Here is a 352,581-nt window from a genome sequence, read left to right on the forward strand (position 1 = left end):
TCGTCCTCGGACAACACCAGCTCGGCCATCGGCCGCCCCATCTTCGCCATGAAGACAGCCTACTAATTCAACGAATTCCCGGCGCAGGACACTAGGGGGGTGGCTCGTGGGCGTAGTGGCCGCCCCTGCTGAGCAGTTGGCGTATCCGCAGGTCGCTCGTGGGGAGTACCGTCCGGGTGAGGAGCCCAGAACGGAGAGGTGCAGTCATGACCCAATCCCCCGACACAGGCATTGGGGCGCGCGTGCGCGTGGCCCGGATCGCGGCAGGCCTGACGCAGGCGGAAATGGCCGGACTGGTGGGCCGCTCCGAGCGGTGGGCCGAGGACGTCGAAGCCGGCAGGCTCCCCCTGGACCGGTACTCGCTCATCACGGCCGTGGCGACGGTGTGCGAAGTCGACGTCGTCTGGCTGCTCGGACAGCCCTACCGGCTCCGCCGCGAGCAGGGTTCGGCGGTCCCACACGTCCCCGCACTCCGAGCCGCGCTGCGCCGGTCTTCCCTCATCCTCTCCGGCCACCCCGGACTCGTGCCGTCCGCGCCGGCCGCCGACGCGCAGCGGGTCCGGGACCAGGCCGCGGCGACCAACCGACACCGCCAGGGCGCCAACCTCCCTGCGGTCGCCGGGCTGCTGCCCGCCCTGCTGGAGGACCTCAACACCACGGTCCTCATGCACGAGCGCGGTACCGCCGAGTGGGACGAGGCCCTGCGCCTGCTGGTGGACGCGGCCCGCAACGCGCGCCAGACCCTCAACCAGACCGGGCTGCCCGACCTGGCGTGGGTGGCGGCGGAGGTCGCGGCCGGGGCCGCGACCCAGCTGGATGACCCGATCGTGAAGGCGGCGGTGGCCTGGGACCGGTGCGGAGCCCTGCTCCACCAGGGCTCGGCCCGCGAGACGCAGGCGGTCGCGGACGCCGCCCTGCGGGATCTGGAACCGCTGTCGGCGACGGGCGACACCGACGCCCTCGTGCTGGAAGGCGCGCTGGTGCTGCGGCAGGTGGTCGCCTGCGCCCGCGCTGGCGACGCGGAAGGGGCCTGGGACCAGGCCACCCGGGCGGTGGAGGTCTCCGAGCGCCTGCCGGAGGGCCACCACGATCTGCGCTGGCAGACCGTGTTCTCCCGGGCCAACGTGCTGGTGCACACGACCGAGGCCGGGGTCGAGGTGGACGCGCCCGACACCGGCTTGTCGTTCGTGGACGACGTGGACGTCTCGGCGATGCCGAGCCGGGAGCGGATCACCCACTACCGGATCGACGAGGCGCGGGCGATGCACCGCATGGGCCGCTCCGGCGATGCCGTGGTGACCTTGCGGGCGGCGGCGCAGCGGGCGCCGCACTACGTGCACGCGCACCCGATGGCACGAGAGCTCGTCGGGGACCTGGTGCGCCGGGGCGTTCCGTCGCAGGCCGCAGCCCTGTCGGGGCTGGTGCGGGGCATGGAACTGGTGTCCTGACCCGGGTGCGCATATGCCAGTTGGGCGGCCTACAGAATTCCTGTGGGTCGCCCTTCTGCTTCGGCGGGACTCTCGTGTCGTGACCATCACCTACGGTTCCGGAGCGGACACGGGGGGCGACATGGGCGACATCCTGCATGTCCTGCACGGCCGCGACACCATCGAATGCGCTGCGGCGTACGACCGGCTCGGCTGGCCCGTGGCGATCGGGCATCGCCACCGCACTGCCTCCGGCTGCACCTGCCAGGACACCGGCTCGCCGACGGCGTGCGTAACCCCCGGCGCCCACCCCCTGGGCGAGACCGTCGAGCCGCTGGAACGCAACGAGCTGGCCGCCGCGTTCGAGTCCGCACCCGGGGCCGGTGTCATTGTCCCGTGTACGCACTGGGACGCGCTGGTCGTCGGCCACGCCATCGGCATGGCCGTGATGCTCCGGGCCGATGCGGCCGGTCTCCACATCCCGTGCCTGACCTCCGGCCACAGCACCGCTACCCTGCTGGTGGCGTCTGGAACGGGTGAACTGCTCGTCCAATGCCAGCACGTGGAAGTCCGCTCCGGGCCCGGCGCCTGGGTCGCGCTGCCTCCGTCGTACGGCGTCCGATGGGACACCGCGCCCGCCGAGGACCACCTACTGCCCCTCTGCGAGGCGGTGCGCCCGCTCCTCGCGCAGGTCCTCAAGCTCGCGTCGGCCACCCCCGCCGAGTGGTGATCGGGATGGTCGGCCGAACGGAGGCAGAGCGCCGTGGGGGCCAGAAGATCCCCCGTGCCTGGGACCCGAACCTGATCGCCGCGCATGGCCCGATCACCGCTGCCGAGCAGCAGTTCGTCGCCGATCACGTGGTCACCGGCCGGGCCGGCCGGATGGCGGTAGAGGTCGGCTGCGGTACGGGGCGATTCACTTCCTGGCTCCACCACGCGCACGGGTACTACGTGACCGGCCTCGACCTCTCGCCCCTCAACCTGAGCCTCGCATGTGTGCGCGGGGAGGGGCCCGGACTCTCGTATGTGGCCCATGACGCCGAGAGCGGCCCGCCGCCGGGGCTCCCCGTCGATGGGGTGGACCTCGTGGTCGGCCGTATGACCACCAGGTACCTGCGTGACCCCGAAAGGCTGCTGCGGCAGGTCCGTGACCGGTGGCTTCGTCCTGGAGGCTGCCTCTACCTCCAGGTGCTGGCACGGCCGTTCAAGGACGAGCGGCAAGGCTGGATCACCCCCGAGAACCTGGCCCGCTACATGGATGGCTGGAGCAGCCGGCAGCGCATGGACGAAGGCCCCCGCGCACACCTTGTGCTCCGCACATCCCACCGCTGAGACAGGCACCCAAGGACCACCCCATGAGTCACCCCACCTGGAACGGCCCCACCATGCCGACTGTCACCACCGGGGAGCCGGAGCAGCCGCACATTCCTCCCCTCAAACGCCTCGGATCAGCGTCCGTCCGCCGAGCCCTGGCCCAGCACCAACTGCCGGACTGGCTTCGCGAGGGCGCCATGGTCGTCGACGAGAACGGCCGGGGACGCCGGGGCATCGTCCAGTTCATCGGCGAGTGGGAGGACCCCCTCACCCGGCGCGTCACCCCATGCGCGATCTTCCTGCGCCCCGAGGGCGGCGGCACCGAGTGGGTCGTCGCCAACCACGGCACTCTCACCCCGGGCTGAACCTCATCAGACTTCCCGCCCCGTCCAGGGGCGGGCAGGCGGGCCTACGGGGCGAAGGAGCCTCTGGCCTGCGGCACTACCGGTACGGGCGGCACCCGCACCGCACTGTTCGCAACCACAGCAAGGAGAAACCCATGGAGCAGTCCAAGTCCGTCATCGCCGCGGCCAGCACCTCGGCGTCGGCGGGGCAGACCGAGGAGATCACCGGGACCGTGGTGATCGCCGTCGACGTCGAGGACGAGGAGTAGTCGTCCCCCTCGCGTTCGCGTCCTGACCCAAAGCGTCCCTCCCCTTCTCTCGGTCCTGCGGGCCGGGGGAGGGGCGCTCCTCGTACTTGGCCGTCTGGAGGCCGTAGTGATTCACGTGTTCGTCGGGCCGACGCTGCCGAGGTCCGAGCCGCAGCTTGCCGCGCCGGACGTGCGGGTGTGGCCGCCGGCTCGGCATGGGGATCTGTTCGCGCCCGCGATCCGCAGCGGCGACACGGTGGTGCTCATCGACGGCGTGTATCACCAGGCGCCAGCACTGCGGCACAAGGAGATCCTGGCTGCGATCGGCCGGGGGGTTTCGATGATCGGTGCGGCGAGCATCGGCGCGCTGCGGGCGGCCGAGCTCGCGCCGTTCGGGATGCTCGGCGTCGGCAGCATTTACACCTCCTACGTCCGGGGGGAGATCGACGGCGACGACGAAGTGGCCGTTGGGCAGGCCCCGGACGGGGAGTGGGAGGCGCTGACCTGGCCTGTCGTCAACCTCCGGCATGTACTGGAGCGAGCCCGCGCTGCTGGGGTACTCGACGAAGATCGGGCCGCCGCGCTGCTGGTGGCGCTGCGCGCGGTCTACTACCCGCAGCGCACCACGGCCGCAGTGTGGGCTGTCTGCCGCCGCCAGGGCGAGATGGAGTTCGCCGGGTGGCTCGCCGGGCGGCTCGACCAGAACCGGCACTTCGGCGACCTCAAGCGCGCCGATGCCCTCGCGGCCGTGCGCATCGCGCTCGACGGCCGGGAGACGCAGACCAGCGACCGGCCGTCGCCTTCGGTGTGGGAGACGACGTACTTTCGGCGCTGGTCCAACGCCTTTGCCCGCGACAGCGTCGACGGACTGGACCTCTCCACCGAGGACCGCCTCCTCTACCAGCAGGTATTCGACCCCGCATTCCGCGAGAGGTGGGCGGACTACCTCGAACACCGCTCCCTGAACCCGGCCAACGGGCGAGGCCTGGCGCTGTCGGAACGGCTGGCCCAGGTCACCGGCGAAGACCTGCCCGCCGACAGGGTGTTCCACCCGGCGGTCGACCTGCGCGACGAGCAAACCGTGGCACTGCTGTTGGCCGGCGAGACCGAGCAGGACCGCCAGGCGGTCGCCCGGTACGCACAGGCCCTCGAAGGGGCCCGCCGCAGCCGGCCCGGGTTCACGGTCGCCGCAGTGCGCGACGACGTCACCCGCCGGCACCTGCTGCGGCTGTGGCAGAGCACCGAGGGGCGCTTCGACGCGGAGGCGTCCGCGCGCGGGCTGATCTGCGGGGCACGCGCCGTCGAGGCGGCCAAGCGGCTCATGCCCGGATTCCTGGACGACATGGACGACAAGGACAAGCGGACGGAGGCGTCCTGTGGGGCGCGTTGAGGACCTGGTGGCGCTGCCGGGCACGGTGCGCGCCCGCACCCCCGAGCAGACGTGGGAGGCGGTGGCCGGGTGCTTGCCCGAGTTCGGCATCACCCGCGTCGCGGACCTGACCGGCCTGGACTGCATCGGACTCCCGGTGTGGACGGCGATCCGGCCCGCCTCGCTGACCCTGAGCACGTCGCAGGGCAAGGGCGCCACCGCCCTGCTGGCGAAGCTGTCGGCCGTGATGGAGGCCATCGAGCTGTGGCACATCGAGCAGCCGCTGCCCGTCGCGGCCTGCGGGCCCGCCGCCGAGGTCGCCCCCACCTGCCCCGTGGCCACACTGCCGCTGACCGTCCCGTACCCCGAGCGCATCTTGACCCGGATGGTGTGGGAGTGGACTCCCGGCACCGGCCTGGCGAGCGGGGAAGAAGCGCTGCTGCCAGTCGATCTCGTCCGACGGCGGGCGCAGCGGCCGGAGTGGAGCCCGGATCTGTTGCGCGCCACCAGCACCGGCCTGGCATGCGGCAACACCCGGGACGAGGCACTGGTGCACGCGCTGTTCGAGGTGGTGGAACGGGACGTGCTGTACCGGGATTCTCTGGCCGGTGGGCGGCGACGCATCCTCATCGCGCCCGGGACAGTTGACGAATCCCACGCTCGGGAGGTGATCGACCGGCTGGTGGCCGCGGGCATGGCGCTGGAGATCGCGCTGGTGGATGCCCCGTACGGGCTGCCGGTGTGTGTGGCCTATCTGTGGTCGGAGGACTATCCGGTCGTCTTCGCCGGCGGCGGCTGCCACCGCAGCCCGGCGATCGCGTTGACCCGGGCGCTGACCGAGGCCGCGCAGTCCCGGCTGACCGCGATCGCAGGTACCCGGGACGACCTGCCAAGCGACCCTGCCTCGTTCGGCACCCCGCCCTTCCGCCCGGCGCCGACCACCGGGCTCGCACCGTGGCCGGCGGTGACGGACACCTTCGTCACGGCCGACTGCGGTTTCGCCTCACAGGTCGACACCGTGGCCCGGCGGATCGCACACGTCACCGGGTACGAGCCGGTGGCCCTGGATCTGTCCGACCCGGCCGGTCCCGTCCACGCCGTGCAGGTCGTCTGCCCCGGCACCGGCTCGCGCATCAGGAGGTCGATGCCCCGATGAACCTCAACACCACGGCGGCCCCCACGCCCCGCGGGCAGCGCTCGGCCCAGTACGACGCCTTCCACGCTGCCCGCGCCCGCACCGACCTCGTTGGCCGCCTGTACGCCGCGGCGATGGGCGAGGACTACCCGGCCGAGGTCGCCGCCTCCAGCTCCTGCGACTGGCCCCTGCTGGGGCTGATGACCGCGCGGCTGAAGATGCAGCCCGGCCAGCTCCTCGTGGACGCCGGCTGCGGCACCGGCGGCACCGGCCTGTGGCTGGCCCGCGCCCTCGCTCTCCGCTTGGAAGGCTTCGACCTCTCCCCGGTCGCCGTCGCCCAGGCCACCGACCGCCGCCCCCACTTCCTCGGCGACGCCACCGACCGCGCCGCCTTCCGCGTGGCCGAGCTGGAGGACACCGGCCTGCCCGACGGCCACGCCCACGGCATCCTGTGCGTGGACGCCCTGGGCCGCGCCGCCGACCGGGACGCAGCAGTGCGCGAACTCGGCCGCGTCCTGGCCCCGGGCGGCCGACTGATCATGACCCGTTCGCTACGACGCGGCGCCGAACCGACCTGGGAAGAACAGGCCCGTGGTGCCGGGCTCACCGTGGAGCACGTAGACGAGCGCCCCGCAGAGCCCGCGACCTGGGACCGGCTCTACCGCCTGTGGATCGACCACGCCGACGACCTGCGGCGCAAGCTGGGCGAGGCCCAGACCCAGAACATGCTCCGCGAGGCGCACCAGGTACTCCCCACACTGCCCGGCCGGCGAGCGGTCCTGCTGACCCTGCGGCGCCCCGCGGCCACCCCTGCGGCACCTGGCACGGCCGATAGGATGACCGGGCCCGCGCCCAGCGAGAGGACCCCGCAGTGACCCAGCAACGCCGTTCCGTCCGTGCGGCTGTGTTCTCGGCCGGGTCCTGGGGCACCGCCGTCGCCAAGATCCTCGCCGACGCCGGAACCGACGTCATCGTGCACGCCCGCAGAAGCGAGATCGCCGACGCGATCAATACGGTGCACCGCAACCCGGGCTACTTCCCGGACGTGGAGCTGCCCTTCTCGGTGACGGCGACGACTGACCCGGCCGCCGCGCTCGACGGCGTGGACTTCCTCGTGCTGTCGATCCCCGCCCAGTCCCTGCGCGCCAGCCTCGCCACGTGGGCACCACACATCGGGCCCGACACCGTGATCGTGTCGCTGATGAAGGGGATCGAGGTCGGCAGCGGGCTGCGGGCAAGCCAGGTCATCACCGAAATGACCGGCCTACCCGCAGAGCGGGTCGCGGTGCTGTCAGGCCCGAACCTCGCCCGCGAGATCATGGCAGGCCAGCCTGCCGCCGCCACCGTCGCCTGCCCCGACGAGGACGCCGCCCGCCGCTTCCAAGCGGCCTGCCACACCCCCTACTTCCGGCCCTACACCAGCACCGACGTGATCGGCTGCGAACTGGGCGGTGCCGTCAAGAACGTCATCGCCCTCGCAGTCGGCATCGCCGCAGGAATGGGCCTGGGCGACAACGCCACCGCCATGCTGATCACCCGCGGTCTGGCAGAGGCCACCCGCCTGGCCACGGCCATGGGCGCCCATCCGGCCACCCTCGCCGGCCTGTCCGGCGTGGGCGACCTCGTGGCCACCTGCTCCTCCCCGCTCTCCCGCAACCGCACCTTCGGCGTCCACCTTGGCCGCGGCCTGAGCGTCGCCGAGGCCACGGCCGCCACCCGGCAGACCACCGAAGGCGTCAAGAGCGCGGAGGCCATCCTCGCCCTGGCCCACAGCCACGGGGTCGAGATGCCGATCACGGACGTGATGTCCGCCCTGCTGACCGAGAAGATCACGCTCGACGAGGCCGCCGCCGCGCTCATGCAGCGGCCCCCCAAGCCCGAGCGCTGACCCCCGGCGCCCCGTTCCCGGGGCCGCCCACCAACACCTTCACCCTCCCGACCCGGAGGTTACCCATGCACGCGTCCGTGCTGTCCGCTGCCCAGATCGCCGCCACCTTTGCCCTGGTGACGTGGATGATCACCGGTTTCACCCGCCTGCCCGGCCGCTGGCTGCGCTGGAAGATGTTCTGCCGCGCCAACTTCACCGTCATCTCCCTCACCGGAACCAAGGACGGCCGCACCGAGCCGGTGAACGTCTACGACTACCTCTCCCCGGGCTCCTTCATCCTCGGACCGCCTCAGCTCCAGGCGATCATCGACCACCTCACCGGCACCGGCCGATACGACCGGCTCGACGGGTACGGCCGCCTCCTGTCCGCCCGAGGTGAGCAGCCCATCCAAGTCAGGGGGAGCCGTGTGGTTCTTTGACGCGCTCGCTTCAGGGTTCCAGGACCCCACCGACCCCGGACGACTCCAGCTGTTCCGCATCGTCTTCGGCACGGTCCTTGTCCTGCGATTCACTCTCTCCATCGGCCAAGGCGGCTGGGACCGACTCGCCCCCGGCTCGCTCAGCTCCCACCTTGCCGAGCAGCGCCTCGGGCCCGCCTGGGCCCGCCTCCTGATCACCCTCTACCGGCCCGCGCTCATCGTCCGTACGATCGCCGCCCTCTGTCTGGCCTGTGGCCTGGCACCCCGGCTGGCGCTCCTGCTGGTCCTAGCCGGGGCGGCCATGGAACTCCTCTACCTCAAAAGTCCCAACGCCGTCCGCTACACCCTGCTGACCGGAGCCTGCCTCATGCTCGCCGGCGACCTCGGCCACGGCCTGAACATCGAGCACGTTCCCAACACGGCCAACACCTGGGCACAGTGTCTCCTCGTGCTGATCACCACTGACATCTACTGGAACAGCGCCTGGCAGAAGCTCCGCAGCCCTCAGTTCCGCACCGGTCTCTACCTCGCCCAGTGGATCCACGTCTACACCCAGGTCAGAGAGCAACTGCCCTACCGGGGCCAGTACGCCATCCCCGGCTTCGTCCGCCGCCACATGGGCAACCTCACCGACCGCGACATCCGCATCTGGCGCCTGGTCGCGGCCACCGCCATCACCGCAGAGATCGCCCTGCCCCCCGCACTGCTCATCCCGCAGACAATGCCGTACGCCATCGCTGTCGGCATCGGGATGCACGCAGCCTTCACGTGTCTCAAGCCCCGCCAACTCATCACCTTCTCCGGCCTTACCACCGGCACCTATTTCGCCTTCGCCGCCTGAAACCCCCTCCGGGTCCCCGAAGGGGGGAAGGCGCTGTAACCAGGGTCGAGGACGTCCGTTTGACAGGGGTGACCACAGGCATGATGTACGACTCCTTCACCGCTAGTTCTTCGTAGGCTGCCCCATCTGAACCGGACGACGACCTGGAGCGGCTGCGCGCGGCACGGCAGCGGATCGTCAACGCTTGGTGCCGCCAGCATGAGGGGCGGATCCAGGAAATCGCGGCGAGCGTGGCGCGCACGTCCGGGGCATGGCCGTCACTGGATCCGGCTGACCGAACTTCCCTGCAAGCCCTTAGCTGGCGAAGCTCTCCGACCCGCGAGAGGAGTTGAGTCTTCGTCGCTGCCAGCCCATCGTGACGAGGTGGGATGGTTCGCCGTAATTCTCGGACGGTCGCGCAAAGGGTCACTTATGGTGTTGAGATGATGTCCGTACGGGTCATGAAGGAAGCCGACATTGCGGCTGTCTCGGCAATACGTGTGGCCGGTTGGAAGGCAGCGTACGCCGGCATTGTGCCTCAGCCTTACTTGGACGGGATGAGGGCCGAGAAGGATGCTGAGCGGTGCCGGAGACGTTTTGCGCGGTCGGGCGGGCAGGTGATGGATCTTGTAGCGGTTAATGATCATTCAGAAGTTTTAGGGTGGGCTTGCCTCGGGCCCTACCGCGGCACGGAGGCGGACCATGCTCTGGGTGAGCTCTATGCTCTCTACATTCAGCCTTCACTCATCGGGACAGGAGTTGGCCGCACGCTGCTCAATGCTGTTAATACCCATGCTGCGGCTCGTGGTTTCGGCACGTTGCTCTTGTGGGTCTTTCGCGACAACTTTCGGGCGCGGCGCTTCTATGAACTGGCGGGCTACTCCGCTGATGGTGCCGTTCAAGTCGACGACTACGACGGAGTATTGCTGTCCGAAGTCCGCTACCGGCGCACGGTGCCAGACGTGATCTGAGCTAAGCGATTGTGGGTGGACGGATTAGGTCGGGCAGAACGCGCTGGCCATCCGGGTGCTCAGGCGACGTCGCCGAGGTAGCCGGTCGCGTACTCCGCGCTGGCGAGTGCGGTGATCGGCTGCCGCAGGGCGTGGGGAAGCAAGTTGAGGTGGGGCACCTTCTCCAACTCGACCCAGTCCAGGCCGGTCTGCAAGTCGTCCTCGGCGTGTCCGCCAAGCTTGCTGGGGTCACCGGAGGGGGTGCAATGGAAGATCGCTTCGATGCGGTGGGTGCTGGCTTCGGTGTCGGCGTGTTTGTGGTTGGCGCCGATGTATTCGCGCAGCCACAACATCCGGACCACGGTGACGGTCAGGCCGGTCTCCTCGTGGACCTCGCGGCGCACGGTGGCATCGAGGGCTTCACCGGGGAGCTGGCCCCCACCGGGCAGGAAGTAGCACTCCTGCCCCTCCCAGTTGGCCCGCTGGAGCAACACACGGCCGGCGTGGAGGACGACAGCTTTGGCAGCGGTGCGGATGATCGGGGTGACAGGCCCGGGCACGAAAGCTCCAACTGTTACTAGTGGTGGGCGGGAAGTGTCAACGTTCGGTTTTGCTGAAACCGTGGTGCCGTCTGGTGGCCTGGAGCGCCGCTACAAGCCTCGCCGCTTCCCTGCGGGCGGGTTTCAGGAGAGGGTCCTCCACGTACGCGTGGGGGCCCACGATCTTCGCGCAGAAGAACAGCGCCATCAGCTGGCCATCCCGGCTCTCGAGGTCCCGACGTCGTTCGTGGACTACCCGCTCGGACAGGGCCGGGACGGCAAGCGCATTGCCCCACAGGGTCGCGGAATCCAGCCCTCGAGGAGCCATCCCCCAGTCCTCCCAGTCGATCACGCAGAACTCGGGCCCCATCACGTTCGCCCACGTCAGGTCCGCGTGTGCCGGCACCCAGTCGCTCACGGTCGTGTCGGTGATCTCAGGGAAGACGGCACTGATCGTCGAGGTGACCACGTCCTGCGTGATCATCACGGTGTCGGGCGTGGCAATGCGGGGAGTACGCTGCGCGGCGAGGGCATCGAGCGAGGCGTTCAACGACACCCACCACGAATCCGGCAAACTGGGATCGTCGAGCGCCCTGGCGCCCTTCCCGACGGGCGCGGCTGTGATCAGCTCCAGCTCGTCAGCGCGCCACATCACCGGCTGTTCCCGCTCACGCCAGGCAAACCCCCGATACCACTGCGGCATGATTACGTCCCGCAGGACCGCCGCGGCCTCGATTCCGTTCCAACCCTGCTCGCCGATCCTGTCGACCCCGCGACGCTCGATCCGCACCCAGGTGCCGTGATCGGTCCGTCCCCCGATTGAGCGGCGCTTACGCACTACCGTGTTCCGCTCCAGCCGCACCGCCAAGGCTTGGTCTACGCGTTCGAGCACATCGTCAATCGGCTGAACCCTCAGATCCACATCAGCCGCAGTGGGCAGAGACGATGCCATGAGACCTCCTTGAGGGCGAACGCGACGGTAGCAAGAACTTCCGTACCGTCACCCCGCATTGTCACCCGCACCGGAGTCCAATCAAGAGGTTGGCGCCGGCCAGCTCGGCTGCGATGTGCTGCGTGTCGTACCTGACCTCGGCGAGGGCGTCCTTCGGCCACGTCGTGCGCCGTTGCCGTGATTGCGTTGCGGGAGACTTGCGGGGTCCCTATTCTCGTGGGCAACGCGTCGACGGAGACGAGTAGCCACAGATCACGTGAGCAGAGAGAGCCGCCGGCAGCTGTGAAGGCGGCCTCGCGACCCGTGGTGAAGACACTCCCGAGCGCGGGGAGGAAAGGCCCTCGGGCCCAATGCCCCGCCGGTTTGCCCCCGTCATCGGGCTGAATGAGGCCGCCGCTGTCTGGTGGTGGCAAAGGCGTGGTGGCACCGCGAGTACCCTTCTCGCCCACGCTTCCAAGGGATCATGACGACGCCCCTGGAGGGCTGCGATGATCCACACGACTAGCCGCGTACTGGCTTCTGACCTACGCGCACACCTCGACCAGACGGTCACCGTCTCCGGCTGGGTGAACGCGCTCCGGCTGCAGCGCAAGATGCAGTTCGTCATCCTGCGGGACCACTCCGGCATGGTCCAGGTGACCCACAAGCGCGACGGCCGCCCGCTTGAAGCCGCCCTCGAATCGCTCACCCCCGAGTCCGCCGTCCGGATCACCGGCCGTGTCGTGGACGCGGCGCAGGTCAAGCTGGGCGGCCTGGAGATCGTCCCCGAGACGGTCGAGGTGCTGAACCTGGCGGAGACGCCCCTGCCGATCGACGAGCACACCGGCCCCGAGCACCGGCTCGACTGGCGGTTCCTCGACGTACGCAAGCGGGCGACGGCGCAGCTCGTGTTCACCGCGCAGACGACCCTGGAGCAGGGGCTGCGCGAGTACGCCATGCAGCACGGCTGCACGGAGATGCACACGCCGAAGCTGATGGGCACCGCGTCGGAGTCCGGAGCTGAGGTGTTCAAGCTCGGGTACTTCGACCGGTCGGCCTACCTCGCGCAGTCGCCGCAGTTCTACAAGCAGATGGCGGTGGCCGCCGGCATCGACAGGGTCTTCGAGATCGGCCCCGTGTTCCGGGCCGAGCCGTCGTTCACCTCGCGGCACGCGACCGAGTTCACTGGGGTGGACGTGGAGCTGTCGTGGATCGACGACGTCGAGGACGTGATGGCGTTCGAGGAGCGGATGCTCGCTCACGCCATCGCGAAGGTCGTTGAGGTCCATGGTGAGGCGATCCGGGAGGTCTTCGGCGTCGAGGTCGTCGTGCCGGAGGCTCCGTTCCCCAGGATCATGATGGCCGAGGCGCAGGAGATTCTGCGGGCCGGCGGGTGGGACCCGGCGGGGCTCAAGGAGGACTTGGACCCGGAGGGCGAGCGCGCTATGGCTGCCCACATGAAGGAGCTCACGGGGCATGAGTTCGTGTTCATCACGCACTACCCGGCCAGCGTCCGGCCCTTTTACCACATGCGTCCGGCGGACCGGCCGGACCTGACGCTCAGCTTCGACCTGCTGTGGAAGGGCCTGGAGATCACCACCGGGGCCCAGCGTGAGCACCGCTCCGACGTGCTGCTCAAGCAGGCGGAGGAGAAGAGCATGGACACCGAGCCGATGCAGGACTACATGAACATCTTCCGGTTCGGGTGCCCGCCCCACGGCGGCCTCGGCGCCGGCCTGGGCCGGATCCTGATGGTCATGCTCGGCCTGGACTCGATCCGCGAGGCCGCGTTCCTGTTCCGCGGCCCGAACCGCCTCACCCCGTGAGCGGAGGGGTACCACATGCTGCTGTCCCTCCGCTGGCCTGGCGATGGGACAGCAGGGAAGGCTCAGTGCCAGGCGTCACCGGGCTGGCGCCGCTGGTCGATGCCGTGCTGCGATGTCGTACCACGCGATCCTGCACCGGGAGCCCGAGTTCGTGGGCCTGGCCGCCCGGACCAGGCACGCAACCGCCAGAAGCTCGGCTCCCGTGGCGGCCGACCGCCACGCTTCGCCCCGACCGACTACCGCGAGCACCACGCGGTCGAGTGCGTGATCAACCGACTGAAGCGCCACCGGGCCGGCCTGGATCGCTTCCCAGATGTTCACGCCGAGCGGCTTGGCGAACATGGCCATCTCGTTGACCAGCACAGTGTTGACATGCCGGAACGTGTTCTCGATCAGCTCGGCCACCTTCGGGGCGGAGACCGGGACTCTGGTTTGCACAAGGCCGTCGTAGAAGCCCTTGACCACGTCGAGCGATGCCGCGTCGATGCCAGACACCACCTTCGGTGTCTTCTCGAACGGCCACGCCCTGTTTCCCGGGTCAATGCGCTCGGGGCTGAATCCGACATGGAAGTCCGCGCCAGCCAGGCCGGATGTCCTTTCCAGGATTCGGCAGCACCACCTCCTCGGCGATACCGGGGTAGGTCGTGGACTCGAGGACTACGGTCGCGCCCGGGCGCAGGTGCGCGCCCACCGTGTGGAGGCAGGACTCGACGTAGGTCAGGTCGGGCACGCCGTCCCGGAGCGGGGTCGGCACGGTGATCACCGCGATGTCGAACCCGGCCAGCGCGGTGGCGTCGGCGGTGACGGAGTAGGCCCCGGAGTCCAGGACGGTGGGGAGCCGCGCGGACGCCACGTCCTCTACGTACGACTGGCCGGCGGTGATCTGCTGAACGCGATGCCGGTCCACGTCGTGGCCGAGGACCCGGTGACCCACCTCTGCGGTGCGCACGGCCAGCGGCAGCCCCACGCATCCCTGACCAGCGATAACAACATGCATGGCAGCCGCCCACTACGATTCCAGTGCTTGAATGGGATGTCGTCTTTGACCGAGCAAGGAGAAGCGCTGTGCCCCTGGTGTCCGTCGTGATGCCCGTTTACAACTCGGCAGCGACGCTCGGCGCAGCGGTTCGGTCGGTGCTCTCGCAGACCCACAGCGACCTGGAGCTGCTGGTCACCGACGACAAGTCTTCTGATGGCTCCTTGGACCTGCTCATGGAGTTCGCCCGGCAGGACGAGCGCGTCAAGCCGGAGTCGGCACCGGACCAGGGTGGTGCCGGCCGGGCACGCAACCTCGCTATCGAGCGGGCCCGGGGGGATTACGTCGCCTTTCTCGACAGCGACGACCTGTGGCTTCCGAAGAAGACTGAGCGGCAGATCGAGTTCGCCGCTATGGGCGATGCGCCCTTGACGTTCACTTCCTACTACAAGATGGACGCCGACTACGACGGCGAGAGCGCCGACTTCATTCCGAACGGACGGGTGGTCCGCGCGAGGGAACACGTGGACTACCACGCGATGCTGGTGCGGGACTACATCGGCGCTCTGACCGCCATGTACGACCGCAATGTCCTCGGCACGCGGCTGATGCCGGAGATGCGGAAGCGGCAGGACTACGCCCTGTGGCTGTCGATCATGCGGGACGGCGCTGACGCCCGGGGCCTGGCCGAGCCGCTTGCGGTGTACAGGTCCCATCAGGCGGGTTCGCTGTCCTCCAACAAGCTCTCGCTGGTCCCGTACAACTGGGAGCTGTACCGCCAGCACGAGGGGCTGTCGGTCCACCGGGCGACGCGGGCGCTGGCCGGTGCTGTGTGGCAGTCGCTGCGCAACTCGCGGATCTAGGCCCTTCCTCTACGTCGTCGTTCGCGCTGCCGTGCCCGTGACCTCATCGGTGCCCATCCCTCATCCTGAACAGGCTGGTTCTGCCCACGGACGCTGGCCCCCTGGAGGCGTGCCAGACCGGAGCACCTCCCATGGTGATGGTCCAGCCCAACGCGTTGTCGCGCGACAGCTCCCCAACCATGAACTCCGCGGCCAGGGTCCGCAGGAAGTGCATGAAGCTCGGTTCGTTCCGGAACTCGGATGCGAGTGGGTACATCAGGATCGGGATTCGCCCATGCCCGGTCCAGGTCGAGTTGGAGTAGTCGATGGCCTGGGCTATCAGCTTCGCCGGATCACTGCTTGGCTGCTTCACCTCCAGCCCGAAGACCACATCGGTCTTCTTCCAGCCCGTCGTATCACGTGGAGTCAGGAGAAGGTCCAGGCGGACGGTTTTCCCGTGAATGGACTTACCTGAGACCTGGCGCTGAATCACGAAGAAGGGGGAGAGCTGTAGGACGAGCCAGTTGACCAGGTCGGCCTCTAGCTCGAATCGAGGAACATCGTCCGTCACCTGGGCGCCGCCTCGGCAGTTTGTGATCCCTGGATGGGTGTCCGGCGACTGGGGGCAGTGCTGCCAGCTGTACCGGTAGTGATTCCTGTCGTCGTAGTCGACAGAACAGCTACACGGACCGAGAAGACTGTCGCACTCTTGCAGGGACCCGTAGATGCTCTTTTGCATGTGCGAGACGGGATAGTCAGCGACGATCCTTCCATCCCATAAGAATGCCGAACAGGTGTGCATGAGCTGTAAGTAGGACGAGGTCGGTCCCGAGGTCGTCGCTGGGCCGTACCCCATGTAGATCATGGATCTTGTCCCGTCAGGGTGTCCCAGGACCAGAGTCCTTTCCATGCCTGCGTAGTCGATGATCTCGGACAGGTCCCGCTCCTCCATCTGCGGCGACACCTTGACAACTCGCAGCCCGGAGGGAGCAAGGGCAACAGCCGGGGGCGCGTCGGTGGGCCAGAAGTCCTTGACCCTGTCCGGCCTGGCCGTGGCCGAGTGAGAGCCGTGGCACCACATCGTCTCGGAGGACACAAAGTGCTTGACCGGCTCGGGAGCCTCCCCAAACCCCTGGATACAGGCCGTGCATGACAGCGAACCGGATCTATACCGCACGCTTCGGGAACGGCACGTCTCGCAGTTCTGCAGGGGCGTCCCGTCTGCTTGCACGGGGTAGACCGAGAAGCCGTAGGTCGTCACGATGTACTCCGCGAGATCTCTCCCGCGAAGGCTGTCGACGTTCACGTCTGCCACATTCCCCCCAGGGTGCCTGGCGCGTGGTGGTTGCCTACATACGCGTGATCAACATGTCTGCCCCTTGCGTCCGATGACCACCCCGTTGGCGAAGCGTTGACGCATATCCACAACCTGCTCTCCCAGGTGACTTCGTGGGCAAGGCCGTTGGCAACCCTCGCACGCGGGTACGACAGCACGCTCGGGGCGTGCCTGGGGCCGCACTCTGCTCTCAAGAGTCGGCCCAGTGGATGCCGAGTTCGGCGAGTGCTGGTCCAGGTCGAGGCGGTTGCAGCGGGCCTTGACGTTGCCGATCGATATTCTGGTGCGGCGCTCCCTCGGGCAGCTGCTGGACGGCAGCCCGGCCGAGCAGGCTGCCTTCTCGCCGCGGAAGGGAGCCTCTCGTGGCAGTTCCAGGCTGGCAAGGCCAAACCCGGGGACAGTGGGAGGAAGCTGCTGTACCGCTGACAGCGTGGTGGGTCGGTTTATCCGTCGGGCGTCGCCGAAGATTGTTTTGCCGCTGTGGATCGTGTGAAGGCGGCGCTTCCGCGCTATCCGAGGTAGGGGTACGTGCCGGCGAGGTAGTCGCCGATCTGCTGGCGCATGCTGGGGTGGATGTCGTATTGGTCGAGGTCGGCGGGCTGGATGAAGCGGACGCCGTCGGCCTCGTCGTTGATCGTGGGCGTGCCGCCGGTGGGGCGGCCGATGTAGGTGTTCTCGTACTGCTGGCGGATCTCGCCGTCGGTGTACGCGACGATGTGCTTCGGGTTGGTGTAGACGCCGAGGAAGCCGGTGATCTCGGCGACGATGCCGGTCTCCTCCAGGCACTCGCGTACCGCGCATTGGGCGGCCGTCTCGCCGATGTCCTGGGCTCCGCCGGGCAGGGCCCACTGGCCGGTGTCGCGGCGGCGTTGGAAGAGGATGGCGCCGTTGTCGTCGACGACGAGCAGGTTGCTGGCGGGGATGAGGGTGTTCGCCTTCGGTGCGGCAGGGTCGTTGTAGTACTCAGTCCTGCCCATGTGCGGCGGGGTCCCCTCCTGGTCGGGAGTCCATGGCCGTGCGGCGACCCAGACGTTTCCAAGCTTTGAGCGTAGTTCTCGAACTACCCTGTGTCGTCATCCCTCTTGAGATGTAGGAGGGGCGGCCGGCTTCGCCACCGTCGACGCCTGGGACTTCGACCCTCAAATGGCCAATCCGAAGCGACAGTGGGCGAGCGTCTACGTGATCGCGACCCAGTAGACGAAGAAGCGTCGGCTCGAGGCGCCGTGGTGAGGAAGTCCTTCCTCGCGGCCGAGGCGTCACATGGCGTCGGCTGCGCCTGCCGCTCCTCCTCAATCTCGTTGGCGGAGCGCCACGAGATTGCTGCACTCTGAGGAGATGCTGGCCACAATGACCCCACGCCCGCACTACAGTTCCACTGCCGTTCGCCCCGGATGGCAGGACCTTCCCGAGCCTGTCCGCCTTTCGATCAGTCGGAGGTTCAGCGGTTCAGTATCGGCTGGACCGAGCTCTGGAAGCGGGTTCACCCGTGGTTTTGCCGCTGTGATCTGCTCAGATGGCGAAGCTCAGTTCGTGAAGGCCGTCAACAGTGCCGACTCCATGCACATCGCGGACTGCTACCGGCGCGAGGCGGTGATCAACACGGCGCTGCCGCACGATGTGCCGGCTCCCCGTCTGCGATGGCATGAGGAGCAGGACGGATGGGTTGTCCTGGGTTTTGACGCCGTGGTCGGAGGGCGTATGCCCAGTGAACCCTGGAAGCCCGAGGAGCTGTCGGCGGCATTGGATGCATGGGCGACGGCATCAGAGGCGCTTGCTCATCCGTCTGCCCAGCTTCTACAAACCGGACTTAAACCAGTGGGCGATGGAGGAGACTTCGACGATTGGCGCGCCCTAGCCGGAGGCGCGAGTGAGCATCGTCTACTGCCGACCTGGACGCCACTCCATCTCTTGGATCAACTCGCTGACCTGGAGGCCGGATGGCGCGAGGCCACCGCCGGTACCGCGGTTCTGCACCATGACCTCCGGCAGGACAATGTCCTGCTCGACACCAATGGAGCAGCCTGGATCTGCGACTGGAACTGGCCCTGTCTGGGTGCAAGTTGGTTCGATCTTGTGCTGCTCCTGGCCACTGCATTTGCTGATGGGTACGACGCATCAGCGCTCTTCGCCCGCCATCCCACGGCCCAGGCCGCTGAAGGAGAGCAGTTGGATGCCGCCTTGGCCGCCCTCTCCGGCTTCTTCCTCGCTTCCGGAGCCCAGCCGCCTCATGCGTTTGGATCGCCGTTCCTCCGACAGCACCAAACCTGGAGCGGCGAGGTCGTTCTGCGGTGGCTTGCCGAGCGAAGGAAATGGGTGATTTGACATGGATCCAGTGGCAGCAGCGCGGGCCGTTGTAGAGGAACGTCATCCGGCTGCTCGGGCGGCGTTTCTGGGGGGCGGCATTCTGTCGGAACGACGCACGGCCTTGTCCGACCTCGACATCGTCGTGCTTCTGCACGGATCCCCGGCCCCGTACCGTGAGAGCTTCCGGTTTCGCGACTGGCCCGTGGAGATGTTCGTCCACACGGAGGACACCTGGCATGCATTCGTAGAGCGTGAGATACGGCGACGGCGGAGCCCGCTGCTGTGGATGTGTGCAGACGGCTTGTTGCTCTTCGATACCGACGGCCTCGGTGCGCGGCTCGGCGCTGAAGCCCGGAAGCTGGCCGTCGCGGGCCCGCCCGCGGTTACAGCCGAGGAGCTTGAGGACCGGCGTTATGCGATCACGGACCTTCTGGACGATCTCGCTGGGAGTACCGATCAGGCGGAAACGCTATTCATCGCGGCAGAACTCGCCAGGAGAGTCGGCGAACTGGCGCTGAGTGCGAGTGGATCATGGTGCGGTGGTGGGAAATGGCTAGCACGTCGCATGGATGCCGCAGCCCCAGGACTTGCCGCCAGCTTGCACGACGCCGTCCGTGAGGCACTGGGCGGGAAAATCGAGCCTCTTGTCGGTGTGACGGACGAGGTGTTGGCTCAGGTCGGCGGGCGCCTGTGGGCCGGATACCGACGAGGTGGCACACCGTGAATGATCTCCACCAGACGGGTCGAAGCCTGCCCCGTCTGTGCCCTTGGGCTCTTCGACTGGGATGACTGGGCAACGCTCCAGGGCATGACCCGGTTTCGCCAGCGGTGAGATCATCACTGATGCGTATGGCGTGACCGTGTTACGGAGGGGGAGAGCGTGGCCAGGGATTCGGCGTTGCGGGGATATCTGTTGGAGGAGTCGCTGGCCTGGCTGTTGCGGTTCTCTGGATACCGACTCCTGGTGCACGAGGACCAGGATCCCGTGGAGCTCGTGAGCCAGGGTGACACGCTTCGGGTCCGGGGACGGGGTGCACTGCACCAGGTGGACGCGCTGGGCGAGTTCGCGTTCACGCCGGCGTTCTCGATGCCTGTGCGGCTCTTTCTTGAGGCGAAGTTCTACAAGGACCGGGTCGGGCTGGAGATTGTGCGGAACGCGCACGGCGTCGTGCATGACGTGAACGAGAACTTCATGGCGCATGCCGGGAGGCGGCCACGGCAGCGCTACCAGTATTCGTACGCCTTGTTCTCGGCGAACGGGTTCACCGCGGAGGCGCAGAAGTACGCGCTCGCCCATCAGCTCTCGTTGGTGGATCTCTCCGGTGCGTCGTTCGCCTGGCTGCTGGGTGCTATCGGTACGACGGCGTGGACGTTGGACAAGGCTCAGAAGCACCTGGGGCCGTCCGATCCTTTTCCCATGACGTGGCTCCGCACCGAGCTGCGGAAGGCGCTGGGTACTGCACCGGCCCATCTGCTGCCCGCGGTGTCGATCGCCGAGGGGAAGTTCAAGCAGGAGGCCGCCGCGGCCATTGCGAGCTTCGTTACGGCTCTGCAGCAACGTAGTGATGCTGAGCTGTTGCTCGGGTTTCCTGCGGCCCCGTTCATCCTGCCGTTGGCCGCTGACGATCACCATGCGTTCGTGGCGTATGCGGATGCCCAGCCCGACCACGCGGTGAGGATCCGGCGGAGGGGTAGTGGCGGCTCGGCGGAGTGGACGCTGTCGCCGTTGAGTGCGCAGAACGCGTATGAGCTGGCGTTCAAGCTGCCGGAGCATGTGGAGGACTGGATCAGCGACATCGCCGAGAAGGAGCGGGGCCGCACGCTGGAGGTGAAGGAGCAGTTCCTGTCGGCGATAACGATCTATCGGATGAGCGGCGGTGGGGTGCGCGCCTATCAGCTGCGTTATGAGGCGAGTTCCTTGTCGCGTGCCTGAGGACAGCCGAGGCTCCGGCCTCCCCGCGGGTGCGGGGAGGCCGGCAGTTGGTCAGATCGGCAGGTAAGGGCTGGGCCTGTCGTGCCAGCTGATGTTGAGGGCGTCGCGGGCTCGAGTGGTGGCTACGAACAGCAGGGAGCGGGCCTTGCGCTGTTCGCGCTCGTAGCGGGGCGGGTCCTCGGTGCGGTAGCGGTCGATCACGTGGGTACGAGGAATGATGCCGTCGCTGGCACCGACGATCGCCAGGCGCTGGTACTCCAGGCCCTTGAAGCGGTGCATGGTGCCGACGTGGACTTCGCCATCGCCCTTGGGACCGTCTTTGGTCAGTTCGGCGCAGGTGATGCCGGCCTTGGTGATCAGGTAGTACATGGTCTGGCTGACCATGTCTCGGTCGGCGACGCAGACGGCGATGTGGCCGCTGGGGTCGCGTGGGGAGCCGTTCTCGTCGGTCGAGAGCTCGTCGCGCCAGTTGGCGAGGGTGGTGGCGAGACCCGCGAGTTCGGCGTCCCAGGTGGCGTATGGGGTGAAGCTGGGGGCGGGGCCGTGTAGGACGGACCGGTAGCCGGCGAGGTTGTCGGTTCCGTCGTCGAGGTCGTCGTAGCCGACCTTCTGACCGGAGTTCCGCGGTTCGACGACACGCAGGGCGTCGGCGAGGATCTCCCTGGTGGTGCGGTAGCTCAGGGTCAGCCGGGAGGAGCGGCCGCGGATGTTGATGCCGAGGGCGCCGAGGGCGACCTGGTGGTCGTAGATCCGCTGGTGGGTGTCGCCGGCGATGAACATGTCGTTGGGCAGGTCCGGGTCGGCCATGGCCCGGAGCATCTTCCAGTGGGCGGGGCTGAGGTCCTGGGCCTCGTCGACGACGATGTGCCGGTAGCGGTAACCGAGGTAACGCATGCCGGAGCTGTTGTCGCGGTGGATGAGGTCCTTGCCGCCGACCTCTTCCTTGTATTCGCGGCGGGCCCGGATCTTCGCGGCGCGTTCGATCTCGAACCGGGCGGCGCGCTCTGAAGCCTGACCCCAGGTTTCCACGCCGAGTTTGTCGAGACGGGCGGTGAACTGCTCGATCAACTTCCAGATGTGGTTGCGCTCCGGGCGGGTCAGCGAGCGACCTCGGCCGGCGCGGCGGGCCTGGAAGTAGGCGGAACGGGTGGGCACGGACTGGCCGAGGATGACCTGCTCCCACTCCTCGAGCAGGAACTCCGGCTCCCAGCGGCGGTCGTCGAGTTCGGCGAGGAGCTGCCGCATCTCGTTCAGCGCCACGTTGTCGTAGACGCGCTGCCTGCCGCGGCCGGGCGCGGTGTTCTCGCCCAGGACGCGTGCGGCGAGCTGGTCGATGTGGGCGATCTCGATGCGGGCGAGGAGTTCGGGCTCGATGAGTGAGGCCAGACGCAGCCGCAGGTCGGTGGTGAGGTTCTTGGTGAAGGTGGTCAGAAGGATCGGCTTGTCGTGGCCGGGAGGCATTTGCTCGACCAGGTGCTTGACCCGGTGGAGGGCGACGATGGTCTTGCCGGTCCCGGGGCCGCCCGAGACGCGGGCGGGCCCGTTGTAGTGGCGGCGGACGATGCGTTCCTGGGTGGGGTGTAGGAACACCTTCCAGGCGCGGAAGTCGCCTTCGTCGATGGCGGCCTGGACGGCGTCGTCCACGGCAGTGACCTTGGTCCGGGTCAGGGCCGCGGCGAAGTCGCCGAGGTCGGGCTCGTGGCCGAGCTCGACGGGCTGGGTGATCTCCTTGCGGACCTCGTCGATGTCCATGCCGGCGGCGAGGCCGTACAGAATGTCCTTCGACAGCAGGGGGGAGCCCTCGACGAGCTGGTCCAGCTCGGTACTGTCGGTGACCGTGAGTGCCAGCTCGATGAGCTGTTCGGCGACGCCGAGCTCGCGCAGCTGGTCGGCGGTATACGCGGCGAGTAGCGCCGGTGCAGCCTGAGGCTGTTCCGGTTCAGCGGCGGGGGAGGGCGCGGGCTCGGCTGGAGGTTCTGTGGGGTCCGGCTCGGCAGGGGTGAGCGTGATGCCGGCGCGGCGCAGGGCGCTGTCGCCGACTACGGCGAGGTCGACGAATTCGATCTCGCCTGTGACACGGTTGACCGCGACCTGGAGTTCCTCGTAGACGTCCTTGCGATGACGGACGGCGATGACCAGCCAGCTCTCGGTACCGTCCGCATCCACACCGGTGGGCGCGAGAAGGGCCCGATAGGACTGGTTCACACGGGCGGACCAGATCCGGGAGTCGCCCTTGAGCTTCTTCAGCTGGAACCCGAGAAGGCTGGGGTTCTTCCGGAAGTCGTGGCAGAAGTCGTAGAACTGGGCCTTGACCGAGCGGTCGAGCTTGTACAGCTCCTGTTCGGCCTTGCGGTACAGGCTGAGCCGGGCGGTCATCGGGTGGTGCCTTCCGTGTCGGGGAGCTGTTCAAGCAGGGTGCCGAGGTGGTCGAGCCAGTCGGCTGCGGTGCGTACGGTCCAACCGTCCTCGGCGTACGCGGCGTCCCGGCGCTGAGCCTCAGGGTCGTCGGCACCGCTGTGGGCGGTGACCACGGCGATCTTGAGGCCGGGGGTCTGCCAGGCGAAGTCGGCCTGCCAGCGGCTCGCGCCCAGTTCGAAGCCGAAGATGGGTGCCCGCTTGCCGCGGTCGGCGAGGGCTTCGGCAAGGCGGAGCAGGTCGGGTGCCTCCTCGGCGTCCTCGCGCAGGATCTCCAGGATCTCCTCGTCCCAGGCCGCGTCCCGGATGGCCCGGCGCAGCGCGGCCTCGACCGCCGAGTCGCTGGTGTGCTCGAGGACGGCGGGCTTGACTGTTGGCTCGGATGCCGGCGCGAGAGCAGCAGTGATGGAGTCGAGCTCGCCCAGCCCACCGCACACGGCGAGGACCTCGACCTCGAAGTCCGCAGCCCGGCTGGCGGCAAGCTGGACGCCGTCACCCCCGGCGATGGACAGGAACTGGGTGATGTTGGTCCAGTACAGCCAGGACCGCCACCGCAGCTTGTGCTCGTCCGTGTCGAGGACGGCGTCGCTGTCATCGAGGACGGCCAGTGCGGTCCAGCGCAGGTCCTCGGGAGCGGCGGCATCCAGGGCGAACAAGATCGGCAGACCGTGCTCGTCCTGGCTGCGAAAGACGTGGACGGGTCCGATACCGGCTGTGTCGGGGACGACCGGCTTGTCGGCCCGCTCTCCAGCCCCGAGGGTAGCGAGCTGGTCGCGTAGCACGGTGACGAGCTCGCTGCGCTTGCCCGTCGCGGACACGGCGGCTGTTGCGGGGACGCCCGCGAGACCGGTGACCAGGGCACGTGCCCGACGTGCCCAGCAAGTGGCGTCCGGGTCACGCAAATAGGCGATCAGAGTGTCGATCGGGTTGGCGAAGACAGCCTCACCGAAGTGGGCACGGTTGCCGCCGTACTGCTCGTAGGCTGCCTTGGCCTGCTCCTGAGCGGTACCCCGGTACGGCGGCCAGACCGGACGGGTGCGTCCAGGTCGGTGCTCGAACAGGTCAATATCCGCCCAGGTGATTTGAAAGACGACCCTTCCATCGGCGCGCAGCACGGTGCGCCGGGTCGCGTCCTCGGCGATGCGGTTGTGTTCCCGACTGGCGTGGAACCGGAAGCCTTCGAGATAGACGTCCACGCTCTGCTGGGGGCCGCCGACCCGGGTGAAGGTGAAGTCGGTGCGGGTGCCTTCGAGGTGCCGCTGGGCAGTGAGCCGCCAGTGCATGACCTCGGATCCGTCGGTGAACCGCAGGTGCCCGCTAGCGTGGCCGTCCTCGTCCAGGGCGGCGTCGTCGGTGACCTTTACCCAGTCCCGCAAGGCGGTCAGGAAGCGAGCCTCCAGGTCGGACTCGACCTGAGCATCCAACCCAACCAGCCCGGTGTGCTCCACCTCGGTGGTCTCCCAGCCGTCCTCGCCTTCACCCTTGAACAGCAGTGATTCCAGCATGGTCAGCGCTGCCTGGCGGGAGACCACGTCCTGGAACTGCTCGGGGGTGTAGCGATGCAGGCAGCGGTGGCAGGCCCGGCGCTGTTCCTCCGCGCACGGGCACGCCTTGAGCTGCTCGTACGCCCGGGCGAGCGTGTCCCGGAAGGCGGCCGGGTTGGTGAGCCGGTCCAGGTAGCCGGTGCCTCCGGGCAGGGAGTCGAAGAGCACCAGGAACCAGCGGCGCTCTCCGCTGTCGTTGTCCGGCATGGACGCGACCGTGGTGTCCAGGTGCTGCGGGTCACCGCCGAAATGCAGGTCCACGCCGAGCCGCAGGGCGGCACGGAAGGAGTGCACCTTGGCGTCCACATCCGCGGTCGCAGCCGGGAGGAGGACCCTCAGTGCCTCGGTCTGGAGCTGGTGGGCGAGCAGTACCGGCTCCTGCGTGGTGCCGTCCTTCTTGCCCCGCCGCAGCGGACACCAAGGGCGGTGGTGCTTGAGCTGCGGGGACCGGGCCGCCGCCGACTCGAGGGCATCCGTGTCGTGGTCGAAGACAGGCCGGCCGTCCGCGGTGGCGGCCCCACACGAGGTACACACATGGAATGGATTCAGTCGCACCAGGTGGCCAGCGAAGTCATCGCGGGCGGGGGCGTCGTAGCGGACCGGCCCCACATTGATCCGGCGGATCATGGCGCTGCGGCAATAGTCAACGCCGAAGGTCTCACGGGCATGCCGCCACGAGCCGGGCTCGATCGCCTCCACCGGAATGTCGACCGCGTCCACGACCGTGTACGAACGGCGGTCGCGGTCGTCCTTGTCATCGCGGATCCGGGCGTCCTCGCGCTTGTCCCGCGAGGTTACGGTGGCCGGCTCGACGATCTGGAAGAGGCAGGAGCCGTCATCCGCGATCTGGCTGGTCTTGCACCTCGGGCACGCCGAGCGGTCGGTTGCGGCGTGCTCGGTACGGACGTAGCCGCAGCCCGGGCACACCCGCCAGGTACGCCACTCCTGCCGCCCTCCTGTGGACAGCTCCAGACCGGTGATCTCGTGCCGGTAGCCGTTGACATAGAACGTGTTGCCCGGTGCCAGCTCCTGGAGGGCGTAGCGGCGGGGGCGCTCATAAGAGAGCGTGTCGGAGGTGTACACCACCTTCCCCGTCTTCGGGTCGATGCCGTCTTCCCCGTACAGGGTCGCCGACAGCGTCGTCGTCGAGTCGATCAGTGCGTAGTTCGGCAGCAGCCCGAGGTCGCACAGCGCACTCTGCGCCGTTGTGTCACCCAGGTGGAGCAGCCGCTTGCCCACACCGCGCCGCTCGGCGTCCAGTTCGGCCTTCTGACGGGCCTGGTCGGGGTCGCTGTCGTGGAGTTCGCCGTGCGCCTCGTCGATCTCGCGCAGCCGCGCCCGCAAGGCGTCCTCGCTCTGCCGCCACTCCCGCTCGGCTTGCTCCACTTTGCCGCGCAGATCGTGCGTTGCGTACTTCTCCAGCTCGGCCTTGGCTTGGTCGTTGACGCCAGTGGGAAACAGCTTCAGGAAGCCCTTGACCAGCTCTTCGCCCTGGTCGATGGCCAGTTCCACCAGATCGGTGAGGTACCCGGACGGCCCGAACAAGCGGGGTGCCTTGTGCGGCAGCGCTCGCAGCACGATTCCGTCCGCGCGGACGAGGCGGCCGGCGGCGGCCAAGTCCAGCAGGTGCGCCAGGTACTGGCGGCGCAGGATCTCGATGGCCGACAGGTGGCAGCCGGGCGGCACGATGGTGCCCGCGATCAGGTCCTTCGGGCGCTCAAGGAAGTACAGGTCGCGTCGGCGCCGGTCCGGGATGGTCAGCAGGAAGGCGTTGCCGGTGCGGCGTCCGGCTCGGCCGACCTGCTGCGCATACGAGGCGGGACGGCGCGGCAGTGCGGCCAGGACGACGGCAGACAGGTCGCCGATGTCGATACCCATCTCCAGCGTCGGAGTGCAGGACAGCACGTTGGGGTCCTTGAAGCCGCCGCCGCGCTTGAATGCCTCCTCGACCTTCTCGCGCTGCGGGCGCCCCAGCATTCCGGTGTGCTCGGCCGTGACCACCTGATACGTTCCCGCACCGCGGTAGAGGCGCCGGTAGTAGTCGTGCGTGTAGTCGCGATCGCGGTGGTGAATGCCCAGGCCCTCCGGCCGGTCGCCAGCCACTAGGCGGCCCTTGCCACACCGGTAGGAGGGGCAGGGCTGATCGTGCCACTGGTCCAGCAGGGAGGGATGGACTGTCTGCTCCCAGAAGCACACGGGGCAGCGCACGTACGAGGAACGCACATGCTCGTCGTCCAGGAGCTGGGCCACGATGCTGCCTGGCTTGAGCCCGTACACCCTCACTGACGTGTCGTTCGGGGTACGGACAGACAACAGGCCCATCGAGGCCAGCTCGGGCAGCAGACGACTCCACAGCTCGGGCGCCAGCTCACGCGGCAGCTCCAGGCACCGGCCGGCCCACCGCTCGTACCAGGACAACCTGCCGGTGGCGAAGTCGAACTCGCTGCCGTTCTTGGTCTGCCCGAGCAAGAACACAGGGGCCGCGATCCCCTTCGGGAAGGCCCGCATACCAGGAGCCCGCTTGCCCCAGATGTAGTACCGGCTGGTACCCGCTTCGTCGATGTACTTGTCCAGCCAATGGTGGGCGACCGCGCCACGCGTGCGCAGCCGCTCCAAGAAGATGCGGACGAACGCCAGGTACCGCGCATCATTCTGCGGCACCAGCGGCAGGCCGTCGCGGACGCACTCCTCGTGCAGCTGCTTGACCAACGCGACCACGGCCGCCGGATCCTGGATATGGACCTGCGCGGCGGCGGTACGGGTCAGCTCCAGCGTACGGCCGTTGCGCGACCGGAAGCCGAACTCCATGAGCGTCTCGAACGCCAGCCTCTGGCCGATCAGTCGCCACGTCTTCAGGTCCCCGCCGCGGCCCTGCCCAGACAGCAGTCGGTCAACACCCTTGAACCCGTGCAGGTCCGGCGGTACCACCGCGGACAGGGTGTCCTTGTCCGTCGTCGCCTCGACCACGTCCGCGATCAGATCGTTGAGGGCGGTCGGCTCGTCGTGGCGAAGACGACCGGCCAGCAGTGCGCGCAGCGAGAAGGTGAACGAGCGGTTGGCGACGAATCCGGCCCGGTGCGCGGCATCCTGCACCGAGTCGTTGAACATCAGTGTCTTGTCCTCGCGGAGCTCCTTGTCGAGCTCACCGCCGGTGAACAGCTGGGTGATCGACGCAGCTGCCATCGCGGCCGCGCCGGTACCGAGGTAGCGGATCGCGTTGCGTTCGCCGCAGGCCGGGCACCAGTCTTCCTTGGCAGCCGTATTGGCGGTCTCCCCGAAGTTCACCAGCACGAAGGCTGAATCCCGGGCCGTCAGCCGAGGTTCCTTCGTGTCCCGGTCGTAGTCGTTGAGGGGGTCGGGAAGCCGCAGGCGCTTGCGGGTGCCGTCCAGCACCATTAGCACGCCGCCGGCACCCTGCGACGCGGCCGAGCCAGCCTTGCCGCTGGTCGCAGTCATCAGCGCCGCACCGGAACCCTCGCGGGCCTGCTGTTCCGTCGCGGTGATGAGGTTCCGCACCCGCGCCTTGTCCTGGCCAAGTGACGCCCGGCGGATCTTGTACGTGTCGAACTGGACGTCGTGATCGTCGCTCTCGGGCGAGAACACCGCCCAGCCCGACCGCCCGCAGTCACGGCAGTAGATCGCCGGCAGGAACAGGTTCGCGCTCTGGCCCGAGGTGGCCGTCGTCACCGGCGCCGTACGCCCGCCGTTAGCGGCGCTCGCGTCCGCCATGCCGGCCGCATCCCACCGGAACTCCGCCTTCGGCCAGGGCAACACACCGCGCAGCAGACGGGATACCGAGCGTGCCCACTGGTGCACCTCCACGTGCACGAAGGGCCGTGGCTCGGCGGGCGTGGACTCCGGGTCGCGGGCGTGCGAGAGCAGTGCGACGAACCGTGCCAGCGCCTCGGCGGCCTTCTCCGGCTGCCGGGCCACTGCCTGCGACCAGCCGGCCGCACCGGCCCGCCACATCACATCCAGCACCTCGGGGCTGGTCTTCACCTCGCCACTCAGGGCCTGCATCACGGCGCGGGTGAACAGGTGCCGCTTGAGGTTCCCGCCGAGCACGAAGGGATCGAGGTCACGGACATCCGTCACCTTCTCGATCAGGTCCAGGAGTGCCTCGTCGCCGGTCGTCGGATCAGGCAGCGCCAGCAGCTCGTCGGGCGTCGGCATCGGCTGCATGGTCACGTCACCGAGTGGAACGAACTCCTCGACGGACAGCCGGTTCTCCCCGACGATCGCGTCCGCCGTGAACTCCGTACCGAAGACCTGCGTCGCCACCTCGAGCAGTCGCGCCACGCCATCCTCGTCCGTACCGGAGGCCAGCGTCGCCGACGTCGCCACCGGACAAATCTTCCCCAGCGGACGGCCATCCTCGGACGCGCCGACTGCGGCAGCGAGCCGCCGCAGCAGCATCCCGACGTCCGTACCCTGCGCACCGTCGTAAGTGTGGAACTCGTCCACGACGATGTAGCGGATGTCCGACTCCCGCCACAGCGGCGCGTCATCGGCACGCTGGAGCAGGAGGTCCAGCATCTTGTAGTTCGTGATCAGAATGTCCGGCGGCGAGATCTGCATGTCCGAACGCCGCGTACGCACCTTCTCGTACTGGGTCGCGGCCCGTTCACCGATGTAGAGGCCAGCCGACAGCTTCCCGAGCTCGGCGTTCTGAGTGAGCAGCTCGTTGATGCGCTGCGCCTGATCGGTGGCGAGGGCGTTCATCGGGTACAGGAAGACCGCCTTCACGCCGGCCTTCCCCGCTTCGCGCTCCCGCCGACAGTGATCGAGCACCGGGTACAGGAAAGACTCCGTCTTGCCGGAGCCCGTGCCGGTGGTCACGAGCGTCGGCTGCGGCGTGTGCCCATGTGCGGAGGTCAGACGCGCGAAAGCGACCGCCTGATGCGCATACGGCTTGAACCCCTCCCGCTGCCACTCCAGGTGCTTCCGCCAGCCCTCACCGGCCACGGTGAAAGGTGTCCGGATCCGCAGATACGGCCCACGGAACATCCCCGACGTCTCATCCCCAAGAAACCGGTGCAGCGCCTCGCGCGCACCCTCGTCGGTGAGCGCGTACGTTGTCGACAGGTACTGCAGCAGGCTCTCCTTGAGCCCCCGCGCCTGAAGGGTTGGCCTCACGAGTTCGGCACCTCCTGCTTGACCGGGTCCCACTCACCGCGGGCGACGGCCTCGGCGAGCCGAATCTGGAACACAGCGTGTGCGGCCCGCATCTCCGCCTCGCGGTCTGCTTTGAAGAAGGGCGCGGTGTAGGCCTCCGGCACTGGGGCGCTAGCAGGATCTGCTTGGTACACCTTGAACTGCGCCCAGCTTTCCTTGGTCTGCCGTTGCCCGACTGTGCGGGCGTTACCCGCAATCTTCCAACCCTCTGCGTCGAACCATGTGACTTCCTCAAACCGGTTCATAACAGGGAATCGGGCGCGATACATTGCGATCAGCGCTTCCGCGGAGAGCCCTAGCCACACAGCCACCAATGCGTCCAGTTCGACCAAGGCGGCGCGACGGGCACGTTCGGTACGCAATGCGGTATCCCGTTCCCAGTGCTGCCCAACTGCATTGAGTGGTGGAAGGCCAGGCCACTCGCACGCCCACCCCTCGTTCGTGGGCCACTGCGCATCATAAAGCTCCTCCCACAGGTCGCTGTACGCGACCGTAAGGCAGTTGAGTCGGAGGGCCCTGAGGATCAATGGGGAGGATAGGGGGTGGGCGGGCTTCGGTGCCGGCATCGTTCGGACGTCGCCGGCACGCAGGTCTGCTCTACCTGTTGTGCGCAGGAAATAATCCAGCGGAATAGATGCCCAGAATCCGGAATTCAGAACCGTCTCTGTGTTATTTAGCGTGGTCAAGCTGTTGATTAGATCGATATGGGCAGGACCCGGGGGGATCACTGCTGCGTACAAGCTCCTCTCGGTGTCAGGTGCGATCTGTCGCCGCCACGCCAGACGATAGAATTTCGTGTAGCTGCGCATTGAGCGGGATTTAATGACAGCGTCAACCGCCGCAGGAGAAATTTCGAGGACGGGCGTATCCGTCGATTCCGCAAGCTCCTTTGCTACCGTATTGCGATAGTCTGGGTTGTTGCTCTCTGACTTGAAGTGAGCGCGGTCAAGCCATTTGTCTTGAGATTGTTCGTACGCGGTGCGTCCAGTTGCGCGGCGATATTCCGTCGGTGGTACGACGTCGTCTTCGATGGTTACAAGATTCATCCCGAGGACGTCGTTACTTCCAGCGTTCGGCGCCTTGAATAGTGGCGTGGCCACCCCGAGCTGGGGTCCCTTGAGGATGACTTCGGACCAGTCGTCTGGATTGGAGAGGTTGTACTCGATAAGTCCAGCGTCTCTAGTGGGAGTTTCGTAGAACCCTTGCGAAACTTGAAGAGTGGGCTGGTCGAGTCGAATAGGATAGTTGGCCAGAGAATTGATGGCCTCTGCTTCCGCAGTGCTGACCGGGGAGAGGAGTCGCCCCTGGCTGGCGGGTCGGTCCACCTTGCCAATTAGGCGCTGCCATTGGGCCAACACTTCGGTGGTGACATTGATGATGCGTGCGCGGTGAGGTCTTTCGTCCAGCGCTCCCTTGAAACGCACTCCAGGGGGTTCGCCGTTTCCGTCGTGTGTTCCAGAGAGTCGGAGGGCGTCGACTGAGAAGAGCCAGCAAAGGTGATCGAAGTCGATTTGTCCGGGCGGGCCGTAAACGTGCAACCCAAAGTGGCTTGATTCCCCGACTGGGGCTGGGAAGAAGCGGTGTCCGGGATTCACGAAATCGGCATGAATGCGGAGTCTCTGGTAAGCCTCCTCTCGAAGGAACGACTCCTTGTCGCCTGTGAAGTGAGTATCCGGATGGATAAGACCGATCACCCCGGACTCTGCGGAGTTCGACCAAGTTCTGCACATAAATGCCCGATACAGATCTGGGCGCGTGCCTGCGAGAAGTGGGTATGTTTGAGATGAGCTCAGCAATGCCGAGGTTGAGGACGTGGATGTCAATTGGTTAAGGATGTACGCGCGTCCGCCGGATGTTTCGTGGATTGCCGTGCGACGTCGAGCCTTCTCCGCAGCCACGTGTTTGTCGGTGAGTTTAAACCAGGGGTCAAACTCGGCGAGTACTGCAAGCTCATCCCACTGAGGGCGAACCCACGGGGGGTTGCCGACCTGGAGGTCGAAGCCGCCGCCTTGCGCGAAGACGATGGCGAACTCTAGCTCCCAGTGGAGGAATCCCTGTTCCTCCGCGATGTCGCGCACCTCTCGGAGCCAGGGGAATCGGTCCTCCGGGTTGCCAGCATCCATGCCCATGAAGCCGGGGAGCGTCTCCTCGAAGGTCTTGAGTGTGTCAAGGCTCGCGAAACTGTCGATGAGGGTTCCCTCGGGCACGTCGGCCGTGCCCAGCATGGCTTCCAGGAACTCCAGCCAGTCGTCGAGATCCTGCAGGGGGACGATCTGCCGACGTTCCGGCGTCTTGGACTTCGGAGCTGCGGTTTTCTTCCCACTCTTAGGTGTGAGCTGCTTGACTTCCACGATCGCGTCGTCGTCCGCGTTCAGCTCAAGGTCCTCGAAGGTTGTCTGCTCGGGACCGAGCGAGAACAGAGCGGTCGCCTCGACGAAGCGTGGTGCCGGGCGCGGCGTGGGGGCGGTCGAGGTTTCAGGATCAGAAGAGGGATTCGGCCTCTCGTCGAGCAGCGGTGCGCCGTCGAGTACCCGCGCGAGGCCGTCCAAGTCCGCAACCATCGAGTGTACTGAGTACTCGCCGGCGGTACCGTCGAGCAGCCCGGCCTTGTCGACGGGCCAGAACCACAGAGCGCACCAGGCATCCATGATCTTCTTCAAGCGCCAGTACGGGGTGTCCGCAGCGTTGAAGAGGTCTTCGAGAACCCTCTCCTTCGGCACAGCCTGGTCGGGGCGCTGGAGGAAGGCGTACTCGGGGTCAGTTGGGTCTGCACCCCACACGTCGATCCTGCGGGCGATCGCCTGTTCGGAGAGTTCCATGCGCTTGACGACCAGAGACCAGAGGAACTCGACACGGCGGGCTGCGTCACGCAGCTTGGTGAACTGCGAAACCGGCTCTGTCTTCGAACTGCCCTTGCTGCGCTTGGGGCGCTGGACGACGCCCTTCTTCCAGGAGGCAAGCTGCTCGACGCCCCCCTTCGCGAGTTCCTTGGCTTCCTTCGACCCCGCGACCGCAGCCCAGCCGGGGCTCGGCAGCAGGAATTGGTGCACCGCATCCTGGGGGAGGGGCTGGTGCTCGCCGTCCTTCAGGAAAGGCAGCGGAGTCGGGGCGAGGGCGCCCTTCGCTTTGAGCCACTCCTTGCCGGTGACGTCGTCAGCCGCGTAGACGGCTCGCCGTGCGCCGATGAGGGAATTTCCTCGGCGCAGGTGCAGGCCGAACCAGGGGGCGCGCATGCCGGGGTGCATGGTGTTCAACCACAGGGATACTTCAGCCAGTTCGACGCCGGTGGCATTGAGGTCGACGCCATAGGCGTTGTGGAGGGCGATGTACGCCTTGGCCTTCTGCTTCTCGGTGAGGGCGTCTGCGGTCGGGATGCTGGTGGCGAGCTCGTCCTGGCGGCGGCGCAGGTACTCCTCGGCGACCTGGTTGATCGCCTCGTTGAGGAAGGCGCCAGAGCCGAGGGCCGGCTCGCAGATCTTGTACCTGAGCAGCTCAGACGCGCGGGTCTTGATGACGTTGCCGTTGGTGTCGCTCTCCTGGTCCAGCTGGTGCTTGAGGGTGAGCTCGACAGTGACCTGGGTCAGCGACTCCGGGGTGTAATACGAGGCAGAGGTCTCCCGGTCGCGGCCGGCGAGACGGTAGACGAACGAGCCCTGCTCGTACTTCTTAACGCCGCGCAGCCCCTTGCGCGCGTCCTCCTCGTCGTAGTGGACGAGGGTTTTGTCTGGGTACTGGTCCTGCTTGTGCGAGGGAACGAGCCAGGAGCCCTTCTCCGCATCGCCGCCCTTGGCGACCTCGCACAGCTCCTCGTTGGCGATGATGCCGGTGTACGACATCAGGCCCTCGTAGACGGCGCCAAGCTGGTTGATGCCGAGATTGCGGTAGGAGATGAAACCTCCCCGCTCCCCGCGCTTGCCCTTCTTCATGGTGAGTAGGCGCAGCACCTCGTGCAGAGCGGAGTTCCGCAGTCGCAGGTCGAGCCAGCGGGGGTCGTTGTCCTCGTCGCTGCGAGGGTCGAGGACGCCCCTGCCGATGAGTCGTACAGCCGTGGGCTCGAAGAGTTCGCTGCGCAGGGGCTCGAAGCGCAGGCCTCGGTCCTCGCTGCGGCGGGCAGCTTTGGTCTTACGAATTTCCTCGTCGTCGTCCGGCTGATCGTCGTCAGCCTCGGTGCCGTACTCGCGGTGTCCGAAGTTGACCTTGTTGAAGAGGACATCCAGGGATTCGAACAGGTGGAACCCATTGCGGGCCTCCTCCTCGACGAGTTCCTCATCGCGTTCCACGAGCTCGCGCAGGCGGGCCATGGAGTAGCCGGCCTCGTAGCTGCCGTCGTCGGCAGGGAGGATACCCAGCTCGGGGCGGGCCTCGGCGTAGAGCAGGAACAGGATCCGGTAGAGGTAGCGAAGGCTTTCGCGGGTGAGTTCCCGGGCGAAGGGGATCTTCCGGCTCGCAATATCAGCCGGGGCAACGTCGGTCCTCGGGTCGGCCATCCGCTGGAGCACTTCGTTGGCAATAATCTCGACCGAGCGCTGGAGGCCGTGGCGCAGCTCGCCGGAGACGCCAGCGGCGTTGGCGCCTGAGGACTTCAACAGGGCGTCGATCGCACGGCTTTGATCATTCGCACCGGGCCGGAGCATGTCCAGGCTGAACAGGGCGGCGATGGTCGCGAGTTCACCCTGCTGGGTACGGTCGTTGCGTTCGAGCGCGGCGTCGAGGTTGACCGCGAGGTAGCGGCCCTCGTTGAAGGCCTGGCGGTCCGCGAGGATGAGCACGCCGCCGCAGAGCAGCAGCACGAAGCGCGGGTGGGGGCCGCCGGCCTCTCCGAGCTCGCTCTGGAAGAGCCAAGAGGCCAGGACTGGGCCCGTCTCGTACGCTTCGCTCGCGCTCGCGCGTAGCGGTGACAGCAGGCGGCCGGGGCCGTCGGCGTCGAGGGCGGTGTCGTTGTCGGCGGCCCAGCCGCAGTCCAGAGCGACGATGCCATGGCCGTGGTAAGCCGTGGTCAGGGTATGGTCCCGCCCAGCGCGGTGAACCGTGACCTCGTTCGGCGTGGGTTCGAAGCCGAGAGCCTGTAGCACCGTCTGGTGCCACTCGGCTAGCCGCTTGCGCCACTCCGGGTTGTTGTGGGTGTGCAGCCGGGCTTCGTCTCCGGCGTCACGTTCGGCGGCCTCGGCGAAGTAGCCGCGTACGTCTTCGGCGAGGTAGGTGGTGCGTAGGCCGCGCAGCATCTCACGCGGCGTCCGGCGGGGATCGTTCTCGTCACCCTCGCGCAGGGCCCAGGTGGTGAACAGGTTCTTCTTGAGGTCGGTGCCGAGTTGCTCGGCGAAGTAGTGCGCGGACAGGTACTCGCCTCGGTTGCTGAAGGAGTCGAAGTCGGTGCTCATCGGGCGGTGCCCCCTTCAGCGGCGTTGAGCGGTTCGAGGACGGCGAGGAGGCGCAGCATCGGCTCGCCCGTGGTCTCCAGGGACTTGATCAGCTTCAGACGCCGACTGGCACTGAGGTTGACTCCGCGCTTGCCCGTCCCGTCGGCGGAGAAGATGGCTTCCTGCTGCCAGTGCACGACCCGCTTGCGGTAGGGCGCGAGAGTCGCCTCGATCTGCCGGCGGTAGCCCTCTTTCAGCTGCACGAGGTGCCGTTCCGCCTCCTCGATGGCAGCGGGCACCAGCGCGGTCAGGCCCTCGATGTCGAGCGGCGTGGACCGGCCGGGCATCGTCGGGCCCACGCCGTATCCCTCCAGTACCTCCGCGGTCAGGGAGGTGGCTTCGAGTGCGCCGGGAAGGCCGTGAACGGCAATCCACTCCACGATCGTGGGTCGGCCCAGCGCGTTGGAGCAGATGCCTTGAACCAGGTAGGTCGGGGTGTCCACGGAGGCGGCGAGCACAGGGGCTTGGTGACGGCCGATCTCCACGAGAACCTTGTCGGTCAGCCAGTCCAGGACCGGGTGGACGTCGGTGACGTAGGAGACGTTCGGCCACTGGGACTTGGAGGACTCCCGGGCCGCCTTCAGCCGGGTCGCCGCGAGGTCCTTGGAGAACGTGATGCGCATGCGGCCCGGCTCGTTCTTGCGGGGCATGATCTGCTGCTCGTCGAGGTACGACTTGGGCAGCGCCTTGAGCCGGTACAGCAGGTCGCGGGGAGGCTCGAACGCGATCGTGCCGTCGTCGTCACGGCGAAGGGACAGCTGGTCCTCGGGGTTGGGCTGGCAGACCTGGCGCAGTGCCTCGTCGAAATAGTCGGCGGTAGAAGCGAAGAGGCTGGGTACGTCGGCCCGGAGGACCTCGGGGTGCTCGGGCACGGCCCCGACCTGTCCGAGGAGCCCGGCGAGGAACGCGGCGCCACCCTGCTGGGACTGCTTGAGTGACTCCTCAACGGTCCGGCCGGCGATGAGGTCTTGGGTGAGGCGGTTCTCCTCCTCCTTGGCCCGGTACAGGCCGGTCACCGCCTCCGCCGAGCCTTCGATCTTGTGTGCTTCCTCCTCTCGCTTGAGGAGCTTCTCGCCCACCAGGCGGTCGTCCAGCGTGCGCGGTAGCCCGGTCGTCTCATCCGTACGCCACGGGACGTCGCTGGTGAGGATCAAGGCCCGGAACTGCGGCTGGTGTTCCTGGCCGTAACGGTCGATACGGCCGTTGCGCTGCTCGATCCGGATCAGAGACCACGGCAGGTCGAAGTGGATCAGGCGATGGCACTGCTGGTGCAGGTTGACACCCTCGGAGGCGACATCGCCGGTGAACAGGATGCGCACCGGGTCGTCGCGCAGCCCGAACTTCTCGACGATGGCCTGCTGCTCCTCGTCGCTGCTGGCCTCGCCGTGCATGACCTGCACCGCGCCACCGAACGCCAGCCAGGGCTTCTTCTCGTCAGGACTGGCTTCGTGCCTGAAGCCGAGCGCGGCCGGGACACTCTCGGCCAGCCACTTCAAGGTGGGGATGCGCTCGGAGAACACCACCACGCGAGTCTCCGAACCAGGGCCGACCCCCATCTTCCGCAGCTCCGCCAGCAGCGCCACCAGCTTTGCCGAGTCCTCGTCCTGGATCTGCTCAGCCAAGCCCCGCAAGTCGACGAGGGCGGCGCGCTCCGCCTGCCGTTCCGCTTCCCGGACCGCAGGGTCGACCGGCCGGGTGGCCTTCTGGGCACGGTCCGCCGACTGCTCAGAGGACGGCTTGTCCAGCGTCGCCAGCCGCGTCTTGACCGTCTCCAGCAGGGCCCGGTGCGAAGACAGGAAGGACTTCAGCAGCTGGTACGGCACGAGCTGGTGCCGGCTGACTGACGGCTGCGCCAGATCACCCGGAATCCAGCGCGCGGCCAGCTCTTGGAAGACGGCCAGCTCCTTCTCGCCAGCCGGCACGTGAATGGGCTGCGACGGGCCGCGGTCCGCCCAGGAGCCCTTCAGCGAGTCACGCACCTCGGCTGAGGTCTTCGTGCGCCGGATGTAGAGGTGGCCGAGGTCCTCCACCGCGTACGCGGACGGGTCTGTGATGGCCGCCTCGTCGAGCATCATCACCAGCTCGGCGAAGGATTGGGTGCGTCCGTTGTGAGGCGTGGCCGAGGCCAGTACGAGGGCGTCGGTCTTGCGGGCGAGCAGGCGGGCGAGCTCGTTGTTCTTCGTTCCCCGGTTGACGAGGTTGTGGGACTCGTCGATGACGACGGCATCCCAGTCGGTGTGCTCCAGGTGGTGCGCGTAGACATCGCTCTTGAGGGTGTCCACGGAGATGATGGCGCGCTTGAAGTATGCGAACGGGTTGCGGCCGGCCGGGATGTCCTGCTGGATGCGCTGGATGCCGGTCGAGTCCAGGCGCACCAGAGGAATTGCGAAACGGGTCCACAGCTCGCGCTGGAACTGCTCCAGCACATGCTGCGGGGTTACCACCAGGATCCGCTCACCGCGGCCGCGCCGGATCAGCTCGGCCAGGAGCACCCCGATCTCCAGGGTCTTGCCCAGGCCCACTACATCCGCGATCAGGATGCGCGGCTGCGGGTTCTTCATCGACAGCGCTAGCTCGGCAGGGCGCAGCTGGTGCACCTGTTGGTCCATGAGGAAGCCGTCGGCCAGCGCCAGCCCGTGCTCTGTCTGCGGTAGGAACGTCTTGCGGATCACAGACTCGAGGAACAGCCGACCGCGCCGATGGTTCGGCGAGTCGTCCGAGACGAGCCGGGTCTCCCGCGGGTCCAGTACCTGGATGTGGTCGAGCAGGCTGTAGAAGACGGCGTCGGTGCCGCGGACGAACGACGAGATGCCGGTGACCTCGACCATCCACCCGTCGAGCTTGGTGTCCTTGCAGTTACGGACAAGCCACAGCTCGTCCCGGATCAGTACCTGAGCTCCCGGCGCGAAGCCGGACGAAGTGGGACCCGAAGGCCGATCCGGAACATCGTCGGGCCTCCAGGCGTCCCACACCGCATCGCCCTGGCCGCTCACGGCTTCCGCCTCGACGCTCAACGTCCGCTCCGATCCTCTACCTGCGGCCTTACAGCCGCTCACACCCCACGGGCTCCTTGGGCGCCGTCACGCGACGCCCGTACGCACCCATTCCGACACAGACTCTCACCAGGCACTGTCAGTGCAGGAGTCAAAGAGCGAGATCCACCGCATACTGCGCGCGCAGCTCGTCCGCGACCCGCTTCGACGCCGGAGGCCGCCCCTTGGCCGAGCCGGCCTTCGGCCGGGGCCGCTGGCGCTCGGGTGCTGTGGTCGGCTCTGGCAGAGGCACCGCGAGCTCCTCTGCATCGGGTTCTGCTTCGTCATCGCCCTGCTCGCCTGGTGCCGCTGCCCGCGGAGTCATGTCGAGCGGGCTCTCGGGCTCCCCATCTTTGGCAAGGGCCGCCTGCTCCTGGAGGAGCTTCTCGAACGACGCCGTGAAGAGCTCCCCAGCGGGTGACGGCGGCTCGCCAGTGGTGGTGCGCGCGATCAACGCCAGCCGTGCGGACGCCGGCGAGGTTCCGGAGCCGGTGAGGATCTCCGCGCACGCATCAGAGACTGCCGTGAGGGTCGGCCTGTCCTCCGGCTCGTGCGCGAGCATCGACTCCAGCAGGGGAACCAGCGCCGCAGGCACACCAGAGAGGTCAGGGGCGATGTCGGCATTGGTGACCTGCGCCGCGATGGCCTCCCAGCGCGTCCCGTCGTACGGGTAGTGGGTGGCGGCCGCGTACAGCAGTACTGTGCCCAGCGCGTACACGTCCGCAGCGGGGGTTACCTGAGGGCGGCCGCTCGCTTGCTCCGGCGGCATGCAGCGCACCGTACCGATGATCATGCCGCTGTGGGACAGGGTCTCCTGGGAGGTGTCCATGAACGCGCCCAGCCCGAAGTCGATGATCATCGGACCGTCACTGCCCAGGATGACGTTCTGAGGCTTCAGGTCGCGGTGCAGAAGACCGGCGGCATGTACGGCCGCCAAGCCCTCCGAAAGCAGGGCGCCGAGGCTGGCCACCATCGGCAGTGGGAGGGCGCCGTCGTTGTCGATGCAGGTCAGCAGTGTGCGGCCGGCCACGTACTCCATGGCCAGCCACGGCTGGTCCGCGTAGGGGTCGGCGTCGAGGAAGCGGGCCACGCGGTTCGTACCGATCACCGTACGTGCGATCAGCGCCTCCTTCTCGAAGCGCGCGCGTGTCACCGGATCGAGCTTGTCGTTGCGGATCACCTTCACGGCGACCGGGTCACCCGCTGGTGTGTAGGCCAGGTAGACCTCGCCCATCCCGCCCGAGCCGAGCTCCCGCGCCACCGTGTAGCGGCCGATCCGCGTGGGTACCCCGCTCATCCGTACCGACTCACCTTTCCGGTGCGCCTCACCCGATCGGCGCCGTCCGAGGCTACTCTAATCGGCCAAAAGGCCAGGCTGGGGGCCTTTCGGCTTGATCAGGGCACGTGGGAAGCGAGCCTGGCCGGAACTCGCGCCTCGCGCGCCCGCTTCAGCCTTAGCCGCGCATGGCCGCGGGGCAGTGGCTGGCAGCCGTCCTGCCCGCTCGGTTGTCGGCCGCTTTTCGTTGCCGCCGTGGTCCGGGAGGCGTCGGCGCGGCGCTGCTCGCCGACATTGAGAGCGTCGTGCGCCCGGCTGCAGTCCGGCCTCGGCCAGTGGTCTGCTGGAGGACCTCGCGGGCGCCGAGCGTGAGGCGAAGCGAGGCGCGGGCCATGTGGTTCCTGCCGCTCTGCGCTCCGCGTAGCCATCAAGCACGCCGACGAAAGCGGACGAGAAGTATGCCCTACTTGCGCAGACTGCCATCCGGAAACTGGCAGGCCACGGTCAGGAACCATGCTGGTAAGCGGTTCAGTAAAACGTTCCCCTTGCGCTCGCATGCCCGTGACTGGGGCCTGGATCAAGAGGCGAAACTCAGGCGGGGTGCGTATCCGAATCCCGGGGCAGGAAAGATCAAGTTCGCGGAGTGGTGCGACCGCTGGTGGGAGGCCCGCTTGGTGGAGCCTCACACGCAGAGGGGGATGCTTCGTGTATCCGCACCCACATCACGCCGTACTGGTCTGACCGGGAGGTGCGCGCAATCTCCCGGCTGGACGTGCAGTCCTGGGTCCGGAAGCTGGTCTTGGACGGGAAGGGGCCTTCAGCCGTCCGGCGGGCCTACAACTTGCTGTCCTCCATCATGCGAGCGGCGGTCGACGAAGACCTCATCACAGTGACGCCATGCCGACGCATCGATCTGCCCCCGGAGGCGGTGAAGCCCCCACAGTGGTTCACGGTCGAGCAGGCCCAGGCCATCCTCGACGAGCTTGACCAACCGTGGCAGACGATGGTGCTGCTCGCCTTCTATACGGGCCTCCGGTGGGGAGAGCTTGCTGGCCTGCACGGGCACCGCATCGACTGGCGACGCAGCCGCCTGTTTGTGGTGGAAGTCAACACGAAGTCGGGCATTAAGGAATACCCGAAAAGCTCGAAGAGCTGCCGAGAGGTACCGATTCCCGATCACGTACTCGACGCGCTTGCTCGTCACATGCATGGGCGCGACCGTGACGGCGTCGTCTTCAGCACCGTGACGAAGGGGCGGTCGGGTCGACTGCTGGACGACGGCAACTGGCGAACCCAGACCTGGTGGCCTGCGGTGAGGCGGGCACGCTGCGCAGAGTCCAACGGGACGATCGGGCAGGTGCCGCAGTATCCGCCGCACTCCACCCGGCACACGTGTGCGTCGTGGCTCGTTCAGAAGGGCGTCTCGTTGTACGACGTCCAGCACCTACTCGGCCACGAGAGCTACCAGACGACACAGCGGTACGCGCACCTTGCCCCCGGTGCTCACCAGGCTGTCCTCGGCGCCTGGGAGCGGTTGGACTCCCAGCTGGTCGTCCCGGCGTGGGCGGGCGTGCGCTCCGGCAGATAGGCGCCGGTGATGATCGTGTGTCTGGTGGGGCCCGTGCTGTCAGCCAGTTTGCGGTTCCCCTGCTCTATGCCAGGCCTCGGCGAGGGCGCTCACGGAGGGCAGGCGCTGCTCCGGCTCCGATGCGGTCGCCTTCGCGATGACAGCCAGCTGGGCACGGGTTCCACGCCACTGCGTCTCCTCGTCGCCGGCGTCGAGGAGGAGACGCAGTGCCCGGCCAAGGTTGAAGACCGTGGTGCGGATGTCGATGAGCGAGCCGCGGACGAACTCCTCGGGCGCCATATAGCGGCGGGAGCCGGGGAGCCGGTCGGCGCTCAGCATGAACGGTCCAGGTCGGTACTCGTCCAGATCGCACAGCATCATGCGGCGCTGGTCGAAGTCATAGAGCATGCAGCCGTCGTAGAAGTCGACGGCCACGTATCCGGCATCTTCGACAGCCAGGTGGGCGCTGAGCAGCGATTGCAAGGCGGCATTGATTTGTGCCAGCGGCTGGGCCCTGAACCTTGCCATGGGGCTGCCGGGAGCGGCCCGTCCGCCGTGCCGGGACCGGGTCGGATGGTAGAGAACTTCGCCGCTCATCCACGGGTAAACAAGCACAGGGCCGGCCGTTGTGGTGAAGGAATGCGCCAGGGGCACGATCGCCGAATGCGCGACGGCGCGGTGGACCGACATTGCCCGGTGCAGCGACGCGACGGCTTCGGGCGTCGATGCGGTCTTCACGAACCAGCGCTGTCCCGATGTCCGCAACCCATAAGAGGTACAGCCGGAGTCTTGATCGTCGAACCTCTGGAACACGGTGCCCAGCCGGTCTAGCAGAGGCTCGAGCTCTGGGGTGTGTGTTACGTCCTGGAACGGGTGCGTCGTCATTTCCGGAATGGTGTCAGTCTGCGTACCGGCGTGCCGTGGTTTTAGGGCGATGCCGGGCATCGTCGGCGATCGTCACTAGTGGATCTTCTGTTGCTCCAGCCACTTGAAGACCTCGGTCTTCTTGTAGAGGACCTTCGCGTTCCTGCCTCGGCCGAGTTTGTAGCCCTTCAGGCCGAGCTTCGAGGCTTCCTTGTAGACCCAGCTCCGGGACATATTGAGCATCGTCGCGACCTCGGTCGAGTCCATGAGTACGGGCTCGACCGGTCGTCTCCCGTGGGGCGAGCTTGTTCCAGAGCTCGTCCTTTCGAGGGGCGTCTGCGGGTCTGCGGGCAAGGGTGCTCCTTTGAGGCTGGCCGTGCCGATCCTGAAAACGGGTCGGCGCGCGGTCTGGCAGAAATCCGAGGCATGGGTAAGCGCCCGCCGAGTGGCACCGTCAGGTGCTGTCGTGCGGACAACACCAATGGTCACGAGAATCCCCGGTTTCGCTAACCGGGAGTTTGCCGCTATGTTGCCGCGCCGCCTGGATCGTTCGTTGCCCGTGACGAGCGGCGAGCGGTGCCGCCACGGGGGTCGGAGCGGGCGCCGCAGCCCAGGCGGGTCGATCCCATGTGCAGGCGCCGGCGTGTGCCGACTGCCTACGCCGCCACCGTGGATCTGCTCACAGCGAGGGTGGTCCTGGACGACTGTCGACGGTCGTTGCGTAGGCTGGCGGCGTCGTCGCGGTGGGGGACCGAGGGAGCGGGCCAGCCCCTCCGAATCCACCTGACGATGCGTCAGAAAAGTCAGCAATTGGTCAGCATCAGTCCTCAAAAACATGGGGAAAGCTGACCGAACATGCGACTCGTTGTAAGGTAGGGAAACTGCCCTTGACCTGCAAAAACGCAGGCAGGGAGCCTAGATCCAGGGGTACCTCGATGATGCGTACAATGTTCAAGTCCAAGATCCACCGGGCCACCGTCACCCAGGCCGACCTGCACTACGTCGGGTCTGTGACCATCGACGCCGATCTGCTCGACGCCGCCGATCTGCTGCCCGGGGAGCTCGTCCACATCGTGGACATCACCAACGGCGCGCGGCTCGAGACGTACGTCATCGAGGGGGAGCGGGGGTCCGGGGTCATCGGGATCAACGGGGCCGCCGCGCACCTCGTGCACCCCGGGGACCTGGTCATTCTCATCAGCTACGCGCAGGTCGAGGATGCCGAGGCGCGGGTGCTCAAGCCGCGGGTCGTGCATGTCGACGGGGACAACAGGATCATCGAGCTGGGGGCGGACCCGTCCGCTCCCGTGCCCGGTACGGACCAGGAGCGCAGCCCCCACGCGGTGGCGGTCTGAGGGGAGTCGGGGGCCGGTGCCGTGCGTCCCTCTGCGGGCCGGTGGGCCCCCGAGCACCCCGAGCGGGCGCCCGTGCCGCCGGCCGGGCTGACCCTGCTCCATACCTCGCCGGTGCACGTCCCCGTCTTCGACGCCTTGCGGGACGAGCGGCATCCGGGGGCCGTGCTGCGGCACCTCGTGGTGCCGCGGCTGCTCGACCTGGCGAGGGAGGCCGGCCCCGGAGCCGTGGCGGCACAGATGCGCGAGGTGCTGGAGGGGGTGCGGGGGTCCGTGCTCGTCACCTGTTCGACGGTGGGTGCGGTCGCCGAGTCGCTGGCGCCCCGGCTCGGTGTGCCCGTGCTGCGGGTGGACCGGCCCATGGCGGCCGATGCCGTACGGAGGGGGCCCCGCATCGTCGTGCTGGCCGCGCTCGCGTCGACGGTCGAGCCCACCGAGGAGCTGCTGGCCGAGGAGGCCGGCGGGCGGGCCGTGAGCGTCCGGAGCGAGGTCGTCGACGGGGCCTGGGAGCGGTTCGAGGCCGGGGACGGCCGGGGGTACCTGGAGGTGGTGGCCCGGGCCGCGGACGCGGTCGAGGGCGCCGACGTGATCGTGCTGGCCCAGGCCTCCATGGCCGGGGCCGCCCGGCTCGTGCGGACCGGCCTGCCCGTGCTGTCCAGCCCCGCCGCGGGCCTGGCGGCCGCGCTGCTCGGGGGGCGTACGGGCTGAGATCGGGGGAAGGTGGGGATTATGGTGCCAAACGCAGAGCAGACGCAGCCGCCGGTCCCCGAGCCGGACCCCGTCCCCTCACCGAACCCGCCGCTGCCGGACCCCGAGCCGGTGCCGCGGCCGGTGCCGCCCGTGCCGCCGCCGTTCCCCGAGCCCGACCCCGTTCCCCCGCCGCCCGGCCCCGCGCCGATCCCTCAGCCGGGTCCGCTGAGCTGACGTCAACTCCCGCGGTCGAACGGCCGGTTGTGGCCCTTGTCAGGATGTCGGCGCGCCGTTAGGTTGTGCGGTTCCTGATGTCTTCCAGGGGGACTCCCATGGGTGTACGGGGCCGGCACCGCCGGTATCAGCCGAGCAGCATCAACCGGGCCTCACTCGTCGTCACCGCAGGTGGCGCCGGTATCGCGCTTCCCCTCATCGGCGCCGGGGACGCCCAGGCCGCCTCCGTGGACGCCTGGAACAAGGTCGCCGCCTGCGAGTCGACCAACGACTGGCAGACCAACACCGGGAACGGCTACTACGGCGGTCTCCAGTTCAGCCAGAGCACCTGGCGCGAATTCGGCGGCACCGCCTACGCCCCGCGCGCCGACCTGGCCACCAAGGCCCAGCAGATCGCCGTGGCGGAGAAGGTGCTCAGGGGGCAGGGGCCCGACGCCTGGCCGGCCTGCGGACCCCAGGCGGGGCTCAGCCGGAGCGCCGCCGCACCGGCCGGCGACGCCAAGCCGTCCGCGAAGCCTTCGGCACCCTCCGTGAAGCCGCAGACGCAGGCGCCCATGGACCGGATCCAGCCGACGAAGGCCACCACCGGCACCCCCGTCAGCATGCCCAGCCCGACCGGGACCACCGTCCTGCCGAACCCGTACGTCGTCGCGCCCGGGGACTCGCTGTCCTCGATCGCCGGCCGCCAGCACGTCGAAGGCGGCTGGCAGGCCCTGTACGAGACCAACCGGGAGACCGTCGGCGGCAACCCGAACCTGATCTTCCCCGGGCAGCGGCTCACCCTCCGGGTCACCGTCGCGCCCCCCGCGCAGAACCCGGAGAAGCCGCCACGCACCGCCGAGCCGGTCAAGCCCGTCGAGCCGGACAAGCGGCAGCAGGACGAGGCCAAGCCCAAGCCCGAGCAGCCCAAGCCCAAGCCCACGCCCGAGCAGTCCAAGCCCGCGCCCGCGCCGTCCAAGCCTGCCGAGAAGCCCAAGCCCGAGCAGGCCGCCAAGCCCGCCGAGAAGCCCGGCTCAGCGGAGCAGAAGCCCGCCTCGGGCGGCTTCACCGCCCCCGTCGACGCCGGCCTCGGCACCGCCTACCACGTCGCCGGCTCCTCCTGGTCGAGCGGCTACCACACGGGCGTCGACTTCCCGGTGGCGACCGGCACCAGCATCAAGGCCGTCGGGTCCGGCACCGTCGAGTCGGCCGGCTGGGCCGGGGCCTACGGGTACCAGGTCGTCATCAAGCACGCCGACGGCCGCTACTCGCAGTACGCCCACCTCTCGGCGCTCGGGGTCAAGGCCGGCCAGCAGGTCTCCGGAGGCCAGCGCATCGGCCGCTCCGGCTCGACCGGCAACACCTCCGGGCCCCACCTGCACTTCGAGATGCGCACCGGCCCCGGATACGGCTCCGACATCGACCCGCTGAAGTACCTCCGAGGCAAGGGCGTCGACATCTGACCCCCGCACGTGCGGCGGCACGGCCGTGAGCAGGACCAGGCCGGCCGCCGCCACGGCGCCGCTCACCAGCGCCGCCACCGCCCCGGCGGTCCCGTACCGGAAGCCCTCGTCGAACAGGGAGATCCCGACGGCGGCCGCCACCACCGGGTTCACCACCGTCACCGTGGCCAGCGGCGCCGTCAGCCCCGCGCCCCGGTAGGCGGCCTGGGCCAGCAGCAGGCCGGCCGCCGCCAGCACGGCGATCGCCGCCAGGTCCGGCCACAGCCCGCCCGGTCCGCCCGGCGCGGGCCGGGTCACGGTCTCGGCCACCGATTTCGTGAACACCGAGGCCATCCCGAAGGCCGTACCGGCCGCCGCCGCCAGCAGCACGCTGCGCAGTACCGGCCGCCGCATCCGCCCCGCCGCCAGCACCAGCACCGCCGCCCCCACCGCCGTCGCGGTCAGCAGCAGGCTCCGCTCACCGCCCGCCAGCGCCTGGTGCCCCCGCCCCTCGCCGCCCGTCAGGGTCAGCAGGCCGGCCAGGCCGACCGTCGCCAGCACCGCCCCCCGCCAGGCCGCCGCGCCCGCCCGGCGCCCTACGAACACGGCTGCCATCGGGAGCGCGAAGACGATGGTCAGCGCCCCGAGCGGCTGGACCAGGCTCAGCGGTCCGTATGCCAGCGCCACCACGTGCAGCAGCGCGCCCAGACCGTTCAGCGCGACCGCCGCCCACCAGGCCGGGCGGTGCAGCGGGGCCAGGGCGCGGCGGTCCGGGGAGCTCGCCGCGACGTGTTCCTGGACGATCGCGCCGCCCGCGTAAGCGACGGCCGACACCAGGCAGAGCAGAACCGACAGGGCCAGGGCACTCATGGATCCACCATGCCCCACCCCGGCCGCCGGTACATCCGTCCGCGGACCCCTTGATCGCGGGCCGAGTCATCCTCCTGGCATACACCAGAGGGAGTACGCGCAAGCCGCGCCCCCGGGGACGAACACCCTTGATCCCCTCCATACCGTGACAGGCCGCTCGCAGTCGGTGAGGGTCCCGCGAACGGGTTTGGTCCCGGGCGTGTCGGCTCCGTACAGTTTCCGTTTTGGGGACTTCCGCAGCAGGCGGACGCGGACGAGCGAGCAAGGAACGGCAGCGGCCATGACGGTGACCGATACCGAAGACAACCAGGCATACGGGCCGGGCATCGACCCCGAGCGCCTCGCCGTCTGCCTCAGCGTGCTCGACGAGCTCGACGAGATCGACGTCGACCACCCGGACGCCATCACCGTACGCCGGGCCACCGCCGGCATCTACCGGACGGTCAAGCAGCGTCGCCGCCAGGAGCGCCGCGCCGCCAAGACCGCCAACGACAAGGCCGTCACCGAGGCGACCGCCACGGGCTCCGCCCAGCGCATCGACGACGAGACCGAGGGCATCCTGCCCTCCTCCGTCACCGAGGCCGGCCGGATCGCCGGGATACTCCAGCGCCCGCGCTCCTGCTACGTCTGCAAGACGCGGTACGTCGAGGTCGACTACTTCTACCACCAGCTCTGCCCGGACTGTGCCGCCCAGAACCGCGCCAAGCGCGAGGCCCGAGCCGACCTCTCCGGCAAGCGCGCCCTGCTCACCGGCGGCCGGGCCAAGATCGGCATGTACATCGCGCTGCGGCTGCTGCGCGACGGTGCCCACACCACGATCACCACCCGCTTCCCCAAGGACGCCATCCGCCGCTTCAAGGCGATGGACGACTCGGCCGACTGGATCCACCGCCTGGAGGTCGTCGGCATCGACCTGCGCGACCCGGCCCAGTCCGTGGCGCTCGCCGAGCAGGTCGCGGCGGCCGGTCCGCTGGACATCCTGATCAACAACGCGACGCAGACAGTGCGCCGCCTGCCCACCGCCTATGCCGCGCTGGTCGAGGGCGAGAGCGCCCCGCTGCCGGCCGGTGAGCTCCCCGCTCACCACGTCATCGGCGCCTTCAACTCCGGCGCGGTCGACGGCCTGGCGGCGCTGCCCGTCGGGGTGAGCGGCCTGGAGGCGCAGAAGGTCGCCGACCTCGCCCTCGTCGCGGGCAACGCCAGCCTGGAGCGGCACCTCGCCGGGACCGCCATCGACGCGGGCGGCCTGCTGCCGGACGTCGTCGAGAGCAACACCTGGGTGCAGACCATCGACCAGATCTCCCCGGTGGAACTGCTCGAGACCCAGCTGTGCAACTACACCTCCCCGTTCATCCTGATCAGCGCGCTGCGCCCGTCGATGGCCGAGGCCGCCCGCAAGGCGTCCAGCGGTCGTGCGTACGTGGTCAACGTCTCGGCGATGGAGGGCGTGTTCAGCCGCGGCTACAAGGGCGCGGGGCACCCGAACACCAACGCCGCCAAGGCCGCGATGAACATGGTGACGCGGACCAGCGGACACGAGATGTTCGAGGCCGACCGCATCCTGATGACCTCGGTCGACACCGGATGGATCACCGACGAGCGCCCGCACTTCGACAAGCTGCGCCTGGCCGAGGAGGGCTTCCACGCGCCCCTCGACCTGGTCGACGGCGCGGCCCGGGTCTACGACCCGGTCGTCCGCGGCGAGGCCGGCGAGGACCTCTACGGCATCTTCCTCAAGGACTACTCGCCCGCCAACTGGTAGCGGCGCCCGCGCGGGCCGGCCCCGTCCCCTCCTCCGAGCGGGACGGGGCCGGCCCGTCATCCTTTCGGGTCAACCCCGGCGTCAGAGTCGGTAGGCCCCCGCGGCGACGAGTTCGAGCACCGGACGCCAGTCCTCCACGACCCCGGCGTCCAGCCCCGCGCCCCGCCCCGCCTGCGCGGCCTGGTGCAGGGCCTCCTCGTCCGTACCGGCGCCGGCCGTGCGGCCCTCCAGCAGCCTGGCCACGCGCGGGCCCAGCAGCCCGCCGACCGCCTCGACCGCCCCCGCCCCCGGGGCGTGCGCCGGCCCTCCCAGGCCCTGGACCAGCCCGGCCACCTGGAGCTCCTTGTCATGGGGGTGCGAGCGGCGCAGCAGGGCCGCGGTCCGCAGCCCGAGATCCCGGTCGGGTGTGTCGGGGCCGCCGTGACGGGCGTGCAGCAGCTTCATCAGCTCGTCGACACTGCCGATCGCGGGCACCCCTGACCAAGCCATCGCCGTTCCCTCCGTCGTCCGCGCACGCACGCCGCCGCCACCGCCGAGCAGATCAGCACCGGCGGACACGCCGGAGTACGACTTCCTGAACTCGCGGCAAAAACAAGCGGTCCAGCGTGGATTTTACCGTTCCATCGAGCGGACCCCCGCTCATATGTGTACCCTGAGGCGCAAGGAACCCCACCCGGGTTCCGCTCCACCAAGGCGCCACCGCGTCCGGAAGACCTTTTAATTTCCCTATCCGGCATGCGGTCGAGCCTGCCGGGTTACGCGACACAAGGGAGTGCGCGGTGACTGAGACGACCAAGCCCAACCCGACCATGGAGCTGACGGGTCGGGCGAACACCCGGTCCGACGAACTCGGCAGCCTCGAGGTCTGGGCCCGATCCGCCCCCATCAGGCTGGCCGGCTACGAGGACGACCTCGCGGAGCCGCACATCCTGCCCGGCATCGACTAGGGTCCGCCCCGCCGGGGCCGGACCCGCCAGAGCCACCGGCCCCCGGCACGCCTCACGCCCCCGCACCCCACGGTGACGGGGGCGCGGCACGACCGGCCGGACCCCGCCCCGGGTTCCCGTTCCCCCTACGCCCTGAGCGTCATCGCTGCCGGCGATCACGGCTTCCGCCGCCCCTCCCACCCGGGCAGGCTGACCGGCATGAAGAAGCTGCTGATGCTGGGCGGGACCGAATTCGTCGGCCGCGCGATCACCGAGGACGCCCTGGAGCGGGGCTGGGAGGTCACCGTCTTCCACCGGGGCCGCCACGACCCGCCGCCCGGCGTGCGCGCCGTGCACGGCGACCGCACCGCGCCCGGAGGGCTGGCCGCCCTCGCCGAAGGCACCTGGGACCTCGTCGCCGACACCTGGAGCGGCGCCCCCACCGCCGTGCGCGATGCCGCCCGCCTGGTCGCCGGCCGCGCCGGCCACTACGCCTACGTCTCCAGCCGCTCCGTGTACGCCTACCCGGCACCCGCCGGCCAGGCCGAGGACGGCCCGCTGGTCGAGGGCTCGCCCGACGCCGACGCCACCGCTTACGCCGAGGACAAGCGCGGCGGCGAGCTCGCGGCGCTCGCCGCCTTCGGCGACCGCGCCCTGCTGGTGCGCGCGGGCCTGATCCTCGGCCCGTACGAGAACGTCGGCCGGCTGCCGTGGTGGCTGAACCGGACCGCGCGCGGCGGGCCCACCCTGGCCCCCGGCCCGCGCGACCTGCCGATGCAGTACATCGACGTGCGCGATCTCGCGCGCTGGACCCTGGATGCCGCGGAGGCCGGGCTCGGCGGCCCGTACGACGTGGTCTCCCCGGCCGGGCACGCCACCACCGGCTCCTTCCTCGAAGCCTGCGCGGCCGTCACCGGGGGCGCCGCCGACCTGCGCTGGACCGACCCGCAGCGCATCGCGGAGGCCGGCGTCGAGCCCTGGACCGAGCTGCCGTGCTGGCTGCCGCCGGGCGAACTGCACGACCACATGTTCCGCGGCGACGTCTCCAAGGCCCTCGCCGCCGGCCTGGAGTGCCGCCCGGTCGAGGAGACCGTCGCCGACACCTGGGCCTGGCTGCGCTCCCTGGGAGGGGTGGCGCCCCAGCGCCCGGACCGGCCGCAGAAGGGCCTCGACCCCGAGCGGGAGGCGGCGCTACTCGGGCTCGGCCGATGAGGCCCGCGCGAGGCGGGCCGGCGGCATGAACTCCCGTACCGGCCTGCGGTGCCACCAGGCGCCCGTCTCGCGCAGCTCCCGCCAGGTGGTGAACCGGTAGCGGTACAGCCTGGCCCGCACGAAACGCGGCGGGGCGTCCGGGAACGGGTTGTGACGCAGCAGCCGCAGCGTGTCCCGGTCGCCCGTCAGCAGGCGCTCGACGAACGGCCCGAACCAGTCCCGGGCGTAGCCGGGGGAGAGCGCCGCGAACCACATCAGCCAGTCGAGCCGCAGGTGGTAGGGGGCGAACTGGCGGGGGATCCGCCGCAGGTCGCCCGGCTTGCCCTTGAACCCGTACTCCCTCCAGTCGCCGTCCTCCCGGGGGGTGCGGTCCGAGGTGCCCTCGACCACGACCTCGTCGCGGATCCGGCCGACCGTGCCGAAGGCCCCGTAGGTGTTGACCAGGTGCAGGGAGTCGAAGGAGCGGTTCATCACCTGGCGCCGCGAGACCATGTTGAGCACCGGCTGCCGGCTGAGCACCAGCACCAGCACGGTCAGCGCGCACACCAGGACCACGTACCAGACGGGCGCCCCGCGCGAGGCCTCGGCGGGCGGCGGCCCGGCGAGCCCCGTGAAGTCGACGGCCGACAGGGCCAGGATGATCGTCAGCCAGTTCAGCCAGGCGAAGTTCCCCGAGAGCACCAGCCACATCTGGGTGGCCACCATGATCCAGGCCGCGTACGAGGCCACCGGCTGCGGGGCGAACAGCAGCACCGGAACGGCCAGTTGCGTGACGTGGTTCGCGGCGCACTCCACCCGGTGCAGCGGTTTCGGCAGATGGTGGAAGAACCAGCTCAGCGGTCCCGGCATCGGCTGGGTCTCGTGGTGGTAGTAGAGGCAGGTCAGCCGCCGCCAGCAGGCGTCCCCGCGCATCTTGATCAGCCCCGCGCCGAACTCCACCCGGAACAGAACCCACCGCAGCAGCCACAGCACCAGCACCGGCGGCCCGGCCCGCGCGTTGCCCAGGAAGACGGCGAGGAACCCCACCTCCAGCAGCAGCGACTCCCAGCCGAACGCGTACCAGGTCTGGCCGACGTTGACGATGGACAGGTAGAGCAGCCACAGCACCGCCCACATGCCCATCGCCGCCCCCAGCGGCACCAGGTCCCCCGCCCCGGCGGCGAGCCCCGCCGACAGGGCCGCGCCGGTCCAGGCGCAGCCGGCGAAGAGTCCGTCCGAGTAGCGCAGTTGGAACAGGCTCGGGGCGTCCCTGAAGCGCACGTACCGGACGTGGCGCGGGACGGGCAGCATGCCGTGCGCGCCGATCAGTGCCCGGAACTGGAGGGCGGCCCCGAGGAAGGCGAAGAGGTAGACGCCGGCGAGGGCCCGCTGGAAGACCAGCCGGCCCAGCCAGTACCCGGGCGCGGTGAACCAGTCCATCGACTCCAGTATCAGACGGCGGCGGCCAGCGCGCGCAGGCGGCGGCCGAGGCGGCGGACGAAGGCCCGCTGGAGGACGGGCAGCAGCGGCCCCGCGAGGCGTGTGTACCAGGCGGCGGGGCGGCTGAAGGCCGTCACCTCGAACCACACGCTGCCGTCGGGGGCCATTTCCACCAGGAAGGACTCCTCCCCGCTCGCGGGGTGGCCGGTGAGGGTTCCGTAGGTGAATCCGGCCAGGTCGGGGGCGTCCGCGGTGCGGACCACCTCGCAGGGGACGCTGATCCGCAGGGGGCCGAGGCCGAGGCCGATCTCCACCCGCGCCCCCGGGACGGCCGGTCCGTCCGCCCGGACGCCGGCCCCGGTGGCGCGGTGCATCCGGAAGGAGAGGACCGCGGCGCCGGCGGCCTCGAACACCTCCCGGCCGTGTCCGATACGGGTGCGGTGGTGCAGGTGGCGGTACCCGTCGGGCAGCGGCCGCCGGAGGCTGGCGCCGTGTTCGGGGTAGCTGAGGACGCGTCGGCCGGTGCTGATGAGGCGGCTCACGGGGTCTCCGTTCGGGTGGCTGCGGGCGAGGGTGAGGGTGAGGGCGGGGGCGGGGTTCAGGTGAGGGCGGTGGCCGGCCGGGGGTCCGGGGCCGGGCCGGCGCCTAGCCGCCGCCACGCCAGCAGCGAGCACAGGGCGAAGCCGAGCGCGTTGCCGAGGCCGTGGGTGGCGGTCATCCAGGTCAGGGTCGGGTGGACGATCCCGGTGGCCTCCCCGGCCGCCCACCACAGGGCGAGCAGCATGGTGGCCACCAGGACGAGCGCCGATGCCGCCAGCATCGCGCCGGCCGGCCGGTCGCGGGCGGCGGGCCGCAGCTCGCGCCAGGTCACCAGCGCCACCGTCCACATGCCCCCGGTCAGCACGACCGCGCCCAGCAGCTCGGCCCAGTCGTCCACGAAGTACCCGGCCAGCACGAGCAGGGTCCCCGCCGGCACGCTGTACGCCGCCCAGCGCGCCCGGTGGCCGGTGGCCGCCGAACGGCACACCAGGCCGGCGACGAGTGCGGCCGTGAACCCGGCGAAGTGGAAGTGCGGGACGGTCAGGGCCAGGACGTCGAGGTCGAAGCCGAAGAGCCGGTACCCGGCCCGCTCGGCGACCAGGGCGGACCCGGCGACCGAGGGCGAGGCCAGGGCGGTCAGCACCGCCACTTCGGACGGGTCGGGGAAGCGGCCGGCCCGGGGCCGGCCGAGGTGGCGGCGCAGCCGGGCCCCCGCCGCGCCCAGCAGGGCCAGGGCGGCGGCCGCGTACAGGGCGGCGAGCGCGGTGGCGGCGCTTCCGCGCGGCAGCCACGGCGCCAGCGCCCCCGGAACCGCAGCCCAGGGCCACAGCCGGGCCGCCGTGCCCAGCCCGGCCGGGTCGATCAGGCGCAGGCCGGCGGGGACGGCGTACAGCATCCCCAGGGCGACGATCAGGTTCACGAGCACGGCCACACGCCACTTCTTTGAACGTGTTCAAGCTCCCTCCGTCACTCTAGGTCTTTTCTTGAACGTGTTCAATACGTGCGCGGTGCGCATCTGCCGGAACTCCGGTTGCGGCCCTCGGGAGGATGCGGCAGACAAGAGGGAGCAACCGGGGCGAAAAGGGAGAACCAGCGTGAACGACGTGAACGACGTGCCCGCACCGACACCCCGTCAGGCGCCGCGCCGTCATGTACCCGCCGGAGCAGCGGTCTTGGCACTCCTCGGCCTGATCGCCGCGGGCTGCGGCGCCCAGGAGCCCGAGCAGACCAAGGGCCCGGCGGCCGAGAGCATGGAGCTCACCCTCCAGCCGGTGGGCGCCGCCGGACCCGACCCCTTCACCGCCTCCACCTCGACGGCCGAGTCGGCACCCGTACAGCCCCCGCTGCCGAACCCGAGCGGCCAGGGCATCCGCACGGTCGGCGCGGCCACCCCCGGCCTGTACGGCGGGACGAACCGGCTCGGCAGCTGCGACGTCGAGCGCCAGGCGGCCTACCTGACCTCCGACGACGCCAAGGCCCGCGCCTTCGCCCAGGCCACCGGCGTCGAGCAGGAGAAGATCCCCGAATTCCTGCGGGGCCTGACCCCCGTGGTGCTGCGCGCCGACACCCGGATCACCAGCCACGGCTTCCGCGACGGCCGCGCCGACACCTACCAGGCCGTCCTCCAGGCCGGAACGGCCGTCCTCGTCGACGACCACGGCATGCCGAGGGTCCGCTGCGGCTGCGGGAACCCGCTCGGCGCGCCCCGCTCCGCCAAGGGGAGCCCGGTGCTGAAGGGGGACCAGTGGAACGGCTACCGGCCCAACCAGGTCATCGTCATCGAGCCCACCATCCAGCCGATCAAGAGGCTGGTCATCGTCAACGTGGCCGACAACACCTGGATCGAGCGGAAGGCCGGTGACGACGGCGCCCAGGACAAGGCACCCAAGGCGGTGCCCCCCTACGACCCGGCCGACGGCATTCCCCACGCCCCCGCGACCCCGCCGGACGACCCCTGCGCCACCGCGGACCCGCACGGCCCGGCCCGCGCCGTCCCGCCCGCGGCCCCCTCCGGCCCGCTCGCGGACCAGCCCCCGGCCGCCGGCGGGCGGAACCCGGCGGAGACGGATCCCCCGCTCGACGTGCCCGGGCAGGGCGGCCGCCCGGCTGCCGGAGGGCCGAACCTGCCGGAGACGGCCCCTCCCCTGGACGTCCCCCCGCAGGCACCCCCCGCCGCCGGGCCGCAGAACCTGCCGGAGACCGCGCCGCCGCTGGACCCCGCAGGGCAGGTCCCCATGGGCGCGCCCACCGAGACCGCCCCGCTGGACGCACCGCCCGCCGGCCCGCCCGGAGCGCCGGCCGAGGGGCAGGCCGGCCCCCTGGACGAGCAGCTGCCGATCCCCGGAGCCCCCGGCCTTCCGGCGGAGGCCGGCCCCCAGGGGCCGCCGTCCGCCACCGGTCCCCAGGGGCCGCCGTCCGCCACCGGTCCCGCTCCCTGCCCGTCCGACACCGCCGGCGGCGCCACCACGCCCGGCCGGCCCACCTCCCCGCAGACCCCGCCCTCCACCCCGCCCGGGGACCTCCCGGGCGGCGCCACGACTCCCGGGATGCCGCCCGCCACGCCCACCGACCCCTTCTCGGACGCCCCCGGCTCGCTCGCCCCCGCCGACCCGGGCCTGACCCCGGACCCGGAGGACGTACCGACCGCCGGCCCCACCGCGCCCGCCGACCCGTACGCCTCCCCCGACCGGCAGCCGGGCTCCGATCAGGGCGCCGACCAGGCCCCCTACCTGGAGAGCGCCTGACCCCGGGCTGTGTCATGGTGGATCGGTGCCGAGCACCGTATCGCTGCCGGAGGACTGGCCCGCACACCCGGACCGGTCCCTGTCACTGAACCGGATGGGCAGTTTCGACTGGGACCTGATCACCGGGCTCATGCACCTGGACACGGCGGCCCTCGACGTCTTCGACACGCCCCCCGAGGAGTACGACGGGCGGCCGGAGTCGCTGGGCCGGCGCGTCCCGCCCGCCGAGGTCGCCCGGCTCGACGCGATGGTCTCCAGCGCCCTCAAGAGCGGCTCGGACAGCTACGGGGCGTACTTCCGCATCCGCTGCCGGGACGGCCGGCTCCGCTGGACGCACACCCAGGGCCGGGTCATGCGCGACTCCGACGGCCGCCCGTACCGGATCATCGGCATCGTCCGCGACGCCACCGAGGAGCTGAGCCACTCCGCCGAACGCCTCGGCCTGGACGAGGAGCGCCGCCGCCAGACCTCCGTCGTCGAGTCCACCACAGCCGCCCTCGCCCACGCCCGTACCGTCAAGGACGTCATCGACGTCATCGGCGACGCCCACGGGCTGGAGCGCCTCGGCTCGATGGGCATGGTCATGGGCCTGGTCGAGGCGGGCCGGATCCATCTGGTGGCGGAAGGCCCGGCCGGCAGCTTCGTCCCCGGCACGCGCTACACGCGCATCGACGAGCAGTACCCGATGAGCGAGGTCGTCCGCTCGCTCCAGCCCCGGTTCCTGGAGTCGGCCGAGGAGTTCGCCGAGGGCTACCCGGCGCTCTGGTCGAGGATCTCGTACATGCGCATCTCGGCGGCCGCCTACCTGCCGCTGATCGCCCAGGCCCGCCCGATCGGCGCCATCGGGCTGCTCTACGAGGACAAGGACGGCTTCACCCAGGAGGAACGCAACCTCCTGGTCGCCCTGGGCAGCAGCATCGCGCAGAGCCTCCAGCGGGCGATGCTGCTGGAGCAGGAGCACGACCTCGCCGAAGGCCTCCAGCAGGCCATGCTGCCCCGCCGGATACCGGCCGTCCCCGGTGCCAAGATCGCGGTCCGCTACCGGTCCGCGCGGATGGGGCAGGACATCGGCGGCGACTGGTACGACGTCATTCCGCTGCCGGGCGGCCGCGTCGGGGCCGCCATCGGGGACGTCCAGGGCCACGACACGCACGCCGCGGCCGTGATGGGACAGCTGCGCATCGTCCTGCGCGCCTACGCCGCGGAGGGGCACTCGCCGGGCACGGTGATGGCCCGGGCCTCGGTCTTCCTGCACGAACTGGACACCGACCGCTTCGCGACCTGCACCTACGTCGAGGCCGACCTGTCGACCGGCGTGCTCCAGGTGGTCCGCGCCGGCCACATCGACCCGCTCCTGCGGACCCGGGACGGGGACTGCCGGCGCCTGCCGGTGGAGGGCGGGATGCCGCTCGGGCTGTCGGCGGAGTTCGGCCGGCTGGAGTACCCGGTGACGACGGTGGAGCTGGACCCCGGGGAAACGCTCCTGCTGTGCACCGACGGGCTGGTGGAACAGCCCGGAGCCGACCTGGACGACGGCGTCCGCGTGCTGACCGGCCTGGTCCGCGAGGGACCGGACGACCTCCAGCTGCTCGCCGACCGGCTGTGCGAGGTGGCTGACGAGCGGGGCGGGGACGACGACATGGCCCTCCTGCTGCTGCACCGCGAGGGCGACGACACGGCGCAGGCCGGCGGCGGCCGGCTCCAGCAGCACGTGGCCCCCGGGGACCCCGAGGCCCTCGTCGCGGCCCGGCACATGATCGGAACGGCGGTGCGGGCATGGGGCGCGCGGAGCCGGGCCGACGAGATCGAACTCGTCGCGGACGAGCTGATCGTGAACGCCCTGATGCACACGGACGGCCCTGCGATCGTGACGCTCCGCTCCCTGAGAGGGCCGCAGCGGCGGCTCAGGGTGGAGGTCGAGGACCGCTCCAGTGCCCTTCCGCGCCGGCGGGAGGCGGGGGAGGCGGGGGTGTCGGGGAGGGGGCTGATGCTGGTGGACCGACTGGCGGACGTGTGGGGGGTGGAGCCGAGGGGGAGCGGCAAGTGCGTGTGGTGCGAGTTCGTGGTCTCGTGAGCCCGTCCCGCCCGTCCCGCCCGTCCCGCCCGCCGCGGATGCCGGGACGGGCGGGGTCCCCGTCCGGGGCGGAGCCCCGTCGGACGGCGGACGGGCGGGGCGGCGGGACGGCTCCGCACAGCGCCATCCCCCGGCCCCGCCCGACTCGCGCCGTCCGCAGGTACACGGCAGGCTGGGAGGGTGCCGGAGTTGCCGGAGGTCGAGGCGCTGAGGGAGTTCCTCGCAACACAGCTCGCCGGGCGGGCGGTCGCGCGCGTCATCCCGCTCGCCGTCAGCGTGCTCAAGACCTATGACCCCCCGCTCACCGCCCTGGAGGGGCGGGCGACCGGCCCCGTCGCCCGTCACGGCAAGTTCCTCGACCTCCGCGTCGGCGAGCTCCACCTCGTCACCCACCTCGCCCGCGCCGGCTGGCTCCGCTGGCAGGACACCTTCCCCGCGCAGCCCCCGCGCCCCGGCAAGGGCCCGCTCGCGCTGCGCCTCGTACTCGACGGCGGCGCCGGCTTCGACCTCACGGAGGCGGGCACGCAGAAACGCCTCGCCGTGTACGTCGTGCGCGACCCCCGCGAGGTCCCCGGCATCGCCCGCCTCGGCCCCGACCCGCTCGCCGCGGACTTCGACCGGGACGCCTTCGCCGCGCTCCTCGCGGGGGAGCGGCGCCAGATCAAGGGCCTGCTGCGCGACCAGAGCGTGATCGCCGGCATCGGCAACGCCTACAGCGACGAGATCCTCCACGCTGCCCGCGTCTCGCCCTTCAAGCCGGCGGCATCCTTCGACGACGAGCAGGTCACCCACCTCTACGAGGCCGTGCGCGACACCCTGCGGACCGCCGTCGAACGGGCCCGCGGCCTGGCCGCCGGCCGGCTGAAGGCGGAGAAGAAGAGCGGGCTGCGCGTGCACGGCCGGGACGGGGAGCCCTGCCCGGTGTGCGGGGACACCGTCCGCTCGGTGTCGTTCGCCGACTCCTCGCTCCAGTACTGCCCCACCTGCCAGACCGGCGGCAAGCCGCTCGCCGACCGCAGGCTCTCCCGCCTGCTCAAGTAGCGCCGCCGCTGCGTAGACTCCCGCACCATGGCCGAGCAGCATCAGCAGCCACCGCCCCGGCGGGAGGTCGTCACCGGAGTCCCGCGTGCCGCGCGCCGCAGACCGCCCGCGCACGCTCCCGCCCGCTCGGAGATCTCCGAGCAGACCACCCTCGGGGCCACCTACGTACGCGCCCTGATGCGCAGCCAGCTGCGCGCCGGACTGGGCGCGGTGGCGCTGCTGTTCCTGCTGCTCGGGCTGCTCCCGCTGGGCTTCCTGCTGCCCCGGGCGGTCGCGGGCCCGGTGGTGTGGGTGGCGCTCGGCCTGGCGGTGTATCCGGTGATGTGGCTGATCGCCCGCCGGTACGTGACGCGGGCCGAGCGCAACGAGGCGGACTTCACGGGGCTGGTGACCGACCCCGCGGACACGCTCTAGGGGGCTAGGGGCTGCCGTCGAGGTCCTGTCGTCGCCCGCGGGGCAGACGGGATGGTGACGACAGTCCCTGGCGGGGCGTCAGAACAGGTGCATCGCCAGGTGGCCCAGCGGGAGGCCCAGTTGCCAGGCGGGGGTCCAGACGCGGGCGTTCTCGTCCAGATCGGGCGGGGGGCCGGACTGGCCGGGGTGGTCCGGGTCGAGGTGGGTGGCGAACAGCTCGGTGTGGTCCAGCCAGCGCCAGGCCGCCCGGGCCAGCTCCAGGTCGGGGTCCTCGCCGCCGCCCCGTTCGCGGGCCTCCTCGCCCAGGGTGAGGAACCGGGTCTCGACCCAGTCGCGCCAGGGGTGCCCGTACGCCGTCAGGGACAGCCATTCGTCGAGCTGCGAGACGACGCGGATCCCGGAGAGCTCGCCGGCCGCGTCCGAGAGGTAGATCGTCAGCGCGAGCGTGTCCCGCCCGGCACGGAACTCCAGGGTGCTGACCGGGATCAGCCGGCCCGTGCGCAGCAGTTCGTCCGCGATGTACTCCGCGTAGAGCCAGGCCATGGGCACTGCCAGTCCGCCGTCACTGGTGCCGTTCGAACCCTCGGGCTGCACCGTTCCACCTCTCCTGCGCGTTGAGACCGCCGCCGTCATCCCCGAGCCTTCACCGGCGGGCTCGCGGGGCGGGGGATGTTTACTCAACTTGAACGGACTGATGCCGATTTCGGCGTGGTTTGTGTCCGGTTCGTGCGCATGGAGGGCGTTCCTTGAGTGTTCCTCCAGAGAGGCCGGGACGTTCCCCGTCTCCCGCCCCCGGTTCAGGCTCCGAGCCCGTACCCCTGGAGCCCTTTGCGCAGGGCGCGCAGGGCGTAGTGCGTGCGGGATTTGACCGTGCCGGCCGGAATGCCCAGCTCCGCCGCGGCCTCGGCCACCGAGCGGTCCTGGAAGTAGACCTGCATCAGTACGTCGCGGTGCTCCCGCCCCAGGCTGCCGACCGCCCGGCGCACGTCGATCGCCGTGACCGATCCCGCCACCGCGTCCTCCGGCGCGGGCGCCTGCTCCAGGCCGTCGGGTTCGACCTCCTGGGGCCGGGACATCCGGGCCCGCCGGGCGTCGATCGCCAGCCGCCGGGCCACGGTGAACAGCCAGGGCCGCATGGACTCGTGCCCGGTCGCCAGCACCTCGGGGTGCTGCCAGACCCGGACGAGGGTCTCCTGTACGAGGTCCTCGGCACGCTGCGCGTCCCCTGCGGTGAGGCCGAGCAGGAAGCCGAACAGGGCCCGCCCGTGCTCCCGCTGAAGTGCGGCGAGCGCCTCGGGTTCCGTGCGCTGGAGAGTGGGGGAGGGCGGCACGTCAGTGGCTCCTTCCGGATCCGCGGGGCGGGCGACGGAGGCTTCGGGGAGGGGCCCGCCGGGGTCTTCGTGGTCCGTCTGCACCCACCCTCACCTGCGCCGAGCCACCCGGGAACCGTCCGGCGCCGGCGTTGCGCCCAAGCACCCGGGTGACCCGGTGGGCGGCCGCGCCGGACGACGAACGGTTGAACGGCGCGCCGAACGGCCGGGGCCGCCGGAGTGAGGCGGGGGCGGGCGGACGGCGCCGTTCCTTGACTTGCGGCGGCCTCTCTTATGGATTCGTAGGGATTGCAGATAATCCGATCATCCACTCAAGGAGAGCCGGGTCAGATGACCAAGCGCACCCGCAGGGGACTGGCCCTGCTGTCGGCCGCCCTGCTGTCCGCCGTGGCCGCCGGCTGTTCCGGCAGCGGCCACCCCGCCCCCGCCCGGCTCGGCTCCAGCGCCGCCGGCGCGCCCGCCGCGGCGGCCGGATCCGCCCCGCCCGCCACCCCCGCCCGCGGCTTCACCCTCGTCGCCAGCGGCGACGTCCTCCCGCACACCTCGATCATCCAGCGGGCGGCGGCCGACGCGGGCGGCGAGGGGTACGACTTCCGGCCGATGTTCTCCGCGGTCAAACCGCTCGTCTCGGCGGCCGACCTGGCCTTGTGCCACATGGAGACCATCTATGGGGACGACGACGGCCCCTTCAGCGGCTACCCCGCCTTCGTCTCCCCGCCCACGGTGGCCGACGCCCTCAAGGACGCCGGGTACGACGGCTGCTCCACCGCCTCCAACCACACCCTGGACGACGGCGCCGAGGGCATCAAGCGCACCCTCGACCGCTTCGACAAGGTAGGCCTCGGCCACGCCGGCTCCGCCCGCACGGCCGCGGAGGCCGCCCGGACCACCCTCTACACGGCCGGCTCCGCCAAGGTCGCCCACCTCGCCTACACCTACGACACCAACGGCTACCCGATGCCCGACGGTCAGCCGTGGGCGGTCGACCTGATGCGCCAGGACGAGATCGTCGCCGATGCGCGGGCGGCCCGGAAGGCGGGCGCGGACGTGGTCCTCGTCAGCCTCCACTGGGGCACCGAGTGGCAGACCGAACCCGACGAGACCCAGCTCTCGCTCGGCAGGGCCCTCACCGCCTCGCAGACCGCCGGCCGCCCCGACATCGACATGATCCTGGGCACCCACGCCCACATCCCGCAGGCCTACGAGAAGGTCAACGGGACCTGGATCGTCTACGGCATGGGCGACCAGGTCGCCGGCGAGATGTTCAACCACACCGGCGCCCGCGACATGCGCGGCAACTACGGCTCCGTCGGCCGCTTCACCTTCGCCCCGCCCGCCGCCCCCGGGCAGCGCTGGCAGGTCGCTAAGGCCGAGTTCGTGCCGCAGATGATGGACCTCTCCGCCGGCCGGATCGTCAACCTCCCCGCCGCCCTCGCCCAGGACCCCGGCAACGCCGAGTACGAGAGCGCCCAGGACGCCGTCACCGAGGCCGTCCTCAGCCGTGACGCCGCCAGGGACGGCCTCACGCGCGCCCGGTAGCCCGGCCCGCGAGGACGGGCGCGCGGCTCAGGGCACCACCGTGACCGGCCAGCGGCCCGCCTTCACCAGCCGCACCGCCACCGAGCCGACGAGGCGGTGGCCGGCCCGCTCCGAGGCACCGACCACCACCGCGTCCGCCTTCAGCTCGTCCGCGGCGTCCACCAGCCCGGCGAACGGGTCGCCGCGGAAGGTGTGGAACTCCCACCGCACCTCGAAGACCCCCCGGAGCCGCTCCGCCGAGGCGCGGATCTCGGCCACGATCTCCTCCGCCACCTCCCCGGTCGCCTCCGCCACCGGCGCGCCCAGGGCGGCCCCGGCCGCCATCACCGGCTGCACGTACACCAGCGCCAGCAGCGCGTTCTGCCGCCGGGCCAGGCCCGCCGCGTAGGCCGCCGCCCGCAGGGAGGACTCCGAGCCGTCCACCCCCGCGAGGATGACCTTCGGCCCGTCCGTGCCCCGTTCGAATGCCGTACCCGCGTGCTCCGTCACCCTGCCGAGGCTATCCCGTTCGCCGCGCGCGGCGACGCGGCCCTCCCTACAGTGCATGGCATGAGTGCCACGCTGGAGCAGACCCGCGGTGCCCGCGGTGTCCGCGGCAGGTTCCTGAACCGGGTCCCGGACGCCTTCGGGGCGTTCTTCGGAACGCTCGGCCTGCTGTGCACGCTGCTGGCACTCTCCCCGGTGCTGCGGGGACTGCTGCGCCCCGTGGTGCACTTCCTCGACGACTTCGTCGTACCGGTCAGCGAGAACCTCGCGTACGCCGTCTTCCTCTTCCTGCTCGCCGCCGCGCTCGGCATCCGCAAGAAGATCGCCTGGTGGATCGTCGTCACCTATCTGGCCCTGCTGATCCTCGTCGACGTCCTGATCATCGCGGGCGGGGACCTCTGGGTCGGCGGCCTGTCCATGGCCCTTGCCGTCGCCGCCCTCATCGTGCTCATCGCCGCCCGCAAGGAGTTCTACGCCGCCTCCCGCCCCGGCGCCGTCTGGCGCGCCCTGCTCGTCCTGGGCCTCGGGCTGCTCGCCGCCGTCCTCCTCGGCTGGGCCCTCGTGGCGCTGTTCCCCGGCACCCTGCCCGAGGGCCAATGGCTGGACTGGGCCGCCAAACAGGTCTTCGGCGGGCTCTTCTCCGCCCGGCAGTTCGACGGCCGCCCGCCCCGCTTCCTCTATTTCCTCCTCGGCCTCTTCGGCGCCCTCGCCCTGCTGAACGCCGCCGCCACCCTCTTCCGCTCCCAGCGCCTGACCGCCGCCCTCCACGGGGACGAGGAACCCCGCATCCGCGCCCTGCTCGGCGCCTACGGCCGCGCCGACTCCCTCGGCTACTTCGCCACCCGGCGCGACAAGGCCGTCGTCTTCGCCCCCAACGGCAAGGCCGCAGTCACCTACCGCGTCGAGGCCGGCGTCTGCCTCGCCAGCGGCGACCCGGTCGGCGACCCCGGCGCCTGGACCCCCGCCATCGACGCCTGGCTCGCCGTGGCCCGCCGCTACGGCTGGCAGCCCGCCGTCATGGGCGCCTCCGAGGACGGCGCGACCGCCTACGCCCGCTCCGGGCTCAGCGCCCTCCAACTCGGCGACGAGGCCATCCTGCACGTCGCCCACTTCGACCTCGACGGCCGCGACATGCGCGTCACCCGGCAGGCCGTCAACCGGGTCAGACGCACCGGCGCCACCACCCTGATCCGCCGCCACTCGGCCCTGACCGACGAGGAGATGCAGAGGATCGTCGACCGGGCCGACCACTGGCGCGACACCGAGACCGAACGCGGCTTCTCCATGGCCCTGGACCGGCTCGGCGACCCCGCCGACGGGGACTGCCTGCTCGTGGAGGCCTTCGACGCCCAGGGCGAGCTGATCGCCCTGCTCTCCTTCGTCCCCTGGGGCAAGGACGGCATCTCCCTCGACCTGATGCGCCGCGACCGCGCCGCCCCCAACGGGGTCATGGAGTTCATGGTGGCCCAGCTCTGCGCGGCCGCCCCCGGCCTCGGCGTACGCCGGATCTCACTCAACTTCGCCGTGTTCCGCTCCGCCTTCGAGGAGGGCGGGCGGATCGGCGCCGGCCCGGTGCTCAAGCTCTGGCGGAGGCTGCTGCTGTTCTTCTCCCGCTGGTGGCAGCTGGAGGCCCTCTACCGCTCCAACGTCAAGTACGGACCCGAGTGGTACCCCCGCTTCCTCTGCTACCAGGACGCCGGCTCCCTCGCCCGGGTCAGCCTCGCCTCCGGCATCGCCGAGGGCTTCGTCTCCGTGCCCAGCCTGCGCAAACTGTGGGGCAAGGGCCACCAGCCCAGGGGCCTCACCGCCCCCGCCGACACCGCCGGGCTGCCCTCCATCGACTCCCTCGGCCTGGACCTCGTGCAGGAGGGGGTGCGCGAGGCCGCCGAGCGCCTGCCCGAGCAGGTCCGGGTCCGCCACGCCAAGCTGGAGCGGATCCGCGCGGCCGGCACCGACCCCTACCCCGTCGGGATCCGGCAGCGCTCCCACACCGCCGCCCGGCTCAAGGCCGAACACCCCGGCCCGCTCCCCTCCGGCGCCCGCACGGGCGAACCGGTCGTGCTCGCCGGCCGGGTGATGGTCGTGCGCGACCTCGGCGGAGCCGTCTTCGCCGTCCTGCGCGACTGGACCGGCGACGTCCAGCTGATGTTCACCCGAGACGAATCCGGGCCGGGCGTACTGGACTCCTTCACCTCCCAGGTCGACTTCGGCGACCACGTGGTGGCCGCCGGGACCGCCGCCGCCAGCCTCAGCGGAGAGCTGTCCGTCCTCGTCGACTCCTGGCAGCTCACCGGCAAGTGCCTGCGCCCCCTCCCGGACAAGCGCAAGGGCCTGGCCGACCCGGAGGCCCGGGTCCGCCGCCGCTACCTCGACCTGGTCGCCAGCCCCGACGCGCGCGACGTCGTACGGGCCCGCTCCAGCGCCGTGCAGGCGCTGCGCCAGGGACTCCTGGACCGCGGCTACCTCGAGGTCGAGACCCCGATGCTCCAGCAGATCCACGGCGGCGCCAACGCCCGCCCCTTCCGGACCCACATCAACGCCTACGACCTCGACCTCTACCTGCGCATCGCGCCCGAGCTCTACCTCAAGCGGCTGTGCGTCGGCGGCATGGAGAAGGTCTTCGAGATGGGCCGCACCTTCCGCAACGAGGGCGTCTCCTACAAGCACAACCCCGAGTTCACGATGCTGGAGGCCTACCAAGCCTTCGCCGACTACGACGTGATGCTCGATCTCACCCGCGAGCTGATCCAGGGCGCCGCCACCGCCGCCTTCGGCTCGCCCGTCGCCCACAAGGCGGGCCCCGACGGCAAGCTCGTCGTCCACGACATCTCCGGTCCCTGGCCGGTCAAGACCATGTACGGGGCCATCAGCGAGGCCCTCGGCGAGGAGGTCGACGCCGACACCGAGGAGTACCGGCTGCGCGTCCTGTGCGACCGGGCCGGCGTCCCGCACGGACCGGAGGACACCCGGGGCGACGTGGTCCTGGAGATGTACGAGCGCCTCGTGGAGGAGCGGACGAAACTCCCCACCTTCTACAAGGACTTCCCGACCGACGTCTCCCCGCTCACCCGGCAGCACCGCAGGGACCCCCGGCTCGCCGAGCGCTGGGACCTCGTGGCCTTCGGCACCGAACTGGGCACCGCCTACTCCGAGCTCACCGACCCCGTGGAGCAGCGCCGGCGGCTCACCGCCCAGTCCCTGCTGGCGGCGGGCGGCGACCCGGAGGCGATGGAACTCGACAACGACTTCCTCGACGCCCTGGAGTACGCCATGCCGCCCACCGGCGGGCTGGGCATCGGGGTCGACCGGCTGGTCATGTTCCTCACGGGTCTGACGATCCGCGAGACGCTGCCGTTCCCGCTGGTGCGCCAGGGCTGACCGGGCCGCCCGGCGGGCGGCTGGTCCGAGCGGGTGAGGGGAACGGGGCGCGTCCGCGCCTCTCGACATCTTCGGCGATGTCGTTGATACGTAGTAATAATGACAAATGACGAGCCGACAGTAGGGCGGCGCGTGCTCCTGCGCACCGCCGTCTTCCTCGGAATCGCCGCCGCCTCCTCCGGTCTGCTCGGCAGGGGCGAGGACGGCTCACCGGCCGGTCCGCCCGGTTCACCCGCCCCCGGCGCCCCCGCGCCGGCCGGCGGACCGGGCACCGGGGCCGCCGGAGCGCCGGGCCTGCGCCCGGAGGGGCTGCCCGACGCGTCCTACCGGCTGAAGCCGATGACGGCCGAGGCCCCTGCGAAGCCGCCCGCCGTGAAGCCCGCCGTCCGCACCCGGCCCATCCTGGAGCTGCCCCAGGGAGCGGCCGCCGGTGCCAGGGCCATGGTGCTCACCTTCGACGACGGCCCCGACCCGCGCTACACCCCGTCGATCCTGGACACCCTCGCCCGGTACGGGGTCCGCGCGATGTTCTTCGTCTGCGGGGAGATGGCCACCGACAACCGCGACCTCCTGCGCCGGATGGCCGCCGAGGGGCACGTCATCGGCAACCACACCTGGACGCACCCGCTCATCCCCAAGCTCGGCCGGTCCGCGCTGGAGCAGGAGATCGGGCGTACGAGCGAGGTCGTCGAGCAGGCCGTGGGGCAGCCCCCGCAGTGGTTCCGGGCCCCCTACGGGGCGTGGAACCGGGCCGCGTTCGAGATCGGGGCCGACCTGGGGATGGAGCCGCTGGCCTGGACGGTGGACAGCCTCGACTGGACGGAGCCGGGTACCACCAGCATCGTCTCCCGGGTCCTGGACGGGGCCGCCCCGAACGTGATCGTGCTGAACCACGACGCCGGCGGCAACCGGTCGCAGAGCGTCCGGGCGCTGGAGACGTACCTGCCCCAGCTGCTGGCCCGCGGCTACCGGATGACCCTCCCGGTGCTGCCACCGCGCTGAGGCCGCGGGCCCGTGCGCGGGCCGGGGGCCGCCGGCGGGCCGCCGCGCGGGGGCGGCGGCCGCCGGACGGAACCGGCGAAACGTTTGTTCAGCGGGCCTCCACCATCCGCGCGAAGACGACCACGTTGCCGTCGTAGCCCTTGGCCTTCGAGTAGCCGCCACCGCAGGTGATCACCCGCAGCTCCGGGTGCCCGGTGTCCCCGTAGACCCGCGCTCCGGGGAAGGCGTCCTTCGCGAACACCTCCACCCCGTACACCTCGAAGACGGCCGTCCGGCCGTCGTAGCGCTCCACCTCGATGTGGTTGCCCGGCTTGAGCGAGCCCAGGCCGTAGAAGACCGCCGGGCCCTGCGCGTTGTCCACGTGGCCCACGATCACCGCCGACCCCTGCTGGCCCGGCGAGATGCCGTTGAGGTACCAGCCCGCCAGGTTGCGGTCCTGCGGCGGCGGGGCGTCGATCCAGCCCTGCGCGTCCAGGCCGACCGTCATCACCGGCGCGTCCACGTTGATCGTCGGAATCCGGATGCGCTGGACCGACGAGTGGTCCAGCACCTCCATGTCCGCGGGCGGCGTGGGCGCGTCGGCCGGTTGCCGGTCGGCCCGTGCGGCCACGGCCGCGGCGGCGGTGGGCTGCGGCGGTCCGTCCTCCACGTTCGCCCCGTTCCGCATCATGGCGAGGCCGCTGAGCAGTGCCAGTGCGAGCACGCCCCAAGGGGAGCGTCTCCTCGGCCGCTGCTCGGTCTCGTCCTCGAGCATGGCTCTCCCTTCCCGACGCGGGGGTCCCGACCCGCGTTCCAGTCCCTCCCCTGTACGCCCTTCTTCCCGCACGCTAAGGGCGGAAGGGCGGGACGGCGATCGGGGAGGGGCGAACGGGTGGTGCCGCCGGACGGGGTGCGGCCATCCAGGTAATCATCACATAAATGCCTGACGGCTCGTGACCTGCGGATCCGTCAGATGCGCCCGACCTGCTTCGGCGTGTCGCTCAACCGGGCGGCCCAAGGGCGGAAATGCGCTGGCTGCGCGCCGCCGGGAGGGTTCGTGATGGGAGGCGTTCTCGTCGATCTGCCCGGGCCACCGCTCCGGGGCGCTCTCCCGCTGGAGGTTCCACCATGCGTGCTTTCCGCGCTCTCACCGTGACCGCGGCCGCCTGTGCCGCGCTCGGGCTCAGTGCCCCGTTCGCCACCGCGAACAACCCGAACGGCGGCGGCAACGGGCCGAGCAACGTCACGGTCAACCCGTACTCCGTCCACCAGGGCGCCTCGATGCAGGTCAGCGCGGCCGGCTGCGGCCACGGCGGCACGGTCTGGTCCCACGGCAACTTTCCGCAGACCAACCTGTCGGCCGGCTCCATCGGCTTCGCGACCGTCCGGATCTTCAACCACGCCTCTCCCGGCCACCACACCCTGTCGGTCAAGTGCCACGACAACAGCCTCGTCGCCACGCACCGCTTCACGATCCTGCCGGGCAACGGAGCCCAGGGCGGCCTCGGCGGCTCCTTCGGCCCGTCCACCGCCGAGACGGCCATCGGAGCGGGCCTGGTCGGTGCCGCGGCGCTCGGCGCGGGCGTGCACGTGGTGCGCCGCCGCCGTCCGGCCGCCGCCCGCAGCTGACGCGCTCCGGTGGTGCACGGCGTCGCCTCCCGGGCCCGGCCGCGTCCGCGGGGGCCCGGGCGGGGTCAGTGGCCGCGGGTCGCGCGGCGCCGGCGCAGGGCGTACGCCGTGCCGCCCACGGCGGCGGCGAAGAGGGAGGCGCCCACGGCGAGTTCGAGCGGGTCGGCCCCGGCGATGCTGCCGCCGAGCCCGCCGCGGACGCCGAGCGTGGCGGTGGTCGCGCGGGGGGCGGTGGTCGCGCGGGCCGGCGGTGTGGTCCGGGCGGGCTGGGTGGTGCGGACGGGCTGTGTGGTCTGGACGGGCTGTGTGGTGCGGGTCGGCGGTGTGGTGCGCGCGGGCACGGTGGTGCGCGTCGGCGGCGTGGTGAAGGGCGGCGGCCTCAGGCCCGTACCGGTCGTGGCGGTCGGGGAGGGTGTGCGCCGGGGTCCGGAGGTGGAGCTGGTGCTGGGCATCGTCGTCCCGCCGGAGATGGTGAGGTCGGCGGAGCCGTTCTCCCCGTTGCAGGTGAAGGTGACCGAGTAGAGGGCTCCCGGCCGGGCGTCGCGGTCGACCCGGACCTCGACGGTCTTGCCCCGCTCGATGGTCACGGTGTCGAAGACCCCGGACGAGGCGGTGGCGAAGGCGGCGGCGCAGTTGCTGACGGAGAGGGTGACCGTGCCGCCCGGTGCGACCGTCGAGGGGGTGACGGCGAAGGCGAAGGAGGTGACGGGCGCCGCCTCGGCTGCGAGGGCGACGGGCGCGCCGAAGGCGCCGAGGGCGAGGGCGAGGCCCGCGGCGCCGGCGCTCAGCAGGGTGGTGGCGGAGCTGCGTATCGCACCCATGGTCGCGTTCCTCCGGATCTCCGAGGCGCAGTCGCGCAGCGTTTCCGCACGTGTGGGGTCGTGCGCCTCGATGTCCGCCACGCTAGGTCCCGGCCCGGTGACCCGCGATCAGGGACGGGCGAATGGGGCACGGCCGTAGGCCGAACCGGGGACGGGACTCCCTCCCGCGGTTTGGCGGGCGGCCCGGCCGTGCCCCGTCCGCTCAGCTCTTCAGGCCGAGATGCGGGAACTGGGAGAGGAAGGGCTCGGCGGTGGCCGCGACCCCTCGTCCGAAGGGCGCGTCGAAGTCCCAGATCAGGAACAGCAGGAAGGCGATCAGCGCACTGAACAGGCCGGCGAGCAGCAGCTCGCGGAAGGAGCGGCGGATCTGCAGGGTGAAGATCATTCCGACGGTCACCAGGGCCCCGGCGATCAGCCCGAACCACACCACCCCGGGCATGGTGGCCCCGGCGCTCTCCCCCCGCGCGTTGCGGGCGTCGTCCACCAGCGCGACCTGGTCGACCAGGGGCTGGTAGGCCTGTCCCTCGTGGTCGGTCTGCGGCTCGTAGTCGGTCACGTCGCGGCGGATCTTCTCCAGCAGCTCCGCGCTCCGGTCGGTGAGCTCGTTCTGCTGGGACATGTGCGCCCATTCCGTGTCGACCACGTAGGTCACGTACGCGTCGACGTCGGAGCGGATCCTCTTGCGCACCTCGGCCGGGTAGACCTCGGAGCGGACGCTGATCTCGTGCAGGGCCTGGGACTCCTGGCGCACGTACTCCTGGGCGGCCCCGCGGCCCTCCCAGACGCCCGCGATCGCGAGGCCCAGGACGATCGCGTAGATCACCCCGATCATCATCGTCATGTACTCGATGACGTCCGGGGTCTCGTCCGGATCGTCGTCCTCGGTGATCCTGCGGTGGTTGAAGAAGGCGATGGACAGCACCACGGCACAGGCCGCGGCCATCGCGAGTGACAGGACGAGCCATTCCGACAAGACGACTCCCAATCGGTGGGGCGGGTGGCGATCGGAGGGCACCGGCGGACCGCCGCGCGGTGGGCGGTGGGCGGTGGGCGCGGACTAGCGCGGGCGCAGCGCGACGATCGCGAGCACGGCGGGCGCGGCGGTCATGAGGGTGAACGTGACCGGTGAGATGTGGTGTTCGAGCGGTTTGCGCGAGGCGGTGTGGTACGCGGGCCGGGGCACCTTGGCCTTCGGCGCGGGCGGTTTCGGCGCGGGGGAGGGCGGCGGAGGGGGCGCGGGCCGTGGCGGGGGAGGCGCGGGCGCCGCCTGGACGCGGGGCGCGGGAGGCTGCGGCGTGGGCGGCCGGGGTGCGGGCGGCGCGGGCTCCGGCGGCTCCGGGGCCGGTGGCGGGGGAGGGGGCGGCGTCGGGGTGGGCCTGGGCGGCGGGGTCGGCTTGGGCGGGGTCGGTGTGGGGGTCGGGGTGGGCGTGGGGGTGGGCTTCGGGGGACACGGCGGGGGAGGGGGCGGCGGGCAGTGGTGCTCGTGCCCGTGGCCGCGTCCCTTGTCGTGGCCGCGGCCCTTCCCGGGCCGGCCGTCGTGATGTCCGCCACCCACGGAGACCGCGCTCCCGCCGCTGCCTGCGTACGCGTACACCTCGACGGAGACCGATCCGTCCCCGGCGGCGATGGTCGCGTAGGCGCAGCTATCGGCCACGGCCGGAGTGGTCGACAGGGTCGCCCACAGCAGGACCGGGACCGCCAGCAGGCGTCTGGCTAAGGCTCTGTTCACCCGGCGAGCATGGGGTCGCGCGCGCCCGCGTACGTGGGACCCGGGAACGGTTCGCCCGAACGGGCGGATCTTGGACAGGTGAGGTTTGAGACAGAATCTGATCGCTTGTGATTGAACGTTGGTCAATTCCCCAAAGGCACTTGTCGGTTTCCGCGGTGCTGGTGGCGGCCCCTGGTCACCTTTGGTGTGTGACCAAGAACGGACCGGCAATTTCCGCTTTTGCTCGCCCTGTTGGGCAATGATCAGTACATTCGGCTCGGACAGGAGTCCGACCCCCGGGCGGACCAGGTACGAACACGACACGACAACGGCTTGGAGACCCCGATGGAACGCCCCGCCTGGGCCCCGCCAGGCATCGACATATCGGTGCCGAGCGTGTCCCGTATCTACGATTACTACCTGGGCGGCTCCCACAATTTCGAGGTCGACCGGCAGGCCGCCCGCCGGGCCATGGAATTCATGCCGGGCCTCCCCAAGATCATGCAGGCCAACCGGGCCTTCATGCGCCGCACCGTCCGCCACGCCGTCGCCGAGGGCATCACCCAGTTCCTCGACATCGGCTCCGGCATCCCCACCTTCGGCAACGTCCACGAGATCGCCCGCGCCGCCACCCCCGAGGCACGCGTCGTCTACGTCGACCACGACCCGGTCGCCGTCGCGCACAGCCGGGCCGTCCTGGCCGGCGACGACCGCACCGGCGTGGTCGCCGCCGATCTGCGCAAGCCCCAGGACATCCTGGCCGCCACCGAGGTCCGCCGGCTGCTGGACCTGGAGCGGCCCGTCGCCCTGATGCTGGTCGCCGTCCTGCACTTCCTGGAGGACACCGACGAGCCGTACGCCGCCGTGGCGGAGCTGCGCGACGCCCTGGCCCCGGGCAGCATGCTGATCCTCACCCACGCCTCCTACGAGGGCATCCCGCTCAGAGAGGAGGTCGCCGCGGGGACCGTCGGCGTCTACCGCGACATCCGCAACCCGCTGGTCATGCGCGGCCACGAGGAGATCGCCGGCTTCTTCGACGGCTTCGTGCTGCTGGAGCCGGGGCTCGTCTCCATGCCCGACTGGCGCCCCGAGCGCACCGGGCAGCTCGCGGAGGGCGAGACCCCCGAGGACCCGTATGCCTTCTCGGGCTTCGGCGGCGTGGGACGCAAGGCGTGAGACTCCCCGCTCCGACGCCCCCGCCCGCGACCCCCGGCCAGGACCACCCGGCGGGGGGTGCCGGGTCCGCGTCCGCGCAGGCGCCCGCGGCCGGCGCCGAAGCGCCCCTCCCGCACGCCGGCCGGGCGCAGCTGCGCGAGCCGCTCATCGGACTCGAGGACCGGATCGCGCGCTTCGCGACCATCTGGGGGAGGGCCATCTTCCCGGTCACGGCCACCTCCCTGACCCGCCCCGAGTTCGAACAGCACCTCGTCCCGCTCGCCCGGACCCTCACCGACGCCCTGCACGCCCGCCCCTTCGACGCCGGCGTCGCCCAGGCCGTGGGCGCCGAACTCGTCGCCGTCCACTGCACCGACCCCGAGGCCCTGGCTGGCACCCTCGGCGTCGTCGAGTCCTACCTCGTCCTGTACTGCGGCCCGGACGGCACGGTCGCCGACGGCAGTGAGAGCACCGAGGAGTACCGCTCCCGCTGCGCCCGCCTCCAGCACGGCATCGCCGCCGGATTCGCCCGCGCGCTGCGCGAGCGGACCCTCAGGGAGCAGGAGGCCATCGCCCGCTCCGCCCTGACCGCCCGCATCGACGCCCAGCAGGCCCTGCACGCCAGCGAGGAACGCTTCAGGGCCGTCTTCGAGGGCGCGGCCGTCGGCATCGGCATCGCCGACCTCGACGGCAACATCCTGGAGGTCAACGACACCCTGCTCAAGATGTTCGGCGGCCTGGAAGGACACGTCCGCAGCCGGAACGTCAGCGAGTGGGGCCACCCCGACGACACCCCGCACGTGTGGAAGATGTACGGGGAACTCGTACGCGGTGAACGCGAGCACTACCGCGTGGAGAAGCCCTACTACCGGCACGACGGCACCGTGCTCTGGACCAACCTGACGGTGTCCCTGCTGCGCGACGCCGACGGCGCCCCGCAGTACCAGCTGGCCCTGATGGAGGACACCACCGAACGCCGGCTGCTGAACCTGCGCCTGCGCTACGAGGCCACGCACGACGCGCTGACCGGGCTGCCCAACCGCACGCTGTTCTTCGAACGGCTGGAGAAGGCCCTGAACGCCGCCCCCGGCAGCCGCTTCGGCCTGTGCTATCTCGACCTCGACGGGTTCAAGACCGTCAACGACAGCCTCGGCCACTCCGCGGGCGACCGGCTGCTCGTGGAGGTCGCCGACCGCCTGCAGAGCTGCGCCACCGGGCCGGGCGAGGTCGTCGCCCGGCTGGGCGGCGACGAGTTCGTGGCCCTCACCACCGGCCCCGGAGCCCAGACCGAGGAGAAGGTCACCGCCCTCGCCGTCCGCATCCTCACCGCGCTGTCCACGCCCATCCGGCTGGAGGGCCGGGAACTGTCCGTGCGCGGCAGCATCGGCATCGTCGAGGGCGCCTCGGGCGAGCGCACCCCGGCGGAGGTACTGCGCAGCGCCGACATCACCATGTACCGGGCCAAGGCGGCCGGAGGCAACCGCTTCGAGTTCGCCGACGCCGAGGCCGACGCCCGGGCCATCACCCGCCACGGCCTGACCAACGCCCTGCCGGCGGCTCTGGAACGCGGCGAGTTCTTCATCGAGTACCAGCCCCTGGTGCACCTGCACGACGGCAGCGTGCGCGGCGCGGAGGCGCTGGTGCGCTGGTCGCACCCCCAGTACGGGGTGCTCGGCCCGGACCGCTTCATCCCGCTGGCCGAGCGGACCGGCCTGATCGTTCCCCTCGGCCGCTGGGTCCTGGAGGAGTCCGTCCGCCAGGCCCGCAACTGGCAGCGCCAGCACGGGGGTGCGCCCCTGCGCGTCAACGTGAACCTCTCGCCCACTCAGCTGACCCACCCCGGGCTGGTCGCCGACACCCTGCGCGTCCTGGAGTCCTCCGGCCTGGCTCCCGGCGCACTGTGCCTGGAGGTCACCGAATCGGCCCTGATCGGCGCCGACGACGAACTCCTCGAACCACTGCGCCGGCTCGCCGCGCTCGGCGTGGACATCGCCCTCGACGACTTCGGCACCGGCTACTCGAACCTGGCCAACCTGCGCAGGCTGCCGGTCAGCGTCCTGAAGCTGGACCGCTCCTTCACCCAGGGCATGCAGCAGGAGCCGGCCGACCCGGTCGACGTCAAGATCGTGGAGGGGATCGTCGCCCTGGCCCACAGCCTGGAGCTCGCGGTGACGGTCGAAGGGGTGGAGACCGGAGCCCAGGCGGCCCAGCTCCGCGCCCTCGGCTGCGACACGGCCCAGGGCTGGTACTACGCCCGCCCGGGCTCCCCGGACCGCATCCACACCCTCTCGCTCTGCGACGCGGTCCCCACACGGTGAGGTAGGCGGGCCGCGGGCCCGGGCCGTCTGCCCCGGCCCACCCCACCCGGCCTGGAGCGCCGGACCCCGAGCGGCAGGCCCGGAGCGCCAGTCCCGGCCCGGGTCGGCCGCCGTGGCGCGACGGCCGTGCCGGGCGGGTTCGCCGTGCGGGCGAGCGTGCCGTGCCGGCGGGTGCCGCGCGGGCGGGATTGCCGAGCAGGCGGCGTCAGCTCATCCCGGCCTCCGTTCCCCGGCCGGGCTCGCGGACCGCGGCAAGGACCCGCCGGTGGCGTTCGGAGGTGTCGGACAGCAGCCGCTCGGCCGCCGGGAGGCGTTCGGCCTCGTATGCGTCGAGGGCATCGGCCGCCGCCGGGTCCGTGAGGACGGCGGCCAGGCTGCGGGCCAGGGACGCCGCGTCCTGGATGCCGGTGTTCATGCCCAGTCCCCCGGCGATGGGGTGGACATGGGCTGCGTCCCCGGCGAGGAGGACCCGCCCCTCGCGCATCCGGGCGGCCCGGCGGACGTTGACCCGCCAGCTGGAGAGCCAGGTGGCCTCCGTCAGCCGTATGCCGGCCATCCCGGCGTGCCGGTCGAAGAGCCGCTGGAAGCCGTCCCGGGTGGGCGGCAGGGGTTCTCCGTCCTCACCCGTCTCCGGGGAGGCCTGGAGCTGGAAGGAGTCCGTCCCGGGCATCGGGCAGAGCATGATCCCGCCGCCCCCGGTGGTGAACCACTGGTGCCAGTACGCGCGGCTGAGGCCGGGGGCCCGCACGTCCCCGACGACCATCGTCGGCTTCTCCTCGGTGTACCCCTCGAAGGGGATGCCGAGGAGCTCGCGGGTGGTGCTGTGACCGCCGTCGCACCCGGCGGCGTAACCGGCACGGACCGAACCGCCGTCGGCCAGGCGTGCGGTGACCCCCGCCGGGTCCTGGGCGAGCCCGGATACCCGGGCCCCGTACTCGACGCGGACACCGAGGCCGGCGAGCCGCTCCCGGAGGATCTCCTCGACCTGCCACTGGCCGATCAGCAGACCGCTCCCGTCGACCGGGGTGTCGTTGACGTGGGCGCCGTCGAAGTACTTGCGCAGGACCACGCCCCGGGAGCCGGTGGCGGACAGCCGGTCCGCGACCCCGAGCCGGTCGAGGACTTCCAGGCTGTCCGGGGTGAGCCCCTTGCCCCGGGACTCGCGGTGCGGGCCGGAACGCCCGTCGAGGACCCGGACGGAGGCGCCGCGTAGGGCCAGATCAAAGGCCAGGGTCAGTCCGGTGGGGCCGGAGCCCACGATCAGGACGTCGGTCGTCGCGCCGGTCGTCGTGTCGGTCATCGGAGGGGTCCTCTCTCGTCGTCTCGTCATCGCTGAACCAAGGAAAGCGCGCCCCGGAGGAAAATGCAACCCGGTTAAGAAATTGACTTGGTTGTGATTTGGTTCTAGGGTGGTGCCATGGAGAACACGACGGGTCTGCGCGAGAGCAAGAAACTGCGTACGCGTCGCCAGCTGGCGGCCACGGCGCTGGAACTCTTCCTGGAACGGGGCTTCGACGCCGTGTCCGTGGCCGATGTGGCCGCGGCGGCCGAGGTCTCCAAGCCCACCCTCTTCCGGTACTTCCCGAGCAAGGAGGATCTGGTCCTCGACCGCTTCGCCGACCACCAGGACGAGGCGGCGCGGATCGTGCGCGAGCGGCCGGCGGGCCGGAGCCCGGTGGGCGCACTCCACGACCACTTCCTGGCCGCCCTCGCGGAGCGCGACCCCATCACAGGGCTCTGCGACCGTCCGAACGTGCTCGCCTTCCAGAGTCTGCTGTACTCCACCGCGAGCCTGGAGGGCCGGATCGCCCACTACACGGCCCGCGAGGTGGAACTGCTCGCAGCCGTCCTCGAGGGGGAGCGGGTCGAGCCGCTGTCCGCCCGCCTCGCCGCGACCCACCTGGTGGCGGTCCGTCAGGGGCTGGGCCGGGAGAACTGGCGCCGCATCGAGGCGGGCAGCACGGCGGACGAGGCCTACCCGGCGGCCGTCGCCGACGCCGACCGGGCCTTCGGCATGCTGGCCGACGGTCTCGACCGGACCCTGGGCCCCCTGATATCCCGGGCCTGAGCGGTCGGGCCGCCGGGTCCGACATGATGCCCGGTGGGAGCCCGCCGGGGCAGTGGGCCGGAAAGGCGGTGTGCGGATGGCCGCGCGGTATGTGACCGAGCTGGTCGGGGCGTTGGAGCGGTACGGGGAGCTGCCTGCGATCGGGGCCGGACCCCGGGTCCTGCGGTTCTCCGGGGTGCTCGACGCCGTCCACCGGCTGGCCGGGGCGCTTACGGAGGCGGGGGTCGGGCGAGGGGCGGGGCTGGCCTGCGTGACGGGCGGCAACCGGCCGGAGGCGCTGCTGGTGCGGATCGCCGCGCATCTGCTGGGGGTCCGGCTGACACAGGTGGTGACCGGTCCGGCGGTGCACGGCCTGGAGTTCATCCTGCGGGACTGCCTGCCGGTCCTGGTGGTGCACGACGTTCCGGTACCGGCGACGGGGGTGCCGCTGCTGGACCTGGACGAGCTGATGGCGAGGGCGGCCGCGCGGGAGCCGGCCGAAGTCCCGGTGCGGGCCCGGGAGGAGGACGTGGCCCGGGTGACGTACACCGGCGGGACCACCGGCCGGCCCAAGGGGGTGGCGTCCACGTTCGGGGCGATGGCCGCGCGGGACGGCCGGCGCGGGGCCGCCTGGACCGAGACGGTGCACCTCTCGGTCACCAGCCTCGCCCAGCGGGCCGGCGGGCGGTGCCTGGAGCAGCTGCGGGCCGGCGGCAGGGTGGAGATCCTCGACCCCTTCGCACCGGAGGAGTTCGCGGCGGCCTGCCTGCGGCTCGGGCGGGTGTCCACGTACCTGACGGCCCCGATGGTGTACCGGCTGCTGGACGACCCCGCGACCGCCGGGGGCATTCCGGGGCTGGAGGCGGTCTCGTACGGCGCCTCGCCGATCCTTCCCGAGCGGCTGTGCGAGGCGGTGACCCGCTGGGGCGGGCGCTGGCGGCAGGGCTACGGGACGAACGAGGCCTCCGTGATCTCCCGCCTCACCCCGGCCGACCACGACGAGGCGGTGGCCGGCCGGCCCGGGCTGCTGGCCTCCGTGGGGCGCCCGGCCGCGGGGGTGGAGGTCCAGGTGTGCGACGAGCGGGACGCGGTGCTGCCCGTGGGGCGTACGGGCGAGCTGTGGGTGCGGTCGGCGGCGATGATGACCGGCTACTGGAACCAGCCGGAGCTGACCGCCGAGGTGCTGCGGGACGGATGGCTGCGCACCGGGGACCTCGGCCATGTCGACGGCGGCGGGTACCTGTACCTGGACGACCGGAGCAAGGACGTGGTGATCGTCGACGGGGTCAACATCTACAGCCTGCCGGTGGAGGCGGCGCTCGCCCGGCACCCGGCCGTCGCCCAGGCCGTCGTGGTGGGCCGGCCCGGTGCGCCGACCGGCGAGGAGGTCTGCGCCTTCCTCGTACCGGCCGCCGGTCACACCCCGAGCGACGGGGCGGCCGCCGAAGCGTGCGACCTGGTGGAACGCGAGCTCGCCCCGGCACACCGTCCGACGGCGGTCTTCTGGGAGGTGGACATCCCCCTCACGGACCGCGGCAAGCCCGACAAACGCCGCCTGCGCACCCGCGCGGCGGCCGCACCCGCCGCCAACCGCTGACCCGGTCCGGGTCCCGAAAAGGCGGGAGCGTGTTCCGTGCCGCCACACGGCGGGACAGTGCCCCGGCACCCCGTGCCTCGCCCGGGTCGCGGCCGATGCCCGAACCCAATCCCGGTCCGTGCCCGGACTCCGGGCCCGCACGTGGCCCGGGCGTCCGGTTTCGGCTGCCTGCCTCACCAACGGCCGCCCGGTCGACGGCGCCCGGCACCTTGGGCTTCACCGAGTTCAGGCTGGTGTCCAGATCCGGTCCCTGGCCATGTCCGGGCTCCGGGCCCGGGCCCGTCCGGGTGTCGCTGCCACCCGGCCGGACGGCGCCCCGGGCCTCGCCGAGCGCCCGGCCCCTGGGTGCCGGGTGGACCCGCCCCCGTCACGGGACCGGGGTGCCGGGGCTCGGGGTCGTCCGGCCGGTGCCCCGGTCGGGTCAGCCGGTCAGGATGCGTTTCAGTTCGCGGGCCGCGCGGGGTGGCGCGACGTCCGTGCGGTGGGCCAGGGCGATGGTGCGGCGGAGGGGGGAGCCCGCGAGGGGGGTGGCGCGCAGGCCCGGGCCGCCGTGTTCCACGACCATCGCCGGGACCACCGCGACGCCCAGCCCCGCCCGTACGAAGCCGAGGACGGCGTCCATCTCGCCGCCCTCCACGGTGAACACCGGCTCGAACCCCGCGGCCCGGCAGGCCCCGACCGTCAGGTCCCGCAGGTCGTAGCCGTGCCGGAACATGACCAGGGGCTCCTCGCGCAGGTCGGCGACGGTCAGCTCCCCGCCGCCGCCCGGCGGCGGCAGATCGCGGGACGAGACGACGACCAGGTCCTCCGTCAGCAGCTCCACCGTGGTCAGCGGGGGTGCCGACGGCGGCAGCGGCAGCACGATCAGTGCCAGGTCCAGGACCCCGCGCGCGAGTTCCCGTACCAGGTCCAGCGAGCCGCCCTCCTCGATCAGCAGCTCGATGCCCGGATGCGCCGTGTGGAAGGCGCGCAGCACCTCCGGCAGCAGCCCCGTGCACACGCTGGGAGTGGCCCCCAGCCGCACCCGGCCGCGCCGCAGCTGGAGCAACTCCTGCACCTCCAGCCGCGCCGTGTCCGCGTCCGCCAGGATCCGCCTGGCCAGGGGCAGCAACGCCTCGCCCGCGTCGGTCAGCGCGATGTTCCCCCGCGCCCGGTTGAACAGCTCGGCGCCCAGCTCCCGTTCGAGCGCTTTGATCTGCTGCGACAGCGAGGGCTGGGCCACGTGCTCCCGCTCGGCGGCACGGGTGAAATGCCGGGTCTCGGCGACGGCGACGAAGTACACCAGCTGCTGGAACTGCATGTCGCAAGGCTAGGGCCTGTCGCCGTACGACCCTCCGCCCCGCCGGGCGGCGACGTGACGGGGAGGGCGGCGACGCCGCGCCCCGGCGCCCGGTCGCCTTCCATAGGTATTGCCTATCGCGATCAGCTCCACCATGTCTTGGACCTTTCGGGACCTTCGTCCCTACGGTCTACGTCATGGCTCTGGCAACGCGGACGGATCGACAGCCGTCCACCCCGCGCACGCTCTGGGACTCCACCGTCGGCAAGAAGTCCGTGATGGCCGTCTCCGGCCTGATCATGCTCGGCTACCTCGTCGCGCACATGTTCGGCAACCTCAAGATCTTCTTCGGATCCGGCGAGTTCAACGGCTACGCCCACGCCCTGCGCACCCTCGGCGAACCGTTCCTCCACTACGAGTGGGCCCTGTGGCTCGTCCGCGTGGTCCTGGTTGCCGCCGTCGTCGCGCACGCCGTCTGCGCCTACCAGCTCAGCCGCCGCGACCTCAAGGCCCGCCCGGTCAAGTACGCCCACAAGCGGCGCCGCGCGAGCTACGCCACCCGCACCATGCGCTGGGGCGGCGTCATCCTCGCCCTCTTCATCGTCTGGCACCTCCTCGACCTCACCACGCTCACCGTCAACGAGCGCGCCTGGGCCGGCCACCCCTACGAGAACGTCCTCGCGACCTTCTCCACCTGGTACGGCAACACGATCTACATCGTGGCCATGGCCGCCCTCGGCCTCCACGTCCGCCACGGCTTCTGGAGCGCCGCCCAGACCCTCGGCGCGGGCAGCGCCCGGCGCGAGCGGGCCCTGAAGTTCCTGGCCGATGCCCTGGCCCTCGTCCTCTTCGCGGGCTTCGTGTCCGTCCCCGTCGCCGTCATGACCGGAGTGGTGAGCTGACCATGAGCACCGAGTACGCCGCCTACACCACCGGCGACCCCGTCGCCGACACCAAGGCCCCCGCCGGCCCCATCGCCGAACGCTGGGACCGCCGCCGCTTCGAGGCCAAGCTGGTCAACCCGGCCAACCGCCGCAAGCACACCGTGATCGTCGTCGGCACCGGCCTGGCGGGCGGTGCCGCCGGCGCGACCCTCGCCGAGCAGGGCTACCACGTGGTCCAGTTCTGCTACAGCGACTCCCCGCGCCGCGCCCATTCCATCGCCGCCCAGGGCGGCATCAACGCCGCCAAGAACTACCGCAACGACGGGGACTCCGTACACCGCCTCTTCTACGACACCGTCAAGGGCGGCGACTTCCGCGCCCGCGAGTCCAACGTCCACCGCCTCGCCCAGATCTCCGTCGAGATCATCGACCAGTGCGTGGCCCAGGGCGTCCCCTTCGCCCGCGAGTACGGCGGCCTCCTCGACACCCGCTCCTTCGGCGGCGTCCAGGTCTCCCGCACCTTCTACGCCCGCGGCCAGACCGGCCAGCAACTGCTCCTCGGCGCCTACCAGGCGCTGTCCCGCCAGATGGCGGCGGGCAACGTCGAACTGCACGCCCGCACCGAGATGCTCGACCTGATCACCATCGACGGGGTCGCCCGCGGCATCGTCGCCCGCGACCTGGTCACCGGCCGCATCGACACCCATTACGCCGATGCCGTGGTCCTGGCCAGCGGCGGCTACGGCAACGTCTTCTACCTCTCCACCAACGCCATGAACTCCAACGCGACCGCCGTCTGGCGGGCGCACCGGCGCGGCGCCTACTTCGCCAACCCCTGCTTCACCCAGATCCACCCCACCTGCATCCCGCGTACCGGCGACCACCAGTCCAAGCTCACCCTGATGAGCGAGTCCCTGCGCAACGACGGCCGCATCTGGGTGCCCAAGGCCAAGGGCGACACCCGCCCCGCCGCCGAGATCCCCGAGGACGAGCGCGACTACTACCTGGAGCGGATCTACCCCTCCTTCGGCAACCTCGTCCCCCGCGACATCGCCTCCCGCGCCGCCAAGAACGTCTGCGACGAGGGCCGCGGCGTCGGCCCCGGCGGCCAGGGCGTCTACCTCGACTTCGCCGACGCCATCCGCCGCATGGGCCGGGACAAGGTCGCCGAGAAGTACGGCAACCTCTTCGAGATGTACGAGCGGATCACGGCGGAGGACCCGTACGAGGTCCCCATGAGGATCTACCCGGCCGTCCACTACACGATGGGCGGACTGTGGGTCGACTACGACCTCCAGACCACCGTCCCCGGCCTGTTCGCGATCGGCGAGGCCAACTTCTCCGACCACGGAGCCAACCGCCTCGGCGCCTCCGCCCTGATGCAGGGACTCGGCGACGGCTACTTCGTCCTCCCCTCGACCATCAGCGACTACCTCGCCCGCCACCCGCACCGGGAGGAGGTCGACGACGGCCACCCCGAGGCCGCCGCCGCCGTCCGTGAGACCCGCGACTGCCTCGCCAGGCTGCTGGCCGTCGACGGGGACCGCACCCCCGACTCCTTCCACCGCGAGATCGGCGAACTCATGTGGGAGTACTGCGGCATGTCCCGCACCGAGGAGGGCCTGCGCAAGGCGCTCGCCCGCCTCCCGGAGATCCGCGAGGAGTTCTGGCGGCGCATCAAGGTCCCCGGCAGCGGCGAGGAGTTCAACCAGTCGCTGGAGAAGGCCAACCGCATCGTCGACTACCTCGAACTCGCCGAGCTGATGTGCCTCGACGCCCTCCACCGCGCCGAGTCCTGCGGCGGCCACTTCCGCGAGGAGTCCCAGACCCCGGACGGCGAAGCGGCCCGTCGCGACGAGGAGTTCGCCTACGCGGCCGCATGGGAGTACCGCGGCACCGCCGCCGCACCCGTCCTGCACAAGGAAGACCTCGTCTTCGAGTACGTCCACCCCACCCAGCGGAGCTACGCATGAAGCTCACCCTGCGCGTCTGGCGCCAGCGGAACCCCGGCGCCCCCGGCGCCATGGCCTCCTACGAGGTCGACGGCATCTCGAAGGACATGTCCTTCCTGGAGATGCTCGACACCCTCAACGAGGACCTCATCCTGCGCGGCGAGGACCCCGTCGCCTTCGACCACGACTGCCGCGAGGGCATCTGCGGCGCCTGCAGCCTCGTCATCAACGGCGACGCCCACGGCCCCGAGCGCACCACCACCTGCCAGCTCCACATGCGGTCCTTCGCCGACGGCGACACCATCGACGTCGAACCCTGGCGGGCCTCGGCCTTCCCCGTGGTCAAGGACCTCGTGGTGGACCGCAGCGCCTTCGACCGCATCATCCAGGCCGGCGGCTACATCACCGCCCCGACCGGCTCCGCGCCCGAGGCGCACGCCACCGCGGTGCCCAAGCCCGCCGCCGACTCGGCCTTCGAGCACGCCGAGTGCATAGGCTGCGGCGCGTGCGTGGCGGCCTGTCCCAACGGCTCCGCGATGCTGTTCACCTCCGCCAAGGTCAACCACCTGAACGTGCTCCCGCAGGGCGCGCCCGAGCGCGAGACCCGGGTGCTGGACATGGTGGCGCAGATGGACGACGAGGGCTTCGGCGGCTGTACCCTGACCGGCGAATGCGCCACCGCCTGCCCGAAGGGCATCCCGCTGCCGTCGATCGCCGCGATGAACAGGGAATGGCTGCGCGCGCTCCGCAAGCGGTGACCCGGCCCGGCAAGCGGTGACCCCGCCCGGCAAGCGGTGACCCGGCCCCGCAAGCGGTGACCCGGCCCCGCAAGCGGTGACCCGGCCCCGCAAGCGGTGACCTTTCCCGTCCCCGCGTGCGCCCGATCGGCCGACCCGCTCCGCCGACCGGGCGCACGTACGGGCGGCGTGCCGCGCCGTACGCCCGGCGGGTCCGCCCGGCGGGGCAGAGTGGGCCCATGCCAGCAGCCCCCGCCGGCCCCGCACCGCACCGCCGCACCGTGCTCGCCGCCCTGGCGGCCCTGGCGCCGCTGGCGGTGGCCGGGTGTGCCGAGCGGGAGCACCCCGCACCCACGCCGGGACCGCAGCCGCAGCCCGCCAAGGACGCCCTCGTCATGGTGATCCCGCACGCGGAGAAGCCCTTCGCCGGAGCCACCGGCGAGGACGACGAGGGCAACGAGGACCCCGGCTTCCTCGCCGGGCGGGGCCGCCGTCGCGCCGAGGAGCTGCACCGGCTCTTCGGCCCGGGACACGGCGCCCCGCTGCCCCGTCCCGCCGCGCTGTTCGCGACCGGGGGACCGCAGTCCGCCCCCGACCGGTGCCGGCAGACCCTCGCCCCCCTGGCCACCGCCCTGCGGATCCCCGTACAGGACCGGTTCGCGCTCGGAGGCGAGGCCGACCTGGCCCGGGCCGCCCTGGCCGCGCCGGCGCCCGTGCTCCTGTGCTGGGAGCCCGCCGGGATCCCCCGCCTGGCCCGGGCCCTCGGTGCCCACCGGACCCCGGGCCTCCCCGCGGCCTGGCCCGACCGCAGCGACCTCGTCTGGACCCTCACCCGCAGCCGCGGCAGCTGGGCCTTCCGTGAACTCCCGCAGCGCCTCCTGCCCGGTGACGTCTAGTGCTCTGACAGTGCTCTGACAGGAAAGGAAGGGTTTGCCGGTTCGCGGCATCCGGTGCGGTCATCGCAGGGCGGAGGGCCACGGCTCGTACTGGACGAACTTGCGTGGCCCGGCAACGCGGCGAGGTGCCGTGCCGGGCGTCGTGAGGTGGTGAACCTTTCCGGTCAGAGCCCCGGCGTTCACCGACCCAGCGCCCGGGTCAGGTAGGGGGCCGTGCGGCCGGCCGTGGACGCGGCCACTCGGGCCGGCGGGCCGCAGGCCGTGATCCTGCCGCCTTCCGTGCCGCCGCCCGGGCCCAGGTCGACGACCCAGTCGGCTCCCGCCACCACCTCCATGTCGTGCTCCACGACCACCACCGAGTGCCCCGCCTCCACCAGCCCGTGCAACTGCCGCAGCAGCACCCGCACATCGGCCGGGTGCAGGCCCGTCGTCGGTTCGTCCAGCAGGTACAGGGTGTGGTCGCGGCGCAGCCGCTGGAGCTCGGTCGCCAGCTTGATCCGCTGCGCCTCGCCGCCCGACAGCTCGGTGGCCGGCTGCCCCAGCCGCAGGTAGCCCAGGCCGATCTCCTCCAGCGCCCGCAGGCTGCGCGCCGCCGCCGGGACCTCCGCGAAGAAGACGGCCGCCGCCTCCACCGTCAGCCCCAGCACCTCCGCGATGTCCAGCCCCTCGTAACGGACCTCCAGGGTCTCGGCGTTGTACCGGGCGCCGGCGCATTCCGGGCACGGCGCGTACGTACTGGGCAGGAACAGCAGCTCCACCGAGACGAAGCCCTCGCCCTGACAGGTCTCGCAGCGGCCGCCCGGCACGTTGAAGGAGAACCGGCCCGCCTTCCAGCCGCGCTCGCGCGCCTGGGGCGCCGCCGTGAACAGTTTGCGCACGACGTCGAAAAGCCCCGTGTACGTGGCCAGGTTGGAGCGCGGCGTGCGGCCGATCGGCTTCTGGTCCACCTCCACCAGCCGGCGCACCGGGAAGTCCGGGTCGGTCAGCCGCCCGCCCACCTCCTGCGCGAGCACCTGCCCGACCAGCGTGGACTTCCCGGAACCCGACACACCGGTGACGGCGGTGAAGACCCCGAGCGGGAAGTCGACGGTCACGTCACGGAGGTTGTGCCGCTCCACACCGCTCAGCCGGACGGAACCCGTGGCCGTGCGCACCGGCCGGCCGGCGGGAGAGGTCTCGGTCGGGGACTGCGGGAACAGGTGCCGCGCGGTCGCCGACTCCGTGACCCCGGCCAGGCCCCCGGGCGGACCGCTGTACAGCACACGCCCGCCGTGTTCCCCGGCCAGCGGGCCGACGTCCACCAGCCAGTCGGCGCGCCGCACGACATCCAGGTGGTGCTCCACCACGAACACGGTGTTCCCGGCAGCCTTGAGCCGCTCCAGCACGCCCAGCAGCGCCTCGGTGTCGGCCGGGTGCAGCCCCGCCGACGGCTCGTCCAGCACGTACACCACCCCGAAGAGCCCCGACCGCAGCTGGGTCGCCAGCCGCAGCCGCTGGAGCTCCCCCGCCGACAGGCTGGGCGCGGTCCGGTCCAGGCTCAGGTAGCCCAGACCCAGCTCCGTCACCGGCGCGATCCGCGCCCGCAGGTCAGCCGCCAGCACCCGCGCCGCCTCCGTGGCCGGCGCCGCCGCGTCGAGTACGCCGTCCAGCTCGCCCAGCGGCAGCGCCGCCAGCTCCGCGATCGTCCGGCCCGCGAAGGTGACCGCCAGGGCCTCGGGCCGCAGCCGCCGGCCCCCGCACGCCGGACAGGGCGCGTCCGTGAGGAACTTCTCGGCCCGCGCCCGCAGGGTGGCGCTCTTGGTGTCCGAGAAGGTCCGCATCACATAGCGGTGGGCGCTCATGTACGTGCCCTGGTAGGGACGTTGGATCCGGTCCGCCTCCCGCACCGGGTGCACGGTCACCACCGGCTGCTCCTCGGTGAACAGGATCCACCGTCGGTCCGCGGCCGGCAGCTCCCGCCAGGGCCGGTCCACGTCGTGGCCGAGCACCTCCAGGACGTCCCTGAGGTTCTTGCCCTGCCAGGCCCCGGGCCAGGCGGCGATGGCGCCCTGGCGGATCGACAGGTCCGGGTCCGGGACGAGGAGTTCCTCGCTGGTGCGGTGGATCCGCCCCAGGCCGTGGCAGGAGGGGCAGGCGCCGGAGGCCGTGTTGGGGGAGAAGCAGTCGGAGTCCAGCCGCTCGGCCCCCGGGGGGTAGTCGCCGGCCCGGGAGAACAGCATCCGCAGGGAGTTGGAGAGCAGGGTCACGGTCCCCACCGAGGAGCGCGAGCCTGGGGAGGAGCGGCGCTGCTCCAGGGAGACGGCGGGCGGCAGCCCGGTCACCGAGTCCACCTTCGGCGCGCCGATCTGGTGGATCAGCCGCCGGGCGTACGGGGCCACGGACTCGAAGTACCGCCGCTGGGCCTCGGCGTAGAGCGTGCCGAAGGCCAGGGAGCTCTTCCCGGAACCGGACACCCCGGTGAAGACGGTCAGGGTGTCGCGCGGGATGTCCACGTCCACCCCGCGCAGGTTGTGCTCCCGGGCGCCGCGGACCCGTACGCAGGGATCGAGGGCGTCCCGGGGGACGGCGGGGGCGTCGGTGGAAGGCTGGTGCATTCGCCCCAGTTTAGTTGCGCACGGAGGGCGGCGGCCCGGCAGCCTGAACCGGAAGGGACGGCCTACCGGGCGAGCGCGGCGATCCGCGACAGCCTGCGGAAGGAGTCCAGCAGGGCCGTACGGTCGTACGTGGAGGTGGTGACCAGCAGTTCGTCCGCCCCGGTGGCCTCCGCGAGCCCGGCCAGCTCGGCCGCGACCTGCTCCTGCGTCCCGGCGATGTGCCCGGCGAGGGCGTCCTCGTACAGCTCCCGCTCCCTGGGCCCGAGCTCCAGCGCCTCGACCTCCTCGGCCGGCCGCAGGGCCGGGAAGCTGCCGCGGGTGCGGGAGTGGGCGAGGGACCAGGCCTCCGGGAGCAGGATCCGCCGCGCGGCCTCCTCGGTCTCCGCGACCGCGACCGTCCCCGAGACCACCACGTACGGCTCGGCGCCCCACGCCGACGGCCGGAACTCCCTGCGGTACGCCGCGACGACCTCGGCCACCCGGGCGCGGGCCCGCAGGTCCCCCACCACCACGGGCAGCCCGGCCCGGGCGGCGATCGAGGCCCCCGCGCCGGTGGCCAGCACGAAGGGCGGGATCCGCAGCCCCTCCGCGGGACGGGCGTGCACCTCGGGATGGGCCCGCTGGGTGCCGTCGATCCAGCCCAGCAGTTCGGCCAGCTGCTCCTCGAACCGGCCGGCGTCGCCGGTGTCGCGGCCCAGGGCGCGCCGGATGCCGCCCGTGAAGCCGACCGAGCGGCCGAGGCCCATGTCGATCCGGCCGGGGAACAGCGCCTCCAGCACCCCGAACTGCTCGGCCACCACCAGCGGCTGGTGGTTGGGCAGCATCACGCCGCCCGTGCCGACCCGGATCCGCCGGGTGGCGGCCGCGACGGCCGCCGCCAGGACGGTGGGGGCGGAGCCGGCGACCCCGGGCACGCTGTGGTGCTCCGACACCCAGAAGCGGTGGTAGCCCAGCTCCTCCGCCGCGCGGGCCAGCTCCACGCTGTCGCGCAGGGCCTCGGCGGCGGGGTGCCCCTCGCGGACGCGGGACCGGTCGAGGACGGAGATTCTCTGGATCACACCCGTTTTCAACGCATGGCGCAGGCAGGGATTCCCGTGACGCGGCCCGCGCCCTCAGGTGCGGCTGCCGCCCTCGCTCTCCTGGGCGCTCTTGAGCTCCGGCGAGGGCGCCGCCCAGTCCGCCAGGAGCACCGGGAAGCCCGCGGCGCGGACGGCCTGGCAGACGAGCTGGTCGTCGTCGACCAGCACCCGCACCTCGCGGTCCCGCGCGATCCGCTGGAGTATCTCCAGCTTCGTCTGCCGGGCCGGCCGCCGGTCGCGGTCGCCGCGCATCCACACCCGGCCCTCGGGCAGCCCGTGCCGGGCCAGCCAGCCGGTGGTGTCCGCCCGGCAGCGCTCGGGCCGGCCGGTCAGGTAGACCACCTCGCAGTCGGCCGCGCTCTCCACCGCGAGGGCCACCCCGCGCGCGAGCGGCGGATCGGCCGGGGCCGCGCCGAAGAAGCCGTCCCAGTCGCGGGGGCGGGCCTCCAGGAAGTGCTGGCGGTGGCCGGTGTCGGCCAGGGTGTTGTCGATGTCGAAGACGGCCAGCGGACGGGGCGGTGCGATGGTCTCGGTCATGGCCGCCAGCCTAGGCCGTGCCCTTCGGCCCGGGCAGGGGAGGGGAGGGGAGGGGAGGGGAGGGGAGGGGAGGGGAGGCGGGGGAGCGCAGGGCTGGGCCGGGCGCCCGGCCCAGCCCGCCGGCACGCGGCGCCCGCCGCGTGCCGTCAGTCCTCGTCGTCGAGGCGGAAGCCCACCTTCAGCCCGACCTGGTAGTGCGCGATCTGCCCGTTCTCGATGTGCCCGCGCACCTGCGTGACCTCGAACCAGTCCAGATGGCGCAGGGTCTGCCCAGCGCGGGTGATCCCGTTCTGGATGGCTTGATCGATGCCCTCGTGCGAGGTGCCGACGATCTCGGTCACCCGGTAGGTGTGGTTGGACATGGGGGTCTCCCGCCAGTCGTCGCTTTTGCCTTGTTCCACGGTGCCCCAGTAAGTCCGCGTCCGCGAACTTTGCGTGGACAATCCCGCCGTCGAGCCCCTTGACCGGCCCATTGGTCTATGCCAATTTCAAGCCATCTGAGATCCAGCCCAGAAGGTGACCCTCGTGAAGAAGCGCTTCCTCGCCGTGTGCACGGGCCTCGCGGCCGCGACCGCCCTGACCGCCGGCTGCGGCAGTCTGGCCGGATCGGACGGCGGCTCCGAGAAGGTGACCCTGTGGCTGATGAAGGGCAGTGCGTCGGAGGACTTCATCGGGAAGTTCACCGCCGACTTCGAGAAGCAGCACCCCGGCATCGACCTGGACGTGAAGATCCAGGAGTGGAAGGGCATCGGCGCCAAGGTCAACGCCGTCCTCGCCGGCAAGGGCGGGGATCACGCCGACGTCATCGAGGTCGGCAACACCCAGGTGGCCCAGTACGTCGAGACCGGCGGCCTCTCCGAGCTCACCCTGGAGGGCCTGCGCAGCTGGGGCAGCAAGGACTGGCTCAAGGGCCTCGCCGACCCGGGCAGCGTCAACGGGGCCCAGTACGGCGTCCCGTGGTACGCCGCCAACCGGGTGGTGATCTACAACAAGGACCTTTTCGCGCACGCCGGAATCAAGACCCCGCCGCGCAACCGCCAGGAGTGGATCTCCGCCACCCAGAAGCTCGACAAGGGCGAACAGCAGGGCATCTACCTCCCCGGACAGAACTGGTACGTGCTCGCCGGGTTCGTCTGGGACGAGGGCGGCGAGCTCGCCGTCGAGACGGGCGGCCAGTGGGTCGGCGCCCTCGATGACGAGAAGGCCCTGGCCGGGATGGACTTCTACAAGCAGCTCCAGGCCCTCGGCAAGGGGCCCAGGAACGCCGACGAGGAGACACCCCCGCAGTCCGAGGTCTTCGCCCGCGGCCAGGTCGCCCAGATCATCGCCCCGCCCGGGCAGGCGGCCCAGATCGAGGCGGCCAACCCCGCGCTGAAGGGCAAGCTCGGCTTCTTCCCCATACCGGGCAAGACCTCGGAGAAGGCCGGCTCCGTCCTCACCGGGGGCTCCGACCTGGTGATCCCGGCGAAGACCGCGAACCGCGCCGGCGCCGTCGACCTGATCACCGCCCTGGTCAGCGAGAAGTGGCAGACGGAGCTGGCCCGCACGATGAGCTACGTCCCCAACAAGACCACCCTCGCCCGTATGGTCGAGGGCAACGAGGGCGCCGCCGCGATGGCCGCCGGAGCTGCCCAGGGCCGGGCCACGCCGAAGTCCGCGCGCTGGGCCGAGGTCGAGGCCAAGAACCCGATCAAGCCGTACATGACGGCCGTGCTCACCGGCCAGGACCCGCGGCAGGCGGCCAGGACGGCCTCGGAGGCCATGAGCCAGGTCCTCAGCTCCGACCGCTGAGCCGGTCCGCCGCTCCCGGCGGTGGGCCGGTCCGTCGAGCCTGTGGTCGATCGGTCGGCAGGTAGGTAGGTAGGTAGGTCCGCTGATCCGCTGATCCGCTGATCGGTGGGTCCGTCGATCCGTCCAGCCGATGATCCTCCGGTCCTTCGATTCCGCCGGTCCTTCGGGCCGCTGAGCTGGGCGCCCGGCCCCCTCCGGTCCGTCGAGTTCAGCCTCCGCACATCCGGGGGCCGCTGCGCGGTCATGTCGAATCCAGCCGGTCACGGAAGAAGTAAAGGAGCCGGGTCCGCCACCCGCGGCCCGGCTCCCCTTGCCCGGATCAGGAGCAGCCATGACCATCGCACCCCTGTCCCCGTCCCCCCTCGCACCCGCGGCCCCGGCCGTCCCCACCCCGGTCCCCGCCGCCCCCGCCGCACCCTCCGCCGTCCCCCGGTACACCGTCCGCCTCGCCCGCGACGAGGACGAGGTCCGCGCCGCCCAGCGGCTGCGCCACCAGGTCTTCGCCGGAGAGCTCGGCGCCCGCCTGGACGGCCCCGAGCCCGGCCTGGACTCCGACGCCTTCGACGCCTACTGCGACCACCTCCTGGTCCTCGACGAGGAGACCTGCCAGGTCGTCGGTACCTACCGGCTGCTGCCCCCCGAGCGCGCCGCCGTCGCCGGACGCCTCTACTCCGAGGAGGAGTTCGACCTCTCCGCGCTCGCCCCGATCCGCCCCGACCTGGTCGAGGTCGGCCGCTCCTGCGTCCACCCCGACCACCGCAACGGCGCCGTCATCGCCCTGATCTGGGCCGGTCTCGCCCGCTACATGGAGCGCACCGGCCACAACTGGCTCGCCGGATGCTGCTCGATACCGCTCGCCGACGGCGGGGTGCTGGCCGCGGCCACCCGCGAGACCGTCCTGGCCCGCAACCTCGCCCCGCAGGAGTACCGGGTCACCCCGCACCTGCCGTGGAGCCCGGAGGGCATCACCCTCCCCGGTACCCGCCTGGAGCTGCCGCCCCTGCTGCGCGGCTACATCCGTCTGGGCGCCTGGGTCTGCGGGGAGCCCGCCCTCGACGCCGAGTTCGGCTGCACCGACCTCTACGTCCTGCTTTCACTGCGCCGGACCAATCCGCGCTACCTCAGCCACTTCCTCTCGCTCGCCCCGTCCGCATGAGCAACTGGCTGCTGCCCACCGCGCCCTGCACTCCGCAGGACTGCGCCGGCCACCCGGGGCCGGCCGCGGGCGTCCCGCACGCCGTGCTCCGGCTCGCCGGCGCCCTCGCGCTGGTGCTGCTGGCCGTACCGGCCGCCCCGCCGGTGCGGCTGCTGCCGGCCCGGCCCCGGCGCGCGCTGATCCGGGCCTGGTCCACGGCGCTCCTGCGCTCCCTGGGGATACGGATCACCGTGCGCGGCACCCCCGGGCCGGACGGGGGCGGCCTGGTCGTCGCCAACCACATCTCCTGGGTCGACATCCCGCTCGTCGCCGCCGCGCTGCCCAGCCGGATGCTGGCCAAGAGCGAGATCGGCACCTGGCCGGTGCTCGGCAGGCTCGCCGCCCAGGCCGGGACCCTGTTCATCGAGCGCGACCGGATCCGGGCCCTGCCCCGGACCGTGGGGAGCATCGCCCGGGCCCTGCGGGCGGGGGACCGGATCACCGTCTTCCCCGAGGGCTGCACCTGGTGCGGGCGCGGCCAGGGGCCCTTCCGGCGGGCCGCCTTCCAGGCCGCGCTGGACGCGCGGGTGCCCGTACAGCCCGTGCGGATCTCCTACCGGCTGGCGGACGGGGAACGCGCGGGGGCACCCGCCTTCGTCGGGGACGACACGCTGACCGCCTCCCTGTGGCGGATCGCGCGGGCCCGCGGGGTGCGTGCCGAGGTGCGGCTGCTGCCCCGGATCCCGGACGGCCGCCACGCCGACCGGCGCGAGCTCGCGGCGGCGGCGCAGCGGGCCGTCCTGGGGACCCGGGAGCAGCAGCGGGCGCTGCTGGCCGGCATACCCGCCCAGCAGCGCCCGCCGCACGCACCGGCCCCGCAGGCGCCGGTGCGGGGCACGTCTACCCCGCACCCGCCCGTCCGCCACGCGCCGGCCGCGCAGGCGGCTCAGTCCACGGCGACCGGGTCCACCGAGCCGCCCGCCACCGAGAGCGACAGCGCGAAGCGGCCCGCGGCGTCCGTCCACCAGTGGGACAACTCCAGCCCGGCCTCAGCGAGTTCCCTCCGCACGCCCTCCTGACGGAACTTCGCCGAGATCTCCGTGAGGATCTCCTCACCCTCCTCGAACGGCACCACCAGGTCCAGCGCCCGGATCTTCACCGTCACTGCCGACCGGGCCCGCAACCGCATCTCGATCCACTCGTGTTCCCGGTTCCACACCGCCAGATGGTCGAAGTCGGCGGTGTGGAAGTCCGCGCCCAGTTCCCGGTCGATCACGGCCAGCACGTTCTTGTCGAACTCCGCCGTCACCCCCTGCGCGTCGTCGTACGCCGCCACCAGCACGGCCTCGTCCTTCACCAGGTCCGTGCCCATCAGCAGCGCGTCCCCCGGCGAGAGCATCGCCCGTACGGACGCCAGGAACACCGCTCGCTCGGCCGGCAGCAGGTTTCCGATCGTGCCGCCCAGGAACACCACCAGCCGGGGCCCGGGGGACTCCGGCAGGTGCAGCGGGGCGGTGAAGTCGGCCAGCAGCGCGTGCACCCTCAGCCCCGGATGCGCCTCCAGCAGGGACTCGGCCGCCCCGGTCAGGGCGCTCTCGCTCACGTCCACCGGGACGTACGTCTCCAGCGCCGGCAGCGCCTCGATCAGGTGCCGGGTCTTCTCCGAGGAGCCGGAGCCCAGCTCCACCAGCGTGCGGGCGCCGCTCACCGCCGCGATCTCCCGGGCCCGCTCCAGCAGGATCTCCCGTTCGGCACGCGTGGGGTAGTACTCGGGCAGCCGGGTGATCTCCTCGAAGAGCTCACTGCCCCGGGCGTCGTAGAACCACTTCGGCGGCAGTTCCTTGGGGACGCGGGTCATCCCGCGCAGGACGTCCTTCCTGAGCGCCCTGTCGGCGGCGTGCTCGTCGAGGGTCCGGGTCAACTGGAAATCGCTCACGGGGTGCTCTCCTTGAGGGGGATCAGGGCGACCCGCGTCCGGGTGGCGGTCAGCAGGGTCCGGTCGGGCACCTCGCGCCAGCCGGTGTCGTCGTCGTAGGGCTCCGACGCCACCACCACGCGCCCCGACGGGCGCTCGGGCAGGTACCAGAGGGAATCGCCCCAGGCGGTGGCGGCGATCGAGGCGCCGTCGGTGAGCAGCAGGTTGAGCCGGGAGCCCGGTGCGGCGGCGGCCAGTTCGCGGACCGCCTCCGCCAGGGCCGTGCCCGGGTCGTCCCCCTGCCGCAGCCGGTGCAGGACCAGCGCCCACACCAGGGCCGCGTCGGTGCGCGCGGCCAGCTCCAGCAGTTCCCGGGCCGGCAGCGCCGCGGCGAGCTGAGCGGCCGCGTCGGGCCAGCCCCGGACCGCGCCGTTGTGGCTGAACAGCCAGGGCCCCGACGCGAACGGCGCCGCCGCGGCCTCCCCGTCCGCCCCGGCGAAGGTGGCGTCGCGCACGGCGGCCAGCAGGGCCCCGCTGCGCACCACACGGCCCAGGTCGGCGAAGCCCTCGTCCCCCCAGACGGGCCCGGCACGCCGGTAGCGGGCCGGGACCGGGTCCCCGGCCGCGTACCAGCCCACGCCGAAGCCGTCCGCGTTGACCGTGCCGTACCGCTGGCGGCGCGGCGCCCAGGACTGCCGCACGAGCGAGTGCTCCGGGTCACTCAGCACCCGTGCCAGGGGTATCTCCGGCCCCAGGTAGGCAAGGTGGCGGCACATCAGACGTCCCTCGCGGTGCGGAAGCCGGCGAAGATCTGGCGGCGCACCGGCAGGTCCCAGTTGCGGAAGGTGCCCCGGCAGGCCACCGGGTCCACGGCGAACGAACCGCCGCGCAGCACCTTGTGCTCAGGGCCGAAGAACACCTCCGAGTACTCCCGGTACGGAAAGGCGCGGAACCCCGGGTACGGCAGGAAGTCCGAGGCCGTCCACTCCCACACGTCGCCGATGAGCTGGCGCACCCCCAGCGGCGAGGCGCCCGCCGGGTAGCCGCCCGCGGGGGCTGGGCGCAGGTGGCGCTGGCCCAGGTTGGCGTGTTCGGGGCGGGGCCCGTCGTCGCCCCAGGGGAAGCGGCGGGAACGGCCCGTGGCCGGGTCGTGGCGGGCGGCCTTCTCCCACTCCGCCTCGGTCGGCAGCCGGCGCCCCGCCCAGCGGGCATAGGCGTCCGCCTCGTACCAGCTGACATGCAGAACCGGTTCTTCGTCGGGCACCGGCTCGGTCACCCCGAACCGGCGGCGCAGCCACTGGCCGGCCTCGCGCCGCCAGAACAGCGGGGCGCCGATGTCATGGGCGCGGATCTGCTCCCAGCCCTCGGCGGCCCACCACCGGGGGTCCGTGTACCCGCCGTCCGCGATGAAGGACCGGTAGGCGGCGTTGGTCACCGGGACCGTGTCGATCCAGAAGGAGTCCACCTCCCGGACGTGCGCGGGCCGTTCGTTGTCCAGCGCCCACGGCTCGGCCGACGTCCCCATGGTGAACGGACCGCCGGGAACCAGGACTTCGGCCGCGGGCGGGGGAGGCCCCAGCGGCGGGTCCGGCTCGGGCGCCGTCAGGACGGGTGCGCCCGCACGCAGCTGATGGGTGATCAGCATGGTCTCGTCGTGCTGCTGTTCGTGCTGGGCGATCATCCCGAACACGAACCCCCGGTCGAGCAGGGCCGTTCCCTCCAGCGGGGTGCGGTCCAGCAGGTCGAACACCCGCCCGCGGACCTCGGCCGCGTACGCCCGGGCCTCCTGCGGCCCGAGCAGGGGCAGCTTCGGCCGTTCGGCCCGGGGGTGCTGGAACGCGTCGTACAGGGAGTTGATCTCGGGCCGCAGGAACTCCCGGCCGGCCACGTTGCGCAGCAGCCACAGCTCTTCCTGGTTCCCGATGTGCGCCAGGTCCCAGACCAGGGGGGACATCAGGGGCGAGTGCTGCGCGGTCAGGTCCCGGTCGTCGACGACGTCGGTCAGCGCGGCGGTACGGGCCCGGGCGGCGGCCAGGGCCGCCGCGGCGTGCTCGCGCAGCTGCGCGGGGCGGATCTCGGCCGGGCTCTCGGCGGGGGTGTCGATGGTCACGGGCGCGGTCCCTTCGCAACGGGCGGCCGTCGGCGGTGCGCCGCGGGGCCGGTGTGCTCGACGGCCGCGGGGCCGGTGTGCTCGACGGCAGCCGGACCGGTGCCCGGGGCGGCCCGGGTGCGCCCGGCGACCAGGGCGTCGTCCACGTCGTCCGCCGGGCAGCGGCCGCGCCGTACGTAGCGGTCGGCGAAGGTGGCGACCGCCTCCTGGACGTACGGCTCCGCCCCGAGCCGGGGCAGCGCCTCCCCGGCCGCCGCGAAGCAGGCCGTGGCGGCTGCCCGCAGGTCCGGATCGGCCAGGGCGCTCCGGGCGGCGGCCCGCCACAGGGGGTTGCGCGGCGCGGAGCCGGTCCCGTGGGCGTCGGCCAGCGCCTTCACCGCCCGGTAGGCCGTCTCGGCGGCCTCCGGGTCGTCGAACAGCGCGTGCACCACGGCCACCGGGACGATCCAGCCGTCCTCGCCGGGCTGCGCGTCGATCATCCGCAGCTCCAGGTGGCCGCGCGGCCGCACGGGTGGGAAGAGGGTGGTGAGGTGGTACTCCAGGTCCTCGGCGGTGGGCCGCCGGGTCGGGCCCGCCCCGGTGCCGCCCGTGCGCAGCCAGTCGCGGAAGGTCAGCCCGCGCGGTACCGTCCAGGGCCCGTCGTCGGGGCACCGCACGCACATCACCTCGGTGTCCAGCGCGTGCCGGACCCAGGCGGAGCGGGGCTCGGCGTCCAGCGGCGGGGCGAGGGCGCGGCGCGCGTCGATGTCGCTCCAGATCCCCTGCCGCGCGCACCGCCACCCCTCGTACGGGCCCTCGTGGCCGGGGGAGTTGGCGAAGGAGGCCACGAGCACGGCGCCCAGCAGGTGGGCGAGCCGCCAGCGCCGGCCGTGCCCGAGCGGGCCCGGCTCCTCGTGCCCGGCGTCCACGCAGACCTGTACGGAGGCGGAGGCGCGCATCATGGCCCGGCCCGCGGGGCCGGTGCGGTCGAAGTAGGCCTCCATCGCGTCGTAGCGGGGGCTGGCCATAAGGCGGTGCAGGGGCCTGCGGGGGTCCTCGCCGAGGCCGTGGAGGACCAGGCCCCGCTCGCGCAGGGCGCCCCGTACGGCGGTGAGGTCGGCCCGGAGGCCGTCCACGCAGGCGGTGAGGGAGTCGGCGGGGGCGGAGCTGAGCTCCAGCTGGCCGCCGGGCTCGACGGTGACCCGGGAGCGCAGGGGCAGGGCCCGGGCGGCGGCGTGGGCCGCGATGAGGCGGTCGGACGGGAGCGGCAGCCAGGGCCGCTCCGCGTCCAGGACGAGCCATTCGAGCTCGGCCCCGAGGGTGCGGGGCGGGCCGGTCTTGAAGCAGATGCCGTGGACCAGGTCCTCGGCGGCGGTCTCGTCGAGCGGGGCGGGGGCGGAATCCGCCGGATCGTGGACGTATGGAGCGGGTGAGTCCTCGGGCATGACCGGAACCTCGTCTCCTGTAGTCGGCCGTGACGTCATCCGTGCCTACCCGTCCTCGGGGCGGTAATTCCTTTGCCGCTGCCCGGCCCGCACCGGAGGATTGCGGGGTGAGCAGCAGATTGCGCGAGATCGCGCGGGAGAACGCGCTGATCGTGGCGGCCGGCGGGTACCGGACGCAGTCGGGGCGGCAGGTCTCCCTCGCCGCCGACCTGGCGGAAGCCAAGGCCGGAACCAGAATATATGGGCCAAACCCGGTCATTCCAGACGGGGAGGCCGTCAGGGGGAGTGGCCCGACGGCCTTCGAGGTCACGGGGGAGAGCAGCACGGTCGCAGCGCGTCGCCTGGCGGGGGAGACCGCTCGGGGGGCGGTCGCGGTGCTGAACTTCGCCTCGGCCCGCAATCCCGGGGGCGGGTACGTCCGCGGGGCGAAGGCGCAGGAGGAGGCGCTGTGCCGGGCGTCGGCGCTCTACGAGACCCTGCTGGAGGCCCCGGAGTACTACGCGGTCCACCGCGCGGGGAAGAGCACCTTCTACACCGACCGGGTGATCCACTCGCCCGGGGTGCCGGTGTTCCGCGACGACCGGGGCGAACTGCTGGAGACCCCGTTCCGGGTCGGTTTCCTCACCTCCCCGGCCCCGAACGCGGGAACGATCCGCCGCCAGGAGCCGGAGCGCGCCCCCGAGATCCCGGCGGCCCTGGCCCGGCGGGCCAGGCGGGTCCTCGAGGTGGCCGCCCTGCACGGGTACCGGCAGCTGGTCCTGGGGGCCTGGGGCTGCGGGGTGTTCCGCAACGACCCGGCGGAGGTGGCGCAGGCGTTCCGGCGCCCGCTGACGGGCCGCTTCGCCGGAACCTTCGACCGGGTCGTCTTCGCCGTCCTGGACCGCGACCCCGCCCCCCGCGAAGCCTTCGCCAGGGCCTTCGCCCGGACCTGAGCCCACGAGCGGGGGCGGGGCCGGGCCCGCCCGGCTACCGCCAGCCGTACCGCTCACGCAGCCGGTCCACCACCAGCCCGAAGCGGCCCCGGTCCAGCGCGCAGGCCTCGCGCCGCATCCCCGCGTCGTGGACCCGCAGCACCCGGTCCAGGTCCACCCACGACTCCCGCCCCGCGGAGTCCCACGGACCCGAGCCGATCGGGACCCACTCCCGGTCGGCGTCGTGCCGCTTGCTGGACAGCTGCACGGCGAGCAGGGTCGCCCCGCCCGCCTCGCGCGCCACCACCAGCACGGGGCGGTCCTTGCCCCGCCCGTCGTTCTCCTCGAAGGGGACCCAGGTCCACACGATCTCCCCCGGGTCGGGGTCCCCGTCCGGATCGGGCGCGTACTCGGTGCGGACGGGCCCGATCGCGAGCGGATCGGCCTCGACGGTGGCACCGAAGCCCACCCGCCCGGGCTGCTCGGCGTAACCGTTGCCGTGATGTGAAAGTGCCGTCATTTCGCGGAGATTACAAGGCTTTGATGCCCCGTCGCGCGCCTCCCGGCCGCCCCGGATCAGGGGCGCGCGGTCGCTGCCCGGCAGGGGGGAGTGACCTCCATCCCCTTCAGGTAGCGGTCGTACTCGCTCGGGGGAAGCGGTTCGGGGGCCAGCGAGCACAACGTCGTGCGCCAAGCGGCGAGGTCCACTGTGCGTCGTACGAGTGAGCCGTCGGCCCCCATGGTCAGTACCGAGCCGTCCGTGCCGTTGAAGGTGGTCACACTGCCTTCGCCGTGTCCCGTCATCGCCCAGCTGCCCCGTGCCTCGCCCGTGCTGGCGTCCCAGAACTGCAGGCCCGAGTCGCTTCCCGTGCCGTATGCGTGGACGAGCAGGGTGTTGTCGGTGCTGAAGGCGACGCCGGACTGTCCCTCCGGGGCGACTGCGGCTCCCTGGACGACATGCCCCGAGGTGAGGTCGAAGACGACGAGGCGATGGTCGCCGTTGATCACCACGGCCTTCTCGCCGTGTCGGCTGAGTGCCACCGACATCCGGAAGTCGGATCCCCCTGGGATCTCCCCTCGGTAGACCTGCTGCAGCCCCTTCCCTTCCATCCAGCGCCACACTTTCAGTTCGTCCCGGTCCACCAGGGCGACCGTCGTGCCGTCCACGCTGGTGGCCCGGGACGCGTCCGGTCCCGTCCCGAGCGGCAGGGACTGCACTACCTGCCAGGTGCGTGGGTCGATGACCTGGAGTGTGTGATCCGTGATCCCGAGGAACCGGACGTGGTCGGCGAGAAATGCCACCGGCTCCGTGCGGCGCTGAGGGCGCCAGGGAGCGCCCGTCCGGCGCCCGTCTCGCGGGTTCCACAGGCTGAGGGATCCGTCCTCGTCGACGGTCACCACACGCGCCCGGTCGGAGGAGGAGATGAGCCGGCCCCTCCCGTCTGCCCCGCGCTGTCCGATCCATCCGATTCGGCCGATCGGTTTGACGCCGTCACCGTCCACGCTCCACAGCTCCGAGCCCTCCGCCGTGGGCCGGACGGCGAGCCGCCGATCCGGGGTCAGCTCATTGGACGTGATCCGCTGTTCGTTGGCGAGCGTGGTACCGGCCTGGAAGCTGGTGGCCGAGAACAGGGAGATGGCGCCGTCGTTCGATGCGGCCACCACCCGGGTGCCGTCACCTGATCCGGCGAGGGACACCACGGGGTAGGTGAAGGAGCCGAGGACCCGTCGGCGGTTCGCGGCGTCCTGCACGACCACCGACTGGCCGTCGGCCGTGAATCCGGGCCGTTCCTCGGCCGTGGCCGCCTCGGTGGGGGTCAGCCGCCTTCCGCTGCCCACGTCCCAGACGTCCGTGTGCATCCCGCCGCTCGTGGTGACGGAGACCCGGGCGCCGTCCGGTGAGAGGGTCACACCGAAGCGGGCGTCCCGGTCGAGCCGGGGATAACCGCCGAGGGTACGGGGTGCGCTCCAGGTCCCGGAGCCTGGCATGAGGAAGCGTACGGTCCCCACCGACGAGTCCAGGGCCACTAGCCGGTGCGCACCGTCGAAGGCCAGCTTCACGCCGTCCTCGACAGCGCCCTCTTCGAGGATCTGCCTGCCTGTGGCCGTGTCCCACACCGCCAGGCGATAGACGGCCGAGGACTCACCGGTGGGGGTGAAGAACGCTGCGGCGACTCTCGTGCCGTCACCTGAAAAAGCGAAGGAGCGCAGGTTCATGTATCCACCGGCCAGCTGCTGGCCGTTGCCGGCCGTGATTCTGCGCAGGAGCTTCCTTTGGGAGACGTCCCACAACTCGATCTCGTTGAAAGGTGTTTCCACTGCCAGCATGCGGCCGTCCCAGCTGAACGCGAAGCCGCCCCCGTCTTGCGGCCATGCCTTGCCGACCAGGTCGGGCAGCCGTGTTCGGGACCGGATGTCATAGAGGTGTACGGCGTACTTGGAATCGCTCATGACGTCGGGGTCGAGGCCCGAATAATAGGCCAGGACCGCACCATCGCGGCTCATTGCCACCTTGGTGGCCGGGGAGTGTCCGGCGCCCTGGAAACGGGCCACGCTTTCGTTCCCCCGCTGAAGGTGTTGCGCGGTGCTGTCGTTCGCGGCGATCGCCCGGCCCAGGGCCTGCGCTGCCTGGCCGGTGGGCTCGACGGCGTAGGCGTACAGCGCGAACTGGGCGGCCTTGCGCGGGTCGCTGGGAGCGACTTCCAGCGCGCGGGCCGCGAGTGAGCGGGACGCGGCCGTGCGCGCGCGGGCCGATGCCTCTCCGCTCTTCCGCCAGGCGACGGTCCAGGTGGTCCCCAGCCCCAGGAGGAGCACGACGAAGGCGGCCACGGCCGCACGGAGCCGGCGCCCGGCATTCCGATCCTCCTGACGCCCCCGGCTGTCCAGGACGTCCTTGGGGACGTTGTGGATCGGTGCGGCGAGGGTGACGACCTTGTCGCGGAAGGGGTGGCCCGGCGCATACGACAGGTCGGCGGAGTCCCGAAAGGGCCGCAGGTCCACCCAGAGGGGCTCGGCTGTGAACGCTCCGCTCAGCTCCCTGGGGATCGCGGTGGTCCGCGCCCAGTCGAAGTCCCGCCGTGTGCGATCCCAGACGATCTCCCCTGCGGTGTAGGCCAGCAGAAGATGGTCCATGGAGCGGCCGGCCCGCCACAGGGCCAGCTCCTGACGGACCCAGGGAGAGGCGGCGGCCTCGGGCGAGCCGACGAGTACGAGGTACCGGGAGTTATCCAGTGCGGCACGGATGCTCCCGGGTAAATCACTGCTTGCGGCGAGGGAGGTGCAGTCCCGGAACACCTTCAGCGTCCGACGCCGTCGCCACCCCTTGCGCAGCAGCTTCTCCAGGCCCTCCTGCAGCCCGTCGGCCAACGGTTCGTCACGCTGTTGACTGTAGGAGATGAATGCGTCGTACATTGGTTCCATGAGGCTCTCCGGCAAGCTCTTTCGGTGTGTGTGATCGGCGCCACAGGCAGGTTCCCATGGAAGCCGTGGTGCCCTGTCCTTGGCGCCGGGCGCCGCCTCAGGAGGTGACCTGGGGGGCTCCCGGGGTGAGCCTGTCGCCGTCGTGGGTCCAGACGGTGATGGCGGTGCCGCTGGGGCAGCAGGTCGAGTCCCCGTCGCGGAACCAGTTCTCGTGCACGACGACCTGGTGCAGGGCGATCTGGAAGGCGACCTGGGTGGGCATCGATTGCGGCAGCTGCTGTCGGGGCGTGAGCGTGCCGATGACGGTGAGATTGCCTCCCGTCCGGCCGATGAGGACCCCGCCCCAGGCCAGCCGGCCGGCAGCGGTACCCCCTCCGTTGTGGCAGCCGATGGTGACGGCTGCCTCGTCCCGGCCGTCGCCGTCGATGTCGCCGTACGCGACGTCCCGTTGGAGGTTGACCAGAACCGGCCCCCACGTCCGGGACGTGCCCCAGGCTTCGCCCTTTTCGTCGAACCGCACGAGCCCCGGTACGCCGCAGATGTCGCCGGGGACGGGCGTGTGCGCCCAGTCGACCGTGTGAAGGTCCTCAGGGGCCGGGCCGATTGTCCCGACCGCCGCCGGTGACGACATGCTCGGCTGGGGCGTCCGTGGGTCCTCGGCGCCGGGTGGACGGGTGTCGGGTGACTGGGTGGCGTGCTCGATCCGGGCCCCCGGGTGCGGGGTACCGCAAGCCCCGGTCAGGAGGATCAGTGCCGGCAGCGCGGTGAGTGAGAGGAGCCGCGCGGTGCGCCCTCGGCCGTTGGTCATGGTGTGCTCTCCGTCCTCCGGCGTTCAGGCGCAGGGAGGGTCGTAGTCGCGGCCGGGCTGGTACTGCGCCCACTGGCCGCGTGTGATGGGGATGGACTCCGCGCACAGACGCCGCAGGATGGCGGTCTGGTCGACCGTCCATAACTGCACGCCCCGTGTTCCGCTGCCGGCCAGGCGCCGTCCGTCCGGGCTGAAGGCGAGCGATACGGCAGAAGCCAGGCTGTTTCCGTCGCTGAGCGAGGTGACTTCGACGAGCCGTGCCAGGTCGCCGACCGCCCAGAGTCGGATGAGGCCGTCCTCGCCCGCGCTGGCCGCGAGTGCTCCGCCGGGGTGGTAGGCCAGCCCTTCCACCGCTCCGGTGTGACGGTCGGAGGTGCCCAGGCGCCTCGGCCGGCCAGGGCGGTCGAGGTTCCAAGAGGTGACCGATCCGTGGTCGTCACCGACGAGCAGGGTGCGGCCATGGGGGCCGAATGCCAAGGAGTTCGCCGCTGCGCCGGAGATCTCGATCTTCCCTTCGGTCGTCGGCTGGGCGTGCTCCCGGACGCTCCAGAGCCGTACGGAGCCGTGGCCGCTCAGTGTCGCGAGGAGCTCGCCGTCCGAGCTGAAACCGAGGGCCTGGTGAACCGGGGAGGTGTCGTCGAGCGTCGCCAGCAGGGTCGGTCGCGCCCGGTCGGCGATGTCCCACAGTTGCACTGGCTTGCCCAGCGAGCCCATGGCCACGATCGGGAGCGACGGGCTGAAGGCGATGGCCTGCGCTCCGTCGGACCGTGAAACCCCCGAGGTCAGGAGGTTTGGGCGTGCGGGGTCGGTGGTGTCCCATGTGACGGCCGGGATGCCGGAGGTCACGGTGTGCCCGTCTGGACCGAAGGCCACGGCCTGGCCGCCGATTCTGTACGTCTCCAATGTGGACTCGAGGCGGGGCCCGTTGCGGCCGTCCACCCGCCACACCTGGGTGGGTATGCCGGAGGCCAACAGGCTGCTGTCGGGGCTGAAGGCGGGCGGGTACCCTCCCGCCAGTGGCAGGTTGACGACGGCCGAGCTCCGCTCGTCGCCCGACAAGGGCCACAGGCGCACCGTGTCATTGGCCGGTGGGCTGCCGGACCGCGGGACATCGGAGCTGACCGAAGCCAGGGTCCGCCCGCCCGGACCGAAAGCGAGGGCGTCGACGGACACCGCGTGTCCGCCGAGGCGGGCGCCGGAGCGGGGACGGGTCGGGTCGGAAACGTTCCAGAGCTCGACCACCCCCTGGTCACCGGCGGTGGCCAGCGTCGTCCCGTCCGGAGAGAACGCGACCGCGACGACTCCGAGCGTTGACTTCACCTGCAGGTCCGGCCGGACGACCGGATGCGCGGGGTCCGCAACGTCCCACAAGCGCACCCGGTTGTCCCTGCTGCCTAGGGCGAGGACTTGACCGTTCGCGCTGAACGCCACGTACTGAAACGAGGGGAACATCCCCCCGACCGGAGGGGTGGTGACGGTAGCCGACAATCGCAGTTGCGCGGTGGCGGACACCGCCCACAGGCTCAGGACTCCCTCTTCCTGTTGGGTGGCGATCAGATTGCCCGTGGGGCTCGCGGCCACGGTGGCGCCGGGCAGGGGTCCGATCGGAGCCGGGTGGGACGGGTCCTTCGCGTCGAGGACGGTGCCTCCCTTGTCCGCCAGGACGAACAGCTTTCCGTCCGTGGTGAAGACGAGGGTGTTCACTGGACCGGCCGTCGCGGACGTCACGCTCACGGAGCTGGGCCGACGGCCCGAGGCCACATCGAAGAGCCGCACCTCGCCCTCGCGCGTCCCCACCGCCAGCAGGTGTCCGTCCGCACTGAAGGCGACTGCGGTCGGATAGCCCTGCGGCACGTCCAACGGCGTGAGAGGACCTCCGGTGGTTGGTTCGAGCAACCCTACTTCGCCGCCCGCCAGCGCCAGCACCCCTTGACTGCTGTAGGCGGCCGCGCGGGTGGATCCGGGGGCACGGATGACACGGGGCAGTGCTCCGCTTTCGACCAGCGCCCCCGTCGCCTCGGCGGTCGGTGCGAGCCGGTAGGCCTGCACGAGCAGTTGGCGCGCCAGGTCGGGCTGAGTGTCCTGGATCGACCTGGCTTCCGCCACGAGCTGCCGGGACTGTGCCACCAGTGTCTGGGCCAAGGCCTCGTTGCGCTGGTCGTAGGCGGTGATTCCGCCGGCCACCGCGGTGAGCAGCAACGTGGTGAGGACCGCGATCGTGGCCCTCACCGTACGGACGGTCCGGCGGTGCTGGCGCAGGTGGTCGCCGATCAGCTCGTCCTTGGACCTCCCGGTCAGGGGGGCGACGAACTCCGCCGCGCATTCGATCAGCCGCGGGTCGGCCGCCGTGGCGCCACCCTGATGCCGTAGCCAGCGCAGGTCCACCCAGCGCGGCTCGTCGGTGAACGCGTGCGCCAGCTCCTCGTGCGGAAGGGCGTCGGTCCGTGACCAGTCGAAGGTCCTCCGCCCGGGGTCCCAGACGAGCGTGCCCTCGGTCCAGGCGATGAGCAGGGTGTCCACCGAACGGTGGGTGAGCCACCAGTGGATCTCGGCACGGACCCAGGGAGAGGCCGCGGCGGCCGGACTGGCCATGAGCACGAGCCACCGTGACCGGGCCAGTCCCCGCTCGATCTCCGCCCAAAGGTGCGGACTTGCCGCGAGGTTGGTCTCGTCACGGAAGAGCTTCAGACTTCTGGGTCGGTACCACGGGCGGTCGAAGGTCTGTAATCGGTTCTGGAAGGCTTTCGCCAGGTCCTTGTCCCAGGCGTGGCTGTACGAGACGAAAGCGTCGTATTCGAATGCCCCGTCCTGACGTCGGCTCACCGCAGTGTCTCCCCCGCCCGCGATGTTCAGCGCGCTTCGCGGGCCGAGCCGGTCGCCGGCCCTCCGACGCCCTCCGGCGGGTCGGAGGGGATGCGCGGTCCGGGTACGGGCCGGATCAGTGACTCCGCATCCCGTACGCCGGCCAGGCGGGCGAAGCCTACTGCGTACGAGTGGAGTTCGCTCTGGACCCGCTGCAGCTCCGCGCGGCAGGCAGCGCTCTGCTCCCACGAGGACTCGGGGCCCCCGGGGTGGGCCAGTTCGAATTCCCTCAGCCGGGGATGCCACTGCGAGAGGAAGGGCCTCAGCTCGCGGTTGAGCATGGTGATGGCGAGGGACTCGACCGTCTGCCCGCCCGGTACCGGGGCCGAAGGGCGGGAGGTCTTCAGGGTTTCGCGTGTCGTGGCGAAGAGCCCGTACAGGGAGGTCAGTGCCTCCCGGAGCACTCCCTGGTCGCTGGCCAGCGGCTGGGTGGACACCCGTGTCACGGTCTCCACGAACATCTGCCAGGCGACCTGGCGGGCATCGTTGTTGACGGCGAACGTAAGTTCGCTCAGCTGTGGGATGGTCACCTTCACCTCGGTGAGGCGGGCGGTGCGCTGATACCAGTGCAGGACGAGGACGGTCAGTGCCCCCGCGATGCCGCCGGTGACCACGAACAGGATGCGGCCGGTCACCTCGGTGAGGCTGAAGACCGCAAGCCCCGTCAGCGCGCCGATGGCCGTCGCCGCGACCAGCCGGACGGTCGTTCCCGAGTTGCCCCGGCGCCATCCCGGCCGGGCTCCGGAACGCTCTGATCGTGCACTCATCGGCTCCCCCGTACCTCGCCTGTGAGGCAAACATATCCCCAACACCGGTTGGGTGAAGGCGATATGGAAGTACCGCACCTCGCAACCTCGATGTACTCACCGTTGGTGCCGACGGGGGAATGGGGTGTCCGCCGGGCCGTACGTCTCATCGTGCCGTCCGGTATGCGCCGCCTGAGGTCCTCCCTATGCCCGCCTTAAGCGGAGCCTAACCTCGCCGTTTCAGTTGGCGTGGGTCCGGATTCTGTGTGGTAAAGCGAAAGTGCCTTCTGAGCTGGGACGATGAACCTTGTCGAGGGGTTCTGTCGGTCCAGCTGGAAGGCACTTTCTGCGTGCAGGGTATCGGTTCGCGTCCCAGGCTCTATGTCTCTGCTGACGGTGCGGGGGTGGTTGGTCACGCCGGAGCACGGTTGCTGGCTGATCTTGCCGATGCCACCGGGCTGACCAGCGCGTACTCCACCGTACTGAGGCCGCTTCGTCCACGCGGCACTGGTCATGACCCGGGGCGGATCGCCACCGACCTCGCGGTGATGGTGGCTGATGGCGGCGAGGCCATCACGGATCTGGCCGTGCTGCGTGACCAGAGCGAGGTGTTCGGTCCGGTCGCCTCCACGCCGACGGCCTGGCGGCTGCTGGCCGCCGTCGACGAACGCGTACTGGACCGTCTACGCTCGGCCCGCGCTCAGGCCCGGGAAGTGGCCTGGCTGCAGGCATGCGAGACCCGCTCAGGGATACCAGCGGCGAAAGCCGGCGGGCGGGAAGTGCCCGGCCTGGTCCTGGACCTCGACGCCACGCTGGTGACCTGCCATTCCGAGAAGGAGGCGGCCGCGCCCACCTACAAAGGCGGCTTCGGGTTCCACCCCCTGCTGTGTTTCCTGGCCAACACCGGCGAGGGCCTGTCCGGGCGACTTCGGCCCGGGAACGCCGGAGCCAATACCGCCGCTGATCACATCGCGGTGCTGGACGACGCTCTCGCGCAGATCCCCGACGCCCAACGGCACGGCACCGACATCCTCGTCCGCACCGACAGCGCCGGATCCGCGAAAGCCTTCCTCACCCACGTCCGAGACTTGCGGACACGCGGAATCCGCACCTTCTTCTCGGTCGGATACGCCATCACCGAGCCGGTCCGCCGCGCGATCCGGGCCCTGCCCGAGCAGGTCTGGCACCCCGCCCTGGACCAGGACGGCACGCTGCGCGAGGGCGCCGAGGTCGCCGAACTGACCGGCCTGGCCGACCTCGCCGGCTACCCGGCCGGCACCCGCATCATCGTCCGCCGCGAACGTCCCCATCCCGGAGCCCAGCTCTCGCTGTTCGACCAGGACGAGGGCCTGCGGCACCAGGTTTTCCTCACCGACACCCCCTTCACCTCCGGCCCGGCCCAGTTCCTGGAGGTCCGCCACCGCCAACACGCCACCGTCGAGGACCACATCCGGTGCGGCAAGACCACCGGCTTCGGCCGCTTCCCCTCCCGCCGCTTCCCGGTCAACGCCGCCTGGCTCGAACTCAGCCTCGCCGCGATCGACCTCCTCGCCTGGACCCGCGTCCTCCTGCTGGACGGCGAACTCGCGGCTGCCGAACCCAAGAAACTCCGCTACCGGATCCTGCACGTCGCCGCCCGATCACCCGGGGCGGCCGCCGCCTCCGCCTTCGGATATCGGCAACCTGTCCCTGGCGACATGAACTCGCAGCCGCATTCCACCGCCTGGCCGCACTGCCCCGTCCCGCCAGCTGACTCGCCGTCCCCGCCCACCCCCGACTCAAGGACCTCGGAGAACCCGACCCGGCGTCGGGCCCTCAGCATGTCCACCGGCCGACACGGCCGCAAACAACCTCGCTCAGCCGCCCAGCAACGCCAACTGAAACGGCGAGGCTAAGGTTCGTGGATGGTGTCCCGGGAGGGGGGATTGTCCGTTTCGGGGCGGCTAGCGTGCTGCCGCATACCGACTCCCCAGTAACAGAGGCAGGCACGTCATGGGCAGCACGACCGGTCACCGTCGCAAGGTCAACGGCAGGGTGAAGGCGGCGGGCGCGATCGTGGTGGCGGCGGTGATCGGTGGCGCGGCCCTCGCGTTCACCGGGACCGCACAGGCCACCGCCGTCGGCGCCGTGTACACCACCTCCAGCTCCTGGAGCGGCGGTTACACCGGCCAGTACGTCATCACCAACGGCACCGACCGGGCCCAGGCCGACTGGACCCTCCAGTTCGAGCTGCCGGCCGGTACCAGGATCGACTCCCTGTGGAACGGCACCCACACCGTCGACGGGCAGCGCGTCACCGTGAAGCCCGCGAGCTGGAACCGGGAGCTCGCGCCCGGGGCCTCCGTCACCGTCGGGTTCGTCGCGAGCGGGCCCGGCGCTCCCGGCAGCCCGAAGGGATGCCTGATCAACGGCGTCAAGTGCTCCGTCGACCAGAGCGCCACCCCGCAGCCCAGCGGCCGGCCCACCACCCTGCCGACCCCGGCCCCGACCGCCTCGGCCGCTCCCACGGCCACGCCCACGGCGACCGCCTCCGCCTCGCCGACGGCCGCCCCCACCGGCAGGCCCACCGCGACCGCGCCGGCGCCGGCGCCCGGCGGCGGCGCGCGCTTCGCCCCGTACGTGGACACCTCCCTCTACCCGGCCTACGACCTGCTCGACACCGTGAGCCGCGCCGGCGTCAAGGAGTTCCACCTCGCCTTCGTCACCGCCGGCGCCGGCTGCACCCCGATGTGGGGCGGTGTCACCGACCTGGCGGGCGACAAGGTGGCCGGGCAGATCGGGGCGCTGCGCGCCAAGGGCGGCGACGTCCGGGTGTCGTTCGGCGGGGCGGCCGGCCGCGAGCTGGCGCTCAACTGCGCGAGTGCCGACGAGCTCGCGGCGGCGTACGGCAAGGTCGTGGACCAGTACCGGCTCACCAAGGTCGACTTCGACATCGAGGGCGCGGCCCTGCCCGACACCGCCGCCAACGTCCGCCGCGCCCAGGCCATAGCCCGGCTGCAGAAGTCCCACCCCGGCCTGGACGTGGCGTTCACCCTGCCCGTGATGCCCGAGGGGCTGACCCAGCCGGGCGTGGCGCTGCTCTCCGACGCCCGCAGGAACGGTGTGCGGATCGACTCGGTCAACATCATGGCGATGGACTACGGCCCGGCGTACGCCGGGGACATGGGGCAGTACGCCGTCCAGGCCGCGACGGCGACCCAGGCCCAGCTGAAGGGGGTCCTCGGACTGTCCGACCAGGCGGCCTGGAAGGCCGTGGCCGTCACCCCGATGATCGGCGTCAACGACGTCGCGTCGGAGGTCTTCTCGGTCTCCGACGCGACGCAGCTCGTCGAGTTCGCCTCGGCGAAGGGCATCGGCCGGCTGGCCATGTGGTCCGCGGCCCGCGACAAGCAGTGCCCCGCGGGCACCCTGGACCACGCGGACGCCACGTGCAGCTCGGTCCTCCAGCAGCCGCTGGCCTTCACCAAGGCGTTCAGCGCCCTGCGCTAGAGGGGGGAGCGGGGGCGGGGCCGCCCGAAGACCTGAGGACCTCCAGCACCTGCGCCGTGATCGCGGCCTCGTTCCCCTCGAACTCCGGCCCGGTCAGCCGGTCGGCCTCGGCGGGCAGGCCGGTCAGGACGGGGGTGTGGAGGTGGCCGCCGGGCAGGCCCGGGCGCAGTTCCAGCCGGAGCCGGTTGGAGCGGTAGGCGACCTCGTTGGAGAGGTAGCCGCCGCCCCCGCCCGCGACGGCGCGGGAGCCGGGCGTCGGTCCGTCCTCGCGGTCCACCGGCGTCGCCGACCCGGCCGGTATCTCGGTCACGGCGGTGTTGAGCCGTACGGGGTAGGGCGCCTGGACCGCGGTCATGGCGTCCGTGGGCAGGCTGGTGCGCAGGAACTCCGCCCCGGGGCCGAGGCCCGGCGCGGTGGCCGGGTTCTCGCGGGTTCCGCCCGACAGGGCCCGGACGTTGTCCGGGTACGGGTCGGCGGAGCGGTTGCGGCCCGCCCAGGCCTCCAGGGTGAAGAGGCCGGGGTAGCCCTGGCTGATGCTGGTGATCATGTCGGCGGAGCGGGGGCCCTCCGCCAGCCGGGGTCCGTAGGCCCGTTCGACGATCCCGGCGTCGAAGTCGGCGTAGCGGACGGGCAGGACGACGGCCCGGATCTCGGCGGTGGTGCCGTCGGTCAGGGTGACGCGGCGTCCGTTGAGCTGGAGGGCGGCCGAGCCGGAGGGGTTGGCCCGGCGCAGCTCGGTGTCCAGGCCGAAGGGGTCGAAGCCGCTCACGAAGATCCGCCGTACGCCCCGGGTGCCGCGGAACCCGTTGTCGGTCAGGCCGCGCGAGGCGTCCTCGAACCGGGACTTCAGCGCCGCCCGGTCCACCGCGAACCCGGGCCGCCAGGCGTCGAGCCGGGCGGTCATCGCGAGCCGGGTCCAGTAGAGCGGCCGGTCGTCGCGGTCGGGCAGGTCGCCGCCGGGCCGGCGCCCCTGCGCCCGGTTCACGGCGGCCTGCCACAGGGCCTCGCCCCACGCCCCGACCAGCCGCTGCGCCCCGGCGGCGTCGCGTACGCCGCACAGCGCGGCCGGGAAGCGGCGGACGAAGCCGTCGAGCCCGGCGTGCTCCGGGAAGGCGGCGGCCCGAGGGTCGGACAGCCGGCCCTGCTCGGCGTCGGGCCGGGCGGCTGCCTGCGCGCCGGGGGCGGCGGGGCAGGCGGGCGGGGTGTCCGCACGGGCGGCGGTGGCCGGCAGGAGGGCGGTGACCCCGAGGAGGGCGGCGGCGAGCGCCGCGCGGCGTAAGAGCATCATGCCGTGTGACATTACACAGAGGGTGCGGAGTCCCGGCAGTACGCCCGCGCGGCCCTGCGGGCCGCCGTGGATGATCTGGTTGTGGTCGACCACGTCCTGCGCCGTGTACGGGGGCAGGTCCTCGGTGTGCCGCTCGTTGACCGGCGGTGAAGAGGCTCAGTACCGCCCGCTTGTCGTCCTGCACGCTCATCGTGTGCGCTCCCTGGCGATCACGGTGTGGATCAGGTCGCCGTGAGCATGGGCGGACCGGGTGTGCGGACGGTCAAGGCAGTGTCGGTGGGGGCCGCCGCCTTCAACCGCCGTCAAACGCCGGTCTGGTGGGCCGGCTCGCGCCGGTCGCCGCCGGCGGCCAGTGCGCCGCCCAGCCCTCCGCCGCCTCCAGCTGCGCCGCCAGCGACAGCAGCCGCGGCTCCGAGTCCGCCGGGCCCAGCAGCTGGGCGCCGACCGGCAGCCCGTCCGGGGTGAAGCCCGCCGGGACGCTGATGCCCGGCCAGCCCAGGACGTTCCACGTCCAGGCGTAAGGGCAGGCCGCGATCATCGCCCGGTCCGTGGCCAGCGCCCCCAGCCCCGCCAGGGCCCCGATCCGCAGCGGTCCCGTGGCCGTCGTCGGGGTGAGCACCGCGTCGAAGCGGCCGAACAGCTCCCCGACCCGGTGGCGCAGTGCCGCCTCGGCCCACCGTGAGACCCGCAGTGCCGTCCCGCCCAGCAGCCGCCCCGTGCGCACCGCCCCGTGCGTGCGCGGGTCCAGCAGGCGGGGGTCGGGCGCCCGCTCCGCCAGCTCCCTCACGCCGGCGGTCGCGCGGGGGGCGAAGGTGAGGCCGATCGGGCCGTAGCGGGGGTCCTCCGGCACCACCTCGTGCCCCAGCTCCTCCAGCCGTCCGGCCAGCCGCTCCACGGCCGAACGCACCACGGGGTCGCAGGACTTGCCCGTCGTGGCGGTGAAGGCCGTCCCGAAGGACAGCGCGATCCGCATCCGGCCCGGCGGCCGCCCGGCCGCCTCGACCGCCGACACCGGGGCGGGGCGGTGGAGGTCCCCCGGGGCCGGACCGCTCGCCGCGTCCAGCAGCAGCGCCGCGTCCGCGACCGTACGGGCCAGCACGCCGTTGACCGTCAGGCCGTGGAAGGCCTCCGGCTCCGGCCACGTCGAGATCCGCCCCCGCTGGGGCTTCACCCCCACCAGGTGCGTCCAGGCCGCGGGGATCCGCACCGAACCCGCCCCGTCGGATCCGAGCGCCGCCGGCACCAGCCCCGCCGCCACGGCCGCCGCCGAACCCCCCGAGGAGCCGCCCGGGGTGTACGCCGTGTCCCAAGGGTTGCGGGTCGCGCCGAAGGAGGGCCCCTCGGTGAAGGGCCACTGGCCCAGCTCGGGCGTCTGCGTCTTGCCCACGACGACCGCCCCCGCCGCACGCAGCCGGCGCACCGCCTCGCCGTCGGCCCGCTTCGGCGGGAAGTCCCCCGCGCACCCGAACGCCGTCGGCTCCCCGGCGACGTCCATGTCGTCCTTGACGGCGACGGGCACGCCCAGCAGCGGCAGCCGCTCCCCGCGGGCCAGCCGCCGGTCGGCGGCCTCGGCCTCGGCGAGCGCGGCCTCGGCGCGGACGATCCGGAAGGCGTTGAGGGAGGACTGCGAGGCCGTGATCCGCGCGAGCGAACGCTCCGTCAACTGCCGCGCCGTCACCTGCCCTTCGGCCAGCGCAACCGCCATCTCCCCGAGCCCCGACACGACGTCCCCCACGGACAACCTCCCCCTACCGACCGGTAATGCCGACGGTAAGGGGAAAGGGCCCGCCAGGACCAGGCCCGGCCCCGTCCGCGTGCCCCCGAGGCGTTCTCCCCGGTCCGGAAAGAATCTTCGGCGGACATGTCGAGAACGCGGCGCCGGCTCCGTCCCAGGGGTGAGCGCGGCCAGAATGGACGCGTCGGACCGGATCGAGGAGAACCGTCATGGCCAAGTACCTGCTGCTCAAGCACTACCGCGGCGCCCCGGCCCCGAGCAACGACGTCCCCATGGACCGCTGGACCCCGCAGGAGGTCTCCGCGCACATCCGGTACATGCGCGACTTCGCCGCGAAGCTGGAGGAGACCGGCGAGTTCGTCGACGCCCAGGCCCTCGCCCCCGAGGGCACCTGGGTCCGCTACGACGGCGAGGGGCGCCCGCCCGTCACCGACGGCCCGTTCGCCGAGACCAAGGACCTGATCGCCGGCTGGATGGTGATCGACGTGGACACCCACGACCGGGCCCTGGAGCTCGCGGCCGAGCTGTCGGCGGCCCCCGGCGCGGGCGGCCGGCCCATCCACGAGTGGCTGGAGCTGCGCCCCTTCATGTCCGAGCCGCCCACGATCACGGAGTGACCGGCCCCCGATGACCGCCCCCCGCCCCCGCCCCGCCCCGGACCCCGCCGTCTCGGGCGGGGCCCCGCCGCACCCCGTCGACGAGACCCTGCTGCGGGAGCTCACCCCGGCCGTCCTCGGCATCCTCGTCCGGCGCGGCGTCGACTTCGCGACGGCCGAGGACGCCGTGCAGGAGGCCCTCCTCGACGCCGTCCGCGCCTGGCCCGCCGACCCGCCCCGCGACCCGCGGGGCTGGCTCGTCACCGCCGCCTGGCGCCGCTTGCTCGACGCGACCCGCGCCGACGCCGCCCGCCGGCGCCGCGAGGACCTCGTCCACCGCGAACCGGAGCCGGGCCCCGCGTCCGACACCGACGACACCCTCGGCCTCTACTTCCTGTGCGCGCACCCCGCCCTCTCCCCCTCCTCGGCCGTCGCCCTCACGCTGCGGGCCGTCGGCGGCCTCACCACCCGCCAGATCGCCCGCGCCTACCTCGTGCCCGAGGCGACCATGGCGCAGCGCATCAGCCGCGCCAAACGGACCGTCTCCGGCGTCCGGCTCGACCGGCCCGGCGACGTCGGGACCGTGCTGCGCGTCCTCTACCTCGTCTTCAACGAGGGGTACTCGGGGGACGTCGACCTCGCCGCCGAGGCCATCCGCCTCACCCGCCGGCTCGCCGCCGTCGTCGACCACCCCGAACCGGCCGGACTGCTCGCGCTGATGCTCCTCCACCACGCCCGCCGCGCCGCCCGGATCGCCCCCGACGGCAGCCTGGTCCCGCTCGCCGAACAGGACCGCGGCCGCTGGGACACGGCGGCCATCGCCGAGGGCATCGAGATCCTGCACGGCGCGCTGGCCCGCGACCGGCTCGGCGAGTACCAGGCCCAGGCCGCCATCGCCGCCCTCCACGCCGACGCCCCCACGGCCGCGGAGACCGACTGGCCGCAGATCGTCGAGTGGTACGACGAACTCGTCCGCCTCACCGACAGCCCCGTCGCCCGCCTCAACCGGGCCGTGGCCGTGGGGGAGGCCGACGGGCCGCGCGCCGGCCTCGCCGCGCTGGCCGGGCTCGACCCCGCACTGCCCCGCCACACCGCCGTCGCCGCCTGGCTGCACGAGTGCGACGGCGACCGGGCCGGCGCCGCGCGGCTCTACGCGCAGGCCGCCCACCAGGCCCCGAACCTGGCCGAGCGGGCCCACCTCACCCGGCAGGCGGCCCGCCTCAACGCGGGGCCGGCCGGCCCCGTCTGAACCGGGCTGCGTCCCGCACGCCGCCGCCCGCAGCCTGCGCGCCGGACACACCCGGATCGTGCTGCTGCCCACCTCGCACGTCCCGGCCGGCGCCCGGGCCGCCGCCCACCTGGTCGCACGGGGCCGCCACCGGACCGGGGTTGGTCGTACCGGAGGAACCGGACCTGGACCTGTTCTCCGGGCCCCGGCCGGCGGGGGCCCGCTCGACGCCGCACGCGGAGGTCGTCCCGCTGGACCTGGCCTACACCGAGGAGTCGGCGGCGGCGCCGGCCGCGCGGTGGGGGGGGGGGGGCTGGGGCTGGACGCGGTGTTCGCGTACGACGACCACGCAGTGCTGCTGGACTCGGCCTGACCGGTCCGGGGTCCCGCTGCGTGGGGCCGCTCCCCGCCCCGCCCTCCCCCCGTTCCCCGGGCCTCGCCCGACCCCGGCGTCCCGAACTCCCCCGGCTACCGCCGGGCGGTGCCCCCGGGCGGGGCCGGACTTCGCCGACGGCCAGGACAGCGGCCGACTGCGGGGACCCGTTGACACGCGGTGACGCCGCGGCGGAGACTGCGGGCGCGCCCCACCGGGCGTGCCCGGCGGTGCGGCCCGGTGCCCACATCGGCGCCGGCGCGCCGCCGACCGTACGGAGTCGCCAGGAGAGCCCCCATGAGCATCCGCACCGTCCGCGACGTCTACGTCGTCGACGCCGTCCGCACCCCCATCGGCAAGTTCGGCGGCGCCCTCGCCGGAGTCCGTCCCGACGACCTCGCGGCCCACGTCGTCCGCGCCCTCGTCGACCGGACCCCCGACCTCGACCCGGCCGGCATCGACGACGTGGTCTTCGGGGACGCCAACGGCGCGGGCGAGGACAACCGCGACGTGGCCCGTATGGCGGTGCTCCTCGCCGGGCTGCCGGTCAGCGTCCCCGGCGCCACCGTCAACCGTTTGTGCGGCTCCGGCCTCGAAGCCGTGATCCAGGCGGCCCGCGCCATCGCCCTCGGCGACGCCTCCGTGGTCATCGCCGGCGGCGTCGAGTCGATGACCCGCGCCCCCTGGGTGGTGCAGAAGCCCGAGCGCGCGCACCCCGCCGGGCACCAGCAGATGTGGTCGACCACCCTCGGCTGGCGGATGACCAACCCCCGCATGCCCGCGGAGTGGACCGGCTCGCTCGGCGAGGGTGCCGAGCTCATCGCCGAGAAGCACGGCATCACCCGCGAGGCCCAGGACGCCTTCGCCCTCGACAGCCACCGCAAGGCCGCCGCGGCGTGGACGGCCGGCCTGTACGACGACGAGGTCGTCCCGTACCCCGGCGTGGACCTGCTGCGCGACGAGTGCATCCGCGAGGGCTCCACCCCCGAGGCTCTGGCCCGCCTCAAGCCGGCCTTCCGGACGGACGGGTCCGGCACCGTCACGGCCGGCAACGCCTCCCCCCTCAACGACGGCGCCGCCGCCCTCCTCCTCACCGACGAGGCGGGCCTGGCCGCCACCGGCCGCGAGCCGCTCGCCCGGATCGGCGCCTCCGCCGTCACAGGCATCGAGCCGCAGCTCTTCGGCCTCGGCCCGGTCGACGCCGTCCAGCGGGCCCTCGGCAAGGCCGGCCGCGACCTCCGCGACCTGGCCGCCTTCGAGCTCAACGAGGCGTTCGCCGCCCAGGCGCTGGGCTGTCTGGCGGCCTGGCCGGAGCTGGACCCCGCCGTGGTCAACCCGCGCGGCGGCGCCATCGCCATCGGGCACCCCCTCGGCGCCTCGGGGGCGCGGCTCGCGGGCTCCGTCGCGCACCAGCTGGCGGCGGCGGGCTCCGGCACCGGCATGGCGGCGCTGTGCATCGGCGTCGGCCAGGGGATCGCCCTGGTCCTGGAACGCTGACCGGCCGCCCCGTCAGGGCACGGGCCGGCCGGCGATCGTTTCCGGACAGGGCGGCGGGTCAACTGCCCAATAACCGAACAGAATCCGGAGACCGAGGTCTGGCACGATGGCGCCTGCCACCGCCGCCCCCCGCCCCGCCCACCCCTCCGGAGGCCCCGCGCCATGCCGCTGCTCGACCCGACACTCTGGCAGGACGGACCCACGCTCACCGGCGGTACGGCCCCGGTCGTCGAACCCGCGACCGGCCGTACCCTCGCCACGCTCGACCTGGCCGCCCCCGCCGACGTCGCGGAGGCGGCCGTACGGGCGCGGGCCGCGCAGCGCGACTGGGCGCGGGCCCCCCACCCGGAGCGGGCGGCCGTGCTGCGCCGGGCCGGGGACCTCTTCGCGGCGCACGCCGGCGAGCTGCGGGACTGGCTGGTCCGGGAGTCGGGCTCCATCCCCGGCAAGGCCGACTTCGAGCTGCACGTCGCCGCCCAGGAGTGCTACGAGGCCGCCGCGCTGGCCTCGCGCCCGGCCGGGCAGGTACTGCCCAGCGAGGCGCCCCGGCTCTCCTACACCCGCCGCGTCCCGGCGGGGGTGGTCGGGGTGGTGGCGCCCTTCAACGCCCCGCTGATCCTCTCCATCCGCTCCGTCGCGCCCGCCCTCGCCCTCGGCAACGCGGTCCTGCTCAAGCCGGACCGCCGGACGGCCGTCTGCGGAGGCCTCGCCCTGGCGGCCGTGTTCGCCGCCGCCGGACTCCCGGCCGGGCTGCTCCACGTCCTGCCCGGCGGCGCCGGGACGGGTGCCGCGGTGGTGGCCGACCCCCGCGTACGCGTCGTCTCCTTCACCGGGTCCACCGCCGCCGGCCGGGCCGTCGGCGAACTGGCGGGACGTCACCTCAAGCGGGCGCACCTCGAGTTGGGCGGCAACTCGGCGCTCGTCGTGCTCGCCGACGCCGACGTCGAGGCCGCCGTCGCGCAGGCCTCCTGGGGCTCCTTCTTCCACCAGGGCCAGATCTGCATGACCGCGGGGCGCCACCTCGTCCACGCCTCGCTCTACGACGAGTACGTGGAGCGGCTCGCCGCCCGCGCCGAGGCGCTCGCCGTCGGGGACCCGTACCGCGAGCGCGTCCACCTGGGCCCGCTGCTCGACGGGGCGCAGCTGGAACGCGTCCACGGCCTGGTCGAGGAGAGCGTGGAACGCGGCGCCAAGGTCGTCGCCGGCGGCACCCACGAGGGGCTGTTCTACCGGCCGACCGTGCTGGCGGCGGTCTCCGACGACACCCCCGCCTACACCGAGGAGGTCTTCGGCCCGGTGGCCCCCGTCCGCTCCTTCGCGACCGAGGACGAGGCGGTCGCACTGGCCGCCGCCGGCCCGTACGGGCTCTCCCTGGGCATCGTCACCCGCGACGCGGCCCGCGGCCTGGAGCTGGCCGAGCGCATACCGACCGGGATCGCGCACGTCAACGACCAGACCGTCAACGACGAGGCGGTGGCCCCCTTCGGCGGCGTCGGCGTCTCCGGAACGGGCGCCCGGTTCGGCGGCGAGGCCAACCTCGACGCCTTCACCGAACTGCGCTGGACCACGGTCCGCCGGACTCCGCCCGGTCACCCGTTCTAGGGACGTGCGGCACGGGGCGGAATGCCACGGGGCGGCCGTTCGTTCAAGCAGGACACGCGCAGGACCCGCACAGGACCCGCGCAGGACACGCGACACGCGCAGGACACGCGGCGACGCAGCGATCAGGAGGTCAGGAAACCGTGGCTACAGTCGAGCTCACCAAGGAGAACTTCGACCGGACGGTCAGCGAGAACCCGTTCGTGCTGATCGACTTCTGGGCGGGCTGGTGCCGCCCCTGCCTCCAGTTCGCCCCGGTCTACGAGAAGGCCTCGGAGGGCAACCCGGACCTGGTGTTCGCCAAGGTGGACACCGAGGCCCAGCAGGAGCTGGCGGCGGCCTTCCAGATCACCTCGATCCCCACGCTGATGATCGTCCGGGACCAGGTGGCCATCTTCGCCCAGCCCGGCGCCCTGCCGGAGGCCGCGCTCACCGACCTGATCGGCCAGGCCCGCGCCCTGGACATGGACGAGGTCCGCGAGAAGATCGCCGCGCAGCAGCAGGCGGCGCCCGGCGAGGCCCCCGGCACGCCGGAGGGCTGAGATTGCCGGACACGGCCCCCGTCCCCCGGGGACACTGGGCGGCATGACCGAACCGGTGGAGTACGACGTCGTGGTGCTCGGCGGGGGCCCGGCAGGCGAGAACATCGTCGACCGGACCCGTGCCGCCGGGCTGAGCACGGCCCTGGTGGAGAGCGAACTCGTGGGCGGGGAGTGCTCGTACTGGGCGTGCATCCCCAGCAAGGCCCTGCTGCGCCCGGTGCTGGCCCGCGCCGACGCCCGCCGGGTGCCCGGCCTGGCCGCGGCCGTCTCCGGGCCGCTCGACGCCGAGGCGGTCTTCGCGCACCGCGACTACTGGACGGGCGACTGGAAGGACGGCGGCCAGGCCGACTGGATCGACTCCATCGGTGCGCACCTGTACCGGGGCCACGGCAGGCTCTACGGCATCCGCAAGGTCGCCGTGACCAGCCCCGAGGGGGTACACCACGTCCTCGCCGCCCGGCACGCCGTGGTCGTCGCCACCGGCACCCGGCCCGTCGTCCCGGACCTCCCCGGGCTGCACGGCGCCGGGGCGTGGACCAGCCGCGAGGCCACCTCCGCCCGGCACGTCCCCGGCCGGCTGCTGATCGTCGGCGGCTCCGTCGTGGCCTGCGAGATGGCCACCGCCTGGCAGGCGCTGGGCGCGCAGGTCACCGTCCTGGTCCGCGGCTCCGGGCTGCTCCCGAGAATGGAGCCCTTCGCCGGGGAACTGGTCGCCGAGGCCCTGACCGCCGCCGGCGCGGTCGTCCGTACCGGGGTGGCCGTCGAGGCGGTCGTACGGGACGGGCCGACGGGCCCCGTCACCGTGGTCCTGGAGGGCGGTGAGCTGCTGGAGGGCGACGAGCTGCTGATGGCCACCGGCCGCGCGCCCCGCACCGAGGACATCGGGCTCGACACGGTCGGCCTGACCCCCGGCGACTGGATCGGCGTCGACGAGAGCTGCCGGGTCGAGGGCCACGACTGGCTGTACGCCGTCGGGGACGTCAACCACCGGGCGCTCCTGACCCACCAGGGCAAGTACCAGGCCAGGATCGCCGGGGCCGCCATCGCCGCCCGTGCGGCCCGGGGCAACGGCGCCCCGGCCCCCGACACCGGCCGCTGGAGCCCGTACGCCGCCACCGCCGACACCGGGGCCGTCCCGCAGGCCGTCTTCACGGACCCCGAGGCCGCGTCCGTCGGCCTGACCCTGGCGGAGGCCGAGCGGTCCGGGCGCCGGGTGCGCGCCGTCGACCACGACCTCGGCAAGGTCTCCGGTGCCGGCCTGTACGCCGACGGCTACCGGGGCCGGGCCCGGATGGTCGTCGACCTCGACCGCGAGGTGATCCTCGGCGCCACCTTCGTGGGTCCCGGCGCCGCCGAGCTGCTGCACGCGGCGACGATCGCCGTGGTCGGGGAGGTCCCGGTCGGCCGGCTGTGGCACGCGGTGCCGGCCTTCCCGACCATCAGCGAGGTCTGGCTGCGGCTGCTGGAGGCCTACCGAGGCTAGCCCGAGCCAGGCCGCCTCTTCCGGAGCCGAAAAGGACGGCCAGTCCCTCAGGTACGCAGGTGCGAGGACCGGCTGACGTCCTGCTGACGTCCCGCTGACGTCCAACACCGCGCCCGAGCTCCACGGGGCCGGCGGCAGCGGCACGGTCACGGACCGGCGCCCGGGCCGCCCGCCGCCCGCGCCAGTACCGCCACGACCTCCTCGTCCGAGGTCTGGGAGAAATCCCGGTACCACTCGCCGACGGCGCGGAACGCGGGCGGCGCGGAGAGGCAGACCACCTCGTCGGCGGCCCCGCGCAGCCGGTCGACCGCCTCCGGCGGCGCCACCGGGGCCGCCAGTACCACCCGCGCCGCCCCCGAGGCACGGGCGATCTCGCAGGCGGCCGCGGCCGTGGCCCCGGTCGCGATCCCGTCGTCCACGACGACCACCGTCCGCCCGGCGAGCGGCATCCGGGCCCGGCCCTCCCGGTAGCGCAGGGCCCGCCGTTCGAGCTCCGCCTCCTCGGCGCGCTCGACGGATTCGAGGTCCTCCCGGGAGGCCCGGCTGTGGCGGACGACGTCCTCGTTGACGATCCGCACCCCGCCCTCGCCGATGGCGCCGAACCCCAGCTCCCGGTGCCCGGGGACGCCGAGCTTGCGGACCACGATCACGTCGAGCGGCGCGCCGAGCGCCCGCGCCACCTCGTATGCCACGGGCACACCGCCCCGGGGCAGCCCGAGGACGACGGCGTCCGCTCCCGCCAGGTGACGCAGCGCGTCCGCCAGCGCGCGCCCCGCGTCCGCGCGGTCGGTGAAGAACCGGCCGGTGGAGGACATGACAGCTCACCCCCGTCCCGGGTACCCCCTTCGAACGAACACCGTCCGGGGCGTTCCCGCAACCCGGGGCCCCGGAGGCGGAGCCCCGGGCGCCTCCGCCGGCCGCCCGCCCCGTCGGGTAGGTTGAACGATCAGGTCGAACACACGCCCCCGGGACGGGAACTGACTGCTCGTCGGGAACCGGACCGGAGGCGTGCCCCCGTCGGCGACGAAGGAGCCAACGTTCGTGATAGTGATAGCGCAGCTCAGTGACGTCCACTTCGACGGGGGTCCCCGGGCCGCCGAGCGCAGCCGCGCCGTCATGGAGTACCTGGACGGCCTTCCGTACGACCTGGACGCGGTCCTGGTCAGCGGGGACATCGCCGACAACGGGACCCCGGCCGAGTACGAGCAGGCCCGCAAGGGGCTCGTCTCGCGGCATCCGCTGGTCGTCTGCCCCGGCAACCACGACGAGCGCACCGCCTTCCGGCGCGTCCTGCTGGGCGAGGAGGACCCGTCCGCCGCACCAGTCGACCGGGTGCTGCGCGGCGAGGGCTTCGTCCTCGCGGCGTGCGACTCCTCCGTCCCCGGCGAGCACCACGGCCGCCTGGAGGATTCCACCCTCGACTGGCTCGACGGGATCCTCGCCGGGACCCCGCACGACGTGCCGGTCCTGGTCGCCTTCCACCATCCGCCGGTCCCGCTGCACACCCCGTACGTGGACGACATCCGGCAGTTCGGCGAGGAGCGGCTCGCGGCCCTGGCCGAACGCCACCCCCACCTGCTGGCCTTCCTGTGCGGCCACGCGCACACGGCGGCGGCGACCACCTTCGCGGGCCGGCCCCTGCTTGTCGCGCCCGGGGTGGTGTCCACCCTGCGCCTCCCCTGGGAGGAACCGACGGGTGACCCGCACGTGCACCTCGACGAGCCGCCGGCCGTCGCCTTCCACGTCATCGGTGAGGACGGACGGCTGACCACCCACTACCGGGTGGTCGTCGACCGCCGGTAGTCGGCGCCGTCCCGGGTCCGGGTGAGGTGCCCCGAGGTGATCAGGTGGCGCCGCAGCGCGGAGCAGTCGTCGTACACGGTCCGCAGCGCGTCGTTGACCGGTTCGCCGGCGCCGGGCAACGCGATATCCGCCGCCGCCCCCGGACCGGGAGGCGGCGGCGGACCGGACCGCTGTCAGGGTGTGACGGTGATCTGCTGGGCGGGGTCGGTGGTGTCGGAGACCAGGTAGACCGCGTTGAAAGTGGACGAGGTCGCGCTGGTCGGGCAGCCGAAGCCGCCGGACACCGTCACCGGGACGGACGCGCCCGAGAAGGTCAGGCTCGACGGGGCGCCGTTGGCCCAGGTGGCCGGGACGCTCGCCGGGCCGCCGGGGGCCGCGGTGACCGTACAGGTGGCCAGCCCCGTGGTGTGCACGACCAGGCCGCCGGTGGGCACCGTCATGGTGGCCGTGACAGGCGAGCCGTTCTGCATGGACACCGACCAGGCGCCGCTCGTGGTCACGGTCGGCGTCACGCCCGGCATGCTGGACGTGCAGGAGCTGTACGTGGGCGGGGAGATCGGCGAGGACACCGCCCCGGAGGGGTTCTGGTTGCCGGGGGCGGCGGGCACCGAGCCGGTGGAGACGGAGACCGAGCAGGTCACCGTGACCGAACCGGCCTTCAGGGTGGCCTTCCCGCTGAGGGCGGCCTTGAAAGCGTGTCCGGCCGGAGTGACGGTGGTCGACCCGGCCGCCGGTAACGGAGCGGCGGTGGCGGTGGCGGAGGCCACCGTCAGGGCGGCCGCGGCCGCCATGCCGAGGGCGAGCGCGGTACGCGTACGGCTCATGACTGTGCTCCTTGGGGATCGGGGTGCGGAGTGGGGGAGTTCCCGGCGGGGGAGGGCCGGGCGGGGGCGGCGGAGCCCCCGGCGCGTGGGGCGGCGTACGGCTGCCAGGCGAACATCAGCCCGCCGCCGAGGATGCCGAGCAGGGTGCCGATCAGGAACCCGCCGAGGTTCGACAGGACCAGCGCGGCGGTGGCGATCAGGGTGGTGAGGACGCCGGCGAGGGCGCGCTGGCGGGGTGAGAGCCAGGCGGTCAGACCGAGGACGATCATGATGATGCCCATCAGGACGGACGGGATCCCCGCGATGCCCTGCTGGAGCATGATCTTCAGTGGTGCCAGCGGAAGGACGCAGATCCACGCCCCGGCCAAAACGGCGAAGAGGCCGCCCCAGAAGGGCCTGCCGCGCCGCCACCGCCGCCAGCGGCTCAGAAGCATTCCTTCTTGCCCTTGCTGATGTTCATGCTCAGCCCGGAGAGCTTGAAGGTGCCGGCGTTGGTCGCCCACGCCGTCTGCTGGAGGTTGCTGATGCTGACCTTGTCCGCCTGTTGGGCGAACAGGTCCTGCATGCCCTGCGCCTCGGCCGGGCTTTTGTCCAGGGTGGAGGCGTCGCGCCCGATCTCGATGTTCGTGAACTCGGCGTCGCCGGCGAGCTGGGTGGCGTCCACGAACAGGTTGGAGGCCTCGACCGGGGCCTTCTGGCCGGCGGTCAGGTTCAGGGAGATGTCCCCGATGACCGGGAGGGTGGTGACCACCGACTGGCAGAGGCTGTGCAGCTTGGCCTCCTTGATGGCGGTGACGGCCACCGGGATCAGCTCCTGGCGGGCGTTGACGTCGACGCTGCCGTACTGGGCGAAGCCTTCGCCCTCCAGGCTCGTCGCCGACACCTTGAACTGCTGGCCCGACACGGCGAAGGAGGCGGCGAGCGCGCCCTGCGCGAGGGCGATGCCCAGTCCCGCGGTCACCGCCACGGCCGGCACGGTCAGCAGCGCGAACCTGCGCCAGCGGACCCGGCCGTCCACTCTGCCGGCGGACTCGTCATCAGAATCGAAAACGGGTAAGGACGGTGTATCTGCCATGAGATCGTCCCTTATCTCGGCTGTGCACCTTTGTTACCGACGAGTTGAATGTAAGAGTGCCAATGGTGGTTGGCAAGGTTGTGCGAGTGCACCCTTTAGGCCGACTCCTACTGCTCCGTACGCAGCAGTTCGGCGACCTCCGCCTCCACCCGCCGCCCCATCGCCCGGGCGAACTCCGTGGCCACCACCTCGCCGGCCACCGGCCGCAGCGCCGCCACCGCCTCCCGGACGTGATCCAGCTGGGTGGCCGAAAGCCGCCCCAGCCCCTCCGGGCCGATCACATGCCTGCGGAACAGGCCGACGAACCGGTCCGCCAGCGCGGCCGCCTGGTCCTGCACGAACTCCCCGGCGTCCAGGATCTCCGCCAGTGGCATCCCCTGCCGCACCAGCGCCACCGTCGCCTCCAGCAGCTGCCGGCTCGGATACGTCACCCGGTCCCCGTCGACCCGTACGTACCCCAGCTCGGCGGCCCGCCGGGTGTGCTCGGCCGTCGCCCCCGGGCCGAACAGCTCGCGCAGCTCGGCCCGGGTCATCGTCACCGGCTCCTCGCGCACCCAGTCCCGGGTCATCTCCCGCTCCAGGCCCAGGAGCTGGGAGAGGCCGCCGCCCTGCTCCCAGGCGGCCAGCAGCTCGCCGATGCCGTTGACCGTGTAGCCCCGCCCCAGCAGGTCGCTGATCAGCCGCAGCCGGGTCAGGTGGTCGTCGGAGTACCAGGCGATCCGGCCCTCCCGGCGCGGCGGGGGCAGCAGCCCGCGCTCCTGGTAGTAGCGCAGGTTGCGCACCTTGACCCCGGCCGCCCGGGCCACCTCCTCCCGGCGCCACCGCCGCCGCCCGTCCCCGCCGTACGTCCCCGCCCCAGTGCTCACGCGGCCGAGTGTAGGACCTACCGGCGGGTGTACCGGCAGGTCACATGGCAGGGCGACGGCCGGGGCCGGGGCCGCGGGGCGGTGCGCCGGCGCTCACCCGCCGTGCTGCCGCGCCTCGCGCTTGACGGCCCGCAGCACCACGAACCGCGGTTCGCTCGCGACGACCTCGCTGTTGCCGAAGAGCCGCCGCAGATGCGTGTGGTAGCCCATGTGCCGGTTGGCGACCACCCACAGCTCCCCTCCCGGGCGCAGCGCCTTGCGCGACTGCGCGAACATGCGCAGCGCCGTCGCGTCCGTGGTCGCCTGGTGCGAGTGGAAGGGCGGGTTGTTGAGGATCAGGTCCACCGAGGAGGGCGGCAGCATGGCCACCCCGTCGCCGACGAGGAACTCCGCCGTCCGCCGGCCGGGGCGGACGTTGGCCTCGTAGGTGGCCCGCGCCGAGGCGACGGCCTGGTACGACTCGTCCGTGAACACGACCTCGGCGTCGGGGTCGGCCACCTGGACCGCGGTGCCGACGACCCCGTTGCCGCAGCCGAGGTCCACGACCCGGGCCCCGTCGGTGTTGGTGGGGATGCTCTGGAGGAAGAAGCGGGTGCCGACGTCCAGCCGGTCGGCGCAGAAGATCCCGGCGTGGTTGACCACGGTCAGCCCGGCGCCCGAGCCCCCGTCCTGGTCCACCGTGTACGTCAGTGGCCAGGGGGATTTCCCGGCCGAGGCCAGCACCGCCGGGTCCGGGGTGCAGAAGATCAGCCGCGCCTTCTTCTCCGCGAGGGAGGTACGCGTCGGTCCGACGATCCGCTCGAAGAGGTCCAGCGTGGAGGCGTGGATCTCCTTCACCATACCGGCGCCCACGACCACCGTGCCCGCGTGCAGGTGCGGGGCCAGGCGCAGGAGCTGGTCCTCCAGCAGTGCCAGGCTCTTGGGCACGCGGACGAGCAGGACGTCGATCCGCGCGGGCGGCTCGTCCCGCGTGGTCAGCAGGGTCACCGTGGACTTGGCGGTGCCGATGCCGGCCCGGTCCAGGTTCGCCTCCGTGGCCGCCCGGGCCAGCGCGGAGTCGGTGATCTGGGCCGGGTGGTGGGCGGCCAGGGCCGTCGTCAGCGCACCCCAGCGGTCGCCGACGACGGTGATCTGCCCGGCGCCGGCCAGGTCCACCGGGCCGCGCTCGCCGGTTCCGGCAGCGAGGTGGCGCAGCAGGTACTCGTCGGCGGCGTCCCAGGCGCGGAGCCGGTCGCGCGGGTCGGCGGGGAAGCGGGTGAGTTCGTAGGAGCCGAAAGGCGTGGTCAGGCGGTTCATATCGGACCCAGGCTAGCCGAGGCGGCCGCCGGCCCCCGCATGCCGCGTCGTTCCGCGGAAAGGAGCGGAGCAACGGCACCCCGCGGGACTACCTTGTCCCGTATGAGCAATCTCGATCGCCAGCCCGCGCTCTCCTCCTGCGGCGGCCGCGGCTTCGTCGTGGCCGAACCGGTACGGGAGCTCCTCAGCCCGCGCACGGTCAAGCTGGGGGAGTCCACCGAGGTCCGCCGACTCCTGCCGAACCTCGGCCGCCGCATGGTGGGCGCCTGGTGCTTCGTCGACCACTACGGCCCCGACGACATCGCCGACGAGCCCGGCATGCAGGTCGCACCCCACCCGCACGCCGGCCTGCAGACCGTGAGCTGGCTGCACGAGGGCGAGGTGCTGCACCGCGACAGCGTGGGCAGCCTCGCCACGATCCGCCCGCGCGAGCTGGGCCTGATGACCTCCGGCCGCGGCATCAGCCACTCCGAGGAGAGCCCGCGCCCCCACGCCCGCTTCCTGCACGGCGCGCAGCTGTGGGTGGCCCTGCCCGACGCCCACCGCGACGTCGCCCCGCACTTCCAGCACCACCCCGACCTCCCGCAGGTCACGGCTCCCGGACTCAACGCGACGGTCATCCTCGGCACGCTGGACACCGTGATCTCCCCGGGCACCGCCTACACCCCCATCGTCGGCGCCGACCTCGCTTTGGCCGCCGGCACCGAGACCCGCCTCCCGCTCGACCCGGACTTCGAGTACGCGGTCCTCTCCATGTCCGGCGAGGCCCACGTCGACGGCGTCCCCCTCCTCCCGGGCTCGATGCTCTACCTGGGATGCGGCCGCACCGAACTCCCGCTGCGCGCGTCCTCGGACGCGGGCCTGATGCTGCTGGGCGGCGAGCCGTTCGAGGAGGAGATCGTCATGTTCTGGAACTGGATCGGCCGCTCCCACGAGGAGATCGTCCAGGCCCGCGAGGACTGGGCGACCGGCACCCGCTTCGGCGAGGTCAAGGGCTACGACGGCCCTCCGATTCCGGCACCGGAGCTCCCCCCGACCCACCTGAAGCCCAGGGGAAGGGTCCGCTGACCAGATGATTTCTGCGAATCCGGGCGACGGTCCCGCGCGGTCGCCGCGGATCGGGCCTACGCGCCCGCGGCAACCTCGCCCACCGGAAGAGGCCACCCGCCATGACGGAACGCACCGGTTCGAGAGGAGGTTCCGAGCCGCTGCGCGTCCGATCCGCACCCGGTCGGCGCGGGCAGAAGGGTTTCGGTGCACGACTCGCCGTCCGGGCCACGGAAGCGGAGCATGGGAACTGACCCTCGAATCCGGCGTTCCGTGGAGGTGAACCGCTATGACACTGCCTGTACACCACAGGCCAGGCCGGCTTCCGGAGAGGCCGTTTCCCGTGCTGGGCTGGGGCGAACCGATGGCCAGCGAGTTCGACGAACTCTTCGAGCGGATGAACCAGCTGCTCGCGTCCGCCGCTCCCGTCGGGACGTGGTCCCCCCTGGCTGACATGCATGAGACGGAAAGCGCCTACGTGGTCGAGGCTGAGCTCCCCGGGATCAAGAACGAGGACATCGACGTCGAGATCAGCGACCGGGAACTGTGCATCACCGGCGAGTACAAGGAGCGCGAGCGCATGGGCGTGCTGCGGCGCAGTACCCGGCGCACGGGCCACTTCGAGTACCGGGTGCTGCTGCCGGCCGACGTCAAGGCGGAAGAGGTCACGGCGACGATGGCCGACGGGGTGCTGACGGTGACCGTTCCCAAGGCCGAGGCAGGCAAGGCCCGGCACGTCGAGATCACCGCAGGCTGACGTGCGGACACATCTCCGCCGTGTTCGGGGCGCACGGTGGTGCAGCGCTGTCCACCTCACCCCCTCGCATCGCCGCCCCTGGGTGCCGCGCCGAGGCCCGTCCACGATCGAGGAGCTTTCCGGTGCTCACACGGGTCCGTCTGCCAGGCCGGCACGCGTCGCGGTCGGCGAAGCCCGGACCGGCGCGTGAGCCGCCGAGGCCTCCGGCGCCCACGACCCCCGGATGGCGGCCGTGGATCTTCCCCCTTGCCCTGCTGATCGCGCTTCTCGTCATGGTGGCGCGGGCTCCGTCCTCGCAGGGGACGTCGTTCCCGTACAGCGAGTTCGTGGGCAAGGTGAATGCGGGCCTGGTGAAGACCGTCGACGTCAACGACAAGGGCGGCGTCAGCGGGACACTCCGGGACGGCACCAGATTCACCACTCGCATCCCCACCGCCCTGGACACCAGCCCGCTGGAGCAGCAGCTGCGCAACAAGCACGTGAAGATCACGGCGACGCAGACCGGCAGCGGTAGCGGGCTCTCGACGCTGCTGGCGTTCATGCTGCCACTGCTGGTCATCCTGGCGCTCTTCCTGTGGACCGGGCGCAAGACGGCGCAGACGCTGACCGGCGGCCTCAGCGGCATCGGACGTTCCCAAGCCAAGATCATCGAAGCGGAGCGCCCGATCACCGGCTTCGACGACGTCGCCGGGTACGAGGGCGTCAAACAGGAGATCAGCGAGATCGTCGACTTCCTGCGGCGCCCCGAGCGATACGCGGCGGCCGGGGCCAAGGGGCCGCGCGGTGTGATCATGGTGGGCCCGCCGGGCACCGGCAAGACCCTCATCGCCCGGGCGGTCGCGGGCGAGGCGGAGGTTCCGTTCCTGTCGGTGACCGGGTCGGCATTCGTGGAGATGTTCGTGGGAGTCGGCGCCTCCCGGGTGCGCGACCTGTTCGCCGAGGCCCGCAAACGGGCACCTTCGATCATCTTCATCGACGAGATCGACGCCGTCGGCAGCCGCCGCGGCGGCGCCAGGCTGGGCGGCAACGACGAGCGCGAACAGACCCTGAACCAGCTCCTCGCCGAGATGGACGGCTTCGACCAGAGCAGCGGCATCGTCGTACTCGCCGCGACCAACCGGCCCGAGGCCCTCGACCCGGCCCTGCTGCGCCCCGGCCGCTTCGACCGGCACGTGACCGTGCCGTTGCCCAACCAGGCCGAGCGGGCCGCGATCCTCGCGGTCCACGCCCGCGGCAAGAACCTGGCGCCCGACGTCGACTGGGGCACCGTGGCCCGCGCCACGCCCGGCTTCTCCGGAGCGGACCTGGCCAACCTGGTCAACGAGGCCGCCATCAACGCAGTCCGCGCCGACCGTGTCGTCATCGACGCCGAAGACCTTGACACCGCCCGCGACCGCGTGCTGCTCGGGCGCCGGGAGAGCTCCAACGCCCTTCTCCCCGAGGAACGGTATGCCGTCGCCGTCCACGAATCCGGGCACGCCCTCGTCGCCGGGCTGTGCGAGCATGCCGACCCGGTCGCCAAGGTCACGATCCTGCCCTCGGGACCGGCGCTGGGCGCCACCGAGCAACTCCCCGAAGCCGAGCGGCACCTGTACACCGAGGGGTACCTCACCGATCTCCTCACCGTCCGGCTCGGCGGGCGGGCGGCAGAACTCGTCGTCTTCGGCGAAGGCTCGACCGGCGCGGCCGACGATCTGGCGGGCGCCACCCAGATCGCCGGCCGCATGGTGGCCGAATTCGGCCTGTCATCGGCACTCGGGCCCGTCGGCTACGCGGTGGGAGCCCCGCACCACCTGGGCGGCGAGGGCGCAGAGGAGGCTGTGCGGCGGCCCTACTCCGAACACACCCAGCGGATCGTCGACGAAGAGACCGCCCGCCTGGTCGGGCAGGCCGAGGAGCGTGCCGTCGCCCTGCTCCGCGACCACCGCGCGGAACTCGACGCCCTCGCCGCTCTCCTCGTCGCCCGCGAAACCGTCGACGGGTCCGTCGTCCTCGACGTACTCGGTCGGCGACCGGGTGCGAACGAGGACCGTCCGCCCACCACCACGGGCGGCCCCACGACCGGCGCGACCTGAGGCCCGGATCCGGCGGGTGACTCCGATCGCCGGCCCCACCGGCATCCCGGGCGTGCGGAAGGCGCGCGACAGGGGGCGGGCCCCGGTAGTGCTCCGGTAGGGGCCGTTCGGGTTCTAGCGGGGGCCGAACGGCCCTCACGGATCCGGCTCCGGCTCGTAGATTGGGATGCACGAGGCAATGCCCCCGCCTGGTGGAACGGCCGACCGCCTGCGCAGGACCGAAGCGGATGCCGACAGGGGCGAGGCGCTTCGGGTCATGCGGGAGCACCGGATCCGCCGAGACCCTGTGTTCAGCGATCGAGGGCTGGTTCCCGGGCGGGAATGAGGGATCCGGGGACCAGCCCCCGAACGTGCCAGCGGTGAACTCCCCGCAAGGGAAGACTGGTCGAGGGGAACGGCCCCAGCAGCGGCACCGCCTCCTCGGGGCGCCCTTCCAGAGGATCGGCTTCCGGCGAGGGGGCAGGACGCCCCGACCGAAACGCATGACGATCACAGCCGAAGGAGCCCGCCGGCGTCGGGGAACCGGCGTCACCCGGGCCCGCCGACCAAGGGAGCGCGGCATGGGAACCACGACGAGGGCCAGCGACGACACCCTCAGGAGTCTGTGCGAGACGCGGGGCCCGACGACCTCGGTCTATCTGCGGCTCGAGCCGCGTCCCCAGAGGGAGGACGACGCCAGGCTGCGCTGGCGCGCGCTTGCCCGTCGGCTGGAGGACCTCGGTGCCGGCGAGGACGACATCGCCGTACTGACACGGAGCGTCGACGAGGCGCTTCCCGGGACCGGGACGCTCGCGGCCTTCGCGGCCGACGGCGAGCTCCGCTACTCCACGGTCCTTTCCGGTGACCGGGACGCCGACATCGGCATCCACGCACCCCTGCCGCATCTGGCACCGCTGCTGGAGTGGCGCCAGGAGCACCCGGCCCGCGTCCTCGCCCTGGTCGACCGCACCGGTGCCGATCTGGAGGCGTACTTCAGCGGAGACACCGAGCCGGTGCGGCGTACCGTGACCGGGCCCGACGACGAGATCGAGCGCAACGCGCCCGGCGGAATGTCCCAGGGCCGCTTCCAGCGCCGGGCGGAGGACTCCTGGGAGCACAACGCCGCACGCGCGGCCGAGGCCCTGACCCGTGCGGTGTCGCGGGTCTCCGCCCGTCTGGTGCTGCTCGCCGGAGACGTGCGGGCGCTCCAGCTGCTCACCAAGCACCTTCCCGACCGCCTCCGGCGTCAGGTCTCCGTACGCAATGTGAGCGGCGGACGCACACCTGACGGATCCGCCCGGATCCGGCAGGAGCAGATCGAGGCCGAGACTCACCGTGCGTCGGAGGAGCAGACGGGGGAGCTGCTGCGACGGTTCGCCGAGGAGCGGTCTCCAGGAGGGCGGGCCGTCGAAGGCGTGCACTCCACGCTGGGCGCGCTTTCCGAGGGCCGCGTGGAGACGCTGGTGCTGGTCGACGAGCCGGACGACCCGAGAACGGCGTGGTTCGGTCCGGCGGCTTCCGACGTGTCGGACCGTCGCCCCGCGCCCTCCCGCGTCGGCGGCCCCGTGATCCGCGGTCCGCTCGCCGATGTGGCGGTCCGGTCGGCCGTGCTGTCCGGGGCGGACGTACGCGTCGTGCGTCCCGGTGCCGCCGGCGCTCCGGGCCAGGGCATCGGGGCGCTGTGCCGGAGCGTATGAATCCGCTCGGCTTCGCCGGCCCGGCCCGCACTTATTTCCGGGCGTGGGCGGTGTCCTCCGCGGACACCCCACGCCGGGGGAGGCCTGCGGGGCTGCCGGCCGCGGTCGACGTCGTCGCGGCCTCGCCGGCCGTCCGGTGCGGGACCGGCCGTCCGGTGCGGGAGGAGCCCGGGGGCCGGCCGCCGCCGGTCCCCATGGTGCTGCCCGGGCTGCCGCCACGGCGCGGTGACCGGGGCACGGCCCTTCCCTGACGGCCGGACGCGGCGCGCGAGCGAGGAGGGGCGTGATGAGAGCGGACGGCGCTGCCGGAGGCAGCGGGTACCGCGGTGTGCCGCATACGGCTGACCTGCGGGTGGAGGCGTGGGCCTCCACGCGCGAGGAGTGCCTGGCGCAGGTGGTGCGGGGTACCTGCGCCTCCTTCCTGGACCTGGCGGGGGCGGTCGCAGACCACGAGCGGGACGTCGTGGTGCGGGCGCAGCGGGACGAGGATCTGCTCGTCGGCCTGCTGGAGGAGGTCGTGTACTGGCTCGACACCGAAGGCGAGGTCCCGGTCGAGGTCGAGCTGACCCCGGTCGACGGCGGCGTGCGCGGGGTTCTGCACATGGCCGAGGCGGGGTCGCTCCCGGTGACGGGGGCCGCGCCGAAGGCCGTCACGCTGCACGATCTGGTCATGGTCTGCGGGCCGGAGGGCTGGACGTGCTCGGTGACGCTCGATGTGTGACGGCGGTCCGTGGGGGTGTCGCCGCCCCGCCTCAGCGGGCCCGGTCCTTGCGGAGGAACCGGCGCAGCCGGCGCAGGGGCCAGGTGTTGATCACGTCGTCGGGGGTGAGCCATCCGCGTTGAGCGGTGCCGACGCCGTAGCGGAGGTAGGCGAGCTGGGGGACGGAGTGGGCGTCGGTGTCGACGGCGAACTTCACGCCGTGGCCTCTGGCGCGGAGGATGTCCTCGTCGCCCAGGTCGAGGCGGTCGGGCTGGGCGTTGATCTCCAGGGCGGTACCGGTGCGCGCGCAGGCGGCGAACACCTCGTCGAGGTCGGCGTCGATCCCGGGCCGTTTGCCGATCAGCCGGGCGGTGGGGTGGCCGATGACGTTGACGTGGGGGTTCTCGCAGGCACGGACGATCCGCCGGGTCATCGCCGTGCGGTCCAGGCCGAAGTGGGAGTGCACCGAGGCCACGCACAGGTCGAAGCCCTGCAAGAACGCGTCGGGCCAGTCCACCTCCCCGTCCGGCCCGATGTTGAGCTCGGTGCCGTGCAGCAGCCGCATCCTGTGGTGCCGGCCGTCCAGGGACCGTACGTGTTCGCGCTGGGCCAGGGCCTTCTCGTCGGTCATGCGCTGCATGGACAGGTCGGGGGCGTGGTCGGTGACCGCGTAGTAGGCGTAGCCCCGCTCGGCGGCGGCCGTCACCATCTCCTCCAGTGAGGCGAGGCCGTCGGTGAGGTCGGTATGGGTGTGCAGGTCGCCCTTGACGTCGTCCTGCGTCACCACCGCGGGCAGCTCCCCGCGCAGACCGGCTTCGATCTCCCCCCGGTCCTCGCGCAGCGTGGGCGGGATCCACGGCAGCCCGAGCCGGGCGTACACCTCGGCCTCGGTCCGGGCTGCGACCCGCTCTGCGCCGTCGGTGTCGAACAGGCCGTACTCGGAGAGCTTGAGCCCCGCACGGACGGCGATCGTGCGGGTGTGGATGTTGTGTGCCTTCGAGCCGGTGAAGTACTGCAGTGCGGCACCCCACGCGTCCGGGCGGACCACGCGCAGGTCGAGCTGGACGCCCTCGCCGGTGCGGACGGAGGTCTTCTTGGGACCGCGCACGAGGACCTCGGCGGTGGAGGGCAGTTCGGTGAGCGCGTCCATGAACGGGGCCGACCGGTCGGCGGCGACGAGGATGTCGATGTCGCCGATGGTCTCCTTCATGCGGCGCAGCGATCCCGCGTACGCGCAGTCCTCACAGCCGGTGATCCCGGAAAGGTCCCTGACGATGTCCTCGGCGGCCTCCAGGGCGGCGCTCAGCAGGATGCGCCCGCCTGCCTGTCGCATGAGGGCGATGCCGTGCAGGATGTTCGCCTCGGTCTTCTCCCCGAACCCCTTCAGATCGCGCAGTCGCTCCGCCTTGATGGCGTCGGCCAGCTCGTCCACCGAGCAGATGCGCAGGTCCTCGTAGAGCGCCATGGCCTTCCTGGGGCCCAGCGTGGGGATGGCGATGAGCTGCCGCACCCCGTCCGGGATCCTGGCCCGGGCCTCCTCGACGGCCGTGACCTTGCCCGTACGGAAGTACTCGACGACCTTCTCGGCGATCGACCGGCCCACGCCCGGGATCTCCCGCAGGCCCGCGGCGTCGAGGTGGGACACATCGGCGGGGTGACCGCCGATCGCGCGGGCCGCCTTTTCGTAGGCGCGCGCCTTGAACGCGTCGCCTCCCGTGATGGCGATGAGGTCCGCGTACTCCTGGAGGAGCGCCTCGACCTCCGCGTTGGGCCGGACCACGTCTTCCAGTCTAGGAACGGGGGGCGCGATGTGCCCTCCGGCGCGCGAGTCCGTGGCGCCGAGGGTCTACTGGAAGGCATGAGGCCCGGAGAGGGATGACGGGCATGGACATCGGCCTGGTGCAGGAGACACCGTTCCGGTTCCGCATCGAGCGGCAGGACCCGATGCGCGTCCCGGGCATCGTCTTCGCGACCCGGGAGCTCCTCCCGCAGGCGGTCGGGGACAAGGCGCTCGAACAGGTCGCGAACGTGGCGTCCCTGCCCGGAATCGTTCGTGCCTCGTACGCCATGCCCGACGTGCACTGGGGTTACGGCTTCCCGATCGGGGGCGTGGCTGCCACGGACATCGATGCCGGTGGCGTGGTCTCGCCCGGCGGCGTCGGGTTCGACATCTCCTGCGGTGTCCGGCTGCTGGCCGCCGGCATCGACCGCGGCCCGCTGGCCCCCCGGATGCGGCGCTTGATGGACATCCTCGGCGACACCGTCCCGCGCGGCCTGGGGCCCGGCGGCCTGTGGAAGCTGTCCGGCCGCCCCCAGCTGGAGGAACTCATGGTCGCCGGCGCCGCTTACGCGGTGGAGCACGGCCGGGGCGTCCCCCGTGATCTGGAGCGCTGCGAGGACGGCGGGAGGCTGGCAGGGGCGGATCCGTCACAGGTCGGCCAACGGGCCGTCGACCGCGGGCTCCGGCAGGTGGGCAGCCTGGGGTCGGCCAACCACTTCCTTGAGGTGCAGGCGGTGGACCGCGTCTACGACGCCGGGACCGCGACCGCCTTCGGCCTGCATCCGGGCCAGGTGTGCGTCATGATCCACTGTGGTTCGCGCGGCCTGGGCCACCAGGTGTGCAGCGACCATGTCAGAGTCATGGACCAGTCTCTGCGCGCCTACGGCATCCACCTGCCGGACCGGCAGCTGGCCTGCGCTCCGGCCGTCTCCGTGCCGGGCCGGGACTACCTCGGGGCGATGGCGGCCGCAGCGAACTACGGCCGCGCCAACCGGCAGCTGCTCAGCGAGGCCGCACGGCATGCCTTCGCCGTCGCCGCCGGGGCGGAGCTGGACCTGGTCTACGACGTCTCCCACAACATGGCGAAGATCGAGATCCATGACGTGGAGGGCGTACGCCGACGGCTGTGCGTCCACCGCAAAGGCGCCACCCGGGCCCTGCCCCCCGGTCACCCCGACCTTCCGGGCGACCTCGCGGAGGCCGGACAGCCGGTCCTGGTGCCAGGCACCATGGGGACGGCCTCGTACGTGATGGCGGGCACCGCCGGCAACGACGCCTTCTGGTCCTCCGCGCACGGCGCCGGACGTGTCTGGAGCCGCCACCAGGCGCTGCGCCTGGTCCGGGGCGAGCAGCTGCACGAGGAGCTGGAATCCCACGGCATCGCGGTCCGCCCGGCCTCCTGGCGGGCGCTCGCCGAAGAGGCCCCTGACGCCTACAAGGACGTCGACGCCGTGGCCGCCGCCACGGAGGCCGCGGGACTCGCCCGGCTGGTCGCCCGCCTGGTACCGCTCGGAGTCGTCAAGGGATGAACGGTCGGGGACCCACCCACGGGCGGGCCCCGTGCGGTCGGGACACCGGTGACGGCCCGGATCCGGTCCCGTGGCCGACCACCTCGCAGGGCGGCGTGCCTCGACGACGGCCTTGCCGCAGCGCGGACGACGTCGGACCGCTCGTCCGGCGGCGTCCCTCAACCGCCGGCTCCCAGCCCTTGGGACAGAAGCAGCTCGTGCGCCAGCCGGGCACCGCGAGCCGCCTGCTTGTCCCTCTCGGGGTCCTGCGAGGGGATGTCCTCCAACCCTTCGGCGAGTGCCTTGACGGCCTGGGCGAGGACCTGCACCTGGACTTCGAGGGTGCGCAGCCGCTCGTGCTCGTTCGGGGCGATGTTCTCGGTCATGACGGGTCGCCTTCCTGAAGGGGGAGAGGAGAGCGGCCGCCGGACGCTCCGGCGGCGCGGCGTTCACGGACGGGCGATCTGCCTGCCCGGCTTCCCGGGGCCGGTCTGCTCAGTCATGGGGGACGACGGCGACGGGGCAGCGGGCGTGGTGCAGGGCGGCCTGGGTCACCGGGCCGAGGCGCGGGGCGAGGGCGGGACGGTGCTTGCGCCGGCCGACGACGAGCAGCTCGGCCCCCTCGGCCGCGCGCACGACGGCCTCGGCGGGGCCTTGGAGCCGGACGCCGTCGGCGACCTCCACACCGGGGAAGCGTTCGCGCCAGGGCCCCAGAACCTGCCCCAGCCGACTCTGCGCGTCGTCCGTGATCTCCTTCGTCACCCCGTGGTCCACGCCCCACGGGGTGCGCGCATGGATCGGCAGGCTCCGGCCGTGGACGGGACGGAGGGGGACGCCGCGCGCTGCTGCGGCGTCGAAGGCGAAGGCGAGCAGGTCATCGCACGGGCCGTGCAGTTTCAGTGCGACGACGACGCCCCGGGCGGGTGACGGCGCCTTCTGCCCGTCCGTGGCACGGACCAGGACCACGGGCTGCTCTGCGTGTGCCACCACGGCTGTGCTCACGGAGCCCATGAAGTAGCTTTCGGCGGGAGTCAGGCCAAGCGAGCCGAGCACGGTCAGTTCGGACTCCGACGCCGCCTTCACCAGGGCGTTCTGTGCGTCGTCGGCGACCAGGCTGCCGACGATCACGAGGCCCGGGTGGCGTGCCTGGAGTTCCGCCTGCGCGTGGTGCACGAGGCGTTTCGCCCAGTAGTTCTGCTCGATCTCCGCAGGGACACGGGCTGGTTCGGGCGCCAGCATGGGCCAGGCGTGCAGCAGGCGAAGCGCGACCTTGCGACGCCCGGCCTCGTCGGCGGCCCAGCGAGCGGCCGCCATGCTCTCGGGTGAGCCGTCGAGGCCGACCGTGACGACTGGCTCCATGGCGACCGCCTCCGTCTCGTATGGCGCCGTGATCGTGATGGACCTGTGGACGCCGGCACCTGCTGGCCGAGGCGCGCCGCGTTCTCTCCGAGGAGTACCCCAGATCGTCCTGGCGCGCATGCGGGCCGCCACGGGACCGGGCTTGCAGGCGCGGGCGTGTCCGCTCGCGCGCCGATGGCACACGGGCCGCTGACAAGGTCGCCCTGCCCTGCGTTGTCCGTCGCCCCCGGCATAGGGGCTGGCTGAACGGGACGGGGCCCGGTGCGGCCGTCCCGCGACCCCGTCGCGGTCGGTGCCTGTCATGGCCGGAGCCGCTCATACCGTCCGGCGGTCGCCGCCTCCTCTCCCCGGGCAGCAGGGCGCACGCCGGCCACGCCCTGCCTGCCGTGTCTCCATCCCTGCTCCGGCGAAGAACCGCCGCTCACCGCCGTTCCCGGTGCGGCTGCCAGGCCGGGGACCCGGATGGCGGATGGGTCTCGATCACACATCCCGCGCCGGGAAAGATCTCTGTCTCGTGGCCGTCTTCGTAGCGCACCCGGTAAGGCGGCTCACCGTCGGGGCCGAGTACTCTCACGACGGTGGCGTGGTGCTCGGGCGTGCCCACGACCCTGCCGGTGAAGCGCAGCACGTCACCTTCATGGGCTTTCATCGGGGGCTCCCTCCGTTCGGTGCCGCTTTCCCTGTCTTCGATCAGGATGGGCACCGGGGCCTGCCCGCGGAGAAGAGCCGTTCGGTACCTCCGGCGGGACAAACGGCCTGTGCGGAGGCCGCCTGCGCCGGACGGGGCACGGATCGTGCCGCAGGCGCGTTCTGGAGTGGGAACGAGCAGGGTCGGCGCGCCGACGCGAACGCCCCGGTACGGGAAGCGGCAAGCGCCCTGTTCCGCGAGGGAACACACGGCACAAGCAGGCGTCACCGTCCTTCCTGCGTGTGCGCTTCTTCGAGAGTGAGGGCGACCCAGCATGTCCAGCCGACGGGCTGGAGGATCCAGAAGCTGATGATGCGGTAGAGGATCGTCGTGGCGATGGCCTGTCCGGGTGGCATGCCGTAGGCGACGAGCAGTGCCGACATCGTCGTCTCGGCGATGCCCAGGCTGCCCGGTGTCAGGCGGAGGCTGCTGGCGATCTGTGTGAGAGCGTACGCGAGGAGCAGTCCCTGCCACGGCACGGCGAAGCCGAGGGACCAGATGCAGGCCGTCAAGCACCCCAGGTCGAACGTCCAGTTGAGCAGGGCGAACACGAGCGGCTGCAGCCAGGGAAGGAGGCGGGGCTGAACCCTGCGGGCCTGGCCGATGAGATCGTTCAGATCGGCTCCCGCCCGCCGGAGCCGATCCGAACGTCCGCCCGTGCGTGCCCAGAGACGCCGCAGACAGCGACGTGCGCCGGTGACGTGTGAGAGGCCGAGGATCACCACGGCTGCGGCCAGGGCCGGCACGAGCATGTAGAGGAAGAGGGGACGGACCGCCGTAGCGGGCCCGTCCGGGCCCGCTACGAGGACACCCAGGGCGAGCATCAGGAACAGGCTCGCAGCCGAGGCCACCCCCGAGGCGACCAGGACGACGCCGGCGAGCAGCTGGCCGGTACCGCGGCGGGACAGGGTGTGCAGCAGCCATGCGGCGGAGACCGCCGCCCCGCCGGGCAGCAGGCCGGCCAGGGCATTGGCGGCGACGGTGGTGCACGTCATCCTGCGCAGGCTCATAGGGACGCCGCCCGCCCGCAGCAGCCAGCGTGGAACCGCGGCGAAGAACACGACGGACAGTGCCTCACAGGCTACGGGGAGGGGCAGTCGAGCCAGCCGGACTGCAGTGATCAGGCGGTAGGCCTCTGCGATCTCGTCCCGTCGGGAGAGGGCGAACACGACGGCGGCCACTATGAGGATTCCGGAGCACAGCGACCAGAGCCAGCGCGGGCCGGGTACGGAAAGGATTCCGCCGCTCTGGTCTCGTGGCTGTGGCATGGACCGTCACCTTCGACACTGCCGCCGCGATCAGCGTGCAGAAGCGGCACATCTCCCGCCGATCAAACCGCACGGGGAGCGCCCCCGGGACCCCGGCACGCCGTGACGGGCAGCCCTGCCGGTTCGGGTGTGGGCCGCGAAGCCACTCGGGTATCCACCTCACCGAGGCGGTACGGCCTGCCTGCGGCCGCCCCGCCGTCCGTCCTGAGCGGTCTCCCGGTCCGCGACGAGGTGGCGTGTTGGCACCCGGGTGGCCGCCGCTCCGGGCGGACACTTCTCGCATGTCCGAGGACCAGACACCATCCGTCCCTCCCGAACCGCTGTTGCAGATGATCGCCAACCTTGCCCGGTTCCATGGAGAACATGAGCAGTTCTACGCCCAGGCTCCGCTGCGGCAGGCGAGCGACCTCCAGGCGTGCTCCCGGGCGCTGAAGGCGCTGGCAGGCCGGTGGAGTACGACTGGCGCCGGTGCGCCGGCAGGGAATCCGTTCGCCGGTGCGGAGGATCTGAACGCCCCCGGGCTCGTCGCCGAGTCGGGGATCCTCTTCATGGAGGGGGAGGGCGAGCCCGTCGAGCTCCAGCGGCTGAGGCGGGACGTCAGGGAAGCCGCGGAGGACAGCGAGCAGACCGGAATCTGGCTGGCGGCGGCGATGGAGCAGGCGTGGGAGGCAGCCGGCCTCCTGGCTGACTACCCGGCGCTTGCCGATCTGCTGGGGGAGCGCCACCGCATCGTCGCCAACGACTGGCAGGCGGCGGGGTTGCTGGCTCTGGTCGCCCAGCTGCTGCGCCGGTCCCTCGACCTGTTGGATCGGGTCACGTTCTCTCCCGCGGCGCTGCGAGCCGACCTCGAGTCCGAGCGGAACGCCCCCGCCTACCTCTTCTCGGCGTCCGAGATCCTCGACCGAGCGGCTGACCTCCTCGCGGAGTCGGCAACGCTCGTGCGCGACAACGAACGGCGGTGGCGCGTGTTCGGCGCTCGCGTTCGCCGGTTGCGGTCCGACTGAGCGGCTGCGTCGAAGCCGTCGTACCGCGCATCCGTCGGGCCGCGCGGGGCCGGGTGCGCTGACCGGTTCGGTCCCGGTCGTGGTGAGCCGGGTGCGGTCGTCGTGGGGCCGCCGATCGCGTGAAGGGTGTGGGGGCGGGGTGTGGTCCGACCGTGCGAGCGGTGCGGCCGAAAGGGGGGCGCGTGGCGTGCCGGTGCGGTCCGCCGCTGTGCGGGGTGCTTTCGTCGGTGGCCGGGCCGGTGGCCGCTCCTTCGACCGGGGCCGGCCCCTCCCGACGCGTCGCCGACCGGGCGCTGCTCCTGGGGGCGGGCGCTCCGTCCCACCTGCCTGAGGAGAGAGCGTGGCCACGACAGCCGACACCGGGCGCGGTGCTGGATCCGCGCAGTTGCTCGCCGGCCAGAAGGCGCTGGTGACCGGTGCCAACTCGGGCATCGGCCTGGCGACCGCCGTCGCCCTGGGCCGGGCCGGGGCGGACGTCGTGGTCAACTACGTCGTCGGCGCGGACGAGGCCGAGGAGGTCGTGGCGCAGATCAAGGGCTTCGGGGTCCGCGCCTACGCCCACCAGGCCGACGTGTCCGACGAGGAGCAGGTGGTCGCCATGGTGGCCCGGATGGTGCAGGAGCTCGGCACCATCGACATCATGGTGGCCAACGCCGGACTGCAGCGGGACGCGGCGCTGGCCGAGATGACCCTTGCCCAGTGGCAGAAGGTCATCGACGTCAACCTGACCGGCCAGTTCCTCTGCGCCCGCGAGGCCGCCAAGGAGTTCGTGCGGCGCGGCGTGGTGGAGGAGGTCTCCCGGTCGGCCGGGAAGATCATCTGCATGAGCTCGGTCCACCAGGTCATCCCGTGGGCGGGACACGTCAACTACGCCTCCTCCAAGGGTGGTGTCGGCATGCTGATGCAGACCCTCGCGCAGGAGCTGGCCCCCCAGCGGATCCGGGTCAACGCGATCGCGCCCGGCGCGATCCGCACGCCGATCAACCGCGACGCCTGGTCCACCCCCGAGGCCGAGGCCGATCTGCTGCGGCTGATCCCGTACCACCGGGTGGGCGACCCGGAGGACATCGCCAACGCCGTCGTCGCGATGGCCTCCGACCTCCTCGACTACGTCGTCGGCGCCACGCTCTACGTCGACGGGGGCATGACGCTCTTCCCCGGCTTCGCCACCGGAGGCTGACCCGCCCGTACGGCCCCCGGGCGACCGGGCGACGTACGCCGCGCGCGCCGGCCGCCGGATGGTGCGCCCACCGGGTGAGGACGGCTCCACGGTGCCCCTCCGCCCGCGTCACGGCCCCCTCAGCCCCGTCGTCCGCGGGCACGACCAACGAGGCACACATGTCCAGTACGGTGTTCCACCTGGCGGAAGCGCCGCCCCAACTCCTTCCGGCCCGCGAGCTGATGGCCTTCACCCTCGGTTCGCACATCCTGCTGGTCCCCTTCGGGGTGGCGCTGCCGTTCCTCACGCTGTTGATGCACTACCGGGGGCTGCGCCGCGAGGACCCCGTCGCCCTGAAGCTGGCGCGGCGCTGGTCCGCCGTGATGGCCGTGCAGTTCGCCATCGGCGTCGTCACGGGCACGGTGCTGTCCTTCGAGCTCGGTCTGCTGTGGCCCGGCATGCTGGGGCGCTGGGGCGACGTCTTCGGGCTCGGGTTCGGCGTCGAGGCCTGGGCCTTCTTCCTGGAGGCCGTGCTGATCGCCGTCTACCTGTACGGATGGCGTCGCCTGAAGCCGTGGACCCACTTCTGGCTGGGCGCGCCGCTGCCGCTGGCGGCCCTGATGGGGGCGTTCGGGATCATCGCGGCCAACGCCTGGATGAACACCCCGCGGGGATTCAGCCTCGACAGCCAGGGCAACCCCGTCGACGTCGAGGTGCGCCGGGCGATCTTCACGCCGATGTTCGGTCCCGAGTACTGGCACTTCGCGGTCGCGATGTTCATGACCGCCGGGTACGTGGTCGCCGGGGTGTACGCCATGGGCTGGCTGCGCGGGCGGCGCGACCGGTACCACCGGCTCGGCTTCACACTGCCGTTCACCGTGGCCGCGATCCTGACGCCGGTCCAGTTCGTGATCGGCGACGCCACCGCCCGCGCCGTCTTCCACAACCAGCCGGTCAAGTTCGCCGCCACGGAACTGGTCTGGGAGACCGACACGCACGTCCCGGAGTACCTCTACGGACGGCTGAACACCGACGGGAAGATCTCCGGCGGGATCAGGATCCCCCAACTGGACTCCATCCTCGCCGGCTTCCAGCCGAGCACCCGGGTGACGGGCCTGACCTCGGTCCCGGCGTCCGACCGGCCCACCACCGTCCAGGCGACCATCGCCCACTGGGCCTTCGACACCATGGTCACCATCGGCAGCCTGCTGATCCTGCTCGCCCTCTGGTACGGCTGGAGCCGGCTGCGGCACCGGGAGCTGCCCCGCAACCGCTGGTTCTTCCGCTGCGCCGCCGTCGCGGGAGCGGCCTGCCTGCTCACCGTGGAGTGCGGCTGGATCACCACCGAGGTGGGCCGCCAGCCCTGGATCGTCTACAACGAGATGAGGGTCTCGGAGGCGGTGACCACCACCCGCGCCGGATCGCTGTGGGCGATGTTCGGCCTGGTCGCCGTCGTGTACGTGCTGGTGTTCGGCGCGTTCCTCGCGGTCGTCCTCACGATGCGCACCCGCTGGCGCACCGCCGACGAGAACCCGGACGCCGTGCGGGGTGCCCCGCCCCCGGAGGCCGACACCCCCTACGGGCCCAGAGACGAGCCCGGCGCCGGGGCCGCGGTCGGCGGGGCACCGCCGGCCGGAGGCTCCGGCCGCGACGCCGGGGGTGCGCCCTGATGGCGGACTTCATCGCCTGGGTTCTGGTCGCCGTCATCGCGGCCTACGCCTGCGGAGGGGGCACCGACTACGGCGCGGGCTTCTGGGACCTCCTGGCCGGCGGGCCGGAACGCGGCAAGAGGCCCCGCCGGCTGATCGACCACGCGATGGCACCGGTCTGGGAGGTCAACAACGTCTGGCTGATCTTCGTGCTCGTCGTCATGTGGACCGGCTTCCCGACGATGTTCCAGGCCGTCTTCGAGGCGATGTGGCTGCCGCTCGCGCTCGCGGCGGTCGGGCTGGTCCTGCGGGGTGCCGGGTTCGCCCTGCGCAAGCCGGCCCACCGCATGTCCCGACGGCGCGTCTACGGCGCGGCGTTCGCGGTCTCCTCGCTCCTCACGCCCTTCTTCCTCGGAGCGGTGCTCGGCGGCATCGCCTCCGGACGGGTCGAGGTCGGGACGCTCGCCTCCGCGGACGCCTGGGCCAATCCGACCTCGGTCCTCACCGGCCTGCTGGCCGTCGCGGCCGCCGCGTTCCTCGGGGCGGTGTACCTCTGCTCGGACGCCCGCCGGTTCGGCGCGGACGACCTCGTCGGCTACTTCCGCCTGCGGGCGCTGCTCGCCTTCGCGGCGGTCGTCGTCCTCGCGCTCATCGCCCTGCCCGTCACCCACGACGACGCCCGGTACGTCTGGGACGGCCTCACCGGGGGCCCGGGACTGCTGCTGGTCCTCCTGGCCGCCGTCTGCGGGCTGGCCACGGTGGTCCTGCTGGTGCGCCGCTCCCACGCCTGGACCCGCCACACGGCGGCCGCGAGCGTGGCCCTCACCGTCGGCGCCTGGGGCTTCGCGCAGCGGCCCTACGTGCTGCCCACCACGCTGACCGTGACCGACGCCGCGGGCGCCCCGGCCACCCTGCACTGGCTGGTCATCGTCACCGGCATCGCGATCGTGCTGGTCGGTCCCGCGCTGGTGCTGCTCTACCGGCTGGACACCCTGGGCGAACTCGAGCCCCTCACCGACACCGACACCCAGGCGGCCCGAGCCGCCGGGGACGACGCGTAGCCGGGCCCGTCGGCCCATCCGCTCGATGAGGCGGTCCCCGACCCGCAGGGCGTTGGCGATGGCGGGCAGCGACGGGTTCACCGCGCCGATGCTCGGCAAGTGTGCCCGCAGACCCGCCATCGCTCACCCGGGTCCCTCCCGCCACGCCGTGCCGACCGGGCCCGGTGCGGCGGGGGACACCGCCCCGCAGGTTGCGCACCGCACCCGGCCGGCCCCCGGGCGCCGTGTCGCGCTTGACCGGCCCGGCGCGTGGCCGCATCCTCCTGACCGGGGCCGTCACCGCAGGCCACGACCACGCCCGCGCTTCGGACCGCCGCCGGGCGGACCGAGGAGGCCACGCGTGCAGGACAGCCGCACCGGACGCCAGCTGACCCTCCGACACGGCGCGCACGAGGCCGTCGTCGTCGAGCTGGGCGCAGCGCTCCGCTCGTACACCGCCGGCGGACGCGCCGTGATCGACGGGTTCGCCGCACAGGACCCGGTCACCGGGGGGCGCGGCCAGATCCTCGTGCCGTGGCCCAACCGGATCCGGGACGGACGCTACGCCTGGGAGGGGCGGGAGCTCCAGCTGCCGCTCACCGAGCCCGCCGCGGGCAACGCCATCCACGGACTGCTCCGCTGGGTCCCCTGGCGGGTGGCGGAGGAGAGCGCCGACCGGGCCGTGCTCGACGTGGAGCTCCGGCCGCAGCCGGGCTACCCCTTCCACCTCCGTGTGGGGGTCGAGTACGCCCTGGACGGTCACGGCCTCGAGGTCGCCGTCACGGCCCGCAACCTCGGCCCGGACACCGCGCCCTACGGCTTCGGCCAGCACCCCTACGTCATGGCGGGCACCGCCTCCGTCGACGAGGCGGTGCTGACCCTGCCCGCACGGACGCGGCTGGTCACGGACGGGCGGGGGCTGCCCGTGGCCGCCGAGCCGGTCGCCGGGACGGAGTACGACCTACGGGCGCCGCGCCCGCTCGGGACGCTCCGGCTGGACACCCCCTTCGGCGATCTGGAACGGGACGCGGACGGGCGGGCCGTCGTCCGCCTGGCCCATCCGTCGGGCGCCCTCGGCACGGACGTCTGGCTGGGGCCGGGCGCCGACTGGGTGCAGCTCTACACCGGCGACACCCTGCCGCCCGGGGAGCGGCGCCGCGCCGTCGCCGTCGAGCCCATGACCTGCCCGCCGGACGCCTTCCGCAGCGGCACGGGCCTCGTCGCCCTCGCCCCGGGCGCGCACCACACCGTCCGCTGGGGGATCACGCCGTGGGGGCGGTGAGGCCCGCGCGGCCGGGCCGTCCGCACGGGCCGGAGCCGGAAGCCGGCAAGTACGGCGAGCCCCGCTGGCCGATGGCCGTGGCCGTCCTCGCCTCCGCCGTACTGACCCTGCTCCTCCCCGACGACCTGCGCCTGGGGCCCCGCTGGGCGCTCCCCGTCGCCGAGGGACTGCTCCTGGTGACGCTGGTCTCCGGCGACCCCGTCCGGATCAGCCGCCGCTCGGACACCCTGCGTGCGGTGTCGATCGCCCTGGTCACGGTACTGGCGTGCGGCTCCCTCTGGTCCACCGTGCAGCTGATCGACGATCTGATCCACGGCGGGAACGAGACCAGTTCCGCCACCTCCCTCCTGCTGGCCGGCGGCAGCGTCTGGACCACCACCGTCCTCGCCTTCTCCCTGCTGTACTTCGAGCTCGACAGCGGCGGTCCGGCCGTCCGGGCCCACGGGATGCCCCCCACTCCCGCACTCGCCTTCCCCCAGCAGCTCAGCCCCGAACTGAACGCCCGGGACTGGCGGCCCCGCTATGTGGACTACTTCTACCTCGGGTTCACCAACTCGACCGCGCTGAGCCCCACCGACGTCATGCCGCTCGCCCCCTGGGCCAAGATCGTCATGACCCTCCAGTCCGTCATCTCCCTGGGCATCCTGGGTCTCGTCATCGCCCGGGCCGTCAACGTCCTCGTCTGAGGAACGGCCGCCGACGGCCGGTCGCGACCGCGGGCGTCCGGTGGTGCAATGGCCCTGAGGGGGGTACCCGCCAACACCCGTAGGTGACGCCGTGAGTGAAGATGCCGAGACGCGAGAGCCGATTGAGGAGATGGGCCCCATCGACTACCTCGTGGTGGAGTTCCCCGGCAGCCGGATGACCGGTGAGGGCTTCCCCCTGCTCGTCGACCTGGTGGACCGCGGCCTCATCCGCATCCTCGATCTGGTTTTCATCAGGAAGGAGCAGGACGGCTCGGTGGCCGCGCTGGAGATCGCGGACCTCGACGCCGACGGGGAGCTCGACCTCGCCGTCTTCGAGGGCGCGTCGTCGGGCCTCCTGGGTCAGGACGACCTGGATGAGGCCGCCCACGCCATCGAGCCCGGCAGCTCCGCCGGACTGCTGGTCTACGAGAACGTCTGGGCGGCGCCGCTCGCCGCCGCGCTGCGCCGCGGCGGGGGCCAGCTGGTCGCGTCCGGACGCATCCCCGTCCAGGCGATCCTCGCCTCGCTGGAGGCGACCGAGGCCGACTCCTGACCGCACCGGACACCCACCGACAGCCGACACCCCGCCGCCGTACCCCGGCGGGCGGGAGAGACATCGAAGGACCGCCATGCCAGGACTACTCCGCGGCGTAGCCCGCACCGCCGTGGTCGCGGGAACCGCGACCGCGGTCTCGAACCGTGTGTCCCGCCGGCAGGCCGGCCGGTGGGCCGCCCAGCAGCCGGAGCCCGAGCCCGCCCCGGCGTCTTCGCCCCCGCCACCGGCCGCGGCGCCCGTCTCCGACCGGTCGAACATGCTGGACGAGCTGAAGCAGCTCGGCGATCTCAAGGCGCAGGGCGTGCTCACGGAGGCCGAGTTCGAGGAGCAGAAGCGCAGGATCCTCGGCTGACCGCGGCAGCGCGCCGGCGACCCGGACGCGGGGGGGGCCCCCCCCCCCGGGGGGGGGGGGGCGGGGGCGGGGGGCCGCGGGGGGGGGGGCCCCCGCCCCCCCCCCCCCCCCCCCCCCCGCCGCGGGGGGGGGGGGGGGCGCGGGGGGGCGGGGGGGGGGGCCCGCCCGCCCCCCCCCCGGGGGGCCCGGGGGCCGGCGGGGGCCCCCCCGCCCCCCCCCCCCCCCCCGGGGGGGTGGGGGCCGCGTCCGGCTGCGGGGCCATGCTGGGAGCACGACCCGTCCCCCCCCCGACCCGTCCCCGCGGAGAGGTGATCGACCATGTGCAGGTGGCTGGCCTATTCGGGAACCCCCGTACTCCTCGACACCATCCTGTACAGACCCGCGCACTCGCTGATCGACCAGAGCCTGCACGCGCGGCTGGGCGTCGAGACGACCAACGGCGACGGCTTCGGAATCGGCTGGTACACGCGGGAGTCCGGCATCGACACCCCCGCGGTGATGCGGGACGTCGGCCCCGCCTGGAACAACCGGAACCTGCGGGAGATCGCCCAGCACGTCACGTCCCCGCTCTTCTTCGCCCACATCAGGGCCTCGACGGGGACGGCCGTCCAGCAGACGAACTGCCACCCCTTCCGGTATGGCCGCTGGCTGTGGATGCACAACGGCTCCATCACCGGCTTCCACGAGATGCGCAGGGAGCTCTGCCTGGCGGTCGAACCCTCCCTCTTCCCGGGGATGGAGGGGACCACGGACTCCGAGGTGATGTTCTACCTGGCCCTGACCCTGGGGCTGGAGGAGGACCCCCCCGGGGCGGTGGCCCGGATGGTGGGCCTCGTGGAGCGCACCGGCCGCGCGCACGGGGTCGAGAACCCGATGCAGATGACGGTCGCCGTCACGGACGGCGAGGCGCTGTGGGCGTTCCGCTACGCCAGCGGGGGCGACGCCCGGTCGCTCTACTACAGCACCCGGGTGGAATCCCTGCGCGCACTGCACCCGGACATGTCCTTCCTCCGGGAGCTGTCCGACGAGACCCGGCTCGTGGTCTCGGAGCCCCTGGGGGACCTCCCCGGGGCCTGGAACGAGGTGCCCGAGCACAGCTACGGCGTGGTGCGCCGCGGCGACGACACGCTCCACCCGTTCGTCCCGGCCGCCTGATGCTGCGCCGGCCGTCCCGTCTCCGGCGGCCGGGCGGGTGACGGCGGGGCCGTCCCCGGCGTGTGCGGCGCCGGGGAGGGGCGGGCCGTGCGACGGTGCATGGCCTCTGCCAGCTCACCGTCGGGAGTCGTCCGTGCTGGAACGCCAACAGCTCGAGGACCGTACGCAGGTCACCTTCGTCCTCCCGGAGGGCGCCCCCGACGGGCCGGTCAGCGTGGTGGGGGACTTCAACCAGTGGGACCCCTCCGCACACCCCCTCACCCCCCGTGGTGACGGCACCCGTGCCGCGACGGTGGCCCTGCCCGCCCGCCGCAGCCACTCCTTCCGCTACCTGGCGGCCGGCGACTACTGGTTCGACGACGAGCAGGCCGACGGCCACGACGGCGCCAACGGCCGGCTCCACACCTGACCGCGAGCGGACGGACCCGGGAGGGCCGCGGCCGCCGGAGGGCGGGGCCGCGCGCGGACCGGGGGAGAGTGCGGCTGCGATGGAGCTGACGGTGGTGTCGATGCCGGAGATGCGCGTCACCCGCCCCGACGTGGCTCAGGTGCGGGCCCGGCTGGCCTCGGAGCGTTTCCTGCTCGTCGACGTGGAGCTTCCGGAGGAGGAGCTGCCGGAGGGGGCGGAGCCGGCGGAGGTGGAGCCGGAGGTGGTGCCGGCTGAGGAACCGGCGGGAGAGGAATCGGTCGCCGACCGGCTGGGCCTGGACTTCGAGGGACTGGACTGGTTCGGCCGGGCGGGGGAGCAGCCGCGCGCCGAGTACCTGGGCGACCGTGCCGGCCTCGTCGTACCGCTGGTCCGCGGGGAGCAGATCACCCACGTCCACGTGCTGGTGACGGAGCGCTTCCTGATCACGGTGCACCGGGGCCGGGGCGAACAGGCACTGGACTTCGCCGAGAGGCTGTCGCGGCAGGAGGCGGACGACACCGTGGCCGTGCTCTTCTTCCTGCTCGGCGAGGCGCTGGGGACCTTCCGCCGGGCCGCCGTGCAGGCCCTGCTGGAGGCCGAGGCGATCGAGGACGCCATGTTCGAGGAGCGCCGGCCCGAACAGCTCTACCGGCTGGCGCGGCTCCGCCGGCGCTCCGCGCAGCTGCACCACTTCCTGCGGCCCTTCCTGGACGTGACGGACGAGGTCCTCACCCGGCGGATGCTGAGTCCCGCCTTCCCTCAGGAGCGGCGACGGCTCGCCCAGGAGTTCCAGACCAGAGGGCGACTGGTGCTCGCGGACATCGAGTCCCTCAAGGAGGCCACCCGCCGGGCGTTCGCCAGCCACGCCTCGCTCAGCGCCGGCGAACAGAACGGCGTGATCAACCGGCTGACCATCGTGTCGGTGGTCTTCCTGCCGCTGTCGTTCCTGACCGGGTTCTTCGGCATGAACTTCACGTTCCTGACGGACAGCATGGAGAGCCGCGACGAGTTCTGGCTGCTCGCCGTCGGCCTCCAGTTGCTGGTTCTCGCCGGCTGCCTCTACGTGCTGCACCGCACCCGGGCCTGGAGCAGGCTGCGCGAGGAGGATTAGGGCTGGACTAGGGCCTGTCCGGCCAGGGGCCGGCCCCGCTCGGGCGCGCTCGGCGGGGGAGCGCCGGGGCTGGGCCGTCGTGGGGGTCTTCCGGGGCCGCGGCCGGCGGGGCCGTCCGGCTGCCCGGGCCCGCCTATATGCTTTAGGGAGTCCCGATGCGTTGTAGGCGGACTTCGAGGAGGAGGCGCCATGGCACGGCGTGCGGGGCTCACGGCGGACCGGCTGGTACAGGCCGGGGCGGAGCTGGCGGACGAGATCGGCTTCGAACGGGTCACGCTCTCGGAACTCGCCCGGAGGTTCGACGTCAAGGTCGCGAGCCTGTACTCCCACCTGCGCAACTCCCAGGACCTGAAGACCCGCATCGCGCTGACCTGCCTGGAGGAGCTCGCCGACCGGGCCGCCGACGCCCTGGCCGGACGCTCCGGCAAGGACGCCCTCAGGGCGTACGCCGACGCCCTGAGGGACTACGCCCGACAGCACCCCGGCCGCTACGCCGCGACCCGGTTCCCGCTGGACACCGCGACCGCCCTGGCGAGCGCCGGCGTACGGCACGCCCGGATGACCCGTGCCATCCTGCGCGGCTACGACCTGGCCGAACCGGAGGAGACCCACGCCGTCCGCATGCTCGGCAGCGTCTTCCACGGCTACGTCAGCCTGGAGGGGACCGGCGGCTTCAGCCACAGCGCCCCGGACAGCCAGGCGAGCTGGGAGCGCATCGTCGACGCCCTCGACACCCTGCTGCGCACCTGGCCGGCCGCGGGCGGAGCGGCTCAGTAGGGCCAGGACCAGTCGGCGACCTCCGGAAGGTCCGTGCCGTGTTCGCGGATCCAGCCGTGGTGGCGGATGTGCTGGTCGGCCATGGCCTGGCGCAGGTGTTCGGCGCGGTCGGCGAGGCCGGGGACGCGGTCGATCACGTCCATGACCAGCCGGTAGCGGTCCATGCCGTTGCGGACCACCATGTCGAACGGGGTCGTGGTCGTCCCGGACTCCTTGTACCCGCGGACGTGCAGCTGCGAGTGGCCCCTGCGGCGGTAGGCGAGCCGGTGGATGAGCCAGGGATACCCGTGGTAGGCGAAGACCACCGGCCGGTCGGTGGTGAAGAGGGCGTCGTACTCGGTGTCCGTCATGCCGTGCGGGTGCTCCTCGTGGGGCATGAGCCGGGCGATGTCGACCACGTTGACGACGCGGACGGCCAACGAGGGGAGGTGCTCGCGCAGTAGGGCCGCGGCGGCCAGTACTTCCATGGTCGGCACGTCGCCGGCGCAGGCCAGCACCACGTCCGGTGCGCGGGAGCCGTCGTCGGTCCCTGCCCACGCCCAGATGCCGGCGCCGCGCGCCACGTGCGTGCGGGCCTCGTCGGGGGGGAGCCAGTCGAAGCACGGCTGCTTGCCGGCGACGATCACGTTCACCCGGTCGCGGCTGCGCAGCGCGTGGTCGGCCACGGCCAGGAGGGTGTTGGCGTCCGGCGGCAGGTAGACCCGTACGACCTCGGGGCTCTTGTTGAGGACGTGGTCGACGAACCCGGGGTCCTGGTGCGAGAAGCCGTTGTTGTCCTGGCGCCAGACGTGCGAGGTGAGCAGGTAGTTGAGGGAGGCGATGGGCGCCCGCCAGGACAGTTCGCGCGCGGTCTTGAGCCATTTGACGTGCTGCCCGACCATCGAGTCGACGATGTGGGCGAAGGCCTCGTACGTGGAGAACAGGCCGTGGCGGCCGGTGAGCAGGTATCCCTCCAGCCAGCCCTGGCAGACGTGCTCCGACAGGATCTCCATCACCCTGCCGTCCCGGGCCAGGTTGCGGTCCACCGGCTCGATGGAGCCCTGCCAGGCCTTGCCGGTGGCCGCGTACAGGTCGTCCAGCCGGTTCGAGGCGGTCTCGTCGGGCCCGACGACCCGGAAGTCCCTGCGCCCGTCCGTGTCCCGCATGACCTGCGTGAGGTAGCGCCCGAGCACCCGCGTCGGCTCGTGCAGGGTGCGGCCCGGCTTGTCGACCGGGACGGCGTGCGCGTCGGGCGCGGGCAGCGGGAGCGGGCGCAGCAGCCGGCCCCCGTTCGCGCAGGGCACCGCGCCCAGGCGGCGGCCGCCCTCCGGGACACAGGCCACGACCTGCGGCTTCGGACGGCCCGCGGAGTCGAAGAGCTCCTCGGGCCGGTACGAGCGCAGCCAGTCCTCCAACTGCCTCAGGTGCGCGGGGTTCTCGCGCACCCCGGCGAGCGGTACCTGGTGGGAGCGCCACGTGCCCTCGACCGGATCGCCGTCGACGGCCGCCGGCCCCGTCCAGCCCTTCGGCGTGCGCAGCACGACCACCGGCCAGCGCGGGTACTCCCGGCCGCGGTCGGTGGTGCCCGCCGCCCGCGCCTCCCGCTGGATGACCGCGATGCGGTCCAGCGCCTGGTCCATCGCGCGGGCCATGGACCGGTGGACCAGGGCGGGGTCACTGCCCGTCACGTACAGCGGCTCGTGGCCGTAGCCGCGCAGCAGCGCGTCGAGCTCGGACTCGGGGATCCGGGACAGCACCGTCGGGTTGGCGATCTTGTACCCGTTGAGGTGCAGGACGGGCAGGACGGCCCCGTCGTGGACCGGGTCGAGGAACTTGTTCGCGTGCCAGGACGCGGCCAGCGGGCCGGTCTCCGCCTCGCCGTCGCCGATGACGCAGGTGACCAGCAGGCCGGGCCGGTCGAAGGCGGCCCCGTAGGCGTGGGCGAGGGAGTACCCCAGCTCCCCGCCCTCGTGGATGGAGCCGGGCGTCTCCGGCGCCACGTGGCTGGGCACTCCGCCGGGGAAGGAGAACTGCCGGAACAGCCGGGCCATGCCGCCGGCGTCGCGGGACACGTCCGGGTAGGTCTCGCTGTAGGTCCCCTCCAGCCAGGAGTTGGCCAGGACGGCGGGGCCGCCGTGGCCGGGACCCCAGACGCACAGTGCCTCCAGGGAACGCTCCCTGATCACCCGGTTGAGGTGGGTGTAGACCAGGTTGAGGCCGGGTGAGGTGCCCCAGTGGCCGAGCAGCCGCGGCTTGATGTGCTCCGGCCTGAGCGGTTCGGTCAGCAGGGGGTTGTCCAGGAGGTAGATCTGGCCCGCGGCCAGGTAGTTGGCGGCGCGCCAGTGGGCGTCCAGCTCCGAGATCGAGTGCGCGGTCAACGCGGTCATGTCCGCTCCTGCGGGTGAGGGTCCGGGAGTCCGTCGACTGGGCCGATGCCCCCACCTTGCACCGGGCGGCGCCCGGTCCGCAGCGGGAGGACCGGCCCTCCGGGAGGGACCGTCGGCCCTTTCGCCCGCCTGCCCGGCCCCGACAGGATGAATCCGGCGGCGCCCGGTCCTCCCCCGGCCGGCGCCGCCCCCACGGGCCGCCCTACTCCGCGGCCGGCGCCGGGTGCCGGCCGGGCGGGGTCAGGGCGTGGCTGGCGATCACGGCGGCCTGCACGCGCCGCTCCACCCCGAGCTTGACGAACAGCCGCGAGATGATGTTCTTCACGGTCTTCTCCGCGAGGTACAGCCGCTTGCCGATCTCCCGGTTGGTGAGCCCCTCGCTGACCATCAGGAGGATCTCCTTGTCCCGGTCCGTGAAACCGGGCAGCCCCGGCACCCGCTCCTCCTCGGGCACCTCGCCGCGCATGCGCGCCATCAGCCGTGCGGTCGCGCCGGGGTCGAGCATCGACTGGCCGGAGGCCACCGTCCGCACGGCGGTGACCAGGTCCGTCCCGGTGATCTGCTTCAGGACGTAGCCCGAGGCACCCGCCATCACGGCGTCCAGCAGCGCCTCCTCGTCGTCGAACGAGGTCAGCATCAGGCAGGCCAGGTCGGGCATCCGCGAGCGCAGTTCACGGCACACGCTCACCCCGTCGCCGTCCTGGAGGCGCACGTCCAGGATCGCGACCCGGGGCCGCAGGGCGGGGATGCGCGCCAGGGCCTGTTCGGCCGTGCCCGCCTCGCCCACCACGGTCAGGTCGGGTTCGGCGTCCAGCAGGTCGTGCACCCCCCGGCGCACCACCTCGTGATCGTCGAGGAGGAAGACGCCGATGGGCTCCGTAACGGGGGAGGGGGCACTGCCGCCGGTCATCACACAACTCCTTCGCCTGGGTCCGCCCGCACACGCGAACACCGGCATCCTGCCCGGCCGGTGGGCCGATCGGCCAGGGCCGATCGGCCCTGATCACGGCGGTGCGGTACCGACCGGCCCCCGGAGGAAGGGACCTTCGGCCCTGTCCGGGGGCCTGCCGGGCCTTCCGGAGCGCGCGCGGCACCGGCTGGACTGGTGGAAGACGGGAAGGGCGCGGTCCGCAAGGGTCGCACGCAGCGCGGAGGATGCCATGACGACCGCCTTGATCGACCTGAGGACGGTGGCCCACGACGACCGCGGCCTGCGGGTCGCACTGGCCGGCGAGCTCGACTTCCACACGGCCGGGCTGGTGCAGCCGCGCCTGTGCGCCCTCGCGGAATCCCACCACCCCGACCTGGTCCTGGACCTCGGCGACCTCTCCTTCTGCGACAGCGCCGGCATCGACCTCTTCCTCAGCCTGGACTGCCGCTGCCGTGTGGCGGGGACCCGGCTCCTGCTGTGCGACGTGCCGCCCCTGGTCGCCAGGTCCATACGGGTGCTCGGAGCCGACCGCGACCTGAAGCTCGTCGTCTCGTGACCACCGGCGCCCGCGCCGGATGGAGGTGCGCACCATGGACCAGGAAGCCCTGCGCCGGCCCGCCCGCCGGGCGCCCGCGACGGCCGTTCGGCACATGCGGGAACTGGACAGGGCCGAGGCCCTGGAGCTCCTCGCCACGGTGTCGCTGGGCCGGATCGTCTTCACCCGGCACGCGTTGCCGGCCGTACGGCCGGTGAACCACCTCGTCGACGGCGAGGACATCATCATCCGGATCCACGGAGGCGGCGCGCTGGCCTCCCTGGCGGCCCCCGCCGACGCCCCCGGCGTGGTGGTGGCGTACGAGGCGGACGCCATCGACCCCGAGACCCACCTGGGCTGGAGCGTCGTCGTCACCGGCTACGTGCGTCCGGTGACCGAGGCCGAGGGCGCCGACCGGTACGCGGAGCTGCTGTGCCCCTGGGTGGGACGGCCCATGGCAGGCACCCTGCGCATCCGCCCGGACCTGGTCACCGGCTTCCGGCTGGAGGCCGCGCCGTCGGCCGGCCGGGCGCTGCACGTCTGACCCCGGCCCCGTCCGGCCGCGGGCCCTGCCCTCAGACGCCGCCGGGCAGCGGCGCCCGCCACACCAGCCGGCTGCCCCCCTCCTCGGGGGTCTCGATGGTGAAGGTCCCGCCCACGCCCCGGGCCCGCTCGTCCAGGTTGCGCAGACCGCTCCTGCGCCCCTGGGACGGAATGCCCGTGCCGTTGTCGGAGACGGTCAGCACGATCTCGCCCAGGCCGGCCCTGAGGGTCACCCCGACCCGGGTCGCCCGTGCGTGGCGGGCCGCGTTGCTCAGGAGCTCGCCCAGCGCCGCCACCACGTGGTCGGCGATCGGCGCGGGGACGTCGGTGTCGAGGAGCCCCTCCATGCTCAGGCGCGGCGGATGGCCGAGGGCGACGGCCGCGTCGCCGACGGCACGGGCGGCGCGCGCCCGCAGCCCGGGGCCGCCCTCGCGGTCCTTGGTGCGCAGCCCGAAGATCGTGGACCGGATGATCTTGATGGTCTCGTCCAGGTCGTCGACCGCACGGCCGACCCGCTCGGCGGCCCCCTCGTGCTCCACGAGCCGGGCTGCGCTCTGCAGGGTCATACCGGTGGCGAAGAGCCGCTGGATGGCCAGGTCGTGGAGGTCACGGGCGATCCGGTCACGTTCCTCGAGCAGGGCTATCTGCTCGGCGTCCCGGCGCCGTTCCGCCAGTTCCAGGGCGAGGGCCGCCTGCCCCGCGAAGGCGACGAGCGGCTCCAGCTCGCCCTCGCCGAACGCCGGGTCCCCCGTAGGCCGCGACAGCAGCAGGACGCCCCGGCTCTCCCCGCCCGCGGTGCCCAGCGGGACCGCCACGGCGGGCCCCAGCGCCTCCCGCCCCCGGGCCTCGGCCGGATAGAGACCGTCCCCCGAGACCTGCATCGCCGTCACCGGCTTGCCCGCGCGGTGCGCGGCCCCGGAGAGCGTGCCCTCGAAGGGGACGACCAGCCCCTGGCACGCGGCCCCGTCGGCGCCGGCCGCGAACTCCACGACCAGGCCGTCGACCCCGGCGACCGGCACGGCGACGTGCGCCAGCCGCGCCGCCGTGATCTCCTGGGCGCGCCGGGCGATGAGTTCCAGCACCGCCGGGCGCGAACTGCCGGACAGCAGGCTCTCGGTGATCTCCGCGTTCGCCCGGAGCCACAGCTGCTGGCGCTGGGCCCCCTCGTAGAGCCGGGCGTTGTCGATCGCGACCCCGGCGGCCACCGAGAGGGTGGAGATCACGGTCTCGTCCTCGGTGTCGAAGTCGACCCCGCCCCGCTTGTCGGTCAGGTAAAGGTTCCCGAACACCTCGTCACGGACGCGGATCGGCACGCCGAGGAAGGTGCGCATCGGCGGGTGGTGGGCCGGGAACCCGTACGAGGAGGAGTGCGCCCCGAGGTCGGTGAGGCGCAGCGGCTCCGGATGGTGGATGACCTCGCCGAGCAGGCCGTGGCCGGCCGGCAGCGGGCCGATCGCGGCGATCTCCTCGTCGGTCAGCCCCACCGTCAGGAACTGCGCCAGCGTGCGGCCGTCGGGGCCGATCACGCCCAGGGCCCCGTACTCGGCATCCACCAGCAGCGCCGCCGCCTCCACGATCCGGCGCAGCACCTGGGAGAGGTCCAGCTGCCGTCCGACCGACACGACGGCCTCCAGCAGGCTGTGCACCCGGTCGCGGGTGCCGCGCACCTCGTCGATGCGCACCTGGAGCTCGTCCAGCAGCTCGTCCAGCCGCATTCGCGGTACCCGAGTCAACGGATCCCCCACACCCACGCGTCCGACCTCCGATTGCCCACCCGTTGTTCCGGCATGACTACGGTCAGCGTATCGACTCGCGCGGGCGCGGCGGGCCTGTTGCGGGCGCTGCCGCACGGCGTCGCGCCGGCCCGCCGTCCGTCCGCGCGGCGGGGACGCGGGGGCGCCTCACCCGGTCTCCAGGACCTCCGCCACCGGCCGGCGCGGGGTGTCGGCCCCCGCGGGGCCGTAGCCGAGGCGCAGGACCATCTGGATGTGGCCCGTGGCGGCGAGCGGGTCGCGGACCGTCCAGCGCAGCTCCGGCCATTCGAGGGGCTGGGAGGTCATCGAGGTGGCCAGGCCGTCGGTGGTGGCCTGGAGGAGGACGCGTTCCAGTGCCTGGCCGGCGCGCAGCCAGTCGGCGGGGGCGTCGCCGGGCGTGCTCAGCAGGGCGAGCTGCGGCCGCTTCTCGAACACCGCCCAGCCGCGGTCGGGCACCGGGGAGGCACGGCCGAAGTCGCGGACGGGTGCCGGGCCGCCGGAGGCGCGCGGGCCGAAGGCCGCGGCGGGAACGCCGTCGTGGCGCACGGCGGCCTCGTCGGGCGCGGCGCCCGTCCAGGAGGCCGTCTCCGCCCGGACCGACGGATCCAGCTCCTCGCGGTGCTCCGCATCGCGTACGAGGGAGAGCACGGTGTCGGCGTGCCACACGTCGGGGACGGCCAGCCGGCAGCCTTCGAGCCGGGCAGCCGCCCGGAGCCCGTCCAGGATCGCGGACGGCACGGGCTCGTCGCTGAACGGGTACCGGCTGGTGTGCCGGAGCCGCAGCGCGCCGTGCAGCGCGGCCAGGTCCCGGCCCTCGTCGTCGGCGTACGTCCCGTCGAAGGCGACCGTGGCCAGCAGCCAGGGGTCGGAGGGGTCGGGCAGCAGGTCCACACGGGTGCCGAGCCGGTGCCGGGCCGCGGACACGCGCAGGTTGAACAGGGCCGCGGCACAGCCGAGGTGGAGCGCGCGGTGATCGGGGTCGGTCCGCGTCATGGCCCGCCGCGGATCGCCGTACAGGGAGAGGGCGCCGCTGTCCGGGCGCAGGACGAACCGCCAGGGCTGGGCGTTGTGCATGGAGGGGGCGGTGACGGCGTCGCCGACGAGCAGGGCGGCCGTCGCGGCGTCGACGTGGGCTGTGGTCATGGCACTGGTCCTGTCTGTGGGGCGGGGGCGTCCCGGCGCGTCACCACGGCATCGCCTGGCGGGAGCGGCCGTTTCCGCTGCCCTGCGCGTCGTCGGAGCCGGCGGTGAGGCGCGGGGCCACGGCCACCACCCCGTCCATCCGTTCGACGAGGCTGAGCAGGACCGGGAGCCCGCTCCGGTCGGGCAGGCGGCCCTCCAGGGTGACGATCCCGTCCACCACGTGCACCTGGACGTCCCCGGCCGGCACGTCCAGCACGTCCTCCAGGATCTCCTGGACCCGCCGGCGGATCTCGGTGTCGGGCCGCAGGAACATCCGCAGCAGGTCCCGGCGGGTGACGATGCCGACGAGCCGGTCCTCCACGTCGACCACGGGCAGCCGTTCGATGCCGCGCCGCGTCATCAGCCGGGCGGCGTCGGCCGCCGTCTCCTCGGCGCGGACGGTGACGGCGGGGGAGGACATGATGGAGGCCGCCGTGGGCGGCTGCTCCCCGTCCTCGTCGTGTCCGGGGGCTCCGGCGGAGAGCGGTGCGGCGCGGGCCAGGACGTCCGTCTGCGAGATGACGCCCATGACGCGGTCCTCGTCGTCCAGTACGGGGATCCCGCTGATGTCGTACTGGGCGAGCAGTTTCACGATGTCCTTGACGGCGGTGCCCGGGGCGGCGGAGACGACCTCGTCGGACATCAGGTCGGCCACTTTGATCTGGTTCACGGTGCCTCCCGCTCCGCCGGGCGGTGCTCTGCCGGGACGGCGGCTGATGTCGGATGGGTCTGCACCTCACCTTCCGCCGGTGCGGCGTGCGGATCGAGGGCCGAACGGCCCCGTCCGGGGACCGGAGGGGCCCACCGGTCCGGGCCCGCACGGCACCGTCGTCACCGGCGGCCGGCGGGACCGTCGGGAGGCGGCTGGGTGTCCTCGTGGACCTGGGCGGCGATGACGGCCGCCTGGACGCGGCGTTCCACCCCGAGCTTGCCGAGGAGCCGCGAGATGTGGTTCTTGACGGTCTTCTCGGACAGGTAGAGCCGTTTGGCGATCTGCCGGTTGGTCAGACCGTCGCCGATGAGTTCCAGGACGGCCCGCTCCCGCTCCGTCAGCGCCGCCAGACGGGCGTCGTGCGGCTCCCTGACCGCCTCCGGGTCGCGCAGCGAGTGCATCAGGCGGGCGGTCGTGGCCGGGTCCAGCATGGACTGGCCGGTGGCGACCGTACGGACGGCGGAGACCAGGTCGGAGCCCTTGATCTGCTTCAGCACGTACCCCGCGGCCCCCGCCATGATCGCGTCCAGCAGGGCGTCCTCGTCGTCGAACGAGGTGAGCATCAGGCAGGCGAGGTCCGGCATGCGCGAGCGCAGCTCCCGGCAGACGCCGATGCCGTCGCCGTCCGGCAGCCGCACGTCGAGCACGGCGACGTCGGGGCGCAGCGCCGGCCCGCGGGCCAGGGCCTGCTCGGCCGTGCCGGCCTCGCCCACCACGGTGATGTCCGGTTCGGCGTCCAGGAGGTCCCGCAGTCCGCGCCGGACCACCTCGTGGTCGTCGAGGAGGAACACCGTGACCGGTGCCTCGGGGGAGGGCTGCGCAGCGTCGGACATGGTCGCCCCTGGTTCGGTGCCCGCCGGGTTCTTCCACCCGCATTGTCTCAGGAAGCCGCGCTCCGCACTCCGGGACCGGGCCGTCTACGCGGCCGCCGTGCCGGCCGGGCCGTCGAGTTCCATCCGGACGTCCACCACGCCCTCGACCGCCCGGACCGCCCGTGCGAGCAGGGGCACCAGCGCGCGGTCCCGCAGCGGACCGCGCAGGGTCACGACGCCCTCCTCCACGGTGAAGTCCAGGCCCGTGCCCGGGGCCAGACCGGCGAGCACCTCCTGGTGGATCTCCTCGGCGAGCTCCCCGTCGGGGCGTAGGAACACCTTCAGCAGGTCACCGCGGCTGACGACGCCCTCCAGCATGCCGACCTGGTTCACGACCGGCAGGCGCTTGACGCCCTTGCGGGCCATGATCCGGGCGGCCTCGGCGACCGGTGCGCCGGGGTGGACGGTGATCGCGGGGCTCGACATCAGCTCCTCGGCCAGGACGGCGCCCGCCTTGGACGCCTCCTCCAGCTGCTCGGGCAGCGCGGGCTCCACGCTCCGGAACTCCTCCTTCGGCAGGAGGTCCGCCTCGGAGACCACGCCGACGACCCGCCCCTCGCCCTCCAGGACGGGGAGAGCGCTGACCTTCCACTCGTGCATCAGCTCGACGATCTCCTTGTAGGACGCCTCACGGCCGATGGCGACGGCGGTGCGCGTCATGACGTCACTGACGGTGTAGCGGGATGCGGGCATGACCGGCTCCTCGGCGACGGGGACGAGCGCAGCCCGGAGGGTCCGGCGGAGTGCGCGCGGACGGCCACCGGGTTCGGGTCCGCCTCCAGTCTTCGCGCACCGGTGCGCTGCGGACAGGGGCCCTGTGGCCCCGTCCGGGACCCGACCGGCCCCTCCCCGGTCCCGCCCGCCCGGGGGGACGCTGGCGGCGGACGGCCGGGCCGCGGCCGCCCGTCCCGTCGACCAGGCAGGTGCACGATGTACTGGAACGGTCACATGGGACCCTGGAGCTGGTTCGCGATGTCCCTCACCACCCTGGTGTTCTGGGGCCTGATCGTCGCCGCCGTCGTCCTGGTGGTCCGCACCTCCAGGGGGGACGCCCCCGGACGGTCGGCACCCACCGAGGGCCCCGACCCCGCCCGGGGCCCCGACCCCGCCAGGGGCGCCGAGACGCTCCTCGCCGAGCGCTACGCCAGGGGCGAGATCGACGACGAGGAGTACGGGCGGCGGCTCGCCGTCCTGCGCGGCCACGCGGCGGGACCCGCGCCCCCTGAGGCGGGCAGCGGTCCGCGCGGCACCCCGCCCTGGGGCGCGTAGCCGCCGGCCCGTGCGCTTCGCGCCCGCTGGGCCGGGCGCGCGGCACGATGGTGCGGCACCGATCCGCCGCCCGCCGCGAGCCCCGGAGGCCCCATGCCGACCCACGGACGGACCGCCGCCGTCCCGCACGCCGTCCGCGGCTACCGCCGGGCCTGGCTGGGCGGCGATCTCCTGGCCGGGATCACCGTCGCCGCCTACCTCGTCCCGCAGGTCATGGCCTACGCGGGCGTGGCCGGCCTGCCGCCGGTCGCCGGCCTGTGGGCCGTCCTGCCAGCCATGGTCCTCTACGCCCTCAGCGGCTCCTCCCGCCTGCTGTCCGTCGGTCCCGAGTCGACCACCGCGCTGATGACCGCCGTGGCCGTGGGCCCGGTGGCGGCCGGAGACCCCGCCCGGTACGCGGCGCTCGCCGCGGCCCTGGCCCTCGCCGTCGGCCTGCTGTGCCTGGTCGCCTGGGCCGCCCGGCTCGGCTTCCTCGCCGACCTGCTGTCCCGGCCCGTTCTCGTCGGCTACCTGGCGGGAGTCGCGTTCATCATGATCGTGGACCAGCTGCCCCGGCTGACCGGCACCGAGGGCGGCGGCTCGGGCTTCTTCCCCCAGCTCCTCTCCTTCGTCCGCGACCTCGGCGACGTCCACCCGAGCACGCTCTGGCTGGGGGCCGGCTGCCTGCTTCTGCTGTTCACCCTGCCCCGGGTGTGGCGCGCCGTACCCGGCCCGCTCCTCGTCCTCGTCCTCGCCACGGCGGCGGTCGCGGTCCTCGCCCTCGACGAGGAACACGGCGTCGCCGTCATCGGCCCCGTCCCGACCGGCCTGCCGGGCCTCGCGCTGCCTCGGCCGGGCGACCTCCCGGACCTGCTCCTGCCCGCCCTGGGCGTCCTCATGGTCGGCTACACCGACGTCATCCTGACCGCCCGGGCCTTCGTCCGCCACGACGACCCCTACCCCCTGGAGGTCAACCGGGAGCTCCTGGCGCTCGGTGCGGCCAACCTCGGGGCCGGCCTCCTGCACGGGTTCCCCGTCAGCAGCAGCGCCAGCCGCACCGCCCTCGCCGAATCCGCCGGCGCCCGCACCCAGGTGTACTCCCTCGTCGGCGCCGCCTGCGTGGCGGCCGTGCTGTTCCTGCTCGGCCCCCTGCTGGCCCACACCCCCGACGCCGCTCTCGGCGCGATCGTCGTCTACGCCGCCGTCCGCCTGGTGGAGGTGGGCCAGTTCCGCCGCCTCGCGGCCTTCCGCCGGCGCGAACTCCTGCTGGCCCTCGGCTGCACCGTCGGCGTCCTCGCCCTGGGGATCCTCTACGGCGTCCTGGTCGCGGTGGCCCTCTCCGTCACCGACCTCCTCGCCAGGGTGGCCCGCCCGCACGACGCCGTCGAGGGCATCGTGCCCGGTCTGGCGGGCATGCACGACGTCGACGACTACCCGACCGCCCGCACCATCCCCGGCCTGGTCGTCTACCGCTACGACTCCCCGCTGTTCTTCGCCAACGCCGAGGACTTCCACCGCCGCGCCCTGGCCGCCGTCGACGTCCAGAGCACCCCGGTCCACTGGTTCGTCCTGAACACCGAGGCGAACGTCGAGGTCGACATCACGGCCCTCGACGCGGTCGAGGCCCTGCGCTCCGAACTCGCCCGGCGGGACGTCGTGTTCGCGCTGGCCCGGGTGAAGCAGGACCTCCGCGACCCCCTCGACGCCTACGGCCTCACGGCGGCGGTGGGCCCCGACCGCATCTACCCCACCCTCCCCACGGCGGTCGCCGCCTACCGTGCATGGCGGCGGGCCGAGGGTTACCAGGACGACCCCTGACCCCTCCCCGACCCGTCACGAAAGCGGCCGGACGGAGGCGTCCGGGAAGTGGCGGCAGGAACTCCGGAACATGCCAGGGTCACGTACGCGCCATTCGCACCCCGGGGACGCCTTCCGGCAGCCGGGGCCGGGTTTGGCCGCACGGGTACCCACCGTGGACTGCCGCTATACGCTGCGTGATCATCGTCACAGGTTCTCCAGAAGCTCTTCACGGGGCGCACACTTCCGGCCTTTGTGCGCCCCCACGCCGCTCCAGGGGGCAGACGGCGCGCGAGGCGCCGCCCTAGCCTCCCGGGCCATGCGATCACCTCTGAAGGGCCGCCTCGGCCTCGCCGCGATCCTCGCCCTCGTCCTGGCCCTGTTCGGCCTCGCTCCCGCGGCCCAGGCCGACCCCGCCCCGGCCGCTCTGACGTTCACCACGAACGCCGCGACCGTCACCCCCGGCGGGACGGTCAACCTCTCGATGACGCTCACCAACAACAAGACCTACGACGTCTGGTTCGTCTACCAGGCCATCTCCCCGACCTGGCTCACCACCCAGCGCGCCGACCTCAAGTACAGCTTCACCGGCTGTAGCGTGGCCACCCCGACCGGCGCCGCCGCCTGCTCCGGCGTCGGCCCGTCCGACCTCGGCACCAACTACGGCGCGACCATACCTCCCGGCCAGAGCCGCACGGTGACGCTGACCCTCCAGGTGGCCGCCGACTCCGGCTGCAACGGCAACATCGGCTTCTACTCGTACTACTACGCCGAGTTCAGCGACAGCACGAACACCAGTGGCGGCCCGGTCTACACGCCCGAGACGCGCGTCCTCTGCGCCTGACGGCCCGCGTTCCGGTCGGGGTGGCCTGAAATCGCCCACCGGCCTCCCGACTGTTGGTCTGGACCACCAGGGCGGGGTGCTGCCGGACCGAGACGGTCCGGCAGCACCCCGCCCCGCTCCGGACCGGCGCCCTTGGGTGGCGAATCGTTTCGCCCGCCGGGTGCCGGAAGGGGCGTGAATGGGCAGGGGCGGGCAACTCGACTCGCTGTGGGGACAGTTGGTCGCCTGCGTTTTTCCGTCGGTTTTCGCAACACCCCCACGAAAGCTACACACAGGCACCACCATGTGACGCGACGGATGCGTCGACGACTGGTTTCTGAGGGGGAGGCCGGCGTCGCGCAAGGGGGTGTCCGCCGCTTCGTGCGCGCCGCGCTCACCCCTGCCCGGGGAGGGGACTTTCACCGCATGAAGCGAACCATACGTACCGCCGTCTTATCGGTGGGCGCGCTCATCGCAGCCGCCGGACTGCCGGCCGGCACGGCCCACGCCGACGCGACCACGCCCCGCGTGGACCTGCGGGTGCTGGTCGTGGCCGACGGGGGCCCGGCCGTCCAGGCCATCACAGCGGAGCTGGACTCGGCGGGGACGCCGTACACGCAGGTCGACCTGACGCGGTCCGACCGGCCCACGATCGACGCGGCCTTCCTCGCCGACACCGTCGGAGGCCGGCCCCGCGCGAAGTACCAGGCCGTCGTCCTGCCCAACGACAACCCGTTCGCCGCGGGTTCGGCCGAGACGGCCGCACTCACCGCCTACGAGCAGACCTACGGCATACCCCAGGTCGACGCCTACACCTACGCGCGCCCCCAGGTCGGCCTCCAGTACTTCGTCTCCGGCGGCTACGCGGGCAGCGTCGACGGCGCCCAGGCGGCCGTCACCGCCGCCGGCCGCTCCGGCCCCTTCGGCTATCTCGAGGGCCCCGTCCCGTTCGAGGACAACTCGCCCACGGTCGGTGAGAGCTACGCCTACCTGGCCCAGCCCGCCCCCGGCGCGGACTTCACCACCTTCGTCGACGCGCCCATCCCCGGCACCGCCCGGCGCGGTTCGCTCGTCGGCGAGTACCGCCACGACGGCCGGCGCGAACTCGTCGTCACCTTCGTGTACAACCGCTACCAGCAGCAGTTCCGGCTGCTGGCCCGCGGCATCGTCGAGTGGATGACCGGCGGGGTCCACCTGGGTGCCTCCCGCCACTACTTCTCCGTCCACGTGGACGACGTCTTCGCCGCCGACGACCGCTGGGACACGCAGCTCAACTGCACCCCGGGCGACGTCGACTGCGCCGGGGGCGGGGGAACCCCCAACCCCATCCGCATGACCGCCGACGACGCCGAGTACGCCAAGAACTGGCAGGCGGGCCGCAACTTCACCCTCGACATGGTCTACAACGGCGCCGGCAGCCTCGACCAGCGCGAGGACAACAACGGCGTCGACCTGCTCGCCGACAGGCTCCAGGCCGACCGCGACCGGTACCGCTGGATCAACCACACCTACACGCACGCCTTCCTGGGCTGCGAACAGGACGTCAGCGTGGTGCCCTGGCGGTGCGCCGCCAACCCCGACGGCAGCACCAGGTGGGTCAGCCGCAGCACCATCGACAACGAGATCGTCCTCAACCGGCTCTGGGGCCAGAGCTTCGGCCTGCCCCTGCAGAACGACGAGCTGGTCACCGGCGAGCACTCGGGCATGGCCGTCCTGCCCCAGCAGCCGCAGGACAACCCGAACCTGGCCGCCTCCCTCACCGGCAACGGCGTCAAGTGGGTCGCCTCGGACAACTCCCGCGATCCCGAGCAGCGCCAGGTCGGCTCGGCCGCCACCGTCGCCCGCTACCCGATGAACGTCTACTACAACGTCGGGAAGGCCACCGAGGCGGTCGACGAGTACAACTGGATCTACACCTCCCGCGCCCAGGGCGGCAGCGGCATCTGCGAGGACCACTCGGACACCACGACCTGCCTGCCCGCACCCCTGGACACGGCCACGGGGTACGCCCAGAAGATCGTGCCGGCGGAGACCCGCACCGCCCTGGGACACGTCCTCGGGAACGACCCGAAGCCGCACTTCATCCACCAGTCGAACCTGGCGGAGGAGCGCCTCGCCTACCCGGTGCTGAACGGGGTCATCGACGGCTACGACGCGCTGTTCGACGCCAACACCCCGCTGGTGAACGAGCGGATGAAGGACATCGGCGCCGAACTCGAGCGCCGCGGCGCCTGGAAGAGCGCCCTCCAGGCCGGACAGGTCACCGCCTACCGCATCGGCAACGCCGTCACCGTCGTGGCGCCGGCCGGACTCGACGTCACCGCCACCCTTCCCACCGGCACCCGGCTGGGCACCGCCGACTTCGGCAGCCCCTACGCGGGACGGGTCTCCGGGTGGACCACCGCGACCGGCAGCGCGCTCGAACTGACCCTGCCGTCCTCGGCGCCCGCCGCGCCCTCCGCCGCGGCCGCGCCCCGGCCGGCGCTCGCCACCGCACCGGCCCCCGGCACCACCGTGCCGCCCGCCGTGCGCGAGGGCGCCGCGGACACCGACCGGCGCTGAACCGGCGTCCCGCCGGGCCGGCCGCCTCCGCGCGGCCCGGCCCGGCCCGACCACCCCCACACACCGGCCGTGGAGCACACCCATGCACGCTCAAGCCGGCGTGCGGCGCCCCGGCGCGCCGCACGTCACCCTGCTCACCGAAGGCACCTATCCGCACAGTCACGGCGGGGTCAGCGTCTGGTGCGACCAACTCGTCCAGGGCATGCCCGACATCGACTTCGACGTCATAGCCGTCACCGGCACCGGCCGGGAATCCCTGGCCTGGGACCTGCCCGGCCACGTCCTGGGCGTCAGGTCCGTGCCCATGTGGGGCGATCCCCCCGAGGGCCGCGCCCCGCGCGGCCGCGGCCGCCGCAGGCTCTCCGGCGCCTACGAGCAGTTCCTCACCGCGCTGCTCGACCCCCGCGCCGAGGACGCGTTCGCCCCCGCCCTCTCCACGATGGCGCGGGCCGCGTCCGACGGCGCCCTGAGCCCCTTCCTCCGCGGGGACCACGCGATCGCGGTGCTCGCGGCGGTCTGGAACCGCCCCGGGCTCACCGTGCGCGAGGCCCGGCCGACCCTGCACGACGCCCTGACCGCCACCTCCCTCCTGGAGCACGCCCTGCGCCCCCTGGCCGCCCCGCCCCCGGAACACGGAGTGGCCCACGCCGTCAGCGGCGGCGTGGCCGTCCTGCCCGGACTGGCCGGGCTGGAACGGCACGGGGTCCCGCTGCTGCTGACGGAGCACGGCGTCTACCTGCGCGAGCGCTACCTCGGCTACCGCACGGCCCCCTACCGCTGGCCGGTCAAGGCCGTCGTCCTCGGCTTCTTCCGGCTGCTCGCGGAGGAGAGCTACCGGCGGGCCTCCCTGGTCACTCCCGGCAACCGGTACAACCGGCTGTGGGAGGAGGAGGGCGGAGCCGACCCACAGGCCATCCGCACCGTCTACAACGGCGTCGACCCCGCCGCCTTCCCGCCCGCCGGGCCCGAACCCGACGTCCCCACCCTCAGCTGGGCCGGCCGAGTCGACCCCATCAAGGACCTGGAGACCCTGATCAGGGCCTTCGCCCTGGTCCGCGCACGCGTCCCCGGGGCCCGGCTGCGCCTGTTCGGCGGGACGCCGCGCGGCGGGGAGGCCTACCGCGAGCGCTGCGAGGCGCTGGCCCGCGACCTCGGACACGCGGACGCGGTCGCCTTCGAAGGCCGGGTGGACGACATCAAGGACGCCTACGCGGCCGGGAACGTCGTGATGCTCTCCAGCATCAGCGAAGGCTTCCCGTTCACCCTCATCGAGGCCATGTCCTGCGGCCGCGCCACCGTGTCCACCGACGTCGGCGGCGTACGGGAGGCGGTCGGCGACGCCGGCCTCGTCGTCCCGCCGCGCGACCCGGAGGCCATGGCCGAGGCGGCCCTGGAACTCCTCGGGGACGCCCCGCGGCGCGCCGCGATGGGAGAGGCGGCCCGGCTGCGGGTCATCGAGCAGTTCACCCTGCGCCAGACCATCGACACCTTCCGCTCCATCTACCTGGAACTGCCCGGCCTCGACCGCACCCCGCCCACCACGGCCGGCCGCACCCGGGTCCCCGCGCGGGCCGTCCCCACGCTGGTCCCCGCCCCGGCGGTCCTCACCCCCGCCGCGGCCCCCGCCCCGGCGGTCCTCACCCCGGTGGCCGTCGCCGCCGGGCGGGCCCGCAGACAGGAGCGGGCCCGCCCGTCCGCACCCGGCCGGATCCCCACGGCCGACGGGCGGCCGGCCCGCGAGACCGGGGCCGACGCCGTCACCGACGCGGGGAGCCTCGCCGGATGAGCGGGCCGATGTCACTCGAACCCGGCGGGTCGCACCAGGACATGCTGGCCCTGCGGCTGGCCGACACGGCCGCGAGACCGCCGCGCCGGGCCTGGGCCGAGACCACCCTCGCCCTCAGACTGCCCGGCCCCGACGAGGCGCAGGTCAGCCGGCTCGCCGCCGAACTCGCCGACCGCGTCGGGCCGGCCGTCCACCCGTACGAGGTGGCCGCCCTGCTGGAGGCCGAGGGCCTGTCCGCCGAAGTGATCCGAGAACGGTACGGACACCCCAACATCTTCTCGCTCGCCGCCGCGCTCTACGAGCGGGTGCCCCGCGTCTTCCCGGAGCCCGCCCGGGCGCCGGACCCCTGGCGCCCGGACACCCTCCGGTGCCTGCTGCGCGGGGTGCTCTTCGCCCTCCCGGGGCTGGCCTACCTGCTCACCGCGCCCCTGTGGAACCCCGGCCGGCACGCCGCCGGGCCCATCGTCGCCGGGATCGTCTCCTGGGCGTGGGGCCAGGCACTCGGACACCGCGCCTACCTGCGGATGGTGGCCGGACGCCGCGAGGCGGGCCGGACCCTGCTGGTCGGGGCGCCGCTCGGGGCGGTCGCCGCTACGGCGGCGGGAGCCGCGGCCGCCGGGGGCACGGCCGTGACCTGGGCGGTGGCCGCGCAGTCGCTCTACCTGGCCGCCGCCGGGATCCTGCTGGTGCTGGGCCGGGAGCGGCTGCTGCTGGCCGCGCTCACCCCGCTGGTCGCGGGGGCCGCCGTCCTGCCCTGGTGGGAGCCGGGCCCCCTGGTGCGCGCCGCGCTCCCGGCGGTGGCGCTCCTCGCGACGCTGGCCGCGGTCGCCCGGGTGCTGCACGGCGCGTACGCCGCCCCGGCGGCCCCGGACGGCGGCTCCCGGCCCCCGCTGCGCCGGTCCCTGCCGTACGGTCTCTTCGGACTGGCGGCGGCGGTACTGGTCCTGCTGGAAGGACGGGCGGAGCCGTACGCGGTGATCGCGCTGACCCTGAGCATGGGCCCGGCCGAATGGCTGCTGTACCGCTTCCGCGGCCTGTCCGTCACCGCGCTCGGCTCGGCCTCCACCCCCGCGGGGTTCCTGCTGAGGTCCGCCGGGGTCCTGGGCCTGTGCCTGGCGGGCTACCTGCTGCTCCTGCTGCCCGCCGCGCTGCTGACCGGCGCCGCCCCGGCCGCGCTGCTGCTGCTCACCGCGACCCTGTGGACCGCCCTGCTGCTCCAGGCCTTCGGGGTCGCCTGGCCGCCGGCGGCCGTCTGCGGGGCGGCGGCGGCCGGCGCGGGAGCCGCCGTCCTCCTGGGACCAGTGGCCGGCCCCGTGGCCCTGACCCTGGCCTGCGGGCCGGCCGCGACGGCCCTGGTCCTCTGCACCCTGTGGATCCTCGGACGCCCGGCCCGCCACGCCTGACCGTCCCGCACACCCATCGCACCACCCGCGACACCCCCGAACGCATCGCCAACCTCTTTGAAAGGTACACCAGTTGACCTCCGCACCGCTCGCCGCCGTCACCGGGGCCGAAGGCTTCATCGGCTCCCACCTCACCGAGGCCCTCGTCGCCCGCGGCTACCGGGTCCGTGCCATGGCCCAGTACAACTCCTTCTCCTCGTACGGATGGCTGGAGACCCTGGCGCCGGACGTCCTCGACGAGGTGGAGATCGTCCTCGGCGACGTCCGCGACCCCGGATCCGTCCGCGGCCTCCTCGAAGGCGCCGAAGCCGCCTACCACCTGGCCGCGCTGATCGCGATCCCGTACTCCTACCGGGCCCCGCACAGCTACGTCGACACCAACGTGACCGGCACCCTCAACGTGCTGGAGGCCGTCCGCGCCCTCGGCACCCCCCGCCTGGTGCACACCTCCACCAGCGAGACGTACGGCACCGCGCAGACCGTGCCGATCACCGAGGACCACCCGATCAACACCCAGTCCCCGTACGCCGCTTCGAAGGCGGGCGGCGACCGGCTGGCCGACAGCTACCACGCCAGCTTCGAGACCCCGGTGGTGACGCTGCGCCCGTTCAACACCTACGGGCCCCGCCAGTCGATGCGCGCGGTGATCCCCACCGTCATCGGCCAGGTGGCGGCCGGGGAACGCGTCATCACCCTGGGCGACCTGCGCCCCACCCGCGACTTCAGCTACGTCAAGGACACCGCGCAGGCCTTCCTCGCCGCCGGCACCGCACCCGCCGACCGGGTGGTGGGCCGCACCTTCAACTCCGGCACCGGGGGCGAGATCTCGGTCGCCGACCTCGTCACCCTGATCGGCAAGGTCATGGACGTCCCGATCGAGGTCCGCGAGGAGAGCGAGCGGCTGCGGCCCCCGGCCTCCGAGGTGATGCGGCTGGTCGCCGACGCGACCCGACTCACCGCCGCCACCGGCTGGCGGCCGCGGCACACCCTGGAGGAAGGCCTCGGGCACACCGTCGAGTTCTTCCGCGACCCGGAGAACCTGGCGCGCTACAAGACCGGCATCTACAACATCTGACCGCCGGGCGCTCCGCCGGCGGTCCCCCCATCCCCACGCCACTCGACCTCCCCCCACCCAACCCTAGGAGGAGACCCATGTACGCAGTGATCCTGGCGGGCGGCAAGGGCGTCCGGCTGCGGCCCTACACCACGGCCCTGCCCAAGCCGCTCGTGCCCATCGGCGACCAGCACGCGATCCTGGAGATCGTGCTGCGCCAGCTGTCGGGGGCCGGGTTCACCCGGTGCACCATAGCCATCGGCCACCTCGGCGAGATCATCCGGGCCTACGTCGGCGACGGCTCCCAGTGGGGCATGAGCGTCGACTACGCCACCGAGGAGAGCCCGCTCGGCACCATGGGCCCCCTGCTCAACCTGCGCGACCGCCTGCCCGAACACTTCCTCGTGATGAACGGCGACGTGCTCACCGACCTCGACTACGCCGACGTGCTGCGCCGCCACGAGGCGTCGGGCGCGCCGCTGACCATCGCGACGTACCCGCGCAAGGTGCACATCGACTTCGGGGTGCTGACCACCGATGCCAGCCGCGTGGTCGGATTCACCGAGAAGCCCAGCATGGACTACCACGTCTCCATGGGGGTGTACGGTCTGAGCCGCTCCACCCTCGACCACTACACGCCGGGCCTTCCGCTCGGATTCGACGAACTCGTCCTCGACCTGCTGCGCGACGACAACCTCCCGCAGTCCTACGCGTTCGACGGCTACTGGCTCGACATCGGGCGCCCCGACGACTACGACCGGGCCAACGCCGAGTTCACCACCCGCAAGTCCTTGCTGCTCAAGGGAGCCTGAGCACCTCATGCGCATTCTCGTCCTGGGCCGGACCGGCTACCTGGGCGCCCATGTCGCCGACCGCCTGCGCGCCCTCCCGGGCGCGCGGGTGTTCGACGGCGGCCGCGCGCCCGGCGCCGACTTCGGCATCGACCTCGCGGCCGACCACCCCGACCGCCTGGCGGACGTCCTGGCCGCGGCCGCGCCCGACGCCGTGGTCAACTGCGCGGGCGCGACCGGCGGCGACGCCGTGACGCTCGCCGAGACCAACGCCCGCGGCCCCGCCGCCCTGTGCGAGGCACTGCGGATGGCGGCGCCCGCGGCCCGCCTGGTGCACCTGGGCTCGGCGGCGGAGTACGGGCCCGGCGAGCCCGACACCCGCGTCGCCGAGTCGGCCGCCACCCGCCCCGTCACCCCGTACGGGGCGACGAAGCTGGCCGGCACCGTCGCCGTGACCGCCTCCGGGCTGGACGGCGTCGTCCTGCGGGTGGGGAACCCGGTGGGGCCCGGCGCCCCGCCCAGCGGACTGCCGGGGCGGATCGCCGCACTGCTGCGGGAGGCCGGCCCGGACCCGGAGGCGGTGCTGCGGCTGGGCGACCTGTCCGCCCACCGCGACTTCGTGGACGTGCGCGACGTGGCGCGGGCGGTGGCGCTCGCGGTCACCGCCCCCGGACCGCTGCCGCCCGTCCTGAACATCGGCGCCGGCCGGGCCGTCCCCGTGCGCGAGCTGGTGCGGGGCCTGGCCGCGCGGGCGGGCTTCCGGGGGAGGATCGAGGAGGAGGCCGCCGGCTCGGCCCGTTCCGCGCAGGTGTCCTGGCAGTGCTCGGACATCACCGCCGCCGGCGAGACCCTCGGCTGGCGCCCGGTCCACGGCCTCGAAGACTCGCTGGCCGCGCTGTGGGAGGCCGGCGCCCCGGAGGAAGTCCGGACGCCATGAGCCTGCTCGTTCCGCTGTACGTCCACCCCGCCGAGGACCCGGGCGCCTGGCACCGGCTCATCACCGGAGCCGCCGGGACCTACGGGGTGGTGCTCAACCCGGCCGACGGGCCGGGGGAGAGCCCCGACCCGGCGTTCGCCGCAGCCGCCGCCGCCCTGCGGACGGCCGGCGCCCGCCTCCTCGGCTACGTGGACACCGGGTACGGGGCCCGCGGCCAGGTCGAGGTCGTCCACGAGATGTGCCGCTACCAGGAGTGGTACGCGGTCGACGGCTGCTTCCTCGACCGCGCGGCCCCCACGCGGGAGGAGCTGCCCGGCGCCCGCCGGCTGGTCCGCTCGCTGCGCCGGCTCGGCGCCGCCCCCGTGGTCCTGAACCCGGGTGTCCACCCCGAGGCCGGCTACCTGCGCCTCGCGGACCTGACCGTCACCTTCGAAGGGCACTGGTCGACGTACGTCTCCTCCTTCACCCGGCCCGCCTGGACGGCGCGCCACGCCCCCGAGCGCTTGTGCCACCTCGTCTACGGGGTGCCCGAGGCCCTGGTCCCGCTCGCCGTGCGCACCGCGCACGAACGGGGAGCCGCGGTCTCCGGGCCGGTGACGGGCGAACTCCCCAACCCCTGGAAACAGTTGACCCCCGCACTCACCGGGATGGAACGATGAGCCGCACCCTGCCGCACCGCCTGGTCCTGCTGGCCGTGCTGACGGCACTGGTCCTGACGGGCTGCTCCAGCACGGACGACGACGATGACGACGACGCCGCACCGGCCCCGTCCGGCCCCACCGCGAGCCAGGGGCCGGGACCCGCTTCCCCCGGTCCCTCCTCCGCCCCTCCCGCCCCGTCCGGGTCGCCGTCGGGCCCGTCCCCGTCCCCTTCCGGGACGGGCGACCAGGCCGCGGGACGCTGGAAGCCGCAGCCCGGACTGGCCTGGCAGTGGCAGCTCGACGGACGCTCGGACCCCTCGGTCGACGTGCCCGTGTACGACATCGACGGGTTCGAGAACTCGGCGGCCGACGTGGCCCGGCTGCACCGCGACGGCCGGAAGGTGATCTGCTACGTCAACGTCGGGGCCTGGGAGGACTTCCGGCCGGACAAGGACGCCTTCCCCACCACCCTGTTCGGCAAGCCCAACGGCTGGAAGGGCGAGCGCTGGCTGGACGTCCGCCGGATCGACCAACTCCGCCCGATCATGGAACGGCGCTTCGACATGTGCCGGGACAAGGGCTTCGACGCGGTGGAACCCGACCTGGTGGAGGCCTACGGCAACGACACCGGCTTCCCGCTGACGGCGGAGCACCAGCTCGCCTACAACCGCATGATCGCCGAGATCGCGCACGCGCGCGGGCTGTCGGTCGGCCTCAAGAACGACCTGCCGCAGATCCCCCAGCTCGAAGGCGTCTTCGACTTCGCGGTCAACGAGGAGTGCGCCCAGTTCGGCGAGTGCGAGGCGCTGAGCCCCTTCATCAAGGCCGGCAAGGCGGTCTTCCAGGTCGAGTACAAGGGCGCGACCTCGGGCTTCTGTCCCGAGGCCCGCCGCCTGAAGCTCTCCTCGATGCTGAAGAACCCGGAGCTGGACACCTGGCGCAAACCCTGCTGAACCGCGCGGGCGGTGCCCGCGTCAACCGCCGGCCGCGCCGTCATCCCCCGGACCCGCCCGGGCGCGGGCGGGTCCGCGGTGCGCCCGGAATCCAGTGCCGGTGGGGCGTTTCGCGGGGCGCAGGGCGGTGGGTGCGCCGGAGCGGGCGCCCCCATGGGACGAAGGCGCCCCCGATCGGTGCCACCATGCGTCGCGAACAGCGGGTCAAGCGACGAGAGGTTGGAACGTGACGCCTCAGGCGACCGGGAACCCCACCCGGCAGCTCTCCGAAGGGCAGCGGAAGCACACCCCCGGCCCACACGGCACCCCCGAAACCCCCGGTACCCCGGAAACCCCCGGCACCCCCGAACCCCCCGGACCCGCCGGCGCCCCCCACGCCGGCCCCGCGGGAGCGGCGGCCGGCCGCACCGACACCGAACTCCTCATCGCCGCCTCCGTGCTGCTCGCCGACGCCGCCCTGGCCGCCAAGCGGGCCGGGGCCGACCTCACCGGAGCGCTCACCGGCGGCCGCTTCGCCCTCCAGGCCCTGCGCCGGCCCGCCTGGGCCCTCGGCACGGCGCTGTCCTGCGTACGCGCCCTGACCGGCCCGGCCGGCCTCGGCTTCGGGGCCAACGGCGGCGTCGTCGGCGAACTCGCCCGCATCGCCGGCAACGTGACCCGCCGGCGGCCCGCCGCGGTCGCCATGGCGGTGGACGCCTTCGCCCTGCGCATCGAGGCGGCCACCGTCACCCACCCCAACCTGGACTCGCCGCACGCCCGCCGCCTCACCGGCGCCCTCGTCGCCGGCGACCGGCTGGAGGCCGTACGCGCCCTGCACGCCCTGGTGGAACGGCTCGGCGTCACCCGCGCCCTCACCACCGTCAGCCCCGTGATCATGGAACTCCTCGCGCTGACCGGACTGCTGGACGAGAACCCCGTCAACGACGACTTCTCCTGGGTCACCCTCGCGGGCGGCGTCCCCACCACCGACCCGTTCCTCGGCCTGCCCAGCTCCCTCCTCAAGTACCTCAACCCCGGCCCCGGCCGCGCCGAACGCGCCGAACCGGACCCGATCCTCGCCAAGGTCCTCGGCGGCTCCCGCAACGACATCGTCAGCTACATCAACGACATCGGCGCCCTCGGCAACCACGGCCTGGTCCTCCTGCGGCGCGTCGCCTGCGCCGACGGCGCCGAACGGCACGTCCTGCTGCTCCCCGGAACCAGCTTCGCCCTGCTCAGCAACAGCACCCCGCAGGACCTGGTCGGAGCCTTCGACGGCTGCCTGCGCACCGACACCACCTACACCCGGGCCGCGAAGAAGCTCCTGCACCGGGCCGGCGTGCCCGCGGGCTCCGAGCTGATGCTGGTCGGCCACAGCCTCGGCGGCCTGACCGCCATGAACCTGGCCGCCGACGCGGACGTCGCCTCCGAGTACCGGATCACCCACGTTGTCACGCTCGGCTCCCCGATCGACAACAAGCGGCCCGCCGACCACACCACCCGGGTCGTCAGCCTGGTCAACAAGCACGACGTGATCCCGATGCTGGACGGCCGCGGCCCCGCCTCCCCCCACGACATCCCGGACGGCTGGGTCGAGCTGTCCTGGCTCGACGAGTCGTACGACTACCCGCTCTCGCACGCCCCGCAGGCCTACTCGGACAGCCTGCGCGGCGAACTGGCCCACCACCGCGAACGCGTCAACGGGCTGATCCGGCGCTACGACGGCGAGATCACCGCAAACCAGCCGTACATGCTGCGCGACAAGTGACCGTGCGCGACAAGTGACCGACCAGGAACCCGTGCCCCACCCCCGCGCCTGCCCGCGACCCGAGGGAGAACGCCCCCGATGACCACCCCCGCCACCGCCCGGCCGCTCGAGAACGCGGTGTTCGGCGCGGCCATGCTCGCCCACCGACTGCCCTGGGCGGACGCTCCCGCCCGCGCCCTGGGCCTGGACTCCCTCACCCGAGAGGGCGCGGCCCGCGGGGTCCTCGCGCACCTGCGCCGCAGCGGCTCCGGGCGCCCCGTCCGGCTGCGCACCCCGTTCGGCACGTTCCTCGTCCCGCTCGGCCCGGCCGACACCGCTGCACTCCTCGCCGAGGGCGCCGCCGCGGACGCGCTCGCCCCCGCCGTACGGCTCGACGCGGCCGGACGCCGCCACGGACTGCACCCCCACGTCCCGCTCCCGCCGGACGCCGTCCCCTCCGCCGCCGCGTTCGCCGGACCGCTGGCCGAGGAACTGGAGCGGACGGCCGCCGCACGCCGGGACGACCACGCCCTCCCCTGGGAGGCCTGGCGGCCCGGGCTGCTGCGCGCCGCCCGCCGGGTCGTCGCGGGCGCGGCGGCGGCGGACGACACCCTGCTCAGCGAGGTGCTGGCCAGGACGGCCCACGCCGCGGGAGGCCGCGGGTACGACGGCAGGGCGGCCGCCCTGGGCCGCAGGACCGCCCCCTACCTGGCCGACCCGGACCCCGGCTCGGTGGCCGCCGGCCTGGTCCGCGGGTCGGCGGCCGTACCCGCCGCCCGTACCGGGGACGCGCCGGCGGCGGGGGAGGGGCGGCCCGGGGAGGCGCTGGCCCACACCCTGGCGGTGGTCTCGGAGGCGGCCGTCACGACCGCCCTCCAGGCCCTCGCCCTCACGGCCGCGGGCGTGCCGCGCGCCGCTGCCGGCCCCGCCGGGGCCGTGGCCCTCGCCCTCGACCACTTCCCGCCGGTCGAGGCTGCCGTCCACCCGGTCCGGACCCCCTTCACCTGGGAGGGACTCGCCGTCGGCGCCGGCACCGAGATCCTCGCCGCCCCCGGCTGGCTCCGGGAGGACGGGGACGCCTCCGGCTCCGGGGACACCGGCGACGGCCTCGACGTTCCGTGGCACGAACGGCCCTCGCCGCTGTGCGGATCCGCGACCGGCTGCACGGCCTCCGCGTTCGCCGTCCGGGTCGCCGAGGAGACCGTCCGCTTCTTCACCGCGACCGCCCGGCCCGCCCTGCTGTCCCCGGCCATCAGCCCGGACCGGATGCCGCTCACCCTCGCCCCGCACACCCTGCGGGTCGCCTTTCCCGCCGCCGGCGCCGTCCCCCCGGCCGTGCCCGCCGCCGGCCCCGCCTCGTACGCGGTCCTGGCCCGGGCCGACGCCGACCGGCTCGACCGGCACGCCCGGAGCCTCGCCGACTGCGCCGCCGCACCGGGCTGGAACGGCGACGAGAGCGGCGAGCGCTTCCGGATGCGGCTGCTGGAGCACGCCGAACGGTGCACCCGCGCCGCCTCCGACGTCCGCGAGGCCGCCCGGCGCCTCGGCGACTGACGCGCCCGGAGCGGCGTGGCCCCGTACTCTCCGGGGCGGGCGGCCCGGCGCCGCCCGCCCCGCGGGGTCCGTCGCTACCGGAGGAGGGAGTCGCGCCGTTCGCGCTCCCGTTCCACCATGTCCTGCACGGTGGCCTGGACCTCGGCGCACAGCCGTCGGGCGGCGGCCGAGCGCTCGCCGAAGCCCCTGGGCCGCTCCGGCGGCTCGATCGGCTCGCCGATGGAGACCAGCCACTTCGCGGGCAGCGGGAAGGGCGAGGTCAGCGGGAAGTAGGGCAGGTCCAGGAACCTGGCCAGGGCGGGCAGCTCCCCGAGCTTGGGCGAGGACTCCTCGGCCCCGATGACGGCGACCGGCACGATCGGCGCCCCGGTGTGCAGGGCGGCCACGGCGAATCCGGGGCTGAAGGGCTGGAGCCGGTAGCGGTCGCGGAACGGTTTCTCCAGCCCCGAGACCCCCTCCGGGAACACCGCGACCAGCTCACCGTCGCCCAGGCGCTTCATCGCCGCCCTCGGGTCGATCGGGACGGCGCCCTTCCGCGCGGCGTACGGACCCAGTACCGGGAGCCGGAAGACGAAGGGCGCGGCGAGCACGTGCAGCCGGCGCCGCAGCGAGCGGAGCAGCGCCTTCTGCAGGACGAACGCGTCCAGCCCCCAGGCCCCGGAATGGTTGGAGACCAGTACCGCCGGCCCCTCGGCGGGGATGTTCTCCAGCCCCAGCACGTCCAGCCGGAACCAGTCGTCGATGAACCATTCGAGCAGCCGCTCCCAGGCGTTCTCGCCGGCATCCCCGAGCAGCTTGCGCAGGAAGCGCAGCTCGCTCCCGGCGACCTCGATGACATCGGCCAGGCTCTCGGACACGAGACGGTCCTCCCCTTCTCCGTGCGGTAGGCCAACCAGCCCTCGCGGCAAGGGCCTCCACGGTGAACGGCGGCAAGGCCCCTTTGATCACGAGGACGCGGCGAATTCGTCCGTCGAGTCTTCGTTCGCCCGTTCCCCCGAGCCGGCCCGGACCCGCGCCACGCGCGCCACGCAACGATCTTCGGCTCGTTGACCGGGTGGACCGTTCACCGATCGAACCCCCCCCAGGAGCCCCCATGGCCGAGACCGCGCTGCCGGTGATCCTTCTCGCGGACCCCGATCCGCTCCGCCGCCACGAGACGGCCGAGCTCGTACAGGGCTGGTACCGGACGTCGTTCCGCGTCCTCCAGGTCGGCGGGCTCACCGAGGCGGAGCGGGTGCTGCACGCGCTGGCCGGGCGGGACGTGCCCGTCTGCGCGGTGGTCACGGACGAGCACCCCGGGGCGTACCCCGAACGGCACCCGGCCACCCGCTGGCTGCTCCTCACCGAGGGCGCCACCGGCCCGTCCGGCCCGTCCGTCACCGTGGTCGACCGCACCCCGGCGGCGGCCCCCGACGGCGGCACCGGCCTGCCCGAGCGGCTGCGGGCCGCCCTCGACGACTCCCTCTGCACCTGGAACGCCGCGCGCCGCGGCGACCTCCCCACCGCCGAGGTGCGCGGCCACCGCTTCTCGCCGGCCGCCTACGCCGTACGGGACTTCCTCGGCCGCAGCGACGTCCTCTTCCGGTGGGTGCCGCAGGAGGAACTGCCGGACGCACCGGTGACCGTCCGGCTCGGCGACGGCACCGAACTCGTCGACCCCTCGATCAGCGAACTGGCCGACCGGCTCGGCCTCATCAGGCCGGCCGAGCACGAGCACTACGACGTCGCCGTCATCGGCGGCGGCCCCGGCGGACTCTCCACGGCCGTCTACGCGGCCGCGGAGGGCATGAGCGTGGTCGTCATCGAGGACGACGCGCCCGGCGGCCAGGCGGGATCGACCTCCCGGATCGAGAACTACCTGGGCTTCCCGGTCGGGCTCACCGGCGGCGACCTCGCACAGCGCGCCCTCCAGCAGGCCCGCCGGGTCCGCGTCGAATGGCAGCCCACCCGGGTGGCGACCCGCCTGATTCCCGCGCAGTCGGGCGACCACACCGTCGAGTTCGTCAAGGCGGGCACGGCCGAGACGGCGTCGGTCTCGGCGGCAGCGGTCGTCGTGGCCACCGGAGTGGAGTGGAACCGCCTCGCGAGCCCGGGCACCGAACGGCTCCTCAACTCCGGTGTCTACTACGGCGCCTCCCTCTCCGACGCCCCCTCCACCGTCGGCGAGGACGTCTACATGGTGGGCGCGGGCAACTCCGCCGGCCAGGCCGCGCTCTACTTCGCCCGCTACGCCCGCTCCGTCACCCTCGTCGTCCGCGGCACCGACCTCGGCGCCTCCATGTCGAACTACCTGGTTCAGCGGATCGAGCGGACGCCCGGGCTGAACGTCCTGCTCGGCACCGAGGTGGCCGAGTGCCTGGGCGGGACGACGCTGACCGGCCTGCGGCTGCGCGAACGCACCGGGGGCGAGCGCACCGTCCCCGCCCGCTGCCTGTACGTCCTGATCGGCGGGCGCCCGTCGACGGACTGGCTCGGCGGCGCCCTGGATCTCGACGACCGCGGCTACGTCCTCACCGGCACCGGCGGCGTCGGCCGCGACGCCCTTCCGATGGAGACCAGCCTGCCGGGTGTCTTCGCCGTCGGCGACGTGCGCGCCGGCTCCGTCAAGCGGGTCGGCGCCGCGGTCGGCGAGGGCGCCGCCGTGGCCCACTACCTGATCGAATACCGCCGCCGCCACTCGGGCCGCTTCCGGGAGGCCGGCGCCTTCGGCGGGTTCTGAGGGCACCTGCAGTCGCCGGAGGCCGCAACTCGGACATGTGGTGGGGCCTCCACCCCGGTCACGCGGCCGTCGGCCCCCGGCCGCGGCGGCGCGGCTCATGGAGGCGGAGCAGGCGGGCTTCGACGCGCCCCCCGAGGACGCGGGTCTCGAAGGCCGGCTGGGGGGCGGTGGCCGGCCCCTCGACGTTCCAGCCGTCCGACAGCCGGAACAGGCTGCGGTGCCAGGGGCAGCGGACGCAGCCGTCCTCGACCTCCCCTTCCGACAGCGGGCCGCCCATGTGGGAGCAGCGGTCGGCCAGTGCGCGGACGGTGCCGTCCTCCTCGCGCACGACGAGGACGTCCACCCCGTCGATGCGGGCGGGGGTGGCCCGGCCCACGGGGAAGGCGGCCGCGGGCCCCACGTGGTGCCACCCGTCCCGGACCCGGTGTCCGACCAGTTCGGCGTGGTTGGCGCCGGCCGCCTGCCGGTAGGCGAGATGGCCGCCGAGCGCGCCCGCCGCGCCCACCGTCGCCAGCCCGGCCATGGCCAGGGCCCGGCCGCGCAGTCCCCGGCCGCGGGTGCGGGCGTGGAGCGAGGCGGCGTAGAGGGCGACCCCGGCGGTGTTGGCCAGGGCGTGGACGAGCCCGGTACGGGCCTGCTCGGGCGGCAGCTCCGCCCAGTCCGCCCAGCCCGCGGCGGCCGCCGGGACCGCCGCGGCCAGTCCGACCCCGACCAGCAGGGGCGCGGCGCGCTGCCGCCCCGGAAGCAGGTCCAGTACGGAGGCCGAGAGCCAGGTCCCGACGGGCACCTGGACCAGCAGGGGGTGTGCCGGGTGCCCCAGGGGGCGGCCGTGGAGCAGGTCGCGCGCCGCCCCGAGCGGAAGGGCCCGGACCGCTCTGCGGAGCCCTCCGATCAGGGCGTCGGCCTGCGGGGCCTGCTCGATCCGCTCGACCACTGCCAGCAGCGGGCCCGGGCCTGGTGTCCTGCGGTGCGTGTCCATGGGCTCGCGTCTACCCGGGGCGGCCGGAGCCATGTGCGCGGGAGGCGTGTACGGTCGCCCGGTGCGGGCGCGCGGCCAAAGTCCCGTCGCAGCCGGGCCCGGGGTGCCCCCGGACCTCCTGTGCGGCGCGCGCCGCACGCATGGCCGGCCGTCGGTCGGGGCAGGGGCGGGCGGGGGCACAAGCGTCAGGGAGAGGGCCGCCATGACGGAACCGGACCTCGGTGACTTCGCCGTCGCGCAGGACGGCCCGCTGTACGTGGTCACGGCGGCCGCGGACGGGCAGCGGGCCGGCTGCCTCGTCGGATTCGCCTCGCAGTGCTCGATCGACCCCCCGCGCTTCGTCGTGTGGCTGTCGGTGGAGAACCACACGTACGCGGTGGCGCGCCGCGCCCGGCATCTCACCGTGCACGTCCTGGGCAGGGACCAGAAGGCGCTGGCCCGGCTCTTCGGCGGCAGCACCGGGGACCGCACGGACAAGTTCGCCGGGATCGACTGGCGGCCCGGGCGGGAGGGCAGTCCCGTCCTGACCGGCGTGGCGGCCTGGTTCACCGGGCGGATCGAGGCCGTCTTCGCCGGGGGAGACCACGAGGGCTTCCTGCTGGTTCCCGTCGACGGCGGGACAGCGGCCCCGGGGCCCGCCGCCGCGCCGCTGCGGTACGGCGACGCCCGGGACATCGAGGCCGGGCACCCGGCCTGACCGGCCTTGCCGCTCAGGGGCATCGACAGTCCGGGCGCTCGCTTCCGCGAGGGACGCACCGCGACCGCCCCGTCGTCACGGCGCCGTTCAGGGACTGCGTGACGCGCACGGCCCCGACACGCCGGCCGCGTACGGGCCCGCCTCCGCCCCGAGGCGGTCCGCGGCGGTCCAAGGGATCCGCGTCGCCGGGGACGCGCCCGGCGTCCGCGTCACAGGGCGAGCACGATCCCGTACGCGAGGAAGAACAGTGCGACCATGACGGCCAGGGCCACGATGGCCACGAGCGGGCCCTTGGACCAGCCGCGCTTCAGCGGCCGGTGGGGTCCGGCGCCCGAGGCGGTGCTCGCCTCGGCGGGAGGGGTCTCGCCGGGCGGCACCGAGCCGCCCGGCTCCAGACCGGTGGTGGTGCGGGGATCGGGGTCGGGGGAGTGGGTACTCATGTCCGGCGTGTCCCCGGAAACGGGGCGGCCATGCCCGGGCGGACGTACTTCCCCGGGCGGGCCGCGTCCCTCTGCACGAAGCCTCCTCCCCGTCCCGTCCCCCGCGCGCTGCTTGGAAGAGCTCCCGGTTCGGCCGGACGCGCCCGGGTAGGCGCCGTTCCGAGACCGCCGGCGGCCACTGTCAGCGCGGCGCCGGAGGCGACCGATCCTGCCGTCCCTCGAACTCCCGGGAGAGAGCATGTCCGAGCAGAACGAGCCCGAGCGCACCGTTCCCGCGCACTCCGCACCCGAGGTACCGGGCAAGCCGGGAGCCGGCACCCCCGGGGTGGAGGAGCCGGCCCGTCCGCGCCCGCCGCTGCCGCCCAGGCCGGACCAGAGGGGCCCGGAGTCCGTCAGCCCCACCGGCCAGGCCACGGGCGTGCGGCAGGCACGCGAGGCCCAGAGCGGCGCCTACCTGACGACCGCGCAGGGCACCCGCCCGTACGAGACCGACCACTCGCTGAAGGCCGGCTCCCGCGGTCCGGTTCTCCTCCAGGACCACCACCTGCGCGAGAAGATCACCCACTTCGACCACGAACGGATCCCGGAGCGGGTGGTGCACGCGCGGGGCGCGGGCGCCCACGGCGTCTTCCGCGGCTACGGCGCGGCCGGCGAGGTGTGCCGGGCGGCCTTCCTCGGCAGGGACGTGGAAACGCCCGTCTTCGTCCGGTTCTCCACCGTCCTCGGCTCGCGCGGATCCGCCGACACCGTACGCGACACCCGCGGCTTCGCCGTCAAGTTCTACACACAGGAGGGCACCTTCGACCTGGTGGGCAACAACATCCCGGTGTTCTTCATCCAGGACGCCATCAAGTTCCCCGACGTCGTCCACGCCGCCAAACCCCACCCGGACCGAGAGGTACCGCAGGCGCAGAGCGCGCACGACACCTTCTGGGACTTCGTCTCCCTGCACACCGAGGCCACCCACCACACCCTCTGGAACATGTCCGACCGGGGCATCCCCCGCTCCTACCGGATGATGGAGGGCTTCGGCGTCCACACCTTCCGGCTGGCCAACGCGGCGGGGGAGACGGCACTGGCCAAGTTCCACTGGAAGCCCGAACTGGGCGTGCACTCCCTGACCTGGGAGGAAGCCCAGCTGATCGGCGGAACGGACCCCGACTTCCACCGCCGCGACCTCTTCGACGCCATCGAGTCCGGTGCCCTTCCCGCGTGGGAACTGGGCATCCAGCTCTTCCCCGACACCCCCGAGCAGACCTTCGAGGGCATCGACCTCCTCGACCCCACGAAGATCGTGCCGGAGGAACTCTCGCCCGTGCAGCCCGTCGGCCGGCTGATCCTGAACGCCAACACCAGGAACTTCTTCGCCGAGACCGAGCAGGTCGCCTTCCACCCCGGGCACCTGGTGCCGGGCATCGACGTCACCGACGACCCGCTGCTCGCCGGCCGGCTCTTCTCCTACCTCGACACGCAGATCAGCCGCCTCGGCGGCCCCAACTTCGCCCAGATACCGGTCAACCGACCGCACGTCCCGGTCAACGACATGATGCGCGACGGCATGCACCAGACGGCCGTGCACACGGGCGTGGCACCGTACCGGCCCAACAGCCTGGACGGCGGCTGTCCCTTCCTGGCGGGCGCGGACTCGGCCGCCTACGTCGAAGCGCCGGTGCACGTACCCGCCGCGAAGAAGAGCCGGGAGGCCGCCGCCTCCTTCTCCGACCACTTCAGCCAGCCGCGCCTGTTCTGGCTGAGCATGAGCCCGACGGAGCGAGAGCACATCATCGCCGCGTACACCTTCGAACTGGGCAAGTGCTACGAACAGGCGGTCAGGGAAAGGGCGGTGGGCGTCCTCGCCAACATCGACCCCGAGTTGTGCGCACAGGTCGCCGCCGGGCTCGGCCTGCCCGTCCCCGAGCCCACCGTCCCCCTCGCCGACGTCGAGCCCAGCCCCGCGCTGTCCCAGGTCGGAGGGACCTGGCCGGTCGACGGCCGGGTGATCGGCATCGTCGCCGGCCCGGACACGGAACCGGGGGAGGTGCGGGCCGTGCAGCGGGCCGCCGTCGCGCAGGGCATGCTCCCGCTCGTGATCGCGCCGACCGGGGGGACGCTCGACGACGGCGAGGACGAACCCGTCGGCGTACAGCGCACCCTCGCGACCGCGCGATCGGTCGAGTACGACGCCCTCGTCCTCGCCGGTGCCCCACGGCCCGCCGCCGACGCCGACGGTGCGCGCGACGCCAAGGCGGGCGTCCCCGGCAGTCCGCAGCTCGACCCGCGGGTACTGCTCCTGGTCACCGAGGCCTACCGGCACGGCAAGGCCATCGCCGGCTGGAACGGCGGCGAGCGGGCGCTGGAGGCCGCCGGCATCGCCACCGACGGGCCCGGCGTCATCGTCGGCGACTCGGGCGAGTCGGTGCTCGACGCACTCGCCGTGGCGCTGGGCAGGCACCGGGTCTGGGACCGCTTCCCCGCCCCGAACGGCTGAGCCCTTCCCCACCGCCTACGGCTCCTCCTCCGGCTCCTCCTCGACCACGTGCATGGCGGCCTCCTCGGCGGAGGCCGCCCCGCCGTTGATTCCGGTGTCGCGGGCCAGTACGGAGAGGTGCCGCCGCACCGGCGACGGGTCGTCCGCCGGGGCCATCCGGCCGGCCCGGGCGCGGCCCGCAGTGGAGGCGTCGCCGTGGGGATCGCCGGACATGTCCTCGCTTCCGCCCCCGCCGTCCCCGATCAGGTCCTCGCCGGGGACGGACTCCGAGCCGGATGCCGCGTCGTCCGCCGCGGGGTCCGGCTCGGGCTGCTCCTGGGCGAGCCGCTGGTCGAGCGTCTCCCCTGTGTGCTGTTCCTCCGCCGTGGTGCCGTGCCGGGTGACCGCGAGGGGCCGCTCGGGCGGGGAATAGCCCGTGTCCAGGGTCTGGTCCAGGTCGGGTTCGCCGAGGGCGTTCTCCATGTCCGGCTGCGATTCGCCGGGCTCCGCCTCGTCGTGGGGCTGGTAGACATCGTCCCCCCGGGGCTCGCTGCTGCTCATGGCCGTCGGCTCCTCTCCGGCGGGACCGCACTGCCGTGCCGGCGTCGGGCGGGGCGACCGGCCTGGAACAGTTCCAGCATACGCTCGATCACCTCGTCGAAGTCCTGCCAGGGCCCCGACGGTTCCGCGGCGGCCCGGCGGGGGGCTGCGTCCGGGTGGCTGCTCCTCCTCACCGACATGGCGACCTCCTCTCGGACGCGGGCTTCTTCCCCGGATCCGGAGGCCCATGCCGGGGAGCGCGGGCGCGTGGACAGGCCCGGACGGGGTAGGCGTCGCACACGGCCGGCGTGCGCCGGCCCGTCCCCCGAGGAACGGAAAGGAGAAGGCCATGCCCCGTGGCTCCTCCCCGAAGCGGGAGCGGCAGTACGAGCACATCAAGGACTCGGCGCTCGACCGCGGCGAGTCCGAGAAGCGCGCCGAGGAGATCGCCGCCCGGACGGTGAACAAGGAACGCGCCCGCTCCGGCGAGTCGAAGACGGCCAGCAGGTCGTCCATCGAGGACATGTCCTCGTCCAAGCGAGGCGGACAGCGGTCGCACAGCGGCTCCCAGGGGCCCACGAAGGACCAGCTCTACAACGAGGCCAGGAAGCGGAACATCAAGGGCCGCTCCCAGATGGACAAAGCGGAGCTCAAGGAGGCCCTCGGCCGCTGAGACCGCCCCGCGCGGACGGTGCGGGTCACGGAGGATTCGGGGCCCGAGAGCGGGGCAGACGCACGGCGGGCCCGCGGGGCGCGTCGTGATCTTTCCCCCCCGATTCACGACCCCCGCGGTCCCGCCCGGCCCCCTCGCCTCCCCCCTGGGGGGGCCGGGCACCCTTGCGCTGGCGCGTGGGACGGCGCGGGCCGGGAAGCGGTGGGGGTCGGCCGCCGGCCTGGCCGGGGTGAGGTCGACGACCGTCGTGCCCCATGCTCGGATCCGAGCCCGTCACGGGAACGGGGGGCTCCTGCGTGTCTGCGTGCCGGCCGGGCGCGCCCGGCGCGGACCGGAGGATTTCCGGCGGACCGCACCCGGGGGCGTCCCGGGCCTGGTCAAACGGGGGTCGCGTGCGCAAGGATCACGGCCGCACCTCGCACACACCTCGCCATCCCCGTCCCAGGAGGATCTGTATGGCTCGCCGCATATCCCGCGGCCTCGTCGCCGCGGCCAGCGCCACCGTGGCCACGCTCGCCCTCGCCGGCCCGGTCTCCGCGCAGTCCGCGGGCAGCGGGGCGGCCGCCTCCGCTCCGCCCCAGGCGCGGATCTTCATGGTCAACCCCGTCCAGTCCTCCGGCGACCAGTCGCTGACCGACGGCAAGGACGGCAACGCCGCCGTCCCCGAATCCGCCTACACCCTGGCCGCGCTGCGCAACCTCGACGGCAGCGGCTCCCTCTCCGGGAAGTGGGCCGCCGTGCGGTCGGAGACCGGCGGTGCGGCGCGGCTCGCGGACGTGGGCTCGTACAGCCGCAAGGACGACCGGTTCGAGCAGGTCATGGCGTACTTCTGGGTCGACACGGCGCAGGAGTACCTGCAGAGCCTGGGCTTCGGCAGCGACCTGCCCGGCGCCAACGACCGCGTACAGCCCGTCCGGATCAACCAGTGGGGCGCCGACAACTCCTTCTTCTCCGACAAGAAGGCCGAGATCCGCTTCGGCAAGGGCGGCGTGGACGACGCCGAGGACGCCGAGGTCATCGTCCACGAGTACGGGCACGCCGTGCACAACGCCCAGGTTCCCGGCTTCGGCACCTCCCCGGAGGCCGGAGCGATCGGCGAGGCGTTCGGCGACTACCTGGCCGTCTCCGTCGGCGCGTACGCGGACGAGGCCCACGGCTGGCCGCGCCGCACCGACCTGGCCTGCGTCGGCGACTGGGACTCGGTCGAGTACAGCGCGGCCCCGCACTGCCTGCGGCGCGTCGACGGGGACAAGGTCTACGCCGACCGCGTCGGCGAGGTCCACGCGGACGGGGAGATCTGGTCCCGGGCGCTGTTCGACATCCGGCAGGCGCTCGGCGCCCGCACGGCCGGCCGGATCATCGTCGACGCCCAGTTCGGCTTCCGGCCGGACACCGACTTCCGGGACGCGGCGCTGACGACCGTCGCGACCGCGCAGCGCATGTACGGGGCGGAGGCGGCGGCCGCCGTGCGCGCGGCCTTCAGGGCCCGCGAGATCCCCGGCGTGTAGCCGGGCGCGCGGGTGCCGCCGGCCTGGCCCCGGGCCGGGCGGCACCCGCGCGGACGGCGCGGTTCAGGCGTTCAACAGGCGGTTGAAGAACGAGCGGTAGTGCCGCAGGGCCTGGCGCAGGTCCTCCGTGGCCACGTCGTCCCCGCGCTGCCACTGCCCCTCCAGCTCCTGCTTGTGCGAGGAGAAGGTGCCGGCGAGGCTCTGCATGACCTCGGCCACCAGGGTGTCCGCTGCGGTGACGGCCTCCCGCGGGTCGTCGACGAAGCGGCCCTGGATCTCGCCCCAGGCCGTCCGGTAGCGCTCGGCGTCCACGGTGTCGAGCAGCGGCTGCCCGTCGCCGCTCTCCGCCCCGGTCCCGCCCCGCGGTTCGGCGGGGCGCCGCCCGGCTGTCGTGCCCTCCTCCCGGGCCCCGGCCCCGTCCGCCGACACGTCGTGCGAGACGTCGTGCGACACCTCGTCCGGCCGGTCGGTCCCGGCCCACCCGTCCTCCTCGCGCAGATCGGCGGTGGACCCGCCGGACAGTGTCTCCCCGGTCGCCTCGCCGGGGTATACCGGAGGCCCGGCGTCCGCGCGCCCGGTGCCCGGGCCCGCCAGGTCCTCCGTGGTCAGGGGGGCCGCGCCCCGCTGCGTCCTGTCGTGGGTGCCCATGTCACCGACTCCTCTGATCCGTCAGCAGTTCGTCGAACAGGGCGCGGTAGTGGACCATCGCCGCGCGCAGTTCCTCCGTGGTCGCCTGCCCGTCCGCGCTGCGCGACCTGACCTCGTGCGCGGCCCGGTAGTGCTCCAGCGTCCGCCCGTGCTCGACCGACAGGTCGCGGACGGCTCCGCGGTACCCGTCCGTCGGGTAGCCGCGTTCCCTCATCAGCTTCGCCACCAGGTCGTCGGCCTCGTCGACCGATCCCGCGGGCCGGTCCACGAAGTGGACCTGGACCTCGCTCCACCGGTCGGCGAACTGGCGCTGCCGTTCGGGGGGCAGTTCCCTGATGTCGAGCTTGTCGTGCCGGGCCTCGCGGGCCCGCAGGTCGCGTTCGGCGGCGAGGACGCCGCCCTTCTCGTCGACCGCGCGCTCGTACTCGGGTCCGAAACGGCGGCGCAGGTGGCGCCGGCGCGCGAGCAGTGCCAGGGTCACGGTGATGGCGAGGACCACGATCACCGCGGCCACCACGACGGCTATGAGTGTGCTTGTCGACATCTCGGTCCTCCGTCCCGGGCACCTCGCGCCCGTACCAGCGCGGCTGCCCACCCCATATGAGGACAAACCACAGCAATCTTCCTGCGGAACTACGAGTTCAGCCCAGCAGGTTGTGGGCGGGCGGCACGTGTCGATCTGCGGCCGCAGCTCCCACGGGTAGAGCGCCGGCGCGCCCGCGCGGTGGTGGGCGGCCCACTGGAGCGACAGGTCGAGGGTGATCCGCGGGAAGTCGTTCGTCACCACCTCAACGGTTCGGACGTCCACGATCGCCGGCACGGTGATCCCCCGGTCGTAGCCGGGGTCGCGGGCGAGGTAGGCCTCCCGCAGCCGCTCGATGCCGAGCACGGGGTCGCGCCCGGCGCCTACCCGGGGACACGCGCGGTGAACGCGGCCCGGACGGGCTGTGAGGTGGCTGTGAACGAGCGGAATAGTGGGGTCCGGGGTGCGGGAAGAGGGTCGACAAGTTCTATATTCGTACGAACCATCCACGCGCGGCGGCCCGGCTGCGGTGATCAGGGGGGACGACAGGCATGGCCGACACCGACACCGTTCCGGGCAACCGGACGGAGTCCCGGAGTGCCCGCAAGCTCCAGCGGAAGGCGCGCAGCCGCAAGCGCCTGGGCATAGCCATAGCCGTCGTGGCCGTCGCCGGGGCGGCGGCCACTGCATACGCCTTCACCCTGGGCGGCGACCCGGGGGCGGCGCGGCGCGACGCGAAGCTCGCGGCCTCGGAGAGCGCGGCCGAGGCGGCCGCCGCCGCGAAGGGCGCGGAGGAGCCGTGGGACGGCAAGGTCAAGGTGCTGGGCGACGGTTCCACCTCCTACACCGGGCCGCAGCCGAACCAGCTCAAGCCCGAGAAGCTCAAGCCCGGCGAGAAGCCGCCGCAGTTCGTGGTCTTCTCCTGGGACGGCGCCCTGGAAGGCGATGACCACCTGTTCTCGCACTTCCGTCAGGTGGCCAAGGAGAACAAGGCCCACATGACCTTCTTCCTCACGGGCATCTACCTCCTGCCCGACGGCAAGAAGATGCTCTACCGCCCGCCGCAGCACCCGCAGGGCGCGGCCGCCATCTCCTACCCGACCGTCCCGCACGTGAAGTCCACCCTGGCCCAGCTGCGCGGCGCCTGGACCGACGGCAACGAGATCGGCTCGCACTTCAACGGGCACTTCTGCGGCCCCAAGGGCGGCGGGGACTGGAGCCCCGACGAGTGGAAGAGCGAGATCGACCAGACGTACGCGTTCGTCAAGAACTGGAAGACGAACACCGGCTTCACCAAGGAAGCCCCCCTGCCCTTCGACCCCGACCGTGAGGTCGTCGGCGGCCGTGCGCCCTGCCTGGAGGGCCAGAAGAACCTGCTGACCGCGATCAAGCCGTACGGCTGGCGCTACGACGCGAGTTCCTCGGGCGACTTCCAGCTGTGGCCGTCGAAGATGAACGGCATCTGGAACTTCCCGCTCCAGCTCGTGCCCCTCCAGGGCAAGGAGCTGCAGGTCCTCTCCATGGACTTCAACTTCCTCTACAACCAGTCCGGCGACAGCACCAAGGGCGACCCGGCTAAGTACCCGGCCTGGGAGGCGCAGACCCGCGGCTCCTACCTCAACGGCTTCAACCGCGTCTACAACGGCAGCCGGGCGCCCATGTTCATCGGCAACCACTTCGAGGACTGGAACGGCGGCATCTACATGCAGGCCGTGGAGGACGTGATGCGGGACGTCTGCCCGCGCTCGGACGTCCGCTGCGTGTCCTTCAAGGAGCTGTCGGACTGGCTCGACGCCCAGGACCCCAAAATCCTGGCCCAGCTGCGCATGCTGGACCCCGCCCAGGCGCCCGACTGGAACACGCTGGTCAAGTGAGGGGCCGGGGGCGGGGCCGGAGAGGACTCCGGCCCCGCCCCCCGTTCTACTTCACGGCCTTGATGTAGTCCGCCCACAGCCGCACGGCCCGGTCACTGCCCGGCGTGCCCGGGGCGTCCCCGCCCAGCCCCGTCAGCGGCTGTGCGATCAGGTCGGTCAGCGCCATCCGGTAGACCACCACCGCCGTGGACTCCTTCTCGGTGTTCGCCACGAACCAGCCCGCCGTGTTCGCCGCCGTGGTCCCGGTCTTGCCCGCGGCGCCGGGGTGCGCCTTGGCCGCCGCCTTCGCCGAACCGTCGGTGACGGCGCCGCGCAGGGCCTCCGTCACGGAGCGGGCGGTCTTCGCCGACATCGCCCGGACCGGCTTCGGCGCGTCCAGCGGCACCGCGGTGCCGTTGCGTGAGACCGAGCGCACCGAGTAGGGGTCGGTGTGCATGCCGTCGGCCGCGAAGGTCGCGTAGGCGCCGGCCATGCGGATCGCGCTGGGCTTGGAGTTCTCCCCGAGCGAGAACGTCGGGATCCGCGTGCCGAGGCTCGACGGCAGCAGGCCCGCGCGCTCGGCGAACGTCTCCACCCGGTCGAGCCCGACGTCGAGGCCGAGCTGGAGCATCGGGGTGTTGACGGAGTTGGCGACGGCCTGCTGGAGGGTCACCTGGCCCCAGCTGCGGTTCCCGTCGTTGTGCCCCTTGACCACCTTGCCGCTGCGGTCCCAGTACGGCCCCTCGGGCGTCTGCACGGTCACCTGGTCGTTTCCGTCGTACACCGTGGCGGGGGTGACGGGGGTGCGGTCCTTGCCGCGCGTGCGTACCACCCCCTCCTCCAGGGCGGCGGCGTAGACGAGCGGGGTGAACGCCGTCCCGACCGGGATCGTGGTCGAGTTCGCCTGGTTGAACCCCTGCTTGAGGTAGTCGGGGCCGCCGTAGACCGCGAGCAGCCGCCCGTCCGGGGCGACGCTCGCCGCGCCGATCTTCGCGTGCGTGTCGGTCCCGGGCCGCTTCTCCGCGTCGAAGTCCTTCTGGGCCTTCTGCACGGCGTCCGTCAGCGCCGCCATGCGGGACTGGTCGAAGGTCGTGTAGACCTGGTAGCCGCCGAGGTCGAAGTCGGCGTCCTTGACGTGCCCGGCCTTGACCGCGTAGGCCTTGGCCAGCTCCACCAGGTAGCCGTTCTGCGCGCCGGGCGTGCCGGCCGTGCCGGGGCCCGTGGGTTCCGGGAACTTCGTGTACGAGGCCCGCTCCGCGGGCGTGAGCTGGCCGGTGTCGACCATGCGGTCCAGGATCCAGCTCCAGCGCTCCACGGCCCGCTTGTGGTTCTCCTCGCCGAGTGCGGGGTCGTACAGTCCGGCGCCCTTGAGGAGGGAGGCGAGGAAGGCGCCCTCGCTCGGGTTGAGCTTCGAGACGTCCTTGCCGTAGTACGCCTGGGAGGCGCGCTGGATGCCGTAGGTGCCGCGGCCGAACCAGCTGGTGTTGAGGTAGTCCTGGAGGATCTGCTTCTTGCCCTTCTGGTTGTCCAGCTTCAGGGCCAGGAGGATCTCGGTGAACTTCCGGGAGAGGGTGCGGTCCTGGTTCAGGTAGGCGTTCTTCACGTACTGCTGGGTGATGGTGGACCCGCCCTGGGTCTCGCCGCCCGTCAGCGCGGCGCGCACGGCGCGCATGACCCCGGAGGGGGAGACGCCGGGGTCCGTGTAGAAGCTGGCGTTCTCCGCCGCGAGCACGGCTCCCTGGACCTTGGGGGGCACCTTGTCCAGGGGCATCTCCTGCCGGCTGACCCAGCCGGTCCGGGCCATGGTGGAGCCGTCGGCCCAGTAGTAGACGTTGTCCTGTTGTGTGGCGAAAGAGTTGAGGTCGTCGGGTATGTCCGTCGTGGCGTACGCGATGCCGACGAAGGCGGCGCAGCCCGTGAACAGGTACAGGCAGGCGCCCAGCCACTGGCGCCAGGAGGGTGTCCAGCGGCGCCAGCCGCTGCGGCCGGGTCTCGGGTAGGCCGGCCGCATCCGCCGCAGCAGCGGCAGCAGGGGCCGCATCCGCAGCAGCAGGGGCCGCACCCGCGCGGCGGCGGGCGCCAGGGCCCCCGCCAGGGCCGGCGCGAGCGCCCGCAGCCGCCCCGCTCCCGCGCGGGGACGCCGGCGCGCCCCCGATCCGCCCAGACGGCCTGGGGAGGCCGCTCCGGCGGCGTCCGAGGGCGTGCGACCGCCCCGCGACCGCCCTCTTCCGCCCGTATGCTGCCTGGCCACTGCGGATGCTCCCTCTTCCGTGCTTTCCGGGACACCCTAGATGCATTCGCTGTGAGCCGGTCGGGGTGGTCACCACGAGCCACGCCCGCCGCCCCGGGACCTTCCGCGGTGACGAAGCGGAGTCAGGCGACTGCATGCATCGGCTTCTCCTACCGGGCATCGGGTGACAAAGCGGAACGCGCCGAATCAGTCGCCTAGTTGTGCGAAAATTCCGTCCTCCCAGTCCGTGTGGACCGGGTGACAAGGGGAGAACAGTGATACCTAAGAGGTTCAGGCCCGCCGCCATCGCGGCCCTGACCGTGGCCCTGGCGTCCGGGGGCTTCTTCGCTTACTCGGCGAGCGCCGTCCCGGGCCCCGTAGAGGCCGACAAGGCCACCACCGACGCCTTCGCCCGCCTTGCCGACGACGTGCTCTCGCAGCGCACCCAGGCCCTGGTCGACGGCCAGACCGTGCGCCACGGCCATGGCCAGGGGGGCAAGAAGAAGGCCCGCGTCTCGGACCGCCTGAAGAAGGACGAGGACGCGGCGATCCAGTCGCTGCGCTCCCGCAAGGCGCGGCTGGCGGAGCTGGGCGAGGTCTACAGCGGGGCCGACACCAAGGTCACCGTCGACCGTGCCGTGGTGACCGGGGGGAAGGCGACCGTCCAGGTCACCGAGCAGACCACGCTCACCTACAAGAAGGTGCACGGGGACGAGCCGTCGACGACCGACTTCAAGACGCGCTACGAGCTCACGCTCAACAGCAGGAAGGGCGGTGACTGGGAGCTCGACACGATCAAGTCCCAGGAGAGCGGCCCGGTCGCCGTCAACGAGCCGGTCGCGGCCAAGGCGGCCGTCGTCAAGGACGACGGCAACCAGTACCCCGACGGTACGCCCGCGTCCACCAAGTACCCGGCGACGGCCAAGCCCAAGACGCTGACCGGCGGCGCCTACAACTACGCCGCCATGGCGCAGTACGCCGAGAAGTACTGGAGCAACTACAACCCGGCTTACCGCAAGTTCAGCGGCAACGGCGGCGACTGCACCAACTTCATCAGCCAGGCGCTGAAGGCGGGCGGATGGAAGCCGGTACCGGGCACGTCCTCGGACTACCGCAACTGGTGGTACGACGGCGCCAAGCAGGCCGACTCGTGGGTCGGCGCCAACGAGTGGGCCTGGTTCACGCTCTCCAACCAGCGTGCCGCCAACCTGGCCAACGTCTACCAGCTGGACGTCGGCGACATCCTGCAGGCGGACTTCAACCGGGACGGGTCCAAGGACCACTCCATGATGGTGACGTACCGCAGCAAGGCCGGAATGCCTTACCTGACGTACCACTCCACCAATACGTACCGGAAGTCGCTCGCGAGCATCCTCGCGTCCTACCCGAACGCGGTGTACTACGCATACCGCACCTGACGGGCGGCCCTGACGGGCACTCCCCGGCCCCTCCCGCCGCGCGGCCAGCGCGGCGGGAGGGGCCTTTTTGCGCGCTCACGGCCGGAAACCGCTGGTCGGAGGGGAAAACATGCCATCCAGAAAGATCACTGCATCGAAGTAATACCAAGACCATTCCAAGGTCAACTGGCGGAGCGGGCCGTTACTGTTCCTCAGGATCTGGACGGATTCCCGAATATTCATCCTCTTTTTCCGGTTTACGAAGGAGAGCTCGTCCGATGACCATTGACACCAGCCCCGAGGCGCAGCTGCAGGAACCGCCCCGGCGGCAGAGCCTGAGCACGGCGGCGGCCCGCAACCTTGCCACCACCACCAAGTCCGCCCCGCAGATGCAGGAGATCACCTCCCGGTGGCTGCTGCGGATGCTCCCCTGGGTGGAGACCAAGGGCGGCACCTACCGGGTCAACCGCCGTCTCAGCTACACCGTCGGCGACGGCACCATCGACTTCGTCCAGGACGGCGCCCGTGTCCGCGTGATCCCCCGGGAGCTCGGCGAACTGGCCCTCCTGCGCGGCTTCGACGACGTCCAGGTGCTCACCGCGATCGCCGACCGCTGCGTGCAGCGCGACTTCCGGGCCGGCGAGGTCCTCGTCGAACGCGGCACCCCCGCCGACCAGATCCACCTCATCGCGCACGGCCGCATCAGCCAGACCTCCGTCGGCAAGTACGGCGACGAGGTCGCCGTGGCCGTCCTCGCCGACGGTGAGCGCTTCGGCGAGAACGCCCTGCTGGACGCCGACGCCACCTGGGACTACACGGCCACCGCCGACACCCCCGGAACCCTGCTCACGCTCTCCCGCGCGGAGTTCTCCGCCGTCGTGGCCCAGGCGCCCCACCTCCAGGAGCACATCCGCAGGTTCAGCTCCCTCCCGCTCCAGCGGCAGAACCGTCACGGCGAGGCCGAGATCGCGATGTCGGCCGGCCACACCGGCGAGGCCGAACTGCCCGGTGCCTTCGTCGACTACGAGCTCAACCCGCGCGAGTACGAGCTCTCCGTGGCGCAGACCGTCCTGCGGGTCCACACCCGGGTCGCCGACCTCTACAACGGGCCGATGAACCAGACGGAGGAGCAGCTCAGGCTCACCATCGAGGCGCTGCGCGAGCGCCAGGAGCACGAGCTGATCAACAACCGCGAGTTCGGCCTGCTCCACAACGCCGACTTCAAGCAGCGGATCCAGACCCACTCCGGCCCGCCCACCCCGGACGACCTCGACGAGCTCCTCTGCCGCCGCCGCGGCACCCGCTTCCTCTTCGCCCACCCCAAGACGATCGCGTCGATCGGGCGCGAGTTCAACGCGCGCGGGCTCTACCCGGACCACGTCGACCTCGGCGGACAGCAGGTCCCGGCCTGGCGCGGGGTCCCGATCCTGCCCTGCAACAAGATCCCCATCACCAAGGAGAACACCAGCTCGATCCTGGCCATGCGCCCGGGCGAGGACAACCAGGGCGTCATCGGCCTGCGCCAGACCGGCCTGCCGGAGGAGTACGAGCCCGGCCTGTCCGTGCGCTTCATGGGCATCGACGAGCGGTCGATCATCTCCTACCTGGTCTCCACCTACTACTCCGCCGCCATCCTCGTCCCCGACGCGCTCGGCGTGCTGGAGAACGTCCAGATCGCCCGCAGGCGCGACTGAGGGCACACACCGACGGCCACGACAGCCCGGGCCGTCCCGGGCCGACCGAGCACGCCCGGGGCGCGGGACGGCCCACCCCTCTCACCAAGGAGCCACGGATGCCCGACCCCGGGCCTTCCCCCCAGCAGCCGGGCCCGACCGCGGCACCGGCCCGTTTCGGCGCCCCGTCCCTCGCCGACGCCCTCGCACCCGTCCGCGGACCCGTCGGGGCCGCCTCCGCCGGCGGCCGGGTCCTGCCCGCCCGGCCGGTACGGCCCTTCGGCGCCGCCCCGGTGCCGGAGGCCGCCGCCACCACGCCGGGGGCCGCCGTCACCGCGCCGGGTCCGACTGCCTCGGTCCCCGCGTACGAGCCCGCGCCGGCCGCGCCCGCGCACGCGGCGGCCGCCCTGGAGCGGATCCTGCGCGGCCCGGCCGGCCTCGGGACCGTGAGCCTGCACTGGGCCCGGACCGAGGAGCCCCCCGCCGCACCGGAACCCGCGGCGCCGGCGGCCGGCCGGCCGATCCCGGGCCTCTACCACCACCCGGTGGCCGAGCCGGACCCCGTCCGGGTGGAGGAGCTCGGCCGGCGGATCAAGGCGTGGGCGGTGGACGAGGTCCAGGCGTTCCCCCCGGAGTGGGAGGACCAGTTCGACGGCTTCTCCGTGAGCCGCTACATGGTCGCCTGCCATCCGGACGCGCCCACCCTCGACCACCTGATGCTCGCCGCCCGGCTGATGGTCGCCGAGAACGTCGTCGACGACGCCTACTGCGAGGACGGGGCCACCTCCCCCGACGTCGGCGGCCGGCTGCTCCTGGCGCACACCGCCCTCGACCCGGTCCACACGACGGGGGAGTACCAGCCGGCCTGGGAGGAGTCGCTCTCCTCGGACGCCGCCCGGCGCTCCTACCGCTCGGCCATGGAGTACTTCACCGGGGCGGCCACCCCGGCCCAGGCGGACCGGTTCCGGCACGACATGGCCCGGCTCCACATGGGGTACCTCGCCGAGGCGGCCTGGGACGCGACGGAGTACGTCCCGGAGGTGTGGGAGTACCTGGCGATGCGCCAGTTCAACAACTTCCGCCCCTGCCCCACGATCACCGACACCGTCGGGGGCTACGAACTGCCGGCGGAACTTCACGCCCTGCCCGCCATGCAGAGGGTCATCGCCCTCGCCGGCAACGCCACCACCCTCTCCAACGACCTCTACTCCTACATGAAGGAACTCAAGAGCCCCGGCAAGCACCTGAACCTGCCCGTGGTCATCGCCGAGAGGGAAGGGCTCTCCGACAAGGAGGCCTACCTGAAGGCGGTCGAGGTCCACAACGACCTCATGCACGCGTTCGAGGCCGAGTCCGCCGCGCTCGCCGCGGTCTGCCCCGACCCCCGCGTGGCCCGCTTCCTCAAGGGCGTGGCCGCCTGGGTCGACGGCAACCACTACTGGCACGCATCCAACACCTACCGATACACACTGCCCGATTTCTGGTAAACGAGGGGACTTGTTCCATGACCAGCACCGTCAGCACCACCCCGTTCATCCCGGCACCCGCCACCCCCTACCAGGGCGACATCGCCCGCTACTGGAACGAGGAGGCCAGGCCCGTCAACCTGCGGCTCGGCGACGTGGACGGCCTTTACCACCACCACTACGGCATCGGCGCCGTCGACCACGCCGCCCTCGGCGACAGCGCGGACAGCGCGTACGAGAAGAAGCTGGTCGCCGAACTGCACCGGCTGGAGTCGGCGCAGGCCGAGCTCCTCCTGGACCACCTCGGCGCCATCGGGCGCGACGACATGCTCGTGGACGCCGGCTGCGGCCGCGGCGGCTCGATGGTCATGGCCCACCAGCGCTTCGGCTGCAAGGTCGAGGGCGTGACGCTCTCCGCCAAGCAGGCCGACTTCGGGAACAACCGTGCCCGCGAACTGGGCATCGAGGAATCGGTTCACTCCCGCGTCTGCAACATGCTCGACATGCCCTTCGAGACCGGGCAGGCCGCCGGCTCCTGGAACAACGAGTCGAGCATGTACGTCGACCTGCACGACCTCATGGCCGAGCACTCCCGCGTCCTCGCCGTCGGCGGCCGCTACGTCACCATCACCGGCTGCTGGAACCCGCGCTACGGCCAGCCCTCCAAGTGGGTCTCCCAGATCAACGCCCACTTCGAGTGCAACATCCACTCCCGCCGCGAGTACCTGCGCGCCATGGCCGACAACCGGCTCGTCCCGCAGGCCGTGATCGACCTGACGCCCGACACCCTGCCCTACTGGGAGCTGCGGGCCACGTCCTCCCTGGTCACCGGGATCGAGGAGGCGTTCATCGAGTCCTACCGGGACGGTTCGTTCCAGTACGTCCTGATCGCGGCCGACCGCGTCTGACCCGGCGGCGGCCGCCGACCGAGGCACGCGGGCGCCGGGCCCGTCCGCGACGGGCCCGGCGTCGCGGGTCGTTCAGGGGCGCTGGAGCGTGGCCACCAGGCCGGCGACGAGGTGCGCCCGCTCGGCCATGGCCCCGATCTCCACGTACTCGTGGTCGGCGTGGGCACCGCCGCCGACCGCGCCGAGGCCGTCCAGCGTCGGGACCCCCAGCGCGGCGGTGAAGTTGCCGTCGCTGCCGCCGCCCACCGCCCGGGCCTCGATACCGGGGAGCAGCCGCTGTGCCACCGCGAAGAGCCCGGCCGCCGCCGACTCGGGCATCGGGGGCCGGGTGATGGACCCCTCCACCGTGATCCGCGCCCCGGGCAGGTGCGGGGCCAGCGCCGCGAAGGCGGACTCGACGCGCTCCCGCTCCTCCTCCGTCTCCACGCGCACGTCGACCACGACGGTGGCCTCCGCGGGGACGACGTTCTCCAGGGTGCCCGCGGCCGCGACGGTCGGGGTGACGGTCGTACCGGCCTCGGGACGGCCGAACTCCGCGATGTCCAGGACCTGGTGGGCCGCCTCGACCAGCGCGTTGACCCCGGCCGCCGGTTCCAGGCCGGCGTGGGAGGCCCGGCCGGCGATGGAGACCTGGAAGGCGCCGCAGCCCTTGCGCCCGGTCTTGAGGCCCCCGCCGTCGGCGGCGCCCTCCAGGACCAGTACGGCACCGCAGGCGAGGGCGCGCTCCTCCAGAAGGGCCCGGGAGGAGCGGGAGCCGACCTCCTCGTCGGCGGTCATCAGAATCTCGACGCCCGACCGGTCGGGGAGCGAGGCCAGGCCGTGGACCGCCTGCACGATGCCGCCCAGCATGTCGAACACCCCGGGGCCGGTCACCCGGCCGTCCCGGACCGCGAAGGGGCGGCGCTCCAGGGTGCCCAGCGGGAACACCGTGTCGTGGTGGCCGAGGATCAGGACCCTGGGCTCGCCGCCGCCCGACCAGTGGACGTGCGGACCGGCATCGCTTTCGACCAGGACGGCCTGGCCGCCCAGACGGCGCTCGATGATCCCGGCCACGGCCTTCGCCGACGCCGCCAGGGCCTCCACGTCGCGCGAGGGGGACTCGACCTCGACGAGCGTGCGGAGGTCCTCGATCATCGCGTCGACGTCCACGGGGACACTCTTGTGCATCGTCACGTCGCACAGAGTAGTACTCCGTGCGACGTGATGGACCTCCGGCCCGGCCCCGGCGGGCGGTCCGGCGTCAGCGGCGGCTCCATTCCTCCGCCAGCAGCCGGTACGAGCGGACCCGGTCCGCGTGGTCGTGCGTGATCGTGGTGATCAGCAACTCGTCGGCCCCGGTGGCCTCCTGGAGGCGTTCGAGGTGGTCGGCCACGGTCTGCGGCGAGCCCACGAACTGGGTCTCCACCCGGTCGGCGACCAGGGCGTGGTCGGCCTGCGACCAGCCGGCGGTCAGCGCGCGGGCCTCGTCGGGGGTGGGGAAGGGGATCGCCCCCTCGGCGGTGCGGATGCTGCGCACCCAGGGCGCGTACCCGGCGGCCAGCTCGCGCGCCCCGGCGTCGTCCGGGGCCACCACGACGTCGGCGGAGACGCTCAGGTACGGCCGGTCCAGCGCGGTCGACGGCTTGAACGCTGCCCGGTAGCCCTCGGCCGCCTCCAGCACGGTCGCCGGGGTGACGTGGTAGTTCGCCGCGAACCGCAGCCCGTGCCGGCCGGCGGTCTCCGCGCTCTGCCCGCCGCTGCTGCCCAGGATCCACACCTCCACGTCGGCCCCCTCGCCGGGCACGGCCCGTGCCGCGATGCCCTCGGCGGACCGGTACTCGCCGCGCAGCAGCGCTAGCACGTCCCCGACCTGCTCCGCGTAGTCCTGCGGGCGGGCGCCGGGCAGGTTCAGCAGCTTCTGGTGGAGGGCCACGTTCGGGTGGCCGAGCAGATGGGCGAACGAGAACCGCGGCGGGATCCGCAGGCCGTTCGGGGTGTACCCCTCGAAGGGCTCCCAGCCGGCCGGGCGCGGCGCCGGCGGCCCCGCCGAGCGGCCCAGGCCCAGGTCGAGGCGGCCCGGGTGGAGGGCGTCGACCAGGCCGAACTCCTCGACCGTGGACAGCGCGGTCCGGTGGCCGAGCTGTACGGCGCCCGAGCCGATCCGGATCGAGGTGGTGGCGGAGGCGGTCAGCGCCAGGACCACCGCCGGGGAGCTCCCCGCGAGACCGGGGTTGAGGTGGTGCTCGGCGAACCAGTAGCGGGCGTAGCCGAACCGCTCGGTCTGACGGGCCAGGTCGATGCTGTGGTGCAGGGCGTCGGCGGCGGTGGAGCCGGAGGGGATCGGGATGAGGTCGAGGACCCCGAGGGGGATGCGGGACATGGCCGGGTCTCCTTGCGGACCGGGTGGCGGGGGAGCGGGGCCGGGGACCTCGCGGTGCGGCACCGGCGCGATCCCCGACGGAACAGTTCTAGCGACCCGCGGGGGCGGCGTCGACAAGATCGTCGGTGCTCGGCCGGACACTCCGCCCGCTCTGGCCGAAACCCCGGGGGTGGCGCGCCGGGCGGCCGGGCGGCTCACGGAGCCCGGGCCCCTGGCACGGCGGGCCCGAGGCGGTCGCGCAGGGTGCTGCCGCCGTACTCGGTGCGGAAGCCCACGCGTTCCCGGAGCAGCGGGGCGACGGTGTCGACGCATCCCTCCAGCCCTGACCGTGCCGCGCGGTGCTGACCTGCTGATCAGCGCCGCGCGGCACGTTGAACCGGCCTTCGGTGCCGAAGTTGCCGCCCCCGGTGTACGAGGCCCCCGGCCCGTGCGTCGGGCACGGCCCGCCGGGGTGCGGCACGGCTCCGGACGGCGACGGCCTCAGGCGGCCACGGCCTCCCGGGTGCGGGCCCCCTGCACGGGCGGCGCCAGACGGCCCGTCCGGTGGAGCCCGTACAGGGCGGCCGTGCAGCCGAGGCCGAGCCCGAACAGCGCCAGCCAGGGCAGCGCGGACATCCCCGCCGCGCGGGCCGCGTCCAGCGCCGCCCCCGTCAGCAGGTTCCCCAGCGCGATGCCCACGCCGCAGACGGTGTTGTACAGCCCGTAGTGTGTCGCGACGAGGCGGTCCCCGGAGAGGCGGACGATGGTGTCCATCTCGAAGGGGTAGGCGATCATCGTCCCCACCGCCAGGAGCAGCGCCGACAGGGCCGGGGGCACCGCCGCCAGCAGCCGGGTCCCCGTCACGGAGTCCGGTACCGGCAGCGCCGTGGCGGCCAGCAGCGGCAGGAAGGCCGCGCCCATGGCGAACAGCCCCCAGGCCAGGGCCCGGCCCGGCTCCATCCTGGCCTTGCACCAGGCGGTGACGCGGGTCTGGAAGAGGATCGTGCTCAGCCCGGAGACGGCGAACAGCACCGCCACCGCCGCCGTGCCGAAGCGGCCCTCGCCGCCGACCCGCCGGACCTCCAGCGGCAGCGCCATGTACACCTGGAAGTTCATCACGTACGAGCCGATCATGGCCACGGAGAACAGCAGGAACGGGCGGTTGCGCAGGATCCCGCGCCACTGCGCCAGCACCCCCTCCCGGTCCCCCGGCGCGCTCCCCGCCGCGGAGTCCGGGCCCCGCCGCTGCGGCAGGGCCCGGATCTGCACGAGGCTCAGCACCGCGAAGATCCCGGCCGCCACCAGGCAGGTGACCCGGAAGTCCACGCCCGTCAGCACCATGCCCACCAGCGGCCCCAGCAGGATCCCGGCCTGGTAGAACACGTTGAACAGGGCGAAGGCCTCGACGCGGCGCTCACCCGCGTCGGCCGCCAGGTAGGCACGGCTGGCCGGGTTGAACAGGGCCCCGGCCAGTCCCGTCGCGGCGGAGGCGGCGAGGAGCGCGGGCACGGAGTCCACCAGCCCGAGCGTGGCGAATCCGGCGATGCGCAGCGCCAGCCCGGTGACGATCATCGGCTTGTAGCCGAGCCGGTCGGCCAGGGTGCCGCCGATGAGGAACATGCCCTGCTGGCTGAAGTTGCGGACACCGAGGATCAGCCCGACCGTCCAGCCCGCCAGCCCGAGCGGGCCGGCCAGGTGGGTGGCCAGGTAGGGCATGAGCATGTAGAAGCCGAGGTTGATGGTGAACTGGTTCACCATCAGCAGCTGGACGCTCCGCTCGTACGAACGGACCTGTGCGAGGGTGCCCTTCATCAGGCGGGCACCCCCGCCCGCGTCAGGGTGAGCGGGTCGACCACGGCGGCGCAGCGGGTCCAGCGTGTGACCTCCTTCTCGTCCAGCCGCACGATGGTCTCCGGCTCCGGCGGCGGCGGGGAGTCGAGCAGACCGTGGGCCGCGCAGTAGTCGTCGTCGTACACGGTGCCGAGGTAGCGCTGGGGGCCGTCGGGGAAGACGGCCGCGATCCGGGTCTCCTCGGGCAGGGAGCGGGCCAGCCACCCGGCGACCAGGGCGACCGCGCCGACGCTCCAGCCACCGGTGGCGTAGTGGGAGGAGGCCAGCTGGCGGCAGGTCCACACCGCCTCGCCCGGCGCGACCCAGTGCACCTCGGAGAACTGCTCGTAGGCGACGTTGCGGGGGTAGATGCTGGAGCCCAGGCCGCGCATCAGCCGGGTGCGGGCGGGCTGGCCGAAGATGGTGGAGCCGACGGTGTCCACGCCCACCACCTTCAGGCCCGGGTACAGCCCGCGCAGGACGCGCGAGACACCCGCCGAGTGGCCCCCGGTGCCGACGCTGCACACCAGGACGTCGATGTGGCCCAGCTCGGTGGCCAGTTCGAGGGCCAGCGGGGTGTACGCGGTGGTGTTGTCCGGGTTGTTGTACTGGTCCGGGCACCAGGAGCCGGGGTGCTTGCCCAGCAGTTCGGTGACGCGGTCCCGGCGCGCCTGCTGCCAGCCGCCGGTGGGGTGGGGTTCGGAGACGACGTCGACCCGGGCCCCGTACGCCGTCAGCAGCCGGGTCATCGAGGGCTCCAGGCCGGGGTCGGTGACCAGGGTGACGGGGTGTCCGTGGACCATGCCGGCCAGGGCCAGGCCCAGGCCCAGGGTTCCGCTGGTGGACTCGATGATCCGGGCGCCGGGCTCCAGGTCACCGCGGGCGCGGGCCCGCTCGACCATGTGCAGGCCGGGACGGTCCTTGATGCCGCCGGGGTTGAAGCCCTCCAGCTTCGCCCAGAAGCCGCGCCCCGCCGGGGACAGGGGCTCGGACACGCGCAGCAGGGGTGTGTTGCCGACCAGGCCGGAGAGGGTGGTGCGGGCGGGCGGGGTGACGTCGGTGGCCGAAGAATGCATGGTTCCGCTCTCGTTTGGTGGTGCGTCGGTGGGCGCTCTCGGGAAGGGTCGTGCCGCGGCAGGGCCGAGTTCCCCATCGGGGAGCGTCAGCCTCTGCGAACGGGCGTACGGGAGCGGCCTAGAGCCGCCATCGACAGACGACGGCCAGAGTGGAACGTCCGGAACGGGCTCGGGCGGGCCCGTCGGCGGCGGGCGGCGCGGTGGCCGCGGCGTGCGCCGGAGCCGCCGGGGGCCGGGCCTCCCCGGGGGGCGGCGGGGTGCCGGCCCGGGGGGAGGTGACGGGGTCGGAGGGGGAGCAGGCGAAGCCGTGGGCCGGGCCGGGGTGCGGGTGTCCTGCAGTGCCCGTGGACCCGGCCCGGAGCGCGGCTCCAGCGGCCGGTGAGCGGTCCGCGACGGGCGCGTGCGGGGCGGGCGCGTGCGGGGCGGAGGAGCAGGACAGGGCCGCGCACAGCAGCGCGCCGAGCAGCGCGACGAGCAGGACGGCACAACGGGTTGGGACGGGGCGAAAGGGGTGTGCGTGGGGGTGGGTCGGCACCGTACCTCCGTGCGGCGGACGCGCCCCGGCCCGGAAGGGGGCGGGGGAGGCGGGGGATCGCGGGGGCTGCTCCCGGTGCGGCTGTGCGCGCGGGGTCGCCGGCGGCGTGGATCCCGGTGTCTACACCCGCAGGACGGCGGGGCTTCTGGTGACGGCCGGGGCGGTGCCGCCGGCCGGCTCGGCCGCGCGGGCCGCGTAGCGGGCGGCGGTGTCGCCGGCCGTGGCACAGCCCTCGACGGGCGCCGCCGGGGCGGGCGGGGCGTCGACGGCGGAGGCCGCCCGGGGCGGCAGGGGCACGCACTCGTGGACGGGGTGCGCCGGGTCGTGACGTCCGACGACACCCGCCGCGGGAGCCGCGGCACCGGCCCGGGGTGTACGGGCCGGGACCGTGTCGGCCGGGTTCGCGTGGCCCGCGACCGTGTTGGCCGGGACCGGGCCGGAAGAGATCGCGTGGCCCGGGACCGCGGCGGCCAGCGTTGCGTGGGCCGGGGCCGTGTGGCCCTGGACCGTGGCGGCCGGGTTCGTGTTGGCCGGGACCGGGCCGGAAGAGATCGCGTGGCCCGGGACCGCGGCGGCCAGCGTTGCGTGGGCCGGGGCCGTGTGGCTCGGGGCCTCCGTGGCAGCCGGGATGGCGTCGGCCCGGGTGGCGGCGGAGTGCGCCGGGGGCTGCTGCGGGGCGGCGTGCTCGGAGGTGCTGTGGGAGCCGCCGGCGCCGTGCGCGCAGACCAGGCCCAGGAGCAGCAGGACCAGCCCGAGCAGATGCGGCAGACCCGCGCGGGGGCGGGGCCGCGGCATGCGCGAGGACCGGGCTGTGACCACGCCGTGATCCTAGCGTGTCCCCCGCGTGATGATGGGACGCGAATCGGACAATCGCCGACCGGGTCCGTCGGCGTCGTCCCGTACGGGATCAGGCACCCGCCTCCCGAGCGTCCAGCGGGACGTGCCAGGCGTTGCGCCGCCGTACGGCCCGCAGTTCGGCCTCCAGCGGGTTCGGCGGCACCGTGAGGACGGGGCACGGCGCGTGCGCCAGGCAGTAACGGGCCACCGACGGCCGCAGACCGCGCAGCAGCCGGCCGCGCGGGCCGGCTCCCACCACCAGCAGGTCGCCCCCGTCCCGGACGGCGTCGACCAGCGCCGCCCCCGGCAGGCCCCGTACCGCCCGCCCGGCCAGGGTGACGCCGGGGCCGCCCGGGCCGAAGGCCGCGTCGAGCGCCTCGCGCAGCCGCTCGACCGCCACCGCCCGGCACTCGGGCAAGGGGGAGCACACGCAGGACGTGCGGCTGCCCAGGCCCCCGCCCGGGGCCTGCCAGGCCAGCACCGCCCACAGCTCCGCGCCCCGCAACCGGGCCTCGGCGGCGGCCCGGTGCAGGGCCGTCAGGCTTCCGGGGCTCCCGCTCACGCCCACCACCACGCGTCGCCGCACCGCCGCTCCTCCCCAGCCGATCGCCCCGCCTGAATCCGGCGGGCCGTGTCCGGGCTCCATTGAACGGCAGGGCGGGCGCGGTGGCCGTCAGCGATCCGTATGGACCCGGGCGGGAGGCGTCAGGGTCCCGTCAGGAGGGCCGGCGCGGACTCCGGGGCGTCCGGGTCAGGCGGGGTCCGGGGTCGCGCGGACCAGGACCAGGGAGCCCTCGTACGTGCTCTGCGTACGCAGGCGACCGTGACGGGCGTTCCGGGCGCCGGACTCCAGGTCGCGGCGCAGGCCCCCGTCGAAGCGCTCGCGCACTCCGTCGTCGACGAGGCTCCACGCCGAGCAGGCCCGGCGGGCGGCCGGGTCGAGGAGCATCTCGGGGCGCCCGTGGTAGGCCTCGTCGACACCGCCGGTGCAGTCCAGCGGGATCGGCACGGTGTGGACCGCGCCCCTACCGCCGAGGGCGGCGGCGATGTCCTCCACGCGCGGGTAGCGCCGGGCCTCGGACCGGGAGGGCTCCACCGCGGTGACCTCGCGGGCCGCCTTCTCGTACGATCCGGCACCGGCACCGACGTTGAGGACCGTCCGGGCCTCGCCCAGGGCCTCGGCGGCGAACCGCGCGATTCGGGTGCCGGGCCGCCGGTACGAGTGGTCCGGCGTCGCATCAGTCCGTTCCGGCCGGTGTCGGGAGCACGGGCAGTCGCAGGACCATGCGGGCGCCGCCCGGGGAGTGCTCGGCCGCGAGGGTGCCGCCGTGATGGGTGGCCAGGTCGCGGGCGATGGCCAGCCCGAGGCCGGCGCCGCCGTGGTCGCGGCTGCGGGCGTCGTCGAGGCGGGTGAACCGCTCGAAGACCCGCTCCCGGTCGGCGGGCGGGATGCCCGGGCCGTCGTCGCGGACCTCCAGGACGGCGGTCCGCGCCCGCGGCGGTCCCGAGGCGCGCAGCGTCAGCTCCACCCGCCCGGCGGCGAACCGCTGGGCGTTGTCCAGCAGGTTGGTCACCACCCGCGTCAGCCACAGCTCGCTGCCCTCCACCACGACCCCGGCCTCCGTGCGCACGCGCACAGGGACCCGGTCGCCCAGCCGGGAGTCCACGGCGTCCCGCACCAGGTCGCCCAGGTCCAGGCGGACGGACGCGGCCGGCTGCGCCGCGTCGATGCGGGCCAGCAGGAGCAGGTCGGAGCAGAGCCGCTCCAGCCGGTCGGTGTCCTCCAGTGCCCCGCCGATCAGCTCCGGCCACAGCTCGGGGTCGCGGACCGCCAGGGCCACCTCGAGCTGCGTGCGCAGCACGGTGAGGGGGCTGCGCAGCTCGTGCGAGGCGTCGGCGATGAACTGGCGCTGGCGGATCCCGGAGGACTCCAGGCGGTCCAGGGTGCTGTTCATCGTCCGGGCCAGCCGGGCAACCTCGTCGCCGGTGGCCGGCACGGGGACCCGGCGGTGCAGGTCGCGGTCGCTGATCTCGGCGACCTCCGCGCGGATCGCCTCGACGGGGCCGAGGGCGCGGCCGGTGACGCGCCAGGTCACCAGCGCCACGAGCGCCAGGAGCAGGGGCCCGCCGACGAGGAGCGCGGCGGTGGTGGTGTCGTCGGCCGCGTCCACGTCCCGCAGCGAGGTACCGACGTAGACGGCGACCGGGCCGTCCGGGGTCTGGGCGGTGACCTGGACGACCCGCTGGCGGTGCTCTCCGCCGAGCGGGCGGATCCGCCAGGTGTGGAAGACCGTGCCCGGACGCAGGGGCCCGGCCGGCCCGAGCGCGGGCAGGCCGGCCAGGTTCGGGGTCGCGCGCAGCACCCGGCCGCGGGCGTTGACCACCTGAACGAAGTCGGCGCCGTGCAGCGGCGCCCGCATCCGGTCGAGGCGGCCGCCGGAGGCGAGCTGCGCGACGGCGGAGGCCTGCTCCTCGGCGTCGCGCTCGGCGTTGCGCAGCATGCCGGCCCTGAGCAGCCCCAGCAGCGCGACCGAGGCCAGGGCCAGGGCCACGGCCACGACGACGACGGCGCCGGCGGTGGCCCGCGCGCGGACCGTGGTGGGCCGCAGCCGGCGCAGCAGCGACCGGCACCGGCGCAGCGGCGGGGCCAGGGCGCGCGGTGCGCGCACCGCCGCGGTCTCAGCCACCGTCGGCCGCCAGCCGGTAACCGACGCCGCGCACCGTCTCCAGGGCGGACCGGCCGAACGGCGCGTCGATCTTCCGGCGCACCGCGCTGACGTGCACCTCGACCACGTTGGGATCGCCGTCGAAGGCGCTGTCCCACACCTGCTCCAGGATCTCCCGCTTGGGCACCACCTCGCCCGGCCGCCGGGCCAGGTACTCCAGTACCGCGAACTCCCTCGCCGTCAGCCGTATCTCCGTGTCCCCGCGCGAGCACAGGTGGCGGGCCGGGTCCAACAGGAGGTCGCCGACCCGGAGCGCCTGCGGGCCCCGGCGGCCGGTGCGCCGGCCCAGCGCGCGCAGCCGGGCGACCAGGACCAGGTAGGAGAAGGGCTTGGAGAGGAAATCGTCGGCCCCGGTGTCGAGGGCCTCCGCCTCGTCGTACTCGCCGTCCTTCGCGGTGAGCATCAGGATCCCCGACTCGTTGCCGGCCGCGCGGAGCCTGGCGCAGACCCGGTAGCCGTTGAGGCCGGGCAGCATGATGTCGAGCACGATCAGGTCGTAGTCGTGCTCGCAGGCCATCCACAGCCCCTGCGGGCCGTCGTGGGCCACGTCCACCGAGAACCCCTCGGACTGGAGGCCCCGCTGCAGGGCAGCGGCGAGCCGCCGTTCGTCCTCCACCACCAGTACGCGCATGCCGACCAGGGTCTCAGGCCCGGCCGGCGCTTTGCTGAAGGGGTCTTCAGCAGGCTTCAGGTGGGCTTCAGCATCGCCTCGGCAGGCTCTGGGGCGAGCCGGGTGCGGTGCCCGGTGGTTCCCGAGGAGTCCCGCCATGTCAGAGTCCTTCCCGCAGCCCGAGCAGAGCCCCGAGCCGCAGACCGAGGCCGTCGCCGGTGACGGCGCGGCCAAGCGCAAGGGCCGCCTGGGCCGCGTGGTGCCCCGCGGCGCCGGCGCGCGCTGGGCGGTGGCCGGAGCGGCCGCCGCGGTGATCGTGGGCGGCGGGGCCGCGGCCGTGGCGGTCGCCGGCCACCACCACGGCCACCACGACCCGATGGCCAAGGGCGGTCGCATGGCCTGGTCCGAGCCCGATCAGGGCGGCGGCCACGGCGGCAGGTACGGCGGCGGCCACGGCGGCCCCCAGGGCGAGCGCCCCCACCCGAAGAAGCCGAAGGTACGGGACGGCGCCGGCGCGCGCGGGGACTTCGCGAAGAAGGTCCCGGCGGCCCCCGCCCCGCTGCCCCAGCTGCCGATCGACCAGGCCGCGCAGAAGGCGGCCGCGGCCGTCCCCGGCGGCAAGGTCGAGTCCCTGCGCGCGATACCGCAGGAGGGCGGCGGCAGCGCCTGGAAGGCCGTGGTCCTCGGCCCGGACGGCGTCCGCCACGCGGTGACCCTCTCCGGCACGGACGGCACCCCCACCGCGAACACCCCCCTCTCGAAGGCCTAGCCCGCCCGGCCCGGCGCCCCTCCCGGTCGGGCGCGCCGGGCCACCTCGGGGGCGTGCCCGGGGGCGGCCGGGCGGCCGCCCGCCGCGCGTCCCGGGGGCCGCCCCGGGGGATGGCGCGCAGAATGTAGGGGGAGCCCTCCGCCCCCGTCCGGGCGGACGCGGCCATTGGGCGTGCCCCGGGCAGAGGAGGCGTCTCGTGCCGTCGGACCAGCCGGGGGGCGCGCCGTCTGCCGGGCCGCTCCGCTCCGAGCCCGGGTCGCTGCTGGAGCACGTGCCCGTTGCCGTCCTCGGTCTGGACCCGGCGGGCCGGGTCCGCTACTGGGGCCCGGGCGCGCAGGAGCTCTTCGGCTACGAGGCGCCCGCCGCGCTGGCCCGCCCCGCCGCCGCCCTCTTCCCGGAGCCGGACGACGGCCCCGGCCCGGCCGAGCGGCTGGTGGAGCGGGCCCTGGCCCTGGGCTACTGGCGGGTCCGGCTGCCCGTCCTGCACCGCGACGGCACCGTCTTCGACTGCGGCTTCCGCGCCTTCCCGGTGACCGGCGCCGCCGACCGCGACGACGGCACGGTGGTCATGGCCCTGGCCAGCAGGGGCGACGAACTCGACCGGGTCAAGACGAACCTCGCCTTCCTCGACGCCCTCTTCGAGACCTGCCCCATCGGGCTGGTCATGCTCGACGAGGAGCTGCGCTACGTCCACCTCAACCAGGCGCTGGCCGACATGGACGGGATCCCCGTCGCCGACCACCTGGGCCGCGACACCGGTGAGATCATGATCACCGCCGACGGCGGCGAGTTCCGCCGGATGCTGCGCGCCGTCGCCGACGAGGGCCGCCCCCTGGTCGGCGTCCTGGTCGGGATGCGCACCGCCGGCCGCCCCGACGTGGACCAGGTGCGCTCCGTCAGCCTCTTCCCCCTCAGCGGGGCGGTCGGGACGGGGCGCGGGGTGGGCGGTCTGCTCGTCGACGTCACCGACCGGGAACGGGCCCTGCTGGAGGCCACCGCGGCCCGCCGGCGCCTGGCCCTGCTGGACCGGGCCAGCGCCCGCATCGGCACCACCCTGGACGTGGACACCACCGCCCGCGAGCTGGTCGACGCCACCGTGCCGGACTTCTGCGACGGCTCCGTCGTGGAGATGGTCGAGTGGATGTACCCGTCCGAGGCCTTCGACCCGGACCTGCCCCTGATCACCCGCCGGATCGCGGCCGGCACCGTCCTGCCGCCGCCCGCCGCCGGACTGCTGTCCTCCCTGGACCGGGTGACGTACCCGCCGGGCTCCAGCGTCCACCGGATGCTGAGCACCGGGCGCCCGGTCTGCGTCACCGTCGACGAGTTCACCGCCCGGACCGTCGGCCGGCACCAGCGGGCCCGGCAGATCCTCGACAGCGGCCTGGCCTGCGTCCTCGTCGCCCCGCTCATCGCCCGCGGCCACGTCCAGGGCATCGCCCTCTTCGGCCGGTCCGCCGCCCGGCCCGCCTTCGCGGGGCAGGACCTCGGCCTCGCCGGCGAGATCGCCTCGCGCGCCGCCCTGTGCCTGGACAACGCCCGCCTCTACAGCAGGGTCCAGGACATCTCCCTCACCCTCCAGCGCGCCCTGCTGCCGACGGCCCCGGACGAGACCGCGCACGTGAGCGTCGCCCACCGCTACCTGCCGGGCAGCCGCGCCACCGAGGTCGGCGGCGACTGGTACGACGTCATCGCCCTGCCCGGCGGCCGGGTCGCGCTCGTCGTCGGCGACGTGATGGGACACGGGGTGCCGGCCGCCGCCTCCATGGGCAGCCTGCGCATCACCGCCCGGGCACTGGCCCGCCACAGCCCCGACCCCGGGGCCCTGCTCGCCGAACTCGACACCACCGCCCGGGACACCGGCGTCGAACTGGCCACCTGCCTCTACGTCCTCTACGACCCCCGCACCGGCCGCGCCCGCATCGCCAACGCGGGCCACCCCCCGCCGCTGGTGCGCCACCCCGACGGCACCGTCGAGACCCTCGGCGGCGTCCTCGGCGTCCCCCTCGGGGTCGGCGGCGTCCCCTTTCGCACCACCGGGGCCGAACTCCCCGACGGGGCCGTCCTGGCCCTGTACACCGACGGCCTCGTGGAGGCCCGCGGCCAGGACATCGACGAGGGGCTCGACGCCCTGCGCACCGAACTGGCCCGGGCGGCCGGGCCGCTGGAGGAGGAGGCCGACCGGATCCTCGCGGCGCTGCTGCCCGACGGGGCGACCGACGACACCGTCCTCGTCCTCGCGCGGATCAGCCGTACGGACGCCGGGTCCTAGGACTCCTCCAGCAGGCGGGTGGCCATCGCGCGCATCTCGACCTTGCGGATCTTGCCGGTGACGGTCATGGGGAACTCGTCCACCACGTGCACGTAGCGCGGGATCTTGAAGTGGGCGAGCCGCCCCTCGCAGTACGCGCGCACGGACTCGGCGGTGAGCGGCTCGGCCCCCTCCCGCATCCGCACCCAGGCCATCAGCTCCTCCCCGTACTTGGGGTCGGGGACGCCGATGACCTGGACGTCCAGGACGTCCGGGTGGGCGTGGAGGAACTCCTCGATCTCGCGCGGGTAGAGGTTCTCGCCGCCCCGGATCACCATGTCCTTGATCCGGCCGGTGATGCTCAGGTAGCCGTCCGCGTCCATCACCGCCAGGTCGCCGGTGTGCATCCAGCCCTCCCGGTCCACGGCCTCGGCGGTCCTGTCCGGCTCGCCCCAGTAGCCGATCATCACCGAGTAGCCCCGGGTGCACAGTTCGCCGGGGGTGCCGCGCGGGACGGTCCGGCCGCTGCCCGGGTCGACCACCTTGACCTCCAGGTGCGGGCCCACCCGGCCGACGGTGGAGACCCGGCGCTCGACCGAGTCGTCCGCGCGGGTCTGCGTGGACACCGGCGAGGTCTCCGTCATGCCGTAGCAGATGGACACCTCGGTCATCCCCATCCGCTCGATGACCTCGTTCATCACCTCCACCGGGCAGGGCGAGCCCGCCATGATCCCCGTCCGCAGGCTCGACAGGTCGTACCCGTCGAATCCGGGGGCGGCCAGCTCGGCGATGAACATGGTGGGCACGCCGTACAGGGAGGTGCAGGCCTCGGCCTGCACCGCCGCCAGGGTGGCCGCCGGGTCGAAGGCCGGCGCGGGGATCACCAGCGCCGCGCCGTGGCTCGTACAGGCCAGGGCCCCCATGACCATGCCGAAGCAGTGGTAGAAGGGCACCGGCACGCACACCCGGTCCGCCTCGGTGTAGCCGCACAGCTCCCCGACGAAGAAGCCGTTGTTGAGGATGTTGCGGTGCGAGAGGGTGGCGCCCTTGGGGAAGCCCGTGGTCCCGGAGGTGTACTGGATGTTGATCGGGTCGTCCGGGTGCAGGCAGGCCCCCGCCCGGGCCAGCGCCGCCGGATCGGCCCGCCGGCCGCGCTCCAGCAGCGACTCCCACAGCGGCCCGTCGAACAGGACCGTGAACTCCAGGTCGGGGCAGCGCGGCCGGACCTCCTCGATCATCCCCGCGTAGTCGGAGCTCCTGAAGCGCTCCGCCGCGACCAGCAGTCTGGTCCCGGACTGGTTGAGGACGTACTCCAGCTCGTGCGAGCGGTACGCCGGGTTGACCGTGACCAGGATGGCCCCGATCTTCGCGGTGGCGTACTGGACGAGTGTCCACTCCGCGCGGTTGGGCGCCCAGACGCCCACGCGGTCCCCCCGCTCGATCCCGAGGTCCAGCAGTCCGAGAGCGAGGGCGTCCACGTCGGCGGCCAGCTCCCGGTAGGTCCACCGGCGGCCGGCGGCCACGTCCACGAGGGCGTCCCGGTCGGGGAAGCTCCGCGCGGTGCGGTCGAGGTTGTCCCCGATGGTCTCCTCCAGGAGCGGGACCTCGGCGCTCCCGGACGCACAACTCGACGCGACGGACACACGTACCTCCTGGGCAGGGAGCCGGGACGGCGGCGGGCGCGCCCGGCTCGTGGCCCGGCGCCCGCCCATGATCGCCTCCAGGGGCCCGTCCCGCCAGATCCCGAGGGGTGGGATTCACACCCCCCTGTAATCGAGCACATGTTCGGGTAAAGGAGTAGGGTCGAACCATGCACGCACTCCAGGGGTCCCTCTTCGACCAGACCGACGAGTTCCGGCTCGGCCCCCTCACGGCCGTGGAGCGCACGGAACTGGGGGCCGGGGCCTGGGTCGACCGGCTCCCCGGATGGCTGGCCGGCGCCGACGCCCTGTTCGAACACCTCGCCGCCGGGGTGCCCTGGCGCGCCGAGCGGCGGCAGATGTACGAGCGCGAGGTGGAGGTGCCCCGCCTGCTGGCCTTCTACCGGGCCGGCGACCCCCTCCCGCACCCCGTGCTCACCGAGGCCCGCGACGCCCTCGGCCGCCACTACGCCCCCGAACTCGGCGAACCCTTCGTCACCGCCGGGCTCTGCCTCTACCGCGACGGCCGCGACAGCGTCGCCTGGCACGGCGACCGCAACGGCCGCTCCGCCACCGAGGACACCCTCGTCGCGATCCTCTCCGTCGGAGACCCCCGCGACCTCGTCCTGCGCCCCCGCGACGGCGGCCCCACCCTGCTGCGCCTCCCGCTCGGCCACGGCGACCTCGTGGTGATGGGCGGCTCCTGCCAGCGCACCATGGAGCACGCCGTCCCCAAGACGGCGCGCGCCGTCGGCCCCCGCATCAGCGTCCAGTTCCGCACCCGCGGCGTACTGTGAGGCCATGCGCAGCCGGAGCCTTCTGCGGGGCTGGTGGGCCGCACTCCCGCCCGCGGCGGGCGGGGCCGTCATGGCCGCCGGAATCCTGTCCGTCGGCCTGGAACTGACGGGCCACGGCCTCCTCTCCCTCGCGGCGCTGGCCGTCTCCGCCGCGCTCTGGCTCCTGCTGGCCGCCGCCGTCGCCGTCCGGCTCGCCGGTGACCGGGGCCGCTTCCGGGCCGAGGCCGACACCCCGGCCGCCCTCACCGCCGTCGCCGCCACCACGGTGCTCGGCACCCGGATCTCCCAGCTCGGCCGGCAGGACGTGGCCGCGGCCCTGCTGGTCCTGGCCGCCCTGATCTGGCCCTGGCTGCTCCTCACCGGCATGCGGCACTGGCGGCGCCGCATGCCGGGCGTGGTCTTCCTCGTCTGCGTCGCCACCCAGGGACTCGCCGTCCTGGGCGCGGCCCTGTCCACCGTCCACCACCTCGTATGGCTCGCACGGGCCGCGCTCGTCTGCTTCTGCCTGGGCGTCCTCCTGTACGTGCTGGCCCTGCGGCGCTTCGACTTCCGCGAGGTGTGCGGCGGCGCGGGCGACCACTGGGTCGCGGGTGGCGCCCTGGCCATCATCGCCCTGGCCGGCGCCAAGCTCATCGCCTCGCCCGTCGGAGCCGCCGGCCCGGCCCACACGGCCCTGGGCGCCGCCACCCTGGCCGCGCTCGCGCTCTCGCTCGCCTGGTACGCCGTCCTGCTCGCCGCCGAGGTCCGCAGCCCCCGCCCGCGCTACGACGTCCGCCGCTGGTCCACCGTCTTCCCCCTCGGCATGACCGCCACCGCCTGCCTCGCCGCCGCCTCCGTGACCGGCCCGGCCTGGCTTCTCCCGCTGGGCGAGGTGCTGCTGTGGATCGCGGTCGCCGCCTCGGCCCTCACCGTCGCGGGCTTCCTGCAGTCCCGCCGGCCGCGCCGCCCGCGTTCCGGGTGACCGTCGGCTCCGCCCACCCGCAGGTCCGGCGAACTCCGCGTCCCGCACCGGTCCGGGCCGTGTCACAGCCCCGCTACAGGCCCGTGACCAGTCGTAATTAAGTACCGGTCGGTCCCTCCCGCACGTGAGAATGAGCCATCTCGAACCGGGAGGAACCCATGAGCCAGGACCACCTGACTCTCCATGACCTGATGCCCGCACAGGCACTGGCGGAGGCTGTCGACGCCGGGTACGTGACCCGCAAGCGGCACCCCGAACTGCCGCTGTCCATCTACACGTACACGCGCGCCGCGCAGTACGAGCGGGTCTGGAACCAGGTCACCACGCGCTGCCGCGGCCTCGTCGCCGACGACGCCACCGGAGCCGTCGTCGCACTGCCGCTGCCGAAGTTCTTCAACGTCGGCGAGCACGAGTCGGGCCAGCCCTACGCGCCCGCCCTGCCCGACGAGCCGTTCGAGGTGTACGACAAGGTCGACGGCAGCCTCGCCGTCGTCTTCCACTACGCGGGTCGGTGGCACGTCGCCTCCAAGGGCTCCTTCATCAGCTCCCAGGCCTCCTGGGCCCAGCGCCGCCTCGACGCCCGCGACACCGCGGCCCTCGTGCCCGGCACCACCTACCTCGCCGAGATCCTGTACCCGCAGAACCGGATCGTCGTCGACTACGGCGACCGCCGGGACCTCGTCCTGCTCGCCGCCTTCGACCCGGCCGGCGCCGAGGTGCCGCTCGCCGAGGCCGCCGTCCACTGGGAGGGCATCGGCTCCGTCGTGAAGGTGTGGCCCTCCATGCCGCTGCCCGAACTGCTGGCGCTCACCGCGTCGAACACCCTGCCCGGCGGCGGCTCCGCCACCGGCATGGACGCCGAGGGCTTCGTCCTGCGGTTCGCCTCCGGGGTCCGCGCCAAGGCCAAGCTCTCCGAATACGTGCGCCTGCACAAGCTGCTCACCGGCGTCACCGAGCGGGACATCTGGCGCAGCCACGGCATCCAGCGCTTCGCCGGGACCTCCGCCAAGCGCCTGGCCCAGGGCCTGGGGCTCTCGGTCGCCGAGCTCGGGGGCATCCGCTCCCGGGGCGGCCGGCCCCTGGACGCTCTGCTGGAGCAGGTCCCCGACGAGTTCGACACCTGGGTGCGCGAGGTGATCGCGGGCCTGGAGGAGGAGTTCGCCCGCCGGGAGCGGACCATCGACGAGGCCTACAAGCGCTTCGAGCACCTCGCGGACGACCGGGGCGCCTTCGCCCGGGCCGTGCGGGAGCTCCGGGACGGCGACCTGCGCGGCGCCATGTTCATGCGGCTGGACGGCCGCACCACCGAGCTCGTCACCTGGCGGGCCGTACGGCCCGAGACGGCCGATCCCTTCACCACCGACGAGGAGAACTGACACCGTGTCCGAAGAGCCCGAACTCCCCGTGGTCCACGTCATGACGGGGTTGCCGGCCTCGGGCAAGACCACGGCCGCGCGTGCCCTCCAGGCCGAGGCGGCCGGCCGGATGCGCCGGGTCAACCTCGACGACCTGCGGGCCATGCTCGACGTGCCGGACCCCGAGCGGGGCCGCTCGCACAGGCACGAGCAGACCGTGCTCGCCGTCCAGGACGCGGCGGTCGCCGCAGCCGTCGCCGACGGCTTCGACGTGGTCGTCGACAACACCCACCTGACGTCGCACATCCCGAAGCGGCTCAAGGCGGCCGTGGCCGGCCGGGCCAGGTTCGTCGTGCACGACTTCACCGACGTGGCCGTCGAGGAGTGCCTGCGCCGCGACGCCGCGCGGGAGCGGCCGGTCGGCCAGGAGATCATCCGGATCCTGGCCGAGAAGCACGCGAAGGCCCGAAAGGGCGGCTGGCGGCTGACCGCGGAGTGGCTCAACGACCAGCCGGCGGTACGGCCGTACGTCGTGGACCCGGCGCTGCCCGCGGCCGTGATGTGCGACATCGACGGGACGCTCGCCCTGACCGGGGACCGCGGCCCGTACGACTTCTCGCGCTGCGAGCTGGACCTGCTGAACGAGCCGGTGCGGCACGCACTGGACGCCTTCCGGCGCGGCGGGGACCGGATCGTGCTGCTCTCTGGGCGCGGCGAGGAGCACCGGCCGCAGACCGAGTCCTGGCTGCGGGCGCACGCGGTGCCCTACGACGAGCTGTGGATGCGCGCGGCCGGGGACCCGCGCCGCGACGACGTGGTCAAGGCCGAGCTGTTCGACGCGCACGTGCGCGAGCGCTACGCGGTGCGCGTGTCGCTCGACGACCGGGACCGGGTGGTGGCGGTCTGGCGCCGGATGGGCCTGCCCACCTGGCAGGTCGCCTACGGCGACTTCTGATCCGGGGTACGCGGCCGGCCGCCGTGCGCGGCCCCGCGGAGGCGGGCGCGCACGGCGGCCGGGGCGGTCGAAGCCGGTCGAGGCCGGTCCGGACCGGTCGCGGTCAGTCGCGGCACCACCGGACGGGCTTGAGGTCCTTGACGTAGCGGGCCGAGACCCAGTCGTGCTCGTAGCCGTCGCGGGCCATGCGGCCGCGGGCCTTCGTACGGCCCTCGCCGTCGCCGTCGTCGTCCCAGTCGTCCCGCTTGTCGTCACCGGGGTCGATCAGGTACCAGAGGTCGTTCCCGGCGACGTTCTCGCCGCGCGTCTTGCACTTCAGGGCGAGCGTCTCCCCCGGGTACACCTTGTACTGGAGGTGCGAGTGGGTGGTCGGCCTGCTGCGGACGCTCAGCGGCCCGCGCGAGATGACCTTGCCCAGGGAGTAGCGGTGCTTGTGGTAGCCGCCGTCCTCGTCGTAGGAGGAGTCGTCGTCGTCCCTCGCGTCGCGGGGGCCGTCGTGGCGGGCTCCGCCGTGGGTCGCCGGACCCTGGTCAGCGACGGCGGTGCCCCCGCCGACCAGGCCGAGCACCAGGCTTCCGGCGGCCAGGGCGAGGATGGTCCTGGTGGGCTTGAGCATGAGCGGCTCCTCTGGGAAGACTCCCGCCCGGCCGCGCTGCGCGGCGAGGCGCGGCGGCCCGGCGGCCGCCACGGACGACTATGACGACGGCGGCCGTGGGGGCTCCCGGCGACGCGCCGCTGTTTAGCCCGATATGCCCAATGTGTTCCTGGGGTCCGCGAAGATGCGGGCCGCAGGGTCCGCAGCCAGAGTGGGGCGCATGGGTATCGAAGACTACGGCGGCGGCCCCGGCGCCCAGCAGACCGGCGTCCTGGTCGTCACGACCAACGACGTGCCCGGCTACCGCGTCGAGCAGGTCATCGGGGAGGTGTTCGGCCTCACCGTGCGCTCCCGGCACCTCGGCAGCCAGATCGGCGCCGGCCTGAAGTCCATGATCGGCGGAGAGCTGAAGGGCCTCACCAAGACGCTCGTGGAGACCCGCAACCAGGCCATGGACCGGCTCATCGAACAGGCCAAAGCCCGCGGCGCCAACGCGGTGCTGATGATGCGCTTCGACGTCACGGACGCCTCCGACGTCGGGACCGAGGTGTGCGCGTACGGCACGGCCGTCGTCCTGGTGCCCGCCGGCGGCTGACCGGCGGGCCCGGGAGGCGCCGGCGGCTGACCGGCGGGCCCGGGAGGGGCCAGCGGCTGACCGGCGGGCCCGGTGCGCGCCGGCGCCGTGCTCACGGGCCCGGGCCGTTGTCAGTGGACCCGGTAGACCTGGCCCGTCTGCGCCCCCTCGACCGACCGCACGTAGGCCGTCGCCACGCGGGCCGCGGGCACGGCCTCCATCCCGGCGAAGAAGGGGCCGTAGGCCGGCAGGGACTCCTCGACCACCGTCGGGCTCACCACGTTGATCCGCTGCGGCGGCAGCTCGATCGCCGCGGCGCGCACGAAGGCCTCCACCGCGCCGTTCGCCGCCGAGGCGGCCGCGCCGGCCCGGATCGGCTGCTCCGAGAGGATGCCGCTGATCAGCGTGAACGAACCGGTCGGGGCCACGTGCCCGGCGCCCTGGCGGACCAGCTCGAACTGGCTCAGCGCCTTGCCCCGGAGCGTCGCCGCGAAGTCGTCGGGGGTCAGTTGGGACAGCGGCCGGAACACGGCGTCCCCGGCGGCGACCGCCACCGCGTCCAGCGGCCCGGCCTGCGCGTAGAGGCGGGCCACCTGCTCCGGGTCCGTGACGTCGGCCACCAGGTCGCCGCCCGAACGGCCTACGCCGACCACGTCGTGCCCGCGCGCCGCGAGCGCCTTGCGTACGGCGGTTCCCAGCGTGCCGCCCGCACCGACCAGCAGAATCCTCATCCCAACCTCCAAGTGCCGTGCCCCGGGGGAACCTCCCCCGGGCACCCCCGACGCTAGGGACCGCGCGGCCCGTCCGGAAATGCCGTCTGGGCAGCGACTATGCTCCACAGGCATGGACGACGTGGAACTGCGGCACCTCCGGGCGCTCGACGCGGTGGCCGAAGCGGGCACGATCACGGCCGCCGCGGCCCGCCTGCACATCACGCAGCCCGCCCTCTCGCGGACCCTGGCCCAGCTGGAGACCCGCGTCGGCATCCGGCTGGTGGACCGCTCCTCCCGGCACCTGGCCCTGACCGGGGCCGGCGCCACCCTGCTCGGACACGGCCGGGCGATCCTCTCCCACCTGGACGCCGCCCTCGCCGACACCCGGGCGGTGTCCCGCCCGCTGCGGCTCGGCTACACCTGCGCGGTGCTCGGGCGGCAGACCGTGCCGCTGATGCGCGCGTGGCGCCGTACGCATCCCGGCACCCCGCTCGACGTGGTCCGGCGCGACAACGGCACCGCGGGCCTCGCCACCGGGGACGCCGACGTCGCCGTCCTGCGCATCCGCCCCGACGACCCGCGGATCCGCAGCGAGGCCCTCTACACGGAGGACCGGGTCGCCGCCCTGCCCGACGACCACCCGCTCGCCGACCGGGACGGGGTCCTGCTCGCCGAGCTCACCTGCGGCCCTGGGCTGCCGCTGGCCCTCTGGCCGGAGGCCGGCACCGCCTCGCCCGACCTGTGGCCGCCGCACCGGCGCCCGGCCCGGACGGTCGAGGTCGGCAACGTCGACGAGTGGCTGAACCTGATCGCCACCGGCGGCGCCTTCGGCGTGGCGACGGCGGGCACCGCCGAGAGCCACGGACACCCGGGCGTCCGCTTCGTCCCGGTGTCCGACGCCCCGCCGGCCACCGTCTACCTGTCCTACCCGCGCCACCCCACGCACCCGGGGACCCCCGAGTTCCTGGCCGCGGTCCGGGAAGCGGTCAGCGGCTGAGGCCCTTTCGGGCGTTCCCGGGGACGGGCCGCCCCCGCGGCGGGCATCCTGCGCACAGGGCCCCGGCACGGGGGACGAGGACGAGGACGAGGACGAGAGGCAGGACCGCACGATGACCGGAGGCAAGACCGCCGCAGAGGTGTTCGACGCGCTCGCGGAGCGCTACGAGGAGGCGTTCGGCGGCATCCCGGCCCAGCGGCAGGCCCTGGACTGGCTCACCGGGCGGCTGCCCCGCGGCGCCCGCGTCCTCGACGTCGGCAGCGGCACCGGCCGCCCCACCGCCGAGACCCTGGTCCGCGCGGGCTGCGCCGTGACCGGGATCGACGTCTCCGCCGAGATGGTCGCCCTCGCCCGCACCCGGGTCCCCGGGGCCCGCTTCGAGCAGGCCGACGTCCGCACCTACACCCCGCCCGGACCCGAAGGCTTCGACGCGGTCTGCGCGTTCTTCCCGCTGCTGATGATGGACCAGTCGCAGATCGCGGCCTCACTGGAGCGGATGGCCTCCTGGACGGCGCCCGGCGGCTACCTCGTCGTCGCCACCGTCCCCGGCGACATCGACGCCCTGGACATCGAGTTCATGGGCCACCGGGTCACCGTCAGCAGCCTCTCCGCCCAGGAGTACCGGCGCCGGATCGAGGCGGCGGGGCTGGAGGTGCTGCACCACGAGACCGTGCTGTTCCACCCCGCCGGCGGTCTCGCCGACCCGGAGGAGCACCTCTTCTGCCACGCGCGGCGTCCCCTGTCCTGAGGCCCCGCCGCGCAGCCCCGCCGCCAGGCCGCCGATCACCACCGCCAGGCCCAGCCACACCGCCGGACCCGGCACGCCGCCGCCCGACAGCGCGCCCGCACCGGCCGCCGCGAGCGGGGCGACCCCCGTCAGCAGCCCCGCCCGGCCGGAGCCCACGGCCGCCACCGTGCGGTACCAGAGCAGGAACGCCACCGCCGTCACCAGAACCGCCAGGTAGCCCACCGCCGCCCACTGCGCCGCCCCGAGCTCCGTCAGGGCGGACGCGGGCTCTGCGGACACCGCGAGCACGGCCAGCACCACCGCCCCCATCCACACCGCGTGCACGGACACCCCCCACGCTCCGAGCCGCCCCAGCACCGGCACCGCCAGCAGCGTGAAACCCGCCTCGCAGGCCAGCGCCAGCACGGCCCAGCCCACCCCGGCGGCGTCCGTGCGCCCGGCCCCCTGCACCAGCACCGCCCCGGCGACCACCACCGGCGCCGCCAGCAGCACCCGCCGGCTGGGCCGGCGCCGCTCCAGCAGCGGGCCGATCAGCCCGAGCGCGACCGGTACGGAGGCCACGGCCACGGCGATCACGGCGGGCTCGGCGTGCCCCACCCCCCGGACGACGGCCACGTTGAACAGCACCAGACCGGTCACCGCCACCCCGGCCAGCCACAGCCACTCCCGCCCCCGCGGGCGCGGCAGCGGGACTCCGGCGGCCCGGGCGAGGAGGACGAGGACCAGCGCGGCGGCCGCGTAGCGCACCGCCTGGGCGGTGAACAGCGGGGCGTCGGACAGGGACCGCGAGACGGTGACACTGCTGCCGACCAGTGCCATGCCGACGACGCCGGGAGCCAGGTCGCGCAGGGCAGCGGCGGGAAGGGAGGGGGAGGTGCTCATGCGGACCAGCCTGGAGGCACAATGGCCCGGTGAGCAGGTCCAAAGAAGCCCCCGACGACAGGTCCACAACCGGCTCCTCCACCACCGGCTCCGACTTCCTCCAGCTCGACATCGGCCGGGCCCCCGAGGGCGGCCGCACCGAGTGGCTCGCCGGGCGGCTGCGCGCCGCGATCGCGGACGGCACCCTGCCCGTCGGCAGCCGGCTGCCCGCCACCCGGGTCCTGGCCGCCGAACTGAACGTCTCGCGCGGTCTGGTGACAGAGGCCTACCAGCGGCTGGCCGAGACCGGCCAGGTGGCGGGCCGCGGCCGGGGCGGCACCGTGGTCGTCGCGGCCCCACCGCCCCCGCCGCCGGCCGGTGCGGCCCGGCCCGCCGCCCCCCGAGGCGGGCCGGTCGACGCCCTGCGCGCCGTCCCGTGCCGGATCGACCTCTCGCCCGGCGTGCCCGACCTCACCGCATTCCCGCGCACCGCCTGGCTCCAGGCCGAGCGCCGGGTGCTCGCCGGCCTCACCGCCGCCGACTTCGGCTACGGGGACCCGCAGGGCGCACCCGCCCTGCGGGAGGCCGTCGCCGGGTGGCTGGCCCGCAACCGGGGGATCCGCGCGGACCCCGGCGAGGTCGTCGTGGTGGCCGGTGTCGCCCAGGCCCTGGGACTGCTCGCGGCGGTGCTGCGCGGGGCGGGCGTGCACCGGGTGGCGGTGGAGGACCCCGGCTCGCTCGGCGCCCGGCAGCAGCTGGAGCACGGCGGACTGCACACTGTGGGGGTACCGGTGGACGGGGCGGGGCTGGATGTGGCCGCGCTGCGGGGGAGCGGCGCCGGGGCGGTCCTGCTGACCCCCGCCCACCAGTTCCCGACCGGGGTCGTGCTCGACGGGGAGCGGCGCCGGCGGCTGCTGGCCTGGGCGGCGGCAGGGGGACTGGTCCTGGAGGACGACTACGACGCCGAGCACCGCTACGACCGCGCCCCCGTGCCCGCCCTGCGGGCCCTGGCCCCGGAGTCGGTCTGCTACGCCGGCAGCGTCTCCAAGCTGCTCGCGCCCGCGCTGCGGCTGGGCTGGCTGCTGGTCCCGCCCCGGATGCGCGACGAGGTCGTCGAGGCCAAGCGCTACGCCGACCTCGGCAACCCCGTCCTCGCCCAGCTCGTCCTCGCGCGGCTGATGGACTCGGGCGAACTGGAGCGACACCTGCGCTTCGTACGCCGGCGCCACCGCCGCCGCCGGGACGCGATGCTCGGCGCCGTTGCCCGGCACCTGCCCGGCGCCCGGGTGCACGGCGCGGCGGCGGGCCTGCACCTGATGGTCACCTTCGACGGCGCGGCCTTTCCCGACACGGCGCTGGCCGCCGCCGCACTGGCCCTCGGGGTCAAGTCCCACCCGCTGTCCTGGCACCGCCTGCGCCCCGGCCCGCCGGGCCTGGTCCTCGGCTACGCGGCCGGGGCTGCCGCCGAGATCGAGGAGGGCGTGGCCCTGCTGGGCCGGGCCCTGCGCGGGTGCACCCGGGGCCGGCTGCGCTGAAGCGCCCCGGGGGCACGTCCTCCGACGGCCGGGCGGACACGGGCGCGGAGGCGTTCCGCGGCCGCCGCCGCGCCCCTCGGCGGATCCCGCGGAAAATATTTCGGGAACGGCGGCAACCGATCGCGGACCCGCGCGTCGTGCGGGGGTGAAGGGCGAAGTTCCGAGCCCTGGACCCGACCGTGGAGATGCACCGTGAAGAACCTGAAGCGCGTTCCCCTGTCCGCCCGCCGGGCGGCCGCCGTCGCCGCCGCCACCGGGGCGGTCGTCGCCCTCGGCGGACCGGCCTTCGCCGCGCAGGGGCCTTCCGCCACGCCGGCGCCGCCCTCCACCTCGGCGGCGCCGCACCCGGTCCCCTCGCAGCCGGCCAACGGCCAGCCCTCCGCCATGCCCGCGCAGCCCGGCGGCAAGCCGAGCCCGGTCCCGACCCACCCGGGCGGCGGCAGCGGCCAGCCCTCCGCCATGCCCTCGCTGCCGCCGGGCGCCACGCCCAGCCCGTCCGTCTCGCAGCCGGGCAGCGGCCGGCCCTCCGCCGTCCCCTCGGGGGAGCCCGGCTCCGGCGAGGGCGCCGAGCTCGCGCATACTGGCTCCTCGGCGACCACCATCGCCCTCGGCGCCGGAGCGGCCGGGCTCATCGCCGTCGGCGCGGGCGCCCTCTTCACCGTGCGGCGCCGCGCCGGCAACTGAGGAAACACGTGCTCGCACTCGCACCGTCCGCCAGCCCCGCCGCGCCCGGTTCCTTCCGGGCGTGGCGGGGCTTGTGGTGGTGGCTCACCCGACGCGAAAGCCCCGCCCCGCCGGCCGGACCCGGCGCGCACCCCTACCCGTACACCTACGGCACGGCCGGCCGGGAGGACGCCGGCGACCCCGCGCCCGCGCCGACCGTCAGCGAGCTCTACCACGCCCACCGGCTGTCCATGGTCCGCCTCGCGGTGCTCCTCGTCGACGACCTGGGCACCGCCGAGGACGTGGTCCAGGACGCCTTCACCGCCCTCTACCGGCGGCACGGGGAGCGGATCACGGAGGTGGACAACGCGCTGGGCTACCTGCGCACCTCCGTCGTGAACACCGCGCGCTCCGTGCTGCGCCGCCGCCGTACGGCCCGCGCGTGGGTGCCGCCGGCCACGGCCGACGTGCCCTCCGCCGAGGCGTCCGTCGTCCTGGACGAGGCGCACCGCGAGGTCCTGGCGGCGCTGGGCCGGCTGACCCCGCGCCGCCGCCAGGTGCTGGTGCTCAGGTACTGGGCCGACCTCAGCGAGGCGGAGATCGCCGAGACCCTGGGCATCAGCCGGGGCTCGGTGAAGTCGAACGCCAGCCGCGCCCTGGACGCGCTGGAACGGATTCTGGAGGGACGGGTATGACCGGCGAACGCCCCGTGGAGCGCCGGCTGCGGCAGGCCATGGAGGCCCGGGCCGAGGAGGTCACCGTGCGCTCGCTGCGCCCGGCCGACCCGCCGGGCCCGCACCTCAGGGCCCCCCGCGTCCGGCTGCGCCGTTCGGCCTGGGTCCTGGCAGGCCTGTCCGGCCTGGCTGCGGCCGCCGTGGCCGGCTACCTGGTCCTCGGCCCGGACGGGGTCCCGGCCCGCCCGGTTCCGCCCGCCGCGCCGCCGGAGCTCACCCCGGCCCCGACGCCGACCCCGACCCCGGGCGGGCCGTCGAGCGCGACGCCCTCGCCGGAGCCGTCGCAGCCGTCCACGGGCGCGGCGAGCCCCCGCCCCACCCCGACGCCGTCGGCCCCTTCGGCGCGCCCGCAGCGCACGACGCCCGCGCCCCCGCCGACGCAGGGCCCGGTGCAGAGCTCGGCCGTGCCGTCCTCAGGGTCGGGCGCCGGACAGCCGTCGGCGTTCCCGAGCCCTCCGAGGTAGCAGCCCCGGGCCCCCCGGCCTCGCCGCCGGGGGCTACCCGCGCAGGTTCTCGACCGCCGCCACCAGCGGGGCCAGTTCCGGGCGGCCGGCGGCCTCGTCGAGAGCCTCGCGCAGGGCGGCCGCGTTGGTGGGGCGGGCCTCGGCCAGCAGGTCGAGGCCCGCCCTGCTCACATCGGTGTAGATGCCGCGCCGGTCCGTGTCACAGAGGTAGCGGTTCAGCAGCCCCCGGTCCTCCAGCCTGCTGACCAGCCGGGTCGTCGCGCTCTGGCTGAGCACCACCGACTCCGCCACCTGGTTCATCCGCAGGTGCCCGCCGGGCCCGTCGTGCTGGCGGCTCAGCACGTCCAGCAGGGAGTACTCGCGCACGCTCAGCCCGTGCCCCGCCTGCAGGGCCCGCTCCAGGTGGGCCTCGATCCGGCCGTGGAGGAGGGAGAGGGCGCACCAGCCCTGGGCGAGGGGGGTGGGGGCGCTGTCCGTGGCCGTCATGGGCTCCTCCGTCGTCAAGGCGAACGCGTGCGGCGTGCGCGTGCGCGTACACCCAGGATAGGGGACGCGTGCAATAGCCCGCGCTTGCAAATATCAGGCGTCTGCAATTAATGTGGACGACTGTAAACGGCTGGCGCAATCTTCCGGCCGCTTCTCCCGCACTGACCTCCCCCCACCCTGAAGGGCCGCACGCTCATGCCTCTCGCGCTCCTCGCCCTCGCCATCGGAGCCTTCGGGATCGGCACCACCGAGTTCGTGATCATGGGCCTGCTGCCCGAGGTCGCCGCCGGATACGGCGTCTCGATCCCGACCGCAGGCTTCCTGGTCACCGGCTACGCTCTCGGCGTCGTCCTCGGCGCCCCCGTGATGACCGTCCTCGGCACCCGCGTCCCCCGCAAGCGGATGCTGATGCTGCTCATGGGACTGTTCGTCGCAGGCAACGTGCTCTCGGCGCTGGCCCCCGCCTTCGGGGTGATGCTGGCCGGCCGGGTCGTCGCCTCCCTCGCCCACGGCGCGTTCTTCGGGATCGGCGCGGTCGTCGCGGCCGGGCTCGTCGCGCCCGAGCGCAGGGCCGGCGCCATCGCCATGATGTTCACCGGCCTGACCGTGGCCAACGTGGTCGGTGTCCCGCTCGGCACCCTCGTCGGCCAGCACCTCGGCTGGCGCGTCACCTTCCTGGTCGTCGCCGCGTTCGGCGTCGTCGGCCTCCTGGGCATCGCGCGCCTGGTCCCCGAGCTGCCCCGCCCCGAGGGCGTACGGATCCGCCACGAACTGGCCGCCTTCCGCAACGTCCAGGTGCTGCTCGCGATGGCCATGACCGTGCTCGGCTTCGGCGGTGTCTTCGCGGCGATCACCTACATCACCCCGATGCTCACGAACGTCGCCGGCTTCGCCAACACCTCCGTGACCTGGCTGCTGGTCCTCTTCGGCCTGGGCATGGTCGCCGGCAACCTCGTCGGGGGGCGCCTCGCCGACCGGGCGCTGATGCCGATGCTGTACGTGTCCCTGGGCGCGCTGGCCCTCGTCCTCGCCGCCTTCACCCTCACCGCCCACAGCAAGGCCGGCGCCGCCGTCACCGTCGCCCTCATCGGGGCCCTCGGCTTCGCCACCGTGCCGCCGCTGCAGAAGCGGGTCCTCGACCAGGCCGCGGGCGCCCCCACGCTGGCCTCCGCCGTCAACATCGGCGCCTTCAACCTGGGCAACGCCCTCGCCGCCTGGCTGGGCGGCCTGGTCATCAGCGCCGGCCTCGGCTGGACCGCCCCGAACTGGGTCGGCGCCGCCCTCGCCGCCTCCGCCCTGGTCCTGGCCCTCGTCTCCGGCGCGCTGGAGCGCCGTACCTCCCGCCGGGCGGCGGCAGGGAGCCGGGTCGTGGCGGCAGGCACCCCCGCCGCCCCCGCCCCCGTCCACCGCTGATCCCCCACCGATCCGCCCCCGCACAGGAGCACCACATGTCCCGCACCCCCCGTACCGCCGTCTCACCGCTGACCACCGAGGACGCCGAACTGCTCGTCACCGCCGCCCGTACCGCCGCCGAGGCGGCCGGGGTCGCGGTCAGCGTCACCGTCCTGGACGCGGGCGGCCACTTGCTGGCCTTCCGCCGCGACGACCGGGCCGTCCTGATCTCCGGCGAGACCACTACCCGCAAGGCCTACACCGCCCTCCAACTGAACGCCCCCACGGCCGCCCTCACCGAGGCCGTCCTGCCCGGCGCGCCCTTCCACTCCCTGCCCACCGCCCTCGACCGCCCGCTGCTGTTCATCGCCGGCGGCCTCCCGGTCCACCGCGACGGCCACCTCGTCGGAGCCGTCGGCATCGGCGGCGGCGCCCCCGAGCAGGACCACGGCTTCGGCGAGGCGGCCCTGGAGGCCCTCGGCCGCGCCGATTCCGACGCCTGAGTCCGCCCGGCCAGGGGCACCCTCCTTCCGCCCCGGGTCGCGCGCACCGGTCCCCCGTGCCAGCTTGGTACGGGGGACCGGTGCATCATGAGGCGGACGAAGAGAAGGCGCGGCACGGGACGGACCATCGCGACGGCAGCGGCCGCCGGCCTGGTCTCCTTCGCCGTTCCGGCGTGCTCCGCGGGAGCCGAGGACACGGGCGCCGCCCCCGGCGCCACCGCCCCGCCGGGAAGTCCGCCGCCCGCCTCCGCCACCCCGGCCCCGCCGCCGGCCTCCTCGTACCCGCTGTCCAGCGCCCCGCGCACGGTCCCGGCCGTCCGCGAGCACACACCCGCCCGGGGCCCCGGCTGGAAGCCCGCGCCCGCCGGGCGGGTGCTCGTGGCCCCCGCCGACAGCGCGGCGCTCTCCGACGAGGGCCGACTGCTGGCCGGCGAGCTGCACCTCGGGTACGTCGAGTCCGACCAGGCCCGGCCCGGCGACGTACGGCTGGCCCTCGGGGCGAAGGGGGCGCCCGAGTCGTACACCCTCACCGTCCGGGACGGCCGGGTCACCATCACCGGCCCTGACGAGGCGGGCGTCTTCTACGGCACCCGCACCCTCAAGCAGGAGATACGCGGGGCAGGGGCGGCCCCCGAGGGCACGGTGGAGGACGCCCCGGCCAAACCGCAGCGGGGGCTCAACCTGGACATCGCCCGCAAGAACTTCGCCCCCGACTGGATCGAGGACCGGCTGCGCGAGATGGCCGACCTCAAACTCAACCAGCTCGGCCTGCACTTCTCCGACGACCAGGCCTTCCGGATCCAGTCGGACACCCACCCCGAGATCGTCTCCACCCCGCACCTCACCAAGGCCGACGTCCGGCGGATCACGGCACTCGCCGCCCGGCTGCACATCGCGCTCGTCCCCGAGATCGACTCTCCCGGCCACCTCGGCGCGGTGCTGCGCGCCCACCCGGAACTGCAGCTGCGCGACGCGTCGGGCCGGGCCGTCAAGGGCGCCGTGGACATATCCGACCCGGCGTCGGCCCGGCTCGTGGACGACCTGCTGCGCGAGTACCTGCCGCTGTTCCCGGCCGGTGCCTGGCACCTGGGCGCCGACGAGTACCAGGCACTGGTCGTCAAGGACCCGGAGGCCTCCTTCCCGCAGCTCGCGCGCGCCGCGCGTGCCCGCTACGGGGCCACGGCCCGGGTGCAGGACCTGGCGACGGGCTGGCTCGACGACCGGGCCGCGGTGGTCCGCCCCTCCGGCAAGGCGCTCAAGGCGTGGAACGACGGGATCTTCGCGGGCGGCATCGCCAAGGCGGCCCCGGACATCCAGGCCGAGTACTGGACCGGCAAGGAGTACGGCGCCCGGCCGCCGACGGAGTACCTGGCCACGGGCCGCAAGGTGGTCAACCTCAACGACGAGTACCTCTACTACGTCCTCGGCGAGCCCAACCAGTTCACCTATCCCACCGGCAGGCGGATCTACGAGCAGTGGACGCCGCTCGTCCTGCGCGGCACCACCGCCGTCCCCGCCGCGTACGACCCGCAGATCCTCGGTGCCCGCCTCGCCGTCTGGTGCGACCTGGCCGCCTCCCAGACCCCGGCCCAGGTGGCCGCCGGCATCCGGATGCCGCTGGCCGCGCTCTCCCAGAAGCTCTGGGACCCGCGGCCGCCGCAGGACCCCTGGCCCGAGTTCCAGGCCCTCGCAGGCCGCCTGGGGCCCTGAGCGGCGGCCGCCGGCCGGTCACGGGCGTCCGCTGCCCGGGGCCGGAGGACGTACTCCGCGCCGGAACGCGCGGGATCCGCGGCAAGTGGCCGCCGAGCCCGCCGGGGCCGCTACCAGATCGAGTTGACCCACTCCGGGTGGTCGATGAACGGGTTGCGGTTGTGCTGGTAGGTGTCGAAGATGACCTGGTTGCGCCGCTTCTCGAAGGCGTCCGGCGGGTCCATCTGGTTCCACTGCTTCAGCAGGCTGATCCGGCCGAAGAGGGGGGCGGTGCCGTTGTTGACCTTGTCGTTCATCTCCAGGTCCGGGAAGCCGTCCCCGCCGTCGTAGCGCACGGCCATGTAGAGCAGCATGCGGGCGACGTCGCCCTTGACCGCGTCCCGCGGCTCGAAGGAGTCGGCGTCGGTGTAGCTGCCGGGGGCCTCGGCGACCGGGCTGCCGCCCATGTCGAAGTCCTTGTTGCCGCGCGTGCTGTTGACCGTGACGTCCTCGGGGCGCAGGTGGTGCAGGTCGGTGCCCGGGCCGGTGGCGGTGCCGAAGTCGCCGTGACTCTTGGCCCAGACGTGCTCGCGGTTCCAGTCGTCGACCCCGCCGCCGTTGGAGTTCTTGGACTGGGAGCGGCCCGAGTACACCAGGATGACGTTGTTGGGGTTGTTCGGGTCCTGGTCGGTGACCTTCAGCGCGTTCCACACGCCGTCGTACGTCACCGTGGACTGGTTCTTGATGATGTTGTGCAGGGCCGTCTTCAGCGCGGCGCCGGTCTTGCCCGCGGCGGCCGCGTAGTAGTCGTCGACGCTCGTCGCGGAGGCCGCGGCGCGGGGAGCCGCCGCTGTCCGCTGCGGGCCGGCCGTGGCGGTGGCCGGTATGAGGAACAGCGCGGCGGCCGCGAGGCCGGCGGCCCAGGGGGCCGTACGGGAGATTCTCATGACGTGGGGGATACCTCTCCACAAGCACCGCCCCCGCCCTGGCAGTTGGCGGGGTGTCGGGTGGCGAAGCGAGGCTCACATTGTCATGTATCGAACAGGTTAAAACCATGTGTCGTACGGGGTTCCGGAAGGCGTTTGCCGCCGGGCGGGCGCGGGCACGGTAGGCGGTGCCCGGACGGCCCCCCGGCCGGCCGCCGACAGCACCCCTGGAGCAGCCCATGGCAGTGAAGATCCTCATCGTGACCGGCGACGCGGCGGAGTCCCTGGAGGTCCTCTACCCCTACCAGCGCCTCCAGGAGGAGGGGTACGAGGTCCACATCGCGGCCCCCTCGCGCAAGAAGCTGCGGTTCGTCGTACACGACTTCGAGGAGGGCTTCGACACCTACACGGAGAAGCCCGGCTACACCTGGCCCGCCGACATCGCCTTCTCCGAGGTGGTCCCCGAGGAGTACGCGGCGGTGGTCGTCCCGGGCGGCCGGGCTCCGGAGTACCTGCGCAACGACCCCGAGGTGTGCCGGATCCTGGCCGCCTTCGCCGGGGCCGACAAGCCCGTCGCCCAGATCTGCCACGGCCCGCTGATCACCGCCGCGAGCGGCTCCCTCGGCGGGCGCCGGGTCACCGCCTATCCGGCGCTGGAGCCCGACATGCGGGCGGCCGGGGCCGAGTTCCAGGACTCCGAGGCCGTGGTCGACGGAACCCTGGTGTCGGCCCGCGCCTGGCCCGACCACCCCGCCTGGATGCGGGAGTTCCTGACGGTGCTGCGCGCCAAGGCGCCGCTGGCGTAGGCGCGCGGACAGGCGCGAGGGGCCCCGCCGGATCCGCCGGGGCCCCTCGCGTCCTGCGGTGTCAGCTGCCCGTGGTGACCCGCGGGGCCGGCTCGTACTTGTAGTTGGCCTGGCCGAAGTTCTTCTTCACGGCCGCCTCCCAGGAGCCGTCCGAGACCATCTTGCTGAGCGCCGCGTTGATCTTCTTCTGGAGGGCGCTGTCGCCCTTCTTGATGCCGATGCCGTAGTTCTCGTTGCTCAGGTTCAGCCCGACCAGCTTGAACTTGCCCTCGTTGCCCTTGCGGGCCGCGTACCCGGCGAGGATGGAGTTGTCGGTGGTCATGGCGTCGACCAGGTTGTCCTGGAGGGCGACCAGGCACTCCGAGTACCCGCCGAGCTCCAGCACGCTCGCCTTCGGGGCCAGCTTGCTGCGCACGTTCTCGGCGGAGGTGGAGCCGGTCACCGAGCACAGCCGCTTGGTGTTGAGGTCCTCGGCCTTGTTGATCGTGGTGTCGTCGGCGCGGACCAGCAGGTCCTGGTGGGCGACGAAGTAGGGGCCGGCGAAGTCGACCTTCTCGCGGCGCTTGTCGTTGATCGTGTAGCTGGCCGCGACGAACTTGACCTCGTTGTACTGGATCAGCAGCTCGCGGTCGTTGCTGAAGACCTCCTTGAACTCGATCTCGTTCGGCTTGTACCCGAGCTCCTTGGCGACGTAGGTGGCGACGTCGACGTCGAAGCCGGTGAACGTGCCGTCGGGCTCGCGCATGCCGATACCCGGCTGGTCGAACTTGATACCGACGGAGAGGGGCTCCTTCGGGGCTTCGCCACCACAGCCGGAAGCGGTGGCGGCGAGGGCGATCACTGCGGCGACCGCACCGGCCTTGGGAACCTTCATGTGCTGCTCTTTCCTCGGGAACGCGGATCCGCGGGGGGACTGTCGCGGGAAACGTGGGGGGACGTGCGGAACCGCGGGGCGCGAGGGCACGTGTATGAGGAAGCTAGGAAGGCGGCAGGCGCAGCGTCACTACATCTGAGGAAAACTTGAGGATAACGATCCGGTTCCGCCGGAGATCCTGCGGCGGCTGCGCTCCGCGACGGAAGAAGGGGGGCGGCGCATGGCGACGGGCGGGACGCTCGGGTCGGCACGGACCGAGGGGAACGCCCCGTTGTCGGGCGGCAGGGCGCGTATCGGGTTCATCCGGACATCGCGCCTCCCTGAGTCGGTGACGCACGCCCGGGAGGGGCGCCGCGTCACCGGAACCGACTTGCCGGCCGCCGGCCCCTGGCGGGGCGTCAAGCCCCTGGGTGACCGGTGCTCCCGCAGGTCATTCAAACTGGTGATCGAGTTTCGGCCACGCAGTCGCTATGATCACCGCAGCAAGGCCGTAGCGCAGAGGTCGTCGCGCCCAAGCATCGAGCTGGAGGACGTCGGTTCGAATCCGACCGGTCTTGCGTCTTCTTCCCGCCCCGACGGCACGGCGGCGCGCGCCGCCGCGCCGTCAGGGCGGTCGTATCCGAAGTTGCTCGGTCGCCGGAAGCCGGCGAAGGAACCGGTGGAGTGGTGATGACACGGCCGACGCCCGTACGGTGCCCCGCGATCGAGCACCCGGACCTGCCGCTCGCCGACCCGGCGGGCCTGGACCCGCTGCTCGCCCGCCTCGCGCAGGACCGCCTCGTCGAGGCCGACGAGGCCTTCCCCCTCGGCACCCTGCGCGCCGACGGCCGCGTCGACCTGTGCAAGCAGGGCCTCGGCCCGGCCGGCGCCTCCCGCCTGCTGCCCGCCGCCACCGCCTCCCCGCACGCCGTGCACCTGCTGCTCGGTACGAACTCCATCGGCGACGAGGGCGCCCGCACCCTCGCCGCCGCCCTCACCGCGGCCGGCCCGGAGCACGGCCTGCACACCCTCTACCTCGGCTGCAACCGCATCGGCCCCGAAGGCGTCCTGGCCCTCGCCGGCGCCCTCGCCGAGGACACCACCGTCCGCGCCCTCTGGCTCAAGCGGAACCCCGTCCGGGAGGACGGCGCCCGGACCCTGGCCGCGCTGCTGCGCCGCAACACCGCCCTGCGCACCCTCGACCTGGTCAACACCGGCATCGAGGCCGACGGCGTACGCCTTCTCCTGGACGCCCTGCGCACCCGCGAGACCCCGCTGGAACGCATCTACCTCGGCGGCAACGGCCTCACCGCCGAAGCGGCCCCGCTGCTCGCCGCCCTCATCCGCGAGGCCGGCGTCCGCGAGCTGTACGTCCCCGCCAACCACCTCGGCGACGAGGGCGCCGCGGTCCTCGCGGCCGCCGCCGCCGAAGCGGGCCCCGACCGCCCGGTGCGCCTGGGCCTCGGCGGCAACGGCATCGGCGTGCCCGGGGCCCGCGCCCTGGCCGCTGCCCTCGGCGGCATCGAGTCCCTGGACCTCGGCCGGGTCATGTCCGAGCGCAGCCTCGGCTCCCCCGGCAACGCCACCGGGGACGAGGGCGCGTACGCCCTGGCCGACGCCCTGCCCGGAAGCGCGCTGCGCCGCCTGGAGCTGCGCCACACCGGCATCACCGGCCGCGGCGCCAAGCGCCTGCTGGCCGCCCTCCCCGACGACTGCCCCCTGGAGCACGTCGGCCTCGGCCCCGGCACCCCCCGCCGCCTCAAGCGCTCCTTCGCCGAGCGGATGCGCCCCGCCCGGGCCGGCCACCCGGACCTGCGGGCCATCGGCAGCGTGTACCGGTGAGCGCCTCCAGCGAGCAGTCCCTCGCCGACCTGCCGCCCGGCGCCCTGCACGACGAGGACGCCGCCGCCTGGCAGCGGATCCGCCGCTACGCGGTGCCCCGCTGGATGATCGAGCAGGCCACCGCGCACCGCCTGGCCGGGGACTGGCGTGCCGCCTGCGCAGCCGCCGGCACGGAGACCACCGTCGACCTGACGGCGCTCGCCGCGGAGCACGGCACCGCCGTCGCCGAAGCGGTGGCGGAGGACCTGCGCCACTTCGCCCCCGACCTGCTGCGCTGGCATCTGCCCCGGGTCCTGGGCGGCCGCACGGTCGTGGCCCCGAACCGCCGCGTCGTGCTGGCCCGTTACGGCTCCGGACCGGACGCACCCCTCCTGTACGTCACCACCCGCGCCATGGTGGACGGCCCGCAGCGGCTGCGGCTGCACTGCGCGCCCGTCGACCCCGGGGCGCGGCGCCACTCCTACGCCTCCTGGGTCGTCGAGGACTGGACCCGCGCCCGCTGGCTCTGGGACGTGCGGCACACCTCCGAGCTGCGCTCCAGCGTCGGCCCGGCCGACCGGATCCCCTTCTTCCGCGCCGACGGCACTCCGCTGGGCGAGGACGAGCTGCCCACCGCCGACCCCGGACCCGCCGACCCCGCCGGGCGCGCGGAGTGGGCCGCCGTGCTCCAGTGGCGCCGGGAGAGTGTCGAGGCCTTCGCCGCCGCCGGGATCGCACTCGACCTGAGCGCCCCGCCGAACGCCTACCGCTGGACCAATGCCGCGGCCGCGCTGAAGGGCGCCGCGCTGAGCCCGGCCCTGCTCGCCGCCGGGGTCCGCCGCCTCGCCGCGGCGGGCGCCGGCGAGCGGTTCACCTTCGCCCCGCACTGGAGCTGCCTGCTGCTGGTGGAACCCGACGGCCCGGACGGCGGGCTGCGGGCGCGGCTCGTCGACTCGCCCGACGTCCGCGACGTACCCCGGCTGCCGGACCACGCCTGGCGTCCGCTGCCCGACCTGCACCTCGTGCGCAGCGGCCGGACCGCCCCGCGGGAGCTGCACCCGCTCGTCGCCGACGCCCTGTTCCCCGGGGCCGGCCCGGCCGAGGGCCCGCCCGGCCCCGCCGCGCCGCGGCCCGTCCGGGTCCGCTGCGTCGGAGAGTGGCACGAGGTGGGCTCCCGGGACGGCGCGCTCGAAATCCCGCACACCGCCGAGGAGCAGCAGCGCGAGCGCGCCATGCGCGCGTTCGGCGGCGCCGTCGCCGGCTGCTTCGCCGTGCGCGAGGCGTGGACCACCGGCGAGGGCCGCCTCCCGCGCGCCCTGCGCGCCGAGCGCCGCGAGCTGTTCGAACGCGTCCAGCACGGCGACACCCCCGGCGTCCTCGCGCTGCTTGACGCGGGCCTCGACCCCCGGGTGCGCAACGGCCGCGGCCAGGGCCTGCTGCACCTGCTGCCCTTCGTGCGCCACGAGGAGCTGCTGCCCCGGCTGCTGGAGGCCGGACTCGACCTGGAGCAGGAGGACGACGCCGAGCGCACCCCGCTCCAGAGCGCCGTCCAGAACGGCGGCACCGCGTCCCTGGTCAGGGCGCTCCTGGCGGCCGGGGCCCGTACCGACGTGGTCGACAACATGGAACTGTCGCTCGGCCAGGTGGTGACCCGTTACAAGCGCACCGACCTGATCTTCCTGAAGGAACTCGTGGAGGAGCGCCACCCCGGCATCAACTTCGAGGAGTACGACGAGTTCCTGGCCGAGCGCGCCGAATGGGGCGACTCCGACGACGACCACGAAGAGGACGGCTACGCGGAGGCCGGCGACTCCGAGGCGGGCGACGCGGTGGACGCGGGCGGGTCCGGCAGCGACGGCAGGGCAGGCGAATGAGCACCGCGCCCGCCCCCGCGCTGGCCGCCGCCGACGCCCTCAACGCACGGCTCGGCGCCACCCGTACCGAGCCCGCGGCCAACCCCCAGCTGGAGGCGCTGGCCCTGGCGGTGACGGCCAACCAGCCCGTCCTGCTGTGGGGAGAGCCCGGCATCGGCAAGTCCGCCGGCATGGAGCGGCTCGCGGACGCCCTCGGGGTCCGGCTGGAGACCGTCATCGCCAGCGTCCACGAGCCCTCGGACTTCGCCGGCCTGCCCATCGTCGGCGACGACCCCGCCACCACCGGCGTGCCCATGGCCCCGCCGGACTGGGCGGTGCGCCTGGCCCGCACCGGGCACGGCCTGCTCTTCTTCGACGAGCTGTCCTCCGCCCCGCCGGCCGTCCAGGCCGCCCTGCTGCGCGTGGTCCTCGAACGTCGTGTCGGAAGCCTCGAACTGCCCGCGTCCGTACGGATCGTCGCCGCCGCCAATCCGCCGTCCAGCGCGGCCGACGGCTGGCACCTCAGCCCGCCGCTCGCCAACCGCTTCGTCCACCTCGACTGGACCCACGACGCCCGCACGGTCGCCCGCGGCATGGCCGGGACCTGGCCCGAGACGGCCCTGCCGGCGGTCGACCCCGCGCGGGCCGGCGGCGCGGCCGCCCGCGCCCGGGGCGTGATCTCCGGCTTCCTCACGGCTCGTCCCGGCCTGGTCCACCACATGCCGAACGACGCCGAGGGCCGCGGCCGGGCCTGGCCCTCCCCGCGCACGTGGGAGATGGCGCTGCGCCTGCTGGCCACCGGCTACGCGGCCGGCGCGGGCCGCGAGGCGCTGGCCGCCGCGCTCACCGGGGCCGTCGGCGACGGAGCGGGCCTGGAGCTGCTGACCTACCTGGAGAACCTGGACCTGCCCGACCCGGAGAAGGTGCTGGCCGACCCCGACGCCTTCGCCCTGCCCAAGCGCGGAGACCGCCAGCTGGCCTTCCTCATCGCGGTCGTGGCCGCCGTGCAGGGCGAGCTCACCCGGCCCCGCTGGGAGGCCGGCTGGGCGGTGCTCGCCAAGGCCGTCGACGCGGGAGTGCCCGACGTGGCCGCACGGGCCGCCGCCGACCTGGCCGCGATGCGCGACCTGTCCTGGCCCGTACCGGCCGGGATCGACGCCTTCGTGGAACTGCTCCAGCTGGCCGGGGCCCTGCCCGGCGCCCGCTGACCGTGGACCGCCCCCTGGACCGGGCCAAGCTGCTCGCCGCCCGCTACGCGGCGGCCGAGGCCCGGCCCTACCTGGCCTCCGCCCTGTACGCGCTGACCGTCGTTCCCTCCCCGGGGCCGACGGGGGTGCGCACGATGGGCGTCGACCGGTACTGGCGCTGCTACGTCTCGCCCGAGTTCGTGGAGCGGACCCCCGTCCCCGAGCTGGCCGGCGTGTGGATCCACGAGGTCGCCCACCTGCTGCGGGACCACCACGGCCGGGCCGACCGGCTCCCCGCCGCCGACCAGCGCGATCCGCTGCGGATCAACATCGCCCAGGACTGCGAGATCAACGACGACCTCCTCGCGGACGGGCTGCGGCTGCCCGACGGCAGGATGGAGCCGGGCCGCTTCGGCCTCCCCGCGGGCGGCCTCTTCGAGGGCTACCTGCCCGGCATCCCGCGCACGCCCCCGCACGAGCACGTGGACTGCGGCTCCGGCGCGCATGGTGTGCCCGCGCCCTGGGAACTCGGCGACGGCGGCGCCGGCACCGCCCGGATCGGCCCCGTGGAGGCGGAGGCCCTGCGCCGGACCACCGCCCAGGCCATGCGCGCCCACCGGCGCACCCGGGGCCGCGGCAGTCTGCCCGCCGGATGGGAACGCTGGGCGGAGGAGGTGCTGGAGCCCGTCGTGGACTGGCGGCGTGCCCTGACGGGGGCGGTCCGCGAGGCCGCCGCCTGGGCGGCCGGCGCCGTGGACTACACCTACCGCCGTCCCTCGCGCCGCACCCCCGCACTGGGCGGCCGGGTGGTGCTGCCGAGCCTGCGCCGGCCGCTGCCCCGGGTCGCGATCGTCGTGGACACCTCCGGCTCCATGGGGGACGAGGAGCTCGCCGCCGCGCTCGGCGAGGTCACGGGAGTCCTGCGGGAGGTCGGCGTCGGTGGGAACCGGGTCGCGGTGCTGGCCTGCGACGCCGACGTACAGGCCGTGAACCGGGTGACCAGCGCCCAGCAGGTGACGCTGGCCGGGGGAGGCGGCACCGACATGCGGGTGGGCATCGCTGCCGCGCTGGCCGTGCCCGACCGGCCGGACATCGTCGTGGTCCTGACCGACGGGTACACCCCCTGGCCGGAGGGGGCCCTGCCCTGCCGGGTGATCGCCGCGCTGATCGGGGCGGGCGCCCCGCAGCCGCCGGCCTGGGTGGAGACCGTACGGGTGGATCCCGCCCGCTGAGAGGCGAACTGGCTGGTTGTGTACGGTGGTTCGCCCGGTGATCACGAACGCGTGGCAGCATGGCAGGGCAGCACCGGCCAGAGCGGCCGAGCGGAGGGGGAGTCCGGTGACCGGAGTACGCAAGAGCCTGGCCAAGGTGGAGATATCCCTGCGCTGGGACCCCAGCCCGGCCGGGACGCCCCCGCACGACCTGGACCTCGTCGCCGGCGTCTTCGGGATCCGCGACCCGTACGGGGAGCCGGTGTACCTCGTGCACTTCGGCAGCCGCGCCCCCGACGGCACGGTCACCCTCGACCGGGACAGCCGCGACGGGCAGGGCTTCGGCTGGGACGAGGTGATGATCCTCGAACTGGACCGCATGGCGCCCGAGCTGGGCCGGGTCGTGGTCGGCGTGGTCATCCAGGACCCGGGCCCGGCGGGCACGCCCGGCCGTACGGTCTTCGGCTCCGTCGCCGGGACCGGGCTGCGGATCCGGGAGGGCCGCACCGACCTCGCCACCCTCGACTTCGCCGGGCTCGCCGGGGCCGCGTCGGCCACCGTCGCCGAGTTCGTCCGGGACGGCGCCGGCGGCTGGGTGCTGGACGCCCGGGCCCGCGGCTTCGAGGCGGACCCCCAGGAGTACACCCGGGTCATGGGCGCGGCCCGGGGCTGACCGGGCGCGGGGCGCGGGGGCGTGTGAAGCGCCCGCGTGGAAGAGCCCGCGTGGAAGAGCCCGCGCGGAACGCGTCCGCGCGGGGAGGTCCGTACCGGACGGGGCGGCGGTCCCCCTGCTCGGGAGGGCCGCCGACCCGTCCGGGTGGCGCGCTGCCGCCGTCCCCACGAGGCAGCGCGAGCGGGTCGCCGTCCGGTCATCGTGGACGGCGGCCTGCCGGTTCAGGTGGCCGGTCGTTCCCCCGGGCCGATCCCCAGGGCGGGCAGCAGGGCCGCGTCGACGAACCGGACCAGGTACTCGGCGTCGGCGTAGCGCCCCTCCAGCACCGGCCGGATCCGCAGGACGCCCATGAGCTGCGCCGGGAGGAACTCCACGGCCGGATGGTCCGCGGTGATCTCGCCCCGCGCCACGGCCCGCGCCACGATCGCGTCGAAGGCCGCCAGCTCGGGCTCGACCAGCGCCTCGCGCAGCGCGCGCTGGAGGTCCTCGTCGCTGAGCACGGCGTTCCCGAGGGCCTGGGTCAGCCGGGTGTCGCGCCCGGAGGTGCCGGCCGCGATCCGGGCGGCCTCGCGAAGGTCGCCCGCGAGGTTCCCGGTGTCCACGTCGGCCAGCGTCCGCTCGCCGCGCCGCGCCCGGCCCGCGCGCAGGGCGGCGGCGACCAGCTGGGGCTTGGACTTCCACTGCCGGTACAGCGTCGACTTGCCGCAGCTGGCACGGGCGGCCACGCCCTCCATGGTGAGGGCCTCGTACCCGTGCTCGCGCAGCTGGTCCAGGACGGCGTCGTAGAACTCCTGCTCGCGCTCCGGGCTGATCTTGGATCGGCGCGCGGTGGCCTGCGGCGTGGACGTCATGGGGTGCGGCTCTCCTCGCGAGCTCCCGGGCAGTGGGTCGTGCCTCCCAGTGTACGGCTTCGGCAGCTTATCGGTACACCATCGTATCGATACGCGAATGTATCGATACACTGGCGTGTCGATCGGAACGGTCCGACCGAATCCGCTCCACCCGAAAGAAGTGAGACCGGGGGATGACCTCCCACACCACACCCGGCCGGCCGGCCGCCCCCGCGGGCGGGGCCCGGCGCCGGCTCATACGCGAGCTGCTACTCGTCGTGGGCCTGTTCGCCGTGTACAAGGCGGGCCGGATGCTCTCGACGGGCCGCACCGAGGAGGCCCACCGCAACGCGGGATGGGTCTGGGACGCCGAACGCGCCCTGCACCTGCCCGGTGAAGGGGCCGTGCAGCGGCTGCTGCTCCACTCGGACGCCGCCGTCCACGCCGCGAACACCTACTACGCGGCCGTGCACTTCCCGGCGACCGTCCTGTTCCTGGTCTGGCTGTACCTGCGCCGCCCGGGGCACTACCTGTGGACCCGGCGGGTGCTCGCCGTCCTCACCGGCGCGGCCCTCGCCCTGCACCTGGCCTTCCCCCTCGCACCGCCGCGGATGCTGGAGGCCGCCCACCTGGTGGACACCGGCCAGGTCTACGGGCCGACCGTCTACCGGGCCGCCCCGGCCGCCGACACGATGGCCAACCAGTTCGCCGCCATGCCCTCGCTGCACTTCGGCTGGGCGCTGATGCTGGCCCTCGGGATGATCGCCGCGACCCGCTCGCGGTGGCGGGTCCTGTGGCTGCTGCACCCCCTCGCCACGCTGCTGGTGGTCGTGGGCACCGCGAACCACTACTGGGTCGACGCGGGCGTGGCCACCCTGCTGCTGGGCGCGTCCCTCCTGCTGGTCCCCCGCCCGGCGGCCCCCGGCACCCCGGCCCCGGAACGCCGCCTGCCCCGCCCGCGCGGCACGGCGGAGCCCGCCCAGCAGGCCCCCGCCCCGGCCCCGGTCCCGTCCGCAGCCTCGGCCCCGGCTGCGGCCCCGGCCCCGGCCTCGGCTTCGGCTGCGGCCTCGGGCGCAGCTCCGGCCCCGGCTGCGGCCCCGGCCCCCGCCTCGGCTTCGGCTGCGGCCTCGGGCGCAGCTCCGGCCCCGGCTGCGGCCCCGGCCCCGGCCTCGGCTTCGGCTGCGGCCTCGGGCGCAGCTCCGGCCCCGGCTCCGGCCCCGGTCCCGTCCGCCGCGCCCGTGCCCGCCGGGGGCGAGCGGTGAAAGCCACCGTCCTCGCCGTCGCACTCTGCCTGGCCTCCGCCGTCACCTACGCGGCCGCCGCCGTCGCCCAGGAGCGGCTCGCCCGCCGCGCCGTCGCCCGCACCGCCCGCGACCTGGTCGGCAACGGCGCCTGGTGGTGGTCGGCCGGGCTGAACGCCGGCGCCGCGCTGCTGCACGCGGCCGCCCTGCGCTACGGCCCGCTCACCCTGGTCCAGCCCCTCGGCGCGCTCACCCTCGTCGCCGCCGTTCCGCTCGGCGCGCGCGGCGCCGGCCGGCGGGTCGCCGCCACCGAGTGGCGGGGCACCTTCGCCACCGTCGCCGGACTGGGCCTGCTGCTGCTTCCCGCCTCCGGACCGGCTCCCGACGACACCCTCACCGTCGCCGAGGCCCTCACCGTCTCCGGCGCGACCCTGGCCGTGATCGCCCTGCTCACCGCCCGCAAGGACCCCGGCCCCGGCCTGCGCCACGCCACCGCCTCCGGGCTCGCCTCCGCGGTCGCCTCCGCCCTGACCCAGACCGTGGCCGTGGCGGGCGGCCGCGGCGGCGCCCTGCTCAGCGCCCGGGTGGTCACCGTGGCCCTGCTCGTCGTGGTCTTCGCCGTCGGCGGGATGCTGCTCTCGCAGCGGGCCTACCGGGGCGGCCTCGGTGCCCCGCTCGCCGTGGTCAACCTGGCCAACCCCCTCGCCGCGGCCGTCATCGGCATGGTGCTGCTCGGCGAACGCCTCCAGGGCGGGGCCCTGGGCATCGTGCTCGCCGCCGCCGGAGCCCTCGCCGCCGGCCGGGGGGTCCTGCTGCTGACCAGGACCGCGCCCGGCGACCAGGCCGGCGAAAGCCACGCCGTACCGGCCGGCCATGTGACAGCATGACCGCCATGGCCGACCGCTCGCACCTCTCCCTGTGGTCCCGGGACTCCGTGCTGTCCATCGGGTCGGTGGGCTCCGTGCTCTCCGTCGGCTCGGTCGGCAGCGTGCTGTCCGTCGCCTCCTTCGGCTCCGCGCTCAGCATCGGATCGGCGGCCTCCTGGCTGAGCGCGGGCTCCGCCTTCTCGGCCCGCTCCACCCTCTCCCTCTTCTCCTACCGCTCCCGGGGCGGCCTCGCCGTGACCGGCATCGGCGCCGTGACGGCCGCCGTCGCCGCCACCGCGCTCCTGCGCGCCCGCGACCGCTGAGAACCGCGGTGCCCGCGGCTGCGTCCTCCCCACCGTAGAGACGCTGACCAACGAGCGGAGTGAACGACCATGGGCATCATCGGCTGGATCGTCCTGGGCCTGCTGGCCGGAGGCATCGCCAAGATCCTGCTGCCCGGCCGGGACCCCGGCGGTTTCATCGGCACCACCCTCATCGGCGTCGCGGGCGCCTTCATCGGCGGCTGGCTCTCCGCCCGGTTCCTGGACCGCCCGATCCAGAACCACTTCTTCGACCTCGCCACCTGGGGCGCCGCCATCGCCGGCTCCCTCGTCCTGCTCATCGGCTACCGCATCCTCTTCGGCAACTCCCGCGACTGAGCCGTCTCCTCCGGAGGAGACGGCCCGGGAAGCCCGCATACGCCGGGGCCGCACGGCGCGCCGTACGAGATACGTGGAGCCCCCGCGACATGGGCGTCACCCCCCTCCCCACCGCCGACCTCTGCGACGAGCACGGCGAGAGCCCCGGCATCTGCACCACCGCCTTCCGCCCCATCGGCGGCCGCCGCCTCTTCGCCGGGCCCGTGCGCACCGTCCGCTGCCACGAGGACAACGCCCTGCCGCGCGAACTCCTCCACACCTCCGGCGAAGGCGCCGTCCTCGTCGTCGACGGCGGCGGCTCGCTGCGCACCGCCCTCGTCGGCGACCTCATCGCCGGCGCGGCGGAGCGCTCCGGCTCTCGGCGTGCAGGCGCAGGGCACCTGCCCCCGCAAGAGCGGCAGGACCGGCGCGGGCTCCGTCGACGAGCCCGTCACCATCGGCGGCGTCACCTTCCGCCCGGCGACGACGACGGCGTCGTGGTCCTCCCCGCCGCCTGACGCGCCGACGGGACCACCCGGAGCGGGGGCGAGATCCCGCCAGGCCCGGACCACCGGCCCTGGCGGGAGGAGCCCGGCAGCCGCTTCACTGCGGGCCCATGAGACGACACAGGATCATGGGCCTGCTCGGCGCGCTCACCCTCGCCGCGGGCACCCTGGCCGCCACCGCCGGACCCGCGGCGGCCACCCCCGCCCCGGTCTCCGCCCGGCCTGCGGACACCCCGCCCGCCGAGTTCGGCACCGACTGGCACGACCCCCTCACCGCCGCACCGCCCGTCGAACACCCCGACACCCGGTCCTGCCGGGTGACCCTGGCCGAGGCGCAGTTCCGCGACTTCACCCCCTACCGGGGCGCGTACACCCCGCCCGAGGGCTGCGGCCGCGCCGACTGGGCCACGGTGGTGCTGCGCCTCGACGGCAAGGTCAAGGGCCGCCAGTACGACCGTCTCGGACACCTCACCCTCGGCGGCGTGGAGATCCTGCGCACCTCCACCCCCGAACCCTCGCCCGAGGGCATCGAGTGGTCCGTCGAGAAGGACGTCACCCGCTACCGAGACACCCTCGCCCGCCCGCAGCCCGTCGAGATGCTGATCGGCAACGTCGTCGACGACACCTACACCGGGGTCGTCGACGTCAAGGTCACCCTCACCTTCTACGCCGCCGAGGGCCGCACCCGCCCCGCCCCCACCCCGGACCGGGTCCTCCCGCTCACCACCCCGGAGGTCACCACCCCGCGCAACACCGAACGGATCCTCGCCGAGGTCTACGCCACCGGCTCCGGCGGCGGCTGCGAGGAGTACTGGTACATGACCGTCCCCGACGCCGCCCCCTACTCCTGCAAGGCCGCCGACGGCCCCTACCGCGAGGTCCGGATCTCCGTCGACGGACAACTGGCCGGGCTCGCCGCGCCCTTCCCGACCGTCTGGACCGGAGGCTGGTCCAACCCCTTCCTCTGGTACGTCACCCCCGGCCCCCGCGCCTTCGACGTCCAGCCGATCGTCTACGACCTCACCCCCTACGCCGCCCTCCTCAACGACGGCCGCCCGCACCGGATCGAGGTGGCCGTCACCGGGGTCCCGGCCGGCCAGAGCGGCTGGAGCACCCCCGCCAACCTGCTGCTGTGGCAGGACCGGGGCCGAGGGGTCGTCACCGGCGCCCTCACCCGCCACGACGAGACGGCCCCCACCGGCACCTCCCGCTGGACACCCGCCGCCCCCGGCGGAGAACACCGCCTCGACACCGAGGGCGCCCACCGCCTCACCGTCGCCGGCCACCTCGACACCTCCCACGGCCGGGTCACCACCACCGTCACCCGGGCCGTGCGGAGCACCTCCGTCCACCGCTGGACCGACGGCGAGAACGCCGACGCCCTCAGCGCCTCCTGGAACGACGAGGAGAGCGTCACCCGGGGTGCCGACACCACCCGCACCACCCGCGCCTACACCATGGACGGCGAGACCACTCTCGGCGCCGGCGACCGGCTGCGCACCGTCCTCTCCCTGGGCGACCGGGCCGACACCCTCACCCTCCGCGGCGGCCGCCGGACCGGGCTGACCCGCCTCGACGACCGGTACACGGGCGACGCCTCGTACACCGCGAACGTCCCGCGCGACCAGCGCCACGCGGTCGGCACCACCACCGCTCGCCACCAGCTGTACGGGACGGGAATCGGCGGCGGCTGTTACGACCGTACGGTGACCACCGCGCAGGGCGCCCTGACGGCGGACCGCCGCCGCTGCTGACGATGGCGCCCTCTACGATGACCGGCCATGGACACGAGTGAGGCCGGCAGACGGCTGGTCGACGGCCGTTTCGAACTGATCGCACCCCTGGGCGCCGGGGGCATGGGAACGGTGTGGCGCGCCCGCGACATCGCCCTGCACCGCGAGGTCGCCCTCAAGGAGGTGCGCCCGCCGGACCCGGCCTCCGAGGCCGCCAACCCCGGGCTCTCCGCCCAGATGCGCGAGCGGGCCGTGCGCGAGGCCCGGGCCCTGGCCCGCCTCGCGCACCCCGGTGTGGTGACGATCCACCACATCGTCGAGCCGGAAGCCGGAACCGACGGCCACCCGTGGATCGTGATGGAGCTGGTCAGGGGCGGCTCCCTGCACGACCGGCTGGCCGACGGACCCATGCCCGTCGCCGACGTGCTGCGGCTCGGGCTCGACGTCCTGTCGGCGCTGCGCGCCGCGCACGCCGAAGGGGTCCTGCACCGGGACGTGAAACCGGCCAACGTGCTGCTGCGGCCCGACGGCGCCGCGGTGCTGACCGACTTCGGCATCGCCGCCCTCGGCGGGGCGACCGCCATCACCTCCACCGGGGTGCTGATCGGCTCGCCCGAGTACATCGCCCCCGAGCGCGCGCGGGGCGAGGAGGGCCTCGCCGCCTCCGACCTCTGGTCCCTCGGCATGATGCTGTACGTGGCCGCCGAGGGCACGCACCCGCTGCGCCGTGCCACGAGCCTGGCCACCGTCGTCGCCGTCCTCGACGACCCGATCCCCGCGCCGGTGCGCTCCGGCCCGCTGGGCCCCGTTCTGGAACGGCTGCTCGTACGGGACCCGGCCGTGCGGCCCGACGGAGCCGCGCTGGAAGCCCTGCTCCGCGACGCGAGCGCCGCCGCCGGAACCGGCACGGCCCCGGCAGGAGCCCCGCCGGCGTTCCTGCCCCCGCCCCCGGTGTCGGACACCCGCCCCTTCGTCCCCGGCGGCGGCTCCCCGTGCGACCGCACCGCACCCGTCACCCCGGCCCGCGCCCGGCGCCTGCGGCCCGTCCTGATCGGCGCCCTGCTCGTGCTGGCCCTCACCGGCGGCGCCATCGGCGTCCGGTCGCTGCCCGACGGGAGGTCCGACACCTCCGGCACGCACGTGAAGGCGGGCGCCAACGAGTACGGCCGGGGCGGCTACCTGTACGCCGACGCCCAGGGCGATGTGAAGAAGGTCTACCGCTCCTGACATCGTGTTTGCTCCCGGTGGTCGCCGCCATGACCGAGCTCATGGGACACCGGCTGACCGCGGTGGTGCGGGCACTGCGCCGCCGCGCGTGGTGACATTCGTACCGGCCGGGACCGTACGGGCGGCTCTGCCGGCGTCCACGCCCCGTCCATAACGTGGTGGTCATGACGGAGCAGATCTCCGCACCGCCGCTCGGGCGGGGGCGAACGGGTGGAACGGGAAGCGGGAACGGACATGCGGGACGGGTGCCGGAGGGCGAAGGACCGGGCGGCGGACCGGAAGGCGGACCGGAAGGCCGACTGGCCGGCCCGCAGGGCCGAGTGGCGAGCGGCGGAGAAGGCCCGCAAGGCCCGGGGCGAGGCCCCCGACTACGGCAGCGGCCCCATGGGCCCGCCCAACGCGTTCACCCTCCTGCCCTGGCTGCTGCTGGGCATGGGCGCCATCTCCAACGTGGTCCACGGGCAGACCCCGAACCCCTGGATCGGGGCCCTGGGCCTGCTCGTCTTCAACTCCCTCTACATCACCCTGGTGTTCCGCGCCTTCGACAAGCGGGCCCGGGAGGCGGCCGCCACCCGCTGGTGCCTGCTCGCGCTCGGCGCCGTCACCTGCGCCCTGGCCGGCGCCTACGGCGGCAACTGGCTGCTGTTCTTCCCGCTGCTGGGCCTCGCCGCCGGCGCGGTGGTCCGGGGCCGCCGGATGGGCCAGGTGATGGTCGGCGTCAGCGTCCTCGCGGGTGTGATCGGCGGACTGCGGGAGGGTTGGGACGTCCTGGGCATCGTCTACGGGACCTTCCTGTCCGGCCTCGTCACCGCCGCCATCCTCGCCCTGTCCGAGACCGTGCGGGAACTGCGCGACACCCGGCAGGAGCTGGCCCGGGCCGCCGTCGACCAGGAGCGGCTGCGCTTCTCCCGCGACCTGCACGACCTGCTCGGCCACACCCTGTCGGTGATCGTCGTGAAGTCGGAGGCGGCCCGGCGCATCGCCCCCCGCGACCTGGAGGCCGCCCTCGGTCAGGTCCGCGACATCGAGACCGTCGGCCGCCAGGCCCTCACCGAGATCAGGGAAGCCGTCACCGGCTACCGCGAAGCCAGCCTGGCCGCCGAACTCGACCGGGCCCGGAACGTGCTGACCGCCGCCGGTATCGAGCCGCTGGTGCGCCAGTCCGGGCCGCCGCTGCCTCCGCAGGCCGCCGCCCTGCTGGGATGGGTGGTCCGCGAGGCCGCCACCAACACGGTCCGCCACAGCGGGGCCGCCACCTGCGAGATCGAGGTGCACGGCGCGGCGGAACGGGTCCGGCTCGTGATCACGGACGACGGCCGCGGCGTGGGCTCGACCCCGCCGGGCAGCGGACTGACCGGCCTCGGGGAACGTCTCGCGGCCGCGGGCGGCACGCTGACCAGCGGCCCCGTACCGGGCGGGGGCTTCCGGGTCAACGCCGAACTCCCGGTGGAGGCGGGCGTGGGTGTCGAGGAGGGGGCTACCCCATGAGGAACAGTCCGACCAGCCCGACCGCTGCGGACACGGAGCAGACGATCCGCTGCGTCCGGTTCCAGTTGTCCCAGCCCCTCTCGCAGCGGCTGCCGACCATGATGCCGACCATGCCGGTTGCGAACGTGCCGAAGCCGACCGTGCCCCTCATGCCGTCCTCCCCTCAACTCGCCTTCCGGGCAAGCCGGTCCGGGATCCACGAGGGTACGCCGCCGCAGGCGTCGTGCACCAGGGGCGCCGCCCCGCGGGGGCGGGGCTGTGCCCACGGCCTAGGCTGGCCGCATGACCGAGCCTGACGCGGGGCGCTCCGTGACATCCGTACGAGTCCTCCTCGCCGAGGACCAGGGCATGATGCGGGGCGCCCTGGCCCTGCTGCTCGGGCTGGAGGAGGACATCGAGGTCGTGGCGCAGGTGGCCGCCGGCGACGAGATCGTGCCCGCCGCCCTCGACGCCCGGCCCGACGTGGCCCTCCTCGACATCGAACTCCCGGGCCGCAGCGGACTCGACGCCGCCGCCGAGCTGCGCACGGCGCTCCCCGGCTGCCGGGTGCTGATCCTGACCACCTTCGGCCGCCCCGGCTACCTCCGCCGGGCGATGGAGGCGGGGGCCGCCGGGTTCCTGGTCAAGGACGGGCCCGTGGAGGAACTGGCCGCCGCGATCCGCCGGGTGCTGGCGGGGGAGACCGTGGTCGACCCCTCGCTCGCGGCGGCCGCGCTCAGCGCCGGCCCCAACCCGCTGACCCCGCGCGAGGCCGACGTCCTGAAGGCGGCGGTCGACGGGGCCACGGTCGCCGACATCGCGACCCGGGTGCACCTGTCGGAGTCGACCGTGCGGAACTACCTCTCGGCGGCCATCGGCAAGACCGGCACCCGCAACCGCATGGAGGCCGTCCGCGCGGCCCGCCGCCAGGGCTGGCTCTGACGCACGGCGGGGGCGGGCGGGCCGCCTGGGTAGGGTGGGGGCGACGGTACACCGCCGAACGGAAGCGCGAAGCCCGCCGAGAGCGCGGACAACGCCGAGAACGAGGAGCAGACGTGAGCGAGCCGGCGTCCATCGCCCTGCAGCAGGAGATCGCCCGGGAGCTGGAGGTCGCCGAGACCTTCGACGCCGAGCGGGAGATCGAGCGCCGGGTGGCCTTCCTCGCCGAGCGGCTGACCTCCACGGGCCTGCGCTCCCTCGTCCTGGGCATCAGCGGCGGGGTCGACTCCACCACCGCCGGCCGACTGTGCCAGCTCGCCGTCGAGCGGGCCCGTGCGGCCGGGCACGAGGCCCGCTTCTACGCGATGCGGCTGCCCTACGGCGTCCAGGCCGACGAGCACGACGCCCAGCTCGCCCTGTCCTTCATCCGCGCCGACGAGGTGCTGACCGTGGACGTCAGGCCGGCGAGCGACGCCGCCCTGGAGGCCGCGCGGGCCGCCGGCGTGGAGTTCCGCGACGCCCACCACGAGGACTTCGTGCACGGCAACATCAAGGCCCGCCAGCGCATGATCGCCCAGTACGCGGTGGCCGGCGCCCGGGACGGCCTGGTGGTGGGCACCGACCACGCCGCCGAGGCGGTCTCCGGCTTCTTCACCAAGTTCGGCGACGGGGCGGCGGACCTGGTCCCGCTGACCGGTCTGACCAAGCGCCGGGTGCGCGGGGTCGCGGACGCCCTGGGCGCGCCCGCCGAACTGGTGTGGAAGACCCCGACCGCCGACCTGGAGACCCTCGACCCGGGCAAGGCCGACGAGGACGCCCTCGGGGTCACCTACGACGACATCGACGACTTCCTGGAGGGCAAGCCGGTCGACGCGCGGGCCTTCGACACGATCGTCCGCCGCTACCGGCTCACCGACCACAAGCGGCGGCTGCCGATCGCCCCGGGGCACCTTCCGGCTCAGTAGGCGCCGTTGACGTTGTCGATGGAGCCGTAGCGGGCGGCGGCGTAGTTGCAGGCGGCCGTGATGTTCGCGACGGGGTCGTACGAGTCCATCGCGGTGCCGGGCACGTGGTAGGCCCGGAAGGTCGGGTCGATGACCTGGAGCAGGCCCTTCGAGGGGATGCCGGCCGCGGCGTTGGAGTCCCAGTTGTTGATGGCGAGGGGATTGCCCGAGGACTCCCGCATCACGTTGCGGTGGATCCCGTCGTAGCTGCCGGGGATCCCGTGCTTGGCCATGATGTCCAGCGACTGCCGGATCCAGCCGTCCAGGTTGTTCGCGTAGGTCTTGGCGGCGGCGGGCACCGCGGCGGTTTTGGCGGCGAGCGCCGTGGCCCGGGTGGCGGCGGCCTTCGCGGCGCCGCCGAGGGTCAGTTTGAGGCCGGGGCGGATGACGGAGGGGTCGTTTCCGATGGCTCCTCGGTTGGCGTCATAGAGGGCCTGCCAGCCGCCGTCCACGGAATGCTCCGTAGCGATCTTCGTGAGGGTGTCGCCGCCCACCACGGAATAGATCAGGGGGGCCGCCGCCTTTTCCACGGCCGGTTGGGCGGCCGGTACGGCCGCGGGACGGGCCAGGGTGCTCACGGCGGGCGCCGCGGCCGGCTGCGCGACGGCCGCCCCGGCCGTGGTCGCGCTGATCAGGGGGAGGGCGAGGGCCGCTCCGCCCGTGCCGGCGAAGGCCAGCCTGCGGGCGATCCTGTGCTGCTTCGGCCGACGGTGCTTACCGGATGCGGGCATGGGCGTGTCCTCACGTGGGGGTACGGGAGAGCCCCGGCGGCGGCCGGATTCGGCATTCGGTCACCGGGAATGAGGGTGACCGTAGGCGAGCGCGGAGGGCCGAACAAGACGGGAATTCCTCCCGGAGATCGACTTCTCTCCGGCCCCCCGGTAAATGACCTTGGAAAACTTCTCCGGAAATCCCGGTTTCCCTTTCCGGGAAAAGGGAATCGACCCTTCCGGGGAAATTGATGTTGGCCCGGCGGGTGTGGCTCACATCACGGCCCCGCCGGACCCTCCGCGCCCGCGCTCAATACGGGCAATTCGCGGGCCGATGCCGCTGATCCGGGCGACTCGCGCGAGAGTGATGTTTCGTGACCGATTGGGACGAATCGGGCGCATTTTCGAGGGTCCGCGGCGAGGTCAGAGAGCGGCCAGCTCCTTCAGGGCGGCCGCCACCGCCGCATCCGACGCCGGCAGCAGCGGAAGCCGTACGTCCGGCGCCGGGATCCGCCCCTGCGCGTGGAGCACGCCCTTGACCACCGCCGGGTTCGGTTCCGTGAAGAGCGCCGCCGAGAGCCGCGCCAGCCCGTGGCCCAGCTCCCGGGCCCGCACCGCGTCGCCGTCCCGCCAGGCACCGGCCAGCTCCGCGAACCGCTCCGTCGCCAGGTGCGCCGAGGCCAGGATCCCGCCCGAGGCCCCGAGCGCGAGCAGCGGGGACAGGTACACGTCGTCCCCGGCCAGCACCGCGAACCCCTCCGGCAGGTCGCCCAGCAGCGCCACCGCCTCCTGGTCGATCCCGCCGCCCGCGTACTTCACCCCGGCCACCCCGGGCAGCGAGCCCAGCGCGCGCAGCGCGGCCGCGTCGAGCGGCTGCCCCGTCCGGTACGGGATGTGATAGACGATCAGCGGCACCGGACTCACCTCGGCCAGCCGCGCGAAGTGGGCCAGCACCCCCGCAGCCCCCGGCCGGACGAACGGGGGCACCGCCACCAGCGCCGCCCCCGCCTCCGGCCACCGTGCGAGCCCGGCCAGCGAGGCCGCCGCCGCCCGGGTCCCGCCCGCCCCCGCCCCCACCGTGAGCGGCGCGCCCCGCTCCCGGCAGACCCGGGCGCAGACCCCGGTCACCAGCTCCCGCTCGGCCTCATCGAGGGCGGCCGCCTCGGCGGTCGTGCCCAGGGCCACGATCCCGGCCGCGCCCGCGTCGAGCACCTCGTGCGCGAGGGTCTCCAGCGACCCGGCGGCGACCTCCCCGCCGCGGGTGAAGGGGGTGACGAGCGGGACGTGGATCCCGCGGGGGAAGAGCCCCGTGGCCCGGCCCGCCGTCCCTCCCGTCTGCCGTTCCACGTGGTGCCGTTCCGTATGCCGTTCGGTGTCCTGTCGCATGCCCAAGAGCCTCGCCCGCCCCGAGCGCCGAATCCAGTTCACGTTCCTTACGTGATCCGTAAGCTGAGCCGATGCTCGACGTACGCCGCCTGCGGCTCCTGCGCGAACTCGCCCGGCGCGGCACCATCGCAGCCGTGGCCGAGGCCCTCTCCTACAGCCCCTCCGCCGTCTCCCAGCAACTCGCCGTCCTGGAACGCGAAGCCGGACTGCCGCTGCTGGAGCGCACCGGCCGCCGGGTCCGGCTCACCCCGGCGGCCCAGAACCTGGTCGGGCACGCCGAGGCGGTGCTGGAGCGGCTGGAACGGGCCGACGCCGACCTCGCCGAGGCCCGCAGCGGCCTCGCCGGGGTACTGCGGATCGGCGCCTTCCCGACGGCGACCCGCGCCCTCGTCCCCGCCGCCCTGGTCCACCTGGCCCGCCGCCACCCGGCGCTGGAGCCGATGGTCCACGAGACCGACCCGGCGGCGGTCGCGCACGCGCTGCGCGCCGGCGAGCTGGACGTCGCCCTCGTCCACGAGTACGACTTCGTCCCCGCGCCCCCGGAACCGGGGCTGGCCACCCGGCCGCTGTACGGGGAGGCGATGTACCTGGCCGCCCCGGCGGAGGAGCCGGAACCGGAGCCGGGGCGGCACCAGGGGCCGGAAGCGGAGTTTGCACCGGCCGTCGGACCCGCCGGCGGCCCCGACCAGGGCGCCGTGCTGCGGGCCCACCGCGACGCGCCCTGGATCACCGCCACCCCCGGCACCCTCTGCCACGCCATGACCCTGCGCGCCTGCCAGGCGGCCGGGTTCACCCCGCGCGTCCGGCACCGCATCGACGAGTTCGCCACCGTCCTCGCGCTGGTCGCGGCCGGGCAGGGGGTGGCCGTCGTACCTCAGCTCGGGGTGAGCGGCCCCCCGGGCTCCGGCGTCGCCCTGACCCGCCTCCACATGGAGCGACGCACCAAGATCGCGTTCCGCAGCGGGGCCGGCGCCCACCCCGCCGTGGCGGCCTTCGCCGCCTCGCTCCGGGCCTGCGTACCTCCGGATCTGGCCGTACCGCGCGCCGGAGCGTGACACAACTCCCGTACCGCGCCACGCCCGTGTACGTTCGGTGATCCAGACCGATCCGATCAGAACGGGGTACGACGTGACACATCGCGTACGAGGAGTCATCGCGCGGAGCAAGGGCGCACCGGTGGAGACGACCACGATCCTCGTGCCCGACCCGGGGCCGGGCGAGGCCCTGGTCAAGGTCCAGGCCTGCGGGGTCTGTCACACCGACCTGCACTACCGCGAGGGCGGCATCAACGACGAGTTCCCCTTCCTCCTCGGCCACGAGGCGGCCGGCGTCGTCGAGTCCGTCGGCCCGGACGTCACCTCCGTCGCCCCCGGCGACTTCGTGGTCCTCAACTGGCGTGCGGTGTGCGGCACCTGCCGGGCCTGCAAGCGCGGACGCCCCTGGTACTGCTTCGCCACGCACAACGCCACCCAGCCCATGACCCTGGAGGACGGCACCCCGCTCTCCCCGGCGCTGGGCATCGGGGCCTTCGCGGAGAAGACCCTCGTCGCCGCCGGCCAGTGCACCAAGGTCGACCCGGCCGCCTCGCCCGCCGCCGCGGGCCTTCTGGGCTGCGGGGTGATGGCCGGCCTCGGCGCCGCCCTGAACACCGGAAACGTCGGGCGCGGGGACTCGGTCGCCGTCATCGGCTGTGGGGGAGTGGGCAACGCGGCGGTCGCCGGGGCCCGGCTGGCCGGCGCCTCGAAGATCATCGCCGTGGACCTGGACGACCGTAAGCTGGAGTGGGCGCGCGGACTCGGCGCCACCCACACCGTCAACGGCCGCACGCAGGACGTGGTCAAGGCGATCCAGGAGCTGACCGGCGGGAACGGCGCGGACGTGGTCGTCGAGGCCGTCGGCCGCCCCGAGACCTACCAGCAGGCCTTCTACGCCCGGGACCTGGCCGGCACCGTGGTGCTGGTCGGCGTGCCGACGCCGGACATGAAGCTCGAACTCCCGCTCCTCGACGTCTTCGGCCGCGGCGGCGCCCTCAAGTCCTCCTGGTACGGGGACTGCCTGCCCGAGCGCGACTTCCCGCTCCTGATCGACCTCTACCTCCAGGGCCGGCTCGACCTCGACGCCTTCGTCTCCGAGACCATCCCGCTCGACGGGGTCGAGGAGGCCTTCGCCCGCATGGAGCGCGGCGAGGTGCTCCGCTCGGTGGTCGAGTTCTGACCCGGTGACGGCGGGCGCGGTTCCGTAGACTCGGCCGGACCGCAGACCTCCGCCCGCCCCGGCCGCGACCCGGCCGGGGCCCGGCGGAGGTCCATCCGCACCCACCACCCCAGGGGCCGTCCGTGACCCGCCGGCGCAGCCACAGCTACCGCCAGCCCGGTGTCGTCCTCACCGACCACCGCTTCAGCGTGCCGCTCGACCACGCCCGCCCCGACGGCGAGCACATCGAGCTCTACGCGCGCGAGGTCGTGGCGAGCGGCACGGACCCCGAACGGCTGCCCTGGCTGCTCTACCTGGAGGGCGGCCCCGGCTTCGGGGCCCGGCGTTTCACCGGGCGGCAGGCCTGGCTGGAGCGGGCCCTCGCCGACTACCGCGTCGACGGCGTCCGCGCGGGCGGCCCCCGTGTCCTGGACCGCCTCCTGACCCTGCCCGAGGAGTAGGCCGCCCCTTTCGGATCCCGGCGGTCGGGCCCGCGAACGCGGTGCGTGCGGGTCCGGAGAGCGTCCCGGCAGCGTCGGGCAGCGCCACCGGCCGCCCGTGACGGTCCGTTCGCCTATTGTGCGGCCTATGACCGAACAAGCTGATCAGCAGGCGCCCTTGCAGCCGATGCCCACCGACTGGCGGCGCGCCCTCGCGGTGGTCGCCCACCCCGACGACCTGGAGTACGGCGCCGCGGCGGCCATCGCCCACTGGACGGACGGCGGCCGCGAGGTCGCCTACGTGCTCGCCACCCGCGGCGAGGCCGGCATCGACGGGGTCGCGCCCGACGCGTGCGCCCCGCTGCGCGAGGCCGAGCAGCGCGCCAGCGCGGCCGTCGTCGGGGTCTCGACGGTGGAGTTCCTCGAACACCGCGACGGCGTCATCGAGTACGGCCCGGCCCTGCGCCGGGACATCGCGGCGGCCATCCGGCGCCACCGCCCGGAACTGGTGATCACGCTCAACCACCGGGACACCTGGGGCGGAGCCGAAGGCGGCGGGAACTGGAACAGCCCCGACCACAAGGCCGTCGGCCGGGCCGTCCTGGACGCCGCCGGGGACGCGGGCAACCGGTGGATCTTCCCGGAGCTCATCTCCGAGCAGGGCCTGGAGCCGTGGGACGGGGTGCGGTGGGTCGCCGTGTCGGGGACCACCACGCCGACGCACGCGGTCGAGGCCGGTCCCGGGCTGGAGCGCGCCGTGCACTCCCTGCTGGAGCACAAGGCGTACATCGCGGCCCTGACCGACGAGGACCCGCACGAGTACGTCAGGAACTTCCTGACCGGCAACGTGCAGCAGGCGGCGGCCCGCTTCGGCGGTGTCCCGGCGGTCCCGTTCGAGGTCTTCCCCCGCTGATCGTCCGCAGTACCCGACGATCCGTCAGTTCATGGTCGTCGGGGCCGCGGACGACGCCGTCTTCGCCCTGCCCGAGGCGCGGCCGAGGGTGGCGGTCGACGCCTCCGCAGACGCCGCCCCGCCGGCCGCCCTCGACCGCGCCGCGATGACGGCTGCCCTCACCCTGGCCTCCGAGGACGCCCGCGAGGGCTTCACCGCGGCGGCCGCCCGCCGGCCCCCGCACTTCAGGGCGTCAGGCCGTCTTGGGCCTGCGCAGCCCGAGGAAGCCCTGGTACTCGGCGCGCATCAGGGCGGCGAAGGAGTCGTAGCGCTTCGGTCCGTACCCGCTCCAGGAGGAGTACCGGTACGCTGCCCACTCGCCGTCGCCGTCCACGTCACCGGGGTCGAGGAGCAGCCAGGTCTGGTCCCCGGCCAGGGATATCTGCACCGAGCGGTTCCACCGGGCGCTCTCGTACTCCTCCTCGTCCTCCTCCTCTTCTTCGTCCTCGTCCTCCGCGTCGAGGTCCGCGTCCAGGTCCTCCCGCTCCCACATGGTGAGCTCCTCGTGGAGGGCGGCCGTCAGCTCCCGGACCAGCCCCACCCCGGCCGCCGGCGCCAGCAGCTCCACGAACTCCCCGGCCCACCGCCAGCCGTCGCTGACCTCCAGGAACGCGCGGTAGGAGGGCGGCAGCGGGGCCCCGAGCCGGGCTTCGAGCGCGGCGATCCGCTCCGGCGGGGCCGGTTCGAAGCCCAGCCGGCCGAGCGGCGGCTCCGAGGGCTCCTCGGCCCGCCGGGCGGCGTCGCGCTCGTCGCTCCAGGTGCGCAGGAAGGGTTCCCATTCGTGGATCTTCATGTTCCCGATGGTGCCGCACCCCACTGACACCGGCCCTCACGGGGTGAACGGGCCGCGCCCCAGCTGCTTGCGCACCGGCGCCACCGCCGCCCGGACCGGCGCCCGCCGCTGCCGGTTCGCCCCGCCGACCACCAGGGTGTGGCCGGTGATGAAGGAGGCCGGAGGCGGAGGGCGAGGCAGGGAAGACGGCGGCCCGGCCCGGTGCGCGGGGTGCGCTCACCCGCAGCGCGGGCTGCCGGCCGTCCCCCAGGGGTGGCGGATGTCGCAGACGGCGGCCGTCACCCGCTCCGCACCGGGTACGGCCGCCAGTTCCTCGCGGGCCGCCGCGAGCTGTCCGGCTCGCCGGCCGGCGATCACCAGGTCCGCGCCGATCCCAGCGAACTCGGCGGCGATGGCCTTGCCCAGCCCGGTGCCGCCGCCCGGCGCCGGGACCACCGGCCCCTCGTACATCCCGGGGGCAGGGCGGCCGTGCCGTCGGCCCGCCCGTCGCCGGAGACCGGCGCGTCGTCGCTGGGTCCGGGGCGTGCGGGCCGGGGCCGCCACCGAGGGTTCCCAAGGCATCAAGCGACCGCTTAGTATGCCGCCGAGCGTGGTTCCTCGACGGCGGCTGGAGGCCCCGGATGCAGGCATGGCGAGTACACACCACTGGAGAGCCCCGCGAGGCCATGCGCCTCGAGGAGGTCCCCGAACCGGTACCCGGCGAGGGCGAGGTCAGACTCAGGGTGCTCGCCGCCAACGTCAACTTCCCCGACGCGCTCCTCACCCGGGGCCAGTACCAGATCCGGCCCCCGCTGCCCTTCACCCCCGGCGTCGAGGTCTGCGCCGAGACCGAGGACGGCCGGCGCGTCATCGCCAACCCGAGCCTGCCCCACGGCGGGTTCGCCGAGTACGTCACCGCCCCCGCGCGCGCCCTGCTGCCCGCTCCCGACTCCCTCGACGACGCCGAGGCCGCCGCCCTGCACATCGGCTACCAGACCGGCTGGTTCGGCCTGCACCGCAGGGCGGGCCTCCGCAGCGGCGAGACCCTCCTCGTGCATGCCGCCGCCGGCGGGGTCGGCAGCGCCGCCGTCCAGCTGGGCAAGGCCGCAGGGGCCACCGTCGTCGGGGTCGTCGGGGGCAGGGCGAAGGCCCGCACCGCCGAGGAGCTCGGCTGCGACCTCGTCATCGACCGGACCGCAGAGGACCTCGTCGCCCGGGTCAAGGAGTTCACCGGTGGACGCGGCGCCGACGTGGTCTACGACCCCGTCGGCGGCGACGCCTACACCGCCTCCGCCAAGTGCGTCGCCTTCGAGGGCCGCATCGTCGTCGTCGGCTTCGCCGGCGGCACCGTGCCCGCCCCGGCCCTCAACCACGCCCTGGTGAAGAACTACTCGATCCTCGGGCTCCACTGGGGGCTGTACGCCGCCAAGGACCCCGCCGCCGTCCTCGCCTGCCATGCCGAACTCACCCGCCTCGCCGCCCGGGGGGCGGTCAGACCCCTGGTCAGCGAACGCGTCCCGCTGGCCGGGGCCGCCGGCGCCGTCCAGCGCGTCGCCGACGGCACCACCACCGGCCGGCTGGTCGTCGTCCCGTCCCTGCCGGACAGCGGGACGCGATGAGCGCCACCGCCGAAGGACTCCTCGCCCGCACCCGCGAGCTGCTCGCCGCCCACCCGCCCGCGGCCACCGCCCCCGCCGACTTCCTGCGCGCCCGCTTCGACGCCGGTCTCGCCTGGGTCCACTACCCCGAGGGCCTCGGCGGTCTCGGCGCGCCCCGCACCCTCCAGGCCGTCGTCGACGCCGAACTGGAGGCCGCCGGCGCCCCCGACAACGATCCCCGCCGCATCGGCATCGGCCTGGGCATGGCGGCCCCCACGATCCTCGCCCACGGCACCGAGGAGCAGAAGCGTCGCTTCCTCCGCCCCCTGTGGCTGGGGGAGGAGGTCTGGTGCCAGCTCTTCAGCGAGCCCGGGGCCGGCTCCGACCTCGCCGCCCTCGGCACCCGCGCCGTCCTCGACGAGGCCGCCGGGGAATGGGTGGTCGACGGGCAGAAGGTGTGGACCTCCAGCGCCCACACCGCGCGCTGGGCCATCCTCATCGCCCGCACCGACCCGGAGCTCCCCAAGCACCGGGGCATCACCTACTTCCTGTGCGACATGCACGCCCCGGGCGTCGAGGTCCGCCCGCTGCGCCAGATCACCGGCGAGGCCGAGTTCAACGAGGTCTTCCTCACCGGCGTCCGCATCCCCGACGCCCACCGCCTCGGTGCCGTCGGCGAGGGATGGGCCGTCGCCCGCACCACCCTCATGAACGAACGCGTCTCCATCGGCGGCATGCGCCTCCCGCGCGAGGGCGGAATGATCGCCCCCGTCGCCGCCGCCTGGCGCGAACGCCCCGGGCTCCGCACCCACGCCCTGCACCAGCGGCTCCTCGGCCTGTGGGTCGAGGCCGAGGTCGCCCGCCTCACCGCCGAACGGCTGCGCCAGCAGCTCGCGGCCGGCCGGCCCGGCCCCGAGGGCAGCGGGATGAAGCTCACCTTCGCCCGCCTCAACCAGGAGATCAGCGGCCTGGAGGTGGAACTCCTCGGCGAGGAGGGCCTCCTGTACGAGGACTGGACGATGCGCCGCCCCGAGACCGTCGACTTCACCGGCCGCGACGCCGGATACCGCTACCTGCGCGCCAAGGGCAACAGCATCGAGGGCGGCACCAGCGAGATCCTCCTCAACATCGTCGCCGAACGCGTCCTCGGACTGCCCGCCGAACCGCGTGACGACAAGGACACCCCCTGGAAGGACCTCGCCCGATGACCGCACGCCCGCCGCGGCCGGGCCACTCGGCCCCCCGCGCCCCCATCGACCTCCTCTACTCCGGCACGGAGGAGGAACTCCGCGCGGCCGTACGGTCCCTGCTCGCCGACCGCTGCGACACCGCGGCCGTCCTCGCCCGCGCGGAGACCGGCCGCCCCCACGACCCGGAGCTGTGGCGCACCCTGGCCGCGGAGATCGGCGCCGCCGGACTGCTCGTCCCCGAGAAACTGGGCGGGGCGGGCGCGGGCCACCGCGAGGCCGCCGTCGTCCTGGAGGAACTGGGCCGGGCCGTGGCCCCCGTCCCGTACCTGACCAGCTCCGTCCTCGCCACGGAGATCCTGCTCGCCTGCGCCTGCGAAGGACCCGAGGCCGCGGAGCTGGTACGGGAGGCGGCGACCGGCCGGCTCGTCTGCGTACCCGCCCTGCCGCTCACCCTGGCCCCCGGCGCGCCCCTGCCGGCGCCGCTCCACGACGCCGGGGGAGGGGTGCTCAGCGGCACCGTCACCTCCGTCGCCGACGCGGTGGCCGCGGACGTCCTGTTGGTCCTCGCCGACACCGGCCTCCACGCGGTCCCCGCCGACCGCGCCGTCCTGCACCCGGCGGTCCCCCTGGACCTGACCCGCCCCCTGGCCGCAGTCACCCTCGACTCCGCCGCCGGGACCCGCCTCGCGGACCCCGCCACCGCACGGGCGGCCGTCGCCGGCGCCCTGCTCTCCGGGGCGGGCCTGCTGGCCTCGGAACAGCTCGGGCTGGCCGAGTGGTGCCTCACCGAGACCGTCGCGTACCTGCGCGGCCGCCACCAGTTCAACCGTCCCGTCGGCTCCTTCCAGGCGCTCAAGCACCGCCTCGCCCGGCTGTGGCTGGAGGTGGCCTCGGCCCGCGCGGCCGCCCGGGCCGCCGCCGACGCCCTCGCGACGGCCGCCGCCGACGCCCCGCTGACGGTGGCCGTCGCCCAGGCCCACTGCTCCGGGGTCGCCGTCCGCGCGGCCGAGGAGTGCGTCCAGCTCCACGGGGGCATCGGGATGACCTGGGAACACCCCGCCCACCTCTACCTCAAGCGCGCCAAGGCCGGCTCCCTCGCCCTCGGCACCGCCGGCCACCACCTCGGCCTGGTCGCCGACTTCGCCGAACTCCCGGCTCCGTAGCGGCCGGGGCGGGCGGTCCGCGGCTCTCCGCGATCCCGCCCGCCCCGCCGAGGTGACCTCCCCCGCCACTCCGCGTTAGACCGCGTACGCGGACCACCGAGCGAGGGAGACCCGTATGCACGCCAGCGCCGCCGTACCGCGCACCCGCCGCGCCTTCCTCCGTACGGTGTTCGGGGCGACCGCCCTCGCCGGCACGGCCGCCGTGCTGGCCCCCGTCCTGCGCGCCCGCCGCCCGCGGCAGACCCTGGGCCCGGCGCCGCTCACCGAGGAGACCTACCGCGGCCGGCACATCAGCGTCGACCCCGCCCGGGCGGCGGTGCACATCGACGGCCGGCCCCTGCACGTCATGCGCCGCGCCGACGGCAGCTACCTCAGCGCGATGAACCACTTCCAGTCCTACGAGACCCCGCTGGAACTCGCCCGCGCCGCCGTCGACGAACTCGGCACCAGCCAGCTGGCCTTGGCCGCCCCGCACCACGGCTGAGGCACAGGAACCAGGAAGGACCCCCGCGGTGTACACCCGGCAGAACCAGAAGAACCTCACCAGCGCGCAGAAGAAGCGGTTCACGGCCGCGCTGCTGGAACTCAAGCGCAACGGCACCTACGACGAGTTCGTGCGCACCCACGGCACCTACTTCGTGCCCGACCGGGACCGGAAGCTGCGGGTGGGGCACATGTCCCCGTCGTTCTTCCCCTGGCACCGCAGCTACCTGCTGGAGTTCGAGAAGAGGCTGAGGGAGCTCGACCCCCAGGTCTCCATCCCGTACTGGGACTGGACCGCCGACTCCAGCCCCGCCTCCTCCCTGTGGGCCGAGGACTTCCTCGGCGGCACCGGCCGGAAGGGCGACCGCCAGGTGACCACCGGTCCCTTCGCCCACGAGCGGGGGAACTGGACCATCACCGTCGGGGTCAGCGAGGCCCCGTTCCTCACCCGCAACCTCGGGCGGCCGGACAACCCGATCTCCCTGCCGACCGCCGCCGAACTCCAGTGGGCGATCGACGATCCCGTCTACGACTCGTCGCCCTGGAACTCCACCACGGAAGGCGGCAGTTTCCGCAACAAGCTGGAGGGCTGGGCCGCGCCGAAGAGCGAGCGCTGGCGCAACCACAACAAGGTCCACCAGTGGATCGGCGGGCACATGACGGGCGGCACCTCCCCCAACGACCCCGCGTTCTGGCTGCACCACGCCTTCGTGGACCTCGTCTGGGACCGCTGGCAGCGGCGCCACCCCGGCTCGGGCTACCTGCCGGCCGCGCCGCTGGAGCTCGGCGACCTCCAGCGCGGCCGGGTGATCGCCCTCGACGAGCCGATGCCGCCGTGGGACGTCACCCCGCGCGAGATGCTCGGCCACGGGGGCATCTACCGCTACGAGTGAGGCGGCCCGCGGCGACCGGCCCGCTCGGGTGCGGGGCGCGCCGCACGTGAAGGGCCCCCGCCGCATGGCGGGGGCCCTCAGCCGGTCAGGCGCGGGAGGCGATCACTCGCCGTAGCTGCCGCCCTCGGTGTGGTGGTGGCCGCCGCCCGAGGCGTTGACGCAGGTGTTGCCGAAGGCCGGGTTCAGCAGGGCGATCACGTTGACGGTGTTGCCGCACACGTTGACCGGGACGTGAACCGGAACCTGGACGACGTTGCCCGACAGGACACCGGGGGAACCGACCGCCGCACCGTGCGCTCCGGCATCGGCGACGGCCAGACCGGCGCCGGCAGCCACGGTGCTACCGGCGACAGCGGTGATGGCGAATGCCTTCGCGATACGCGACATCAAGATCTCCTCGTGAGATGTGGGCGCCGCATCCTCTGCGGCATTTGACATGGCATACAACGCGGCGGGCGCCGAGTGGTCACGGCCCCTTCGGCTACCCGGGGACGGAAAAACGGACAGAGGCGAAGTAGGGCCGTACCGGAGTGACCGCATCCGGCCGCAGAACGGCCACGACGGGGCCCTTGCAGTGTGGTTCGCGGTACAGGGAGACGGTGAGCCCGGTGTGGTTCGTGACCGCGCGGCCACCGCCGCCCTCCGCCGCGACGCAGCCCTTCGGGGAGGTCACTCCGTGGACCCGGTCGTCCTGGCCGACGTACTGGAATCCGGGCCCGGCGGCCTGCGCCGCGCCGGCCGCCGCCGAGAGCAGGGCGCCGAGCGCCAGGGCCGTCGCGGCAGGGGGGATGAGGTTCGCTCGCATGCCGGTCCAACCCGGCCCTCCCGGGACCCGGTCACGCCTTGTCACCCCTCGGGCGGGTGTGCGACCGTGCTGGAAGTGCCCGGACGCGGAAGCGGACCGGGCCGGACCGAGGCCCGGCGCGGACCGGGGACGACCGAGGAGAGCGCGGATGGGCACAGCGGGCGGCTTCGACCGGCCCCGGGCCGGCACCGGGTACGGGGTCGTGGAGGGCCGCCGGCAGGCCGACGGCACCGCCGTGTTCCGGGGCCTCCCCTACGCCGCCCCGCCCACAGGCCCCCGCCGCTTCGCGGCCCCGCGGCCCCCGGACGCCTGGGACGGCGTACGCGACGCCGGGGCCTTCGGGCCGACCGCGCCCAAGGTGCCCTACCCGCCGGCCTTCGCCGCCCTGCTGTCCGACCCGGAGATCCCCGGCGAGGACTGCCTCACCCTCAACGTCTGGACCCCGGACCCGGCCCCCGGGGCCCGGCTGCCGGTGATGGTCTGGATCCACGGCGGCGCCCACACCCGGGGCTCCTCCGCGGTCCCCGTCTACGACGGCTCGGCCTTCGCCCGCGACGGGGTCGTGCTGGTCTCGGTCAACTTCCGCCTCGGGGTCCTCGGCTACGGGCTCTTCCCCGACGCACCGGCCAACCGCGGCCTCCTCGACCAGATCGCGGCCCTGGAATGGGTCCGGGACAACATCGCGGCCTTCGGCGGTGACCCCGGCCGGGTCACGGTCTTCGGCGAGTCCGCCGGCGCCATCAGCACCGGCGCCCTGCTCGCCGCCCCCCGCGCGGCGGGCCTGTTCGCCCGGGCCGTCCTGCAGAGCGGGGCCCCCGAGGCGCTCCCGCGCGACCAGGTCCGCACCATGGTCCGCCGGATGGCCGCCCGGCTGCGGGTGCCCGCCACCGCCCGAGCCTTCGAGGCGGTGGGCCTGCCCGCGCTGCTCTCCGCCCAGGCGGCGGCGATGCGCCGCTCCTCCCCGGTGCTCGGCGGCCCCGCCTTCGGGCTGGTCATCGACCCGGACACGCTCCCGGTCGACCCGCTGGAGGCCGCAGCGGCCTCGGACGTGCCGCTGCTGATGGGCTGGACCGCGCAGGAGCACCGGCTGTGGCTCGCGCCGACCGGCGGGATGCGGCTGCTGGACCGGCTCGGCCCGCTGGCCGTGGTCTACGGCCGGATGCGCGGCGGCAAGGACGGGGCCGCCGTACGGGCGCTGCGCACCGCGCTGCCGGAGGCCTCCCCGGCCGACCTCGCCGGGCACCTGGTCACCGACCGGCTGCTGCGCGACCCCCTGCGCCGGATCGCCGGGGCCCGGCGGGCGGCCCCGAGCCACCTCTACGAGTTCCGCTGGGCCAGCGGCCTGCCCGGCCTCGGCGCCTGCCACGCGCTGGAGCTGGGCTTCGTCTTCGACACCCTCGGCCTGCCCGAGTCCTCCTGGCTGGCCGGGCCGGACGCGCCGCAGGCCCTGGCCGACGAGATGCACGGGGCCTGGGTCCGCTACGCCACCACCGGGGATCCCGGGTGGGCGCCCTGGAACGGCGACGGCCCGCCGAAGGTGTTCGGCGGGCCGGAGCCGGAGGCAGTGCATGCGGAGGCTGTTACTCCACTGGTCCTTCCATGACCTTGCTGATGAACTCGATCGGGCCTTCGCCCATGTTCGGCACGTAGGTCTTGGCATTGTGCTGACCGCCCGGGATCACTCTCAGGCTGGTGTGGATGGGACCCTTGGTATAGGTGGAGACGAACTTCTGGACGTCCGGGAGCGTCTTCTTGTTGCTCTCGTTGTCGCCGACCTGGAAGGCCAGGTAGACGTCCGGAGCACCCTTCTTGTCGATGAGCTGCTTGGCGAGCAGCTCGGGGTTGTTCTCGGCCTTCTCCTTCTCGTGGCCCACCCACAGGGGGGAGTCCGGGACGATGTCGGGTCCGGAGCAGATCGCGGCCTTGAACTTCTCCGGATACTTGAGCACGGCCTTGAGGCTGGAGAAGCCGCCCGTGGAGGAGCCCATGAAGGCCCAGCCGTCACGCGACTTGATGGTGCGGAAGTTCTCCCGCATCAGGTCCGGGACGTCGTCGGTCAGCCAGGTGCCCATCTTGGGCTGGCCCGGGATGTCGGAGCCGTCCCAGTAGATGGCCTTGGGCTCGTCCGGCTGGGGGTTGAGCACCGGCATCGCCAGGATGAAGGGCTTGCTCTTGCCCTCCGAGTACCACTTGCTGATGCTGGCCTGGAGCTTGAGGTCGGTGCCCATCCAGTAGTTGATCGGGTAGCCGGCGCCGCCGGGCAGGGCGATCATGACCGGGAAGCCGCTCTTGGCGAACTTGGGGTCGTTGTACTCCTTCGGAGCCCAGACCCAGACCTTGCCCTTGAAGCCCGACTTCTTGCCGTCCAGCTCGGTGACCGCCACGTGGGTGCCGTCCGGCAGGGTCGAGGCGTTCTTGAACTGGGCCGTCGGGTTCGTGGGCATCGACATCTTCGAGTTCGGCGCCTGCTTGGCCGCGCCGCCCTCGCCGCCCGCGGGCTTCCCGAAGGAGACGGATTCGCCCTTGTCGGTGAACGGCGGTATCTCGAAGTACGCCATCACGCCCGCGCCGATGCCGGCGAGGGCCAGCACGGTGACGCCCGCGATGATCCACTTCTTCGCCTTGGACTTGCGGCGCGGCGGCTCCTCCTCGTAGGGAGGCTCGTAACGGTCGTACTGCTGCTCGTACTGCTGCTGCTCGAAACGGGGCTGCTGCTGCGTGGGCGCCTCGTACCCGTACTGGTCCTGGCCGTACGGAGGGCGGCCGTAGGGCTGTCCGCCCTGCGGGGGCTGCTGCCCGTACGGGGACTGCGGCCGGCCGCCCTGGGGGGCGTACTGCGGCCGGCCCTGCTGCTGGCCGTACGGCGGGCGCGGCGGCGGGTTCTGACCTTCCGGCCTGTACGGCGGCTGGTACTGGCCGTCGGGTGAGTACGACATGTGCGGTGGCTCTCCGGCTGTTGCTGGCCCCGTCGGGGGTGATGACTGCTTCCGTTCGAATGATGAACGATAGTGCCCCGGGGTTCCCTATTTTTCTTTTTCTTGACGGTCCCGGGGGTAGGGCATTGCCCATCCCCTGTAGGGCGCACGGAGTTCCCCTGCTGTTACCCGCGCGTCCCTGGCCCATGCACATGCCCCTGGGTATGGTGCGTCCGCGCCGCCGCCCCCGACTTCCCCCATGTGCCCGGAGGTACATCCCGTGTTTGGCATGACCATTTCACGGCCTCGCCGCAGGACCGCCCTCGCCACCGCCTTCGGCGTCACCGCCGCCGGCGCCGCCCTCTGGGCCGGCCTCGGCAGCGCGCAGCCCGCGCACGCCGCGGGCCTGCCCGCCCCCGACCACACCGTCGTCGTGGTGTTCGAGAACCACGCCTACAACCAGGTCATCGGCAGCTCCAGCGCCCCGTACATCAACTCCCTGAAGGCCGGGGGTGCCAACCTCACCCAGTCCTACGGCATCACCCACCCCAGCCAGCCCAACTACATGCAGCTCTTCTCGGGCTCCAACCAGGGCGTCACCGACGACAGCTGTTACACCCCCGGCTTCAGCTCCGCGCCCAACCTGGCCTCCGAGCTGATAGCCGCCGGCAAGAGCTGGGGCAGCTACAACGAGACCCTCCCCAGCCAGGGCTCCACCACCTGCTCCAGCGGCAAGTACGCCCGCAAGCACAACCCCTGGTTCGCCTTCTCCAACGTGCCCACCGGCACCGCGAAGACGATGACCCAGTTCCCGACGGACTTCACCACCCTGCCCAAGGTGTCCTTCATCGTCCCGAACCTCTGCAGCGACATGCACGACTGCTCCGTCGGCACCGGCGACACCTGGCTCAAGAACAACCTCAAGGCCTACGCGGACTGGGCCAAGACCCACAACAGCCTGCTCGTCGTCACCTTCGACGAGGACAACCGCCTCGCCGGCAACCAGATCCCGACCGTGCTCTACGGCCAGCCCGTGACCCCGGGCTCCACCTCGTCCACCACCTACAACCACTACGACATGCTGCGGACCCTGGAGGGCCTGGCCGGGCTGACCACCCACGCCGGGAACGCCGCCACCGCCAAGGACATCACGGGGATCTGGGCTTCCTGACCATGTACGTCGCGGACAGTCGCGGTACCCCCGCGCCCGCCGTGGCCCACGGGACACCGGCCGTCGCCCCGGGCACCAGCCCGGGGCGGCGCGCCGCCCTTGCCCCCACGGTGCTCGCCCTGGGCACGGTCAGCCTGATCACCGACGTCTCCTCGGAGATGGTCACGGCCGTGCTCCCGCTCTACCTCGTCGCCGGACTCGGGCTCACCCCGCTCGGCTTCGGCCTCCTCGACGGGGTCTACAACGGCGTCAGCGCCCTGGTCCGCCTCACCGGCGGCCACCTCGGCGACCGGCTCGGCTTGCACAAGGCGCTCGCCGGCATCGGCTACGGCCTCTCCGCCCTGTGCAAGCCGCTGCTGCTGCTCGCCCACACCCTTCCCGCCATCGGCGCCGTCCTCGCCCTCGACCGCACCGGCAAGGGGCTGCGCACCGCCCCGCGCGACGCGCTGATCTCCCTCGCCGCCGCCCCCGAGGACCGCGGCCGCGCCTTCGGCGTGCACCGGGCGATGGACACCGCCGGCGCGCTCATCGGGCCGCTCCTCGCCTTCCTGATCCTGCGCGGCGCCGCCGACGGCTACGACGCCGTCTTCACCGTCAGCGCCTGCGTGGCCGCCCTCGGCGTCCTGGTGCTGGTCCTCTTCGTACCCGGCCGCCGCACGGAGCCCGCCCCCGACGCCGCCCCGGTCTCCCTGCGGGCCTCCCTCGGCCTGCTGCGCCGCCGGGACCTGCGCCGCACCGCCCTGTGCGCGCTGCTCCTGGGGCTGTGCACCGTCAGCGACGCCTTCGTCTTCCTGCTGCTGCAGAAGGCCACCGGGATCGCCGACCGCTGGTTCGCGCTGCTGCCGCTCGGCACCGCCGCGGCCTTCCTCCTGCTCGCGATGCCGCTGGGCCGCCTCGCCGACCGCGTCGGCCGCCGCCGGGTCTTCCTCGGCGGGCACCTCGCGCTGCTGCTCGCGTACGGACTCCTCCTCACCGGAGCCCAGCACCCGGCCCTGCCCTACGCGGTCCTCCTGCTGCACGGCGCCTTCTACGCCGCCACCGACGGCGTGCTCATGGCCGAGGCCGCCGGAGCCGTGCCCGAGGAGCACCGGGGCGGCGGGCTCGCCCTCGTCCAGACCGGCCAGGCTCTCGCCCGGTTCGCCGCCTCCCTGGGCTTCGGCGCCGCCTGGACCGTCTGGGGCGCCCGTCCCGCGCTCGCGGTGGCCGCCGTCCTGCTCGCCGTCGCCGTCGCCGGCTGCGCCCGGCTGAAGCCCGACGGGACCTGACCCCCGGCCGTCGTCCGCACCACCGCATCCCCACACGAGAGAGACCGAAGGCCCCCACATGACCCTCCAGCGCCGGATCCTGATCCTGGCCTGCGCCGTCGTCCTGCTCGCCGCCGTCGGCGTGATCGCCGTGGTCCGCGCCGGGTCGCGGGCCGACGAGAAGGACCAGGCCCGGCCCGGCGGCCCGCAGATCACCCCCGGCGCGGTCTCCCTCGCCCCGGGCGACGGGGGCCGGCGGATGGTCTTCCGGAACATGGCCTGGGGCCCGCACCGCGACGAGCTCGCCTCCGTCCCGGCCGCGGCCCCCGACGGCCCCCGCACCTCCTCCGGGGTGAAGTGCCTGCGCTTCTTCGCGGCCGCCGGCACCGGGATCTGCCTCCGGTCCGACAAGGGCGGGGTCCAGGAGAGCTACCGGGCGGTCGTCCTCGACGCAGGCCTCAAGGAGGTCGCCTCCCGCCCCCTCGCCGGCATCCCCACCCGGGCCCGGGTCTCGCCGGGCGGCCACCTGGCGGCCTGGACGGTCTTCGTGGGCGGCGACTCGTACGCGGGCACGAACTTCTCCACCCGCACCTCCCTGCTCGACCTGCGCACGGGGAGGTACGACGCCTCCCTGGAGGACTTCACGATCCTCATGGACGGCAAGACCTACCGGAACGCCGACGTCAACTTCTGGGGGGTCACCTTCGCCGCCGACGAGAGGACCTTCTACGCGACCCTCGCCACCGGCGGCCGCACCCACCTGGTCCGCGGCGACCTCGCCGAGCGCACGGTGACCGTCCTGCGCGAGAACCTCGAGTGTCCCTCGCTCTCCCCGGACGGGACCCGGCTGGTGTTCAAGAAGCGGGTGGAGGGCCTGCCCGAGGAGGCCCCCTGGCGGCTCTACGCCCTCGACCTCGCCTCCATGAAGGAGACCCCGCTCGCCGAGCAGCGCAGCGTGGACGACCAGGTGGTGTGGAACGACGACCGCACCGTCGTGTACTCCCTGCCCGGGGACTTCGGCGCGGACCTCTTCTCCGTGCCGGCCGACGGGAGCGGCGCCCCGGCCCGTGTGACGGCCTCGGCCCTTGCCCCGGCCTTCCTCGGCTGAGGAGCCGGGGAGTGGCCGGCACGAGGGCCGAGGGGGGTCCTGCGGCGCCGGGCGCCGCAGGACCGGGGATCCGGGCGGGCGGGTGCCCGCATGCCCGCAGGAGTGTTACGCCGGGATCAGCGTCCGGCGCCGGCGCCTGCGGGGGGCCGCCGCCGACAGCCGGAGCTCGATGATCGAGCGCACCGTGGGCCACTCCTCGTCGAGGATCGAGTAGAAGGCCGTGCTGCGGACCGCTCCGTCCAGCCCCCGCGAGTGGGCCCGGCGGACCCCTTCGCAGGTGAAGCCGAGGCGCTCCATCGCGGCCCGCGAGCGCCCGTTGCGGGCGTCCGCCCGCAGCGAGATGCGGCGCACGCCCCAGGTCTCGAAGGCATGGCGCAGCATGAGCAGCTTGGCCTCGGTGTTGATCCCGGTGCCCTGGGCGGCCGGGGACAGCCAGGTGTTCCCGATCTCGGCGGCGTCCGGGATCGCCGTCGCCGGATCCCCGAAGGGGACCCCGGGCACGGCGGGCCAGACGAGCGGACCCTGCCAGTAGTCGAGTTCCAGGAACCGGGTCGAACCGACGACCCGCCCGTCAGACGCTCTGACCACGGCGAACGCGAGGGATCGACCGGCTGCCTGATCGGAAAGGGCGCGGTCGATGTACTCGTGGGACGCCTGCAACCCGTGCGGCACGGGAGTGAAGGCGTAAGTCGTACGATCCTCGGCCCCGGCCTCGGCCAGGGCCTCGGTGTGGTGGGGGGCGAGGGGCTCGAGCCGCACGGAGCGGCCGGCGAGGAGTACGGGTACGGGCACGGAGCCTTCGGTCCTTCTGGGCGGTGGGGTGGTTGCACAGTCTGCGTCCCTGACGTCACCCCCCGCGCAAAACGCGGGTGAAAGGCAACGGGCTGTCAGGTGAACGCGAGTGGCTCAATGTAGCCCCTCAGGGTCCTCTCATGAACCCCCTATTTGGCAATGGCGCAAAGTGTGTTTTCGATGACTTTGGTCCGACGGCCCGGGAGCGCTTGATCCATGTTCTCCGACGCCCGGCCGGGCGGTCGGCCGGGGCCCCGCGGACGGCCGCGCCGACTGTCGCCGGCTCCCGTGTCAAGGCCTCTGACCTGCAAGGATGCGGGGAAGATCCGGAGGGGGAGGGGCAGGTGCCGGCCGCGGCCCCCGTCGGCGGCCCGGCCGGGTTCCTCCGCGGCCCGGGTGGCGAGCCGGCGGCCGCCGCGGGAGCGCCCGCGGACGGGCGGGCCGCGCCGGGGCCGGGGTTGCGCCACCCGGGTCCCGGCGCGGGTCCCGCGCGGGTCCCGTGTCCGCTCCGCCGCCGCCCCGCTCCAGGAGACCGGGGACGGCGCGGGGCGGCGGCGGAGGACCGCCGGGCGGCCTCCCGCGGAGGGGCGGGTCCGTGTGTGGAAGGGCTCATTGACACGATGCTGGCGCCCCGTGCGGACACCGGCCAGCCGGAGACGCCCGCCCGGGTCGGCGCCGCGGCACGGCCCGCCCGCCCCCGGGGCGAGGACGCCGCGCCGTGCGGGCCTGCCCGGCGGGCCGACCGGGCCGCGCGGCCCGGCCACGGCCCCGCACCCGTGGCCAGCCGGTGAAGTGGCCCACCTGACAGACTGCCGATCGGCCCGTTCCGGTGGGCCGCCGCGGTGATCCAATGGGCCGGTGACGATACGGTTCCTGCCCGCGCCCGGAGCGCCCCGCCGCCTGGCCGCCGCCCAGTTGAGCAACTCCGTCGGCGACGGCGCCTACTACGTGTGCTCCGCCCTCTACTTCACCCGCGTGGTGGGCCTCTCGCCCGCCCAGATCGGCCTCGGCCTGACTCTCGCCTGGGCGGTCGGCTCGGTCGCCGGCGTCCCGCTGGGGGCCCTCGCCGACCGCCGGGGGCCCCGCGGCACCTCGGTGCTGCTGGCACTGGCCACCGCCGCCTCGGTGGCCTCCTTCCTGTTCATCCGGTCCTTCGGGGCGTTCCTGTGCGCCGTGGTCCTCTACGCCGTCTCCCAGTGCGGGCTCGCGGCCGCCCGCCAGGCCCTGCTGGCGGGCCTGGTGGCCCCGGGGGAGCGCACGGGGGTGCTGGCGCACCTCCAGTCCACGCTCAACGCCGGTCTGGCCCTGGGCGCGGCCCTGGGCGGGCTCGCCCTCGGCGCCGGCACCGAGCGCGCCTACCTCGTCGTGTTCGCCCTGGACGCGGTGAGCTTCCTGGTCTGCGCCGCCGTGCTGCGCGGGCTGCCCGCGGTGGCGCCCGCACCCGGCCGGGCGGCGGGGGAGCCGCGGCTGGCGGTGCTGCGCGACCGGCCGTACGCCCTGGTCACGCTGCTCAACGCGGTCCTGCTGCTGCGGATGCCGCTGCTGAGCCTGGCGATCCCGCTGTGGATCGCCGAGCGCACCCAGGCCCCGGGCTGGCTGGTGTCGGCGCTGTTCGTGCTGAACACGCTCGCCGTGATGCTGTTCCAGGTGCGCCTGGCCCGGCCCGTCACCGACCTGGACAGCGCCGGGCGGGCCCTGCGGGTCTCGGGACTGGTCATGGCCCTGTCCTGCGCGGTGTTCGCCGTCTCGGCGCTGCCCTCCTCGGCATGGGCGGCGGCCGCGCTGCTCGTGGCGGGCGCCGCGCTCCAGGCCGACGCCGAGATGCGGCAGTCGGCCGGGTCCTGGCAGATCGGCTTCTCGCTGGCCCCCGCCGAGCGGATCGGGCAGTACCAGGGCTTCTTCGGCACAGGGGTCCCGGTGGCCCGCACCCTGGGCCCGCTGCTGCTGACGGCGCTGCTGCTGATGTGGGGGATCCCCGGCTGGCTGCTGCTCGGCGGCCTGTTGCTGGCGGCCTCGTTCGCCATGGGCCCGGCGGCCCGCTGGGCCCGTGCCGGGGCCGAGGAAGGCGGCGGGCGGGCGCGGGCCGCCGGGGCGGCCACGCCCGGGCTCTCCTGACCCCCTCCCGGCGGGCCGGGGCGGCAACGGGCCCTGCGATCATGCGGGCATGGACCTGGACGACGTACTGGGCAGGCTGGGGGCGGTCGGCCCCTTCTTCACCGTTCCGCACGGCGAGGAGCCGCCCGCACCGGGCTTCCGTCCCCTGACGGAGCTCTACGGGGAGGGGCTCGGCCCGTACGTCGCCGAGGTGGGCCGGCGGATCGGCACCGGGCCGGGCCGGGTGGCGGCCTCGACCGCGCAGTTCGGGATCGTCTCGCGGCTGTGGTCGCTGGGTCTCGGCTGCGCCGCCCTGGGCGGGGCGGTGCCGGACCTGGACCCCGGCCGGCTGTGGTGGCGGCTGCCCGACGGCGGCTCGCTGCAACTGTGGCTGCCCGCGCCGGCCGCCGTCCTGCCCGCCGGGGCCCTCGGGGAGACCGTGCTGGGGAACCTGGCCGTGCTGGACGCCGCGCTGGGACGGGCGTACGGGGTCTCGGGGAAGGTCCTGCGGGGCAACGCCGCGGCCGGGCTCGTCGGGGGCCTGCGGGTGCTGCTCGACCGGGTGCCGGGGGAGACGGCCGTGGAACTGGCGGCCGGCCTGCTGGCGGACGGCGGGGCCCTGGCCGGAACGGGGGAGTTCGTCCACGAGGAGGGCCTCGGGGTGGCCTTCGTCCGGCGCAGCTGCTGCCTCTACTACAAGGTGCCCGGTGGCGGGCTGTGCGGGGACTGCGTCCTGCGGACCCGGTAGCGCGACGGGGGCCGCCGGGGAGAGGGTCTCCCCGGCGGCCCCCGCCTCCGGTCCCGACTAGAAGGTCAGGTTCCAGGAGTCGATCTTTCCGGTGTCGCCGCCCGCGTTGTCGTTCACGCGCAGCTTCCAGGTGCCGTTCGCGACCTCCGAGGAGGCGTTGACGGTGTAGGTCTGGTTGATGTTGTCCGCGCTGCCGCCGGCCCGGTTGTGGACCGTGTAGACAGTGCCGTCGGGGGCGACCAGGTCGACCTTCAGGTCACCGATGTAGGTGTGGACGATGTTCACGCCGACCTTGAGGGTGGCCGGGGCGTTGCCGGTCACGCCGGTGACGGCGATGGGGCTCTCCACCGTGCTGTTGTCGGCGATCGCGAAGTCCGCGGTGTTCTCGAAGTACTTGCCCGCGGGCGGGGTGGCGCCGACCGCCTTCAGGGCGTCGACCTGGCCTTCGCCGAAGAAGGAGTTGTTGGCCGTGGTCCCGGTGCAGCGGCCGTCGGCCGGGCAGGGGATGTCGTTGGCCTGGGTGGCCAGCCTGTCGCGGATCTGCGCCGGGGTGATGCCCGGGTTGGCGCTCGCGATCAGCGCGGCGACGCCCACGACGTGCGGGGTGGCCATCGAGGTGCCGCTCTTGGTGCCGTACTTGCCGCCCGGCAGCGTGGAGTAGACGTCCTGGCCGGGGGCCGCGACGTCGATGACGCCCTGGCCGAAGTTGGAGAACGAGGCCTTGGTGGTGCCGGTGCCGTTCGCGGCGACCGTGACCACGCCCGGCAGCTCGGTCGGGATGTCCAGGCAGGCGTTGGTGATGGTGCGGGTGACCGGCGTCGAGTCGTTGGGGCTCGCGGTGTCGGTCGTCTTGTGGGCGAGGTCGTAGTTCTCGTTGCCCGCGGCGGCGATCTGGAGCGAGCCCTTGCCCTCGGCGTACTCCTGGGCGCGCTTGACGCCCTCGATGATGGCGGCCTGGTCGATGTTGTCCGGGCAGTTGAACTGCCACGGGTCGGTGTAGTAGCTGTTGTTGGTGACCTTGAAGCCGTGGTCACCGGCCCACACGAACCCGCAGATGGTGTTCTCGGCGAAGAAGAACGAGTTGCCCGGCTCGGCGACGCGGACGGCGGATATCTTGACGCCCGGGGCCACGCCGACGACGCCCTTGCCGTTCTTGGCGGCGGCGATGGTGCCCGCGACGTGGGTGCCGTGCGTGTCGACGTCACGCCAGGCGCCGGTGCGGGTGTCGGGCTTGCCGTAGGCGCAGGAGACGGAGTCCGCGGCGTTGAAGTTCGGCGCCAGGTCCTGGTGCTGGTCGTCCACGCCGGTGTCCAGGATGCCGACCTTGACCGACGCGGAGCCGGGGTTGACGGCCCAGGCCTGGTCGGCCTTGATCTGCGTCATGTCGGCTCGCGCGGGCTCGCCCGCCGGGGTGCTGGCCTGCGCCGGGTTGGCGGGCAGCGCCGGGTTGTAGGCGTCGGCGGGGACGTCCGAGGTACGGGTCGCGCCGACCTGCTGGACCCCGCTGACGCCGCGCATCGTGGCGGCGAAGGAGGCCGAGGAGGAGTGGGCGACGATGACGCCGATCTGGTCGAAGTACGAGAAGACCGTGCCGCCGTTGGCGGTGACGGCCGACCGGACCGCCGAGCTGTCGCCCGGGGTGGTGATCACGAGGTAGGCACGGGTGCCGGCAACCCAGGTCGCACTCTGGGAAGAAGCCGGGGCCGACGCCTTGGACGCCTTGGGGGCCACCGTGACGGCGGAGCCCGAGGGGCCGACGGGAGCGGTGCCGGCGAGCGCGGCGGGGGCTCCGAGGGTGAGGGCGGCGCCGAGGGCGGCAGCCACCACCAGGGCACGTCGAGGTCGACTGGATATGTGGGGTATCAAAACGTCCTCCGATGACCCGGTGATGGTGCTGGTGGCACCTGCCGGGCCGTACGTAACGAGTGGTGGACGCAAGATGTCAGACGCGCGGCCCCGGAGGGAAGTACCTTTTGCAGCGCTCGACTTGAGACTCGCTGGCCGAAACCCGACGGTCGGTCGCCGGTGGGGGCGTTTTCACGCCCTTCGCCGGACTTGTACCCGTTGTGGCGGTTGCGCGTACGGTGTCCGGATCCGGCCCGGCGCAGCGAGGAGGGGGCGGCGCCGGGCCGGAACGCCGGCCGGGCTGGGCACCGTGGGGGAGAGCCCTGCCCGGCCGGTTTCCGGGGGGTGCGCCGGCTACACCGGCACACCGTCCTTGGGGCCCGCCGAGGGGCCGGGGAGGGAGGCCGGGGGGTCGGCCGGGGCCGGGGCGTGGCCGTCGTCCACGAGCACGGACTCGTCGAAGGGCAGCCGCCCCGCGAGGACTTCGGCGGCCCGCTCGCGGTCGAACTCCTTGGTCCACGTCCCGATGAGGACCGTCGCGACCGCGTTGCCCGCGAAGTTCGTCAGCGCCCGCGCCTCGCTCATGAAGCGGTCGATGCCGACGATCAGGCCGACGCCGTCGACCAGTTCGGGCCGGTGCGACTGGAGTCCGCCGGCCAGGGTGGCCAGACCGGCGCCGGTGACCCCGGCCGCGCCCTTCGAGGCCACCATCATGAAGAGCAGCAGGGAGACCTGTTCGCCCAGGGCCAGGGGCTTGCCCATGGCCTCCGCGACGAAGAGCGAGGACATCGTCAGGTAGATGGCCGTGCCGTCCAGGTTGAAGGAGTAGCCCGTGGGCACGGTGATCCCCGTGACCGGCCGGGACACGCCCAGGTGTTCCATCTTCGCGATCAGCCGCGGCAGCGCCGACTCCGAGGAGGAGGTCGACAGGATCAGCAGGAACTCCCGTCCCAGGTAGCGCAGCAGCGCGAAGATGCTGACGCCCGTGCACAGCCGCAGCAGGGCGCCCAGCACCACGACGACGAAGAGCAGGCAGGTGACGTAGAAGCCGACCATGATGACGGCCAGGGACTTCAGGGCGTCGATCCCGGTCGCCCCGACCACCGCCGCGATCGCCCCGAACGCGCCCACCGGCGCCGCCCACATGATCATCCCCAGGACGCGGAACACCAGCTTCTGCACGTGTCCGATGCCGCGCAGCACCGGCTCTCCCGCCGGGCCCATCGCCTGGAGCGCGAACCCGCACAGCAGCGCCACCAGCAGCGTCTGGAGCACCTGGCCGCCGGTGAAGGCCGACACCAGGGTGGTCGGGATGATCCCCAGCAGGAACTCCGGGGTGCTCTGCGCCCCGCCCGCCTTGGCCTGCGCCTCGCCCGCGTGGCGCGCCGCCTCCGTCAGGTGCAGGCCGCTGCCGGGCTCCAGCAGGTTTCCGACGACGAGCCCGATGGCCAGGGCGACTGTGGACATCACCATGAAGTAGCCGAGGGCCAGGCCGCCGACGGCGCCCACCTTGGCGGCCTTGCGGACCGAGCCGATCCCCAGCACGATCGTGCAGAAGATCACCGGCGAGATCATCATCTTGATCAGGTTGACGAAGCCGGCGCCCAGCGGCTTCAGCCCGACGGCGGTACCGGGCGCGGCGAAGCCGACGACGATGCCGAGCAGCACCGCGGCGATCACCGCGATGTAGAGGTAGTGCGTTCTGTCGCGTCTGGCGGCCACGTTCGCCTCCTGGTGGTGAATGCTTTCCGGGAGACCATCGCCCAGCCTGTGACCCCGGTCACCCTTGCGTTCATTGAGTTCACGGGCCGGTGCACACTGAGCGCCATGTTCCGCTTCCCCCGGCCGCCCCGGAGCCTCGCCGGCCAGCTCTTCGCCATGCAGGTGCTGCTGGTCGCCCTCGTCGTCGCCGGCTGTGCGGTCTTCGCGTATGCGACCGCCCGCGGGCAGGCCGAGGACGCCGCCCGGCGCCAGGCGGGGGCGGTGGCCCGGGCCGTCGCGGACTCACCGTCCGTACGCGAGGCGGTACGGGAGGCCGCGCACGCCGGGGCGGACCCCTCGGCCGCGCTCCAGCCGTACGCGGAGCGGGTCCGGGCGGACGCGGACGTGGACTTCGTGACGATCATGGCCCCCGACGGGCGGCGCTGGACCCACCCCGACCCGCACCGCATCGGCGAACGCTTCCTCGGCAACACCGCACGGGCGCTGCGCGGCGAGACCTTCAGCGAGACCTACACCGGCACCCTGGGGCCCTCCATCCGCGTGGTCACCCCGCTCACCGACGAGGGCGGCCGGGTCGCCGGACTCGTCAGCGCGGGGATCACGGTCCGCGCCGTCAGCGCCCGGCTCGCCCGGCAGCTGACCGCCCTGGCCTGGGTGGCGGCCGCGGCGCTGGCCCTGGGCGGCGCGGGCACGTACGTGGTCAACGCCCGGCTGCGCCGCCACACCCACGGGATGGACGCCGCCGGACTGAGCCGGATGTACGACTACCACCAGGCGGCCCTGCACGGGGTCCGGGAAGGGCTGCTGATGCTCGACGGCCACCGCAGGATCACCCTGATCAACGACGCGGGGCGCGAACTCCTGGGCCTGTCCGGGGAGGTCACCGGGACCGGCGTCGACGCCCTCGGGCTGCCGCCCCCGCTCACCGGGGCCCTGCTCGCGGACCGGCCCCGCGTCGACGAGGTGCACCTCACCGCCGAGCGGGTGCTGGTGGTCAACAGCGCGCCGGTGGCGGGCGGCGGCCGCCGCGGAACCGTGGTCACGCTGCGGGACCACACCGAACTCCAGGTCCTCACCGGGGAGCTGGACCACGAGCGCGGCTTCACCCAGGCCCTGCGCTCCCAGGCCCACGAGGCGGCCAACCGGCTGCACACCGTGGTCTCCCTCATCGAACTGGGACGCAGCGAGGAGGCGGTGGACTTCGCGACCGCCGAACTGGAGCTGGCCCAGGCCCTGACCGACGAGGTGGTCACCGCCGTGGGCGAGCCCGTGCTGGTCGCGCTGCTGCTCGGCAAGGCCGCGCAGGCCCACGAGCGCGGCATCGAGCTGCACGTCACCCCGGACAGCGGAGCCATCGACGCCGGGCCGGGGCTGCCGCCGGCCCGGGACCTGGTCACCGTCCTCGGCAACCTCGTCGACAACGCCCTCGACGCCCTCACCGGCGTACCGGGCGGGCGGATCGCCGTCACCGTCCGCCGGGACGCCGGCGGGCTGCTGCTGCGGGTCGCGGACAACGGCCCCGGGCTCCCCGAGGGGGTGGACGTCTTCCGGCGGGGCTGGTCCGGCAAGGGGGAGGGGCGGGGCCTGGGCCTGGCCCTGGTCCGCCAGGCGGCCCACCGGCACGGCGGCTCGGTGGAGGCAGGCGGCGCCCCCGGGGGCGGCGCGGCGTTCACGGCGCGGCTGCCGCTGTCCCCGGCGGTCTGCGGCCCCGCCGGCCGGCCCAACGGGGGCGGTGCCGCATGAGCGCCCCCGTGCGGGTCCTCGTCGTCGAGGACGACCCCGTCGCCGCCGACGCGCACGCCCTCTACGTCGGCCGGGTGCCCGGGTTCACCGCGGTGGCGGCCGTCCACACCCTCGCGGAGGCCACCCGGGTGCTGGAGCGCACCCGGGTCGACCTGCTGTTGCTCGACCTGACCCTGCCCGACGGCAGCGGGCTGCGCTTCGCGCGCGGGCTGCGGGCCGCCGGACATCCGGCCGACGTGATCGCGGTGACCTCGGCGCGGGACCTGGCCGTGGTCCGCGAGAGCGTCTCCCTGGGCGTCGTGCAGTACGTACTGAAGCCCTTCGCCTTCCCCACCCTGCGCGACCGGCTGCTGCGCTACGCCGAGTTCCGCGCGTCGGCCGGCGAGGCCGTCGGCCAGGACGACGTCGACCGGGCGCTCGCCGCCCTGCGCGCGCCGGCCTCGGCCCAGCTCCCCAAAGGGCTCAGCGCCCCGACCCTGGACCGGGTCGCGGCGCTGCTGCGGGCGGCGCCCGAGGGGCTGACCGCGGCGGGGGCGGCCGGGGCGGCCGGGATCTCGCGGATCACCGCCCGCCGGTACCTGGAGCACCTGGTGGACACCGGCCGCGCGGACCGCTCCCCCCGGTACGGCCAGGTCGGCCGCCCCGAGCTGCACTACCGCTGGCTGGCGGCGGAGGCGGGCTCGGTGTCGAAGGTGTAGAACTTCCGGTGGTCGAGCATGTCGGCCGGGGTCACGTCGTTCCAGGGGCGCATGGTGTCGCGCAGGTCGACGACGTTCGGGGTGCCGGCGGCCGGCAGGTACGGCGAGTTCGGGTTCTTCGCCTGCCAGTCGGCCCACAGCTTGTCCACGAAGGCGTGGTGCATCCAGAACACGGGGTCGTTGGGGGAGACCCCGGTGGCCATCTGGCCGCCCACCCACACGTGCACCCGGTTGTGCAGGTTGGCCCCGCGCCAGCCCTCCAGGTTGTTGCGGAAGCCGTTCGAGGAGCTGTTCCACGGCGCCATGTCGTACACCGGCATCGTGAGCACCGCGTCCACCTCGGCGCGCGTCGGCAGCTGTGCCACGCCCTCGCCGAGCGCGCGGCGCAGGTAGGAGCGGCCGTCGACACGCACCGCGATGTCCCACTTGCCCGTCGCGTACGCGAACGGTCCGTCCATCACCTGGCCGTCGCGCGCTCGGCCGGTGCCGCCGAGGAAGTCGGCGGCCCAGAGCGAGGAGCGGGCGGTGCGGTCGGCGGTCCAGTCCCAGTAGGGGATCGAAACGCTCTTGTCCACCGCCTGAAGAGCCGCCTCGAAGTCGAGGAGAAAGCGGCGGTGCCAGGGGAGGAAGGAGGGGGAGCGGTGGCCGACGCGGTCGCCCGAGTCCGTGTCGCCCATGATGAACCCGTTGTGGGTCGTGACGAAGTGGTCGTAGCGGCCGGTGCGCTTCAGTTCGAGCAGCGCGTTGGTGAAGGCGCGCTTCTCCTCCGCGGTCAGCGCGGCCTGGTTCTTGCGGATGGTCATCACATGCCGCCCATCTGCATCGGGGCCAGCTGGGAGCCCTGGAGCTCGCGCACGGCGGCGCGGGCCAGCGAGGTCGGGTCCGCGAAGGTCTCGTAGTGGTTGACCATGCTGATCCAGGTGCCGTCGGCGTTCTGCATGACGTGCAGTTCGCGGCCGTCTATCCGGACGGTGGGCGTGCCGGCGCCACCGTGGTGGCCGCCGTGGTGCCCGCCGCCGGAGGCGGGGGATATCTGGATGCGGCGGCCCATGTACACCTCGTCGACGGTGCCGGCCGGGGTGGCGGCGGCACGGGAGTCGGTGGCGGCGGCGTGCGCGGTGGCGCCTGCGATGCCGAGGACGGTGAGTGCGCCGGCGGTGGTGCCCAGGGCCTGCCGGCGGGTGATCTTGTTCATGGCCGAAGAACTATCAGTGGCCGGAGAGCAGTTGACCTGAATCAGGACATCGGCGGATAAGTTCTATGGAGAACTAATTAAATGATCTTCCCGTCCGGGCCGGCTCCGGTGGCCCGGACGGGAAGATCTGCGGCACACATCCTACCCGACAGTAATTTTTTCGGTCCGATGGTACGCATGTGGACGGTGTCACTCTCCGGAGTCGGCCGGAAGCGGTGCCGGAATCCGCCATTCCCGATCAGTCCTCAAGGGTCCCTGAAGTCCGATTTAGCACTATCTATCCCTTATAGTCCGGAACATGGCTCTTCATCAGACGAAGGACACGCGTGCCGAGGACGCCGACACGGACGTCTTCACGTCCGCCCTGAGCGGCCAGATCCTCCCCAAGAACCGGATCCCCGACGACCACTCGCCCTCCGAGGTGGTCTACTCGCTCCTCCACAACGAGCTCCTCCTCGACGGCAACGCAGCCCAGAACCTGGCCACCTTCTGCACCACCTGGTCGGACGACGGCGTGCACCGGCTGATGAACGAGTGCCTCGACAAGAACATGATCGACAAGGACGAGTACCCGCAGACCGCCGAGATCGAGGCCCGCTGCGTCAACATCCTGGCCGACCTCTGGAACGCCCCGCCCGGCGCGGCCGGCACCGGCTGCTCCACCACCGGCTCCAGCGAGGCCGCCATGCTCGGCGGACTCGCGCTCAAATGGCGCTGGCGGGCGCGCCGCGAGGCCGAGGGGAAGCCCGCAGACCGCCCCAACCTGGTCTGCGGACCGGTCCAGATCTGCTGGGAGAAGTTCGCCCGGTACTTCGACGTCGAACTCCGCCAGGTCCCCCTGGAACCCGGAGCAACCGGCCTGCGCCCCCACCAGCTCGCCGACCACGTGGACGAGAACACCATCGGGGTCGTCGCCATCCTCGGCGTCACCTACACCTGCGACTACGAACCGGTCGCCGAGATCGCCGCCGCCCTCGACGCGATCCAGGAGGAGCACGGCTGGGACATCCCCGTCCACGTCGACGCCGCCAGCGGCGGCTTCGTCGCGCCCTTCCTCCACGAGGACGTGGTCTGGGACTTCCGGCTGCCGCGCGTCGCCTCGATCAACACCTCCGGCCACAAGTACGGGCTCGCCCCCCTGGGCGTCGGCTGGATCGTCTGGCGCACCGCCGACCTGCTGCCCGCGGACCTCGTCTTCGACGTGGACTACCTGGGCGGCGACATGCCCACCTTCGCCCTCAACTTCTCCCGCCCTGGCGGCGAGGTCATCGCCCAGTACTACCTCTTCCTGCGCCTGGGCCGGGCCGGCTACCGCCGCGTCCAGCAGGTCTGCGCCGACACCGCCCAGTACCTGGCCCGGCAGATCACCGACATGGGCCTGTTCACCCTGCTCTACGACGGCCAGGGCGCGCTGCCCGCCGTCTCCTACACCCTCGCCGACCCGGAGGGAGCCGGGTTCAGCCTCTACGACATCTCCGACCGGCTGCGGATGCGCGGCTGGCAGGTGCCCACGTACCCGCTCCCGGCGGACCAGCAGGACACCGTCATCCAGCGCGTCCTGATCCGGCACGGCGTGACCCGCGACCAGATCGCCCTGCTCGTCGCCGACCTGCGCGCGGCCGTGGAGCACCTGCGCGCCGCTCCGCCGCCGGCCCCGGCCACCGCACCCCGGTCCGGCTTCCACCACTGACCGGCCGCTCCCTCAGCCCGCAGCCGACCAGCGCATCCCCAGGGCCGTCAGCGCGGCCGCCCGTTCCGGGGCGAGCTTCGCCGCCCGGGAGCGCTGGTTGGCGATCCACGAACCGAGCCGCACCTCCTGCCCCCCGACCCGCTCCACATGCGTGCGCGGCACCCGCAGGTGCCCCTCGCGGGAGTGGAACCGCCGGGCCGCCTCCAGGTGCCCGGCCCAGGCGTCGGCATGGCTGCGCCGCGGCGCGGGCCGCTCGCCCTCGCCGGCCGGGGCCAGCCCCAGCGCGTGCTCCAGCAGCCACCGCTGCGTCCAGGCGAGCCGCTCCCAGCCCAGCCGCTGGGCCCGTACCCACACACCCAGGTCCTCGCCCTGGACCACCACCAGGCCCGGGCCGGGGGGGATCGCGCCGCCCGCGTCCAGATGGGCCCGGGTCAGCCGGAAGGCCCGCTGCCATCCGATGTCCCAGGCCGGGCACCAGGCCGGGTCGATCTGCTCCAGGGCCTCCCGGCGCTCCGCCGGCAGGGCGCCCGGCCCCTCCCGGCGGGCGGCGGCCCGGTTGTTCTTCATCCACACCCCGACCGGAAACCCGTGCCAGGTGGCGTCCACCGGCGGCAGCAGGTGCCCGTGCTCGGCCGCCCAGGCGCGGGCCGCGGCGAGCCCCTCCTCGAAGGCCACGTCGAAATGGCTCCACACCATCCCGAGCTCGTCCAGCTCCCGCGTCCGCTCCCGGCCCAGCGCGCCCCTCCGGTACGTGCGCCGCGCGTCCGCGATCCACTGGCCGAGCGGGAACCCCGCCAGGGCCGTCGGCCACTCCTCGTCCCCCTCCGGCACCCTGTACGCGAACGGCACCTTCAGGTCCCCGGCCCTCGCCGCGTAGATCCGGGCCGCCTCCGCCCCGCGCCGCCACCGCGTGTGCTCCGGGTTGAGTACCCGCAACCGGATGAAGGCCGCCAGCAGCGCCGGGTCGCGGGGCGTGGAGAAGCTCAGCAGGGCCCGCGCGCCCGCACCGGGCCCCGTCGCCTCGCCCGTCGCCCGGGCCTTCGGCGCCGCACTCGGCGCCTGCGGCTGCGCCAGGTCCTCCACCAACCGGGCGTCGTGCGCCCGCAGCGCCTCCAGGAGCCGCGCGAGGTCCCCGTACGCCCGCGAGGTCAGCATCGAGTCCGGCGACTCGCCGGGACCCAGCAGCACGGGCACCACCAGCGAGGCCACCTTCCCCTCGCCCGGCCGGATCCGCAGCGCCCGGCCCACCGCCTGCACCAGGTCCGGCATGGAACCGCGGACGTCGGCCCAGAAGACGGAGTCGCACTCCTTGGTGTCCACGCCCTCGCCCAGCACCCGGACACTGCCGAGGAAGGCCTTGTCGGCGACCTGGTCCGCGGCGAACGCGTCCAGCACCCGCCGCCGGTGGGACGCCGTGTGCTGCCCGCACAGCCAGTCGGCCCACACCGTGCGCGGGTACGCCGGCTGCGGGCTCCGGCTCGCCGTCCGCAGCCGGGCCGCGACCGCCGGCAGTCCGGCGGCGAACGCCTCGGCCTCCCTGGTCAGGTGATGGAACACCAGCGTCCGCCGGAAGCCCTGGTCCGCCGCGGCCGTCACCAGCGCCGCCTGGAGCGCCGCGATCCGCATCCCGCGCACCCGGTCCGAGCGCCCGTCGGCCCCGAGCAGCACCGCCGACTGGAACCCGGGGTCGCTGACGTCCACGCACACCACCCGGTAGGGGGCGCAGATGCCCCGGTCGATGGCCTCGGACAGGGACAGGGTGTGGCAGCGCGAGCCGAACGGCCCGTCCGGGGCGTCCTCCATCGACGCGACCAGCTCGCCCCGTCCCCGCGGCTCCCGGCCGCCGGCCCGCTCCTCTTCCTCCTCGACGTCCTCGCCGTCGCGCCACACCCGGGGCGTGGCCGTCATGTACAGCCGCCGGACGGAGGGGAGCCGCGCGTTGTCGTGCACCACCGCCCAGGGCTTGCCGATGCGGCCCGAGGTGCGGTGCGCCTCGTCGACCACCACCAGGTCCCAGGACGGAAGCCCCGCCAGATGGGCCTGTTCGATGGTGCCCAGGCCCAGGGAGGCGTATGTCGCGAACACCGTCACCCGCTCCACCGGCCGGGCGCCCCAGCGGGCCAGGATCCGCGGATCGGTGGTGGTCGGCACCCCCACGTCCTCGCCGCGCAGCGAGCACACCGCCAGCGCCCGCCCGGTGCGGCCGCCCTCCCGCCAGGCGGCCACGGTCTGCACGAGCAGGTCCAGGGAGGGCACCAGGACGAGCACCCGGCCGGCCCGCAGCTCCTCGGAGGAGCGCACGGCGACCAGGGACTTCCCCGACCCGGTGGCCATGATGACCTGGGTCCGCAGCCCCCGCTCCGGCACCCGGCCGTCGGCGGGCAGCTGGAGCGCGCGCACGACTGCGTCGACGGCCTCGCGCTGATGGGGCCGCAGCTCCTTCCTCGGCATGCACCTCACTCCGCCCGCTCTGGTCTGCTCTTTGGACTCCAGCTCCTATCTTGCCCGGATTCTGAGTCAATGAGGAGGACGCGGGGCGGTACCCGCTACATGCGGGCGCCGAAGTTCTGCGTCCACCAGGGGCCGCCGGCGCCCGGGTGCATGCCCACGCCGATGTCCTTGAAGGAGCAGTTGAGGATGTTCGCCCGGTGGCCCGGGCTCTTCATCCAGGAGTCCATCACGGACTGGGCGGTCTGCTGCCCCATGGCGATGTTCTCGCCGTACGTCGACCAGCGGTACCCGGCGGCCGTTATCCGCGCGCCCGGGTCCGCCCCGTCGGGGTTGGTGTGCGAGAAGAAGTCCCGACGCGCCATGTCGTCGGAGTGGCCCTGCGCGGCCCGGTCCAGCTGCGCGTCCTCCTTGAGCGGGCCGCAGCCGGCCGCCGCCCGCTCGGAGTTGACGAGGGCGACCACCTGCCCGACCACTCCCGCGGGGGCGGGGGCCGGAGCGGGCGGGGCCGGCTTCGGCGGGTTGCTCCTGGTCGGCTCGGGCTTCGGGTCCGCGGCCTTGGAGCTGCTCGTGGACGGCGACGGCGAGGCCGAGGCGGAGGCCGAGGGAGAGGGCGAACCGGAGGGCGAGGCCGAGGGAGAGCCGGAGGGCTGCGGCGAGGCCGTGTCCGGTGCGGACAGCGCGGACAGCGGGGAGGCGGGGGTGGCGCCGCCCGCCTCGGCGCCCTGGTGGCCGGGCGTCGTGGTCAGGTAGACCAGGCCGCCGCCGGCCACGCAGGCGGCGATCACGGCCCCGCCGATCACCCGGCGTCGGTTCTGGCGCCGCTTGCGCTCCGCCCCGCGGCCGCCGGACGCGTCGCCAGGGCCCGTCTCAGCGCCCTTGCGGCGGGCCGCCCGGCCGGAGTCGGACACCACCGGGCTCAGCTGCGTCGCCGCCTCGGCGAAGGCCACCGGGGCGGCGTTCGCCGTCACGGCGGCCCGTACGCCCGCCATCAGCCCCGCCGCGACGGGGACCAGCGCCAGCCCGGCCAGCAGCCCCTCCGCCGGCATCAGCCCGTTCCACAGCCCGGAGCAGCGCAGGCACTCCCGGGCGTGCCGGGCTATGCGCTTGCGCCACAGCGGCGAGGGCCGGCCGTCCCAGGTGCCCGTCATCGAACGGATCTGCTCGCACGGCGGCTGCGCCTCCAGGGCGCGCTCCACCACCCGCGCCGACTCCAGCTGCGCCTTCATCCGCTGCACCCGCACCGCCGTGTGCTGCGGGGTCAGCTCCAGCGCCGAGGCCACGTCGGCCCGGGTCAGCTCGCCGGCGCACTCCAGCCACCACAGGGACAGCAGCGCCCGGTCGTCGTGCTCCAGCCAGCGCGTGGCGCGGGCCGTCTCCCGGCGCTGACCCGACAGCTGGAGCCGGACGACCGTCAGGTCGGCGAAGTCGGCGCCGGGGTCGGCCACGTCCTGGGCCGCCTCCAGGCCGCTCGCACCCGGAACGTCGCTGCGGTCCTGCCAGTGGGCCCGTATCCGGTTCATGGTGATCGCCACCAGCCACGACCGGAAGCTCTCGTCCGCACGCAGGCCGCCCAGCCCGTCGAGCGCCCGCAGCATGGTGTCCTGCACCACGTCGTCCACGTCGCAGGAGCCGTTCAGGGCCCGGCCGACGATGTTGTAGACGAGCGGCAGGTGGGTACCGACCAGCTCGTCCTGCGCGCGGGGGTCGCCCGCGCGGGCCGCTGCCACCAGCTCTGCCGTGTGCTGTGTACTCATGTGAACTTCCCTGTCCGTACCGGCGGTCGATGATGTCCGACACCTGGGAGACCGTCGAAGGGGACCCCGATAACACTTATCCGGAAGAAGTTTTTTATCCGCAGGAGGATCTCCGGCGCCACCCGGGGGCGCCGGCGCGGGTTCCGGGCGGGCGCCGTACGGGATCCGGCGGCCCTCGTGCGGCCCCGTTCCGGCCTCCGGATGTGTAAGGTCCGGACCAATAAGTGCCCGTCCACGATGCCGAGTTCTCCGCACGGGGAACGTCCGGGAGGGTCCCGTGGGTTCTGTGTCCTGCCGTCCGTACGACGCGATAGCCGCCCAGCGCCTGCTCCCCGTGCTGCGCAGCGCGGACGCCGACGGGGCCGTCCGCACCACGGGGACCCTGCTCGCCGCCGGCTGCCGCGTCGTGGAGCTCACCACCTCCACCCCCGGCTGGGCCGCGGCCGTGGCCCGTACGGCCGGGATCCCCGACGCGCTGGGCCGCCCGGCGCTGATCGGCGTCGGCACCGTCACCACCGCGGCCCACGCCGAGGAGGCCCTTGAAGCGGGGGCCTGCTTCCTGGTGTCCCCGTACCCGGCCCCCGAGGCCCGCGAGGTCGCCGCGCGGCGCGGGGCCCCGTTCCTGGAGGGGGGCTTCACCCCCGGCGAGATCGCGGCCGCCGTCCGGCGCTCGGGCGCGGCGAAGGTCTTCCCGGCCCACGTGGGCGGCCCGGCGTTCCTCCGCTCCCTGCGGGCCGTCCTCCCCGGCGCCCTGCTGATCCCGACCGGCGGCATCGCGCCCGGCGAGGTCCGCGCATGGCTCGCCTCGGGCGCGACCGCCGTCGGCGTCGGCGGCGGCCTCCCGACGGACCCGGCCGAACTGGCGGCCCTGTTCGCGGCCCTGGCGGCCCCGGAGCCGGCCGGGCCGGGCGGGGGTCTGCCCGGGCCCGGTGTGGGACCGGCCGCACCGGGCGCGGCCCCGCCCGTGCACGCTCCGGGCTCCGCACCGCCGTGGGAGCGGCCGGCCGGGCCTCGGGCCGCCACGGGCGCGTCCGACGGCCGGCGGCCCTCCGCGCCGGACTCCGGGAGCGCCACGCCGCCGCGGGGGCGGGCCGTGCCGCGCGGGGAGCGCTGACCATGGCCGCTTCCCGGACCGCCGGGCCCTACGACGTCCTCGTGCTCGGCGAGGTGCTCGTCGAGATCCATGCCGGCACCCCGCTGCGCACGGCCGCCGACGGGACCGCCGCGCGGATCTCCTACTCCGGCGACGCCCTCAACGCCGCGGCCGCCGCCGCCGCGGCCGGAGCGCGGACCGCCCTGCTCGCGGTCGTCGGCGAGGACGAGCTGAGCGTCCCGCTGCTGCGCCGCGCCGCCGAGCTGGGAGTCGACGTCTCCCACGTCCGCCGCGCCCCGCACCCCAACGGCGCCTACCTGCTCAGCGCGGACACCGAGGGGGAGCGCGAGTTCGTCTACTGGCGCACCCGCAGCGCCGGATCCACCCTCTCCCCGGCCCACGTCGAGGACTGGAGCGGGCTGCTGGCCGGCGCCGGGGCCCTGATCACCGGCGGGATCGCCGGCGCGCTCTCCCCGGCCAGCCGCGAGGCGGTGCTCGCCGCCGCCCGGACCGTCCACGGGGCCGGCGGGCACGTCTCGTACGACGCCAACTTCCGCCCCCGGCTGACCGGGCGCGACGAGGCCCGGACCCTGCTGGCCGCGATGGCCCCGCTGACCGGGCTGCTCAAGACCTCCTGCCCGGCCGACGCCCTCGCCCTGGTCGGCACCTCCGACCCCCGCACGGCGGCCGCCCGCTACCGGGCCCTGGGCGCCCGGGCCGTCGCCGTCACCGCCGGGGCCGGCCCGCTGCTCCTGGACCAGGGGACCCGCGCGGCCCACCACCCCGTCCCGGCCGACCCGGACCCCGTCGACGCGACCGGGGCCGGGGACTGCTTCACCGGGACCGTCACCGCCCGGCTCGCCCTCGGGGACCCGCTCCCGGAGGCGGTGGCCCACGCAGTGGCCGCGGCCTCGCTGTCGGTGTCGGGCCGCGGGGGCACCGGCCGCGTCCCCGCCTTCGCGGAGACGGCGGCCCTGGCCGCCACGCTGGCGCCGCCTACTCCTCTTCCTCCCAGTCCTCCGCCTCCTCCCGCAGCTTCTCCTCCAGGGTCTTCTCCGGCGGCTCCTCGTACGCGAGCGGATCGCTGACCCAGCCCGCCGCCAGGACCAGCCGCGAGGTGCGGTGCACGGCAAGGAAGCCGAAGGGGCGGTCGAAGGCCACCTCGGCCCGGCGGGTGCGGTAGCGGATCCGCGGCGGCACTCCGCAGCCCACCGCCGCGGCGACGGCCGTCACGGCGGCGGCCTCGAAGCCCTCGGCGTGGAAGCGCGCCACCGCCGACTGCCGGGCCGAACCGACGGCCAGGGGCTGGGAGCTGACCCCGGGGAAGTGCCCGCGGCCGGTGTCGCGGGACTCTTCCAGGCCGAACAGGCGGGCCCGCTCCAGGAGGTCGTGTTCGCCCCGGACCTCGAAGACGGGCGCCCTGGCGGTGAGCCGGGGCTCGGGCGCCGGGGCGAGCACGGTGGCGATGTCCAGGCCGGGGCCGGGCCGGCCCTCCGGGAGCAGGCTCGCGGGCACGGCCGGCCGGGCGCGGGTGACGGACTCGATCCCGGTCCCGAGCACCTCGCCGGGCCAGGCGTCCGGTTCGCCCAGCACGAGGTGGACGTCCACCCCGGTGTCCCCGACGACCTCCAGCAGGGTCACCGCCCCGGCCGGCCCCTCCGCCACCCGGGCCCGGTCCAGCAGGGCCGTGTTGCGGTGCAGCATCCTCAGGGGCCGCCCGGCCCACGGGCCCGCGGACGCCTCGCCGTGCCACTCCGTGAACGGCTGGATCCACCTCGTGCTCAGGGTGAGGGCAGAAGCCAGCACCAGCCGTGTTCCGTTGGGGCCGTCCGTCAGCGTGACCGGCATGCGCTCGACGAGACCGTGCGTCTGCCGGGCGGCCCACGCGTCCAGCGCCTTGTGGTCGGCTTCCGCGCTGCCGCTCAGGACGCCGTGGCTCCCCGGTGCGAGCCGTTCCCGCCAGGCCGCCTCCAGCGGGAGGTCCGCCCGGGTCCACAGGCCCGTCGCCGCCCGCAACCCCCGGACGCCGCCCAGCGCGGCCAGCAGTTCCCGGGCGGCCCCCGCCGCGCGCTCGGCCGGCAGGCCCAGGGCCTCCGCCAGTTCCGCCCGGGCCGGGCCCGCCGCGCCATCCGCGAGCGGGGCGAGCAGCGGCCAGACCCCGGCCGCCGTGAAGACCGTACCGGTGGCCTCGCCGCCCGCCTCCGCCGCCCAGCGCGCCGTCAGCCGGTTGACCGCCCGTACCGTCGAGTTCCTCATGTTCATGCCCGGGGAGCGTACGGGGCGGGGCACACCCGTGCCGAATCCTTTCTCCACGCCCGGAGTCCGGGCCCGCCCGGTCCCGAAAAACTTCCTTCGCGCCCCTGGGTTCCTCCGCGCCCCGTCGCTACCCTCCGCGCATGATTCCCACGGTGGTCTGGGGCACGGGCAACGTAGGCCGCGCGGCGATCCGCGCCGTCGAGGCCCACCCGGCGCTCGCACTCACGGCAGTGATCGTCCACAACCCCGCCAAGGTCGGCCGCGACGCGGGCGAACTCGCCGGGCTCGACCGCCGGCTGGGCGTGCCGGCGACCGACGACATCGGGGAGGTGCTCGCCGCCCGCCCCGCCGCCGTCGTCTACGCGGCGTCCGGCGACGTCCGCCCCGACGACGCCCTCGCCGACATCACCCGGGCCGTCAGGGCCGGCGCGGCCGTCGTCAGCCCCGCCCTCTACCCGCTCTACGACCACCGCAGCGCCCCGCCGGAGTTCCGTGACCCCGTCCTCGTGGCGATAGCGGAGGGCGGCGGCTCGCTCTTCGCCTCCGGCGTCGACCCGGGCTGGGGCAACGACGTGCTCCCGCTCCTGCTCAGCGGGCTGGGGACCTACGTGGACGCGATCCGCTGCCAGGAGATCTTCGACTACTCCACCTACGACCAGCCGGACTCCGTCCGCCATCTGGTCGGCATGGGCCACCCCATGGAGTACGAGCCGATGATGCTGATGCCCTCGGTCCCGACCATGGTGTGGGGCGGGCAGGTCCGGATGATGGCGCGCGCCCTCGGCGTCGAACTCGACGAGATCCGAGAGACCTCCGACCGGCGTGCCCTCGACGCCACCGTCACCACCCCTTCCATGGGCGTGTTCGAGGCCGGAACCCAGGGCGCCATCCGCTTCGAGGTCCAGGGCATCGTCGGGGGCGAACCCCGCATCGTCATCGAACACGTCACCCGCATCCACGCCTCCTGCGCCCCCGACTGGCCCACGCCGCCCGACGGCGGGGCCGGCGCCCACCGGGTCGTCATCGAGGGCCGGCCGCGCATCGAGGTCACCGTCGAGGCCACCGACGAGGGCGGGAACCGCTCCGCGGGCGGCAACGCCACTGCCGTCGGGCGGCTGGTCGGCGCCATCGACTGGCTGGTGGAGGCGGAACCCGGGCTCTACGACGCCCTCGACGTCCCGCTGCGCCCCGCAGTCGGCAAACTCGGAAGGAAACGGCCATGAGGATCGACGTCCCCGACGGACAGCACCCCATCGAGTACGTGTGGGGCGACCTGGTCCCCGGCATCGGCATGGCGGCGGCCAATTTCTCCCTGTCGGTCTACGCCCACACCACCCTGGGCCTGCGCGAGTTCGAGGCGGCGCGGCTGCGCATCGCGCAGATCAACGGATGCGTCTTCTGCCTCGACTGGCGCACCGACCGGGACGGGGAGAAGGTCGAGGAGGGGTTCGCCGACGCGGTGACCGAGTGGCGCACCACCGACGCCTTCGACGACCGCACCCGGCTGGCCGCCGAGTACGCCGAGCGCTACGCCCTGGACCACCACAACCTCGACGAGGAGTTCTGGGAGCGGATGACCGCGCACTTCAGCCAGGTGGAGATCGTGGAGCTGAGCATGAGCATCGGCTCCTGGCTGGCCTTCGGCCGGCTCAACCACGTCCTGGGCCTCGACAGCGCCTGTGTGCTGCCGGGGAGCTGAACGGAGCCGGGGCCGGCCGGGGCGCGTGGTGCGTCCGGCCGGCCCCGGTGGCCGTCCGCCGTCACAGGTCCGTGGCGATGATCTTCTCTATGTTCCGCTCCGCGAGGGCCGTGATCGTCACGAACGGGTTGACGCTGGTGTTGCCGGGGATCAGCGCCCCGTCGATGACGTACAGGCCCGGGTGGCCGTGCAGGCGGCCGTAGTTGTCGGTGGCCTTGCCCAGCACTGCCCCGCCCAGGGGGTGGTACGTGAGGTGGTCGCCCCAGACCTTGTTGGTGCCGAAGAGGTCGGTGCGGTAGATCGTCCCCTCCTTCGCGTTGATCTTGTCGAAGATGGTCTTCGCCATGTCGATCGACGGCTGCTTCCAGGCGGTCTGCCAGTTCAGCTCGACCTTGCCCGTCGCCGCGTTCCAGGAGAACTGCGCGCGGCTGGGGTTCTTGGTGATGGAGAGGTAGAAGGAGGCGTACGTCTCGATGCCGGTCGGCAGCGGGGCCACCTCGGCGAAGGCGCCGCCCGCGTCCCAGTTGTCGATGCCCCCGCAGGGGATGGCCGCCTGCACCTTCCCGGTCGGGTCCCACATGTGGTTCGCCCGGCCGCACATGACGTTGCCGTTGTCGCCCCAGCCCTTGCCGATCTCGTCGTTGAGGAGCGGCAGGGCGCCGGTCGCCTTCAGCCGGACCAGCAGCTTGCTGGTGCCGACGCTGCCGGCCGCGAAGAACACCCGGTCGGCGGTGACGGTCTTGACGGCGACGACGTCGCCGGTGGTGTTCAGCTCCTCCACGGCGACCGTGTAGCCGCCACCGTCCGAGGGGGAGACGGTGGTGACCCGGTGCAGGGGGGAGATGGCCACCCGGCCGGTCGCCCGGGCCGCAGCGAGGTAGGTCTGCTGGAGGGACTTTTTCCCGGCGTTGTTGCCGTAGAGGATCTCGCCGTCCACGGCCGACTTGGGGACGGTCCCGGCCACCTCCTGCTTCATGTAGTCCCAGTCGTAGACGTCGGGTACGAAGACGAAGGGGAAGCCCGAGCGCTGGGCGTGCTTGCGGCCGACGCGGGCGAACTGGTAGCAGTCCACCGTCTCGAACCAGTCCGGGTCGACGAGGCCCACGCCGAGCCCGGCGTTGGCGCGGGGGTAGTAGGTGCCGTACATCTCGTCGGCGTCGACCGTGGGCAGGATGGCGGCGAAGTTCTGCCGCTTGGGCGTCACGGCCATGCCGCCGTTGACGAGCGAGCCGCCGCCCACGCCGCGGCCCTGGTAGACGATGATCCCGCCCATCTCCTCGGCGTCGAGGATGCCCGTGTACTTCGGGACGTCCTTGTCGATGGGGAAGCCGAGGAAGTTGCTCAGGGGGGCCTTCGTGCGGGTGCGCAGCCAGAAGGAGCGGTAGTCGGGCCTGGTGGTGTTGGCGAAGATCCTGCCGTCCGTGCCCGGGGTGTCCCAGGCCATGCCCATCTCGAGCATGTGCACGTCGACACCGGCCTGGGCCAGCCGGAGCGCGGCGACGGAGCCGCCGTAGCCGGTGCCGATGACGAGGGCCGGGACACGGGTCCCGGAGACGAGGGGGGCGTTCACGACGGTGGATCCGGTGGCGGGATCGGCACGGGCGGCGGTGGTGTTCACCGCGAGGGCCATGGCACCGAGAAGAGAACCAGTTCCAGCGATGAATCCGCGTCGCGAAACGCCTTTGGACACCTTGCTGTTCAGGCCTTTGTCACTCATGAGTGGTTCCTCACTCTCGACGGAGTGGGAACAAGTTCTACTGTCGTGCGCCTGCTAAGTCACTAGACACGTCAGGATAATTTCCGGCCTGTTCGGGTGGCGCCGGCTCCGGCTCCGGCTCCGGTTCCGGTTCCGGTTCGGGCAGTGGCTCAGGGCAGGCTCCACTGGGCCACGTCGTCGCCGAGCCCGGCGTCCAGGGCGAACTGCACCGCCGCCAGGTCCGCCTCCTGCGGCACCCGGAAGACGACGTAGCCGGAGGCCGACCGGCCCGGGTCGAGGGTGACCGTGTCGGGCAGGGCCGGGCCGGCGTCCGTCTCACCGCTCAGGCCGGTGAAGCGCTCCCCGTCGGTGCCGAGCAGGTGCGCGGCCGGAGCGGGCGAGTCCTCGTACGGCACCGTCCCCGTGTTCTCCAGGCGCAGCCCGACGGCGACCAGCCGGTCGGCCCCGGGGGCGGGCGCCGGACCCGCGGGGTCGACGACCCGGGTGAGGGTGACGTCGAGGTGCTTCCCGGGGCGGTCCCCGTCGAGGGGGACGGTCTCGCCGGAACCGTCGGGGCCGGCGCCGAGCAGCAGGGCCGCGACGAGGGAGGCCGGCAGGAGACGGGCGGTCCGGCCCGCGCGGCCGGCCCGGCTCCGGCATCCACCGTGACAGCTGTGACGTTCATGCCCGCTGTGGCCGCCGTGAATGCCGTGACGCATGGCGCACCTCCTCCGCGCCTCCCCTCCCGGCCCACGATCCTCCGTACGGGCGGCTCCCGCCACCGGCGGCGTCCGATACCCTTCGGGCGGGATTCGCGGCATCTGGCAGACTTGGCCGGGTTGTCCGGGCGGTGCAGGACAGGAAACCGGTGCGAATCCGGTACGGTCCCGCCACTGTGACCGGCGACCCCGCCCGCGGGGTCCCGGGAGTCAGACACTGACGCGCCGCCTCTTCACTTCGACCGGGGACGAGGATCCCCCGGAGAGGCCTCACCATGTCGCGTATCCGCGCTGCCCTGCGCCCGCTCTCCGCGCTCGCGCTCCTGATCCCCCTGACCGCGTGCGGCGGTCCCGCCGGCGGGCAGGGGCCCGCCTCCGGTGCGAAGACCGCGCCGGGGTTCCCCTACACCGTCACCAACTGCGGTGTCACCAGCACCTACCAGGCCCCGCCCGCGCGGGCCGTCACCATGAACCAGCACGCCACCGAGATCATGCTCGCCCTCGGCCTCCAGGACCGGATGGCGGGCACGGCCTACCTCGACGACTCCGTGCTCCCCGCCTACCGCACCGCCTACGACGGGATCGCGGTACTGGCCGAACGGTATCCGTCGAAGGAGGTGCTTCTCGGCGCCGACCCCGACTTCGTGTACGGGGGTTACGCCAGCGCCTTCGACCAGGGCCAGGGCCGTGACCGCGCGGGTCTGGCCCTGGCCGGGATCGCCTCTCGGCTCAGCATCGAGTCCTGCACACCGGGCCGTGTCGGGCCGGCCCAGCTGAAGACCGAGATCATGGAGGTCGCCCGGACCTTCGGCGTGCCCGAGCGCGGCGCGGCCCTCGTCGAGGAGGAGCAGCGCCGGATCGACGCCGTCACCGCACGGGTGAAGGACCGGCCCCGCCCGGCCGTCTTCGTCTACGACTCGGGCGAGGCCTCCGCCTTCACCTCCGGGGGCAACGGCATCGGCAACGAGATCGTCTCCCTCGCCGGCGGGACGAACGTCTTCGCCGACCTCCAGGACACCTTCGGCGACGTGTCCTGGGAGAAGGTCGTCGAGCGCGGGCCCGAGGTCGTCCTCATCTACGACTACGGCGGCACCTCCGTGGAGGCCAAGAAGCGGCGCCTGTCGAACGACCCCGCGCTGGCGGAGGTTCCCGCCGTCAAGAACCGGAGGTTCGTGGTGCTCCCGCTGTCCTCCGCCGTCCTGGGCGTCCGCGTCGCCGACGCGGTCGAGTCCCTGGGCCGCGGCCTGCACCCCGACGCCGCGTGAGCGGGCGCCGCCGCACCGCGGCCGTACTCGTGCTCCTCGCCGCCGTGCTCGCCGGATCGGCGGTGGCGGGGCTGGCCCTGGGACCCGTGCGCATCGCCCCCGGGAAGGTCCTCGCAATCCTGTGGGGCGGACCCGGGGCGGGGCGCGGGGGCTTCGCCTCCATCGTGTGGGACGTACGGATGCCGCGCGTGCTGCTCGGGGCCGTGGTCGGCGCCGGGCTCGCGGTCGCCGGGGCCGTGCTCCAGGCCCTCGTGCGCAACGCGCTCGCGGACCCCTTCCTGCTGGGTGCCTCCTCGGGCGCCTCGGCGGGGGCCGTGCTGGTCCTCGTGCTCGGGGTGGGGGCGGGCGCCGCCGCCGGGCTTCCCCTGGCCGCGTTCGCCGGCTCCCTCGTCGCGCTCGTCGCCGTGTACGCCCTGGCCCGGCGCGGCGCCACCATGACCACGGGGCGGCTGGTCCTGGCCGGGGTGGCCGTGCAGTACGTCCTGTCCGCGCTGACCAGCCTGGTGCTCGTGCTGTCGGCGCACCCCGACCAGATCCGCTCCGTGCTGTTCTGGACCCTTGGCGGGCTGGGCGGCGCCCGGTGGGACGAACTCGCCCTGCCGACCGCCGCGCTGCTGGCCGGCACCGGCCTGCTCGTCACCCTGGCGCGCCCGCTGGACCTGCTGCTCGCGGGGGAGGAGGGGGCGCGCACCCTCGGTCTGGACACCGGCCGGTTCCGGGCCGCCGTCCTCGTCCTCGTGTCGCTCGTCATCGGGGTGCTCGTGGCCTGCAGCGGGGCGATCGGCTTCGTCGGTCTGATGGTTCCGCTCGCCGCGCGCATGGTCGTGGGTGCCGGGCACCGGGTGCTGCTGCCCGTCTGCGCCCTGGCCGGCGCGGTCTTCCTGACCCTGGCCGACCTGCTGGCCCGGACGGCGGCCGCGCCCGAGGAGATACCCGTCGGCGTGGTCACCGCGCTGGCGGGCGGCCCCTTCTTCCTGTGGATGCTGCGCAGGTCCACACGGGGCGAGGGGGTGGCCGGATGACGGGGCGTCCGGTGGAACTCGCTGTCGAGTCCCTGCGGTACGCGGTCGAAGGGCGGACCCTGCTGCACGGTATCGACCTCGCCGCCCGGCCCGGTGAGACGGTCGGGATCGTCGGGCCGAACGGCAGCGGCAAGACGACCCTGCTGCGCTGCGTCTACGGCGCGCTGCGGCCCGCCGCGGGCCGGGTGCTGTTCGACGGCGTCGACGCCTCGGCGCTGGGGGTGAGGGGGCGGGCCCGGCGGGTGGCGGTGGTCCCGCAGGACGCGGCCGGCACCTTCGGGCTGACGGTCAGGGAGGTCGTGTCCATGGGGCGCAGCCCGCACAAGCGGTTCTGGGAGCAGGACGGCCCGGACGACGGTCTGTGCGTCGCGGAGGCGCTGGAGACCGTCGGGGCCCGCGGGCTTGCCGGTCGCCGCTTCGACGGGCTCTCGGGAGGTGAGCGCCAGCGCGCCCTCGTCGCCCGCGCCCTTGTCCAGGAGCCCGGGCTGCTGGCCCTGGACGAGCCCACGAACCACCTCGACATCCGCTACCAGCTGGAGGTGCTGGGGCTGGTCCGGCGGATTCCCGCGACGAGCCTGCTCGTCCTGCACGATCTCAACCTCGCCGCGTCGTTCTGCGACCGGTTGTACGTCCTGGCGGACGGCCGGGTCGTGGCTCAGGGGCCGCCGGCCGAGGTGCTCACGCAGGAGCTGATCGCGGAGGTCTACGGGGTCCGCGCCCATGTCGCCGTCCATCCGGCGACGGGCGCTCCGAGCATCGTGTACTTCCCGGAGCGGCCCGCCGTCTGAGGTGCCGCCGTGCGCTCCTGCGGGCAGGTTTCGGCCGGCCCGCGGGTCCGCGCCGGTCTCGGGTGGCGGGCCTCAGGAATCGGGCCGGGCCAGCCGCTTGAGCAGGGGCAGCGCGTCGTCGAGGGGCACCGCGCGGAAGAACCGCGCGTCGGCCTCCTCGACGGCGGCGATGGCCCGGGGGGCCAGTTCCGCCCCGGCGGCGGTGACGCGCAGCCGCTTGGCGCGGGTGTCGGCCGGGTCGACCTCGCGTGCGACGAGCCCATTCTGCTCCAGGGTGCGCAGCACCTGGGAGGTCATCTTCACGTCCGTGCCGGCCTGGCGGGCCAGGGCGAGCTGGTTGGGGTGCTCGCCCTGGCCGTTGAGCCACCACGCGCAGGCGAGCAGGACGAACTGCACGTGGGTGAGGCCGAGCGGGGTCAGCGCCGCCGAGACCTCCCGCTGCCAGCGCAGGGTGGCGTGCCAGAGCAGGAATCCGGGGCTCTCCCCGGGGCTGAGGGCCATCAGCGGGCCGCCGACTCCGCCAGCGCGGCCATGGTCTCGGGCCAGTCGGCGGTGATGGCCGGGCCGATCTCGGGGCCGGCCTCGTCGGCGCCCGGGCCGGTGATCTCCATCCGGTAGGTGATGCGGACCCTGCCGTCCCCGGCGGGGTCGATCCGGTGGGCCGTGCGCAGGAGCAGCCCGTGGAACCGGGCCTCGTCCACGAAGAGTTCGTTCTCGACGGCCTCGGCGACGACCAGCGGCACCGGGTCCTCGCCGGGCGGCGTCATCGTGATGTGCGCGCCGGCCGTGAAGGGGCCGTCGATCTCGATCTTCTCGATACCGGGATTCCAGTCACCCCAGTTCTCGACGTCGGCCCAGAGGCGCCAGACGGCTGCGGGGGCGGCGGCGGTCTCGATGGTGTGCTCGTAGGTCCACATGTGCGCTCTCCTCGGTCGCTCCGATTTCCTCTGTCCATAGATTATCTCTGCACAGATCATCTGTCCAGGCTTCCGCGCCGGGTGGGCCGCCACGGCCGGCGCGGGTGGGGGAAGGGCGTGCGGCGGACGTGCGAGGGGCCCGCGGCGCGCCGTGCGCCGCGGGCCCCTCGGGTCCTCGTCGATCAGCCGCCGTACGGGCGGGTGATGATCTCCATGGCGTGGCCCGCGGGGTCCAGGAAGTAGACCCCGCGCCCGCCGTCGTTGTGGTTGATCTCGCCGGGGTGCTTGCGGTGCGGATCGGCGAAGTACTCGACGCCGCCCGCCCGGATCTTCTCGAAGGCGGAGTCGAACTCCTCCTCCGAGACGAGGAACGCGTAGTGCTGCGGGGTGATGGACTCGGCCGGGATGGCCGCGAAGTCCAGCGTCACCCCGTTCCCGGTGGTCACGGGGATGAACGGACCCCATTCCGGGCCGACTTCGAGACCGAGGATGTGTGCCAGGAACTCGGCGGACTCCCGGTTGTCACGGGAGTGGATGATCGTGTGGTTCAACTGGACCGACATGGGCGAATGCCTCCACAAGGCATCTCACGGCACCTCCATGCCTCACCCGGCCGGTGACCGACACGCGATGCCGTCGCCTTGATCCTAAACACCCCGTCCGGGCCCGGTCCACCGAAATGCCGCCGCCGGCGGCTCACGACCCCCCGTACACCGCCTTGACGTTGTCCTGCGCCGGGTGCGCCCGTCCGGCCGGGCCCGCGGCGAAGACGCGCAGCAGGTTCTCCGTGACCCGGGTGGTCAGCGCGCCGGCACGGGCGTCCAGGCCGTGGTTGGCTCCGCCGCGGCCGTCGCCGGCCGCGTCGAGGGCCTCGACCCAGCGCATCGTGCCGGTCGCGAAGACCCCCGCCCCGCTCGGCACGGTGTAGTAGGCCGTGTCCTGATGGCTCGGCCGTCCCTCGCACACCACCGGGGAGTGGGCCAGGATCTCGATCGGCCGCGGGGTCGGGAAGCCGGTGTTCACCTTGTCGTACTCCACGCCGACCAGGTGCGCGAAACCGTCCCCGGCCTTCACACCCGTTCCCTCGAACAGCCAGTGGCCCGGGTTCACGACCACGTACGGGGCGTCCACCGGGTAGCCGTCGTAGATCACCCCGAGCAGCGAGCTCTCCGGGTCCGCCCCCGGCGACGAGCGGAAGTCGACGGTCGCCGGATGCCCCCGCTTGAAGCCGGGGTCCTGCTCGTAGGAGGACTTGTAGCAGACCACCGTACGGTCCGGCCCCAGCTCCGAGGGCTCCAGCCGGATGCGGCGGAAGCAGCAGTTCGCGCCCAGTATCGCGATGTTGCTGCCCGCGTCCCGGGCTGCCGTGAAGTGCGCGCGCTGCTCCGGCGACCAGTACTCGTCGTGGCCGAGGGACAGCACGGCCGCCGCCCCCTCCAGCAGGCGCCGCTCGCGCGCCACGTCGGTGGTCGTCGCGTAAGCCAGGGGTATCCCGAGCCGCTCGGCCAGCGCGACCAGGGGAGCCTCGTAGACGAGGAACAGCCCCGCCCCGTCGTCGTACTCGTACGGCCGGTCGAAGGTCACCGACAGCGAACGCGAGGCGTAGCCGCCGTTCGGGCCGTCATAGCTGCCGTAGCCGCCCCAGCGGTTGTACGCCTGCCAGGTCGCCACCGCGTTGACGATCACCGTCCGGCCCGCCGCGGCCGCCGAGCGGACGGTCACCGGCACGAACCGCTGCCCCTCGCCGCCCTGCGCGTCGAGCCGCAGCAGGTAGCAGCCCTCCGGCCAGCCCTTGGTGTCCACCGTGGCGGTGCGCGCCCAGTGGGTACGGACCATACGGGTGCCGGCGTCCACCGTGTGCTCGGGCTGGCGGACCCCCGGCAGCGCCTCGGACCGCCACACCAGCCGGGCCCGCGCCCCGCCGTACCAGCCCATCCGGTACGCGGAGACGGTGAACCGCGGGGCGGTGGTGGACACGTGCAGCCCGAACGGCTCTCCGGGCAGCACGCTCACCTTGTCCGTGAAGCCCTCGATGGCACGGGCCGGTCCGGCCTTGACCACGTGCCAGTCGGCGTTGCCGGGCCGGGCGTTCTCCGCCTTCACGTCGAAACCGGCCTGCCCGGGCGCCGACGGCGACTCCTTGCCCGCGGCCTTCCCCTTCAGCGCGGCCCCGCTCGCGCCGCCCCCGCCACTCGCGCAGCCGGCGGCCGAGCCGAGCCCGGCGGCGGTGGCCGCGCCCGTCGCGATGGCGAGGAACCGCCGCCTGCCCGCGCCCCCGGCGATCCCGGGTGTGTGCTCCTGATCCATGCGGGGCACGTTAGGACACCCCTGCCCGTCTTCCCCCCACCACCCCGCCGGAGGCGCGCCGACCCCGGTCCGGCCGGCTCCCCGCTGCGCCCGAGCGGTATCGGTGGCGGCACCCGGCCCGGCCGTGGTGCCGTCCTCCGCTCACCGCAACCGCACCACCACCTCATGGCTCACCCCCGCCGTGGCCGAGAGGTCCCCGAAGACGAGGCGCAGCCGCGCCCCCGTGCGGGCCGACACCAGCGCCGGCGGCCCGGACCGCACCGCCGCGACGGGCCGGTCCCACACCAGGACCAGCTCCCCGACCGCCCGGGCCGGGTCGGCGACGTACACCCCGGCCGTGCCGTCGCGCCGCTGCCGCACCGTCACCGAGCACGGGGCGCTCGCCTCCAGCGGGCCCGCCGCCCCGGCCCGCCAGAAGTTCACCCCGGTGAACCCGAGCGGGCCGACGGCCACCCCCTGGGCCGCCGCGCTGTTGGCCAGGACGTCGGGCCACCCCGGCGTAGCCGCCCGCGCCGCCGTCCGTGCGGCCGTCGCCCCCGGCAGCAGCTGGTACGCGTACCCCGCGTCCACCGGGTCCTCGCCGTGGTCGTACCAGAGGGTGAGGTAGCGCCGGGTCAGCGCGGCCGTGGATCCGCCCTGGTTCACCTCGCTCCACCGGCCGGTACGCGCCTCCCTCAAGGCCCTGAAGGGCCCCGGGCCCTGGAGGACGTATCCGCCGAAACCCGCCAGGTGCGCCCAGCCGGGGGACCGGAACTCCGCCGACCAGCCCAGGGCCGCCGGCTGCACGCGTCCGCCGACGGTCAGGGCGTGCGTCCCGGCCGCACCGAGGTTGCGGCTGTCCACCACCGACTCCACCGGGACCCCGTCCGAGGCACGGATCCCCGCCCCCAGGCAGACGATCGCGTCGCCGAGGAAGAACCAGGACTTGAGGGCCTCCAGGGTGCTCCCCAGACCGCGCAGGTGCTGGCCCACCGACCCGAACTCCACGTCGCCCGACCCGCCCACCCACGCCGTGTCCGGCCGCGCGGTGCCCCAGGCGCCGCCCGCCCCGTCCGCCAGTGCCTTCCGCGCCACGGTGACGCCCGGCAGGCGGTACGGGTCGACGGTGGGCCAGAACGCGTCCGCGTACTGGTCGTTGCCGTACGAGGAACCCCACCAGCAGAGCATCCCGCTGCCGGTGTGCCAGCCGCGCAGGTTCTCACCGTTGCCCGTCTCGTAGTGCGCGATGCGCCGGGAGGCCATGGACAGCGAGGCCGCCCAGCCCGGTCTGCGGTGGGTGGCCCGGTCCATCGAGGGGAACAGCCGGTGCCCCACCGGCTCGGGCAAAGGCGCCGCCGACGGGTCCGCCTCCAGCTCCGCCAGCCGGGCCAGCGCGCCCAGCCCCAGCGTCCGGTCGGCGAGGGGCGGGCTGTGGTGCGACCGCGCCGCCCACCCCTTCACCAGGGAGCGCCACCGGGCCCGCTCGGCGGTGCCCGCCCCCTCGGCGAGCAGCAGGACCGCGGCCAGCACCGCGTGGCCGCGGACGTGGTCGTCCTGCTGGACCTGCCGGGCATCCGAGGCCGCCAGCCCCCGGCTGACCGCCCGCCCGGACACCGCGTCCATGACCAGCCCGTTGAAGAGGAAGGGCGCCCAGCCCCGCTCCACGGCGTCGAAGACGTTCTGCCGGGCCGGATCCACGACCTGCCACGGCGTGCCCTTCAACAGCGCGAACAACAAACCCAGCCCCTCCAGGAACACCGCGCCGTAGGTCCCCGTGTACGCCACCGCGCCGTGCTGGACGAAGGACCCGTCCCGGTGGAGACCGTCGCCCGCCGTGACGTACGGGAAGACCGGCCCGAGCGCGTCCCGGGCCAGGGCGACCTTCGCCGCGTCGGAGCCGACGGCCCCGCGCACCGCCAGCACCCGGCACAGGTCCACCCGGTTGGCACCCGTGCTCGTCCCGCCGTACACGGCCACCGCCGAGTCCGGGACGAAGTGGTCCACCGCCGCGCAGACATCGGCCCGGCGGGCCTGCGACAGCTCCCCGTACAGCAGCACGCACACGTCCAGCAGGGCCTGCGGCGCGCCGATCCGCCAGCACCACCAGTTGCCGTACGGCTCCCGGCCCGCGTGGTACACCTGCGCGTGCAGCTCCTCCAGGCCGGCCAGCACGGACGCCAGCAGCGCCCCGTCCCCGGTGAGAGCGGTGCCCGGCCGCACATAGGCCTCCGCCATGGTCCGCAGCCGCTGGAAGCTCCGCACCATCGGTTCGGGATCCGAGGCGAACCCCAGGTCCGGCCAGAGCGCCCCCGGCGCCGGAGCCATCGCGGCGGCCCAGCGGCCCGCCTCCTGGCCGAGCTCGGCGAGCCGCGAGCGGAACGGCTCGGCCGCCTCGGAGAACCCGGCGCCCAGCACCAGCGAGCGCCAGGCCTCGCGCATCGCCCCATGGACATCGCCCACACCCTGGGCGTCCGCCCGGTCGGCCGACGCACCCGCCCGCAGCGCCCCCGCGCCCGCGGCGGACAGGAAGGCGCGCCGGCTCCACACTCCCGTCATCACATCTCCTCGGTCCGATCCCACAGGTCCTCCGCAGCGGGGCGTGCCGCCCCTGCGGCCCGGTTCATTCCACGTGCTCGCGGTAGCGGTCGATCACCTCCCGCAGCACCTCGCGGCCGTCCCGCGCCCACAGGCCCGGATGGAAGATCTCGACCTCCACCGCCCCCCGGTAGCCGGCCCGGTCGGCCAGCTCCCGGAAGCCCCGCAGATCGACGCACCCGTCACCGAGCTGCCCCCGCCCCAACAGGGCGCCCTCGGGGAGCGGGGTCACCCAGTCCGCCACCTGCACGGACACGATCCGCCCGCCGGCACCGGCCCGGCCCAGACCGGCGGCCAGCCGCTCGTCCCACCACAGGTGGTAGGAGTCGGCCACCACCCCGACCCGCTCCGCCGGGAACTGCTCGGCGATGTCCAGGGCCTGCCCCAGGGTGGAGACCACGCAGCGGTCCGCCGCGAACATCGGATGCAGCGGCTCGATGCCCATCCGCACCCCGTGCCCGGCGGCCCAGGGGACCAGGTCGCCCAGAAACCCGACGATCCGCCGCCGCGCCTCGACCAGGTCCCGCTCGCCCCGCGGCAGCCCGCCCGAGACCAGGACCAGGGCGTCCGCACCCAGTTCGGCCGCCTCCTCGACCGCCCGGCGGTTGTCCTCCAGAGCGGCCGCGCGGTCCCCCGGATCCGCTGTGGTGAAGAACCCACCCCGGCACAGGGAACTGACCCGCAGCCCGGCGGCGGCGACCAGCCGCGCCGTCTCCCCCACCCCGAACGCGCGCACCGGATCCCGCCACAGCCCCACCGAGGCCACCCCGGCCGCCCCGCACCCGGCCACCAGCTCGGGCACCGACCACTGCCGCACCGTCTCCTGGTTCAGACTGAACCGCGCCGGGGCCGGCGCCCCGTTCACGCCTCCACCCCCTGGCCCGACAGGAGCCGGCGCATCCGGGCCCCGGCGAGTTCCGGATCGGGGAACAGGCCCAGCAAGTCAGCCAGTTCGTAGGCCCGCGCCAGATGGGGGAGCGATCGGGCCGACTCCAGCCCGGCCAGCATCGTGAAGTGCTCCTGGTAGCCCGCCAGCCAGGCCAGCAGGACGACGCCCGTCTTGTAGAGCGGGGTCGGCGGGGCGAACAGGTGCCGCGACAGCGCGACCGTCGGATCCAGCAGCGCCCGGAACCCGTCGGGGTCCTCCCGGTCGAGGGCGAGCGCCGCCCGTGCCGCGATCGGGGCGATCGGATCGAAGATCCCCAGCAGGGCGTCGCTTGCCCGCTCCCCGTCCCCGGCGATCAGTTCCGGATAGTGGTGGTCGTCGCCGGTGTAGCACCGCACGCCCGCCGGGAGACGGCGTCTGAGGTCCTTCTCCCGCTCCGCGTCCAGCAGCGAGACCTTGACGCCGTGCACCTTCCGCGGGTGTTCGCCGACCAGCGCCACCAGGAGGTCCGCGGCCCCGTCGAGCCCGTCGTGGCCCCAGTACCCGGCGAGCTCAGGGTCGAACACCGGACCCAGCCAGTGCAGGAGCACCGGCCGGGAACTCTGGCGCAGCAGCGTTCCGTAGACCTCCAGGTAGTCCTCGGGGCCCCGGGCCGCCGAGGCGAGGGCACGGGAGGCCATCAGCACGACACCCGCCCCGCAGTCCTCCACGTGTGCGAGCTGTTCCTCGTACGCGGCGGTGACCGCCGCGAGCGGGTGCACCCGGCCGGGCGGCAGCTGATCGCTTCCGGCGCCGCAGACGATCCTGCCGCCCACGGCCCGGGCCTCGGCCGCCGAACGCCGGATCAGCTCCGCGGCGCCCGGCCAGTCCAGTCCCATGCCGCGCTGGGCGGTGTCCATGGCCTCCGCGACCCCGAGCCCCAGCGCCCACAGACGGTGCCGGAAGCCCAGCGTGGCCTCCCAGTCGACCACCGGCCCGCCGCCGCCCGGCGTGGAGGGCGGGGCCGCGGCCACATGGACGGCGGCGTAGAGGGTCCGGCTGCGGGCCGGGCCGCAGGCGTACGGTCCGAGCGGCGCGGCCGAGGGCCGGTGGAGGCGGAACCCGCCGTCCGCCGAAGGGAGCCGGATCCCGTTCACAGGGTCACCTCCGGTACCGCCAGCCTGCGCCCCTCGGCGCAGGAGCGCAGGCCGAGAGCGGCGAGCTGCACCCCGCGGGCCCCTGCGAGCAGATCCCAGCGCCAGGGTTCGTCGCGTACGACGTGGCGCAGGAACAGTTCCCACTGGGCCTTGAACCCGTTGTCCACCGGGCCGTGGTCCGGTACCTCCTGCCACTGCGCGCGGAAGGAGCCGGCCGTCGGCAGGTCCGGGTCCCACACCGGTCTCGGCGTGGCCGCGCGGTGCTGGATCCGGCAGCTGTGGAGCCCGGCAACGGCCGATCCGTGCGTCCCGTCCACCTGGAACTCGACCAGTTCGTCGCGGTGCACCCGGACCGCCCAGGAGGAGTTGATCTGGGCCACGGCGCCGCCCTCCAGCTCGAAGATCCCGTAGGCGGCGTCGTCCGCCGTGGCCTCGTAGGGCTTGCCCTCCTCGTCCCACCGGCGGCCGATGTGCGTCCGGGTCAGGGCCTGTACGGTGCGGACCCGGCCGAACAGCTCGTGCAGCAGGTACTCCCAGTGCGGGAACATGTCGGCGACGATGCCGCCGCCGTCCTGTGCCCGGTAGTTCCAGGAGGGACGCTGGGCCGGGTCCCGGTCCCCTTCGAAGACCCAGTAGCCGAACTCCCCCCGGACGGAGAGGACCTCGCCGAAGAAGCCGGACTCGACCAGCCGTCTCAGCTTCATCAGGCCCGGCAGGAACAGCTTGTCCTGCACCACGCCGTGCTTGACGCCGGCCGCCGCCGCCAGCCGGGCCAGCTCCAGGGCGGACGCGAAGCCCAGGGCGGTCGGCTTCTCGCAGTACACGTGCTTACCCGCCGCCACGGCCCGGCGCAGGGCCGCCTCCCGGGCTCCGGTCACCTGGGCGTCGAAGTAGACCTCCACCTCCGGATCGGCCAGGACGGCATCGAGGTGCGTGCCGACGTGCTCCAGACCGTGCCGTTCGGCGATGGCCCGCAAGGCGCCCTCGCGGCGCCCGACCAGCACCGGCTCCGGCCACAGCAGGGTGCCGTCGCCGAGGTCCAGCCCGCCCTGCTCGCGCAGCGCGAGCAGGGACCGGACCAGATGCTGGCGGTACCCCATCCGCCCGGTCACGCCGTTCATAGCGATCCTGATCGTCCTGCGTTCCATGGCGACCTACCTCCCGTTCCGTCGGCATCGTCTGCGGAAAGCGATAGAAAGCGCTTTCTGTCGATCAGGCTAGGTCTCGGAACTGGCGCTCTTCAATTACCCATTCGGGTGATAGAAAGCGCTTTCCGAATCGGCCATCATGAGGTTCATACACCAGATCGGACGAGGGCCCCCGGCAGCGGCGGGCCACAGGGGGAGGGGATCCCGATGGCGGTGACTCTTGCAGAGGTCGCGGCCCGGGCGGGCGTGTCGCCCGCGACGGTCTCGCGCGTACTGAACGGCGGCTATCCGGTGGCCGGCGGCACCAGGACCCGGGTGGAGCGGGCCGTCGAAGAGCTCGGCTACATCGCCAACGCCCCCGCCCGGGCCCTGGCGGCCGCCAGCTCCGACCTCGTCGGTATCCTCGTGCACGACATCGCCGACGGCTACTTCGGCATCCTCGCGGCCTCCCTGCAGCACGCCCTCGACCCCGCCGGGGAGGGCGGGGCGCGCCGGCTGGCCGTGGTCTGCAACACCCAGGGCGCCCCGGCCGCCGAGACCGCCTGCCTCGCCCTGCTCGAAGGCCAGCGCGCCGGAGGCGTCGTTCTCACCGGTGCGGCCGCCGAGGATCCGGAGCACACGGCCGCAGTCGCCGCCAGGATCGTGCGCATGGCCGCCTCCGGCGCCCGGGTGGTCCTCTGCGGACGCCCGCCCCTGCCGGTACCGTCCGCCCTGCCCGTCGCCACAGTCGTGTTCGACGACCGAGGGGGTGCGTTCCGGCTCGCCGAACACCTCCTGACACTCGGTCACCGACGCATCGCCTACGTCGCCGGCCCGCCGGGCCGCAGCACGACCCGGGAGCGCCTCGCCGGACACCGGGAAGCCCTCCAGCGCCACGACCCGGCACTTCCCGGAGTCTGCGCGGCGCTCACCGTCCACGCCGGGTTCGACCGCTCCGCCGGCTATGACGCCACCCGCGAACTGCTGCGCAGGGGAGAGCCCTTCACCGCGGTCGCCGCAGCCAGCGACACGGCCGCGGCAGGGGTCGCCGCCGCCCTGCGCGAGGCGGGCCTGCGCATACCCGAGGACGTCTCGGTCGCCGGCTTCGACGACCTGCCGTTCAGCCAGGACACCGCCCCCGCCCTCACCACCGTCCGGGTGCCGCTGCGCGAGGCCGGTGCGCTCGCCGCCGAGCTGGTCACCGGCCGCCGGGACCTGCCCCCCGGAGGCATCACCACACTGCCCACCGCGCTCCTGGTGCGCGCCTCGACCGCACCGCCGCCGACCGCAGGGAGGACGCCGTGAGGTACGCCCTCTCCACCCTCGGCCTGCCGGGCACCCCGCTCGCCCGGAGTGCGGCGCTGGCCGCCGGCCACGGCTACGAAGGCCTTGAGGTGCGTGCCCACCCGGAGGAGCCGCTGCACCCCCAGAGCCCGCCGGGGGACCGGGCCGCCGGACTGCGGGCCGTCACCCGGGCCGGGGTCGGCGTCCTCGGGGTCGCGGGCTACACCCGGGTCGCGGCGCCCGGCTCCGACGAGCCGGTCCTCGCCGAGCTGAGGTCCCTGGTCCGGCTCGCCTCCGACCTCGAGGCCCCGTACGTACGGGTCTTCCCCGGCGGGGGCGGCCTGCCGCAGCCGCAGGCCGACGCCAACGCCGTACGCCGCCTGAGGGAGGCAGCGCCCTACGCGGAGCGGAACGGGGTTCGGATCCTGCTGGAGACCCACGACTCGCACCGTACGGGAGCGGCCGCCGCCCGCGTCCTCGACGCGGTCGGGCATCCGTCGGTGGGCGCACTGTGGGACGTCCTGCACACCTGGCTCGGCGGCGAAGGGCCGGCCGATTCGAGAAGGCGGCTGGGCGCGCATCTGGGATACCTCCAGGTCAAGGACGTGGCCTCGGCCGACGACCTCACCCCGGTACCGCTGGGCGCGGGAGTGGTGCCGCTGGCCGGGGCGGTGGCCGGGAGCCCGGCCGGCGGGTGGCTGTGCTGGGAGTACGAGAAACGCTGGTACCCCGGGGCGGCCGAGCTGTCCGGCGCCCGGCTCAGGCAGGGCCGCGTACACCTGGAGGGGCTGGTGGTCCATGGCGATCAGGCCGAGTAGGCCAGGCGGTCCGGGTCCACCGGGTAGCGGAAGCCGACACCGCGCGCGTAGCGCTCCAGCTCCTCGACCGCCGTCACCGCCAGCCGGTCCAGCTCTCCGCCCAGGGATCCTGCCACATGGGGGGTGAGCAGGACGTTCGGAAGGTCGTACAGGGGGGAGCCGGCGGGCAGCACCTCGGGCTCGGTGTGGTCGAGGACGGCGTGCAGCCGCCCGGTGGCCAGCTCCCGCGTCAGCGCCTCCGTGTCGACGAGCGAACCCCGTGCCGTGTTGATCAGCGTGGCGCCGTCCGGCATCAGGGCCAGCCGGTCGGCGTCCAGCAGACGACGGGTCCCGGGGAGTTCGGGGGCGTGCAGGCTCACCACGTGGCTGCGGACGAGCAGTTCGTCCAGTCCGCTGGCCTCGCCGCCGAGGGAGGCGAGTTCGGCCGGGCCGGCGTACGGGTCGTACACGAGGACCCGCAGGTCGAACGGGCGCAGCAGCTCCAGCACCCGGCGGCCGACCCGGGAGGCGCCGACGAGGCCCACGGTGCGCCCGTAGTTGCCGGCCGTCGGGTAGCGGCCCAGCGGGTCGATCGGCCGGCGCACGGTCCGGTAGGCGTGGGCGGCCTCGAGGACCCGCTTGTTGGCGAACAGGATCGCGGCGAGCGTGTACTCGGCGACGGGCAGGGCGTTCGCGGCGGCCGCGCTGGAGACCAGCAGACCGCGTTCCCAGCAGGCCTCGGTCACATGCCGCTTGACGCTTCCGGCGGCGTGCACGACGGCGCGCAGCCGTGGCATCCGGCGCAGGGCGTCCGCGTCCAGGGCGGGGCAGCCCCAGCCGGTGAACAGCACCTCGACGTCGGCGAGGCGCCCGCTCAGCGCCGGGTCCTGCCGTGCGAAGTCGGTCAGCAGCAGGTCGGGGTCCACATCGGCGACCCGGACGAGCTCGGCCAGCACCCGGCCGCCGAGCACGGCGGCCCGGGTGTCCGGGCTCATGGCGAGCACCGTGGCGGGCCGGGGAGGGGCGGCTGGGCTCGTCACGCGGGCGCCTCCTGCGGTGGGCCCCGGGCGCCGGAGCCGACGACGGCCGGGGGCCGTGAAGGGGAGCAGGAAGATGCTCACAGAGCCGGCTCCGGGCGGGAGCGGCGACACGTGCGCGGGCCCCGTGGTTCACCCGCCGGCCCGATCACCATACGCGGACGGCTTCCGGTCGGGCTCCGGAGAGCCGGACGGCGTGGCTGCCGGAGCCGGTCGCGTCGGGCCGCCTTCGGGCCCGGTCGCACGGAGTGGCGTGTTTCCTGCCGGCCGGCCGGCCCGGTCGGGGCGACGGCGACCAGGCCGGGCGGCATCCCACCGCACCGGACCACTGCGGCGCCGCCGGGGAACGCGGCCCGGGCGTCCACCTGGTCCGCTGCGCCAACCTGAGCGCCCCGCCCCCCCGTCATCGGGCCGGGTGGCGGCCGCGGCGACGTCGTGGCCGCCACCGGGACCGTTCAGGGGGCGAGTACGGCCGCGGTCAGTTCGGGCCAGGCGGTTCCGGTCCCCTCGCGGGCCGCCTCGGCGAACCCTGCGTCGCCGAGGTGGCGGCGTGCGGCCCGCTCGATGCGGGCCACGTCCGGCTGCGAGCGGTCCTGGAGGCCCCGTACGCCCGCACTCGCCGCCAGCAGCCGTACCGCCTGCTCGTACGCGCCCCGGCGCAGGGCCAGGTCCGCGACCCCGACCAGCACCTGGGCGATCAGCGGCGCGTGTCCCGCCCCGGCCGCCGCCGCGCAGGCCGCCGCGTGGTGCGCGCGGGCCTCGCCGAGGTCGTCGGCGAGGTAGCCCAGCAGGTCGTGCGTCACCGCGAGGACGTTCCCCTGCCGCGCCTCGTCGCCCAGCAGGGACGTCGCCAGGCCCAGCTGTCGGCGCGCCTCCCGGGCCTCGCCGCCCCACCGGGCCAGCTCCGCCCGGGCGAGGGCCAGTTCGGCCAGCGCGTCCGGCCAGGTGACGCCCTCCGCGTAACGCTGCGCCTCGGCGAGGGCGGCCTCGCAGGCGTCCCCGTCACCCTGCAGCCAGTACAACTGGGCCTGCCGCGACCGCATCCGGATGACGTCCTCGACGGCGCCGAGCTCGGTGACGACCGCGATCGCCTGCTCCAGGTGCTCGCACGCGGCGGCGAACCCGCCGCGCACGGCGATCCGCTCCGCCAGCTCCGTCTGCGCGAACGAGATCCCGAACCGCTCGCCCAGCGCCCGGAACTCGGCCAGCGCCGTCTCCAGGTACGCGTCCGCGTCGCGCCCCTCCTCGCCCAGCATGATCCGCATCTTGCCCAGGTGCAGCCGGCCCAGCGCCCGGACCCAGGGGTCCTCGCTGTCGAGCAGCGGTTCGAAGGCGGGCAGGAAGGCGTCGGGAGCCTCCAGCAGGCGTTCCAGCGCGGTGACGAGGCCCAGCAGCGGGTTGTGGCTCCGGCTGCGCAGGCTGAACCGGTACGCCTCGTGGATCCACTCCGCCGCCTGGTGCTCGTCGCCGCGACCGGCGCTGACGAACAGGACGACCAGCGCGTACGCCGTGGCGCGCACGTCGTCGGCGACCTCACCGGGCGTACCGACGGCCGCGGTGACCAGCTCCATCCCCTCGGTCCGGTGCCCGCTCAGCCACCAGTACCAGCCGGCGGCCGCGGCGAGCCGCATCGCCGACTCCGCCTCGCCCGCCGCGAGCGCGCCGCGCATCGCGGAGCCGATGTTGTCGTGCTCGGCCCCGAGCAGGGCCAGCCACTCCAACTGCTCGGCGCGTCGCAGGTGCGGCTCCGCGGTCTCCGTGAGCCCGGTGAAGTACGCCAGGTGAGCCTGCCGCGCCCGCTCGGCCTCGCCCGCCTCGGTGAGGCGGTGGGCGGCGTACTCCTTGATCGTGCCCAGCATGCGGTAGCGCGGGGCGGCGCCGCCCTCGGCGCGCAGCAGCGACTTCTCGGTCAGGGCGGTGAGCAGTTCGAGCACCTCGTGCTCCGCGACGGAGCCGTCCGCGCAGACCCGCTCGGCCGCCTCCAGGCTCGCCCCGCCCGAGAACACCGAGAGCCTGACCAGCACCGTCCGCTCGGCCCCGCTGAGCAGCTCCCAGCTCCAGTCGACCACCGCGCGCAGTGTCTTGTGCCGCGGCAGTGCGGTACGGCTGCCGCTGGTCAGCAGGCGGAACCGGTCGTCCAGCCGGTGGGCGAGCTGGTCGACGGACATCGTGCGCAGCCGGGCCGCGGCCAGTTCGATCGCCAGCGGCATCCCGTCCAGCGCCCGGCACACGCGCACCATCGTCGCCAGCGTGCGGGCGTCGGTGCCGGCGCCGGAGTCGGCACCGAGGTCCCGGCGCACCGCCCCGGCCCGGTCCCGCAGCAGCCGGACGGCCGGCGAGGACTCGATCTCGGCCGGCCCGGCGTTCCCCCGGGGCAGGGCCAGCGGCTCGACCGGCCACAGCGCCTCACCGGTGATGCCCAGCGGTTCGCGGCTCGTCGCCAGGATCCGCAGCCGCCGGCACTCGCCGAGAACCCGGTGGGCGAAGACGGCGGCTGCCTCGATGACGTGCTCGCAGTTGTCCAGGATCAGCAGCGCCTCGCGGTCGCGGACCGCGGCGACGAGCCGGTCCGTCGGCTCCGCGTTCGGGGCCCCGCCGAGCAGGGCGTCCCGCAGGCCCAGCCCCTCGAGCGCCGCCTGGGCCACGTCGCCCCCGTCCGCGCCGACGGCGGCGAGCTCCACCAGCCAGGCCCCGTCCGGCAGGTCGTCGAGCAGCGTGCGCGCCGTCTCCGCGGCCAGCCGGGTCTTTCCCGCGCCGCCCGGTCCGATCACGGTGGTGAGCCGGTGCTCGGCGATCAGCCCCCGGACGGCGGCGACGTCGGTGTCCCGGCCGACGAAACTGGTCAGCTCGGCGCGCAGGTTGGTCCTCGGGCCCTCCTCGCGCCGTCCCAGCTCGCCCCGCAGCAGAGCGAGGTGCACGGCGGACAGTTCGGGGGAGGGGTCGGCGCCCAGGGTGTCGGCGAGTGCCTCCCGCGCCCGCTGGTATGCCTGCAGCGCCTCGCTGTCGCGGCCGGCCGCGACGAGGGCGCGCATCAGGGCGGCGACGAGCCGCTCCCGCACCGGGTGGGCGGCCACCAGGTCGGCCAGCTCCGTGACCACCTCCGCCCCGCGCCCCAGGGCGACGTCCGCCTCGGCCCGCGCCTCCGCGGCGTTCAGCCGCAGCCCCTCGAGTCGTACGACCGCCGCGTCGAACGCGGCGCTGTCCTGCAGGCCGACGTCCTGCAGGGCCGCGCCGCGCCACAGGGCGAGGGCCTCGCGCAGCAGCCGCACCTGCCCGGAGAGGTCATCGGTACGGGCCTGCCCCGCGGTGACGAGCCGCTCGAACCGCACGGCGTCGACGGCGTCGGGTGCCACCGCCAGCCGGTAGCCGTCCGTCAGCCCCTCTACCGCCCCGCCGGGCAGCACCTTCCGCAGCCGGGACACCAGCCGCTGCAGGGCGTTGGTCGCGTCGGCGGGCGGGTACTGCCCCCAGATCCAGTCGACGAGCACCGCCTTGGGGACCACGCGCCCCGGCCTGAGCGCGAGGGCGACCAGCAGCCCGCGCAGCCGCGCACCCGGCACGTCGACCGGACGTCCGTACTGCGCGCGCACCTCCAGTGGACCCAGCACCCCGATCTGCACGCGCCGATTCTGTCACGGGTGCCGGACGGGTGGAGCCGCTCAACTCCCCGCCTCCGAACGGCATCCGGGCAGGGTGGACGGGGCCGGGTGAGCCTGCGTCACAGGCCGCCCAGGTCGAGGATCTCGCGCACCCTGGCGGTCGGGAGTCGGGAGTCGGGAGTCGGGGGGTGGGGGGTGGCGGCCGCGGCATGGGCCGAGGTGTCGGCGAGCAGCCGTGTCAGCGCCCGGTCCGGGAGCCGGGGACGGCTCGCGCTCGCCCGGCGCGCGGCGCCGTCGGGGTCGGCTGGCAGGGTGCGGAGGAGTTCCACCGGCAGGTCGGGTTCGCGCAGGGCGAGTTGCCGCATCCTCGGGTCGGGTCGGCGGCCGGCCGCCGCAACACCTCCACCGGCAGCGGGAAGTCGTCGGCCGGGCGCCAACGGGTCGGGTTCGCCGGGCGGAGGTGCCGGTCGATGCGCTCGGCGGTGGGGCCGTGGCGCGACCCGGGTGACCCCGACCGGACGGCGGCGGCGTTCGAGCGCGCCCTCGCCCTGGACCCCGCGAACGGGCCGCTGCACCTCGACCTGGCCGACGTACGCGCCGAGCAGGGCGACTTCACCACCGCCGTCCGGTTCGTCGGCCAGGGGCCAGGGGCCAGGGGCTGGAGCACGAGCCGGCCGAGGTCACGCTGCGTGCGGGCGGGGCCGCCTGCCGGGCCCGGCTCACGGGCACCCCCGACGACCTGCGCGAACTCATCGGGCCGGCGCCGGACCTCCCGGAAGCCTCGTACCGGAGCCTGCTGGTCGACCACGCGTGCGCCGGCCCCGGCCTGCCGCCCGGGCTCGTCGCCGAGGCCCGCCGGTTGCGGCCCGGCTGAACCCGGTCCCCGCACCCCAGGGACCCGCGCACCGGCCGCCCGGGAAGGCCGGAACCCGGGCAGGCCGGTGGACGTTGTCGGGACATGGTGCGCCTACTGACGAGTCCGCTCCTCGTGCTGATCGTGGTGATACCGCTGTTCGTGCTGGCGGCCGTCCAGTACACGGTCGGCCGCGCCCGGATACGGGGGTGGCTGCCCGGCCGTACCCGCGGACGGGACCGGGGGAGCCGGGGCGCGGGCGCGACCGCCACCGAGGAGCTGCACGCCCTGATCTATCCCGGCAAGCGGGCCCAACTGGAACAGCGGCGGATCGAGTTGGTGCTCCGGGACGACGAGCAGGACGGCGCCCCGCGCAGGAACGGGATCGACCTCGACGCCGGCGTGGCCCGCCTGGAGCGGCCCGGGCCGGCCTGACCCCGACGCGCACCGGCGGCGGCCGCCCTGCGGCGGCCTGGGCTGGCGGGTCGGCCCCGGAGGGAGATGTTCCCGCCAGGACAGTAGGGTGGGCCGGGTGAACCTTTCTTCCGCGCTTCCGCGTTCCTTCCGGCTGCTCGTCACGGGTGGGGGGACCGGTGGACACACCTACCCCGCCCTGACCGCGATCCGTACCCTGCAGGGCCGACTCGCGGCCGCCGGCGGCACGCTCGACGTGCTGTGGATCGGGACCGCCGACGGGCTCGAGGCGCGGGTCGCGCCGGCCGAGGGGATCGCGTTCAAGACCGTCGCCACGGGCAAGATCCGCCGTTCGGCGAACCCGCTGAAGATGCTGTCGGCGGCGAACATGAAGGACATGGCGCGGGTGCCGCTCGGCGTGGCCCAGGCGCGCACGATCGTCTCCGAGTTCGAGCCCGACGTGGTCCTGGCCACCGGCGGGTACGTCGCCGTGCCCGCCGGGCTGGCGGCGCGGCTGTGCAAGCGGCCGCTGGTGCTGCACGAGCAGACCGTGCGCCTCGGGCTCGCCAACCGCAAGCTCGCCGGCTCGGCCACGCGCATCGCGGTGTCCTCCGAGTCCTCGCTGCCGCTGCTCCCGGCCGAGGTGCGCGAGCGCGCCGTCGTCACCGGCAACCCGGTCCGCCCCGAGGTGCTCTCCGGGCACCCGGACAAGGCCGTGCACGCGCTGAACCTCGTCGGGTTCGACCGCCGCCTGCCGACCGTCTACGTCACCGGCGGCGCGCAGGGCGCCCAGCAGATCAACGGCGTGGTGCGCGAGGTGCTCCCGTGGCTGCTGAGCCACGCGAACGTCATCCACCAGTGCGGGCCCGCCAACGTCGACGAGCTCCGCTTCGCGGCGGCAGGGCTGGACCCCGTGCTGGCCGGCCGCTACCACGTGACCGGCTTCGTCGGACCGGAGCTGCCCGACGTGCTCGCGCTCGCCGACATCGTGATCTCCCGGTCCGGGGCGGGGACCCTGGCCGAGCTGACCGCGCTGGGCAAGCCCGCGGTGTTCGTGCCGCTGGCGACCTCGGCCGGCAACGAGCAGGCGCACAACGCCCAGTACCTGGCCGACGCGGGCGCCGCCGTCGCCCTCCTCGGCGAGGTCACCGCGCAGGGCCTCGCGGAGGCGGTCGGCCCGCTCCTCACCGACGCCGGCCGGCGGGCGCAGATGGCCGAGCGGGCCCGGGCCTACGGTCGGCCCGACGCCGCCGAGCGGCTCGTGGACGTGCTGCTGGCCGCCGCCAACGGCTGATCCCGGACGGAATGGGGAGGGCGTCGCCGGCGCCGTGCCGGCGACGCCCTTCCACGTCGACACACGGAGTTCACGCCCCAGGGGTCGAAGACCGTGTCCCCGACCGACCGGTCTGTTTAGACTGGCCACTTGTCGATCATGCAACCGACGAGTGTGGAGGAAGATCCCGCATGCGCCATCTCCCCCTGGGCCGTTCAGGCCTCCTGGTCTCCGCCGTGGGCCTCGGCTGCAACAACTTCGGTGCCCGCCTGGACCTCCAGGCCACCCGGGCCGTCGTCGACGCCGCCCTCGACTCCGGGATCACCCTCCTCGACACCGCCGACATCTACGGCGGGCGGGGCGGCTCCGAGAGCCACCTCGGCCAGGCCCTCAAGGGCCGCCGCGACCAGGTGGTCCTCGCCACCAAGTTCGGCTACGACGGCGTCGACATGGGGTACGGGCCCGCCGCCGGCTCCCGCGGCGGCCGCGGTTACATCCGGCGCGCCGTCGAGGAGTCCCTGCGCCGCCTGGAGACGGACCGCATCGACCTCCTCCAGCTGCACAGCCCCGACCCCTCCACCCCGATCGCGGAGACCCTCGCCGCGCTCACCGAGCTCGTCGCCGAGGGCAAGGTCCGCTACATCGGCCACTCCAACCTCAGCGGCTGGCAGCTCGCCGAGGCCGCCCACACCGCCCGCGAGACCGGCGCGGTGCCCTTCGTGTCGGCGCAGAACGAGTGGTCGCTGCTGGAGCGGTCGGCCGAGCGCGAACTGGTCCCGGCCGCCCGCCACTACGGCGTCGGCGTCCTGCCGTACTTCCCCCTCGCCAACGGCCTGCTCACCGGCAAGATCCGCCGGGGCGCCCCCGTCCCGGCCGGCTCCCGCCTCGAAGGCCGCGACTCCTACCTCACCGAGGAGCGCCTCGACACCGTCGAGGCCCTGGCCGCGCTCGCGGAGAAGCACGGACGCACCGTGCTGGAACTCGCCATCGGCTGGCTCTCCGCCCAGCCCGGCTGCGCCTCCGTCATCGCCGGCGCCACCTCGCCCGAGCAGGTCCGCGCCAACGCGGCCGCCGGTGCGCAGCCGCTGGAGGCCGGGCTGCTGGCCGAGATCGACGCCGTCGCCCGGACCCACGCCGTATGACGACGGCCCTGCGTTGCGCGGTGCTCGACGACTTCCAGGGGGCGGCCACCAGCCTGGCCGACTGGTCGCCGGTCACCGCGCGGGGCGTCGAGGTGGTCTCCTACCCCGACCACCTGGCGGACGAGGACGAACTGGCCGCCCGCCTGGCCGGCTACGACATCCTTGTCACCCTGCGCGAGCGCGTCCCCTTCCCCGCGAGCCTGCTGGAGCGGCTTCCCCGCCTCCGGCTGCTCGTGGCCAGCGGCATGCGCAACTCGGTCATCGACTACGCCGCCGCCGCCCGCGCCGGCGTGACGGTCTGCGGCACCGCCAGCTCCTCCACCCCGCCCGTCGAGCTCACCTGGGCCCTGCTCCTCGGCCTCGCGCGCGGACTCGTCACGGAGAACACCGCCCTGCGCGAAGGCGGGCCCTGGCAGCAGACCGTGGGCACCGACCTGGCCGGCAGCCGCCTCGGCCTGCTGGGCCTCGGCAGGATCGGCGCCCGGGTGGCCCGGATCGGGCTCGCCTTCGGCATGGACGTGGCGGCCTGGAGCCCGAACCTGACCGAGGAGCGGGCGGCGGCGGAAGGGGTCGCCCTGGCCCCGTCCAAGGAGGCGCTCCTGGCGGGCAGCGACTTCGTCTCCGTCCACCTCGCCCTCGGCGAGCGCACCCGGGGCCTGATCGGCGCGGCCGAACTGGCCCTGATGCGGCCGACCGCCCGCCTGGTCAACACCTCCCGCTCCGCGATCGTGGACCAGGGGGCGCTCCTGGAGGCCCTGCGCACGGGCCGCATCGCCGGGGCCGGCCTGGACGTGTTCGACACCGAGCCGCTGCCCGCCGACCATCCGCTGCGCACCGCCCCGAACCTGCTGGCCACACCCCACCTCGGCTACGTCACCCGGGCCAACTACGCCACGTACTACGGGGAGGCGGTCGAGGACGTCCTCGCCTTCCTCGACGGCGCGCCCGTCCGCGTCCTGCCCTGACCCGGACGGGCCGAGGGGCCTCCCGGAACACCCGGGAGGCCCCTCGGCACCCGGGCCCGTGTCCGCGGCGGCCCTCAGGAGACGATGTCCTTGCGGGCGAAGCCGCGGAACGCGAGGGCGAACAGCACCAGCGCGTACGACACCGACACCACCGTCCCCTTGAGCATCCCGCCCCACTCCAGCTGCGGCTGCAGGGCGTCCACCCAGGCGAACTGCCAGTGCGCGGGCAGGAACTCCCGCCACGAACCGAGCGCGGTCACCGCGTCCAGCACGTTCCCCACGATCGTCAGCCCGACGGCCCCGCCGACCGCGCCCAGCGGCGCGTCCGTCCGGGTCGACAGCCAGAACGCCAGCCCGGCCGTGACCAGCTGCGACACGAACACGAAGGCCACCGCGACCGCCAGCCGTGGCACGGTCTCCCCGGCGGGCAGCGCCCCGCCCGCGGGCAGCTTCAGCGGCCCCCACCCGTACGCCGCCGTGCCCGCCGCCAGCGCCACCACCGGCAGCAGCACGATCGCGGCGAGGCTGAACCCCAGCGCCACCACCAGCTTGCTCCACAGCAGCCGGGCCCGGGGCACCGGTGAGGCCAGCAGGTAGCGCAGCGAGGACCAGCTCGCCTCCGAGGCGACGGTGTCCCCGCAGAACAGGGCCACCGGCACCACCAGCAGGAAGCCGGCCGACACGAACAGGCAGGTCGCCGCGAAGTTCGCGCCCGAGGCCGTCGCCGTGTCGATGAAGCTCACCCGGCCGTCGGCCCCGCCCCGGCCGTCGTCCGTGCCGCCGCCCACCGCGAAGGCGATGATCATGACGAACGGCAGGGCGGCCAGCACCCCGCCCATCACCAGCGTGCGCCGCCTGCGCCACTGCCGCAGCGCCTCCACGCGCAGCGGCAGCGTCCGCCCCGGCCGGAAGCCGGGCGCGGTCTCCCCGGCGGGAGCCGGGGCCCGTACGGCACTCATGCCGCACCTCCGATCAGGGTCAGGAAGGCGTCCTCGAGCCGACGGTGCGGTCCCACGGCCGACACCGGCAGTTCGAGCCGCACCAGTTCGGCGATCAGGGCGGCGGGCGACGCGCCGTCGAGCCGTACGAGGAGACCCTCCTCGGCGGGCACCGCGGAGGCGACGCCCTCCAGCGCCGCGACCTTCCCGACGGCCGCCTCGTCCACCGGCCCCTCCAGCGCCACCAGCAGGGTGTCCCCGCCGCCGGTGATCTCGGCGACCGGACCGGCCTGCACCAGCCGCCCGCGGTCCATGACCACCAGGTGCGTGCAGGACTGTTCCACCTCCGACAGCAGGTGGCTGGAGACGATCACGGTCCGCCCGGCGGCGGCGTAGCGGATCATCACGTCGCGCATCTCCCGGATCTGCGGCGGGTCCAGACCGTTCGTCGGCTCGTCCAGGATCAGGAGGTCCGGGAGTCCCAGCATCGCCTGCGCGATCGCCAGCCGCTGCCGCATGCCCTGCGAGTACGTGCGCACCGCGCGCTCCAGGGCGTCACCGAGCCCGGCGATCTCCAGGGCCTCCGCCAGGTGCGCGTCCTCGGCGGGGCGGCCGGTGGCCCGCCAGTACAGCTCCAGGTTGGCCCGGCCGCTCAGGTGCGGCAGGAACCCGGCGCCCTCCACGAAGGCCCCGACCCGCGACAGCACCGGGGCCCCGGGCCGGATCGCGTGCCCGAACACCCGGATCTCCCCGGCGTCCGGCGTGATCAGCCCCATCAGCATGCGCAGCGTCGTGGTCTTGCCCGCCCCGTTGGGCCCCAGCAGGCCCAGTACCTGGCCGCGCTCCACCCGGAAGGACAGGTCCCGCACGGCGTAGCGGTCCTGGGCCTTGGCATAGCGCTTGGTCAGCCCGGTGATGTCGAGCGGTACGCCGGCCAGGGCGGGCTCGGGCGCCGCCGCCGTCCGGCTCCCGCCCGTCCGGCGGATCCCCAGCAGCGCGGCCGCGAGCGCCACCGCGCCCAGCGGCAGCCACCACACCCAGCCGGGCAGTCCGGCGGGGGCGGCCCGCACCCCGTCCGCGACGGGCACCCGCAGCGGCTCGCGCACCGCGACGGTGTACGAGGCCGGCTCGGCCGGAGAGGCGTACCCGAGGTCGGTGGCCGCGACCACCAGCCGCAGCCGGTGACCGGCCTGGAAGGCGTGGTCGACGGCCGGGAGCCGCAGCCGCACGCTCCGGCCCTGCCCGGCGTCGGCCACCCGCACCGGCGCCACGAGCTGGCTCGGCAGCACCTGCTGTCGCCCGTCGGGCCCCACGTCGTACAGCTTCCCGAACAGCACGGCCGAGCCGTCCGCGGCCGTCGACCTCACGTCGAGGGTGACGGTCGGTGTCCCCGTGACCCGTACCTCCGAGGCCAGCGGCTCGGAGTCGAAGCGGGCGTTCTGCCCGGGGAAGTCCAGGGAGAACCCGGTCCCGAGGGAGGCGAGCTGCCCGCCGATGCCGGGCAGGGCCGACAGGGCGGGCGGAGCCCCGCCGGCCGGGTTCGCGAAGGTCTGCTCCCGTCCGGCCAGGGCGAACGCGCGCGGGTCGGACTCCAGCCCCGGGTAGCGGTCGCCGGTCGCGCCGCGCACCATGATCCGCCCGTCGGTGGAGTCGATGCCGCCGGTGCGCGAGACCCGGAACGCCGGGCCGGTGTCCGCGCCCGCGTCGTTCTTGAGGTAGCGGTCGAACCAGGTCGTCACCCGGGCCTCGATCCGGCCGGACTCCCGCATGCCGCCGTCGTGCCCGCCGGCCGCCCAGTCCACGGCGACCGGAGCGCCGTTCGCGGCGATGGCCTTCGCCATGGCGTCGGCCTGGTCCAGCGGGAAGAGGGAGTCGTCCTGCCCCTGCACGATCAGCGCGGGCACCCTGATCCGGTCGCCGACGGCCGAGGGGCTGCGCCGCTCCAGCAGCTCGCGCGCCTCGGCGTCGGGCTTCCCGGCCACGGCGACCCGCTCGTACATGGCGCACAGCTGCGGCTCGAACCGTCCGCAGCCGGGGGCCGCCGGGGCCCCGGCCGCCCCGGCCGGGCGGCCGGGCTGCCGGAGGCCGTCGGCCGAGCCGCTCGTGAAGAAGATCCCGGCCCAGAGCTTCTTGAACACGCCCTGGGGGAAGAGGGAGTCCGCGAGGTTCCAGTACGTGATCTGCGGGGCGATCGCGTCCACCCGCCGGTCGTACCCGGCGGCCAGCAGCGCCACGGCCCCGCCGTAGGAGGCGCCGGACACGCCCACGCGCGGGTCGCCGGGCGCGTCGAGGCGCACCTCGGGGCGGCGGGCCAGCCAGTCGACGAGCGCGGAGACGTCCTTGACCTCGTGCTCGGGGTCGTTGAGCCCGATCCTCCCGCCGGAACGGCCGAAGCCGCGGGCCGACCAGGTCATGACCGCGTACCCGTCGCGGGCCAGGCGCTCGGCCTGTGCGCGGACGTCGTCCTTGCTGCCGCCGAAGCCGTGCCCGAGGAGGACGGCGGGACGGCGCCCGGAGGTGTCGCCCGCCGTGAAGAAGGAGGTGTCGATGTCGGTGCCGGCGGAACCGTCCGCGTCCGCGCCGGGCATGCGCAGGACCTGGTCCAGGCGGTGCACGGCCGGCTCGTCCCCGGAGGCGGCCGCGGCCGTCCAGGTGCCGGCGCCCGCGAGGACCGCGAGGGCGGCGGCGCCGGCGAGCAGGCGGTCCCGGGGCCGCCGGGGCAGTCGGAGCTTCATAGGGGAACCCTAAAGCCCCTGATCGCCTTCCCCGAGCTCCCTCAGGGGAAGCCCCGCCCCTTCTCCAGGAGTACCCGCGCGGCCCCGCGTACCGCGTCCGCGGTACCCCGGGCTGCGGGTCTGCGCCGGCGGCGGCAGGATGGGCGCATGCTGCTGGCCGAGGTCGCGCGCGTGTCCCGGGAGGTCGCCGGGACCTCCGCCCGGTCCCGGAAGACCGCCCTGCTCGCGGAGCTCTTCGCGGCTGCCCCCGCCGACGAGGCCGGCCTGGTCATCGCCTATCTGTCCGGCCGGCTCCCGCAGGGCCGCCCGGGCGTCGGCTGGCGCACCCTCGCCGAGGAGGTCGGCCCCGCCCCCGGGCCCACCCTGACCGTGCGGGCCGTCGACGCGGCGGTGGAGGAGCTGGCCGCCGTCTCCGGCCCGGGCGCGCAGGCCGTGCGGCGCCGGATCGTGACCGCCCTGCTGGGCTCCGCCACAGCGGTCGAACAGCGGTTCCTGCGCAGCCTGCTCTCCGGCGAGGTGCGCCAGGGCGCGCTGGACGCGGTGGCCCTGGAGGCGGTGGCCGCGGCCGCCGGGGTGCCGGCCGCCGCGCTGCGCAGGGCGGTGATGCTCGACGGCTCGCTGCCCCGGGTGGCCGCGGCGGTGCTGGCCGAGGGCGCCGCAGCGCTGAGCGGGGCGACCCTGCGCGTCGGGCGGCCCGTACAGGCCATGCTGGCCGGGACCGCCCGCTCGCTGGAGGACGCCCTGAGGGCGCTCGGCCCGTGCGCGGTGGAGGAGAAGCTCGACGGGATCCGGGTCCAGGTCCACCGCGAGGGCGCGGACGTCCACGTGTACACCCGCTCCCTGGACGAGATCACCGACCGGCTGCCGGAGGTCGCCGGGCTGGCCCGGAGCCTGCCGGGGGAGCGGTTCGTCCTCGACGGGGAGGTCATCGGGCACGACGCCGAGGGGCGGCCGGTGCCCTTCCAGGAGATCGCGAGCCGGGTCGGCTCCCGGGTGGACGTGGCCGCCGCCCGCCGCGCCCTCCCCGTCACCGCGTACTTCTTCGACCTGCTGGCCCTCGGCGACCGGGTCCTGCTGGACCTGCCGGTCCGCGAACGGTACGCGGCCCTGGCCGGGCTCGTCCCCGAGGCCGCACGGGTCCGCCGTCTGGTGGTCGAGGACCCGGCCGCGCAGGCGGAGCAGGCGGCGGCGTTCTGGTCGCAGACCCTGCGCCGGGGCCACGAGGGGGTGATGGCCAAGGGGCTCGGCTCCCCGTACGCGGCGGGCCGGCGGGGCAAGCAGTGGCTGAAGGTCAAACCGGTGCACACCCTCGACCTGGTCGTTCTGGCCGCCGAATGGGGCCACGGCCGCCGCACCGGCCTGCTGTCGAACCTGCACCTGGGCGCCCGGGCCGGCGGAGGCGCCTTCGCCATGCTCGGCAAGACCTTCAAGGGCCTCACCGACGAGATGCTGCGCTGGCAGACGGACCGGCTGCGCGAACTCGCGGTGGAGGACGACGGGTTCACCGTCCGGGTCAGGCCGGAGCTGGTCGTCGAGATCGCCTACGACGGCCTCCAGCGCTCCCCGCGCTACCCGGCGGGGGTGGCCCTGCGCTTCGCGCGTGTGCTGCGGCACCGACCGGACAAGGGGCCGCAGGAGGCGGACACGGTGGAGACGGTGCTGGAGCGGCGCGGCCACTGAACTCAGGACCTGGGATTTGCCTCAGAGGCAAGGGGGATTGCCAGGAAGGCAAGAGTCTGGCTCAATCGGGGCATGACCCCCCGTCCCGAGGAACCCGCGGACGCCGAGGCCCCACCGGACCCCGGCGGCTCCGCCGACGAGCTGCCCGCCGTGGCCCCGCAGCTGCGCGAACTGCGCCGACGTGCCGGTCTCACCCTGGAGGCGGCCGCCGCCAGGGCCCGGCTCTCGCCCGCGCACCTGTCGCGGCTGGAGACCGGCCGGCGCCAGCCCTCGCTGCCGCTGCTGCTCGGCCTCGCCCGCACCTACGGAACGACCGTCTCCGAGCTGCTCGGCGAGACCCCGGCCGTCGCCGATCCCATCGTACGCGCCGGGGGTCCCGGAGCCCGCGAGGCCGACGGGTGGACGTACTGGCAGGCCGGGGGCTCCGGGCGGGGGATGCAGGCACTGCGCGTGCACGTCCCGCCGGGGCGCAGCCAGGGCGAGCTGGTCCGCGTCCACCCCGGGGAGGAGTGGCTGTACGTGCTCGGCGGCCGGCTGCGGCTGCACCTGGGGGAGGCCGAGCACCTGCTGGAGCCGGGGGACAGCGCGCACTTCGACTCGCTGACCCCGCACCGGATCGGCGCGGCCGGTCCGGGCGGGGCGGAGCTCCTGTTCGTGCACACCCTGCTGCAGAGCAGCCTCGCCGGGGTGTGCCTCGGCGGGACCGCCCCACACCACCGCTAGCCGTCGACCAGTCGAGGAGTCACCCGCATGTCCGAGGGAGAGAACATGTCCACCGCGCCCGAGAGCCCGGCCCAGCTGACCGTACTCCAGCGATTCGAGTCGAAGTTCCCGCGCGGTCTGATCATCCGGCTGATCGCGTACCTCTTCGTCGGCCACCTCTTCGCCTTCTTCGTGTACCTGCTGTTCGTCCTGGGCGGCGAGAACCAGTAGCTGAGAACCAGTAGCCCGGAACTCAGCAGCCCGGGGACCAGCGGTCAGCCAGCGGACTCCCGCGGGTCCTCCAGGGGCGGGGACACGACCGCGCAGCACGTCCGGCACTGCGGGTGGCAGGCCCCGGGCCGGGGGGAGCGCACCGTCGCCCACGCCACGGCCGCACCGGCCACCAGCAGGCCCCCGCACCAGGCCATCGCCCGGCCGAACGCCGCGTCGAAGGCGTCGGCCGACAGATAGGCGTCCGGGCCCATCCCGGACAGCAGCGGCAGCGCCGCCACCGCGAGCAGCCCCGCCACACGGGCGGCGGCGTTGTTGATGCCGCTGGCCAGCCCCGCCCGCCCCGGGTCCAGGGCGGCCAGCACGGCCGCCGTCAGTGGGGCCACCAGCGCGGCCATGCCCAGACCCAGCACCGTCATGGCCGGCAGCACGTCCCGGACGTACGAGGCGTGCGGCCCCACGCGCAGCGTCAGCAGCATCCCGGCGGCGCACAGGAGCGGCCCCACCGTGAGCGGGATCCGCGGCCCGATCCGCTCGCCGAGCGCCCCGGCACGGGCCGACAGCAGCAGCATCAGGACGGTGGTCGGCAGCAGCGCCGCCCCCGCGCCCAGGGCCGAGTACCCGGACACCACCTGGAGCTGGAGGACGAAGAGGAAGAAGAAGCCGCCGAAGGCCCCGTACACGCACAGGGTGACCAGGTTGACCGCCGTGAACTGACGTGAGGAGAAGACGTCCGGCGGCACCATCGGATGCGCGCGCCGCCGCTCCACCCGTACGAACGCGGCCGCCAGCAGCACCCCGCCCACGGCGGCCCCGATGACGGGCGCGCTCGCGGAGCGGGCCTCGATCAGGGCGTAGGTGAGCAGAGCCAGGGCCGCCGCCCCGAGCACCGCCCCCGCCACGTCGAACCGCCCACCGGCCCGCGGGTCCCGCGACTCCGGTACGTGCCTGAGCGTCACCGGCACGCACAGCGCGGCCACCGGCACGTTCAGCAGGAACACCCACCGCCAGCCCGGCCCGTCCACCAGCCAGCCGCCGAGGAAGGGCCCCACGGCCGCGCCCACACCGCCGAATCCGGACCACAGGCCCACCGCCCGGGCCCGGTCGCCGGGCCGGATCGAGCCCTGGATCAGCGCGAGCGAGCCGGGGGTCAGCAGGGCCCCGCCGATGCCCTGGAGGGCGCGGGCGCCGATCAGCACCCCGGCGTTCGGGGCGAGACCGCACAGCAGCGAGCCCACGGCGAACCACACCACCCCGAGGACGAAGATCCGGCGCCGCCCGAACCGGTCGCCGAGCGCCCCGCCGACGAGGATCAGCCCGGCCAGGGTCAGCAGATAGGCGTTCACCGTCCACTGGAGGACCGCCAGGTCGGCGCCCAGGTCCCGCCCGATCCGGGGGAGGGCGACGTTGACCACGGTCGAGTCCAGCAGGGCCATCGTGGACCCGAGGACGGTGGCGAGCAGCACCCACCGCCCCCGCGCGGACCGCAGCACGACCTCCGGCTGCGGTGCCGGCGCGGGTGCCGGTCCGGTCCGGGGGCCGGGCGGCGGTGGCGTACCGGGTTCCGGCCCGGGTCCGGCGGGTGTCGCGTCCATGCCCCCAGGCTGGCCCGCCCGCCGGCGAAGGGCCAGTGGGCGGGCCCGGCCCGACAAGCGGGTCTTCGACGTCATGGCCGAGGGTGCCCGGATCGTGCCCTCCCTGGACGTCGCCCTGGAGGCCGGCGCGTACACCGCCGTGACCCGGACCTGCACGGCCAAGGTCACGGACGGGGCGCTCGACCTCCGCTTCGTCACCCACGGCGGATTCGGCGGGCCCCCCGGCCCACAGCATCCGGGTCACCGACCGCCCGGCCGGACGTGGCCCCGGCAGGGACGCGGCCGCCCGCCCCCGGCATTCGGGTGGCGGGCGGCAACGCGTCCGCGACTTCCCCGCGACCTGTTCGGCGGGCCGCCCGGGCCCACGTAGCGTGCCGGGCATGACGCCGCAGATCGAGGCCCTCATGCGCACCGCCGACCCGGACGCGGTCTGGGCGGTGGGTTCGGCGGACTCCGTCCACACCGCCCGGCCCGGCCCGCCCGGCGACTGGGACACCCCCCACCCCGCCGGCGCCCTCGCTCCCGCCCTCGCGCTGTGGCCGGTCCTCGGCACCCTCGTGGCCCAGGGGGAGCTGAGCCTCCACACCCCCCTCACGGCCTACGGGGAACCGCCCGCGGACGGACCGCACGGCGGGGCCACCACCCACCAGCTACTCACCCACGCGGAGGGCCCGGCCGCCCTCGCCACGCTCACCCGCCTCGCCGAACGCCTCGCCGGCGCCCCGCTCGGCCACTGCGCGGCGACCCGGATCTGGCAGCCCCTCGGCATGACCCGCACCCGCCTCGCCGACGGCGCCCTGCACACCACCCTGGCCGACCTCGCCCGTTTCCTGCGCCACCTGCTGTCCCCGGCCGACCACCCCGTCCCCCGCGCCTGGACCGCCGAGTCGCTGCGCATCCGCACCGGCGAACTCACCCCCTCCCGGGGCCTGCTCTGGCACCCCGCGCCCGCCGGGGTGTGGGCCCACCACCCCCCGTCCGGCCCCGCTCTCTGGGTCGCCCCGCGCCGCGACCGCTGGGCCGCCCTGCTCCCGGGAACCGCCTGCGCGCCCGGCTCCCGCCTGCGCACCGCCTTCCGCGACGCCGCCTTCGCCGCCGGGACGCCCGCCGCCCCGGCCGCCACCCCGCCGCCCGCCCCTGCCGCGGCGGGCGGCCCACTCCCGTAGCGCAGTCGGAGCGCGCCCCCCGCGGGGCCGACGTACGGTGATCCCGTCACCGCCCGAAGCCGCCGTACGCAGCCCCCGCGAGGAGCCCATGTCCGACGCCGTGACCGCGCCGGCCACCGACCCGGACGTCGACACGCTCGACGCCCTGTGCCGGGAACTGGCCGAGGCCGCCGACGCCGTGGGCGAGGCCGCCCGGTACGCCTCCGGGCTCGCGTTCGGCGCGCGCCTGCCGGCCGGGGCCCTCGTGGCCCGCAGCAGCCGTCGGCGCCGCGCCTGGCGGACCCTGCTGCGCACTCTCACCGATCCGGCGGGCCTCGGCTGGGCCCCGCGCGGACGGGGGGTGGCGCGGGCCGGGTGGTTCGCCGGGGTCCTGGCCGGGCGGGAGAGCCTCGCCGTCAGCGCGGCCGTCTGCGGACTGAAGGCGCGCATCCGCGTCGCCCGCACGAACCGGCCCGAGCTGCTCGCGGACCCCGGCAGCGCCGCCGTCCTGCGGGCCGTGGACCGGGGACGGCAGGCCGACGCCGCCCGCGCCTTCCGGACCCTCCTGCGCGAACGGGGCCCCGGTCCCGCCTTCTCCCTGCTCGCCCCGGCCTTCGCGGACATCCTGGCCTGGCACGCGCTGACCGACGAGAACCCCTTCAACGACCACGCGGGCTGGCAGGTCGCCACCGGCCGGGCCGTCCCCGCCGTACCGCTGGCGGGCCTCGCCGCCGCGGTACGGGCCTTCTGCGCGCGCGGACCCGGCGCCGGCGGCCGGAACGCGGGCCGTCGCACCCCCGGGGCCGTCCCGCCGGAGGCGCCCGGCACCACCGGCACCCGCGCCGGCCGGTTCCGTACGTCCCCCGCCCCCCGGAGGAACCCGTGAGCGACCGCCGCCCGCCGCGCCCCGCCCCGTCCGCCCCGGCCGACGGTCTGCGGGGCCACTGCGCCCTCCTGCGCTCCCACGCCCGGCGGCTGCGCGCGGGCGCGGCGGCGCTGGAGTGGCGGGGCCCGCAGGCCGACGCGTTCCGTGCCGAGGTGGCCGCCCTCGCGGACCGCTGCGCCCGGGCGGCCGACGGGTTCGCCCTCGCGGCGGCCCAGTTGGACGGTCCGGACCCCCGGCGCGGGTGAACCTCCCCGCCGGCACGCCCCGGAGCCGCAGCTCCCTCAGCCCCCGTACGCCCGCAGGGCGGCCAGGGCCCGTTCCGCGACCTCGTCCGGGGTGCCGGCCACGTCGACGGCCACTCCCGGCTCGTCGGCCCGGAGCGGTTCGAGCGCGGCGAACTGGGAGTCCAGCAGGGAGACGGGCATGAAGTGGCCCGTACGGGCGGTCATCCGCTCCTCGATCAGCGCCCGTTCCCCGGTGAGGTGGACGAACACCGCGCCCCCGGGGACGGCTGCGCGCAGCCGGTCGCGGTAGGCCCGCTTGAGGCAGGAGGCGGCGGCCACACCGCCACCCTGTGCGTCCCGTGCGCGCATCCACGCGCCGAGGGCGTCCAGCCACGGCCACCGGTCGGCGTCCTCCAGCGGGATCCCGGCCGACATCCTGGCCACGTTGGCCGCCGGGTGGAAGGCGTCGCCGTCGGCGAACGGGACACCGAGCGCCCGGGCCACCAGCCGGCCCACGGTCGTCTTGCCCGTGCCCGCCACGCCCATCACCACGATCACGCGCCCGAAGTCCACGTCCCACCCCGCCGTTCCCGCCGCCTCGTTGCGGCGGTACCACTGAAGCACAGCGCGCACTCCTCACGGCGGAGTGGCCGGCCCGGCGGGCCGGTGCGGGCCGCTCAGCCGGCCGCGGCCGTGCCGCGCGTCGCGAACTGGGTGCGGTACAGCTCCTCGTAGCGGCCGCCCGACGCCAGCAGCTCGGTGTGGGTGCCGCGTTCCACGACCCGACCCTCCTCCACCACCAGGATCAGGTCGGCGGCCTGCACGGTGGAGAGACGGTGCGCGATCACCACGGCCGTCCGGCCCGCCAGTGCCTCGGCCAGGGCCTCCTGCACGGCCGCCTCGGAGGTGGAGTCCAGGTGGGCGGTGGCCTCGTCCAGGATGACCACCCGCTGCCGGGCCAGCAGCAGCCGTGCGATGGTCAGGCGCTGCCGCTCCCCGCCCGACAGCCGGTAGCCGCGCTCGCCGACGACGGTGTCCAGGCCGTCCGGGAGGGAGGCGACCAGCCCGTCCAGGCGGGAGCGGCGCAGGGCCTCCCAGAGTTCCTCCTCCGTCGCCTCGGGCCGGGCCAGCAGCAGGTTGGCCCGTACCGAGTCGTGGAAGAGGTGCCCGTCCTGGGTGACCATGCCCAGGGTGTCGCGGATCGAGTCCGCGGTGAGGTCGCGCACGTCGATCCCGCCCAGGCGTACCGTGCCCGCGTCGGCGTCGTACAGGCGCGGCAGCAGCTGGGCGATGGTGGACTTGCCGGCACCCGAGGATCCGACCAGGGCGACCATCTGGCCGGGCTCGGCGCGGAAGGACACCTCGTGCAGCACCCGGGTGCCGCCCCGGGCGTCGAGGACGGCCACCTCCTCCAGGGAGGCCAGCGACACCTTGTCGGGGGAGGGGTAGCCGAAGGAGACCCGGTCGAACTCCACCGCCACCGGGCCGTCGGGCACCCGGCGGGCGTCCGGCTTCTCGGCGATCAGCGGCACCAGGTCGAGGACCTCGAAGACCCGCTCGAAGCTGACCATCGCGCTCATCACCTCGACCCGCGCGCCGGCCAGCGCGGTCAACGGGGCGTACAGCCGGGTCAGGAGCAGGGCCAGGGCGACGACCGAGCCGGCCTCCAGGCTGCCGCGCAGGGCGTAGTAGCCGCCCAGGCCGTAGACCAGGGCGAGGGCCAGTGCCGAGACCAGGGTGAGGGCGGTGATGAACGCCGACTGGGCCATCGCCGTACGGACCCCGATGTCGCGCACCCGCGCCGCGCGGGCCGCGAACTCGGCGGACTCCTCGGCGGGGCGCCCGAACAGCTTGACGAGGGTGGCGCCGGGCGCGGAGAACCGCTCCGTCATCTGCGTGCCCATCGCCGCGTTCAGCGCCGAGGCCTCGCGCTGCATCCCGGCCATCCGGGTGCCCATCCGGCGGGCCGGCAGCACGAACACCGGCAGCAGCGCCAGCGCCAGCAGGGTGATCTGCCAGGAGATGCCCAGCATCACCGCCAGCGTCAGCAGCAGGGTCACGACGTTGGAGACCACCCCGGACAGGGTGTTGCTGAAGGCCCGCTGGGCGCCGATCACATCGTTGTTGAGGCGGCTGACCAGCGCCCCCGTCCGGGTCCGGGTGAAGAACGCCACCGGCATCCGCTGGACGTGGTCGAAGACCGCCCGGCGCAGGTCGAGGATCAGGCCCTCGCCGAGGGTGGACGAGAGCTTGCGGGTCAGCAGGCCGAGTCCCGCCTCGGCCACCGCGATGAGCGCGATCAGCAGCGCGAGCCGGGTCACCCGGCCGGTGTCGCCGTCGCCGCCCGCCGCCGCGCCCTGGACGATCGCGTCCACGATCCGGCTGGCCAGCAGCGGCGTGGCCACCGCGAGCAGGGCGCCCACCACGCTGAGCAGCAGGAAGAGGGTCAGCCCGCGCCGGTGCGGGCGGGCGAAGGCGGCGATCCGGCGCAGGCTCGCCCGGGAGAACGGGGGCCTGCCGCCCTGCTGGGCGTTGATCGCGCTGTGCAGTGAGTGCCAGGCGGTGACTTCCATGTCCATGACCCCCACGGTAGGACCTCGACCAAACTTGAGGTCAAGGGGGCGTCGGAGGGCCGCCGCCCTTCCACCGCCCGTCAACTTCCGGCCACGGAAGGGAATTTCGAGAACCACGTGTCCGGTCCTGTCGTGGTGGCATCATCGGGGAATGACGCAGGCATCGCACTCCGCCGGCTCCGGCCGGCCCGCCGCCGACACCGTGCTGGAGCGCTTCGAACAGTGGGCCCGCGACACTCCCGGGGCCCCCGCCGTCATCGTCCGCCCGGAACCCCTCTCCTACGCCGGACTCGACGCGCGCGCCAACCGGCTCGCCCACCACCTCCGCGAACTGGACCTGCCCGCGCACGCGCGGATAGCCGTCGGCCCCACCCGCCGCGAGGACGGCGTCGTCGCCCTCCTCGCCGCCCTCAAGGCCGGCGCCGCCTACGCCCTGGTCGACACCGGCGACACCCGCACCGCCCGGCTCCAGCTCACCGCCCTGGAACCCGACCTGCTGGTCACCGACGCGGCGGGCGGGGCCCGCCTGGACCGGGGTGAGGGCCTGCGGATCCTGCTCACGGACGAGGAGGCCGACCGGATCGCCGCCTGCCCCGGCCGGCCCCCGGCCCGCTCCCCGCAGCCGGCGGCGGCCGCCGTGCTGTTCACCGGCACCGCCGAGCCCCGCCCCGTCCCCGTCGGCCACGACCTGCTGCTCGCCGCCCACGAGGCCTGGGACCGGGTCACCCGCCCGACCCCCGAGGACCGCCACCTGTTCACCGGCGGTCCCGACCTGACGGCCTTCGCCGCCGGCTGGACCCGCGCCCTGTGCTCCGGCGGCGCCCTCGTCCTCCCCGAGGGCCCGGCCTGGCCGCCCGGCGCAATCCCCGGGGCCGTCGCCGACCACCGCGCCAGCGTGCTGCACACCGACCCCGCCGGCGCCCTGCGCCTCCTCGACCGGAGCCTGGACCCGGCCGGCGCCGCCCCACGGGGGCGGCGCGAACCCGCACCGCTGCTGTCGACCCTGCGCCTGCTCACCGTCACCGGGGACCGGCTCTACCTCGACCAGCAGGCCGCCCTCCAGGACCGGCTGCGCCCCGGTGCCCGCGTGCTCAACGTCTACGCTCCCGCCGAGGCCGCCGGCACCGGCACCTGGTTCGAACTGCCGCAGCTGCCCCGCCCGCTGGACGAGCCCGGCGGGCTCTCGCTGCTCGGCACCCCGTTCCCCGGCTGCCGCACCGAGCTGCGCGACGGCGAGGTGTTCCTGACCCCGCCGGGCGGCGGCGACGCACTGGCCACCGGAGACCTCGCCGCGCTCCGCCCGGACGGGCTGCTGGAGTTCGGCGGACGCCTGCGCGACCGGATCACCCTCGACGACGGCAGCCCCCTCGACCCGTACCCGGTCGAGTCCGCGATCCGCACCCACCCCGGCGTCGGTGCGGCCGTCGTGGCCCCCGTCCGCAGCCGTCGCGGGACCCGGCTCGTCGCGTACGTCGCCCCGCCGCCCGACGACCCCGGCTGGACGGGAGCCGGCGCGCCCCTGGACATGGAGGGGCTCCGCGAGCACCTGGCGGGCCGGGTGCTCCGCGCCGGGAGCCCCACCGGCCTGGTGCGCCTGCGCACCCTGCCCCGTACCCGGGCCGGCCAGGAGGACCGGGCGGCGGTGCCGCAGCCCCCGGAACCGGCGCCCCGGCCCGCGCGCAGTGGCAAGTACGGGTCCGCGGCGGGCGGCGAGCTGCCCGGCTGTGTCGGCTCCGGCTGCGCGGCGGTGCCGCTGACCGTCCTCGCCCTGCTGGTCACCGACCTGATCTGGCCCGGTTCCACCGACCTCACCGGGGTGCCCGGCCCGTGGTCGTTCCTCTTCTCCGTCCTGTACTTCTTCGAGTGCTCGGCCTTCGCCGCGGGGCTGCTGTTCCTGTGCGCGGGCCGCAAGCGGATGCGGCGCCCGGGCCCGGGCCGGCGGTGGACGGCCGCCGCCCACCTGGCGGTGGCGTACCTGCTGATGGCCTGGTGGCCGCAGGACAACCTCTACCGGCTCGCGGCCAGGCACGACTGGCCGCGGCAGGCCGCCCTCGTCTACGCCTTCAACATCCCCCTGATGATCGCGGGCCTGGTGGTGGCGCTCTACCTCACCCGCAGGCCCGCCTCGCCCTTCGACTTCGACGAGTGACCCCGCCCCCCGTCGGCGAAGCCCTCGCCCACCGCCAGGGCCCGCTCCCGCACCAGCGCCCCGGCCGCGTCCAGCACCCCCCGGCTGTGCGCGGCCACCAGCACACCCAGCCACGGCTCCGGTTCGAAGGCGCCCGTCGGGATCGCCGGCACGAACACGGCCCCGAGCCCGGCGCAGTCCCGCGCCAGGGCGGCGCACACCTCCTCCAGCTGGGCCTCCGGCAGCCGTGCGCCCAGCTCCACCCGGTCGGTGATCCGCACGAGGTGACCCCCGCCCCGCAGCTCGTCGAGCCGGGCGGCCGCCATGAACGCCGCCGACGGGCCGGTGAGCCGCAGGTTGGCCTCGGTCGGCGCGAGCCGCCCCGCCGCGTCCGCGACGAAGTCCACGTCGAACCAGCCCCGGTGGCCGGCCGCCGCCAGCTCCCGGCCCACCGCCGCCCCGAACTCCAGCAGCGGCGCCTCCAGGCGGGCGGGCACCACCCCGGGGCCCACCACGGCGCCCCGGTACCCGCCGTCGGCCACGTCCATCAGGGCCGCGCCGACCGTGTGCGGGCGGCCCGCGCCGTCCACGAAGCCGTCGTAGGTCAGATCCCGCGGGGCGTCCGGATCCGCCGGGCCGTGCACGTACTCCTCCACCAGCAGCGGGCCGCGCGGCAGTCGGCGCACCAGGGCCCGGGCCCCGCCGGCCGCCCGTATGCGCCCGGGCGTCACCACGGTGGTGCCCGAACCCCCGACGCCGTGCTCCGACTTGAGGACGGTGCTCTCGCCCGCCCGGGCCCGCGCCGCCACCCGCCGGACCGCCGCCCGCCGGCTCCCGGCCCGCCACTGCGCGGGCAGCGCGACCGCCGGATGGCCGCCGCCCGCCAGGATCCGGGCGAACAGGGCGTGGGCCGCGGACTTCGACTCGTACCGCAGCGCGTCGGGCCGCCACGGCACGCCCGCGAGCCGCGCGTACGGACCCGTCCGCCCCCACGGAACGAGCGGCAGCCCGTACCCCCTCACCCGACCGGCCAGCGCCGGCCGGGCCAGCACCGCCTCCGACAGGCCCGGGCCCCGTTCCACCAGGCCGTCGTACACCTCCACCTCCGGCCCCCAGCCCAACGGCCGCCCGACCGCGCCGGCCCACCACCGCGGCACCGGCCTCGGCAGCAGCAGCGCGGCCGGGCGGGGGCTGTAGAAGGCGGCCAGGCAGGCGTAGTCGTGCGCGGGCTCCTGCGCGGGGTCGAGGGAGGCGTCGGCGAACTGGGCATTGAACTCGGCCACGTTGCCCACGTGCACCGCCGCCACCCCGCCCGTCCAGGCCCGCGCCCAGGCCGCGAGCGGTACCGGGGCCGCCTCGAAACGGACCAGCCCCGGCGGGGAGCCGGCCGCCGGGACCGCGCCCATCGCCCGGTAGAAGCCCGCCGCATGGGGGTCGGCGTCGATCAGCAGCCGCCGGAAGCCCAGCGCGGCCGCCCGGCGCACGGCGTCCAGGTACAGCAGCCGTCCGAGCCCCCGGCCGATGGCCGAGGGCTCCACGAACAGCAGCCCGATCCGCGCCGTCCCGGGGGAGTCGCCGCCGTCCGGGACGCCCGCGTTTCCGCCGTCCTCCAGGGAGGCCAGGCCCAGCGCCTCCCCGCGCGCGTTCTCGGCCACCACGATCCGCCGTGCCGTCAGCTCCTCCTCCCGCACCCGCAGTTCTCCGGCGCACGCCGCGAGGAACTCCGCGCCGTATCCCCAGTGCGCCTTGGACCGCATGACCAGCGCGGTCAGCGCCGCCGCCTCACCGGGCCGCGCGGGCCTGGCCTTTGCCATCTCCTGACCTCCCCATGGTCCGGGGCTGGGCCGTGCGATACATTCGGCCTCCCCACGGCACGTCCTTGGCACATCCCTATCCCACCCCCGCGGAGACAGGCTTCTCAATGAGCGACATCGTCGACGGACTCGGCCGTACGACCGCCTACGGCGCCCTCGGGCTGGTGCTGCTGGTCCTCGGCATCGTCCTGGTGGACGTGCTGACCCCCGGGAAGCTGCCCCGGCAGATCTGGGAGGAGCGCAACCGCAACGCGGCCCTCCTGCTCAGCTCCGCGCTCCTCGGCGTCGGCGGCATCGTCTTCACCTCCATCTGGACGACGTACGAGGACTTCGGCAAGGGCCTGCTGTCCACGGCGGCCTTCGGCCTGCTCGGCCTGGTGCTGATGGCCGTGGCCTTCCTGGTGCTGGACCTGGTGACCCCGGGCAGGCTCGGCGCCATCGTGGTCGACCCCGAGCCGCACCCGGCCGTCTGGGTCACCGCCTCCTGCAACCTCGCGGTCGCCGCGATCGTGGCCGCCTCCATCGCCTGACCGCCCGGCGCGCCGCCCGCGCCCGCACGACAGGAGGGCGCCGCTCCCCACCGGGAGCGGCGCCCTCCTCGCGTTCCCTACGCCAGACCCAGCGCGAACGCCCCGAACCCGGCCGCCAGCACCCCCGCCAGGGCCCCGCGCACCGCCGCCCCCCGGCGTCCCGGCGACGGCGGCGCCTCGAACCGGCGGGCGAAGCGGGCGATCCCCACCAGCAGCGCAGCGAACACAGGCAGCCACAGCGCCCGCGCCGCCACCCAGCCCAGACCGTCGGGCGCGGTCGTCAGCCCGGCCACCGGGCCGCCGGCGAGGGACGCCGGAACGGCCGCCGCCAGCATCGCGGTCTGGTGCCAGCACAGGACGGTCATCGCCGACAGGTTGACCACCACCACCGGGGCCCACAGCGCCGGCCGCGCCAGCAGCCGCGCCAGCCGGTCCCGCAGCAGGATCGCCGCGCCCGACTGCGCCGAGGCCAGCGCCAGGACCAGCAGCGACGGCGGATGCGAGTTGGTCCGCGCCGCGCCCGGCACACCGACCATCGACGCCGGGTAGTGGAAGACCGCCAGCAGCACCGCGAACAGGGCGGCCCCGCCCACCAGCAGCAGCCGCGCGCCGGACCGGCCGATCCGCCGCTCACCCCAGGACACGCCCAGCTGATAGGCGAACAGCCAGCCCGGCAGGACGTTCAGCACCGACAGCCAGGAGGGTACCGAGGCGGCGAGCGGCCCGTAGCGCAGGAAGTCCACCGCCGCGACCGAGAGGAGCAGCGGGGCCGCCGCCCAGCCGCCGAGCCGGCCCGCGGCCCGGACGCAGTACGGGGTCAGCGCCGTCACCACCGCGTACACGCCGACGAACCACAGCGGCTGCACCACCAGGGTCGCGCCCGTCCGCAGTGTGCCCTCCGGCACGCCGGCCGCGTACAGCACCGGCGCGGCCAGCGCCCACACGGCCGTCACCCCCAGCACCGGCCGCCCCAGCCGGACCATCCGCCCCTTGAGCCAGGCACCGGTGGAGCCCGTGCGGCGGCGGAAGGAGAGCACCGAGGCGTATCCGCCGACGAGGAAGAAGACGCCGAGCATCTGGAGCACCCAGCTCGCCGGGGCGAGGGCGCCGACGGCCGACAGCGGACTGGCGTTGTGCAGCCCGCCCTCCGCGTCGAGGGTGAAGCCGCCGAGCAGCCAGTGGCCGGTCGGCACCGCCAGCAGGGCCAGCGCCCGCAGCCCGTCGAGCGCCCGGTCCCGGCGGGCCGGCGTCCGTCGGTCGATCCGCCCCGCGGTCCGTCGCAGCGCACCCGCGGCGCTCATCGGACCTCCCCCTTCGTGATCGCGGCGAAGGCGGCCGGCGAGCGGGTGCCGGGAGCGAAGTACCCGGTGTGCCCCACCACGTCCGAGGAGGGCACCCGGCGCGCCCCGAAGGCCGGCGAGGCCGGGGCGGGGCCGTGCCCGATGCCCGCGACCTCCAGGTTCGGCACGTCGGCGATCCAGCCGGAGGGGCCCCGGGCCGCCCACACCCGGGCCCGGGCCATCCCCGCCGGGCCGGTGTCCGGCCTGCGCGGGGCGTCGTGGGACGGCGCGTCGTTGCCGGAGCCGGGCACGACCACCGCGACGTGCGCCGCCCCTTCGAGGTCCCCGAACACCTCGGCGACCCGGCCCCGCCCGCGCGGGTCGAACGGGTCGGCGTCCGCCGGATCGGGCAGCGGCCGGCCGGAGACCGTGTCGGCGCGCCATGCCGCGGCCCCCGGCGGCGGCCCGGTGACCGGCCTCTGGCCGTCGCCGGGGGCCCAGCCGGTGGTTCCCGCGACGACGGCCACCGCCGGTGCGGCCGTGACGATCGTCCTCCCGAAGCGGCCCATGGCCCGTCCCCTCTCTGCTCGTGACGGAGGGGAAGGTAGGGAGGAGGTGCCCGGACGCGCGTCGGACCGGGGAGCCAAGCCCGATGTCATACCCCGGTAGGGGGTGGAGGAGGGACACGGGCACGGGCCCGCGGTCCGCGTGCGCGTCCTGGAACTGCTCGGCGAGCGCGGGCACGCGGTCGCCGGGATGCTGCCGGAGACCGGGGTGGAGGCGCCGAGCCTCTCCCGGCAGCCGGCCGTCCTGCGCGGGGCCGGCCTCGTGGTCACCCGCAGGGAGGGCTCCCACGTGTACTACCGGCTCACCCGCCCGCAGACCGTCGAACCGCCTCGCGCCGCCCGCGGCGTCTTCTCCGGCGTCCTGGAGGGCCGGGCCGGTATCCTGGCCGGCCCCCGCACCGCCCGCCCCGGCGGGCAGCCGGGAGCCGCCTCACTTCTGGGCGTGCTGGCCCAGGTAGAACAGCAGCATGACGAACGCGGCGAACACGTGCGTGCCGGCGATGTAGAAGAAGGCACGCAGGGCTACGCCCTTCGCCTTCCACTTCTCCTGCTCGGCGGCCCGCTCCCGGGAGGCGCCGTGCGCGGGGGTGTCGTCCGTCATGACCACTGAGCTCCCTTGCCGAATTGCGCAACTCTGCAAGTCTAGCTCCCGTCGGAAGAGGGCCGCCCCCGCCTCCGCACGGCCGGCCCGGTCAGGCGGGGTCCCCCGGGCGGACCAGGCCCGCCTCGTACGCGAAGATCACCGCCTGCGCCCGGTCGCGCAGGTCCAGCTTGCCCAGCACCCGCCCGATGTGGGTCTTGACCGTCTGCTCGGCCAGCACCAGGTGCGCGGCGATCTCCTGGTTCGACAGCCCCCGCGCGATCAGCTCCAGCACCTCCGTCTCCCGCGGGGTCAGGCCGTTCAGCCGCAGCGCCGGGTCCTTGCGCCGCGCGGGGCGCTGCCGCACGAAGTCCGCGATCAGCCGCCGCGTCACCGAGGGCGCCAGCAGTGCCTCGCCCGAGGCCACCACCCGGACCGCCGCGATCAGGTCGGCGGGCGGGGCGTCCTTCAGCAGGAAGCCGGACGCGCCCGCGCGCAGCGCCTCGTACACGTAGTCGTCGATGTCGAAGGTGGTCAGCATCAGCACCTTCGGCCGGTGCGCCACCCCCGCGGGCGGGTCCAGGAGCTCCCGGGCGGCCGAGAGCCCGTCCAGCTCCGGCATCCGTACGTCCATCAGCACCACGTCCGGGTGCACCGTGCGCGAGAGCCGCACGCCCTCCCGGCCGTCGGGCGCCTCGCCCACGACGTCGATGTCGGCCTGCGCGGACAGCAGCGCGGCGAACCCCGCCCGCACCATGGCCTGGTCGTCGACGACGATCACTCGGATGGTCAACTGGATTCCTCGGTCCGGGAGTCGAGCGGCAGCCGGGCGGCGACCCGGAAGCCGCCCTCGGGCAGCGGGCCCGCGTCCAGGGTCCCGCCGGTCAACCGTACGCGCTCGCGCATCCCCACCAGACCGTGCCCCGTGCCCGCGGCATCCAGCTCCACCACGCCGTTCTCCGCCGGGCCGTTGACCACGAGGACGAGCACCTCGCCATTCCCGGCGGAACACGTCACCGACACCCGCGTCCGTGCCCCGGGGGCGTGCCGCACCACGTTCGCCAGGGCCTCCTGCACGATGCGGTACGCCGACAGGTCCACGGCCGGCACCGCCCGCGCCGCCTCGGCCACGCCCGCGGCCAGGGACAGCTCCACCGGCTGCCCGGCCCGTACGGTCGCCTCCACCAGCTGCTGGACCCGTCCGACGCCCGGCTGCGGCGCCCGCTCCCCGCCGCCCGCCCCGTCGCCGGCCCCGTCCCCGCGCAGCACCGTCAGCAGCCGCCGCATCTCGCCCAGCGACTCGCGCGCACTCGCCGCGATCGCTTCGAACTCCTCGCGCACCGGCTCCTCCATGCCCGGCAGCCGGTACGGGGCGGAGTCGGCCTGCACCGTGATCACCGACATGTGGTGGGCCACCACGTCGTGCAACTCCCGGGCGATCCGAGCCCGTTCCTCCAGCAGCGTGCGCCGCGCCCGTTCCGCCCCGCTGATGCTCTCCTGCTCCGCGATCCGCTGCCGGGCGTCGCCCAGCCCGCGCAGCGCACCGGTCAGCGCCAGCACGACCCCGGCCAGCACGAACTGCAGGGCCACCGTGTCGACGACCCCGGCCGGTGCGAAGAAGCCCAGCACCACCCCGGCCGCCCCCGTCGCCAGCCACACCCCGACCAGCGTCCGGACGGACTCCCGCAGCCCCAGGCAGGCCATCAGCACCAGGTACCCGACGATCCCCATCGGCGTCCATGGCCAGGGGCGGCCCGCAGCCCCGTCGGCGGAGACCAGCAGCACGGCCCCGACCACGTCCGCGGCCAGCACCGCCGCCCAGGCGGGCACCGGCCGGGTCACCGCCAGCAGCAGCGGCACCGTCTGCGCCACGCCCAGCGCCCCCGCCCAGCCGCCGCCCACCCGGTAGTCGTTCGTCAGCACCGCGATGGTCACGGGGAGCAGCACGACCACGAAGACGGCCGCGACGGCGAAGGGCGCCGTCCGCTGCCAGCGGCGCGGCGCCCGTGCCAGCAGCGGCTCGCCCGCCCGGGCCGGGGTGCGCAGCGCCACCGCCAGCTGCGCGAACCGGCCGGCGGTGTCGGGCGGCAGCGGCCGGGCGGCCGGATTCCTCCGGGAGCGGCCCGGGACGCGCGGTATGAACCTCATGATCCGCCAGCCTATGCGCCGGGGCTTCCGAGGGGGACGGCAGCGCGGACGGATAGGCTGCACGCCGTCCGAAAACCGAACGAGGGAGCCGGTGCGCATGGGCGGGGCAGCCGCACTCGAGAAGCTGGTGCCGGTCCTGCTGGCCTTCGGCGGCGGGGTCCTGCTCGCCCGCCGCAAGACCGTCCCGGCGGAGGCCTCCAAGGCCTTCTCCGACTACGCCTTCCTCTTCGCCGTCCCCTGCTACCTCTTCGGCAACATCTACGCCGCCGACCTCGGAGCCCTGTTCGACTGGCGGGCCATCGGCGGCTACGCGGCCACCGCCGCCCTCGCCGTCCTCGCCGTGGCCCTCGGCGCCGCCGCGTACGGCGTGCGGGAGCCCCGCGCGGTGGCGCTGCGCGTGATGGCCGGGGTCCAGGTCAACACCGCCTACTTCGCCGTCCCCGTCTTCATCACCCTGTTCGGGACGGCGGCCCCGATCTTCCCGGTGCTGCTGTTCCAGGTGTGCGTCCTCTCGCTTGTGGTGATCGCCCTCATGGAGCTGGGCCGGGCGGGCGCCGGCGGCCCCGGCACCCGGATCTCCCGGGCCCTGGCCGCCTCCCTCGCCACCCCGCTCGTCCTGGCCTGCAACGCGGGCATCCTGCTCAACCTGCTCTCGGTGCACGTCCCGAAGGTGCTCCTCGACGGGGCCGCGTTCGTCGGCGACAGTGCCTCGCCGGTGGCCCTGTTCGCCCTCGGCCTGCACCTCGGCGGCACAGGCCTGGACGTCCGGGGCACCACCCGGGAGGAGGCCGCCCTGATCGCCTTCAAGTGCCTGGCCTTCCCCCTGCTGGCCTGGGCGGTGTGCGGGGGGCTGTTCGGGACGGGGAGTCCGTGGCTCGCGTACCTCGTCCTGATCGCCGCGATGCCGACCCCGCAGAACCTCTTCATCTTCGCCCAGCGCTACGACGTCGGCGTCGACCTCTCCGCCGCCGTCGTGATCAAGAGCTCGGTGGTCTCCCTCCTGCTGCTGCCGCTCTGGCTCCGGACCGTCGCCCCGTAGCGCCCCGCCGGCGGCTCGTTCCCCCGGCGGGTTCCGTTCGTTGACCGGTCATGGAGCTGCTGCCGATGATCGCGGCGCCGGGTGTCGGCGAACGGGCCGACGCCGCGGCCGATGCCGCCTGCCACCTCTATGACGCCGTCGCGCCCTGGTACGGCGGCGGCCCGGGCGGGTGGAGCCGGACCGCCGCCGAGGACGCCGCCGAGGCGATCGAGACCACCGCGCACGCCCTGGCACACATCCACCCGAGGGCCGAGGTCATCCTGGCGCCCGTGCACGCGGCCCTCGCCGACCTGCGCCGTCAGCTGGAGCTGCCCCCGGCCGACGGCCTGACCGCCGGCGGGGTGCCGGTGACCCCGCGGACGGTCGGAAACCCGCGCCGGACCCGCTGGGTGCGGGTGCTCACTCCGCCCGCACCCCGGCGACCGCCGACTGGTACAGCTTCCTGACCTCCGCGCCGAAGTAGGCGCTGTACGAGGTGTCGGCCGTGGGTCCGCCGGTCTCCCAGCCGCCGATCACCCCGACCACGTCCCCGGTCGCGGTGTCCTCGTCGAAGCGGGTGATGAAGGGGCCGCCGCTGGTTCCGCCCGGGTAGCCGGTGCAGTCGATCCGCAGGAACGATCCGGGGCTCCCCGGGTCGGTGCTGGTGAACTTGGTCGTCTTGTTGACGCACACGCGCGGGCGCGGCGCCGGCGCCGGGTGGCCGATGAGGACGACCTTGGGGTGGTTGAAGGTGGCCCCGGTGACGAGCCGGTTCCCGCCGACCACGTCCTCGACGTCCTCGCCGTCGGTGTCCGGTCCGACCTGGGCGAAGGCCACGTCGAGGGTGGCGGCCTTCGCGGCGCCCTCGGTGCGGTAGCGGGAGGCGATCCAGACCTTCGAGCGGCCCGCCGCGTCCCGCAGGACCGGGAACATCCCGTACGGGCGCGGGTTGGCGCGCGTGTACTGCGGGACGAAGGCGATCTGGCGGGTGTCGCTGCCGAGCAGGCAGTGCGCCGCGCTGAGCACCATGTTGCGGCCGGGTGAGGAGACCACGCTGGCGGTGCAGAAGTAGGCGCCGGCGCCCTTCATGACGAACATACGGCCGACGACCGGGATCCCGTCGAAGTCCTGCCCCACCCCGGCCGGGCCGGTCGGGAGCACCCGGGCGGGCAGCGGGGAGGGCGGTGCCGCCGTGGGCGTGGGGGCGGGGGGCAGGGGAGCGGGCAGGGTGCTCGCCGCCGGTGCGGGCGCGGGCAGCGCCGCCGCGGCGGCGGCGGAAGCGGCGGGCGCCTCCGGGGCGGGGGGCGCGGAGGGCGGGGCGGGGGTGGCCGCCGCCGAGGCCCCCGCCCCGGGTACGTGCGCGCCGGGTGCCGCCGCGCCAGGTACCAGCGCGCCGGGCGTAGTCGTGCCGGGTGCCGCGGTGCCGGAAGCCGCCCCGCCGGAAGCCGCCCCGCCGGAAGCCGCCCCGCCGGGGGCCGGCGGGTCGGGTACGGGGACCGCCGAGGCCATCCGCGCCGGCGTCCAGAACGCGGCGGCCTCGCGTGCGGTCCAGCGTCCGGCCGAGGCCTCGGCGCTGCCGGATCCGGCTCCGGGCAGCGGCGCTCCCGGCAGCAGCAGGGCGGCGGTCGCCGCCGCCAGTGTGAACGTTCGCAGCATGTCTCGTTCCTGTTCGTGACGGCCTAGACGGCCTGGGGGAAACGCAGCAGCCGGTCGGGGTCGTAGGTGCGCCGGACCCGCTCCAGGCGGGGGAGGTTCGGCCCGTAGTAGGCCTCCCGCCAGCCGGTCAGCTTCGGGTCGGCGTAGTTCTGGTAGGCCCGGCCGCCCGCCCACGGGCGCAGGGCCCGCCACAGCCCGTCGAGCCAGTCCTGGTGCCGGGCCGCGCCGGCGGCGTCCGCGGACGGCGGCCAGTACGCGAGGTACTGGGCCAGGAAGGCGCTGTCGCGGTGGACGAAGGCGGTGGCGTCGGCGGACACCCGGTTCACGGCCCCGCCGCACACCCCGTCGAACTGCACCACGCCCCGCCCGCCCGGGGGCACCGCCCGCCCGTACCGCCCGAGCGCGTCCAGGACCGCGCCGAGCGCCGCGTCCGGCAGCCCGGCACCGTCCCAGAAGTCGGAGCGGGCCGCGTACGAGTCCCGGCCCAGGCGTCCCCGCGGATCCCGGCCGGGCAGCCGCCCCGGCAGCCGGCACAGCTCCGGTCCGCCCTCGGGACAGCCCGCCATGGCCCGCACCGTGTCCCCGTAACCGCGGACGGAGATCCAGGCGTCCCGGGGCTCCCGCCCCACCAGGCCCGCCAGCCGGGCGAGTTCCCGCTCCAGCTCCGCGCGTCCGTCGAGGCACACCGCCCGGACGGCCAGGACGGCGGTCGAGCCGGCCTCCACCGTGAACTCGGCCTGGCTCCAGAACGGGTCCGGCAGCGCGCACAGCCAGCGCTGCCAGCCGCGCACCACCGCCGCCGAGTCCGCGCCGGGCCAGTGCAGTTCGGCGAAGGCGGCGTCGCCGACCGGATGGGTGCGCAGGCGGAACTCGGTGACCACCCCGAAGTTCCCTCCCCCGCCCCCGCGCAGCGCCCAGAACAGCTCCGGGTCCCGGTCCGGGCCGGCCTCGCGCACCACCCCGTCGGCGGTCACCACCCGGGCGCCGGCGAGCCGGTCGGAGGTGGTGCCGTGGGCCCGGGAGGAGAGGCCCAGGCCGCCGCCGAGGGTGAGGCCCGCGATGCCGACGGAGGGACACAGCCCGGCGGGGACGCCCAGGCCGCGCCCGGCGAGGGCCGCGTGCACGTCGGCCAGCCGGGCGCCCGCGCCGACGCGCACCTCGTCCCCCTCGACCGCCACCCGGGCCATGGCGCCGACGTCGACCACGAGTCCGGCGGCCACCGCCGACCAGCCCGCGTAGCTGTGCCCGCCGCCGCGCGGCACCACCGCGGCGGCCGAGCGGCGGGCGAAGTCCAGGCAGACGGCCACGTCGTCGGCGTGCTGCGGATAGGCCACGGCGCCGGGGGCGACGGAGTCGTAGCGGGGCTGGAACGACTGCCGGGCCTCGGCGTAGTCGCGGTCCCCCGGAAGGACCACCCGGCCGTCCATCGCCCGGGCCAGCGCCCCGAAGTCCGGCCCGGCCGCGGAGCCGGCCCGCGGGGCACGCGCACGGGCGGCGGCCGGCGCGGGGGAGGCGGCCGAGGGGCCCGCCCCGCCGGCGCCGAGCACGGCGGCGGCCGCGCCCGCGAGGACCCGGCGTCGTGGGAAATTCATACTTCCTTCCTGCCACCGCCCGCCCCGATCGAGTCGAAGGCGGGCCCGCCGGAGCCGCGTTGTCGCCCGAACGGCGGACTCCCGGGCGGACGCCCGCCCGCTGGCGACGCGTCAGCCCGGCGGAGAGGCGCAGCGCAGCACTGGTCCCGCCCCACCCGGCCGCACGGGCACCCCCGCCGGCGGTCCCGGCGGAGACCGGGCCGCCGCCCCCGCCGGGCCGCCGGTACCGCCGAACTGCCACCGCAGCCGGGCCGCCGCCCCCTTCGGGGCCCTGCGTCAGGGCGTCGGGGGGCGGCGGGCCAGGACGAAGCCCCGGGGGCCGGGCTCCCCTTCGTCCGGTTCCCGGACCATGCGGGCCGTCTCCGCGAGCCCCGCCCCCGCCAGCAGTCCGGCGATCAGCCCGGGCGGGGTCGTGTACACGTCGGGGTCGGCCGGGTGCGCGGGGTTGCGACCGTCCTCGTCCCCCTCCCCTTCCCCGGCCTCGAACGCGACCAGGGCGTAGCCGCCGGGCGCCAGCACCCGGGCGAACTCGGCGAAGAGCTCGGGGAGTTCCGTCGGCGGGGTGCGGACGGTCCCGTACCAGGACAGGACGCCGCCCAGCGCCCCGTCGGCCACGTCCAGCCCGGCCATCCGCCCGACCTCGAACCGCAGCCCCGGATACGCGCGGCGGGCCGCCGCCACCATCGCCGGGGACAGGTCGACGCCGAAGGCCCGTACGCCGCACCGGTCCAGGTACGCCGTCGTGCGGCCCGGACCGCAGCCCAGGTCGGCGACCGCCCCGCCCCCGGCGCGCGCGTACGCGGCGAAGGCGTCCAGCATCGCCCGGTCCAGGGGCCGCACCGCCGGGTCGTCCCGCAGCGTCCGGGCGCGGCCGACGGCGTCGCGGTCGTGGAACGCCCGTCCGGCGTGGTGACGCGAGGTTGCTGTCATGCTCCTGCACATTAGTGGGACGGACGGCCGGATTCACCGGTGGCCGCCCCTCCTTCACGCCCCGGTCAGCGGACTGGGCAGCCGCGTCCACTGGTCCCCGGGCACCCCCGGGCTCAGGCGCATCAGGGTCAGCGCCTTCACCGGCAGCGGCCCGCGCAGCGCCTCCGAGTCGGCGGTCGGCGCCAGTCCGTCCAGCCCGGCCGCCAGGGCCGCCCCGAAGGCCCGCCGCGAGCCCGCCGTCGCGGCGAGCGCCCCGGCGGCCAGGGAGCCGAACATCTTGCGCCGCAGCACCGTCTCGTCGTCCGTCACCAGTCGGCCCGACAGCGGTGGCACCGGCAGCCCGTGCCGGGCCAGCCGGGCCGGGCTGATCCGGATGTCGGCCAGGTCGCGGTAGACCAGGCGCAGCGGGGTGCCGTCGGCGGCCAGGACCACCAGGAGGTTCTGCCCGTGGGCCTCCAGCGCCACGCCCAGGTCCAGCACCCGCAGGCACACCGACAGCGCCAGCCGGGCGAACCGCGCCTGCCAGTCCGCCGACCGGGCCAACGCGGTCCCCGCCAGCGCCGCCACCGGTACGACCCGCTCCCCGGCCCGCGCGTACGCCTCCGGGGGCTCGCGGAGGACCGCCGCCAGGTCCGGGCTGCAGGCGGTGGCCGCACCGAGGGTGCGGGTGATGTGCAGGCGGCCGTCCAGGCGCTCGGCCAGCGCGTGTGCGAAGTCCGAGACCACGGCGGCCGTCTCGACGGAGTAGGCGGAGATGTCCCGCACCGAGGAGGTCAGCCGCGTGCTCAGGGCCGTCTTCACATGGGGGCCGCCCGCCGCCGGGGCGAGCGTGCGCAGCGCCATCAGGGGGTGGGCGGCCGGTCCCGGCAGGAGCTCCTCGCCCTTGAGGACGTGCTCGGCCTGCCACGGGTGCACCGGGACCAGGATCCGGTCCCCGTCGCGCAGGTGCTCCGGCCAGTCCCCGGCGACCAGGCACTCCCGCGCCCGGACGGGGACCAGACCGAGCTCCACCAGCGGCCCGTGCTCCGGTGCGTAGGCCAGCTGCTCCGCGACCGAGAACCCGGGCCGGGAGCGGCAGTTGGGGTGGTACGGGTGCCCGTCGACCACCCGCTGTTCCCACTCCCAGGTGGTGCGTGGCTCCGCCCGCTCCGCGGGCGGCTGCCCGGCGCGGGACAGGGCGAGGGAGGCGGTGCTGTCGTCGAGCTCGGCGGCGAAGGAGGCGAAGGCGGCCCCGAGGGGCCCGGCGGCGCCGTGCGGCACCCGCAGCGCCTCGACCAGCCGGGCCGCCTGCCGGTACGGCCGTCCGTCGAGCCGCACCTCGGTGACGTAGGCCTCCGTCGCGTACGGGTCCGGGCGCGGCCCCTCCAGCCGTGAGCCGCCCGCCAGCAGCAGTCCGAGCGAGTCCGGCCCCTGCTCCCGGCCCACCACCCACGGCAGCGGTTCGAAGGCCAGTGCCCGCCAGAGGCGGGTCAGCACGGCGGAGCGCGCGCCGTCCAGCGCGGCCTCGTACGCGGACCCGAGCCCGGGCCGTACGCCGGCCAGGGCGGCGGCGACCGCCTCCTCGGCGGGGCCCGCCGGGGAGGACCGGGGGTCGGGCGGGGGAACGTGCGTGCTGCGGTCCAGGGTCCCGTTCCTTTCGGATCGCTGCTGACTGAGGGCTTCACCCGATGATCAAGTCATCATCCCGGATACTGAAGATCACGGCCGGTTGCCCCACCCGGGGACCCCGGCGCACAGAAGCACAGACCGCCGAGACACCGAAGCACCGAAGCACCGAAGCCCCGAATGGATCCAGTGGACCTCAACGCCGCCGCCGACGCCTACGCCGCCGCCCCGCTCCTGAACTGCCTGCTGCGGGAGGTGGCCGACGCCGAGGGCGCGCACGTCCACCGGCTGCGTGGCAGCGGCCGGCTCCTGCGAGTCGCCGGCGGCCGCCGGCCCGCGGACCCCGAGCTGCGCACCGCGGACGGCTGGCGCCCGCTGAGCCACCCCGAACTCGTCAAGCTCGCCTCCGACGAACTGCTCCGGCACACCGGGGTCTCCAACGACGAGCTGCCGGTGGAGATGGCCGACAGCCGCGACACCGTCGCCGCGCTGCTGGCCGCCCGGGCCGGCGCCGAGCCGCCGGGGGACCCCTACGTCCGCTCCGAGCAGGCCCTGCTCATGGGCCACCCGTACCACCCCGCGCCCAAGACACGCGGCGGCGGCCCCGCCGCGAGCTGGCTGCCGTACGCCCCCGAGGCGCACGCGAGCTTCCCGCTCGTGATGCTGGGGCTGCGCGAGGACCAGGTGGCGGAGGAGGGCGGAGCGGAGGCCGCCGCGGCGGTCGACGCGCTGGCCGGGATCCTCGGCGGCCCCCGCCCGCCCGCCGGCTACCGCGCGCTGCCCGCGCACCCCTGGCAGCTCGACCTGGTCGCCGGCCGGCGGGAGGTGCGCGAGGCCCTCGCCGACGGGCGCCTGCTGCGGCTCGGCCCGACCCGGCTGCCGGTGTGGCCCACCGCCTCGATCCGCACCGTCCGGGCGGCCGGCCCGGACGCCGACCTGTTCGCGAAGTTCAGCCTCGACGTGCGCATCACCAACGACGTGCGCCGGCTGTGGCGCCACGACCTGCTCAGGCTGCGCCGTACCGACTCAGCCGTCGAGGAGGGTTTCGCCGACCTGCGCCGCCGGACCGGTGCGGAGGCGGTCTGGCTGTGCGACCGCGGCTACCGTACCGCCGCCTTCGCCTTCGAGGAACTCGCCGTCCTGGTCCGCGACGGACTGAGCGGGCGGGTGCTCCCGGGGGCGACGCCGCTGCTGTGCGCGGCGCTCGCCGAGGGCTTCCCCGGCAGTCCGCTGGAGGCCGCGCCCGACCCGTGGGAATGGTGGCGGGCCTACCTGCGCCGGGTCGTGCCCCCGGTGCTGGACCTGTTCGCGCGGCACGGGATCGTGCTGGAGGCCCACCTCCAGAACTGCCTGGTGGCCGTCGACGGGCGGGGCACGCCCGTGCAGGCCCTCTTCCGCGACGCGGAGGGGGTCAAACTCCCGCGGGACATGCCGCGGGAGGCGGCCTGGGAGCGGCTCGTGTACTGCCTGGTCGTCAACCACCTGGCGGAGGTGGCCGGGGCCCTGGCCGAGCACCGTCCGGAGCTGTCCGGCCGGGTGTGGCCTGCGGTGCGCGAGGAGTTCCTGCGCTATGACGCCGAGCACGGCCTGCCCGAGGTCGCGCGGCTCCTCGAAGCCCCCGCGCTTCCGGCCAAGACGAACCTGCTGCTGCGCTGGACCCGCGCGGACGGCGCGGACGCGCGCTACCTGGAGCTGCCGAACCCGCTGCGGGCGTAGTGCGCGGAGGTGGCGGCGGAGCCGGATTCGGCCAAGGTGGCGCTGGCCGGCGGGGATCCCTGTTTCGAAAGGTATAGACCAATGCTAGGTTGATGGGGCAGACCGCGCCATCCTTGACCACCCGTCAGAGGAGAAGCCATGCCCTCCCCTTCGCGGGGCATCGGCCCCGCCGCCGTGCCCAAGTACCAGCGGATCGCCGCAGCGCTGCGGGACGAACTCGACCACGCCGCCCGGACCGCCGGGGGCAGACTGCCCTCCGAACGCACCCTCGCCGCCCGCTACGAGGTCAACCGGCAGACCGTCCGCGCCGCCCTCCAGGAGCTGCGCGCCGACGGACTGGTCGTCACCGGCCGCCGGGGCACCCGAGCCGCCCCGCCCCCGGAGCCCCCGCGGCCGCCCCGGCCCGCCGGCCGGCAGGGCGCGCCGGGCCCCGCGCGCCCCGCCGCGCCCGCCCGGGCCCGAATCGCCCTGGCCACCGTGCCGCCCGCGCTCGCGGCGCTGCTCGGGACGGGCGCGCGGGAGCGCACCCTGGTCCACCACCACCGCGTGTACGCCGCCGACGGCCGCGTCGTCCAGCACACCGTGACCTACCTCGACCCGCGTACCGTCGCCCGTACCCCGCAGCTCGCCGCCTACCTGGAGCGGCCGGCGGCCGCCGGTGAGGAGGACCTGCGGCCCCTGCACCGCTGGCTGGAGCGGGCCGCGGCCCGGGGCCGCACCGCCGAGACCATCACGATGACCCGCACCAGCCACCCCGCCGGCGTGTCCTCCGCCTGCGGGCTCTCGGTCCGCAGGACCGTGCACGACGCCTCCGGCCGGCTGGTCGCCGTCACCGACCTGGCCTTCCCGGCCTGGGACCGGGTCACCTTCCACCGGGAGCCCGAGGCCATCGCCTTCCGCGTCGGCTGAGGCTCCGGGAGCGGCGGTCCGCCACCGCGGGGCCCGCGCGCCGGGGGCCGCCGGGGCCCTGCCGGGCCCCGGGTCCGGGTACGGCGCCGGGCGACCCGGAGGCGTACCGCCCGGCGGGCCCCCGGCCCCGGCCCTCAGCCGACCGGGACCCGCCCGGGCTCGGGCCGTTCCGCCGAGGGCGCCGCCTCCTTCGGGCGGGGGCGCACCGGCCACCACAGGGAGCGGCCCAGCAGGGCCGCCAGGGCGGGGACCAGGACCACCGACAGGGCGAACGCCGACAGCAGGATGCCCACCGCCGTCGCGAATCCGGTCTGCTGGAGGCCCGGCTGCGGGCTGACCGCCAGGCTGCCGAAGGAGGCGGCCAGCACCAGGCCCGCCGCCGCGATGGCCGGCGCCGTGTGCCGGACCGCCCGGCCCACGGCGGCCCGCGCCGGGCCGGGGCGCTCCATCTCCTCCCGGATCCGGTCGGCGATCAGGATGTTGTAGTCGGTGCCGAGGGCCACCACGAACAGGAACAGCACCAGCGGCAGGGTGAAGTCCACCCCGGGCCGTCCCAGCGCGTGCTGGAACACCAGTGTCGCCGCACCCAGCGTGGCCGTGAACCCGAGCCCCACGGACACCATCAGCACCACCGGCGCGAGCAGGCTGCGCAGCAGCACCAGCAGGATCAGCGCGATCAGCACCGCCGCCACCGGGAAGATCACCTCCAGGTCCTCGCCCACCGCCACCGCGATGTCGGCGAAGACCGCGGCCGTGCCCCCGACATGGGCCTCGGTCCCGGTCGGCACGTGCGCCCGTACGGCCGTGCGCACCGGACCGGACACCAGGTCGCGGGCCCGCTGCCCGCCCGGCTCGGCCGCCAGCACCAGGTCGATGCGGGCCGCCCGGCGGTCCTCGCTCAGCACCGTCGGGGCGACCTGCCCCACCCCGGGCACCCGCGCGAGCGCCCCGGCCAGCCCCGCCACCCGCTCGGCGGTCATCGGGGCGCCGTCCTCTGCCCGGACGAAGACGGTCGCCGGGTCCGAGGCCCCGGCCGGCATCGACCGGGCGATCTCCTGCGCCGTCAGCACGGCCGCGGTCCGCTCACCGCCGTCGCCGCCCTGCCCGTAGTCCATCCGCACCCCTGCGGCCCCCGCCGTCAGGGCGCCCAGGACCACCACCGCGGCCACGGCGTGGGCCACCGGCCGCCGGGCGATCCGCTCGCCCAGCCGCCCCGCCGCACCCGGGCGCGGAGCCCGCCGCAGCGAGCGCGAGGGCCAGAACATCCGGCGGCCCGTCACGGCCAGCAGCGCGGGCATCAGCGTCAGGCTGCCCAGCAGCATCACCAGCACCGCCACCGCGATGGCCGGGCCCAGCACGCGGAACTGGCCGAAGGAGGCGATCCCGAGCGTGGCGAACGCCGCGACGATCGTCAGCGCCGCCGAGGTGACCGCCGTGCCCACCCGGCCCGCCACCTCGGCCGCCGCCTCGCGGCCCGACTGCGCGGGATGGGCGCGCAGCTGCTCGCGGAAGCGGAACAGCAGGAAGAGGAAGTAGTCGACGCCGATGCCGATCAGCACCACATTGATCAGCCCGGGCGTGGACGGGGCCAGGTCGATCCCGGTCAGCAGGGCCGCGCCGACCACCGCCCCCGCAGCCGCCCCGCCGACGATCGTCACCGTCACCAGCGGCAGCAGGGCCGCCGCCAGACTGCGGAACACCAGGACGTGGAGCAGCACGATCAGCCCGGTCATCACCAGGCCGACGACCAGCGTGCGGGTCTCCTCGGCGTCGACGGTGTCCACGGTCGTCGCCAGCCCGCCCGTGAACCCGGTCCGCAGCCCCGCCTCGTGGAAGGCGCTCCGCGCCTGCTCCCGGAAGGCCCGGTAGGTGCCCTGCACCCCCGGGTCCTGCGGATTGCCCGTCAGTTCCACGGGCAGCAGCCGGAAGGCCCGGTCCGGGGCCGTGGCCCCCGCGCCGATGCGGGGCACCTGGGAGTGGTCCTGCATCAGCGGCGGGTCGTCCTTCGACCGGGGCATGACCACCCGCTGCCGGGCCAGCCGCGAGGCCACCTCCCCGATCCTCCGTTCGTCGGCCGCCGACAGGGCCGCCCCGTCCGTGCGGGCCACGAGCACGGTCAGCGGGTCGGCGTCCGGCCGGATCCCGAAGTCCTCCTCGGCGATCCGCAGCGCGGCGGCCGAGTCGTAGCTCCGGGGCAGGAAACCGCCGTTGCCGGACTGGGTCGCCCGGTGCACGAACGCCTGGCCCAGGATCGCCAGCGCGATGCCCACCACCGCCCAGACGGCGATCACCTTCCACGCGTGTCTCGTCGAACATCCCGTCAGGGCGCGGATCACTTCTCTCCTCCGGTCTCTGCGACGTGCACCGCCGGCGCACCGCCGACGGGCTTCCAGACCATCAGCCGGCCGGGCCCCGCGCGTCCGGGCAGGGGAGGATCCGCCCCTCGGGACCGGGGTCCGGCTCCGGGCCCGGACCAGGACCACGGTCCTGGTCCGGGCCCCGACCCGGGGACGGCGCCCGGACCAGGGGCCTTTGCCAGAATGGGGCTCCGCGCGACGGCCGCGCGCCGCCCCGGACCGGCCGGGCGGGAGCGGCCCGCGGAGGAAGCGGGAAACGATGGGCACGCGCGCCGAGCGCCTGGAGTGGACGCGGGGCGACGGACTGGTGGCGGCGGGGGCGGCGGCCATCGACCTCATCGGTCTGTCCCTCAGTGCCGTGGTGGACGGGCCCCCCTTCACGGCCACCGCCGCGCTCGGGCTGGTCCTCGCCGCCCTGACCCTGCTGTTCCGGCGCCGGTACCCGGTTCCGGTGCTCGGCGCCGTGCTCGCCCTGGGCATGGTGGTGAACGTCGTCACCCCGGCGGCGCCGCACTTCGGCCTGGCCCTGACCGTCGCCCTCTTCACCGTGGCCCGCAGCTGCCGGCCCGCCGTGGTCGCCGCCGCCGGTCTGGCCTCCGTGCCGCTGGCCGCCGTCGGCCTGGGCGGCTCCCTGCTCCCCTCCGGCATGAACGTCCTCACCAACGCGCTCGCCGGCGTCCTGGTCGTCGGCGCCGCCGTTGCCGCCGACCGCTGGCAGCGGGAGACCGAGGCCAACCGGCGGCTGCTCGCCGAACGGGCGGTGGCCGAGGAACGCCGCCGGATCGCCCGCGAGCTCCACGACATCGTCGCCCACCACATCACCACCATGCAGCTGATGGCCGGCGGCGCCCGCGCCAACCTCGCGCACGACCCCGGCGCGGCCCGCGACGCCCTGGTGGTCCTGGAGGACTCCGGCCGGATGGCCCTCGGCGAGATGCGCCAGCTCCTCGACGTGCTGCGGGCCGGGGAGGAGGCGGAGACCGCCCCGCCCGCCCCGCAGCCCGGGACAGCCGACCTGGAGCGGATCGTCGCGGAGTCCCGGCTGGCCGGCATGGACACCGAGTTCACCGTCTTCGGAACGGTCCGCCCGCTGCCGCCCACCGTCGGCCTGACCGTGTTCCGGGTCGTGCAGGAGGCCCTGACCAACGCCCGCAAGCACGCCGGGAACGCGGGCGCCCGGGTCCTGCTGACGTACCGTCCGCAGGAGGTGGCCGTCGAGGTCTGCGACGACGGCCCCGGGGACGGGGCGCGCCGCTCGGTTTCGCGGCACCCGGGCCGCGGCGGGTACGGTCTGATCGGCATGCGTGAACGCGTCGCCCTGCACGGCGGCACCCTGGAGGCCGCCCCCCGGGAGGACGGCGGCTTCCGGGTCGCTGCCCGCCTCCCGGTCCCGGCCGCCGCCGGGGCCCCGGACGGGGCACAAGGAGAGGAACACCGCCGATGATCCGCGTACTGATAGCCGACGACCAGCCGCTGGTGCGGCGCGGCCTGAGCCTGATCCTGGCGCCCCAGCCGGACGTCGAGGTCGTCGGCGAGGCCGGGGACGGCGCCGAGGCGGTCGCGCTCGCCGGGCGGCTGCAGCCCGACGTGGTGGTGATGGACATCCGCATGCCCGTCCTCGACGGGGTCCGCGCCACCGGGGAACTGGCCCGCACCCACCCCCGATCCCGGGTCCTGGCGCTGAGCACCTTCGACATGGACGAGTACGTGGTCGCCGCCCTGCGCGCCGGCGCCTACGGGTTCCTGCCCAAGGACGTCTCCCCCGAGGAGCTGATCGCCGCCGTCCGTACCGTCCACACCGGAGAGGCCGCCGTGGCCCCCAGGCTGCTGACCCGGCTGATCTCCACCTACGTACGGGCCGCGGCCCGCGAGCCCCGGCCCGCCCCGGCGGACCCCGCCGGACTCACCCCGCGCGAGCTGGAGATCTGGCGGCTGCTCGCCCGCGGGCTCGACAACGCCGAGATCGCCGCGGAACTGGACATCAGCGTCTCCACCGTCAAGAACCACATCACCGGCGTCTTCGCCAAGCTGGGGGTACGGGACCGCGCGCAGGCGGTGATCGCCGCCTACGAATCGGGGCTGGTCGAGGCGGAACGGAGGACCACTTGATCACCAAGTGCCCGCAGTCGGCCCGATTTCACCAGCCGAAACGGCCCTGACCTGCCGGAACGCAGGACCGTTCACCCGTGCGGAGGAGGCACCCCCCATGGCACAGTGCCAGGAGCGCAACCTCCGGACCAGGGAGCCCCCATGCCTGACCCGCACGCCGTGCCGCCGCTGCTGACGGCCGCCCCCGAGTGCCGGACCGAGCCGGGTTCGCTGCCCGACTGTCCCCGCTGCGCCGCCCCGCCGCGGCGGGTCTCCTGGCGCCAGCGCACCGGTGAGCCCGTGCTCCTGGTCTTCGAGCCCTGCGGGCACCGCCACGGCTCCCCGGCCCCGCCGCTCCTCTCCGTCACCGCACCCCACCCGCTGCGCCGTTGAGCCGGGCCCCCGGCCGCCCGGCTCATCCCGGGCGCCCGTGACCTCGTATCCTGCACCCGAGCTCACCCCCGAGCAGCTTCGAAGAGACGAGCCGTGCCGCGCCGTGCGCCGGACCGGCGGGAACGGGAGAACCCTGATGGACGTGCAGCACTTCGAGCGGATCACCGCGTTCATCGAGGCGCGGCTCACCCCGCTGTTCGACGCGGAGACCGGAAGTGAGCGCGGCTTCGCCATGGACGACACCTCCCGGGCCCTGCGCGCACTGCGCAACAGCGTGCTGGAGGCCTCCGCGGTCAAGGGGCTCATCGCGACCCGCGAGACGGCCGAGCCGCTCGTGCGCAAGGTCATCGACCAGTCGGTCGAGCACCACTGGGACGTACTGCGCGGCATCGCCCGCCAGTGGGAGGACCACGCCGACTTCCGCAAGGAGTTCAAGCGCCACGCCTGGGAGCTCGACGGGGCCCCCGCCTCGGACTGAGCACCCCCGGCGGCCGGATCACCGGCTGGGCGCGCCGCCGATCATGTAGCCGATCCGGCGCTGGAGCCCGCTCCAGCGCCGGTCGTGCCGGTAGGCCCGCCGGATGGTCCGCGCCCGGGTCCGCGGCCGGCGGGTGTAGAACCGGCGCGCCCACGGGGACACCGGCCGGGCCAGGCGCACCGCCGCGATCAGGGCGATCAGCGGGACCACGGCCCCGAGGACGGCCAGCCGCGGCTTCCCCTTGAACAGGGCGACGACCGCCAGCACCAGGTTGAGCACCACCGTGCCCATCACGAACCACCGGTTCTCCGTCTCCTCGTCGGTCAGGCCGTCCACCCCGAGCGGCAGGAACCCGCACAGCAGCAGCCCGGCCAGGGCCGTGGTCAGCAGCACGACCTCCACGCTGAGCGTGCCCTCCTTGCTCCAGTAGACGTCGCTGAGGTGCAGGATCAGCGCGAACTCGTCCAGCACCAGGCCCGTGCCCATCCCGAACAGCACGGCCGCCAGCCCGGCGCCCCACCCCTCCCGGCCGCCCGCGATCGAGGTGAAGCCGCCCACGGTCATCAGCACCACCCCGGGCACGCAGTGGTGCACGTGCAGCCCGCCCGGAGTGACGTTGCGGAAGGGGCCCCTCCCGGCGCGGATCATCCGGGTGACCACCCGGGTCGCCGCGAAGGTGACGACGAACGAGGCCAGCGCGAGGAGCAGGGGCAGCTTCCCCGGCTCCACGATGTTGCGGTACCACCAGTCGCCCATGGCGTCACCCTCCCGGCGCCGGCCCGCCCCCGCACCGCGGGGACCGCCGTTCGGGCGCCCGGTGCGGGCGCCCGCACCGGGCGCGGGATCAGGCCGCCGCGCCCGCCGGATCCGCCTGCGCGGCGGACTCCTCCCGGGCGGCCCGGCGGCGCAGCGCGTCCTCGTCGGTGTCCGCGTCGTACGAGATCAGCCTGGGCAGCATCGCGGCCAGCAGCGCCACCGACGCCACACAGGCCAGGCCCCCGCTCCAGAACGCCGGCCGGGTCCCGGTCCAGCCCGCCGTCGTACCCGCCCGGACCTGCCCGAGCTGGGGCCCCACGCTGTACGACAGCACCTCGATCCCCGCCAGCCGCCCCCGCAGCTCCTCCGGGATCGTCTGGTTCCAGATGGTGGAACGGCCCAGGGCGCTCAGCATGTCGCCCGCGCCCGCCGCCGCCAGGCACACCAGCACCAGCCAGATGTCCGGAAACCAGCCCGCCGCGGCGATCGCCAGACCCCACGCGGCCGCCCCGAAGACCACCAGCAGCCCGTGCCTGCGCACCCGCGACACCCAGCCGCTGGTCAGACCCAGCACCAGCGAGCCCACCGCGCCCGCCGCGTACATCAGGCCCAGCGCCCACTCGGCGTCGAGCTCGTCCGCGAGGAACGGGAAGATCGTGTTGGGGAACGCGAAGAACATCGCCGCCAGGTCCACGGCGTACGTCCCCAGCAGCACCGGCCGGCTCCACGCGTACCGCGCCCCCTCGGCTATCGCACGCAGCGACGGCCGCTCCCCGCCGCCCGCGGGCGGGGCCGGCCGCAGCCGCGCGCACAGGACCACCGAGACCGCGAAGCCCACGACGGTCACCCCGTACGCCGGGGCGTACCCGGCGTACGCGACGACCACTCCGGCCAGCGCCGGCCCGGCGATCGCCCCGAACTGGTAGCGCAGCGCGTTCAGCGCCGCGGCGGCGGTCAGCTGGTCGTGCGGCACGATCCGCGCCATCAGCGAGTCCAGGGCGGGGCGCTGGAGGCCGCTCAGCGCCGATACCCCCGCCGCCACCACGTACAGCGGCCACAGCAGCGGGTCCGGCAGCAGCGCGTTGACCAGCAGCACCAGCGCCAGCACCCCGAGCCCGGCCTCGGTCAGCAGGATCAGCCGCCGCCGGTCGACCGCGTCCGCCAGCGCGCCCCCGTACAGACCGCAGACCACCAGCGGGACGAGCTCCACCGCGCCCATCGCACCGACCGCCAGCGGCGAGTCCGTCAGGTGCTTGATCTGGAGCGGCAGGGCGATCATCGCCATGAAAGAGCCGAAGAAGGTGACCGTGCCCTGGAAGAAGAGGAGCCGGAAGTCGCGGCTGGAACGCCAGGGGGAGAGGTCGGGCAGTACGGAGGACAGACGGGAGCTACTCACAACCGGCCATCGTGCGGGCAGGCCGCACGCCCCGGCAACGGTTTTTCGCCCCGGACGGGTCAAAACGGGATCCGGCGCGTGGCAGGGGCCGCCCCCGGTGGCAGCCATGGGTCATGCCCCCGGTGTCCCCTTTCCTGCGCACGGCGGCGTCCTATGCCTGGCGCCTGCTGGTTGTCGGGGGTGCCGTCTACGCGGTCTTCGCCGTCCTCGGCCGCTTCCACGAGATCGGCGTGGCGCTGTTCCTGGGCCTGGTCGTCACCGCGCTGCTGTCGCCGCTGTCCCGCCGGCTGGCCCGGCTGGTGCCTCGCTCGATGGCGGTGGCCGTCAGCCTCATCGGCAGCGCGGCCCTGCTGCTGGGCGTGTTCGCACTCGTCGGCGAGGCGGTGGCGGGGGAGAGCGACCGCCTCGTCAGGGAGTTCCGCGAGGGCCTCGTCAGCATCCAGGAAGGGCTGGAGCGCCCGCCGTTCCGCCTGGGGTCGCAGGCCCTCTCCGACATCCAGGCCCGCCTCGGGGAGTACGTGTCCTCCCACCGCTCCGCCCTGCTGAACACGGCCGTCAGCGGCGCCGGGCAGGTGGTGCAGTGGCTCACCGTCCTGGCGCTCGCCGTGTTCTCCTCCGTCTTCTTCCTGCACGGCGGCGACCGGCAGTGGGCCTGGTTCTGCGCCCAGCTGCCCGAGGCCGCGCGCGAGCGGGTGGGCCTCGCCGGGCGTGCGGCGTGGCGCACGTTCACCGGCTACACGCACGGGATCCTCCTGGTCGCGGCCACCAACGCGATCCTGGTCGGGGTGGCGCTCTACTTCCTCGGGGTCCCGCTGGCCCTCCCGCTGGCCCTGCTGGAGTTCTTCGCCGCCTTCATTCCCCTGATCGGCTCCCCGGTCGCGCTCGCGATCGCCACCGTGGTCGCGCTGGCGGCGAAGGGGCCGCTCATCGCGGCCGTGGTGCTCGCCCTCATCGTGGTGATCGGCCAGATCGAGGGCCATCTGCTGCATCCGCTGGTGATGAGCTGGGCGGTGGCGCTGCACCCGCTGGTCGTGGCCGTCTCGGTGGTCGCGGGGGCCATCGCCGCCGGGGTGGTCGGCGCCGTGGTGGCGGTGCCGCTGGTCTCGGTGACCTGGTCGGTGCGCTGCGCCCTGCGCGCCCACGCCGCCGCGGCCCCGCTCCTGCCGCCGCCGGAACCCCCGCCGGAGGTGGCCTCCGGGCCGGACGGCTGAACCGCCGCGACGCGTCTACCGTAGGACGTGGAGGTGGTTGCCATGGCAGAGCGCTCCGGCGGAGCGGCGCCGCGCGATCTCGAGGACGGCCGGTTGCTGCGGGAACTGGAGACCATCCACCGCACCCGCCACGAGACCCTGCTCCACGGCTCGGACGACGCGCTGGCCACGCACACGCAGCGGCTGAAGGAGCTGGAGGACGAGTACCTCCGGCGTCACCCGCAGCGCGCCCCCGCCTCGGGCCGCACCCGGGAGGGCGCCCGCGCCCGCACCCCGGCCGAACCGTAGCCGCCTGCCCGCCCGTCGCCTCGCATGCCGGCGGGGGGGGGTTTATTCCCCCCCGGCTGGGTGGGGTCGGGGGGGGGGGGGGGGGGGTGCGCCCGGGGGGGCGGGCCGGGGGGCGGGTGAAGCGGACGCCC

General features: G+C 73.8%; 305 protein-coding genes, 1 tRNA gene, 6 pseudogenes and 1 riboswitch. Of the genes and pseudogenes, 179 read left to right on the forward strand and 133 right to left on the reverse strand.

Going from position 1 to position 352,581, the window contains the following annotated elements:
* The first annotated feature begins 206 nt into the window (after positions 1 to 206).
* The 11 genes from ACFY15_RS08260 to ACFY15_RS08310 all read left to right on the forward strand — a co-directional run bounded on the left by ACFY15_RS08260 (position 207) and on the right by ACFY15_RS08310 (position 9,935).
* Positions 207 to 1,448 carry a helix-turn-helix domain-containing protein gene (locus tag ACFY15_RS08260; protein ID WP_390825191.1) on the forward strand — a complete coding sequence of 414 codons (1,242 nt, stop codon included), beginning with the start codon at positions 207 to 209 and terminating at the stop codon, positions 1,446 to 1,448.
* Positions 1,449 to 1,527: 79 nt separating this feature from the next.
* Complete coding sequence (locus ACFY15_RS08265; RefSeq protein ID WP_390825192.1) at positions 1,528 to 2,157, forward strand: hypothetical protein; 630 nt, start codon at positions 1,528 to 1,530, stop codon at positions 2,155 to 2,157.
* Between the two features lie 5 nt (positions 2,158 to 2,162).
* Positions 2,163 to 2,759, forward strand: a complete 597-nt coding sequence (locus ACFY15_RS08270) for a class I SAM-dependent methyltransferase (protein WP_390825193.1) — start codon at positions 2,163 to 2,165, stop codon at positions 2,757 to 2,759.
* 23 nt (positions 2,760 to 2,782) lie between these two features.
* A complete protein-coding gene (locus tag ACFY15_RS08275) occupies positions 2,783 to 3,106 on the forward strand; it encodes a hypothetical protein (protein ID WP_390825194.1) in 324 nt (107 codons plus the stop codon).
* A 363-nt stretch (positions 3,107 to 3,469) separates the two neighbouring features.
* The gene (locus tag ACFY15_RS08280; protein ID WP_390825195.1) at positions 3,470 to 4,723 is read left to right on the forward strand and encodes a TfuA-like protein; all 1,254 of its coding nucleotides are present in this window, start codon (positions 3,470 to 3,472) and stop codon (positions 4,721 to 4,723) included.
* A complete protein-coding gene (locus tag ACFY15_RS08285) occupies positions 4,710 to 5,858 on the forward strand; it encodes a YcaO-like family protein (RefSeq protein ID WP_390825196.1) in 1,149 nt (382 codons plus the stop codon). Before ACFY15_RS08280 ends, ACFY15_RS08285 begins: the two co-directional genes overlap by 14 nt.
* Complete coding sequence (locus tag ACFY15_RS08290) at positions 5,855 to 6,712, forward strand: class I SAM-dependent methyltransferase (protein ID WP_390825197.1); 858 nt, start codon at positions 5,855 to 5,857, stop codon at positions 6,710 to 6,712. Before ACFY15_RS08285 ends, ACFY15_RS08290 begins: the two co-directional genes overlap by 4 nt.
* A complete protein-coding gene (locus ACFY15_RS08295; protein WP_390825198.1) occupies positions 6,709 to 7,725 on the forward strand; it encodes an NAD(P)H-dependent glycerol-3-phosphate dehydrogenase in 1,017 nt (338 codons plus the stop codon). Before ACFY15_RS08290 ends, ACFY15_RS08295 begins: the two co-directional genes overlap by 4 nt.
* Before the next feature lie 65 nt (positions 7,726 to 7,790).
* Positions 7,791 to 8,144, forward strand: a complete 354-nt coding sequence (locus tag ACFY15_RS08300; protein WP_390825199.1) for a hypothetical protein — start codon at positions 7,791 to 7,793, stop codon at positions 8,142 to 8,144.
* Positions 8,131 to 8,985 carry a hypothetical protein gene (locus ACFY15_RS08305; protein WP_390825200.1) on the forward strand — a complete coding sequence of 285 codons (855 nt, stop codon included), beginning with the start codon at positions 8,131 to 8,133 and terminating at the stop codon, positions 8,983 to 8,985. The genes ACFY15_RS08300 and ACFY15_RS08305 overlap by 14 nt, the downstream gene beginning before the upstream one ends.
* A 422-nt stretch (positions 8,986 to 9,407) precedes the next feature.
* A complete protein-coding gene (locus tag ACFY15_RS08310) occupies positions 9,408 to 9,935 on the forward strand; it encodes a GNAT family N-acetyltransferase (RefSeq protein WP_390825201.1) in 528 nt (175 codons plus the stop codon).
* A gap of 59 nt (positions 9,936 to 9,994) precedes the next feature.
* Here ACFY15_RS08310 and ACFY15_RS08315 read toward each other — a convergent pair whose 3' ends face one another.
* Positions 9,995 to 10,474, reverse strand: coding sequence for an NUDIX domain-containing protein (locus ACFY15_RS08315; protein ID WP_390825202.1), 480 nt, complete (start codon positions 10,472 to 10,474; stop codon positions 9,995 to 9,997).
* Between the two features lie 37 nt (positions 10,475 to 10,511).
* Complete coding sequence (locus ACFY15_RS08320) at positions 10,512 to 11,405, reverse strand: hypothetical protein (RefSeq protein WP_390825203.1); 894 nt, start codon at positions 11,403 to 11,405, stop codon at positions 10,512 to 10,514.
* A gap of 488 nt (positions 11,406 to 11,893) precedes the next feature.
* Between ACFY15_RS08320 and aspS the strand changes: the two genes are divergently transcribed.
* Positions 11,894 to 13,210, forward strand: coding sequence for an aspartate--tRNA(Asn) ligase (gene aspS / locus ACFY15_RS08325; RefSeq protein WP_390825204.1), 1,317 nt, complete (start codon positions 11,894 to 11,896; stop codon positions 13,208 to 13,210).
* Between the two features lie 75 nt (positions 13,211 to 13,285).
* Here the strand turns inward: aspS and ACFY15_RS08330 are convergent, their stop codons facing one another.
* Together ACFY15_RS08330 and ACFY15_RS08335 are read right to left on the reverse strand one after the other, a co-directional pair.
* Complete coding sequence (locus tag ACFY15_RS08330; protein WP_390825205.1) at positions 13,286 to 13,705, reverse strand: hypothetical protein; 420 nt, start codon at positions 13,703 to 13,705, stop codon at positions 13,286 to 13,288.
* Between the two features lie 43 nt (positions 13,706 to 13,748).
* Positions 13,749 to 14,177 (reverse strand): hypothetical protein, encoded by a 429-nt coding sequence (locus ACFY15_RS08335; RefSeq protein ID WP_390825206.1) that lies wholly within the window; start codon positions 14,175 to 14,177, stop codon positions 13,749 to 13,751.
* 98 nt (positions 14,178 to 14,275) lie between these two features.
* Here ACFY15_RS08335 and ACFY15_RS08340 point away from each other — a divergent pair, with 98 nt between their 5' ends.
* Positions 14,276 to 15,049: a glycosyltransferase family 2 protein gene (locus ACFY15_RS08340; protein WP_390825207.1), complete on the forward strand. Its 774-nt coding sequence runs from the start codon at positions 14,276 to 14,278 to the stop codon at positions 15,047 to 15,049.
* 43 nt (positions 15,050 to 15,092) lie between these two features.
* Here ACFY15_RS08340 and ACFY15_RS08345 read toward each other — a convergent pair whose 3' ends face one another.
* Together ACFY15_RS08345 and ACFY15_RS08350 are read right to left on the reverse strand one after the other, a co-directional pair.
* Positions 15,093 to 16,334, reverse strand: coding sequence for a hypothetical protein (locus ACFY15_RS08345; RefSeq protein ID WP_390825208.1), 1,242 nt, complete (start codon positions 16,332 to 16,334; stop codon positions 15,093 to 15,095).
* Positions 16,335 to 16,873: 539 nt separating this feature from the next.
* The gene (locus ACFY15_RS08350; protein WP_390825209.1) at positions 16,874 to 17,341 is read right to left on the reverse strand and encodes an NUDIX hydrolase; all 468 of its coding nucleotides are present in this window, start codon (positions 17,339 to 17,341) and stop codon (positions 16,874 to 16,876) included.
* 553 nt (positions 17,342 to 17,894) lie between these two features.
* Here ACFY15_RS08350 and ACFY15_RS08355 point away from each other — a divergent pair.
* The 3 genes from ACFY15_RS08355 (at position 17,895) to ACFY15_RS08365 (ending at position 20,601) form a co-directional block, all read left to right on the forward strand.
* On the forward strand, positions 17,895 to 18,686 hold the full coding sequence (locus tag ACFY15_RS08355) for a phosphotransferase (protein WP_390825210.1): 792 nt from the start codon (positions 17,895 to 17,897) through the stop codon (positions 18,684 to 18,686).
* A gap of 1 nt (position 18,687) precedes the next feature.
* Entirely contained in the window at positions 18,688 to 19,392 is a 705-nt protein-coding gene (locus tag ACFY15_RS08360) for a nucleotidyltransferase domain-containing protein (protein WP_390825211.1), read from the forward strand.
* Between the two features lie 156 nt (positions 19,393 to 19,548).
* The gene (locus tag ACFY15_RS08365; RefSeq protein ID WP_390825212.1) at positions 19,549 to 20,601 is read left to right on the forward strand and encodes a hypothetical protein; all 1,053 of its coding nucleotides are present in this window, start codon (positions 19,549 to 19,551) and stop codon (positions 20,599 to 20,601) included.
* A gap of 51 nt (positions 20,602 to 20,652) precedes the next feature.
* Here ACFY15_RS08365 and ACFY15_RS08370 read toward each other — a convergent pair whose 3' ends face one another.
* The 5 genes from ACFY15_RS08370 to ACFY15_RS08390 form a co-directional block, all read right to left on the reverse strand.
* The gene (locus ACFY15_RS08370) at positions 20,653 to 22,977 is read right to left on the reverse strand and encodes a UvrD-helicase domain-containing protein (protein ID WP_390825213.1); all 2,325 of its coding nucleotides are present in this window, start codon (positions 22,975 to 22,977) and stop codon (positions 20,653 to 20,655) included.
* Positions 22,974 to 29,696, reverse strand: a complete 6,723-nt coding sequence (locus ACFY15_RS08375; protein ID WP_390825214.1) for a DEAD/DEAH box helicase — start codon at positions 29,694 to 29,696, stop codon at positions 22,974 to 22,976. The genes ACFY15_RS08370 and ACFY15_RS08375 overlap by 4 nt, the downstream gene beginning before the upstream one ends.
* Complete coding sequence (locus tag ACFY15_RS08380; protein ID WP_390825215.1) at positions 29,693 to 35,113, reverse strand: hypothetical protein; 5,421 nt, start codon at positions 35,111 to 35,113, stop codon at positions 29,693 to 29,695. Before ACFY15_RS08380 ends, ACFY15_RS08375 begins: the two co-directional genes overlap by 4 nt.
* Positions 35,110 to 38,166, reverse strand: coding sequence for an SNF2-related protein (locus ACFY15_RS08385; RefSeq protein ID WP_390825216.1), 3,057 nt, complete (start codon positions 38,164 to 38,166; stop codon positions 35,110 to 35,112). The genes ACFY15_RS08380 and ACFY15_RS08385 overlap by 4 nt, the downstream gene beginning before the upstream one ends.
* Before the next feature lie 130 nt (positions 38,167 to 38,296).
* Positions 38,297 to 39,481, reverse strand: coding sequence for a protein kinase (locus ACFY15_RS08390; RefSeq protein ID WP_390825217.1), 1,185 nt, complete (start codon positions 39,479 to 39,481; stop codon positions 38,297 to 38,299).
* 727 nt (positions 39,482 to 40,208) lie between these two features.
* Between ACFY15_RS08390 and ACFY15_RS08395 the strand changes: the two genes are divergently transcribed.
* A complete protein-coding gene (locus ACFY15_RS08395; protein WP_390825218.1) occupies positions 40,209 to 41,048 on the forward strand; it encodes a tyrosine-type recombinase/integrase in 840 nt (279 codons plus the stop codon).
* Positions 41,049 to 41,087: 39 nt separating this feature from the next.
* Here ACFY15_RS08395 and ACFY15_RS08400 read toward each other — a convergent pair whose 3' ends face one another.
* Both ACFY15_RS08400 and ACFY15_RS08405 read right to left on the reverse strand, forming a co-directional pair.
* Complete coding sequence (locus ACFY15_RS08400; RefSeq protein WP_390825371.1) at positions 41,088 to 41,912, reverse strand: serine/threonine protein kinase; 825 nt, start codon at positions 41,910 to 41,912, stop codon at positions 41,088 to 41,090.
* A gap of 75 nt (positions 41,913 to 41,987) precedes the next feature.
* Positions 41,988 to 42,158 carry a helix-turn-helix domain-containing protein gene (locus ACFY15_RS08405; RefSeq protein WP_219613405.1) on the reverse strand — a complete coding sequence of 57 codons (171 nt, stop codon included), beginning with the start codon at positions 42,156 to 42,158 and terminating at the stop codon, positions 41,988 to 41,990.
* Positions 42,159 to 42,826: 668 nt separating this feature from the next.
* Here ACFY15_RS08405 and panD point away from each other — a divergent pair.
* The 3 genes from panD (at position 42,827) to ACFY15_RS08420 (ending at position 45,609) form a co-directional block, all read left to right on the forward strand.
* Positions 42,827 to 43,246, forward strand: a complete 420-nt coding sequence (gene panD, locus ACFY15_RS08410) for an aspartate 1-decarboxylase (protein WP_123081272.1) — start codon at positions 42,827 to 42,829, stop codon at positions 43,244 to 43,246.
* Between the two features lie 72 nt (positions 43,247 to 43,318).
* On the forward strand, positions 43,319 to 43,951 hold the full coding sequence (locus ACFY15_RS08415; RefSeq protein WP_390825372.1) for an aspartate/glutamate racemase family protein: 633 nt from the start codon (positions 43,319 to 43,321) through the stop codon (positions 43,949 to 43,951).
* Between the two features lie 314 nt (positions 43,952 to 44,265).
* Positions 44,266 to 45,609, forward strand: coding sequence for a transglycosylase family protein (locus ACFY15_RS08420; RefSeq protein WP_390825219.1), 1,344 nt, complete (start codon positions 44,266 to 44,268; stop codon positions 45,607 to 45,609).
* Between the two features lie 24 nt (positions 45,610 to 45,633).
* On the opposite strand, the pseudogene ACFY15_RS08425 reads toward ACFY15_RS08420, so the two are convergent.
* Positions 45,634 to 46,458, reverse strand: a pseudogene (locus tag ACFY15_RS08425) (DMT family transporter); the annotation flags it as partial.
* A gap of 280 nt (positions 46,459 to 46,738) precedes the next feature.
* On the opposite strand from ACFY15_RS08425, the gene ACFY15_RS08430 reads away from it, so the two are divergent.
* Positions 46,739 to 48,220, forward strand: a complete 1,482-nt coding sequence (locus tag ACFY15_RS08430) for an SDR family NAD(P)-dependent oxidoreductase (protein WP_390686986.1) — start codon at positions 46,739 to 46,741, stop codon at positions 48,218 to 48,220.
* Between the two features lie 81 nt (positions 48,221 to 48,301).
* Here ACFY15_RS08430 and ACFY15_RS08435 read toward each other — a convergent pair whose 3' ends face one another.
* Positions 48,302 to 48,709, reverse strand: a complete 408-nt coding sequence (locus ACFY15_RS08435) for a hypothetical protein (protein ID WP_390825220.1) — start codon at positions 48,707 to 48,709, stop codon at positions 48,302 to 48,304.
* Positions 48,710 to 48,999: 290 nt separating this feature from the next.
* On the opposite strand from ACFY15_RS08435, the gene ACFY15_RS08440 reads away from it, so the two are divergent.
* Together ACFY15_RS08440 and ACFY15_RS08445 are read left to right on the forward strand one after the other, a co-directional pair.
* Positions 49,000 to 49,167 (forward strand): hypothetical protein, encoded by a 168-nt coding sequence (locus tag ACFY15_RS08440; RefSeq protein WP_366449298.1) that lies wholly within the window; start codon positions 49,000 to 49,002, stop codon positions 49,165 to 49,167.
* A gap of 198 nt (positions 49,168 to 49,365) precedes the next feature.
* Entirely contained in the window at positions 49,366 to 50,358 is a 993-nt protein-coding gene (locus ACFY15_RS08445; RefSeq protein ID WP_390686988.1) for an NAD-dependent epimerase/dehydratase family protein, read from the forward strand.
* Here the strand turns inward: ACFY15_RS08445 and ACFY15_RS08450 are convergent.
* Genes ACFY15_RS08450 through ACFY15_RS08460 form a run of 3 tightly spaced genes read right to left on the reverse strand, consistent with a single transcriptional unit; the run spans position 50,338 to position 53,248 of the window.
* On the reverse strand, positions 50,338 to 51,777 hold the full coding sequence (locus tag ACFY15_RS08450; RefSeq protein WP_390825221.1) for a lipase maturation factor family protein: 1,440 nt from the start codon (positions 51,775 to 51,777) through the stop codon (positions 50,338 to 50,340). The two genes, ACFY15_RS08445 and ACFY15_RS08450, sit on opposite strands and share 21 nt — an antisense overlap.
* Positions 51,778 to 51,788: 11 nt before the next feature.
* Positions 51,789 to 52,319: a DUF1990 family protein gene (locus tag ACFY15_RS08455; protein ID WP_390825222.1), complete on the reverse strand. Its 531-nt coding sequence runs from the start codon at positions 52,317 to 52,319 to the stop codon at positions 51,789 to 51,791.
* Between the two features lie 56 nt (positions 52,320 to 52,375).
* Positions 52,376 to 53,248, reverse strand: a complete 873-nt coding sequence (locus tag ACFY15_RS08460) for a YndJ family protein (RefSeq protein ID WP_390825223.1) — start codon at positions 53,246 to 53,248, stop codon at positions 52,376 to 52,378.
* 163 nt (positions 53,249 to 53,411) lie between these two features.
* Between ACFY15_RS08460 and ACFY15_RS08465 the strand changes: the two genes are divergently transcribed.
* The 4 genes from ACFY15_RS08465 to ACFY15_RS08480 all read left to right on the forward strand — a co-directional run bounded on the left by ACFY15_RS08465 (position 53,412) and on the right by ACFY15_RS08480 (position 58,590).
* A complete protein-coding gene (locus ACFY15_RS08465) occupies positions 53,412 to 55,061 on the forward strand; it encodes a DUF6777 domain-containing protein (protein WP_390825224.1) in 1,650 nt (549 codons plus the stop codon).
* A 7-nt stretch (positions 55,062 to 55,068) separates the two neighbouring features.
* A complete protein-coding gene (locus ACFY15_RS08470) occupies positions 55,069 to 57,135 on the forward strand; it encodes a SpoIIE family protein phosphatase (protein WP_390825373.1) in 2,067 nt (688 codons plus the stop codon).
* Positions 57,136 to 57,315: 180 nt separating this feature from the next.
* On the forward strand, positions 57,316 to 58,176 hold the full coding sequence (locus ACFY15_RS08475) for an Fpg/Nei family DNA glycosylase (RefSeq protein WP_390825225.1): 861 nt from the start codon (positions 57,316 to 57,318) through the stop codon (positions 58,174 to 58,176).
* Positions 58,177 to 58,203: 27 nt separating this feature from the next.
* Entirely contained in the window at positions 58,204 to 58,590 is a 387-nt protein-coding gene (locus ACFY15_RS08480) for a hypothetical protein (protein WP_390686994.1), read from the forward strand.
* Between the two features lie 78 nt (positions 58,591 to 58,668).
* Here ACFY15_RS08480 and ACFY15_RS08485 read toward each other — a convergent pair whose 3' ends face one another.
* Positions 58,669 to 59,133, reverse strand: coding sequence for a hypothetical protein (locus ACFY15_RS08485; RefSeq protein ID WP_390825374.1), 465 nt, complete (start codon positions 59,131 to 59,133; stop codon positions 58,669 to 58,671).
* A gap of 254 nt (positions 59,134 to 59,387) precedes the next feature.
* Entirely contained in the window at positions 59,388 to 59,921 is a 534-nt protein-coding gene (locus ACFY15_RS08490; protein ID WP_390686995.1) for a sigma-70 family RNA polymerase sigma factor, read from the reverse strand.
* A gap of 330 nt (positions 59,922 to 60,251) precedes the next feature.
* On the opposite strand from ACFY15_RS08490, the gene ACFY15_RS08495 reads away from it, so the two are divergent.
* Positions 60,252 to 61,460, forward strand: a complete 1,209-nt coding sequence (locus tag ACFY15_RS08495; protein ID WP_390825226.1) for a CapA family protein — start codon at positions 60,252 to 60,254, stop codon at positions 61,458 to 61,460.
* A gap of 27 nt (positions 61,461 to 61,487) precedes the next feature.
* Here the strand turns inward: ACFY15_RS08495 and ACFY15_RS08500 are convergent, their stop codons facing one another.
* Positions 61,488 to 61,949 carry a universal stress protein gene (locus tag ACFY15_RS08500; protein ID WP_390686997.1) on the reverse strand — a complete coding sequence of 154 codons (462 nt, stop codon included), beginning with the start codon at positions 61,947 to 61,949 and terminating at the stop codon, positions 61,488 to 61,490.
* 60 nt (positions 61,950 to 62,009) lie between these two features.
* Between ACFY15_RS08500 and lysX the strand changes: the two genes are divergently transcribed.
* Positions 62,010 to 65,324, forward strand: coding sequence for a bifunctional lysylphosphatidylglycerol synthetase/lysine--tRNA ligase LysX (lysX, locus tag ACFY15_RS08505; protein ID WP_390825227.1), 3,315 nt, complete (start codon positions 62,010 to 62,012; stop codon positions 65,322 to 65,324).
* Between the two features lie 99 nt (positions 65,325 to 65,423).
* Positions 65,424 to 66,326, forward strand: coding sequence for a polysaccharide deacetylase family protein (locus tag ACFY15_RS08510; protein ID WP_390825228.1), 903 nt, complete (start codon positions 65,424 to 65,426; stop codon positions 66,324 to 66,326).
* A gap of 88 nt (positions 66,327 to 66,414) precedes the next feature.
* Here ACFY15_RS08510 and ACFY15_RS08515 read toward each other — a convergent pair whose 3' ends face one another.
* The gene (locus ACFY15_RS08515) at positions 66,415 to 67,080 is read right to left on the reverse strand and encodes a class F sortase (RefSeq protein WP_390687000.1); all 666 of its coding nucleotides are present in this window, start codon (positions 67,078 to 67,080) and stop codon (positions 66,415 to 66,417) included.
* 353 nt (positions 67,081 to 67,433) lie between these two features.
* Here ACFY15_RS08515 and ACFY15_RS08520 point away from each other — a divergent pair, with 353 nt between their 5' ends.
* On the forward strand, positions 67,434 to 67,934 hold the full coding sequence (locus tag ACFY15_RS08520; RefSeq protein ID WP_390687001.1) for a hypothetical protein: 501 nt from the start codon (positions 67,434 to 67,436) through the stop codon (positions 67,932 to 67,934).
* A gap of 65 nt (positions 67,935 to 67,999) precedes the next feature.
* Here the strand turns inward: ACFY15_RS08520 and ACFY15_RS08525 are convergent, their stop codons facing one another.
* From ACFY15_RS08525 to ACFY15_RS08535, 3 genes are all read right to left on the reverse strand, one after another.
* Positions 68,000 to 68,755, reverse strand: a complete 756-nt coding sequence (locus ACFY15_RS08525; protein ID WP_390825229.1) for a hypothetical protein — start codon at positions 68,753 to 68,755, stop codon at positions 68,000 to 68,002.
* Between the two features lie 202 nt (positions 68,756 to 68,957).
* Positions 68,958 to 69,728 (reverse strand): hypothetical protein, encoded by a 771-nt coding sequence (locus ACFY15_RS08530; RefSeq protein WP_390687003.1) that lies wholly within the window; start codon positions 69,726 to 69,728, stop codon positions 68,958 to 68,960.
* 84 nt (positions 69,729 to 69,812) lie between these two features.
* Positions 69,813 to 70,484: a hypothetical protein gene (locus ACFY15_RS08535; RefSeq protein WP_390825230.1), complete on the reverse strand. Its 672-nt coding sequence runs from the start codon at positions 70,482 to 70,484 to the stop codon at positions 69,813 to 69,815.
* Positions 70,485 to 70,808: 324 nt separating this feature from the next.
* On the opposite strand from ACFY15_RS08535, the gene ACFY15_RS08540 reads away from it, so the two are divergent.
* Together ACFY15_RS08540 and ACFY15_RS08545 are read left to right on the forward strand one after the other, a co-directional pair.
* Positions 70,809 to 71,639, forward strand: coding sequence for an SAM-dependent methyltransferase (locus ACFY15_RS08540; RefSeq protein ID WP_390825231.1), 831 nt, complete (start codon positions 70,809 to 70,811; stop codon positions 71,637 to 71,639).
* A 131-nt stretch (positions 71,640 to 71,770) separates the two neighbouring features.
* Entirely contained in the window at positions 71,771 to 73,936 is a 2,166-nt protein-coding gene (locus ACFY15_RS08545; protein ID WP_390687062.1) for a putative bifunctional diguanylate cyclase/phosphodiesterase, read from the forward strand.
* 205 nt (positions 73,937 to 74,141) lie between these two features.
* Here ACFY15_RS08545 and ACFY15_RS08550 read toward each other — a convergent pair whose 3' ends face one another.
* Entirely contained in the window at positions 74,142 to 75,236 is a 1,095-nt protein-coding gene (locus tag ACFY15_RS08550; RefSeq protein ID WP_390825232.1) for an FAD-dependent monooxygenase, read from the reverse strand.
* A gap of 117 nt (positions 75,237 to 75,353) precedes the next feature.
* Here ACFY15_RS08550 and ACFY15_RS08555 point away from each other — a divergent pair, with 117 nt between their 5' ends.
* Both ACFY15_RS08555 and ACFY15_RS08560 read left to right on the forward strand, forming a co-directional pair.
* Positions 75,354 to 76,004, forward strand: coding sequence for a TetR/AcrR family transcriptional regulator (locus tag ACFY15_RS08555; protein ID WP_390825233.1), 651 nt, complete (start codon positions 75,354 to 75,356; stop codon positions 76,002 to 76,004).
* Between the two features lie 76 nt (positions 76,005 to 76,080).
* Complete coding sequence (locus ACFY15_RS08560) at positions 76,081 to 77,580, forward strand: AMP-binding protein (RefSeq protein ID WP_390825234.1); 1,500 nt, start codon at positions 76,081 to 76,083, stop codon at positions 77,578 to 77,580.
* A 421-nt stretch (positions 77,581 to 78,001) separates the two neighbouring features.
* Here ACFY15_RS08560 and ACFY15_RS08565 read toward each other — a convergent pair whose 3' ends face one another.
* Positions 78,002 to 78,880 carry a LysR family transcriptional regulator gene (locus tag ACFY15_RS08565; protein WP_390687009.1) on the reverse strand — a complete coding sequence of 293 codons (879 nt, stop codon included), beginning with the start codon at positions 78,878 to 78,880 and terminating at the stop codon, positions 78,002 to 78,004.
* Positions 78,881 to 79,056: 176 nt separating this feature from the next.
* On the opposite strand from ACFY15_RS08565, the gene ACFY15_RS08570 reads away from it, so the two are divergent.
* The 4 genes from ACFY15_RS08570 to ACFY15_RS08585 all read left to right on the forward strand — a co-directional run bounded on the left by ACFY15_RS08570 (position 79,057) and on the right by ACFY15_RS08585 (position 83,328).
* Positions 79,057 to 79,761, forward strand: a complete 705-nt coding sequence (locus tag ACFY15_RS08570) for a succinate dehydrogenase (protein ID WP_390687010.1) — start codon at positions 79,057 to 79,059, stop codon at positions 79,759 to 79,761.
* 2 nt (positions 79,762 to 79,763) lie between these two features.
* On the forward strand, positions 79,764 to 81,716 hold the full coding sequence (locus tag ACFY15_RS08575) for a fumarate reductase/succinate dehydrogenase flavoprotein subunit (protein ID WP_390825235.1): 1,953 nt from the start codon (positions 79,764 to 79,766) through the stop codon (positions 81,714 to 81,716).
* On the forward strand, positions 81,713 to 82,453 hold the full coding sequence (locus tag ACFY15_RS08580; protein ID WP_390687012.1) for a succinate dehydrogenase/fumarate reductase iron-sulfur subunit: 741 nt from the start codon (positions 81,713 to 81,715) through the stop codon (positions 82,451 to 82,453). The genes ACFY15_RS08575 and ACFY15_RS08580 overlap by 4 nt, the downstream gene beginning before the upstream one ends.
* A 218-nt stretch (positions 82,454 to 82,671) precedes the next feature.
* Positions 82,672 to 83,328 carry a hypothetical protein gene (locus ACFY15_RS08585; protein WP_390687013.1) on the forward strand — a complete coding sequence of 219 codons (657 nt, stop codon included), beginning with the start codon at positions 82,672 to 82,674 and terminating at the stop codon, positions 83,326 to 83,328.
* A gap of 179 nt (positions 83,329 to 83,507) precedes the next feature.
* On the opposite strand, the gene ACFY15_RS08590 is transcribed toward ACFY15_RS08585, so the two are convergent.
* The 4 genes from ACFY15_RS08590 to ACFY15_RS08605 all read right to left on the reverse strand — a co-directional run bounded on the left by ACFY15_RS08590 (position 83,508) and on the right by ACFY15_RS08605 (position 87,900).
* A complete protein-coding gene (locus ACFY15_RS08590; RefSeq protein WP_390825236.1) occupies positions 83,508 to 85,922 on the reverse strand; it encodes an ABC transporter in 2,415 nt (804 codons plus the stop codon).
* Between the two features lie 62 nt (positions 85,923 to 85,984).
* A complete protein-coding gene (locus tag ACFY15_RS08595) occupies positions 85,985 to 86,980 on the reverse strand; it encodes an LLM class flavin-dependent oxidoreductase (RefSeq protein ID WP_390825237.1) in 996 nt (331 codons plus the stop codon).
* 54 nt (positions 86,981 to 87,034) lie between these two features.
* On the reverse strand, positions 87,035 to 87,538 hold the full coding sequence (locus tag ACFY15_RS08600) for a hypothetical protein (RefSeq protein WP_390687016.1): 504 nt from the start codon (positions 87,536 to 87,538) through the stop codon (positions 87,035 to 87,037).
* Positions 87,539 to 87,684: 146 nt separating this feature from the next.
* Positions 87,685 to 87,900, reverse strand: coding sequence for a dodecin (locus ACFY15_RS08605; protein WP_390687063.1), 216 nt, complete (start codon positions 87,898 to 87,900; stop codon positions 87,685 to 87,687).
* A 163-nt stretch (positions 87,901 to 88,063) separates the two neighbouring features.
* On the opposite strand from ACFY15_RS08605, the gene ACFY15_RS08610 reads away from it, so the two are divergent.
* The 3 genes and pseudogenes from ACFY15_RS08610 to ACFY15_RS08620 form a co-directional block, all read left to right on the forward strand.
* Positions 88,064 to 89,329, forward strand: coding sequence for an extracellular solute-binding protein (locus tag ACFY15_RS08610; protein WP_390825238.1), 1,266 nt, complete (start codon positions 88,064 to 88,066; stop codon positions 89,327 to 89,329).
* A 331-nt stretch (positions 89,330 to 89,660) separates the two neighbouring features.
* Positions 89,661 to 90,485 (forward strand): GNAT family N-acetyltransferase, encoded by an 825-nt coding sequence (locus tag ACFY15_RS08615; protein ID WP_390825239.1) that lies wholly within the window; start codon positions 89,661 to 89,663, stop codon positions 90,483 to 90,485.
* A pseudogene (locus ACFY15_RS08620) lies at positions 90,482 to 91,018 on the forward strand (lysophospholipid acyltransferase family protein); the annotation flags it as partial. The gene ACFY15_RS08615 and the pseudogene ACFY15_RS08620, both read left to right, overlap by 4 nt.
* A gap of 392 nt (positions 91,019 to 91,410) precedes the next feature.
* Here the strand turns inward: ACFY15_RS08620 and egtD are convergent.
* The 4 genes from egtD to egtA are packed head-to-tail and all read right to left on the reverse strand — an operon-like array spanning position 91,411 to position 95,913.
* Positions 91,411 to 92,400: an L-histidine N(alpha)-methyltransferase gene (gene egtD / locus ACFY15_RS08625; RefSeq protein WP_390687019.1), complete on the reverse strand. Its 990-nt coding sequence runs from the start codon at positions 92,398 to 92,400 to the stop codon at positions 91,411 to 91,413.
* Positions 92,397 to 93,155 (reverse strand): ergothioneine biosynthesis protein EgtC, encoded by a 759-nt coding sequence (gene egtC / locus ACFY15_RS08630; protein WP_390687020.1) that lies wholly within the window; start codon positions 93,153 to 93,155, stop codon positions 92,397 to 92,399. The genes egtD and egtC overlap by 4 nt, the downstream gene beginning before the upstream one ends.
* Positions 93,155 to 94,489, reverse strand: a complete 1,335-nt coding sequence (egtB, locus tag ACFY15_RS08635; protein ID WP_390687021.1) for an ergothioneine biosynthesis protein EgtB — start codon at positions 94,487 to 94,489, stop codon at positions 93,155 to 93,157. Before egtB ends, egtC begins: the two co-directional genes overlap by 1 nt.
* On the reverse strand, positions 94,486 to 95,913 hold the full coding sequence (egtA, locus tag ACFY15_RS08640) for an ergothioneine biosynthesis glutamate--cysteine ligase EgtA (protein ID WP_390687022.1): 1,428 nt from the start codon (positions 95,911 to 95,913) through the stop codon (positions 94,486 to 94,488). The genes egtB and egtA overlap by 4 nt, the downstream gene beginning before the upstream one ends.
* 107 nt (positions 95,914 to 96,020) lie before the next feature.
* On the opposite strand from egtA, the gene ACFY15_RS08645 reads away from it, so the two are divergent.
* A complete protein-coding gene (locus ACFY15_RS08645; protein ID WP_390825240.1) occupies positions 96,021 to 96,845 on the forward strand; it encodes a TIGR02452 family protein in 825 nt (274 codons plus the stop codon).
* Positions 96,846 to 96,879: 34 nt separating this feature from the next.
* Here the strand turns inward: ACFY15_RS08645 and ACFY15_RS08650 are convergent, their stop codons facing one another.
* The 5 genes from ACFY15_RS08650 to ACFY15_RS08670 form a co-directional block, all read right to left on the reverse strand.
* Positions 96,880 to 97,344 carry a type II toxin-antitoxin system PemK/MazF family toxin gene (locus ACFY15_RS08650; RefSeq protein WP_390825241.1) on the reverse strand — a complete coding sequence of 155 codons (465 nt, stop codon included), beginning with the start codon at positions 97,342 to 97,344 and terminating at the stop codon, positions 96,880 to 96,882.
* A gap of 56 nt (positions 97,345 to 97,400) precedes the next feature.
* Positions 97,401 to 100,235, reverse strand: a complete 2,835-nt coding sequence (locus ACFY15_RS08655; RefSeq protein ID WP_390825242.1) for a toll/interleukin-1 receptor domain-containing protein — start codon at positions 100,233 to 100,235, stop codon at positions 97,401 to 97,403.
* Between the two features lie 106 nt (positions 100,236 to 100,341).
* Positions 100,342 to 101,052, reverse strand: coding sequence for a hypothetical protein (locus ACFY15_RS08660; protein WP_390687026.1), 711 nt, complete (start codon positions 101,050 to 101,052; stop codon positions 100,342 to 100,344).
* 24 nt (positions 101,053 to 101,076) lie between these two features.
* Complete coding sequence (locus tag ACFY15_RS08665; RefSeq protein WP_390825243.1) at positions 101,077 to 103,875, reverse strand: TIR domain-containing protein; 2,799 nt, start codon at positions 103,873 to 103,875, stop codon at positions 101,077 to 101,079.
* A gap of 26 nt (positions 103,876 to 103,901) precedes the next feature.
* Complete coding sequence (locus ACFY15_RS08670) at positions 103,902 to 104,681, reverse strand: hypothetical protein (protein ID WP_390687028.1); 780 nt, start codon at positions 104,679 to 104,681, stop codon at positions 103,902 to 103,904.
* A gap of 311 nt (positions 104,682 to 104,992) precedes the next feature.
* Here ACFY15_RS08670 and ACFY15_RS08675 point away from each other — a divergent pair.
* A pseudogene (locus tag ACFY15_RS08675) lies at positions 104,993 to 106,413 on the forward strand (IS1380 family transposase).
* A gap of 239 nt (positions 106,414 to 106,652) precedes the next feature.
* Complete coding sequence (locus ACFY15_RS08680) at positions 106,653 to 108,149, forward strand: cellulose binding domain-containing protein (protein ID WP_390825244.1); 1,497 nt, start codon at positions 106,653 to 106,655, stop codon at positions 108,147 to 108,149.
* On the opposite strand, the gene ACFY15_RS08685 is transcribed toward ACFY15_RS08680, so the two are convergent.
* Positions 108,133 to 109,437 (reverse strand): pyroglutamyl peptidase, encoded by a 1,305-nt coding sequence (locus ACFY15_RS08685; protein ID WP_390687030.1) that lies wholly within the window; start codon positions 109,435 to 109,437, stop codon positions 108,133 to 108,135. The two genes, ACFY15_RS08680 and ACFY15_RS08685, sit on opposite strands and share 17 nt — an antisense overlap.
* 292 nt (positions 109,438 to 109,729) lie before the next feature.
* Complete coding sequence (locus ACFY15_RS08690; RefSeq protein ID WP_390687064.1) at positions 109,730 to 111,142, reverse strand: amidase; 1,413 nt, start codon at positions 111,140 to 111,142, stop codon at positions 109,730 to 109,732.
* 239 nt (positions 111,143 to 111,381) lie between these two features.
* On the opposite strand from ACFY15_RS08690, the gene ACFY15_RS08695 reads away from it, so the two are divergent.
* The 6 genes from ACFY15_RS08695 (at position 111,382) to ACFY15_RS08720 (ending at position 118,490) form a co-directional block, all read left to right on the forward strand.
* Entirely contained in the window at positions 111,382 to 111,789 is a 408-nt protein-coding gene (locus tag ACFY15_RS08695; RefSeq protein ID WP_366449065.1) for a YciI family protein, read from the forward strand.
* 10 nt (positions 111,790 to 111,799) lie between these two features.
* The gene (locus ACFY15_RS08700) at positions 111,800 to 113,017 is read left to right on the forward strand and encodes an RNA polymerase sigma factor (protein WP_390825245.1); all 1,218 of its coding nucleotides are present in this window, start codon (positions 111,800 to 111,802) and stop codon (positions 113,015 to 113,017) included.
* Positions 113,018 to 113,666: 649 nt separating this feature from the next.
* Positions 113,667 to 114,866, forward strand: a complete 1,200-nt coding sequence (locus ACFY15_RS08705) for a thiolase family protein (RefSeq protein ID WP_390687032.1) — start codon at positions 113,667 to 113,669, stop codon at positions 114,864 to 114,866.
* A 162-nt stretch (positions 114,867 to 115,028) separates the two neighbouring features.
* Positions 115,029 to 116,468 (forward strand): aldehyde dehydrogenase family protein, encoded by a 1,440-nt coding sequence (locus ACFY15_RS08710; protein WP_390825247.1) that lies wholly within the window; start codon positions 115,029 to 115,031, stop codon positions 116,466 to 116,468.
* 140 nt (positions 116,469 to 116,608) lie between these two features.
* Entirely contained in the window at positions 116,609 to 117,007 is a 399-nt protein-coding gene (locus tag ACFY15_RS08715) for a thioredoxin family protein (RefSeq protein WP_390687034.1), read from the forward strand.
* A 43-nt stretch (positions 117,008 to 117,050) separates the two neighbouring features.
* Positions 117,051 to 118,490, forward strand: coding sequence for a dihydrolipoyl dehydrogenase family protein (locus ACFY15_RS08720; protein WP_390825248.1), 1,440 nt, complete (start codon positions 117,051 to 117,053; stop codon positions 118,488 to 118,490).
* A 161-nt stretch (positions 118,491 to 118,651) separates the two neighbouring features.
* Here the strand turns inward: ACFY15_RS08720 and ACFY15_RS08725 are convergent.
* Positions 118,652 to 119,305: pseudogene (locus ACFY15_RS08725) on the reverse strand (phosphoribosyltransferase); the annotation flags it as partial.
* Between the two features lie 226 nt (positions 119,306 to 119,531).
* Between ACFY15_RS08725 and ACFY15_RS08730 the strand changes: the two are divergent.
* Positions 119,532 to 120,293: a metallophosphoesterase gene (locus tag ACFY15_RS08730; protein WP_390687036.1), complete on the forward strand. Its 762-nt coding sequence runs from the start codon at positions 119,532 to 119,534 to the stop codon at positions 120,291 to 120,293.
* Here ACFY15_RS08730 and ACFY15_RS08735 read toward each other — a convergent pair.
* From ACFY15_RS08735 to ACFY15_RS08760, 6 genes are all read right to left on the reverse strand, one after another.
* Positions 120,266 to 120,412, reverse strand: a complete 147-nt coding sequence (locus ACFY15_RS08735) for a DUF2087 domain-containing protein (protein WP_390687037.1) — start codon at positions 120,410 to 120,412, stop codon at positions 120,266 to 120,268. The two genes, ACFY15_RS08730 and ACFY15_RS08735, sit on opposite strands and share 28 nt — an antisense overlap.
* A 54-nt stretch (positions 120,413 to 120,466) precedes the next feature.
* Complete coding sequence (locus ACFY15_RS08740) at positions 120,467 to 121,117, reverse strand: hypothetical protein (RefSeq protein WP_390687038.1); 651 nt, start codon at positions 121,115 to 121,117, stop codon at positions 120,467 to 120,469.
* Positions 121,114 to 121,551, reverse strand: a complete 438-nt coding sequence (locus ACFY15_RS08745; protein WP_390687039.1) for a DUF6114 domain-containing protein — start codon at positions 121,549 to 121,551, stop codon at positions 121,114 to 121,116. The genes ACFY15_RS08740 and ACFY15_RS08745 overlap by 4 nt, the downstream gene beginning before the upstream one ends.
* Positions 121,542 to 122,192 (reverse strand): DUF6230 family protein, encoded by a 651-nt coding sequence (locus ACFY15_RS08750; protein ID WP_390825249.1) that lies wholly within the window; start codon positions 122,190 to 122,192, stop codon positions 121,542 to 121,544. Before ACFY15_RS08750 ends, ACFY15_RS08745 begins: the two co-directional genes overlap by 10 nt.
* Before the next feature lie 107 nt (positions 122,193 to 122,299).
* Complete coding sequence (locus tag ACFY15_RS08755) at positions 122,300 to 123,058, reverse strand: MerR family transcriptional regulator (protein ID WP_390825250.1); 759 nt, start codon at positions 123,056 to 123,058, stop codon at positions 122,300 to 122,302.
* A gap of 93 nt (positions 123,059 to 123,151) precedes the next feature.
* Positions 123,152 to 124,345 (reverse strand): methyltransferase, encoded by a 1,194-nt coding sequence (locus ACFY15_RS08760; protein WP_390825375.1) that lies wholly within the window; start codon positions 124,343 to 124,345, stop codon positions 123,152 to 123,154.
* Between the two features lie 111 nt (positions 124,346 to 124,456).
* Here ACFY15_RS08760 and ACFY15_RS08765 point away from each other — a divergent pair, with 111 nt between their 5' ends.
* From ACFY15_RS08765 to ACFY15_RS08785, 5 genes are all read left to right on the forward strand, one after another.
* The gene (locus ACFY15_RS08765; protein WP_390825251.1) at positions 124,457 to 125,422 is read left to right on the forward strand and encodes a pirin family protein; all 966 of its coding nucleotides are present in this window, start codon (positions 124,457 to 124,459) and stop codon (positions 125,420 to 125,422) included.
* A 268-nt stretch (positions 125,423 to 125,690) separates the two neighbouring features.
* Positions 125,691 to 126,158: an Hsp20/alpha crystallin family protein gene (locus tag ACFY15_RS08770; RefSeq protein WP_390687068.1), complete on the forward strand. Its 468-nt coding sequence runs from the start codon at positions 125,691 to 125,693 to the stop codon at positions 126,156 to 126,158.
* Positions 126,159 to 126,280: 122 nt separating this feature from the next.
* A complete protein-coding gene (gene ftsH, locus ACFY15_RS08775) occupies positions 126,281 to 128,233 on the forward strand; it encodes an ATP-dependent zinc metalloprotease FtsH (protein WP_390687069.1) in 1,953 nt (650 codons plus the stop codon).
* A gap of 560 nt (positions 128,234 to 128,793) precedes the next feature.
* Positions 128,794 to 129,909: a Vms1/Ankzf1 family peptidyl-tRNA hydrolase gene (locus tag ACFY15_RS08780; protein WP_390825252.1), complete on the forward strand. Its 1,116-nt coding sequence runs from the start codon at positions 128,794 to 128,796 to the stop codon at positions 129,907 to 129,909.
* 286 nt (positions 129,910 to 130,195) lie between these two features.
* The gene (locus ACFY15_RS08785; RefSeq protein WP_390687071.1) at positions 130,196 to 130,630 is read left to right on the forward strand and encodes an archease; all 435 of its coding nucleotides are present in this window, start codon (positions 130,196 to 130,198) and stop codon (positions 130,628 to 130,630) included.
* Positions 130,631 to 130,661: 31 nt separating this feature from the next.
* On the opposite strand, the gene polX is transcribed toward ACFY15_RS08785, so the two are convergent.
* On the reverse strand, positions 130,662 to 132,389 hold the full coding sequence (polX, locus tag ACFY15_RS08790) for a DNA polymerase/3'-5' exonuclease PolX (RefSeq protein WP_390687072.1): 1,728 nt from the start codon (positions 132,387 to 132,389) through the stop codon (positions 130,662 to 130,664).
* Between the two features lie 104 nt (positions 132,390 to 132,493).
* Here polX and ACFY15_RS08795 point away from each other — a divergent pair, with 104 nt between their 5' ends.
* The gene (locus ACFY15_RS08795) at positions 132,494 to 133,918 is read left to right on the forward strand and encodes an RtcB family protein (protein ID WP_390825253.1); all 1,425 of its coding nucleotides are present in this window, start codon (positions 132,494 to 132,496) and stop codon (positions 133,916 to 133,918) included.
* Positions 133,919 to 134,076: 158 nt separating this feature from the next.
* On the opposite strand, the gene ACFY15_RS08800 is transcribed toward ACFY15_RS08795, so the two are convergent.
* The 4 genes from ACFY15_RS08800 to ACFY15_RS08815 all read right to left on the reverse strand — a co-directional run bounded on the left by ACFY15_RS08800 (position 134,077) and on the right by ACFY15_RS08815 (position 137,212).
* Positions 134,077 to 134,283: a hypothetical protein gene (locus ACFY15_RS08800; protein WP_390687074.1), complete on the reverse strand. Its 207-nt coding sequence runs from the start codon at positions 134,281 to 134,283 to the stop codon at positions 134,077 to 134,079.
* Positions 134,284 to 134,392: 109 nt separating this feature from the next.
* A complete protein-coding gene (locus tag ACFY15_RS08805) occupies positions 134,393 to 135,256 on the reverse strand; it encodes a universal stress protein (protein ID WP_390825254.1) in 864 nt (287 codons plus the stop codon).
* 421 nt (positions 135,257 to 135,677) lie between these two features.
* Complete coding sequence (locus ACFY15_RS08810) at positions 135,678 to 135,959, reverse strand: DUF1918 domain-containing protein (RefSeq protein ID WP_390825255.1); 282 nt, start codon at positions 135,957 to 135,959, stop codon at positions 135,678 to 135,680.
* A 209-nt stretch (positions 135,960 to 136,168) separates the two neighbouring features.
* A complete protein-coding gene (locus tag ACFY15_RS08815) occupies positions 136,169 to 137,212 on the reverse strand; it encodes a YbhN family protein (protein ID WP_390825256.1) in 1,044 nt (347 codons plus the stop codon).
* A gap of 281 nt (positions 137,213 to 137,493) precedes the next feature.
* Between ACFY15_RS08815 and ACFY15_RS08820 the strand changes: the two genes are divergently transcribed.
* The 12 genes from ACFY15_RS08820 to ACFY15_RS08875 all read left to right on the forward strand — a co-directional run bounded on the left by ACFY15_RS08820 (position 137,494) and on the right by ACFY15_RS08875 (position 148,392).
* On the forward strand, positions 137,494 to 138,216 hold the full coding sequence (locus ACFY15_RS08820; RefSeq protein ID WP_390825257.1) for a hypothetical protein: 723 nt from the start codon (positions 137,494 to 137,496) through the stop codon (positions 138,214 to 138,216).
* Positions 138,217 to 138,556: 340 nt separating this feature from the next.
* Positions 138,557 to 139,396 carry an SDR family oxidoreductase gene (locus ACFY15_RS08825; protein ID WP_390687079.1) on the forward strand — a complete coding sequence of 280 codons (840 nt, stop codon included), beginning with the start codon at positions 138,557 to 138,559 and terminating at the stop codon, positions 139,394 to 139,396.
* A 158-nt stretch (positions 139,397 to 139,554) separates the two neighbouring features.
* Positions 139,555 to 141,045, forward strand: coding sequence for a cytochrome ubiquinol oxidase subunit I (locus ACFY15_RS08830; RefSeq protein ID WP_390825258.1), 1,491 nt, complete (start codon positions 139,555 to 139,557; stop codon positions 141,043 to 141,045).
* Entirely contained in the window at positions 141,045 to 142,085 is a 1,041-nt protein-coding gene (locus ACFY15_RS08835) for a cytochrome d ubiquinol oxidase subunit II (RefSeq protein ID WP_390687081.1), read from the forward strand. Before ACFY15_RS08830 ends, ACFY15_RS08835 begins: the two co-directional genes overlap by 1 nt.
* Positions 142,086 to 142,425: 340 nt before the next feature.
* Positions 142,426 to 143,346, forward strand: coding sequence for an aldose 1-epimerase family protein (locus ACFY15_RS08840; protein ID WP_390687082.1), 921 nt, complete (start codon positions 142,426 to 142,428; stop codon positions 143,344 to 143,346).
* On the forward strand, positions 143,334 to 144,032 hold the full coding sequence (locus tag ACFY15_RS08845; protein ID WP_390687083.1) for a hypothetical protein: 699 nt from the start codon (positions 143,334 to 143,336) through the stop codon (positions 144,030 to 144,032). The genes ACFY15_RS08840 and ACFY15_RS08845 overlap by 13 nt, the downstream gene beginning before the upstream one ends.
* 130 nt (positions 144,033 to 144,162) lie before the next feature.
* The gene (locus ACFY15_RS08850) at positions 144,163 to 144,585 is read left to right on the forward strand and encodes a DUF6325 family protein (protein WP_390687317.1); all 423 of its coding nucleotides are present in this window, start codon (positions 144,163 to 144,165) and stop codon (positions 144,583 to 144,585) included.
* 76 nt (positions 144,586 to 144,661) lie between these two features.
* Positions 144,662 to 144,940 carry an SHOCT domain-containing protein gene (locus tag ACFY15_RS08855; RefSeq protein ID WP_390825259.1) on the forward strand — a complete coding sequence of 93 codons (279 nt, stop codon included), beginning with the start codon at positions 144,662 to 144,664 and terminating at the stop codon, positions 144,938 to 144,940.
* A gap of 318 nt (positions 144,941 to 145,258) precedes the next feature.
* Complete coding sequence (locus ACFY15_RS08860; protein WP_390687085.1) at positions 145,259 to 146,095, forward strand: class II glutamine amidotransferase; 837 nt, start codon at positions 145,259 to 145,261, stop codon at positions 146,093 to 146,095.
* Between the two features lie 133 nt (positions 146,096 to 146,228).
* Positions 146,229 to 146,504 (forward strand): isoamylase early set domain-containing protein, encoded by a 276-nt coding sequence (locus ACFY15_RS08865; RefSeq protein ID WP_390687086.1) that lies wholly within the window; start codon positions 146,229 to 146,231, stop codon positions 146,502 to 146,504.
* Between the two features lie 79 nt (positions 146,505 to 146,583).
* Positions 146,584 to 147,615: a CorA family divalent cation transporter gene (locus tag ACFY15_RS08870; protein ID WP_390687087.1), complete on the forward strand. Its 1,032-nt coding sequence runs from the start codon at positions 146,584 to 146,586 to the stop codon at positions 147,613 to 147,615.
* 189 nt (positions 147,616 to 147,804) lie between these two features.
* Entirely contained in the window at positions 147,805 to 148,392 is a 588-nt protein-coding gene (locus ACFY15_RS08875) for a TetR/AcrR family transcriptional regulator (RefSeq protein ID WP_390687088.1), read from the forward strand.
* Here the strand turns inward: ACFY15_RS08875 and ACFY15_RS08880 are convergent.
* Both ACFY15_RS08880 and ACFY15_RS08885 read right to left on the reverse strand, forming a co-directional pair.
* Positions 148,386 to 150,758, reverse strand: a complete 2,373-nt coding sequence (locus tag ACFY15_RS08880) for a phosphoketolase (RefSeq protein WP_390687089.1) — start codon at positions 150,756 to 150,758, stop codon at positions 148,386 to 148,388. The genes ACFY15_RS08875 and ACFY15_RS08880 overlap by 7 nt on opposite strands.
* A gap of 202 nt (positions 150,759 to 150,960) precedes the next feature.
* On the reverse strand, positions 150,961 to 151,668 hold the full coding sequence (locus ACFY15_RS08885) for a response regulator (RefSeq protein ID WP_390687090.1): 708 nt from the start codon (positions 151,666 to 151,668) through the stop codon (positions 150,961 to 150,963).
* Between the two features lie 250 nt (positions 151,669 to 151,918).
* On the opposite strand from ACFY15_RS08885, the gene ACFY15_RS08890 reads away from it, so the two are divergent.
* Positions 151,919 to 152,245: an STAS domain-containing protein gene (locus ACFY15_RS08890; protein ID WP_390687091.1), complete on the forward strand. Its 327-nt coding sequence runs from the start codon at positions 151,919 to 151,921 to the stop codon at positions 152,243 to 152,245.
* Between the two features lie 34 nt (positions 152,246 to 152,279).
* Entirely contained in the window at positions 152,280 to 152,768 is a 489-nt protein-coding gene (locus tag ACFY15_RS08895; protein ID WP_390687092.1) for a pyridoxamine 5'-phosphate oxidase family protein, read from the forward strand.
* A gap of 31 nt (positions 152,769 to 152,799) precedes the next feature.
* Here ACFY15_RS08895 and ACFY15_RS08900 read toward each other — a convergent pair whose 3' ends face one another.
* The 5 genes from ACFY15_RS08900 to ACFY15_RS08920 form a co-directional block, all read right to left on the reverse strand.
* A complete protein-coding gene (locus ACFY15_RS08900; protein ID WP_390687093.1) occupies positions 152,800 to 154,482 on the reverse strand; it encodes a GAF domain-containing protein in 1,683 nt (560 codons plus the stop codon).
* 186 nt (positions 154,483 to 154,668) lie between these two features.
* A complete protein-coding gene (locus tag ACFY15_RS08905; protein WP_390687094.1) occupies positions 154,669 to 155,664 on the reverse strand; it encodes an Acg family FMN-binding oxidoreductase in 996 nt (331 codons plus the stop codon).
* A 40-nt stretch (positions 155,665 to 155,704) separates the two neighbouring features.
* Positions 155,705 to 156,373 carry a CBS domain-containing protein gene (locus ACFY15_RS08910; RefSeq protein WP_390687095.1) on the reverse strand — a complete coding sequence of 223 codons (669 nt, stop codon included), beginning with the start codon at positions 156,371 to 156,373 and terminating at the stop codon, positions 155,705 to 155,707.
* Between the two features lie 161 nt (positions 156,374 to 156,534).
* Positions 156,535 to 157,248: a response regulator gene (locus ACFY15_RS08915; protein WP_390687096.1), complete on the reverse strand. Its 714-nt coding sequence runs from the start codon at positions 157,246 to 157,248 to the stop codon at positions 156,535 to 156,537.
* Between the two features lie 84 nt (positions 157,249 to 157,332).
* Positions 157,333 to 157,980, reverse strand: coding sequence for a CBS domain-containing protein (locus ACFY15_RS08920; protein WP_390825260.1), 648 nt, complete (start codon positions 157,978 to 157,980; stop codon positions 157,333 to 157,335).
* Between the two features lie 255 nt (positions 157,981 to 158,235).
* Between ACFY15_RS08920 and ACFY15_RS08925 the strand changes: the two genes are divergently transcribed.
* The 13 genes from ACFY15_RS08925 (at position 158,236) to ACFY15_RS08985 (ending at position 174,562) form a co-directional block, all read left to right on the forward strand.
* Positions 158,236 to 158,556, forward strand: coding sequence for an SHOCT domain-containing protein (locus ACFY15_RS08925; protein ID WP_390687098.1), 321 nt, complete (start codon positions 158,236 to 158,238; stop codon positions 158,554 to 158,556).
* A gap of 93 nt (positions 158,557 to 158,649) precedes the next feature.
* A complete protein-coding gene (locus ACFY15_RS08930) occupies positions 158,650 to 160,353 on the forward strand; it encodes a SulP family inorganic anion transporter (RefSeq protein ID WP_390687099.1) in 1,704 nt (567 codons plus the stop codon).
* A 298-nt stretch (positions 160,354 to 160,651) separates the two neighbouring features.
* Positions 160,652 to 161,176, forward strand: coding sequence for a hypothetical protein (locus tag ACFY15_RS08935; RefSeq protein ID WP_390825261.1), 525 nt, complete (start codon positions 160,652 to 160,654; stop codon positions 161,174 to 161,176).
* A 405-nt stretch (positions 161,177 to 161,581) separates the two neighbouring features.
* Positions 161,582 to 163,717: a hypothetical protein gene (locus ACFY15_RS08940; protein WP_390687101.1), complete on the forward strand. Its 2,136-nt coding sequence runs from the start codon at positions 161,582 to 161,584 to the stop codon at positions 163,715 to 163,717.
* An 82-nt stretch (positions 163,718 to 163,799) separates the two neighbouring features.
* Positions 163,800 to 165,503, forward strand: coding sequence for a GT4 family glycosyltransferase PelF (pelF, locus tag ACFY15_RS08945; RefSeq protein WP_390825262.1), 1,704 nt, complete (start codon positions 163,800 to 163,802; stop codon positions 165,501 to 165,503).
* Entirely contained in the window at positions 165,500 to 166,906 is a 1,407-nt protein-coding gene (locus tag ACFY15_RS08950; protein ID WP_390687103.1) for a hypothetical protein, read from the forward strand. The genes pelF and ACFY15_RS08950 overlap by 4 nt, the downstream gene beginning before the upstream one ends.
* A gap of 73 nt (positions 166,907 to 166,979) precedes the next feature.
* Positions 166,980 to 167,981, forward strand: a complete 1,002-nt coding sequence (locus ACFY15_RS08955) for a GDP-mannose 4,6-dehydratase (RefSeq protein WP_390687104.1) — start codon at positions 166,980 to 166,982, stop codon at positions 167,979 to 167,981.
* 77 nt (positions 167,982 to 168,058) lie between these two features.
* Positions 168,059 to 168,772, forward strand: a complete 714-nt coding sequence (locus tag ACFY15_RS08960; protein WP_390687105.1) for an NDP-sugar synthase — start codon at positions 168,059 to 168,061, stop codon at positions 168,770 to 168,772.
* A gap of 7 nt (positions 168,773 to 168,779) precedes the next feature.
* Positions 168,780 to 169,688 (forward strand): NAD-dependent epimerase/dehydratase family protein, encoded by a 909-nt coding sequence (locus ACFY15_RS08965; RefSeq protein WP_390687106.1) that lies wholly within the window; start codon positions 168,780 to 168,782, stop codon positions 169,686 to 169,688.
* Positions 169,685 to 170,347 carry a spherulation-specific family 4 protein gene (locus tag ACFY15_RS08970; RefSeq protein WP_390825263.1) on the forward strand — a complete coding sequence of 221 codons (663 nt, stop codon included), beginning with the start codon at positions 169,685 to 169,687 and terminating at the stop codon, positions 170,345 to 170,347. The genes ACFY15_RS08965 and ACFY15_RS08970 overlap by 4 nt, the downstream gene beginning before the upstream one ends.
* On the forward strand, positions 170,344 to 171,282 hold the full coding sequence (locus ACFY15_RS08975) for an endo alpha-1,4 polygalactosaminidase (RefSeq protein ID WP_390825264.1): 939 nt from the start codon (positions 170,344 to 170,346) through the stop codon (positions 171,280 to 171,282). Before ACFY15_RS08970 ends, ACFY15_RS08975 begins: the two co-directional genes overlap by 4 nt.
* Before the next feature lie 226 nt (positions 171,283 to 171,508).
* A complete protein-coding gene (locus ACFY15_RS08980; protein WP_390825265.1) occupies positions 171,509 to 173,029 on the forward strand; it encodes a hypothetical protein in 1,521 nt (506 codons plus the stop codon).
* A 78-nt stretch (positions 173,030 to 173,107) separates the two neighbouring features.
* Positions 173,108 to 174,562: a hypothetical protein gene (locus tag ACFY15_RS08985; RefSeq protein WP_390825266.1), complete on the forward strand. Its 1,455-nt coding sequence runs from the start codon at positions 173,108 to 173,110 to the stop codon at positions 174,560 to 174,562.
* 74 nt (positions 174,563 to 174,636) lie between these two features.
* Here ACFY15_RS08985 and ACFY15_RS08990 read toward each other — a convergent pair whose 3' ends face one another.
* Positions 174,637 to 175,419: a lysophospholipid acyltransferase family protein gene (locus ACFY15_RS08990; protein WP_390687111.1), complete on the reverse strand. Its 783-nt coding sequence runs from the start codon at positions 175,417 to 175,419 to the stop codon at positions 174,637 to 174,639.
* Between the two features lie 236 nt (positions 175,420 to 175,655).
* Here ACFY15_RS08990 and ACFY15_RS08995 point away from each other — a divergent pair, with 236 nt between their 5' ends.
* Positions 175,656 to 177,281, forward strand: a complete 1,626-nt coding sequence (locus ACFY15_RS08995; RefSeq protein ID WP_390825267.1) for an NAD(P)/FAD-dependent oxidoreductase — start codon at positions 175,656 to 175,658, stop codon at positions 177,279 to 177,281.
* Positions 177,282 to 177,339: 58 nt separating this feature from the next.
* On the opposite strand, the gene ACFY15_RS09000 is transcribed toward ACFY15_RS08995, so the two are convergent.
* A complete protein-coding gene (locus tag ACFY15_RS09000; RefSeq protein ID WP_390687113.1) occupies positions 177,340 to 178,260 on the reverse strand; it encodes a Rieske 2Fe-2S domain-containing protein in 921 nt (306 codons plus the stop codon).
* Between the two features lie 202 nt (positions 178,261 to 178,462).
* Here ACFY15_RS09000 and ACFY15_RS09005 point away from each other — a divergent pair, with 202 nt between their 5' ends.
* A complete protein-coding gene (locus ACFY15_RS09005) occupies positions 178,463 to 178,957 on the forward strand; it encodes a flavin reductase family protein (protein ID WP_390825268.1) in 495 nt (164 codons plus the stop codon).
* A 209-nt stretch (positions 178,958 to 179,166) separates the two neighbouring features.
* Here ACFY15_RS09005 and ACFY15_RS09010 read toward each other — a convergent pair whose 3' ends face one another.
* A complete protein-coding gene (locus ACFY15_RS09010; RefSeq protein WP_390825269.1) occupies positions 179,167 to 179,397 on the reverse strand; it encodes a DUF6480 family protein in 231 nt (76 codons plus the stop codon).
* A gap of 238 nt (positions 179,398 to 179,635) precedes the next feature.
* On the opposite strand from ACFY15_RS09010, the gene ACFY15_RS09015 reads away from it, so the two are divergent.
* Positions 179,636 to 181,885 carry a catalase gene (locus ACFY15_RS09015; protein ID WP_390687115.1) on the forward strand — a complete coding sequence of 750 codons (2,250 nt, stop codon included), beginning with the start codon at positions 179,636 to 179,638 and terminating at the stop codon, positions 181,883 to 181,885.
* A 15-nt stretch (positions 181,886 to 181,900) separates the two neighbouring features.
* On the opposite strand, the gene ACFY15_RS09020 is transcribed toward ACFY15_RS09015, so the two are convergent.
* Positions 181,901 to 182,425, reverse strand: coding sequence for a DUF5709 domain-containing protein (locus ACFY15_RS09020; RefSeq protein ID WP_390687116.1), 525 nt, complete (start codon positions 182,423 to 182,425; stop codon positions 181,901 to 181,903).
* A gap of 328 nt (positions 182,426 to 182,753) precedes the next feature.
* Between ACFY15_RS09020 and ACFY15_RS09025 the strand changes: the two genes are divergently transcribed.
* A complete protein-coding gene (locus ACFY15_RS09025) occupies positions 182,754 to 183,077 on the forward strand; it encodes a plasmid stabilization protein (RefSeq protein ID WP_390687117.1) in 324 nt (107 codons plus the stop codon).
* A 455-nt stretch (positions 183,078 to 183,532) separates the two neighbouring features.
* Positions 183,533 to 184,585: a M4 family metallopeptidase gene (locus ACFY15_RS09030; RefSeq protein WP_390687118.1), complete on the forward strand. Its 1,053-nt coding sequence runs from the start codon at positions 183,533 to 183,535 to the stop codon at positions 184,583 to 184,585.
* 63 nt (positions 184,586 to 184,648) lie between these two features.
* Here the strand turns inward: ACFY15_RS09030 and ACFY15_RS09035 are convergent, their stop codons facing one another.
* Together ACFY15_RS09035 and ACFY15_RS09040 are read right to left on the reverse strand one after the other, a co-directional pair.
* Entirely contained in the window at positions 184,649 to 185,233 is a 585-nt protein-coding gene (locus ACFY15_RS09035) for a hypothetical protein (RefSeq protein WP_390687119.1), read from the reverse strand.
* Position 185,234: 1 nt separating this feature from the next.
* Positions 185,235 to 186,122 carry a hypothetical protein gene (locus ACFY15_RS09040; protein ID WP_390687120.1) on the reverse strand — a complete coding sequence of 296 codons (888 nt, stop codon included), beginning with the start codon at positions 186,120 to 186,122 and terminating at the stop codon, positions 185,235 to 185,237.
* A gap of 185 nt (positions 186,123 to 186,307) precedes the next feature.
* Here ACFY15_RS09040 and ACFY15_RS09045 point away from each other — a divergent pair, with 185 nt between their 5' ends.
* Positions 186,308 to 187,630: a hypothetical protein gene (locus ACFY15_RS09045; protein ID WP_390687121.1), complete on the forward strand. Its 1,323-nt coding sequence runs from the start codon at positions 186,308 to 186,310 to the stop codon at positions 187,628 to 187,630.
* A 46-nt stretch (positions 187,631 to 187,676) separates the two neighbouring features.
* On the opposite strand, the gene ACFY15_RS09050 is transcribed toward ACFY15_RS09045, so the two are convergent.
* Positions 187,677 to 189,860: a transglycosylase domain-containing protein gene (locus tag ACFY15_RS09050; RefSeq protein WP_390687122.1), complete on the reverse strand. Its 2,184-nt coding sequence runs from the start codon at positions 189,858 to 189,860 to the stop codon at positions 187,677 to 187,679.
* A 254-nt stretch (positions 189,861 to 190,114) separates the two neighbouring features.
* On the opposite strand from ACFY15_RS09050, the gene ACFY15_RS09055 reads away from it, so the two are divergent.
* The 4 genes from ACFY15_RS09055 (at position 190,115) to ACFY15_RS09070 (ending at position 195,283) form a co-directional block, all read left to right on the forward strand.
* Complete coding sequence (locus ACFY15_RS09055) at positions 190,115 to 191,257, forward strand: amidase domain-containing protein (protein ID WP_390687123.1); 1,143 nt, start codon at positions 190,115 to 190,117, stop codon at positions 191,255 to 191,257.
* 257 nt (positions 191,258 to 191,514) lie between these two features.
* Entirely contained in the window at positions 191,515 to 192,930 is a 1,416-nt protein-coding gene (locus ACFY15_RS09060) for a family 2B encapsulin nanocompartment shell protein (protein ID WP_390687124.1), read from the forward strand.
* Positions 192,931 to 193,028: 98 nt separating this feature from the next.
* A complete protein-coding gene (locus tag ACFY15_RS09065) occupies positions 193,029 to 194,396 on the forward strand; it encodes a family 2 encapsulin nanocompartment cargo protein terpene cyclase (RefSeq protein WP_390687125.1) in 1,368 nt (455 codons plus the stop codon).
* A gap of 17 nt (positions 194,397 to 194,413) precedes the next feature.
* Positions 194,414 to 195,283 (forward strand): geranyl diphosphate 2-C-methyltransferase, encoded by an 870-nt coding sequence (locus ACFY15_RS09070; protein WP_390687126.1) that lies wholly within the window; start codon positions 194,414 to 194,416, stop codon positions 195,281 to 195,283.
* 72 nt (positions 195,284 to 195,355) lie between these two features.
* Here the strand turns inward: ACFY15_RS09070 and ACFY15_RS09075 are convergent, their stop codons facing one another.
* From ACFY15_RS09075 to ACFY15_RS09120, 10 genes are all read right to left on the reverse strand, one after another.
* Positions 195,356 to 196,450, reverse strand: coding sequence for a M20/M25/M40 family metallo-hydrolase (locus tag ACFY15_RS09075; RefSeq protein ID WP_390687318.1), 1,095 nt, complete (start codon positions 196,448 to 196,450; stop codon positions 195,356 to 195,358).
* A gap of 73 nt (positions 196,451 to 196,523) precedes the next feature.
* Positions 196,524 to 197,642, reverse strand: a complete 1,119-nt coding sequence (locus ACFY15_RS09080) for an LLM class flavin-dependent oxidoreductase (protein ID WP_390687127.1) — start codon at positions 197,640 to 197,642, stop codon at positions 196,524 to 196,526.
* A gap of 480 nt (positions 197,643 to 198,122) precedes the next feature.
* Positions 198,123 to 199,433 (reverse strand): MDR family MFS transporter, encoded by a 1,311-nt coding sequence (locus tag ACFY15_RS09085; protein ID WP_390687128.1) that lies wholly within the window; start codon positions 199,431 to 199,433, stop codon positions 198,123 to 198,125.
* Entirely contained in the window at positions 199,433 to 200,527 is a 1,095-nt protein-coding gene (locus tag ACFY15_RS09090) for a PLP-dependent cysteine synthase family protein (protein ID WP_390687129.1), read from the reverse strand. Before ACFY15_RS09090 ends, ACFY15_RS09085 begins: the two co-directional genes overlap by 1 nt.
* A gap of 118 nt (positions 200,528 to 200,645) precedes the next feature.
* The gene (locus ACFY15_RS09095; RefSeq protein ID WP_390825270.1) at positions 200,646 to 201,062 is read right to left on the reverse strand and encodes a hypothetical protein; all 417 of its coding nucleotides are present in this window, start codon (positions 201,060 to 201,062) and stop codon (positions 200,646 to 200,648) included.
* 120 nt (positions 201,063 to 201,182) lie between these two features.
* Positions 201,183 to 201,881 (reverse strand): hypothetical protein, encoded by a 699-nt coding sequence (locus tag ACFY15_RS09100; protein ID WP_390687130.1) that lies wholly within the window; start codon positions 201,879 to 201,881, stop codon positions 201,183 to 201,185.
* 88 nt (positions 201,882 to 201,969) lie between these two features.
* The gene (locus tag ACFY15_RS09105) at positions 201,970 to 202,485 is read right to left on the reverse strand and encodes a universal stress protein (RefSeq protein ID WP_390687131.1); all 516 of its coding nucleotides are present in this window, start codon (positions 202,483 to 202,485) and stop codon (positions 201,970 to 201,972) included.
* A 165-nt stretch (positions 202,486 to 202,650) separates the two neighbouring features.
* Positions 202,651 to 202,995 (reverse strand): hypothetical protein, encoded by a 345-nt coding sequence (locus ACFY15_RS09110; protein WP_390825271.1) that lies wholly within the window; start codon positions 202,993 to 202,995, stop codon positions 202,651 to 202,653.
* Positions 202,996 to 203,137: 142 nt separating this feature from the next.
* Positions 203,138 to 204,508: a sensor histidine kinase gene (locus ACFY15_RS09115; protein WP_390687319.1), complete on the reverse strand. Its 1,371-nt coding sequence runs from the start codon at positions 204,506 to 204,508 to the stop codon at positions 203,138 to 203,140.
* A gap of 70 nt (positions 204,509 to 204,578) precedes the next feature.
* Positions 204,579 to 205,256 (reverse strand): response regulator transcription factor, encoded by a 678-nt coding sequence (locus ACFY15_RS09120; protein WP_366448980.1) that lies wholly within the window; start codon positions 205,254 to 205,256, stop codon positions 204,579 to 204,581.
* Positions 205,257 to 205,392: 136 nt separating this feature from the next.
* Between ACFY15_RS09120 and ACFY15_RS09125 the strand changes: the two genes are divergently transcribed.
* Both ACFY15_RS09125 and ACFY15_RS09130 read left to right on the forward strand, forming a co-directional pair.
* Positions 205,393 to 206,004 (forward strand): hypothetical protein, encoded by a 612-nt coding sequence (locus tag ACFY15_RS09125; RefSeq protein ID WP_390687133.1) that lies wholly within the window; start codon positions 205,393 to 205,395, stop codon positions 206,002 to 206,004.
* A 196-nt stretch (positions 206,005 to 206,200) separates the two neighbouring features.
* Positions 206,201 to 208,276, forward strand: a complete 2,076-nt coding sequence (locus tag ACFY15_RS09130; RefSeq protein WP_390687134.1) for a SpoIIE family protein phosphatase — start codon at positions 206,201 to 206,203, stop codon at positions 208,274 to 208,276.
* Here ACFY15_RS09130 and ACFY15_RS09135 read toward each other — a convergent pair.
* Positions 208,273 to 209,967 carry an AMP-binding protein gene (locus ACFY15_RS09135; RefSeq protein WP_390687135.1) on the reverse strand — a complete coding sequence of 565 codons (1,695 nt, stop codon included), beginning with the start codon at positions 209,965 to 209,967 and terminating at the stop codon, positions 208,273 to 208,275. The two genes, ACFY15_RS09130 and ACFY15_RS09135, sit on opposite strands and share 4 nt — an antisense overlap.
* Positions 209,968 to 210,065: 98 nt before the next feature.
* Between ACFY15_RS09135 and ACFY15_RS09140 the strand changes: the two genes are divergently transcribed.
* From ACFY15_RS09140 to ACFY15_RS09155, 4 genes are all read left to right on the forward strand, one after another.
* The gene (locus ACFY15_RS09140) at positions 210,066 to 210,692 is read left to right on the forward strand and encodes an alpha-ketoglutarate-dependent dioxygenase AlkB (protein WP_390687136.1); all 627 of its coding nucleotides are present in this window, start codon (positions 210,066 to 210,068) and stop codon (positions 210,690 to 210,692) included.
* Between the two features lie 4 nt (positions 210,693 to 210,696).
* A complete protein-coding gene (locus ACFY15_RS09145; protein WP_390687137.1) occupies positions 210,697 to 211,653 on the forward strand; it encodes a hypothetical protein in 957 nt (318 codons plus the stop codon).
* A gap of 158 nt (positions 211,654 to 211,811) precedes the next feature.
* Complete coding sequence (locus tag ACFY15_RS09150; RefSeq protein WP_390687138.1) at positions 211,812 to 213,029, forward strand: RNA ligase; 1,218 nt, start codon at positions 211,812 to 211,814, stop codon at positions 213,027 to 213,029.
* A gap of 4 nt (positions 213,030 to 213,033) precedes the next feature.
* Positions 213,034 to 213,963, forward strand: a complete 930-nt coding sequence (locus tag ACFY15_RS09155) for an AAA family ATPase (RefSeq protein WP_390687139.1) — start codon at positions 213,034 to 213,036, stop codon at positions 213,961 to 213,963.
* A 103-nt stretch (positions 213,964 to 214,066) separates the two neighbouring features.
* Here ACFY15_RS09155 and ACFY15_RS09160 read toward each other — a convergent pair whose 3' ends face one another.
* Entirely contained in the window at positions 214,067 to 214,579 is a 513-nt protein-coding gene (locus ACFY15_RS09160; RefSeq protein ID WP_390687140.1) for a hypothetical protein, read from the reverse strand.
* Between the two features lie 199 nt (positions 214,580 to 214,778).
* Here ACFY15_RS09160 and ACFY15_RS09165 point away from each other — a divergent pair, with 199 nt between their 5' ends.
* Complete coding sequence (locus tag ACFY15_RS09165) at positions 214,779 to 215,153, forward strand: YbjQ family protein (RefSeq protein WP_366454615.1); 375 nt, start codon at positions 214,779 to 214,781, stop codon at positions 215,151 to 215,153.
* A 110-nt stretch (positions 215,154 to 215,263) separates the two neighbouring features.
* Here the strand turns inward: ACFY15_RS09165 and ACFY15_RS09170 are convergent, their stop codons facing one another.
* Positions 215,264 to 215,863, reverse strand: coding sequence for a short chain dehydrogenase (locus ACFY15_RS09170; RefSeq protein WP_390687141.1), 600 nt, complete (start codon positions 215,861 to 215,863; stop codon positions 215,264 to 215,266).
* 112 nt (positions 215,864 to 215,975) lie between these two features.
* Between ACFY15_RS09170 and ACFY15_RS09175 the strand changes: the two genes are divergently transcribed.
* Both ACFY15_RS09175 and ACFY15_RS09180 read left to right on the forward strand, forming a co-directional pair.
* A complete protein-coding gene (locus ACFY15_RS09175; protein ID WP_390687142.1) occupies positions 215,976 to 216,842 on the forward strand; it encodes a LysR family transcriptional regulator in 867 nt (288 codons plus the stop codon).
* Between the two features lie 112 nt (positions 216,843 to 216,954).
* A complete protein-coding gene (locus tag ACFY15_RS09180; RefSeq protein ID WP_390687143.1) occupies positions 216,955 to 217,590 on the forward strand; it encodes a class I SAM-dependent methyltransferase in 636 nt (211 codons plus the stop codon).
* Positions 217,591 to 217,623: 33 nt separating this feature from the next.
* Here the strand turns inward: ACFY15_RS09180 and ACFY15_RS09185 are convergent.
* Positions 217,624 to 218,472 (reverse strand): annotated as a pseudogene (locus tag ACFY15_RS09185) (EamA family transporter); the annotation flags it as partial.
* Between the two features lie 29 nt (positions 218,473 to 218,501).
* Between ACFY15_RS09185 and ACFY15_RS09190 the strand changes: the two are divergent.
* The 4 genes from ACFY15_RS09190 (at position 218,502) to ACFY15_RS09205 (ending at position 221,847) form a co-directional block, all read left to right on the forward strand.
* A complete protein-coding gene (locus ACFY15_RS09190; protein ID WP_390687144.1) occupies positions 218,502 to 219,986 on the forward strand; it encodes a PLP-dependent aminotransferase family protein in 1,485 nt (494 codons plus the stop codon).
* A gap of 192 nt (positions 219,987 to 220,178) precedes the next feature.
* Positions 220,179 to 220,670 carry an LAETG motif-containing sortase-dependent surface protein gene (locus tag ACFY15_RS09195; RefSeq protein ID WP_390687145.1) on the forward strand — a complete coding sequence of 164 codons (492 nt, stop codon included), beginning with the start codon at positions 220,179 to 220,181 and terminating at the stop codon, positions 220,668 to 220,670.
* Between the two features lie 8 nt (positions 220,671 to 220,678).
* Positions 220,679 to 221,344, forward strand: coding sequence for an RNA polymerase sigma factor (locus ACFY15_RS09200; protein WP_390687146.1), 666 nt, complete (start codon positions 220,679 to 220,681; stop codon positions 221,342 to 221,344).
* On the forward strand, positions 221,341 to 221,847 hold the full coding sequence (locus tag ACFY15_RS09205) for a hypothetical protein (RefSeq protein ID WP_390687147.1): 507 nt from the start codon (positions 221,341 to 221,343) through the stop codon (positions 221,845 to 221,847). The genes ACFY15_RS09200 and ACFY15_RS09205 overlap by 4 nt, the downstream gene beginning before the upstream one ends.
* Before the next feature lie 33 nt (positions 221,848 to 221,880).
* Here the strand turns inward: ACFY15_RS09205 and ACFY15_RS09210 are convergent, their stop codons facing one another.
* A complete protein-coding gene (locus ACFY15_RS09210; RefSeq protein WP_390687148.1) occupies positions 221,881 to 222,333 on the reverse strand; it encodes a MarR family winged helix-turn-helix transcriptional regulator in 453 nt (150 codons plus the stop codon).
* 195 nt (positions 222,334 to 222,528) lie between these two features.
* Between ACFY15_RS09210 and ACFY15_RS09215 the strand changes: the two genes are divergently transcribed.
* From ACFY15_RS09215 to ACFY15_RS09225, 3 genes are all read left to right on the forward strand, one after another.
* The gene (locus ACFY15_RS09215; RefSeq protein ID WP_390687149.1) at positions 222,529 to 223,746 is read left to right on the forward strand and encodes an MFS transporter; all 1,218 of its coding nucleotides are present in this window, start codon (positions 222,529 to 222,531) and stop codon (positions 223,744 to 223,746) included.
* Between the two features lie 35 nt (positions 223,747 to 223,781).
* Positions 223,782 to 224,228, forward strand: a complete 447-nt coding sequence (locus ACFY15_RS09220) for a heme-binding protein (RefSeq protein WP_390687150.1) — start codon at positions 223,782 to 223,784, stop codon at positions 224,226 to 224,228.
* An 87-nt stretch (positions 224,229 to 224,315) separates the two neighbouring features.
* The gene (locus tag ACFY15_RS09225; protein ID WP_390687151.1) at positions 224,316 to 225,938 is read left to right on the forward strand and encodes a glycoside hydrolase family 20 protein; all 1,623 of its coding nucleotides are present in this window, start codon (positions 224,316 to 224,318) and stop codon (positions 225,936 to 225,938) included.
* 110 nt (positions 225,939 to 226,048) lie between these two features.
* Here the strand turns inward: ACFY15_RS09225 and ACFY15_RS09230 are convergent, their stop codons facing one another.
* Positions 226,049 to 226,864 carry an endonuclease I family protein gene (locus ACFY15_RS09230; RefSeq protein WP_390687152.1) on the reverse strand — a complete coding sequence of 272 codons (816 nt, stop codon included), beginning with the start codon at positions 226,862 to 226,864 and terminating at the stop codon, positions 226,049 to 226,051.
* A gap of 218 nt (positions 226,865 to 227,082) precedes the next feature.
* Here ACFY15_RS09230 and ACFY15_RS09235 point away from each other — a divergent pair, with 218 nt between their 5' ends.
* On the forward strand, positions 227,083 to 227,649 hold the full coding sequence (locus ACFY15_RS09235; RefSeq protein ID WP_390825272.1) for a DJ-1/PfpI family protein: 567 nt from the start codon (positions 227,083 to 227,085) through the stop codon (positions 227,647 to 227,649).
* A 61-nt stretch (positions 227,650 to 227,710) separates the two neighbouring features.
* Here the strand turns inward: ACFY15_RS09235 and ACFY15_RS09240 are convergent, their stop codons facing one another.
* Positions 227,711 to 228,523 (reverse strand): glutamate ABC transporter substrate-binding protein, encoded by an 813-nt coding sequence (locus ACFY15_RS09240; RefSeq protein ID WP_390687154.1) that lies wholly within the window; start codon positions 228,521 to 228,523, stop codon positions 227,711 to 227,713.
* Positions 228,524 to 229,007: 484 nt separating this feature from the next.
* On the opposite strand from ACFY15_RS09240, the gene ACFY15_RS09245 reads away from it, so the two are divergent.
* The 6 genes from ACFY15_RS09245 (at position 229,008) to ACFY15_RS09270 (ending at position 235,247) form a co-directional block, all read left to right on the forward strand.
* Positions 229,008 to 229,080, forward strand: a tRNA-Arg gene (locus ACFY15_RS09245).
* Positions 229,081 to 229,192: 112 nt separating this feature from the next.
* A complete protein-coding gene (locus ACFY15_RS09250; protein WP_390687155.1) occupies positions 229,193 to 230,344 on the forward strand; it encodes a gala protein in 1,152 nt (383 codons plus the stop codon).
* Entirely contained in the window at positions 230,341 to 232,197 is a 1,857-nt protein-coding gene (locus tag ACFY15_RS09255) for an ankyrin repeat domain-containing protein (protein ID WP_390687156.1), read from the forward strand. Before ACFY15_RS09250 ends, ACFY15_RS09255 begins: the two co-directional genes overlap by 4 nt.
* On the forward strand, positions 232,194 to 233,384 hold the full coding sequence (locus ACFY15_RS09260; RefSeq protein WP_390687157.1) for an AAA family ATPase: 1,191 nt from the start codon (positions 232,194 to 232,196) through the stop codon (positions 233,382 to 233,384). The genes ACFY15_RS09255 and ACFY15_RS09260 overlap by 4 nt, the downstream gene beginning before the upstream one ends.
* Positions 233,381 to 234,595, forward strand: coding sequence for a VWA-like domain-containing protein (locus ACFY15_RS09265; RefSeq protein WP_390825376.1), 1,215 nt, complete (start codon positions 233,381 to 233,383; stop codon positions 234,593 to 234,595). Before ACFY15_RS09260 ends, ACFY15_RS09265 begins: the two co-directional genes overlap by 4 nt.
* Before the next feature lie 106 nt (positions 234,596 to 234,701).
* Positions 234,702 to 235,247 carry a TerD family protein gene (locus ACFY15_RS09270; protein WP_390687158.1) on the forward strand — a complete coding sequence of 182 codons (546 nt, stop codon included), beginning with the start codon at positions 234,702 to 234,704 and terminating at the stop codon, positions 235,245 to 235,247.
* 221 nt (positions 235,248 to 235,468) lie between these two features.
* Here the strand turns inward: ACFY15_RS09270 and ACFY15_RS09275 are convergent, their stop codons facing one another.
* Positions 235,469 to 236,098, reverse strand: a complete 630-nt coding sequence (locus ACFY15_RS09275) for a TetR/AcrR family transcriptional regulator (protein ID WP_390687159.1) — start codon at positions 236,096 to 236,098, stop codon at positions 235,469 to 235,471.
* 173 nt (positions 236,099 to 236,271) lie between these two features.
* Between ACFY15_RS09275 and ACFY15_RS09280 the strand changes: the two genes are divergently transcribed.
* The 8 genes from ACFY15_RS09280 to ACFY15_RS09315 all read left to right on the forward strand — a co-directional run bounded on the left by ACFY15_RS09280 (position 236,272) and on the right by ACFY15_RS09315 (position 243,776).
* Entirely contained in the window at positions 236,272 to 237,339 is a 1,068-nt protein-coding gene (locus ACFY15_RS09280; RefSeq protein WP_390825273.1) for a phosphatase PAP2 family protein, read from the forward strand.
* Positions 237,336 to 238,205 carry a hypothetical protein gene (locus ACFY15_RS09285; RefSeq protein WP_390687161.1) on the forward strand — a complete coding sequence of 290 codons (870 nt, stop codon included), beginning with the start codon at positions 237,336 to 237,338 and terminating at the stop codon, positions 238,203 to 238,205. The genes ACFY15_RS09280 and ACFY15_RS09285 overlap by 4 nt, the downstream gene beginning before the upstream one ends.
* Before the next feature lie 5 nt (positions 238,206 to 238,210).
* Positions 238,211 to 238,507: a hypothetical protein gene (locus tag ACFY15_RS09290; protein WP_390687162.1), complete on the forward strand. Its 297-nt coding sequence runs from the start codon at positions 238,211 to 238,213 to the stop codon at positions 238,505 to 238,507.
* Between the two features lie 69 nt (positions 238,508 to 238,576).
* Positions 238,577 to 238,843 carry a GlsB/YeaQ/YmgE family stress response membrane protein gene (locus ACFY15_RS09295; RefSeq protein ID WP_042810319.1) on the forward strand — a complete coding sequence of 89 codons (267 nt, stop codon included), beginning with the start codon at positions 238,577 to 238,579 and terminating at the stop codon, positions 238,841 to 238,843.
* An 89-nt stretch (positions 238,844 to 238,932) separates the two neighbouring features.
* The gene (locus ACFY15_RS09300; protein WP_390687163.1) at positions 238,933 to 239,340 is read left to right on the forward strand and encodes a hypothetical protein; all 408 of its coding nucleotides are present in this window, start codon (positions 238,933 to 238,935) and stop codon (positions 239,338 to 239,340) included.
* 98 nt (positions 239,341 to 239,438) lie between these two features.
* Positions 239,439 to 241,082, forward strand: coding sequence for a peptide-N4-asparagine amidase (locus ACFY15_RS09305; protein ID WP_390825274.1), 1,644 nt, complete (start codon positions 239,439 to 239,441; stop codon positions 241,080 to 241,082).
* A 27-nt stretch (positions 241,083 to 241,109) separates the two neighbouring features.
* On the forward strand, positions 241,110 to 242,288 hold the full coding sequence (locus tag ACFY15_RS09310; RefSeq protein ID WP_390825275.1) for a serine/threonine-protein kinase: 1,179 nt from the start codon (positions 241,110 to 241,112) through the stop codon (positions 242,286 to 242,288).
* 234 nt (positions 242,289 to 242,522) lie between these two features.
* A complete protein-coding gene (locus ACFY15_RS09315) occupies positions 242,523 to 243,776 on the forward strand; it encodes a histidine kinase (RefSeq protein WP_390825276.1) in 1,254 nt (417 codons plus the stop codon).
* Here the strand turns inward: ACFY15_RS09315 and ACFY15_RS09320 are convergent.
* Complete coding sequence (locus tag ACFY15_RS09320; protein ID WP_390687168.1) at positions 243,766 to 243,927, reverse strand: hypothetical protein; 162 nt, start codon at positions 243,925 to 243,927, stop codon at positions 243,766 to 243,768. The two genes, ACFY15_RS09315 and ACFY15_RS09320, sit on opposite strands and share 11 nt — an antisense overlap.
* 131 nt (positions 243,928 to 244,058) lie before the next feature.
* Here ACFY15_RS09320 and ACFY15_RS09325 point away from each other — a divergent pair, with 131 nt between their 5' ends.
* Together ACFY15_RS09325 and nadE are read left to right on the forward strand one after the other, a co-directional pair.
* The gene (locus ACFY15_RS09325; protein ID WP_390687169.1) at positions 244,059 to 244,697 is read left to right on the forward strand and encodes a response regulator; all 639 of its coding nucleotides are present in this window, start codon (positions 244,059 to 244,061) and stop codon (positions 244,695 to 244,697) included.
* A gap of 113 nt (positions 244,698 to 244,810) precedes the next feature.
* Positions 244,811 to 245,659 carry an ammonia-dependent NAD(+) synthetase gene (gene nadE / locus ACFY15_RS09330; RefSeq protein ID WP_390687170.1) on the forward strand — a complete coding sequence of 283 codons (849 nt, stop codon included), beginning with the start codon at positions 244,811 to 244,813 and terminating at the stop codon, positions 245,657 to 245,659.
* On the opposite strand, the gene ACFY15_RS09335 is transcribed toward nadE, so the two are convergent.
* Together ACFY15_RS09335 and ACFY15_RS09340 are read right to left on the reverse strand one after the other, a co-directional pair.
* Positions 245,653 to 246,429, reverse strand: coding sequence for a transglycosylase SLT domain-containing protein (locus ACFY15_RS09335; RefSeq protein ID WP_390687171.1), 777 nt, complete (start codon positions 246,427 to 246,429; stop codon positions 245,653 to 245,655). The two genes, nadE and ACFY15_RS09335, sit on opposite strands and share 7 nt — an antisense overlap.
* A 402-nt stretch (positions 246,430 to 246,831) precedes the next feature.
* A complete protein-coding gene (locus ACFY15_RS09340) occupies positions 246,832 to 247,794 on the reverse strand; it encodes a dihydrodipicolinate synthase family protein (protein WP_390687172.1) in 963 nt (320 codons plus the stop codon).
* 71 nt (positions 247,795 to 247,865) lie between these two features.
* Between ACFY15_RS09340 and ACFY15_RS09345 the strand changes: the two genes are divergently transcribed.
* The 4 genes and pseudogenes from ACFY15_RS09345 to ACFY15_RS09360 all read left to right on the forward strand — a co-directional run bounded on the left by ACFY15_RS09345 (position 247,866) and on the right by ACFY15_RS09360 (position 251,340).
* Positions 247,866 to 248,849: a LysR substrate-binding domain-containing protein gene (locus ACFY15_RS09345; protein WP_390687173.1), complete on the forward strand. Its 984-nt coding sequence runs from the start codon at positions 247,866 to 247,868 to the stop codon at positions 248,847 to 248,849.
* Positions 248,850 to 248,922: 73 nt separating this feature from the next.
* Positions 248,923 to 250,008: an S-(hydroxymethyl)mycothiol dehydrogenase gene (locus tag ACFY15_RS09350; protein ID WP_390687174.1), complete on the forward strand. Its 1,086-nt coding sequence runs from the start codon at positions 248,923 to 248,925 to the stop codon at positions 250,006 to 250,008.
* A gap of 122 nt (positions 250,009 to 250,130) precedes the next feature.
* Positions 250,131 to 250,385 (forward strand): annotated as a pseudogene (locus ACFY15_RS09355) (alpha/beta hydrolase); the annotation flags it as partial.
* Positions 250,386 to 250,575: 190 nt separating this feature from the next.
* Positions 250,576 to 251,340, forward strand: coding sequence for a PIG-L deacetylase family protein (locus tag ACFY15_RS09360; protein ID WP_390825277.1), 765 nt, complete (start codon positions 250,576 to 250,578; stop codon positions 251,338 to 251,340).
* A 232-nt stretch (positions 251,341 to 251,572) separates the two neighbouring features.
* On the opposite strand, the gene ACFY15_RS09365 is transcribed toward ACFY15_RS09360, so the two are convergent.
* Together ACFY15_RS09365 and ACFY15_RS09370 are read right to left on the reverse strand one after the other, a co-directional pair.
* Entirely contained in the window at positions 251,573 to 252,172 is a 600-nt protein-coding gene (locus ACFY15_RS09365; RefSeq protein WP_390687176.1) for an SMI1/KNR4 family protein, read from the reverse strand.
* Between the two features lie 216 nt (positions 252,173 to 252,388).
* Positions 252,389 to 252,607 carry an SDR family NAD(P)-dependent oxidoreductase gene (locus ACFY15_RS09370; protein ID WP_390687177.1) on the reverse strand — a complete coding sequence of 73 codons (219 nt, stop codon included), beginning with the start codon at positions 252,605 to 252,607 and terminating at the stop codon, positions 252,389 to 252,391.
* A gap of 185 nt (positions 252,608 to 252,792) precedes the next feature.
* Between ACFY15_RS09370 and ACFY15_RS09375 the strand changes: the two genes are divergently transcribed.
* The 5 genes from ACFY15_RS09375 (at position 252,793) to ACFY15_RS09395 (ending at position 257,478) form a co-directional block, all read left to right on the forward strand.
* Entirely contained in the window at positions 252,793 to 253,770 is a 978-nt protein-coding gene (locus ACFY15_RS09375) for an NADPH:quinone oxidoreductase family protein (RefSeq protein WP_390687178.1), read from the forward strand.
* The gene (locus ACFY15_RS09380; protein ID WP_390687179.1) at positions 253,767 to 254,957 is read left to right on the forward strand and encodes an acyl-CoA dehydrogenase family protein; all 1,191 of its coding nucleotides are present in this window, start codon (positions 253,767 to 253,769) and stop codon (positions 254,955 to 254,957) included. The genes ACFY15_RS09375 and ACFY15_RS09380 overlap by 4 nt, the downstream gene beginning before the upstream one ends.
* On the forward strand, positions 254,954 to 256,102 hold the full coding sequence (locus ACFY15_RS09385) for an acyl-CoA dehydrogenase family protein (RefSeq protein WP_390687180.1): 1,149 nt from the start codon (positions 254,954 to 254,956) through the stop codon (positions 256,100 to 256,102). The genes ACFY15_RS09380 and ACFY15_RS09385 overlap by 4 nt, the downstream gene beginning before the upstream one ends.
* Positions 256,103 to 256,217: 115 nt before the next feature.
* Positions 256,218 to 256,586, forward strand: a complete 369-nt coding sequence (locus tag ACFY15_RS09390) for a tyrosinase family oxidase copper chaperone (RefSeq protein ID WP_390687181.1) — start codon at positions 256,218 to 256,220, stop codon at positions 256,584 to 256,586.
* Between the two features lie 28 nt (positions 256,587 to 256,614).
* The gene (locus tag ACFY15_RS09395; RefSeq protein ID WP_390687182.1) at positions 256,615 to 257,478 is read left to right on the forward strand and encodes a tyrosinase family protein; all 864 of its coding nucleotides are present in this window, start codon (positions 256,615 to 256,617) and stop codon (positions 257,476 to 257,478) included.
* 102 nt (positions 257,479 to 257,580) lie between these two features.
* On the opposite strand, the gene ACFY15_RS09400 is transcribed toward ACFY15_RS09395, so the two are convergent.
* The gene (locus ACFY15_RS09400; protein WP_042809228.1) at positions 257,581 to 257,865 is read right to left on the reverse strand and encodes a chaplin; all 285 of its coding nucleotides are present in this window, start codon (positions 257,863 to 257,865) and stop codon (positions 257,581 to 257,583) included.
* A gap of 94 nt (positions 257,866 to 257,959) precedes the next feature.
* Positions 257,960 to 258,283 carry a hypothetical protein gene (locus tag ACFY15_RS09405; protein ID WP_390687183.1) on the reverse strand — a complete coding sequence of 108 codons (324 nt, stop codon included), beginning with the start codon at positions 258,281 to 258,283 and terminating at the stop codon, positions 257,960 to 257,962.
* A 148-nt stretch (positions 258,284 to 258,431) separates the two neighbouring features.
* Here ACFY15_RS09405 and ACFY15_RS09410 point away from each other — a divergent pair, with 148 nt between their 5' ends.
* On the forward strand, positions 258,432 to 259,886 hold the full coding sequence (locus ACFY15_RS09410) for a carboxylesterase/lipase family protein (RefSeq protein WP_390687184.1): 1,455 nt from the start codon (positions 258,432 to 258,434) through the stop codon (positions 259,884 to 259,886).
* Here the strand turns inward: ACFY15_RS09410 and ACFY15_RS09415 are convergent.
* Positions 259,864 to 261,219: an alpha/beta hydrolase gene (locus ACFY15_RS09415; protein ID WP_390825278.1), complete on the reverse strand. Its 1,356-nt coding sequence runs from the start codon at positions 261,217 to 261,219 to the stop codon at positions 259,864 to 259,866. The genes ACFY15_RS09410 and ACFY15_RS09415 overlap by 23 nt on opposite strands.
* A gap of 268 nt (positions 261,220 to 261,487) precedes the next feature.
* On the opposite strand from ACFY15_RS09415, the gene ACFY15_RS09420 reads away from it, so the two are divergent.
* Genes ACFY15_RS09420 through ACFY15_RS09430 form a run of 3 tightly spaced genes read left to right on the forward strand, consistent with a single transcriptional unit; the run spans position 261,488 to position 264,721 of the window.
* Positions 261,488 to 262,369 (forward strand): alkaline phosphatase family protein, encoded by an 882-nt coding sequence (locus ACFY15_RS09420; protein WP_390825279.1) that lies wholly within the window; start codon positions 261,488 to 261,490, stop codon positions 262,367 to 262,369.
* 2 nt (positions 262,370 to 262,371) lie between these two features.
* Positions 262,372 to 263,634 carry an MFS transporter gene (locus tag ACFY15_RS09425; RefSeq protein ID WP_390687187.1) on the forward strand — a complete coding sequence of 421 codons (1,263 nt, stop codon included), beginning with the start codon at positions 262,372 to 262,374 and terminating at the stop codon, positions 263,632 to 263,634.
* A gap of 58 nt (positions 263,635 to 263,692) precedes the next feature.
* Positions 263,693 to 264,721, forward strand: coding sequence for a TolB family protein (locus ACFY15_RS09430; protein ID WP_390825280.1), 1,029 nt, complete (start codon positions 263,693 to 263,695; stop codon positions 264,719 to 264,721).
* A 105-nt stretch (positions 264,722 to 264,826) separates the two neighbouring features.
* On the opposite strand, the gene ACFY15_RS09435 is transcribed toward ACFY15_RS09430, so the two are convergent.
* Positions 264,827 to 265,513 carry a GNAT family N-acetyltransferase gene (locus ACFY15_RS09435; RefSeq protein WP_042814368.1) on the reverse strand — a complete coding sequence of 229 codons (687 nt, stop codon included), beginning with the start codon at positions 265,511 to 265,513 and terminating at the stop codon, positions 264,827 to 264,829.
* 858 nt (positions 265,514 to 266,371) lie between these two features.
* On the opposite strand from ACFY15_RS09435, the gene ACFY15_RS09440 reads away from it, so the two are divergent.
* Positions 266,372 to 267,628, forward strand: a complete 1,257-nt coding sequence (locus ACFY15_RS09440) for an MFS transporter (protein ID WP_390687189.1) — start codon at positions 266,372 to 266,374, stop codon at positions 267,626 to 267,628.
* Between the two features lie 49 nt (positions 267,629 to 267,677).
* Positions 267,678 to 268,355, forward strand: a complete 678-nt coding sequence (locus ACFY15_RS09445) for a (2Fe-2S)-binding protein (protein ID WP_390687190.1) — start codon at positions 267,678 to 267,680, stop codon at positions 268,353 to 268,355.
* Between the two features lie 57 nt (positions 268,356 to 268,412).
* Here the strand turns inward: ACFY15_RS09445 and ACFY15_RS09450 are convergent, their stop codons facing one another.
* Positions 268,413 to 270,182 carry a S8 family serine peptidase gene (locus ACFY15_RS09450; RefSeq protein WP_390687191.1) on the reverse strand — a complete coding sequence of 590 codons (1,770 nt, stop codon included), beginning with the start codon at positions 270,180 to 270,182 and terminating at the stop codon, positions 268,413 to 268,415.
* Between the two features lie 372 nt (positions 270,183 to 270,554).
* Positions 270,555 to 271,922, reverse strand: a complete 1,368-nt coding sequence (locus ACFY15_RS09455; protein WP_390687192.1) for a cation:dicarboxylate symporter family transporter — start codon at positions 271,920 to 271,922, stop codon at positions 270,555 to 270,557.
* A 156-nt stretch (positions 271,923 to 272,078) separates the two neighbouring features.
* Between ACFY15_RS09455 and ACFY15_RS09460 the strand changes: the two genes are divergently transcribed.
* Both ACFY15_RS09460 and ACFY15_RS09465 read left to right on the forward strand, forming a co-directional pair.
* Positions 272,079 to 273,665: an ATP-binding protein gene (locus tag ACFY15_RS09460; RefSeq protein WP_390687321.1), complete on the forward strand. Its 1,587-nt coding sequence runs from the start codon at positions 272,079 to 272,081 to the stop codon at positions 273,663 to 273,665.
* The gene (locus ACFY15_RS09465) at positions 273,662 to 274,363 is read left to right on the forward strand and encodes a response regulator (protein WP_390825281.1); all 702 of its coding nucleotides are present in this window, start codon (positions 273,662 to 273,664) and stop codon (positions 274,361 to 274,363) included. The genes ACFY15_RS09460 and ACFY15_RS09465 overlap by 4 nt, the downstream gene beginning before the upstream one ends.
* Here the strand turns inward: ACFY15_RS09465 and ACFY15_RS09470 are convergent.
* A complete protein-coding gene (locus tag ACFY15_RS09470) occupies positions 274,318 to 275,166 on the reverse strand; it encodes a tyrosinase family protein (RefSeq protein ID WP_390687194.1) in 849 nt (282 codons plus the stop codon). The two genes, ACFY15_RS09465 and ACFY15_RS09470, sit on opposite strands and share 46 nt — an antisense overlap.
* Positions 275,166 to 275,558 (reverse strand): tyrosinase family oxidase copper chaperone, encoded by a 393-nt coding sequence (locus ACFY15_RS09475; RefSeq protein WP_390825282.1) that lies wholly within the window; start codon positions 275,556 to 275,558, stop codon positions 275,166 to 275,168. The genes ACFY15_RS09470 and ACFY15_RS09475 overlap by 1 nt, the downstream gene beginning before the upstream one ends.
* A gap of 298 nt (positions 275,559 to 275,856) precedes the next feature.
* Here ACFY15_RS09475 and ACFY15_RS09480 point away from each other — a divergent pair, with 298 nt between their 5' ends.
* On the forward strand, positions 275,857 to 277,248 hold the full coding sequence (locus tag ACFY15_RS09480; RefSeq protein WP_390687195.1) for a glutamate decarboxylase: 1,392 nt from the start codon (positions 275,857 to 275,859) through the stop codon (positions 277,246 to 277,248).
* Positions 277,249 to 277,260: 12 nt separating this feature from the next.
* Here the strand turns inward: ACFY15_RS09480 and ACFY15_RS09485 are convergent, their stop codons facing one another.
* On the reverse strand, positions 277,261 to 279,699 hold the full coding sequence (locus tag ACFY15_RS09485) for a Helicase associated domain protein (RefSeq protein WP_390687196.1): 2,439 nt from the start codon (positions 279,697 to 279,699) through the stop codon (positions 277,261 to 277,263).
* 95 nt (positions 279,700 to 279,794) lie between these two features.
* Positions 279,795 to 281,453 carry a sigma-70 family RNA polymerase sigma factor gene (locus tag ACFY15_RS09490; protein ID WP_390825283.1) on the reverse strand — a complete coding sequence of 553 codons (1,659 nt, stop codon included), beginning with the start codon at positions 281,451 to 281,453 and terminating at the stop codon, positions 279,795 to 279,797.
* Positions 281,454 to 281,730: 277 nt separating this feature from the next.
* Between ACFY15_RS09490 and ACFY15_RS09495 the strand changes: the two genes are divergently transcribed.
* Both ACFY15_RS09495 and ACFY15_RS09500 read left to right on the forward strand, forming a co-directional pair.
* On the forward strand, positions 281,731 to 282,567 hold the full coding sequence (locus ACFY15_RS09495; RefSeq protein ID WP_390687198.1) for a bifunctional 4-hydroxy-2-oxoglutarate aldolase/2-dehydro-3-deoxy-phosphogluconate aldolase: 837 nt from the start codon (positions 281,731 to 281,733) through the stop codon (positions 282,565 to 282,567).
* Positions 282,568 to 282,569: 2 nt separating this feature from the next.
* On the forward strand, positions 282,570 to 283,634 hold the full coding sequence (locus ACFY15_RS09500) for a PfkB family carbohydrate kinase (RefSeq protein ID WP_390687199.1): 1,065 nt from the start codon (positions 282,570 to 282,572) through the stop codon (positions 283,632 to 283,634).
* Here ACFY15_RS09500 and ACFY15_RS09505 read toward each other — a convergent pair.
* Positions 283,543 to 284,808: a serpin family protein gene (locus ACFY15_RS09505; protein WP_390825284.1), complete on the reverse strand. Its 1,266-nt coding sequence runs from the start codon at positions 284,806 to 284,808 to the stop codon at positions 283,543 to 283,545. The genes ACFY15_RS09500 and ACFY15_RS09505 overlap by 92 nt on opposite strands.
* Positions 284,809 to 284,942: 134 nt before the next feature.
* Between ACFY15_RS09505 and ACFY15_RS09510 the strand changes: the two genes are divergently transcribed.
* The gene (locus ACFY15_RS09510; protein ID WP_390687201.1) at positions 284,943 to 286,025 is read left to right on the forward strand and encodes a dihydrodipicolinate reductase; all 1,083 of its coding nucleotides are present in this window, start codon (positions 284,943 to 284,945) and stop codon (positions 286,023 to 286,025) included.
* Complete coding sequence (locus tag ACFY15_RS09515; RefSeq protein ID WP_390687202.1) at positions 286,022 to 286,501, forward strand: carboxymuconolactone decarboxylase family protein; 480 nt, start codon at positions 286,022 to 286,024, stop codon at positions 286,499 to 286,501. The genes ACFY15_RS09510 and ACFY15_RS09515 overlap by 4 nt, the downstream gene beginning before the upstream one ends.
* A gap of 61 nt (positions 286,502 to 286,562) precedes the next feature.
* Here ACFY15_RS09515 and ACFY15_RS09520 read toward each other — a convergent pair whose 3' ends face one another.
* Positions 286,563 to 288,218 (reverse strand): GMC oxidoreductase, encoded by a 1,656-nt coding sequence (locus tag ACFY15_RS09520; RefSeq protein ID WP_390687203.1) that lies wholly within the window; start codon positions 288,216 to 288,218, stop codon positions 286,563 to 286,565.
* Between the two features lie 149 nt (positions 288,219 to 288,367).
* Positions 288,368 to 288,916 (reverse strand): hypothetical protein, encoded by a 549-nt coding sequence (locus tag ACFY15_RS09525; RefSeq protein WP_390825285.1) that lies wholly within the window; start codon positions 288,914 to 288,916, stop codon positions 288,368 to 288,370.
* 101 nt (positions 288,917 to 289,017) lie between these two features.
* Positions 289,018 to 289,156: riboswitch (cobalamin riboswitch) on the forward strand.
* A 35-nt stretch (positions 289,157 to 289,191) separates the two neighbouring features.
* Here ACFY15_RS09525 and ACFY15_RS09530 point away from each other — a divergent pair.
* From ACFY15_RS09530 to ACFY15_RS09540, 3 genes are read left to right on the forward strand one after another with little or no spacing between them, the layout of a single operon-like run.
* Complete coding sequence (locus ACFY15_RS09530) at positions 289,192 to 290,181, forward strand: ABC transporter substrate-binding protein (RefSeq protein ID WP_390687205.1); 990 nt, start codon at positions 289,192 to 289,194, stop codon at positions 290,179 to 290,181.
* Entirely contained in the window at positions 290,178 to 291,203 is a 1,026-nt protein-coding gene (locus ACFY15_RS09535; RefSeq protein WP_390825286.1) for a FecCD family ABC transporter permease, read from the forward strand. The genes ACFY15_RS09530 and ACFY15_RS09535 overlap by 4 nt, the downstream gene beginning before the upstream one ends.
* Positions 291,200 to 291,991 carry an ABC transporter ATP-binding protein gene (locus ACFY15_RS09540; protein WP_390825287.1) on the forward strand — a complete coding sequence of 264 codons (792 nt, stop codon included), beginning with the start codon at positions 291,200 to 291,202 and terminating at the stop codon, positions 291,989 to 291,991. Before ACFY15_RS09535 ends, ACFY15_RS09540 begins: the two co-directional genes overlap by 4 nt.
* Before the next feature lie 72 nt (positions 291,992 to 292,063).
* Here the strand turns inward: ACFY15_RS09540 and ACFY15_RS09545 are convergent, their stop codons facing one another.
* The 8 genes from ACFY15_RS09545 to ACFY15_RS09580 all read right to left on the reverse strand — a co-directional run bounded on the left by ACFY15_RS09545 (position 292,064) and on the right by ACFY15_RS09580 (position 300,959).
* Positions 292,064 to 292,492, reverse strand: coding sequence for a MarR family winged helix-turn-helix transcriptional regulator (locus ACFY15_RS09545; RefSeq protein WP_390687208.1), 429 nt, complete (start codon positions 292,490 to 292,492; stop codon positions 292,064 to 292,066).
* Positions 292,492 to 292,908, reverse strand: coding sequence for an SRPBCC family protein (locus ACFY15_RS09550; RefSeq protein ID WP_390825288.1), 417 nt, complete (start codon positions 292,906 to 292,908; stop codon positions 292,492 to 292,494). The genes ACFY15_RS09545 and ACFY15_RS09550 overlap by 1 nt, the downstream gene beginning before the upstream one ends.
* A gap of 182 nt (positions 292,909 to 293,090) precedes the next feature.
* A complete protein-coding gene (locus ACFY15_RS09555; RefSeq protein ID WP_390687210.1) occupies positions 293,091 to 293,471 on the reverse strand; it encodes a VOC family protein in 381 nt (126 codons plus the stop codon).
* A gap of 133 nt (positions 293,472 to 293,604) precedes the next feature.
* On the reverse strand, positions 293,605 to 295,215 hold the full coding sequence (locus tag ACFY15_RS09560; protein WP_390825289.1) for a N,N-dimethylformamidase beta subunit family domain-containing protein: 1,611 nt from the start codon (positions 295,213 to 295,215) through the stop codon (positions 293,605 to 293,607).
* A gap of 141 nt (positions 295,216 to 295,356) precedes the next feature.
* On the reverse strand, positions 295,357 to 297,750 hold the full coding sequence (locus ACFY15_RS09565; RefSeq protein ID WP_390825290.1) for a polysaccharide lyase 8 family protein: 2,394 nt from the start codon (positions 297,748 to 297,750) through the stop codon (positions 295,357 to 295,359).
* Positions 297,751 to 297,814: 64 nt separating this feature from the next.
* Positions 297,815 to 298,654: a sugar phosphate isomerase/epimerase family protein gene (locus ACFY15_RS09570; protein ID WP_390687213.1), complete on the reverse strand. Its 840-nt coding sequence runs from the start codon at positions 298,652 to 298,654 to the stop codon at positions 297,815 to 297,817.
* Positions 298,651 to 299,811 (reverse strand): DUF993 family protein, encoded by a 1,161-nt coding sequence (locus tag ACFY15_RS09575; RefSeq protein ID WP_390825291.1) that lies wholly within the window; start codon positions 299,809 to 299,811, stop codon positions 298,651 to 298,653. Before ACFY15_RS09575 ends, ACFY15_RS09570 begins: the two co-directional genes overlap by 4 nt.
* Positions 299,808 to 300,959 (reverse strand): Gfo/Idh/MocA family protein, encoded by a 1,152-nt coding sequence (locus ACFY15_RS09580; RefSeq protein ID WP_390825292.1) that lies wholly within the window; start codon positions 300,957 to 300,959, stop codon positions 299,808 to 299,810. The genes ACFY15_RS09575 and ACFY15_RS09580 overlap by 4 nt, the downstream gene beginning before the upstream one ends.
* Positions 300,960 to 301,166: 207 nt before the next feature.
* Between ACFY15_RS09580 and ACFY15_RS09585 the strand changes: the two genes are divergently transcribed.
* A complete protein-coding gene (locus ACFY15_RS09585) occupies positions 301,167 to 302,243 on the forward strand; it encodes a LacI family DNA-binding transcriptional regulator (protein ID WP_390825293.1) in 1,077 nt (358 codons plus the stop codon).
* Positions 302,240 to 303,040: a sugar phosphate isomerase/epimerase family protein gene (locus ACFY15_RS09590; RefSeq protein ID WP_390825294.1), complete on the forward strand. Its 801-nt coding sequence runs from the start codon at positions 302,240 to 302,242 to the stop codon at positions 303,038 to 303,040. Before ACFY15_RS09585 ends, ACFY15_RS09590 begins: the two co-directional genes overlap by 4 nt.
* Here ACFY15_RS09590 and ACFY15_RS09595 read toward each other — a convergent pair.
* From ACFY15_RS09595 to ACFY15_RS09605, 3 genes are all read right to left on the reverse strand, one after another.
* A complete protein-coding gene (locus ACFY15_RS09595) occupies positions 303,028 to 304,014 on the reverse strand; it encodes a hydroxyacid dehydrogenase (protein WP_390687322.1) in 987 nt (328 codons plus the stop codon). The two genes, ACFY15_RS09590 and ACFY15_RS09595, sit on opposite strands and share 13 nt — an antisense overlap.
* Positions 304,015 to 304,511: 497 nt before the next feature.
* Positions 304,512 to 307,676: a BTAD domain-containing putative transcriptional regulator gene (locus ACFY15_RS09600; RefSeq protein ID WP_390825295.1), complete on the reverse strand. Its 3,165-nt coding sequence runs from the start codon at positions 307,674 to 307,676 to the stop codon at positions 304,512 to 304,514.
* Between the two features lie 98 nt (positions 307,677 to 307,774).
* Positions 307,775 to 308,020, reverse strand: coding sequence for a hypothetical protein (locus ACFY15_RS09605; protein ID WP_390825296.1), 246 nt, complete (start codon positions 308,018 to 308,020; stop codon positions 307,775 to 307,777).
* Positions 308,021 to 308,125: 105 nt separating this feature from the next.
* On the opposite strand from ACFY15_RS09605, the gene ACFY15_RS09610 reads away from it, so the two are divergent.
* From ACFY15_RS09610 to ACFY15_RS09630, 5 genes are all read left to right on the forward strand, one after another.
* Positions 308,126 to 308,629, forward strand: a complete 504-nt coding sequence (locus ACFY15_RS09610; protein WP_390825297.1) for a type IV pilus biogenesis/stability protein PilW — start codon at positions 308,126 to 308,128, stop codon at positions 308,627 to 308,629.
* Positions 308,614 to 308,943: a DUF6191 domain-containing protein gene (locus ACFY15_RS09615; protein WP_390825298.1), complete on the forward strand. Its 330-nt coding sequence runs from the start codon at positions 308,614 to 308,616 to the stop codon at positions 308,941 to 308,943. The genes ACFY15_RS09610 and ACFY15_RS09615 overlap by 16 nt, the downstream gene beginning before the upstream one ends.
* Before the next feature lie 97 nt (positions 308,944 to 309,040).
* Positions 309,041 to 310,216, forward strand: coding sequence for a UDP-N-acetylglucosamine--N-acetylmuramyl-(pentapeptide) pyrophosphoryl-undecaprenol N-acetylglucosamine transferase (locus tag ACFY15_RS09620; protein ID WP_366454697.1), 1,176 nt, complete (start codon positions 309,041 to 309,043; stop codon positions 310,214 to 310,216).
* Positions 310,217 to 310,386: 170 nt separating this feature from the next.
* Complete coding sequence (locus ACFY15_RS09625; RefSeq protein ID WP_390687221.1) at positions 310,387 to 311,337, forward strand: aldo/keto reductase; 951 nt, start codon at positions 310,387 to 310,389, stop codon at positions 311,335 to 311,337.
* A complete protein-coding gene (locus ACFY15_RS09630) occupies positions 311,334 to 312,302 on the forward strand; it encodes a D-2-hydroxyacid dehydrogenase family protein (protein WP_390687222.1) in 969 nt (322 codons plus the stop codon). The genes ACFY15_RS09625 and ACFY15_RS09630 overlap by 4 nt, the downstream gene beginning before the upstream one ends.
* A gap of 74 nt (positions 312,303 to 312,376) precedes the next feature.
* Here ACFY15_RS09630 and ACFY15_RS09635 read toward each other — a convergent pair whose 3' ends face one another.
* Together ACFY15_RS09635 and ACFY15_RS09640 are read right to left on the reverse strand one after the other, a co-directional pair.
* Complete coding sequence (locus tag ACFY15_RS09635; protein ID WP_390687223.1) at positions 312,377 to 313,261, reverse strand: ABC transporter permease; 885 nt, start codon at positions 313,259 to 313,261, stop codon at positions 312,377 to 312,379.
* Complete coding sequence (locus ACFY15_RS09640; protein WP_390825299.1) at positions 313,258 to 315,975, reverse strand: alpha/beta fold hydrolase; 2,718 nt, start codon at positions 315,973 to 315,975, stop codon at positions 313,258 to 313,260. Before ACFY15_RS09640 ends, ACFY15_RS09635 begins: the two co-directional genes overlap by 4 nt.
* Positions 315,976 to 316,122: 147 nt before the next feature.
* Between ACFY15_RS09640 and ACFY15_RS09645 the strand changes: the two genes are divergently transcribed.
* The 3 genes from ACFY15_RS09645 (at position 316,123) to ACFY15_RS09655 (ending at position 318,588) form a co-directional block, all read left to right on the forward strand.
* Positions 316,123 to 317,655 (forward strand): ATP-dependent DNA ligase, encoded by a 1,533-nt coding sequence (locus ACFY15_RS09645; RefSeq protein ID WP_390825300.1) that lies wholly within the window; start codon positions 316,123 to 316,125, stop codon positions 317,653 to 317,655.
* A gap of 72 nt (positions 317,656 to 317,727) precedes the next feature.
* Complete coding sequence (locus ACFY15_RS09650) at positions 317,728 to 318,378, forward strand: helix-turn-helix domain-containing protein (RefSeq protein WP_390825302.1); 651 nt, start codon at positions 317,728 to 317,730, stop codon at positions 318,376 to 318,378.
* Positions 318,379 to 318,423: 45 nt separating this feature from the next.
* A complete protein-coding gene (locus ACFY15_RS09655) occupies positions 318,424 to 318,588 on the forward strand; it encodes a DUF6126 family protein (protein ID WP_390687324.1) in 165 nt (54 codons plus the stop codon).
* A 44-nt stretch (positions 318,589 to 318,632) separates the two neighbouring features.
* Here the strand turns inward: ACFY15_RS09655 and ACFY15_RS09660 are convergent, their stop codons facing one another.
* Positions 318,633 to 320,183, reverse strand: a complete 1,551-nt coding sequence (locus ACFY15_RS09660; protein WP_390687227.1) for an MFS transporter — start codon at positions 320,181 to 320,183, stop codon at positions 318,633 to 318,635.
* A 73-nt stretch (positions 320,184 to 320,256) separates the two neighbouring features.
* On the opposite strand from ACFY15_RS09660, the gene ACFY15_RS09665 reads away from it, so the two are divergent.
* The 4 genes from ACFY15_RS09665 to ACFY15_RS09680 all read left to right on the forward strand — a co-directional run bounded on the left by ACFY15_RS09665 (position 320,257) and on the right by ACFY15_RS09680 (position 322,459).
* On the forward strand, positions 320,257 to 320,553 hold the full coding sequence (locus ACFY15_RS09665) for a hypothetical protein (RefSeq protein WP_390825377.1): 297 nt from the start codon (positions 320,257 to 320,259) through the stop codon (positions 320,551 to 320,553).
* Between the two features lie 10 nt (positions 320,554 to 320,563).
* Positions 320,564 to 321,349, forward strand: a complete 786-nt coding sequence (locus ACFY15_RS09670; RefSeq protein ID WP_390825303.1) for a hypothetical protein — start codon at positions 320,564 to 320,566, stop codon at positions 321,347 to 321,349.
* Between the two features lie 88 nt (positions 321,350 to 321,437).
* Positions 321,438 to 322,214 carry a hypothetical protein gene (locus ACFY15_RS09675; protein ID WP_390687230.1) on the forward strand — a complete coding sequence of 259 codons (777 nt, stop codon included), beginning with the start codon at positions 321,438 to 321,440 and terminating at the stop codon, positions 322,212 to 322,214.
* Positions 322,211 to 322,459, forward strand: coding sequence for a hypothetical protein (locus tag ACFY15_RS09680; RefSeq protein ID WP_366456056.1), 249 nt, complete (start codon positions 322,211 to 322,213; stop codon positions 322,457 to 322,459). The genes ACFY15_RS09675 and ACFY15_RS09680 overlap by 4 nt, the downstream gene beginning before the upstream one ends.
* 36 nt (positions 322,460 to 322,495) lie before the next feature.
* On the opposite strand, the gene ACFY15_RS09685 is transcribed toward ACFY15_RS09680, so the two are convergent.
* Together ACFY15_RS09685 and ACFY15_RS09690 are read right to left on the reverse strand one after the other, a co-directional pair.
* A complete protein-coding gene (locus tag ACFY15_RS09685) occupies positions 322,496 to 322,984 on the reverse strand; it encodes a gluconokinase (protein ID WP_390687325.1) in 489 nt (162 codons plus the stop codon).
* A gap of 131 nt (positions 322,985 to 323,115) precedes the next feature.
* Complete coding sequence (locus ACFY15_RS09690; RefSeq protein ID WP_390687231.1) at positions 323,116 to 325,017, reverse strand: ABC transporter ATP-binding protein; 1,902 nt, start codon at positions 325,015 to 325,017, stop codon at positions 323,116 to 323,118.
* Between the two features lie 145 nt (positions 325,018 to 325,162).
* Between ACFY15_RS09690 and ACFY15_RS09695 the strand changes: the two genes are divergently transcribed.
* Positions 325,163 to 327,160: an AMP-binding protein gene (locus ACFY15_RS09695; protein ID WP_390825304.1), complete on the forward strand. Its 1,998-nt coding sequence runs from the start codon at positions 325,163 to 325,165 to the stop codon at positions 327,158 to 327,160.
* Here ACFY15_RS09695 and ACFY15_RS09700 read toward each other — a convergent pair.
* Positions 327,115 to 328,953 (reverse strand): GNAT family N-acetyltransferase, encoded by a 1,839-nt coding sequence (locus ACFY15_RS09700; RefSeq protein ID WP_390825305.1) that lies wholly within the window; start codon positions 328,951 to 328,953, stop codon positions 327,115 to 327,117. The genes ACFY15_RS09695 and ACFY15_RS09700 overlap by 46 nt on opposite strands.
* Before the next feature lie 107 nt (positions 328,954 to 329,060).
* Between ACFY15_RS09700 and ACFY15_RS09705 the strand changes: the two genes are divergently transcribed.
* The gene (locus tag ACFY15_RS09705) at positions 329,061 to 329,483 is read left to right on the forward strand and encodes a DUF350 domain-containing protein (RefSeq protein WP_390687234.1); all 423 of its coding nucleotides are present in this window, start codon (positions 329,061 to 329,063) and stop codon (positions 329,481 to 329,483) included.
* A gap of 77 nt (positions 329,484 to 329,560) precedes the next feature.
* Here the strand turns inward: ACFY15_RS09705 and ACFY15_RS09710 are convergent, their stop codons facing one another.
* The 5 genes from ACFY15_RS09710 to ACFY15_RS09730 all read right to left on the reverse strand — a co-directional run bounded on the left by ACFY15_RS09710 (position 329,561) and on the right by ACFY15_RS09730 (position 334,057).
* Positions 329,561 to 330,784, reverse strand: a complete 1,224-nt coding sequence (locus ACFY15_RS09710) for an acyltransferase (RefSeq protein WP_390825306.1) — start codon at positions 330,782 to 330,784, stop codon at positions 329,561 to 329,563.
* The gene (locus ACFY15_RS09715) at positions 330,781 to 331,332 is read right to left on the reverse strand and encodes an alpha/beta hydrolase (protein WP_390825307.1); all 552 of its coding nucleotides are present in this window, start codon (positions 331,330 to 331,332) and stop codon (positions 330,781 to 330,783) included. The genes ACFY15_RS09710 and ACFY15_RS09715 overlap by 4 nt, the downstream gene beginning before the upstream one ends.
* 427 nt (positions 331,333 to 331,759) lie before the next feature.
* Positions 331,760 to 331,930 carry a DUF6126 family protein gene (locus tag ACFY15_RS09720; protein ID WP_390825308.1) on the reverse strand — a complete coding sequence of 57 codons (171 nt, stop codon included), beginning with the start codon at positions 331,928 to 331,930 and terminating at the stop codon, positions 331,760 to 331,762.
* A gap of 91 nt (positions 331,931 to 332,021) precedes the next feature.
* Positions 332,022 to 332,702, reverse strand: coding sequence for a response regulator (locus ACFY15_RS09725; RefSeq protein ID WP_390687238.1), 681 nt, complete (start codon positions 332,700 to 332,702; stop codon positions 332,022 to 332,024).
* Positions 332,699 to 334,057: a sensor histidine kinase gene (locus ACFY15_RS09730; RefSeq protein WP_390687239.1), complete on the reverse strand. Its 1,359-nt coding sequence runs from the start codon at positions 334,055 to 334,057 to the stop codon at positions 332,699 to 332,701. Before ACFY15_RS09730 ends, ACFY15_RS09725 begins: the two co-directional genes overlap by 4 nt.
* 97 nt (positions 334,058 to 334,154) lie before the next feature.
* On the opposite strand from ACFY15_RS09730, the gene ACFY15_RS09735 reads away from it, so the two are divergent.
* Together ACFY15_RS09735 and ACFY15_RS09740 are read left to right on the forward strand one after the other, a co-directional pair.
* Entirely contained in the window at positions 334,155 to 335,096 is a 942-nt protein-coding gene (locus tag ACFY15_RS09735; RefSeq protein WP_390687240.1) for an AEC family transporter, read from the forward strand.
* A gap of 50 nt (positions 335,097 to 335,146) precedes the next feature.
* Entirely contained in the window at positions 335,147 to 335,542 is a 396-nt protein-coding gene (locus ACFY15_RS09740; RefSeq protein WP_390687241.1) for a hypothetical protein, read from the forward strand.
* Here ACFY15_RS09740 and ACFY15_RS09745 read toward each other — a convergent pair.
* From ACFY15_RS09745 to ACFY15_RS09760, 4 genes are all read right to left on the reverse strand, one after another.
* Entirely contained in the window at positions 335,496 to 336,731 is a 1,236-nt protein-coding gene (locus ACFY15_RS09745) for a hypothetical protein (protein WP_390825309.1), read from the reverse strand. The genes ACFY15_RS09740 and ACFY15_RS09745 overlap by 47 nt on opposite strands.
* 23 nt (positions 336,732 to 336,754) lie before the next feature.
* Positions 336,755 to 338,323 (reverse strand): FAD-binding oxidoreductase, encoded by a 1,569-nt coding sequence (locus ACFY15_RS09750; protein WP_390825310.1) that lies wholly within the window; start codon positions 338,321 to 338,323, stop codon positions 336,755 to 336,757.
* A 276-nt stretch (positions 338,324 to 338,599) separates the two neighbouring features.
* A complete protein-coding gene (locus ACFY15_RS09755) occupies positions 338,600 to 339,253 on the reverse strand; it encodes a class I SAM-dependent methyltransferase (RefSeq protein ID WP_390825311.1) in 654 nt (217 codons plus the stop codon).
* Between the two features lie 54 nt (positions 339,254 to 339,307).
* Positions 339,308 to 340,876 (reverse strand): IucA/IucC family protein, encoded by a 1,569-nt coding sequence (locus tag ACFY15_RS09760; RefSeq protein ID WP_390825378.1) that lies wholly within the window; start codon positions 340,874 to 340,876, stop codon positions 339,308 to 339,310.
* A gap of 162 nt (positions 340,877 to 341,038) precedes the next feature.
* On the opposite strand from ACFY15_RS09760, the gene ACFY15_RS09765 reads away from it, so the two are divergent.
* Entirely contained in the window at positions 341,039 to 342,574 is a 1,536-nt protein-coding gene (locus ACFY15_RS09765) for an IucA/IucC family protein (protein ID WP_390825312.1), read from the forward strand.
* Between the two features lie 138 nt (positions 342,575 to 342,712).
* Positions 342,713 to 343,483, forward strand: a complete 771-nt coding sequence (locus ACFY15_RS09770; protein WP_390687246.1) for a GntR family transcriptional regulator — start codon at positions 342,713 to 342,715, stop codon at positions 343,481 to 343,483.
* A 134-nt stretch (positions 343,484 to 343,617) separates the two neighbouring features.
* Here the strand turns inward: ACFY15_RS09770 and ACFY15_RS09775 are convergent, their stop codons facing one another.
* A complete protein-coding gene (locus tag ACFY15_RS09775; protein ID WP_390825313.1) occupies positions 343,618 to 345,774 on the reverse strand; it encodes an MMPL family transporter in 2,157 nt (718 codons plus the stop codon).
* A 325-nt stretch (positions 345,775 to 346,099) separates the two neighbouring features.
* On the opposite strand from ACFY15_RS09775, the gene ACFY15_RS09780 reads away from it, so the two are divergent.
* The 4 genes from ACFY15_RS09780 (at position 346,100) to ACFY15_RS09795 (ending at position 348,799) form a co-directional block, all read left to right on the forward strand.
* Positions 346,100 to 347,284, forward strand: coding sequence for a sensor histidine kinase (locus ACFY15_RS09780; RefSeq protein WP_390687248.1), 1,185 nt, complete (start codon positions 346,100 to 346,102; stop codon positions 347,282 to 347,284).
* Positions 347,281 to 347,949: a response regulator gene (locus ACFY15_RS09785; RefSeq protein ID WP_390687249.1), complete on the forward strand. Its 669-nt coding sequence runs from the start codon at positions 347,281 to 347,283 to the stop codon at positions 347,947 to 347,949. Before ACFY15_RS09780 ends, ACFY15_RS09785 begins: the two co-directional genes overlap by 4 nt.
* A gap of 141 nt (positions 347,950 to 348,090) precedes the next feature.
* Complete coding sequence (locus tag ACFY15_RS09790) at positions 348,091 to 348,321, forward strand: hypothetical protein (RefSeq protein ID WP_390687250.1); 231 nt, start codon at positions 348,091 to 348,093, stop codon at positions 348,319 to 348,321.
* Positions 348,322 to 348,457: 136 nt separating this feature from the next.
* A complete protein-coding gene (locus ACFY15_RS09795) occupies positions 348,458 to 348,799 on the forward strand; it encodes a hypothetical protein (protein ID WP_390687251.1) in 342 nt (113 codons plus the stop codon).
* Positions 348,800 to 348,817: 18 nt separating this feature from the next.
* Here the strand turns inward: ACFY15_RS09795 and ACFY15_RS09800 are convergent, their stop codons facing one another.
* Together ACFY15_RS09800 and ACFY15_RS09805 are read right to left on the reverse strand one after the other, a co-directional pair.
* Complete coding sequence (locus ACFY15_RS09800; protein ID WP_390687252.1) at positions 348,818 to 349,555, reverse strand: hypothetical protein; 738 nt, start codon at positions 349,553 to 349,555, stop codon at positions 348,818 to 348,820.
* A gap of 88 nt (positions 349,556 to 349,643) precedes the next feature.
* A complete protein-coding gene (locus ACFY15_RS09805; protein ID WP_390825379.1) occupies positions 349,644 to 350,936 on the reverse strand; it encodes an MFS transporter in 1,293 nt (430 codons plus the stop codon).
* Between the two features lie 128 nt (positions 350,937 to 351,064).
* Between ACFY15_RS09805 and ACFY15_RS09810 the strand changes: the two genes are divergently transcribed.
* Together ACFY15_RS09810 and ACFY15_RS09815 are read left to right on the forward strand one after the other, a co-directional pair.
* Positions 351,065 to 352,162: an AI-2E family transporter gene (locus tag ACFY15_RS09810; RefSeq protein WP_390687253.1), complete on the forward strand. Its 1,098-nt coding sequence runs from the start codon at positions 351,065 to 351,067 to the stop codon at positions 352,160 to 352,162.
* Between the two features lie 42 nt (positions 352,163 to 352,204).
* A complete protein-coding gene (locus ACFY15_RS09815) occupies positions 352,205 to 352,450 on the forward strand; it encodes a DUF6158 family protein (protein ID WP_390687254.1) in 246 nt (81 codons plus the stop codon).
* Positions 352,451 to 352,581 lie beyond the last annotated feature (131 nt).

This window comes from Streptomyces sp. NPDC001373 (assembly GCF_042895815.1).
Lineage (GTDB): Bacteria > Actinomycetota > Actinomycetes > Streptomycetales > Streptomycetaceae > Streptomyces.

Bases quoted from the DNA above. Each gene is read 5' to 3' on its own strand.
- ACFY15_RS08260 (WP_390825191.1), top strand. From the start codon at position 207: ATGACCCAATCCCCCGACACAGGCATTGGGGCGCGCGTGCGCGTGGCC.
- ACFY15_RS08270 (WP_390825193.1), top strand. From the start codon at position 2,163: ATGGTCGGCCGAACGGAGGCAGAGCGCCGTGGGGGCCAGAAGATCCCC.
- ACFY15_RS08275 (WP_390825194.1), top strand. From the start codon at position 2,783: ATGAGTCACCCCACCTGGAACGGCCCCACCATGCCGACTGTCACCACC.
- ACFY15_RS08290 (WP_390825197.1), top strand. From the start codon at position 5,855: ATGAACCTCAACACCACGGCGGCCCCCACGCCCCGCGGGCAGCGCTCG.
- ACFY15_RS08300 (WP_390825199.1), top strand. From the start codon at position 7,791: ATGCACGCGTCCGTGCTGTCCGCTGCCCAGATCGCCGCCACCTTTGCC.
- ACFY15_RS08310 (WP_390825201.1), top strand. From the start codon at position 9,408: ATGATGTCCGTACGGGTCATGAAGGAAGCCGACATTGCGGCTGTCTCG.
- ACFY15_RS08320 (WP_390825203.1), bottom strand. From the start codon at position 11,405: ATGGCATCGTCTCTGCCCACTGCGGCTGATGTGGATCTGAGGGTTCAG.
- aspS (WP_390825204.1), top strand. From the start codon at position 11,894: ATGATCCACACGACTAGCCGCGTACTGGCTTCTGACCTACGCGCACAC.
- ACFY15_RS08350 (WP_390825209.1), bottom strand. From the start codon at position 17,341: ATGGGCAGGACTGAGTACTACAACGACCCTGCCGCACCGAAGGCGAAC.
- ACFY15_RS08360 (WP_390825211.1), top strand. From the start codon at position 18,688: ATGGATCCAGTGGCAGCAGCGCGGGCCGTTGTAGAGGAACGTCATCCG.
- ACFY15_RS08370 (WP_390825213.1), bottom strand. From the start codon at position 22,977: ATGACCGCCCGGCTCAGCCTGTACCGCAAGGCCGAACAGGAGCTGTAC.
- ACFY15_RS08380 (WP_390825215.1), bottom strand. From the start codon at position 35,113: ATGAGCACCGACTTCGACTCCTTCAGCAACCGAGGCGAGTACCTGTCC.
- ACFY15_RS08390 (WP_390825217.1), bottom strand. From the start codon at position 39,481: ATGAGCGGGGTACCCACGCGGATCGGCCGCTACACGGTGGCGCGGGAG.
- ACFY15_RS08400 (WP_390825371.1), bottom strand. From the start codon at position 41,912: ATGACGACGCACCCGTTCCAGGACGTAACACACACCCCAGAGCTCGAG.
- ACFY15_RS08405 (WP_219613405.1), bottom strand. From the start codon at position 42,158: ATGGACTCGACCGAGGTCGCGACGATGCTCAATATGTCCCGGAGCTGG.
- panD (WP_123081272.1), top strand. From the start codon at position 42,827: ATGATGCGTACAATGTTCAAGTCCAAGATCCACCGGGCCACCGTCACC.
- ACFY15_RS08420 (WP_390825219.1), top strand. From the start codon at position 44,266: ATGGGTGTACGGGGCCGGCACCGCCGGTATCAGCCGAGCAGCATCAAC.
- ACFY15_RS08430 (WP_390686986.1), top strand. From the start codon at position 46,739: ATGACGGTGACCGATACCGAAGACAACCAGGCATACGGGCCGGGCATC.
- ACFY15_RS08435 (WP_390825220.1), bottom strand. From the start codon at position 48,709: ATGGCTTGGTCAGGGGTGCCCGCGATCGGCAGTGTCGACGAGCTGATG.
- ACFY15_RS08445 (WP_390686988.1), top strand. From the start codon at position 49,366: ATGAAGAAGCTGCTGATGCTGGGCGGGACCGAATTCGTCGGCCGCGCG.
- ACFY15_RS08450 (WP_390825221.1), bottom strand. From the start codon at position 51,777: ATGGACTGGTTCACCGCGCCCGGGTACTGGCTGGGCCGGCTGGTCTTC.
- ACFY15_RS08480 (WP_390686994.1), top strand. From the start codon at position 58,204: ATGGCCGAGCAGCATCAGCAGCCACCGCCCCGGCGGGAGGTCGTCACC.
- ACFY15_RS08485 (WP_390825374.1), bottom strand. From the start codon at position 59,133: ATGGCCTGGCTCTACGCGGAGTACATCGCGGACGAACTGCTGCGCACG.
- ACFY15_RS08495 (WP_390825226.1), top strand. From the start codon at position 60,252: ATGACCAAGCGCACCCGCAGGGGACTGGCCCTGCTGTCGGCCGCCCTG.
- lysX (WP_390825227.1), top strand. From the start codon at position 62,010: ATGAGTGCCACGCTGGAGCAGACCCGCGGTGCCCGCGGTGTCCGCGGC.
- ACFY15_RS08510 (WP_390825228.1), top strand. From the start codon at position 65,424: ATGACAAATGACGAGCCGACAGTAGGGCGGCGCGTGCTCCTGCGCACC.
- ACFY15_RS08515 (WP_390687000.1), bottom strand. From the start codon at position 67,080: ATGCTCGAGGACGAGACCGAGCAGCGGCCGAGGAGACGCTCCCCTTGG.
- ACFY15_RS08520 (WP_390687001.1), top strand. From the start codon at position 67,434: ATGCGTGCTTTCCGCGCTCTCACCGTGACCGCGGCCGCCTGTGCCGCG.
- ACFY15_RS08525 (WP_390825229.1), bottom strand. From the start codon at position 68,755: ATGGGTGCGATACGCAGCTCCGCCACCACCCTGCTGAGCGCCGGCGCC.
- ACFY15_RS08540 (WP_390825231.1), top strand. From the start codon at position 70,809: ATGGAACGCCCCGCCTGGGCCCCGCCAGGCATCGACATATCGGTGCCG.
- ACFY15_RS08550 (WP_390825232.1), bottom strand. From the start codon at position 75,236: ATGACCGACACGACGACCGGCGCGACGACCGACGTCCTGATCGTGGGC.
- ACFY15_RS08555 (WP_390825233.1), top strand. From the start codon at position 75,354: ATGGAGAACACGACGGGTCTGCGCGAGAGCAAGAAACTGCGTACGCGT.
- ACFY15_RS08560 (WP_390825234.1), top strand. From the start codon at position 76,081: ATGGCCGCGCGGTATGTGACCGAGCTGGTCGGGGCGTTGGAGCGGTAC.
- ACFY15_RS08565 (WP_390687009.1), bottom strand. From the start codon at position 78,880: ATGCAGTTCCAGCAGCTGGTGTACTTCGTCGCCGTCGCCGAGACCCGG.
- ACFY15_RS08570 (WP_390687010.1), top strand. From the start codon at position 79,057: ATGGCTCTGGCAACGCGGACGGATCGACAGCCGTCCACCCCGCGCACG.
- ACFY15_RS08575 (WP_390825235.1), top strand. From the start codon at position 79,764: ATGAGCACCGAGTACGCCGCCTACACCACCGGCGACCCCGTCGCCGAC.
- ACFY15_RS08580 (WP_390687012.1), top strand. From the start codon at position 81,713: ATGAAGCTCACCCTGCGCGTCTGGCGCCAGCGGAACCCCGGCGCCCCC.
- ACFY15_RS08585 (WP_390687013.1), top strand. From the start codon at position 82,672: ATGCCAGCAGCCCCCGCCGGCCCCGCACCGCACCGCCGCACCGTGCTC.
- ACFY15_RS08590 (WP_390825236.1), bottom strand. From the start codon at position 85,922: ATGCACCAGCCTTCCACCGACGCCCCCGCCGTCCCCCGGGACGCCCTC.
- ACFY15_RS08600 (WP_390687016.1), bottom strand. From the start codon at position 87,538: ATGACCGAGACCATCGCACCGCCCCGTCCGCTGGCCGTCTTCGACATC.
- ACFY15_RS08605 (WP_390687063.1), bottom strand. From the start codon at position 87,900: ATGTCCAACCACACCTACCGGGTGACCGAGATCGTCGGCACCTCGCAC.
- ACFY15_RS08615 (WP_390825239.1), top strand. From the start codon at position 89,661: ATGACCATCGCACCCCTGTCCCCGTCCCCCCTCGCACCCGCGGCCCCG.
- egtC (WP_390687020.1), bottom strand. From the start codon at position 93,155: ATGTGCCGCCACCTTGCCTACCTGGGGCCGGAGATACCCCTGGCACGG.
- egtA (WP_390687022.1), bottom strand. From the start codon at position 95,913: ATGCCCGAGGACTCACCCGCTCCATACGTCCACGATCCGGCGGATTCC.
- ACFY15_RS08650 (WP_390825241.1), bottom strand. From the start codon at position 97,344: ATGACGGCACTTTCACATCACGGCAACGGTTACGCCGAGCAGCCCGGG.
- ACFY15_RS08655 (WP_390825242.1), bottom strand. From the start codon at position 100,235: ATGTACGACGCATTCATCTCCTACAGTCAACAGCGTGACGAACCGTTG.
- ACFY15_RS08660 (WP_390687026.1), bottom strand. From the start codon at position 101,052: ATGACCAACGGCCGAGGGCGCACCGCGCGGCTCCTCTCACTCACCGCG.
- ACFY15_RS08670 (WP_390687028.1), bottom strand. From the start codon at position 104,681: ATGAGTGCACGATCAGAGCGTTCCGGAGCCCGGCCGGGATGGCGCCGG.
- ACFY15_RS08680 (WP_390825244.1), top strand. From the start codon at position 106,653: ATGGGCAGCACGACCGGTCACCGTCGCAAGGTCAACGGCAGGGTGAAG.
- ACFY15_RS08685 (WP_390687030.1), bottom strand. From the start codon at position 109,437: ATGATGCTCTTACGCCGCGCGGCGCTCGCCGCCGCCCTCCTCGGGGTC.
- ACFY15_RS08690 (WP_390687064.1), bottom strand. From the start codon at position 111,142: ATGGCGGTTGCGCTGGCCGAAGGGCAGGTGACGGCGCGGCAGTTGACG.
- ACFY15_RS08695 (WP_366449065.1), top strand. From the start codon at position 111,382: ATGGCCAAGTACCTGCTGCTCAAGCACTACCGCGGCGCCCCGGCCCCG.
- ACFY15_RS08700 (WP_390825245.1), top strand. From the start codon at position 111,800: ATGACCGCCCCCCGCCCCCGCCCCGCCCCGGACCCCGCCGTCTCGGGC.
- ACFY15_RS08705 (WP_390687032.1), top strand. From the start codon at position 113,667: ATGAGCATCCGCACCGTCCGCGACGTCTACGTCGTCGACGCCGTCCGC.
- ACFY15_RS08710 (WP_390825247.1), top strand. From the start codon at position 115,029: ATGCCGCTGCTCGACCCGACACTCTGGCAGGACGGACCCACGCTCACC.
- ACFY15_RS08720 (WP_390825248.1), top strand. From the start codon at position 117,051: ATGACCGAACCGGTGGAGTACGACGTCGTGGTGCTCGGCGGGGGCCCG.
- ACFY15_RS08740 (WP_390687038.1), bottom strand. From the start codon at position 121,117: ATGAGCCGTACGCGTACCGCGCTCGCCCTCGGCATGGCGGCCGCGGCC.
- ACFY15_RS08745 (WP_390687039.1), bottom strand. From the start codon at position 121,551: ATGCTTCTGAGCCGCTGGCGGCGGTGGCGGCGCGGCAGGCCCTTCTGG.
- ACFY15_RS08750 (WP_390825249.1), bottom strand. From the start codon at position 122,192: ATGGCAGATACACCGTCCTTACCCGTTTTCGATTCTGATGACGAGTCC.
- ACFY15_RS08765 (WP_390825251.1), top strand. From the start codon at position 124,457: ATGAGCAATCTCGATCGCCAGCCCGCGCTCTCCTCCTGCGGCGGCCGC.
- ACFY15_RS08770 (WP_390687068.1), top strand. From the start codon at position 125,691: ATGACACTGCCTGTACACCACAGGCCAGGCCGGCTTCCGGAGAGGCCG.
- ACFY15_RS08780 (WP_390825252.1), top strand. From the start codon at position 128,794: ATGGGAACCACGACGAGGGCCAGCGACGACACCCTCAGGAGTCTGTGC.
- ACFY15_RS08785 (WP_390687071.1), top strand. From the start codon at position 130,196: ATGAGAGCGGACGGCGCTGCCGGAGGCAGCGGGTACCGCGGTGTGCCG.
- ACFY15_RS08795 (WP_390825253.1), top strand. From the start codon at position 132,494: ATGGACATCGGCCTGGTGCAGGAGACACCGTTCCGGTTCCGCATCGAG.
- ACFY15_RS08800 (WP_390687074.1), bottom strand. From the start codon at position 134,283: ATGACCGAGAACATCGCCCCGAACGAGCACGAGCGGCTGCGCACCCTC.
- ACFY15_RS08805 (WP_390825254.1), bottom strand. From the start codon at position 135,256: ATGGAGCCAGTCGTCACGGTCGGCCTCGACGGCTCACCCGAGAGCATG.
- ACFY15_RS08815 (WP_390825256.1), bottom strand. From the start codon at position 137,212: ATGCCACAGCCACGAGACCAGAGCGGCGGAATCCTTTCCGTACCCGGC.
- ACFY15_RS08820 (WP_390825257.1), top strand. From the start codon at position 137,494: ATGTCCGAGGACCAGACACCATCCGTCCCTCCCGAACCGCTGTTGCAG.
- ACFY15_RS08830 (WP_390825258.1), top strand. From the start codon at position 139,555: ATGTCCAGTACGGTGTTCCACCTGGCGGAAGCGCCGCCCCAACTCCTT.
- ACFY15_RS08835 (WP_390687081.1), top strand. From the start codon at position 141,045: ATGGCGGACTTCATCGCCTGGGTTCTGGTCGCCGTCATCGCGGCCTAC.
- ACFY15_RS08850 (WP_390687317.1), top strand. From the start codon at position 144,163: ATGGGCCCCATCGACTACCTCGTGGTGGAGTTCCCCGGCAGCCGGATG.
- ACFY15_RS08855 (WP_390825259.1), top strand. From the start codon at position 144,662: ATGCCAGGACTACTCCGCGGCGTAGCCCGCACCGCCGTGGTCGCGGGA.
- ACFY15_RS08860 (WP_390687085.1), top strand. From the start codon at position 145,259: ATGTGCAGGTGGCTGGCCTATTCGGGAACCCCCGTACTCCTCGACACC.
- ACFY15_RS08870 (WP_390687087.1), top strand. From the start codon at position 146,584: ATGGAGCTGACGGTGGTGTCGATGCCGGAGATGCGCGTCACCCGCCCC.
- ACFY15_RS08875 (WP_390687088.1), top strand. From the start codon at position 147,805: ATGGCACGGCGTGCGGGGCTCACGGCGGACCGGCTGGTACAGGCCGGG.
- ACFY15_RS08880 (WP_390687089.1), bottom strand. From the start codon at position 150,758: ATGACCGCGTTGACCGCGCACTCGATCTCGGAGCTGGACGCCCACTGG.
- ACFY15_RS08885 (WP_390687090.1), bottom strand. From the start codon at position 151,668: ATGACCGGCGGCAGTGCCCCCTCCCCCGTTACGGAGCCCATCGGCGTC.
- ACFY15_RS08890 (WP_390687091.1), top strand. From the start codon at position 151,919: ATGACGACCGCCTTGATCGACCTGAGGACGGTGGCCCACGACGACCGC.
- ACFY15_RS08895 (WP_390687092.1), top strand. From the start codon at position 152,280: ATGGACCAGGAAGCCCTGCGCCGGCCCGCCCGCCGGGCGCCCGCGACG.
- ACFY15_RS08900 (WP_390687093.1), bottom strand. From the start codon at position 154,482: ATGCGGCTGGACGAGCTGCTGGACGAGCTCCAGGTGCGCATCGACGAG.
- ACFY15_RS08905 (WP_390687094.1), bottom strand. From the start codon at position 155,664: ATGACCACAGCCCACGTCGACGCCGCGACGGCCGCCCTGCTCGTCGGC.
- ACFY15_RS08915 (WP_390687096.1), bottom strand. From the start codon at position 157,248: ATGTCCGACGCTGCGCAGCCCTCCCCCGAGGCACCGGTCACGGTGTTC.
- ACFY15_RS08920 (WP_390825260.1), bottom strand. From the start codon at position 157,980: ATGCCCGCATCCCGCTACACCGTCAGTGACGTCATGACGCGCACCGCC.
- ACFY15_RS08925 (WP_390687098.1), top strand. From the start codon at position 158,236: ATGGGACCCTGGAGCTGGTTCGCGATGTCCCTCACCACCCTGGTGTTC.
- ACFY15_RS08930 (WP_390687099.1), top strand. From the start codon at position 158,650: ATGCCGACCCACGGACGGACCGCCGCCGTCCCGCACGCCGTCCGCGGC.
- ACFY15_RS08935 (WP_390825261.1), top strand. From the start codon at position 160,652: ATGCGATCACCTCTGAAGGGCCGCCTCGGCCTCGCCGCGATCCTCGCC.
- ACFY15_RS08940 (WP_390687101.1), top strand. From the start codon at position 161,582: ATGAAGCGAACCATACGTACCGCCGTCTTATCGGTGGGCGCGCTCATC.
- pelF (WP_390825262.1), top strand. From the start codon at position 163,800: ATGCACGCTCAAGCCGGCGTGCGGCGCCCCGGCGCGCCGCACGTCACC.
- ACFY15_RS08950 (WP_390687103.1), top strand. From the start codon at position 165,500: ATGAGCGGGCCGATGTCACTCGAACCCGGCGGGTCGCACCAGGACATG.
- ACFY15_RS08960 (WP_390687105.1), top strand. From the start codon at position 168,059: ATGTACGCAGTGATCCTGGCGGGCGGCAAGGGCGTCCGGCTGCGGCCC.
- ACFY15_RS08965 (WP_390687106.1), top strand. From the start codon at position 168,780: ATGCGCATTCTCGTCCTGGGCCGGACCGGCTACCTGGGCGCCCATGTC.
- ACFY15_RS08970 (WP_390825263.1), top strand. From the start codon at position 169,685: ATGAGCCTGCTCGTTCCGCTGTACGTCCACCCCGCCGAGGACCCGGGC.
- ACFY15_RS08975 (WP_390825264.1), top strand. From the start codon at position 170,344: ATGAGCCGCACCCTGCCGCACCGCCTGGTCCTGCTGGCCGTGCTGACG.
- ACFY15_RS08985 (WP_390825266.1), top strand. From the start codon at position 173,108: ATGACCACCCCCGCCACCGCCCGGCCGCTCGAGAACGCGGTGTTCGGC.
- ACFY15_RS08995 (WP_390825267.1), top strand. From the start codon at position 175,656: ATGGCCGAGACCGCGCTGCCGGTGATCCTTCTCGCGGACCCCGATCCG.
- ACFY15_RS09000 (WP_390687113.1), bottom strand. From the start codon at position 178,260: ATGGACACGCACCGCAGGACACCAGGCCCGGGCCCGCTGCTGGCAGTG.
- ACFY15_RS09005 (WP_390825268.1), top strand. From the start codon at position 178,463: ATGACGGAACCGGACCTCGGTGACTTCGCCGTCGCGCAGGACGGCCCG.
- ACFY15_RS09010 (WP_390825269.1), bottom strand. From the start codon at position 179,397: ATGAGTACCCACTCCCCCGACCCCGATCCCCGCACCACCACCGGTCTG.
- ACFY15_RS09015 (WP_390687115.1), top strand. From the start codon at position 179,636: ATGTCCGAGCAGAACGAGCCCGAGCGCACCGTTCCCGCGCACTCCGCA.
- ACFY15_RS09020 (WP_390687116.1), bottom strand. From the start codon at position 182,425: ATGAGCAGCAGCGAGCCCCGGGGGGACGATGTCTACCAGCCCCACGAC.
- ACFY15_RS09025 (WP_390687117.1), top strand. From the start codon at position 182,754: ATGCCCCGTGGCTCCTCCCCGAAGCGGGAGCGGCAGTACGAGCACATC.
- ACFY15_RS09030 (WP_390687118.1), top strand. From the start codon at position 183,533: ATGGCTCGCCGCATATCCCGCGGCCTCGTCGCCGCGGCCAGCGCCACC.
- ACFY15_RS09035 (WP_390687119.1), bottom strand. From the start codon at position 185,233: ATGGGCACCCACGACAGGACGCAGCGGGGCGCGGCCCCCCTGACCACG.
- ACFY15_RS09045 (WP_390687121.1), top strand. From the start codon at position 186,308: ATGGCCGACACCGACACCGTTCCGGGCAACCGGACGGAGTCCCGGAGT.
- ACFY15_RS09060 (WP_390687124.1), top strand. From the start codon at position 191,515: ATGACCATTGACACCAGCCCCGAGGCGCAGCTGCAGGAACCGCCCCGG.
- ACFY15_RS09065 (WP_390687125.1), top strand. From the start codon at position 193,029: ATGCCCGACCCCGGGCCTTCCCCCCAGCAGCCGGGCCCGACCGCGGCA.
- ACFY15_RS09070 (WP_390687126.1), top strand. From the start codon at position 194,414: ATGACCAGCACCGTCAGCACCACCCCGTTCATCCCGGCACCCGCCACC.
- ACFY15_RS09075 (WP_390687318.1), bottom strand. From the start codon at position 196,450: ATGCACAAGAGTGTCCCCGTGGACGTCGACGCGATGATCGAGGACCTC.
- ACFY15_RS09080 (WP_390687127.1), bottom strand. From the start codon at position 197,642: ATGTCCCGCATCCCCCTCGGGGTCCTCGACCTCATCCCGATCCCCTCC.
- ACFY15_RS09085 (WP_390687128.1), bottom strand. From the start codon at position 199,433: ATGAAGGGCACCCTCGCACAGGTCCGTTCGTACGAGCGGAGCGTCCAG.
- ACFY15_RS09090 (WP_390687129.1), bottom strand. From the start codon at position 200,527: ATGCATTCTTCGGCCACCGACGTCACCCCGCCCGCCCGCACCACCCTC.
- ACFY15_RS09120 (WP_366448980.1), bottom strand. From the start codon at position 205,256: ATGCGCGTACTGGTGGTGGAGGACGAACGGCGGCTCGCCGCTGCCCTG.
- ACFY15_RS09125 (WP_390687133.1), top strand. From the start codon at position 205,393: ATGTCAGAGTCCTTCCCGCAGCCCGAGCAGAGCCCCGAGCCGCAGACC.
- ACFY15_RS09135 (WP_390687135.1), bottom strand. From the start codon at position 209,967: ATGGGCGGGCGCCGGGCCACGAGCCGGGCGCGCCCGCCGCCGTCCCGG.
- ACFY15_RS09140 (WP_390687136.1), top strand. From the start codon at position 210,066: ATGCACGCACTCCAGGGGTCCCTCTTCGACCAGACCGACGAGTTCCGG.
- ACFY15_RS09145 (WP_390687137.1), top strand. From the start codon at position 210,697: ATGCGCAGCCGGAGCCTTCTGCGGGGCTGGTGGGCCGCACTCCCGCCC.
- ACFY15_RS09150 (WP_390687138.1), top strand. From the start codon at position 211,812: ATGAGCCAGGACCACCTGACTCTCCATGACCTGATGCCCGCACAGGCA.
- ACFY15_RS09160 (WP_390687140.1), bottom strand. From the start codon at position 214,579: ATGCTCAAGCCCACCAGGACCATCCTCGCCCTGGCCGCCGGAAGCCTG.
- ACFY15_RS09165 (WP_366454615.1), top strand. From the start codon at position 214,779: ATGGGTATCGAAGACTACGGCGGCGGCCCCGGCGCCCAGCAGACCGGC.
- ACFY15_RS09170 (WP_390687141.1), bottom strand. From the start codon at position 215,863: ATGAGGATTCTGCTGGTCGGTGCGGGCGGCACGCTGGGAACCGCCGTA.
- ACFY15_RS09175 (WP_390687142.1), top strand. From the start codon at position 215,976: ATGGACGACGTGGAACTGCGGCACCTCCGGGCGCTCGACGCGGTGGCC.
- ACFY15_RS09180 (WP_390687143.1), top strand. From the start codon at position 216,955: ATGACCGGAGGCAAGACCGCCGCAGAGGTGTTCGACGCGCTCGCGGAG.
- ACFY15_RS09205 (WP_390687147.1), top strand. From the start codon at position 221,341: ATGACCGGCGAACGCCCCGTGGAGCGCCGGCTGCGGCAGGCCATGGAG.
- ACFY15_RS09210 (WP_390687148.1), bottom strand. From the start codon at position 222,333: ATGACGGCCACGGACAGCGCCCCCACCCCCCTCGCCCAGGGCTGGTGC.
- ACFY15_RS09215 (WP_390687149.1), top strand. From the start codon at position 222,529: ATGCCTCTCGCGCTCCTCGCCCTCGCCATCGGAGCCTTCGGGATCGGC.
- ACFY15_RS09220 (WP_390687150.1), top strand. From the start codon at position 223,782: ATGTCCCGCACCCCCCGTACCGCCGTCTCACCGCTGACCACCGAGGAC.
- ACFY15_RS09225 (WP_390687151.1), top strand. From the start codon at position 224,316: ATGAGGCGGACGAAGAGAAGGCGCGGCACGGGACGGACCATCGCGACG.
- ACFY15_RS09230 (WP_390687152.1), bottom strand. From the start codon at position 226,864: ATGAGAATCTCCCGTACGGCCCCCTGGGCCGCCGGCCTCGCGGCCGCC.
- ACFY15_RS09235 (WP_390825272.1), top strand. From the start codon at position 227,083: ATGGCAGTGAAGATCCTCATCGTGACCGGCGACGCGGCGGAGTCCCTG.
- ACFY15_RS09240 (WP_390687154.1), bottom strand. From the start codon at position 228,523: ATGAAGGTTCCCAAGGCCGGTGCGGTCGCCGCAGTGATCGCCCTCGCC.
- ACFY15_RS09250 (WP_390687155.1), top strand. From the start codon at position 229,193: ATGACACGGCCGACGCCCGTACGGTGCCCCGCGATCGAGCACCCGGAC.
- ACFY15_RS09260 (WP_390687157.1), top strand. From the start codon at position 232,194: ATGAGCACCGCGCCCGCCCCCGCGCTGGCCGCCGCCGACGCCCTCAAC.
- ACFY15_RS09275 (WP_390687159.1), bottom strand. From the start codon at position 236,098: ATGACGTCCACGCCGCAGGCCACCGCGCGCCGATCCAAGATCAGCCCG.
- ACFY15_RS09280 (WP_390825273.1), top strand. From the start codon at position 236,272: ATGACCTCCCACACCACACCCGGCCGGCCGGCCGCCCCCGCGGGCGGG.
- ACFY15_RS09290 (WP_390687162.1), top strand. From the start codon at position 238,211: ATGGCCGACCGCTCGCACCTCTCCCTGTGGTCCCGGGACTCCGTGCTG.
- ACFY15_RS09295 (WP_042810319.1), top strand. From the start codon at position 238,577: ATGGGCATCATCGGCTGGATCGTCCTGGGCCTGCTGGCCGGAGGCATC.
- ACFY15_RS09300 (WP_390687163.1), top strand. From the start codon at position 238,933: ATGGGCGTCACCCCCCTCCCCACCGCCGACCTCTGCGACGAGCACGGC.
- ACFY15_RS09305 (WP_390825274.1), top strand. From the start codon at position 239,439: ATGAGACGACACAGGATCATGGGCCTGCTCGGCGCGCTCACCCTCGCC.
- ACFY15_RS09310 (WP_390825275.1), top strand. From the start codon at position 241,110: ATGGACACGAGTGAGGCCGGCAGACGGCTGGTCGACGGCCGTTTCGAA.
- ACFY15_RS09315 (WP_390825276.1), top strand. From the start codon at position 242,523: ATGCGGGACGGGTGCCGGAGGGCGAAGGACCGGGCGGCGGACCGGAAG.
- ACFY15_RS09320 (WP_390687168.1), bottom strand. From the start codon at position 243,927: ATGAGGGGCACGGTCGGCTTCGGCACGTTCGCAACCGGCATGGTCGGC.
- ACFY15_RS09325 (WP_390687169.1), top strand. From the start codon at position 244,059: ATGACCGAGCCTGACGCGGGGCGCTCCGTGACATCCGTACGAGTCCTC.
- ACFY15_RS09335 (WP_390687171.1), bottom strand. From the start codon at position 246,429: ATGCCCGCATCCGGTAAGCACCGTCGGCCGAAGCAGCACAGGATCGCC.
- ACFY15_RS09340 (WP_390687172.1), bottom strand. From the start codon at position 247,794: ATGCGACAGGACACCGAACGGCATACGGAACGGCACCACGTGGAACGG.
- ACFY15_RS09345 (WP_390687173.1), top strand. From the start codon at position 247,866: ATGCTCGACGTACGCCGCCTGCGGCTCCTGCGCGAACTCGCCCGGCGC.
- ACFY15_RS09360 (WP_390825277.1), top strand. From the start codon at position 250,576: ATGACCGAACAAGCTGATCAGCAGGCGCCCTTGCAGCCGATGCCCACC.
- ACFY15_RS09365 (WP_390687176.1), bottom strand. From the start codon at position 252,172: ATGAAGATCCACGAATGGGAACCCTTCCTGCGCACCTGGAGCGACGAG.
- ACFY15_RS09375 (WP_390687178.1), top strand. From the start codon at position 252,793: ATGCAGGCATGGCGAGTACACACCACTGGAGAGCCCCGCGAGGCCATG.
- ACFY15_RS09380 (WP_390687179.1), top strand. From the start codon at position 253,767: ATGAGCGCCACCGCCGAAGGACTCCTCGCCCGCACCCGCGAGCTGCTC.
- ACFY15_RS09385 (WP_390687180.1), top strand. From the start codon at position 254,954: ATGACCGCACGCCCGCCGCGGCCGGGCCACTCGGCCCCCCGCGCCCCC.
- ACFY15_RS09390 (WP_390687181.1), top strand. From the start codon at position 256,218: ATGCACGCCAGCGCCGCCGTACCGCGCACCCGCCGCGCCTTCCTCCGT.
- ACFY15_RS09400 (WP_042809228.1), bottom strand. From the start codon at position 257,865: ATGTCGCGTATCGCGAAGGCATTCGCCATCACCGCTGTCGCCGGTAGC.
- ACFY15_RS09405 (WP_390687183.1), bottom strand. From the start codon at position 258,283: ATGCGAGCGAACCTCATCCCCCCTGCCGCGACGGCCCTGGCGCTCGGC.
- ACFY15_RS09410 (WP_390687184.1), top strand. From the start codon at position 258,432: ATGGGCACAGCGGGCGGCTTCGACCGGCCCCGGGCCGGCACCGGGTAC.
- ACFY15_RS09415 (WP_390825278.1), bottom strand. From the start codon at position 261,219: ATGTCGTACTCACCCGACGGCCAGTACCAGCCGCCGTACAGGCCGGAA.
- ACFY15_RS09420 (WP_390825279.1), top strand. From the start codon at position 261,488: ATGACCATTTCACGGCCTCGCCGCAGGACCGCCCTCGCCACCGCCTTC.
- ACFY15_RS09425 (WP_390687187.1), top strand. From the start codon at position 262,372: ATGTACGTCGCGGACAGTCGCGGTACCCCCGCGCCCGCCGTGGCCCAC.
- ACFY15_RS09430 (WP_390825280.1), top strand. From the start codon at position 263,693: ATGACCCTCCAGCGCCGGATCCTGATCCTGGCCTGCGCCGTCGTCCTG.
- ACFY15_RS09445 (WP_390687190.1), top strand. From the start codon at position 267,678: ATGGACCTGGACGACGTACTGGGCAGGCTGGGGGCGGTCGGCCCCTTC.
- ACFY15_RS09460 (WP_390687321.1), top strand. From the start codon at position 272,079: ATGCAGGTGCTGCTGGTCGCCCTCGTCGTCGCCGGCTGTGCGGTCTTC.
- ACFY15_RS09465 (WP_390825281.1), top strand. From the start codon at position 273,662: ATGAGCGCCCCCGTGCGGGTCCTCGTCGTCGAGGACGACCCCGTCGCC.
- ACFY15_RS09470 (WP_390687194.1), bottom strand. From the start codon at position 275,166: ATGACCATCCGCAAGAACCAGGCCGCGCTGACCGCGGAGGAGAAGCGC.
- ACFY15_RS09475 (WP_390825282.1), bottom strand. From the start codon at position 275,558: ATGAACAAGATCACCCGCCGGCAGGCCCTGGGCACCACCGCCGGCGCA.
- ACFY15_RS09480 (WP_390687195.1), top strand. From the start codon at position 275,857: ATGGCTCTTCATCAGACGAAGGACACGCGTGCCGAGGACGCCGACACG.
- ACFY15_RS09485 (WP_390687196.1), bottom strand. From the start codon at position 279,699: ATGCCGAGGAAGGAGCTGCGGCCCCATCAGCGCGAGGCCGTCGACGCA.
- ACFY15_RS09490 (WP_390825283.1), bottom strand. From the start codon at position 281,453: ATGAGTACACAGCACACGGCAGAGCTGGTGGCAGCGGCCCGCGCGGGC.
- ACFY15_RS09500 (WP_390687199.1), top strand. From the start codon at position 282,570: ATGGCCGCTTCCCGGACCGCCGGGCCCTACGACGTCCTCGTGCTCGGC.
- ACFY15_RS09505 (WP_390825284.1), bottom strand. From the start codon at position 284,808: ATGAACATGAGGAACTCGACGGTACGGGCGGTCAACCGGCTGACGGCG.
- ACFY15_RS09510 (WP_390687201.1), top strand. From the start codon at position 284,943: ATGATTCCCACGGTGGTCTGGGGCACGGGCAACGTAGGCCGCGCGGCG.
- ACFY15_RS09515 (WP_390687202.1), top strand. From the start codon at position 286,022: ATGAGGATCGACGTCCCCGACGGACAGCACCCCATCGAGTACGTGTGG.
- ACFY15_RS09520 (WP_390687203.1), bottom strand. From the start codon at position 288,218: ATGAGTGACAAAGGCCTGAACAGCAAGGTGTCCAAAGGCGTTTCGCGA.
- ACFY15_RS09525 (WP_390825285.1), bottom strand. From the start codon at position 288,916: ATGCGTCACGGCATTCACGGCGGCCACAGCGGGCATGAACGTCACAGC.
- ACFY15_RS09530 (WP_390687205.1), top strand. From the start codon at position 289,192: ATGTCGCGTATCCGCGCTGCCCTGCGCCCGCTCTCCGCGCTCGCGCTC.
- ACFY15_RS09540 (WP_390825287.1), top strand. From the start codon at position 291,200: ATGACGGGGCGTCCGGTGGAACTCGCTGTCGAGTCCCTGCGGTACGCG.
- ACFY15_RS09545 (WP_390687208.1), bottom strand. From the start codon at position 292,492: ATGGCCCTCAGCCCCGGGGAGAGCCCCGGATTCCTGCTCTGGCACGCC.
- ACFY15_RS09550 (WP_390825288.1), bottom strand. From the start codon at position 292,908: ATGTGGACCTACGAGCACACCATCGAGACCGCCGCCGCCCCCGCAGCC.
- ACFY15_RS09555 (WP_390687210.1), bottom strand. From the start codon at position 293,471: ATGTCGGTCCAGTTGAACCACACGATCATCCACTCCCGTGACAACCGG.
- ACFY15_RS09560 (WP_390825289.1), bottom strand. From the start codon at position 295,215: ATGGATCAGGAGCACACACCCGGGATCGCCGGGGGCGCGGGCAGGCGG.
- ACFY15_RS09565 (WP_390825290.1), bottom strand. From the start codon at position 297,750: ATGACGGGAGTGTGGAGCCGGCGCGCCTTCCTGTCCGCCGCGGGCGCG.
- ACFY15_RS09580 (WP_390825292.1), bottom strand. From the start codon at position 300,959: ATGGAACGCAGGACGATCAGGATCGCTATGAACGGCGTGACCGGGCGG.
- ACFY15_RS09585 (WP_390825293.1), top strand. From the start codon at position 301,167: ATGGCGGTGACTCTTGCAGAGGTCGCGGCCCGGGCGGGCGTGTCGCCC.
- ACFY15_RS09595 (WP_390687322.1), bottom strand. From the start codon at position 304,014: ATGAGCCCGGACACCCGGGCCGCCGTGCTCGGCGGCCGGGTGCTGGCC.
- ACFY15_RS09605 (WP_390825296.1), bottom strand. From the start codon at position 308,020: ATGCGGCAACTCGCCCTGCGCGAACCCGACCTGCCGGTGGAACTCCTC.
- ACFY15_RS09610 (WP_390825297.1), top strand. From the start codon at position 308,126: ATGCGCTCGGCGGTGGGGCCGTGGCGCGACCCGGGTGACCCCGACCGG.
- ACFY15_RS09615 (WP_390825298.1), top strand. From the start codon at position 308,614: ATGGTGCGCCTACTGACGAGTCCGCTCCTCGTGCTGATCGTGGTGATA.
- ACFY15_RS09625 (WP_390687221.1), top strand. From the start codon at position 310,387: ATGCGCCATCTCCCCCTGGGCCGTTCAGGCCTCCTGGTCTCCGCCGTG.
- ACFY15_RS09630 (WP_390687222.1), top strand. From the start codon at position 311,334: ATGACGACGGCCCTGCGTTGCGCGGTGCTCGACGACTTCCAGGGGGCG.
- ACFY15_RS09635 (WP_390687223.1), bottom strand. From the start codon at position 313,261: ATGAGTGCCGTACGGGCCCCGGCTCCCGCCGGGGAGACCGCGCCCGGC.
- ACFY15_RS09640 (WP_390825299.1), bottom strand. From the start codon at position 315,975: ATGAAGCTCCGACTGCCCCGGCGGCCCCGGGACCGCCTGCTCGCCGGC.
- ACFY15_RS09645 (WP_390825300.1), top strand. From the start codon at position 316,123: ATGCTGCTGGCCGAGGTCGCGCGCGTGTCCCGGGAGGTCGCCGGGACC.
- ACFY15_RS09650 (WP_390825302.1), top strand. From the start codon at position 317,728: ATGACCCCCCGTCCCGAGGAACCCGCGGACGCCGAGGCCCCACCGGAC.
- ACFY15_RS09655 (WP_390687324.1), top strand. From the start codon at position 318,424: ATGTCCACCGCGCCCGAGAGCCCGGCCCAGCTGACCGTACTCCAGCGA.
- ACFY15_RS09660 (WP_390687227.1), bottom strand. From the start codon at position 320,183: ATGGACGCGACACCCGCCGGACCCGGGCCGGAACCCGGTACGCCACCG.
- ACFY15_RS09665 (WP_390825377.1), top strand. From the start codon at position 320,257: ATGGCCGAGGGTGCCCGGATCGTGCCCTCCCTGGACGTCGCCCTGGAG.
- ACFY15_RS09670 (WP_390825303.1), top strand. From the start codon at position 320,564: ATGACGCCGCAGATCGAGGCCCTCATGCGCACCGCCGACCCGGACGCG.
- ACFY15_RS09675 (WP_390687230.1), top strand. From the start codon at position 321,438: ATGTCCGACGCCGTGACCGCGCCGGCCACCGACCCGGACGTCGACACG.
- ACFY15_RS09685 (WP_390687325.1), bottom strand. From the start codon at position 322,984: ATGGGCGTGGCGGGCACGGGCAAGACGACCGTGGGCCGGCTGGTGGCC.
- ACFY15_RS09690 (WP_390687231.1), bottom strand. From the start codon at position 325,017: ATGGACATGGAAGTCACCGCCTGGCACTCACTGCACAGCGCGATCAAC.
- ACFY15_RS09695 (WP_390825304.1), top strand. From the start codon at position 325,163: ATGACGCAGGCATCGCACTCCGCCGGCTCCGGCCGGCCCGCCGCCGAC.
- ACFY15_RS09700 (WP_390825305.1), bottom strand. From the start codon at position 328,953: ATGGCAAAGGCCAGGCCCGCGCGGCCCGGTGAGGCGGCGGCGCTGACC.
- ACFY15_RS09705 (WP_390687234.1), top strand. From the start codon at position 329,061: ATGAGCGACATCGTCGACGGACTCGGCCGTACGACCGCCTACGGCGCC.
- ACFY15_RS09710 (WP_390825306.1), bottom strand. From the start codon at position 330,784: ATGAGCGCCGCGGGTGCGCTGCGACGGACCGCGGGGCGGATCGACCGA.
- ACFY15_RS09715 (WP_390825307.1), bottom strand. From the start codon at position 331,332: ATGGGCCGCTTCGGGAGGACGATCGTCACGGCCGCACCGGCGGTGGCC.
- ACFY15_RS09720 (WP_390825308.1), bottom strand. From the start codon at position 331,930: ATGACGGACGACACCCCCGCGCACGGCGCCTCCCGGGAGCGGGCCGCC.
- ACFY15_RS09730 (WP_390687239.1), bottom strand. From the start codon at position 334,057: ATGAGGTTCATACCGCGCGTCCCGGGCCGCTCCCGGAGGAATCCGGCC.
- ACFY15_RS09735 (WP_390687240.1), top strand. From the start codon at position 334,155: ATGGGCGGGGCAGCCGCACTCGAGAAGCTGGTGCCGGTCCTGCTGGCC.
- ACFY15_RS09740 (WP_390687241.1), top strand. From the start codon at position 335,147: ATGGAGCTGCTGCCGATGATCGCGGCGCCGGGTGTCGGCGAACGGGCC.
- ACFY15_RS09745 (WP_390825309.1), bottom strand. From the start codon at position 336,731: ATGCTGCGAACGTTCACACTGGCGGCGGCGACCGCCGCCCTGCTGCTG.
- ACFY15_RS09750 (WP_390825310.1), bottom strand. From the start codon at position 338,323: ATGAATTTCCCACGACGCCGGGTCCTCGCGGGCGCGGCCGCCGCCGTG.
- ACFY15_RS09755 (WP_390825311.1), bottom strand. From the start codon at position 339,253: ATGACAGCAACCTCGCGTCACCACGCCGGACGGGCGTTCCACGACCGC.
- ACFY15_RS09765 (WP_390825312.1), top strand. From the start codon at position 341,039: ATGGATCCAGTGGACCTCAACGCCGCCGCCGACGCCTACGCCGCCGCC.
- ACFY15_RS09770 (WP_390687246.1), top strand. From the start codon at position 342,713: ATGCCCTCCCCTTCGCGGGGCATCGGCCCCGCCGCCGTGCCCAAGTAC.
- ACFY15_RS09780 (WP_390687248.1), top strand. From the start codon at position 346,100: ATGGGCACGCGCGCCGAGCGCCTGGAGTGGACGCGGGGCGACGGACTG.
- ACFY15_RS09785 (WP_390687249.1), top strand. From the start codon at position 347,281: ATGATCCGCGTACTGATAGCCGACGACCAGCCGCTGGTGCGGCGCGGC.
- ACFY15_RS09790 (WP_390687250.1), top strand. From the start codon at position 348,091: ATGCCTGACCCGCACGCCGTGCCGCCGCTGCTGACGGCCGCCCCCGAG.
- ACFY15_RS09795 (WP_390687251.1), top strand. From the start codon at position 348,458: ATGGACGTGCAGCACTTCGAGCGGATCACCGCGTTCATCGAGGCGCGG.
- ACFY15_RS09800 (WP_390687252.1), bottom strand. From the start codon at position 349,555: ATGGGCGACTGGTGGTACCGCAACATCGTGGAGCCGGGGAAGCTGCCC.
- ACFY15_RS09810 (WP_390687253.1), top strand. From the start codon at position 351,065: ATGCCCCCGGTGTCCCCTTTCCTGCGCACGGCGGCGTCCTATGCCTGG.
- ACFY15_RS09815 (WP_390687254.1), top strand. From the start codon at position 352,205: ATGGCAGAGCGCTCCGGCGGAGCGGCGCCGCGCGATCTCGAGGACGGC.